Origin of the sequence: Arthrobacter sp. MYb224 (assembly GCF_002975455.1) — a bacterium.
GTDB lineage: Bacteria > Actinomycetota > Actinomycetes > Actinomycetales > Micrococcaceae > Glutamicibacter.
Map to the genome: position 1 here is coordinate 1 of NZ_PCPU01000001.1, position 454,595 is coordinate 454,595.

Sequence of the window (454,595 nt, forward strand, 5' to 3'; positions counted from 1 at the left end):
CTGAGCCAACCGAGTCGGCTACTCCAACTGAGCCAACCGAGTCGGCTACTCCAACTGAGGAGCCAACCGAGTCGGCTACTCCAACGGAGAAGCCAACCGAGTCGGCAACTCCAACGGAGAAGCCAACCGAATCGGCTACTCCAACGGAGAAGCCAACCGAGTCGGCTAAGCCAACTCCAACCGAGGATGATTCCGAAGAGCCAACCGAGGCTCCAAAGGATGACCAGACTCCAACCAAGTCGCCTGAGAAGAAGGACCCGCTGGCCGATACCGGTTCCAGCACCGTTCCGCTGATCGCCGCTGGTGGAGCCCTGGCTCTCGTAGGCGCAATGTTCCTGCTGTTCCGCCGCGGAAACCGTCGCCACAGCTAAGGGATAATCCCTAAACGGTTGTAGCTTCGGCCACGACCCGAAAGTGCCCCGCTACCGGCAACGGTAGCGGGGCACTTTCACTTGGCACACATGTGCCTCACCGAATACTTTGCAGAAGTCCAGTTATCATCTTCCTAGGTGATCCTAATGACCTTGAGGCGGTAGTACCATGATCTACAAATCCCCATCAGCTCGTCGTTCACTTGCACTGGCATCCACCGCAGTCGTCGCAGGGCTCATGCTCTCCGGTTGCGGGCAGGCCTCCACGAGCGGTGAAGGAACTACTGAACCTACCGGCAGCGAGAATGTTGTGGACCAAAACGCACTATTAGAAACCAATGACGCATTGTCCGCCACCTTGGGGGAGGACTATGTGCAGGGCTGGATCGAAGACGGCAAGCTCAACGTGTCGACCACCGACGAAAGCCAGATGAAGGCCATCGAGGAAGCCGGTGCGGAGCCGCACCTGGTTGAGTACTCCGCCGATGATCTCCGCCAGGCCATCAAGGACGTGATGAAGTGGCAGGCAGGGCTGGAATCCCCGCTGAACGTTTCGATCCACGGCTACACCCTGAACCCGAAAATCGGTGGACTGACCCTGTCGGTGGATTCCAGCCACCTGGAGGAAATCAAGACCTTGCTGGAAGCGGAGAAGCCATTGGGCGGCATCCCGGTCGAATTCCAGAAGAGCGGCGGCATCGCCACCCGCGCCAAATAACCGGTTGCGTTAAAGGCCGGCCAAGCACATCTTATGCTTGGCCGGCCTTGCACGTTAAGCCGCGATTTTTACGCGCTGAGCTGGCCTCCGGCGCAATGACCTGCGCGCCAAGTAAGATGAGAAGTATTGCATGACAGTGAAAGGTAAGAAACCGAACGTGAGCGCCGAATCCGCAGAAGTACCCCCAGCGCGGGGCCCGTTGTACCGGCTTTGGCGATTTGTAAGAGAAGTGCTGATCATTCTCGTCATCGCTATTGCGCTCTCCTTGCTCATCAAGACGTTCTTCTTCCGCGCGTACTACATCCCCTCGGGGTCGATGGAGAATACGCTGCAGATCAACGACCGCATCTTCGCCAACCTGATGACTCCCGGCCCGTTCGACCTCGAACGCGGCGACGTGGTGGTCTTCCGCGACGACCTGCAGTGGCTGCCGCCGCTGGAAAACGACCCGACTGCCTTGGAGAACGCACTGTCCTGGGTTGGCATCCTGCCGGCCGCCGACGAGCAGTACTTGGTCAAGCGCATCATCGGCATGCCGGGGGACACCGTCGAGTGCTGCAGCTCCGATGGCAAGCTCACCATCAACGGCGAACCCATCGACGAATCGTACATCTTCGCGGGCGACGCACCGAGCGACATCAAGTTCCAGGTGACGGTTCCGGAGGGAAAGGTCTGGGTCATGGGTGATCACCGCGGCGCCAGCGCCGACTCGCGCTTCCACGTCGATGTCCAGGGCGGCTTCGTGGACCTGGAGTCCGTCCAGGGCCGCGCCTCGGTCATCTCCTGGCCGCTGAACCGACTCGGCGGGATCGACACCCACGAAGAAGTCTTCGCCAACGTCCCTGACGCAGGCAGCAACTAGGCCCCGGCCCATGGCCACGACTAAGGCACAGCCCACGACCCTGGAGCACGAACGGGCCTTGGCGGCCGAGCACGGCGTGCGCTTCATCGGCGCGGCGGATGAGGTGGGCCGCGGCGCCTTGGCCGGCCCCATCACGGTGGGCGTCAGCGTCATCGACATGCAGCAGGTGACCGAATTCCCCGAACTGCGCGATTCGAAGCTGCTCACCCCCGCGCGCCGCGAAGAACTTGTGACCCCGGTGCGCGAATGGGCGCTCGGCTACGGCGTGGGGCATGCCAGCGCCGCGGAGATCGATCAGCTCGGGGTCACCGGGGCGCTGCGCCTGGCCGGCACCCGCGCCGTCGCACAGAGCGCCGTGGCCCCCGAGGCGATCCTCTTGGACGGCAGCTACGACTGGCTCACCGCTCCGGAGCAGGATCTTTTCGACCTGCTGGACGATGAGCGCGAACCGGTGGGGCTGCACATTCCGGTGCGCACGATCATCAAGGGAGATATGACCTGCCAGGCGATCGCCGGCGCCTCGATCCTGGCGAAGGTGGAGCGCGACGGGATCATGGTCCAGGCCGCCACCGAGTATCCGGCCTTCGGCTGGGAAATCAACAAGGGCTATGCCACCGCCACGCATCGGGCGGCAATCGAAAAACTTGGCCCCTGCGACCTGCACCGGAAAAGTTGGAACTTGACTTCCAAGCCCGAAAAGGCCCAAGGTAAAACCTAGAGACAAAGGACGAACCATGGCTGCCGAAGACCTCGAAAACTACGAATCAGACCTCGAATTACAGCTGTACCGCGAGTACAAGGCCGTGGTGGGGCTGTTTAACTATGTGGTGGAAACCGAACGCCGCTTTTATCTGGCGAATCAGGTCGATGTGAAGACCCTGACCGATTCCGGCGAGGTGTACTTCGAGCTGAACCTCACCGACGCCTGGGTCTGGGATATCTACCGCCAGGGCCGCTTCGTGAAGACCGTGAAGGTACTGACCTTCAAGGATGTGAACGTCGAGGAACTGAACCGCGACGAACTGCAGATCCCCAAAGAAGGATTGCAGGGCTAAACGCACCGAACGCACGAAGGCTCCCAACCAGCAACTGGTTGGGAGCCTTCCGCGTGCTCAAGTGCTTACGCTAGTGACTAGTCGGTCATGCCGTCGACGAACTCGCGGTTCTCTTCCATCCACTGCTTGACCAGCGGCTGGTAGTCGTCGGTGTCGTTCTCGACGAACAGCAGGTTCTCCAGATCGTAGAGGGTCTCCAGATCCATCTTGAAGTCGCCCATCCACTTGGCTACCTCGGCGTGGTCGTCGGCGAAGCCGGTGCGGCTGAAGGTGTGAATGCCTTCGGCGTCACCCAGGGAGCCCTTCGGGTCTTCCAGGTTCTTCACCGGGAATGCGGCGTTCGCCCAGTGTGGCTCCCAGAGGGTGACCACGATGTTCTCGCCGTTATTTGTCGCGGTCTCCAGCTCGGTGAGCATCGCGGCGGTGGAGCTGGTCAGGAATTCCATATCGTCCAGACCGTACTCCGGGATGGCCGCCTCGTTCATGGCCTCGGTCAATCCGGCACCGGGCTCGATGCCCACGATGCGGTTGTTGAACTTGTCCGCGTTCGCCGCCAACTCGTCCAGTGAATCGATCGGCGCGTCCTCGTTGACGGCTACGGTCAGCCGCGACTCGGTGTTCCATGCGCCCAGATCCTCGATCTCGTCGCCGTAGTCTTCCAGGTAGGAGGCGTGCGTGACCGGCAGCCACACGTCGGTGGTCAGGTCGTAGTCGCCCGAGGACAGTCCCTCAAAGAGGGGAGCGACGTCGGAATTGGTCAGCTCGACCTCGTAGCCCTTTTCCTCCAGCACCGCCTTCCACAGCTCGCTGCTGGCAATGCCTTCATCCCAGCCGTTGAAGACCGCGATATTCAGCTTCTTGTCTTCTCCGGCGGCTTCGTTTCCGCCATCGTTGCCGCAGGCGGTCAACGCCAGGGCGCTGGCGGCGAGAACCGCTCCAACTTTGAAGTAATTGCGTTTCATGATCGTGTTTCCTTTCGGTGTGGCGGTCAATTCCGCCGGATTCATTGGTGATTCAGCACGGGGTTCAGGCCGCGAGTTCTTGTTCCTTCGCCTTGGCTGCGGCCTTGCGGCGCTTGGCGAACCAGGTGAAGAGCCCGGACTGCCGTCCGAAGGCATTGGTCAACCGATCCAGGATCATCGCGAGGATCACCACGCCCAGTCCTGCCTCGACGCCCAGTGCGGTATCCAGCCGGCCCAGCGAGGCGATCACGTCGCCGCCTAGGCCGCCGGCACCGACCATGCCGGCGATCACGACCATGGACAGCGAAAGCATGATGACCTGGTTGACGCCGGCCATGATGGTCGGCAGGGCTAGTGGAAGTTGGATCTGGCGCAGGATGCGCCCGGGGGAGGAGCCGAAGGCCTGGCCGGCCTCGACCACTTCCCGATCCACCGAGCGGATGCCCAGTTCGGTGAAGCGCACGCCGGGGGCCAACGCGAAGGCGATCGTGGCCACGATGCCCGGGGCCACGCCGACGCGGAAGAGCATCAGCGCCGGAATCAAGTAGACGAAGGCCGGCATGGTCTGCAGGAAGTCCAAAAATGGCCGGACGATCTGCGAGAAGGTCTGCGACTTGGCCGCCCAAATCCCCAGCGGCAGCGAGATCAACAGCGCCCAGAAGGTTGCCACGAGTACTAGAGCCAGAGTGATCATGGCGTTATCCCATTGGTCCATGCCCACGATCAAGACCAGCCCGAGCGCCGCGCCGAGCATGAACTGCCAGCCGCGGGCGAAGAGCGCAATGAGTGCCACCAACGCGATGATGATCGAGAAGTGCGGAGTGCCCAGCACGTAATAGACCCCGTCATACATCTCCACGAAGATCGCGCGCAGAAAATCGAAGAACGGGCCCAGATTGTCTACGACCCAGTTGACGCCCTTTTCGGCGGTATCTCCAACCGGAATAATGAAGTCGTTCATTAGTTTTCCTCCCCGGCGCCCTGCAGGGCCGCGCTGACAACATTGCCCGGCAGCGGTTGATCCAGCACCGTCATTTCTTCGGTCGGTGGGGCAGTGGAAGCCAGGGCCGCCAGCAGCGTCACCCGCGGGATCACTCCCAGCAAGCGGTTCTCGCTATCGGTGACGGTCACCGGCAAGGGGGACTCCACCGAGGGAACGAACAGGTCGATCAGCTGCGTGTCGCGGTTCACCGATTCCAGCGGCTGGATCTTCGAGGCGATGGAAGTCTCGCCCTGGCGGACCAGCTTCAGCGCGTCGCGGTCGGTGATCATCCCCAGCACCTTGCGGTCCCGGTCGGTGACGATCGCCGCGGAGAGGAACATCTCGTGCATGGTGCGCAGGGCGTTGCGCGGCCCGGCCGTCTCCTGGATGACCGCCCTAGTCGGCTCGAGCACCGAGGAGGCGGTCAGCACACGGGCGCGGTCCACATCCTGCACGAACTGGGCCACGTAGTCGTTGGCCGGATCCATCAGGATTTCCTCCGGGGTGCCCACCTGGACGATCTGCCCGTCGCGCATCACCGCGATCCGGTCCCCGAGGAACATCGCCTCATTCAAATCGTGGGTGATGAACACGATCGTCTTACCGAGCTTGGCTTGCAGCTGAACCAGCTGTTCTTGCATCTCGCGGCGGATCAGCGGGTCAAGGGCGGAGAACGCCTCGTCCATAAGCAGCAGTTCGGTGTCTGCCGCCAGCGCCCGGGCGATGCCCACGCGCTGCTGCATGCCACCGGATAGTTCGCTGGGCATCTTGTCGCCCCAGCCGGTCAAGCCGACCAGATCCAAGGTTTTCGCGGCGGTGGACAGCCGCTGGGCCCGGCCCACGCCCTGCTGCTCGAGCGGGTAGGCCACATTGGCCAATACGGAACGGTGCGGCAGCAAGGCGAAGTGCTGGAAAACCATAGAGACACGTTTTCGCCGCACCTCGCGCAGCTTCGCGGCCGACATCCCGGTGATCTTGTCTTCCCCGACGGTGATCTGCCCCGAGGTAGCGTCCCACAAGCCGTTCAGCGTGCGGATCAGCGTGGATTTGCCCGAGCCGGAGAGGCCCATGACGACAAAAATTTCGCCTTCTTTAACTTCAAAGGAGGCATCGATAACGGCTGCGGTGTTCGATGCAGGCAGATCTTGCCGCTTCGTACCGGCTTTGAGCTTCTTCACCGCTTCCTGCGGTTTGCGACCGAAGACCTTATACAAGTTCTCGACCTTGACGGCGATGTTGCTGGTCATTGTCTCCACTGCCCGTCTACCTGTGAAGGCACGGGCCGATTGGGGACCACAAGCCGCGGTCGCAGCAGTCGAATCCTCGAACTAAAGATCGCTGGCACTCGCTTCTTGCTTGCACGGCCCGAAGTAAACCTCCAGCTCGTGCAGGGTCCTTGATTCTTTTATTCTTGGTCGACACAAACTGCATGTCGAGACCGGATATCCACACTAACAAATTGCCGGAGAATTGTTCTCTGGCTAAGTGCAAAATCCTCCAATATCATGCTCCTAAAACCTCAACTTATCGCGGATTCTAGGCGCTGAATCGCAAGTTACCCAATTGTTATAGACGGTGGGTCAAAATCCTGGTCAGCGATCCGATCTCCGGCTGACCCATAGAGCCGCTTGAATCCGGACAGTGCGGTTCAATCGGCGCCCGCACGCAAGCAGAATTCCGGCTTCGCGGGTCCGGTGCGCAATGTGCCGAGTTAATGGAAATCTTGCCAATTTGAATATTCATGAAGATTATTTCCGGGAACGAAGTTTCTTGGTCGCCGTATTTCAAACGCCCAATTCTTCGTAGACGAACGACCGAAATTGAAGACGGGGATTTATCAAATATCAGCAAGAGCAACGCTGAGTAGGCCTGTTTTATAGATAGTTATGCATGCGTAAAACTCCGTGGGCAAATTCAGAATCCATGGAGAATCCAAAGGGATGCGAGTTTCAAGAATTCGCTGGTTGGTCGTTATTCCATGAAATTTGCGCACCATCATGGTTTCGATCCACCAAGTTGCGAGGACTCCAGAAGTGGCGAATAGTCCGATGCTCCGAGTGCCGCGGCCCCTTGGCTCGCTGTCGCGCCCGCAATCAGGGATTGCCGTCGGTGGGAAACGGATCCAACCAGCAGATCGGTTCGGCGGGGAGGTCCTCCGATGACTGGATTTTCCTGAATCCACGGTTTCTCCACAACTGGTAGCCAGACAACACGCGTTGAACCCGTGCGCCCGCATGATGAATGACAAGTCATGAGTCCTATATGAAAGTTTCGTCATGAAAAACAAACACCAAGTTCTCGGTGCGCAAGGCGAACAAGCCGCCGCCGACTACCTCACCGCACAGGGTTATACGATCCTCGATCGCAATTGGCGCTGCAAATCCGGGGAGCTCGATCTGGTGGCGGCAGACGCCGACGGGTTTGTGCTGGCAGTCGAAGTGAAAACCCGAAGCTCGATACGCTATGGCACCGGCTTCGAGGCGATTACTCCGACGAAATATCGTCGCCTGCAACGATTGCTGATCCAATGGAGCCAAGCCCGCCAACGCTACATCGGCATCTTGCGGATCGACATCGTGGAGGTCTACCCCAAGGCCGCGGGGTTCAGCTGCGAACATCACCAGCAGGTGCGGGCATGAGCGTGGCACGCACCTGTGCGGTCGCGCTGCACGGGGTGCAAGCCGCGCTGATCGATGTGGAGGCGGACCTTGGCAACGGCATTCCTGGATTCCTGATTCTGGGCCTGCCGGATGCCTCCCTGAACGAGGCCCGCGAACGAATCAAAGCCGCCGCCCGAAACAGCGGGATTCCCCTGGCCAACCGGAAGCTCACGGTGAATCTCAGCCCGGCGACGCTGCCGAAATTCGGCTCGGGCTTCGACTTGGCGATCGTCATCGCGGCCTTGGCCGCGGACAACCAGCTGTCCGTGCCAGCACGGACGATCTTCTTAGCCGAGCTGGCCCTGGACGGTACCTTGCGGCCGGTGGCCGGGGTGCTGCCCACCGTACGGTTTGCGCTCGGCGCTGGCTACACTCATGTGGTGGTGAGTGCCGCTAACGCCCAGGAGGCAGCGCTCGTCCCCGGTATGCGGGTTACCGGGGCGGAGCATCTCGGAGAAGTGCTGGAATTTTGCGGGGCACCGGTGGAAAGCATTCGCACCTACCTTCGGCATCGGCGCCAACCCACCGAACAAGTGCCCGCGGCCGATGAGCCACCCCAAGATCTATGCCTGGTCAACGGCCAGCTCGAAGCCAAGCTGGCCTTGGAAATCGCAGCCGCGGGCGGTCACCATCTGATCATGGTGGGACCGGCCGGAGCGGGCAAGACGATGCTGGCGCGCTGCCTGCCGGGCATCCTCCCGCCGCTCGATGACCCCGACTCGCTCGAAGCGACGGCGATCCATTCGATTACCCGCGGCGGGCAAGGCGGCATCAAGCAACTTCAACGAACGCCTCCCTTCGTCGCGCCACACCATACCGCCTCGGCGTCGGCCTTGCTCGGCGGCGGAAGCAGAGCCATTCGCCCCGGTGCGATCACCCGGGCCCATGCCGGAATATTGTTCCTCGACGAAGCCACCGAATTTCAAGCCGGTGTGCTCGATGCGCTGCGCCAACCGGTCGAGGAAGGGCGGATCAACCTCGCCCGAGCCAGCGGACATCAACAATTGCCTGCGCGTTTCCAACTGATCTTGGCCGCCAACCCGTGTCCTTGCGGACGCAACTTTGGAACCGGCACCGCGTGCACCTGCACCCCCAACGCCCGGAGGCGCTACTTCTCCAAGCTTTCCGGACCCCTGCTGGACCGCATCGACCTCCAGGTTCGCATGAACGCGGTCACCGGCCAGCAGCTGCTCGGGCGGGATGCCGTTGAAGCCAGCGCACAGGTCCGCGAACGAGTTCTGCAGGCCCGCGCGCGGGCCACCGAAAGACTCAAGCCTTGGGGGCTGAATTGCAACGCACGCCTATCGGCCAAGGTCTTGCGCCGAGAACTTCACTACCCGCAGGCCACGCGGCGGGCGCTGGAACTCATCTCGGAGCAGGCGGATCTTTCGGCCCGCGGCATGGACCGCATGCTGCGTGTCGCGTGGACCATAGCCGACCAGCAAGAACACCAAGAGCCGACGGTGGACGATCTGGACGCCGCACTGCATTTTCGGCAAAACCTCGAGCCCCGATAGGAGATCGGTCATGCATTGTTCCTACACTCCCGAGCAGTTGTGCCTCGCAGAACTCAACACGCTAATTGAGCCAAACGACTACGCCTGCAATGGACTGCTGCAACTGATGAGCCCGGCCGAACTCGTGCGGCTCATTCGCCGCGAAGACCATGTACCTGGCGGGCTGGCAGTTGCCTTGGCCGAGGTGCTGGGGCAGGGTGCATCGGGAAGCCGGACGCTGAGCTTGCCGGTGGCGCTCACCCGCTGGCGCAAACGCCTGGGCTTCAGCAACCCGTTGGACGCACTTGACCGCATCTCTGCGCTCAACGGCGGATTACTCACGCCGACCGATGCAGCCTGGCCGGCCCAGCTCGATGAGCTCGGCCTGGGCAAGCCCCTGTGCCTATGGTGGCGCACCAGGCGTCCGCAGCTACTGGCCGTGCAGGAGGCGCAGCGCTGCATTTCGATTGTCGGCTCACGAGACTCCAGCGACTATGGACACCAGATCACCTACGAGCTGGCACGCAAATTGGCCCTGCGCGGATTTACCATTGTCTCGGGTGGCGCCTACGGAATCGACGCCAGCGCCCACCGAGCGGCGCTCTCGGCCGCGGATCTGGAGGCGCCAAGCTATCCGACGATCACGATTCTGGCCGGGGGAGCGGATAAGCCCTATCCGGCGGGAAACGAGACGTTGCTCGGGCAGATCATCGACACCGGGTTGCTGCTCTCCGAGGTGCCTCCGGGGACCGCGCCCACTCGCTTCAGATTCCTCAATCGCAACAGATTAATCGCCGCGATCAGTAGGCTTACGCTAGTTACGGAGGCTCGGCACCGGTCCGGGGCGCTGAACACCGCCGGTCACGCGGTGGACCTGGGGCGGGATGTCGCCGCGGTTCCGGGCAGTGTCTATTCACCAAATTCGGCCGGCACCCACCGACTGCTCGCCGCCGGTACCGCAGCCCTGGTGACCAGCGCGGCAGATGTGCTGGAGCTGATCGGTGTTCCATCCGAGCCACCTCGGCCGGTGCCAGAAACCGTGGATGTCCAGGACGCGCGGCCGACCGACGGGCTGAGCAAGCCGCAATCAATGATCTACGACGTGATGAATTTTGTGCAGGGAAACGTGCCGGATGAAATTTCGGCCCTGAGTGGCATTCCGATTCTGGACACCCTGCGTGCTCTGAGCGCCTTGGAACGGCTCGGAAAGGTCGAGTCCAATGGGGCGCGCTGGCGGTTGGTGCGCCGCGGATCCGTTTCGGCGAAGAACGCGGTAAATTGAAGGAGATGAAGCCCGAACTTTCCAGCCCCGCACCTCTACAGATCCCGGCGGCCATTGCCGAGCCGATCGCCGACTATCTGGATTATCTTCGCCTGGAACGCGGCCGGAGCGAGAATACCTTGCGTGCTTATGGCGTTGACCTTCGCCTCGTCGCTGGCCATCTGGCCGGAAATTGCAAGGTCCGGCAGTTGGACGAGGTGAGCGTGGAGATGCTCCGCGAATGGTTGGCTCAGCTGCAGGAGGCCCAAATTTCCCGCACCACCATCGCCCGGCGTATCTCGTCGGTGAAAAATTTTTTTGCCTGGGCGCTCAAACACCAAATTGTCGCCAAGGATCCGGCGCTTCGGTTGGTGGCCCCAAAGAAGGAGCAGCGCCTGCCGCATGTGCTGCAGTCCGGGCAGATCGACCGGTTGCTCTCCCGGCCAGCGCCGGAGCCGCCCGCAGAATCTTCGGACATCCCCAAGACCAAGGCCGACAGGCAGGCGGAACAAAAACGCCAGGCGATCGCAGCCCGAGATCGGGTGATCGCGGATTTGCTCTACGCCTCGGGGCTGCGCATCAGCGAGCTGGTGTCCCTGGACATTGCAGACATTGATTTTGAACGGCGCACCTTGCGGGTGACAGGTAAGGGCAATAAGGAACGCGTGGTGCCCTTCGGCAAGCCTGCAGAGCGCGTCATCGAACCTTGGCTGAAAAACCACCGCCGCGTCTTGGCACTGCCCGAAGCCGAAGGCGCATTGCTGGTCGGAGCCCGCGGGGCTAGGCTCAATGTGCGCCAGGCCCGCCAGGTAATCGCGCAGGCTCTTGAATCGTTGGGGGACACCTCGGCGAGCGGACCGCACGCGTTGCGGCACACCGTGGCAACGCATTTGCTCGACGGCGGAGCAGATCTGCGTGCCGTGCAAGAGTTCTTGGGGCACTCATCTTTGGCAACCACGCAGCTATATACCCACGTATCGGTGGAGCGCCTGCGGCAGAGTTACCGGCAAGCGCACCCGCGTGCCTGATGATTTGGGTGAAATCTAGGAGAAGTTCCCGGTACAGCTGGCGAAAGCGCGGCAGTTCGGGCAAAATGGTACTTGTCGGTAGGAATTGCACTTCGACGAAGTTGACGTAGGGGAAGACGATCAACATCGTAACGGAGGATGGCATGTCTGCACCGATGACCAGAGGCGTGATCTTTATTCACTCGGCCTCTGCCGCGTTATGCCCACATCTGGAGTGGGCCATAGAGGCGGTGCTGGGTGGACCGGTCAAGATGGACTGGACCGACCAGCACGTAGCGCCTGGACTTCGTCGCGCCGAAATTAGCTGGACCGGCCCACAGGGTACCGGGGCCACGCTCGCCTCTTCCATGCGTGGTTGGCAGCATCTGCGATTCGAAATCACCGAAGAACCAAGTGAAGGCTGCGATGGCAGCCGCTGGTCTTTCACCCCGGATCTGGGAATCTTCCACGCAACCGTCGACGTCTCGGGCAACATTATGGTCGGCGAAGAGCGCATCCGTTGGGCCTACGAAAAGGGCGACGGGAACGCGGCCGTCTTCTTCCAGGAGATGTCCATTGCCCTCGGTGAAGCCTGGGACGAAGAACTTGAACCTTTCCGCCACGCAGGTGAAGATATCCCTGTTCGATGGCTCAACCAGGTGGTATAACAACTGGTTAATAAGTCTCCGGGAGACCGTCTGCGTCTTCCCGAGTAAATCCCCGGTGGTGCGGGGTGTTACCGCAATACAAACGGGATCCCGATGTGAATCGGGATCCCGTTTGCCGGTGTTGGTTCGTTAGCGCACCACGTCGTACACGTTCTTCTGGATGCCATTGGAATACACGGCCGAATCGATGAGCTCCAATTTCTGCGCCGGCAACGAAGCCTCGCTGAACAGCCGCTTGCCCGCGCCGAGCAGCACGGGGAACACCAACAGGTGGTACCGGTCGACCAGCTGGTGCTCCTGCAGGGAATGAAGCAAGGTCGCGGACCCGTGCACAATCAGCGGTCCACCATCGCCGGCACGGAGCCGCGCCACCTCGGCGGCAGATCGCAAGATCTGCGTCTGGCCCCAGTTGTCCACCAGATCATGATCGTGCAGTGTCGTAGAGACCACGTATTTGGGCATCGCGTTGTACTTCGGGAAATCCTCGGTCAAATCCGGCCAGACGGCGCTGAAGGATTGGTAGCTGACTCGGCCCAGCAGCATGGCTTCGGCTTCATCTTGTTCGGCTCCCTTCAGCTCATAGGCCGCGGGATCAAAATCGACGCTGGACATGGTCCACCCGGTGTTCCGGTACCCCGGTTCGCCGCCCGGGGCCTCCATGACCCCGTCCGCCGAAACAAACGCTGTCGCGATGAGCTTGCGCATGGCAGTTCCCTTCTCCCTAGGTTGCCGATACCGCCGAGCCTAACAACGCTGGGGGCGGCGAACAATAGTTATGCCCCGCCAACCGGTGGTTAAAACACCGATGGCGGGGTGCCTCTAGAGAACTAGAGGCGCCCCGCCATCGAATCAAGCGGTCGCTAGACGCTGCGGATTGCCACCACGGCGTTATGCCCGCCGAAACCGAAGGAATTGTTCAGCGCCACGATGCTGCCCTCTGCCGGAAGCAGTGCAGGCTCGCCGGTGACGACCTTCAACGGGATCTCCGGATCCTGGTTGTCCAGGTTGATCGTGACCGGAGCCTTGCGGTTGTAGATCGCCAAGGTAGTCAGCACCGACTCGACGGCACCGGAGGCGCCGAGCAGGTGGCCCATCTGCGACTTGGTGGCCGAGACCCAGACATCGTCCAGGTGATCTCCCAGAGCGGCCTTCAGCGCGGTGTATTCCGGCTTGTCGCCGACCGGGGTGGAGGTTGCATGGGCGTTGACGTGGACGACGTCCTCGGGCTGGATGAGGCCATCGAACATGGCCGCCTTCAGCGCACGAGTCGCGCCCAGGCCCTGAGGGTCCGGCGCGGTGATGTGGTGCGCGTCGGAGGTGACCGAGGTACCGGCCAGTTCGGCGTAGATGCGTGCGCCACGTGCCAGCGCATGCTCTTCGGCCTCCAGCACCAGCGCTCCGGCGCCTTCGCCCATGACAAAGCCGTTGCGGTCGATGTCGTAGGGGCGCGAGGCACCCTGCGGGTTGTCGTTGCTGCGCGAAAGCGCCTGCATTGAAGAGAAAGCGGCGATCGGCATCGGGTGGATCGCGGCTTCCGCACCGCCGACCATGACGATATCGGCCTTGCCCGAGCGGATCAGTTCCAGTCCCACGTGCATGGCCTCGGTGCCCGAAGCGCAAGCGGAGACCGGAGTGTGCGCGCCGGCTTCGGCACCCAAGTCCAGCGACACGGCAGCTGCCGGGCCGTTTGGCATGAGCATCGGCACGGTCATCGGCAGCACGCGGCGTGGGCCTTTTTCGCGCAGGGTGTCCCAGGCGTCCAGCAGGGTCCAGACCCCGCCGATGCCGGTGGCGAAGGCGACGGCCAGCTTATTGCGGTCGAATTCTTCGATCCCCGAGTCCTTCCACGCTTCGCGCGAGGCAACCACGGCGAACTGGGTGGAAGGGTCCATGCGCTTGGCTTCCACGCGGGAAAGCACATCGGTGGCCGGGACCGAGGCGCGCGCTGCGAAGGTGACGGGCAGGTTGTATTCCTCCACCCAGGAATCGGTCAGGGTGGCGGCGCCGGAGACGCCCTTGAGGGCGTTCTCCCAAAGGGTGGGGACGTCCCCACCGATGGGGGTTGTGGCTCCGAGACCGGTGATCACTACTTTGCGCGCCATCATCAAACTCTCTACTGGGCGGTGTAAAAATATTGGGGGCCGGCTTCACGTACCGGCCCGTGCGTGCGGCTTTCCCGCACGACGGATTGCCGCACCGCTACGGGTGGGCGATAATGCTTAGGCCTGTGCGGCGGCGATGAAGCTCACTGCGTCGCCAACGGTCTTCAGGTTCTTGACTTCCTCGTCCGGGATCTTGACCTCGAACTTGTCCTCTGCCTCAACGACGATGGTCATCATCGAGATCGAGTCGATGTCCAGGTCTTCGGTGAAGGACTTGTCCAGCTGCACGTCGGCAACGTCCAGGCCGGTCTCGGCGTTCACGATTTCGGCGAGGCCCGCCAGGATTTCTTCGTTGCTAGCCATCAGGTGGCTCCTTTTCTCGTAGTGCCGGAATATTCCGGTCATTGTGTGTGGCGCAGTTCCCCGTGCGGGGCACTGTCCGGCTTAGTGAAAATTTTACTGGTTCCCACCAGGCGGTGTTCGCCTTCGGGTTAAAGCTTAGGGCAGGAGTACTACCTGAGCGCCGAAGACAAGCCCGGCGCCGAAACCAATCTGCAAGGCGAGCTTGCCCGAAACCTCAGGGTGCTCGCGGCGCATGCGGTCCATGGCCATCGGAATCGAGGCCGCGGAGGTATTGCCGTTTTCGGCGATATCGCGGGCCACCACCACCGATTCGGGAAGTTTCAGCTGCTTGACCATCTCGTCGATGATGCGCATATTCGCCTGATGCGGGATGAACGCGGCCAGATCCTCGGCTTCGATCCCGGCCTCGTGCAAGGCCTTGCGGGCCATCTTCGCCATTTCCCACACCGCCCAGCGGAAGACCGTCTGGCCGTCCTGGCGCAGCGTCGGCCACGGGTTGGCGTGTTCCTCCAGCGGTTCGTCCACGGCGCTTTCCAGCAGCTCGTTTTCGCTGCCGAGCACCGATTCGCGCAATGCCAGCTGCGAGTGGGTCATGCTGATCGCATTCCACTTCGAACCGTCCGAACCCCACACCGACGGGGAGATCCCCGGAACCTCGGAGGCGCCGATCACCACGGCGCCTGCGCCGTCACCGAGCAGGAATGAGATGGTGCGTTCGGAATTGTCGATGTAATCCGAGAGCTTCTCCACGCCGACCACCAGCACGTGCTGGGCCAGCCCGGCACGCACCAGCGCGTCGGCCTGAGCCACCGCGTAGCAGTAGCCGGCGCAGGCGGCAGAAATGTCATAGGCCGGGGCCGGGGTAGCGCCCAAGCGTTCGGCCAGCGCGGAGGCGGCCGACGGGGTGGCATGCGGGAAGGTGACCGTGGCGACGATGACCGTATCCAGCTGCTCGGCGGTAATTCCGGCGTCCTCCAAAGCGCGGCGGGAGGCGGCTTCGGCCATATCCAGCACCGAGGTGTTCGCATCCGCGCGGTGGCGGGTGATGATGCCGGTGCGCTGGCGGATCCACTCGTCCGAGGAGTCGATCCATTGGCAGATCTCCTCGTTGCCCACCACGACATCCGGGCGGAAGGATCCGGTGCCCAGGATGCGGCTGTAGGCGTTGGTGGCCGGAGTTTTCAGTTGCACGCTCATGATTGCGGAAAGCTGCCCGTCTGCTAGTTGGCGGTGTGCTCGGCGACGAAGTCGCGGGCCGCGCCCAGGTCTTCGGGAGTTTTCAGCGCGAGGGTTTTCACGCCCTTCAGTCCGCGGCGGGCCAGGCCCACCAGGGTGCCTGCGGGGGAGAGCTCCAGCAGTCCGGTGACGCCCTGGGCTGCGAGGGTCTCCATGCACAGATCCCAGCGGACCGGGCGGGAGACCTGGGCTACCAGCGAGCCGAGGTTCGCCTCGCCGTTGGCCACCGGGGCACCGTCGAAGTTCGAGAGCAGCAGCTGAGCCGGGGCCCGCGGGGCCAGCGTTTTCGACAGTTCTTCGAGCACGCCCACCGCGGGGGCCATGTGACTGGTGTGGAATGCGCCGGCGACCTTCAAAGGGATCACGCGGGCCTTCGCCGGGGGGTTGGCCACCAGCGTTTCCAGCTGCTCCAGGGTGCCGGCGGCGACGGTCTGCCCGCCGCCATTGGCGTTGGCCGGGGTCAGTCCCAGCTCTTCAAGCTTGGCGAGCACCTCATCGGGGTCTCCGCCGAGCACCGCTGCCATGCCGGTAGGGGTGGCAGCTGCGGCTTCGGCCATCGCGTTGGCGCGGGTGCGCACGAAGCTCATTGCATCGTTTTCGCCCAGCGCGCCGGCCAGGGCCGAGGCGGTGATTTCGCCGACCGAGTGTCCGGCGAGGACGGCACCGGCGGGCAGCTGCGCACCGAACAGGGCACGCGCGGTCACCAGCCCGGCGGCGACGATCAGCGGTTGGGCGACGGCGGTGTCCTTGATGGTCTCTTCATCCGAGACGGTGCCGTGGGCGATGAGATCGCGTCCGGTGATCTCGCTCAGGGCCGAGAGATGGTCGCGAACGCCATCCACTTCGAGCCAGTCGGTGAGGAAACCTGGGGTCTGGGAGCCCTGTCCGGGGCAAACGATTGCTAGCACTCTTACAGCTTTCCAAATAGTTGCGGCTTCACGCGCGGTATTTCGGTACCAAGCTCGTGGTGGCTCTTTGTAGGAACTCTACAAAAGCTTATCGTACGCCGAGCATGAAAACCCATGTAATGCGCTTGTGTTGCGCCGGTTGAACTGTGCGGTCTCCATAAAAACCGGGGTGCGGCTAGTTCGCCTCGGCGAGCCGGCCGACCACCAGCGCGGTTTGCAGCACAAATGCGTCGCGGGGCACCAGCGGATCCCAGCCGGTCACCTCGGAGACGCGCTTGAGCCGATAGCGCACGGTGTTCGCGTGCACGAACAGCGCCCGGGCGGTCCCCTCCAAGGAGTGCCCCAGGGAAAGATAGCTGGAGAGCGTTTCGAGCAGGCCGTTGCCCGCATGCAGCAGGGGCAGGTAGACGCGCTCGATCAGCGCGGTCCGCGCCATCTGGTCGCCGTTGAAGACGCGCTCGGGCCACAGGTCGTCGGCGCCCACCGGCGCGGGCGCCTGCGGCCAGGCTTTGGCCGCGGCATAGCCGGCCACCGCTGCGCTGGCGGCGGTGTGCATATCCTTCACCGTGGCGGCCACCGGGGAGTAGACGAGCGGGCCCGGTCCGAAGAACCTGGCGAAGCGCGAGAGGTCGGCTTCCTCGAATTTGGTATCCGAGAGCATCAGGATCGCCCGCTCGCCGAGCACCCCCACCAGCGAGTCGCTGGAATAGCGCAGCGCCATCCGGCGCAGCGCGGCGACGAAGGTCACCGAGTTCGAGCCCGGGGTGGTGCCCACCATGATGCGGATGTTCTTCTGCGACTTCCAGCCGATGGCCGCGATGCGCGAGGAGAGCGAGTCCTGGGATTCTCCGTGCAGCACCGCGTCCACCACGTGGGCTTCGAGGCGCGAGTCCCAGGCGCCGCGGGTTTCGGCGGCCCGGGCGTAGACGTCGGCGGCGGCGAAGGCGACCTCACGCGAGTAGCGCAGCACCGCCTCGCGCAGCTGGGCCTGTTCGTTCTCCGCGGCGATATCGGGCACCTGGGATTCGACGACCTCCACGATGGTGCGCAGCAGCGCCAGCGCTTTCTGCAGCGAGATGGAGCGGGTCAGCTCGGTGGGGGCGGCGCCGAAGACGTCGTTCATCACCCAGGCCGGGGTGGATTCGGGTTCCTCGTACCAGGAGACGAAGGTGGAGATGCCCTTCTGCGCGACCAGCCCGAGCGCGGCGCGTTCGTCCGGCTCCAGCGAGCGGTACCAGGGCAGGGATTGGTCCAGGTATTTCAGCGCCGTGGTGGAAAGCACCCCGAGGTGGCTTTTGAGCCGGCGGATGGTTTCCGGGGTGGGCTTGGGCAAACGCACGGCGCGCGAGCGCACGCTGGATGTGGGTTCGACCTGAGGACTCATAATTCACAGCATACGGAAGTTTTCCGGTACTCGCTCGTAGGTTTGCCCCGCCGCGAAGCGAATATGAGGTTAATAACCGCAAGGGCACGAAGGCAGTTGAACTGCCTTCGTGCCCTTGCCGCCTCGGCTTGGCCTAGCTCGAGGCTAGGAGTCGCCGCCCGCGTTGCCGGAGGTTCCGGCGTTCGGGTTGTTCAGGTCGTACTTGGCGTGCGCCTTCACCGCGGTGTCCGCCGGGATCTCGCCGCGTTCTGCCAGCGAGGCCAGGGTCTTGACCACCAGGGTGTGCGAGTCGATCTTGAAGAAACGACGCGCCGCGGCACGGGTGTCGGAGAAGCCGAAGCCGTCCGCGCCCAGGGTGTGGAATTCACCCGGGACGTAGGGGCGGATCTGCTCCGGCACCGCACGCATGTAGTCGGTGGTGGCGATGACCGGACCGGTGGTGGACTCAAGCTTCGAGGTCACAAACGGCACCGGGCGAGTGGAGGATGGATCGGTGAGCACCTTGTCGTCGGCGATCTGGCCGTCGCGCGCCAACTCGTTCCAGGAGGTCACCGACCAGACATCGGCGGAGACACCCCACTCATCGGCGAGGATCTGCTGGGCTTCCACGGCCCAGGCAAGTGCCACGCCGGAGGCCAGCAGCTGGGCACGCGGCCCGTCGGTGGTCGCTTCCTTCAGCAGGTAGATGCCCTTGACGATGCCCTCGACATCCACATTCTCCGGCTCGGCAGGCTGGGAGATCGGCTCGTTGTACACGGTGAGGTAGTACATCACGTTTGGATCTTCGTGCTTCCCGCCGTACATCCGGTCCAGGCCCGAGCGCATGATGTGCCCGATCTCGTAGCCGAAGGCCGGATCGTAGGTGACCACTGCCGGGTTGGTTGCGGCAAGCAGCGGCGAGTGGCCGTCCGCGTGCTGCAGGCCCTCGCCGGTCAGCGTGGTGCGCCCGGCGGTGGCGCCGATGATGAAGCCGCGGGTCATCTGGTCCGCGGCCGCCCAGAAGGCGTCGCCGGTGCGCTGGAAACCGAACATCGAGTAGAACACGTAGATCGGGATCAGCGGCGCGTCGTGGGTGGAGTAGCTGGTGCCCGCGGCGGTGAAGGCCGCGACTGCGCCGGCCTCGTTGATGCCCGGGTGGATCAGCTGTCCGGCAGGGGATTCCTTGTAGGCCAGCACCAGATCGCGGTCCACCGACAGGTAGTTCTGCCCGGCCGGGTTGTAGATCTTGGCGGTGGGGAAGAAGGAGTCCATGCCGAAGGTGCGCGACTCATCGGGCACGATCGGCACGATGCGGTGGCCGAAGTCCTTATCGCGCATCAGGTCCTTGAGCAGGCGAACGAAGGCCATGGTGGTGGCCGCCTGCTGCTTGCCCGAACCGCGCTTGGCGAAGGCGTAGGACTTGTCCCCGGGCAGGGAGATCGGCGCGCTGGTCTCCTTGCGGCGGGTTGGCACCGCGCCGCCGAGTTCCGCACGGCGTTCCATCAGGTACTTGTACTCCGCGGAGTCAACACCTGGGTGGTAGTACGGCGGTAGGTACGGATCGGCTTCGAGCTGCTCGTCGGTGATCGGGATGCGCAGGTGATCGCGGAAGCCCTTGAGGTCTTCCAGGGTCAGCTTCTTCATCTGGTGGGTCGCGTTGCGCGCCTCGAAGTGCGTGCCCAGGCCGTAGCCCTTCACGGTCTTGGCCAGGATGACCGTTGGCTTGCCCTTGAACTCGGTGGCTGCCTTATAGGCCGCGTAGACCTTGTGGTAATCGTGGCCGCCGCGCTTGAGATTCCAGATCTCGTCGTCGCTGTACTCGGAGACCAATTCCTTGGTCTCCGGGCGCTGGCCGAAGAAGTGCTCGCGCACGAATGCGCCGGACTCGGCCTTGTAGGTCTGGTAGTCGCCATCCGGGGTCTGGTTCATGACGTCGACCAGTGCGCCGTCCGGATCGGCTTCGAGCAGGGCATCCCACTCGCGGCCCCAGACGACCTTGATGACGTTCCAGCCGGCACCGCGGAAGAAGGCCTCGAGTTCCTGCATGATCTTGCCGTTGCCGCGCACCGGACCGTCGAGGCGCTGCAGGTTGCAGTTGACCACGAAGGTGAGGTTATCCAGCTTTTCATTGGCTGCCAGCTGGAGGAATCCGCGCGACTCCGGCTCGTCCATTTCGCCGTCGCCCAGGTAGGCCCAGACGTGCTGGTCGGAGGTGTCCTTGATGCCGCGGTTGTGGATGTAGCGGTTCAGCTGCGCCTGGTAGATGGCGTTTGCCGGGCCCAGGCCCATCGACACGGTTGGGAACTGCCAGAAGTCCGGCATCGAACGCGGGTGCGGGTAGGAAGGCAGCGCGTGGCCTTCCTTGGACTTCTCCTGGCGGAAGCCGTCCATGTCCTCTTCGCCCAGTCGTCCTTCGAGGAAGGCGCGGGCATACATGCCCGGGGAGGCGTGGCCCTGGAAGAAGACCTGGTCTCCGCCGCCGGCGTGGTCCTTGCCGCGGAAGAAGTGGTTGAAGCCGACCTCGTAGAGGGTGGCCGCACCGGCATAGGTGGAGATGTGTCCGCCGACGCCGATGTCAGGGTGCTGGCCGCGGTGCACCATGATCGCTGCGTTCCAGCGCATGAATGCGCGGAAGCGGCGTTCTACGGACTCGTCGCCCGGGAATTCTGGTTCCTGGTCCACCGGAATGGTGTTCACGTAGTCGGTGGTGGTCACGTGTGGGACACCGACGGATTTCGCGCCGGCACGCTGCAGCAGCGAGCGGATGATGAACTGGGCACGTTCGGTGCCCTGCGCCTCGACGAGCGAGTCGAATGAGTCCAACCATTCCTGAGTTTCCTCGGGATCCCGATCGGATAGCTGGTAAGTCAAACCACTACGGATCTGGGAGATGTGTTCCTCTACAGCCACGGAAGCTCCTTGATTGAATTGCGGCTCCGTCGATCTGGTCTAAGTTTTGGACCGTTCAACGGGTTGGGACTTTGAGACAGGCACACTTGAGTGACGTGAGCATCTCGTTTCAACCCATACTCTAGTTCTTATGGGGAAGTGAAAAGTACACGTTTTTGACCCAAAAACGGCTTATATCTGACTTATTGAGTGACATGTGCAACTCAGTACAGGAGCTATGTGGGCAATGGTCGTGTAAGAATGATGTTAGTCACAATGCATCGAGGTAGAATTACCGGCGTGTTACGTCGTTAGCGCTTGAATGGGACAGCAAAAGAGTGTTTTGTTGTTAGTAACGCTTTGTAGCAGCAGGAGGAAATGAAGTGAGCGACGCCGTATCGGCAAACCTGGAACCCGCTAAGATTATGGGTTTCAAAGATGAAGACCTTATTCAGGAACTGGGCTATGACGAAGACGTGGACTTCGATCTTCGCGATGCTATCGAGGACCTGACCGGTTCAGAATTGCTCACCGAAGACGACCACGACGTAGTCGATTCAGTCATTTTCTGGTGGCGCGACGGCGATGGTGACTTAGTCGACGCCCTAATGGATTCATTGGATTGCCTTGATGAAGGTGGCATTGTTTGGCTGCTAACCCCTAAGCAGGGTCGGGCCGGACATGTGTCCCCAACCCAGATTCAACAGGATGCTCCCACCGCGGGGCTTCATGTAACTACAACCGAGGGTGTCTCCGAGGATTGGTCCGCCATCCGCCTGGCACCACGCAAGAAGAACTAATGATCGAAACAGGTTCACGCCTGTTCGATTTCTCGCTGGAAAATCAGTACGGCGAAACGATCACCAGCACCCAGCTCGCTTCGGGCCGGGTGCTGGTGGTTTTTTATCCGTGGGCATTTTCCCGCGTCTGTGGATCCGAACTGGCAGAAATCCAAGAACACCACCAAGCGTTCCTCGATCGGCAGGTGCGAGTGGTGGCGATCTCGGTGGATCACAAGTTTGCGCTGCGCACCTACGCCGAGCAGCTTGGAGTCGAGTTCGACCTGCTTGCCGACTTCTGGCCACATGGGGAAGTAGCCCAGGGAGTCGGCGCCTTTGACGAGGAAAAGGGTGTGGCAACGCGCCTCTCGCTGTATCTGGTCGACGGTGTGGTGCAACGTGCCTTCACCAGCGCCATGGCGCAACCCCGACCCCTGGGCGACTACCTCGAAGCCATCGACTCCTCCCAGTGATGCAGTTCACGCCAGGAATGGCCCTGTCGATTTGCGCGGTAGGAAAAATGCCGGTAAAGTTATTTCTCGTTGGCTTGGGGAAACGCAAGACAGCATAAAGGTTTGGGCCTTTAGCTCAGCTGGTAGAGCGTCACGTTTACACCGTGAATGTCATCGGTTCGATCCCGGTAGGGCCCACCAAAGTAAAAGCCTCTCTCACTTGGTCATTTAGACCTGTGAGGGAGGCTTTTGTTGTTTCTGGTGATTCTGCTAGGTTTTCAACTTCCGCTTGTTTCCAAGGGTTTACAAACGCTTCCCGGAGCTAAACCCGTAGGGAAACCGTAAGGCTGCGCCGCCGACAGTATGCTCTCCAGCCTCGATGCCACATCATCCAGATCCTGATCGAATTAACCCGCGTAGGTGTCCAGAGTGATCGAGACCGTCGCAGGCCCCAGCATCCGCTGCACGGCTTTCACGGACGCGCCAGACTGCACCAGGCACGAAGCCGCGGAATGCCGCAGATCGTGCACCCACAAACCGGCCGGCAGCGTCACCCCGGATTTGTCTCCCCGCGCTCGTAGCTATGCTGCATTCGCATTCCCTGCGGCTACAGCGTTGCCGAAATCCCGGCGCTTGAAATTGTTGGCCTGCATCTGCAGGCCACGGACGGTCGTGAACAGGAAATCATCGGGCCGTCGCCCTTTCACCAGCTCCGCCAGCATGACAACGAGGAATGGGGTCACAGAAACAGTACTGGCTTTACCGGACTTCGGCGGCCCAACTACCGGAGACCCTCCGCGCACAAACACCATGGCACGCGCCAGGCGAATGCGTCGGCGCTTCAAATGCAAGTCCTTCACTCGCAGTTCGACGGCTTCGCCAATGCGTAGGCCACAACTGGCAAGAAGCCACATCATGGGCCGGTACCGTTCATGGATAACGTTGGCCAGAGACGTCGTTAGTCTGAGGAACGGCCAGGAGCCGGCCTTGAATTGTGTCGACGGTGCGTGCAGCCAGTTGCATGTTGAAGACCCAATCCTGGACGTCGCGTTTCCGCACGGCGCCCACGTCCGACACAACACCAGCAACCAGCTATGCGAGGCGCACACCTCGGACAAAAAACCGCCGTCATTACACATGCCAATGGCCACCGGGCGTAGCGCCCGGTGGCCATTGAAGCTACCGACTAACCCTTGGTGCTCCGGGGATCATTCCCCTTCGGGATGGTATTCTTGTCCCTGATCGGGCCCCGAGTGCTGTGCAGGCTCAGCTCGCCTCCACCGCGATTCGAAATAATCTCATGTGCACGCCCATATGCCTGTGCCTGCGTGTTCGTATACTCCGAGACGCGAGAGTTATCTTGGCCTTTGATTGCCCAGCCCTTGTCGGTCTTGAAAACGTTGTAATCGTTGGAAGTCAATTGCTTCACCTTTCATAGCTTATGAGTAAAGGTGCGGGTGAATGCTGTGAGTGTGCTGCACTCACCCGCCGTTGTCAGTTGCCGCTTAGCGGCGGACTGGCTGAATGCGGATCGTACGTTTGATCCGGATCTGGATGCGACGAGTTGCCATAAGGCATCTACCTTCCCTGGGCAGGGGATACATCACAGCGAGACTGTCAAGATTGACAGTCCGACCATTCACTCTTAGGCTTGTGGAACGAATTCAATTCCAAATGAATCATTCCCGAAGTGATGTGCGTACCTGCTCATAGTTTTGGACCCAAAGGCAAGAGTGTTATCAGCGCTCTTGCCTTTTTCTATGGGTATTGAGTGAAATCCTCACCAACGGGTTCAATACTACATCTTGTGTTTGACCGGTCAAGCGGCCACAAGATGATGTATTACAAGTATGTCATTCCTCCACCGAGCCGTCCACAGCCGCTGTGGATATTAACGGTCATTTAAACCGCGATTTCTCGCGCTCGGCCACAACTTGTCCACAGCCTCGAGGATGGTCGATGTGGTTTAAAAATTCTTCATGTGAGAAGTTCCTCGGCGTGTTCCGAACGCTTATTTTCTGCTAATGAGAAGGAACTTTTTCCTCTCAACGATAGTTTTCGTTCAGGAACCCTAGGAGGTGCATCGTGTCCGCCGCATTTGATTTGGCGGAGTACGCTGCGCGAATTTTTGAAGCGCCTGAACATGAGTGGGAGACCCTCGGCCAGCTGGCGAAGGCTATCGAGCCGACAACTATTCAGACCCCGGCGTTGGATATCAGTGACGAGTATCTGGTCAAAGTTGAATCCGGCGAGGTTGACCGACTGATCGTCAGCCGTCCACCGCAGGAGGGGATATCCACCCGGGTCACCACGATTGGACCGCTGTGGTTCCTCACCCGAAAGCGTGACCGGCGCATCGCTATCGTCTCCTACGCCCAAAACCTTGCTGACGAGTTCGGTAGGAACATCCGAAACCATATCTCGTCGAACAGCGGCGAAGATGAAACTCTCGACCTCGGCCTACGCGTCGCGAGGGAAAAGGTGCTGCACGGCATTGGAAACTGACGCAGCCGAATGCGGTGTCCGTGCAGTCGTGATCCGTGGCGGCCTAACCGGTCGCCCCGTTGACGCACTGTTCATCGACGCCCCCATATCGAACCTCGAACAGGCATACTCGAAAACGTATCGAGAGCAAGCGTGGGGATTCTGGCAAACAGTCGGCATGACCCGACTCGCACCCAGCGCACCAGTCGTCCTAGTCCTCACCCGCTGGCACCCTGACGACCTCGCCGGCCGCCTGATGGCCGGTGAAGACGGTGATCGTTGGACCGTCCTCAACATTCCTGTCGAAGCGAAGGAGAACGACCTGCTCGGCCGCAAACCGGGGGAGTGCCTCGACTCAGCCCGCCAACGCACACCACAACCGTGGGAACAGATCCGTGTCGCGGTCTGCCCAGAATTTGGCTGTCCCTATACCCAGGCAACCCCACACTCGACGACGGCGGTGTTCTGCCGACTGAGCGGGCACGCTATGAGCAACCAATGTGGATCGAACAAGCCGACGGATCCTGCCACGTTCCAGGCATAGAACCCGACGACCACGAACTCATCCAATCCTGGGACCTCGCCTTCAAGGGCGAAAACACCTCGGACTATGTTTTGGCCAAGTCTGATTGCGCGTCGGCAACACCGCGTACTTGCTCGACTAGTTTCGCCGGCGGATGAACTTCAACGAATCCTGCGAAGCGATCAAAGCAATGACCGCAAAGTGGCCGGAAACCAAAGCAAAACTCGTCGATGACGAAGTCAACGGTCCTGCGGGTAAGAAACCACTACAGGTAACTGTGGCCGGCTGGTTATGACTTGGACGAGTCTGAGCTAAACACGCTCGTGTGAGCGCGGCCAGTTCGGCCGGTTCCTGTTCCCAAACGCGATCAAGCCAGAGCGTGTTCGTAGGCCCAGGCAGCGGCCGCGGTGCGCGATGGCACCTGGATCTTGATGAAGATATTGCTCAGGTGCCGGGCGACCGTCTTCTCGCTCAGATAGAGCTTTTGCGCAATCTGCCGGTTGCTGTGTCCGGCAGACACCAATTGCAGCACTTGGACCTCGCGAGCGGTCAGTCCGCCCGGAGCGGGTTCGGCGTGGCCGACCTCCTGCAGCAGCGACTGGGCCGCGGCGCGTTGCGGAGTGGCGCCCAGCTGCTCGAAGGTGGCCGTGGCGGCCTGCATCTCCGCATGAAAGCTGCGGGTGTCACCGACCGCCAGCAGGGTACGGGCCAACAGGACCCGGGAGCGTGCGCAGAGATAGGGAGCGCGGATCTGGCCGAAGTCCTGCACCGCCTTGCGGGCATAGGGCAGAGCTCCGTGGGCATCATCCTTGGAGAGCTCCAGATCGGCGTGGGCATAGGCGGCCGCGGCCAAGGTGATCAGGCAGCCGGTGGCATCAGCCTGTCCGTCCAACTCGCTCAGCAACCGCTCCGCCGCATCCCGGGTGCCCAGCTGCAGCTCGATTTCGATGCCGGCCGGCAAGAGCGCGAGGCGTTGGGCGGGCAGCTGGCGTTCGTCCAGGCACCGGCGGATGGCGGCCAGGGCAGCGTCGGTTGAGCCATTGGCCAACCACAGCAGTGCTAGTCCCGGCTGCGGGTCGCAGCCATGCTCCGCCGCAGCCTGGTAGGCCGTCTCGGCGGCATCGAAGTCTCCTTGGATGCGCAGCAGATCCCCGCGTTCGCGCTGCGCAACCCCTGCGGAATAGGGCTGGGAGCGGAGCTCGAAACGTTGGCAAGAGGTGGTGAACTCGTCGATGGCCGCACCCCAGGAACCGCGCAAGGCCAGGATCTGCCCGGTGTGCAGCGAGCATTCCCCGCCGAAAGCGGTAATCTGCGGGCGCTCCGCCCGCCAGCTGGCCAGTGCCTCGGTCCATTGGGATACCCGGTCGATGGCGCCGATTTCCTGGCAGGCTTCGATGGCGGCGCACCAGACAAGACCGGTGGGTATGGCCTCGCATTCCCCGGCCAGGACCAGGGCCATGGCCTCGTCGAGCATGTCGAGGCCGGCCGGCACCCGCCCGGCGTAGATGCTTGAGCGGCCGCTGGCAACCAGGGCCAGCGCCTGCAGGTCCGCGTTGTGGTGAATGCGTCCGAGCCGCAGGATTTCGGCGGCTTGTTGCGTCACGACGGCAAATCCGCCGCTCAGCAGCGCTTGATGCAGCTGCAGCACCCCGTGGTACCCGGCGGCCACCTCAAGCGCTGGTGGTAAGCCGTCGGCGGCGGATCCATGCTCGGCCAGCAGGGAGCGCGAGCGAGCCAACCAGCCATTAAACAGCGCGGGCTGTCCGCTGGTGCCATAGATCATGGTGATCCTGAAGGCCGCCTGCAATGCCTGCGCCGGTTGATGTTGCTCGCCGAACTTCACGAATGCCTGGTGCAGCAGGTCAAGACCGCGGGCGGATTCGCCGGTCAAATGGGCGTGCGTGCCTCGGGCCATCAGCTGCTCGGGCTGCAGATCCTGATGCTCCGGTTGGTGCGCTGGGTCAGATTCGGGATTATCCATGGGCGTAGCCTCACTTGCGAGGCTACGCCCATGGAATTTGCTATGCAATCATTCGCTCGGTGTCCGCGGCCTTGCGCGGGCTCGATGCGCGGGGGATGATCTGCCGTGCGACGTAGGCGGCATCGCGCCCCACCCCGAAGAGGTTCATCGAAGCCTCCGAGTGCTGGAAGGCCAGTCCGCAGAAGTACAGCCCCGGCACATCCTGGGCGACGCCGCGGTATTCGCGCGGCCAGCCGGATTCATCGAGCACCGGCAATTTCAGCCAGGAGTAGTCGTGGCGGAAGCCGGTGGCCCAAATGACGTTCTCCACCTCCAGCACGGTGCCGTCGGCAAGCACCGGCTGGCCGTTGCGAACCCCGGTGACTCGCTGCTCGTGCCATTTCACGCCCCTGGCGGCCAGATCCGCGCGTTTCACCCGGAGCCGCGGCGCCCCGTGCTCCAGAACCTCGAGGCGCTTGCGCCGGCCGAAGGGGGTGCTGCGCGTTTCCAGATAGGTGTGGGCGAACATCACCAGCGGAACGACCAGGTGGATCAGCGGACTGCCCCAGGGCACCGGGACCTCACCGGTGTCGCGCCCGCTCAACATCGTCGGGTGCCGCTGGGCAACTTCCCAAGCGATATCGCAGCCCGAGTGCGAGGCGCCGACCACCAGCACCGGGCCGGGCTTGAGCTGTCCCGGGCGGCGGTATTCGCTGGAGTGCAATTGCAGGATCTGTTCGTCGAGCTCATCGGCCAGCTGCGGGATGGCCGGCAGCTGGCCAAAGGGGCTGGTGGCGATCACTACCTGCTCGGCGTGGATTTCTCCCGCAGCGGTTTGTGCCACGAACCGCTGCCCGTGCCCGGTGAGCGAGCTGACCCGCGCCCGGCAGAGCACCGGCAGCTCGAAGCTGGCCGCATAGTGCTCCAGGAAGTCGGCCAGTTCGTCCTTGCTGGCAAAGCCGCGGGGTTCGCCGGGGAACTTCATCCCGGGCAGATGGTTGACCCGATTGGTGGTATACAAGCGCAGCGTATCGTACTGGTGGCGCCACTGGTCGCCGATCCGTTCCCCGGCTTCCAGCACGAGGCAGTCTCCGCCGCGTTCCTTGAGCTGCTGGGCCGCGGAGAGCCCGGCCTGGCCGGCGCCGATGACCAGTGTGTCGACGTTGCGCACCGGCTGGGTGGGTGTTGATTTTTCCTGCTTGTGGTTGGACATGACATCCTCCATGCGAGCCATGGAAATCAGCGAAGGCTTCGCTGGTTTACGGTGCCGGGAAGCCCCCGAACCGATCATGGATTTCACCTTACGCAGCCAGCGGCCAGGTCCGCGTCGGGCGATTCACGCAACTTCGCGACGCGGGCTCATGGGTAAAAATACCCATGGCCGCGGCATCGTGAATGGTGCTTGTGCACGCCGGCGTGGGAAACTGGAGGCATGAGTGCTCCCGAAGAAAACGTATGGCTCGCCGCGGTGCGCGCCAATCCCGACCATGCCCAGAACTATGCTCAGCGGTGGCGGAAAATTGTCGCCGAGGGCAACGATATCTTCGGTGAAGCCCGAACGATTGATGCCATGGCCGAGCGGGGGAGCCGGATACTCGATGCCGGCTGCGGCACCGGTCGCATCGGCGGCTGGCTTGCCGAGCGCGGACACCAAGTAGTCGGCGTCGATCTGGATGAGCACCTCATCTCGGTGGCCCGCGAGGACTACCCGGCAGCGCAGTGGCACGCCAGAAACCTTGCCACGTTCACGCTGGACGACGAGTCCGGCGCGGCCCAAGAATTCGACCTCATCGTCTGTGCCGGAAATGTCCTGACCTTCCTAGCCCGGACTGAGCGGCTGCCTGCGTTGCAACGGCTGCGCGGGCATTTGGCGCCGGAGGGCCGCCTCGTCGTCGGCTTCGGTTCCGGGCGGGGCTACGATTTCGCCGAGTTCGAAGCGGATGCGGCGCAGGCCGGACTGGAACTGCAGCAGCGCTACTCCAGCTGGAATATGCATCGGGCGGCCGACGACTTCCTGGTCGCCGTGCTTGGACGCAAGGACTAGTTGTGTCTTAGCGTTTGGCTTGCAGCCGCCACAACGAGGTGACTTCCCGCGAGCGCGCCGCGTGCAGAACGTCCGAGTGGTCCTTGGCACGGGCGTGGGTAGGGGAGGTGTCGAGCCGGTCGATGATCTCCAGTCCCGCATGATCGATGGCTTCCAGCAACAGCTCACGGGTGCGCAGGCCGAGCAGCTCGGCGAGGTCCGAGATGATCAACCAGCCCTCGCCATCTTCGGTCAGGTGTTCGGGCAGTCCGCCCAGGAACTGCAGCAGCATTTTGCTTCCCGGATCGTAGACCGCCGCATCCAGCGAGCTTGGCGCGCTCCCGGGCAGCCACGGCGGATTGCAGATCACCAAGGGGGCCTTGCCCGCGGGGAACATGCTGGTCAGCTCGGCTCGCGCAGCGTCTTGGAAGCCCAAGCGCGCAAAATTATCGTTCGCGCAATCAACCGCGCGCTGATGGATGTCCGTGCCGAGCACGTTTTTCATCCCACGGGCCACCAGCACGGCGGCCAGCACCCCGGTGCCGGTGCCGATGTCGAAGGCCAGCTGGTGGGTATTGAGCGGTGCCTTGGCCACCAGGTCAACGTACTCGTGGCGGGTGGGCAGGAAGGTGCCGTAGTGGGGGTGGATCTTCGCTCCCAGTGCGGGAACGTCAACGCCGTTGAGGAACCACTGGTAGGCGCCGAGCATGCCGGTCAGTTCCTGCAGGCTGACTACCGCGTGGCCCGTTGCAGGCTGCGCCTGTTGCGCGTAGCCGAATGCCACCGCGGAACCGACCAGCGGGGCCCGGGACAGCGGCAGCGTCGCGGTGCCGCCGGGTGTGTCGAAGTTCAGCGGGACCAGGAGCAGGGACATCATCCGTGAGCGCTGGGCGCGGGATTGCCGGATGGCATAGAACTTCTCGGCGTCGGTCAGCGGCTTGCGGGAGGCCTTGCCGGTGCCGGCCTTGGCCAGGCGGCGGTCGATGGCCGCCAGCAGCTGCTTGGCATTGTGGAAGTCGCCGAGCCACAGCATTGCGGTGCCCCGGGCGGCATTTCGCATGGCCGCATCCGCGGTGAGGCGATCGTCGACGACAACAAGATCTTTGGGCGCCGAGCGCGCATTAGCCGACCACCAGCTGGCCGAGGTGCGTACGCCCTCGTGTTCCCAGCAGATCAATTGATCGGCGGCAATGGGTGCGTGAGAGATAAGAATCCACCTGGTCGATTCGTGGTGCTCACCCGATTGGCAACCGCGCACGAGCAGAACTGCTGCGAAGTTCGATAGTTCCAATGATACCGAGGAAACCGGGCCGGCGTGCTCCGATCTCCGGCTTGCCGCCGTTGACGAAGATCACCGTGCGCGAAGCGGACCTGCGCCCAGAACGCGCTGGCTGTGCATATGTTCCGCTGCATTTTCACTAGGTCAAAACCGCCTCTGAGGGCCTGTGACCTGTGTGTTCCAGGGGGTTCGGGAAAACCTGGTCGGCCGGCGCCGGGCTTTGCGGAAATGGTCTCTTCACTATCGGGTGGGCGAGTGCTATCTTTAACTTTGTAATGCAAAGCGCTTTCCACCGCGAACTACTTTGTGGATTGCGCGAACGGCTCGGCGAGGGAGAGGTAACGCCATGGACAACAAGAATGGGCATGAGGTGGATCCGGCCCGGATCCTGCAGGGCATCGAGGTCGACGCGCGGCAAACACGCGAGGCCCTGAGCCCGGATCAGCGCTTGCTCTTTTCGCTCTGGGGGACCGGGTGGGTTATCGCCTTCCTGGCGATCTTCTTCACGTTCGCACCGCTCGGCGCACCGTTGCTGCCCAGGTTGCTCGGGGTCGGTATCGCGGTGATCGCCTTCGTGCTTGCCATCGTATTCTCGGCCGTTCACTCGGCCAAGCGCGCGGTGGGCACCAAGGGTCCTTCGATGGTCGAAGGCGCGATCTACGGAAATACCTTCACCCTAGGCATGATCTTCGCCGGACTGCTCGGGTGGCGCCTGCATGCCTCGGGGCTCGACGCCATGGGCTTGCTGGCCTTCTCGCTGGCGGCTCTGTGCCTGGTGGTCGGTGTGCTGGTGGTCGCCGGATCGCTGATCTGGAATGATCGGACCCAATTGATCTTCGGCGCGTGGATTCTTCTCGTCGGGCTCATCTCGCTGGCGGTGCCAGCCCCCTATAACCTCTTGGCCGGTGTGCTCGGCGGACTTGGGCTGATCGCCCTGGGGCTGCTGCATGGCGCTCGGCCCGCATTGGTTTCGGGCGAGGTGGTTCGCGGTGGGCATGCAAGAGCTTGACCCGGTGATCCATGCGCAGGCAAGACTGCGCACCATCACCGTGCTCGATGCCCTGCGCGCAGGCGACAGCATGTCCTTTCCCAAACTCCAGGGGCTGCTGGGAATGACCTCGGGGAACTTGGCGACGCACCTGCGCAAGTTGGAGGACAGCCAGTATGTGAGCGTGGAGAAGATCCTCGAGGGGCGATCGCCGGTCACCTACATTGCGCTCACGAGCAAGGGCCGCGCGGCCTTCGAAAACTACAAGCAGCAGCTTCGTGCACTGCTGGCAACAACGCCTTAGCGGAACTGTCAGCCAACGCCAAGGTTCCGGACAGTTCGCACTAGGCCTTGGTAGGTAGCGTCGGAAAAGTAAGTTGTTCGATCAATTGATAGGAGAACATCCAATGGGTTTGGGCGATAAGTTCAAAAACAAGGCGCAGGAAGCCTCCGGCAAGGTCAAAGAGTCCGTAGGCGACGCAACCAACAATGAGAACCTGCAAGCTGAAGGTGTCAAAGACCAGGCAGCTGCCAAGGCCAAGCAGGCTGGCGAAGCAGTGAAGGACGCCGCCAAGGATGTCCGCGACGATCTGAACAAGTAAACGATTTTTGGCCAACGGCACTCATCGATTATTCGATGGGTGCCGTTGGCGCGTCCGGGGTCCAATGCGATTGCGGCGGCGTTCCTAGCGAGCCGCTGCGGCCTCGCGAAGGGCCCTGGCCACCGGCAGCGAGCTGTCTTCTTCCTCGGCCAGCAGCCGAGCGATGCGCGAGGCGTTGGCGGCGTAGTGGTCCGTGGACAGCGTCTGTTCTATGGCGGCAGTTAGTCGGTCGACGCTCAGATCCTTGTACTTCACCGGCTCCACGCCCGCGCCTAGCGCGTGTACCCGGGCGGCCCAGAAGGGCTGGTCGGTGAAAATTGGCACCGCGATCGTGGGAACCCCGGCGCGCAAGCCTGCGGCCGTCGTGCCTGCCCCGGCATGGTGGATCACCGCGGCCATCTGCGGGAACAGCCACTGGTGCGGGGCAGCTCCGATCCCGAGAATGCCCGGCTCGCTGATTTCTAGGGCACCCTGCAAGATCGCCCGTCTGCCGCTGCGACGCGCCACGTCGAGCATGAACTCCGGATCCAGCGCCTCGGTACTGCCGAAGCCGATGAACACCGGAGCCGGGCCCTCGGCGAGGAAGTCGGCCAGCGCGGAAGGTGGCGTCCAAGCTTCATCGCTTGCCGGCCACCAATACCCGCAGTTGCTCAAGCCCGAGCGCCAGTCCGCGGGGCGCGGGACGATCGATGAGCTGAAGCCATGCAATACCGGGGCGTTGGCACGCCTGCGTTGGCGTTCGCCGGAGGCCCGGGTGCGTTTGGGCAGTCCGAGGCCGGCGCGGATCCGTGCCACCGGGGCGTCGTACGGTGCTTTGCCGGAGCCGATGAGGGAACCCAAGGCCTTGTTTCCCAGGGCGCCGAAGCTGCGTGCGGTGCCTAGGACCATCGGCGCATAGGCCGCGCTGGGCTCGTTGGGCTGTAGATGAGCGCCGATCACCGGGATGCCGAAGGCTTCGGCGACATCATAGGCGTAGGGGGCGACCGAATTTGCGATGATCACATCCGCGCCCTGTTCGGCCGCTTCGAGCGTGCCGGTGGCCGCCGAGTCGAAATAGGCCCCGAGCTCGCGCATGTACCAGGACAATTGGCTGGCGCTCGGTTTGGCCCCCGGGGCGGCGGGGCTGACTAGCGCACTCATGTCACCGGGCAGCTCGTGATAGTTGCATCCGGCCGCGGTGATCAGCGGTGCATGCGCGGCGTTGGCGGCAATGGACACCGCAAAGCCGTGCTCCTGCAGTTTTTTGCCCAGCCCGGCCATCGGAGCCACGTCGCCCCGAGTGCCTGGGGTCACCATGAGTACACGCATTTTTCTCCCTCGATACTTAATTGCGATCAACGTTCGCAATTAAGTATATAGTCAAATGGAAGCAAGGGATTACACCAGCCAAGGCGCAATTGGGAGGAACACCGTAGTGAAGCAAAAGCAACCGGCCACCGTTGGGGCCTGCGCCCGGCGCAGCACCGGCCCGAAGCCCCAGCACTCGCGCGAAAAGATTGCCCAGGCGGCCGTGGAGCTGGCAGACCGGGAGGGGATCGGCGCGGTCTCCATCCGCGGGGTAGCCGCTGAAATAGGTTCGGGCGCGGCCTCGCTCTATCGCTATGTGGACTCCGTTGAGGAATTGGTGGATCTCATGATCGACCAGGTGAGTTCCGGCTATGAGCTCAATGGCCTGGACGGTAGCGCCAGCGAGCAGCTGCTCGCCCTGGCCAGGCAGGGGCGGAACATCATGCACCGGCATCCGTGGGTGGCGCCGCTGCTGCTGGCCAAGCGCGCGCTGGGGCCGCACACGCTGGCGTATCTGGAGCGCGGATTGGCGGCGCTGCAATTCACCGCGCTCACCGGGGCCGCAAAACTTCAAACCATCGCCATGCTGACCGCCATCACCTCGGCCTTCGTGCAGAACGAACAAGGCGAACCGGCGGGCGACGGCGACGGGAAGGGCGCAGCAGCACTGATCTGGGCCCTGGGGACGGGCAAGTACCCGCTGCTGGCCGAGTCGCTCGCCCAAGGTCCGGCGAGCGTGGATCAGGACCAAGTCTTCGCCACACTCGTCACCACTTACCTGCGCGGCGCAGGGCTGGACTGAGGCCACTTGGCGGGGCATCGGCCCGCTAGGTGTTGGCCATAGTCTGAAATCTTCTTTGCGGCGGTGACTTGGTGTGAAAGCATTGGCAGATCGTAGTTACCACGAAGACCGGGAGTTCATTATGGCTTCACCAGCCGAAGCGACCATGGCGCAGATCAACGAACTGATCAGCCTCGATACCACCAGCCGCGACAGCAACCTGCCACTGATCGACCTGGTGGTCGGCAAGCTCGACGCGGCCGGCATCAGCTCGCAGCTCATCCACAACGAAGATGGCAGCAAGGCGAACCTGCTGGCCACCATCCCGGCGGCCGACGGATCGCGTACCGGAGGCATCGTGCTGTCCGGACACACCGACGTGGTCCCGGTCGACGGGCAGGACTGGTCCAGCGAACCATTCAGCGCCCAGGTCCGCGACGGCAAGCTCTACGGCCGGGGCACCTGCGATATGAAGGGTTTCATCGGCGTCATCCTGGCCAAGCTTCCCGAGCTGACGGCCGCGAAGCTAGCCGAGCCGATCCACCTGGCCTTGTCCTATGACGAGGAGGTCGGCTGCGTGGGTGCGGTCAGCCTGGTGGAGGAGATCACCCGCCAGGAACTCGCCCCGCGCGGAGCGATCGTGGGGGAGCCGAGCAGCATGCGCGCCATTCGCGGGCACAAGTCCATGAACGTTTTCCGAGTGGCGTTCAACGGCGTCGCGGCGCACTCCTCGCTGCCAGGCGAGGGCCTGAATGCGATCTCCTACGCGCTGCGCTTCGCCAGCTTCGTCGAAGAGGTCTCCAAGGAACTGCGCACCGACGGCCCGTCGGATGCCGCCTTCATCGAGCCGACCACCACCATGAACGTGAACCGCATCGACGGGGGCATCGCGGTGAACACGATCCCTTCGCTATGCGTGGTGCACTTTGAATTCCGTTCGCTGGCGGTCGTGGATCGCGCAGCGCTGATTCAGCGTTTCCGCGACTACGCAAGCGAGCTCGAAGCGCAGATGCAACAGGTCAACTCGGCAGGTTCGGTGGAGTTCGAGCAGATTGCCGGCGCCCCGGGACTGGAAACCGTCCAGGACGCCGAGATCGTTGGCCTCAGCGCCGCCTGCGGTGCGATCGCCACCGACGAAAAGGTCACCTACGGTACCGAAGCCGGCCTGTTCTCCGCCGCCGGAATCCCCACCGTCGTCTGCGGCCCGGGCGACATCGCGCAGGCGCACGCCCCGGATGAGTTCATCGAACTGCAGCAGCTCGTTGACTGCGAGAACTTCATTCTGCGTCTGGCCGAAGAGCTGTCCGCATGAGCACCAGCGAACAGATAGCTACCCCGCAGCAGCTGGCCGTAGCCCGCAAGGCGGTTATTTCCTCCTCCATTGGCGCCGCCCTTGAGTGGTTCGACATCATTGTCTACGCCACCTTCGCCACCACCATCGCCAAGCTGTTCTACCCGGAGTCCAATGCGAGCTTCGCGCTGATCCTGACCTTTGCGACCTTCGCCATCTCCTACCTCATCCGGCCGCTGGGCGGCATGGTGCTCGGCAGCTATGCGGACCGCAAGGGCCGGAAAAAGGCGCTGACGCTCACCTTGATGCTGATGATGGTCGGAACGCTGATCATGGCGGTGGCTCCCACCTATGCGATGGTCGGGGTCTGGGGTGCGCTGATCATCCTGCTCTCACGCATGATCCAGGGCTTCTCCGCCGGCGGCGAGTTCGGCACCGCCACTGCATTCCTGATCGAAAGCGCGCCGCACAAGAAGGCGTTCTACTCCTCGTGGCAGGTCGCCGCGCAGGGCGTCTCGATGCTTTTGGCTTCCGGATTCGGCTACGTGCTGACCACCCAGCTGTCCCAGGAGTCCCTGGAAAGCTGGGGCTGGCGTGTGCCGTTCTTCGTAGGCCTGCTCATCGGTCCGGTGGGACTGTATATTCGTGCGCGCCTGGAAGAGACCGAGGAGTTCATCACCACCAAGAAGGTCAAGTCCCCGCTGGGCGAGTTGTTCAGCCAGCATTACGGGCGGCTCCTGGCCGGATCGGCGGCCATCGGCGTGGCCACGATCTCGGTGTACATGATCTTGTACATGCCGACCTTCGCGGTGACGAATCTGAATATCCCAGCCGATGCCGCGTTCCTCGGCGGAGTTGTCGCCGGCACCATCACGCTGATCAGCGTGCCATTGATCGGGCACCTCGCTGACCGGGTGGGTCCGGCAAAGGTCATGACCTGGGCTGCGGTCGGCGCGCTGGTGCTCGCCTGGCCGCTGTTCAAGCTGATGACAAGCAACCCGAGCATCCCGGTGATGATCCTGGTGATCGCCTTGCTTGGCGTGATCATGTCCTTCTACTTCGGACCGTTGCCAGCCTTGATTTCTTCGCTGTTCCCGGCAGCCATTCGCGGTTCGGGCATCTCGGTGACCTACAACGTCGGGGTGACCCTGCTCGGCGGAATCGCGCCGCTGGTGCTGACCTGGCTGCTCAGCGTGACCGGATCCTTGGACGCGCCGAGCCTGTACTACATGGCCATCGCCGTGGTTTCGTTGATCGGCCTGGCCTTCATTCGCTTGCGCTACAAGCTGCGCTAGCCCTCGGGCGCGGCCCCAAGCCAAACGGCTTCGATCTTCCCTTGTGGAAGATCGAAGCCGTTTTTCGTTGCGCGCCCCTAGCGGACTACCAGCAGCACCGCGGTCCAGTGGCAGAGGAAGGCCAAGACCGTGCAGGCATGGAATAGTTCATGGAATCCGAAGACCGTAGGGATCGGGTTCGGTCGCTTCATCGCGTAGAACACCGCACCCACGGTATAGAACAAGCCGCCAGCCAGAATGAGCAGCAGAACCGCAGGGCTCGCTGCCCAATAGGAGGGGATATCCATGACCGCACCCCAGCCGAGCAGGATATAGAGCGCTACGGAGAACCAGCGTGGTGCTGATGGCCAAAAGGTCTTCACCAGAACCCCGAGTACGGCGCCGGCCCAGATGATCGACAGCGTCAACGTGGCTTGCGGCCTCTCCAAGATCTGGATGGCAATCGGAGTATAGGTACCGGCGATCAGCAGGAAAATATTCGCGTGGTCGGCGCGCCGGAACCAGACCATGGTCTGCGGACTCCAATTGCCCCGGTGGTACATGGCCGATGTCGCGAACAGCGTAATCGAGGTGAGCACAAATACGGCGGTAGACCATTCCGCGGCCGCACCCTGAGCGAGAACCACCAAGAGCAAGCCCAAGATGATGACCAGCGGGGTGCTCCACGCATGAATGACACCGCGCCATCTGGTCCGTTCGGTTCCTGGGGTCGGCTCCCGACGTTTCCTCGGCGGGGTCGGCTCGTTGGCTTCGGAGAAGTTGCCTGTCATGCGGTTCCTTAGCTAGTCGAAGACGTGTGCCTAGTTGCTTGAAGTCTACGTGAGACCAGCAGCTTCGTTTTCCACACTATTGGGCATCAAATGCGCCGATGACGTGTCTGTGAACGAAAGGCATTCGTCGTTCAAGTCGCTCAATATCGGCTCTGCCTCCGGCCCTCGTGCCGGAGCGCTCTCGGGGAATTGGCGGGTTAAGCTACCTATGTGGTTGAAGATTCCGTCAAAGCTTGCTGTGGTCGATCAGCAAGCCCGATCACCTCTCAACCATCGTCATTCACTTGCGCAAAGGGGAGAGGCAAATACTGCGCCGTCTTCTAGCCGTGCTCGCGATTGGCTCGGTAGCTTCGGTCGACATTAATCATGTGGCGGCACTGAAGAATGCGTGGATTTCCGGAGGCCAGAAACTGCCCCAGCCGCAGCGGCAGACGTTAGCCAACGAACCGTTGAAACTGATGGCTTCCTCGGCGTCGGCAAATCGCCAAAAAGGCGCAAGAACGCGGCCGAGTGGATGCCGAAAAATAAATCCTTCCGGTGCCAATATGTGGCCACCCAGATCAGCGTGAAGAAAAAATACGCCTTGCCGGTAACCAAGGCCGAAAAGAATGCCATGAAAAAGGTCCTGAGAAGTTGCCGGAGCCAAAGGCTGCCAAGGTAAAGCCGATCAAGCCAACCAGTAAAAAAAGACACTGCCACGCCGCAGATTCCGGAGAACATCAAGATCAGATACGCGGCGGGCAGCTAAGCCGGACGCGCGACTACGCTGGAGGATCTAGCCGATTAGCGGGGGATGGCAAGGCAAGGGGCCCGGAAATCGATTAATGTCGATTTCCGGGCCCCTTGAGACCTTAAGCCCGAGGACTAGGCGCCTCGGGAGCTGATCAAGCCCGTTTCTTGGTGATGAAGCCCCAGATGACCAGGACAATGAGCGCACCGCCGATGGCGAGCAGCCAGCTTGAAAGCGACCAGAACTTATCGACACCAACATCGAAGATAGCGCTACCGATCCAGCCGCCGACGACAGCGCCGACAACACCGAGCAGCAAGGTCATTATCCAGCCGCCGCCTTGCTTGCCTGGCAAAATTGCTTTTGCGATAGCTCCGGCAATCAATCCCAGAACTATCCATCCAATAAATCCCATGGTTCTCTCCAATGGTCTAACTATCAGAAGTGGTCGGGTTTGACCTACTTGGTGGTGACACTACTCGCCTTTGAGTAGGAGTTCCACGTCCTTGGCAATTTTTTAGGAGAATTTTTGGAAAACTCTCAACCGCCGCCTGAAGGTTTACGAGTATTCGCGGCGACCCGCGAGCTGACATGCATGGACTCTGTGGAGCTCGGATTTGAGGGATTTTTTCCTTGACACGCGAGGGTGGCGCTTCTAGTCTGTTTAAATCTGCTTTTATATCAAGCAAGGCCAATAAAAGCTGATATATGTTTCGCGCACGACGGAGTGAATAATGACATTGAACAACCTGCCCATCATCGTGATGGGCGTTTCAGGAAGCGGCAAATCCACCATTGGAGCCCTTCTCGCCGCTCACCTAGGGCAGGAATTCATCGATGGGGATGCGCTGCATCCGGAGGAAAATCGCGCCAAAATGGCCGCGGGAATTGCCCTCGAGGATGCAGACCGCACCCCATGGCTGCAGATCATCGGCAACACCTTGGCGTCGAGCCGTACGGCAGGCGCACCGGTGGTCATCGCTTGTTCTGCACTCAAGCGGGCTTATCGAGATCTGATTCGATCCCACGAACCGAGCACACTCTTTGTTCACCTCACCGGTGGCAAGGACTTGATTGGCGAACGCATGGCGGCGCGAGAACACGAGTTCATGCCGAGCTCCCTGTTGATCAGCCAGCTGGCTACGCTTGAAGAACCAGGCAGCGATGAGCATGTGCTCCTCGGGGATATTGCACACACTCCAGAGCAAATCGTCAATGATCTGCTCCAGCAGCTCCAACTCCAGCACTAGACCCGAAGCGCTAATAACCTCCATTGATCAAGGAAGACAATGACATCTGAGCTCGAAATGAACTGGACGCTGGGAACCCCAGGCCTCCTTGGAGTAGCCGTGGCGGCCGTCGCGTTGCTGCTGCTGCTCATTATCCGATTCCGCGTCCACGCCTTCGTGGCGCTGGTGCTGACCAGCCTACTTACGGCCGTTGCCGCCGGTATTCCGGCAGGTTCGATCATCTCCACGATGACCAGCGGTTTCGGAAGCACCTTGGCCAGCGTGGCTCTCCTCGTGGGTCTGGGTGCAATGCTCGGACGGATGCTCGAAACCAGCGGTGGCGCCGAGGTGCTGACGAATTGGCTGATCGATAAATTCGGCGAGGACCGTGCGCCGCTGGCGCTCTCCGTCGCCTCGCTGCTGTTCGGCTTCCCGATCTTCTTCGACGCGGGCCTCGTGGTCATGCTGCCGATCATCTTCACCGTGGCTCGCCGCCTCGGCGGATCGCTGCTGTTCTACGGTATTCCCGCCGCGGCCGCATTCTCTGCCATGCACATCTTCGTACCCCCGCACCCGGGTCCGGTGGCAGCCTCCGGCCTGCTGGGCGCCAACGTGGGTCTTGTGCTGATCATGGGTCTGATTGTTGCGATTCCCGCCTGGTACATTGCCGGGCACCTGTTCGCCAAGTTCGTCGGCCGCAAGTTCGACATCCCGGTTCCCGATATCTTGGGTGCCGCGTTGGGCAACGGCCAGGACAAGAACCACTTCAAATCCTCCCCATCGGTCGGAACCGTTTTCAGCTTGCTGCTGCTCCCGCTGGGCTTGATCTTCCTGAACACCGGGCTGAACATGCTCGGTTCCGCAGGCGTGGTTGATCCGGAAGCAACCTGGGTTCAATGGTTGCGGCTCCTGGGTGAAACTCCAGTCGCGCTGATCATCACCGTCTTGCTCGGGATGTACCTGCTGGGTTTCCGCAAGGGCAAGGACAAGACCCTGATCGAGACGATCGTCGATTCGGCGCTCGGCCCGGTATGCTCAATCATCTTGATCACCGGTGCCGGTGGCATGTTCGGTGGCGTCCTGCGCGCCAGCGGAATCGGCGACGCCATTGCGTCCTCGCTGGAGAATGTCGGACTGCCGCTGATCGTTGCGGCCTTCCTGATTGCCGCCGTCGTCCGCGTGGCGCAGGGCTCGGCAACCGTTGCCTTGACCACCGCGGCTGCTATCGTCCAGCCCGCGGTGCTGGCCGACGCCTCGCTCAGCGCGCTGCAGGTAGTGTTGATGGTCCTTGCGCTGGCGGCCGGCTCGGTCATTGCCAGCCACGTCAACGACTCGGGCTTCTGGCTGATCTCCCGCTTCTTCCAAATGGACGTTCCCACCACCTTGCGGGTGTGGACCGTGAGCCAGACCCTGATCTCGCTCGTCGGTTTCGCCGTGGTCATGGTGCTCTATGCGATTGCCAGCATGTTCGCCTAGCCTCTTGGATATGTGGCGACAGCTTGCCTCCCGGAATCTGTGGATTCCGGGAAGCAAGCTGTTTAAGAATGCCGGGTAGTAGGTCGCCTGTCATCGGGCAGCTAAGTCCACCGCAGCCGTTACTTGCCGACTTTCGAGTACAGGGCGCGCACCGCGGCCCGTACTCCGGTGCTCAAGGTCGGTTCGAGCACCGGTGCGAAAAACGGTGAGTGGTTCGCCGGTGGGGTTCCGGCGGCCAGAGTTTTGGCGTCGTTTCCACCGAAATACCAGAACACGCTTGGCACGCCGATCGCCGAGCCAAGGGCTCCGAAATCCTCGCTTCCCATCACCGCTTGGCCCGGCAGGACCCGTTCCGCGCCGAATTCGGCGTGGAATGCTTCGGTGAGCCTCGCGGTTTCCGCCGGATCGTTGTAGAGCGGCGGGAAGTGCGAGATGTCTTCGATCAGTGGTTCCGGGGCACCGGAGGCGCCGGCTTCCATGGTGATTATGCGCCGGATCGAGCCAAGGACCGTCTCGCGGACCTTCGGGTCGAAGGTGCGCACGTTGAGGGTGAAGATCGCCCGGTCCGGAATCACGTTTTCCTTCAACCCCGCATGGAATGAACCGACGGTCACCACTGCGGCGGACTGCGGGGCCACCTGCCGCGAGACAATGGTCTGCAAGCGCATCACCATCGCCGCGCCGAGCACGATGGGGTCGATGGAATGCTCGGGCATCGAACCGTGCGAACCCTGGCCAAACACGGTGACCCGGAAGGAATCGGCGGTGGTCATCGCGGCGCCCTCCATGATGGTAATCGTTCCGACCAGCCCGTTCATCACATGCTGCCCGTAGATCACCTCGGGTTTTGGGGCCTTGTCCCACAGGCCGTCGTCCACCATGGCCTTGGCTCCGGCGGCCGTTTCCTCACCGGGCTGCAGAATGAAAACGATGCTACCGGCCCAATGCTCCGTTCCCTGCGCGTAAAGCTCGGCGGTCTTGAGCGCGGTGGCCATGTGGGTGTCGTGCCCGCAGGCATGCATCACCGGAACTTCGGTTCCGTCCTCCAAAACCCCGCTGGCCCGGCTGGCATAATCCAAACCGGTGTCCTCCAGGACGGGCAGCCCATCGGTGTCCGCGCGCAGGCCGATCACCGGCCCGGCCCCATTGCGCAGCACCCCCACCACCCCGGTGCCCCCGCAGCGGAACACCTCAAGACCAAGCGCCTCCAAACGCGCCGCGAGATACGCGGCGGTCTGCTGTTCCTGCATTGAAAGTTCGGGGCTGCCATGCAAATGCTTGTAGGTGTCGAGCAGATCGGCCGCCATGGCCTCGGTCATTTTCAGTGGCTGCGGGATGTTGCTCATCGGAGTTCCTGGTCCTTTGACAAGTAGGTGCGGCGGAACCACGCAGAATCGCCGCAGTGAATCGGCTCGTTGCTAATACACCGGACCCTCCGGCGGCACCTCGCCCTCGGAGTCTTCCGTGGACGGCAGGCTCTTGCGGTCGCGTAGCACCCAGGCCAGCACGGCCGTGGAGATCACGGTGATCGCGGTGGAGAACAGCGCCATCTTGGGGGAGAGCGGCGACAGCACGAAGACCACGATCAGCGAGACCACCAACGCGATCACCGCGGCGCGCGGGGACTTCTGGCTGACGATTGCCTGGATGAGAACCGCACCCATCACCGTGGGCAGGATGTAGACCTGGACGGTGTTCACGATATCGGCGGGAATCACGCTGACCAGCCAGGTGCCGAGCAGCCCGACGAAAATGAACAATGAGGTCAGGTGAACCGCGGCCGCACCACAGATGGCAGCGACCGAGGACAGCTCACCCTTGCGGGTTCCGGGCCTCACCCCGATGGTCGACTGGGCGATCATGGCCGCGGGAAGCAGCTTATTGGAGATGTTGCCAATCATGAACGCCTGGTACATGGACGAGGCGCCGAGGATCGGGTAATAGGTCAGCGGTTCAACGACCCAGATCACGCCAAAAACCGCCGCTAGGGCGGCGAAGGCGGCGAGGACACCGGCGAGTTCAATATCGAGCCCGGAGAAGAAGACCAGATAGGTCGGGGCCGCGAGAGAGAAAAAGAGGCCAATGATCATGGTAATCCGGCCCCAGCGCGAGGTGGTCTTGTCGAAGGTTCCGAGCGCCTCGTGGATTTCGGTGGAATTGCTCATGATGTGCTCCTTGAATCCAGTGTGGGCTAGGCACGCGTAGCGAGGTGCGTGATGGCCAATGACAAGATGATGGCGATGCCCAGTGCCCATTCTTTGATCCAGGGCCGGTCCACGCGTTTGGCGAGGAGCATCAGCAGGGTCATGATCACCGCCGAGGAACCGAAGGCGACCACATGGATCCAGGATTTGGGAAGCTCGCCGATGCCGAGCACCATAAAGGCGGCGACCATCGCGGCCCCCGGAACGATCATCATGATGGCGGGGTTGACCTTGCGCAGCGCCGAATCACCGCGTTTGAGCAGCGGGGTGAGCACCAGCGTGGCGATCATCCACATGGCACCGCCAAGGCTCATGGCCGCAAGCGCCAGGCCGAAGACCGCTTGGGTATAGGTGGGGCCACCGAGTTCGGCGCCGGTGGAATTCACCGCGATGGCCGCGGCCGCGGTTTCATAGGATACCGATCCGATCAGACCAATGCGGACCAGCACGGCCGGGGTTCCGAAGACCGTGAGCAAGGCGACCGCCACCATGACTACTGCCAGCGACGGGCCCAAAGCGGAGATGGCGCCTGCATTAAAGCTTCTCTTGATCTCCGCCTGGCTCATTCCTATATGAGGCGCCGCGATTTTGGCGGCCTTCATGTAGATGATGCTCTGGAGCACGATGACCAAGAAAACGCCGACGGCGCAGGCCCAAAGCACCGGCGAATTGGCTACTGCGAGAATATCGGTGGAATTGTTGTCCACCACGGCTGGGAAGTGCATCAGCGGTCTACCCTTCAGCGCATGGTTCACGGCGGTAAGCGAGCGCCGTGTTGAACCAGTTTCATGCCCGATGCACAACTCAGGCACTTCTCGTCGGGGAACCGTTATGCCCGGTAACTGCGCCCCAAGGTTTCCGTACGCGGCGGGGCTCGGGGGTGAATGAGGCTGGCCGAAGTGAGCCCCACCGGTGTCCGAGCGTGCTCCGGGATTCACCGGCCACGAGTGTTCGGAAGACTATGCAATTGTTCGTGGCCTGTCGCCGCGTGCCACTAACCATACTTGGCTTACGTCACATCGAAAACAGTTTTTTCGGGTGTTCTGCCACAGCTCGCAAGCGCAGAATAAATCTCTGACCAGCGATTAAAGGTGTCGGGCTCACTCGGGGGCGGGTCGTGGTCCGTGGTCGCGCGGCGCTATTTTTTCGTATTCGGATCGACGAATACGCGCGGTGCGCCGTCCCACAGGCTGCAGATTTCGTTGTGCGTGCGGCGCATAATGCTTTCCATATTGCGCCGTGCGCCGAGCGCATCCACATGGGAGATGCTTTCGGCAACCGACTGGTGCCAGGCCAGGGCCTCCTCATGCGGGCGTTCGGGCATCAGGCCCAGTTCGGTGCGTCCGCGCAGGATCGCGGCAATGGGGGTGGCCAGATTCGCGAACATTTCATTGCCCGAGGCGGCGAGCACCAGGCAATGAAAGCGGATATCCAGTTCGAGGAAGCGACGCAAATCGCCCTGGCGTCCGTAATGATTCATCTGGGCCGAGATCAGCAGAAGCTCTTTGCGCATCGCTTCGGGGGCAAACTCTGCGGCTAATTCTGCGGCCATCGGCTCCACCGAGATGCGCAGTTCGGTCAGCGAGCGCAGCTGGGCGCCGCGTTGCTCGCTCGCCAGGCGCCAGCGGATGACCTGAGTGTCGTAAGGATTCCACTCTTCGGGCCCCAGAACCCTGATGCCTACGCGTTTGGTGCTGGTGACTAGGCCGCACTGCGCTAGAACGCGCACCGCTTCACGGATCACGGAACGGGAAACCTGGAGCTTTGCCTCCAGCTCGGCGGCCAGGATGATCGATCCGCGCGGGATCTGCCCGTTGACGATTCGGGAGCCGAGGTGCTCAACCACATGAGCGTGCAGACTAGTTGCCATGGCGTCAGTTTAGCCAATATCTGCTGGTCAAGATGCGCTGGCACAGCCGAGGCGAAAAATAAATATGCTTTAAAAAGCGTTCAGGTCTGGGAATCGATGGGTGCGCACGCGTAGAATAGAACCCGTCACATGGCCGTGATGGAGGCCGTGAGTTCCCGGTTTCCAAAAAACGGTACAACTCCCCGGTAACTGATGGAGACTTATTTTTATGCCTGCACAGATTGGTGTCACAGGTCTGGCCGTGATGGGCGCGAACCTCGCCCGCAACTTCGCCCGCAACGGATACACTGTCGCCCTGCACAACCGCTCGGTCGCCAAGACCGATGCCCTGCTAGAGACGCACGGCGATGAAGGTGACTTCATCCGCACCGAATCGCTCGAAGAGCTGGTCGCGAATCTCGAGACCCCGCGCCGCGTGCTGATCATGGTGAAGGCCGGCGGTCCGGTTGATTCGGTCATCGATCAGCTGGTGCCACTGCTCGAAGAGGGCGACATCGTCATCGACGCCGGCAACTCGCACTACACCGACACCCGCCGCCGCGAAGCGGCACTGACCGAAAAGGGTCTGCACTTCGTTGGCGTTGGCGTCTCCGGTGGCGAAGAGGGCGCACTGCTCGGCCCATCGATCATGCCAGGCGGGTCGGCCCAGTCCTACAAGGCTCTGGGCCCGATGCTCGAGAAGATTGCGGCCAAGGCCGACGATGGCGCTCCATGCTGCGCATGGATCTCCACCGACGGTGCCGGCCACTTCGTGAAGATGGTGCACAACGGCATCGAGTACGCCGACATGCAGGTCATCGGCGAAGCCTACGACCTGATGCGCAATGCCGCTGGCATCGAGCCGGCGAAGCAGGCAGAGATCTTCGCCGACTGGAACAAGGGCGAGCTCTCCAGCTTCCTGATCGAGATCACCGCAGAGGTCCTCGGCCACACGGATGCCGCCACCGGCAAGCCACTGGTTGATGTCATCCAGGACTCGGCAGGCCAGAAGGGCACCGGTCGCTGGACCGTGCAGTCCGGCCTGGATATGGGTTCGCCGGTTTCGGCCATCGCCGAATCGGTCTTCGCCCGTTCGCTGTCCTCGCAGCGCGAGATCCGCGCGGTGGGCCAGGAAGTCCTGGCGGCCAACACCACCGAGGTCACCCTGCCGGAGAACTTCATCGAGGATGTGCGCCAGGCGCTGTTCGCCTCGAAGCTCGTCTCCTACGCACAAGGCCTGGACATGCTCACCTCGGCTGCCGGTGAGTACAACTGGGAACTGAAGATGGACGAGATCGCCGGGCTCTGGCGCGAAGGCTGCATCATTCGTGCCGCCCTGCTCAAGGACATCACCGCCGCCTACTCGGCAGATGAGAAGCCGGTCAACCTGCTCTTCGCTCCGGCCTTCGCCGAGGCAATCGCCAAGGCCGTGCCGGCTTGGCGCCGCGTGGTCTCGGTTGCAGTGCAGCTGGGTATCCCAGCGCCGCTGTTCTCCTCCTCGCTTGCCTACTACGATGGCCTGCGCCGCGAGCGTTTGCCGGCAGCGCTGACCCAGGGGCTGCGCGACTACTTCGGCGCGCACACCTACCGACGCGTCGACAAGGAAGGCACCTTCCACACGCAGTGGAGCGGTGACCGCACCGAGGTCGAGGCAGTGGACACCCACTAGTCTTCACGTAAAACGAGCACACCCGCAGATTCTTCTTAGAATCTGCGGGTGTGCTCGTTTAATTGGAGGTCAGTCGGCGAGCAGCAGTTCTGCCGTGGCCAGCAGCCGCACGGCCTCCTGGGGCGCTATGCGCACCAGGGCGAAAGATGCGACCACAAGGCCGGTGATCGCGGTGCTCAGCATGCCCGCGCGCTCCGCACTCGCCTCGGGCAGCGCGCTGGCCACGCCACGGAGTATCGCGGCCTGCAACTCGGCGCGGTATTCGCCGATGATGCGCGAAATCTTCGAGTCCTGGGCCAAAGGTGCGCTGGCGGTATTGATCAACAGGCAGCCATGCGCGGCGGGCAGGGATTCTGGGCGGGCAAAAACGGCGGCGAGCCCCTGCAGGTAGTCGGTGAGCGCCGAGGCCGGAACCTGGTCTGCGAGCAGCGGGAGCAGCCGAGGCCGCACGATTTCTTCGAGGTAGCTGACGACAGCCGCATCGAACAGGCCACGCTTGGAACCGAAGGAATTGTAGATACTCGAGCGGCTGAGTCCCGTGGCGGCTTCGAGCTCGGGCACCGAGGTAGCCTCGAAGCCCTTCGACCAGAAAACCGAGCGAGCATTTTCGATGACTTCCGCGCGGTCGAAAGCTAGTGTTCTTGCCATCACATACCTTTCCACTTTCGGTAACGACCATTCCAGTATATATTGAAATGGTCATTACAAAATAAATTGGGCCACTAAGCCCGTAGGGAGCCCTCCATCATGGTTATTACCGGACTCGTGCTTGGCGCGTTGGCAGCAATCATTCACGTCTACATCTTCTTGATGGAATCCGTGTGGTGGACCACCCCGCGAGCGCGCGCAATTTTTGGAACCAGCGAGGCGGAAGCGAAGGCCACCAAGGAACTGGCCTTCAATCAAGGCTTCTACAACCTGTTCCTCGGAATCGCGGTTTTGCTCGGTGTGGTGCTTTTCCTCATGGGCCAGCCGGTGATCGCAGCCACCTTGGTGCTCACCGGTGCCGGTTCCATGGTGCTTGCCGCCACGGTACTGCTGATCTCCAGTCCGGACAAGGCCTCCGCGGCGCTGAAGCAGGGAGTGCTGCCGCTCCTCGCGGTGATCTTCATGATCCTCGGTCTGGCCCTCTAGGTTATTTCCGTACCCGACAACCGCCCCCAGAAAGGTACTCATCAGGATGAGCGAATTTACCAGTACGCAGATCCAGCTAGCTAGCCGTCCCACCGGCTGGCCAACTGCCGAAAACTTCAACGTCACCACCAGCGCCTTCGGGCCGCTGCGTGCCGGCCAGGTGCGAGTACGCAACGAATTCCTATCCGTTGACCCATATATGCGCGGACGAATGAGCGACGCGCGTTCCTACGTTGCGCCCTACGGGATTGGCGAACGGATCACGGGAGGCGCGATCGGCCGCGTCGTCGAGTCCGCAGCCGAAGAGCTGCCGGTCGGAACGGTGGTGCTCCACCAGCACGGCTGGTCCGATACCGTCCAGGAAGAAGCCTCCAGCTTCAGCCAGGTTCCCGAGATTCCGGGCATGCCCCTGTCATTGCGCCTGCATATCCTTGGGATGACCGGGTTGACCGCCTATGTTGGCCTGACCGAGATTGCCTCGTTGAAGGCCGGGGAGACGGTCTTCATTTCCGGCGCCGCAGGTGCCGTGGGTACCGCGGCCGGACAGATCGCCAAGCTGCTCGGAGCCAAGCGGGTCATCGGTTCTGCCGGCAGCGCCGAGAAGGTCGAATTGCTCACCAGCAAGTACGGCTACGACGCGGCGTTCAACTACAAGGATGGCGATGTGCGCGGCCAACTGGCCGCCGCCGCTCCCGAGGGAATCGACGTGTTCTTCGACAACGTCGGAGGCGAGCATCTCGAAGCGGCGCTAGCTTCCTTCAACGACGGTGGACGCGCCGCACTGTGCGGGGCGATCTCCGGATACAACACCACCGAAAAAGCCGCCGGACCGGACAATATGGCCAACCTGATCACCCGCGGGCTCAAGCTGCAGGGCTTCACCCTCTCCAGCTACCTGCACCTGTCCGGAGAATTCGGGCAGCAAATGGGGGATTGGTTCGCCGCGGGCAAGATCGCCTACGACGAGACCATCGTCGACGGCATCGAGCACACCGTGGATGCGTTCCTGGACATGATGCGCGGCGCCAACACCGGCAAGATGCTGGTGCGGATCTAGCCGCCAGCACCATGAAGTGAGTGCCACTGGGCTCTGCAATGACTTTGCAGAGCCCAGTTGCGCTCCTGCTGTCTCCCGTCGCTGCCAGAGTGCATTGAGAATTTTGCCGACCAAGACCATGCGTGATTCGGTGAGCCAATCCGCGGGCCTGGGGATTCAACCATGCTTGGCGAGGCGAAATTCGCAGGCTTCGGAACTTGGCCGGTCACCGCTCGCCCCGATCGGTGCAAATTGCGGGCGTGCTTAAAAACTCGATTCTCGCAGGCCACCTTGCGGTTCCCGGTGCGCATCGCAACGGAGGCCGCGGAAAGCCGAGAAAGTATCTGGCTCCTACCCCTAGGAGAGCGCCGGAGTGAAGCGTAGAGTGGAAATAGACCGACCGGTCTAATTTGATGCAGTATTTCTTCAAGGGAGAAGAATCATGCGTGTGGCAAGGGACGATGTCGAAGTCAGGATGGAAATTCCCGGCGCGGTGATCCGTCAGCGCAAGGGATTCGGCGACGGGAGCGGATTCGAGTCCATCAGTGGTGAATACTTCACCCTCGCCGCGGGCGTGGACACCACCGCGTTGTTCGAGGGACTGGAAGGCGATCTGTGCCAATGCCCGCATTGGGGCTACGTGCTGCAAGGCCGGATCACCACGACGGATTCCCTGGGCGCTCAGGAAACGGTCGCCGCCCATGATCTCTTCTACTGGCCGTCGGGCCATAACGTGCGCGTCGATGCAGATGCCCAAATCGTCATGTTCAGTCCGGAGCAGCCGCACAGCGAGGTTATCGACCATATGATCAAGAAAGTCGGTGGCTAACCCCTCGTGGACGCACCGTCTGGTCAAATGCACCATCCGACCAAGCAGCTCTTGCTCGATGCGGGGATGCCGATGCTGCTGAAGCAGGGCTACAACGATCTTGGTATCCAGGCACTGCTCGCGGCCACCGGCACGCCGAAAGGCTCCTTCTACCATCATTTCCGGGACAAGGAAGATTTTGCGCTCCAAGTCATCGGGCAGTACATGCGCGGGGTGCACGACGGTCTCGATACATGCCTGACCGATGAGCATCTTGCTCCGCTGGACCGGGTGCGGGCATTCTTCGAGCTGACCCAGCAGAGCTACCGCGAGGAGGGCTATCTGGGCTGTCTCCTGGGAGGTTTGGGCCAGGAACTCTCTGGGGTCAGCGAGGTGTTCCGGCGCAAGATCGATGGGTGCCTGACCCAGATTGCCGAACGCATCGCGGCCTGCCTCCAGCTGGCTATCGAACGCGGCGAGGTTGCGGCCGGGGCCGACCCCCGAATCATGGCGACCCTCTTGGTGGATTGCTGGGAAGGCGCCGCGCTTCGCAGCCGGCTTCGGGGGAATGCCCAGCCGCTGAACGAAATGCTGGACTTCTACTTCACCTCGGCCGTCGGCCGCGGTACGTCGAAGCCCTGAAGTGAACAGTGCCGGAGCATCGCGCGTCCGAGCACTCGCTATTGAAACCGACGCTGGCCGCGCGCTGGCGATAGCGCTCCAAGCCCGGCCGGCTTGTGGGCCCTGGCGGATCATGCTGCGCGGCGCAAACACCGGCAAGATGCTGGTCCGCATTTAATTGTTCTGGCCAGCCACAAGGAGTGCCCACCGGGTTAGGATCGGATCATGTATGGATTGGATTCGACCTCCGGGGCGGTAGCGGAGCTGCTGCTGCTCGCCCCGCTGCTCGCCGTCCTGGTGGCCGCGGTGGGTGCTTTTGTGGCGCTCAGGGCCCTGCGCTTCCGGACAAAAATAAAGAGCGCCGAGCAATGGTGGGTACGCGTGGAAAACGCCGTCAACCATTGCCTGGCCGACAGCACCGTTGAGCAGAACCTGGGCACCACCATGCTTGCGCACCTCCAGGGCCAGGGCGAGCTGCCCGATGGCTTGGACGCGGAGCAGCGCCGCGAGTGGGAGCGGCTGAGCAGATTGCGCTGGAAGGTGCAGCCCGAGGATCTGGCGATGATCCACGACATGGTCAAGGATCTGGCGCTGAGCAAGTCGCGGCGCTTTAGCTCCATGGGAATACGCTTGAATCCGGAGCTGCGCCCCGAGCACGAGACCATGATGCGCCAAGCGCAGCTGGCGCTCAGGATCGACCAGAAGCTGGGGCGCGACAGCGACCCGGAGATCTTGAAGATCTTCACCAGCGAATAGCTAGGGCCGAAGGCTCAGCTGCCGGGCATGGAATGCGAAATGCCGGCTGGGGTAGGCGTAGATCTCGGATAGCGTCATCGATCGGGAGAAAAACGGGTCCCAGCGCTCCGGGAAATCCGCCCGCCGCAAGAGCGCGGCGGGGCTCTCCCGATCCAGCTTCCGCTCCAGGGCATTGATGGTCAGCCACAGCCGGCGCTCCATGCGCCGGTGGTTGAACACCAGCGCCGCCGCGCAGGAGCCGGCGTAGTTGACGGGATGAAACAGCGGGGTTGTGGCGTTCAGCAGCCGGGAGAATCCGGACTGCACCCCGGCCGGGCAGCGCACCAGGACGTGGACCAGCGGGATCAGCGCGCGGACTACCATGTAGCCGAAGACCATGTGGAAGAGCAGCTGCTCATTGCTCCAGCCGGTGCCGATGCTGCTCCGGCGCAGGTCGGCCCGGCTGGCGGTGCGCAGCAAGCGCTGCAGGTTTTGCGCATCCTGCCGGTAGCCCCTAACGATCCGGGACTTATTCTCCTCCATCGCAGTTCACCTCACGCAGAGAACTCGAACCGGCGGGCAACCCACCGAACTTCATTGTAGGCCCGTGCGGATTCGCTCAGCGAAGCATGCGCAACTCGATCATTTGCGGCAGCCCTGGATCTGTTTTTTCGGCCCCATCGAAGGCGAATCCGTTGCGCCGATAAAACGCCGTGGCCCGTGGATTGCCCCGGGCCACCCACAGCACCGCCGGCTCGTCTCCCAGCACCGCGTCCAAGAGCCCCTGCCCGATGCCGCTTCCATGGCATTGGGCCAGCAAGTACAGGCTGTACAGCTGCAGCCGGTCTTCGCCATCCAGTCCCGGCCCGGCGAGCGCGAAACCCACCAGTTCTCCTTGCGACTCGGCCACGACCCGGCGCAGTGCCGGGTTCTGGTCGGCGACCAGACGCCCCCAGAGGGTGCGCCGTGACTCCAGCTGCTCCGGGGTGAAGTAATCGGCCGGCAGCTGGTTGGCGTAGCTTTGCTTCCAGCAGCGGGTATGCAGCTGGGCAAGCGTCTCGACGTCCGCCGGTTCGGGGGCGCGCAGGGTGAAGTCCATGGGCTAGCCGGCGGTGTATTCGGCCAGGTGCTGGCCGGTGAGCGTGCCGGAGCCGGCCAGCTGCGCCGGGGTCCCTTCGAAGACGATGCTGCCGCCGTCGTGGCCGGCGCCCGGGCCCAGGTCGATTACCCAGTCCGCGTGGGCGACCACGGCCAGGTGGTGTTCGATCACGATCACCGTGTTGCCTTCGTCCACCATTTCATCAAGTAATCCCAGCAGCCGGTCCACGTCCGCCATGTGCAGGCCGGTGGTGGGTTCGTCCAGGATGTAGGTTCCCTGCCCCTTGCCCAGGTTGATCGCCAGCTTCAGGCGCTGGCGTTCGCCGCCGGAGAGGGTGTTCAGCGGTTGGCCGAGCTTGACGTAGCCCAGGCCCACCTGGTTCAGCCGTTCGAGCATCGCCTTGGCCTTGGGGACCTTGAGCTGTTCGAACGCTTGTTCGATGCTCAGGTTGAGCACCTCGGCGATGTTCAGCCCGTCCAAGCGGTATTCGAGGACCTTCGCGGTGTAGCGCTTGCCTTCGCAGACCTCGCAGCGCAGTTGCACTCCGGCCATGGTGGCCAGATCGGTGTAGGTGAAGCCCACCCCGTTGCAGTTCGGGCAGGCCCCTTCCGAATTGGCGCTGAACAGCGCCGGCTTGACGGAATTGGCCTTGGCGAAGGCCGCGCGGATCGGATCCAGGATCGAGGTGTAGGTTGCCGGGTTGCTGCGCCGGGAGCCGCGAATGGCGGACTGGTCCACCACCGCGACGTCCTCGCGCTTGGAGATGGTGCTGTGGATGAGCGTGGACTTTCCGGAGCCGGCCACCCCGGTGATCGCGCACAGCACGCCGCGCGGGATGTCCACGTCGATATTCTTCAGGTTGTGCGTGCTGGCCGCGCGGATCTGCAGCCGATCCTTGCCGCTGCGCACATTTTGCTTCATTGGCACCCGGGCGGAGAAGTGCCTGCCGGTCACCGTGTCGCTGGCCAGCAGGCCTTCGAGGTTGCCCGCGTAGCTGATATTGCCGCCGTGCAGCCCGGCGCCGGGGCCGAGGTCGATCACATGGTCGGCGATCTTGATGACCTCGGGCTTGTGCTCGACGACCAGCACCGTATTGCCCTTGTCGCGCAGGTCGCGCAGCAGGTGGTTCATGCGCTGGATATCGTGCGGGTGCAATCCCACCGTGGGTTCGTCGAAGACGTAGGTGACATCGGAAAGCGCGCTGCCCAGATGGCGGATCATCTTCACGCGCTGCGACTCGCCTCCGGAGAGGGTGCCGGCCGGGCGGTCCAGGGAAATGTAGCCCAAGCCGATCTGGATCATGGAGGCGAGAATCGCGCGCAGATTGGCCAGCAGCGGAGCGGCGTCCTCGATCACCAGCTTCACGAGCTCCGCATGCAGGTCGGTAACCTGCATGGCGGTCATCTGGGCGATGCCCAGGCCCGCAATCTTCGAGGCGCGCGCCTTCTCGCTCAATCGCGAACCGTTGCAGGCCGCGCAGGGTGCGGTGGTGGAAATCCGCTCGATCCAATCCCGGATATGCGCCTGCTTGATCTCCCGGCCCGAGTGGATGTAATTGGACTTGATCCGGGTGATCAGCCCGGAGTAGCTCATATTCGCCCCGTTGAGCTTGACCTTGCCCGGCTCCGCGTAGAGCATCCGCTCCAGCATGTCCTTGGGCATGTCCTTGAGCTTCACCTGCAGGTCCGGCTCGGTGCCCGCGGTCAACGTCTGCCAGAGCCAGGAATCCGGGGCGAAGTTCGGGGCCGTGATGGCGCCCTCGGCCAGCGTTTTATCCCAGTCGAGCAGTTCGTCCAGGTCGATGCTCGCCTCCGTGCCAAATCCCTCGCAGGTCGCGCAGGCCCCCTCGCCAAGGTTGAACGAGTACGCTCCGGCCCCACCGGCGCTCGGCGTGGAATAGCGCGAGTAGAGCACGCGCAGCAGCGAGTACGCGTCGGTGGCGGTGCCCACGGTGGAGCGCGAGTTCGCCCCCATGCGCTCTTGATCCACCACGATCGCCGCCGACAGGTTTTCCAGCACCTCGACATCGGGCCGCGGCATCGAGGGCATGAAGGACTGAACGAAGGAGGTGTAGGTTTCGTTGATCAGCCGCTGCGACTCCGCGGCAATGGTGCCGAAGACCAGCGAAGACTTGCCCGAGCCGGAGACTCCGGTAAAAGCGGTGATGCGGCGCTTGGGGATGTCCGCATCCACCCCCTGCAGATTGTTCTCCCGTGCTTGGCGGACGCGGATCAGGTCGTGGGTATCTGCAGGATGCTGGGTCATGAGCTAAATCCTACCCAGTTCCCGCAGCAGCTCCCTGGCCCGGGTGCGCAGTTCCTCGCTCAGATTGTGCAACGGGGCCGGCAGGGCGGAGTCCGAGACCATGCCGAGTTCCCGGGCCAGTCCCGCGATGGCGCGGGCGCTGCCGCCGCAGGCGGTGTAGAACTCCCACAGGCTGGCAAGCTGCCCCGATTCGGCGAGCGCACGCTCATGGTCTGACTCGCTGGCCGGCTTGGAGATCCGCAGCGCCAGCTCCGGCAGGGCTCCGGCGAGCACGCTGTACCACCCGTCGCACCCGGCGGCCAGGCCCGCGGCGGCGACGGCATCTCCCGAAATCCCCAGCGTGACGTCCGCCGGGATCACCGAACGGATGGCTGCGACGTGCTCGCGTGCCGCTTGCGGGTTAGCCGGCAGCGGCGGGATCTTGATCGACGCGACATTTGGCAGGGCGCCAATGCGCGCGTAGAGCTCCAGGCTGAAGCTGAAGTGGGTGGTGCCCGGGTTGTCATAGAGGATTACCGGCAGGGTGCTCGCCGCGCAGACCGCGGCAAACAGGGCGAACACCTCATCTTCGGTCAGCGGCTGATAACTGACCGGCGCCAGGAGCAGTCCTTGGGCCCCGGCCAGCTCGGCCGAACGCACATTCGCCAAGACCTGCGAGGTGCGCAGCGCACCGACGCCCACGTACACCGGCGTTCCGTTGGCGGCAGGCACCGCCAGCTCGGCTGCCCGGGCGCGCTCGCCGGGATCGAGATAGGCGTACATGCCGGTGGAACCGAGCACGGTGATCGAGTCGACGCCGCTGCCAGATAGCCGCTCGATGAGCGCGGTGAAGCGTGGCTCGTCGAGGCTGTCCTCGACCAGGGGAGTGAGCGGGAAGGCGCTGAGCCCGGAAAACATATCGAGGTGCTCCAAGTCATGGGCGGATAGGATGGTGTCTCTCATTAAAGCCGGGGGTAGCGCCGTGGCAGAATATGACGCGGTGCAGGTAACCTGGTGTCCCTCCACGGGCTGGAGCGCTAGCGTTTAACCGTTGTTCGGAGACGGAACGCTGCGTGGATTCGCCAAAGCGCGGGATTCTCTGGACAAAAGGCGAGAGTTGGCGGCATTGAGCCACGTCTCATCCATATGACCTGGCTCATGGTTTCTAAGAACCGAGTGCAGGCCATAACATGGTGGATGCATGTCGTGCGCCACAAAACCCGTGGTCTCGACGCCCCTCAGCTCGTCACACATCATTCGTCACCATGAAAGAAGCACATGAACCTGTTGAAAAAGATCCCACTGCTTGGGTGGATCCTTGTTGCTATCGTCCTGGGTATTCTGCTTGGGCCGGTGATGCCGGTGTGGCTGGGCAGCGCTTTCCTCACCTACAACTCGATCTTCTCGGGATTCCTGAGCTTCATCGTGCCGCTGATCATCTTGGGCCTGGTGATGCCCGCGATCGCCGAGCTGGGCAAGGGTGCCGGTAAGTGGCTCGGCGTGACGGCGCTGATCGCTTACTCCTCCACCGTTCTGGCCGGCCTGCTCGCCTACTTCGTGGGCCGCTGGCTGTTCACCGCCTCGCTCAGCGGCGGCGGCGTGGAAACCCTCGGCGAGGACTCCGGGTCCGGGTTCGAGGCCTACATCTCGCTGGTGACATCCGCCGGCGACGGGGCCACCGAGATCGTTTTGGAACCAGTCATCGGTGTGATGAGCGCGTTGATCCTCGCGTTCGTGATCGGCATCGGCCTGACCGCATTCCGCAGCACCGTGCTCTTCCGCGGTGCCGTCGAATTCCGCACCATCATCGAGATGGTAATCCGCCGCATTATCGTCCCGGCACTGCCGCTGTTCATCTTCGGAATCTTCCTTGACCTCTCGGCCAGCGGCTCGGCCGTGACCGTGGTGACCAAGTTCCTGCTCGTGGCCGTGGTCTCCTTCGCGCTGACCCTTGTGGTGCTGCTGGTCCAGTACACGGTGGCCGGTTCGATGACCGGGCAGAACCCGCTGAAGGCGCTGTGGAATATGCGTGACGCATACTTCACCGCCCTGGGTACCTCCTCTTCGGCGGCCACCATTCCGGTGACCCTCGCCTCGGCGAAGAAGAACGGCGTCTCCGATTCGGTGGCAGGCTTTGTGGTGCCACTGGGTGCAACCATCCACCTCTCCGGCTCGATGGTCAAAATCACCTGCTTCTCCCTGGCCGTGCTGCTGCTCACCGGCGGCAATGTCTCCTTCGGCGCATTCCTGCCATTCATCCTGATGCTCGGTGTCATGATGATCGCCGCTCCTGGCGTTCCCGGCGGTGCCATCGCGGCTGCCGCTGGCCTGCTGGCGCAGATGCTCGGCTTCGGCGAGGTCGAGGTTGGCCTGATGTTCGCCGCCTACATCGCGCTGGACAGCTTCGGCACCGCCACCAACGTGACCGGCGACGGCGCCATCGCGTTGATCATGCACAAGCTCACCCGCGGCAAGCTCGGCGCGCAGGCACAGGATCCTGCCGATGAGCAGGTCGAGGTCATCGCGGGCAGCGGCAAAGAGTCGCACACCTTGGCCGAGTAGCTTTTCGCTGCACCAAAAAGCACCTGGGACCAACGCGTATGCGTTGGTCCCAGGTGCTTTAAGCGTTCAACGGTTGTGCTTGTCGCGGTGGGGCCGCAGAAGTTAAAGGAACGTCGCTACGGGCTGGGGATGAGGACATTGTCGTCAATCCTGATCCATCCTTCGGATTCCAGCGCCCGCGTGTCAGAGTCATCCCTGACGAGGGAAGCCGCCCTGTTGCTGGGTGGAGCCGACGCGGTCACTATCACGTCGGTTGCTCCCAGCGAACCACAGCCGGAAAACCAATGGGGATCTGCGTCTGGGGGAACAACGATGATGCATCCGATCGAGGAATCAGCTGACCTCGCAGCGAAATAGCGTACCTGTTCGTGGGTAGTCAGGAGCCTTGAACTTTCCCGGTCAATGGTGTCTCCCAAATCAATCGCTGCGGGAAGTGCATCCTCGGAAGCGAATTGTTCCTCCAGTGCCTGAAGTCCGCTATGCCCGGAGCACGCGGTGAGGGCCAGTACCCCACCGATGCCAATGACTGCTGCAGAAATCGTACGCATACGCATTCTCGAACCTTCCGGGTGGACGTTAACGAAAGGCTACCTCAGTAAAAGGATTCAGGTCCCGCGGCTAACATTCGTTGCTCAGCTTTCATACGCAGATTGGGCAAGCAGGGCGGTAGGTTTGGAGCATGACACCGATTCGCAGAGCCGTGTACGGAATTTCGGTAGGTACGCTCGCAGCATTTTTGACTGGATGCACAGTTGACAGCCTGATCTGGGGAAACGATGGGGCCGAGGTGATTCGAACGACCGAGCAGCTTGTGAGCGATTTGGCATCGGGCGAAACATCAGGCACTGTCTGCGAGGATTCCGTTGCGGATCTCGGTGCGCCCAGCGATTGGTCGGGGCTTTCCGCTGGCGAGCCGGAGGAGTTCTTCGCGGGGCATTGGGTTGATCAAGTGGCGCTCGACCCTCAGTGGAGCATCAATCTAGAGGGTCTTCCCGAAGGAGCAGTGCCCGGCACCGACTATCCGGGAGACGTCTTTTATCGCGAAACCGACGATGGGTTATGCGTGATCGACGTGTCTTGGTCGACGCTAATTTCCGTAAACTGAGCAGCTAGGCAGCTGCGCGGAAGCTCGTCTACCGTCCGGTGTCCCGGCCACTGAAGGTGGTTGGTCTCAAATGCCGCTTCGGCTGCCTGCTAGCGAAACGCCTTCAGGGGCCAGATCGGGCAGTCCACTGGTTGCCATAACTTGCCGGCGCTTGTTCGAAAAGCAGGTTAAATGCCGGTGGCCCGGTGCCTTGGCACAGCAATTGCTATGCCAAGGCACCGGGCCACCGCAGGGGTCTCAGCGGGGGACTAGATCCACATCGCCGGGTCGATATACTCCGCCGGATCCACCGCGGGCTTATGCTCGTCTGGCTTGCGCGGTCGGTTCTGCGCCGGAATTCCGGTGACGATCGAACCTGCCGGTGCGTCCTTGACCACCACCGCGTTCGCGCCAACGGCCGAGTCGGCGCCGATGGTGATCGGGCCCAGGATCTTGGCGCCGGCACCGATGACCACGCGGTCTTCGATGGTCGGGTGGCGTTTGGTCTTGGCCAGCGACCGGCCGCCTAGGGTCACTCCGTGATAAAGCATCACGTCGTCGCCGATCTCGGCGGTTTCGCCGATGACGATTCCCATGCCGTGGTCGATGAAGAAGCGCCGCCCAATCGTGGCACCGGGGTGGATCTCGATGCCGGTGATTGCACGGTTCGCCTGCGAGAGCAGCCTGGCCGGCCAGCGTAGCGAGGGGTTCTGCCACATCTTATGCGCCAGCCGGTGGATCCAGATGGCATGCAATCCTGAATACACGAAGAAGTTCTCGGTATCGCTGCGTGCTGCCGGGTCATGGGAGCGGGCGTTGGCGAGGTCTTCACGTAACCGGGAGAAAAAACTCATATAAACAACCTTAGTGCGTGCTGCATGCTGAGGTGCCGCTGAATTGGGCACATGACAAATCGGCGCAAACCGCACCGCGGACCTATTAAGATCCAACGACGGGTCACGCCGATTTATTCGCGAAGAAAGAAACTATTTCTTAGCCGCGGATGTCATCGAAGAGCAGGGTGGAGATGTAGCGCTCGCCAAAGTCGGGGATCACGGTGACGATCTGCTTGCCGGCGTTCTCTTCGCGGGCCGCGATCTGCAGGGCGCCCCAGACGGCGGCACCGGCGGAAATGCCGCCGAGGATGCCTTCCTTAACGCCCAGGTCACGTGCCACCGAGACCGAATCCTCGATCGAGGCGTCGAGCACCTCGTCATACAGGTCGGTGTCGAGCACCTCGGGGATGAAGTTCGCGCCCAGACCCTGGATCTTGTGCGGGCCTGGCTTGCCGCCGTTGAGGATTGGTGAATCCTTTGGCTCGACCGCAACGATCTTGAGGTTGGGGTTCTTTTCCTTCAGGTAGCGGCCCGCACCAGTGATGGTGCCACCGGTACCGATGCCGGCCACGAGCACATCGATCTTGCCATCGGTATCTGCCCAGATCTCCGGGCCGGTGGTGTCCGCGTGCACCTGTGGGTTCGCGGTGTTCGCGAACTGCTGGGCCCAGATGGCGTTCTCCGAGGTGGCCACGATTTCCTTGGCCTTTTCTACCGCACCGCGCATGCCGTCGGCACCCGGGGTCAGCACGATCTCGGCACCGTAGGCGCGCAGCATCACGCGACGCTCGGTGGACATGGTCTCCGGCATGGTCAGGATGACCTTGTAGCCGCGGGCCGCGCCAACCATGGCCAGTGCGATGCCGGTGTTGCCGCTGGTGCCTTCAACGATGGTGCCGCCTGGCTTCAAGTCGCCAGACTTTTCGGCGGCATCGACGATGGCTACGCCGATGCGGTCCTTGACCGAGTTGGCTGGATTGTAGAACTCCAGCTTCACCGCGACGCTGCCTGGCAGCCCTTCACCTAAGCGGTTGAGCTTCACCAGGGGGGTGTTTCCGATGATCTCGGTGACATTGTTGTAGATCTTGCCCATGTATACGCAATCCTTACGTGACTCGATGCAGGCCGCTGATGCCCGGCGAGGGTGGTTGGAGAACGCCGTGAATACGGCGTTTCGTCCTTAAAGTTTCACTGCTAACCCTAATCGGCTCGCTCGCCGCTTAGCTCTCGTTAAGCCATTGGGCGTAATATTTCCTGACTTTTGCGAGCTTCGGGTCAATAATGACTCGGCAATACCCGACTTCTTGGTTCTCCGAGTAGTAATCTTGGTGCACTTGCTCGGCTGGGTAGAAATCTTTCGACTCCTCGATAGTCGTCACGATCGGGTCCGGGTAGAGTGCCGCGTACTTTTGCATGCTCGCCTCGAAGACCTCGCGCTGGCTTTCATCCAACGGGAACATCGCCGAACGATACTGCGTGCCCACGTCATAGCCTTGGCGGTTGAGCGTCGTCGGGTCGTGCACGGTGAAGAACATGTCCAGGATGACTTCGGCGGGAACCACCTGTGCATCAAAGATGACCGCAACCACCTCGGCGTGGCCGGAGGTGCCGGAACACACCTGCCGGTAATCCGGATTGCTGGTATGTCCGCCCTGGTACCCGGAGAGCACCGCGTGCACGCCACGGGTGCGCTGGTACACGGCGTCGAGGCACCAAAAGCAGCCTCCGGCAAGGACAAAGGTCGTCAGTTCGGTGTCCGCCACGGTCATTCGGGCGGAGAAACGATGGGGCGTGTCTAATCTGAGAATACTCACAGAGTCCATAACGTCGCGGCGTTGCATTATGTTCCTGAGCGGGCTGCACCGCGTAGGGTGGAAGCATGCAGAGCAAGGCTAATACCCCGCAGGATCCGGAGCAGAAGAACCCTGCTTCCCCGTCCGCCAACCTATCTTCCGTGAGCGATGAAGCGGCAGAGAACGTCGAGGCCGACGCGAGAACCGGTGCCACGACCCTGGGCGAAGTGCTTGAGGCCGCGGAAGAGCTGTGGCCGCAGTCGCTGGCCGAAGATTGGGATGCCGTAGGCCTGGTCACCGGCCGCACCACCGCCAAGGTGAAGAAGATCGTCCTGGCGGTGGACCCGACCTTGGAAGTCATCAACGATGCGATTGCACGCGACGCCGATCTGCTGATCACCCACCACCCGCTGTTATTGCGCGGAGTGACCCAGGTGGCGGGCACCAGCTTCAAGGGCGAGGCAATTCACCGGCTGATCGAAACAGGCACCGCCTTGTTGACCGCCCACACCAACGCCGACAATGCGATCGGTGGCGTGAATGACGCCCTCGCCGACGCCTTCGGCCTCACAGACTGCGTGCCGCTGGTCGAAACCAAGGACGGCCTGCCCGAAGAGGGGCTGGGACGAGTTGGCTACCTCGACAAGCCAATGAAGCTCGTGGACTTCGCCGAACGCGTGTATACCGTGCTGCCAGCGGTAGCCGGTGGCGTCCGCGTCGCCGGGGAGCGTCTGGGCATCGTCCGCAAGGTCGCCCTGTGCGGCGGGGCCGGAGATTCCCTCTTCGACGCGGTGCGCGCGCACAAGGCCGATGTCTACGTCACCGCGGATTTGCGCCACCACCCGGCCAGCGAAGCCCGTGAATCTGCCGATGGGGGACACCCTTTCCTCATCGATGTGTCGCATTTTGCCTCCGAATGGGTCTGGCTTTCGGCCGGGGCCCGGGCGCTGCAGAACGTCTTGCAGGATCTGGGCCATGAGGTGGAGATCGAGGTGTCGCAGATAAACTCCGACCCTTGGGACTTCGTGCTCACCCCGTAGCGATGCTGCATCATCTCGAACTCTGGGTGGCCGACCTGCGTGCCAGCACCAGCTCATTGGGCTGGCTGTTGCTGCGCCTGGGATTCGACGTCGAGTCCACGTGGGCCAGCGGCGTCAGCTATCGACAGCAGGACTTCTACATCGTGCTCGAATCCGGGCCGGACGTGATCGATGCGCCGCATCAACGGTGCGCCCCGGGAATGAACCATCTCGCGTTCCATGCCGGAAGCCGCGCGCAGGTCGATGAGCTGACCGCCGAGGCGCTCGAGCACGGCTTCTCCCTGCTGTTCCCCGCGGAGCATCCGCACGCCGGGGGAGCCGAGCACTACGCCGCGTACCTGGCGGACGCCGCCGGTTTCGAGATCGAGCTGGTAGCCCAAAGGGATTAAACAGTTTTGGTCGGTAACCCCTGAAAGGTTACCGACCAAAACTATTTCCTGGCGGTCAATTGCCTAGGTTGCGAGCTCTTCGTGCAAGCTGGCTTTCCTACTTGCAGCTCAATGCATCGTAGGAAACTTCCTTGGCGACTTCAGCTGTACCGTGGGTTGCTTTCACGGTGACGCTGCCAGCCTCCAAAGGTGCTTTTCCTGCGTTGAGCGGAGCCGAAGCGGACTTGCCCGGTCCCACATTATTCATCTTCTTGTTTCCGAATTCGCTGGAAACCTGCAGGGTAATCGGCGAATCCTCATTGTTCGTCGCGTTGACGTTAAGCATCGTGTTCTTGCCGATGCATCGGCTCGAAACGCTCAGCTCCACATCGATCGCTTCCTCAACCACGGGAACCTCGACGCCAGCCTCGGTAACCCACTTGGTTCCGGAATCGTTTTTGGTCACGGTGAAGCTGTCATAGACCTCTCCGATGGCCAGATCGGTGGTGGACGATGCGGTCTTTTCAGCCAAATAAGACTTGTAGGTCAAAGTATCCTCGGCGACATCGATCACCTGATAGGTAGTGAAGTCCTCGCCGCGCTTCACCTGCGTGGCATTGTTCTGCGTCCAGACGTTGTCGTTCTCGTCGGCCAAATCGTAGTGCTTAGCGCCAGAGTTCGACACGATGTACACCGGACCATCGGTGACACCAGCGAAATCGGTGACGTTGTCATTGTTGTAGCCACGTGAGTAAACGTGGTCGTGACCCATCTGGACGAGATCGATGTTGTGCTTCTGGAAGACGGGAACCCATTCCTCTCGAAGCACCGGCTCATTGCGGCCCGCCGAAGCCGAATAGACCGGCTGGTGGAAGGTGACAACATTCCACTTGGATTTGCTGTTTTCCAGGATGTGATCCATCCACGCGGCTTGGAACTGCACCCAGAGGGTGGAGATTTTACTTGCCGGGCAGTCGTCCCCGGAGCAGGCGGGCAGGCTATCCGGAGTGAGGAAGCCCGCGTCGCGAGTAGCGTTTACGGTGATGAACCGCACGCCTTGATAATCGGTGAAGTACACGGTTTCTTCGGCGAAAGTGGTCCAGTGCTCAAAGAGTGCGCGGTACTGCGCGGCAGCGGCCGTATCGCCAATGGTGAGCTTGGCAAGCGCGCCAGCGGTTTCCACCGACGGGTTGTTCCGTGGGTATTCAAAGTTGGCTTTCCAGGCGGAGAGTTTGTTATCCCCGGAGTATTCGTGGTTGCCCGGTGCCGCCATCACGTTAGCTGTGGCGGCGGACTGCTCCATGCCCTTAAACCAGTTGTCCCATTCGTTCTCATTGCTGCCGGTGTTGATGAGATCACCGGCGTGAACCGATCCGACGGCGTCGGGGGCGGTCTCCTGGGCTTGAGCGACGACCTTTGGCCACGTGGTGTCGAGGCCGATCTGCGCATCACCGTAATAAATATATTGGAAATCGGTGACCGCGGTGTCTGCCGTGGTGAAGGAGTTCCATTCGCTGGTGTTGGAGCCGTTGGCCACACGGTAGGAGTAGCTCGTTCCAGGCTTGAGATCCTTGAGCTCGGCAGAGAAGTGCGGCAGCGGATTACCGTTAACCGGGTCGATGAATTCTGCAGCTGCGGTGAGCACGTCGTCGCCTGAGGTCTCGCGGAATTCGACAGTTCCGTTCGCGGCGCCGGCGCTGCCGGCCATCCAAGAAACGTACTGGGACCTATCCGGGGTCTCCGTTGGCGTCAGGATGACCCGCGAGATCGTGTCGATATCCTCGGTGACGTTGAGGCTCAGCTCGGGAACGTCCAGATAGATGTCGGAGCTGCCAGCGCGGTCATTATGCAGACTAATCGCGACCGTGTTGACCCCGTCAACAAGTACATCTGCTGGAACTTCGAAGCTGCTCGATACGGGATTACCGTTGCTGGCACCGGCGTATTCTTGATTGCTTTCGCCGGTGAGCCGGTCATCGAGGAATCCTGCCACCTTGGTGCCGTTGATCCACATGACCAAGGCGTCATCGTAAACTACCTCGCCGGTGACGGTCAGGAAATCATCCGCGCCGCCTTCAGGCAATTCGAACTGGGTTCGGAAGAAATATGCCGGGGTAGCGGTGCCGGTTTGTCCGCCGAGGTAATGGTTCAGCAGTGTCTTCGGAGTGTAGGGGCCGACGGCACCCAAAGAACCATGCTTTGCGCCAAAACTGCCCGTCGCGCTTTTCCAGGTGCTATCGTCGAAATCGGTTGCAGTCCAGACATCCAGATTCGGCTGTCCTGCGGCAGGATCGGTGCCATCGTCGAGATATTTCCATTGAGTGCTTTCGGCCGAAACTACCACCGAATATTCCGATTCCGCAGTTGAATCGATGGGTGCTGCTTGCGCTGGGACGAGTGTGCTTCCCAGCAGAGCTATCACTGCTGCGGCCACCGAGCCGCGGCGTAGCCACGGTGTGGCATTCATCATTGGAGACATGTCTACCTTCAGGCTGTGAGCGTGTGGTCCGGCAGAGAATTTCGCCGATGGACCCAGCTAACGCCAAGATAATGTCTCGAAAGAGAACAGCAGGTGAACCTGTGATTCCTAGAATCGAGGCAGGGTGTCGAAACCTCCCCCTGCCAACGATGGTGCTATGCGCGTGGCGATCACCAACTGTGGTCCAAATGCAGCACCAGAGGAGGGCGACCTGTCGCCAGGACGTGTTCTGCGAATGCGGATTTCCAGCGTCTCTGCTTCGAATCCTCGGCAGCCGTTCAGCAGAGGCAATGATTCGGCGGGACATATCGCCCATCCGTGCCCCTAGCGGCGATGGCGATCAAACGGAACGGCTATTTTGCGGTGGTGAACTGGTGATCCGCGGAAAGCAGGATGTTCAGCGCGAGGCCCTTTTTGTCTTCGACCAGGCTCGCTTCCCATTTGGTCTTGGCCAGGGCGAGCAGTTCCTCCGGGTTCTGCGGGGCAACGGGCTGCTCCACCAAGAAGCGCGCGACCTCGCCACGGGTGTGCTTGGCGAAATGCGAAACCACCTTCGGGACGCCATTGCGCAGCTGGAACACATTCACCGCAACGCAATTGCCATTGCTCGGTTTGTACGCGGCGGCGTAGGTGCTGGAGCGTGCATCCACGATCAGCTGCCCGGCGGCGACCTCGTCGAGCACCGGCGTGAGCCGCTTCTTCCACCAGCTGGCCAGCTTGCCCAGCGGTTCGAGCTTCGCCGACATGGACAACCGGTAGGGCGGAATCCGGTCCGCAAAGCGCACGGCACCCCAGAGGGCGGAAACCACAATGATCGATTCGTCGGCGCGCCGCTGCGCGGGCTCATCCAGCGAAGCATAATTCAGGGCTTCGAAGAGCACTCCGGAGTAGATGTCGTGCGCCCGGGCGGAAGGTTCGGTATGCAGATTAATATTGCGGGCTACCTCTTTGGCCAGCGACGCTCCCACGCCAAGAACTTCCATGGCATCTTCGCGAGCCGATACTTCCGCGAGAGCCGACAGGACCTGACCGCGTTCGGCGACGAGCTCCGGGAAGGAGAGGTCTTCGATTTCAAACACAGCGCCTTCGGCGTGGGCGGTCTTGCCTTCGGAAGGCGGCAACAAAATAAGCACGCCTTCCAGCTTATCGGAGATCAACCTCCGTTTCTTTCAGGGGCGCCGGCATCTGGCGAATCCGGGGCATGTGCCAAACGGGAACCGCTGGCTACGCTGGGAGCACAAACCTGCAAGCAGTCACCACAGTGAGGAAAGAGCATGCCCGAATCACCGGAAACCGCAATGCCCGCCAACGCCGAGCGGGACTATGACTTGATCGTGCTCGGGGCCGGACCGGCCGGCGAGAACGTCGCCGACTACGCAACCAAACGCGGATTGCGTGTGGCCATCGTCGAATCCGAACTGGTCGGCGGAGAATGCTCCTACTGGGCGTGCATGCCGTCCAAGGCCCTTTTGCGCAGCGGACACGCGCTGCGTGCGGCACGCCGGCTGCCCGGTGCCCGCGAGGCGATCACCGGCGGCCTCGATGTCGAAGCGGTCCTCGCCCGGCGCGATTCATTCACCAGCAATTGGAGCGACGCAGGTCAGGTCGACTGGCTGGCCTCGGCGGGGATCGAGCTGATCCGCGGCCATGGTTCTCTGGCCGCCCCCGGCCTCGTGCAGGTCGGGGACAGGCAGTACTCGGCTTGTGCCGTCGCCCTGGCCACCGGATCCGTCCCGGTGCTGCCCGCTATACCCGGGTTGGCCGAAGCTAATCCGTGGGGCACCCGGGAAGCGACGGCAACGGCGCAGGTGCCGCCGCGTTTGATCATCATCGGCGGAGGCGTGGCGGGCACCGAGCTTGCCTTCGCCTTCTCCAGCCTCGGCTCCGAGGTCACGATGCTCTCCCGCGGGGCCTTATTGAGCCGCGAAGAGCCTTTCGCCGGTGAGCTGGTCTCGGCGGCCCTGAGCGGCGAAGGCGTGCAGGTGCGCTTTGGCGACACGCCGGTGCGCGTGGCGCGAGACGGGCAAGGAATCGTGAGCGTCCACTTGGAGGACGGCACCCAGCTTCGGGCCGAGGAGCTGCTGGTATCAACCGGCAGGCGGCCGAACACGAAAGGCCTCGGTCTGGAAGCGCTGGGCCTGGACCCGCACGGTGCGTTGAGTGTCGATGACACGATGCGCGTGGCCGGCACCGATTGGCTGTACGCCGTGGGCGACGTCAATTCGCGTTCGCTGCTGACCCATCAAGGGAAATATCAGGGGCGGGCCGCGGCGGAGGCGATCGCCGCGCGGCTGGAGGGCGCACCGGTTTCGGGCGAACCCTGGGCGAAGCATGCCGCGACGGCCGATCATGCGGCGGTGCCGCGCGTGGTTTTCAGCGACCCGGAGGTTGCGGCCGTCGGGCTGACCGAACACGAGGCGCGCGGCAAGGGGCTGGATATCCGGGTGGTCGAGCTGGATCTGGGCGCCGTGGCGGGAGCCAGCCTGCACGCGGACGCTACCGCGGGGCGGGCGAAGCTGGTCGTCGAGCAGACGCGCCAGGTGGTCATCGGTGCGACCTTTGTCGGGCAGGATGTCTCCGAGCTGCTGCATGCGGCAACGATCGCGATCGTCGGTGAGGTGAGCATGAACCGGTTATGGCATGCGGTCCCGGCCTACCCGACCGTGAGCGAAATCTGGCTGCGGCTGCTGGAGGGGTACCACTATCCGGCCATCACTGTGGCCAGCGGCTCATAGCCGATGTCGGCGCGCGCAAATTCGCGGGGCTAGAATGGTTAACGAATGGGATGACTAGGCGATCGCGTGCCGTGCAAACGGGCCGAGGAACGTCCGGGCTCCACAGAACAGGGTGGTGGGTAACGCCCACTCGGGGCAACCCGCAGGCTAGTGCCACAGAAAATAGACCGCCAGGCTACCTGGTAAGGGTGAAACGGTGGTGTAAGAGACCACCAGCGTCCCGGGTGACCGGGACGGCTTGGTAAACCCCACTCGGAGCAAGGTCAGACAGACTGCGTTATGAGGGCTGTTCGCCCCATGCAGTCGGGTGGACCGCTAGAGGCTGTCGGCAACGGCAGTCGTAGATAGATGATCGTCACCGCGCAAGCGGACAGAACCCGGCGTATCGGTCATCCCATTCACCATCCGCTCACCTCGGGTGAGATGATTCACAGGCGTCCAGCCCCGCAACCGGGGCGCACCGTCTAGAATGGATACGTACTTGCGGGGATGATCCTGTTACCCCGCGCCACCGCAAAAGCAATGGTGCTTCTCACGGTGCCAACCGACTTTATGGATCTGTAAGTCGGCTGAATTGGAAGGATTTTCTGTGACCCAGCAGTCTGTCGTTGCCCAGGAAGAATGGAGCGGGCGCGAAGAGCTCGCCGAGGCCATGATTCCGCTGATCGGACGTCTTTACCGCAAGAACAATGTGGTGACCTCCATCTACGGGCGCAAGTTGATCAACCAGTCCGCAATTGACATCATCAAGGCCCACCGCGTCGTGCGCCGGATCGATGGCAAGGAACTGGCCTTGACGACCACCATGCCCCTCCTTGAAACAATTGAGACCTTGAACCTCGGTTCGGTTTCCGTTGACTTGGGGCGCCTGAACAAGAAGTTCATCGAATCTGGTTCGCAGGACCTGAACGCATTCTTGACCGCAGAACTCGGCGACAAGGTCGGCCAGGCCGGCGCTTCGGACGTTGAGCCACAGGACGTAGTCCTCTACGGCTTCGGGCGCATCGGCCGCCTGCTTGCCCGCATTCTCATCGAGCGCGGCGGCTACGGCCTGCGCCTGCGGGCCATCGTGGTGCGCAAGGGCTCGGATGATGACATCATCAAGCGCGCTTCGCTGCTGCGCCGCGACTCGGTGCACGGCCGTTTCGACGGTTCGATCACCGTTGACGAAGCCAGTAGCACCATCCAGGCCAACGGAACGCTGATCAAGGTCATCTACTCGAACGACCCAACCACCGTTGACTACACCGAGTACGGCATCAACAATGCCATCGTGGTGGACAACACCGGTCGTTGGCGCGACGAGGCTGGCCTGTCCCAGCACCTGCAGGCCAAGGGCGTCGCCCGGGTCCTGCTCACCGCACCGGGCAAGGGCGATTTGAAGAACATCGTGCACGGCATCAACGATTCCTGGATTACCGCCGAGGACAAGATCGTCACCGCCGCCTCGTGCACCACCAACGCCATCACCCCGGTGCTGAAGGCCCTGAACGACAAGTTCGGCGTTATCCACGGGCACGTCGAAACCGTTCACTCGTTCACCAACGACCAGAACCTGATCGACAACTTCCACAAGGGCGAGCGCCGCGGCCGTTCGGCGGCCCTGAACATGGTCATCACCGAGACCGGAGCCGCCAAGGCAGTGGCCAAGGCCCTCCCGGAGCTGGAAGGCAAGCTGACCGGCAACGCCATCCGCGTACCGACCCCGGATGTTTCCATGGCGATCCTGAATCTGAACCTGGAGAACGGGACCACCAAGGAGGAGCTGAACGCTTACCTGCGTGAAGCTTCGCTGACCTCCAGCCTGCACCGCCAGATCGACTACATCGATTCCCCTGAGGTCGTTTCCTCGGACTTCGTCGGCTCACGCCGCGCGGGTATCGTTGATGGTTTGGCCACCATCGTTTCGGATAAGAACGCCATCGTTTACGTGTGGTACGACAACGAATTCGGCTACTCCTGCCAGGTTGTCCGCGTGATTGAATCAATCGCAGGCACCCACCCGGTAGCAGTTCCAGCAGTGCAGGCACAGGCAGCTAACGCCTAAGTCGCCAGCGCGCAGCTGCGAAGCCCCGATCCTTCGGTAAGGATCGGGGCTTCGCCCTTTAATGCGGCTGCCGAAGAGAAGTTGCTATTGTTCGGTGCATGCCATCAAGAATCCGGACCGGTGATCGAGTAACCCCTTTACGCGCCGGCGCGCTGCTGGCCGCCGCACTTTTCGCGCTGTGCGCGTGCAGCTCTAGCGAAGGGGCCAGTTCCCTGAGCTTGGGGTGGCTTCAGGAAACGGAAAATAGCGTACGCTAAGGCTGCCTGGTGGGGCGCAAGCGTCTGAATTTGCCGGTGCCTGGTCTGGCGTTGTTGCGCCAGGTGTAGTCGCCGGTGAGGTTGATGTGTTCCCAGCCCAGGGGTGAGAGGTATTGCAGGAGCGCGTCGTCGAATTCCGGATCGTAGCTGCCGACCGCGTTTGTGGCTCGTTCGAGGTAGACAGTGTTCCAGAGTACGATGTCGGCGGTGAGAAGATTGAGTCCGGAGGCGCGGTAACGTTGTTGCTCGAATCCGCGATCCCGAATTTCATCGAGCCGGTTGAAGAACACGGCCCTGGCGAGGGCGTTGCACGCTTCTTCCTTGTTCAGCCCGGCAGTGACCCGCCGGCGTAGTTCGACGCTCTGGAACCAGTCCAGGATAAACAGGGTGCGTTCGATCCGTCCCAGTTCGCGCAGAGCCACGGCCAGGCCGTTTTGGCGTGGTTAGCTGCCAAGCTTGCGCAGCATCGGTGAAGCGGTCACAGTGCCTTGTTTGATGGAGGTGGACAACCGCAGGATCTCGTTCCAATGGGCCCGGATCGCCTGGGTATTGAGTGGGCCACCGATTAGTGACTTGAGTGCATCGTAGGCGGTGTCCGATTTGGGGATGTATAGCTTGGTCTCGCCGAGGTCGCGGATGCCTGGGGCGAAGCGGAATCCGAGCAGGTGCATCAGACCGAACACATGGTCGGTGAACCCGTTCGTATCCGTGTAGTGCTCCTCGATGCGCAGATCCGAATCGTGATGGAGAAGGCCGTCAAGGACATAGGTCGAGTCGCGGACGCCGACGTTGACGACCTTGGCGCTGAAGGGCAAGTACTGGTCCGAGATGTGGGTGTAGAACATCCGCCCCGGCTCTATACCGTATTTGGGAGTCACATGGCCGGTGCTTTGGGCCCTCCCGCCGGCCTTGAAACGCTGGCCGTCCGAGGACGAGGTGGTGCCATCGCCCCAGTACCCCGCGAGGGGTTGGCGGGATTGGGCATTGACCAGTTTGGCCAGTGCGGTGGAGTAGGTTTCGTCCCGGATGTGCCATGCCTGAAGCCAGGACAATTTGACATAGGTGGTTCCGGGGCAGGATTCGGCCATCTTGATCAGCACAAGGTTGATCCCGCCGGCCAGGATTGTTGTCAGCAAGAGCTTCTTATCCTTCGCCGTGTCGCCGGTCTTCAGGTGGGTGAAGTCGCGGGTGAACCCGATCCATTCATCCACCTCCATGAGCATGTCGGTGATCTTCACGCGCGGCAGCTGTCAGCTCGATTAGTGTCTGCGCCGCGTCGGGGACAGCAGCATCGAGCGGGGTGATCTTCAACCCGGAGGCGCTGATGACGGCATCGGGCAGACCGCCGCTCCCGGCCAGGTCGTCAAACCATTGCCAGTTGCTGCTCCAGCAGTGAAAGCCTGTCGTGCAGGTACTGATCGCAATCGGTATCCAACGCCAACGGCAAGGCCCCGGATGCCTTCAGTTCGGTGAACTTCTCTGCCGGAACGAAGTACTCCTCGAATTCCTTGAATTGGCGTGATCCCTGCACCCAGACATCGCCGGAACGCAGAGCGTTCTTCAGCTCCGACAGTGCACATAGCTCGTAGTATCGCCGGTCAATTCCGTCATCGGTGACAACCAGTTTTGCCCAGCGAGGTTTGATGAATCCGGTCGGCGCATCCACCGGCACCTTGCGGGCATTGTCCTAGTTCATGGCCCGCGATACCTCGATGGCCTTGAACACGTTCTTGGCGGCAGGGGCTGCCCTGAGTTTGAGCACGGCCAGGAGTTCGGGGGGTGTAGCGGCGCACCGTTGCATAGCTTTCGCCGATGTGGTGCAGGAAATCAAAATTCCCGGGGTGGGCAAGCATCAGCGCCTCGTCAACACTGGCCGTGAAAGCCTCCCAAGAAATGACTTTCTCGATCGCGGCGTACGGGTCGGTGCCGTTTTCCTTGGCGTCCAGCAGCACTTTGCCAATGCGCCCGTAGAGGCGGACCTTGTCGTTGATCGCCTTGCCGGAGGCCTGGAATTGTTGCTGGTGTCGGTTTCTGGCTGTATTGAAGATCTTGCCGATGATGCGGTCGTGCAGGTCGATGTTTTCATCGATGACGGTGGCCGTGCTCTCCGTGGCCACAGCCCCCAACGTCGCATAACGGCGTTGTGGTTCGAACTTGGCCAGCTCGGACGGCGTCATCTGCCCTCCCTCGCGGGCGATCTTGAGCAGGCGGTTCTGGTGAACCTGACGTTCGATGCCGGCGGACAGGTCCAGCGCCTGCCAGGCTTTCAAGCGCCCAATATGTTCGAGCATGTGCCGCGAGTTCGGCTTGACAGGTGATTGGCGCAACCAGGCAAGCCGGGTGAATTTCCCTCTTCCCGGCGTTTGAGCAGATCGTCCAAACTTCGCCGGTGGTCATTGGACAGAGAATCCGTTAAGGTGGCGTAGATGCGGCGGTTGGCCTGTGTGATGGCTTCGTCACAGATGCGTTCGATGACGTCCAGGGCTGGGGAATCACGACGTACTGTCGGCGTAGGGCTCCGAGCACGCTGCCGGCCAGCACGCTGCCCTTGTCGGACTGCACGGCCAGCTCCGTGGCCGAAGGCAGAGCCTTGCGGAAGACAGTCAGGCCAAAAGGCTTCACGTCGAGGTAGGTTCGCAGTTCGAGCAGATGCTCGCGGCGTGTTTCCTCCCGTGCGGCATAGTCTGGCCAACAGATTGGGCTGATGCCGAGTTGCGCGCCAATCCAGTGCAACAACGCTGTGGGAACATCTGTCTTGGCCGATAGACCTTGTCCGGGGAAACGCAGTAATACAACTATACAGCAACAACTAAACGGTTCGCTTCACCGCATCTCTGGCGGATCATTGCCAGATCGGATTCGCTGAATGCGTACCGGCGAATCTACTCATCTTCATCATCGGGCAATGCGAGCAGACTTTCGCGCTCAATAGCAGACAGGATTGAACGCCGCGGCAATGGTGTTCCTCTCGATAACGAAGGAAAAAAGAGAATCGGGGATACTGCGAACCGGATATCAGCTTTCGAAGACGACCAGATACAGATCAGTGGGTGACTGCACCGGCTTTCCTGCGTTCCGCGCGTTTAACGGCCCGGTAGATGCTGGATCGGCTGATGGAGAAGAGTTCGGCCATTTCGGCCATGGTGTGTTCCCCGGCGTCGTGCAGTTCGATGAGGTGGGCTTCCTGCTTCACGCTGAGCTTCGGCTGTTTTCCCCGGAGCCGGCCGTTGGCCTTGGCAACCTTCATTCCTTCGCGGGTTCGCATGCTGATGAGGTCGGCTTCGAATTCGGCGATCATCGCCAGGACGTTAAACAGCAGTTTGCCCATGGGGTCGGTGGGGTCGTGGACGGAACCACCGATGTTGAGTCTGATTTTGCGTCTGGCGAGGTCGTCGGCAATTTCGTGGGCATCCCGGACGGAACGGGCCAGACGGTCGAGCTTGGTCACGGAGAACGTGTCCCTGGCCCTGCATGCGGCGAGGGCTTCACTGAGTCCGGCGCGATTCTTGTTCCTGCCGGTAAAGCCATGATCAACATAGATGCGTTTCGGCTCAACGCCAAGGGCAGCCAGGGCATCACGTTGGGCGGTGAGGTCTTGCTCTTCCGTGGAGACGCGTGCGTAACCGACCAAAATCTTAGACATGTAGATGCGTGTTTCACATAGGGACCAGGACCGGTCAGTTCACCGGACACCCTATACGGAACAGTAGACGGCCCACGGTAGAAACGAGGCATGTCAGAGGCCGGCGTGTTTGGTGGAGGACCGGCTTACGGGACGCCGGCTTGGGTTCACTGGATGTGGCCTCGCTGTGGTAGAGAATTGACGAATGAGAATTGTCAACAGCGAGCGACTAATCATGCGGCCGTGGGAACTAGACGACGCGGACTTTCTATTCGACCTTGAATCCCGCTGCGATACAGTTCGTTTCCTTGGGCCTCATGCAAAGATGATGACTGCTCGCTCCGAAGCTGTGGAATCCATCATTCGCCGACGTGCCATTGATGACCCGATTCACGGGATATGGGCAGTTACCGCCCGCGAAACTGGTCACTTACTCGGGAACGTCCTGCTCAAACCTATCCCGCTCTCAGCAAGTGCAAAGGGTGAACGTCCGGTGGAGATCGGCTGGCATCTACACCCTGATGCCCAAGGCGCGGGCTACGCCACTGAAGCTGCCAGTGCTGTCATGACGGACGCGGCAACAAGCGGGCTTCAGACCGTTATTGCCGTCACTGTTCCACTCAATGTAGCCTCCCGGAGGGTTTGTGAGCGCCTTGGGATGAGGTCGCTCGGAGTCACCGAAGCATATTACGATGAATGCAATCTTCTATTCGAGAAAGATCTGTCCCGCTAAACGTTCCGCTTACGGGCAAACTTTGTCCAACTTCCGTCGTCAAACTGTGAGCCAGCGGTTACCTCCGTCGGCGAGATCTTAGAGTACGATTTATTCCGTTTTCTGAAGCGACCCCTTGGTAACAGCAATACACTTCGTAGGGCAGCAGTAGAACAGCGACGAATATTGACTCTGATTGGCATAAAGCCCTCGGTGTATTTAACAGCCACGCCTTGGCCCGCACTTTTGTTCTCCTCGGCCGTCCGGCAACAGCGCTAGTTATTTATTGCAGGGAAAAGACTTCGAGTCCAGTGGGTATTCCGCTGACCCCTAGATAGCTTGGTTGCAATATCTTCTGGATTAACTGCAAAGAATTTGGCCCACTAATGCTTGTGCTGGTCTTCTCGAACGAGTAGTGTTGCCATAAATCAGGAAGTCGAGTGAGCATATTTCATAAAGCTAATAGATAGCCTGTGTAATTCTTTGCCAATGAAAACTTGTAAACTTGGTTAGCGAGAATAAATAGGACTATGGCAATGGACCCATATTTTTATGATCGGACCGGAATGGACTAGAGCCAAAGTGCTCAGAGAATTAACGGAGAATTTTATCGCACCAGTTGATAGATTGAGTTGACCGCGAAGGTTTCGACGATACTCGCCATTTCAAAGGAATCCAGAAACAAGACAAACAAAGCTAAGACATTTGAGTTGTACCTCGGATATGACGCAAACTGCTCAAAGTGTTCAATGATCGCAACGCGCATAGAAGATGAGGTGGGTGGCGAGCTTTCGTTGATCCCCCTCTCATCTCCAAGAATGCGTCAGTGGCGTAAAGACCTTTTGGGTGAAGATGCCAAATGGGCACCTACACTAGTACGCGTTTCTGAAGATCGAGAAAATGCTTACGTTGGTTGGCAAATCGGACCTCCTCTCGCGGCGGCGCTTGGCGGAAAAAGGTCTCTGAAGGTTCTGAGCACACTGGGTAGCGATCAACTCGCAGAGTCCTCACCGAACGGCGGTCCTTTAAAAACTTCCCTCAATCGTAGGGCATTCTTGTGGGGATCTGCAGTTGTCGCTGGAATGACTGTACTGATGGGTCGCACCAACCCAGCGACTGCTGCTTCTGGGGATCTAAATCAGGATATGACCGTTGAACGCGTTCGAGTACTGCACGGAAGTGATATGTACGACGAGCTGAGGGCTCACCTGTCAGCTCCCGATGCTTCGAATGTAATATCAAGCGATTCATTGGGAGAACGCGCCAAGAAAGCAGCGACGCTGATGGAAGTTCCTTCAGATGCATTCCGAGAGGTTTCAGAGTCTACGGGAGAACATGCGCCCGACGGCAACGTCTCTGAAGTTCAAGCTACCAAAGTGACCTATTCGAATGGTGTCATTGAGTCTGCAGTCGCAATCTACAATCATGAAAATAAAACGATGCTTGTTTCGAGGAGGATGGAGAAACCGATCGATGGAGTATTCTCCATTGTCCGCCGTCTAGACGTTGCTCCCGACAAACTCAATATGATTACACAGAGCATCAACGGTTCCGTGCCACGCGAGATCAGCGTAAAGGATATCTCGTCGCTAGCGAGTGACCCCTGCGGAGGGTGTGCTGGCGCGCCCGGAGACAATAGTCGCAAGCGACTACAGAGCGTTTGCAATTGGGAATTGACGCTTAGCTGCGCCAGAGATGCGGGTTTATGTCTTGGTTGCATTCCCTTTGTCATTGGTAGTGTCACGGCGGTATTGCTCTGTGTTGCAGGGCAGTGCGGCTGGTCAGCACTGGAGTCATGTTGCGGGTCCGCGTCCAATGCTTGCGTAGGATGCGGCGGACAGACTTAAACCCGATTCTAAATTTTGTCTACGAAGACAGAATCCAAATAAGAAAAGGTGCAAAAATGCCTTACCGCAAAAGACGCTCTGCGTTCTTGTACATTATATCTGCGTTCGCTATCGGGGTGAGCCTCCACGCATTTTTCACCGAGGGGTTTGGAGTGACCTCCGTTATCCCAATCCTCCTGGCAATTGTTTTCTCTTGGGAGGCTACGAAGCATCTCCGGAATGGAGTACAAAAGACAGATGAAGAGAAATTCTAATGTCTTCCATCGGTAACTCAAATGCCTCGCATGCGGTTTTTTCAACCGGCGCACTCATTGCCACAGGGCAAGATTCAGTGACAGATCTCTGTGTTGAAGCCGTTCGGCGGCATCTCGTGACACAGGCGATAATTGTGACAGATACTGGTGTATCGACATTGGCAAGTGTGTCCGCCAGTATCGCAATGGTTGGTCGAGAAATCGAGGTGGTACGTACAATCATCCTTCCAGAAACCACAAGGGCAACCCTAAGCTGGGCACGAGAGATTCGTGATGCGCTACGTACCGTAAATGGTTCCATTTGTGTGGCAATAGGCGGAGGTGCCGTGCTGGACGCGGCAAAGACAGCTGTCGCTGCTCTAGACCAACCATGGCTTCTGGACAACGCAGTATGGAGATCCAGTTCGGGTCTCCTGCCTACTGTCCGAAATCGCGAACGTGGTATCGGTTCACCAATGTTGTTGGCCGTATCTACAAGACCAGGAACGGCAGCTCAACTAGCACCGCGAATAACCCTTGCAATTTCCGCCGGAGAGTCTCAACACATGGCGACTGGCGAAGGTCTCATTCCAGACTATGTCGCCGTCAACTCGGAGTTGTGGGCTGGTATCGGGATACGCGCCGTGCTAGAGGCATTGTGCGAAATCCTTTTCCGCGCACTCGGCCCCTATCTCGTCACTCAACGGTGCTCTGAAGACCAGAGAGTGCTACTTACGAGCCTAATTGACGATATAGTTCTGGCTGGTTGGTCCACAATACAATCCAGGGGTAACCTGACACCTGCCGACCGTTTTCGCATCGATGAGCTCAGCATGGCCAGCCTCGATCCACGACGGACCTCCGGTTGGACGCCCAGTACCCACCCATGGTGGTGCATCCAAAACTCGCTAGCTTCGTCATTGTCACTGCCGAAACGAACTCTCACTTTAGGTGGGTTTCGAGCTGTCCTCGCAATAAGGACTCGAACAGTAGATCCACTTCGTAGCCGGTTCCGAAGCGCCTTAGTCCACCCTCTGAAACCTGACGTAGACGTCGAAGAAGTTGCCCTAGATTTCCTCAACGCCACATACGCTGAAATCGGATTTGCCCAACAATCCCTATCCTCGGACACCATTGACAAGGTAATCGATGAAACTTTCCGAATGTGGGGGCCAGTGATGGTCGCTGGAGGCTGGGGCGATACCAGTGCAGTAAAAAAGTTTCTAGAGGAAGACCTTTGCCGTATACTTCCTCAACCCGGCAGGCTAGCATAGCAGTAAAATAAGAACGCTAGCTCCCGGACGTTTTGTCATGATGTCACAGAGAGTGAATTCGGCAAATTTGAGCTGGTCAAGTTTCCGAGACACGAACTATGATTTTTTCTTATGACACTCAGGCCGCAACAGCCACGGAATTTTGTTCCCGGTACCAACCAAACAGCATCTGAGGGCTCAACCCAGAAATAGCGGTATTCGGACGCTTCCGGTTGCACCAAACCTCGATGTTCTCCATCACCGCAGTCCGCGCCGCAACCCGGCTCGTAAACGCCCGATGATGGTACATCTCGTTCTTGATCGTCGAAAAGGTCGACTCGGCGACGGAGTTATCGCAGCACAGCCCGTGCGGCCCATGGACTGCCGAACTCCGTGCTCAGCACACCAAGCTTGGAAAGCGTCAGAGGTGTATTGCGCGCCGCGACCCGAATGGAATACGCTCCCAGCGCTGATGAAACCACGCGATACGGCAAGCTCCATCGCGTCAATGACCAACTGGGTTTGCATGTTCGCACCCATTGACCACCCAACGATCTGACGTGAATACAAGTCGATCACCGTCGCCAGATGCAGCCACCCTTCACCTGTTCGCAAGTAGGTAATATCCTATGCCGACCTCGAAACTATGCCGACGATGCTAGCGATGCCCCTGGTAGGTGCGGGATTTGGTATCAGGGATGTCGGCATAGTTGAACTTGAGTCATGCTTCAAGCACGGAGTGTTTGGTCGATGGGCACAGCGGGGATGCGCAGGGAGTGCAGGCAGGCGAAGGCTAGGGGCAGTTGCTGGTCGGTCCGGGCGGATGCTTTGCGCTGGATGGCGATGATGGTCCACCGGCATTGCTGGTGTTCCCGGAAGCAGCCCAGGTGCTCACCGATGGCTGGCCGGGCCTGGCGATCGCCGACTAACAGTATCTGGTGGGCAACGACGTGCTGTTCAGCGGCGGGTACCGCAAGCTGGATGCGGCCGAGCGTGAGGCGGTATCCGCATGTCAGCCGCAGGGCGAAGCATTTTTCGTGCAGGTGCCTGCGGAGAAATGACCCTATTCGAAGTTTTGTTCTAATGCCGTTCTTTGGTTTCAGGGCGAAGGATGCAGATTGTGTTCTGCTACGCTCAACGCACCAAGACCGGGGGACTGTGACCATGCGACCAGAGCTATTATTGCCCGCAAGGATGGCCAGCCAGCTGCTGCTGGAGCCGGCAGAATCGATTCTAAGCGCCGCTGGGCATATGCTGGCTGTCCAGTCCCAGGATTTCACTGCCGGTCGCTACGCGCTGGCTCAGCGCGCGGGGATCGGCGTGACCAGGGCGCAGGTGGACGAACTGTTCAGCTCCGGCAAGCTGGTACGTTCCTGGACCATGCGCGGCACCCTGCACATCTGCTTGCCGCAAGACCTCAAGTGGCTGATGGAAAGCACCAAGGAACGCACGCTGCGCGCGAACGCGCCACGGCTGCGCGAATTGGAGATTGATGCCAACGCCATTGAGCAGGCCGCCGGGCTCGTTGCCAGCTATCTGGCAGATCACGGTCGCGCCAGCCGCGACGCCCTGTTCGCCGAATTGAATTCGCACGGTATGCCCACCGCCGGGCAGCGCGGGATCCACTTGCTGATGGTGCTGGTGCAACACGGGCTGATCTGCCTAGGCCCGATTCCGGCCGATGCAAAGCTGGCCGCCCAGGATTTTGTGCTGCTAGAGCGCTGGGTTACCGAGCATCAAGAGCCGGAGAATCCGCTGCATGAGCTATTGCTGCGCTACCTGGGCTCCCACGGTCCGGCGACCCTGCGCGACGCCGCTTGGTATACGGGCCAAACGCTCACCACCATGAAACGCACGGCAAGCGAGCTCGGCACGAGCCTTGTGCAGGTAGGCGTCGACGAGCATGGAGATGCTTATTGGGTAGTGACCGGCTCCCGTGCCGAGCAAAGCCTGGAAGCACCAGGCCTCCTCGGCCTTCCACTGCGGCTGCTGGGTGGATTCGATGAGTACTACCTGTCCTATGCCAACAGGAGACCGATTGCTGACGAAGCGATGCAGCGGCAGATCGCTCCCGGAAAGAACGGAATGTTCTTGCCGTTCTGGCTCGAACAAGGGCGAGCAAAAGAGGTCTGGAACGCCAAAGCAGCGCCGTCCGATCCCATCGGTGCGGCGCTGCATCAGCGGTATCTAGAGTTCAGGACCATCCGGCAACCGGCGAAGGATTAGTGTCCGAAAGGGTCTTCGTCGGTCCCAGGTAGCCAGGTAGCGCCCGGAACGCCCCAGCCCAGCGCCTTCTTCGCCTTCAGCCAGCGCTTATCCCAGCGTGGCACGAGCTTGTCCACGTACAGGAATCCGTCAAGATGATCGAATTCGTGCTGCATGATGCGGGCGAACCAGCCATCGGCTTCGAAGGAGATCGGCTTGCCGAATTCATCCACGCCTTCAACCTTGGCGTAATCGGCGCGCTTGAGCGGGAAGTTCAATCCCGGTACGGAAAGGCAGCCTTCGGCTTCTTCGTCCGGATCCGGGTTCGCCTGGGACACCTTTGAGAGGGTCAGTACGGGGTTGATCAGTACGCCGCGTTCCGGCGCGCTGTTCTGATCGGCATAGATGTAGGTGAAGATGCGCAGGCCAACGCCGATCTGTGGCGCTGCCAGGCCAACCCCGTGCGCCGCGTCCATGGTGGCATGCATGTCGGCAACGAGTTGACGAAGCTCGTCATTAAACTCGGTGACTTCAGCGGCGCGCTGATGCAGTACGGGTTCTCCATAAACGGTGATCTGCCGAATGGGCACGTGATCGGTTCCTTTCGAAAGTGCTTAGGGTGCTTGTCCAATAGTTTCACGGCTGATTGGCGTTGTGCCACTGCGTAGGTTCAGCAAAACTTCTCACCCGTGGCCTTGGCGGGGAGCCCGCCGGGCGCTGCTGCCCTCGTGCCGGAGGGCGGTTCCGCGGGATTTCCGCTGATTTACTAGTCAATATCCGTAGTTGCGGCACCACGGTGGTACCTGGGCATGCCTCCGCAAGGTGAAATCCAGGTAGCGCACCGGGCGCAGGTGATATGCGCCTCAGTGCGATAGAGGAGGTGCTAAGCGGCTGTGGATACAGGTGTGACCGTGAAGCGCCGGAAGCTGAGCAGGTGTTTCGAACATGGGTTCGAATGTATATTCGAATGCTTTTGGTTCGAGCAAAGCGGTGTGAATGAACGCAGTTAAGCGGGAAAGGCTAGCGCCCCCATGGCGCTAGCCTCCCGCAGAGCTTGTTAGGCGCTCTTGCTGATGCGAGTGTCTAAAAGCTTTGTCCCCAATGAATCGAATTTTGAATCCCCCAAGATTCCTCATGCATAATTCGATCCCCACGCGCCCTAGTCTAGGGCGGCAAACCCATGTTGAGCAGTGCAAACCGGACACTAGGTAGTCTTTGGCCCGGATACAGGTATCGTTTTGAAGTCCTCATCGAGGATTTCATCAAAGACCGCCCCCGAATCACTGACCGGAAGCAGCTGGCGACGATCGGTGATGCCTAATTTAGCGTAGGACCGCTGTAGGTGGCCTTCCACCGTACGCGGGGAGAGGAATAGCTCCTCGGCGATTTCTTGATTGCTGCTACCACGCGCGGCCATCACGCAGACTGCGTATTCGCGTTCGGTTAACAGGGAGCGGACGATACGCCCGCGCCCCAGCGAGGGAGTGTTGACTGCTGCCAGCGGGGCAGCCAGTTCCACGCAGAGCCCGAGCAACCGCGTCGCGAGCGCTCGCCGACCAAGATTCCGCGCCCGCGAAGAGGTGCGATGAGCAAATTCCGCCGCATAGAGCGGGCGGCCGGCTGAGGCATGCACTTCGCAAAGCCGCTCAATGCCCTCCTCGTTCAGCGAGTCCAGAACCCCCGCGTATCCGGCGATTGCCCGTGCCAGGGGTCCCTGGACCTGTTCAGCGGCAGCTTGGAGCTGTGCCTCGTCCTCGGAAAGCTCCAGTCGCCATGCGTCATGAAGCAAGCGCATCCTCAGCAGCTTGCGGCCGAACTTGTCCGCATGGGCCAAGCACCGCTGCAGATGCTCCAGCGCGGCCTGCCGGCCTTCGAGCTCAAGGATCACCGGCAGTAGGTAGCGTTGGGCCAGCGGGCGCATGATCTGCCCAGCCACGTCGGGGGCCGAACGAGCCATATCGTAGTGGAGACGAGCCCTGGGGATATCTCCAATCATTACCGCGGCCGCCGCCGCGAATGAGGAGGTAAACCCGGCAACCAGATAGGGATCGGACACCGAAATGAGGGCGAGCGCCTGCTCAAAAGACCCAAGGGCCTCAACGGCCAGTCCCTGTTCCAAGAACTCAATGCCGATGCCGGTCAAATAATTTGACGGGTTCAAGGCCAGAGTCGTGAAATCAATGTCGCCCAATATTGAAGCCAGCGCCTCACCGCCGCCGCCCAAGGCCGACATCAAGGCCGGTAGGGCAAAAACTATCTCCGACTGCACCGCAGGGGTGGCGCTTTTCCAGAAGCCGTCCGCGACCACGTCCAAAACTTCTTCGAGCGCGTCAACCGGTCTGCCGGCATAGCAATCTTCGATAATCGCATGAGCTAGGCAAGCGGTGCGCAGTTCGGGCGAGATCCTCTCATCACGCGCATATTCACGAAGCTTGGAGGAGTCCACAATTTGCTGCGCCCGGGCGCGGAGGATCAATCCGAAAGCGCGGCTCTCGACCGGATCCTGCGGTCCCGATTCAATGATTTCCAGAGCTAGGTCAGGACGCGCCAGACCGGAAAAAGCAATCCTGGCTGCCACGCCTCGTACCTCGGCACTGCCGGTCCGGAGCAGGGGCTTGAGTACCGCTAGGGCGGCCTCTGACTTCGCTAGTTCATACAGGGCATCTGCCCGAAGCACCAAGAGCTTCTCCAGCATCCGCTTGTCCGTGAAGGATTCGTGCCTCACGGAATCCGTCAATGCGACCACCTGCGCGAAACGGCGCGCATCGGCCGACCCCACAACGTCTTCGAACAACTCGGACGCCGGAACCTCGATCCCCAGCTGCACGCGGTGAGTGGTGAATCGTGCGCGCGCTTGCGAAGTCAACACCTCGCGGGGAAAAGCGCTGTCGGCGCGCTGCAGATAACCGCGAAGCTTCGTTGGGGACAAGGTGCTCAAGACGCTTTGCGCGGATAGCCCCGCACTCAGCTCAACCGCTAGGTCGCGCTCGCCGGTAGCCTCATCCAGGGAAAGCACAATGAGTTTGGCCAGCCGGGAGTCCAAGAGGTTCGATAGCAAGTCGCCGAATAAACGCTGTGCCAGCGGATAAGGCAGCCTTCCGGTGACCGACAGCAGTTCTACGGCCTCGCGGATTTCTTCTGGCTGGTCTTTGAGTCGCGACGAAATGAGGTCGGTAATTCGCGAACCTTGGGGATTCCATTGCCGGTCGAGGGTCCAGTAGCAGCCCTTCAGCGTCAGCGCTCGCGCAGTTCGCGCATCAAGGGTGAGCTCGCGCAGATGCAGCGCGTTGCCGCCGGAAAACTCTAGCAGCATCTCAACGGTGGCGGAATTGACCTGGCCGCCGAGCACATGCTTGAGAATGGCTTCGGTGTCTTCGAAGGTCAGTGCGGAGAGCCCGATGCGCTTTGAATGAGAATCGGAGCGGAGGCCCCGCAGCGGCTGTGGCAGTTCATGGACGGCAGTGGTTGCCATGACCAATTGGATGCTTCGGGTCACCGACAGATGGGCCAGTACCGCTGCGCTTTGTTCATCGGCGAATTCGGCTTGATCCAGAAGAATGCACAGTTTTTCATTCGTGGTGTATTGAACCAGCGAAGAGATCATTTCACCCGGTGTAGAACCGGCGTTCTTCAACGGCAGCTGCGCGCAGAGAGTTGTTAGCAGTGCGAAAGGAACAAGCTCAAGAGCCTTCGCCGCGGTGAGCCAATACAACTTCTCCTCGGTACCCAAGAGGATTTGACGGGCAAGCGTCGTACGCCCGGTTCCCTGCTGGCCAACCACAAATATCGCGGCTCCTTGCGCTGTTGCCGAGCGGGCTTCCCGAAAACTACTTTGGAGCGAGGGAAGCACCGTCGGTAGTGCGCTGCGGAGACCAGCCATAGGCACCAGTGTGTACTTCGCTCCGTGGCCGGTCAAGTAGCGAAGTTCCTAATACAGGTAGAGATCGCGCTGTACAGCAGGCGCTTGACTGGAATACTCTACGCATGCGTTGCTCGCATCAATTTACTATTGCAGTGGACCAGGGCTAATTCCAGTGGATATTAAACTTTGCGTGTGGAATTATGGGGAAATTTGCAAGCGGTGCCGCGAGCGGCGTGCAGCAGTTTAAAAAGAAAAACAAAATCGGCCTGATCCGTAACTTTCGTTTTGGATCAGACCGATAATCAGGGGTGAGTAACGGGGCTTGAACCCGCGACCTTCTGGACCACAACCAGACGCTCTACCAACTGAGCTATACCCACCATGTTTACTTAGCTACTAGTCGGAACGTCAGAGACGCTCGAACTGATTTCAAGCAACGAGAAATACTATACACGCATCCGGTCCGAAAATTACAATCGGAGGATAGTTTGAGCGGGGGAGTCCAGCGATTACGAAAAATCGGCCTGATCCGTAACTTTCGTTTTGGATCAGACCGATAATCTGGGGTGAGTAACGGGGCTTGAACCCGCGACCTTCTGGACCACAACCAGACGCTCTACCAACTGAGCTATACCCACCATAATTGCTTCGTTACTAGTCAGTTCGCTTTTGCGTCCCGGCTTCGTATCTGGCAACGAGAAATACTATACACGCACCCGGGGGGTGAGTGCCAACTCGAAAGGGCCCTATTGTGCTGTGTTGTGCATCACCCGCTTTTTAGGGCCCTGACTAGTCGTTACTTTTCGGCTGCCGGGGAGAGTTGTGAAGCGATCTTGCGCGCTTGATCGGTGCTCGGCCCCGGTGCGGGGACCATGATCGCAGCCCGGTAATAGCGCAGTTCATCGATCGAGTCCTGAATGTCACCCAGTGCGCGATGGTTGCCGGTTTTGGCCGGAGCTGCGTAATGAGCCTTGGTGTACCAACGCCTGCTCAGTTCCTTCAAGGTGGATACATCGATGATTCGGTAATGCAGGTGCTCGATAATTTCTGGCATATCGCGTGCCAGGAAGTTCTTATCGGTCCCGACCGAGTTACCGCCCAATAAAGCCTTGTTGGGTTCTGGAACATGCTTGCGGATGTATTCCATGACCAGGCGTTGGGCTTGATCCATCTGCATTCCGCCATCGAGCTCTTCCAGGAGTCCGGAGACCTGATGCATATTGCGCACGAAGTCATCCATCTGGGCCAGCGCGGCATCCGCTGGCTTGATCACCACCTGGATGCCCTCATCGGCGATATTCAGTTCCGAATCGGTGATCAGCACAGCTACTTCGATCAACGCATCGTTGGCCAGGTCCAAGCCGGTCATCTCGCAGTCGATCCATACAATTTTTTCTGAGTTACTAGACACGTGACCAATCTACCCGTTGTGCGCGGTGTGGGGGAGCGCACGGGGCGAAAGCTTGGTGGATGCTGGTGTCACACCTGAACCCCGGTCTTGCTCAATGCTAAAATCATCTGAGATTTCCGGACGTTGAATTATGGGCTCTCCAATGATTTCCCGGACTTGGCGTCGATTTTTTAAACGAACTTTTTGTCCGATCCAGCACGAGGTGTCATGGTGTCCGCTAGCAAACCAGAAGTGCTGGAATCCCAGCCGTACCCTGGTGTCAATAAGACGTTGCTCAGCGGCATCGTCGGTTCGTCCATGATCCTCTTCGGGTCCTTCGGAACGGGCTGGCTTGCCAGCGTTTCACCGCTTAACCGTGATCCGTTCTTCATCATGGTCCGCACCGAAGCCACCGGTGTGACCATCAGCGTGATCTTGCTGGCACTCGGTTGCTGGCTGCTGTTTCGAGCCTGGTGGCGGTTGGGGCAGAAGCTCAAGGGCTGGGACGCGGGTTCGCTGAAGATCGTGCGCCGCGCGGTCTGGCTGTGGAGCATTCCGATGCTCATCGCGTTGCCGATTATGAGTCGCGACGTCTTCGCATATATTGGCCAAGGCAGACTCGTCGACGCGGGGCAGGACCCCTACGTCGACGGCATCTCCAGCTTGAACAATTGGTTCCAGCTGGGAGCCGATACGATGTGGGCACAGGACGGCACTCCCTACGGCCCGCTCTTTCTGACCATTGAATACATCGTGGTCAACATCGTGGGTGGATCCACCGATGCGGCAGTTCTCGCCTTCCGCGGGATTGCGCTCATCGGCGTATTGCTCTGCCTGCGCTACGTTCCCAAACTGGCCGAATTGCATTCCGTATCGGGTGCCAAGGCGGCCTGGATGACGGTGGCCAATCCGTTGTTCCTGGTGAACTTTGTGGCCAGCGCGCACAACGATGCGCTGATGACCGGACTGTCGGTCTGGGCCGTCTACCTCGCCTGCAAGCGCCACGGATTCTGGGCCATCGTGGTGCTCGCCGCCTCCATCGGCGTCAAGCCAATCACCCTGGTGCTGCTGCCATTTATCGGCTTGCTCTGGGCCGGGCCGAAGGCCAGCTGGCCCCGGCGTATTTTGTACTGGGCCTACTCCGGATCGATTTTCCTGGCGCTCATGACGCTCGTTGGTTGGATGAACGGCTATTGGTTCGGCTGGCTCGACGTGCTGTTGAACTACAAGGGCGTCGGTGTGTCCATCATCGCGCCACTGGGCATGCTCACCGTTGGACTTTCTGGCATCTTCAATTCCTTCGGCCTGGAATCGGGCTGGGTGCTTCCCGTGGTGAAGACCGGCGGCCAGCTGCTCGCCGTGGGCCTGGCCATCATGCTGATGTTCCGTGGCAAATACTCGCATCTGGTCCAGCGCATGGGCATCGCCTATGCGGGGATCGTCGTGCTATCCCCGGTGATCCAACCGTGGTACCTGCTGTGGTTGCTGCCGTTCTTCGCCGTCACGGGACTGCGTGACGACTGGCAGATGCTCTGGCTGCATCTGACCACGATCTTCTTCTTGGCTTATCAGGCCGCGGACCAGATTTTCGTCTGGCAGTTCCTGCAAGAGAGCCTGGTGCCCCGAGTTCAACTGATCTCTTGGAGCATTTCGATTATCTGCGCCTTGTACCTGGTCTTCCTTGATCCGAAGACTAAAACGATCTGCCCCGAATTGCTTAGCTCCACCAACTGGCTGAAGAAGAAAAAGAAAGCCTAGTGAGCGTGCAAGTGCGAAATTATGAGCGGCATGCCACGCCGCTGAGAACCCTGGGGTGGCAGGGATTCGCCGCCTCGGCGTTGATCACCGTGGCTTCGTGGGGGATCGGCTGGTTTCCCCGCAGCCAGCTCTCCCCGCTGGCACGCAGCGGCTTCTTTATCGAATTCCGCACCGAAGTATGGGGCGTGATTAGCTGCATTATCCTGATGGCGCTGGGGCTGGCGTGGCTGACTCGATCTTGGATCTTGGCTCGGCCGCTAGTCGAAACCGCAGATACGATCCACCCAAGGCAGTTGGGCAAGTTGATCGCCATGTGGTCCGCGCCGCTGATGTTCAGCTTTCCCATCCTCAGCCGTGATGTCTATTCATATTTGGCCCAAGGGCGGATGCTGCACGCGGACAAATCGCCCTACCATGAGGGTATTTCTGCACTTCCTGGCTGGTTCGATGGCGGATCCGATGGGCTCTGGGCTCAGTCGCCCTCGCCATATGGGCCCTTTTTCCTGGTCTTATCGCGCATCATCTACTTCGTCTCCAACGGCGTGCCGGAGATCGGTGTGGGTTTGCTGCGCGTCGTCGCGCTGCTCGGGGTCATTGGCTGTTTCCATTTCACCGCGAAACTCGCCCAAAAAATGGGGCAGAACCCGAACTGGTCCAACTGGGCCATCGTGGGCAACCCACTGTTTTTGCTGACCATGATCGGTGGCGCGCACAACGATGCGTTGATGATCGCCGGAGTGTTCAGCGCCTTCGCCCTGGCCTATGACCGCCGCGCCATCGCATCGACCTTTGCGCTGGCCATCGCGGTTTCCGTCAAACCAATCGTGCTGCTGGTCCTGCCCTTCATCGGGTTGATCCTGCTCGGTCAGAACCACCGGCTGCGTGCGCGCTGCGTCGTCTGGCTGAAGGTTTCCTGCTATTGCCTCGCCTGGCTTTCGGTGATCGGCGCGGTGACCAACCTCTGGTTCGGCTGGCTTCCGGCGATGTTCACCGCCGGCGACGCGGCATTCCCCTACGCCCCGGTGGGACTGATCGGCTGGTCCTTCGGCAATCTCGTAGGGCTCCTCGGTGGACCGGTAGCGCTGACTCAGTCGATCGTGGTGACACTCTTTCAGGCCTTCTCCCTGCTGATCGTCGCCCGGCTCGCCTTGGCGAAGGATATTTCTCGGCCCGTCCGCTTGGCCGCCTGGGCGCTGTCCGCGGTGGTTTTGCTCGCCCCGATCATCCAGCCCTGGTACATCTTGTGGATGATCGCCCTTTTCGCGATCTCGCACCGAGTCTCGTGGTCTTCGGAGAAGCTCATGATCTACCTGTCCAGCTTGATCCTGCTGGTGGTATTCGTCGACCAGCTATCCATCGAACAGTGGCATATCGTCTGGCTGATGCGGGTCCTGGCGGCGGTGATCGCGGTGGGACTGATCGCCGGGCTTTTCCGATTCGATCCGAAGACGCGCACCGTGCTCAGCGGAAACACCGGTCCTGCCACCATCCCGGAATCTCCCACCGGGCGTTAACGAAGCTCACACCTGGCATCCCAGCTTCTTGGTATCTTTCTCCGCTTAGATAGAAATATGCAAACGATGTTCTGGCCCGCAACGATAGCCATGCTCGGCGCTGCTCTGTTCCTTGGCGCCGCCGGTATCTTCCTGCTCGCAATCCAGTACCACCGCCACGGTCGCTTATCGTGGCGGCGCACGCTGACCACCGGCGCCGCGGTGATTTATGGTTTTGGATTATTCAGCTACACGATGCTTCCGCTGCCCGAAACACGTACCGCATTCTGCCGGCCCGGGGTGGCCATCCCGCAACTAAATCCTTTGAACTTTCTCAACGACTTCGCGCTGTCCTACGAACTGGGAATGCGTCACTTTCTGACGAGTTTCACGCTGTGGCAGGTCTTATTCAATGTGATCTTGTTCATGCCCTTGGGTATTCTGGCGGTTCGCTGGCTGCGCGGCAACATCTTCCTCGGCACGCTCATCGGACTCACCGCGAGCCTAGCAATCGAGCTGACCCAGTACACCGGCATCTGGGGACTCTACACCTGCGCCTACCGCGTGGCGGACGTGGACGATGTGCTGACCAACACCCTCGGCGCCCTGATCGGTTCGATCGTGGCATACCTGCCTATCTTCAGCTGGCTGACCGGACCCCGCGAATCGAGCGCTGCGAATGCCGCGCCGCGCGAGGTCACCCGGCTGCGCCGTTTTATGGCCAACGCCTTCGATATAGCTTTTGTGCTGGCGCTGGTCATGCTCACCACCTTTGTCCTGGAAATCGCCGAAAAACTGGGCGCACCGCAGGCCTCCTACAACCTGACCGAGCGGTGGATTCCTTCCATCTCCGTGCTGCTGGTCTTCCTGCTCCCCACCCTCGCGCCGGGACGCGCAAGCCTGGGTCAGCGTTGCGCCTGGATCCGTATCGCCGGAAAGCAGCGGCGCGAAGCCTCCGCGTGGCAAGCCTTGCTGCGCAGCCTTTTGGGGCTCGGCGGAATTTCCTTCGCCTTCCAAATCGCCGACAGCATCTGGGCGGTCAGCCCCTGGGCCTGGCTGAGTTTGCTAGTCCTGGGCTACGTGGTGCTCAGCTCGCTCTTCTTGCTCTTTGATCGTTCCGGCCAGGGTTTGGCCGGGCGGATCACCGGCACCAGATTTGTCGATCGCCGAATGCGCTAAGCGCGCACCGCACAACGCCCAGCCGATGAGGCTAAAATAGTTCCGGAGCCGGTGCCCGATACCGCTGGTAACTACATTCGCTTTGTTGACGTTCCTATTCATTTCTCGAAAGTAAGGTCTGCCCCGCAGCATGGATAACAAGCCAGAAATTCCGCGCGAGCCTCACCGCGCCGTCCTAGGAACCGCCGTGGGTGCCACGGTCTTGATCGCGATCGGTGCATTCGTCCTATCTTTTGCGGCCCTGACCGACCTCGCTGAACGCTCCGGCATCGACTCAAGCCTGGCCTGGATCTGGCCAATTATCATCGACGGTATGATCGTGGCCGCTACGGTTGCGATCGTGGCACTGAACGGGTTCAACCGCAAGGCAATGATTTACCCGTGGTCGCTGCTGTTCTTCGGCGCCATCGTGTCCACGGCGGCCAACTCCACCCACGCGATCCTTACCGTGGACTCGATCGTCAACGGCGTGCCACCGCTGGTCTCGGCGCTTGTCGCCGCCATGCCGCCAATCGTGCTGCTGGCCATCACCCACCTGACCGTACACATGTACCAGAAGAAGTCCGAAGCCTCGAAGCTTCGCGCCGAATACGAATACGATGAAGATGCGGCCAACGCCGAGAAGTACGGCGTCGCCTACGATGACGGTTACAACGCCGCGCTGACCGACTCGCAGCAGGCCGAAGCCGAACGCGTAGCCCAGCTGGAGCAGGATCACCAGGATGCCATCGCCAGGGCCCGTGCCGAGGCGATTGCCCAGTCGCGTGCCGAAAAAGTCACCCCGCTGAAGCAGGCTCCGGCGGCCAGCGCACCAGCCACCGCGGCCAAGCCGAAGAACGATGACAAGGCGCCATTGTACGAGGATATGGCCAAACGGCTTTCGCGTCCGCAGGCCTAAGGCTTCCACCCGTTTAGCAGCACACGAAGGACTTATTGCATTTCACCGCACTAGGAGGCAAGACTATGGATCAATCGACCAGCAGCACCGAACCGGCACAGTTCAGCGACCAGATCGACGAGGCAGTTACTCGTTTCGAAGCGGTCGGTGCCGAGCTCGACGAGGTGCTCAGCGCGATGAAAACCAAGATCCGTTCGTTGTTCCACGGCAGTGAAGTCCAACCCTTGTTCGTGACCGGAAGGGTGAAGACTCCGGAGTCCTTCCGGTCCAAGGCCTCGCGCCAGCTGCAGGAAACCCCGGAAACAAACCCGGTGCTCGAATTCCCCAACCCGTTGCGCGAAATCCACGACATGGTGGGGCTGCGCATCATCGTGATGCTGCCCCACGAAATCCAGCAGGTCGCTACGCTGATCAAGGCACACCGCGAGGACTTCGATTGCCGCAGCGACCGGGAGAAGGACATCGGTTCGGTGGAATCCGGAACCTACGGCTACTCCTCACGCCACCTGCTGCTCAAAACCCGCAATGAACCGAGCGTTTCCAAATTCCAGGAGGCCCTGGGCAAGCCGGTGGTTCCCAGCGGCAACTTCGTCTTCGAGGTGCAAATCCGCACGGTGCTCCAGCACGCCTGGAGCGAGATGGAGCACGATATTCGCTTTAAGCATCCCGGCGAGGCGGCCTGGAACCCGCAGATCGACCGGCATTTCACCGCGACCTCCGCGATGCTCGAAACCGTGGAGAACTACTTCACCGACATCGACGATCTCTACCACCGGATGAATGGCTATCACGACCGGCAGGGGCTGGGCGCCGAGAAGCTCTCGGGGGAGAAGATCGGTGAAATCTGGCAGACCCTGCTGCCGCATGTGGACCGCAAACGCGATGACGACTGGTCCTGGGCTGCCGAACTGCTCGGCGCGCACGGCATCGACGCGACCTGGCAGCTGGCCGAGCTCCTGGACGCGAATGTGGTCACCGAGGTCCGCGCGGCGCTGGACCACCGGTATTCTCCGGGGCCGGACCGGCTGCTCGACGACGTGCTGCTGTGGCGCTTCGGCAAGGAGCATATCGAAAAGACCAGCGGCTCGGATCTGCGCCGCGAGGCGTCGCTGCGCCGCCGGCTGATTCAGATGAAGGACTTCCGCTCCACGCAGCGCGGCTAAGCCACCTGCCTCCGCCCGCCACCAAGACCCGGTGGCGGGCGGCGGCTTTTTGCTTCCGATGTCGATTCGCACACAGTAAGGCATAACCCAGCTGGGCGACCGGTAGGATAGTAAAGTTGCCCTTGATAGGGCCAATAGATTTTCCTTACCCCGTTTCGAAAGGGCCACACCATATGATTTCCGTAGCCAACCTTGAGCTACGCGTCGGCGCCCGCTTGCTGATGGACGAAGTAAACTTCCGGATTGACAAGGGCGACAAGATCGGACTGGTGGGTCGTAACGGTGCCGGTAAGACCACCATGACCAAGGTTCTGGCCGGGGAAACCCAGCCAACCGGCGGCGACGTGTCAAACAAGGGCTCCATCGGCTACCTGCCGCAGGACCCGAAGACTCCGGACATGGAGCAGCTCGCGCGCGACCGCATCCTGGCGGCCCGCGGGCTGGATATCGTGCTGAACAAGCTGGCCAAGAACCGCGAGGAGATGGCCAGCGAAGACGCCAGCATCTCCGCCAAGGCCATGCGCCGCTACGACCGACTTGAAGCCGAGTTCATGGCCGCCGGCGGTTATGCCGCAGAATCCGAAGCCGCCGCGATCTGTTCGAATCTGGATCTGCCAGAACGCATCCTGGACCAGCCGTTGAGCACGCTCTCCGGTGGTCAGCGCCGCCGTGTGGAGCTTGCCCGCATCCTCTACTCGGACGCCGAAACGCTGCTGCTTGACGAGCCGACCAACCACTTGGACGCCGACTCCATCACCTGGCTGCGCGACTTCATCAAGAATTATGCCGGCGGCGTGCTGATGATCAGCCACGATACCGGCCTGCTGGACGCCACCGTGAACAAGGTGCTCTTCCTGGACGCCAACCGCGCCACGGTGGATGTCTACAACATGAACTGGAAGCGCTACCAGGTCCAGCGCGAAACCGACGAGCGCGCCCGCAAGCGCGAGCGCGGCAACATCGAGAAGAAGGCCTCGGTCTTGACGGCGCAGGCCAACAAGATGAAGGCCCGTGCCTCCGGTGCCTCCGCCGCCCAGTCGATGCTCAAACGTGTGGACCGCATGCTCTCGGGACTCGAAGATGTGCGTGCCAACGATCGTGTCGCGGCGCTGCGCTTCCCGGATCCTGCCCCTTGCGGCAAGACCCCGCTGATGGCCGAGGGCCTGTCGAAGGCCTATGGTTCGCTGGAGATCTTCACCGACGTGTCCTTGGCAATCGACCGCGGTTCCAAGGTAGTCATCCTGGGCCTGAACGGTGCCGGTAAGACCACCTTGCTGCGCATGCTGGCCGGTGTCTCCGAACCAGACACCGGTGAGATCGTTCCGGGCCACGGCCTGAAGATCGGCTACTTCGCCCAGGAGCACGACACGCTGGATACCGAAGCCACCGTGCTGGAGAACATGCGCCGCAACGCGCCCGATCACCTCAACGATGCAGACGTGCGTTCGATCCTCGGCTCGTTCATGTTCGTCGGCGACGATGTGTCCAAGTCCGCCGGGGTGCTCTCCGGCGGCGAGAAGACCCGTCTGGCCCTGGCGACCATCGTGGCTTCCAGCGCGAATGTGCTCTTGCTCGATGAGCCGACTAACAACCTCGACCCCGCCTCGCGCGGAGAGGTGCTTGGCGCGCTGTCCACGTTCCCGGGTGCCGTGGTCATGGTCAGCCACGATGAGGGCGCGGTGTCGGCCCTGAAGCCTGAACGCGTGGTCATCTTGCCCGATGGCGACGAAGACCTGTTCAACGACGGCTACCTGGAATTGGTCTCACTGACCTAAATCAGCGACTGCACATTCACCGCGGGCCGGCACACTTGCACAGTGTGCCGGCCCGCGGTGTTATATCCAGCCGTGAGGTTAAGTCTGCACTGTCTGCCGTCGGCTCGTGAAAATTCGTCCAAAGACGGGGATATTAGAAAATCCGGAGGCGGTGCACGCTTCCGGGAACTTGAGCACCTGGCTAAAACTATCGGAATTAACAGGTTCTGGCTCGAAGTAGCCGGTTGAAGTGCTGATCCATATCCACTTTCCAAGGAGAAAGTTCCTGCTATCTTGGAAGTATGGATAGTTCACCTGCTGACGATGGTCTTGATGGGTGGCCGCACCCCGACCCGAAGACTGCCGCTCGAATGCTGGAGGAGGCCAAACGGGTAGATGCTCGCACACAGGAACTAGTGGCCCAGAACCTCCAGTCCGCCCGTAGCAAATGGAAACCGGCGGTGTTCTTTACATATATAGCAACTTTTCTGTTGGTATTTACCGGACCTCTAGGGCATCTTGGCATTTCGGATGCATACGCCGGGCGGCTATGTGCGACATTGCTAATCCTGCCCATGCTTATGTACACGTTATTGATTCAGGGTGCTAATCATCGGGAATCGGCCTCAGCAGTTATTGTGTTGAAAGGTCGCAAGTTGGTTAGTGTCTTATTCGCCGTCCTTTTATTTGCGGCATTGCCGACTGCAAGTATGTTGGGAATCGCCATACCGTGGTGGATGTGTCTTGTAACAGCAGCGCTCATAGTCTTACCGATGGCTGCGAGCACGTTGGCCGGGCGCCGGCGCACCGGGAACCAGGTGCAGCAGAGTCGCAGAGCATGGAATCTCGCGCCGCTGAACCTCCGTACTCGGCTTGGCACTCTCGCAGCGGCCCTCTACTTAGGAATCGCGATTTTCTCGCTCTATTTTTCCTGGTTCGCTCTCGCCCAGTTCGTAATGAGCATGTTAATGTTGGCGCTGGTCATTTTAGGTGCCTCCAACAGAGGATTGGTCAAACTCGGTGCCCACTGGAGAGATCAAGAGTGGTTCGCTTTCGGATTGTCGTTTTTCTTGTACCAGTTGTCCATGCTGGTCGCTATACGCACGACATGGGACTCTCCTGTAGTTGGAGTCGTAAGCGCGATCGTTGTTGCGCTTCCCATGGCTCTCGGCGCGTTACTTAGCAAGCAACGATCATGAGCGGCGGAGAGAATGAGAAACAGCATCCACGACACCAACTGGATGATGCTTTGCTCACACCAGTTCGGTTTTCGCTCATGGCCGCGGTGCGAGAAGACGCAGAATTCGATTTTGCAACATTGCGGGACATGATTGAAACAGAAGATTCAACCCTTAGCAAAGCAATCAGCTACCTGCAAAAAACTGGCTATGTTGTGCCGCGAAAAGGGTATGTCGCAAATAAACCACGTACTTGGGTGCGTGCGACTCCGGCAGGAACTGCCGCATTTAGGCGTCATCTCGCAGCGCTTCAAGAAATTGCAGCTGGGCACGGCGAAGATCTGAGCTAATTCAGCAGCAGTGGATCGTCCGTTATAAAATTGTTCGGTTCCAGCAGGTTCACAATCTAACTCGTCTGGCGTGCCGCACTCTCGGAATCGCATACAGTTTTCACCAATTGTAAGAACGTCAGTTGATCAGATGCGACCATCACGGTAGCTGATTCGTTGTTCAGAATCTCTAGCCACTGGATTTGGAGTAGCTTCACAATTTTGAACCTGTTCTGATGGTTACCCAATCGCCCCAACCGCAAATTAATGCAGGGGGGTATAGATTGGTCTCACCGCAGTACGGTTCAATCCGCTCAAGATAGGACAGCGCAAGCTGCCGGAACGACTGGTTCCGCACACAGCGCTCCGCGCCTTCCTGCGATTCAACAGATTCAACTGACTTGAACCGGCCGCCGAACCAACGTTTTGTAAATTATCGGTAGCCTTACGCAATCCCGGGCAAAATTTTCCAAGATATTCCGGGTCGCTAAATCACTGGCGAAATGGCTAGGGCACCGAGATGTCTCGTTGGAGCTCGGATACCAGCCTGCGATGTGGAGGCGATCCATGGACGCAAGCAGCAACCCGGGGGACTGATCCAATATGCCGACGCACCTCGCTTGGGGGCAGATTCTCAGCTGAAACAACTGACCCTAACCGAGCTCCGGTTAGGGTCTGAAGTTTTGCTGTACTCAGCGCGATTCGCTGGAGGAGCTGGCGTCGCGCGGTTCATCGAGCATCGCGTCCTCGTAGGCCTCGTCGGTCAGCGTGCCGTCGCGCCTGAACTTCTTCTCCTGCTTTGCGCGCAGCTTGCGCACCCGGTGCACCGGTTCGTCGAAGCCCAGTGCCTTCGCCTCGGCCAGCTCGGCGGCGTCTTCGGCGTTGATCTTTCGCTGTTGCTTCACTGCGTACCAGAAGCCGACGAAGGCAAGCACGCCGAAGGCGTACCACTGGTAGGAGTAGGACAGGTGCGGACCTTCATCGGTGTCTGGCTTGTCCAGCGCAAGCGGCGTCGTGGCCGGCGCCGGATCTTCCGCGTACATGATGCCGTAGGCGCCTTCGGCGATTGGGTAGCCAAGATCCGCGGCATAGCCCGGCAGGAAGATGGAAGCTAGCTGGCCCTCGGGGGCACCACGATCCAGTTTGACTTCGGTTGGCTTCAGCCGAGCCTCCAGCGTGACGGTGCCCGTTGGGGGAGCCGGGACCTCATCGGGGCGACCGTTTTCGGAGTTGCCGATGGGCAGGTAGCCGCGGTCGATAATGACCGTGGCGCCGGACTCGGTGCGGAAAGGCACCAGCACCTCATAGCCCGGACGGGCCGCCTTGATGCGGTTGCGCACGATACGTGTGTCCTCGGCGAGGTACTGGCCGGTGAGCTTCACCGTCATCCAGGTATCTTCTTCGGGCAGCGCGTCGAACTTGGACAGGGCCGCGTTCCCGGAGACCGGTTCGGCATCGTAGTTGTTGTTCACGTGGGTGATCGCGGTGAGCACCTCGGCGCGGCGATCTGCCTGCCATTTGCCAAGACCCGTGCAGGCTGCGGCGAAGATCACGACGAGCAGCAACCAGCCCACCCAGCGGGTGCTGGCCAAAAAACGGTACATTTACTGATTGGCTCCTTCGCCCATTGGCAGGGTTTCCTTATAGAGCAAGCGTTCCTTGAGGTAGGTCTCCAGCCATTCGCGATGCTCTTGGCAGGCCAACCAGATCTTGCGTCGTTCCGGGGTGTGGATTTTGGGGTTGTTCCACAAAAGCTGGTATTCGGCGGGCTGGCGGCATCCCTTGCGGGAGCACTGCACCGGGGCCGGGGCGGAATTTGCGCCGCCAAGCGAACCTAACAGATCCATTTACTGCTCCTTCGGAGTCTCGGTTGGCGGGGCCGGCTCTACGAGTGTGCCATCGATGATGACCACCTCTGGTTCCTCGGCCCCGGTGGCCTGGACCTTGTTTTCAAGCTGTTCCGGTTCGATGCCCGTGTAGAACTCCGCCGGCGGCTCTCGCTTGGTCAGATCGGCACCTCCGTTGGCGATGACTACCGCGATATAGGGAAGAACGATCGCGCCGGCCAGCATGACCCAGCGTATCCAGCCTTCAAAAAAGAAAGCCAAGATGAAGCACACCATGCGCACGGTCATGGATATCGTGTATTTGCGCACACGCAGATCGCGCTCGGAGCTATGGGACTCGTGCGCTTCGGTAATGCGATGAACCGGCTGGTCCTTGGGACCGGGGTTCGAGTGCTGGTGTGACATGGCTTTCGAACTTCGCTCAACGGGGTTATTTCTGCCCCTATTCTCTCACTTGAGCCTGTGAGAACCGAATTTCTACATGCCGTCGAAGCGGTAATACTGCGTGGTAGCTAATAGGATTGTTCTCGGAGTAGCTACTGACCTAAGCAAAGTGCCTGATCCTTCGCCCGCAAATCGACGGCGTGCAGGAGATGCATGGATGGAGAAAAACATTGAGCACGGATACCACCAACGGCCGCAGCGTACTGGTCACCGGCGGAAACCGCGGAATCGGCCTAGCCATTGCGCGTTCGTTCGAAGCTAACGGCGACAAGGTAGCGATCACTTACCGCAGTGGCGAGGTGCCTGCCGGGCTGCTGGGCGTGAAGGCGGATGTCACCGACGCGGAGTCGATCGACGCGGCCTTCAAAGAGGTCGAAGCGGCTCACGGCCCGGTCGAGGTGCTCGTCGCAAACGCCGGTGTTACCAAAGACACCCTCCTGTTGCGCATGAGCGAAGACGACTTCACCTCGGTGATCGATACGAACCTGACCGGCGCCTTCCGTGTGATCAAACGCGCAACCAAGGGCATGCTGCGCCTGAAGCGTGGGCGCATAGTGCTCATCTCCTCGGTGGTGGGGCTCTACGGCTCGCCGGGCCAGATCAACTACGCCGCGTCCAAGGCCGGGCTGGTGGGTATCGCCCGTTCGCTGACCCGCGAGCTGGGTTCGCGCAATATCACCGCCAACGTGGTCGCCCCGGGCTTCATCAATACCGAAATGACCGCCGTGCTTCCGGAAGAAACCCAGAAGTCGTACCTGCAGTCCATCCCGGCCAACCGCTTCGCCGAACCCGAAGAGGTTGCCAACGTGGTCCGCTGGGTTGCCAGCGACGAAGCGGCCTACATCTCCGGTGCCGTGATCCCGGTCGATGGCGGCTTGGGCATGGGCCACTAGAACTACCCCCAATCTTCAATCATCCTAAGGAGTAAGAAAAGTTGAGCGAATACAAGGGTGCAATTGTCACCGGTTCTTCCCGCGGCATCGGCGCTGTCACCGCACAGATCCTCGCAGAACAGGGTGTCGGCGTGGTGATCAACTACCGCGCTAAGGCGCCACGAGCCAACAAGATCGTGAGCACCATCGAGGAAAAGGGCGGCAAGGCTGTCGCCGTCGGCTCGGACCTCACCACCGTCGAGGGCCCGCAGGCCCTGGTCGACGCAGCGGTCGAAAACTTCGGTTCCCTCGACGTGCTGGTGCTGAACGCCTCCGGCGGCATGGAAACCTCTATGGGGGAGAACTACGCGCTGCGCTTGAACCGTGACGCGCAGGTCGCAATGCTCGAGGCGGCCCTGCCAAAGCTGAGCGAGGGCGGCCGCGTGGTCTTCGTGACCAGCCACCAGGCGCACTTCATCAAGCAGGTCTCCACCATGGATGCCTACGACCAGGTCGCGCAGTCCAAGCGTGCGGGTGAAGACGCCTTGCGCGAGTTCATCCCGAAGCTGGCCGAGAAGAATATCGACTTCGTTGTCGTCTCCGGCGACATGATCGAGGGCACCATCACCGCGACCCTGCTCAACCGCGTAGAACCGGGCGCCATCGAGGCCCGCCGCGAGGCCGCCGGCAAGCTGTACTCCGTCGAGGAGTTCGGCGCCGAGGTTGCCAAGATGGTCTTCGCCGAGGTGGAAACCGGTCACACCGAGTACGTTGGCGGCGCCGAGGACTTCCTGAAGCAGGCAGGCCAGTAACTACCTGCTGATCAGCTGATCAACTCCAAAGCCTGTTGCCCGCCCCCAGAGTTGGGGGCGGGCAACAGGCTTTTTAAGCATCCGATCGAGGGGCGTGCCGTCGGGGCTGGCCTGCGAAGAATCCGCTGAGGTTAGCGTGTCCACTGATAGGGGGTGGTTGCGGAGACCTTCAGCAGACCATAGCGTTCGAGGATGGGACGGGAGTACTCGGTAGAGTCGCTATGGATCAGCGTTTTGCCCAACTTCAGCGCGGAGCGGGCCCGAGCAGCCGTCAGCGCACGGTAGATCCCGCTTCCGCGCCATTGCTCAAGGGTTCCGCCGCCCCAGATGCCTGCAAATTGCGTTCCGGGAACGGGTTCAAGCCTTCCGGCACTGACGATCTGCCCATTGGCTTCGGCAACCCAGAGTTCCATCCCGTCATCGGTGGCCAGGCGCTGCAACACCGCCTCGGCGTGATGCTCCGACACCGGATCGCCGAAGGCCTCATCCTGCATCGCACACATCGCGCGCACTTCTGTCGCGGTTGAAACTTGGCGCAGCCGAACGCCTGCCGGCAACTCGACGTCCACCGCGAGATCCGCTGCCGGCCCAATCATGATGGACTCGGATTCTTCGGCAACGAATCCATGGGCTAGCAACTCGTCGTGCAGTCCGGGTGCATGATCGTGACCGCGCGTCTTCCACTCAACCCGGGTGATCTCGGGCGCTAGTTCGTAGTGGGTCAATGCCTCGCCAACTAGGCTGGAAAGATCAATCCCGCTGGCCCGGTCAACGTGCGGGTAGGTGATGAACCCTCGGCCCTTCGCGAAGCTCACCAGGCGCAGTGGACCGAGCCGTGCCACGTTGAGCGCGCTCGGCGTTTCTGCATCGGTGCGAAGCTGCTCGTCGTATAAACCAAGAAATTCTGCGGCCAATGCTGTGCCCATGGTTGGTTCCCGCCTGCCGGATGGATCAAAAGGGCGCCTCCTGAATAATCAGAAGGCGCCCTGGGAAGTTGTGCGGTTACGGCTTCTCGCCGCAGACCACCTTGTGCCATGGCTGGTAGGTCCAGCTCTTGACATCCGGTGGCAGGGTTTTCGAACCGTCAACCGTCGTGCGATTGCGCGTGATGTCGATGGTGAAGCCCTTCTGCCCGCCGCTTTCGGAAACACATTCCTTGGCGGTGTTGTACTTGGTCTCCGGGTTCGTCTGGTTGTACTTGCCCGAGCTCTTCTGCGAGACCTTCCAATAATCGGTGCTCCACAGCCGAGTGTGCACCCGGTCCCCGGATACCCAGGCCTGGATCATCACACCATAGGGGGAGTTGTTCTTCCAGATCATGTCGACCGAGCCTTCCCACAGGGTGGCTTCGCGCCCGGCCGGGTAGCGTTCGAACCAGCGGGAGTGCGGCTTGTGGGTGACGTCGTCGTAGCCGGCAAGGAAGCCGACGTTGTACAACTGGGTAGAGATCTGCGACAGGCCGCCGCCAACTGCTTCAGTGGAGAAGCCGTCGACCACCACACCGGAACCGAAGTAGCCGTTGGCCACGGTGATTGGGCCCAGGGCCTTGAGCAGCGAGAAGTTCTCCCCGGGCTCGATCACGGTTCCGTTGATGCGTGCCGAGCCCGCACGCAGGTTCTTGGTGCGGACCGTGTCATTGGCCGGGTAGGGGGTCGAGAATTCGACGATCTCTTCTTTGATGCCCAGCTTCTTGGCGTCTTCGGTGGTGAAGTCGGCCTCCGAAGCGCTCAGCACCACCTTTGCGGTGCGTTCCTTGGTTTCGGTCGCGGCCAGTACCTTGGCACCGAGGCCCTTGGTCTCGAGCGCGACACCGGGCACCGATTTCTTGATGGTGGGCTTGCCGTTTGCCAGCGTGATGCGGGCGTTCTTGGCCGTGCTGCTCAGCTCGGAATTCTTGGTCGCCGCGTTGAAAAGCTTCTTGTCGTCCAGGGTGATGGCCGGGGCGCCGTCCTTCGGCGTGTAGCTGGCCGCGGCGGCGATCGAAGCGGTCGAAATGTCGACCTTCTTCTGATCTGAGGTCAAGGTGACCTTGTCCTTGAGCAAGGACTTCACCTGGTCGTCATAGAAGGACTGCAAGGCATCGGGGGAAATCTCCGGCTTGGTGACCTCGCTGGGCAGCTCAATCCCGGCTGCACCGATGCGCCATTCTTGGCTCAGCAAGCTGGCGGCCTCATCTTGCTTCAACACGACGCCATCAACGGGCGCGACGAGCGTTGATTTGCCCTCGGCGAAGGTGATATCTCCCTCGGCGACCTCGGCGTTTGCCTTCTTGGCCAGCGCCTGAAGTTCGGTGTTGAGCTTGTCGTTGGCTACGTCGATGCTCGCGGTGGCGGTGTATTTGCCGGTTAAGCGATCGAGCAGATCGGCCGGGTTGGCTTCGTATCCGGTCAGGTCGGCGACCGTGTCATCGATGTTGAGCGTCAGCCCCGCCTTGGCCGGATCAATTTTGTAGCTCTGGGCATTTACCAGGACCTCGAAGGGCTCCGCCGCCAAGGGCGCCACGGATTCACTCAGGGCAGCTCGTGCTTCGTCCTGGCTCATCGAACCGATGTTCACCCCGGCGATGCTCGTATTAGCCGGGATCTGGGCGCTCACGAAGGCTGCACCGCCGAAATAGAGCGCCGCCGCAGCCACCACGCACGAACCGGTAATGATCCAGGGCTTGGCCTTGCTCTTGGCCTTGCCCTTGGAACCGTTGCGAGCGGAGGGTGAGGATGAACTGTCCGGGGAGGGAGTCTGCACTTGTCTGTTAGCTCTTTCGAAAAGCGATTGGGGTCGGGCACGGTACGTGAATTATTACTTCCAAGTACAGCAATGCACCAAAAGAAATACTAACGGGTGGAGCAACCGACACGCGGTGTTGTGTGAGCAATCGCCTGAATTGTTATCGAGTTGTTGGATTTCAGGCCGCCAGGTCATCCAATACTAGGTCGGCGATCACATCCAGGCGGCCAAAATCGATGCGCGCGCCCGCTTGCTCACGCAGCGCCGGCTTCGCGTTGAAGGCTACACCCAGTCCTGCGGCGTTGACCATGTCCAAATCGTTGGCACCGTCCCCGGCGGCGATGGTTGCCTCCATGCCGATGCCGTGTTCGGCCGCCCAGGCGCGCAGCATCTTTTCCTTCATGGCGCGATCCACGATCTGGCCATGCACGGTGCCGTCGAGCAGACCCGCGGTGATGCCCAGGGTATTTGCCAGCGCGTGATCCAGCTTGAGCTCTGCCGCCAAGGGGTCCAGGATCTGCTGGAATCCGCCGGAGACCACGCCGACCAGGTGCCCGGCTGCATGGAAGCGCTGCACCAGTTCGCGTGCGCCGTCGGAGTAGACCACGCGCGCAATGACTTCGCTCAAGACGGTTTCCGGCAGGTCTTTGAGTGTGGCCACACGCTGAACCAGCGATTGGGCGAAGTCCAATTCCCCGCGCATCGCAGCTTCGGTGACCGCGGCGACCTCCTCCTCGCGCCCGGCATGGGCCGCAAGCAATTCGATGACTTCCTGCTTGATCAGGGTTGAATCGACATCCATCAGCAGCAGCATGCGCGGCGCATCGGTCAGCGCGGAATCCACCACGGTCACGCATGCGTCCGCAGCAGCAAGCGCACCGGTTGCGACGTAGGCGTCAAAGGCCTCTTGCGCCGCGATTCGCAATGCGGTCGAATCAGCATTCTCGATGCGCACCCTAGCCACCATGCGCTCGGCTGAATGCTGCACGCTCAATGCGGCGTCGGCGGCGAGGGGCAGGGCCTTGCCCACATGGTCGATGAGCGAATCGAAAGTTTCGCGGGGTAGTGCCGGTCGGGAGACGAGGGTCAAAGTTGAAGCCATGAAACTATTTTCGTCTCTGGAGCCAAGTACGACCAAACATGACGGTCGGTTCCTTTCCGCTGGCGGTAGAGCTAATGCACTTGTACACGTTGGTTCAATGAGTTTCGGATGGCCAATGTGCCAGCAGGCCTGATGGACGCGAGCGATCCGTTGCCGGGATTACCCAGCTCGGCGCGCACCACCTGCTCGGGTGAGTCTGGTTTCTTGTCCTTGACCACCGAGCGAGAGAGGATTTCCGCAGCAGGATTCGGCTCACCGATGCCGAAAGCGAGAAACTGCCCGGTGCCGGGTTAGCTTCTCGCCGCGCACTCAGCGGGAAGCCTGCCGGTGATCCGCCTCCTTGGCGAGCGGGGTGCCCGCCACGGCTAGACTGCTATTCGGCGCTCGGCCGGTCCACCACGGGCTGTGGAGTCATATTGCACAGCTGCAGCGGTGTTTTCAATTAGTGAATCAGAGAACGAAAGTCTAGGCTTAAAAACCATGAGCGAAGTGCTAACTTTCAACGATGTCAGCGTGGTGCGCGGGGGTAAAGACCTGCTCAACGACGTGTCCTGGGAAGTCACAGAAGGCCAGCGGTGGATTGTGCTGGGCCCCAATGGCGCCGGCAAGTCAACCCTGATGAACATTGCAGCCACCCGTCTACATCCCTCCCGCGGCACCGCGGGCATTTTGGGCGAAACCATGGGCAAGGTCGACGTTTTCGAACTGCGGCCGCTGATCGGCTTGAGCTCGGCACTGGTCGCCAACGCTATTCCCGGCAACGAGACAGCGCTGAATGTGGTCCTCACCGCCGCGTACGGGATGACCGGGCGCTGGCGCGAGAAGTACGAACGCCTCGACGAACGCCGGGCCTTCTCGATGCTCCACCAGTGGGGCATGTCCACCTTCATGAACCAGCCATTCGGCAAGCTATCCGAAGGCGAGCGCAAGCGCGTACTCATCGCCCGTGCGCTGATGACCGACCCGGAACTGCTGATTCTCGACGAACCAGCCGCAGGCCTGGATCTTGCCGGGCGCGAAGAACTGGTGACCAAGCTCACCGAGCTGGCCGCCGATGAAGACTCCCCGGCCCTGGTGCTGGTGACCCACCACCTCGAGGAAATACCGCCTGGCTTCACCCACATCTTGATGCTCAAGGACGGCGAAGTGGTCGCCTCGGGCGAAATCGCCTCCACCCTGACCGAGGAAAACCTCAAGGCAACCTACGGGATGGAGCTGAGCATGCGCGAAGACGCCGGCCGCTACTCCGCCGTCGCGCGCCGCCAAGGCTAAGGACGCGCTGAACTGTGATCGAATTTTGGCGTGAAGCGTTAATCCTGCTCGGCGGCCTGTGGGCGGGAACCATCAACACGGTGGTGGGGTCGGGCACGCTGGTGACCTTCCCCATCCTGGTCGCATTGGGAATCACCCCGGTCAACGCGGTGGTCTCCAACGCCATGGGCCTGATCGCCGGAGGCTTCTCCGGCGCCTGGGGCTACCGCCGCGAAGCGGCCAGCGTGAAGAAGACCCTGCTGAAACTGGTGCCGGTCTCCCTGATCGGCGGACTGATCGGTTCGCTGCTGCTGCTGAACCTGCCCGAATCGGTGTTCGGTGTGGTCGCCCCGGTGCTGCTGCTCTGCGCCTTAGTGCTGGTCATCTACCAGCCGAAGCTCGCCGCCTGGGCCAAAACCCGGCAAGCGCAGCGCGGCGGAAGCGACCCGGACGACGCGGACCGCGCGAAGATCCCGTTGATCCTCTACGTGCTGGTCTTTGTCATCGGCGTCTACGGCGGATACTTCACCGCCGCCCAGGGCGTGCTGCTCATGGCGGTCTTCGGCGTCTTCCTGCAAGCTTCCCTGCAGCAGTCCAACGCCATCAAGGTGATCCTTTCGCTGCTCGTCAACCTGGTCGCGGCCGGGATTTACCTGCTGATCGCACCGGAACGCATCCACTGGCTGATCGTCCTGCTGATCGCCGTCGGCTCGCTGATCGGCGGGTTCATCGGCGCGAAGGTGGGACGCAAGCTCTCCCCGGGATGGCTGCGCCTGGTCATCGTCATCCTCGGCGTCGTCGCCTTGGCGAATATGCTCTACAAGCTGGTAGCCGGTGCCTGAGATCACCAACCCCGAACGCATCCTGCGGGTCGAGGATCTGCATGAGGATGCGCGTTTGGACGAATACCTGCGCCTTTCCGAAGCCCATCTGCGCATGCGCACCGACGTGGAAAACGGCCTGTACATCGCCGAAAGCACCACGGTGGTCACCCGCGCCATCAACGCCGGCCACGTGCCGCGCAGCTTCCTGCTGGCCGAAAAGCACCTGGACCAGCTGGCCGAAGAGTTCGAACGCTTCCCCGAGGTGCCGATCTTCATCGGCAACGACCGGCAGCTGCAGGACCTGGTCGGCTTCCACCTGCACCGCGGCGCGATGGCCTCGATGAACCGTCCGGCACCGCTGGACCTGGGCCAGGTGCTCACCGCTAGCTCGCGGATCGCGATCCTCGAAGACATCGCCGACCACACCAATCTCGGCGCGATCCTGCGATCGGCCTCCGGACTGGGCGTCGACGCGGTGCTGATCACCCCGAAATGCGTAGACCCCTGGTATCGGCGCAGCGCGCGCGTGTCCATGGGCACCGTCTTCGACCTGCCCTGGGTGCGGCTGAACTCCTGGCCAGAGGATATCGCGATCCTCAAGGACCATGGCTACACGATGCTGGCCATGGAACTGACCGAGGACGCGGTGGCGCTCAACGAGGTCGAGATGACCGAAGGAAAGAAATTTGCGATGATCCTGGGCAACGAAGGCAGGGGAGTGGCAGAGCAGACCCTGGCCTTGGTTGACCAGGCGGTGATGATCCCGATGCGCCGCGAAGTCTCCTCGCTGAACGTCGGCGCGGCCAGCGCCATTGCCTTCTGGCACCTGTGCTCCGCGCCACGCAATTGAGTTTCGCAGAACTTGGTTTTGTGGGATAGGATGGAATGTCTGTGTATCGACCCTGGTCGAGGTCGCAGGCTAATTTTCCGAGCAAGTAGCTGCTGGCAAAATCCAGTGGCCATAAACCAAAAGGTGTATAGCTATGAAGGCTGATATTCATCCACAGTACGGTCCAGTTGTCTTCAACGACCTGGCTTCCGGCGAGCAGTTCCTGACCCGTTCGACCCGTTCGTCGGACAAGACCATCGAGTGGGCAGATGGCAACACCTACCCAGTGATCGACGTCGAAATTTCGGCTGCATCGCACCCGTTCTACACCGGTAAGCAGCGCATCATGGACACCGCTGGCCGTGTCGAGCGCTTCAACGCCCGCTTCAAGGGCTTCGGCGGCAAGAAGTAATTCTTCGCCCCTCGCAAGCTTAAAACGGCGCGATTCCAGTTTGACTGGAATCGCGCCGTTTGCTTTTTAACCGGCAGCACACCGCCGGTCGATTGGCCTGCGCAGCCGAGGTGTCACAGATCCGGCGCGGGCGGTGTCTTCATGTCATAGGACCCAGAACCGACCCGCAGGAGGAGTCATGACCAACAGGATCCCGGCCACAGAAATCACCGGTCTCTACGGTGCACTCATCAAGAAATTCAGCGCGAAGATGTTCGGCAAAGTCCCGGAATCCCTGGGCGTGATGTGGCACAACAAGCCCGTGCTCAAGGCATCCATGGGCATCGGGCAGAAGGTGCAGAAGTGGGACAGCTGCGATGAGTCGCTGAAGTCTTACGCCCATATGGCCGTGGCCTCTTTCATCGGCTGCACGTGGTGCCTGGACTACAACTACTTCATGGCGCACAACCACGGCCTGGACCTGGACAAGGCCCGGCAGATCCCGTGCTGGCGCGAGTCCGAGGTCTTCACCCCGCTGGAGCGCGACGTCCTGGAGTATGCAGAGGCCATGAGCGCCACGCCCGTCTCGGTGACCGACGAACTCTCGGCACGGCTGCTCGAGCAATTGGGCGCGCCGGCGCTAGTCGAACTGACCAGCGTCATCGGCTTCGCCAACCTCACCACCCGCAGCAACGTCGCCCTCGGCATCGAATCCGAGGGATTCGCCGATTCCTGCGGGCTGAAACCGCTCGCGGAGCGCGGCGGCCGCGGAGTAGCATAGGCGGCATGAGCAACCTCGGCGCCGCTGACCTGCAGGATCCGTTCCTCGTGCACCGCGGCCTGCTCTTCACCGTCGCCTACGAGATGCTCGGCTCCGCGGCGGATGCCGAGGACGTGGTGCAGGAAGCCTGGCTCCGTTGGGCTGAACTGGACCCCGGCGTCCGCGCGGCCGTCCGCGACCCGCGGGCCTACCTCGTGCGCACCGTCAGCCGCCAGGCGCTCAACCGCCTGCGCACGCTGTCCAGGCGGCGGGAGGACTACGTCGGGCAATGGCTGCCCGAGCCCCTGCTCACCGTGCCGGATGTCGCCGAGGACGTGGAGCTGGCCGAAAGCGTCTCGATCGCCATGCTCACCATCCTCGAATCGCTCGCCCCCGTGGAGCGTGCGGTATTCGTGCTGCGCGAAGTCTTCGACGTGCCTTACGCGGAAATTGCCGAGTCCGTGGGCAAGTCGGCGGCCGCCGTGCGCCAGATCGTCAGCCGTGCACGCTCTCATGTGGCCGCCCGGCGCCCCCGCATGCGCGTGGATCGCAGCGAGCAGCGGGAAGTCGTGGAAAGCTTCCTGGCGGCGGTCACCACCGGGGATGTGCAGGGGCTGATGGACGTGCTGGCCCCCGAGGTCATACTCATCGCCGACGGCGGCGGCGTCGCCCAGGCCGTTCGGGTGCCGGTGTACGGTGCGAGGAAGGTGACCAATCTGCTGCGGCTCTTCCCGGAGGCCGCGCAAAACCCGAAGATCGTGCTTCTCTGGCTCAACGGGGCCCTGGGCATCCGCATCGACGATGAAGCAGGCGGTCCCTCACTCATAAGCCTGGTGGTGGAGGAAGGCAGGGTCGCACGGATTTTCGCCATGCGGAATCCGGACAAGCTCGGCCGCGTGGAGGCGGAGACCCGGCTGGAGCGCTAGCCGCTGAATAGCCGCGGTGATCGCCGCCGGCAAGGAGTAACTAGTCACCCCTCGCGCCCTTTGCGCTTTAACTCCCCTCCAGCCTCAGACGATAGAATCGTCCCATGAAGCATCATGGCGAATACAAGGTAGTCGGCGGCAAATTAGTCGTCGTAGATCTCGAAAGCAGCAACGGGGTGATCGCCAATGCTTCGGTGAATGGCGACTTCTTCCTGGAACCGGACGAAGCCCTCGAAGACCTCAATACGGCTCTCGACGGGCTGCCCACCGAAGCCAGCCACGGCACCATCCGCGACGCGGTCAACGCGAATCTGCGCGAAGGCGCGGTGCTGTTCGGCTTCGACGCCGACGCGGTGGCTCGTGCGGTACGCCGGAGCCTGGGCCACGCGACCAAATGGGAGGACCACCAGTGGGAAATCCTCGGCCCGCAGATCATCCCGGTAGCCGAACAGGTAGCACTGGATGAGGTGCTCACCCGGCAAATCGCCGCCGGGGAACGCAAACCCACCATCCGCTTCTGGGATTGGGACGAATCCGCGGTGGTTATCGGTTCCTTCCAGTCCCTAAAGAACGAGGTGGACATGGAACAGGCCAAGCACCACGGCATCAAGGTGGTCCGCCGCATATCCGGCGGCGGCGCGATGTTCATGGAGGCTGGCAACTGCATCACCTATTCGCTGTACGCCCCGGACTCCCTGGTCGATGGGATGAGCTTCGCAGACTCCTACCCGTTCCTCGACGACTGGGTAATGCAGGCCCTGGAATCAGTGGGCATCAAGGCGTACTACAAGCCGCTCAACGACATTGCCACGCCCAGCGGGAAGATCGGCGGCGCGGCGCAAAAACGCCTGGCCAACGGCGCGCTGCTGCACCACGTGACGATGAGCTATGACATCGATGCGCAGAAGATGGTCCAGGTGCTGCGCATCGGCCGCGAAAAGATCTCCGACAAGGGCATCACCTCGGCGGTCAAGCGCGTGGATCCGCTCAAGTCGCAAACCAGCCAGGACCGCTCCCAGCTCATCTCTACGATGATGGACACCTTCGCCAAGCGCACCGGCGCCACCCGGGCGCAGCTCGATGCGCAGACGCGAAAGGCCGCCCAGGACCTGGCCGAATCGAAATTCGACACCGAGGCCTGGACGGCTCGCGTTCCGTAGAGCCGGGGTAATCTAGCGGCTGATCCGGCTGAAGGACTGCGCCTGCAGGCTGCGCTGAAGCTCTGCACGTTCCTCGATGAGGATGCGTTGCAGGGCGGCCGGCGCCGACTGGTTGGCCTCCAGCCAGGCGTTGGCCGCAAGCAGTGTCGGGTTCTGCTCCGGGTCGCCGGTCAGATCCTGGATGCCCGGATAGAGCCCCTCGATCACGCGCGTGGCGAATTCCATGCTCATCGTTTCGAAGACCGGCAGGATGGCCGCCCAGTAGCGCCGCTGGCAGTCGGCCAGGAGGCTGGGAGATCCCATGGCGAAACCTTGGGCGATCGCCGAGAGCGCGTCGTTGGACAGCGAACCGTTGTCGTCGTGGCCCATCAGCACCGTGTCGAAGGCGGCTTCCTTGACCGCGGCATCCGGGCGGGCGGCCAGCGCGGTGCGCACCGAGTTCTGCGCGACGCTGGTCGGGTTGGCCTTCGCCGCCTCATGCATCCGCTCCTGGGCGGCGGAGTCCAACCGGCCGGAGGCCGCGAGGGCAATATAGCTGGCCCAGCGCAGCTGCTCGTCGACGGTGACTCGATAGGGATTCGGTTCCTCGGCGAGGAAGGAATCGATGATCTCCGGCGCCACTCCGGAGCGCGCCAGACGGGCCAGCATGCGCGCGGTGGTGGTTTGCTGGTCGCTGCCGGAAGCGAAATCCGTGAGCCAACCGGTGAGCACCCGAGCCGCCTGCTCGCGCAGTGCCGCGCGAAGTTCCGGGGCGACATACTTGGAGATCGAGGTGGCCAGCTGGTCCAGCAGCACCGAGAACACCCCCGAGTCCTCGATGGTGTGGGCGTGCTCCAAAATCGCCGCCACATAGCTTTGCGCATCGAGTTTTCCCTGGCGGACCGCATCCCAGAGCGAGGCCCAGCAGGTGGCACGCGGCAAGGAGTCGCGCAGCGCCCCCAGGTGCTCCAGCAGGGTCTGCAGCGAGCGCTGGTCGAATTCGATCAACGCGTAGGTTTCATCCCCGTCGTTGGGCAGCAACAGGTCCGGGGCGCGCTGGCCAACCAGGAAATCCAGGTCGACGCTGGCTCCCAGCAGTTCCACGCGTTGGGATTCGCTGCGCTCCAAGATGCCGGCGTGCAGCGTGTAGGCGGACACGCTCAGCACGTGGGGGCGGATGATCGGCTCGCCGCTGATCGGGTCGGTCCCGCGCTGCTCCAATTGCGCGGCGGTGATCAGGCCCGATTCGTCCACCGTGTAGTGCGCCGCGAGCTTCGGCACCCCGCTGGTCTTCAGCCAGGCATCGGCCCAGCCGCGCATATCGCGCCCGCTGGCCTTTTCCAGGGCCTGCAGGAAGTCTTCCAGCGTGGTGTTGGCGTACGCGTGCTCGCGGAAGTAGGCGCGCGCCGCATCGCGGAACGCCTCCGCGCCGACGTAGGCGGCCAGCTGCTTGAGCACGGACGCGCCCTTGGCGTAGGTGATGCCGTCGAAGTTCTGGTCTGCGGCCAGCAGATCCGGAATATCCGCCACGATCGGGTGGGTGCTAGGCATCTGGTCCGCCACATAGGCCCAGGCCTTGCGGCGGGCGGCGAAGGTGGTCCAGGCGGTGGTGAAGTCGGTGGCCTCGTCATTGGCCAGGGTGCCGATGTAGTCCGCGAAGGACTCCTTGAGCCACAGATCATCCCACCATCTCATGGTGACCAGGTCGCCGAACCACATATGCGCCATCTCGTGCATCAGGGTGTTGGCGCGTTGCTCGTGCTGGGCCTCGGTGGCCTGCGAGGTGAAGACATAGCGTTCGGTGAAGGTCACCAGTCCGGGGTTTTCCATGGCGCCGAGGTTGTATTCGGGGACGAAGGCCGAGTCGTATTTGCCCCAGGGGTAGGGGAAGTCGAAGAGTTCGTGGAAGTAATCCAGGCCCTGGCTGGTCAGCTTCAGGATCTCTTCGCCGTCGAAGTGCTCGGCCAGCGAGGCCCGGCAGGTGGCCGCCATCTCGATGCTCAGCTCTTCGCCGTCGGCCAATTTCTGCAGGTGCGTTCCGCGCACCACGTGGTAGGGGCCGGCGAGCACCGCGGTGATGTAGCTGGAGATCGGCGCGGTCGGCGCGCAGGAAACGGTTTTGCTGCCGTCGCCGTTGTTGACCTCGTCGAGGATCTGCTGGTTGCTGGCCAGATGCCAGCCTTCCGGACCGGTGAGCGTGAAGCGGTAGCTGGTCTTCAGATCCGGCTGCTCGAAGCAGGCGAAGACGCGGCGCGCCTCGGAAGGCTCGAACTGCGTGTAGAGGTAGGTCTGCCCATCTTGCGGATCCACGAAGCGGTGCAAGCCCTCGCCGGAGCGGGAATAGCTCGAGCGTCCGGCGATCCGCACGGTGTTCGGTGCGTCGGTGCGCAATCCGCGCAGATAGATGCGGGCGTCGAGCACCGCATCGGCCACCGGGATTTCGGACCCGTTGAGCACAATGCTCTGGATCGACTCGTGTATGTAGTCGATGAAGGTTTCGGGGGAGGCCGAGGTGAAGTTCAGCGTCGTCACCGCGGCGAAGGACGTTTCCGCTCCGGCGGTGGCATTGCTCAGGTCAAGCTCGACTTCTGCGAAGTGCCAACTGATGTTGGCGGCACGCCAAGCTGCCTCGTCGCGTCGCAGGTTCTCATTGGGTGCATAGCGTTCTAATGTGTCCACCCTTACAGCTTAGCTGTGAAATAAATGTTTGATAATGCCTCAGGGGATGGCACTTATTTCGCCGCGGCGTGCATTCGGGCTAGCAGTTGGCGAATTCCCTGGAAATGCTCGGCCAGCAGCAGGCGGGCCTGCTCGATGTCCTTGGCGCGAACCGCCTCGAGAATCGCGCGGTGGGCCGCCGCGGTCTCCAACAGCGTCGGCTTATCCGGCTCGGCCTGGCCGATCACGTCGTGGATCGAATGGTAGACCTCCCAGAACACGCCAAGCAGATTGCTGAGCAGGGTGTTATTCAGCGGCTCGAAGAGGATTCGATGGAAGTCCCGGTCCGCGTCGGTGAACATGTCGCCATCGACCGCCGATTGCTCCATGCTCACCACGCTGGCCTCCAGCGCAAGCAGGTGTTCTTCGGTCACCGCGCGGATGGCCTGGTCGATCAGCCCGGTCTCCAGGGCCTGGCGCACATCGACCAGCTCTCCGGCCTCGTGGCCGCGGTGGCGCAGCGACATCTGCCCGCGGAAGGAGAGCGAATCGTGCAGCGCGCTGAGCGTATTCTCCGCGACGAACATGCCAAAACCGTGCCGGGTGTCGATGATGCCCAGCGCCTGGAGCACCTTCACCGCTTCGCGCAGCGAATTGCGCCCCACGCCCAGCTCGGCCATCAAATCCTGTTCGGTGGGCAACGGGTCTCCGGGAAGCAGATTCCGTTCCAGGATCAACGCGGTGATATCGGAGGTCAGCGCCCGCAGGCGTGACTTTGCATCGGTGCGGCGTGGCCCGTTAGTTGTCATGAACTTCTCCAATTTTCCAATTCGCGGTTGTGAGCTAGTTGACCACCGCTAGTGATTACCATTACAGTCTAGGCTATAGATCGGACATCCTACGTCCGATGAACTGACTTTATTTCCTTGGAGGTGGCATCGATGGCACTTAACGAAGTGGCAAGTAAGCCCTATGCTCGTCGAGACTTTTTGAAGATTACCGGCATGGTCGGCGCGGCCGCTGCATTCTCCGCCAGCCTCGCCGCTTGCTCATCGGGCAGCAGCGCCGAAGGATCCGGCGGATCCGGGTCAGCTGCCGCCGCAGGCCTGCTCACCGCCGGCATTTCCTATGCCCTGTCCACCGGGTTTGACCCGATGACCTCCTCGGGGGCCACGCCCTACGCGGCGAACATGCACATTTTCGAAGGCCTGGTCGATCTGCACCCGGCCACCCGCGAACCGTATCTGGCGCTGGCCGCCGCCCAGCCGGTCCAGGTCGACGACACCACCTGGGAAGTGGCGCTGCGCCAGGACGCGACCTTCCACGATGACAAGCCGGTCACCGTCGAGGATGTGGTGTACTCCTTCGAACGCGTGCTGGACACCAAGAATGCCTCGCTGTTCGCGCAGTTCATCCCGTTCATCAAGTCGGTCAAGGCCAAGGATGCAAACACCGTTTCCTTCACCCTGAACTACGCCTTCCCGCTGTTCCCCACCCGGATCTCGGTGGTCAAGGTCGTCCCGAAGGCCATCGCCTCCAAGGACCAGCTGGCCTTCGACGCCACCCCGATCGGCTCGGGCCCGTACAAGTTCGTTTCCGCCACCAAGGACGACAAGATCGAATTCGCCAAGCACGCGGGCTACAACGGCAGCCAGGTGGCCACGGCCGAAAAGATGACCTGGTTCCTGCTCTCCGATGCGGCCGCCCGGGTAACCGCCATGGAATCGGGCCGCGTCCAGGCCATCGAAGACGTGCCCTACCTGGATATGGAGCGCCTGAAGGCAAAGGCCAGCGTGGAATCGGTGCAGTCCTTCGGCCTGCTCTTCTTGATGTTCAACTGCGCCGAGAAACCCTTCGACGATGCCAAGGTCCGCCAGGCCCTGCACTACGGGCTGGACACCGAATCCATCATCCAGACCGCGCTGCTGGGCAATGCCAAGGCCGCGACCTCCTATGTGCAGGACACCCACCCGGAGTACCTCAAGGCGGACACCGTCTACAACTACGATCCGGCCAAGGCCGAAGCGTTGCTGAAGGAAGCCGGAGTGGGCAACCTGAGCTTCGAGCTGAAGACCACCGACACCTCCTGGGTGAAGGACATCGCCCCGCTGATCCTCGAATCCTGGAACAAGATCCCGGGCGTCTCGGTGACCATGCAGAATCTGCAGTCCGGTGCCCTGTACGCAGACAATGTGGACTCCGGGAAGTTCACCGTGGTCGCCGCCCCGGGCGACCCATCGGTGTTCGGCAACGACCTGGACCTGTTGCTGTCCTGGTTCTACCGCGGAGATGTCTGGCCCAAATCCCGCTTCCGCTGGAGCGGAACCAAGGAATACAAGGACCTGCAGACGCTGCTCGACCAGGCGGTCAAGGCCGAAGATGCGGCCAAGGCGAAGGAAGCGTGGGGCAAGGCCATCAACCTGATCGCCGCCGAGGTGCCGCTCTACCCGGTGCTGCACCGCCAGCTGCCCACCGCCTGGAACCCCGATGCGGTCGAGGGCTTCGCGCCGCTGCCGACCACCGGGGTGTCCTTCGTCGGCGTATCGCCTAAGGCCTAGCCGCACCGCCTGGCCGGGCACCGCCTTTGCGGGCGGAGCCCGGCCAGAGACGAGCCACATTCACTTCCCAACCCAACGGAGTCCTTGCGTGGGAAATTTCCTCAACCTGCTGCTACGCCGCCTCGCGGCACTGCCCGTGATGATTCTGGGCATCTCGCTGCTGGTCTTCATCATCCTCAAACTCGCCCCCGGCGACGAGGCAACCAGCGCCCTGGGCGAAGGTGCCTCGGCGGCCGCCAAGGAAGCCTACCGGGAAGAACGCGGACTCAACGATCCGATCTTCATCCAGTACTTCGCCTTTCTCGCCCGGCTGATCCGGCTGGACTTCGGCAGCACCACGCCGCCCGCCCAGTCGGTGAGCACCATGATCCAGGGCGCCTTCCCGCTGACCTTGCAGCTGACCTTCCTCGGGGTGGTCATCGCCGTGGTGATCTCGCTGGTCTTCGGTGTGCTCGGCGCGCTCTACCGCGACAAGTGGCCGGACCAGCTGGTGCGCATCTTCTCCATCGCCGCGATCGCCACCCCGTCCTTCTGGCTGGGCATCCTGCTCATCCAGTGGTTCGCCCTGGGCGCGAACCCGCTCTTCCCCTCCGGCGGCGCCGCCCCGGCTGGCGGCGGCTTCGGCTCCTGGCTGAGCCATATGGCCCTGCCCGCGCTGGCCCTGGCCATCCCGGTCTCCGCCTCGCTGACCCGCGTGGTGCGCACCTCCATGGTCGAGGAGCTGGACCGCGACTACGTGCGCACCGCCATCGGCAACGGCGTGCCCCGCAACGAGGTGGTCAGCCGCAACGTGCTGCGCAACGCACTGGTCACCCCGGTGACCGTGCTGGGGCTGCGCATCGGCTACCTGCTCGGCGGCGCGGTGGTCATCGAAATGATCTTCTCGCTGCCCGGCATGGGACAGCTGATCATGAACGGCATCACCAATCAGGACACGAACCTGGTCCAGGGCGTGGTGCTGACCATCGCGATGACCTTCGTGCTGGTGAACATCGCCGTCGACCTGTTGTACCTGCTGATCAACCCACGTATTAGGACGGTGTAGCGATGACCATCATGGCCCCACGCAACAATCTGGTGCAACGCCTCAGCGCGGGCGGCAGCCGCTTCCGCGCGCTGACCCTAGGCTCCAAGATCTCCTTGGCATTCCTGGTCCTGGTGGGCCTGCTCGCGCTGCTGGCCCCGGTGCTCGCCCCGCACGATCCGCTAGCCACCGGCACCCCGGCCCAAGCCCCGGGGGCCGAACACCTCTTCGGCACCGACCGCCTGGGCCGCGATATCCTCTCCCGGCTGCTGCACGGCGCGCAGGCCTCGCTGCTGGTGGGCCTCGGCTCGGTGGCGCTGGCCCTGGTGCTCGGCGGGCTGCTCGGCGCCCTGGCCGCCACCAGCAGCAAGTGGGCCAACGAGACGATCATGCGCATTATGGACATGCTGATGGCCTTCCCGGGCATCGCCCTGGCCGCCGCGCTGCTGGCCTCGCTGGGCAACTCGCTGCCGGTGATCATCCTGTCGATCGCGATCATCTACACCCCGCAGATCGCCCGCGTGGTCCGCGCCAACGTGCTCGCCCAATGGGGCGAGGACTATGTGCGCGCCGAACGCGTGATCGGCGCCGGACGCTTCTTCATCCTCGGCACCCACGTGCTGCGCAATTGCGCCGCCCCGGTGATGGTCTTCGCCACCGTGATGGTCGCCGACGCGATCATCCTCGAAGCCTCGCTCTCCTTCCTCGGCGCGGGCATCCAGGACCCGGCCCCGAGCTGGGGCAATGTGATCTCCTACGGCCGCACCCTGGTGCTCAACGGCGCCTGGTGGGCCACCACCTTCGCCGGCCTGACCATCCTGCTCACCGTGCTGGCGCTGAATATCCTGGCCGAGGGCATGACCGACGCGCTGGTCAACGTGAAGGGCGCGGGCAAGCCGCGCGCGAAGAGCGCAGAGCGCTCGGCCGTGGCCAAGGCTGCCACCGACGAGCACGCCCACGAACGGCTGCGCCGCGAACTGGACCTGCTGGCGCGCACCGAATCCCAGCGCACCGACCGGCTCGTCTTGGATGAGACGGATCCGCGCACCATCCTGGAGGTCAAGAACCTCTCGATCCGCTTCCCGGACCGCTACGGGGATACGCAGATCGTGCAGGACGTGTCCTTCACCGTGCGCGAAGGCGAAACCATGGCGCTGGTCGGCGAGTCCGGCTGCGGCAAGTCGATCACCTCGCTGGCGATCATGGGCCTGCTCGGCCCCGGCGCGCAGCTGTCCGGATCGATCAGCTTCGAAGGCAGGGAACTGCTGCCGGCCACCGCAGATGGCGGCACGCTGGCCGGGGACGACAAGGTCTACAAGGGATTGCGCGGCGAGTCGATCGCGATGGTCTACCAGGACGCGCTCTCCAGCCTGAACCCCTCGATGCTCATCGGGGAGCAGCTGCGCCAGCTCACCCGCCGCGGCGGGCGCAAGAGCCCTGAAGAGCTGCTGGCGCTGGTGAAACTGGATCCGCGGCGCACCATGCGCTCCTACCCGCATGAGCTCTCCGGTGGGCAGCGCCAACGCGTGCTGATCGCCATGGCCCTCTCGCGCCGCCCGAAACTGGTGGTCTGCGACGAGCCGACCACCGCGCTGGACGTCACCGTGCAGAAGCAGGTGGTGGACCTGCTCAACGAGCTGCGCGAGCAGCTCGGCTTTGCGATGGTCTTCGTCAGCCACGATCTGGCGCTGGTGGCCTCGCTGGCCCACCGGGTCACCGTGATGTACGCCGGGCAGGTAATCGAGGCCGGCCCGATCCGCGCGGTGCTGGCCAACCCGCAGCATGAATACACCCGCGGCCTGCTCGGCGCGGTGCTCTCCATCGAATCGCAGGCCGAGCGCCTGCATCAGATTCCGGGCACCGTGCCCAGCCCGTACGACTTCGTGCCCGGGGACCGCTTCGCCGAACGCAGCCAGCGTGCCGACGCGGACCCGCACCGGGCCACCAGCTTCGTGCCGGTCGCCGAGAATCCCGAACACCGCTGGGCCAGCCACGAGGATGCAGGAGTTAACCGATGAGCACCGACAACGCACCTGTGATCGAGCTGCGCGGCATCCACGTGCACCACAAGATCCGCGGCGGCAAGCTGTTCTCCCCGCGGCTGATCAAAGCGGTCAACGGGGTGGACTTCTCCGTGGCCCGGGGCGAAACCGTGGGCATCGTCGGCGAATCGGGCTGCGGCAAGTCAACCCTCGCCTCGGTGCTGGTCGGCCTGCAGGAACCCACCGGCGGGCAGGTGCTCTTCGCCGGAAAGCCGGTGGGCAAGCGCAACGCCGCCGGGCGCAAGGCATTCGGCCGGGCCGTCGGGGTGGTCTTCCAGGACCCGGCCACCGCGCTGAACCCGCGCATGAGCATTATGGACACGCTCACCGACCCGTTGCGCGTGCACGGCATCGGCAACGCCGCCTCGCGCACCGCCCGCGCCCTGGAGCTGCTCTCCGTGGTCGGCTTGCCGGCCTCGGCCGCCACCGCCCTGCCCAGCCAGGTCTCCGGCGGGCAGCGCCAGCGCGTGGCCATCGCCCGGGCGCTGGCCCTGGAGCCGGAGGTAATCGTCGCGGATGAGCCCACCAGCGCGCTGGACGTCTCGGTGCGCGCCCAGGTGCTCAACCTGCTCACCGACCTGAAGGCGCAGCTGAACCTGGGCATGGTGTTCATCTCCCACGATATCCAGACCGTGCGCTACGTTTCGGACCGCATCTGCGTGATGAACTCCGGCGAGCTGGTCGAGGAAGGCACCGCCACACAGGTTTTCGACGCGCCGACCAACGAATACACCCGCACCCTGCTGGGCGCAGCGCCCTCGCTGCTCCAGCTCTAGGCACCCACAATTTCAGGGCCCGAAGAATTGGGCCCCAAGCAGAAGGATCAGTTACGTGGCATTTGTTAATAACCCGAAGTACAGCGGCGTCATCCCACCTGTAGTCACCCCGCGCTCGGCCGACGGCCAGCTCGACATCCCATCCCTGCAGCGCGTGGTCGAGCACCTGATCGCCGGGGGAGTCTCCGGGCTGTTCGTGCTCGGTTCCTCGGGCGAGGTGCCCTACCTGTCCAACGCCGAACGCGAGCAGGTGATGCGCGCCATCGTGGCCGCCAACTCCGGACGCGTGCCGATCCTGGCCGGCGCCAGCGAGCAGACCACCGTGCGCACCATCGAGGAAGGCGCGCGGTTGCTGGCCCTCGGCGCCGACGCGCTGGTGGTCACCACCCCCTTCTACGCGTTGAGCAACGCCGCGGAGATCGAGGCGCACTTCCGCGGGATCAAGGCCGCACTGAACGTGGACATCTTCGCCTACGACGTGCCGGTGCGCACCCATCACAAGCTGCCGCTGGAGGTGGCAATCCGCCTGGCCAACGACGGGGTGATCGTGGGCGTGAAGGATTCCTCGGGCGATGACGTGTCCTTCCGCCAGCTGCTGCTGGCCACCCGCGAGATCGAAGGCTTCTCGGTCTTCACCGGCCACGAGGTCGTCGTGGACGGCGCGCTGCTCGGCGGCGCCCACGGCGTCGTGCCGGGACTGGGCAACGTGGACCCGGCCGGCTACCGCCGCCTGTTCGAGTTGGCAGTGGCCGGCGACTGGGCCGGAGCCGCCGCCGAGCAGGACCGCCTCGCGGCCCTGTTCAACATCGTCTACACCCCGGATTCGGCCCGTGTTTCCGGCGGAGCCGCAGGCTTGGGCGCCTTCAAGACCGCGCTGGTCGAGCTCGGCGTGATCGCGGCGAACACCATGAGCGTGCCGATGGAAGCGCTGAACGCGCAGGAGGCCACCGCCATCCGCACCATCCTGAATGAAACCGGACTGCTCACCGCGGCGGCCAGCTAAGCATGAGCGAACGCCGCTTCGGCGCCGGCGCGGTGCTCGCCCTGGATGTGGGCGGCACTAAAATCGCCGGCGCCGTGCTGGATTCCCGCCGGCAGATCATCGCCACCGGCCAGGTGCCTACCCCCGCGAGCGCTGGAGCGCCGGCGGTGCTCGACGCGATGGCCGGGCTCGTGGCGCAGCTGCGCGGGAAGTCGAGCGAGGAAATTCTGGGCCTCGGCCTGGGCGCGGCCGGAGTCATCGACCCGGCGAACGCGCAGGTCGCCTCCGCCACCGATACCATCGCCGGGTGGGCTGGAACGGATTTGCGCACCGAGCTGCTGGCCCGCACCGGGCTGCCGGTCCGGGCGGTCAACGACGTGCACGCCCACGGGCTTGGCGAGGCCCGCGCCGGCGCCGGACGCGCGGCGAAGCAGGTCTTGCTGTTCGCGGTCGGCACCGGCATCGGCGGAGCGCACCTGGTCAACGGCCAATTGCTCTCCGGCGCGCACCATGTCGCAGGGCATATGGGGCACATCGACTCGCCGCTGGCGGCCGGGCTTCCCTGCTCCTGCGGCCGCACCGGACATGTCGAAGCCATCGCCTCGGGTCCGGCAATCCACCGCCACTATCTCCGCCTCGGCGGAGATGAAGGCGTCTTGGACACCCGCGAGCTGACGGTTCGCGCGGGACAAGGCGATGAGCTCGCCCGCCGTGCGCTGCATACCGGGGCCCTGGCCGCCGGCATGGCGCTGGCCTCGCTGGGCAACGTGCTGGATCCGGAGCTGATCATCGTCTCCGGCGGGATGGCTGGCGCCGGAGACCTTTGGTGGCAGGCGCTGCGTGCCGGCTATGCCGCCTCGGCCATCGACCCGCTGGCGCACACCGCAATTGTGCCCGCCCAACTGGGCAACGACGCAGCATTTTACGGGGCGGCCAGCTTATTCTGGCCGGCCAACGAGAGGAAGTAGCGACATGCTGCTCAGCAAGTCACAGCAAGAAGCCCTGCGCGGAGGTTTGATCGTCTCGGCGCAGGCCTATCCGGGCGAACCCATGCGCAACCCGCAGACCATGGCGCAGGTCGCCGCGTCCGCGGTGATCGGTGGGGCGGCCGCCGTCCGCGTGCAGGGAATCGCGGATATCCAATTCACCCGTGCGGCGGTCGAGGTGCCGGTGATCGGCTTATTCAAGGATGGCCATGAGGGCGTGTTCATCACCCCGACGATCCACCATGCCGTGGCCGTGGCCCAGGCAGGTGCGCACATCGTGGCGCTGGACGGCACGCGCCGCGAACGGCCCGATGGCAAGTCCCTGAAACAAACCATCACCGCGGTGCACGAACAAACCGGTGCACTGGTGATGGCCGACTGCGGGTCGCTCGACGACGCGTTGGAGGCCGCCGCGGCCGGCGCCGATCTGATCGGCACCACACTGGCCGGGTACACCGGCGAACGTGCCAAAACCGAGGGCCCGGACTTGGAGCTCCTCGCCTCGATTGCCTCCGCGGGGCTCGACCGGCCGCTGGTCGCCGAGGGACGCATCCACACCCCGGCGCAAGCCCGTGCCGCGCTGGATGCCGGAGCATTCTGCGTCGTGGTCGGTACCGCGATCACCCACCCGGCGAGCATCACCGGATGGTTCAACGCGGCGCTGCGCGCATAACAGGACAGCCTTCCGGCCAAGGACCTTTCGGAGCCAGAGAACTAGCCCTATCGCCGCGGCGAAGCGCGCGTAATCCTTGGACCGGAGGGCACGCGCACATCCGCGTGCCGCCTCGGAGACCGAGGCGCAACTTCGACGATAGATATTGAGGCATTCCACTCCCATGGAGGTGCCCAACCCTTGACGGCGGATCCAGCGTAAATTACTGCGCCATGAGGGAGTTGGCGGCAATTATGGCCGGAAGGTCGTTGCCCAGCCGCTCTAGGATGTAGCGCTCGTGCGGAACAACTTTGCCAGGCAGCTCGCAAAGGTCGAACCAAGTAAGCGCCGAGGTTTTGTGCGGCTCCATAATCTGAGGCACACCCGTCCACGTGGTGCATTCGAAGAAGAAATCGACTCGACCACCGGCGGTTTCGTTGCTGGACTGCGGCCGGTGGACGGTGGTGAGCGGCTGGAGCTGCATGGCATCCAGCTCGATCCCGAGTTCCTCACGCGTCTCACGAACCGCAGCTTGGATGGCCGACTCACCCGCTTCGACATGACCTGCGGCAGCGGTTGACCAGTAGCCGTCTAGATAGCCCGTGCCCTGCCTGCGCTGCAGAAGAACTCGATGCCTATCGCGAACGATTACGTAGCTTACTGGTGTGAGCGCATTCCTATAATTAATGTGAAATCACTGCCTCTGCGTGTTTAGTTCGTTGGCCACGGGGCTAACTAGCCGAAGGGGAGACGCTGGCAAACTTCGAGCAATTAAGTGTCCGCGTGGAGAATTTGGTTCACTCACCAATCGCGAGATTACCGGCCGCTTCATGGCTACGCCGTAACCGCTGAGCGTACTAGTGATTCAACTAATTAAACAGCTAGTTTGCCAGCCTCGTGAAGAGCCCGAGTGCAAATACCACCGTGAAGAACAGTGCGATCCAGAATGCGATGATGGACCAGTTGCTAAAAAACTTGTCCTCTTTCGAATGGGTTCGCTTCCGGTCCTGGCGTTCCCCGAGGTAAGTCCCAATAAATACCAGCGCCAAAAATAATGAAATAAGCGTTGGCGCTAGCATGGTCTTTCTCATTCCGGTAGGCTAAAAGGTGTTGCTGCTGATCTTAGCAGGAAGATCACTCGATACCGATGGGAGGTGAAAATGACTAAAAGCCTAGTGGATACCGACAAATCTCATATCGCATGCCCTGCTGGAACTCGATTTTTATTCATTCTCGCCCCTAGTTTGTCTATCGCTTTGACGCTGCTGGCTTATTGGCTGGCCAGCCCGTGGATTCCGGACCATGTGGCAATTCATGTCGGACCGGACGGGGTTGGCTACGGATCAGCATTGCGCATGTTCGTGACCTGTTGCATCATCGCGACGGTGGCATTCATCGTTGGAGGTGTCACCGCGAGGGGATTCTTCGTGTCTGGACACTGGTATCAGATTGAAAAATCGATCGTCGTGTGCACGGAATCATTCGCCTATGCAGTGCTTGGTGTTGGGCTTGGGTCAGTTATGAGCACCTTTGGACAAGAACCCAATGGTTCCAACGCCCAGAGTGCGGGTATCGGACTATTGTCGTTTGTGCTCGTTTTTATCGTCTTTGCCACCGTATACGTCCTAGCGCTTCCAAAAGGGCGCCTTGAAGAGCTCGACACCGCATAACTCACAACAGTTCTCGCGCACGCTCGTGAATGCGCTGAGGCGCGTTACTTAGCGGCCTGTGGCTGTGCTTCGGGCAGGACTACTTCAGTCAAGTTGCTTACTCTCGTTGATGCTTGGGCAGGTGGATGACCGGTGGTGTTGTATCTCGGACTACTCCGGTCGCTGGGGGGAGCCAGGGACCGGTAGGTCCGTCCGTCTCCGGTGTCCATCACGATGGAGTGCGGCAGGCACGGATCGACTTTTTCATACCATCCCGGCAGTTCCTTCGCCTTGTTGCACCGGATTGGGTGTCTCTTAAATTGTGTGTCTTCGGGCTATTTTCGGAGTAATGGCCCTGTTGCGTCATGTCAATACCTCCGGGAACTCTGATACGTTGCGTCAGATGAAAACGTCCGGGAAACAGGTTTCTCATGATGAAGCCTTTCTCGCCTACCGGGCCGAGGACCCGGACTTAGATATCGACAATCGCTCAAGGCTGCCGGTCAACCCAAAGATCTGCTGCGACAACGCCATGACCCGTATCTTCTTGAACTGCCCGTTCATCCGAATCACTGGCATCTTCTTCACTTCCGGATGCGCTACCGCACGCTGGTGAGCAGTCGCCGGCCGGACATGCACCTTGATGCCCTTGGCCCCTTTGCGAGTCTTGTGCAGCAGCTTCTGCTGCGGCAGAAGATAGTTTGTGAAGGTCCGGTCCAGCTCCCAAATCTGATTCAGCAATACCAGCTCTTCGGGACTGTCATAGCGCTGGTAACCCGCGAGCTCACGAACCCGAGGCCAGTTCTTCTGTTCCACGTGCGCCCCGTCGTTCTTGTTCCCTGACCGGGAGCGGGAGCGGGTGGAGCAGAATTCGCCTTGGCTGTTGCCGCCTTCATGGCCCACCAAATCGATCTCGACAAATCCGGGTACCGCGTCATCCCATTCGGCCCACGTGCGAATGGGAATTTGGGACTTGAGCAGCGAGCCAGGCTTGGTATGGGACCTGCCATGAAGGATCATCTTCCGGCGTTCGTTAGCCAGTCGCCGGTCGATGGTTGACGCGCTCATCTTGATCAGCAGAGCGGCTTGATCGTCAGTGACGTCCAGGGCTTTCTCGGCGCGCAGCATCGGCACCAGAGGCGGCATGGAAGCCGTCAGCAGTTTCGACGCTGGGCCACGCAGGACGGCCCAGCACAGGATCAGGCCGGGTTGCAGGTCGGCCGGGTAGGTCGGTTTCCTGCCTGCTCTGATGATCCGTGATTTGGCGGGTTTCAGTGCTTCTCGCAGGGCGCAGCGGGCGTAGTCGCGGTGCCAGCCGGTGATTTCGACCAGTTCATCCAGGATCCGTGTTTTCCCGGCTTTAGCGCCGAGTCGGTAGCTGTTCGCGAGTTGTTTGGTGACTTGTTTGAGTGCGCTCATTGTCAGTCCCATGCTGCTGAGCAGATACCCGCAGAGTCCGAGAAGCAAGAGGTACTTTGACGGAGGTTTATTACGAGTCAACGCGCCCACTAGAAAATCTAGGTAGAAATCTATATAGTTTTCATATGACTACTTTGAGTATCACCGAAGCATCACGCGCGGGACTTTCTGCGCTTGTCGCCGCCGCCGAAGAAGGCCGGGATACCCCTTTGTCGCGCCATGGCAAGGTTGTGGCCGAAGTCGTTTCCGCCAAGGAAATCGCTCAGCTGCGCCATGACCGTGACACCCTCCGCGATGCTGCGCTGGTGATGGCACGCTTTGCCACCGATAGCGGCGTACGCACGACTCTTGACCAAGCGATGGAATTCTTTGATTTGAACCGCGCAGAGCTTGAGGCGGAAAATGCCGAAGAAGCCCAGTCTGATAATTCGTGAATCAGCCTCAAGACCGCCTGTGCATCGTCCGGCTAACTGATGACGCAGTATCTGATTTGTACCGTCTTCACAACAAGGATCCGCAGATCGTGCGATCCGTGTTCAAGAAGATGCTGCTGCTCGAAAAATCTCCTGAGGCTGGCGAGCCTTTGCTCGGTGCGCTAGTCGGTTTTCGCAAGTTGGTCGTTGGCGATCGCGACTGGAGAATCGTATGGCGCATTACCGAAGACGCATCCGGCCGCCTAATTCTTGATATTTCTGAGGTCTGGGCTGTTGGCGCCCGTTCGGATGGCGAAGTTTACGATGAGCTCACCTCACGGGTCGCACGCATGGGCGATGACCCGAAGATTCAATCGCTCAAAGACGTCATTGTCCAGATGGGACGGCTCTACGAATCCGTTGAAGCCACACCTGAACCCGCACGGGGATCTGTCCTGCCCGAGTGGATGGAAGCTGCGCTCATAGAACAACTTCATCTGTCCGCACAAGAGATTTCAGGACTGAGCGAACAGCAAGCCCAGCAAAGACTCATGCAGCATTGGTCCCGTAACGCTGAGAGCTAACCCATCCGCCGGCACCGCCGAGCTCAACGGCAACCGCTTGGTTCCGTATGGCAGCTCAGCCAAGAAGAAGAGGGGCAACTTTCCGCTGGAGTGTAGGGGGTAATTAAAGCCTTCCGATCTTCGAGACAGGGGAGCGTGCAGGCGCCAAGCCTATGGCGCAGGAAGGGATGCCGCGGAATTTGATGCCGGCGCTGAAGAAGCGTTTGCTCTCGGCAAGAGATCGCATCCGGATTTGCTGAAGCAAGCATCGCCGAGTTGGAGCGGATTGCCATCAAGGCATTAAATGCCGGATTCGATTTATCCTGGGGCGAGCGTCATGGCTTTGGGAGCTACGAGCGGATCCCTTGCCGCGTTACTTTCGGCACTCGTCTTGAAGTCCTTCCAGTGCTCGACAAGGGATCCTCAGATTATTGTAAGACTCCTATTTCACTTGGTAGTGTTCATTCTAATGAATGGGCTTTAGGGTCTGGTAGGCGAAAGGGCGCCGTGGCGGAACAGAAGAAGACGTACAGCAGAAATTGGGCTATCGGAAGCATCGTCGGGTTGCTGGTCTTGGCGCTGAGTGCTTGCGGGTGGATGTACAGCGTGCAAGGCCGATTACCTGCAAAGCTTGCGGTTCATTGGAACGGCAGGGGGGAGGTCGACGAGTTTGCCACGCTCGCCAATGTGGCCATATCGACCGTGCTGCTGACGGTGTTTGTTGGCGTTGCCATATGCTGGTCGGCGATTTTGCTGCGTGCGCATTCGCTCATGCTTGCACGCATCGGACTGGGCTTCGGCGTAGCCTTGAGTTCGATGGTTGCCGGTCTGTTCCTCGCCCTCGTAGCCGGCCAAATCGATCGCGTGACCGCAGAACATGCTGCGTTTTCCAGCCCGGTGATTGCCGGAGCCATTGTCGCTTCCGTCCTGGCAGGATTTGCAACCGCTATGGCCTACCGTCCCGAGGAGATCGTGCGCGAGCAAAGCGTGGAAGCTGTTCGGGCCGATGAACTAGCCAATGATCCGGATTCCTTGGCATCAAGAACCCAGGAGGAGCGCGCTGCGCACCGCGTAGTCCACGAAATCCCGTTGCGGGTGACGCCGCTGCGCTATCTGCTGGTGGCGTTTGCGCTGCTGGCGGTGCTTGTCGGCTGGTATATGGATCAGTTTTACATCGTCTTTTCCTCGATTGTCGCGGGAGCCATCTGCTGGATCTTTTTCGCCGGGACCTTTGTGGTTGATTCGGCGGGAACCCGGTTCGTGGCCTCCGGCTTTTGGAAGGTTATGAAGCTGGACTATGCCGGCATCAAAGGCGTTCATATCAAAGACATCAAGGCGTTGGACTTCGGAGGCTGGGGATACCGATCGGATATTTCGGATAGGGGATTCATCACCGGCGATGGTCCCGCGGTGCTGATCGATATGGGCTACCACCAGCAGCACGTCATCTCCATGCCCGACGTCAAAACTGCAATCGAAACCGCCGCGCTGATCAATGCCTACCGGGCGCTGGAAGCGGCGAAGAGCAGCAACTAGGCGGGCCCTGGACTATTTCAAAAGCTCTTGCAGAGCGTCACGCTGCTCGCGTTGCGCAGAATTGCTGCTGGAACGTCTCGATTTTCCGCAGGCAGGCCGGTGGTAGCCAGGGGCTCCGTTCTAGCCCCGCAGCTGGAAAGCCTTGCGGTATTCCGCCGGGGCCACTCCCTTGATCGCCCGGAATCTCTGGCGGAAGGAGACGGGTGTCGCATAGCCGACCGCCCGTGCGATCTCGGCAATGGAGTTGGTGCTGTCCTCCAGCAATTGGCTGGCCTCATCGACGCGCCACCGCATCACCCATTGCTGCGGTGTGGTTCCCGTTTCCGCAGCGAAGCGTCGAAGAAAGGTCCGTTCGGACATGCAGGCGCGCCTGGCATAGTCAGCGGCGGTTCGGGATTGGCTTGGATCTTCTTGCAACAGGCTGCGCACGGCGTGAAGTGCTTGCCCATCGGCATCCTTGAGGGCTACCGGAGTGCGGACGAATTGTGCCTGCCCTCCGGCGCGGTGCGGTGCCATCACCATGGAACGAGAAACCGTTGTGGCGATCTTTCCGCCGCACAACTGGCGGATCAAGTGGATGCTCAAATCGATGCCCGCGGCCACGCCGGCCGATGTCCAGACGCGATTGCCGCCGACGAAGAGCGCCGAGGGGTCCACATCGACCTGCGGAAATCGTTGGGCGAATTCATCGGCCAAGGCCCAGTGCGTGGTTGCGCTCTGTCCATCCAACAGGCCGGCCTCCGCCAAGACGAAGGCGCCCGAGCAGAGCGATGCGACGGTCGCCCCACGTTGGTGCGCTTCGCTGATGGTTCGCAGGTATTTGGCATCTGGAATGCTGCGGGCGTTGCCTAACCCGGGGATCAGCAACACGTCCGCATGTGCTGCCCACTCGAGGGATCCATTCGCGGCGCAGGTAGCCCCGTCGGTCAGCTCTACGAGCCCCGATTCAGCGGAGCATCGACGAAGCTCCAGATCCAAGGGCGGCGACGAGATTCGTTCGGTTGCCCAGGTCTCGGAGACGATGGCGACGTCAAAAAGTCTAGATCCTGGCATGAGCAAAAGGGCTACGGTGAGCATCACCCAATTATATGGCGGTAAATCATCGAACAGTGTCAAAACTGCCGCTCACGGTAGGCGCCTTTCCGGCGGCAAAGTAGTAACCATGAATGAAATCAACATCGACCAATCCGCGCCATCGGCACATCCTGCACTGGTAATGATCGACGTGCAACAAACTTTCGACTGCGCCGAGCACTGGGGGAGGCGAAACAACCCCGAGGCCGAAATGAATATGCAAAGGCTGCTCGCCTGCTGGCAAGAGCGCGGTTTGCCGATCGTCATCGTCACCCACACTTCCAAGCTCATCGGTTCAACGTTCCACCCGCAGCACGAGACGTCGAAGCTGAAGCCGTTCCTGGCACATGTCGTTCCGAGCGTCAGGATCACTAAAACCGTGAATTCTTCGTTCTACGGCACCCCGGATCTGGCAAGTTGGCTCACCGGGCAGAACATCAGCCACATCGTCCTGTGCGGCATACAAACCAATATGTGCGTGGAGACCACGGCGCGGATGGCCGGAAACCTGGGCTTCAACACGCAGGTGGCCATCGATGCCTGCCATACCTTCGATCTCGCAGGTGACGATGGCTTGAAGATTAGCGCCGAACAGCTCACGCAGGTGAGCGCCACCAACTTATCGGGCGGCGGGTTCGCCTCGGTCGAGTCGACCGCGTCGATCATCGGGCGGCTATGACTTCTGCTCAGCAGAAAACCTGAGCAGCTGTGGTGCCCGGCGCCGGGCGGGCGTAGCATGTGGACTTGCGCCATACGAAACCCGAAGGGATTGCGCCATGCCACGGATCAAGAAGTTCGACCATGTGGGAATCACCGTCGCCGATCTGGATGCGGTGACCAAATTTTTTGTGAGCCTGGGGATGCACGTCGCCGGGCGCGTGGACGGGATGGAGGGCGAGTTTCTGGAAACCGTCTGCGGGATCCCCGGATCGCGCACCAATGTGGTGATGCTGCTGGCCGAGGACGGTGCCGCGGGGATCGAGCTGTCCAGCTTCGAACGGCCCGACCACGGGCCCGGACAGCCGGAGGCGATGGCCAACGAACTGGGCATCCGCAACGTCGCCTTTGAGGTGGAGGACCTGCGCGGCATGGTCGCCGGGCTGCAGGCCGAGGGGTATGAGCTGGTTGGCGGCATCGGCGAGTACCAGGACAGCTGGCAGATGGCCTACGTGCGCGGGCCCGAGGGGATCCTGGTTGCGCTCGCGCAGCCGATTTAAACACAGCAGCCCGCCGGCGGAGCAATCCGCCGGCGGGCCTGCTTGAGCAGCTAGGCCTTGGCCTTCTTCAGTGATTTCTCGCTGACCGGGGCCTGGTCGCTGGCGCGCAGCTTGGCGAAGTACGCCATCGCCTCATCCTGGCGTTCGGCTTCGATGCCGCTGGAGATCTCCGCGCGCAGGTGCTCCTGGGTGTAGCCGAAGGCGTCGACCAGCTCCTGGGCGTGCGGGCGCAGGCGGGCGAGCAGCCGGTTGATGTAGCCCGGCAGGGTGCGTGCGCGCTGCATGGACAGCCGGCCGTGCCCCAGGAACCAGCCCAGATCGTCTTCGATCACGCTCAGCGCGAAGACGTCGCGCAGCCAGGTGAGCACCTCGCGGGTCGGCTCGTCGGAGATCTTCTCCAGCGCGGCGGTGAACGCCTCCCAGCGCAGCAGCTCGCCGTGCGCGCGGGCGGCGGCGATGAGCAGCTCCTGGTTCTCGTTGAAGGCGTTGGCGGCCTTGAGCTTGTCCTTGCCGGCGGCGCGCAGCGCGGTGGCCACCTCGGCCACCTTCGCGTTGATCCGGTCGGTGAGCAGTTCGCGCTGGTTCTCCGGATCCTTGAAGAAGTTCGCGCTCTTGCGCTCATCGGAGATGTCCACGAAGGCCTGGCCGACGCTGCGCAGCCCCGAGCGGTGCAGCGCGGTGGTGCCCACCTGCTTGGCCACGTAGCGGGCCATCGCCCCGGTATCGAGCTTGCGGAATTCCGCGGCGTAGTCGGTGAGCAGGCGCTTGCCCACCAGCTGCAGCAGCACGTTGTTATCGCCCTCGAAGGTCACGTAGACGTCCAGGTCCGCGCGCAGCTGGGTGAAGCGGTTCTTGGCGATGAAGCCGGCGCCGCCGCAGGCCTCGCGGGCCTCCTGGATGGTGTCCAGCGCATCCCAGGTGCTCAGCGACTTGAGCGCCGCGGCCAGGGTTTCCAGGTCCTGGCGGTCCTCGTCGGTGTCCTCGCGGCCGGAGAAGACCGCGTCGAACTTGTCCAGCAGCTCGTCGTGGGCGAAGCTGGCCGCGTAGGTGCGTGCCAACCGGGGCAGCAGCCGGCGCTGGTGGCGCTGGTAGTCCAGCAGCGTGGTCTCCTCGGTGTCCGAGACGCTGTTGAACTGGCGGCGCTGGTTGCCGTAGGTCACCGCGATCTGCAGGGCCATCTTCGCCGCGCCGGTGGCCGCGCCGTCCAGCGAGACGCGGCCCTGGACCAGGGTGCCGAGCATCGTGAAGAAGCGCCGGCCCGGGGAGGAGATCGGGGAGCTGTAGCTGCCGTCGGCGGCCACGTCGCCGTAGCGGTTGAGCAGGTTGCCGCGCGGGATGCGCACCTGGGTGAAGTGCAGCCGGCCGTTGTCGATGCCGTTCAGCCCGCCCTTGAGCCCGTCATCCTCGCCGCCGATGCCGTCCAGGAACTCGCCGTTGGCGTCGCGGATCGGCACGTAGAAGCAGTGCACCCCGTGGTTGACGCCGTTGGTGATCAACTGGGCGAACACGGTGGCGGCGGTGCCGTGCAGCGCGGCGTTGCCCAAAAATTCCTTCCAGGCCGCGGCGAAGGGGGTGTGGATGATGAATTCTTCGCTGTCCGGATCATAGGTGGCGGTGGTGGCCACCGCGGCGACGTCCGAGCCGTGGCCGATCTCGGTCATCGCGAAGGCGCCGGGAACCTCGAGGTTCATCGCGCCGGGCAGCCACTTGGCGTGGTGCTCGGCGGTGCCCAGGTGCAGGATGGCGCCGGCGAACAACCCCCACTGCACCCCGGCCTTGATCTGCAGCGAGGGGTCCGCGGCGACGAGTTCCTCGAAGGCGGCGATGGATCCGCCGTGGTCATCCTGCCCACCGAATTCCTTCGGGAAGGCGCGCTGCACGGCCTGCTGCTCGACGAGGATCTTCAGCTGGCCGAGCACCTGCTCGCGGTGCTCATCCATGGACCAGGCGGGGTCGCGCTGCAGCTTCGGGTCCGCGGCGCGGGCCCGGGAGGCCTTGCGGATCTCGGCGTAGGGGCCGAGCAGCTGTTCGGCGAGGGCTTGGACATTGATGCTGGTCATAAGTGGGGCCTTTCGAATGCTAGGAGCGGGAGTTGGTGGAGATGCCGTGGGTGAGCCAGCCGCTCAGCGCCTCGGCAAGTTCGTTCAGGCTCGGCTTGCCCGGCGCCTCGGGCTGGCGCAGCCAGAGTTCCCCGGCGGAGCGGATCATGCCCAGCGCCGCGCGCGGCCAAAGCGCCGTGGCGCTGGAGGGGGCGAGCGTGTGCGCGGCGAAGTGCGCGCTGAGCCGTTCGTTCATCAGCGAGGTGACCTCGTCGAAGAAGGCGTTCAGCGCCCCGGTGGAGCCGGTGGCCGCGCGATCCGGGGCGGTGAGCACATCCGGGGTCTGCGCGGTGACGAAGAAGTACAGGTTCGGACTGCCCTTGGCCAATTCCAAATAAGCGGTGACCATCGCGCGCAGCGCCCCGGCCTCGTCGCCCTCGGCGAGCCCGGCGGCGATGATGGAGTCGCGGAAGTCGGAGATGACCACGGCGCCCAGCGCCTGGCGCAGGCCCTCCTTGTCGCCGAAGTAGCGGTAGTACACCGGCTTGGAGGTTTTGGCGTGCGCCGCGATCTCCTCCATGGAGACCTGCGGGCCGAGCTTGTGCACCGCCTTACGGGCGAGCTTGAGCAGCTCCTCGTGGCGTTGGCTGCGGTGCGCCTGCCAGCGGGCCGAACGCCCGTCGGTAGCCGAGTCGATATCTGGGGTGATCTTGTTCACGTAACCCAGAGTATCATGTACTCTTGGTTACAGTAATACTTCTCACAACCCTAGGAGTTCCTTCATGGCCGACCAGCCAGTGCGCAATGCAGTCATCATCGGTGGCAACCGCATTCCCTTCGCCCGTTCGAACACCGCCTACGTCAACGTCTCGAACCAGGACATGTTCACCGCAGCACTGGAAGGCCTGGTGGCCCGCTTCGGCCTGCAGGGTGCGCGCCTGGGCGCCGTGGCCGGCGGCGCGGTGCTCAAGCACTCCAAGGACTTCAACCTGGTCCGCGAGTCGGTGCTCGGCAGCTCGCTGGACGCCGCCACCCCGGCCTACGACGTGCAGATGGCCTGCGCCACCGGCATGGAGGCCATCGGCTCGCTGGCCAACAAGATCAAGCTCGGCCAGCTCGACTCGGCCATCGGCGGCGGGGTGGACACCACCAGTGACGCGCCGATCGTCGTCTCCGAGGGGCTGCGCGCGGTGCTGCTGGAACTCTCCCGCGCGCGCAGCACCAAGGCCAAGCTCACCGCCCTGTCCAAGCTGCGCCCGGCGCATCTGGCCCCCTCGGCTCCGGGCACCGGCGAGCCGCGCACCGGGCTGTCCATGGGCGAGCACCAGGCGATCACCACCCACGCCTGGGGCATCACCCGGGCGGAACAGGACGAGCTGGCGCTGGCCAGCCACCAGAATCTGGCCGCCGCCTACGAGCGCGGCTTCTTCGATGACCTGCTCACCGCGTTCAACGGCCTGGCCAGGGACAATAACCTGCGGCCCGACTCGAGCATGGAAAAGCTGGCCAAGCTCAAGCCGGCCTTCGGCAAAACCCTGGGCGAGGAGGCGACGATGACCGCGGCGAACTCCACCCCGCTGACCGACGGCGCCTCCGCGGTGCTGCTGGGCAGCGAAGAGTTCGCGGCGGACAACGACCTGCCGATGCTGGCGAACTTCGTGGACTTCGAGGCCGCCGCGGTGGACTTCGTGCACGGCGCCGAGGGGCTGCTGATGGCCCCGGCCTACGCCACCGCCCGGCTGCTGGAGCGCAATGACCTCACCCTGGCCGACTTCGACTTCGTCGAAATCCACGAGGCCTTCGCCGGCACCGTGCTCGCCACGCTGAAGGCCTGGGAATCGGAGGAGTTCTGCCGCGAAAAGCTCGGGCTGGATGCGCCGCTGGGCTCCATCGACCGGGCTAAGCTGAACGTCAACGGCTCCTCGCTGGCCGCCGGGCACCCGTTCGCCGCCACCGGCGGACGGCTGATCGCCAGCACCGCGAAAATGCTGCATGAAAAGGGGTCGGGGCGCGCACTGATTTCGGTGTGCGCCGCCGGCGGACAGGGCGTAGTGGCAATCTTGGAGGCACGAAGCTAAATGGCAGATAAGTACCTGGAACTAGTTAATAGCGGAATGACCAAGAAGCTGGCCAAGCTGCTCGGGCTGCCCCGTCCGCCGCGGCTGCGCCGCTACACCCCGGACACCGCGCTGCTGCCCGGCCCGGTGCTGGTGCTCGGCGCCTCCGCACGCGCCCAACAGCTGTGCGACACCCTGGTCTCCTGGGGGCTGGACGTACGCCGGCACGACGCGGGGCAGAGCAAACTCGGCGGGATCGTGCTGCTGCTCGATGAGCTCACCGACCCCGAACAGCTCTCGGAGCTGATGCTGAGTACCGGCGCCGCGCTGCGCCAGCTGGTCCCCGGGGCGCGCCTGGTCTCCTTCTCCCGTCCCGCGCTGGCCGAGAATGCTCCCGCGGTGGCCGCGGTGCGCCAGGGCATCGATGGGGTCATCCGTTCGCTCGGACGCGAAATGCGCGCCGGGGCCACGGCCAACGGCATCGTGCTGGAAAACGAAACCCAGCTGGACAGCCCGAGCGCGCTGGGCGCGCTGCGCTTCTTCTTCTCCGGGCGCAGCGCCTATGTGGACGGCCAATTCTTGGGCGTGCGGACCGCGCAGGGGGAGCTTCCGGCAGATTTCCGGGCACCGCTGAGCGGCAAGGTCGCGGTGGTCACCGGCGCCGCCCGCGGCATCGGCGCGGACATCGCCCGCACGCTGGCCCGCGATGGGGCGCAGGTGGTGCTGGTGGATATGCCGGCCGCCGGGGATGCGCTGGCCAAGGTGGCCAACGAGGTCGGCGGCACCACCTTGCAGCTGGATGTCACCGCCACGGACGCCGGGGCGCGGATCCTGGATCACGCCCTGTCCCGCCACGGCGAGCTGGATCTGGTGGTGCACAACGCCGGCATCACCCGGGACAAGCTGCTGGCGAATATGGACGCCGGGCGCTGGGACTCGGTGATCGCGGTGAACATCTCCGCCCAGCTGCGCATGAACGAGGTCTTCCTCGCCGCGAAGCTGCCGGGTCTGCGCGTGGTCTCGCTGGCCTCCACCTCCGGGATCGCCGGCAACCGCGGGCAGACGAACTATGCGGCGAGCAAGGCCGGGGTGATCGGCATGGTGCGCGCCAGCGCGGGGCTGTTCGCCGAGCACGGCGGCTCGATCGCCGCGGTGGCCCCCGGGTTCATCGAAACCGAGATGACCGCGAAGATCCCGCTGGGCACCCGCACGGTGGCGCGCCTGGTGCTGCCCTCGCTGATGCAGGGCGGATTGCCGGTGGACGTGGCCGAGGCCATCGCCTTCCTCGGCTCCGACGCGGCGGCCGGGCTGAACGGTTCGACCTTGCGCGTCTGCGGCCAGTCGCTGGTGGGTGCCTAGATGGGCGCCGAGCTAGTCACCGAAATCCCGACTATGGCCGCGGTCTATGCCCGGGCGGTGAAAACCCTCACGCGCAAGCCGAAAAATCCGGTGCTGCCCGAGGTGACGCTGATCTTCCAAGGTGCCCGAGCGGATCAAGAAAAACTCACCGCCTACCGCCAGGCGGTGAGCGCGCCGGTCAACGGCAAGCTTCCGAGCCTGTATGTGCACTCGCTGGCCTTCCCGCTGGCGATGTCGCTGATGCTGCGCGGTGACTTCCCGCTGCCGCTGCTGGGCATGATCCACCTGGGCAACCAGGTCTCGGTCACCGAGCCGCTGGGCCAGGAGGAGGTCTTCGACGTCGAGGTGAATGCCGAGAACCTGGTGGCCCACGCCAAGGGGGCCTGCTGCGATCTGGTGGTGAAGATCGTGGTCGCCGGGGAAACCCGGCTCACGCTGCGCAGCACCTTTCTGGCCAAGGGCGTCAGGCTGGGCGGAGAAACTCCGGCTAAGGCCCATGAGCCCTTTGTGCCGCCGCAACGCACCGCCGCCTGGAAACTGGACGGCGGCACCGGACGGCGCTGGGCCGCGGTGGCGGGGGACTACAACCCGATTCACCTCAGCCCGCTGAGCGCCAAGGCCTTGGGCATGCCCGGGGCCATCGCGCACGGCATCTACCTGGCCGCCCGCGCGCTGGCGGCGATCGAGCCCGCCAGCGGGAACTACGAGTGGGAGATCGAATTCCATACTCCGGTGGTGCTGCCGGCCGTCGTGGACTTGGCCTTTGCGCCCAGCGCCACGGGGTTCGCGGTGCAGGGCTGGAATCCGCGCAGGGGCAAGCCGCACTTCGAGCTGCGGCTGACCCGCGAGGTCTAGCGCCCGCTGGCGGCGGGCCCTAGCCGGGAAAGGCCTGTAATGCCATAATGTGCGTATGAATGCAGATAAGAGAGTTTGTTCGCTGCAGGTCGACAGCCAGTATGTGGAACTCGCGGTAGAGGTCTTCTCCATGCTCGCCGACGCCACCCGGGTACGGATCATCCTGGCCCTGCGCGAAGGTGAAATGGCGGTGGGCGCGCTGGCCGGCATCGTGGGCAAATCCCCGGCTGCGGTCTCCCAGCATCTGGCCAAGATGCGGCTGGCCCGGATGGTTTCCACCCGCCAGGACGGCACCAAGGTGCTGTACCGGCTGGAGAACGAGCATGCCAGGAAGCTGGTGGCCGACGCGATCTACCAGGCCGAGCATGCCCTGGGCGGCGTGCCCGCGCACCACCGCGGCGAGCGAGCTACGCCGTGAACGCCACCGCTGACCACGTGCACACGCACCGCACCGGTTTCAAGGGGTGGCTGATCGAGCTGTTCATGCCGCATAGCCACGATGCCGCCGATTCCATCGACGACGCCATGGAGGCCAACCGGGAGGGCATCCGCGCGCTGAAGCTGAGCATGGTGATCCTGCTGGCCACCACGGTGCTGCAGGTGATCGTGGTGGTCTTCAGCGGGTCCGTGGCGCTTCTGGCCGACACCATCCACAACTTCTCCGATGCGCTGACCGCCGTGCCGCTGTGGATCGCGTTCATTCTGGGCCGCAAGGCGGCGGGCAAGCGCTATACCTACGGCTACGGGCGGGCCGAGGACCTGGCTGGGCTGTTCATCGTGCTGGTCATTGCGCTGTCCGCGGTGCTCGCCGCCTGGCATTCGATCGAGCGGCTGGTCAACCCGCAGCCGCTGCAGAACCTGTGGTGGGTGCTCGCCGCGGGGGTGATCGGCTTCGCCGGCAATGAGCTGGTGGCGGTCTACCGGATCCGGGTCGGGCAGAAGATCGGCTCGGCCGCGCTGGTGGCCGACGGGGTGCATGCGCGCACCGACGGCTTCACCTCCCTGGCCGTGGTCTTCGGCGCGGTGGGCGTGATGCTCGGCTTCCCGCTGGCCGATCCGGTCATCGGCCTGCTGATTTCCGCGGCGATCCTGGTGCTGCTCGCCGGGACGGTCAAAAGCATCGGCCGGCGGCTGATGGACGGCATCGAGCCCGAACTGGTTTCCCGCGCGCAGACCGCGCTGGCGGGCGCTCCCGGGGTGCTGGAAGTCGCGCGGCTGCAATTGCGTTGGGTGGGGCACCGGCTGCAGGGCAGCTCAACGATCCTCGTCGCCGACGCGCCACTCTCGCAGATCCAAGGGATCACCGCCGAGGCCGAGCTCCGTTTAGCCGCGGCGCTGCCCAAGCTCGAGGACATGGTGATCACCGCGTCCACCGGCGAGCCGCGGCGCTGAACCGCTTAGGAACGGCATTGGCAGGACATGCGGTAACTGGCCAGCGTGGACACCGCGGCCCGCTCCCAGGTGAATTCGCCCGAATGCTCCAGGGCCGCATGCCCGGCCCGGGTCACCCGCGCCGGATTGCGGGCCAGTTCGATCAGCTGCTGCGCCCACAGTTGTGCCGAGGGTTCGGGAATCAGCCAGCCCGAAACCCCATCGTCCACCGCGTAGCCCAATCCGCCGACCCGATTGGCCAGCACCGGAGTGCCGCAGGCCTGCGCCTCGGCGGCGACCAGCCCGAAGGTCTCCGAAAGCGATGGCACGGCGACCACATCGGCGTTGGCGAAAACCGCTGCCAGTTCGGCCGGCTGCAGCGGACCGAAGAAGCTCAAGCGCTCGGCGACGCCTTCGCGGCGGCCCAGGGCGGGCAGGTCGTATTCGCCGCCGCCGGACAGCGCGCCGAAGAGCGAGGCGGTAATGCGCAGCTCGGGTGCGCTGCGCTGGGCAATGCCCAGCGCCTCGATGAGCAGGTGCGCCCCCTTCAGCCGCTGCATGCGCCCGGCATAGACCAGATGCAGGTCATCCTCGCCCAGGGGGCGGGCAAGCTTGTCCTGCTCCGGGTGGAAAATGCGGTGGTCGACCCCCGGGAGCACCACGTCGAGCCGCTCGCGTTCGAGCCGGTAGAAGCGCTCGAGCTGGGCGGCCTCGACGGGGGTATTGGCGATCACCCGGTCGGCCTGGGCCAGCAATGCCCGCTCGGATTCCTTGCGCAGCTCCGGCTCGGGTAGTCCGGACTCGAACTCCTTGGCCGCCGCCGAGGTGTGCATGGTGAGCACCAGCGGCACCTGCCAGGCTGCGGCAAGCTGCCGCCCGACCAGGCCCGAAAGCCAATAGTGCGCGTGCACGATGTCGATCTTCAGCTCGCTCAAATGAGCGGCGATCCGCTCGGCGGCCGCATCGATGATACCCGGCAGTTCGTCCTTGCTCAGCACCTGGCCGGCGGCGACCTGCACCTGATGCATCCACACGCCCGGGGTTACTTCGGCGCTGCTGCTTGGCTCGGCGGTGCGGGTGAGCATATGCACCTCGTGCCCCAGCGCACCGAGGGCATAGGAGAGATTCTGGATGTAGACGTTCATGCCTCCGGCGTCTCCGGACCCGGGCTGCTGCATGGGGGAGGTGTGCAGGGAGAGCATGGCGATGCGCATGAAAAGAGGCTCCAGCCGGATCGGGGATAAGACCGTAGGACAAATGAGGGTCGAGTCGATATTACCAATAGCCGCGATGGGTTGGTTCGGCCTGGCTCGGCGTGCAGCGGATTGGTGGACGGGCAGGCGGTGCAACCAGAACGCCCACGCGTATAAGGCTGCTACCGGTCGACTAGATAATGAAGGGCGATGAGCCGATTCCAGCAACTTTTCGCTCAACTGCGTGCCCACCTAGCGAGTTCTGGAGAGTTAACCTTGGATTCGGTCAGCATTCAAGGGTCGGTATGTCCGGTCAAATGAAACGAATGCCCCGTACGAATTCGATCGCGATATCGAAGCGCTGATGGTTTAGGCAGCGCCGGGCATGCCATAGCAACTGGGCTGGCCGTGCAAAGGATGGTGCAAACTTCGGGCCCAACGTGGAAGCTAGTCGCCGTCGTCCAATTCGATAACACTTGCCACGGTCACGCTCGCAATGTCGACGCCGGTCAGGTCGGCCACCACCGAACGTGCCATATACGGCACTTCCTCCCAGGTTTTTGCCTGAGTCAAAGCGCCTTCAACGTCGGGAACGCTGACCGCATAAATGTCGTCGGCGTGTACGTACCGAACTTCAATCTCCATGACCAAAGTATGACCCTAGCGGGCAGGTGAAACAAGGACGGATTGGCCAAATGAGCGCGGTGAATTTTTAGGGTTTGCAACTGAACTATTGCAGCGCGATTGGAGCCATCCTGCCGCATTGGTTTCAGTGGAAAATGAAAACTCTCGTGAACCAAATGTAACAAGGCTTTTTGTGCTGAACCGGAATGTTTGGGACCAGCCGCGATTGTTGAAGTGGACGTCCGTGGCATTTATGCAGCTACTTCCGAAACGTGAACGCGACGCTGCCGGCTATTTCCCGCACCGAGCCCATGACCACGCAGACGAACTGAACCTTATCGTTGAATCGAACGTGCCGGGAGTCCGCAAAAAGTTATTCGAGGGCTACCTGGACTTCCTAGACGCCTAGCAGGGTTTCCCATACTTGCACCATGGCTAAAACAACTTACACGACGGTCACGGACGTTGCGGTGCTCGGAGTAGATCAGTGGTCGCCCTCCCGAGGAGTCAGCGAAGTCATGCAAGACCTACTTGGACAGCTGGCAACCGCTAGCTCACCTGATCCCACGCATCGACGGGCAGACCGAAGGCGGGGACTCAGGGCCAATGAAAGTAGCAGATGCGGTAAATAAATCACCGTGCAACGGTACGTGGAACAATTCAGGTTCTTAAAACCGGGGGTACGGCTGTGACACATTTATCCAGAGCCCGACGCAAAGGCTCTAGATTCAGATCTTCCCTTGCGATTCTACTTGTCTCGTTCAATTCGTTACCTTGTATAGGCTGCCAAACCAAATACCAACCGGCGGAAAACGCTATTCTCGACCAGTAAGTTCGTTGCACTCTGCCATTTCCTTCACGGAACGGGTGAATGTGGTTGAGCTCGTCGTAGAATTTCGCAAGTGAATCAATGAATTCTTCTTTCTCCAAGTCTTTGAGATGGTTGCGATTCGCCAGCTCGGACATGACATTGTCGATAAGAAAGGGAATGTGAGAACTGGGCGCAAAAAATTGCCCTGAACCCCGCCGCATATTGATGGTCCGGTACTCGCCGGCCCAATCGTAAACATCTTGAAATAGATGCCTGTGGAGGCCTCTTATTTCCCAGGCATCTCGAGTTGGTTCCACTAGTTCATGGTCGCGAAGTTGAACGACACGTGCGTGGAATAGGTCGGCTTCAGCCTTAGCGAGCGCTTGATACGAGTCGGCCCCGACTAAGTTCCTCAGAACTCCATCGGGGCTGGTCAAATATGGATCCTCGATACTACTACTTGAGGCCATATCGTTCCCGGGTAATCCTCACTAGCTCATCTGCAGTGATATCACCCGCAACGTAATTTTTTGATTCTTCAGCATATTCCGAGCTGACGGTTAAACCTTCAAGGTATACGCTGTGAGTGGCTTCTTCCACCCAACCAGATCGCATTTCAAGTGTAGACATGTGCGCTCCTGCAAGTGTTGGTGTCTACTATTCTACCGGCGCCGGGATGCTAATCCAACTAAGACGAGCGGGTTTTCGCCTGAATAACTGAGCCGGAGCTGAGATGAATCCTCGGTGATCGCCTAGTTGGGACTTAACCCTCAGATTGCCGACGGTAGTAGTTATAAAAAATCCCCGGTTGACCAAAGTCAACCGGGGATTTCACCTGTGCGCGAAAGGGGACTTGAACCCCTACCCCCTTGCGAGGACTAGCACCTCAAGCTAGCGCGTCTACCTATTCCGCCACCCGCGCAGGTTATGCGTTGTCTGCGTTGTTATCGCTGGCAACGAAGTAAAACTTTACCACCGTCCGGCGGCGTTTGCCAATCGGGCAGGATTGGCCACCAGGGCTCCAAAATCCGCGGAATCATGCGGGAAACTCGGGTTTGATCAGTAGTTTCGCATTAATTTTCACCGAATCAGTGTTGAGCGTCACAGCAAAACGGCCGATTTCTGGGCTCTGGCGAAGGTTTGCGCCACCCTGTCGCCGTGGTCCAGTTTGTTCTGCCGGATGCGGCTTAGGCCTGCACGATCTCCCGTAGCTGCTCGGCGCCAAGTACCTGATTGAAGATCTCGCCCTCCGGTTCCATCCAGCGGCCGGCGGCAAGATCGGCCAGGCGAACGGGCTCGTAGCCCAGCGCGCTGATCAAAGCCGCGGCGAGCCCGGCGCCTTCGGGATCATCGGTGGCGATCGCGAGCGCGCGTCGTTGTTCGGTCTTTGCCGCTCCGTCGGAGTCCAAATCCCAGTGGCTGATGTGGTTCAGCGCCTTGACGACCCGGGACTCCGGGAAATGCGCGGCGATGGCCTCGGAACTGGATAGCCCGGCCCGCAGGCTGAGTTCGAGCCAGTCGGGCAAGGGCTCGTCCTGCCAGCGGTTTGTCGCATCCAGCAGCACCAGATCCGCCAGGCTGTCCTGCGCCACCTCGTCCAGGTCCTCCTGGGGGACCATGAGGACGACGAGGTCGACGCCCGCACCGATGTCTTGGGCCGGCACCGCCTGGGCCTGCGGAGCATACTGGGCCAGATGGTATTTCATCTGGCCCACGGGCCGTGAGGAGGCGATGTTCACCGCGATGCCGGCCGACGCGGCCGCACGAGCCAAGGCGGTGCCCGCCCGGCCGGCACCCAGGATGCCAATGCGTTCAATTTCTGCCACCGCTGGGTGTGGACTCTGGCCCATATGGATCCTCCTAGCTTCGTACTTGAAGCCTAACCGCAGTTGCCGGGTTGGCGCATGAAAAAGGCCACCGGCCCGAGTATGGAACTCGGGCCGGTGGCCTAGATGGAGATTGGCTAACCGCCGAAGAGCGGAGCGATGTTCTTCCAGAGCTGCTGGAGGCCCAGCGAGATGAACAGCAGCGCGGTAATGCCCAGCGCCGTGTTGGTGTGCCAGCGGTTCGCCCATCCCTTGGGGATGCGCTTGCCGTTGAGCAGGCCCAGCAGGGTGATCGCCAGGAACGGCATGAACAGCGAGCCGAGCACGCCGTAGGCGAGAATCAGCGCGATGGGCTTGTCCAAAAGGAACAGCACCATTGGCGGGAAGGTCAGCCAGAGGACGTAGAACTTGAAGTACTTGCCGCCGGTCAGCGTGTCCTTGTGGCCGGCGGGCTTCTTGCGCATGTGGCCCCAGAAGTCGGCGAACATCAACGATACGCCGTTCCACACGCCAATGATCGAGGAGAACGAGGCGGCCCAGAAGCCCACCAGGAATCCGGTGCCGACGAACGTTCCGTAGCGCTCGTTCAGCACCTCGCCCAGGTCCAGCAGGCCGCGGTCGCCAGCGGAGATCGATACCCCGGCCGAGCGAACGACCTCGGCGCCGACCACGAGCATGGCGAGCACGAAGATGCCGGTCATCACGTAGGCCATCGAGTTGTCGATGCGCATCACGCGCATCCACTTCGGGGTGTTCCAGCCCTTTTCACGCAGCCAGTAGCCATAGGCGGCCAGGGTGATGGTGCCGCCGACGCCGCCGGCCAGAGCCAGGGTGTAGACCACGCCGCCGGACGGGATCATCGGCACCAGGCCCTTGAGCATTTCCGGCACGTTCGGCACGGCGATGATCGCCAAGCCGACGACGGTGACGAACATGATGCCCACGAGGACCGCGGTGACCTTCTCGAAGAAGGAGTAGCGGCCGAACCAGACCATGGCGAAGCCGGCAAGGCCCATCAGCACGGCCCATATCTTGAGGTCCACTGCGGGGAAGAGGGCCGCCAGCGGCATCGCCGCCGAGCTCATCGCGGTGGCGCCGTAAACGAAGCCCCAGAGGATGATGTAGGGACCGAAGTACCAGGTGGTCCAGCGGCCCAGGGACTTCCAGCCCTCGAAGATCGTCCGGCCGGTGGCCAGCGTGTAGCGTCCGGCGCCTTCGACCAGAACGATCTTCAGGATGACGCCCAGGATCACCGCCCACAGCAGGGCGTAGCCGTACTGGCTGCCGGCCACCAGGGTCGCGACCATATCGGCGGCGCCCACACCGGTTGCCGCGACAACCAGTCCGGGGCCGACAATCTTCCATTTTGGTGCTCTGCCGCCGTCGTGGTCGGCGTGCACCGGCGCGCTCTCGGCGCCCGGTTGATGCTGTTCGGCCATGAATGAAGTCCTTAAAGTTTTTGCTCGTATCCGGTGCGAGTACCGGGATGCCTCGGACCAGCGGGTGTGAGCAAGAATCGACGTTGATCTTCATCACTGCCACTAGAGAGACAGATCTAATGTATGGGTGATGCGCGACATAACCAAGGCGTGCGCCAACTCTTAAGTGAATCTTAGGAAAGCAGCGGGCCGGCAAGCCGCCGAAACCAGCTGATAAAGTGCTTCACAGTGCGTGGTGCACCAAGATTTGAAAGGACGTGGCCTTGCAGCTGCTCATCGTCGAGGATGACGACGCCGTCTCCACGGCCCTTGCCGACGCCGTCGCAGCTGCCGGGCACACCGCCGAATGCGTCACCCGCGGGGAGGACGCGTTGCTGCGGCACCGCGAGGCGGACATGATCCTGCTGGACCTCGGCCTGCCGGATATGGATGGGCTGGAGGTGCTGCGCAAGCTGCGCCTGGTGACCACCACCCCGGTGGTGATCCTCAGCGCCCGCAACGACGAACGCAGCGTGGTGCGCGGGTTGCGCCAAGGCGCCGACGACTATCTGGTCAAGCCGATCGGGTTGACGGTGCTGCTCGCGCGCATCGAGGCGGTGGCCCGCCGGTCGCGGATGAGCTCACCGGTCAGCGCCCTGCTGCAGGTAGGGGAGCTGGGCATCGACCTGGACAAACGCGAGGCCCGGTTGGGGGCGCGGGCGCTGAACCTGACCGCCAAGGAATTCGACCTGCTCGCGCTGCTGGCCAAGCATGCCGGCTCGGTGGTCACCCGGGAGCAGATCCTTGATGCCCTCTGGGGAGATGCCTTCGTAGCCGTTTCCCGCTCGCTGGACGTGCACCTGACCGGATTGCGCGCCAAGCTCGAGCGTCCCGGAATGATCATCAACGTCCGCGGTGTCGGCTACCGCCTCGAGGCAAACCTCCAATGAGATTGCGCGTCATCGCCATTCTGGGATCGCTGCTGGCCCTGCTGGTCGTGATCGTCTCCGCGGTGCTGATGCAGAGCGCGAGCGTGGATGCGGCCCAGGAGCTGCGGCTGAGCCGCGAAGCGTCGCTGAATAGATTCATCCAGTTGGGCGCCCAGGCCGAAGCCGAGGCCGAGCACGGCAAGCTGCAGCTGGAAATGGACACCTATTCCAAGCTCTATGACGAGGCTCTGCTGGTGCGCCTGGGCACCGAAACGCTGACCTCCGGCCAGCTCGATCCCACCAGGCCGGAGGTGGCGCGGGCCTTGGAGAATACCGAGCTGAACCTCGCGCATACCGACATCCCCGCGATCAACCCCTTCGCCACCGGCAATGCGCTGATCGCGCGCCCTTTCGGCAATTCCACCCAGGTGCTCGGCTCGGCGCTGCTGGAAGTCAACCTCGACATCTCCCGCCGGTTGGTGCTGCAGCGATGGATCTGGGTGGTGCTGTTGAGCATCGCGGCCGGGGCGGGGCTGCTGCTGCTCGCGGACCGGGTCACCGCCTGGGTGCTCAAGCCGATCCACCGGCTCAATGAAGCGACCAAGGAACTGGCCAAGACGAAGACCTCGACCCCCTTGGAAGCCGCCGGGCCTCCGGAGCTGCGCGAATTGGCGCATTCCTTCAGCAAGATGTCCGATGCGATGACCGCGAGCCTGGCCCAGCAGCGGGAGCTGATTGCCGAAACCTCGCACCAGCTGCGCAATCCCGTGGCGGCGCTGCGCCTGCGGGTGGATCTGCTGAAGCTGCGCCTCCCAGCGGCTGCGGATCCGCAGGCGGTGCAGGCCGTGGAGAAGGAACTGCACCGGGTGGAGTCGCTGCTGGACGCGGTGCTCCGGCTGGCCAGCGCGGATCATCGGCTCTCCGAGCAGGCGGCGGACCGCACCCCGGCTGCCCGCACGGCGGAGGTCGAAACGGTCAAGGTGCGCGAACTGCTGATCGAGGAAATCGAGCGGCAGTCTTCGGCGGCCCGGCAAAGCGGCACCGAGCTGCTGCTGGAATCCGGGAACGAACCGGAGGTCCTGCTGGCCTGCAACGAGTTCGAGCTGCAGCAGATGCTCGCCGAACTCTATGAGAACTGCCTGAAATATGCCGCCGGGACGCCGATCGAAACCACCCTGCGGGCCACGCCTGAACTCGTCGAGATCAGCATCCGCGACCACGGCCCCGGGCTGAGCGAAGCACAGCTAGCGCAGGTGTCCGAGCGGTTCTGGCGCGCGGACCCGGCCGGGGCGACCCCCGGCACCGGGTTGGGCATGGCGATCGTGGAGCGCCTGGCCCGCGCCAACGCCGGAGAGCTGCGCATCGCGGCGGCCGAAGGCGGAGGGCTGTGCTTCAGCCTGCTGATGCCACGCGGCCAGGCGCCGAGCGGGGGTGGCCAAGGTGGCTGAGCACGGGAACCCGAGCCGGCGCCGCGTGCTGCGCTGGGCCGGGCTGGGCGCCCTGGGCCTGCCGGCGCTGGCCTCCTGCACCAGGGGCGCGCTGATCGAGCGGCTGGATGTGGCCGGCGGCGAAAGCGGGGGCATGTACTTTGAATTCGCCAACCTGCTCGCCGCGGCCCTGGTCCGCTACGGCATCGCCGCGCACTCGGAAGCCCTGGTGACCGAGGCGAGCGTCGAAAACCTCGAGCTGCTGGAGAACGGGAAGGCCGGGCTCTCGCTGGCGCTGGCGGACACCGTGGCCCAGCACGAGCGCTCCGCGGATTCCTCGCTGGTCGCGCTGGGCCGGGTCTACCAGAACTACTACCACTGCATCGTGCGCCGCGGGAGCCGGATCCGCTCGCTGGCGGACCTCTCCGGCCAGCGGCTGGGCACCGGGGCGCCGGGGTCGGGCACCTGGGTGACCGGGCAGCGCATCCTGTCCGCCGCCGGGCTGGACGAGGAGGGAACCCAGCCCAGAGAACGCCAACTGGGCTATGTGGCCGGACTGCAGGCCCTGGAAGCAGGGGAGATCGATGCGCTCCTGCTTTTCGGCGGCATCCCGGTCAGCTCCATCACGGCGTTGGGGCGGACTATGCAGCTCCGGCTGATCGATCTGGCGGGGGTGCTGCCGGCCTTGCGCGCGGAGCATCCGCGGCTCTACGAGCATGTGATCATCCCGCGTCATACCTATCCGGGGGTGGCCGAGGTGGACACCGTGGGCGTGGCGAACCTGCTGATGGCCAACGCCGCGCTGCCGGCCCCGGTGGCGGCGGGAATCGTGGAGCTCTTGGTGGACCATGCGCGCGAACTGATCCCGCGCAATAGCGCCGGCATCCAATACCTCACCCCCGATACGCTGATCTCCACCGGCGGGCAGCGGCTGCATCCGGCGGCCGCAACCACCTACCGCAGGCTCCATGGCTAGCGCGGCCAACGCGCCATGGGCCGTGGGGAACTAGGGTGGATAGCAACCGAGGCCGCCACCGCGAACAGAGGATCCAAAGATGCCGAGCACGCACGCCTATGAGCTCATGCAAGAAGAAGTGGTGCAGATCTGCCGCAAGCTGATCAGCATCGACACCACCAACTTCGGCGAGAACAACAGCCGCGGCGAACGCGAGGCCGCCGACTACATCGCGGGGCTGTTCGCCGAGGTCGGCCTGGCCTCGACAATCCACGAATCCGCGCCGGGACGCGCGAACCTGATCGCCAGGATCCCCGGCAGCGACCCGAGCCTGCCGGCGCTGGTGGTGCATGGGCACCTGGACGTGGTCCCGGCGATCGCCGCGGACTGGTCCGTGGACCCCTTCGGCGCCGAGCTCATCGACGGCATGATCTGGGGCCGCGGGGCGGTGGACATGAAGGGCATGGACGCGATGATCGTCGCGGTGATCCGGCGGCTGATGCGCGAGCGGATCAGCCCGCGCCGGGATCTGGTCATCGCCTTCTTCGCCGACGAGGAGGCCGGCAGCGACTGGGGCTCGATGTGGATGGTGGAGCAGCATCCGGAGGTCTTCGCCGGGGCCGGGGAAGCGATCAGCGAGGTCGGCGGATTCTCCACCGAGATCGCCGGGCAACGCGCCTACCTGGTGCAAACCGCGGAGAAGGGCATCGCCTGGATCAAGCTCGCCGCGCACGGGGTGGCCGGACACGGCTCGCAGCTCAATCCGCGCAACGCGGTGACGGCCCTGGCCGCCGCGGTGGCCCGGATCGGTGAATACCAGTGGCCACTGTCCTACACGAAAACCACCCGCGCGCTCTTCGAGGAGCTGGCGGTCATCTGCGGCACCGAATTCGACGAAGCGAACCCCGCACCGCTGCTGCAGGCCTTGGGGGATACCAGCCGCTTCGTCGGCGCCACCCTGCAGAACACCTCAAACCCCTCGGTGCTCAAGGCCGGCTACAAGCACAATGTGCTGCCCGGCTATGCCGAGGCGCTGATCGATTGCCGCACCCTGCCCATGGAGCACGAATCCACCATCGAGAAACTGCGCGAGCTGGCCGGCGAGCACGTGGAGCTCACGCTGCTCCAAGACCAGCAGTCGCTGGAGGTGCCCTTTGGCGGCGAGCTGGTCGATTCGATGGTGCAGGCGCTGGTGGCCGAGGACCCCGAGGCGGTGGTCCTGCCCTACATGCTCTCCGGCGGCACCGACAATAAGGCGCTGGCGAAGCTGGGGATCACCGGCTACGGTTTTGCCCCCTTGCAGCTGCCCAAGGATCTTGATTTCACCGGAATGTTCCACGGAGTTGACGAGCGGGTGCCGATCTCGGCGCTGCAGTTCGGAACCCGCGTCCTTGACCGACTATTGCGCAACTACTAGGAGTAGCCAACGTGCCTATCGAACAGATCCTCAGCGATGAGCTGCTGTCCCGCTTCCGCGAACGCGCCGGCGGCTATGATGCCGCCAATGCCTTTGCCACGGAGGACTTCGAGGAATTAGCGGCCCTGGGCTATCTCAAGGCCCTGGTGCCCGAATCCTCCGGCGGTTTGGGCTGGAGCTTCGAGCAGCTGGTGCTGGCCCAACGCCGGCTGGCCACCGCCGCGCCGGGCACCGCCCTGGCGATCAATATGCACCAGGTCTGGGCCGGCGTCGCCTATCTGCTCGCCGCCCGGGGGGACGCGCGCCTTCAGATGGTCACCGAGTGGATCGCCGCCGGGGAGATAATGGCCTTCGGGATCTCCGAACCCGGAAACGACTCGGTGCTCTTCGATTCGAACACCGCGGCGAGAACCCTGGCCGATGGGTCCGTCAGCTTCACCGGCACGAAGATCTTCACCTCGCTGTCCCCGGCTTTCACCCGGCTTGGCGTATTCGGCAAGGACGAGGCCAGCGGGGAACTGGTGCACGGGTTCGTCCCCCGCGGCGCCGGGGTCCGCTCGCTGGAGGACTGGGATACCTTGGGCATGCGCGCCAGCCAGTCGCACACCACCAAATTGGAAGGCGCGGTGGCCCCGGCCAGCTGGGTGCACACCCGGCTTGAGGTGGGACCGAACGCAGACCCGCTGGTCTTCGGAATCTTCGCCTCGTTCCTCACGCTCACCGCGAGCGTATATGTCGGGATCGCCGAACGCGCCGTGGAGCTTTCGCAGGCGGCGCTGCGCAAACGCACGCACCAGGACGGGGGCAGCTACACCCAGGACGTGCGCGCCAGGGGAGTGCTGGCCCAAGCCGGAATGCGCCTGCTCAGCCTGGACGCCCTGCAGCGCACCGTCGCCGCGGATCTGGAAGGACAGATAGATCACGGGCCGGGCTGGTTCCCGCGCCTGGTCACGCTGCGCACCCTCGCCGGGCAGAGCGCACGCGACAACGTCGAGGCCGCCGGGCAGCTGCTCGGCGGCGGCGGATATTTCCGCGGCAGCGAATTCGAGCGGCTCTATCGCGACGTGCAAGCCAGCTGGTATCACCCATCCAATGCGGCCTCGGCGGAGAATACCGTGGCCAGCTGGCTGGTGGGTCCCTTAGAGCCCTGAGCGATCCAAGGTGCTGACCACCCGGATCACCTTGCGGCGCAGCCAATATTTGCTCGCGCCGCCCTCGTAGCGCAAGGTGCGCATCAGCTCCCATTTGCCGTTATCCGAATGCTCGCGCAAGGCAGCCCGCGCCACCTGCTTGGATTCTGCAGGGAACGCGGTGATCACCAGATACTCGTAACGGTCGTCATTATCCAAGTGCCGCGGAGCCTTGATTAATTCCTGAAGCATTACACCCCTATCGAAAGAATGATTTCGGTTGTAGCGTGTGACTCATGAGCACCGAACCGAGCTACGCCCTGCAACTGCTGATCTCACGCCTCGAGCAGCACCTGACGGTAGTTTCCCAGAGCCGCGGGTCGGCCGACGCCGCGGTCGATGCCGCCTTCGGCTCGCTCGCCGAAGCGTTCGAGAGCTATGAGGATGCACTCTACGAGCAATATTCCGAACTTCTTCCGTTTACCATACCTACGGATGACGACGATGACGAGTGAGTACGGCCACGGTTTGAATTTCCTTGCGAAAGCCGTGTAATCACCGATAAGCCCCTCGAAATGACGTAGTGTCAAGGGGTGAATTGGTTTGAAGCAGCTTTCCTCGGATTAATCCAGGGCCTGACAGAGTTCTTGCCCATCTCCTCATCGGCCCACTTGCGCATCGTGGGCGAGCTCTTGCCCAACGCGCAAGATCCCGGTGCGGCCTTTACCGCGATCACCCAATTGGGGACCGAAACCGCGGTGGTCGTCTTCTTCTGGCGTGACATCGTGCGGATTATCGGCGCCTGGTTCCGGGCGATCACCGGCAAGATCCCGCATTCGGACCCGGACGCCAAAATGGGTTGGCTGATTATCGTCGGTTCCCTGCCGATCGCCATCCTGGGGCTCCTGCTCGAAGACTATATCGACTCGAACTTCCGTTCGCTGTGGATCGTGGCGACCATGCTGGTGCTCTTCGGCCTGTTCCTGGCCATCGCGGACCACTACGGCAAGCAGGAACGCACGCTGGATACGCTCACCGTCAAGCACGGCGTGTTCTACGGCCTAGCCCAGGCGATGGCGCTGATCCCCGGCGTGTCGCGCTCCGGCGGCACGATCACCGCCGGGTTGCTCATGGGCTATACCCGTGAGGCCGCCGCCCGCTATTCCTTCCTGCTGGCCATCCCGGCGGTGTACGCCTCGGGACTGTACAAGCTGGCCAAATCCTTCTCCGAGCCCGGGGTCTACTCGCTGGCGCAGACCGGATTGGCCACCGCGATAGCCTTCGTCGTCGGCTTCTTGATCGTGGGCTGGTTCCTGAAGTACGTCTCCACCCACTCCTACCGGCTCTTCGTCTGGTACCGGATCCTCTTGGGCCTGGGATTGTTCGTATTCCTGAGCCTCGGAATGATCAGCGCCTAAAACTCTTTGCCGGCGCGGGAATAAACCTTGCGCTCGTTGACTTGCCCTTAAAGGAAGATCGTCTATACATCTGCGAAAGGATGTACTCAGTGCTCGCGTGGAAGTCTCCGCAAGTGCCGCATGTAGTTGGCTCCGCACCTATTCTGGAGGTCTTCGACACCTCCAGCGGAACCAAGCAGGCCACCGCTCCGGCCGATAAGGCCAACGCCCCGGCAAGCATGTATGTCTGCGGGATCACCCCGTACGACGCCACCCATATGGGACACGCCGCCACCTACGTCACCTTCGACTTGCTGCACCGCACCTGGCTGGATAACGGCCGCGAGGTCACCTACACGCAGAACATCACCGACGTGGATGACCCGCTGCTCGAGCGCGCCACCGCCACCGGGGTCGACTGGCAGGATCTCGCCGAAGACCAGATTCAGCTCTTCCGCGAGGATATGGAAGCGCTGAACGTGATTCCGCCGCAGCACTACATCGGCGCGGTCGAATCCGTGCACTGGCTGGTTCCGGTGGTCGAGCGGCTGCTCGCCGCTGACCTGGCCTACCGGGTGCCGGCGGACGCCGACGGGGTGGAAGGGGATATCTACTTCGATACCCTGGGCTCGGAGAACGGCGCCTGGAAGCTTGGCCAGGTCTCCAACTACGACCGCGAGACGATGCTCGGATTCTTCGCCGAACGCGGCGGGGACCCGGACCGCACGGGCAAGCGCGACCCCTTGGATCCGCTGCTCTGGCGCATGGCCCGCGAGGGCGAACCCTCCTGGGCGGGCGGCGAGCTGGGCACCGGGCGCCCGGGCTGGCATATCGAGTGTTCGGTGATCGCGCGCAGGACCCTTCCGGCCCCGTTCACCGTGCAGGGCGGCGGATCGGATCTGATCTTCCCGCACCACGAATTCTCCGCGGCGCACGCCGCAGCCGATGACCAGACCGCATTGGCCCAGGCCTATGTGCACACCGGCATGGTGGGCCTGGACGGCGAGAAGATGAGCAAGTCCCTGGGCAACCTGGTGCTCGTCTCCAAGCTGCGCGCCGCCGGCGTGGAACCGGTCGCCATCCGCGCGGTGCTGCTCTCGCAGCACTACCGGACGAACTGGTCCTGGACCGAGCAGCTGCTCGCCCAAGCCCAGGAACGCGTGGCTACCTGGCGGGAGCGGATCACCGGGGTCGGGCTGGCCGAAGCCACCGCGCTGCTGACCCGGATCCGCTCGCGCATGGCCGATGACCTCAACGCCCCTGCGGCCTTGGAAGCCATCGACCAGTGGGCCGCCACCGCGGCCGAAGGCAGCGGGGAAGGCAGCGAGCTGCTGGCCCGCGGAATCGATTCCCTGCTGGGGCTGAAGCTCTAGCGGCAGCCTGGCTCCCCACAAACCGGTCCGCGACGTTCGGCACCGGCTTGTGGGGAGTTTTTTATGCCCGAAGAATCAGATCTCGAAGTCCGGGCCGTGCTCTTCGCCGCGGGCGCGTCCCCGGCGGCGCAGGTAGCGTTCGAATTCGCGGGCGATGGATTCGCCGCTGGCCTCGGGAAGTTCGCTGGCATCCGAGGCCTGCTCGAGCTGCTGCACGTATTTGGCGACCTCCGGATCCGCGGCCGAGAGCTCGTCCACCCCGCGCGTCCAGGCGCCGGCATCCTCGCGGAGCTTCTGCGAGGAAACCTGCATCGGAACCAGCTCCTCGATCATCTCCACGATCGCCAGTTCCACCCGCGGGCTGGGCGCTTGGGCCACATAGTGCGAGAGCTGCGCCCAGAGCGACATGGTGGGAATGCCGTGTTTCTCGAATTCGGCCCCGAGCACCGCAGGAATCCCGGTGGGCCCCTCATAGCGGGAGGCCGAAAGCTTGAAGTACTCCTGCAACTTCGGATGATCGCTGTTGAGCACCGTGGGCACCGGCCGGGTGTGCGGCACATCGGCCAATAAGGCGCCCAGGGAGAGCACCACATGGACGTTTTCCGCCTTGGCGTGCTTCACGATCTGCGCGCAGAATCCCTGCCACCTAAAGGTCGGCTCCACCCCGACCACGAGCAGCAGATCCGCCGGGGCGAGCGGATTGTCCAACCGGTAGAGCTCGGTGGTCGGCCACTCGATGATCCGGCCTTCCGCGGTCACCCGCGACTGCGGCCGGGTGAACTGGTAGTCGTAGTAGTCGTCCTCGCCCACGGTGGCCAGATGCTTCGGGGCGCCGCTGTTCAGGATGCGGCGCACCGCGTCGCTGGCGGCCGAACCGGCGTCGTTCCAGCCCTCGAAGGCCGAAATCAGGACGGTGGGACGCATCTCATGTTCGGTTTGCGCAACGAAGCCGTTCAGCGTTGGTGCGTGGTATTCCTCGCTCATGACTTGCCCCTCTCCAGCCTGCGCACCGCCCCGGCAGACGCGACGAAGCGGTTTAGCCCCACTCTTCCATCTAGAATGGAGTCATGCCAAGCACCAAATCAGCGTTCGATGCAAAAGTTCCATCCCCTGGCCCCCACGCGGTGCTCTGGGATATGGACGGTACCCTCATCGACACCGAACCCTATTGGATCGCCGCGGAGATGGAACTGGTCAAATCCCATGGCGGAAGCTGGAGCGAGGAGCAGGCGTTCAACCTGGTCGGCCAGGCACTGCCCAACGGGGCGAAAATCCTCCAGGAGGCCGGGGTGGACCTGGGCGTCCGGGAGATCATCGATCACCTCTCGGGCCAGGTTGTCGCCGGCCTGACCAGTGACGTGCCCTGGCGGCCCGGCGCCCTTGAACTGCTCAGCGCACTGCATCGGGAGGGAATTCCGCAGGCGCTGGTGACCATGAGCGAGCGCAGCATCGTTCACGAGCTGATGGCGGCGCTGCCCGAAGGGATCTTCACCGCCAGCGTCACCGGCGAAGAGGTCACCCACGGCAAGCCGGACCCCGAACCCTACCGGCGCGGATTGGCGTTGCTCGGCGAGCGGCTCGGCCGCAGGTTCGACCCCGCACGCTGCATCGGCTTCGAGGATTCCAAGCCCGGAATCACCTCGGCCGCCGCGGCGGGACTGCACGCGGTGCTGATCCCCAACGCGACGGACCCCGGCGTGGGGAACTGGCGGCGTATCGATACGCTGGTGGACATAAATCTCAAGACGATGACCGATTGGCTGGTGCAGGTTAACGCGTGAGCGAAGCTACTGAAAAAGCCCCGGGGCTGAAACTTGGCCGCATCGGCGGGGTGCCGGTGTACCTGTCGAATTCCTGGTTCATCATCACCGCGGTGATCACCGTGGCCATCGGCCTGCAACTGTCGAATAATGCGCTGATCCCGCCGCTGGTGGCCTACCTGCTGGGTTTTGCCTGCGCCGTGGTGATCGCGCTGGCCGTGCTCGTGCACGAGGTGTCCCACGCGTTGACCGCCCGCGCCTTCAAATGGCCCGACGCGCATATTGTGCTGACCCTGATGGGCGGGCACACCCAATTCGGCTCCTTCAAGGCCAAGCCCGGGGCCTCACTCGCGGTGGCCATGGCCGGGCCGCTGTCGAATTTTGTGCTCGCCGGGCTCGCCTGGTTGGCGCTGCAGCTGCCGAACCTCGGGTTGTATCCGGGCTTGCTGCTGAACTTCTTCGTCTACGCGAACCTGCTGCTCGGCGCGTTCAACGCCCTGCCCGGCTTGCCCTTGGACGGCGGCCGGCTGGTGGAGTCCGCGGTCTGGAAGCTGACCGGCTCCCAGTTCAAGGGAACGATCGCCGCCTCCTGGGTGGGCCGTTTCATCGTCATCGGCGTCCTGGCCTGGTTCATCGTGGTGCCGTTCCTCAAGGGCGAGCAACCGCAGCTGCTGACCATGGTGGTCGGGGTGATGGTGGCGGTCTTCATGTGGCAGGCGACCACGGCGCTGATCAACCACGCCAAGATGATGCTGAACCTGCCCAAGGTGATCGCCGGGGACCTGATGTCCCCGGCCAGCGCGATGATGTCGGTGGCCACGGTGGCCGACGTGCTCACCCGCAGGCGGAACCGCGGCGGTCAGATCATCCTGGTCGACCCGCAGGGCATGCCCTGCGGCGTGGTCGACGAGCAGGCGCTGAGCCGGGTGGACCCGGCCTCGGCCGCGCAGGTGTCCGCGCTGGCGGTATCCCGCGCTCTGGGCCGCGGCGCCGTCGTAGCCCAGGACTCCGACGGCCGCCAGCTCATCGACTACCTGGCCAGCGTGAGCACCGCAGAGTACGCGGTCATCGATGCGCGCGGCACCGTGGTGGGTCTGCTGCACCAACGCAAGATCATCGCGGCCGTCACCGGCCGCAAAGCCTAAAAGCTCTACAACAAAGGAAAACTCAGTGAGTGCTCAGAACACCGCAGCGCCGCATGGCGCGAATGCCCGGCGCGGACCCTTCCGCGTCGGAGACCGCGTCCAGCTGACCGACCAGAAGCGCCGGATCAACACCATCACCCTGGAGGACGGCGGAGAATTCCACACCCACCAGGGAGTGCTGGGACATGACGCGATCATCGGGGCGCTGGAAGGCAGCGTGATCGAAAACGTCGAAGGCGTGCGCTACCAGGTGCTGCGTCCGCTGGCGAAGGACTTCGTGCTGTCCATGCCGCGCGGCGCGGCCGTGGTCTACCCCAAGGATGCCGCGCAGATCATCCAGTTCGGCGACATCTTCCCCGGTGCGCGCGTGGTGGAGGCCGGTGTGGGTTCCGGAGCGCTGTCGATCTCGCTGTTGCGCGCGGTCGGCGACCAGGGCTACCTGCACTCCTATGAGCGCCGCGAAGAATTTGCGGATATCGCCCGCGGCAATATCTCCACGGTCTTCGGCGGTGAGCACCCGGCCTGGCATTTGTCCATCGGCGACTTCCAGGAGAAGGTGCTCGAGCTGGAGGAACCGGGCAGCGTGGACCGCGTGGTGCTGGACATGCTTTCGCCTTGGGAATGCCTGGACGCGGTAGCGACAGTGCTGGCTCCGGGCGGGGTGTGGACCAACTATGTGGCCACCGTGACCCAGATGTCCCGCGTGGTGGAGGCGATTCGCGCCTCGGGTCAGTTCACCGAGCCCGAATGCTTCGAAACCATGGTGCGCGGCTGGCACGTCGATGGCCTGGCGGTCCGCCCGGATCACCGCATGGTGGCGCACACCGCATTCTTGATCACCGCCCGCCGCCTGGCCGACGCCCAGGACGGCATCCCGAAGGCCAAGCGCATCAAGGAGCACGGCTACTCGGCCGAGGACCTGAACGCCTGGACACGGGAGCATGACAAGGAGCAGTGGACCGAAACCGCGCTTGGCGAACGCGGTATTTCGCCGAAGAAGCTGCGTCGTGCCGCCAAGGACGCCAACCGTCCGAACCGGATCCGCGAAGGCGAAAACGTCTCAGATACCGAGAACTAGCGTTTCAATATGTGAACTAAAGCCCCGGGAAATTCAATCCCGGGGCTTTACGTTCATAGGATGGACTCAGAACGACCCGCACAGCCAGCACCAGTAGCTGGCCACGCGTGGCGAACGGCGAGGTTTGGGAGAATACAACGTGAGCGAAAACAACGAGGCGCAACGCGTCGCCGAACGGCTTCAGATGACCGAACGCCAGGTCAACGTGCTGCGCGAGAAGAACCGCAACCTGGACAAGCAGCTTGCCGGGATCAGCGGAAACAACCAGCGCCTCGTGGCCCTGTTGGAGCAGACTCGCGAACAGATCATCAACCTCAAATCCGCGCTGGAAAAAGACGGCGATACCCCGTTCAGCCACGGCACCATCGTGGCCAAGCACCCACGCAAGCATCCCGAAGCAGGCCTGGGCATCGAAACCACCGCCGCGCAGACGGTGGATGTGATCCACTCCGGACGCAAGATGCGTGTGGCCATCAGCCCGCTGCTGGATTTCGCCAAGCTGCACGTTGGCCAGCAGGTGCTGCTCAACGAGGCGCTGGTGGTCGTTGCGGGCCTGGGCTACGAGCAGTCCGGCGACCTGGTCACGATCAAGGAAATCCTCGAAGACCACCAGGCGGTGGTGATGGCGCGCGGCGATGACCAGCGAGTCATCGAATTCGCCGAGCCGCTGCGCGGGGAACACCTGCGCGTCGGGGACCAGCTCACCATCGATGCCCGCACCGGTCTGGCGGTCAACCGGGTGCAGCTGACCGATATGCAGTCGCTGGTGCTCGAAGAGGTGCCGGATATCGACTATTCCGATATCGGCGGCCTGAATTCGCAGATCGAAGCGATCCAAGACTCGGTGGAGCTGCCTTTTGCCCACCCCGAGCTCTACCGCGAACACGGGCTGAGCGCACCGAAAGGCATCCTGCTCTACGGCCCTCCGGGCTGCGGCAAGACGCTGATCGCCAAGGCCGTGGCCAATTCCCTGGCCCAGCGCGCCGCGGCCCGCAAGGGCACCGGCCAGGCGAGAAGCTACTTCCTGAATATCAAGGGTCCGGAACTGCTCGATAAGTATGTGGGCGAAACCGAACGGCATATCCGGCTGATTTTCGCCCGAGCCCGGGAGAAGGCGCTGCACGGGGACCCGGTGGTGGTGTTCTTCGACGAGATGGAATCCCTCTTCCGCACCCGCGGGTCCGGGCTGTCCTCGGATGTCGAAACCACCATCGTGCCGCAGCTGCTGGCCGAAATCGACGGGGTGGAACGCCTGGATAACGTGATCGTCATCGGCGCGTCCAACCGCGAGGACATGATCGACCCGGCGATCCTCCGCCCGGGACGCTTGGATGTCAAGATCAAGATCCGCCGCCCCGACGCGCGAGGGGCCAGCGAAATCTTCGGCAAATACCTGACCACCGAGCTGCCGCTGCACGAATCCGAGGTGGCCGCCGACTCCGGGGACGCCCAAGAGACCGTGGACCGGATGATCGCCGGCACCGTAGCGGCCATGTACTCCACCGAGCAGTTCAACGAATTCTTGGAGGTCACCTACGTCAACGGCCAGGTGGAGGTGCTCTACTTCAAGGACTTCTCCTCCGGCGCGGTCATCCACAATGTGGTGGACCGGGCCAAGAAGCATGCGATCAAGGCGCTGATCACCAGCGGCGAACGCGGGCTGAAGATGGAATACCTGCTGCGCGCGGTGCGCGAGGAATTCGCCGAGCACGAGGATATGCCAAATACCACCAACCCGGATGACTGGGCGCGGATCTCCGGGCGCAAGGGCGAGCGGATCAGCCACATCCGTTCGCTGGTCAAGGCGAAGGACGCCTCATGAGCGCCCGGCGCCTGGTCGGCCTGGAAACCGAATACGGGATCATTCGACCCGCGATGCCGCAAGCCAACTCGACGGTGCTCTCGGCGCAGATCGTCGACGCCTACGCCCAGCTGGTGCGCGACTCCGGCTCCGATGCCCGGGCCGCGCGCTGGGACTACTCCGATGAATCGCCGCTGGCCGATGCGCGCGGGCATTCGATGGATCGCGCCCTTGCGCATCCGAGCCAGCTGACCGACTCCGAGCCCGCGCTGGGGGACTCCGCGGTCTGGACGGCCGAATCGATCGCGCTGGACGGCAACGACGCCCGCGTCGGTGCCACGCTGTACCAGGAGAAGGACGCCACCGATGTGGTGATGAACATGGTGCTCGGCAACGGCGCGCGGCTCTACGTGGATCACGCGCACCCCGAATATTCCAGCCCCGAGGTCACCTCGCCGCGCGCCGCGGTGCTCTGGGACCATGCCGGGGACGAGGTGATGCGCCGGGCTGCGGCTAGCGCCGCAACGCTGGGCAGCGGCGAACTGCTGCTCTACAAGAACAACACGGACAACAAATCCGTCTCCTATGGTTCGCACGAAAACTATCTGGTGCCACGCGAGGTGGAATTCTCCGCGCTGGTCAGCGGGCTGACCGCCTTCTTCGCGACGCGGCAGATCTTCTGCGGCGCCGGACGCGTGGGCCGCGGCATGCTCGGGCGCGGCGCCGAATTCCAGATCTCCCAGCGCGCCGACTTCTTCGAGGCCGAGGTGGGCCTGGAAACCACCATCAACCGCCCGATCATCAATACCCGCGACGAACCGCACGCCAACTGGGACAAGTACCGCCGGCTGCACGTGATCATCGGGGACGCGAACCTCGGACAGATTTCCACGCTGCTGCGCGTGGGCACCACCAATCTGGTGCTCAGCCTCATCGAAGCGGGAATGTCCCCGAAGCTCGAGCTGGCGGACCCGGTGGCCGCGCTGCAGCAGATCAGCCACGACCCCACGCTGCGCGCCACGGTGGCGCTGCGCGGCGGCCGCAGTCTCACTGCAATTCAGATCCAGCGCAGCTACCTGGAGGCCGCCGAAAGCTTCTGCGCGCAGCGGGATCTGCAAGATCCGGATACCAACGAGATCCTTCGCCGCTGGCGCGACATCCTGGACACGCTCGAAAGGGATCCGCTGGAAGCGGCCGCGCAGGTCGATTGGGTGGCGAAGTACAAGCTGATGAAGTCCTTCACCGAACGGCACTCGGTGGGCTTCGACGATGCCCGGGTGGCCCTGATGGATCTGCAATGGGCGGATCTTCGCCTGGACAAGGGCCTGTACTACCGGATGGCTTCGCGGGGCCTGATCGAAACCATCTTCAGCCAAGCAGAAATCAACGCCGCGGTGGATCATCCGCCCGAGGATACCCGCGCCTACCTGCGCGGCATGACGCTGCAGCGCTATGCGCCATATGTGGTGGCCGCGAACTGGGACGCGCTGTCCTTCTCGGTGCCCGGCGCCCGCAAGGTCAGCCGATTCCACATGCCCGAGCCGCTGGCCGGCAGCCGGGCGCAGGTGGGGGAGCTCTTCGACGCCGAACTGGAAATCGCCGAGTTCATCGAGCAGTTGGCACGACGGCGCTAAACGGCGCAGAATGAAAACCAGAGGCGCGCAAAAACGTGGCGTTTCGACAGACTTTAGGAGAAGACCATGACCCAGGAAAATTTCTCGGCTCGCCGCGAAACCCAAGCGCAAGCGCTCGAAGCCGAGCAGGTGCAGGCGAACACGACCGGCACCAGCGCAGGCGTCGATGACCTGCTCGATGAAATCGACTCGGTGCTCGAGTCGAATGCCGAAGAGTTCGTGCGTGGATTCGTCCAAAAGGGTGGCCAGTAACCCGCGGGTGCAGCAGGTAACCGTTGCCTATGGGCAACATCATTGAGGGGAAGTAACTTCTGGTGGATCGCAGAATCTTCGGTCTGGAGACCGAGTTTGGGCTGAATTACGTGCCGTCCGACGGGCGGCGGCTCACCCCGGAAGACGCGGCACGGCACCTTTTCCGGCCGGTCGTCGCTTGGGGGCGTAGCTCCAACGTGTTCCTGAACAACGGTTCGCGGCTCTATCTCGACGTCGGTTCCCATCCGGAATACGCCACCGCCGAATGCGATCAGCTCCTGCAGCTGATCGCCCATGACCGGGCGGGGGAGGCGGTGATGCTCGATTTGGTCGAGCAGGCCGAGGAGCAGCTGCTCGAAGAAGGCCACGAGGGCCGTTTGTTCCTGTTCAAGAACAACGTGGACTCGGCCGGCAACTCCTACGGCTGCCACGAGAACTACTTGATTCCACGCAAAATCGAGTTCAAGCGGCTCGCCGACATGCTCATTCCATTCTTGGTCACCCGCCAGCTGCTCTGCGGTGCCGGGCATCTGGTGCAGGTTCAGGACCAAACCAAATTTGTGTTCTCCCAGCGTGCGGACCATATGTGGGAGGGCGTCTCCTCGGCGACCACCCGTTCGAGGCCGATTATCAACACCCGCGACGAACCGCATGCCGATGCCGAATACCATCGCCGCCTGCATGTCATCGTGGGGGATTCCTCGATGAGCGAAACCACGCAGCTGCTGAAGATCGGGGCCACCGACCTGGTCTTGCGGCTGATCGAGTCGGGGGAGATCTACCATGATCTGCGCCTGGAAAATCCGATCCGCTCGATCCGCAGCATCTCCCATGAATTCACCGGCCAAACGGTGGTGCGTTTGATGTCCGGCGACGAGCCGACGGCCTTGCAATTGCAGTGGAAGATCCTGGAACTGGTCAAGGCGTTTGTGGCCCGCCATGGGGCACACCACGACCAGGTCGAACGGGTTCTCGAATTGTGGGAGCAGGTGCTCGTCGCCATCGAAAGCCAGGACTTCTCGCCGATCGACCAGGATATCGACTGGGCGATCAAGCACAAGCTGATCACCGGATATGCGAAGAAGAACGACTTGGCACTGGATTCGCCTCGGATCGCGCAGCTGAACCTGACCTATCACGACATCGACCCGAACCGCGGGCTCTTCCATCTGTTGCGCCGCCGCGGACTGGCCAGTTCGGTGCTTGATCCGGCGATGATCCACGACGCGGTGGAGAACCCGCCGGCCACCACCCGTGCGGCTCTGCGCAGCAAATTCATTCGCGCCGCGCGCGCCACCGGCCGGCGCTACTCAACCGACTGGGTCCATATGAAGTATGAGGAAGGCGAGGGCGGGGTCGTGTTGTGCAAGGATCCCTTTGCCACCTCTAATTCGGCGGTTGATGAGCTCATTGATGTGATGCGCCGCCCCGTATGACCAGCTGAAAACAAGTATTTTCACAGTAAATACCCCTAAGCTAGATGCAGATCGTCGCGCGCCCTTGCTTCGGCAAGATGCGTCAGCAGAACAAATAATTCTTATCGGAAAGAAGATTCGTGCGAAAAGTTTTGGCAGTATGTGCAACCGCGTCCGTCTTGGCCCTCGTCTCCTGTGGTTCGGGCTCCAGCTCCGTGAGCAAGGTCGAGGTGAAGCCAGCCGCAGACGAGCAGACCGCGCCCGAGGTTAATTTCAAGGCTCCGCTGCTTACCGAGAAGGAAGAGGCAGTCACCGTCGTCGAGGGTGATGGTCCCGATATCAAAGATGGCGACACCATCGACATCCAGTCGGGCCTCTACAAGACCATCGATGGGCAGCTGACCAACGAAAACTTCACTGGCGCCACCACGCAGATGCCGGTGGACGCCACGCTTAAAGAGCAGATGCCTGAACTCTATGAGACCCTGCTGACCTCGCAGGTCGGGGACTGGATCGCCTACGCGGCCATCGACGGAGTGCAGCAGCCCGATGGCAGCATCGCCGAGCCTGCCGAGGGCGCTCGCGCCGAACGCCTGATCGTCATCAAGATCGCCGACTCCGTCGGTGCCAGCAAGCCGCTGACCCAGGACGAGGTCAAGAAGCTGAAGGACGACGGGAAACTGCCAACCGTAAAGACCGGCAAGGGCGACCCGATCATCACCATCCCTAAGGACACCGAAGCACCCGAGGGCCTCGTAGTGGATGTCCTCGAAGAGGGCACCGGTCCGGAAGCCACCGAAACCGCCAGCGCCAACGTCCACTACCATGGCGTGCGTTGGGAAGACGGCAAGAAGTTCGACGGAAACTTCGGCGACGACAAGGGCTTTGACATGAAGATGTCCGGCGGCGTGATCGAGGGCTGGCTCGAAGGCCTGAAGGGCCTGAAGGAAGGCAGCAAGGTCTTGCTGACCATCCCGTCGAATATGGCCTACGGTGACGACGCTTCCTCCGGACGTCCAACCGGACCGCTGGTGTTCTACGTAGAATTAGACAAGGTAACCGAAAGCAAGTAACAGAAAGGCCGTAAACATGTCCTTTGGAGAACGTAATTACGACCGCACCAAGCCTGAAATCGACTTTCCAGGTACCGACGCGCCCACCGAGCTGGTCATCACCGACCTGATCGAGGGCGACGGCGCCGAGGTCACCCCGGGCACCACCGTCCAGGCACACTATGTAGGCGTTTCCTGGTCCACGGGCGAAGAGTTCGACGCGTCCTGGAACCGTGGTTCGACCCTCGACTTCCCAGTGGGCGTCGGCATGGTCATCCAGGGTTGGGACCAGGGCCTGTTGGGCATGAAGGTCGGCGGTCGCCGCCGTCTGGAGATCCCTTCCGAGTTGGCCTACGGCGAACGCGGCGCACCGGGCGCCATCGCGCCGAACGAAGCCTTGATCTTCGTGGTTGACCTGATGGGCACCAAATAATTCATTGAAGAAAGCCCCAAGAGTTGCGTACATTTTCGCAATTCTTGGGGCTTTCCTCGTCTTCAAAGTCTTAGATCGGCGCGGAAGTTCGTTAGGGTAGGCACGTGAGCACAAAGCAGAGTGACGGACCCAGCAAGGCGGAACGCCTGACAAGTCTCATCTACGCGTTGGCGACTACCGAACGGAAGTTCAATGCCGAACGCATCGGAGACTATCTGAACCCCGGTGGCAATCCGGAGGCCCGTGAAAAGGCCATCGAACGGTTGAAGGACGAGATCCGCAACGAGTTCGGGCTGCGGCTGATCTCCGAAAGCGTCGACGGGACGGCGTACTACCGGATCGATACCAGCGACTGGTTCTTGCCCGCAGTGGACTTCACTGTCGCCGAAACCGGGATGATCGCCCTTGCGGCGAGCCTCTGGAAGGATTCGAAACTCCAAGCTCTCGCGCTCAACGCCGCCGCGCGCATCACCGGCAAGCAGAGCACCGAGCTGAGCATCGCACCTTATGCCGCGGCGATGCTCCCGCGGCTGTCCATGGACGACCCAAATTTCAAGAGCTGTGCGCTGGCGGTCTTCAACAGGAAAACGCTGAAGTTCGATTACCAGGACGCCCAGGGAAACACGACCAAGCGCGTCGTGGATATGTGGGGGATCGGCCAACGATTCGGCAACTGGTACTTCACCGGCTGGGACCACTCGCGCGCCGCGCAGCGCGTTTTCAGGCTCAACCGCGTGCAGGGAAACTTTGCCACCCAGGTACGTCGCGACGGTGCCTCCAGCGGGGATTACCGGGCACGCCCAGAAGATTTTTCGATGACTCGGGTGCTCCAGGATTTTGACCTGCGCAACCCCGGGCATCTTGCGGTCATCGAACTGCTCGACGAGCGGGCCACTCCGCTGCGGGCCCGTGCGATCAACGGGACGCGCAGCTCCGCGACGCTCAATATCGGATACGCCGACCGGCATTCCTTTGCGGCCGAGCTAGCCAGCTTCGGGGCGTCCATCAGGGTCCTGGAACCAGCGCAACTGGTTTCCCAGGTGGCGGAAATCCTCCGCCGGGCTCGTGCGGCGCAGGCCGATATTCCCACGCGGCCGGCGGTGAAGAGCGCAAAGTTCACGCCGCACCGTGCCATGGGACGAAGCTCAACCGCCCAGCAGGTGATGCGGAATATCGACATGATCCAGTTCGTGGTCTCCCAAGGCTCGGCGACGATCGGCGAGTTGTGCGAACGCTACTCGTTGACGCAGGCGAAGGTTCGCGACGAGCTGGCGATGATCATGATGTGCGGGGTGCCAAATGGCCAGCACGATGAACTGATCAACGTAAACGATGGCGATCTGGATTCGGATGTAGTCACCATCTCCAACGCGGCCCTCCTTGCCGAACCGCAAAAGCTTGCCCCGCTGGAGGCCGTGGCGGTGCTGGGCGGCTTGAACGCCTTAGGCAGCATCCCGGAATTTGAGCACCGCGAAGTGCTGCAGACCGCGTTGGAGAAGATCAATGCCGCGGTGGCACGCTTCGAGGGCTGGAATGGCGCCTTGGGCTTTGCCTTGAACCAGGTCCGCGAGCATGACATTCCGGGCCAGCTGATCCAGGCGCTGCGCCACGCTGACGTCGTGGAAATCGACTACTATTCGGCGAATTCGCAAACCCACCAGTTGCGCGTCATTGAACCCTTGCGGATCATCGAAGACGGTCCGGTCCAGTACCTGCGTGCGTGGTGCCGTACCCGCGAGGCAATCCTCACCTTCCGGGTTGACCGCGTGCTCGAAGTCACGCTCACCGGGGAGCGCTTTGAACTCACCGAGCGCCATCGGGATGTCGAGAAGCTGGATTTCAGCTATTCGGCAAACAGCGATGATCTAGAAGTTGAATTTTTCGTGCATCAAGACGTTCTGCCGGTGATCGAGGCATTCAACCCGGTAGCATGGTCTCAATCCAAGGTTGACTCGGGCCATCTTGCGAAAGTGCAGCTATCGGACCATCTCGTTGCGGCCCCTTGGGTAGCCCGCAACGGCGGTAAGATTGCTGTAGTCGCCCCTGACGCTACACGCGAACGCGTGACTAAGTGGTTGGACGACGCTATCAGAATGTATGAGGATTGATAGATGCTTCCTTGGTGGTTTTGGGTTCTCCTATGGACCGTCCTAGTCCTTGCAACGCTGCTCCTGGCGGTGCTTGCCGGCTTCCGTTTGTTCCGTCGCGGCATGGCCGTGCTCGGCAGCGCTTCGGACGCGGCTGACCATATTAGCGGCGAATTTGCCAAGCCCGGCAGCGTAGTTGACTACGCGCCGGTGGGACGGCGGTACCCCCACGGAACCGATGCAACTCATGGCGATCCAGAGAAGATCGCCAAGAAGAGGCTGAAGGGCAAAGCCGAACGAATCGAGGCGCGACGTGTCAAGCGCGTGGCTCGTCGCAGTGATCGAGGACAGGCGCAAAACATGCGCGATCTGAATCTGTTCTGACGTAGACTTAAGTTTGAGAGAAGGGAACCAACATGTTTGGTGGTTTACAGGGATGGCATTTGGTCATCATTATCGTTTTGGCATTGCTGCTCTTCGGTGCGCCGAAGCTTCCAGGCTTGGCACGCTCGATGGGACAGTCACTGCGTATTTTCAAGTCTGAGGTTCGCCAGATGAAAGACGATGACAAGCCGGAAACCGTTGACGGGACCGTGAATGAACCTAATCCCGACGAAAAGAACAACTCGTAGACCTTTTCAGTGGTAAATAGCAAAGATAAGGCGCCGCGCGGCAGCAAGAAGGCGCGAGCCAAAGACGCCGAGGGGCGGATGTCCCTCAAAGACCATCTGATCGAAGCGCGCAATCGGCTCTTCAAGTCGTTGATCGCCCTGGCGATCGGTACCGTGGCGGGGTTCTTCCTCTACGACGACCTCCTGGCGCTGCTCATCGAACCGGTGAAGGCAGCCGGGGGATCGGTGAACTTTACCGCGGTGATGTCTCCTTTCGACATTCTGCTGAAGGTCGCGATCTTCGTTGGCGTAGTCGCTTCCTCCCCGGTCTGGATCTACCAGATCTGGGCCTTTATCGTGCCCGGACTGAAAAAGAAGGAACGCCGCCTGGGCTATTCCTTCGCCGCGGCCGCTGCACCGTTGTTCCTCGGTGGCGTGGCCATGGCCTATTTCGTTCTTCCTTTCGCATTGCAGTTCTTCATCGGGCTGGCGCCGGAGAATTCCGAAACTCTGTTCACCATCGATACCTACCTGCCATTTATCTTCCGGCTGCTGCTCGCCTTCGGCCTTGCCATGCTGGTGCCGGTCTTGATGGTGGGTCTGAACATGGTTGGAGTGCTGCATTCGAAGGTCATTCTCAAGAACTGGCGGATTACCGTCTTCCTCATTGCCCTCGTGGCAGCCATGGCGGCACCAGGCGGCGACGCGATCACCATGTTTGCGCTAGCCGGACCGCTCTTCCTGACCTTCGCCGCGGCCACGCTGTTCTGCTTCCTGAACGACAAGAAGCGGGCCAAGAAGCAGGCGGCACAAGATGCGGCAAACGAGAATATGGCGGACGGGACCGCCTCATCGATCGATGAACCAAGTACCGAGGTCTAGCAGCAATAGCTAAGTGTTTCGGAACGGCGATCCCGTTCCAGAAAGTGAACGGCCGATAGTGACTTCACCCGCGGAGCGATACGCGAATTCCAAGGAACGACGGGTCGAAAGCGGCACCTATTTGCCCGACTTCCGTGCCAGCGTGTCCTTCAACCTCGATGAATTCCAGTCCCAAGCCTGCCAGTCGGTGGCCAACGGCCATAGCGTGCTGGTCGCCGCGCCCACTGGTGCGGGCAAGACGGTAGTCGGTGAATTCGCTATCTATCAGGCGATTCACGAGCACCGCAAGGCTTTCTACACCACCCCGATCAAGGCGTTGAGCAACCAGAAGTATTCCGAACTGGTCAAACGCTACGGGCCGGAGCAGGTCGGGCTGCTCACCGGTGACACCTCGATCAACAGCGAAGCCCAGGTGGTCGTCATGACCACCGAAGTGCTGCGCAATATGCTCTATGCCGACTCCCGCACGCTGGATGGGCTGGGCTACGTGATCATGGATGAGGTCCACTACCTCGCCGATAAGTTCCGCGGCGCGGTGTGGGAAGAAGTCATCATTCACCTGCCCTCGAACGTGCAGACAATTTCCTTGTCGGCCACCGTATCCAACGCCGAGGAATTCGGCGGTTGGCTGGATACCGTGCGCGGGCAGACCGACATCATCGTCTCCGAGCATCGCCCGGTCCCGCTCTTCCAGCACGTGATGGTCGGCCCTGAGCTTGTGGATCTCTTCGCCGAAGACGTCGCCTTCGACCGGGCGGCCGACGAGGATGCCAAGATCAGCGTCAACCCCGAGCTGCGCAAGCTGGTTCGCAGCAACCGTCCGGCCGGACGCCCGCAGCGTGGTGGACGGGGACTGCAACGCGGCCGTGCCCAAGGACCGGGCCTAAGCCGCCGGGTCAGCCGCCGCGACGTGATCTCCCGGCTGGATAAGGCCGAACTGCTGCCGGCGATCTTCTTCATCTTCTCCCGCAAGGGCTGCGATATGGCCCTGCAGCAGTGCGTTGCGGCAGATCTGCGGCTCACTACGAACGAGGAAGCCGCGCAGATTGCCGAGGTGCTGGACGAGGTCGCTTACCGGATACCCGGTGAGGACCTCGATGTGCTCGAATTCTGGTCCTGGCGCGACGGACTGTTGCGCGGGATCGCCTCGCACCATGCAGGCCTTCTGCCGATCTTCAAAGAGATTGTGGAGGACCTTTTCGCCCGAAATCTGATCAAGGTGGTCTTCGCGACCGAAACGCTGGCCTTGGGCGTTAATATGCCGGCCCGTTCGGTGGTACTGGAAAAGCTGGTGAAATTCAACGGCGAGTCCCATGTGCAGATCTCCTCGGGGGAGTACACCCAGCTCACCGGGCGCGCAGGTCGCCGCGGCATCGATGTCGAGGGCCACTCGATCGTGCTGTGGAATCCGGATATCGAACCGGAAGCCTTGGCCGGGTTGGCCTCCCGGCGTACCTACCCGCTGAATTCCTCCTTCCGTCCGACCTACAACATGTCCACCAACCTGCTGGCGCAGTTCGGACGCGAACAGACCCGCCAGATCCTGGAGTCGTCTTTCGCGCAGTATCAGGCGGACCGTTCGGTGGTCGGCATGGCGCGGCAGGTGCGTTCGCGTGAGGAGTCGTTGGCCGGCTACGAGAAGTCCATGGAATGCCATCTGGGGGACTTCCGCGAATATCTGAAACTCCAACGCGACCTTTCCGAAGCCGAGAAGCGGGCGGCCAAGAACCGCAAGAACCTCCGCCGCTCGGCCGCAGAAAATTCCCTGCAGTCGGTGATCCGCGGCGATGTCGTCGATCTGCCCGGCGGACGACGATTCGGGCGGGCGGTCATCGTCGCCCTGGACGAGTCGCTGTACAACCCGCGCCACACGGTACTGACCGAAGAAGGCCAACTGCGCCGGCTCTCCGTCGATGACCTCAACGGTCCGATAGAGATCATCTCCCGCATCCGGATCCCCAAGGGGTTCACCGGAAAGAGCCCGAAGGAACGCCGGGATCTGGCCACCGCCTTGCGCAATGCGATCGCCGATGAACGCCCTCCGCGTCAGGACGCCCAGAGCTTCAATTTCGACGGCGCAGACTCCTTCGAGCGCGAGAGCGACAAGCTGCGCCTGGCCATGAAGGACCACCCCTGCCATGCCTGCTCCGACCGGGATGCGCATATGCGCTGGGCCGATAGGTACTGGAAGCTGAAGAAGGACACGGACAAGGCACGTCGCGCGATCCGCGGGCGCACCAATACGATCGCCACCGAGTTCGACAAGGTCTGCAAGGTCCTCGAGCGGTTCGACTACCTGATTCCCAGCAATGACGGCGAAGACTACGAAATTACCGCCTCGGGCCGTCGGCTGCGTCGCATCTATGGCGAACGCGACCTGTTGACCAGCCAAGTCCTGGAAACCGGCAAGCTCAACGGGCTGCACCCCGAAGAGCTCTGCGCGGTGGTTGCGGCGCTGGTCTACCAGGGGCGCCGTGACTACGACAGGCCCGATCCGAAGATGCCCACCGACCGGGTCGGCGATATCTGGACCCAGACGATCAATATCTGGGGCACGCTGTCGGACGCCGAGGAGGCACTGGGGTTGAACCCCACCGCACCGCCTGAGGCCGGACTGATCTGGCCCATGTACAAGTGGTCGCGCGGCGCTTCGCTCAACAGCGCACTGCGCGGGGGAGATATGGCTCCGGGCGACTTTGTGCGCTGGGCCAAGCAGGTCATCGACACCTTGGACCAGTTCGCCAAGAACACCGACCTGCCGGTGGAGCTGGTCAGGTCCGCGCGTCAGGCAGTTGACCTGGTCAAGCGTGGGGTCATCGCCTATTCGAACGTCCTTGATTAATCGCAGCCGGTTTGAGAGCAAAGGAAAATAACTCGTGGCACTAACCTTGTACCGCAATGGATCCATCTATTCCGCGGCCGATCCTTTCGCAACGGCTCTGGTCATCGACGGGGATACCGTCGCCTGGCTGGGCGGTGAAGAGGCCGCCGACCGTTATGCGGCGAAGGCCGATCGGGTGATAGATCTTCAAGGCGCCTTGGTGACCCCGGCGTTTGTAGAGTCCCATGCCCATTTGGCGGCCCTCGGCCGCAGCCTCGGGGGAGCGGACCTGACCGGCGCCGGCTCGGCCACGGCACTGCTGGGCCTGCTGGCGCAGCGCGCCAAAACCGCTGAAGATGTGGTGGTCGGCCAGGGCTGGGATGAAACTGCGTGGTCCGACCCTTCGCTTCCGAACGAAACCGATCTGACCTCGGCCGCCGCTGGCCGGCCATATTACCTGTCCAGGCGCGACGTGCACAGCGCCCTGGTGAACCGGGAGCTGCTGGACCGGCTAGGTCTGGGCTCCGTCGACTCCGGCCTTGTCCGCGGCGCCGAGCACGACGAGGTACGCCGGGCGTTGCTGACCCAAGGCCCAGCGGTGGAACAATTCCAGCAGCTGGCCCTGGAACACTACGCCTCGCGTGGCTTTGCCACGGTCGTGGAGATGGCCGCCCCGCAGCTCGAGGGCCGTGCGGCGCTGGACCAGCTGCTGGCCGCGGACCTCTCGGCTTTGCCGCAGGTCTACGCATACTGGGGCGAGCTGGTGGACAGCGCCGAACAGGCCGATGAACTGATGCGTTCCTTCCCGCAGGGCCGGGTGCTTGGCCTCGGTGGAGACCTGAGCGTGGACGGCTCCCTCGGCAGCCGCTCTGCCTTCTTGCGTGAAGACTACAGCGATCAGCCCGGCCACCGCGGCCAGGCCTATCTGAGCGTCGAGCAGATCTCCGGACACCTGATTGCCTGCTCGGAGCAGGGGATCCAGGCGGCTTTCCACGTGATCGGCGATGCGGCCCTGGACTTGCTGCTCGAGGGCTTTGATGCTGCGGCGCAGCGGATCGGCATCGCCAAGCTGCAGTCGGCGCGGCACCGCTTGGAACATGTGGAAATGGTAGATGAGCCAACTCGTGCACGCTTGCTTTCCTACTCGATCACCGTCTCCATGCAGCCGGGCTTCGACGCGCTCTGGGGCGGCCCTGAGGGCATGTACGAGCAACGCCTGGGCGAGCGCTCGGCAACGATGAATAATCTTTCTGCCATGCTCTCCAGCGGCGTTCCGCTGGTGCTTGGCTCGGACGCCCCGGTCACCGAGGTCGATGGCTGGGCCGTGGTGCGCGCGGCCATGTCCATGAGCAACCCGGAGGCAAGTATTTCGGCTCGCGCCGGATTCATGGGCCAAACCCGCTCGACCTATCGTGCGATGGGCGAGCTGAACCCGTTTGCCGGGCAGCTGGTCATCGGCGCTCCGGCCACTTTCGCTGTGTGGAGCGCGTCCGAATTGGCGATTCAGACCCCGGATGAGCGAATTAGTTCCTGGAGTACCGATGCTCGTGCGGGAACGCCGATGCTTCCGGTGGTTGATGAAGAGATTCCGCTGTGCTTGCGAACCGTGCGTGCCGGTGTAACGATCTTCGACCGGTTGGATTAGCGGAATTAGCCCTGAGCATAATCCCCACTGCCGCAAGTTCTTCAATATCACAAATCTAGCCTTTGACAAGTATAGATTTAGTGAAGATTGTAGTCACCATATGGTTGACAGCCGGGGTAGGGGAACGACTAGGCTGGGGGACAGCGCCTCATCGTAATGCACTGCATTGCGTTCGAAACGACGCAGTACGATAGCGATCCCCGGTGACCTTAGATAACATTTCGCACGCTTCGCGCATGTGAGATTGGGCCGAAGTCACCGGGGATTGCTGTGTCTAATAGTGCTGCGGGTTTCCGGGTGACTATACTTTGAATTTGGCTTTACTCTCCGCCCTGTCCGCAGGTTGGAACTTCTGTTGTATATCTAGAAAGGTGCCGCCGCGTGCGCGTCATTACGATCATTCCGACTTATAACGAATTGGAGTCGCTCCCACTGACTGTGGGGCGTCTTCGACAGGCCGTTCCGGATTCGGATGTTTTGATCGTGGACGATAACTCCCCGGACGGCACCGGTGAACTTGCCGATAAGTTCGCGGCCGAGGACTCATCGGTCCACGTACTTCACCGGACCGGCAAGGAAGGCCTGGGCGCGGCCTACATCGCCGGCTTCCGCTGGGCGCTGGAACGCGACTACGACGTGCTGGTGGAAATGGACGCCGATGGCTCGCACATGCCTGAGCAGCTTCCACGCCTGCTGGAGGCCAGCGCCGCCGGCGCCGACCTCGTCATCGGCTCACGCTGGGTCAAGGGCGGCGAGGTCGTCAACTGGCCGCTGCACCGCAAGCTGATCTCCCGCGGTGGCAGCTTCTACGCTCGCACCATGCTCGGCCTGCCGCTGCGCGACATTACCGCCGGATACCGCGCCTTCAAGCGCACCACCCTCGAAGCGATCGATTTCGACGCAGTAGAGTCCCGCGGCTACGGATTCCAGGTCGACATGACCTTCCGTGTGGCGATGCTGCGCAAGAAGATCGTCGAGGTTCCGGTAACTTTCGTGGAACGTGAACTTGGCGATTCGAAGATGAGCGGAAACATCGTGTTCGAAGCAATGTGGAACGTGACCCGTTGGGGACTAGGCGCGCGTTGGAAGAAACTGACTTCCAAGAAGTAGCGCCAAGAGCATAGAAAAAGGGAGGCGGTTTCCAACTCGATGAGTTGGAAACCGCCTCCCTTTTCTGCAGAAGCTTCGAAAACTACGCTGATTCGCCTCGCGAAACGCGCAGGTGGGTCAGGCGGTCGCCCAAGATCTTCTCAAGTTCTTCCGTGCTGCGACGCTCTAGCAGCATGTCCCAGTGGGTACGTACCGGCTTTTCGTTCGCTGCTTCAGGGGCGTTGGCCTCGCCGTGGACCAGCTTTGCCTCTTTGCCGCTCTTGGTGAGCCAAGTGGCAGGAATTTCGGCTTCGGCTGCGAAGACGATGAAAATACCTTCGCCCTCTTCGGTACGGTACTCCACACGCTGACGGGCAGCCGGCTCCACACCTGCCTCAGATTCCATGCTCTGTGCACCCAGGCGCATGCCTCGTAGGCTGCGATCGCTCATGATTTCCCTCCGCGGTGTTTTAAAGAATTCGCTACACGTACCAACGATTGGTCTCACTAAATAATTCCCAGGGAATATTCGCGACACCAAAACATCCATTATACGCGTCGATGGCGGGGTACGTCATGCGCACCCCGCCATCGAACTGATGATATTTCACCCTACATGCTCTGAAATTAGATTCCCGAGTTGTTTTTTGGCGGCTCTACCGGTCCTTCGCCCGGGTTCTGGCTGTTGCTGAACGCGCCGCCAATACCCTTCAAGGCCTCGGTCAGCTCGCTAGGGATAACCCAGAGCGTGTTGCTCGTACCCTCGGCCAGTTTCGGCAAGGTCTGCAGGTACTGGTACGCGAGCAATTCGGAATCCGGCTTACCGGCGTGAATTGCATCGAAGACCTTCTGAATGGCTTGGGATTCGCCATCTGCGCGCAAGATCGATGCCTGGGCATCACCTTCGGCCTTCAGGATCGAAGACTGGCGCTGGCCTTCGGCGGTCAGGATCGAGGACTGCTTGACGCCTTCGGCGGTCAGGATCGCCGCACGGCGATCTCGATCCGCGCGCATCTGCTTCTCCATCGAATCCTGGATCGAGATGGGTGGATCGATGGCCTTCAGCTCGACGCGAGAGACACGAATGCCCCATTTGCCGGTAGCTTCGTCCAAGACACCACGCAGCTGGCCGTTGATCTGGTCGCGGCTGGTCAAAGCCTCTTCCAGGTTCAAGCCACCGACGACGTTACGAAGCGTGGTGGTGGTGAGCTGCTCTACCGCCTGAATGTAATTAGCGATTTCGTAGGTGGCGGCGCGTGGTTCGGTGATCTGGTAGTAGATCACGGTATCGATCGAGACCACGAGGTTGTCTTCGGTAATCACCGGCTGCGGTGGGAAGGAAACAACCTGCTCACGCAGATCAAGCATTGGCAGCAGTCGATCCACGAATGGGATCAGTAGCGTCAGCCCCGGGTTGAGGGTTCGATTGTATTTGCCGAGACGTTCCACAATGCCAGCGCGTGCTTGCGGCACGATACGAACACTGCGCAACAGAACAACGATCACGAAGATCGCCAGGACGACAAGTACAATTGTCGTGCCAAATCCATTTTGCATGGTGTGTACTCTCTTTCCTAGTGCGTAGTAATGGAGGGGTTAAACCGTGACGAAGCTAGGCTTCGTCTTTCGGCGCGGGGTTGAGGTACGCGGTGGCGCCCTGGATGCGGCTGACTACCGCGTAGGAACCTGGCGACATGGTCGCCGCATTCGCTTCGGCTCGGGCGGTCCAGATTTCACCGGCAATTTTTGCAGATCCGGACAGACGCGATGTAGGTTCCAGAATCAGTGCATCCTGTCCGATCAAGCGCTCAATATTCGTTCGGAAGCCTTCGGGCGATTTCTTCAGGTGCTTAATGGCAACCGGCCTGACCAAGAAGATCATCAACAGCGACATCAAACAGAAAACGACTACTTGCAACCAGATAGGTCCGTCGAAAAGCGCTACGGCGACACCGCCCAACGCGCCTACGCCAAGCATGACGAAGTAAAGATCCAGCGAGATCATTTCAATTATGGCCAACAGCAGGAATAGCGCGAGCCAAATGACCCAGGCATTGCTGATAATCCATTCTGCCGTTGTCATGGCATCCACCTTCGTTCAAAAGAGCAAGGGCCAATTGCGAGTGGCCTTTGCTCCATTCTGCCGTAATGAGACAAGAAAAGCGGTAGTCATTTTGGGGTATTTTCTAGCCTTCGCGGACGAATATATGTACTCCAAAGGATGCGTTGACTCTTTGCGCTCCGAGGGAATCGGTCTTTGCGCGTAAAACCTCGGGGGAGAGGTGATGTCCTGCCGGTCCCATGAAGGCCAAGTTGAACAGGTCACTGGTCTGCAGATCCATCGCATAGCTCAAGTTTGTCGACTGCTGGTGCCGCAATCCCGCGGCACCGAACTTTTCGATTAACGATGCCTCTTTGTTTTCTGCGATCCCAAGCATTCCCAAAGACTCACGGATCTCTTGCAGATGGTCCTGCGCCGCGGTGACCACCAAGCAAATACCGCGTTTGCGTAGGACGCGATGAAACTCTGCTGGATTATGTGGGGCAAAGCAGTTCAGGACCACGTCCCGCGATTGATCTGCCGACGGTAGGCGACGCCAGACATCCCACACCATGGCCAGCGTATGTGGCAGTTTCGCCGCCCTCCGCATGGCATAGCGTGAAATGTCCAAGGCCAGCGCGTCAACCTCGGCTGCGGATGCCGAAGCGATCATTTCGCCCAGGTAGTAGCCAGTTCCGGCGCCGGCGTCGAGCACGTCAAGCTTGTTCTCTGGATGGTGTCCGGCAATGGAAGCACTGAGCTCCTTCGCCAAGGGCGCGTAGTGCCCTTGGTTCTGGAAGTTCTCGCGGGCGTTGACCATTGGCCCAGTATCTTCGATGAAGTTTGTCCCGCGGCCAGTTAAGAAGTTGAAATACCCTTGCTTAGCCGCATCAAAACGGTGTCCGTCCGGGCAGTTCAGGTTGCGTCGCGGCTCGGTGGATAGGAACAAGGATTGATCGCAGACCGGGCACAGGACCGTGGTGCTATTCGACATTAGAATTTCAGCTCTTCTCGGGCCTGGCCCAGATCAAGTCCTGGGTAGCGGTACAGTTCGGCTTCGCCGATCAGTGAACGCGTGAGCGCCTTGTCGATGTAGACGGTGCCCGCTAGGTGATCCGTTTCATGTTGCACAATTCGTGCTTGCCAACCAGAGAATTCACGGGTGACCATTGATCCCTCGCGGTCACTGTAACTAGAGATGATCTCTGCGGGGCGATGAACTACCGCTTGGAATCCTTCGAAAGACAGGCAGCCTTCATAGAAGACCGCCTCACGCTCACCGGCTGCACGGTAGCTGGGATTGAAGATTTCCAGATATTCCAAGGGAGTGCGTTCGCGTAGCGCAGCAGATTCCTCGTCGATCGGGTACAAGTCTTCGAGCACCGCAATCTGCAACGGGATGCCGATCTGTGGCGCGGCGAGCCCAACCCCGGGAGCGGCGTACATGGTCGCTCGCATCACCGCAAGCAGCTCGTTGAGAAGCTCTGCGGGCAGCTGGCCCGCGTAGCGCTGAGCTTGTTGGCGCAGTACCGGGTGCCCCAGCTGGACTATCGGGACGACTTGATCCTTGGACTCCGCCAAGATCCCAACCACCAGATCGGTCAGGTCTTTGGCAGCGAGGTCTTTGCGGTCATTCACTGGGTGGTCCGATCAGTTGCTTCTTCTGAATATTGCAATTGCGCCAAACGCGACTCGAGCCGGGCGCGTTCGGTGTCGTGCAGCCTATGGCCCAGATGCTCTAATCGATCTTGAGTGTAAAGGTGCACCTCAAGGTCCCTGTCGTAGAACACATCAATGAGGTTAGCGAATCGCCGTTCTTCGTCCATCGGCATGGACTGGCTTGAGGGTACCGAGGTGATGTGCCAGCAGCTGAATTGGGAGGCGAGGGTAAGGTAGTCCGCGGTATTCCGGCGGGTGCGGCAGAGCTGGTCAAAAGAAATTTCAATGGTTGCTCCGCGGTATCTAGCGGGGCCGATTTTGTCGTAGCCAACCTCAATGTGCACGTCAAAATCTGACTCGTCGATAGGGGAGTAACCCGGGTTGAGCGTGCCAGCGCGGTAGCCTTCGCGGCGCTTTCCAGCTGGTGACGCTAGCGTGCGGTAATCTACGGCCGCATCCAGCTCGAAGACATCGAAAGTTGAACGAATTAGCTCGATAGTGGGCTGCGCGAGATGGTGGAAGTACTCGTCATCCAGTAGCTTCTCTGGCTCGTAGTTCGAGGTCGTAACCAGGAAGATTTCATGTTCTTGGCAGTAGCTGACGAGTTTGGCCATGAACATGGCATCACCTGGTTCAACGCAATGAAACTCATCGAACAGCAATATTTTGATGCCGGCGAGTTCACGTTGCAACCCCTGCGCGAAAACCGAGCCAAGGCTCTGCTTCTCGGCACGCTGGCCTGGCTTGTTGATCGCTCGGAAGAACTCATGGAAGTGGTAGCGCGCGGTGACGGTCTGATCCAGATCGGCGCAGAAAGCGTCTAGCAGCATCGATTTGCCACGTCCCGGCGGGCCATAGACGTAAACGCCACGTGTGGCTGGAGTCGACGGGTTTGCAAGCCTTTGACTCAGCAGTTGGACGAGATCTTGCTGACGCTGGTCGAGACTGAAGCCCTGGCGTTGCAGGGCTGAAATTACACGGCGCCTACGTTGCGCGACTCGACGGATGCGCAGCAATCTAGCAGGCAGAAGTGAAGGCATGAGTAAATCTTCCCATTAGCTCTAGCGACTGCCAATTTTCTTCACGCCGACACTAGCGGTCTCGAGGACCAAAAGGGCAAGGTGAACTTGATGGAAATACATCAAGGAGTGCAATGCGCCTAGTCAAATGGCTATTTACAACAGTTGAAGTGTCAACTATTATTAGGGGAGTGGTTCATGAAATCGACGCACCTATGATCAAGGCAATCATAAAGTCATGACCAAGCTATCGCTTTATTCGTTCTCGTGACCATAATGGTTGCACCGAGGCCTCTTTGTGCGGCGCGTCACTGGCATCACAAACTCCGGCCAAGCGCCTAGTCGAGGAGTGGGGATCATGACCAGTGAATACACTGGGTTGCCAGCACGCGAGGACATCATATCCAATGATCTGCTCGACATGTCCATGACGATCCTCAAAACCTTGTCGGATCCAGCCAGGCTGCAAATGCTCTGGGCGCTGACCAAGGCAGAGCATTCCTTGTCGGAGCTTTCGCAATTCGTTGGAGTCAGTCCAACAGTTGCTGGCCAGCTGCTTACGAGGCTTCGAACCACCGGAGTGCTGCAGACGCGCAAATCTGGTCGGCATGTCATCTATTCGATGCAAGACGAGAGACTCAAGAAATTCATCGGGCAGACATTGGACTTCGCTGAATACCGACTTCGGATCAGCAATGAAGACGAGTCGGCCGTCTAAAGGCGCCAAATGACGGCGGCGCATTCTCCGAATCAATCCTGTACTAAGTAGCCAGTTACCATCACTACCCAACCTTTGGTCATTGAGCCGATAATCTACATTATGTAAAGTAACGGAAATCTGGCACTCCCCATGGCGGTCTTGCTCATGGCATTTGCCCCGGCTAATTGCAGTTGGGGGCATTCTAATTTCTGTCTCATTTTAGTTGAGGCAGATCCAGTTCAATATGGGCGGATAATTCTCTCCGGACGGCAAGGATATCGGTTTCACGGATGCGGGAATCGATTGCCAAATAGCGACTGTTGGCAACTGTTTTTAGAAGCAAGGCATACAGATGGCGGAACTCATTTCTGCGGAAGCAAAATGCGCCAGCTCACGCGCTGTCAGATTGAACGGAATGCGCGAATTAAACACACGTAGTCTGAGCCGATAGTCTATAGGCAGAGATAATCTCGAAGTTGTTCTCCCCCACCACTCAAGGACTGAAATCAGCCCATGTCTCCAAGCGCCCTCTATCGCACCGTTGCCAGAGCCGAAGCCGTCACCTGGACTATGCTCATCATCGCAATGATCCTAAAATACGGGGTAAAGGTCGGCGATTGGCCCGTATCCATTGCCGGTTTTATCCATGGGTTTGTCTTCCTGTCCTACGTGGTCATGTCGGTTCTCGTAGGCATGAACCAGCGCTGGAGCAAACGTCTCATTATCGGCGCCGCGGCTACCTCGATCATTCCTTACCTCACTATCCCCTTTGATAAGTGGCTGGAGAACAAGGGAAAGCTCGTTGGCGCATGGCGCACAACTGCGAGCGACCATCCTGATGACAGAAAATGGACCGATGCAGCCATGCGTTGGATGGTGGGCCGTCCGGTGCTGACCGGAGCGATCCTGTTGCTTGCGGTAGTCGGGATTTTCTCGACCATGCTGGTCCTTGGCCCTCCGGGCGGACGCGGCTAGCACCCTGCAATAGACCATGGATGTGTCGGCCCGGCTGCCCAATGCATTTTGGTGCGAGGTTGTTTTGCTACACCCGCGACAACCACTAGTCCCGAACACTTGGAAGCGTTCTACCAAACGCGGGTCAATCGGGTCGATGTCCGGGATCGGCTCCGCGCTCCCCCGCCTCGGTTCAGATGACTCAGAACCTTCCAGACGGAATTAGTCCTAGTGGTGCTTAGACTATTAGGCATGGAACCGGCCCGCGACGATCCAAGAAGATTACGCTAGAATCCTGATCAGCCAGACCTCGACGTGGAACGCAGCAACACAGCTGATCCGCTGGCCCGGCACCCGGGACATCCGCAGCCATCAGTCAAACGATGGCTACGGCTAGGAACCAGCGATATTGCAGCTCTGTACTCAACCCGAATTTCCAGCTGTCTACCAACTAGGGCACAATCCCCTGCCTTCCCAAATGAAGAGGACCGCCATGTCAATTGAACTACCGACAGTAATCATCACTGGTGGGACCGGCGGCATGGGAATAGCAACGGCAAGACTCATGGGGCGCGACCACCGAATCGTACTGGCAGACCTCGACCAGACGCGCCTCGATGATGCAGTGCGCGAGCTGGATATGGCCGGAATCGATGCAACGGGCATAGTGTGCGATATTGCCGAGAAAGCGTCCGTCGAGCACCTTTTTCAGTGCGCGGTCTCTGAGGGAAGCCACGTTCGCGCGGTGGTCCACGCCGCTGGCATCAGTCCGCAAATGGGTACGGCTGAACGCATCGCCCGCATAAATGCAACTGGCACAGTCAACATTGCGCAGGCGTTTCTCTCCAGGGCGGCCACCGGCGACGCACTGGTCAATGTGGCATCAACCGCCGGGCATAGCATTCCCAAGCTGCTGATTCCGTCGCGTGCTTTCCGACGCGCCGAGCAACAGCCCGACGCCTTTGAGCAAGCGATCGTTAAGCGAGCGAGGCTCGTCGGCCCAAAGCTGAAAGCTGGTCTGGCCTACGCGATCAGCAAGAACTTCGTCCACTGGTACAGCCGTTTCGTTGCGGCGCGGTTCGGCGAGTTGGGAGCACGGGTCGTTTCGGTCTCCCCGGGGAGCTTCGACACCGCAATGGGGCGTCTGGAGGAGAACCACGGGGCCGGCGACCTCATCAAGTCGGCAGCAATCAAGCGATTCGGCAAGCCCGAGGAAGTCGCGGCTGTTATCGCGTTCTGCGCCAGTGAAGCACCTGGCTACCTGACCGGGATCGATATTCTGGTCGATGGCGGCACCAAGGCCGGACAAGAGTTCGCAACGACACAGAAGAAGGCAGGCTGAGAGGAATAGCGCTTTCTGCTTGTTGCCCACGGCGAACGCCCGTCCCAAGTCCAGACGTGCTTCCCTGCTGAACGGGGCGCGGGCTACTAGCCTCCGGTCCCGGCCTTCTTACTTGCAGAAACCGCCGACATGGCAGCGATTCAACAGCCCGGCACCGATCGGTAAACGAAATGTGGGGCGCGGCACCCCTCGATCGCGAGGCGCCGCCACCGAGCGCGGAGCTTCACAAACAACCGCATCGTCTTCAGTTCCCTCACCAATGATCTGCCTTCCGCAGCGAATCGCTGCCGCCAGCAAGTCCCTGTTCAGCTACGCATTACCAGGGCCGGTTGGTCACGCGCTGTTTCTCCGGATTCTACGGCGGTCCCTGGAATTCCGGCAGGAGTAGCATTGGCGGTGTGCCGGGAAGCCTGCTCGCCAGGTGGTCCCGTCGGGAAGGAACTAGCCATGCGCGTCTTGATCATGTCGTTCGGTACTCGCGGCGACATCCAGCCCTATGCCGCCCTGGCCGGTGAGCTGGCACGTTCCGGGCACGACGTCACCTTTGCAGTCCCCGAGCGGTTCGCGGATCTGGTACCGCAGGGCGGAGCCGGAAGCGTCACGCACTACCCCTGCGGTTCCGAGATGCTGCGTCTGCTGCGCGAGGTCTTGCCCGAGCTGCGCGGTCCGCGCGACGCGCTGAAGACCCTGGGAATCATGACCTCCGCGATGCGCGAGCTGAACTCGGAATGCTGGGCTGCCGCGCAGTCCTTGCGCCCGGACATCGTGGTGTACCACCCCAAGTGCTTGGCCGGGCAGCACATCGCGCAGGCGCTGGGTGTGCCCGGCGTGCTTTCCCTCCCGCTCCCGTTTTTCACCCCGACGCGTGCGCATCCGGTGCCTTTCCTCGGCGGCGCCTCCTTCGGGGCGTGGGGTAACCGTGCGACTTTTGAATTCAGGCGGATGACTGGGATCCTCTACGGCGCCATGATCAATGATTTCCGGCGCGAGGTCGGTCTGGGCCGCGTTGCACGCCTCGCGGACCCGCTCAAGAATCCCGACGGGAGCCCGGTCCACGTCCTGTACCCATACAGCAAACACGTGCTGCCAATCCCCCGCGACTACCCATCCTCGGCCCACGTCACTGGATACTGGTTCCTGGATCAAGGTGATGACTCCAATTGGGAGCCACCGGCACGGCTGGTGGACTTTCTCGCGAATGGATCCCCTCCGGTGTATGTCGGGTTCGGTTCCATGGGCTTTGGCAAGGGGGCAAACGAACGCCGGCAGGCGATTTTGGCCGCGCTGCGGATTAACGGTTTGCGCGGGATCGTTGCGACCGGGTGGGGCGGGATCACCGCGGGCGAGTCCGGGACGGACGATGTCCTCGTCATGGAGGGCGCTGCCCACCAATGGCTCTTCCCGCGCGTCTCGGCGGTAGTGCACCACGGCGGTGCCGGCTCGACAGCGGCCGGGCTGCGGTCGGGGCGGCCGACACTAGTTGTCCCGTTCCTTGGAGACCAGCCGTTCTGGGGCGCGCGATTGCACGCGCTGGGGGTCGGGCCGGCTCCGCTACCGGCCAGGAACTTGGTTACCGGCCTGAACGATCGTCTCGGCGACCTTGTCCGCACGGACTCCTACGCGATCCGCGCCGCCGGGCTAGGCGCGGCAATTCGAGCCGAAGACGGCCTCGGCGTCGGCGTGCAGGTGCTGGAGCAGATCGTCGACGGGTTTGCGCGTTGAGCCAAATTCGGCTGGCGTGGAGCCGAGTGCTCACCTAGTTCCGGACAGGATTTGTCTGCCGGAGAATTTTCGGAACCAAACGTATGAGTATCAACATGCACAGCAGTTCTACCAGCGTCTGGGTGACCACAACCGTGGGTGCCAGTTCGTATTTTGCCGGCAAGGCCAGAGCCAAGGGCAAAACGACTAACGAGTTTCGGGTGATTCCGCTGAAGACCAATGCGCGACCCGCAGCAACATCGGAATTCGATAATTTGGCGACAAGCGTTCCGGCGGCAGCCATGATGATCGCGAAAGCCACAAATATCGGCAGGACACGTAGCACTTGCTGCAGCTCCGTCGCCACGAGGGCGATCTGCGATCCTACGACCGCGGCAAGAGTCGCCATCATGAGAGGCACCATTAACCACTGGGCGGCCGAGATAAGGGTACCGGCTTGGGGTGATCGTTGGGCTAAAAACCTGGTCAGCGTAGCCGCAACCAGAGGGAGAACGATGAGCCCCAGAAAGGCGCCCAGAAACTTTCCTGGCGCGAACAGTTCCACTGCTTTTGGGCCCATTACCAAGAAGATAAACGCTGGTATCAGAAGCATCTGCAATATCATCAGCAACGGTGTTGCGGCCAGCAGCCGATGGCCTGCTCCCCCGGCAATGTTCGTGAACACAATGACATAGTCCACGCAGGGAGCCAACAGCACCAGCAGGACGCCAACCAGGAGTGCCTGATCGTTTTGCACGAAGCGCGATAGGCCAAAGACGACGAGGGGAACCAAGAGGAAATTCACGAGTACCAGCGCACCGAGAAACTTCAGGTCTTTGAACGCAGAGCCGAGTTTTCCTAGCGGCAAGGCCAAGAACGTGGCATAAAGCAAGAGCCCAATCAGTGGATTGATCGTGATTTCCAGAACGGGTTTGCCCGCGGGCAACCACAGTCCGAGCAGGCAGCCGCCGAGTATCGCAGCTAAATAGAGAACAATCTGGTGCCGTTCCATCCAAACTTCACCAGGCCAGCTTCTCATGCCTCTCAGTCTAACGATCTGCGGAGCCCGCCAGCAGCGCAGCGCTTTTGTGGCGAAGGCGACGGGGCTCGATGCTGATCGGAACACAATCCGTTCAGGCCATTGCCTAAGATGGAATCATGTCTGAAAATATTCGCAAATGGCCGTTGTGGGCCGGCATCGATCTTGTGCTCATTGTTCTCTTTGCGCTTCTGGGGCGACGCGAACATGAGCACGCGCTGTCAATCAGTGGAATATTGTTCACGGCCCTACCATTCCTGATCGCCTACCTGATCATGACGCTGATTTCCCGGCCGTGGGTGACCATCAACCGACTATGGCCAACCGGTGTTCTCGTCTGGCTAGGCACCGTGGCTCTTGGACTTGCCTTGCGGGTGGCGATGAATTCGACAGCTGCCCTGCCGTTTATCATCGTGACGGTTTTGGCGCTTGGACTCTTCTTGATGGGGCGACGTCTCGTCTGCAAGCTCGTGGCTCTTCGCTCAGTGAAGAAGTAGTATGCCTAGGCCATAGCCGGCGGCGGCGACTAGGCAACTTGAAAACGTTCCCAAGATGAACTGCTCGGCTGCCTGATGGTTTTTCAGTTCGGAGAAACGGCCAAGGCCCTTAACCGCAAGTACGACCGCGATGCCTTCCGGCCAATGTGCCCAGAGCGTCGCAACTACCGCAGAGCGCTCCAGCAGTCCGATCCACAAGCCGCCACGCAGTGGCGAGGCATCGGTCTTTGGGCTTTCTTCCACCTGGTCCTGGCGCGAGGCCAACTGGAAAATCAATTCGGTGAGCGGTCCGCCGAAGCTTACGGCAAAAAGCACGCTGACCGCGATGATCAGTACTTCGGGAACGGCGGCTGGGCCTTCGTCCGGGCGGGCGGCAAGTCCCAGGATTAACGTCACTACGGCAGCCATTGCGGCAATGACCGTGAGTACATTGCGGAACTTCGCCTTAGCGCCCTGTGCCCCGCCGAGGAAGCTGGCGGCCACGGCGATCACTACGGCCAATACAAGTACGGACCAGGCAACCCAGAGCATGGTCACTCCCCTATCTGTCGCAGTTGCTTGGACAAAGATTTGGTGGCTTCCTCCATCATGCGATTCGCTTCGAACCATAGTGCTGCTGAAAGCCTAGATGAGACGGCCTGCTGGGTGATGCCCAGGCGCGCGGCAATTTGTTGTTGGGTCAGCCCCTGATCGGCTAACGTTCCGGCTTCCCAAGCCGTCGCCCGCCGTTTGGAAATGATGCAAGCGGTGAGCTGGAGTTCTGCTTCCAGTCGAGTCGCTTCTTCCGTGGGTCCTTCGACAGCCACGTGTGCGTTCGTGTTCTTGGCTCGTTCCACCGCATCTCTGGCGAATACGAACGCCGGTCCCCTGCCGGCACGAGTTTCTTTGGGCAGCGGGAGTTCTACTTGGCCAAAGCCAAGGCCAACGCTCCAATCCCCCGAAGCGGCCATCATAACGGCGAGATGGATTGCTTCCATTGCGTCATCGAAGACGGCTTGGACTTCATCGCCCGCCGTACGCTGGAACGGCCTAATGTGCGAGACCGTGGAGTTGGCCTGCTCTATTAGCGCTTCAACCTTGTCCTCGCCTTGACGCGATCGACGCTGGTCGATAGTTAATACGATCATACCTACAATCCTAATACCTTGTATTATTTTTTACAAAAGTTAAAGATTGTTTAATGCCACGCATAGGCTTGACTCACACATGGGACTCCTCTGCGCAGTGCACTAGAGTTATTTCATGAAGCAAAACCCCAAAAGCGGGGAAAATTCTAACGTTGAGAGGTTTTCATGGTTACCGCATTCGTCATGATTCAGACGGCAACCGACAGTATTCCTGAGTCGGCGAAGCAGATCTCGGAAATCGAAGGAATTAGCGAGGTGTATTCCGTCGCCGGCGACTGGGATCTCATCGCCGTGGCACGCGTCCACAAGCACGAGGACTTGGCCGAGGTAATTGCCAATCGACTGTCGAAGATTCCTGGCATCCGCCAGACGCAGACGCACATTGCCTTCCGTGCCTACTCGGCACACGATCTAGAGGCGGCCTTCTCGCTGGGTCTAGACGACTAAGAGTCTGTTCCCACAAGAAAGGGAGCTTGTCTCGGATTGCCAGGCATCCGAGACAAGCTCCCTTTCTTGTACGATCGTTCTACTTTCCGACGATCTTGGAAGTTGTTGCCGACCAGGTATTCAAGGCCTTCGCGGCGGCGCCCGAATCGAGCGAATGCTCCGCGCGGAGCATTGCCGCGCGCATCCGGTCCTGAAAACTTCCCTGGGCATCCTGCGCAAAGGCGACCATGCCCGCGGCGGAGTTCAGCACCACGGCATCTCGCACCGGACCGGTTGCACCGGAGACGATATCGCGGACCACTCCCGCATTAAAGGCGGCATCTGCCCCGCGCAGGTCATCCAGCGTCGCGCGCGCAATGCCCAGGTCTTGTGCGTCAAAAGCGAACTCTTCCACCTTGCCCTCGCGCACCTCCCACACCATATTGGGCGCGGTGGTGGTGAGCTCATCCAGGCCATCATCGCCGCGGAAGACCAATCCGCGCGACCCTCGGCTAGCGAGAACCCCTGCCATGATCGGTGCCATGCGCAAGTCCGAGCAGCCAATGGCCGAAGCGCTGGGAAGCGCCGGGTTAGTTAGCGGTCCCATGAAGTTGAAGGCGGTAGGCACCCGCAGCCCGCGACGCGCACCGGCAACATGGCGCATCGAAGGGTGGAAAATATTGGCAAAGCAGAATGCGATGCCCACCTCGTCATAAACGTCGACCAGGCGTTCGATCGGTACATCGAGATGCACGTCGAGCGCCTCGAGCACATCGGCAGAACCCGAAGAGGAAGAGGAAGCGCGATTTCCGTGCTTTACGATCTTCACCCCGGCGCCGGCGCACACCAAGGTAGACATGGTCGAGATGTTCACCGTGTTCTGGCGATCGCCACCGGTGCCAACAATGTCTAGCGTTTGTGCATCGATGGTCAGCTCGCGCGCGTTGGCCACCATGGAGTCGACCAGACCGGTCAATTCCGCCACGGTCTCGCCCTTGGCGCGGAGCGCAACAAGGAAGCCGGCGATCTGGACGTCGCTAGCTTCTCCGGTCATGATTTCGTTCATCGCCCAGGCCGCTTGTTCGCGGCTTAGGTTCTCTCCGCTAATCAGGGAAGCCAAAAGATCTGGCCACGTTGGGAACTTTTCGTTTGCAAGGCTCGTTGACACGTACGTAAGCCTATCGATGCTGCTCCCCCGCTGCTACTTCGTGTCGTTGCGTGATGTGCCGCAAGACAGCGAACTTATCGCCGAAAATACCCCTAATTAGGGCACGTTTATGTTTCATAAACGATTGTTTCGTGCGGCGCGCCGGATCAAGCTCTACGAATTGTAGAAAGAGTTTGTCGGCTACTTCCGCGTGTTTCCGCGGTTGTTCTCTAAGTGTGTCGTAGAAAACCTCATTCAACCATGGTTTGCATTGGTATCTGAGGCCTGTTTAGAGACATAATGACAGTGTGACAACTGCGACTCATGCCCCAAATACGACGGCGCCACATGCGCCGAACCGCCCAAACATGGTGTCGGTGGGAACGATGGTGTGGCTCTCCAGCGAGCTCATGTTCTTCGCCGCCCTCTTCGCCATGTACTTCAGCCTCCGGGCTGCCGCGCCCGAGCTTTGGGCGACCGAAACCGCAAAGCTGAACGTACCGTTCGCGCTGATTAACACCTTGATTCTGGTGTCCAGCTCGTTCTCGTGCCAGATTGGCGTGTTCAAAGCCGAAGAATTCAAGCCTCGCCGTTCCGGTGGACTTTTCAAGTTCAAGGAATGGGGAATGATCGAATGGTTCATCCTTACCTTCATTCTCGGCGCGATCTTCGTCTCTGTTCAGGCTTACGAATACGCCGTGCTGGTAAGCGAAGGCGTAGCACTGAACTCGAACTCGTACGCTTCCTCGTTCTACATCACCACTGGCTTCCACGGCATTCACGTGCTCGGTGGCCTAATAGCATTCTTGCTAATTATTGGTCGAGGAATGCTAGCTAAGAAGTTTGGTCACTTTGAAGCGACCGGCGCCATCGTTGTGTCTTACTACTGGCACTTCGTTGACGTTGTGTGGATCGCGCTCTTTGCGATCATCTACTTCTTGCAGTAGGCAACTAATATCCATCAGTTGCCTCCACAGAAGTATGGCAACACCACACCAAGAAACTAAGTGAGGAACCAGCAAGTGAAGGCTCTTTCGAAAAAGCGCCGCCACCCGCTCGCCGCTGTGGCCCTGCTGTTGTTCGGATTGCTGGTCACCGGCAGTCTTTACACTGCAGCCGGTAGCGTAAGCGAAGCGAAGGCAGCGGAAACCACTTCTGCATCGGCAGCCGATGTAGAGGAAGGCCAGAAGCTTTTCGTAGCCAACTGCGCCACCTGCCACGGCATGAACGCCGAAGGCTCCGAGGAAGGCCCCTCGCTGATCGGCGTCGGCGCCGCAGCGGTTGACTTCCAGGTAGGCACCGGCCGTATGCCAATGCAGATGCAGGGCCCGCAGGCCCAGGTTAAGCCAGTTCAGTTTGACGAAGACCAGATCTCGCAGATGTCGGCCTATGTTGCGAGCCTAGGCGCAGGTCCAGCTATTCCGGACGAAGAATATTTGGACACCACCAAGGGCGACGCAGCCCACGGTGGCACCGTATTCCGCGTGAACTGCGCAATGTGCCACAACGCTGCTGCCGCAGGTGGCGCGTTGACCCGCGGCAAGTTCGCACCGACGCTGGCCGGCGTCTCAGAGAAGCACATTTACGAAGCGATGGCTACCGGTCCGCAGAACATGCCAGTGTTCAACGACTCGAACATCACCCCGGACGAGAAGCGTGACGTTGTCACCTTCCTGAAGACCATCGAAGCTAATGGCTCTGCCGGTGGCGCTGCGCTTGGATCCCTGGGTCCAGTGGCTGAAGGCCTCTTCGTATGGACCGCCGGTTTGGGCATCATTATCGCCTTCACCATTTGGTTGACCTCGCGTCCTTCCTAAGGCTTTCGCGGTGAAAACCGCAAACATCACTACGTACATATATTCCTAACAGAAGGATGAGAGAGAAACATGGGCGACCATAGTCACGGCAGTCCCGAAGAATCGGGCACCGTTGCTAAGGCTGACGATGTAGCTCAGGACCGGTTTGCCGATCCAGGACTCCCCCCACATCGTCCGCGTCTCGCAGATCGCGATCCGCGCGCAGCCAAGCGACACGAGCGCCAAGTTGCGCTGCTATTTACCATCTCCATCATTGGCACGCTGTTCTTCTTCGTGGCTTACTTCGTCCTGGGCCACCTGGGTGAAATGACCTTCGCTGAACTGCGTGTGCAGAACGCTGCACTGGGCCTGGGCACCGCATTCGCGATGCTCGGTATCGGTGTAGGTATTGTTCACTGGGCCAAGACTCTGATGCCGGACCACGAACTCGTTGAATCACGTCACGAGATCAGCTCCGAAGCAGATCGCCAGGATGCAGTCGATATCATCGACACGGTCATCGATGAGAGTGGTATCAAGCGCCGTCCGCTGATCCGCAACACCTTGATCGGTGCCATTGCCTTGGCTCCGATCCCCGCAATCTTCATGTTCCGCGACCTGGACCGTACCGGTAAGACCGCGCACGAGATGATCGATTCCATGCGTCACACTCTGTGGGACACCGGCGTTCGTCTGACTCGCGATCCATCGGGTACCCCGATCAAGGCCTCGGACGTGCAGCTTGGCTCCGCTTTCCACGTGATCCCTGAGGGTCTGGAAGAAGCAGAGAACATGCTCAACGAAAAGGCCAAGGCCGTTGTGCTGCTCATGCGCATGGACCCGCAGGAGATGAACATCTCCGAGGGCCGCGAAGACTGGCATGTAGATGGCATTGTTGCCTACTCGAAGATCTGCACCCACGTGGGTTGCCCGATCGCATTGTACGAGCAGCACACCCATCACCTGCTGTGCCCCTGCCACCAGTCGACCTTCGACCTTGCCAACGAGTGCAAGGTAGTCTTCGGTCCGGCTGGACACGCACTTCCGCAGTTGCCTATTACCGTGGACGCTGACGGCTACCTGGTAGCCCAGAGCGATTTCCACGAACCTGTAGGCCCAAGCTACTGGGAGCGTGGTTAATCATGGCATCGCCTAATGAATACACCCCCTCGACCGCTACCGGACGGATCGCGAACTTCGTCGATTCCCGCGTTGGCGCTTCGGGCATGGTCAAGGAATTCGGTCGCAAGATCTTCCCTGACCACTGGTCCTTCATGTTTGGTGAAGTGGCGCTGTACACCTTCGTACTGTTGCTGCTCTCCGGCACGTTCCTAACCTTCTTCTTCGATCCTTCGATGACGCACGTGACCTACAACGGTTCGTACGTGCCGCTGAAGGGCATTGGAATGTCGACCGCCATGGCTTCCACCCTGGACATCTCCTTTGATGTTCGCGGCGGCTTGTTCATGCGCCAGGTTCACCACTGGTCCGCACTGCTCTTCGTAGCTTCCCTGTCCGTGCACATGCTGCGCGTATTCTTCACCGGCGCCTTCCGTCGCCCACGTGAATTGAACTGGGTTGTCGGCGGCGTGCTGCTGATCATGGGTCTTGCAGCTGGTTTCACCGGCTACTCCCTCCCAGATGATCTGCTTTCCGGCAACGGTCTGCGCATTATCGATGGTGTGATGAAGGCACTGCCTATCGTTGGTACCTACCTGTCGATGTTCTTCTTCGGTGGAGAGTTCCCGGGCTTGCACGTCATTCCCCGCTTGTACTCGCTGCACATCATGATCGTGCCTGCGGTGATCATCTTGCTCCTGGTGATCCACCTGTTCATGGTTGTGACCCACAAGCACACCCAGTATCCTGGCCCAGGCCGCACCAACGACAACGTTGTTGGCTTCCCAGTTGGTCCGGTATACGCAGCGAAGGCCGGTGGCTTCTTCTTCATCGTCTTCGGTATCGTGGCATTCATTTCGGCGCTCTTCCAGATCAACCCGGTCTGGAACTACGGTCCGTATGACCCATCGCCGGTTTCTGCTGGTACCCAGCCCGACTGGTACATCGGCTTCGTCGATGGCGCCTTGCGTTTGATGCCTGGTTACCTCGGTAACTTCAGCTTGGAATGGGTTATTCCATTCCCTTGGGGCGACAACACTTTGATCTTGAGTGTTCTGCTTCCTGCATTGGTTCCTGCCGGCGCACTGTTCGCAGTGATGTTCGCCTGGCCATGGATCGAACGTTGGATCACCAAGGACAACCGCGAGCACCACCTGTTGGACCGCCCGCGCAACGCTCCATTCCGTACCGCGGTGGGTGCCGCTGGCGTGGTCTTCTACTGCGTGATGTGGGCAGCTGCCTCGTCTGACTTGATCGCAACTCACTTCCACATATCGCTGAATGACGTCACCTACTGGTTGCGTACGCTGTTCTTCCTGGGCCCAATCTTCGCCTTCTGGTTGACGCGTCGTATCTGCTTGTCGCTGCAGCGCAAGGATCGTGAGATCGTACTGCACGGTCGTGAAGCTGGCATTATCCAGATGTCCCCTGAGGGTGGCTTCTCGGAGAAGCACGAGGAAGTCGACGTGTACAAGCGTTACCTCCTCACCAACTTCAACGACAACAAGTACATTCCGGCACAGCCGGATGCAGCAGGGCACGTCTCCGGTTCGGAGAAGCGCCGTGCGGCGATCTCGAAGTTCTTCTTCGAAGATCGTGTTGCCCCAGTTACCCCAGCGGAGCTTGAAGCTGCACACGCAGCCCACGGCCACCATGAGGTTGAGGGTGAAAAGCAAGACTCGATCGAGAAGTAAGCTCGACTCGCATTAGTCACAAGAAGAGGGGCACACCAGTTGGTGTGTCCCTCTTCTAGGTTTAACAGCGCATTGCTGCGCTCTGCTCCCCCGCAACCGGCTTTCCTCGCGGGCAGCTCCACCATCTCCGGGCATTCAGTTGAACGTGGCGGCGTTCCCAACTGATCATTGAGCACATCGGCTGTCGTGAAGCGTCTCGCCCAAGCATTGGACCGCTTCCCCAGGCCCGCAGTACTGGAACCACGCGCATACGAGGCAGCCAACCCGCTTAGTGGCCTGTGAGGCGCTCCGGAGCGCCGCCTGCGAGCACGTGCTGGTATGCGCGGATACTCGGCGGCGAGAGGGCCGCACAGACCCTCTGAACCCTGAAACCTGTCTATCCACGTATGGCCTAACGTTTTGTCATGCGAACCACTTGGGCATAACATCAGGTCAGCGATGGTTAGTCAGTCGGTGTAGTGAGTTCGGAATGATCAGATCTCCGCGATTTGGACTGCAACGCTCCTCGCTCACACTGATTCAGCCGACAAACCACGGTGGTTCAATTCTCAGCCCCGCTAGAGCAGTGTTTTTAATCGAAAGTAGTTTTTGTGAAGAAGAAAAGTGCAAGTGACAATCCTGCCACCCTTGTACGGATGAATGCATTTCAGCAGTTCTCAGCTGGCAGGAAGCTGCGCAGAATTCCGCAACTGCTCTTGGGGCTGGCCGGCTATGGCGCTTCAGTAATGCTCCTTGTGCAGTCCGGACTAGGCGCAGCAAGCTGGAATGTCTTAGCTGAAGGAGTAGCAAATACGTTCAGCATCTCGTTCGGGTGGGCAACCAATATCATTGCGGTACTGGTGTTGCTTGCTTGGATACCAATCAAGGAGCTTCCGGGGCTGGGAACTTTCCTGAACGTCTTCATCGTTGGATTCGCTGCCGACGCAATGGGTCTCGTACTTCCCGTTCCGGATAATCTCACCATGCAGATCGTCTACTTCGCGACCGGCATCATCCTCTACAGTTTCTTCGACGCCCTCTATCTTGGCGCGCAGTTTGGATCCGGCCCTCGAGACGGACTGATGACGGGCTTGATGCGCATTTCGGGTCAGCCGGTCTGGAAGGTCAGAACGGCTATCGAAATCACTGTTGCGGTTGCAGGGTGGTTCATGGGCGGCATGGTTGGCGTTGGCACCGTCGTGATTGCTCTCTGCGTCGGTCCGCTGATCGGCTTTTTCCTCCCACGCGTGACCGTCAGAATCCGCCCGGATCTCTCGCAGGCCGTGTGGTTCAAAGGACTGGCGCCTTACCTCTCAGAGAACGCGCGGAAGACTTTCCAACAGACCTCTAACATCAACATCACGGCAACGAAAGTGGCGAAGGTTCAAGAACCGGTTCAAGGTTCCTCGCCGGCCATCGCCACCGTGAGCGTGCAGACAAACGCTGACTCGTTGAAATTTCTGCTCAGCCGCGCAGACGGACAGTGGATTGTCGAGAAAATTACGAGCGATCCTTCGTGAAGCGCCCTGGAATCCTCGGTGTCTTGGGCTTGATTACTGTGCTGATCTTCGGGCTGGTCTTTGGCGGAATTATTATCCTCGGTGACAGCCCCCGCAGCGAGGCCGACATTGAAACTGACTGTTCACCAGAGGGGGCTGTGCCGAAAGAAGTCAACGTCAAAAACCTGCCCACCACCGACGTTGGATCCTACAACAAACAGCAACTGACCAACGCTGCGATCATCATCAACGAAGCAAAAACAGCGGGAGTCAAACAGCAAGGCGCGATCATTGGCCTGATGACCGCCATCCAAGAAAGCTCCCTGAAAATACTCGCCAACGACGGGTCCTGGGAGTACCAGGAAGGCTCCCGCATCATGACGAAACCCGAATGGGCACAGGCACGTCAAACTGTGGTGAAGTCCCTGGATCTTCCTCATGAAGGAGTCGGGCACGCGTGGGATGCGCTAAGTCTCATGCAGCAACGGCCGAGTGCAGGATGGGGCACCGTTGAGCAGATCATGGACCCTTCCTATGCAGCCGGCACGTTTTTCAGCCGTCTGAAGAAGGTGCCCGACTGGGAATCGCTGCCTTACGAGCTGGCCGCGGAAAAAGTCCAAGTGTCGGGACTGCCTGATAATTATGCGCGCCAGCGTGCCGACGCGGAACTGCTCTACGCCGCGCTGCAAGGTGCCACCGTGGAAGTCTCTGAAGACGACGAATCCTACGCGCAATGCAAGGACGGAGGCGACACCAGAAAACCAGACTCGGGCGACCCCTATGATGGGCCCACCAGCGATTCCGGATGGGTCTTCCCCGTGGAGAACATTTCAAGAATCCAATACAACTATGGTGAAAATCGGGGTCAATGGCCGCACGCAGGTGAAGACTTCAGCTCACCGAAAGACACGCCGATCTATGCTGCAGCCGATGGCCAGGTTATCCGGGCTAGCTGCTCCAACCTGGTGGTTGGCCGATCCCCATGCCAGATTCAGATCGACCACGGACAAATCGGTGGGCAACGGGTCAGCACACTCTACGTGCATATGTTCGAAAATGGTGTGCTCACCAACGTCGGAGACGAAATGGAAGCAGGGGAGCGCATTGGCAAAGTCGGAACCAATGGCAACTCCACCGGGTATCACCTCCACTTTGAGGTGTGGCTCGGCAAGAAAATTATAAATCCCGTGGCATTCCTTAAAGAACAAAGTGTGAAAATCCCTGCCTAAGGATTGACAGAAAGCATAGAAGGGTCAGTATCCAGGACTATTTTACTACTGATGACGCCAAGGTTGGAGATCGTGGCTTTGGTTTCCTATGGGTGGTCTAATAATTTCTCAAACCATGTACAGCATCTCGTTTTTATATACAACCCTTGATTTAAATGTTGTAGATGCTAGCGTGACTGCCAGGGAATCTTCAGAAAAAGGAAAGGGTATTCCCAAAACGACAAATTATCGAAGGTGGTCAAGGATGCATTGGGCACTCCCAAAAAGAGTTAGAACAGCACTAGTGGCTGCAGTTCTAACGGCATTAGTCGCCACGGTTCTGGTAGCAATTGCCACTGGATCCGCTCAGGGGCTCAATACACATACGCAAACGACACCCTGATATCGAAATTACAAACTCGAAGCAGTGGGTATAGAGCATCAATAAACGGTGCCGTAGTGAACTTGCAGCCTTTTAGCGCGGACGGAGCATCAGCTTCTGTGTCGCAAGAAACCTACCGACCTGCTCCATATGAGCTAATAAGTTTTACCACCGCAGCATCCATCAATCAGATCTTCACAAGAGCATATGACGTGCATCAGAGGTGCTTCTGGAATTTCCCTCACAGGCCCGGAGATATTGGGCAACTGAGGATAACTTGCAAAGTGAAGTACTAAGTTAGGAGAGAGCAATGCGAAGGATAGAAGCATTTTCTGCGTTGGGAGTCATGGCTCTAGCCCTTGTCGCAGTAGCAGCGCCAGTGTCAGCAGCGGACCAGTCGTACATGGCGGTCCAAGATCTAGTCCCAGCGTTGGCGGAGCCGCAGGCTGAATTAGACAGAGGTTTGCCCCTTGATGTGTTGGATGAGTTAGGAGGTTTGAATCCTGATTCGACACGGTTCCTCGGTGAAGACGATAAAGCGAGCTATTGGGTAGCGCAGGACGAACCATCCAATGTGTGTCTTGTGATCCACACCAGCTGGTCAACATCCTCTTCATGCGCGGATTTTCCGAGGTTCCATAGATCAGGCATAGGCATGGCAACTGGGCAATCGTATGAAGTTCCCGAGGACATCATTGAAGCGTACTTACTCCCATCGGATATTAGTCCTGAGCAAATTGCCGAGACCGGAGCCTATCGCGATGTGAAGTTGTCTAGTCAGGCGACCAAAAAACTAGAAAGTGACCTGCTTGTTGTCGATACAGCAGCAAGTGACAAATTGTCCGGCGAGACAATCGAACGTTCATCCGGTGAGAGTTTCCAGTTCACTCCACTCGAGTATGGTCCTAGCAGTGAGGGCAAATGATGCCGATCGAATTGTCAGCTAAGCGGTGGTTGGCCATAATTGTAGTCGCCATCATGGCCTTTGTGGCAGTGTCGATTTCTGTAACTTCCGCCCATGCGGCTTCTTTCCAATACGCAAAGAACATTAGTACACCAGAAAACGTTCGAAGGCATTCTGGTCCCAGGGCAGTGGTGTATGGCGGGAGTTCCACGGTTCAGCTAGGCATCGGAACGCACACGATCAAGACTTACTACTCCCATCCTGGCTATCGTGTAGTTAGCGCCAATACTTCCGAGGCAGGGCTGATAAACAACATCGTTCATGTTGCGAAAGAAAACGCGTCAAGTGAGTGCTACTGGTCATTTCATGGAATCGGTGGAGACGCGAAGCTTGATTGCTGGGTGAAATGAGATCAGGACGCCTAGGAATAAAGGGAGTGATCTGATGTTGATTAAAAATTACGCCAAGACTGTGAAATTTGTTGTTTCAGGTGTGGCGATAGCGTTGATTTATGTCCTCACTCTTGGGGTGTTGACCGCTCAAGCAATAGGGTTGCGCGGAGGGGCGGTTCTAAACCTAAATAATGAACTTGTAGGTGTGCAAGATCCAAGTGTTCCGTACTTACAGATAGTTGCTGTAATGGGGGTTGGGCTGCTTGCGGCTTATGCTGTTTGGTACGCGCCTCGGCGTCTGCCGACGAGCAATCAGCTTGCCTTGACCATAGGTTTCTTTTCCACAAGCGTGGCCCTTGTCGTGTACAGCTATGCGTTTATTGAACGAGGCAACCCGATGCAAAGCATAGCTACTGGAGAACTTGAGGGATGGGAAGGGTGGTTGCTAAAGGCCAGTAATGAGTCTTCCCTTCATCTTGTGCTGGCACTGGCTTTCTGCCTTGGCGTATATCAGGTGATTGGAACGTTGCGAGGAAGTGCGAGAAGCAGTAGTGAAAGTGGCACAGGGGGCTCCTAGCCCTCTCCCGTATGAGATTATCGTTCCGAGGGATCAGATTGCTAGGCTCAAGCGGTGGAAAAATACGCCAGATTCATCAGCAACATTGCTTCACCGCCTGCACTAGTCACTCTCGTACTCCTGAGCACTCCTCTAAGACATGCCCACGTCGCGTGGCCACCAACCTTGGTGGCCACGCTCTTCGTCGGACTGATTCCCTGGGCGGCGCTGATCTGGATGAGACTGCGCGGACAGGTCACCGACGTGCACGTCACCCAACGCCAGCAACGTTGGCCGATCCTGCTGATCACCCTGATATCAATCCTTGGCGGAATCGCCGTGCTGCTGGCGGTTTCGGCGCCAGGCCAGATCATTGCCGAAGTGCTTTTCATGCTTGCCGGATTGGTCATCGTCGGGATCGTGAACCTCGCTTGGAAGCTTTCCATCCACGCGGCGCTGGCCACCTTCGCAGCCCTGCACTGTCTGCTGGCCTTGCCTGCAGGAGCGCAGATCGCGGTAGTGATTATCGCTCTGGTGGGATGGGCGAGAATCCGCAGCGGCCATCACACTCCCACACAAGTCATGGCGGGAACTCTCATCGGCGTTCTGGTGAGTTTAGGAGACCTTTTGGTGGTGTAAACGAGGGGAGAAGGGGACTTTATGGCGGTGCAGCGTGGTGGAGATCCAACCCAATGTCACACCTGCCAACACGAACAGCATCGCCGGATAGACAATCAAATCAGTGAGCCAGTCCAGCTGCCGGTTCGATAGCTCCACCAAATGTCCCATAGGCGAGATCACGCCGAAGGCAAAGCCGATCGCCATCAGCTTTTTTGAGTAATAAGGAACCCGGTACACCGAGCCCACGGTTGCCTGCACAAGCGGTCTGACCAGCATTGCCGAGACCATCGCGGGATAAATGTAGAGGGACAGCTTATAGAGCACGACCTCAGACTCTTTTTCCCTGAAGTCGGGGTCTGAGGAAGATCGGTACGGAAATTCACGCTAACGACATCCCGGTGTCGATCCTGGCGTGGATAGGGCTCGCGAAAAAGCGAAATGCCCGACGCAAAGCTTTCGCAGTGTGGGGCAACGGATGAGAGCCGCACGTCATCTTTCGGTGGTGGCAGGAAGAGGTCACGGAGTGATTGTGCCGGTTTTCTTGCGTTGGTCGCGTTCAACGGCCCGGTAGATGGTGGATCGGCTGATGGAGAATAGTTCTGCCATTTCGGTCATGGTGTGTTTGCCGGCATCGTGCAGTTCGAGGAGGTGTGTTTCTTGTTTCACGGTGAGTTTTGGCTGTTTTCCCCGGAGTCGGCCGTTGGCCTTGGCAACCTTCATTCCTTCGCGGGTGCGCATGCTGATGAGGTCGGCTTCGAACTCAGCGATCATCGCCAGGACGTTGAACAGCAGTTTGCCCATTGGGTCGGTGGGGTCGTGGACGGAACCACCGATGCTGAGTCTAATTTCGCGTCTGGCGAGGTCGTCGGCTATCTCGTGGGCGTCTCGGACGGACCGGGCCAGGCGGTCGAGTTTGGTAACGACGAAGGTATCTCCGGCCCGGCAGGCGGCGAGGGCTTCGTGAAGTCCTGCGCGATTCTTGTTCCTGCCGGTAAAGCCATGATCAACATAGACGCGTTCGGGTTCAACGCCGAGGGATGCCAGGGCATCACGCTGGGCGGTGAGGTCTTGCTCCTCCGTGGACACGCGTGCGTAACCGACCATGATCTTAGACATGTAGATCAGTGTGTCACATAGGGATCCTTCACCGGACAGTTCACCGTACACCCTATACGGACACTTCATAGGTCACCATTAGCAAAGCAGCAGGTCAGCGGTTGGCGTGTCCGGTGGAGGACCGGCTTATGGGACATGTGAAAATATCAGCCCGGGCAGATCCTTTTGGGACGATCTTTCGATTTCGGAGGCAAGAGTGATCCTATTAAGTAACCAACCAGGTTAGCGGATGTCATATGTTTGTGTTTTGGAAATGCCATAAGGACTGGGAGGATTGGCTCATGGGAATTATTGCTGAGATCTTCCGAGTCGAGGATTGGCGGCGTACGCCGATTCAGGTTTGGGCTTCGTTTGTGGCTTGGGTCGTTGTTGCTATTTCTACGAATTTGATCCTGATCCTGGTCGAATGGCCAACCGCCCCGTGGCGATTGCTCATGGCGCTTTTGGCTGGAGTCTTGTCCTCAGGCCTAGTCCGGTGGTTAGTCAGTCGTAAGCAACCGGTCAGCGCAAATCCATTTGAATAGTGTTTACAGAATTGTTGGAAAGATCAGAGGCTTGTTCGCACCGGTGATTCAGTAATCGATTTTGAGCGGGGATGACCCATTGAGCGTTCCTCTTGCGGACCTCCTTACGGTACGGTCCAAAATGTCAATCCGGACAGACCCCTAACGGGACGATGGCTCTGATTTTGTAGTCAAAAGAAGTGATTTACCTGATTACCCGAACGGTTCCGCAATCGACGATAAAACCACCGATATCAAGGCCTTGGCAGGCCGCCGGCCACGCTTCCTAACCTGCCTGAATTAGGTCTATAGCTTCCTGAGCGCTGTGGTCTGGCGAGAAGTCAATCTGTACCCGGCCATTATCTATTGCTTGCATTACCGTGACGACAGCTTGTACTTCTCCGCCGATCTTCAGGAGCAGACGTTCCGAACTTCCAGTTTGGGCGGCCTTTTCCGTGAGGGCACGGAAGACCTTTGTGCCATCTTTGGTGAACGTCACGTCCACGGTATTCGGACTCTGATCACCGGCGGCTGAAACGTTTTTGACTCCGACTCGTTCGAAATCAGAGGGGAGTACAACATTCTCGCCCTTGACCAAAACACACTTCGGGTCCGACCCCGCAACACACGTTTCTGATACTGCTGCTTCGACCGCCGCGCCGGTGTCCGAAGGTGTTTGGTTCCCATCAGCATTGGGAGAACACGCACTTAGCGCCAACATGGTTAATACAGCCAGAGCGAGCCGCGGTGTTAGAGGATTCATGACGAGCCTTTCTCGGAAACGTTAGATGAATGTCGAAACAACATCTTTATCCAACATTAGGAGAAAAGTCAGGCGTTCACCAGTGTCCAGTAGTCACGAACTCATATGGCGTCATTTGAATGCTAGCCAGTGGGTCCGTTTAGGGTTCGGCTCACGGGACAGCACTAACTGCCAAGTAGCGGGTGCAAACACGTTATTGCTGGTCACGCAAATGTGTCCAGCGCCTGCCGGTAACTGTCGCTGTTATTGCGCGTTGCGAAGTTCATAAGCAAGGTGTTCTCACCAAGTTTTTGCGTGAACTCACCCGTACAAGGAATAGTAATGATCTTGCGAAGGCCGGCGCGCCAAGCCGGGATTAGGTTTGGGAGATCGCGCCGTTCTGGACTTTCTTCGGCTCTCACCGGCGAGGTAGCAAGATAAGCGTTCCATCCCCGTTGAGACCATGTGCGGTAAGAGTCGTTGTCGAAGGCGCTGTCTCCGAATTCTTCGCGCCAGCCTGGTCTTTCGATACCTGTATGGATAGCAGCCTGCCATATGCGTGGCCAGGCAGATTCCCATTCGGCTTGAGTAGAGGTGCTGATCATGGCATCTCGTAGGGGTGTTGGGGTATCTGACAGTAGCGGTGGGAGATTGTCGCCATGAGGTGTCAGCTCGTAAGCTTCCCGTAACCAGAGCAACTCTAGGAGCAAGCTAGGTCGATCTTCGACAGTGATTATCATGTCGCGTGGCCACGGATTCTTATGTGTCGGTTTGCTCGAGCGCATGCGTCCCCCTGTTCTAGGTCTGTCTTATCCTCGTCGAGAATGGTTCCCAAAGCAACGGTTGGATCAAATGCAGATCGCCCCGATTCGAACCCGCGCTTGATGTCCCGTAGAGCGTTCCCCTCGCGGGCCGGTAGATGTCAGCGCTGTATTGCTTCGTTCCGGCTTCCCGGTCCTCGTCGGGGTTCCTGAAAGGTCGAAGTTGCGTGCCGGTGGAGTCCGCGGCGAAAGAGTAGCGACCCAGCATGTTGATGTGTTCCGAGACCAGCGGCGACAGTCGTTGTACGTCCTCGTCGGCAACGGGGACGCCGCGGTCGCGGAGTTCGGTGAGCGCGGCGTCCAGGTAGCGGGTGTTCCACAAGATGACCGCGTTCAGCACCAGACCGAGTGCGCCAAGTTGGTCTTCCTGGCCCTCCCGGTAGGACTGGCGTATCTGGCCTCTCCTGCCATGAAAGACGAGTCTGGCCAGCGCATGTCTGGATTCCTGCACAGTCAACTGGGTGTGGATTTGCCGACGATAACCCTCGTCGGCATCGATGAAGTCCAGCAGATGCTCGGTCTTGGCTATTCTGCCGTACTCCGCCAACGCCTTTCCGAGCAGAGTTGGTGTCCCACCGCCCTGGGTGACCCGCAGGATTTCCGAGGCGCGCACCGTCCCGGCGGTCAAGGACCCGGCAAGGCGAAGCATGTCCGGCCAGTTCGCCGTAATGAGCTCCATGTTGATTCGGTTGCGGCCGGCCACCGCGTTCAGCTTCCCATAGTCCGCCGTGGCGTCGACGCGCCAGAACCGTTGGTCCGGTAACCCTGCCAGGCGGGGTGAGAACCGGTATCCGAGCAGGGTGAAGAGCCCGAAAACCTGGTCCGAGTAGGAGGCCGTATCGGTGGCGACCATTTCGGGGCGTTGGCCGCCATCAAGATCGAGCAGCCCATCCAAAATATGCAGGGAATCGCGGACCGTTCCCGGGACCACGACGGCACCCAGCCCGGAGACCTGGTCGTTGAGATAGTTCAGCCAAGTCAATCCACGACCGTGGCCAAAGTACCGGGGATTTGCCCCGGAATTGACGGTGGCCACCGGCACCACGAACCGCATTCCGTCGACTGACGCCAACAAGCCTGTGCCCCAGCGTTGCGCGAGTCCCAGACCGGACTGGGCCTGGATTAGACGGGCGTTGGCCGCGCGAAGCGTATCGGCGCGTACATAGTTTTGATCTACGTGCGTCAGGCGTCCCCGAGTCAGTGCGGGGTGGCCTTCCTTGACCACCGGTGTCAGGCCGACGTTGCATGCCTCGGCAACCAGGATGGCGGCGACCGAAACGCTGAGCTGGCCCATCCTTGCGGAGGCCTCCGAGACGTGGCTGAATTCCGAGAGGAACCCCGTCCAGGAATGCACTTCCAGCAGCACATCGGGCAGGTCCACCCGCGGCAGCATCCCGGAGACCAAACTCCGCAACTGCGTCAGTGACTCCGGTATCGTCTTGGCCTCCAAAGGTGAGAGGTGGACTTTGCCGGAATCATCAATGCGTATCGCGGGATTGTCGGCCAGTTGCTCGGCCGCCGCAAGATAACGGGCATCAAGGCGGTGGCGAACATCGGCCAGGTGGTCCGCTGGCTCTTCCGGCAGCTGGAGCGCCCTCAAGGTCTCAGTCTTGGTTTTCTGCCACGCCGGATCGGTGAGCAACCGCGCCCGGGGATCTCCCCAGCGACGCCCACCCACCACGAAAATGTCCCTACGCCGCAGCGCCTTATGGACGGCCTCCATCACCGCCACCGTATAGGCCTTGCGGTCGATCTCCTCCGCAACCGTGACAAGACGCTGCCAAGCCGGCGAGAGCACGGACAGATCAACCTCGGCCGGGTCCTTTTTGCGGCCGTCCAGAACTTCCGGCAGCGCCGTCAGCGCCGCCAACGTTGGCGTCCCGCCCGCGGTGGCCCCGAAGGGTGCCGCCGCGGCCAACGCCGGCAGGAACGAGCGCACGGTGGCGAACCGGCGCATCATCTCGGTTGCAGTGTCCGCCCCGGTTCCGTCGGGATTCACCACTTCGTTCACCACCTCCAGCGCGGCGCGTATCTCGGGCAAGGAAACCTGATCGGCCAGCACCGAGGCGGCCTCTGCGCCGGAATACTCCGTGTTGTCCAACACCTCGACCAGTGTTTTCGCGGCCTTCGCCAATTGCAGTGAGGCCTTGGACAAGCGTGGCAGGGATTTCAACCGGGCGGCACTGGATTCCCTGGCTGCCTTGCGAAGAACGCGTTCGGTGACAATGGCGTCCAAGGCATCACACAAATCATCGGCAACTTCTGACGTCAAGGCGCGCACGGCACAGAGCAGTGTCGCACCCCGCCGCTGGTCTGATAGTTCTCGAAGCGATGAGGTCTTGCCCGCCAACCCGTAGCGGGCTAGGGCATTCATCCGACCCTCGGGGATCATCTCCACATCGATGGTCCCGTCACCCAGGGCCCGCAAGCGACCCAGCCGCTCCAACTGCCGCAACAACTCTGGCACCGATACCCTCGAGGGCCCGGTCCGCAATCTTTCCCACGCGGTCAGCCGTGATCCCTCCCCAACGCGAAGCAGGCCTTCCAATTCCAGGATCAAGGCGGGGCCGGCCGCGTCAACCAGCATGGAATGGAGGCGGTCATTTGCTCCGGCACGGACCTCTATAACCAGTCGTGTCAACGTAGAGACGCCGGGGAGAAGGACCTTGCGTTCACGCAGCCAGAGCACCGTCCGTTCAAACAGACGCACCGGTCCCTCCGACGACGTCCAGGCCCGGGCCTCCAGGAACAGCCTCAGCTCCGCGTGGCTGGCCGGATCGGAGAAATCCGCATACCCGTACACGATGGAAATTTCCGCGGCATGCTCATACCCGGTCTGTCCCCGCTGCGCATACAGCTTGAGCACGGAAGCATCCGCAATATCCAACTGCCCGGCCAGGAATTCCACCACCGGCCACGGAACAGCCAATGGATCCGTCAGGAACCGTCCTGCCACCCGCACCGTGATCAGTTGGACAGCAAATCCCAGGCGATTGTGCATTCCCCGACGGCGACCAACTACCGACAGGTCTGCATCGTCCAACCAACAGAAACGTTCCAGGTCCTCCGCCGATACCTCGTCGGGGAATCCGCCGAACCCTGCTGCCTGCTCATCACTTAGAAAATCGACCGCCATGGAACCCATTCAACAGGCCTCAGACTCTTTAGCGTGAATTTCCGTACCGATCTTCCTCAGACCCCAATCTCGCAGAACAATAAAGCAGGAGCGAATGCATGATTTTTGATTCGGTAGTCAGCGCAGGAGAGCTACGGCGCTGAGGGCGGTCGGAAGCAATTAGGCAATGGTGGAACACTCGCCAGAGCCGCTGTACGCGATTCTAAGCCTAGAAATTCTCCGTATAGCGAGGTGTGCGCGTTCCGAGCCGTTGCAGCGGCACAAAGAGCTTGTACCGGTCTGAGCGATACAGCGAGACCGAATAGTCGGCAAGCCGCTCGCCAATGTAGGCATATCGGGTGATCTGCAGAAGTGGGAAGCCAGGTTCAACACCGAGCAGTAGCGCTTGCGCGCTGCTTGCGGCGGTGCTTTCAACCTGGTCTTCGCCCCACTCCAGCAAGATCCCGTAGCGCTCGTGGAGCGCCTGATAGAGCTTGGATGGCGGCGGTCCGTCGGTGAAGCCTGGCACCAGGTCCGCGGGCATGTAGTTCTCATCCAGGCTCATGGGGGTGCCGTCCGCAAGCAGCAGACGCTTGAAGCGGATCACCGCCGTGCCCTCGTCAACCATGAGCTGCGCGCTGAGGTAGGCCGAGGCCTTGAGTTCGTCGAACTCCAGCACGCGTGCGTCGGGCACCATGCCGCGGCGCATCATATCTTCGGAGTACGAGTGCAGCCGTACGCGGAGATCCATTTTTTCCGGGACCACGAAGGTGCCGATGCCGACCACGCGTTTGAGTACCTGCTCATCGACCAAGGCATCAATTGCCTGGCGGATGGTCTTTCGCGCCACGCCAAAGTGAGCGGCCAGCTCACGCTCGGGTGGAAGCTTATAACCTGGCTTGCAGGCCTCCCGGGCATGCGTCTTCAGAATGTCACGGATCTGGCGATACTTGCTCGTCTTGCTCTGTGCATCGAGTGTGGCGGTAACGGCTGGCGTCGGCGAGTAACGCACGAGGATCTCCTTTGACAAGGCGGTGCTGCTTAAAATACTAACGGGGTGACAAGTAAAAACTTGTCACCCCGTTAAGAGAACTACTTAGTGGGCGTGATCGCCGCGGCTGTATTCGTAAACCCAGCCAACAAGTGCGACTACCGATAGGCCTGCTCCAATGTAGAAGACCCACCATCCAACGGCCAAGCCGAGGAAGCCAATTGCTGCGGCACCGGCAAGTACCAGTGGCCACCAGCTCCATGGCGAGAACAGACCGAGGTCTCCGGCGTTCTCGTGGATTTCGCCATCAATGCGGTCCTCTGGACGAGCACCAACACGCTTGGCGGTGAAGAACAGGTAACCGCCGACCATGGCCGACAAACCGGTGAGCATGAGCAGAGCCAGCAGGCCTACCCATTCGTTCCAGTTGGTCATGTAGCCATAGACAATTGCCACTGGGGTGAAGAAGAAGATTCCACCCAGGAAAAGCCAGGATTCAACTTTCATCTTTACAGGTCCTTCTGGTCAGCCGGTCCGAAGATCTTTGCGGCACCAGCAGTAGGAGTGGAACGACCACTCAGTTCTGGGTGGTGCAGATCCAGCGCAGGGCGCTCGGAGCGGATTCGTGGGATCGAGTGGAAGTTGTGACGTGGTGGAGGGCAAGAGGTTGCCCACTCCAGCGATGCGCCGAAGCCCCATGGATCGTCAACTTCAACCTTCTTGCCATTGCGGTGAGTGACCCACACATTCCAGAAGAACGGAATCATCGACATGCCCAGGATGAAGGCGAACACGGTCGAAACCTGGTTCATGGCGGTGAAGCCATCTTCTGGCATGTAGTCAGCGTAACGACGTGGCATACCCATAACGCCCAGCCAGTGCTGGATCAGGAAGGTGCCGTGGAAGCCGATGAACAGCAGCCAGAAGTGGATCTTGCCAAGGCGCTCGTTGAGCATCTTGCCGGTCCACTTTGGCCACCAGAAGTAGAAGCCGGCGAACATTGCGAACACCACCGTGCCGAAGACCACGTAGTGGAAGTGTGCCACCACGAAGTAGGTATCCGAAACGTGGAAGTCCAGCGATGGAGCGGAAAGGATGATACCGGTCAGTCCACCGAACAAGAAGGTGATCAGGAAGCCGATGCTCCACAGCATTGGAGTTTCGAAGGTAATCGAACCTCGCCACAGGGTGCCGATCCAGTTGAAGAACTTCACGCCGGTCGGCACCGCGATCAGCATCGTCATGAAGCCGAAGAACGGCAGCATCACGGAACCGGTCACGTACATGTGGTGAGCCCAAACGGAGACCGAAAGAGCTGCAATGGAGATGGTCGCGAAAACCAGGCCCTTGTAGCCGAAGATCGGCTTGCGGCTGAAGACCGGGAAGATCTCCGAAACGATACCGAAGAACGGCAACGCAATAATGTAAACCTCTGGGTGACCGAAGAACCAGAACAGGTGCTGCCAGAGAACGGCTCCACCATTATCCGGGTCGAAGATATGTGCCCCGAAGCGGCGATCTGCACCCAAGGCGAACAGCGCAGCTGCCAGCGGTGGGAAGGCCATCAGGACCAAGATCGAGGTGATCAAGGTATTCCACGCGAAGATCGACATGCGCCACATGGTCATGCCAGGAGCACGCAAGCAGATGATGGTGGTGATGAAGTTGACGGCGCCAAGGATGGTACCGAAGCCCGACAGTGCAAGGCCGAAGACCCAAAGGTCTCCACCGATGCCTGGCGAGAAGGTGGTGTTCGACAATGGTGCGTAAGCGAACCAACCGAAGCTAGCGGCACCCTGAGGGGTGAGGTAGCCAGCCAGGGCGATAGTCGAGCCCAAGGAGAAGAACCAGAAGGCCAATGCGTTCAGACGTGGGAAGGCCACATCCGGGGAACCGATCTGCAGTGGCATCATCACGTTGGCAAAACCTGCGAAGAGCGGGGTTGCGAACATCAGAAGCATGACGGTGCCGTGCATGGTGAACAGCTGGTTGTACTGTTCCTTGGTCTGCAGGATCTGCATACCTGGCTCGAACAGTTCCGCACGAATCAGCAGCGCCATGACGCCACCGATGCAGAACATGATGAACGAGGTGATCAGGTACATGTACCCGATCTTCTTGTGGTCGGTCGAAGTAATGTAGTCGACAAAGAGTCGACCCTTTGACTTCGGCACGACGGATGGGGCAATCGACTTGACGTCGTCGGTAGCATACTCAAACGTAGTCATAGCGATTACTCTCCTTCCTCTGCGTGACCGTGCTCCACAACGATGGAGTTGACCTTGTTAGGCTGACGGTCGTATTCCTCACCAATGTGGCCATCTTCCAGCTTGGCAAGTTCAGCCTTGAACTCTGCGTCGCTAACGACCGCAACGTTGAAGAGCATCTCCGAGTGGTACTCGCCGCAAAGCTCGGCGCACTTGCCATCGAAGTTACCCTCAACCTGTGGGGTCAGGTAGATGTAGTTGGTCTTGCCTGGAATCATGTCCAGCTTCTGAAGGAATGCTGGAACCCAGAACGAGTGGATAACATCGCGGCTGTTAAGCTCGAGCGTTACCGACTTACCTGCAGGCAGGTACAAGGTAGGCAGTGATTCCTTCACGCCAGCCGAGCCGTCCTTGTTCAGGTGAGCCTGTTCGCCAGCGAAGTACTTCTCCTGGCCCTGGTAGCTGTAGTTGAAGTCCCACGACCACTGCTTCGCGCGGACGTCTACGACGACCTCGGAATCCACAGGTGCGTTGATTGACTTCTCAACAGTGTTATTGAAGCTAAAGAAGACCAAAACAAGGACCAAAGGAATGGCCGTGTAGAAGATCTCCAATGGCAGGTTGTAGCTCAGCTGACGTGGGTAACCAGTATCGGTCTTACGGCGACGGTAAGCCACGACGCACCAAAGCATCAGACCCCAGGTCAGAATTCCGATAATGATCACGGCGATCCAAGAGTGAACCCATAGATCCTGGATTGCTCCAGTGTGGTTCGTGGTATCGCGCTCCACATTTGGGAGCCAACCGCGTTTAGCCTCCGCTGTACATCCCGTCAGCAGCAATGCGCCGGCGCCAACCAAGGCAATAACTTTTGCCTTGGCGGATCCGAGACTGCCGGTTCGGTGTTGCGAACTCACAGACGGCCCTTCCTCTTTGTTGGTGCAGAATGTGGTCTTCATAAGTCACCTCGCGGCTAAACGAGTTGCACGGTGAGGTGGCTCACGAAGGGAAACATAGTTTTACTACTTAATGTAGAGCTTACCCTCTTCGACCCCAGAATACCGAAAAACGCCGCCGTTCTAACGAGAAATTTCTTCAACGTTTGAACGGCGGCGTTAGTTCCCTAAGGCCTAGTGGAAGGAATCTCCACAGGCGCAGGAGCCGGAGGCTGCAGGGTTATCAATGGTGAAGCCCTGCTTTGAAATTGTGTCTTCGAAATCGATCGAAGCGCCGGAGAGATACGGCACGCTCATCTTGTCGACGATGACCTCTACGCCGTCGAAGTCACGCAGTGCGTCACCTTCGAGCATGCGCTCGTCAAAGTAGAGCTGGTAAATCAGGCCCGAGCAGCCGCCAGGCTGAACGGCGATACGCAAACGAAGGTCGTCACGGCCTTCCTGCTCCAGAAGTGAACGCACCTTCTGCGCAGCCACGTCGGAAATTTCTACCTCGTGGGTTGGTAGCTCGGTTGAGTCACCCTTGGTCTGGTCAACTGCTGCAGTCATGATTTTCCTCCCATACTGCTTGGTGTGACACCGTCGGCCCGAATATCTTCAGGTTATATGGCGCCTTTTCTTGATTCAATACTACGTCGCGGTCGCTGAAAATGCTCTCAGAACTTCTCCTTGTATGACGCGGTTCACAGGCCTTCGGAATTAATCCGCGCCAACAGCAGGGCTTCTGCGACAATCGCCTTCTGGAAGTCCCCAATGTGAAGCGACTCATTAGCCGAGTGCGCCCGCGAGTCGGGGTCTTCCACGCCGGTCACCAGGATCTGGGCCTGCGGGAATACGTCGAGCAGATCTGCAATGAACGGAATCGATCCACCCAGGCCCATGCTGACCGGCTCAACTCCCCACGACTGCTCCAGGGCCCAGCGTGCGGTGCCATTAGCCGAAGCTTCAAGATCCGCCTGATAGGCGCTACCTGCTTCGGTAGCCACAAACTGCACCTCGGCACCACGCAGGTCCACGGAGTTCACATGAGCTTCCAGCGAGGCCAAGGCCTGGCTTGGTTCCTGTCCTGGAGCCAAACGCATCGATACCTTGAAGCGCGTTTGCGGGATCAGGGTATTGGACGAGCGATCAACACTGGGCATATCCATTCCAATGACACTGAGCGCTGGTTTATTCCACAAGCGGTCCGTGATCTTGCCCGTGCCTGCCAGTTGAACGGATTCAAGCACCGAGCTGTCGCGGCGGAACTCGGACTCATCGAAGTCAACCTCGGCGATATCGTTCGCCACCAAACCGGGCACGGCAACCGAACCATTTTCATCATGGAATGACGCAATGAGTTTCGCTGCAAGAACCGGTGCGTCGAGCACCGGGCCGCCAAACATGCCCGAGTGAACTGCGTGCCCCAGCGAGCGCACGGTGATTTCCGCGGCCGCCATGCCGCGCAGCGAGCTGGTCAGGGCGGGAGTTCCCACGGCCCAGTTAGAGGAGTCGGCCACTACGATAACGTCGGCCGCGAGCTTGTCCTGATGCGCCTCCAGGAAGTTCCTGAAGGATGGCGAACCAGCCTCTTCTTCACCCTCGAAGAAGTAGGTGACGCCGACACCAAAATCCGCCACGGAATCCAGCACCGCGCACAGGGAAGCAATGTGCACCATGATGCCCGCTTTATCGTCCGCGGCACCGCGGCCATAGAGCCGCTCCCCCACCTTCGTGGCTTCAAAGGCCGGAGTGTTCCAGTCTTCTTCGTTGCCAGGAGGCTGGACATCGTGATGCGCGTAGAGCAGGACGGTTGGCTTGCCAGGCTGGGCCATGCGGCGAGCCACCACCGCCGGTGCGCCCATGACGCCATCCTCGGCTGGCTCGCGCAGAATCTCAACGCTCTCCATGCCAGCGTCACGCGCCAGCGCGGCCACGGCCTGAGCGCTTTCTTCCAGATTGGCCGGATCGAAGGATTCCCAAGCGACGCCAGGGATGGCTACCAGCGAACCGAGCTCTTTGAGGATCTTCTCAAAGTTCTTCTCGATATGACTTTTCAGGGCAGTGACATCGACGCCATGGTTCGAGGCGACGACTGAAGAATTATTTGTCATGACTTCAGCCTAGCAATGACCTAGGTTGCTAATGTCACTGTGCCGCAAACAACCCGGTAGGATAGGGGCGTGTTTGGACGTAAAAAAGATGACTCTCAATCCCCCGCAAATGAGGAGCCGACTGCACTGGCTCCCGAATCAACTGACGGCCGCAAGACTGGCCCGACCCCTAAGCGCAGCGCGCAGCAAGCCAGCCGCCAGCGCCCACTAGTGCCTACCGATCGCAAGGCAGCCAAGGAAGCCGATCGTCAACGACGCATCGAAGCCCAGAACCGCTTGCGCATCGCCAATGAGACCGGTGACGAACGCTACCTGATGCCTCGCGACAAGGGTCCGCAGAAGCGCTATGCCCGTAACTTCATCGACTCGCGCTGGATGTTCAGCGAATTCATGATGTTCGTAATCTTCGCATTCCTGATCTTGTCGTTGACGTTCAATCAGAACCTCTCGGTACAGATGTACGTGCAGGGTGCCCTGTGGGTTGTCATCGCCCTGGTGATCATCGAATTGATCGTCACTACGGTGCTGCTCAAGCGCCGCTTGGTCGCTAAATTCGGCTCCATGGATCGTGGAATCCGCATGTACGCGGCGATGCGCGGCATGCAGTTCCGCAAGCTGCGCCTGCCGAAGCCGCAGATTAAGCGCGGCGCCGACATCGACTAGTTTCATTGTCCAAATCTTCTAGGGCGGATTCCTTATGGAATCCGCCCTTCTTTTATGTCGTTCAGCCCCGCATAAAGCGAGGCCATTCACAACGTAGAAACCTTGTGAATCGCTTTACAAGGTTATAAAACTCAAAAGCCTGTGCCGCCACTGCTGCATCACATTTGCCCTTGTAAACGGGTTTACCAGCTCTTTGCGAGTATCCACAAGGTTTGGATTTGGTAACAGATGGTGCCGATGAGCACGGCCGCATTGGGCTGGCCAGCTTCTCCCCCAGCGTTGGGCGGTTTTTCACGCGGGAAATGGCACCCAGAGACAGCGAAGCTCCCGAAACGGTATTTCGGGAGCTTCAGACCGATCCTTCGACAGCAGATTACCGGCGGCTAGCTAGTTCCTTGTTGATGGCGCGTGCCCAGAACGGACCCTCATAGAGGAACGCGGTGTACCCCTGAACGAGATCGGCGCCCGCAGCGAGCCGTGTCTCGACGTCGGCGACGTTCTCCACGCCGCCGACGGAAATGATGGCCATCTTCGAGGGGACCAATTCACGTAGCTGGCGAAGCACTTCCAGCGAGCGTTCTTTCAACGGAGCACCGGACAAACCGCCGGCGCCGATTTCTTCGACCTTGGCGGCATCGCTGGACAAGTCTTCGCGTCCAATCGTCGTATTGGTGGCGATAATCCCATCCAGGCCTAGCTCGGTAGCCAACGTCGCGACATCGGCGAGATCTTCATCGCTCAAATCCGGTGCGATCTTCACCAATAGCGGGATGTGGCGGCCGGAGACCTGATCGGCCAACTGCCCGACTTCGCTGAGCAGCGGTCGCAGCGACTCAACGCTTTGCAACAGGCGCAGGCCCGGAGTGTTCGGGCTGGAAACATTGACCACCAAATAATCCGCATGGTTGGCCAGCTGACGCGTGGACTGCAGGTAATCGCCCACCGCATCGTCTAGTTCGACCAACTTGGTCTTGCCAATGTTCACTCCGATGACCGGGCGGGTGCCGGCATAGTCGGACTTGAGCCGCTGGCGTGCGGTGGCGACGCGGGCGGCGACGACCTCGGCTCCTTCATTGTTGAAGCCCATGCGGTTGATCACCGCACGGTCATCAACAAGACGGAAAAGCCGTGGCAAGGGGTTGCCCGGCTGCGCCTGACCGGTCACGGTACCGATTTCGACATGGCCGAAACCGATGTCGCTCAACGCCAAAATACCGGTGGCCCCCTTATCAAACCCGGCTGCCAGGCCGAATGGTGATGGAAAATCTATCCCCATCACGGTTCGCTGGAGTTTCGGATCGGGGGCAAAAAACTTTCGGGCTGCCTTGGTCAATCCCACACGTTGCATGAGCTTGATGGCGTCAAAGGCGAAGTAATGGGCCTTTTCAGGATCCATCTTGGTGAAAACATGCTTGAAGACCAGGGGATAAATGCGCATGGTTACTAGTTTCTCGTGAAGTTCCCGATTCCGACAACTTGCGGTCGGTATGCTTCAACATATGAAGGTCTCATCGAATTTACCTAGCGGGCAGTGGCCGGACTTCACCACCACGACCAACCCAGGGCAATGGGTGGCAGATCCGCTAGGCGAAGGCTTCGAATATACGACCTTGGACTTCGGTACCGATTCCGAGGGGCCGGCAGTGGGCACGCTCGTGCGCTACAAGCCCGCCGGTTGGCGCAACCGCCTACTGAGAAAGTTCAACGGGGTGGTGCTCAGCGTCCACGGGTGGAGCGACTACTTCTTCAACCGCGAACTTGCCGAATTCTGGCATCAGCGTGGATACCATTTCTACGCTTTGGATCTGCGGCGCTACGGGCGCAGTCTTCGGGCAGAACACGAAATTCCAGGCTACGTCGATGACCTCGCGGTATATGACCAGGAACTAGAAGCCGCCATGGACCTGCTCGGCACGGCCCATCCCGACCTGCCGATCATCGGGCAGGGGCACTCGCAAGGCGGACTGATCCTTAGCCTGTGGGTGGCACGCACCGGCCCGCGCATCCAGGCCCTGGTGCTCAATGCGCCGTGGCTCGAATTTCAAGGCACCGCATTTTTGCGCGTTCCGATGCATGGAATTCTCGAAGCGATCGGCCGCACCAATGGCCGGCGTAAATTGGCACTGCCGGAATTTGACCACTATTGGAATTCTTTGAGCGATCAAGGCGTCGGGGAATGGGACATCCATCGGCTATGGCGGCCGCGGCTGGCATTCCAGCCGACTACCGCTTGGATGAAAACCATTCTCGACGGACACGCCACCGTCGCCAAGGGACTGAACCTGACGCAACCTATTTTTGTGATCAGTTCTGACGCTTCGCATTTCAGCACCAGCTATTCGCCGGCAATGCAGAGCACCGACTCGGTGATTGACATACACCAGATCCGATTGCGTGCCTTGAAGTTGGGAAGTTTCGTGACGCTCGCGCAAATCCACGGGGCCATGCATGACGTCTTCACCTCAGCAGAACCTGCCAGGGCCGCCGCCTACCGGGATCTGGCGCTGTGGCTTCGGCTCCTCGACCGGCCGCGCTAATTCTTCGGCTTATCCACTGCCCCGCCGTAACGTCGATCGCGTTGCGCAAATTGCTCGACGGCGGTGAATAACGTCCTGCGGTCCACATCTGGCCAAAGCTGATCGAGGAAGACCATTTCCGCGTAGGCCGACTGCCACAACAGGAAGTTGCTGGTGCGCTGCTCGCCGCTGGTACGCAGGAAAAGATCAACGTCCGGAAGCTCTGGGGCGTAGAGGTATTTGCCGAGAGTTTTCTCCCCCACCGCCGAGGCCTTCAGCTTCCCGGCTGCGACGTCCTTGGCAATCGCGGACAGCGCGTCGCCAATTTCGGCGCGGCCGCCGTAGTTCACGCACATGGTCAGCTGGCAACCGAGATTAGCTTCGGTTAGCTCCTCGGCCGCACGAAGCTCGTTGACCACAGACTTCCACAGGCGCGGTTCACGTCCGGACCAGCGGATCCGCACACCCCAAGAATTCAAGGTATCGCGCTGGCGGCGCAGCACATCGCGGGAGAACCCCATGAGGAAGCGCACCTCTTCCGGGCTGCGTTTCCAGTTTTCCGTGGAGAACGCGTAGACGGAGACGTGCTTGATGCCCAGCTGCACGGCGCCGGCCATGACATCGAGCAACGCGGCCTCCCCGGCCCGGTGCCCTTCGGTACGCGGCAGGCCGCGCTGGTTCGCCCAGCGCCCGTTGCCGTCCATGACGATCGCGATATGCTCGGGGATCAGCGCCGCCGGAATGCTGGGCATCACCGGGTTATCCGGGTGCGGGTATGGCGTGACCGGACCTGGACGGCCGGTGATGGGGCGAAGCTTGCTCATGTTCTCTCCACGTGTCTTAATGACTTCACGGCACGTTCCAGGTGCCATTGCAGGTAACTGGCAACGATGTCCGCTGCCTGCTTTTTCGCTCGAGGTCCCCCCTGGGCGACCGTGTCCCAGTCGCCGGTCAGCAGGGCTTGCAGGTACCCGATGGTGATCGGATGCGGGGCGAGCGATCCCGCTGGCCGGCAGGCGGGGCAAACCACCCCGCCCAGGTGCACATTCAGTGCCTCATGCGGCCCCGCTGCACCGCAGCGCACGCAATCGGTGAACGAGGGGGCCCAGCCGGCAATGGACAGAGCGCGAAGAATATAGGAATCCAGCACGGCTCCGTCATCAACCCGATGCTTGGAGAGCAACGCGATCGCACCATGCAATAACAGATACTGCTTATTGGTCGAATCGGCATCTGCTTCAAGCAGCTTCTCGGCAATTTCAACCATGGCGGTGGCTACCGTGTAGCTCGCATAGTCGGTGACCAGCTGCTGGCCGTAGGGGGTGCGCAGCTGTGCCTGGGAGACGACGTCGAGATTTCGTCCCATCACGATCAGCGCATCAACCTCCATAAACGGCTCGAGCGTGGCGCCGAGGCGCGAAGAGGTGCGCCGTACGCCTTTGGCGACGGCGCGGACCAAGCCCGTGGGGGTGATCAGCGTAATGATGCGGTCCGCTTCGCCAAGTTTATGGGTGCGCAACACCAGACCGCGGGTGCGGTAGCTGCGCGAGGCGAATCCGGAACGTGACACATCCCCAATTCTCCCACCTCAACCGCGCAAGACTAAAAACGCCACGGGGCGCAACCGAAGTTGTGCCCCGTGGCGTTCAGCATCTTCCAGCGGTTAGGCGGCGTCGCGGATTGCCCGGTTGACTGCCGAAATGACCGCCTTCAGCGCGGCGATGTTGGTGTTGGTGTCCAAACCGATCCCCCAGAGGATGCGATCTCCCACCGCGCATTCGACGAATGCCGCGGCGCGGGCGTTGCCGCCTTCGCTCATGGCGTGTTCGCTGTAGTCCAGCACGCGCAGGTCCACTCCGTCGTCGTTGAGCAGCTTCACCAAGGCCGACAGCGGACCGTTGCCCTGGGCGCTGCGCTCGTGGGCCACGCCGTCGACGATCAGCTTGACGTCCAGCTGGAAGCTGCCGTCTTCGGCGGAGGCCGCGGTCGCCGAGGCGATCTCGTAGTAGCCCCAGGCATTCAGCCCGGAGTCCTCGCTGACCGGCAGGTACTCATCCTGGAATACGTTCCAGATGGTGGACGAGGAAACCTCGCCGCCTTCGGTTTCGGTCTTCTTCTGGATAACCCCGGAGAACTCGATCTGCGCACGGCGTGGCAGATCCAAGTTGTAGTCGTTCTTCAGCAGGTAGGCCACTCCGCCCTTGCCGGACTGCGAATTCACGCGGATCACCGCTTCGTAGGAGCGGCCGATGTCCTTCGGATCGATCGGCAGGTACGGAACCGCCCAAACCATATCGTTCAGTTCCTTGCCGGCAGCCGAGGCCTTGACCTCCATGGCTTCCAGGCCCTTCTTGATCGCGTCCTGGTGCGATCCGGAGAAGGCGGTGAAGACCAGGTCGCCGCCGTACGGGCTGCGTTCTGCCACTGGCAGCTGGTTGCAGTACTCGACGGTGCGGCGGATGTGGTCCATGTCCGAGAAGTCGATCTGCGGGTCGATGCCCTGGCCGAACATGTTCATGCCCAAGGTCACCAGGTCGACGTTGCCGGTGCGTTCGCCATTGCCGAACAGGCAGCCTTCGATGCGGTCCGCGCCGGCCAGGTAGCCCAGCTCGGCAGCGGCTACTCCGGTGCCGCGGTCGTTGTGCGGGTGCAGCGAGAGGATGATCGAATCGCGGTTTGCCAGGTTGCGGTGCATCCACTCGATGGAGTCCGCATAGACGTTGGGGGTGGCCATTTCGACGGTGGCCGGCAGGTTCAAGATCATCTTGTTTTCCGGAGTCGCCTCCAGCACCTCGGCCACGGCCTCGGAAATGCGCTTGGCGAAGGCCAGCTCGGTGCCGGTGTAGGACTCTGGCGAGTACTCGTAGGTGATCTTGGTGCCGGTCAGCTGTTCTTCGTACTTCTTGCACATCCGCGCGCCCTGCACCGCGATGTCCACGATGCCGTCCTCGTCCTGGCGGAAGACGACTTCGCGCTGCAGCACCGAGGTGGAGTTGTACAGGTGGACGATGGCCTGCTTGGCGCCTTCCAGCGCTTCATAGGTGCGCTCGATCAGGTGCTCGCGGGACTGCGTGAGCACCTGGATGGTCACGTCATCGGGGATGCCGCGCTCGATGAGCTGGCGGACGAAGTCGAAGTCGGTCTGCGAGGCGGAAGGGAAGCCCACCTCGATTTCCTTGAAGCCCATTTCCACCAGCAGGTCGAACATCTTGTGCTTGCGCTCGGGGCTCATCGGGTCGATCAGTGCCTGGTTGCCATCACGCAGGTCAACCGCGCACCAGCGCGGGGCGGTGGTGATGTACTTATCTGGCCAGGTGCGATCGGGCAGGTTGACTTCGATCTGGTCCTGGAAGGGAACATACTTGTGGATTGGCATGTTCGAAGATTTTTGCATGTTCTGCATTTCGGTGTATCCCCTAGACAATGTTGGTGCTTAGTTGTGTGGGGCCAGACAAGAGCTACTCCGCGGCGAGAAGGTCGGCCGAATAGACCACTAACGGTCTCTTGGATCCTCGCAGCGGCAGATTAGAAGTAGAAGCTCGAAATGCACTTTTTGAGCATAACACCGCTTTGAACTGCGACGGGATTTGCTACTCAATTGTGTCAAATAGTGGACATCGGCCGGGGAAGCGATCTTCGGGATCGGCTCGATGGCCATGGACAGCTCGGGGCAAACGTGCGAACAATGGGATTTCTGGCCCGGTTGCACGCGGGCCCGGGCGGTGGAGCTGAGGGAAGGGCTACGGATGAAGGCGATCATCATCGGAGCGGGAATTGCCGGGCTTGTGGCGGCGCGCCAGCTCGGGTTGGCCGGCTGGCAGGTGCTGGTGCTTGAACGCTCTAAGAAGCCGCGCCCAGATGGCTACATGATGGACTTCTTCGGCCCCGGCCTGCGCGCCGCCGAACGCATCGGGCTCTACCCCTATCTGGCAGAGGTTGCCTACCGGGTGCAGGCCGCCGAATACGTTGACGCGAAGGGCCGGCGCACCGCAAGCCTGGATTACCAGAAGTTCTCGGACCTGGCAGGCGGGCGAGTGCTTACGCTCTTGCGCCCGGATATGGAAGGTGCGGCGCGCAAGGCCTTGCAGGATGTTCCCCCGGGCCGAGTTGGCATCCGCTACGGCGCGCGGGTTGAGCGGATCGAAACGACGGATGCTCGGGTACAGGTGCAGCTAGCGGGCCAGGAGCATCCGGAAATCGGGGAGCTCTTGGTGGGCGCCGACGGGATCCATTCAATGGTCCGGGCCGCGGTCTTCGGACCCGAAGAAGACTACCTGCGGCCCTTGGGGATGCGGGCGGCGGCCTTCATCGTTGAAGAGCCACAGCTGAATCGGGAGTTCAAGAACCGTTTGGTGCTCAGCGATACGGTCAACCGCACCGCCGGGATCTATGGTCTGCGTTCCACCGAGGTTGCCGCCTTCCTGGTGTATCGCCAACCGGAAGACACGACGCCCAGCGATCCCCGGCAGCGGCTGCGCAAGGCCTTCGCCGGAGTTGATGGACGGGTGGATCGGCTGCTTCGGCTATGCCCGGAGCATCCCTACGACGATGCCGTAGCGCAGGTGGTCATGCCCGGCTGGCACCGCGGTCCGGTGGTGCTGCTCGGAGATGCGGCGGCCGCGGTATCGCTGCTTGCCGGCCAGGGCGGCTCCATGGCCATTGCCGGCGCCGCAGCCCTCGGCGAGGCCTTGGCCGCAGTCACCGAGCCGGCGCAGCTGCCGAACGCGCTGGCCGGCTATGAACGGGCCATGCGTCCGGTCATCGCCACCGCGCAGGCCTCGGGGCGGCGTGCGGCGAATACCTTCCTGCCGAAGAACAAGCTGCAGCTGCTGGTGCGCCGTTGGATCGTTCGGGCAACCCATCTGCCCGGAGCAGACCGGCTGGTGGCCAAGCAGATCCTCAAGCGCATCGCCACATAGCGTGGGCACGTAGCCGGCCACGGCGCAGGCGGTATGATGCTGAACAACCGCGGAAGGCTAGCCGATTCCTGAAAGCACCCGGAAGGAGATCCATGGAACACGATACGAACGGTGGGCACGCCGGGCACGGCGCCGGGCATGACATGTCGTCGATGGCGGTGGGCGCAACGCTGCACTGCCTGACCGGTTGCGCCATCGGGGAAATCATCGGGCTGCTGGTGGGCACCGCGGCCGGATGGGCAAACCTGCCGACGGTGGCGCTGTCCATCTCGTTGGCCTTCCTCTTCGGCTACGCACTGTCGGCCATCCCGCTGGTGCGCGGCGGCATCGCCCTGTCCGCCGCCCTGGGCCTGGTGCTCGCCGCCGACACCCTGTCCATCCTGACGATGGAGATCGTGGACAACCTCGTCATGCTGCTCATTCCCGGAGCCATGGACTCCGGGGTCCTCAACCCCGTTTTCTGGGTTGCCATGGCCCTCGCCCTGACCGTCGCCTTCTTCGTCGCCTGGCCGGTGAACCGGGCCCAGCTGCGCCGCGGCAAAGGACACGCGGTAACCCACCAGGCACTGGGCGGAGGCGCGGGCATGGACAACCGGCCGCTGGCCATCGGCGTCGGCGCTTTTCTGCTCGGCGGCTTCGTCGCCTCGCTCGGCACGCTGCTGCACTGAACCCTTTTGCGCCGCGGGCGGAGGTGGCATGCTGGTGGTGTGAAGCTCACCCTAGATGATCCGCCCCGCACCGCGCTCAGCTGGAAATTGCTGCCGGCGGTACTGCTCTCGCTCTCCGGCGTGCTGCTCTTCGCCGTAGGAAATGACCCGGCGGGCTACACCACGCTCGTGCTCAGCGTGCTCACGGCAGCATTTATCGATCGCCAGCTCGCCCGCCACCTGGGACTGATCGCGGCGGGGCTGGCGATCATCAGCTTCGTTCCGCTCAATGCCGATTTGAGCATCGGGCACATGCTCCAGATGGGTGGTGCGCTCGGCATGGCCGTGCTGGTGCCCTGGCTGGTCTCACGGTTTGCCTACCGCGAGCAGATCATCAAATTTCCGGTGAACACCGGACGTAAATGGCCGTTGGCCGCCAAACTGTATCTGCTCGGCGTGGTAGCGCTGGGCTTCCTCATTTTACCGGTGTACCTGATCAGCACGGGGGTCTTCCAGAACTGGCCGGACGCCTCGGATCCCACCATCTTCTGGCGGCTCTTCCTCGGAGTGAACGCCGTGGGCATCTGGGATGAGCTGTTCTTCATCTGCACCACCTTCACGCTGCTGCGACGCCACTTCCCCGACTGGCTCGCCAATATCCTGCAGGCGGTGATCTTCTCTTCCTTCCTCTGGGAGATCGGCTACCAGGCTTGGGGTCCGCTTCTCACGTTCCCCTTCGCCCTGCTGCAGGGCTATACCTTCAAGCTGACCAAGTCGCTGACCTACGTCGTCTCGGTGCATTTGATCTTCGACTTCGTACTGTTCCTCGCGCTGGTGCACGCGCACAACCGTGACTGGCTGCCGATTTTCTTCTACTAGGTTCCGGGGCGCACGTGCAGTTTCAGGGCAGCGGGCCGGCCATAATCCGTGCCCTCGTCTTTGGCTGATGGCCGCCTTCGGCCAATTGCCCGATCCGCGCATGAGCGCTGCACTGCGGCATCGCGGCCGAATCGCTGGCCAACCTGGGATCCCGTATCCCGGGCAGCTAGTTGCCGGCTGGTGCCGCCGAGGCAGGTGGTGCGGTGTTGGCCTCCACCAATAGCGCCGCGGAGATAGCGTCGAAGGCGCGCAGCGTGCGGGAGAGCTTGGCAGGTCCCTGCGGGGTCGGCCAGCTGGAGAGCTTCACCGCCACCACCTCGGCGGGCCGGTTGATGTAGACCATCTGCCCGTGTATGCCCAGGCAGAGCACCACATCATTGCCGGGGTACGGGAACCACATCTGGTTCCGGTACATCCCGCCGGGCATGAGGTTGTCCACCGGGCCGTCGGCAAAGGCGTCGCGGGAGTCCGGGGCGCCGGCCAGCGTTTGGGCGATCCATTCTTTTGAGAGCACCCGTTCGCCGCTCGGCGCGAGTCCGTCGTTCAGGAAGAGCGAGCCGAAACGGGCCATATCGCGCATCGTGGCGTTGATCCCGCCGTCGAATATTCCGGTGCCGAACTGGTCGACGCCGATGGTGGCATCCGATTCGGCGCCGAGTTTGCTCCAGAGCAGCTCGCTCAGCAAGGTGGCCATGGGCTTCTTGGCCGCGGACTCGCAGATCCAGCCGAGCATGTCGGTCTCGCAAGATCGGTACTCGAAGACCCCGCCGTGGGCGGTCTTGCGCACCAGGGTTCTCAGGTACGGGTACATGCCGGTGGGCCCCGGGGCCTTGAGCGCAGACCATCCGATGGCCTGTCCGAGCATCCGCACCCCGGCGCTGGGGTCCAGGTAGTTCTCGGAGAAATCGATGCCGGAACGCATATCCAGCAACTGGCGCACCCTGGCCCCGGCATAGCCGTTCTCGGCTACCTCCGGCAGGTAATCGGTCAAGCGCGCGTCGGAGTCAAGCACTCCGGAATCGATCAGCGCTCCGGCCACCGCGCCGATCAGCGACTTGCTCATGGACATCAGCAGGTGCGGGGTGTCGGCCTTCATCTGGCCAAAGTACTGCTCGGCCAGCACCGTGCCGCGGTGCATGAACATCCACCCGTCGGTTTCGGTGGCGGCCATCACCGAGCCCACGCTCAGCGGCGCTTCTGAAGGGAATGCCGGGGCCAGCCTCACCGAGTCCAAGTCACGGTGTGCCGCGGGAAGCGGCGCCACCGTTCCTTCGCCCCGGGAGATCAGTGCCGTGGGCAAGAAGTCGGCCATATGTTGGAAGGACCAGCGCAAGTTCTTGGGAAGCCGCCAGTTGTTCATGTTCACTCCGGCGGGGGTGTGCTCCTGCTGTGTGCCGTCCATATGCGTTCCCTATCGATTGCTGCGCCATTGATTATCTGGACATTACCATCGAGTAATCTTTCCTCCCCCGTTCATTTTCGCGCCGTGCCGAGAACTACGGAATATGAAGCCGGGCCATGTGCCTCATTTCGAGCTCGGGTCTCGACCCGGTGCATCCAACTCGTGTCGCGGAGCGCCGAACCCGCTATCCCGCAGGGTCAGATCACTGGGGCCGGTTAAAAGCCAACCCCCGGACCGCCTCTCGAGGAGAGGCAATCCGGGGGTTGGGTAATCTACCGGGCTGAGCTTAGAAGCCCAAGCGGCCGAGCTGCTTCGGGTCACGCTGCCAGTCCTTGGCAACCTTCACGTGCAGGTCCAGGAAGACCTTGGTGCCCAGCAGCTTCTCGATGCCCTGACGGGCATTGGACCCTACCTCGCGCAGGCGTGAGCCGCCCTTGCCGATGATGATGGCCTTCTGGCTCGAGCGCTCCACGAAGAGCGAGACGTGGATGTCCACCAGCTGGTTGCCTTCGCTGCGGCCCTCGCGTGGGATCATCTCCTCGACGACCACCGCCAGGGAGTGCGGCAGCTCATCGTGCACGCCTTCCAAGGCGGCCTCGCGGATCAGTTCGGCGACCATCTTCAGCTCGGGTTCGTCGGTGAGCTCGCCATCCGGGTAGAGCGGCGGCCCCTTGGGCAGGTGCTGGACCAGTACGTTGGCAACCTCTTCGACCTGGAATTCCTTCACCGCGGACACCGGAATGATCGCTGCGAAGCCGTCTTCGCCGAAGCTCTCCACACCCAGTTCAGCGACGGACATCAATTGCGCGGCGAGCTGTTCGCGGTCGACCAGATCGGCCTTGGTCACCAGGGCGACGATCGGCTTGCGCTGCAGCTGGGCCAGCTGGGAGGCGATGAAACGGTCGCCGGGGCCGATCTTCTCATTGGCCGGCAAGCAGAAACCGATGGCATCGACCTCGGAAAGGGTCTGCGCGACGAGGTCGTTCAACCGCTGCCCCAAGAGGGTGCGCGGGCGGTGCAGGCCCGGGGTGTCGACCAGGATCAGCTGCGCGTCATCACGGTGCACGATCCCGCGGATGGTGTGCCGGGTGGTCTGCGGCTTGGCCGAGGTGATGGCCACCTTCTGGCCCACCAGCGCGTTGGTCAGCGTGGATTTGCCAGCATTCGGGCGCCCCACGAAGGAAGTGAAACCCGAACGGTAGTTCTCGGGCCAGCCGCTGGTGGCCAGCAATTTGTCTTTATCGCTCATCTGAGGATTCCTCGTCGTTCTCTTTATGATCGGATGCGTCCGTTTCCAGACGCTCTACATGGATTTTGCCGATGCGGTTGCGGCGGCCGGCCAGGGCCACCACGGTCAGGCGCAGACCGTAGACATCGGCGGTGGATCCGAGCACGGGCACGGATTCCAACGCCTTGGAGAGCAGGCCACCAACGGTGTCTACATCTTCATCATCGATGAACACATCAAAATGATCTGCGACGTCATCGATGGATACCGAGGCCATTGCGAAGAGCGAGCCATCGGGGTTTTCGATCAGCTCGGTGCGCGAGCGGTCATACTCGTCGTCGATCTCGCCGACGATCTCCTCGAGCAGGTCCTCCAGGGTGATCAGGCCCGCGGTGCCACCGTACTCGTCGATGACCACCGCCAGGTGAATTGCCTCTTGCTGCAGTTCCTGCAGGAGTTCTGCAGCGTTTTTCGACTCGGGGACGAAACGCACCGGACGGGAGAGATCCTCGAGGCGCTCGGCCTGCTGCAGGCCGTGGATCTCGGAGATCACATCCTTGAGGTAGATGATGCCCTGGATGTCATCGGTGTCTTCGCCGATCAGCGGGATCCTCGAATAGCCCGAAGCCATGAACAGTTCCAGCGCGCCGTTGATCGTATGTTCGCCGGTGAGCACCACCATGTCTGTGCGCGGCACCATGACCGCACGGACGTTGGTTTCCTCCAGATCCATCACCGAGGAGATCAATTCCGCGGACTCTTCGTCCAGGTCCTCTCCCTCGCTGGCACGGTCCACTATGTCGCGCAGGCGCTCCTTGCCGAGGTAGCCGTCTTCATCGTTTCCGGGCCCCGGGCTCATCGCGGTGCCGATGCTCGCCAGCCAGTTGGTGATCGGGCCGAGCAGCACCCGCAAGAGCCGGACCATCGGTGCGGTTGCGCGCACGACATTGCGCGCATTGGAGCGGCCATAGCGCCGCGGGGAGACACTGACCAGGACGAATCCGAGGGCCGCCATAACCATGGTCGCCACCAAGCCGACCATCCAGATATTATCAATCCAACGGGCCACCAGCAGCGCGACGGCCACCGCGGAGGCCGTCTCGAACCAGATACGCCAGAAGCGGATCGCCTGGGCGTGCGATTCGCTGTCGTCCAGGATATGGCTTATCGCTTTGGAATTCGACTCGATCCGCAACCGTTCGGCCGCATTGCGGGACAAGGCGTAAAAGGCGGAATCGGCGGCGGTGAGAATTGCGGCACTGGCCATGAAGGCCAACGCCACGACTAATAGGACTATGCCCACCGGCTATTCCACCGTTTCCTTCGGCGCCGGGCGCCCGGTGTAGCTCTCGAGCAGACGGCGCTGCAGACCGAACATTTCGGCCTTTTCGGCAGGCTCATCGTGGTCGAAGCCCATCAAATGCAGCATGCCGTGGGTGGTGAGCAGCAAGATCTCATCGTGGACCGGGTGCCCACCGGCCTTGGCCTGGGCCTCGGCGACGGTGGGGCAGATCACGATATCCCCGAGGATGCCGCTTTCCGACGGGGCCTTCTCCGACCCCGGACGCAACTCGTCCATCGGGAAGCTCATCACATCGGTGGGACCTTCCAGGTCCATCCACTCCACATGCAATTCGCTCATGGCCTCTTCGTCGATGAAGACGACGGAAACTTCCGTTTCCGGGTGAATGAACATCGCCTGGGTGATCGAGTCAGCGAGTTTCTGCACGTCCTGCAGATCCACTTCGTAGTCTGTTTCGTTATTTACTTCGACGCTCATGACTTGTGCCGTCCCCGGGATTGTGCTTTGCGCTGTTGGGTGTCCCAGCGATCGTACGCCGTGACGATATCTGCAATGAGGCGGTGGCGCACCACGTCGCCGGCATCCAGCCGGCACAGGGCGATGTCGTCGATACCCGCCAACACGTCGATCACCATGCGAAGCCCGGAGACCGAGTTACCGGGCAGATCCACCTGAGTGACATCGCCGGTGATGACCATCTTGGAGCCGAAGCCCAAACGAGTGAGGAACATTTTCATTTGTTCGCTGGTGGTGTTCTGCGCTTCGTCGAGAATCACGAAGGCATCGTTCAAGGTGCGCCCGCGCATGTACGCCAAGGGAGCGACCTCGATGGTGCCTGCCTCCAGCAACCGTGGAATGGTCTCCGGGTCGATCATGTCGTGCAGCGCATCATAGAGCGGACGCAGATAGGGATCGATTTTCTCCGTGAGGCTTCCGGGCAAAAAGCCCAGTTTCTCCCCGGCTTCTACGGCGGGACGAGTCAAGATGATGCGGCTGACTTCTTTCGCCTGCAAGGCTGCCACGGCCATAGCCATGGCCAGGAAAGTTTTGCCGGTACCGGCAGGACCCACGCCGAAGGTCACCGTGTTGTCTTCGATGGCGTCGACATAGCTTTTCTGATTCAGCGTTTTCGGCCGGATCGCGCGTCCCCGTCCGGAGAGAATCTTCAGCCCGAGGACGTCGGTGGGCGCATCGGCACCACCGGCGGAGAGCATCTTGATGATCTGCTCAATGGTGTCTGCGCTCATCCGGGAGCCGCGGCTGGCAAGTGCACGGGCCTCTTCGGTCACACGCTGAGCCTTGCGCACCTGCACGGGCTCGCCAACCAGGGTCAAGGAAGCGCCATTGGGGCGAAACTGCACCAGCGGGTAGGCGCCGGTCAGAATGCGCAACAATTCATCGCTTGGACCGAGCGTGGCAACCATGAGTTCGGGAGTGTCGAAGGTGATCGTCAATGACGCGGGGCCGGATTCGACCGGCATCTTGTTCTGTTCAACCTGCATGCAGTGCTTAGTGCCCCTTTGCTGAGCTTGGCAATGATTATTGTTCTTGTCCCCTACAGTCTATCTAGTTCAGCACGCTTAGGGGATAATTTCGCAGGTAGCTAGAGCACAAAAATCTGAAGTGATTCTAAAGCATCTGTGGTGGTAAAGGTATAGATTTGGTTACGAATCCTTCGTTAGACTCCTTTTTGGCGATCCCGGGCGCCATCATGTGCCAAACTATTTGAGCGCCAGAGCTGGTTTACAGCAAGGTGTCAAGTGAATAATCAACGGATTGGTAAGTAGTGCAAGGAAGAATTACGAGGTTGATCTCCAAGCGGGTAACCGTCACCGGAGTCTGTTTAACTCTCGTCGTAGCAGCTGGCTGCGGTCTTGCCTCGCGCGAAGAATCCCACGAAATGCCGATCAGTACTGCCGCGGGTACCGTGGGACTGCCTCCTGCCAACGATTCGGTGGAGCACCATTCCCCGATCGACAGGCTCCCGATCTACTGGCTTGAAAATATGGACCTCGGGGTTTTCCTCTACCGCGAGTACGCCACAAAAAACGCCACTGGCGAGCCGATCGGCGATTCAATCTCCTACCTGCTCAACGAAAAGCCGGCCAATGCCGAGTGGTACACGCATCTGAAGCCTTCGGGTGAAGTTGGCGTGTCCATGAACCAGGACAATGTGATCACCCTGGACCTACCGGAGAAGGTCTTCGGTGCAAAGCTTGATCGTGGCCTTTCCGAACGCACAATTCAGCAGCTGGTGTTCACCGCCACCGCCGCCGCGTCCAATGCAGGCCTCCTCGTTGGCTCGCTGCCACCGAAAGTGAGAATTCTGGTTGACGGCCGGGCCAACGCCACGGTCTTCGGCGACTTGCGACTGGCGGACTCCTACGACCGCGATGCCACATTCATGGCCCCGATTTGGATTATCGATCCGCAATACGGGTCGACCCGCAAGGCCGGTCAGATCCAGTTCAATGCTCGCGCCTCGAAGTTCAGCGACGGTATCTATTACAGCTTGGAGAGCAAGGACAAGTCGGGAAAGCTCACCGTGCTCACCGCCGAGGAGCCAATCCCGGAAGATACGGTCAATCCCGATGGCTCCTTTGATTTCACCAAGCAGCTGAGCGTAGGCGCCTACAAACTCACCTTCTGGGGCAGGGAATCCGGATCAGAAGAAAAGATCGCCTCGGTATCCAGCGAGTTCACCATTAAATAGGCTGCGAATATTCGCTACCAATTAAAAAGTTCCGCAGGCCGTCGGCCTGCGGAACTTCTTAATTTCTGAACCTTTCGGCGGCTACAGTTCTCCGAGCAGATGCCGAACCAGAACGAGGGCTGCCGGCCCGGCCGTCGAAGCGCGTAGCACGTGCTCGCCTAAGAGCGCGGCCTTGGCTCCAGCGCCGACAAACTGATCGAGCTCCGCGTCGCTGATCCCGCCTTCGGGGCCCACTACCAACGTCACCCCCGCATGTGCCGGGGCCGAATCGAGCCACGACCGGGTTTCCTCGGCCACCGAGCATTTAGCTGATTCATGCAGGATCAGAACCAGCTCGCCCTGGGCAGCAAGCTGCGCGATCTGTCCGGCCAGAGCCTTGGACCCGAGCGGTTCCAAGACCCTTGGTTCGAAGGCGCGGCGTGACTGCTTCTGTGCCGAACGCACCTGCGAACGCCATTTAGCTAAGGCCTTTTCGGTCTTCGGCCCATTCCAACGCACAATCGATCGATCGGCCTGCCAGGGGCGGACCGTGAAAATTCCCAGTTCCACCGCCGATTCCACGGCCTGTAGATCCCGGTCGCCCTTGGCCAGCGCCTGCACTAGGCCGACCGGGTGGACCGGCGGCGCTTCTTCGATGCGTTCCACCACGGTCACGCTGAGCAGGTCCTTGGCCGCGGCACTGACCTTGACTCGCAACCGGAGCCCGGTGCCGTCGAGCAAGTCCAGCTCTTCGCCGGGAGCCACACGCTTGACCGCAACCGCATGGTGGGCCTCGGGCCCGGTGAGCTCCAAACTGTCCCCCACCATGGCCTCAGCTGCTTGCTGAGCGTCGATCACGAAGCTGTGATTGCTCATGCTCAGCGTTGGTTCAACTTGTCACGCAGTCGCGAGAACATTCCACCGGACTGTTCGACGCGGCCGGCGGTCATCTCTTCGCCACGCAATGCCGCCAGCTGCTCGAGCAGCTCACGCTGTGCGGCGTCCAGCTTCGTCGGAGTCTCCACCTGCAGGTGCACCACGATGTCGCCACGCTTGCCACCGCGCAGGCGCGGCACACCCAGCCCTGGCAGAGTGATGGTGTCCCCGTCCTGGGCGCCCGATTCCACGGTGATCTGCTGTTCACCATCGAAGGTTTCCAGCTTCAGCTCGCAACCGAGGGCGGCGCCGGTCATTGGGATGGCCATCTTCGCGTGCAAGTCGGTCTGCGCGCGTTCGAAGACCTTGTGGCGGCGTACGTCGATTTCGACGAAGAGGTTTCCGTTCGGGCCGCCGCCGGGACCGGCTTCGCCCTGTCCGCGCAGCTGGATACGAGTGCCGGCGTCGACACCGGCCGGAATGTTCAGCGACTTCGAGACGTGCTCGCGCACGCGTCCCTCGCCATTGCATTCATTGCATGGATCCGGAATGGTCGTGCCAAAGCCACGGCAGGCCGGGCAAGTTTCCACGGTCATCATCTGGCCGAGGAAGGAACGCACCGGACGCTGGATCTGGCCCGCACCGCGGCAGGTTTCGCAGGTAACCGGGCTGGTGCCGGGCCGGCAGCAAGAGCCTTCACAGACCTTGCAGGTGACGGCCGTTTCCATCTCGAGCGGGTATACGGTGCCCTTGACCGCGTCGACCAAATCGATGGTGATGGTGATCAGCGCGTCGCGGCCGGCCTGCGTGCGCGAGGCCGGCCCTTGGGCTTGCCCGCCGCCGAAGAACTGTTCGAAGATGTCGCCGAAGCCACCGAAGTTCTGGCCTCCGCCGCCGAATCCCTGCTGGCCGTTGCCGTTCAGGTCGCCGGTGGCGTCGAAGTTGGCGCGCTTCTTTTCGTCGGAAAGGACTTCATAGGCTCGTGTGACGAGCTTGAACTGCTCGGCTGCCCCCTCGCCTGGGTTGACATCGGGGTGCAGCTTGCGCGCCAGCTTGCGGTAGGCGCTCTTGATTTCCTGCGGGGTCGCGTCCTGGGCAACACCCAGCGTCTCGTAATGCGAGCTCACGATATTCGCCGTGTCCTTTCGTAAAAATATAAAACGTTGTTGCTGACGAAACTAGTTCGTCAAAATCTTTGACAGGTAACGGGCAACCGCCCGGACCGAAGACATGGAGGTTGGATAATTCATCCGCGTCGGACCGAGCACTCCAAGCTTGTTCCTGGTGTCCGAGCCATAGGTTGTCGCGATGACCGTTGCGTCGGAAAGCTGCCCGTAATGGTGCTCGGTGCCAATGGCTACCGCCACGCCCCGAGAGTCCGCTTCCAACTCGGAGAACAGCTTCAGCAGCACCACCTGCTCTTCAAGCGCTTCGAGCACCGGGGTGAGCGTCAGCGGGAAATCTCCCACCGAACGGGCAAGGTTCGCGGTCCCCGCCATCACGATGCGCTGGGTGTTGGCCGCACGTGCCATCTCCTGCAAGGAACCGAGCACCGTCATGAACAGCGTATCTTCCAGAAGCTGGAGCGGAATTGATTCGGTGGCCAGCGAACCTACGAGATCTGCCAACTGCCGACCGCCAAAGGCCTTGAGCACGCCTTGCTTCATACCCTGCAGTTCGTCGTCGCTATACGCCCTGGAAGTGCCGATCATCCGCTGGTCGACGGTGCCATTGGAGGCAATCATGACCATCAATACCTGGGATGAGCCAAGTCCGACTAGGTCCAGATTGCGCAGCGATGCGGTGTCATAGTGCGGCACCTGGATCAACGCCACCTGATTCGTCAAACGTGCCAGCAAGCGCACGGTGCTATGCAAGACCTCATCTAAATCCTGGGAATTATCCAAGATTTTGTTGATGGCCTCGCGCTCCGCCCGAGACAACGGCTTAAGCTCGCCGATTTGGTCAACGAATCGGCGATAGCCCTTTTCCGTGGGTATTCTCCCCGAGGAGGTGTGCGGGGCAGCGATGAGCCCCTCCTCTTCCAGCAAGGCCATATCATTGCGAATCGTGGCAGCAGAAACTCCCAGGTTATGCCGATCAAGCAAAGCCTTTGAACCTACCGGTTCATGCGACTGGACGTAGTCCTCCACAATGGCGCGTAAAACGTCCAGACGTCGAAACTCGCTCACGTCAACACCTCCTATGAACTCCGGCAAGGATTTGGCACTCTAACCTATCAAGTGCCAAGTCTAATACCTACATCGGTTGCTAGCATTGGATTTCGAGCGTATTCGATCACAGCGAAAGGCAGTACGTGACCAATTACTCCTGGGGAGCCCACGACCTCAGTGCACCTGCACCGAAAAAACTGCGTCAAGTTCCGATATCAATGGGCCTACTACTCGAAGACGTGGACAGCGGTTGGGTCGGCGAAGTGGTGCGTACCGAGAAGTCCGGAGGAATGCGGGTGATCGTTTTAGAAGACCGGCGGGGCAAGACCCGCTCTTTCCAAGCGGGCTTCGGCTTCCTGCTCGAAGGCGAGCCGGTGGAGATCGTTGAGCCACAAGCCAAGGCATTGGCGCCAAAGACCATGGTTTCAGCTTCCGGTTCCCGGGCGGTCACCGGTTTGAAGGCCCGCGAGGCACGCGCCAGCCGGATCTGGGTCGAAGGCAAGCACGATGCCGAACTAGTGGAGAAAGTCTGGGGCCATGACCTGCGCGTGGAAGGCATCGTCGTTGAGCCTCTGCATGGCGTCGACGATCTTGCCGGCGCCATTCGCGCTTTCAATCCCTCGCCCGAACGGCGTCTGGGGATCTTGGTTGACCACCTGATTGCGGGCACCAAGGAAGAACGTATCGTGAAGGAAGCGATGGCGGTTCCCGGTGCGGCGAATCATGTCCTGATTCTTGGTCATCCGTATGTCGACGTGTGGCAGGCGGTGAAACCGGCAGCACTTAATATTGAGAAGTGGCCGGTGATCCCCCGTGGAACGGATTGGAAAACCGGAATATTACGCGCGTTCGGCTGGCCGCATTCAACTGCCGAGGACATCGGGCTGGGTTGGCAGCGCATCCTTTCCCGAGTTGACCACTACGCACAGCTTGAACCGCAGCTGCTGGGTAAGGTCGAGGAGCTCATCGATTTTCTAACCAGCGAAGATTACGGTTTCCTAACGATTGACTAATAGTTGGATTTTTAGGGCGGGTTGTACTCTGCGTCGCTAGATCCTCGATAGAATCAGATCGACCACCCACTGCTAAACAAGGAAGCGCCACGTGACTGCACGCAAGACCGTACCGCCGGAAAATTCACGTTTCGAAGGTTCCAAGGTCTCGGCTTTGCCCTTGACTCCTTCCGAGGATCGCCAATGGGCCATGATGTCGCATTTCGGCGCGGTACTGGGATGCATTCCCGCGGCCATCATCTTCGCCGTGTACCGCGACCGTGGACCTTTTACCTCGCAGGAGTCGAAAGAAGCCTTCAACTTCACGTTTCCGCTGACCATTTTGGCCATCGTGCTGAACGTGCTCACCCTGGTTCCCGGGTTTGGCTGGGCGTTCGCGGTAGCCACCGTGGCGCTTTGGGTCTATATGACGCTGATGGGCGCCCGTGCAGCCATCCAGGCTAACAAGGGACGCCCATACCGCTACGCATTCAACCTGCGGCTAATGAAGTAACAATCCTTGCTGAAACTTTAGAAGTCCAACAGTTCCCGCACTACAAGGTCGGCCAGGAGCCGACCTCGTTGCGTTAACACGATCGTTCCGGCAAAGGCCGACTGCGGTTCGATCAGCTCGTCGGCAATGAGTCCGGCAACTGCCCGACGGCCATGCTCATCCAATTCGGCGATCGGCATGCCGCTGCCCAACCGGGTCAGCAGCATCGTGCGCTCCAGTTTGACTGCCTCGGCATCGGGGAACTCGCGGCCGTGGCCCGGGGAAATCCCGCCGTCGATCCGCTGCTGGTAGGCCGAAGGATGCTTCACATTCCACCAGCGCAGGCCACCAACATGCGAATGGGCACCCGGTCCGGCGCCCCACCAGTCTCCGCCTTGCCAGTAGGCAACGTTATGCCGGCAAGCATGCCCTTCGCCCTTGGCCCAGTTGCTAACTTCATACCAGCGGAAGCCCGCGGCCGCGAACATTTCATCGGCCAGCTGATACTTTTCGGCATGATCGTCATCGTCGATGTTCGGTACCTGTCCGCGGCGAATCTGCGCCGCAAGCTTGGTGCCCTCTTCAATAATCAGCGCGTAGGCCGAAATGTGATCCGGTTCATAGCTCAAAGCCGCTTCCACGCTGGTGCGCCAATCCTCCAAGGACTCCCCCGGAGTCCCATAGATCAGATCGACGCTCACCTGGAGACCCACTTCGCGAGCCCAGCGGACCACCTGCGGCACGCCCTTGGGATCGTGGGTTCGCTCCAGCACCGCCAGCACATGTGGCACCGCCGACTGCATGCCAAAGGACACGCGGGTGAACCCGCCGTCCTTGAGCTCTTGCAGGCTTTCACGGGTCACCGAATCCGGGTTCGCCTCGGTAGTGACCTCGGCGCCGGGCTTCAGCCCGAATTCGCTGTTGATGCGTGCCAAAACCGACACCAGGTCGCTGGCTGGCAGTAGGGTCGGGGTGCCGCCACCGAAGAACACGGTCTCGATTTCACGATGCGGCAAGCCAGATTTGTCCATCACTTGCCGAGCGAAGCTGATTTCCTGGCTGACGGTGGCCGCATAGCTGGCTTGGCTCGCCCCGGAACCAAGTTCCTTTGCGGTGTAGGTGTTGAAGTCGCAGTATCCGCAGCGCACCGTGCAGAACGGAATATGTACATAAAAGGACATGGTCCGCTCCTGCGCATTGTGTGAACACAATGCGGGGAGCAGACCATCGGCCGGAGCCGGATCGCCATCAGGCAAAACTGAGGGCATTTACTTCTTTTTCTCTTCGCCGGTGGACAACGCGGCGATGAAGGCTTCCTGGGGAACCTCCACGCGGCCGACCATCTTCATTCGCTTCTTACCGGCCTTCTGCTTTTCCAGCAGCTTGCGCTTGCGGCTGATATCGCCGCCATAGCACTTGGCCAGCACATCCTTGCGGATGGCGCGAATGGACTCGCGGGCGATGATGCGCGAACCGATGGCAGCCTGAATCGGCACCTCGAACTGCTGGCGTGGAATCAGTTCACGCAGCTTGCCGGTCATCATCACGCCGTATGAGTACGCCTTGTCGCGGTGGGTGATCGCGCTAAACGCGTCCACCTGCTCCCCCTGCAGAAGAATATCGACCTTGACCAGGTCTGCAATCTGGCTTCCGTCGGCCTTCCAGTCCAAGGATGCGTAACCACGCGTACGTGACTTCAGATGGTCGAAGAAATCGAAAACGATCTCGGCCAGCGGCAGCGTGTAGCGCATTTCTACGCGTTCTTCGCTGAGGTAATCCATACCGCGCAAGGTGCCGCGACGTCCCTGGCACAATTCCATGACCGAGCCGATGAATTCGGATGGAGCGAGAATAGTTGCCGAGACCAGTGGTTCGTGAACCTCGAGGATCTTGCCTTCGGGGAACTCCGAGGGGTTGGTCACGGTGGTCAACTGCTTGTCTTCGCCCATGACCTCATAGACCACGTTCGGCGCGGTAGAAATCAGGTCGAGGTTGAACTCGGCCTCCAAACGCTCACGGGTGATTTCCAGGTGCAAGAGCCCCAAGAAGCCAACGCGGAATCCGAAGCCCAAAGCGACGGAAGTCTCCGGCTCGTACACCAGGGCGGCGTCGTTGAGCTGAAGCTTATCCAAAGCATCGCGCAGCGCCGGGTAATCAGTACCGTCCATCGGGTAAAGTCCCGAGAACACCATAGGCTTCGGATCTTCGTATCCGCCGAGGGACTCAGCGGCAGGCTTCAGGCTATTGGTGACAGTGTCTCCGACCTTGGACTGGCGTACATCCTTCACACCGGTGATCAGGTAGCCGACCTCACCCACGCCCAGTCCCTTGCTTGGAACCGGGTTAGGGGCGGAGACGCCAATTTCGAGCAGTTCGTGCGTGCTGCCGGTGGACATCATCTGGACGCGTTCGCGCGGACGCAACATGCCGTCGACGACACGAACGTAGGTGACCACACCGCGGTAGGTGTCATAGACGGAGTCGAAGATCATGGCCCGTGCAGGAGCATCGGCCACGCCAACGGGCGGCGGAAGCTGCTTGATGACCTCATCCAGGAGAGCCTCAACGCCCTGGCCGGTCTTACCTGAAACCTTCAAGACGTCATCGGGATCGCAACCGATGAGGTTTGCCAGCTCTTCGGCATACTTCTCCGGCTGCGCGTTTGGCAGATCGATCTTGTTGAGCACCGGAATGATGTTCAGATCGCTCTCGATGGCCAGGTAGAGGTTCGCCAGGGTCTGTGCTTCGATGCCCTGTGCTGCGTCAACGAGCAGGACCGCGCCTTCACAGGCCGCCAGGGAACGGGAAACCTCATAGGTGAAGTCGACGTGGCCAGGCGTGTCGATCATGTTCAGCGCGTAGGTCACGCCATCGACTTCCCAAGGCATACGGACAGCCTGGGACTTGATGGTGATACCGCGTTCACGTTCGATATCCATGCGGTCCAGGTACTGGGCCTTCATGTCGCGTGCGGAGACCACGCCGGTGGATTGCAGCATGCGGTCGGCCAAGGTGGATTTACCGTGGTCGATATGGGCAATGATGCAGAAGTTACGGATGAGCGACGGATCGGTCGCGGCTGGCACCTGGGCGGTGCGGGCCAATGGAGACACCTAAACAGACCTCATTTGCAAACTAAGAATAGACGCGGAATTAGGCTCCATTCTGTCATGATTTACGCGTCACTACCTATTTGGTACCGCGCGCCCTGATAGTTTGTCGATCATGGCTTTGAATGTGCAGAAGATTCTTTCCCTCGTTGTGCGTGCAGTTAAGGTTTTCAACTCCACTCGCGCCAATGGGTCAAACACCTCCCCCACTACCCGCCGGCCGAGCAATGCTCCGAGCCGGGCTCAGCAGCGGCATGGCAGCAGCAATGGCGGGAATAACCTCCGCGAATCGGCCTACCCGGGCGATTTCCGCGGCACCGTCCACTATGAATACAACCCGAGCCTCGACGGCGAGGCCGATCCCGGCGAAGTGGTTTGGGGCTGGGTTCCCTACGAGGAAGACCACAGCCAGGGAAAGGACCGCCCGGTGCTGATTATCGGCCGCGATGACAGCTGGTTGCTTGGCCTGATGCTGACGAGCAAAGACAAGAACAATGGCGGTCACAGCAATCCGGACTACATGGACATCGGAACCGGCGCCTGGGACCGCGAGCGCCGTCCCAGCGAGGTCAAGCTCGACCGAATCATCCGCCTGTCGCAAAGTGCAGTACGTCGCGAAGGGGCCATTCTCGACGAGCAGCGTTTCGGCAATGTGGTGAACGCCCTAAATAACGGCCGCTAGGCGTTGGTCGTTGCCGCGGCGTTCTGCTAGAGTTAATTCTTGTGTGTCACGCAGGTTGGGTGACACGCCCCCTTTGGGTCGCCATAGGTGCCCCACACCGCTCAGTCGATGGCCCGAAGGATGAACCCTCTACCGACCGTATTTCGCAATAAACGAGAGAGTTTATTAAAGTGGCAAACATCAAGTCCCAGAAGAAGCGTAACCTTACCAACGAAAAGGCTCGTCTGCGTAACGTAGCAGTCCGCTCGGAAGTTAAGACCGTGGTCCGTAACGTCAACGACGCAATTGCCGCCGGTGACAAGGATAAGGCAACTGACGCATTGCGTCTGGCTGGCAAGAAGCTCGACAAGGCTGTTAGCAAGGGTGTTCTTCACAAGAAGAATGCTGCTAACCGTAAGTCGGCCATTGCCAAGAAGGTTAACGCCCTCTAAGCAACGCTAAACTTCAGCAAGATCCTCGAAGCCCTTGGGTTTCGGGGATCTTGTGCTTTAAGCACCGCTTCTCTGCCCTGCGGCACTGCGCTAGTGTTCAGCTATGCCATTAGTCGGTAGATCAGTAAATATTTTCGCAGGACGTGTCCTGCACCATTGGGAAATGCCAGCCACGGCAGACCAGGTGTGGCACGCGCTGACCGAGTCCGCGCCGTTATCGGGGTGGCTCGGGACGCTGGTCTCTGGGACCTTTCGCTCCGGTGAAGTAGTCACGGTCGAACACGCACCGAATTACCCCTGCACCTCACAGGTGCGAGGAATTGATCCGCTCAAGCTCTTGGCCATGTCCTGGAAGTTCCCCGACGAAGAGCCCTCGGAGTTGCGGATCGAACTTACCGGGCGAGAATCCAGCACCGGGTTGCACCTCGAACACCGGGGGTTAGCGGATAAGGCCGCCGACTACCTGATCGGTTGGCATACTCATCTGCGGTATCTGGAAGATCTGCTCGCCGGCAAGCCGCGCGCCATGGTGGATTTTTGGACGCTCTACGAAGAACTGGCCCGTTCCACCGATCCCAAGCGGAACGAAAGCTAGGTGCCAGGCAAGCCGAGCTATCGCTGCGGTGCTTTGGAAGCAATAAATAAGATCGCACGTTCCAAGGCATAGCCTGGTGACCGCCCGCCGCCTTTGACCATGCGATCTGTTTGGGCGATGTTCTCAATGCATTGCGCGACATCAGCGCGTTTCCAACCGCGTGCTTGCTGCTGCGCTGCCTGAACCTGCCACGGCGCCATGCCCAGCTCGGAGGCCAAGGACGCCGCCGGCTCGTTGACTCCGAGCACCTTCGCCAACTGACGGATCTTCATCGCCAAGGTCGCGACGATGGGAATTGGATCTGTTCCGGTATCCAGGGAGTGGCGCAACGTGGTCAAGGCCAATTGCGCATTTCCGGCCAAGGCGGCGTCCGCCACTTTGAAGGCCGTCGCTTCGATACGGCCACCATAGTACCGATCGACCACCTCTTGATCGATGGTTCCGGTGGTGTCCTGAATCAGCTGGTGACAGCTGGATCCAAGCTCTGCCAAGGAATTGCCAACCGCGGCGACTAGTGACTTCACCGCGTCATTGGTGATCCGGCGCTTGGCTGACTTGAATTCGGCCTGCACAAAGTCGATTTTCTCGGCGTCGCGTTTAATCGGCTGGCAATTGACGAGCAACGCGCCGGCGGCCTTTATGGCATCCAGTAATTTCTTGCCGCGGGTACCCCCGGAGTGGTGCATGATCAGCACATTCTCCGGTGCCTGATCCTTCAGATAATTCAAGGCATCTTTGAGGAAGTACTCGTTCATTGATGCCAGGTCGTGTACCTCGACGAGGTTCGCGCTGGAAAACAACGAGGAGCTCGTGGCCAGCAACAGTTCGCCTGGCTCGTAGCTGGCCGCGTTGAGCCGAGTATGCTGGATGTCCTCGCGCGTAGCAGCTTGGCTGCGCAACAGCTCGAAGGCGCGCGAAGCCAGATATTGTTCGGATCCGGTCAGCAGAATCAAGGGTTGGGGTGTTAAATCCCGCCAAGAAATTCCCGGAGATGCTTGCGCGCGTGCCATCGAGCTCCTTCATGCGTCGTGCGTTAACTCGATCCTACCGAACTGCAGGCCCGATCGCTGTGGCGAGCACCTTGTCCGGTTCGAATGTGAGCAGAACCGTACCCTCGAGGTCGGATCTGATCACGCGCGCGCCGGTGGCTCGCGCGGCATCGAGTATTTCTTGATGCGGATGACCATAGGAATTGTCTTTTCCGGCAGATATCAAAAGGACCTGCGGCCGCAGGGTTTCAATGATTTCCGTGCCGCCATTGCGCGCGCCGTGATGCGAAGCCTTGAGCACCTGGACCGGAGGTTGCGGCAGCTCGGCCAGCAGCTGATGCATCGCTGCTTCCTCCAGGTCTCCGGCGGTAAAGAAGCTCAGCACCTGCCCTTGGACAAGAAAGTCGAAAACGATCACCAAGGAGGTGTCATTGGGTTCGGCATAACGCGCACGGATGTCATTTGGCCCGATCACCCGGTAGTGCACGGCGTCCGTGCCACCGCTATCCCCCGGTTTGAGCACTGTGGTCTCGGCCCAGCGGCTAGGGTCGAAGCCGGTCGAAACCAGACGCTGATCGATTTGTAATCCCGTCCCTTCCACCGCGGCGATCCCGCCAAGATGATCGGCGTGTTCATGCGTGATGAAAACCTTGGATAACTTTTTGATTCCCAGCTGATTCACGCAGTCAGCCACGCCCCCATCCGTGGGTCCGGCGTCCAAGAGCCACCCCTCAGCGGGACCACTACGAATCACGAACGCGTCACCCTGGCCGACATCGCACATCGCGATATTCCAGGTCACCGGGATCGCCGGACGGTAGAACAGGGTCGCCGGGAGCACCAGCGACACGAGGAGCACCACGAGCACCGCCAATCCGGCGCCGGCCAGCCGATGAATACTCGCGTGCTCGCTTTCATAGGTGCTCAGCAGCAGGACGGCGAACACCACCGAGAATCCCACTGCGAGAGAGATGCCGGCAATCCAAGGAGGCCATGAACGTGCGGCACCGGGCAGCTCGACTACCCAGAGCGCGAGCTTTCCAATCCATCCCGCCGGAAGGCCAGGCACCCATAACAAGATGTCGGTGACCGCCGGCAATGGAGTACAGCACAGCAGGCTGATCACCCCCATGCTGGTGATCAGGGGCAGCAATGGTGCGACCAAGAGGTTGGCCGGCAGCGAGTACAGGCTGAAATTTGAGTTCAAGGCGATGATCACCGGCAGACAGGTGAATTGCGCGGCGCAGCAAATTGCCGTCAATTGCGCAAACCACGACGGGAAGAGGCGTGAAAGGATGTCGGTGAGGGCCGGTGTCAGTACGATGATGCCCAAGGTGGCCAGTACGGATAAGGCGAAGGCCGGTTCCACTGCTAGCGACGGATCGATCAGCAGCAAAATGGTCCCCGACAGGCTCAAGATGCCCAAGGACCCGCGCCCGCGGCCCAGCATGAGCGAGATTGTTGCGATGATTCCCATTAATCCGGCGCGGAGCACACTCGGGTCAGGGCCCACGAACCAGATGAATAAGGCCAGGAAGCCGATGCCCAGCAGCGCGGCCAGCACCCTGGGCACGGCGCAAAGCCTGAGGATCACCAGCACCATGGCACCGAGCAACGCCACGTTTGACCCGCTGACGGCGGTGAGGTGGCTCAGCCCGCTGTCTTTCATTGCCGCGGAGAGTTCTTCGCCCTGCCCCGAGCGGTCCCCGTAGAGCATGCCCGGAAGGAGCCCGCGGGCCTCGTCGGGTAGTTCTTTCAGGCTCGACGCGAATCTGGTTTTCAAGTGATCTGCCGGTGTCGGTTCCTGCCAGGTCTTCACCACCGGTTCGCTCTGTGCCCGAGCCCACCAGTGGAATGCACCTTTTGCCCCGGTAGATTGCAGGTCCAGAATTGTTTCGAAACTATCCGCGCCGGTTTCCAGCGGGTAGGGCATGCTCAGATATATCGGAATGGGGCAAGCAACCCACTGCTCCTGGTGCCAATATTCTCCGATCTGCGCAATGCCCTTGTTCGTTCCGTCTTCGCCGAGGCGCGGCGGATCGTTAAAGGCCACGATGACCCGCCGCTGCTGTTCTGCTCCCTCGGGCAGCTGGCAGTCGTTCTGCCCCAGGGCGGCGAAGCTGATGCTGATCGAGGCCAGGAGCAGCAGCAGCGGTCCGCTGAACCAGGGAGCCGAGGAGGGAGCATCGTGGCGCCGGCGCAGCAGCAGCGCGAAGCCCCCGAGGAAGAGCAGCAGCACGATGATGGTGCCCAGCAGCGGCGGTTGCAGGTATGCGGTCACCCAGGCCCCGGCCAAGATCCAAAGCCCGCGGAAGTCCGTCTTCATTGGATCACCAATTCCGAGAGCTCCCCCAAGAGCACCGGGCCTATTCCAGAGACAGCGTCGAGTTCCGCGACGCTGGTGAACGGGCCATTTTTGTCCCGGAAGTCGATAATGCGTTTGGCTAGTGCTGGGCCGATGCCCGGCAGGGTCTGCAGGGTCTGCGCATCGGCCTGGTTCAGCGAGATCTTCGCGTTTGGTCCTTGGGCTTGCGGTGCGCCCGGAGTTGCCGAGGCATCACTAGTTCCGGGCAGGATGATCTGCTGCCCGTCGGCGAGTTTGGCCGCCAAATTCAATAGCTCCGGGCGGGCTTTTTTGCTCATCCCGCCGGCTGCTTCGATCGCATCGGTGATCCGCGAACCATCGGGAAGCTCGTAGACGCCGGGCTTTTTCACGGCCCCGACCACATGCACGGTGAGCGTAGCCAGCGGTTCGGTGGCGGCCGGGTGTTCGGGGTCGGCCACCAGCGGAATGGAATCCAGCTCTTCGGCCGCCGGCGGAGGCGAGAAGATGATCGAGAAGGCCACCCAGGCCAGGACCACGAGGACCAGCACGAGGGCAGCGACCCGCGACACGGCGAAGCGCAACCTGGTCGGCCGTGGCGCAAATTTACTGAAGAAGTCGTGGCGCCCCATGGCCGATAGTTTGCGCCACTACTACGAAGGGAGGGTGTCCTCCGGCTCGGATTGTGGATTCAGCGGTCCCACGGCCACGGCGAGCACCCCGATGCCGGTATGCGCCGCGAGCACCGCCGGCAGGGATTCGATCAGCACCTGCTGCGCGCTGAGCGGCGCGAGCTCGTTGGCGATCTCGGTGGCAAGTTCGGCCGCGCCGAAGTGCATGACGCCGATGCGTACCGGCCCTTGGGCCGCGGTAGCAGCCTGGGCGCCAAGCGCCACCAGCCGCGCCTGGGCCCGGGCGAAGGAGCGCGGCTTTTCGATGGGCTGGATCACACCCGCGTCGATGCTCAGGATCGGTTTGACGTTCAGCAGGTTGCCCAGCACCGAAGAGATGGTGCTGATCCGTCCCCCGCGGCGCAGCTGCTCCAGGCTCGGCACGGCGAAGTAGACGGAATTCCGCGCCGCGCCGCGGGCGATCTGCTCGAGCATTTCCAGCGGGGCTCCGGCATCGCGCGCGGCCAGCACGTCGGTGACCGCAAAGCCCTGGGGCATCGCGACGGTGCGCGAATCGATGACCTGCACCGGGATTTTGATGTCGGCGGCGGCCAGGCGCGCGGCCTCCACCGTCCCGGAAAGCTGCCCGGAGAGGTGAATGGAGATGATCGACTCGCAACCGGCGGCGGCCAGCTCCCGGTAGGCCCGGGCGAATTCTCCGGGCGCCGGACGCGAGGTCTTGACTGATTTTCCCATGGCCAGGCCCATCATCAGGGCGTTCAGATCTTCGCCGTGCACGTGGTTGTCCACGATGATCGGGATTCCCAGGCAGGCGAAGTCTTCGCTGTCCAGCAATTGTGCTGGCAGGCAGGCGGCGGAGTCGGTGACCACGCCGATTCGGGTACGCGCAAGCCCACGCGGGGCCAGCCATTTAGGCAGCCAGCCCGCGCGTGGGCCCTTGGTGCGTTCGTTCATGCCTTGAGCTTACGGTGCCGGAACCACATTCACGAGCTTCGGCGCACGGACGATGACCTTCAACGGCTCCTTGCCGTCGAGCATGCGAATCACCGTCTCATGGGCCAAGGCCTGCTCGCGCAGGTCATCCTCGGAAATGTCGATCGGAACTTCCAGGCGTGCGCGGACCTTGCCCTTGATCTGGACCACGGCGGTGACGGTATCGTCAACCAGCAGCGACTCATCGACCTCCGGCCAGGCGCTGTTCACGACGCTCGGTGCGTAGCCGAGCTCGGCCCACATGTCCTCGGCGGTGTAGGGGGCGAACATGCTCAGCAGCTGGGCGGTGACGGTGGCCGCCTCGCGGACGGCCGGGTCGGCGGCGCCGGCTCCCGAATCGATGGTCTTGCGCGCCGCGTTGACCAATTCCATGGTCTTGGCGATCACCACGTTGAACTTGCCCGAATCCAGCAGCGCGGCTGCCTCGTGCACGGTGCGGTGGGTGACCTGGCGCAGCGCCTTCTCACCGGTGGTGTAGTCCACGTCCTGTGCGCTGGTGACGTCCTGGGCGATGCGCCAGGCGCGGGCCAGGAACTTCTGCGAACCGCTTGGGGACACATCGGCCCAGTCCACGTCGTCCTCCGGCGGGGAGGCGAAGATCATGGTCAGCCGCACCGCGTCGACGCCGAACTTGTCCAGCTGCTCGCCGAGGTCCACGCCGTTGCCCAGGGACTTGCTCATGGCCTTGCCGCCGTTGAGCACCTGGCCCTGGTTCAGCAGCGCGCTGAACGGCTCGGTCGCGTCGATCAGGCCCAGGTCGTGGATGACCTTGGTGAAGAAGCGCGAGTAGAGCAGGTGCAGGATCGCGTGCTCGACGCCGCCGACATACTGGCCTACCGGCATCCAGTCGCGGACCGCCTGCGGGTCGAAGGGGCCCTCGGTGTAGTTCGGGGAGACGAAGCGTAGGAAGTACCAGGAGGAGTCCACGAAGGTGTCCATGGTGTCGGTGTCGCGCTTGGCGTCCGCCCCGCACTTCGGGCAGGGCACGTTGACCCATTCCGCCACGGCGGCCAGCGGGCTGGTGCCCTTCGGCGCCAGCTGCTCGCCGCGCAGGTTATCGGGCAGGCGCACCGGCAGCTGGTCATCGGGTACCGGGACCTCGCCGCATTCGGCACAGTGGATGATCGGGATCGGGGTGCCCCAGAAGCGCTGGCGGCTCAGCAGCCAGTCGCGCAGCCGGTAGTTGACCGTGTGTTCGCCGGTGCCGGCGGCTTCCACGATTTCGATCGCCTTGGCGACCGCTTCGGTCTTGTCCAGCCCGGTCAGCTCACCGGAGTTGACCAGCTTGCCCTCGCCGGCGGTGGCGGTTCCCGACACGGCCGGGTCCTCTTCGCCGGTCTCCACGACCACGCGCACCGGCAGGTCGAAGGTGCGGGCGAAGTCCAGGTCGCGCTGGTCGTGCGCGGGCACGGCCATGATCGCGCCGGTGCCGTAGTCGGCCAGCACGTAGTCCGCCGCCCAGACCGGCAGCTTCTCGCCCGAGAGCGGGTTGATCGCGTAGCGGCCGGTGAACACGCCGGTCTTCTCGCGCTCGCTGGACTGGCGTTCGATTTCCGAGAGCGTCTTGACCTGCTCCTGGTAGGCTTCCAGCGCTTCGCGCTGCTGCTCGGTGACCAGCTCGTTGGCCAGCGCGGCATCCGCGGCGACCACCATGAAGGTCGCCCCGTAGAGGGTGTCCGGGCGGGTGGTGAAGACCGGGATCTGCACCTCGGCCAGTTGCTCGTGGGCTTCGATCTGGAAGGTGACCTGGGCGCCTTCGGAACGGCCGATCCAGTTCTTCTGCATCAGCAGCACGCGCTCGGGCCAGTGGCCCTTGAGCGCATCCATGTCCTCGAGCAGGCGGTCGGCGTACTCGGTGATCTTGAAGTACCACTGGTTCAGCGACTTCTTGGTCACGGCGGTGCCGCAGCGTTCGCAGGCGCCGTTGACTACCTGCTCGTTGGCCAGCACGGTCTGGTCCTTCGGGCACCAGTTGACCGGGTGGTCCTTGCGGTAGGCCAGGCCCTTTTCGTAGAACTTGTTGAACAGCCACTGCGTCCAGCGGTAGTACTCCGGATCCGAGGTGTGCAGCCGGCGGTCCCAGTCCGCGGAGATGGCGTAGCGCTTGAAGCTCTCGGCCTGGGTGTCGATGTTCTTGTAGGTCCACTCGGCCGGGTGCGCATTGCGCTTGATCGCGGCGTTCTCCGCCGGCAGGCCGAAGGAGTCCCAGCCGATCGGGTGCATGACGTCAAAGCCACGCAGGCGCCAGTAGCGTGCGACAACATCGCCCATGGCAAAGGCCTCCGCGTGGCCCATGTGCAGGTCTCCGGAGGGGTAGGGGAACATATCCAGCACGTAGCGACGTTCACGGGTGCCATCGTCGGCGGGCTTGAACACTTCTAGTTCATCCCAAACCGGTAGCCACTTGGACTCGAGGTCCTTGAAGTCGTAGGTTCTGGTCTCGTTCGTCGATGATGTCACTGAGCTCGTCTCACAAACTTGCGGAAAAATTTCCTGACGGAAAAACTTGGTATTGTCTCCAGACACAACAAAAGCCCCCAAATATCCACTCGGGGGTACGGCCGCAGGCCGCTCTTAGACTAGGTCGCGCTGAAAATGCATACAGCGATTCTATCGCAGTTCCCGCCGCAGAGGTGCATCGATGAAGCGCCAGCTGCGCCACGGCAAAAACGGCATGCCCCATGACCGCTTCCCCGGCCGCCGGCCGGCACCGCGTCGAGCCGTGCCGCGCTAGGCGTAGTGCCGCTCGAGCGCCGCGGAGAGGGCCAGCCGGTGGCGTTGCAAATATGCGCGCACCGCAGCCCAATGATCCCCATGCCCGTCGGCATACATGGATCCCCACGGTTCGATGCCGCGGATATTCGACGATTCCAGCAGCCCGTGCATGGCGCCAACCCGTTCGATCATGGCGGGCAGCGGCCTGGTAGCCGTCGAGGAACGCGCTGAGATCCGCCGGGTCATTGCGCGAAAAGCCTGCGCGGCATAGGCCAAGTCCCCCAATCTGGTACTCGGCGCGCCAGCATCCCGGTCGATGAGCACCCAGCGCTCCCCCATCACCAGATTCCACGGGGCCAGATCGTTGTGGCACACCAGATCGGCTCCCGGAGCCGCGATCGGGCTGTCGAAGACCTCGCCGCGCCGGGGCGCGAAGTCACCGCTCGCATCGTGAATGGCCCGGACCATGCCACCGATGCGGGCCAACTGCTCCGGGCCGGGCTTTGGCTGCTGCATCGCGAGTGGACCCGGGACGAATTCGAGGACTTGACGCCCGCGCTCGTCGAAACCCAAATGTTCGGGCAGCGCAATTCCGTGTCCCTGCAGATGCCGTAAATACCGGAGGACCGAGTCCGCCGAAGGCCCCGCAGGTTTGCGAACCGTGCGCCCCACGCGGACCACACTCCCGTTTGCATTCCCGCCGGCCAGCTCAACTTCCCGCATGCCTCCGGCCCAGGCGCTCCCCGCTGGATTCGAAATGCCGGGGTTTTCCATCGCGCCCAAGGCCGGCGCAAGAAATATTCCGCCAGGCTATCCACAACCCGCGGACGAAGCCGCGGCGCAGGGCCGATCTGGCGCAATCATGGAGGCATGAACACGCCAGCACTCATCTCAGCGCTGCACACCCTGTGCAGGGCCCCGCTTCAGCTCGGGGCGCACCTCACCGGTGCCATGCTCGTGCGCCTGGGGATCCTCTGTCTGGCCTTGTTCACCGCCATCGGCCAGCTGGTCCACCAGACCCGCGACCCGCGCCTGGTCCTGGCCCATGCGGATCTGGTCGAGAAGTTCTCCCAACAGGTCCACCTCGCCCAGCTCACCACCGCACTGGATGCAGAGGCCAGCGGCGCGCACGCGCTCAGTCTGGAAACCTACGACGGGCTGCGCGACGGCACCTGCAGCTTCGAGGCGCAGCCCGAACTAGCCGCCGGACGCACCTGCTATCAGAGCACCGGCGATCTGCTCGCTGCCTGGCTCGGACTGAACTACTTCGAGGCCCAACGCCGTATCGACGATGCCCACCTGCTCATCGGCCGCCGTACGCCGCAGGGCACGATCTGCGAGCCGCGCTTCGCCCAGCTGGCCGAGGTCTATGCCAAGGGCGGCGCCGACCGCCGCAGCATCGCAGCCACCGCACGTCGCCTGGAGAAGCTCGAAGCGACCGACACCACCTTCGACGGCGTGCCCACCGAGCTGAAGGCGCGCGGCACCGACGGCCGCTTCCTGGAGGAGCATGCCGCCGAGTCACTGCGGAGCCTGGGGCCAGATGAAGCACGCAAAGACATCAGCTCCCGGATCAGTCTCTACAAGCAGCTCAAAGGCGACAAGCTCCCACCGAAGCTCGGGCTGTTCATCGGCCCGGTGGTCCAAGGCGTGCACGAATTCACTCTTCGCACCCTAGCCACGCAGGCCCAGCTGATCCGTTCGATCGCCGTGCAGGCCAGCGCCCCGCGCACCAAGGCCGGCCAGGCAGCCCGGACCCCCGTGCAGCCCGATGGCAGCACCGAAGCAGCCGATCAGCCCGCCACCGAGCCAACGGCTGCCCGGGCGGCGGAATCCGCCGAATCTATCGACCGGTCCGGCACCGCCGAGGAGCCAACAGCCGGAGCACCAACATGGTTGCGCACCGAAAACCCCATGCCCGCCTGGGCCCGCGCAGCGGAAGAACCCTCCGGAGCCAAACCCGAGCTGCCAGCGGACGATGCTGAAGCAACGCCCGGGAAGAACATCCTGGCCAACGCAGAAGTTGCCGCCGACCGCGAGGAGGTCAGCGTCGCACTGCGCCGGCTCAACGCGCTCATGGCGATTCTCGCCACCCCCGCAGGCGGCAAGGCCAAGGCGGTCATCCCGCGATTCATTGTCTACATGTGGCTCAGCGATCTGCAGAATCTGGACCGCGCTTATGGGACTACTTCCAACGGCGTTCGGCTCCCTCCCGGCGAGCTCAGACGGGCTCTCGCCAATGCCAACGTGATCCCCGTGGTGCTCGGCGGCAACAGCCAACCCCTGGACATGGGAAGATCCAGACGCTACCACGAGGGCTACGTGCGGATGGGTGTGCTGGCGCGAGATCGCGGATGCATTGTGCCCGGCTGCACCACGGCTCCCGATCACGTGGAGATCGATCACTATAAGCTGCCCTGGGCCGAGGGTGGCACCACAAGTGTTAAATCCGGGGCGGCGGTCTGCCCCGATAGCCACCATAGCCGCCATCTCGGGCAGCTTAAGATCGTGGACGTCGACGGCTTGCCGCACGTCATCCTGCCTGCGCATCTGGACCCGGAGCAGAAACCGCGGCGCAACACCTATTGGGACGCGCTGCAGCTCGGTGATGCGCCCGACCCCGATGTAGCCGGTCCGGAGCCACCGGAGAACGACGAGTGATGTCCCGGCGCCGAGGGTTAACGACAGCGGACCCCGAATCAACGATCATCAGTTGATTCGGGGTCCGCTGCTATCGGCCCATCGACAAGGTCGAGGGCGGCGCGGCCGAGTTAGGCCTTCGTGTCCTCATCCACCCAATCGAAGGTGCGAGTCACTGCCTTCTTCCAAAGGCGCAGGCTGCGCTCGCGCTCTTCTTCACCCATGGCCGGTTCCCAACGCTTGTCCTCGGACCAGTTGGTTTCCAGTTCGCCCAGGCCCTTCCAGAAGCCCACGGCCAGGCCTGCGGCATATGCGGCGCCCAATGCGGTGGTTTCGGTAACCTTTGGACGGACCACCGGAACACCTAGGATGTCCGCCTGGAACTGCATCAGGCTCTCGTTGGCAACCATGCCACCGTCGACCTTCAGTTCGGTCAGAGGCACCTCGGCATCGGCGTTGACCGCATCAAGCACCTCGCGGGTCTGGAAGGCGGTGGCCTCCAGCGCCGCGCGGGCAATATGGTTCTTATTCGCGAAGCGGGTCAGACCCACAATGGCGCCTCGAGCCTCGGCACGCCAGTACGGGGCGAACAGGCCGGAGAACGCCGGGACGATGTAGACCCCGCCGTTGTCCTCCACCTTGGCCGCCAGCTCTTCAATCTCCGGAGCCGTGGCGATCATGCCGATATTGTCACGCAACCACTGCACCAGCGAACCGGCCACGGCAATCGAGCCTTCCAAAGCATAGACCGGTGCGGCATCGCCCAGCTTATAGGCCATGGTGGTGAGCAAGCCGTTGGAGGAATGCACGATCTCGGTGCCGGTGTTGAAGATCAAGAAGCAACCGGTGCCGTAGGTGTTCTTCGCAGTACCGGCGGTGAAGGCGGCCTGGCCGAAGGTAGCTGCCTGCTGGTCGCCCAGGATGCCGGCCACGGGTACTTCGCGCAGCAGCTGATTGCCTGCCACGGTGCCATAAACCTCGGAAGAGGAGCGGATCTCGGGCATCATCGAAGCTGGCACACCGAAGTCCGCCAAAATCTGCTCATCCCAGGTCAGGGTCTTCAGATCCATGAACAGGGTGCGCGAAGCGTTAGTCACGTCGGTGACGTGCACGCCGCCGTCCACGCCGCCGGTCAGGTTCCACAGCACCCACGAATCGGTGGTGCCGAAGAGCAGGTCGCCGGCTTCGGCACGCTCCCGCGCGCCTTCGACGTTGTCCAGGATCCACTTGATCTTGGTTCCGGAGAAATACGTGGCCAGTGGCAAGCCGACGCGGTCCTTGTAGCGGTCGATTCCCCCATCCTTGGCCAACTCGTCGACGATGTCCTGGGTGCGGGTGTCTTGCCAGACAATCGCGTTGTACACCGGCTTGCCGGTGTTCTTGTCCCAGACCACAGCGGTTTCGCGCTGGTTGGTGATGCCGACAACTTCGATGTCGTGGCGGGTCAGGTTTTGCTTGGACAGGGCCTGGCCGATGACCTCGCGGGTGTTGTTCCAGATTTCCGCTGCGTCGTGCTCAACCCAACCTGCGGCCGGGAAAATCTGTTCGTGCTCCAGCTGGCCTACCGAGACAACCTCGCCTGCATGATCGAAGACGATGGCTCGGGAACTGGTCGTTCCCTGGTCAATGGCGATGATATATTTTTCACTCATGATTCACATCTCTCTTTCTAGAACAGCAGGCCGGCAGCGACGCCGCCGAGTAGACCACCGATGACCGGACCGGTGATGGGCACCCAGGAGTAGGCCCAGTCGGAAGATCCCTTGCCCTTGATAGGAAGGATAGCGTGTGCCAGTCGCGGACCGAGGTCTCGGGTTGGGTTGATGGCGTAGCCGGTAGCTCCACCGAGGGACAGGCCGATGGCCACCACGAGCAGTGCGACCGCTAGCGGGCCGAGCTGGTGCGGGGTCTTTCCCAGACCGGCGATGACGAAGACGAGCACAAACGTGCCGAATACCTCGGTGACGACGTTCCAGCCATAGGAGCGGATCGCCGGACCGGTGGCGAAGACGCCAAGCTGATTGCCGGCGTTCTGCTTGTCATCGAGGTGCTTTTTGTAGGCCAGCCAGACGCCAACGGCGCCAAGGAAGGCACCAACGAGCTGCGCCAGGAAGTAGAGCATGGTGTTGGCGAAGGTGATTGCGACGCCCGGTGCGTATTCGGTGATATCTGGGTTGATCATCAAGCCCAGGGTCACCGCAGGGTTCAGGTGAGCACCTGAAATACCGGCGATCCAGACACCGCAGTAGACGCCTAGGCCCCAGCCGAAGCTGATGGCAAGCCATCCGGCGGCGCTACCGAGGGTGCCTTTCAACGCGACGTTGGCGCAGACACCGCCGCCCATGAGTAGGAGAATGAATGTGCCGGCTAGTTCGGCAAGAAACACGTGAGTGGACAACGTTGACCTCTTAGTGATTTCGTAGGCCGACGGCAACCTGCCGCCGGCCGGTGCAGGTTACGCGAGGATGACCCCATGGCTATCTGCAAGTACCGAGAGCGAATGGTCGATCTCGGCTTCGGTCTGGGACTGATCCCAGCCCATTGGTGTCACGAGGTGCGAGGCGACCTCGATGACCAAATTTTTGGTGACTAACCCGCGGAAGGCGAGGTTGGTGCGCCGGATGAACACGTCAATCAGGCGGCCCACCTGCTCATGCTCAACCAGGTAGGCAAGTTCTTCCACGGACAGTTCACTGCTGTGCTCCAGGAGCTGCTCGTGCTGACCGAGCTGCTCCAGCACGTTGTCTGCCCCGGTGCCGTAGCGCTCAAGCAACACGCGCAGGCGTGAATGCGGTGCACGTTGCTCGCGGGCGGCATACCAGGCGGCAAGCTCGCCGTCGTTCTTCGGGAAGTTCTTGCCGCCGCCGATGGCCACACCTTCGGTGCTGACCTTCGCGCTTTCGCCCAGGAAATCCAGCGCCTTGCCCCCGAGGTTCTCGGCCAGCGCGCGGAAGGTGGTCCATTTGCCGCCGATCAGCGAGAGCATCGTCGTGCTATCGGTCAGGCGGGTTTCCTTCACCTGGTAATCGCGCGAGACGAAGCCAGGAGCGGTATCGTCGTGATTTGGCAGCGGACGCACGCCGGAGAATTTGTAGACGATATCTTCCTTAGCCACGGCGATCCGCGGGAAGACCTGCTGGATCAGGTCGAAGAAGTAGTCCACTTCCTCCTCGGTGCACACCGCAGGATCACGCATATCGTGTTCCAAGTCGGTGGTGCCCACCAGGACGCGGCCGAGCATCGGGTAGATCAGCACGATGCGGCCGTCTTCGTTTTCGAAGAAGATCTCACGCCCGCCGGTGGCGGCAAGCAGTTCCGGGTGGTCCAGCACGATGTGCGAGCCCTTGGTGCCACCGGTCCACTTGGTTTCCTTGCCAAGCTCCGCGTTGGTCAGGTCGACCCAGGCGCCGGTGGCATTGATGATGACCTCGGCGTCGAAATCGAATTCCGCGCCGGTGAGCACATCGCGCAATTTCGCGGTTCCCGATTCAACTCCGGCAAGCTCCACGTAGTTCGAGGCGCGCGCTTGGTCGCTGGCCTTCAGGCCGTCGCGCAAGACGTCCAGGGTGAGCCGCTCGGGGTTGTGCACCGAGGCATCGAAGTAGGTGGCGGTGTACTTCACATCGTCGCGCAAAGCGGGCAGATCCTTGCGGGCGGCCTTGGCTCCCTTGAAGTTGTGCCATGGGGTATTGCGTCCGCCGATGCCGGCGAAGACGTCATACATGATCAGGCCGGCCTTGATGAGCGCCGCACCTCGTTCGGTAGGCTTTCCCGACTTGTGGCTCAAGAAGCGCATCGGAGCGCTGAGCATGCCGGAGAAGGTGGAGAAGATCGGGATCGTGGTCTGCAGCGGTTTCACATAGTGCGGTGCGATTTCCAGGAGGGAGTTGCGTTCCTGCACCGATTCGTGGACCAGACGGAACTCTCCGTTTTCCAGGTAGCGGATGCCACCGTGGATCATATGCGAGCTGGCGCCCGAGGCGCCCTGGCAGTAGTCCCCGCGTTCCACGAGCGCCACATCGATTCCCTGCATCGCCAGGTAGCGGAAAGTTGCTACGCCATTAATGCCGCCGCCGACAACGAGCACGCGCGCCTTTGGCCGTGCACGTAGTTGCTCTAGCTGGTCCCGATTCACGATTACATGCCCCTTTATTGACGATTGGTACGTGTCAACAGTTAGTCTGGTCACCATGGAACGAAACGGTCAAACGAAATGCACAAACGTGCAGAAATGGTCCCATTGATGCAGATATCCCCCAGCTCCGGTCCGTACAAACTGCCAAATCCTGGCACATCCGTGCAAGCCAGCCCCAAGGCGAAGGATGCGCTGCGTGCGGCCCAGCTGTATTACCTGCAGGACATCAAAATGGAGGTGATCGCCCGTGAGCTCGGGGTTTCGCGCTCCACGGTCTCCCGCCTGCTCGCCCACGCCAAACGCACCGGCATGGTGTCGGTGAAGATCAACCCTTCCGCAAATATGTCCGCGCTGCTCGGCAATCAGCTTACCGAGCAATACGGGATCAGCGTGCATTTGGTGCCTACCGACGGTTCGATGGATGATACCGAACTCCTCCAACGCGTTTCGGCGCACGCGGCCTACCTGCTGGGCACCATGGTCTCCTCATCGATGACCGTTGGTGTGGCCTGGGGGCAAACCATGCAAGCGGTTTCCGCCGCGTTGAACAGCCACCCCACCCATGATTCGGTGGTCGTCCAATTGAATGGGGCCGCCAACCCGGTGTCCAGCGGGGTGCGCTATGCAAGCGAAATCCTCACCCGCTTCGGCCAGGCCTTCACCGCGCGCACCGAACAGTTCCCGGTCCCGGCCTTCTTCGACAAGGCCAGCACGCGGGAGGCGATGTGGCAGGAAACTTCCGTGCGACGCGTGCTGAATATTCAGGAGGAAATGAATCTGGCAGTCTTCTCGCTCGGCGCGGCCGACTCAAAACTCGCCTCCCAGGTGTACCGCGGCGGCTACCTGAGCGAAGCCGAAACAAAGCAACTGCGAGAGAAGGGCGTGGTGGGTGACGTCGCCACCGTGTTCTTCGACAAGCATGGAAATGACGCGGAAATCGAGATCAATGCCCGCGCTACAGGCCCCACCCTCGCCGCGCTGCGCCAGGTGCCACGGCGCTTCTGCGTGGTAGCTGGCCGAGGCAAGATCAACGCCGTTCGCGGCGCACTCAATGGCGGGCTGATCACCGAACTGGTCATAGACGAGGGCACCGCCATGGCCCTCTTGGACGGGTAGGCTTGAAATTATGAGCCCACGCACCGAATTGGTTACCACCCACGCCCTGCACGGCTCGAGAACCAGGGTCTTCAGCTATCCGGCCAGCACCGCAAGCAGCGCCGGGGTCATCTTTGCGATCCATGGATTCCGCGGGGATCATCACGGACTGACCCGGATCATCGAGCAGCTGCCGCAATATACGATCATCGTGCCGGATCTGCCGGGGTTCGGCGAATCCACCTCGATGCAGCTGGCCCACGACGTCGACGGCTATGCCCTGGCGCTCAACGACCTGGCCGACGAACTTCGGCTGCCTGCGCACAGCATCTTGCTCGGGCATTCCTTCGGCTCGCTGGTCGCCGCCAAACTCGCCACGCAACGCAACTTTTCCGCCTTGCTGCTGCTCAATCCCATCTCCGAGTTGGCCCTCGAATCCTCCCAAGCCTTCATCGCCAAGCTCACCGGCTGCTACTACACGCTGTGCGCCAAACTCCCTGCGCCCCTAGGCGAGGCGGTGCTCCGCTCGAGGCTCTTCTCCGATGCGATGAGCCTGGTCATGACCAAAAGCAAGGATCCGGCGATGCGCGCGTACGTGCGCGAGCAGCACCGCGCCTACTTCGGCGGCTTCCATTCGCGCGACACCCTGGCCCAGTCCTACCAGGCATCGATCAGCTGCACGGTGGGCGGGTACGCCCGGGCCATCGGCATCCCGGCGTTGCTGGTTGGCGGCATGCTCGATGAGCTGGGCACTGCGCAAACCCAGGAAGCCTTGCGGACGAGCTTCACCCAAGCCGAACTGGTGATGCTCGAAGACGTCGGGCACCTGATCCACTACGAAAAAGCACCCGAGACCGCCGCGGCGATCACCAAGTTCCTGGCCCGGATCGACGCCTAGGCGTCGATCAGAGCACCTCGTCGGGATCCACCGCGATATTGACCACCGGATCCTTGGCCGCGGACATCCGCGCGCGCAGGGCGCGCAGCGTCGAGGTCACCGCCGCGCCCTCGGCGTAGGAGTAGAAGACCACATAGCGGTGTTCGATCGGTGGCCCGTCGATAATGGTCGGCCCATGGATCTGAAGCCGTTCGCGCATTGCCGGGTCCAGCGCGGCGATCAACCGTTCGGCCCCGGGGCCGGAGATCACGGCGCTGCGCACCGCTGGGGGCAGGCCAAGTTCACGCCGCTCCCCCAGCTCCCGCTCGGCAAAGCTCGCCGGGTCGTACCGGACCAGCGCGGCCCCGGCAGGGCTCGGCGTCCCGGTGAGCACCACGACCCCGGAGCTCCTGGCCAGGGAGGCTGCGGTGAACCAGCGGCTGAGTACCTCTTCGGTGTTGCGCAAGGAGTCATGGGCCATCATCTTGTCGGCGTCCAAGAGGAGCACCGCACGGTATCCGGCTTCCACGAAGGGTTCGACCCCCGGTGTGGCGACGACAAGCGCCGGCTTGTCGCTCAGCCGGCGCACCGGCTTCGCGCCGGTGGATGAAATCACCGGCACCTTCGGGAAGGCGAGACCCAACTCGTCGGCGGTGCGGTCGGCGCCGATGCTGGCGGCTCGGATGCGCGGTGAATTGCACTCTGCGCACCGGTACTCGCGGTACTGCTCTCCGCACCATTTGCAGGCCACATGATGACCGGAGCCGCCCAGTTGCAGCGGACCTTGGCATTGCGGGCAGCGCGCGAGCGTGCGGCAGTCCTGGCAGGCCAAGGCGGGCATGAACCCGGTGCGGGCCACCTGGACCAGCACCGGTCCGCTTTCCAGGGCCTTGGTGGCCTCACGCCAGGCAAGGGACGGGATCCGGGCCCGGGCCAGCACCGGATCTCGTTCCAGTTCAAAATCGTTGGTGGTCGCCACCACGCGGGCGGTGTGTGCGCGCAAAATCTCGCGCGGCATCTTCAACTCGATGGCCCAGCCGGTGGCGACCAGGCGTTGGGCCTCCACCGAACGTGACGGCGACGCGATCAGCAACGAGCAGTTTCCATGCGTGCTGCGCAGCAGCGCCACCTCGCGCGCATGCTGGTAGGGCGCGCGTTGCTCGCGATGGGATTGGTCCGAGTCCTGCCACAACACGATCAGCCCAAGATCCGGCACATGGCATTGGGCAGCCGAACGCGTGCCGATCACGATGTGCACGTGGCCGCCGATGGCGCGCAAGAAATTCCGGTAGCGCGGAGTGGGCCCGTCATCGGCCTGCAGACGCGCATAGCAGTCCTTGCCATAGTGCTCGTCCAGATGCTCGGCTAGGCGTTCCAGGTCGCTGGCGTCGGGCACCAAGAGCAGGACCCGTTCCTTGCGCGCCAGCACCGGACGGCAGGCATCAAGCAGGAATCCTGGCCAGGAGCCAAAGAAGTTCGGCACCCAGGTGGCCACCGCCCGCAGCGTGTCCCCGTTGGCCCAGGCTTGCAGCGCTTGGGCGCCCTGCTCGTAGTGCTCCAGCTGATTCGGTGATTCGGGCAGGGTGGGCAACTGGTCGAGCAGCTCTTCTTTTTCCACCTTCGCGGCGCGCGGCGGCACCGCTAGGCGCACCACATCCCACACGGTGCCGGCATAGCGGTTGGCCACCAGCTCGGCGACCTCGAAGACCGCACGGTGCAATACGACCTGGTCGCTGACCAGTTTCGCCAGCGCCTTCAGCTTGATAGGCGAGGGATGGTCTTCGAGGATTTCGGTGATGAATCCGGGCAGCTGCTGCGGGCCGAAGGGCACCTTGACGCGCGCACCCACCATCGCGCCTTGGACCATCGAGGGCGGGATCTCGTAGTCGAAGAGCCGGTCCAGGTGCGGGACCGAAGAATCAATCAGCACCCGAGCAACCCGTTTGATGCGGGCCGGCTCGGGTGCTGAGATCAGGGCATCCTGCTGCACATGGTTCCTAGGCGTTGAACCAGTTGCGCAACGCGTCCACGCGGTCCAGACGCTCCCAAGTGAAATCGTTGTCGTCGCGGCCGAAGTGGCCGTGCGCGGCGGTCTTGCGGTAGATCGGACGCAACAGGTCCAGGTCTTCGATAATGCCCAGCGGGCGCAGGTCGAAGATCTCGTTGATGGCGTGGGTGATCTTGGCCGGGTCAACGGTTTCGCTGCCGAAGGTCTCCACGTAGAGCCCCACCGGACGTGCCACGCCAATCGCGTAGGCCACCTGCACCTCGGCGCGGCGGGCCAGGCCCGCTGCGACGACGTTCTTGGCTACCCAGCGCATCGCGTAGGCCGCCGAACGGTCAACCTTCGAGGGGTCCTTGCCGGAGAACGCGCCGCCGCCGTGGCGAGCGAAACCGCCGTAGGTGTCCACGATGATCTTGCGGCCGGTCAACCCGGCGTCGCCCACCGGACCGCCGATGACGAACGGGCCCGAAGGGTTCAGAATGATTTTCACATTCGAGGTATCCAGATTGGCGCGCTCCAGAATCGGCGCAACCACCTCTTCGGCGAGATCGGCTTTCAGGGTCTCCAGCTCGTACTCGGCGGCGTGCTGGCTGGAAACCACCACGGTATCCACCGAGACCGGGGTATCCCCGTCGTAGCCGATGGTCACCTGGGTCTTGCCGTCCGGGCGCAGCAACGGCATGCGTCCGTTCTTGCGCACCTGGGTCAACCGCTCGGAGAGGCGGTGGGCGAGGAAGATCGGGGTTGGCATCAGCGAGTCGGTTTCATCCGAGGCGTAGCCGAACATCAGGCCCTGGTCGCCGGCGCCCTGCAGGTCGCGCGGGCCTTCGGCGGTTCCCTCACGGGATTCCAGCGAGTTGAACACGCCGTCGTGGATTTCCTGGGACTGCTGGCCGATGGAGACCGACACGCCGCAGCGGGCGCCGTCGAAGCCGTTGGCCGAGGAGTCATATCCGATATCCAGAATGGTGCTGCGCACGATCTCGGGGATCTCGACATAACCGTTGGTGGTTACCTCGCCGGCCACATGCACCAGTCCGGTGGTGGTCAGCGTTTCGACAGCAACCTTGGAGTTCGGATCCTGCGCCAGCATGGCGTCGAGGATTGCATCCGAGATCTGGTCGCAAATCTTGTCTGGGTGTCCCTCGGTGACGGATTCCGAGGTGAAAAGACGAAGTTCGGGGCTAGTTGAAGTCACCTTTTTACTCTATCTGGTCTGACCGACCGATTGTTTTTAGTTGCGACGTTACGTGACCAAGCGCTATATGGCGCGGCTCACTTTGTGACGCGTGAATGTCCGATTATTGCGTCGGCGATCTGCTCTATGACGACCCGTGCCACGTCAAGCTTGCTTCCCTTAGCCTGCACGCTGGGCGCCTTCGAGGCGAAAAGCACCTGAACGCTATTGGTGTCTTCCCCGAAGGTCAGCTGCGCGCCGACCTCGTTGACCACCAGCATTTCGCAGCCCTTGCGTTCGAGCTTGGAACGGCCGTAGTCCAGCACGCTGCCGTGCTCATCGCCCGTCTCGGCGGCGAAGCCAACGATCAGCCCGGGCAGCGTGGCGTCCGCGGAACGCGCCTGGACCACCTCGGCGAGGATGTCCGGATTGCGCACCAGGGTGATCACCGGGGCGGAGTGCTCGTCGCGTTTCTTGATCTTCGAATTCTCGATGGAGGCCGGGCGGAAGTCGGCGACGGCCGCGTTCATGATCAGCACGTCGTTTCCCGGCGCTTCGGCAAAAACGGCCGCACGAAGTTCCAGTGCGCTGGAAGCGTGGACCAGGCGGACCCCGTGCGGGGCCGGGACCTCAAGATGCGTCGCGAGCAGTGTCACCTGCGCGCCGGCGTCACGGGCGGCCTGCGCCAGTGCCACGCCTTGGCGGCCCGAGGAGCGGTTGCCCAGGAAGCGCACCGGGTCCAGCGGCTCGCGCGTGCCCCCGGCGGTAATCAGGACGCGCTGTCCGGCAAGCATCGGGGTGCTCAGCAAGGGTGCGATCTCGGCGAAGATCTCTTCGGGCTCCGGAAGCCTTCCGGGGCCGGTGTCCTTGCCGGTCAGGCGCCCGCTGGCCGGTTCGACAACCGTCACCCCGCGGCCGCGCAGCGTGTCGACATTTGCGCGTGTGGCCGGGTGCTGCCACATTTCGGTATGCATGGCCGGGGCCATTACCACCGGGGCGCGGGTGGCAAGCAGCGTGCCGGTCAACAGATCATCGGCGATCCCGGCCGCGGCCTTGGCCATGATGTCCGCGGTAGCCGGGACGACGAGCACCAGATCTGCCTGCTGGCCTAGGCGCACGTGGTTAACCGATTCGACGGCGTCGAAGACCTTGGAGGTCACCGGGTTGCCGGAAAGGGCCTCCCAGGTGGCGTAGCCTACGAAGTTGGCCACATTCTCGGTGGGAATTACGTCCACATGATGTCCGGCCTCGCGCAGCAGGCGAAGCAACAACACTGACTTATAGGCGGCGATCCCGGCCGAGACGCCCAAAACGATACGCTTCACGCAGTTCATCCTTGGTGATTTATAACCTGGTGGTTAAAGAAAAAGATGGCGTCCGCTCGGGACGCCATCTTTGCTATTAGTCTTCGGTGACCTCGGCCCGCGAGACCTTGAGCAGCTGATTGTCCAGTTCGCGAAGTGCGATGGTCAATGGCTTTTCATTCAACTTGGTCTCAACCAATGGACCAACATACTCGAACAGGCCTTCGTTCAGCTGCGCGTAGTAGGCGTTGATCTGGCGTGCGCGCTTGGCCGAATTCAGCACCAGCGCGTACTTCGAGTCGTTGGTCTCAAGCAACGAGTCGATCGATGGGTTAATGATTCCCTCTAGATTGGACACAGGACTCCCTTTAGTCATTCTTCAGCCCCATGAGGGCAACAAGCTCTTCGGCGGCACGTGGAACATCATCATTGACGATGGTTACATCGAATTCTGATTCGGCCGCAAGTTCCAGTTTAGCGGTTTCTAGCCGGCGCTGCTGCTCATCGGCGGTTTCGGTACCGCGCCCGATCAGCCGGCGCACCAATTCGTCCCAGGATGGCGGGGCCAAAAAGACGAACTTCGCGTCGGGCAGCGTCTCTTTAACCTGCCTCGCGCCCTGCAAATCTATTTCCAGCAGTACTTTCTTGCCGTTGGCCACCGCGTCATTAACCGTAGAGCGAATGGTGCCGTAGCTATTGCGCCCGTGCACCACCGCCCATTCCAGCATGTCGTCGTTGTCCACCAGCTGATGGAACTTTTCTGGGCCCACAAAGAAGTAGTGGACTCCGTCTTGTTCCCCCGGCCGAGGCTCTCGTGTCGTTGCCGACACCGAGAGCCAGACATCAGGATAATTGTCACGGATGTAGGTAGAGACGGTGCCCTTGCCTACGGCCGTAGGGCCGGCTAGAACGGTTACCGACGCAGCGGTCATTGACTACACTTTCGTTTTTGGCGGAGATTGTTTGAAGTGTTCGGTGATTGCCGTGCGCTGTTTGCGTCCCAATCCGCGCAAGCGACGCGAAGGGGAAATGCCAAGACGCTCCAGCAGGTTCGCTGCGCGCACTTCACCGACACCCGGCACCGACTCCAAGAGGTCCATGACACGCATGCGTCCCACAGCCTCATCTTCGTATACCAAGTCTAGTACCTCCGTGATGGAGATTTTGCCGGCACTGAACTGGGCTTTAATTTCCGCACGGCGGGTGCGGGCGGCCAATGCCTTGGCGCGAGCCCGGATGCGGTCTTCGTCTGAGAGTTCTCGCAGTACCATCGTTCAGCCATCCTTAATGTGTAGTGGACTATGGCTATGTTGTGAACATAGCGATCAAACGCGGTTATTGCAAGAGTAATCGCGTTGTGGCTACCAGAAACTGTAATAGCCACAACGCGATTCTGCTAGTTATTTAGCCTGCGGCCAATAATTCATCGCGTACTTGCGATGCTTTTGCACGCAATGCGTTTACACTAGGCCCCGCCTGGAGGATGTCGCGGCTGCTCGTGCCCAGCACCTGGCGGTAGCTGCCGGCGAAAGCGGTGGCGATATCCTGTGCCGTAGCCCCCTGGGCACCGAGGCCCGGGGTGAGCAAGGGAGCCTTGGTCAGGCTCAGGTCGATGCCCAATTTCTTGGGGGCATCGCCAATCGTTGCGCCGACCACCAGGCCCACGTGGCCCATATCTTCAGCACCCGCATTTTCGGCACTGACTTGGTCAATAATCGATTTTGCAACCGACTTTCCCCCGCCTACATGCTGCACTGAGGGCCCCTCCGGGTTCGAAGTCAGCCCCAAGACGAACACTCCACGACCGGTCTGCGCGGCCAGGTCTATGGCCGGGCGCAGGGACTCGTAGCCCAGGTATGGGCTCAGCGTCACCGCGTCGCTGGCCAGTGGCGAGGCATCGTCCAGCCACGCGGTCGCATAGGCCGCCATGGTCGATCCGATGTCGCCACGCTTGGCATCCGCGAGGGTTAAAATTCCCGCGGATTTTGCTGCGCGCAGAGTTTCTTCCAGGGCGGCGAATCCGGCCGAGCCAAATCGCTCATACAAAGCGACCTGCGGCTTGAGAATTGCGGCCACCCCGACCATGGCTTCCACCACGGTCAGTGAGAAAGATCGCACTCCGGCGGCGCTGTTTTCCAGCCCCCACGCCTGAAGCAGCCCCGGGTGCGGGTCGATGCCCACACACAGGGGCCCCGAGGCCTCCATCGCCGCCCGAAGGCGGGTTCCGAAGTTAGGCATTGCGGGCCCCGCGCAGGTTCTTGTCGTGCTCCTGCAGGCTGGTGACGTCCCACTCGTATTCGCGCAGCGCGTCGATGGCCTGCACGCAGGCGCCGAATTCGGCCACGGTGGTGATGATCGGGGTGCCCACAGACACGGCGGCGGCACGGATCTCGTAGCCGTCCCCGCGGGCCTCGGAGCCCGTCGGGGTGTTCAGGATCAGGCCGATCTGGCCGGCGTTGATCAAGTCCACGATCGACTCGCCGCCCTCGTGGACCTTGCCCACCACCTGGGTCGGGATGCCGTTGCGGCGCAGCACCTCGGCGGTGCCGCCGGTGGACAGGATCTCGAACCCGATGTCGGCCAGGTGCTTGACCGGGATCACGATGGAGCGCTTGTCGCGGTTGGCGACCGAGACGAAGACCTTGCCGCCGGTTGGCAGCGGGTTGTTCGCCGCCGCCTGGGACTTGGCGAAGGCGGTGTCGAAGTACTTGTCGATGCCCATCACCTCGCCGGTGGAGCGCATCTCAGGGCCCAGCAGCGAGTCGACGACCTTGCCCTCCGGGGTGCGGAAGCGAGCGAACGGAAGCACCGCTTCCTTCACCGCGATCGGTGCCGAATCCGGCAGGTGGGTGCCGTCGCCGGTGGCCGGCAGCGAGGTGCCGCGCAGTTCGGCGATGCTGTGCCCGACGCCGATCAGGGCGGCGACCTTGGCCAGCTGCACGCCGGTGGCCTTCGAGGTGAACGGCACGGTGCGCGAGGCACGCGGGTTCGCCTCGATCACGTAGAGGATGTCGCTTGCCAGCGCGAACTGGATGTTGATCAGCCCGCGCACGCCCACGCCCTCGGCGATGGCCCGGGTGGCTGCCGCCACGCGGTCGCGCACATCCGGGCCCAAGGTGATCGGAGGCAGGGTGCACGAAGAGTCGCCGGAGTGGATGCCGGCCTCTTCGATGTGCTCCATGATGCCGCCGATGTACAGGTCGGTGCCGTCGAACAGGGCGTCCACGTCGATCTCGATGGCGTCTTCCAGGAAGCGGTCCACCAGCACCGGGTGGTCCACGGTGATCTCGGTGGCGTTGGCGATGTAGCGCTCCAGATGCGCCTCGTCATACACGATTTCCATGCCGCGTCCGCCGAGCACGTAGCTCGGGCGCACCAGCACCGGGTAGCCGATGGAGTCCGCGATGGTCTTCGCATCGGAGAATGACACCGCGGTGCCGTTCTTCGGGGCGATCAGCCCGGCGTTGTCCAGCACCTGCTGGAAGGCGCCGCGGTGCTCGGCCAGGTCGATGGCCTCCGGGGAGGTGCCCAGGATCGGCACGCCGGCGGCCTTCAGCTCGGCGGCGAGCTTCAGCGGGGTCTGCCCGCCCAGCTGCACGAAGACGCCGAGCACCCCGCCAGACTGCTCCTCGGCGTGGATGATTTCCAGCACATCTTCCAGGGTCAGCGGCTCGAAGTACAGGCGGTCGGAGATGTCGTAGTCGGTGGACACGGTTTCCGGGTTGCAGTTGATCATCACGGTGTCGTGCCCGGCGGCGCGCAATGCCATCACCGCGTGCACGCAGGAGTAGTCGAATTCGATGCCCTGGCCGATGCGGTTCGGCCCGGAGCCGAGGATGATCACCGAAGGCTTCTGATGCTCGAGCACCTCGGTTTCCTCGTCATAGGTCGAGTACATGTACGGGGTGAACGCCTCGAACTCGGCCGCGCAGGTGTCCACGGTCTTGTAGACCGGGCGCACGCCCAGCGCGTGGCGGATCCCGCGGATGACCGCCTCGGACTTGCCGGTCAAGGCCGCGATCTGCGCGTCGGAGAAGCCGTGGCGCTTGGCCTCGCGCAGCAGCTCCTCGGACAGGTCCTTGTTCGCGGCGATCAGCTGCGCGGTCTCGTTGATCAGCGCCAGCTGATCCAGGTACCACGGATCGATGGCGGTGGTTTCGAACAGCTTCTCGATGGATACCCCGGAGAACAGCAGGCGCTGGACCAGCGACAGGCGCTCGGTCGAGCCCTTGACGATCGAGGCCAGCACGGCCTCGTGCTCCGCTTCCGGGATCGGCTCGAAGGACAGCTCGGAGCCCTTCTGCTCCAGCGAGCGCAGGGCCTTCTGCAGCGCCTCGGTGAAGTTGCGGCCCAGGGCCATCGCCTCGCCGACGGACTTCATCGTGGTGGTCAGCGTCTTGTCGGCGGCCGGGAACTTCTCGAAGGCGAAGCGCGGGACCTTGACGACCACGTAGTCCAGGGCCGGCTCGAAGGAGGCAGGGGTCTTCTTCGTGATGTCGTTCGGGATCTCATCCAGGGTGTAGCCCACGGCCAGCTTGGTGGCGATCTTGGCGATCGCGAAGCCGGTGGCCTTGGAGGCCAGCGCGGAGGAACGCGAGACGCGCGGGTTCATCTCGATGACCACCACGCGGCCGGTGTCCGGCTCGATGGCGAACTGGATGTTGCAGCCGCCGGTGTCCACGCCCACCTCGCGGATGACCGCGATGGAGATGTCGCGCAGGTTCTGGTATTCGCGGTCGGTCAGCGTCATCGCCGGTGCGACGGTGATCGAGTCGCCGGTGTGCACGCCGACCGGATCGAAGTTCTCGATGGAGCAGACGACCACGACGTTGTCGTTCTTGTCGCGCATCATCTCCAGCTCGTATTCCTTCCAGCCCAGGATGGACTCCTCCAGGAGCACCTCGGTGGTCGGCGAGTACTGCAGCCCGGCGCCGGCGATGCGGCGCAGGTCCTCGGCGTTGTAGGCCATGCCCGAGCCCAGCCCGCCCATGGTGAACGAAGGACGCACCACCACCGGGTAGTTCAGGATCTCGACGGCGGCGAAGGCCTCCTCCAGGGTGTGCACGATGACCGACTTGGCGGACTCGGCGCCGCAGCGCTCGACAACGCCCTTGAACTTCTCGCGGTCCTCGCCCAGCTCGATGGCTTCGATATTCGCGCCGATCAGCTCGACGTTGTACTTTTCCAGGGCGCCGGACTTGTCCAGCGCGATGGCGGTGTTCAGCGCGGTCTGGCCGCCCAGGGTGGGAAGGATCGCGTCCGGGCGTTCCTTGGCGATGATCTTCTCCACGACCTCCGGGGTGATCGGCTCCACGTAGGTGGCGTCGGCGAATTCCGGGTCGGTCATGATGGTGGCCGGGTTGGAGTTGACCAGGATGACCCGCAGGCCCTCCTCCTTGAGCACGCGCAGGGCCTGGGTGCCGGAGTAGTCGAATTCGGCCGCCTGGCCGATGACGATCGGACCCGAACCGATGACGAGTACTGAGTTGAGATCGGTGCGCTTAGGCATTACTTGCTGTCCTTATCTGCGGCGGAATTCATCGCGGAAACGAAACGGTCGAATAGGTAGGCGGCATCGTGGGGGCCGGATGCTGCCTCCGGGTGGTACTGCACGGAGAACGCCGGGATGTCCAGGCAGGACAGGCCCTCGACCACGCGGTCGTTCAGCGAGAAGTGCGAGACCTCCACCTGGCCGAAGCGGGCCACCGGTGCGGTGACGGCTCCCTCCAACGGCGCGTCGACGGCGAAGCCGTGGTTCTGGCTGGTGATCTCCACCCGCCCGGTGGCTTTGTCCATCACCGGCTGGTTGATCCCGCGGTGCCCGAAGCGCAGCTTGTAGGTGTCGAAGCCCAGCGCGCGGCCCAGGATCTGGTTGCCGAAGCAGATGCCGAAGTACGGCATGCCGACGTCCAGCACGGAGCGGACCAATTCCACCTGCTTGGTGGCGGTGGCCGGGTCGCCGGGGCCGTTGGAGAAGAACACGCCGGTGGCGCCGGTGGCCTTGATATCCTCCAAGGTCGCATCGTGCGGCAGCACGTGCACGCGCAGTCCGCGCTCGGCCAGGCGGCGCGGGGTCATCGACTTCATGCCCAGGTCCACGGCGGCGACGGTGTGCAGCGGTTCGCCGGTGAAGCCGTGCTCGGCAGGTTCCACGGTGTAGGCCTTGTCCACGGAGACCTCCGCGGAGATGTTCCGCCCGGCCATTGCCGGCTGCGCCTTGACCAGCGCGACGAGCTCCGCGTCGGAGCGGTTGGCCTCCTCGCCGGAGAAGATGCCGGACTTCATGGCGCCCGCGTCGCGCAGGTGGCGGGTCAGCGCCCGGGTGTCCACGTTGCGGATGCCCACGATGCCGTAGCCGACCAGGTCCTCGTCCAGGGTGCGCTCGCTGCGCCAGTTGCTCGGACGGCGGGCCGCGTCGCGGACCACATAGCCCGAGGGCCACATGCGCTTGGACTCCGGGTCTTCGCTGTTCACGCCGGTGTTGCCCACGTGCGGGAAGGTCTGGACGACGATCTGGTGCGCGTAGGACGGGTCGGTCAGGGTTTCCTGGTACCCGGTCATTCCGGTGGTGAACACTGCTTCGCCGAGGGTCGTGCCCACGGCGCCGTAGCTGCGTCCACGGAAGATGCGGCCATCTTCGAGTACCAACACTGCTGGTAGGTTGCTCAGGGAATTCACTTAGTTTGTCTCCTGCTCGGCCGCGTCGGCTTGGTGCGACGCCAGCAACTGATAAATCTTGGCGGTGTCCTCGTGGTAGCGAGGACGGAATCCGGTGTCGAAGGTGAAATCATCCTTCACCCAGGTGATCACGATCAGCCCGTCTTTTTCGACGAACTTTCCGACCATGCCCGAGGAGCGGGTCACCTTCACGTAGGCGGTCCAGGGAATGTGCACATCGCTGGTGCCCGGGCGCATCAGGTGGATGCCGGCCTCGCCGAGCTCCAGGCTGGCGTTGGCGCGGACCCCGAGCTGGTGCACGGCGATCCGGTCAAGCCAGTCCTCGAACCGGGTGGTGGCCACGTACATGCCCTCGAAGCTGTGCTCGCGCCGGTCCGCGAACCCGGCGTAGGGCGCCGGGATGCCGGACTGCCGGCGTTTCATATTGCGCCAGCCGATCAGGATCAGCGCACAGAACAGTACGACGATCCCGAGGGTGACCAGCGCCGAGGTGAGTTCGCCGCTAGTCATTGGCTACCCGCGGGCTGGCCAGCGCGCCATCGAGCACCGTGGCGTGGCCGTGGTAGAAGGTGGCATGCACGGCCCCGGGCAGCTCCATGCCGGCGAACGGCGAGTTGCGCCCCTTGGTGGCCATTGCATAAGGGTCGACGATCCAGCGCGCTGCCGGATCGACCAGGGTCAGGTTGGCCGGCTCCCCCACGGCGATAGGCCGGCCCTGATCGCTCAGGCTGCCGATCTTCGCCGGGGTCTGCGAGGTGATCCGGGCGACGTCGGCCCAGGAAAGCAGGCCGGTCTCCACCAGCGTGTGCTGCACGATCGACAGGGCGGTCTCCAGCCCCGTCATGCCCATCGCGGCCGCTCCCCATTCGCAGTCCTTGGCCTCGGAGGGGTGCGGTGCGTGGTCGGTGCCGATCACGTCGATGGTGCCGTCGGCGACGCCGGCGCGCAGCGCCAGCACGTCCTCTTCGCGGCGCAGCGGCGGGTTGACCTTGAACACCGGGTCGAAGGTCTTGACCAACTCATCGGTCAGCAACAGGTGGTGCGGGGTGACCTCGGCGGTGACCTGGATGCCGCGGGCCTTGGCCCAGCGGATGATCTCCACCGAGCCGGCGGTGGAGACGTGGCACACGTGCAGGCGCGCGCCGACATGCTCGGCCAGCAGCACGTCGCGGGCGATAATCGACTCTTCGGCCACCGCCGGCCAGCCGGCCATGCCGAGCACCGCGGAGACCTCTCCCTCGTTCATCTGCGCACCCTCGGTGAGCCGTGGCTCCTGGGCGTGCTGGGCGATCACCCCGTCGAAGGCCTTCACATATTCCAGCGCGCGGCGCATCAGCAGCGGGTCCGAGACGCAGATGCCGTCATCGGAGAACATGCGTACCTTGGCGCGCGAGTCGGCCATCGCGCCGATTTCGCTCAGCTGCGCGCCGCCGAGGCCCACGGTGACCGCACCCACCGGGCGGACGTCCACCCAGCCGGCCTTGCGGCCCAGTTCGTAGACCTGCTCCACGACGCCGGCGGTATCGGCCACCGGGGTGGAATTGGCCATCGCGTGCACCGCGGTGTAGCCGCCCTTGGCGGCGGCCTTCGACCCGGTCTCCACCGTTTCGGCGTCTTCGCGGCCCGGTTCGCGCAGGTGGGTGTGCGGGTCCACGAGGCCCGGCAGCAGCACCATGCCGGCGGCGTCGATCACCGTGGCGCCCTCGGCCGCGGGGATGGTGCCGATCTCGGCGATCTTGCCGTCACTGATCAGCACGTCGGCGCGTTCGCCACCGAGCACGGAGGCCTGTCGAATCAAATACGTCATAATCAGTTCCTTAGATCAGGTCGCCGGAGAGGAGCATATACAGGCTTGCCATGCGCACCGCGACGCCGTTGGTGACCTGTTCCAGGACCATCGAACGCGGCGAGTCGGCGGCAGCCGAAGAAATTTCCAGGCCGCGGTTCATCGGGCCCGGGTGCAGGATGAGGGTTTCGTCCCCGTTGGCTTCCAGGGCCTTCAGCCGGGTGTCGTCCAGTCCCCAGTAGCGCGAGTATTCGCGCGGGTTCGGGAAGAAGGCGTCTCGCATGCGTTCGCCCTGCACGCGCAGCATCATCACCGCGTCCACCCCGGAGGCGATGACCTCGTCGAGGTTGTAGCTGATGGTGCACGGCCAGGCGCTCGCGCCCACCGGCAGCAGGGTCGGCGGGGCGACCATGGTCACCGAGGCGCCCAGGGTGTTCAGCAGCCAGAGGTTCGAACGGGCCACGCGGCTATGCAGGACGTCTCCCACGATCGCGACCTTCAATCCGTCCAGTCCGCGGCCGGCCGGGCTGACTCCCTCGCGCAGGGCCAGCTGGCGGCGCAGGGTGAAGGCGTCGAGCAGCGCCTGGGTGGGGTGCTCGTGGGTGCCGTCTCCGGCGTTCACGATCGGCAGCCCGATCCAGTCGGTGGCCGCCAGCCGGGCCGGCGCCCCGGAGTCCGGGTGGCGGATGACTACCGCGTCGGCGCCGATGGCCAGCAGCGTCTGGGCGGTGTCCTTCAGCGATTCGCCCTTGGACACGCTCGAGCCCTTGGCGGAGAAGTTGATCACGTCCGCGCTCAGCCGCTTGGCGGCGGCCTCGAAGGAGATGCGCGTGCGGGTGGAGTCCTCGAAGAACAGGTTCACCACGGTGCGTCCGCGCAAGGCCGGAAGCTTCTTGACCTCACGGGTGCCGGTTTCGCGCATTTCCTCGGCGATATCGAGGATGGCAATGGCTTCGGCGCGGCTTAGATCCGCGGTGGAGAGCAGGTGCTTCATGCGCTGGCCTCGATGACTACTTCGTTGCTTGAATCGACTTCGGCCAGGTGCACGCGCACCTTTTCGCTTTTTGCCGTGGGCAGGTTCTTGCCCACGTGGTCCGCGCGGATGGGAAGTTCGCGGTGCCCGCGGTCCACCAGGACCGCCAGCCGCACGATGCGCGGGCGTCCCCAATCGGAGAGTGCATCCAGGGCTGCGCGGATGGTGCGTCCGGAGTAGAGCACGTCGTCCACCAGCACGACGACCTTGCCGTCGATGCCGCCTGCCGGCAGGCGGGTTGGCGCCGGGGTGCGGGTGGTGGTGTGCCGCAGGTCGTCGCGGTACATGGTGATGTCCAGCTGTCCGACCAGCGACGCGGGGTCAAGCTGGGTCGGCGCGGAAGCGGCGATGCGCCGTGCGAGGCGTTGGGCCAGCGGATATCCGCGGCTTGGAATGCCTAATAGCACCAGATCTTCGGTGCCCTTGTTGGCTTCGATAATCTCGAAGGCCACACGGGTCAGTACACGTTCGATATCCTCGCCGGTCAATACCGTGCGAGCCACATCGGGCTGTGAATTTTCATTCATCCTGTGCACCTCTCCCTTCTCCGCCTCACGGGACGGGATTTAAAGGAATATTGCTAGTTCAAATTATCACGATCCGGCCGCCATTCCCTAGCGGAAAGCTATGCATGACACTGAATGGGCGGTGATCTCTCTCACGGCGTCATGCGGGCTCGCGCGGCCAGCCCCGCTATTGGCGGGAAAGTACCGCAGCGCCCGAGGTTCGAGGGGCCTGGAATGTTGGCTTCGCCACAGCGGGTCGTCGGAAACGTCGATGAAATAATGTTGAGTTTTTCACGTGGCAACCGCTCGCGGCGCAGAATCGCCTAGGCTTGGGCGGGTGCTGCCTCCGGGGCAACGCGCGGGGCCGGGACCCTGCGGGTTAAATACCGCAAGCCGGAACCCAGCAGGTTCCGGCTTGCGGTAGTTCAGGAGAATCGAGGATTAGTCGACCAGGGTGTCCTTGACGCTTTGAATGCGTCCGAGCACGCCGTTGACGAACTCGGGCGACTCGTCGGTGGACAGCTCGCGCACATTCACGACGGCTTCGGCCACGGCAACCGCGTCCGGAACCTCGTCGTTGTACAGCAGCTCCCACACCCCGATGCGCAGCGCCATGCGGTCCACGGCGGGCATCCGCTCGATGGTCCAGCCCTTGACATAGCTTTCGAGCACCTCGTCGATGCGGTCCAGGTGGGCGGTGACGCCCTCGAGGATCGTCAACGAATACTCGTTGAGCACGATGTCAGAATTTTCGCGGCGCGCGATGGCTACGCTGAGCGCATCGACGTCGCGGGCCTCGGCTTCGAAAAGAAACTCAAGTGCACGACGACGCGCCTTGGCGCGGGCCCTCACTAGGAGACACGTCCCAGGTAATCGCCGGTGCGGGTATCAACCTTCACCTTGGTGTTCTGATCGACGAACAGCGGAACCTGGATTTCCTTGCCGGTTTCCAGGGTTGCCGACTTGGTGCCTGCCGAGGAGCGGTCGCCCTGAAGGCCCGGTTCCGTGTAGGTGATTTCCAGGATGACCGAGGCCGGAAGCTCCAGGTACAGTGGGCTGCCGTCATACATGGCAATGGTCAGTTCCTGATTTTCCAACAGGAATCCGGCCGAGTCGCCCACGGTCTGGCCGGGAACGGTGATCTGGTCGTAGTCTTCCAGGTTCATGAAGACGTAGTCTTCGCCGTCCTGGTAGAGGTACTGGTAGTCGCGGCGGTCAACGTTGGCCAGCTCGATCTTGGTGCCAGCATTGTAGGTCTTGTCCAGAACCTTGCCCGAGAGCACATTGCGCATCTTGGTGCGCACGAATGCGCCGCCCTTGCCCGGCTTGACGTGCTGGAAGTCGATGATGGTCCACAGTTGGCCATCGATCTTAATGACCTGACCATTCTTGATGTCAGTTGTATCCGCCACGGGTCCTCAAATCCTCTATTTTCGCCAGCGTGCACTGGCATTATCAAAAATCCATTTATTACTATAGCAAACCGCGGTGAGAGCTAATTTCGCGCGCGTTCCTCGGCAAGCGCCAGGCATGCGGCCGACGCGTTGACCAGGTGCTCGGCCGAACCCATCTGCTGGCGCTGCTCCAGGGCCGCACGGAAGCGGGTAGCCGCGGCCTTGTAGTCGCCCTTTTCGAAGAAGGACATCGCCAGGTGGTGCTGCATCAGCGGCTCGTAGTAGGTGCCGGAGAATTCGTCCACCAGCTTGCGCAGGCGATTGATCGCGCGATCGAAATCACCTTGCAGGCGGGTCAATTCGGTATCCAGCACGCGCAGGTGCGCGTTGGTCGGGTCGCTTAACCGCGACTCGGCGATCAGGTTGCCGGCCTGGGCCAGTTCCCCGCGGGCCATGTGGATCACCACCTGGTCGGTCGGGGTGCCAGAGCGCATCGAACGGTCCGCGGCTTGTTCATCGGTGATGAATGGCCGCAGGTTGCTCGGGTCGATCAATACTCCGTCGATGGAGGTGCCCACGCCGTCGTGGTTCACCGATGCGACGTCGATGGCGTATGCGGTGAATTCGCTCATGCTTACTCTCCGATTTCTTGGTAGGCGGCGAATAACAGCGAGTTATCCGGCACCTCGTAGATACGCGGCTTGCCGATGGCTTCGAGTACCACGAAGCGCAGCTGGTCGCCACGGGTTTTCTTGTCGCGCTTCATGCCGTCCAGCAAGGCCATCCACTTGTCGTTGCGGTAGCTGGTGGGCAAGCCCAGGGACTTCAGGATGCTGAAGTGCCGATCGGTCACCGCATCGGAGGTGTAGCCCACCGAACGGCCTAGTTCCGCGGCAAAGCACAGCCCGATGGAGACCGCGGCCCCGTGGCGCATCGCATAGCGCTCGGAAAGCTCGATCGCGTGGCCCAGGGTGTGGCCGTAGTTCAAGAATTCGCGCGGACCCGATTCCTTCAGGTCCTTGGAGACCACCTCGACCTTCACCGCGATGGTGCGTTCGATGATTTCGCGCAGCCGTGCGCTGTCGGGGCGAATGGCGTCTTCTGGATCCTCTTCGATCAGTTCCAGAATGCGCTCGTCGGCGATGAACCCGCACTTGACCGCTTCGGCCAGCCCGGTGACCAATTCGTTCTTCGGCAGCGTTGCCAAAGCGTCGAGATCCGCGAGCACGCCGGCCGGTGGGTGGAAGGCACCGACCAGGTTCTTGCCCTCGGCGGTGTTGATGCCGGTCTTGCCGCCCACGGCCGCGTCGACCATGCCCAGAAGCGAGGTGGGAATGTGGATGACCTTGACCCCGCGCAGCCAGGTGGCCGCCACGAAGCCTGCCACGTCGGTGACGGCTCCGCCGCCCACGGCAACCACGGCGTCGGTGCGGGTGAAGTCGTTCTTGCCCAGGACTTCCCAGCAGAACCCGGCAACCTGAATGTGCTTGCCCTCTTCGGCATCCGGGATTTCCGCGGTCAGCGAGGTGAAACCGGCCTTTTCCAGATCGTCGCGGACCACGTCTCCGGTGGCGCGCAAGGCCCGCGGGTGGATCACCAGGACCTTCTTAACCGCCGAGCCCAGCAGTTCGGGCAGGTGTCCCAATAGTCCGTTGCCGACCAGAACCGGGTAAGACTCCGCGGGGGTGGTTCCGGTGACTTGAAGTGTGGTGGGTGCTAGTGGCATCCGAGAAGATCCTCCTGATGGTGCTGATCTGTAAAGCCTACGCGGGAGCGTACCGGGATTCGCTATCTCGTGCTGTGAATCACATGGCTCTCGATGGCTTCGACAAGCTGCGCAACGCTCAGATTGTCTACCTGTAAGGTCAGATCAGCAAGGGTTTCATAAATATCGTGGCGGGCTTCGTAGAGCCTGGTCCAGGTGGTGAGGCTTTGGTCACCGGCCAGCAGCGGGCGGTTTGTATCCCCGGCCAGGCGGCGCTTGGCAGTGCCGAGGGTCATCGCCAAGTAGATCACGGTTCCACCGCGCAGCACCGCCTGGTTTTCTTCGCGCAGCACGGCCCCGCCGCCGGTGGCGATCACCCCGGCCCGCAGTTCGGCCAGCGCGGCGACCTCCAGATCACGGAAGTAGGCTTCGTCGTGTTCGGCAAAGATCTGCGGAATCGAACCATGGGCGGCGACGATGTGCGCGTCGGAATCGGCGAAATCGGTGCCCAGCGCCTTGGCCAGCGCCTTGCCCACAGTTGACTTGCCGCTGGCCATCGGCCCAATGAGGTAAATCATCTGCCGGTTAGACTCCGGTCGACCCTAGATTGGCGGGAATGCTGGCCAGGTAGCTTTGGATATTGCGCTTGGTTTCGGTGACCGAGTCTCCGCCGAACTTCTCCAGCAGCGACTGGGCCAGGACCAGCGCGACCATCGCCTCGGCGACAACGCCGGCGGCGGGCACCGCGCACACATCCGAACGCTGGTGGTGGGCGGTGGTTTCCTCGCCGGTGGCCGTGTCGATGGTGGCCAGGGCGCGCGGCACGGTGGCGATCGGTTTCATCGCCGCACGCACGCGCAGCACCTCGCCGATGCTCATGCCGCCCTCGATGCCGCCGGCTCGATTGGTTTCGCGCTTGATTCCGCCCGCGGTGGCCGGCACGATCGCGTCGTGGGCGGCCGAACCGCGTCGGGCAGCGGTGAGGAAGCCGTCGCCGACCTCAACACCCTTGATGGCCTGAATGCCCATCAGCGCGCCGGCCAGCCGGGAGTCCAGCCGGCGGTCCCAATGCACGTAGGAGCCGATGCCCGGAGGCAGGTTGTAGGCCAGCACCTCCACGACGCCGCCCAGGGTCTCCCCCGCCTTGTGCGCGTCATCGACCTCGGCGACCATGGCGGCCGAGGTTTCCCCGTGGAAGCAGCGCAGTGGATCCGCGTCCAACGCCGCAACGTCCCCCAGGGTGGGCAGCGGTGCGTCGAGGGGCGCCGCGACGGCGCCGATGGCGGTGGTATGCGAGACGAGTTCGATGCCCAGATCGGCCAGAAAGGCCTGGGCTACCGAGCCGAGGGCCACCCGGGCCGCGGTTTCGCGGGCGCTGGCGCGCTCGAGCACCGGACGGGCATCGTCGAAACCGTACTTCTGCATGCCGGTGAAGTCCGCGTGCCCCGGACGCGGGCGGGTCAGCGGCGCGTTGCGCGCCATCGAGGCCAGTTCGTCCAGGTCAACCGGGTCCGAGTTCATCACGCGTTCCCATTTGGGCCATTCGGTGTTCCCGATTTCGATGGCTACCGGTCCGCCCTGGGTCTTTCCGTGGCGCACGCCACCGAGGAAGGTGACCTGGTCCTTTTCAAACTTCATGCGCGCGCCTCGGCCGTAGCCCAGGCGCCGCCGAGCCAGTGCATCGCGCACCGCTTCGCTGTCCACCGAGACTCCGGCGGGTAGGCCTTCAAGAATTCCAACTAGTGCCGGGCCGTGTGATTCGCCCGCCGTCAACCAACGCAACATGGATTCTATTTTGCCATGACATGGCCTCATTAACCGCGTCGATGAAGCCCCAGTGAGCGATACATCGCATTTGTGACGTTTTCGCGGGTGTGCGTGTCGAAGTCTGCGGCGCTGAAATAACGGGCCTGCTCCACCGCCTGGTGCACCAGCATATGAAGCCCGGAGATCACCGTGCCGGCCCAGGACTCGGCCAGTTTGCTCGGCCACGGGTCATAGGCGACATCCAGCAGCAGCCCCTGGCCGCGGCCCAGATGCGGCACCCAGCTGTCGGCGGCGCGCGGCGGCAGCGTGCTGATCACCAGGTGGTCCGCGGCGATGCCGCCGGCACCCAGATCCTGCACCTGCACCAGCTGCACGCGCAGGCCCAGCTGGCCGGCCAGTGCGGTGGCCCGCTGCGCACGGGTGGCGTCGCGCACCACCAGCTTGAGTTCCTCGACGCCAAGTTCCGCGGCCGCTTCGATGGCCGCCAAGGCCGTATTGCCGGCGCCCAGCACGGTGGCCCTCGATGCTTGGCGCAGCCGCGCATCGGCCAGCGCCAGCACGATCCCGTCCACGTCGGTATTCTGCCCAAAGAGGGCGCCGTCGGGGCGCACCACGATGGTGTTCAGCGCGCCCAGGCGCGCCACGCGCGGTGAAACCTCATCCATCAGCGGAACGAAGACATCCTTCAAAGGCATGGTCACCGAACATCCGGCCCACCCGCCGGCACGCATTTTGGCCGCCTGCTCCGGGGCCTGGGACGGGTCCAGCTCGATGGCCCGATAGTCGATGTCGGCGCCGAGCAGCTCATAGGCCGCCCGATGCAGCACCGGGGATTTGGAATGCTTGATGGGTTGGCCCAAGACGGCGGCGCGCATTACTTGCAGACCTCCGCATTCGCCGCGCACCAGGCGCGGAATTCGTTCTGGTTCACTTGGTGCTCGGCATAGTTCGAGGCGAATTTCGTCTCGCCGCTCTGCGTATTGACCGTCACCCAGTAGTAGAAGCCGTTATCCGCCGGGTTGACCGCCGCATCGATCGCGGAGGTTGCCGGGGAACCGATCGGGGTCGGCGGCAGCCCGGTGTGCACATAGGTGTTGTACTGGTTGCCTGCGTCCCTTTTCTCGGTCGCGGTGAACTGCAAGGAGTACCGGTCAAGCCCGTAGATCACCGTGGAGTCGGTCTGCAGCAGGCCATGGGTCTCCACGTTGTTCGGGTTCAACCGGTTTTCGATGGCTCCGGCCACCGTGGCATAGTCCTTCGGGGTGGCTTCGGCCTGCAGAATCGAGGCGACCTTCAACGCCCGGTAGCCTTCGCCCAGGTCATTGACTCCGGCATCTTGCAAGGCGGTCTTGGTCGAATCCACCAATTCGGTGAGCACCTTCTCGGCGCTGGTATCCAGGGCAAAACGGTATTCGCCCGGGTGCAGCCAGCCTTCGAGGTTCTTCACCGACTCGGGCAGCCCGAACTTCTCGGGCTGGTTCGCCAGCTCGCCCAATTTCTTCTCGTCGAGCCCGGAGCCCTTGGCGATTTCGGCCAGCGAGGCCTGCAGCCGCAGATTCGCCTTCAACCCGATGTAGAAGACCTTGTCCGGACGATTATCGACCAGCACCTCGGTCGCGTCCGCGGCGGGCATCTGCAGCTTCAGCGGATAGGTTCCGGGGTGAATGACCACATTGTCCGCCTTCGAGTCCTCCAGCGCGTCCATGAACAGCTTGTCGCTGGCCACCACGTCGAGTTCCTCGAGCTTGCGCGAGATCAGCGCCGGACCCCAGCCGTCCTCCACGGTGAATTCGACCGCTTGGCCGCCCGGGCCCGGGTAGTCATCCGGGTTGAACTGCTTGACCAGCGAACGGATGAAATAGAAGGACCCGGCGACCACGACGGCGAAGATCAAGAAGGTTGCGAGCATCACCATGTTGCGGCGGCGTTTGCTGCGCTTCTTGCGCGCCTTCGCCGCGCCGCTGGCGGGCACCGTGCCGAGCAAGGACTCGGGCGCCGGCTGCGCCTCGGCGTCTGCCGCGGCCGGTTCCGGCTCGCGGTGCAGCTCGGCCGCGGCCGAATCTGCACCGCCGTAGAGCTGCTCACCGGTCAGTTCCGGGGTAGTTGGTGTTGCGAGGCCTTTCGGCTCGCCGGCTGCAAAACGCGCGTAAAGCTCGGAAAAGGTTTCACGCTGCCGTTCGCGGCGGGCTTCTTCTCGCATCAATTCTCCCTGTGGATTCTCGCGGCGCGCTGTTACTTCAGCACGATGCGGCTGGCTTGAACGCGCACACCATTACGTCGCATTTCAAGCACCTGTTGCAGGATTTCAATGGCGGCCGCCTGGTCAACGACCTGACGATGGTCTTGCATGCGGCGCCCCGAGGCGTGCAACGAGCGGTGCGCGCTGACCGTGCTCAAACGCTCGTCAACCAAGAAAATCTCAACCTCGATGCTAGCCGCATTTGCCTCCTCGGCCAAGGCTATCGCGTAGTCACGAGCCATTTTCGTGGATTCCGTGGAATTCCCGGCCAGGGATTTCGGTTCCCCGATGAACACCTCGGAGACCTCACGGTCAACGATCATGCGCAAGAGCAGGCGGCGATCGGAGTTCTTCTTCACATCGCGGCGCAGGGTCATCACCGGGGTGGCGAGGATTCCCGACGGATCGGAGACGGCGACGCCGACGCGGGCCAGGCCCACGTCGACGCCGAACGCTAGCTTAGCCATTGGCAAGGGCCGCCCGGATTGCGGCCAGCGCGTCGTCGATCTTCGATACGTCCGCGCCGCCGCCCTGGGCCATATCGTCCTTGCCGCCGCCACCACCGCCGAGCACCCCGGTTGCGGTGCGCACCAGCGCGCCGGCCTTGAAGCCGTTGGCGCGCGCCTCGTCGTTGGTCACTGCGAGCACCAGCGGACGGGAGTTCGACACGCCGATCAGCACGATCACCGCGGCCTGCGCGCCGAGCTTGCCGCGCAGGTCAAGGGCCATGGTGCGCAGCGCGTCGGCCGAATCGATCTGCCCGGCGTTGTGCGCCAGCAGCCGGGTGTTGCCGATGGTCTGCACCTGCTCCAGCAGGCTGGCCGACTGGGCGAGCATCGCGGCGCTCTTGAGCTCCGCGATCTGCTTCTCGGCGGCCTTCAGCTTCGCCACCGTGTCGTTCACGCGCTCGGAAACCTGGTTGGACGGCACGCGGAACAGGCCCGAGAGCTCGGAAACCAGCGCACGCTCGGCGGCCCCGTGGCGGAACGCCTCCATGCCCACCAGCGCTTCGACGCGGCGGTTGCCCGAACCCACCGAAGCCTCGGAGAGCAGGGTCAGCTGCCCGATGCGGGAGGTGGACGGCACGTGGGTGCCACCGCACAGCTCGCGCGACCAGGCCCCGTTCATCTCCACCACGCGCACGGCGTTGCCGTACTTTTCGCCGAAGAGGCTCATCGCGCCCAGCTTCTGCGCCTCGGCCATGGCCATCTCGCTGGTGATCACCTGGTGGTTCGAGGCGATCGCCAGGTTCACCACCTCTTCGACCTCGGTGCGGGCCTGTGCGGAAAGCGCCTCGGCCCAGGAGAAGTCAAAACGCAGGTATCCGGCCTTGTTGAAGGAACCGGCCTGGGTGGCGGTGTCCCCGAGCAGCTCGCGCAGGGCCGCGTGCACCAGGTGCGTGGCCGAGTGGGCCTGCTCCCCGGAGTGGCGGCGCGCCGCGTCAACCTGGGTGCGCACCAGCGCCTCGGCGGGAAGTTCGCCTTCGCGCACGATCACCTTGTGCACGTTCAGCCCCTTGATTGGGGCCTGCACGTCGGTGACCTCGAGCACGAAGCCGTCGCCGGTGATCAGGCCGATGTCGCCGGCCTGGCCGCCGGCCTCGGCGTAGAACGGGGTCTCGTCGAGCACCAGCTCGATTTCCTGGCCCTGTTCGGCGAAGTTCACCACCTGGCCGTCGGCGACGATGCCGCGGATCTTCGATTCGCCCACCAGCGTGTCGTAGCCGGTGAACTCCACCTTGCCCGCCTCGGCGAGCTTGGTGAACACCGACAGGTCCGCATGCCCGGCCTTCTTGGACTTCGCGTCCTTCTGCGCCCGGGTGCGCTGTTCGGTCATCAGTTCGCGGAAGCGCTTTTCGTCCACCGCCAGGCCCGCCTCGGCGGCGATCTCCAGGGTCAGGTCGATCGGGAAGCCGAAGGTGTCGTGCAGCGCGAAGGCGTCGTCGCCGGTCAGCTCGCGGCCCGCGGTTTTGGCCTGCTTCAGCGCGTCGTCCAGCCGGGTGGTGCCCGAGGCGATGGTGCGGCGGAAGGCGCGCTCCTCGGCGTAGGCGATGCGCCCGATGCGGGCGAAGTCCTCTTCGACGATCGGGTAGACGCCCTTCATCGCGTCACGCGAGACCGGCAGCAGCTCGGGGAGCACCTCGGAGTCCACGCCCATCAGGCGCATGGCGCGCACCGCGCGGCGGATCAGCCGGCGCAGCACGTAGCCGCGGCCCTCGTTGCCGGGGGTGACGCCATCGGAGATGAGCATCAGCGAGGAGCGGATGTGGTCCGCGATCATGCGCAGGCGCACGTCGTTGGCGTGGTTCGGATCTTCCGGGTCCTCGGTGGAGGTGTAAACGATGCCGGCAAGTTCGGCGGCCTTGTCGAGCACCGGACGCAGCTGGTCGGTCTCGTACATGTTCTCCACGCCCTGCAGGATCATCGCCAGGCGTTCGAGTCCCAGGCCGGTGTCGATATTGCGCTTGGGCAGTTCGCCGGCGACGTCGAAATCGGTTTTGGAACGCACCGCGGAGAGCCGGTACTGCATGAAGACCAGGTTCCAGATTTCGATGAAACGGGTTTCGTCGACCGCCGGCCCCCCGTCCAGGCCGTACTCCGCGCCACGGTCGTAGTAGATCTCCGAGCAGGGACCGCCGGGGCCGGGCTGGCCGGTGTTCCAGTAGTTGTCTTCCTTGCCGGTGCCCACCACGCGTTCGCGCGGGATGCCGATCTGCTCTTCCCAGATGCGCCGGGCTTCTTCGTCCTTCTCCGCGCCGTCTTCGTAGACGGTGACCCAGAGGCGTTCGGGATCCAGGCCGTAGCCGCCGTCCGCAAGCGAACCGGTCAGCAGCTCCCAAGCGAAGTGGATCGCTTCCTTCTTGAAGTAGTCGCCGAAGGAGAAGTTGCCGCACATCTGGAAGAAGGTGCCGTGGCGTACGGTCTTGCCGACCTCTTCGATGTCGCCGGTGCGGATGCACTTCTGCACCGAAGTGGCGCGCGCGTACGGCGCCTCCTCCTGGGCGGTCAGGTAAGGGATGAATGGGACCATGCCGGCCACCGTGAACAACAGCGACGGGTCAGATGAGACCAGCGAGGCGCTGGGTACCGCTGTGTGCCCCTTCGCGACGAAGAAGTCGACCCAGCGGCGTGCAATTTCCTGCGTTTTCATCGTGTTACGGATGATCCCTTCACTTAGCGGTGTCCACGCCCAAGGCGGAACGTAATTCTACTTCGCGGGAGTTCATTCCTTCGCGGAATGCCCCCACTACCTCCGAGATGCGGTCGGCGTACTTGCCGACCTGACGGTTCAGGGCCGCCCCGGAGGATACTTCGGTGTATTTCTTGGTGGCGAGGACTCCGACGCCCACGCCGATAACAACCCACAAAAGCTTTTTCATTCTAGTCTCCCCTAACGGCTGCGGCGGCCCTTGCCGCTGGTGTTCGCATTGATCGCTGCCTGCACACCCGAGGTGAATGCGGCGATCTTGATCAGTGGCTTGCCCACGGTGGCTGCCACCAAGGAGGACAGCGCGGAGACGTTGGCGCTCGCATCGGAGACGTTCGAGGTGATCGCGTCGACCTTCTTGAGCTGGTCATTGGTCGTGGCGACGGTATTGGCAACCTCGCCAATCAGCGGGGTCGTCCCGTCCGAGAGGTCCTTGATCGAGTTGCGAAGCTCATCAAACACCTTGCCCAACTTGATGATCGGCACCGCCAACAGTGCCACCAGGATGGCAAAGACGCCGGCTGCGATGAGCCCTGCAATATCCGAACCCGACATGTGCTTCCTCTTCTGCTTTGGGTGTTTGCTGCCAGTCCAGCTTAGCGAACCGCGAGCTGATATAGGTAGTTAAGCCAATGGCCCGCAACCGAGTCGGTTGCGGGCCATTGAACACGCGCTAGATTTAGCGTGCGTAGTACTCGACCACGAGGTTCTCTTCGCAGGTCACTGGGATCTCTGCACGCTCAGGAGCGCGCAGGTAGGTAGCCTGCAAGGCTTCCAGCTTCACGTCCAGGTAAGCAGGAGCTGCTGGCAGCACCTGTGAGTGCTCACCTGCTGCTGCCATCTGGAATGGAACCATCTTCTCGCTGCGTTCGTGCACGTGGATCAGCTGACCCGGCTGCACCTTGAACGATGGGCGGTCCACGCGCTGGCCGTTAACCAGGATGTGGCGGTGCACAACCAGCTGACGGGCCTGCTGGATGGTGCGGGCGAAGCCTGCACGCAGCACCAGGGCATCCAGGCGGGACTCGAGCAGTGCCAACAGGTTGTCACCGGTCTGGCCGCCGAGGCGCTTGGCTTCCTTGAATGCGTTCAGCATCTGAACTTCGCGGATGCCGTACTGGGCACGCAAACGCTGCTTTTCGCGCAGACGAACCGCGTAATCGCTGTCCTGCTTCTTGCGGGCACGGCCATGCTGGCCGGGACCGTAGGGACGACGCTCCATGTACTTTTCAGCTTTTGGAGTCAGGGCAAGGCCGAGTGCGCGCGAGAGGCGCACGGTACGGCGGGCACGGGCGTTAGCCATATGTGTGTCCTTTTCGATTTAGCGACGGGATCTACTGGCCTCCGGGACGGAGAGTGTTGGGGCGTCGCGGCCCTCGACCACTGCAACCTCGCCTCCCGAACGATGACTCGCACGGGCGGCATGGCTTGCCAGCCAAAGATCAAGTCTACACGATGCACCCCGGCCAGCAGGTGAGCTGTAACGAAGCTCGCTAACGTTTCTTCTTGTCCTTGCGCCGAATGATCTCGCGCAGCCGCGCCAGCCGATCGCTCAGCGAGCGTTCGGTCCCATTGGCGTTGGGGCGGTAGTAGTCGGTGCCGATCAGGTCATCGGGCAGGTACTGCTGGCTGGCGATCGAATGCGGGGCATCGTGGGAGTAGATGTAGCCCACCCCATGGCCCAGCGCCTTGGCCCCCGGGTAGTGCGCGTCGCGCAGATGGTCCGGGACCAGCGCGCCCTTGCCGGCGGCCACGTCGGCCAACGCCTCGTTGATCGCGTTATAGGCGGCGTTGGACTTCGGCGCCGTGGCCAGGTGCACGGTGGCGTGCCCGAGCATGATCCGCGCCTCCGGCATCCCGGTCAGCGCCACCGACTGCGCGGCGGCCACCGCCAGCGGCAGCGCGGTGGGATCGGCCATGCCGATATCCTCCGAGGCGCTGATCATCAGCCGGCGGGCGATGAACCGCGGGTCCTCCCCGGCCGAAAGCATGCGCGCCAGATAGTGCAGGGCCGCATCCACATCCGAGCCGCGGATCGACTTGATGAACGCGGAGATGATGTCGTAGTGCTGGTCCCCGTCCTTGTCGTAGCGCTGCACCGCCTGGTCCATGGCCAGCTGCACATGCTCGTCCGCAATTTGTATCGGCGGCTGCGCCGCGGTACCGGCGGCGTTCCAGGCCACCGCGCCGGCGGCCTCCAGCACGGTGAGCGAACGGCGGGCATCGCCCTGGGCCAGGCGCACGATCGCGTCGCGCTGCTCGGCCGGCAGGATCACCTGCGCATCGAAGCCGCGCTCATCGTCAACCGCCCGCTCCAGCAGCTCCGCCACATCCACGTCGGTCAGCGGGCGCAGGGTCAGCAGCAGCGAGCGCGAGAGCAGCGGCGAGATCACCGAGAAGGACGGGTTTTCGGTGGTGGCCGCGACGAGCACCACCACCCGGTTCTCCACCCCGGGCAGCAGCGCATCCTGCTGGGCCTTGTTGAAGCGGTGGATCTCGTCGAGGAACAGCACCGTGGTCATCCCGCGCAGGTCGCGGTCGTCCTTGGCCTGGTCGATCACCCGGCGCACATCCTTCACCCCGGCGGTGATCGCCGAGAGCTCGACGAACTTGCGGTCCGTGGCGCGGGCGATCACATGCGCGATGGTGGTCTTGCCGATGCCCGGCGGGCCGTAGAGAATCACGCTGGCCGGGCCGGCCAACCCGGTTTCCGGGTGCTCGGCGAGCTGCCGCAGCGGGGAACCGGGGCCCAGCAGGTGCTGCTGGCCGACCAGCTCATCGAGCGTCTTGGGGCGCATGCGCACCGCCAACGGCGGGCGCGGGCGCTTGATCGAACCGTCGTCCAGGGCATCCAGCAAATCGTTCACTCCCCCAGCCTACCGATACTCTGGTAGCTGCGAAGAAAGGATCACATGCGCGCAGTATTACAACGAGCCAGCCGGGCCAGCGTCGAAGTCGACGGTTCGATCGTCGGGCAGCTACCTGGCCCGGGACTCGTGGTGCTCTTGGGCATCACGCACGAGGATAACGAGGCTGCCGCCCGCAAGGTGGCGCAGAAGATCTACGGGCTGCGCATCTTGGAGGATGAAGCAAGCTGCGAATCGCTTGGCGCTCCATTGCTGGTGATCAGCCAGTTCACGCTCTACGCCTCGGTGCGCAAGGGACGGCGCCCCTCCTGGTCGGCGGCGGCGCCCGGCGCGCACAGCGAACCGCTCTACGAATACTTCGTGGACTATCTGCGTGAGCTCGGCGCCCGCGTGGAGACCGGGGTGTTCGGCGCGATGATGGAGGTCAACCTCACAAATTCCGGCCCGTTCACGGTGATCGTGGATTCGGCAGAGCTGGCCTAGCGGCCCGTGCCCCGGACCAAGTGCACGAGCCGGTCGAAGCTGGCGCGCTGTGCCTGCAGTTCGGAGCGGCCGGCGGCGGAGAGCTCGTAGACTTTTCGCCCCGGTCCGCCTTGGCCTTCCTGCCACCGTGTTCCGAGCAATCCGGAGGCTTCCAGCTTGGCCAGTGCGGGATAGAGCGTCGCGCCCTTGATCGGCCCGAATCCGCGTTCCTGCAAGGATTTGGACAGCGCATAGCCATGCGCTTGGCCGCCGGACAGCTCGGCAAGCAATAGCATCGGCAGCATCGCGCGCTGCCAGGAGCCGGGAAATTCGCTACTCATCGCGGCCTTCCTGCAGCGCCTGGGCATGCGCCCGGCGTTCGGCAAGCTTGGCTTGCACGTAGTCCGCCCGATCGGCGCGGCGCAGCTGGTAGAGCGAGATGCCGATGAACACCATGAATGCTATCGCGATGAAAATATTCCAACCGCTGATCCCTGCTTCCAGCAGCTCCGGAATGAGACTGATGCCATAGACGAATGCGACGGCCAGCGGCAGCAGGCGACGGAGCAGCCAGCGCCGCTTGAGCGCACTTTCGGTGTTCACCGCTAGCCCGATGGCAAAGGTGCTGGGTGACCCGAATTCTTCGAGCATGTCCACGCTGTTGCCTGCCGCACCGAGATCGGAACTATGCTGGCGTGCCGCGGCCAGTGCCTCCCGGGCTTCCTTCGCGTTCATTCCGTAGCGGCCACGCAGCAATCGCGCTACCTCGTCGAACCAGAGGCTCGGATCAAGGGCTTCCGCCGTGCCGGTCGAGGGTTTTTCCTCATCCCTGGTGAAGGGCAGGAACCAGGAGCCGAGCGCTGCCGCCGCCCCAAGGAGCGGCGCCAGCCAATTTGGCACCGGCAGGTGGCCTTCGCCGCCAAGGACGGCGATCCCGATAGCCGCGGCGATGCTTGCCAGGCACCCGGAAATACCGATCAGCCAGGAAGCTTCGAAACGCCCCTTCAAGCGGTAGAACCACCAAAGGTGGGCCGAAGCGGCAATGCCAACCCCTCCGGCCAGGGCCGCCAGCTGCCAGTAGTGCCATGAATAATTCGCCCATCCGTCGCGGAAGCCAATCCATAGGCCGAAGCCCACGCAGATCAGCCCGGCCAGCATGCCAACGACGGTCAGTAGCGCGGTGCCGGTCTGCACCGTGAGCTCTGCGTTGGCCCGCTGCTGGGGCGTAAGCATTGCTTGGGCACGTTGCACGCCGTATTTCCACGGATCGCCAAACAGTTCGTCGGCACCGGTACCGCTATCGTGCACGGCAGCAAGCTGATTGCGCAGCTCGTTGCGGCATTGCTCGTTGGAGAGGTCGTTCCAAGCGATGGAAACCAGGAAAGTTTGGACCCATGAGCGGTCTGCTTCTGGGTACTCTTCGATGACTCCGCTGGGAGATTCCGGGGGCATTGGCTGCTCCGAACTGCCTTCAGATAACTAGGTCAAAATTCAACCTAGTTCAAAAATTATCCCGTGTCCAATGACGTTGCGGCTGTTCGAAAACAAGAAAGGAGCAGGATGAAACGAATAAACGTTTCATCCTGCTCCTTGCGGTTAGCGGCCGCGAACTTGAGCTATGAACCTATTTAGCGGCTTCGGCCACCGGGGCCTCGGCCTTCTTCTTCTCCGGCTTGAAGTCGATGCCGGCTTCCTTGCGCTGCGCCGGGGTGATCGGCGCAGGAGCGGCAGTCAGCGGATCGAAACCGCCACCGGTCTTCGGGAAGGCGATGACGTCGCGGATCGACTCGGAACCGGTGAGCAGCTGCAGCACGCGGTCCCAGCCCAGGGCGATGCCGCCATGCGGTGGGGCGCCGAACTTGAAGCCCTCCAGCAGGAAGCCGAACTGGGTCTGCGCCTGCTCGTCGGACACGCCCATCAGCTTGAAGACACGTTCCTGCACGTCGCGCTGGTGGATACGGATCGAACCGCCGCCGATTTCGTTGCCGTTGCAGACGATGTCGTAGGCGTAGGACAAGGCCGAGCCCGGATCCGTATCGAAGGTGTCCATGAACTCTGGCTTCGGGCTGGTGAAGGCGTGGTGCACTGCGGTCCAGGCGCCGGCGCCCACCGCCACGTCGCCGGAAGCGACGGCCGCGGAGGCTGGCTCGAACATCGGCGCATCAACGATCCACACAAACGCCCAGTCGCCGTCCTTGATCAACCCGGTGCGGTGCCCGATCTCCACGCGCACCGCACCGAGCAGCGCCCGGGACTCGGCCTTGTCGCCGGCGGAGAAGAAGATGCAGTCACCGGGCTTCGCGCCGGTGGCCTCGGCCAGTCCGGCCTTCTCCTCATCGGAGAGGTTCTTCGCCACCGGGCCGGCCAGCTCGCCGTCTTCCTTCAGCAGCACGTAGGCAAGTCCCTTCGCGCCGCGCTGCTTGGCGAATTCCTGCCAGGCATCCAGGGTGCGGCGCGGCTGCGCGGCGCCACCTGGCATGACCACGGAGCCGACGTAGGCGGACTGGAACACCTTGAAGGAAGTGTTCGCGAAGTACTCGGTCATCTCGGTCAGTTCCAGGCCGAAGCGCAGATCCGGCTTGTCCGAACCGTAGTTGGACATCGCGTCGGCGTAGGTCATGCGGCGGATCGGGGTCGGGATCTCAACGTCGATCAACGACCAGATTTCCTTGACCAGCTTCTCGCCGAGCTCGATGATGTCATCTTCCTCGACGAAGGAAGCCTCGATATCCAGCTGGGTGAATTCCGGCTGGCGGTCCGCACGGAAGTCCTCATCGCGGTAGCAGCGCGCGATCTGGTAGTACTTCTCGAAGCCGCCGACCTGCAAGAGCTGCTTGAACAGCTGCGGGGACTGCGGCAGCGCGTACCAGGCGCCCGGGCTCAGGCGGGCGGGCACGACGAAGTCGCGGGCGCCTTCCGGAGTGGAGCGGGTCAGCGTCGGGGTTTCGATCTCGACGAAGCCCTCGTCGTGCAGCAGGTTGCGCGCGGCACGGTTGACCTCGGAGCGCAGACGTAGGTTGCGCGACGGGGTCGGACGGCGCAAATCCAGGTAGCGGTGGCGCAGCCGCGCCTCCTCGCCGACCTCGACGTGCTCATCGATCTGGAAAGGCAGCGCCGCGGCGGTGTTCAGCACGATGACCTCATCGGCAATCACCTCGATCTCACCGCTTGGCAGGTTCGGGTTCTCGTTGCCTTCCGGGCGACGCTCAACCTTGCCCTTGACCTGCAGCACGAATTCATTGCGCAGCGGGTGGAAGTCCTCTTCGTCGCGCACCACGATCTGGGCGAAGCCGGAGGCGTCGCGCAAATCGAGGAACGCCACACCACCGTGGTCGCGTCGACGCGCGACCCAACCGGTGAGGGTGACCTGCTGTCCAATGTGCTCGGCGCGGAGTTCGCCCAGCTGATGAGTGCGTAGCACTACGATCCTTTCGGTCGGTTGAGACGTGAAATCTCTTCAGTTCTTCTCGATGACGAGTTTAGTGCACCGTTGCTAGTTGACGGTGTTGTGCAGATCCTCGGCCGGCGGCGTCCAGCTGGCGGCATCCGCGCTGAGCTGCTCGCCGGAGCGGATGTCCTTCACCTCGTGGGTGCCGTCCTCCTGGGTGAACCAGACGAACGGAATCCCGCGGCGGTCAGCGTACTTGATCTGCTTGCCGAACTTCTCGGCGCTGGAGGCGACCTCGCAGGCAATGCCGCGGGCACGCAGCGCGGAGGCGACGTCTTGGGCCTGGTGCCAGGAATCGGCGTTGGCCAAGGTGACATATACCACCGAGGGCACGGCGCGCGCGGCGCTCGCCAGCTCCTCGGCGAGGATGCGCGAGATCAGCCGGGTGACGCCGATGGACAGGCCCACCCCCGGGTAGTTCTTCTTGCCCTTCGAGGCCAGCGACTCGTAGCGTCCGCCGGAGCAGATCGAACCGAGGGACTCGTGCCCGACGAGCACCGTCTCATAGACGGTGCCGGTGTAGTAGTCCAGCCCGCGGGCGATGGACAGATCCGCCATCACCTTGCCCGGGGCACGCTTCGAGGCGGCGTCGATGACCTGGGCGAGCTCATCGAGCCCGGTGTCCAGCAATTCGTGCTCCACGCCCAGCGCGCGCACCTGGGCGACGAAGCCGGTGTCCAGGGTGCGGATCGCCGCCAGCGCCAGCGCGGCACGGGCCTGCTCTTCGCTGGCCCCGACCTCGGTGACCAGGATCTTCGCGACGCCGTCTTCGCCGATCTTCTCCAGCTTGTCGATGGCGCGCAGCACCGCGTCCGGGTCTGCCAGGCCCAGCCCGCGGTAGAAGCCCTCGGCCAGCTTCCGGTTGTTCACGCGCAGCCGGAAGTCGCCGATGGGCAAGGCGGAGAGCGCGTCCGCAATGGTCAGCGCGAGCTCCACATCGTAGCTGAAGGGCAAGCTGCCCTCGCCGACGACGTCGATATCCGCCTGGGTGAATTCGCGGAAGCGCCCATCCTGCGGGCGCTCGCCGCGCCAGACCTTCTGCATCTGGTAGCGGCGGAACGGGAAGGCCAGGTGCCCGGCGTTTTCCACCACGTAGCGGGCGAAGGGCACGGTCAGATCGAAGTGCAGCGCCAGCGCGTTGGGGTCGTTCTTGTCCTCGGCTTCGGCGGCCAGCCGGGAAAGCCCGTAGACTTCCTTGTCGATTTCGCCCTTGCGCAGCAGCTGCCCGCGGGTTTCCACCGCGCGCGTTTCGATATTGGCGAAGCCATGGAGTTCGAAGGTGCGACGCAAGGTGTCCAGCACATGCTGTTCGACGGCCCGCTCGGCCGGAAGCCATTCGGGGAAACCTGATAATGAGGCCTTGCGTGCCATGAAACTCCTTAGTACAAAATGGTTGCCCATCTATCCTACGACGCAACACATTGGAATACTGTGCACGTCGGCTTACTAAGAAACGGAGGTCACAGGTAGAGTTACCTCTAGCAAGCGAACAGTAAAGCGAAAGAGTTTCAGCGGTGACCACCAGTCAGAAATCCGACGACAGCCCGAACATCCCCTTGCCACAGGCCCATAAGCCAGTGGCAAAGCCGGTAGTGGCTCAGCCCGTCGACCACAGCACTCCCCTCGAAGAAGCGGCCAAATTTGCCCGTGTGACCGACGATGGCCACGTGTTTGTCATCATCGACGGCACCGAGCACCCGGTCGGGCAGTACCCGGACGCCAGCGAAGAAGAGGCCTTGGCCTACTTCGTGCGCAAGTACGATGACGTCGTCTCGCAGCTGATGCTGCTCGAACAGCGCGTCGCGGCCAAGGCGCCCAGCGGCGACATGCCCAAAACCCTCGACACCCTCGCAGCGACCGTGGCCGAACGCCACCTGGTCGGCGACATCCGCGCCATCGAGGCCCGCATCGAGTCTTTGCGCGGTGCGGTGAGCACCCTGGCCGCCGCGCAGCGCCAGGCAAATGAGGCCGCTCGCGCCGAGCAGCTCAAGGTCCGCGAAGGACTCGTCGAGCAGGCCGAGGCACTGGCCGGGAAGCGTCCCGAGCAGATCCAGTGGAAGACCGCGTCCTCCGAGATGAACGAGCTGTTCGACACGTGGAAGGAAACCCAGCGTTCCTCCGTGCGGTTGCCGCGCGCCACCGAAGATGCCCTGTGGAAGCGTTTCCGCGCCGCCCGCACCACCTTCGACCGGCACCGCCGCGCCTACTTCTCCCAGCTGGACGCGACCAACGCGCAGGCCAAAACCGTTAAGGAAGAGCTGATCGCGCGCGCCGAGGCGCTCGCGAGCTCCACCGACTGGGCGGGAACCGCCGCCGAGTACCGCAAGCTGATGGACGAGTGGAAGAAGTCCCGCCGCGCCTCGCGCAAGGACGACGACGCGCTCTGGAGCCGCTTCCGAGCCGCACAGGATGTGTTCTTCCAGGCCCGCGCCGCCGAAAACGCGAAGGTCGACGCCGAATACGCGCAGAACCTCGTGGTGAAGGAGGCCCTGCTCGAAGAGGCCCGCGCGCTGCTGCCGGTGAAGGATCTGGCCATCACCAAGCAGAAGCTCGACGTCATCCGCGGCCGCTGGGAAGAGGCAGGCAAGGTTCCGCGCGCGGATCTGCAGCGTGTCGAATCGGCGCTGCGCCAGGTCGAAGAGGGCGTCAAGGGCGCCGAAGACGAGCAGTGGCGCCGTTCCAACCCGGAGACCAAGGCCCGCTCGAATTCGATGCTCACCCAGCTGCAGGAGACCATCGCGGCTCTCGAAGCGGATCTTGAAGCGGCGAAGAAGCAGGGCAATGCCAAGCGCATTGCCAAGGCCCAGGAGGCCTTGGACGCCCGCCAGATGTGGTTGAACACCCTGGAGAAGTCGGCAGCCGACCTGGACTAGAATCCACAGTTCGGCAGAACACCCCCTACGCGGCGGCGCTTGCTGGTTCAGTAGCTTCATGGAGAAAGCTACGAGACAGCGCGTCGCCGCGTTGCGTATCCCCGAAGACCTGTTCATCGTCGGCGAACCCTTCACCCGCAATGAGCTCGGCGCCATGGAAACCCATGGGCTGCTGCGCGAATCCATTGGCGGGTGCTTTGTGGAGACCAGGTTCCGTTATGATTCGAGCGCGCGCGCCGCTATCGCCGCGTTCCTCGCCGGCCGCCAACTGGGCAGGACCGACGTGTTCTGCCAGCAGACAGCGGCCTGGATCCATGGGCTGCTGCCCCATGTGAATACGATCTGCATCTCTTCGAATGCCTACCATCGGCCCTACCGCCCCGGAAATTCGCTGAGCTTCGAATTTGTGCAGTTGCCGATCGAGGAGGCTGATCTGGTGAACCGCAAGCGGGTGAAGCTCACCGGATTGCTGCGCACCGTGTGCGATGTGGCCTGCTTCGACCCGTTGCCGATCGCGACGAGCGTGTTCAACCAGATTCAGCGGCTCGAGGATCCGTTCTTGAACCTGGCCGCCGTGGGCGAACGGCTCTCGCGGCTCGATTCCGCCCCTGCGGTGGAACGCGCGTTGCGGCTGGTGCAGTCCTACCAGGCGCGCGCGGCATAAAGCGAACCCCGGCACCGCTGACGTCGCGTCGCGGTGGCGGGGTTCGCTTTATGCTGCTTACCGGCGGCTGCCGGCGGTGGTGCGGTAGACGTCGTACACGCCATCGATGCGGCGGACCTGGTTGAGCACGTGGCTCAGGAACTTCGGATCGCCCATCTCGAAGGAGAAGCGCGAGATCGCCACGCGTTCGCGGCTGGTCTGCACGCTGGCCGAGAGGATATTCAGGTGGCTTTCGGACAGGATCCGGGTGACATCCGAAAGCAGCTGCTTGCGGTCCAGCGCCTCCACCTGGATTTCGACAACGAACACCCCATGGTGCTTCTCCGCCCAGGCGACCGAAACCAGCCGGTCCGGTTGCTGGGCCAGCTGAGCCAGGTTCAGGCAGTCGGTGCGGTGCACCGAGACGCCGGCACCTCGGGTGACGAAGCCTTCGATGTCATCCGGAGGCACCGGGGTGCAGCAACGGGCCAGCTTAACCAGCACGTCGCCCACGCCCTGGACGATGACGCCCGCGTCGTTGCCCGTGGTGGGCTTGGCGAGGCTCGGAGTGACCGTGGCTTCCTCGTCGACCTGTTCGCCCGCTGGCGGGCCGGTGAGCGCCACCAGATGCTCGATGACGTTCTGCGCACTGGTATGCCCGTCGCCCACTGACTGGTAGAGCGCCGAGATGTCCACGTGGTGCAGGTTCGTGGCCACCGTGGTCAGCAGCTCGTGGGTCATCAGCCGCTGCAGCGGCAGCTGATTGCGGCGCAGCTCCTTGGTGAGCAGCTCCTTGCCCTTTTCGATCGCCTCTTCGCGGCGCTCCTTGCTGAAGTAGGCGCGGATCTTCGCCTTGGCGCGCGGGGACTTCACGAAGTGCTGCCAGTCCTGCGAAGGACCGGCATCCTCGGCCTTGGAGGTGAAGACCTCCACCACGTCGCCCTGCTTCAATTCGGTATGCAGCGGAACGAGCTTGCCATTGACCCGCGAGCCGATGGTGCGGTGGCCGACATCGGTGTGGATGGAGTAGGCGAAGTCGATCGGCGTGGCCCCGACCGGCAGCGACATGATGTCGCCCTTCGGGGTGAACACGTACACCTCGGCGGAGTTGATGGTGTAGCGCAACCCGTCGAGGAATTCCTCGGAGTCGGTGGTGTCTTCCTGCCACTCCATCAACGAGCGCAGCCATTCCATGTTCTTCTCCGCGGAGAGCATCGAATCGCCGCGTTCGCCGTGCTTGTACTGGAAGTGCGCGGCCACTCCGTTTTCGGCGTGCAGATGCATCTCGTGGGTGCGGATCTGGATCTCTACCGGCTTGCCCTCGGGACCCATCACCGTGGTGTGCAGCGACTGGTAGAGGTTCAGCTTCGGCAGCGCGATGTAGTCCTTGAACCGTCCGGGCAGCGGATTCCATTCGGCGTGCACCACGCCCAGCGCCCCGTAGCAGTCCTTCACCGAGTCGACGGTGATGCGCACGCCCATCAGGTCATGGATGTCGTCGAAATCCTTGCCGCGCACGATCATCTTCTGGTAGATCGAGTAGTAGTGCTTCGGGCGCCCGCTCACCGCGGCGTGCACGTTCAGCTCGCCGAGTTTGCTGTTCAGCCGTTCGCGGAGGCTGGCCAGGTACTTTTCGCGCTCCGGGGTGCGGTCCCCCACCATGCGCACGATCTCCTGGTAGACCTTGGGATGCAAGGCGGCGAAGGAGAGGTCTTCCAGCTCCCATTTCACCGCGTTCATGCCCAGGCGATGCGCCAGCGGCGCGAAGATCTCCAGGGTTTCCTTCGCCTTGCGGGAGCTGGACTCCGGGGACACGTAGCGCCAGGTGCGCGCGTTGTGCAGCCGGTCGGCGAGTTTGATCAGCAGCACGCGGATGTCGCGGGACATCGCGACCACCATTTTGCGGACGGTTTCGGCCGGGGCCGCGTCCCCGTAGGTCACCTTGTCGAGCTTGGTGACGCCGTCCACGAGCATCGCGATCTCTTCGGAGAATTCCTTGGTGACCGATTCCAGCGAATAGTCGGTGTCTTCCACGGTGTCGTGCAGCAGCGCCGCGGCGAGGATCGAACCGGTCATCCCCATTTCGGCGAGGATCGTCGCTACGGCCACCGGGTGGGTGATGTAGGGGTCTCCGCTCTTGCGCTTCTGCCCCTCGTGATGCTTCTCGGCCACCTCGTAGGCGTGGATCAGCAGGTCCAGATCCGCCTTGGGATGCTTGGACTTCACCGTGCGCAGCAGCGGCTCCAATGTCGGCGAGGTGCTCGGTGTGCTTCCTCGGCCCGCAAAACGTACTAGGCGTGAGATCGAGCGCCGCTTCGAATTGTTCAGGTTCGGCGTGTTTGCCATGCCTCGCTCCTTCCCACCGTCGCCGGTCATAACGGTGCTAGGTGCCAAGCTCGTGATGCCGGCTCCATGCATTGTTTTAGTTCATTCGTTATAGCACGTTCGCGCGGTGACAACTAATTACGCGAACTTTTCGGCGACGAAAAAGTGCCTCGGATCGGTGGATCCGAGGCACTAGTCGTTCAGCCGATCCGCAGGGAATCTGCGGTGGAAGCGACCGGACGATTAAGCGTCGAGCGCTTCCAGCTTCTGGGTGTGCTTGCGCACGTCCTCGTCGCGGTGGCGCAGCCAGTTGTACAGCGGCGCCTGGACGAACAACGTGGACAAGTTGGAGATGATGATGCCGATGAACAGCGCCAAGGACAGGTCCTTGAGCGTACCGGCACCCAACAGGTAGGAGCCGATGAACAGAATCGACGCCACCGGAAGCACCGCCACCACCGAGGTGTTGATCGAACGCACCAGCGTCTGGTTCACCGCGAGGTTCACCAGCTGCTGGTAGGTGCGCTTCTGCTGCTGGTCATAGTCCTTGGTGTTCTCGCGGACCTTGTCGAAGACCACCACGGTGTCGTAGAGCGAGTAGCTCAGAATCGTCAAGAAGCCGATGATCGCGCTGGGCGTGATCTCAAAACCGGAGAGCGAATAGATGCCCGCGGTGATGATGATGACCACGAACAGGCCCCCGATGGCGGCGACCGACATCTTCCAGGTGCGGAAGTACGCGGCCATCAGCAACCCGACGAGCACCACGAAGGCCAGCAGGCCCAGCATCGCCTGGCGTGAGACGTCCTGTCCCCAGGTCGGGCCGATGAAGTTGCTGGTCACCTCGCTGGCATCCACACCATAGGTTTCGGCCAGCTCGCCGGCCACCGTGATGGTCTGGTCGTCGCTGAGCCGTTCGGTCTGCACGCGCATGGTGCCCGGAGCGATATTGGTGACGGTGGCTTCGGCACCGGAGGCGGCGGATTTCACCACCTCCTCACCGAGGCTGATGTCGGTATTCTGCACTCCGGAAACCATGAATTCCGAGCCGCCGCGGAAATCGATGCCCAGGTTGAAGCCACCCTTGGCCACCGGGACCAGGATCGAGGCGATCACCAGGATCGCGGCGATCAGGAACCACAGGCGGTGCTTCTGGGTGAACGGGTAGGACGTTTTCCCGGTGTAGAGCTGGTTGCCCCACTCTGCGAGCTTATTCATTGTTCTCCTCCCGGTTTGCTTCGGCGCGGCGGCGTTCGGCGATGGTCATGCGCTTGGCCGCCTCGCCGCTCGCCTTGGAGTTCTTCTTGCCCCGGTTCGCATCAACGTTCTCGTTGAAGCGGCGGACCTTTCCGGCGCCGCGGTACAGCGGCACCACGCCGAGCAAGGATGGGTCCAGCCCGGAGAGGCGGTGCCCATCGGCGAAGAACTTCGTGCGCGCCAGCAGCATCAGCGTCGGGTGGGTCAAACCGTAGACGACGACGAGGTCGATGATTGCGGTCAGGCCCAGCGTGAAGGCGAAGCCTCGCACGTTGCCCACCGCCACCACGTAGAGCACGACGGCGGCCAGCACGTTGACCGCCTTGGAGGCCAGGATGGTCTGCTTGGCGCGGGACCAGCCCACGTCCACGGCGCTGGCCAGCGAACGGCCATCGCGCAACTCATCGCGCACACGTTCGAAGTACACGATGAAGGAGTCCGCGATCAAACCGATCGCGACGATCAGACCCGCCACACCGGCCAGCGACAGGCGATAATTCATCGCCCAGCCAAGCAGCACGATCGCCAGATAGGTGAGCACGCCGGAAACCAGCAGCGACAAGATCGTCACCAGGCCCAGTGCGCGGTATTGGAAGAGCGAGTAGATGAACACCAGGACCAGGCCGATGACGCCGGCGATGAGGCCGGCCTTGAGCTGGTCGCTACCGAGGGTGGCGGAAACCTGCTGCTCGGACTGGATCTCGAAGCTGATCGGCAGTGCGCCGTACTTCAGCTGCTGAGCCAGCGCCTGGGAGGATTCTTCGGTGAAGCCGCCGGAAATCTGCGGGCGGCCATCGGAGATCACCGCGTTGGTGGTCGGAGCGGAGATCACCGTTCCATCGAGCACGATCGCGAACTGGTTCTGCGAACCCTGCAATGCAATCAGGCGCTGGGTGGTTTCCGCGAAGGTTTCGGCACCCTGCTTGTTGAACTCGATGACCACGACCCATTCGCCGGTGACCGCACCCTGCACGCCGCGCGCCAGATTGGCGTAGGCATCGGAAATCTGGTCACCCGGAATTTCCTGCGGGCCGAGGATGTACTTCACACCCTGGCGCGGGTCGCAGGAGATCGTGGGCTTAGTAGGATCCTGCTCGGTGGTTTCACGCTCCGCGAGCACCGTGGGGCAGTCATAGGCTTCGAACTCTTTGTAGATCTCTTTGCTGATCCAGTTGGTGTCCGAAGGGTTCTCCGGCTCGCCATTGGGTTCTGGCACGTCCGCCTCGGCGGTGCGCTGCTCCTCGGGCGTAGCCTCGAAGGAACCGGTGATCAACACCGGGCGGAATTCCATATTGGCCGAAGCCTGGATCAGCTCGCGGGTTTCGGCGTCCGGGGTACCGGGCATCGAAACGACGACGTTGCGCCCGGACTGGGTGGTGATTTCCGTTTCGGAGACACCCGAGCCGGCTACACGCTGGCGGATGATCTCCACCGCCTGGTCCAGCTGCTCCTGGCTGATGCTTTCATCCCCCTTGACCTGCGGGGCCAGGATCATCTGGGTGCCGCCTTCAAGGTCTAGCGCAAGCTTCGGGGCGGCACTGGTCTGGCCCGTCGATACACCAGCAACTAGGACTCCGGTTGCGATGATGAAGACGACCAGTAACCACAGCAACGCCTTGCGTGCCTGTTTTACAGGTCCAATTGATGACATCTATTGTGCTTTCTTGAACTGGTGGCGTGATGGTTTACCACCGCGATGGTGCCTGCCTTAGGCGTTGCGGTCGTCCTTGCCTTCGCCGTTCAAACGACGCAGGCTTTCCTCTGGGGATTCGGCGACGGCAGGAGCCTGCTCGGCGTCTTCGGCCGGGGCGGCCGGGGCATCGGCGTCCAGGAAGGTGGAGATGGCCTGGCGGTGCAAGGTGAGCACGACGCCGTTGGCGACCTCGACGAGCACGCGATCCTGCTCATCGATGCTGATGATGGTGCCGAAGATCCCCGAGTTGGTCATCACCTTGGCGCCCGGAACCGACTTGGTCTTCAGGGCTTCCTGCTGCTTGGAGACCTTCTTGCGGCCGCGGATCATCATGATGATCAGCACTGCGAACAGCGCCACCATCAGGATTATGGATGGGTTGAAGCCGCCACCGGCTGCCTGGGCAAGGACGAGGGAATTCACGTGTAATACCTGCTAACGATTCGTTAAAAGAATTAAGACGCCCGGGCATGCCAAAATCGGGGCATGTGTCGGGCGTCTCCAGTCTAATGGCTGAAAGCAAATCGCCTAGCCATTTACGCGGGCAGAGTAGAGTTATTCACCTAATCCACATCGGTTTCATAGTTTTGGGCTCCGGCAAAAATCGCGTCCTTGGGCATCACTAGGCCCAGGTGCTCCCACGCCGCGGGCATCGCGATACGGCCACGCGGGGTGCGCCCCATCAAGCCTTCGCGGACCAGAAAGGGCTCGGCGACGGTTTCCACCGTCTCGCTTTCCTCTCCGACGGCGATCGCCAAGGTGGATAGCCCCACCGGGCCGCCGCCGAACTTCTTGCACAGCGCTTCAAGCACCGAACGGTCCAGCCGGTCCAGCCCCATCGGGTCAACCTCATACATTTCCAGAGCCGCGGCGGCGGCGCTGGCATCGATCTGCTCGAGCTTGTTGACCAGCGCCCAGTCGCGCACGCGGCGCAGCAGGCGGTTGGCAATACGCGGGGTACCGCGCGAACGGCTAGCGATCTCGCTGAATGCGGAGGAGGTCACGCGCAGGTCAAGCATCATCGCCGAGCGGCGCAGCACCAGCTCCAATTCTTCGACCGCATAAAATTCCAGATGCCCGGTGAAGCCGAAGCGGTCACGCAACGGCCCGGGCAGCAGCCCGGCGCGCGTGGTCGCACCCACGAGGGTGAACGGTGGAATTTCCAGCGGGATCGCGGTGGCTCCGGCCCCCTTGCCGACGATGATGTCCACACGGAAATCTTCCATCGCCATGTAGAGCATCTCTTCGGCCGGACGGGACATGCGGTGGATTTCATCCAGGAAGAGCACCTCCCCCTCGGTGAGCGAGGAGAGGATCGCGGCGAGGTCGCCGGCGTGCTGGATGGCAGGGCCGGAGGAAATGCGCAGCGGGGCGTTCATTTCGGCGGCGATGATCATCGACAGCGTGGTCTTGCCCAGCCCCGGAGGTCCGGAGAGCAGCACGTGGTCGGCGGTTCGCTCGCGGATTTTTGCCGCTTCCAACACCAGCGACAGCTGCTGGCGCACCCGCCCCTGGCCGACGAAGTCATCCAGGTTCCGCGGGCGCAGGGCGGCCTCGATCACCCGTTCTTCCGGTTCGCTTCCGGCGTTTGTCAGCTGCGTGGACTCATTCACGGGGCCATCCTATCGGGCGCGGGCGCGGGTGGACATGCTGCGCAGGGCCGCACGCAGAATTTCGGAGACGTTGCCGGTTTCGACAACCTCTGGGTTCGCCTTGCCCAGTGCCGTGAGCGTGGACTGGGCATCCTTTTCGGTCCAGCCCAAGCCGGTGAGTGCCTCGATAACCTGCGGCTCCCACACCGAGGCGGTGCCCGGGCGGCCTGTTGCGGCATCCACTCCGGTGGGTACGAGTTTTCCGTTCAGCTCCAGCACGATGCGGCTGGCGCCCTTCGGTCCGATGCCGGAGACCTTGGTGAAGGCGGCGGTGTCCTTGGTGTTCGCCGCGATGCGGACCTCTTCGGGGGTGTGCACCGCCAAGATCGCCAATCCGGTGCGCGGGCCGATGCCCGAGATGCCGATGAGCACCTCGAAAACCTCGCGTTCATCGGGCGTGGCAAAACCGAAAAGGGTCATCGAGTCCTCGCGCACCACCATCGAGGTGTGCACGGTGGCCTCGCGGCCCAGGTGCAGGGTGGACAGCGTGGCGGGGGTGGCGTGCACGAGCATGCCGAAGCCGTTGACGTTGATAACCGCGGAATTCAGGGTTGCCGCCTGGACCGTGCCGGTCAGTGAGCTGATCATGCCACTCCTCAAAAATATGTTCGAACGATCCCAGCTTATCGAAGATACCTACGAATGGCGATTAGCGGCGGGTTGCCCGGCGCTTCGAAGAGGCTTCGGCGGCGATCCACGCCTGCTGGGCGGCGGTGAGCTGGTTCGAACCGACCCGCCCGGCGGTGGCCGAGGCCGAGGCCGAGGCGTTGGACCCGACCGCCGCACCGCGCCACCCGTGGGCGATGGCCAGGGCCACCGCATCGGCGGCATCGGCGGGCTTGGGCGGCTCGTCGAGCCGGCAGATCTTTGCGACCATCTTGCCGATGGCAACCTTGGTGGCCTGGCCGCTGCCGGTGACCGCGGCCTTCACCTCGGTCGGAGTGTGCAGAGCCACGGGAATGCCGCGGCGAGCCGCGGCGAGAATCACGATGCCGGTCACCTGGGCGGTGCCTATCACCGTGGACACGTTCGCCGAAGCGAAGACGCGTTCCAAGGCGAGCACGTCGGGCTGGTGCAGTTCGAGCCAGGCGTCGATCGCCTCGGCGATGGCCAGCAGGCGCGCGTCCAGCGGAGTGCCCGTCGGGGTGCCGGCCACGGTGAAGCCAACCAGTTCAACCTGCCGATTGGCGGCGACGTCGACCGCGGCCAGCCCGCAACGGGTCAGGCCGGGGTCGACGCCTACGATGCGCAGGGCCAAGCCGGTGCTTAGTTCTCTTCGTCGAGGGCCGCGCGGACCTCGTCGGAGAGGTCGGCGTTGGTGTAGACGCTCTGCACGTCATCGAGCTCTTCCAGCGCGTCGTACAGGTGCAGGAACTTGCGCGCCCCTTCGACGTCCAGGTCCACCTTCATCGACGGGATGAATTCCATCTCGTCGGTTTCGTAGGCGATCTCGGCTTCGTCCAAAGCCGCGGCCACGGCACGCAGATCCGAGGGATCGCAGACGATGGCGAAGTTCTCCTCTTCGTCCAGGATCTCGTCGGCGCCGGCATCGAGCACCACCATCAGCAGGTCATCCTCGGTCAGCTCGCCCTTGGGCAGGCGGACGACGCCCTTGCGGGCGAACAGGTAGGAAACCGAGCCGGGGTCGGCCACGGAGCCGCCGTTGCGGTTGATGCCCACGCGGACCTCGGAGGCCGCACGGTTCTTGTTGTCGGTCAGGCACTCGATCAGCAGCGCCGAGCCCTGCGGGCCGCGTGCCTCATAGATGATCTCGGTGTAGTCGACGACCTCGCCGGTCAGCCCGGCGCCGCGCTTGACGGCACGGTCGATGTTGTTGATCGGGACCGAATTCTTCTTCGCCTTGCTGACCGCAAGTTCCAGGGCCGGGTTGCCGGCCATATCGGCGCCGCCGACACGAGCGGCGACTTCGATGCCCTTGATGTACTTAGCGAAGGCCTTGGCGCGCTTGGCGTCGATCGCGGCCTTCTTGTGCTTAGTGGTTGCCCATTTGGAGTGGCCTGACATGCTTTAAGCGTCTCCTCGCGTGATATTAATGAAAAATTCGTGGATAGCGCGGCTACCGGTAACTTCCGGATGGAAGCTGGTGGCCAACAAATTCCCCTGGCGTACTGCAACGATTCTACCTTGTGCGCGGCTTTCGGGGGTCGGAACCGTGCTGAGCACCTGCACGTCGGGCCCGACTTCGAGGGCTTCGGGTGCGCGGATGAACACCGCGTCGAGGCTGTGCCCGGCGAATTCCAGCGGGTATTCGAAGGAGTCGACCTGTCGTCCGAAGGCGTTGCGGCGCACTAGCATGTCGATCCCGCCCAGGGTCTGCTGCTGCAACCCGATACTTGAAACCGCCGGGTTGTCCAGCCGGTCCGCAAGCATGATCATGCCCGCGCAAGAGCCATAGGCGGGCATTCCTGCGGCCAGGCGCGCCTTGATCGGTTCGGCCAGCCCGTAGCTGCGCGTCAGCCGGTCGATCACCGAGGATTCACCGCCCGGGATGATCAGCGCATCGACCGCCGCCAGCTCCTGGACGGTACGCACCGCGCTGGCCTTGACCCCGAGCCCGGACAGGGCGTTGAGATGTTCGCGGAAGTCGCCTTGGAGCGCGAGCACGCCGATAACCGTCATGAATCTACCTTCGAATATTGCTTGGCTGAAGTGGCGCCGGAAAATTAGCGACGGATCAACGGTAGTGCCTGGTGGCACGTGACGCGGCGCATGTTTCCCGGTGTGTCGTGGATACGTTGGCCGCCGGCGGGCAATGTTGATAGCTTGCCTTGAGGTTCGGCGCGAAATCCGCCGGCCGTTGACGCCACCCGATTCACCAAGGAGCTACCCGTTGGATGCCCAGCACAAAACCCTCGAACTGCCAGGCGGAGTGGATATGCCCGCGCTGGCCCTAGGCACCTGGCCGATGCGCGGGAACGAAGCGCGCGACGCCGTCGCCAGCGCCCTGCACCTGGGCTACCGGCATGTAGACACCGCCGAAAACTACGAGAATGAAGAGGCGGTGGGCGCCGGGCTGCGCGCCAGCGGGCTGCCGCGCGACCAGGTGTTCTTGACCAGCAAATTCAACAAGCGCTGGCATTCGTTCTCCGGGGTAGGCCAGGCGTTCGAGAATTCCGCGCAGCGCCTGGGTGTGGACTACCTGGACCTGTTTCTGATCCACTGGCCGAACCCGGACCAGGGCACCTTCACCGACGCGCTGGCCGGGCTCATCGAATTGCGCGAACAGGGAAAGATCCGCGCGGCCGGCGTCTCGAACTTCAAGCCGGCGCATCTGCAGGCGGTACTCGAGGCCGGGCTGCTGCCGGCGGTGAACCAGATCATGATCGACCCCGAGCACCTGAACGCCGAGACGCTGGCGGCCAATGACGCGCACGGGGTGCGCACGGTGGCCTATACCCCGCTGGGCCGGATGGGTGCATTCCTGCAGGCCGAGGCGATTAGCGCCCCGGCGGCGCACTACGGGAAAACCCCGGCGCAGATCACCTTGCGCTGGCATGTGCAGTCCGGTCGCGGGGCCGCGCCGAAGTCGGCGGATCCGCGGCGGCAGGCGGAGAATCTGGACATCTTCGATTTCGAGCTGACGGATGCGCAAATGCGCGCGATTGATGCGCTGGATTCCGGGGACGGCCCGAAGATGGACTCGGACAGCTTCGGGCACTAGTTCAGCTCCCAGGGCACCAGTCCGTCGTCGAAGGCATCAAAGGCGTTCACGGTTTGTGTGGTGCGCGCAAGCGAAGCCTTGGCGGCGGCGGCCGGCAGGCAGTCATCGGCGGTGGCGACCTGGCACCAGCGCACCGGGGACTCGCTCAATTGATGCGGGACCCAGGCCAGCTCGCTGAGCCCCCAGTCCTCCTTCGGGTCGCGGGTGAAGGTGGCCTTGATGCTGATCCCCTCGCGGTTCAGGATCGTGGGGGTGGCATGCTTGGCCACCGAGTTGCCCAGGCCGTAGACGATCCACGTCCCGGCGTGCTTCTCGATGGGCAGCACCGAATGGGTGTGGTGCATGTAGATGAAGTCGAAGGCGCCGGATTCAGCCAGGGCGCGCCCGAGCCGGCGTTGCGCTTCGGTGGGTTTGCTGCTGTATTCGGCGCCGTCGTGGATTGCGGCGACAACGATTTCGGCCCCATCTTTGGCCGCTTGCTTGGCCCGCTGGATGAGTTTGGCCGCGCCCACCCCGGTATCCACCTGCCAGTCGGCGTCCGCGCGCATCCCGTTCAGCGAATAGGTGCTGGCGATGATCCCGAGCTTGACCCCATCCACCGTCATGATCGGCGGCGCCGCGGCCTCCTTGGCGGTGCGGTAGGAGCCGGTGGCGAACAGGTCCTGCTGCTCCAGGGTGTCCAGGGTGCGGTTGACCCCGGCGGTGCCCTTGTCCACGGTGTGGTTGGTGGCGGTGGTGCAGCCGTCGTAGCCGAGCTTGGCCAGGTCCGTGACGATCTGCGCCGGGACGCTGAACATCGGGTAGCCGGTGTACGGCGCGGTGCCGATCGGCGTCTCCAGGTTGCACAAGGCCACGTCCGCGTCCTGCACATAGGGCTCCAGCCCGGCCAGCAGCGGAGCGAAATCATGGCCATCGCCCGTTTCCGCCTCGTCAAGCAGCTGCGGGTGCAGCAGCACATCCCCGGTGGCCATCAGCGAGAGCTCCTGCGGTTCGGGAGGAGGGCTGGGGGTGCTTGGGACGGGCGCTGGCTTGCTTTGCGGTGCGTTGGCCGTCGGCGTCGGCTCACCGGAGGTGTTCGCAGAACAGCTCGTGAGCAGGAGGAATGCGAGGAACACCGGGAGCGCGCGTTGCTTCATGGGCTCCAGCCTAGCGGCTGGGCGACCGTGTTAATGCAAGCTAAATCACGTGTCCTGTGGTTATCTGGCACTATGCCAAACCCGCTTCTGAACCCCAGCCAGCTGCCCTATCAGTGGCCAGATTTCGCGAATATCACTGCCGAAGATTACCTGCAGGCCGCCCATGCCGGTGCCGAGGAGCACCTTGGACAGATAGCGGCCATCGTGGCCGACTCTGCCCCGGCGAGCTTCGAGAACACCTTCCTCGCGCTGGAACGCAGCGGGCAGTTGCTGCGCCGCACGCTCATGGCCTATTTCAGCGTGCTTTCGGCGCACGGCACCGAAGAGCTGCGCGAGATCCAGTCCGAACTCAACGGCATCCTGACCGCACAGCGCGACGAGATCCAGCTGAACCCGGATCTCTATGCGCGGCTGCGCGGTGTAGACCTGGAAACACTGCAGGGCGAAGATGCCCGGCTGGCCGGAGAGACGCTCAAATCCTTCGAGCTTGCTGGCGCCCGATTGGACGCGCAAGCCAAGGAAGAGCTCAAGTCGCTGAATGCGCGGCTTTCCCAACTGTCCACCGAGTTCTCCAGCAAGGCGCTGGAAAACCAGAACGCCCACGCGGTCTACTTTGCCGATGCCCAAGAGCTTGAAGGTCTGGAACCGGCCCAGCTGGACTCCGCCCGCGCCGCGGCCGCAGCCGCCGGGCACGAGTCCGGATGGCTCTTGCCGCTGGTCTCCCCCACCGGGCAGCCGGTGCTGGCATCCTTGGCTCGGTCGGAGTCCCGGCGCAAGGTATTCGAAGCGTCGCTCAGCCGCGGCTTGAACGAAAATTCAACGCTGCCACTGGCCGCGGAGATGGCCGCGCTGCGGGCAGATCGGGCGGCACTGCTTGGCTATGCCAACCATGCCGAAACCGTGCTGGCCGACGCGACGGCACCCTCCACGCAGGCGGTGGCCACGCGCCTGAAAGAGCTGACCCTGGCCGCGGTGCGGAACGCGGATGCAGAAGCGGAAACGCTGCGCGAATTGGCCGGCGGTCAGCTGAACGCCTGGGACTGGTCCTACTATTCCAATCAGGTGTTGCGCGAGCGCTATGCGGTGGATTCGGCGGCCCTGCGCCCCTACTTCGAGCTGGACTCGGTGCTGCACCAGGGCGTGTTCGCCACCGCCGGAAAACTCTATGGGCTCAGCTTCAGCGAACGCTTCGATTTGCCGACCTACCATCCGCAGGTGCGGGTGTGGGAGGTATTCGATGCCGACGGGAGCCCGCTGGGCCTGTACAGCGGAGACTTCTTGGCACGCGAAACGAAGAAGGGCGGGGCCTGGATGACCTCGATCCGCGACGCCGCCGCGGATCTTCACGAACGCCCTATCGTCACCAATACGCTCAATATCCCGGCTCCGGGGCCCGGGCAGCCGATCCTGCTGACTCTGGATGAGACCAATACGCTCTTCCACGAGTTCGGCCATGCCCTGCACGGTCTGCTTTCCGACGGGAAGTATGCGACGCTCTCGGGGACCTCGGTGCCGCGGGACTTCGTCGAATTCCCCTCGCAGGTCAACGAGATGTGGGTGCTGCATCCCGAGGTGGTCGGCGGCTATGCGCGGCACCATGAGAGCGGCGAGGCGCTGGCGGATGAGCTGATTGAGAAGATCCGCGCGGCCGAGCTGTGGGGCCAGGGGTTCGCGACCACCGAATACCTGGCGGCCAGCGTGCTCGATTGGGCCTGGCATACCTTGGAGCCCGGAACGCGCATCACCGACCCGGAAGAATTCGAGCGTGAGACATTGACCAACTTCGGGTTCACCCCAGAGTTGATCCCGCCGCGCTATCGGACCGCGTATTTCCAGCATATTTTCGCCAACGGCTACTCGGCCGGGTACTACTCCTACATCTGGTCCGAAGTACTGGATGCCGACACTGTGCAGTGGTTCGAGGAAAACGGGGGCTTAATGCGCGAAAATGGAATGCGGTTCCGTGAGGAATTGCTCGCGCGTGGAAATACGCGCGATCCACTTGAGTCTTACGAAATGTTCCGCGGTCGCAGCGCACGGGTCGAACCGCTGTTGCGCCGTCGAGGATTGGTGAACGCAGAATAATGACGACAATTGCCTCCGCGCAGGAAGCTCTCAGCCATTGGCAGCAGGCCCTCGCGGTAGCCACCGGCGGCAAGATCTTTACCACCCACGGCTGTTCTTGGGCCTGGCAGCCGGTGCGCAAGCGCCTGGTGCTGCTCTTCCCCGAGCAGGCCGAGCCCGCGGGCCTGCGTCCGGCGCTGGCCGAGGGAATGCGGCTGGGTGCCCAACGGGTGGAGGCCTGGGTGAACTCCGGGTCCGATGCCAAGGGGCTGAAGGAAGCCGGATTCACCGACAGCGCGCAGATCGCTTGGCATGCCGGACGGCTGGCGATCCCGATGAATCGCTGGGAGGGAAAAATCCGTTTGGGCAACAACGTTCCCGAGGCCACCGGCCCGGATGCCGCCGAGCTGAAGGTGACGAATCTGTGGCGCGAGACCTCCACACAGCTCTCCAGCGGCCACCCGGCGCTGCGCCGCGTGGAGCACGCGGTGGCGCGCACCGAGGAGGGGGATATCGTCGGACGCGGATTCGTGCAGCAGGGTCTGGGCGGGCAGCTGATGGTGCATTCCCTGGCGGTGGGCACCGGCTATCGGCGCCAGGGCGTGGGGACCGCGCTCTTGCACGGGCTGTCGCGTTCGCTGATCAACCCGCTGGATCCGCCCGATGAGGAAAAAACCCAGGAGCTGCTGGCCGCGTGCACCCCGGGCAGTGCCGAATTCTTCAGCTCCAATGGGTTGCGTCTGCTCGGCCGCGGAAGGCATATGATTCTGCGTTCCTGGAACTAGATTGCGGCTTGCGGCTGTGGCGGGACACCGGTTTTCACCGGGTCCCGCCACAGCCGTTTAACTCCTGTTTGCCCTAGGCCAGGGTTTTGACCAGGTAGACCAGCCGGGCAAAGGGGCCAGCCTGGCGCGCCTCGGCCAGCTCCAGCCGCTCGCTGCCGATGCTGCGCGGCAGCAGGGCCGCTCCCCCGGCCACCGTCGCCGGAGCAATGGTCAGCGCGAGTCGATCGAGCGCATCGATATCGAGGAACTGGCCGAGCAGTTCCCCTCCGCCGAGCACCCAGATATCAGCTTCGCCCGCCGCGCGGCGGAGCTCCGGCAGCTGCTCGGAGGCCGAGCCGCTGACTAGTTTCACGTTCGCCCCCTCGGGGATCGGCAGCTGCCGATGGGTGAAGACGTAGGTGGGCTTGTCCCCGTAGAGCTTTTGCCACTTGGCCGGTTCGGCCAGCAGATTTTCGTGTTCCAGCACCCATAGGTAGGTGTTGGCGCCCTCCACGTGCACGCCCACGTTCTGCGGCAGCAGTCCCGGATCGGGTTCGCCGGCACCGGGCACGTCGAAGAGCCATTGCAGGCTGTGGTTCTCATCGGCCAAGAAGCCATTCAGGGTGACGGCCGCGTCGAAAATGATCTGTGTCATGGGCTCAGTCTGCCATTTTTCGGAGCTACTGCAAGCTCGGCACCGGCGCCTGAACGGAACTCTTCGCGAAGGCCGAAAACCCTCGGCGGTTGCCGGCTGTCGACTGGCAAGAACTGATCGTCGTTCGCATTGGCAACGGCGCATTCGCCTCCAGAAGAGGCAGGTGCTCAAGCTCATTGCGCTAGACTTCTAGTCATCATGATCAGCCCGTTGCCGCAAGGCGCGGGCTGATTTTCTTTGTTGGCAGGCCCATGGCGGTGTACATGAAGCCGTGGCTATCCGTCGAGGAACAGATTGATCGACTCATTGGGCACTACGGGAATCCGCAGAACGCACCGGGCCAGCGCAACGTCGGGTTAGTCCTCGCGCTCGACCACTCGCGTGACGAAAATGCCTTGGCGGTTGAACTATAGGCTCAAGGACGAGCTCGGCATGATCTCCCGCGGGGAGACGTCGCACGAGCGGTGGCAACATAAGCGGACAGCGAAGGGCGCGGCCCGCATCTGGTTCTATGTCCACGAGCGCACGGTCTTCCTGGAACAGGTTGACACGAGCCACCCGAATGAAACGAAGTAGCCCCTTTTTTCGAATGAACTACGTGGACTCGCCACTGTGCGGGCGGGTCGTGCCAAGCTGTGCCCGCCTCCAGTGCAGATTCATATTGCGTCTCGTGCTCGTCGGAAGTTCACCATCTGCCAACCGCAATTATCCGTTGATCGACGCATCTCCCTGCAGCGACGGGCATAACGAACCGGGGCCACGCCACCAATTACAGGCAATGTGACCCCGGAGAGTGTCAGTTGGCAGCTATTACCAGCCGCGCTCGGAGAGGCGGTGCGGCTCTGGCAGCTCGTTGACGTTGATGCCGACCATCGCTTCGCCCAGACCGCGGGAGATCTTGGCCAGCTCATCCGGGTTGTCGTAGAAGGTGGTGGCCTTCACGACGGCAGCGGCGCGCTGCTCCGGGTTGCCTGACTTGAAGATGCCCGAGCCGACGAATACGCCATCGGCGCCCAGCTGCATCATCATCGCAGCGTCGGCCGGGGTGGCGATGCCACCGGCGGTGAACAGCACCACGGGAAGCTTGCCGGTGTGCGCGATTTCCTTGACCAGTTCGTACGGGGCCTGCAGTTCCTTGGCCGCCACGTAGAGCTCGTCCTCTGGCAGGGCCGCCAGCTTGGCGATCTCGGCGCGGATCTTGCGCATGTGCCCGGTGGCGTTCGAGACATCGCCGGTGCCTGCTTCGCCCTTGGAGCGGATCATAGCCGCGCCCTCGTTGATGCGGCGCAGGGCTTCGCCCAAGTTGGTGGCGCCGCAGACGAACGGCACGGTGAATGGCCACTTGTCGATGTGGTGCTCGAAGTCCGCCGGGGAAAGCACCTCGGACTCGTCGATGTAGTCCACGCCGAGGGACTGCAGGATCTGCGCCTCGACGAAGTGGCCGATGCGGGCCTTGGCCATCACCGGGATGGAGACCTCGGCGATGATCGAGTCGATCATGTCCGGGTCGCTCATCCGCGAGACGCCGCCCTGGGCGCGGATGTCGGCAGGAACGCGTTCAAGTGCCATCACTGCCACCGCACCGGCATCTTCGGCGATGCGTGCTTGTTCTGGAGTGACAACGTCCATGATGACGCCGCCCTTAAGCATTTCGGCCATGCCGCGCTTGACGCGCTGGGAGCCGACGACGGTATCGCGACGCTGATCTGCTGATGACATTTTCGGGAAATTCCTTTCGAACACGTGATTGCACAATGGTGCTATGCCAGTAATCGTAGGAGCGCTTTGCTTTATTACCTCCCGTGTTGCGTCACAAATGACTACAGGTAGATTCATCCCCTAGTTACCGGTTAGTGCGTAACATTGAGATTTCACGTCAAATCACTAGTCAACACGTTTTTTGAATGGGATTTCAGGCTCGGCCTCCAGGGCGTCCGCAACCCGGTATTTTTCCGGCTGTCCGCGCCCTTCCGGATTTGCCTGCTCCAGGCGCGCCACCTCAGCGGAGATATGTCGCAGCAGCGGCGCATCGTTGCCAATATCCGCTGCCACCGAACGCAGTTGCCCTGCGTAGGCCAGAAGGCGCGAGGTGTAGCGCTTGGTGAAAGAGGGATCCGGATCGCTGGCGCGGCGATGGGTCGATTCGAAGTTTTCGGCCAGCTCCTCGACTGCTGGCTCCACCGAGTCCAGTACCTGCAGCAATGTGCGATCCGCCGCATGCGGGATCGCGCACAGACCCAGCTGGTAGAAGTGCTCGGTTCGCAGCGCGGCCGCTAGGCGCTCCATCGGGCTGAGTGTTTCCAGCCAGCCGAGCAGGAACTTGTCGCAGGCCTCGTCGTAGTCAAAATGCAGCTCCTCGAGCAACTCGACCAGGGTGCCGATCGAATACCGCGCGGCGCCTTGGACCGCGAAACGGATTTCATGCTCTGTCCCGCCGATGATCCAGGCACGGAGCTCCTCAAGGGTTCCGGTCGATGTCATGGCGCGCAACCGGGCGGGAAGTCGCCGCGATGCTTGGCGGATCCGGCGTTCTCGCTCCAGGACAGGGCCGCGCAATCGCCGAAGCCGGAGTGCGCGGCATGCACCGCTTCCCACTTCCGGGCCTTGGACTCACCGGTAGAAATCTTCGGCACCGGCAGCTTGGCCGCGAGGTTCGCCAGCTCGTGCTTGGCCGTTTTTGGCCCGCAGGACGCCTCCAGCGTTTCGCGTGGCTCTGCGGCACTTGGCAGCGCCATGGGCGGGGGCAAGGGCATAAGACCGTGGCCTGCGCTAGGGTTCATGGATTGCCTCCGGCACTGCGGGTGGATCTTGAGCGGACAGCATCAGTCTAGCTACGTGGCTTCGGATTTGATCCTTCAAGTCACCAGATCAGGCGGGGCAGAAAGGCATTAAAAGCCGCGGGGCGGCAAGAACGATTCAGCATTCTTGCCGCCCCGGCTCAAGCAGTGGCGATTCCTAGGCTGGGCTTTCGCTATCCCAGGCGCCGGCAATGGCTTCGCGGACCTCGGAGAGGGTCTGCGGGATGGCCTTGGTCTGCGCGATGATCGGGAAGAAATTTCCATCCCCGCTCCAGCGCGGCACGATGTGCTGGTGCAGGTGCGCGGCGATCCCGGCACCGCCGGCCTCGCCCTGGTTCATGCCCAGGTTGAAACCGGCAGGGTTGGAGACCTGGCGCAGCACGCGCATCGATTGCTGGGCCAGGGCCGCCATCTCCGCGGTCTCCTCCAGCGTGATGTCCGTATAGTTCGGCACGTGGCGGTAGGGGCAGACCAGCAGGTGGCCCGGGTTGTACGGGAACAGGTTCAGGATCACGTAGCAGGTTTTCCCGCGGTGCACGATCAGCGCTTCTTCATCTGTGCGCTTCGGACCGGCGCAGAACGGGCAGCTGGCCTCGTCCTTGACCTGGTCCTGCCCGCCCTTGATGTAGGCCATGCGGTAGGGAGTCCACAGGCGCTGGAACGAATCCGGCACGCCGGCGAGTTCAAAATCGTCGGTGACGGACCGATCTGCGTGGTGTTGCATACCCATGGACTCCCTTGCCCGTACTAGTTGCTGTTGTCGCGGCTCTTGATGGCCTCGACGATGCGGGCTACCGCGTCATCGACCGGAACCTGATTCTCCTGGCTGCCATCGCGGAAGCGGAAGGAGACCGCATTCGCGTCGGCATCCTCGCCACCGGCGATGAGCACAAACGGGATCTTGTCCTTGGAAGCGTTGCGGATCTTCTTCGGGAAGCGATCCGAGGAGTCATCCAGCTCCACGCGCACGCCCTGGGCCTTCAGCTTGGCCACCACTTCGGCCAGGTAGTCGTTGAAGGCCTCGGCCACCGGAATGGCGCGAACCTGCACCGGGGAGAGCCAGGCCGGGAAGGCGCCGGCGTAGTGCTCGGTGAGCACACCCAGGAAGCGTTCGATGGAACCGAACTTCGCCGCGTGGATCATCACCGGCTCTTGGCGGGAGCCGTCGGCCGCCTGGTACTCCAGGCCGAAGCGGGCCGGCTGGTTGAAGTCGTACTGCACGGTGCCCATCTGCCAGGTGCGGCCGATGGCGTCCTTGGCCTGGACCGAGATCTTCGGGCCGTAGAAGGCCGCGCCGCCCGGATCGGCAACGAGCTCGACGCCGGATTCGGTGGCCACGCGCTCGAGCACCTCGGTGGCTTCCTCCCACTGCTCTGCGGTGCCGATGAACTTATCGGATTCCGGATCCCGGGTGGATAGCTCCAGGTAGAAGTCGTCCATGCCGAAGTCGCGCAGCAGCGAGAGCATGAAGTTCAGCAGGTGCTCAACCTCGGCCGGTGCCTGCTCCTTGGTGACGTAGGAGTGGCTGTCGTCCTGGGAGAAGCCGCGCACACGGGTGAGGCCGTGGACCACGCCGGACTTCTCGTAGCGGTAGACGTGGCCGAATTCGAAGAGGCGCAGCGGCAGTTCGCGGTAGGAGCGGCCACGGCCGCGGAAGATCAGGTTGTGCATCGGGCAGTTCATTGCCTTCAGCCGGTATTCCTGGCCCTGCTTGGTGATGTTACCGTCCTCGTCGCGCTCCTCATCGATATGCAGCGCCGGGAACATGGTGTCCGCGTAGTACGGCAGGTGGCCCGAGGTGTGGAAGAGCCCGTCCTTGGAGATGTGCGGGGTGCCCACGTACTGGAAGCCCTCTTCGACGTGGCGATCGCGCACGTAGTCTTCCATCTCGCGCTTGATGATGCCGCCCTTGGGGTGGAACACCGGCAGGCCGCTTCCGAGCTCGTCCGGGAAGGAGAACAGGTCGAGTTCCGCGCCGAGCTTGCGGTGGTCGCGGCGCTCGGCCTCGGCCAGACGCTCCTGGTAGGCCTTGAGGTCTTCCTTGGTGGGCCAGGCGGTGCCGTAGATGCGCTGCAGCTGCTTGTTCTTCTCGCTGCCCAGCCAGTAGGCGGCGGCCGAACGGGTCAGCGCGAAGGCATTCTTGATCAGCTTGGTGTTCGGCAGGTGCGGGCCGCGGCACAGGTCCTTCCAGACGGTCTCTCCGGACTTGCGGTCGACATTGTCATAGATGGTGGTTTCGCCGGCGCCGACCTCAACGTTGACGCCCTCGCCGGAGGTGTCATCGGAGTCCGCCTTGGCCAGCAGCTCGCACTTGTAGGGCTCGTCGACCATTTCGGCCTTGGCCTCATCGGGGGTGACCTCGCGGCGCGCGAAGAGCTGGTTCTGGTTGATGATCTTCTGCATCATCTTTTCCAGCTGCTTCAAATCTTCCGGGGTGAACGGCTCTTCGACATCGAAGTCGAAGTAGAAGCCGTCGGTGATGTAGGGGCCGATGCCGAGCTTGGAGTCCGGGCGCAGCTGCTGTACGGCCTGGGCCATGACGTGAGCGGTCGAGTGGCGCAGCACCTCCAACCCTTCCGGATCGCTGATGGTGACACGGGTGACGGTGGTGCCTGCTTCGAGTTCGCGGGCCAGGTCGCGCAATACGCCGTCGACGTGCATAACAACCACGTCTTTATCCTTGGCATAGAACTGCAAACCGGTTGTTCCCGCGTCCACCTGGACCTGCTCGCCATCGATGGTGAGAGTGCGCTGCTCGCTCATGAGATCGGGTTCTGCCTTTCAATCTGTGATGGCTTCATAGCTTGTGGCATACCTTGGCCACAGCCAGCCAGAGTCCAGTTTAGTTCAGGACTCCGCCATAGCGTGCGTTCACTACAGGTTTTACGGCGTTTGATCCTCGCCATATGATTCATTCAACAAGGACTCCTCGGTGAACAGGCTCATGACATGCCACACCTGGCGTGATTCCACCGGCTGGGCGCTGGCGATCTTGCCGCTCTTCAAGTCTTCGCGGAAGGCCGGGACCACTTCTTCCATCCGGTGGATGAGCTCTTGCATTTCATCCTGGGTGAGCATGAGATTGCTCGTTTGCATCTGCGCCTTGACCGGCCCGGGCTGCTGCCCCCGATAGTGCTGTTCGGCATGGCGCAAGGCAGCCTGGAGGCGCCGCTGCTCATCATGGATGACCTGCCCCAGATATGCATCCATGGCGGTTCCGGTTTGATCTTCCGGCCGCTCCCCTACCTCGCCGGTGGTGTACCCGCGCGCCGCGGGCTTCCACACGCGATCCCGCTTGTCGCGAGCCAGCTCGGGGACTTCGACGATCATCTCGGCTTTGGCCAACTCGCGCAGGTGGAAGCTGACCTTATTTGCTGGAATCCCCAGGGTGAGCGCCAGATCTGCCGCACGAGCCGTTTCCATGGCAGAAAGCGTGTCGAGGATCTGCCGCCGCAGGGGGTTGGCGATGGCTTTGAGCATGGGCGTAGTGAATGTGACCGGCGGCTCGTTGTGGCTCATGAGCACAGCATAGCAATTCCCCAATTTAAATTGCGCAAGTTCTATTGCGCAATATTATTTGCGGACTTATGGTTGATTCATGACGCTCACCCCAGCTCCGGATCTACCCGCCGTTGCGCCCGAGGCTACTAGGCTTCCCCGGCTTTCCTCCCAACCTGCCTACCGGCGCTGGTGGGCCGCGGACACCTCGGCCCTGCTGGCCGGCGGCATCTACCAATTCGCCCTCCCCCTGCTGCTGCTCGCGGCCACCGGCTCCCCCGCCCAAGCCGGAGCGCTGGCGGCGCTGGGGCTGCTCGCCCGCACGAGCCTGACCATGGCCGGCGGAGCGATGGCGGACCGGGCCGAGCGGACGCGGATGATCGTGCTCGGCGGATTGACCGGCGCGGCGCTTTCCGGGGCGTTGGCGGTGGCGGCCTGGACCGGAACCCTCGGAGCATTGCTCCTCTGCGTGGCTCATGTGCTGATGGAGCTGCGCTCGGGATACTTCTCGAGCGCCAGCAACGCCGCGTTGAAGGATGCGGTGCACCCCGGGCAATTGGGCCGTGCGATGGCGGCAAACCAGGGCCGCGATGCGACGCTGACCCTGGCCTCGGCTCCGCTGGCCGGGATGCTCCTGAGCTTCGGCGCGGGCCTCACCTTGCTTCTGGTCAGCGTCCTGCAGCTCATCTCGGCGGTGGCCGGGCGGATGCTCGCCGCCCCGCTGCGCAGCGCCCGCAGCATGCCCGGCGCCTCGAAGCAACCCGCCGAGCGCATCGCCGGCGGAGTGCTGCCGGGGATGCGCTGGTGCTTCGCCCGGCCCCAGCTGCGGACCCTGCTCTTATTGATAGTCGTGGTCAACCTGGGCACCAACGGCGTTGCCACCACGCTGATTTATGGTTTGCAGCAGCGCGGCGAGGCGCCGTGGGTGATTGGACTGGTCTCCACGTGCATGGGCGTGGGCATGCTGCTCGGCTCGTTGCTGGCTACCGGGCTGATCGACCGTTTCCGCACCGGCCCATTGACCTGCCTCTGCCTCACAACCCTGGGGCTGGGCAGCCTGCTCATGGGGTTCGGCTCCAGCCTGTGGTGGATGGGAGCGATGCTGGCGCTGTCCTTCCTCAGCGTGCCGGCGCTGAATGCCGGAGCCGGAGGGTACTTCATGGCGGTGATCCCGGCAGAGATGGCCGGTCGGGCCAGCGCGCTGGTGACCTTCATGGCGCTCTCGGCCCTGCCGCTGGCGCCATTGTGCGCCGGTATCGGCATCCAGTGGCTGGGCATGGGACCCACGCTGATCTTCTTCGGCACGCTGGTGATGCTCGCCGCACTGGGCGCGTGGTGCTCCCCGCTGATTCGCGGCATCCCCGGCACCGGGCAGTGGAATGAAGTCCAGCTGGCAACGACGGCGGATAAGCGGCAGCGCAGCGCCGAGGCGCCGGTGGACGCCAACCCAGGCGACGGGTCCCGCGGCACCGGTGCGGCGCACGGCGGCAAGCGACTGGCCCGCGCACACCATGGACGTTTCCCCGATCCCTACGGCCAGCAGCCGCACACCACCCATCGCCCGCTGCCGCCGACCGAGCAGTGGAACTACCTGTAGGCGCCAAGGGTGCAGAACCTCTACCGTTTGGATCCTTCTGGACCTAGGCTTGAGCCATGAACAAGTCGGCCCCACCGACCATCAGCGCAATCACCCTCGGCGTGCGCGATGTCGGTGCTTCAACAAGGTTCTATACCGAGGGACTGGGGTTCGAGCTGGTCCAGCCGGCCCACCCGGAGATCGCGTTCGTCCGCGCCGGACACGGACTGATGCTCGCGCTGTGGGATGTCTCGCAGATGCCCAGCGAATACGGCAACATCGGCCACGGCGAGAAGGCTCCCCCGGTATCCCTGGGCCACAATGTGCGCTCCGATACCGAGGTCGAACATCACTACCGGCGAGCGCTGGATGCCGGGGCTAGCTCGGTGTCCGAGCCGACGGTGCAGCCGTGGGGCGGGATGAGTGCCTGCGTGGCCGATCCGGACGGGTTCCGCTGGGATTTTGTGCATAATCCGTCGTTCGTCATTGGTGCAGACGGGCATGTGACGTCGGTTTAGCGGCTGCGGTTTGCTTGCTGGCCCGTTTTCTTCAGTGCGAGCGCCGCGCATGGATGAACTCCGCTTTGCCGGCGAGGTAGCCGATGCGGTCCCCGGGGTTCTGCAACGCCACGCTCCGCTTGAGCGCGCCATAGGCGTCGCGTTCGGTTGCGTGCGTTCGCAGATAGTTCCGGAAGGCCAGGTAGCCGGTCCATTCGGGTGATCCGTGCTCGATGACGTGTGCGTTGACCAGCCGGATTCCCGGTTCGATTTCGAATCCATACATCAAATCCGGACGGCTGGCGTCCTTTTCGCCGAGGCAGAGAAAGCCCAGGCCCAGCAACCACGGATGGATGCGGTCTAGATTTGCCTCCGCCGCGAACCCGATGGCGAGGTCGAGGATCGGCTTGGCGGCGAGCCCGGGAACGGCGGTCGAGCCAATATGCTCGATGGCCCCGATACCTGCGGGCCGGGTCGCGTTCAAGACGTTCGCCACGCCGGTGAAGGCCTCGGCCCAGCGCGGCGACGGCGCAGCCAGCGCAACGACTCCGCGGCGCAGCCCGAGGTCTGCCGCGCTCAGGCTTGCCACCAGGGCCGGATCCAGCGGCTTGGGAATTTCCGTTCGCAGGCGCCGCGGGCGGTTGTCTGGACTGGTGCTCATGCAATGATCCTAAGCCCCGCGCTGGTCCAGCCCCTCGGCGTCCATGCGCTTGGCCAGTTCGCCCACGCTCTGCCCTCCCGCGATGCCTTGGCCGAGCTTGGGCCGGTAGCTGGGTTTCGGGCGGGCCGCCGATTCCAGGTACCCGGCGCCCGGCAGCGTCTCCGGGGCGTGCAGGTCCCAGGCGTTCAGCGCCTGCAGGGAGATGCCGCGCGGGCCGGTGCGCCGGGTGATGCCGTGGATCAGCAGCATGCGCGTGGAGAAAAGCAGCGGTCCGGTGCGCTGCTGGGTGTCATCGAAGAAGGTGGCATCCACACAGCCTGACCCGTCGTCGATCGAGATGAAGACCACCCGCTTGCCTCCGCGCATCGGCGGGGTCTGCGTGGCGATGCGCACCCCGGCCACCAGCACCTCGGCGCCGTTGCGCAGGTGCAGCAGTTCCACCGCCTGGGTGATGGGCAGGTGGGCCAGGCGTGTGCGGTAAGAGGTGATCAGGTGTTCGCTCACGTCCAGGTGCAGCAGGTCCAGTTCGGTGCGCACTACCTCTTCGGTGCTCAGCTGCGCGCCGGTGGCCTTGATGTGCTCAATGGCGCCCAGCGGCAGGGCGAGCTGTCCGGGGCCGGGCCGGTATTTGGCCGGGATGCTGGCGTGCGCCATGGATTGGGTGTGGGCGATGGTGTCCGCCCTGCTGGTGCCGGCAAGGAGCGAATCGAAGACGCCGAGCGCCGCGAGGTTCTGGTAGCTGCGCCGGGACAGGCCGGCGCGTTGGCGGACGTCCGCGAGGCTGTCATAGGGTTGCCCGGCGACCAGCCGGGTGACCTCGCGTTCGCTCAGCTGGTGGATGTCGCGGAAGGCCAGGCGGATGCCGTATTGGCCGGGGCGGATGGTTCCGGCGGCGCGCGGGACGATCGGGGTGCCGCGCACGGCATGTTCGAAGACGCGTTCGACTCGGTAATGGCCGGTGGAGAGGTTGACGTCCAGCGGGAGGATGGGAATGTTCATCCGGCGCGCCTCGGAGACCAGCAGGCGTTTGGGGTACATGCCCGGGTCGTGCTCCCAGATGCCGGCGAGGAACGCCTCGGGATGGTGCGCCTTCAGCCAGGCCGAATGGTAGGTGGGTACGGCGAAGGCCGCCCCATGGGCCTTGCAGAAGCCGAAGGAGCCGAAGCCTGCGAGCACCTTCCAGACCTTGTCGATGATCTCCGGCGCGTAGCCCTTTCGCGCAGCGTTGGTGCGGAAGAATTTTTCGACCGCGGGTTCCTGGGCCGGGTTGCCCAGATGCCGCCGGTAGACATCTGCCATCCCCAGGGTGCAGCCGGTCATCACATGGAGCATGCGCAGCACCTGTTCGTGGAAGACGGTGACCCCATGGGTTTCGGCGAGCGCGGGCTTCAAATCCGGGTGCAGGAACTGCTCGGGAGCAAAACCGTGGCGGTGCTCCAGGTAGGGCTTGACCATATTCGATTGCATGGGTCCGGGGCGGAAGAGCGAGATGTCGATGATGAGGTCGTTGAATTCGGTGGGGGCGAGCTTGCCGATCAGTTCGCGTTGGCCCGGGGATTCGATTTGGAAGCAGCCCAGGGTGTGGGTGGAGCGGATCAGCTCGTAGGTGATCGGGTCATCCAGCGGAACGCGGGCGAAGTCGATCTGCCCGTCCGCTTCGATGTACTCCGGCTGCCGGTGTCCCCCGGCGCGGGCGACCGACTGCCGGGAGGGATGCAGGCGCTTGATCTCCGCTAGCGTGTAGGCGATGGCCGATTGCATGCGCACCCCGAGCACGTCGAGCTTGATCAGCCCCATCAGGTCCATATCGTGCTTGTCGTACTGGCTCATGGGCAGCCCCATCCCGGAGGGTTGCACCGGGGTGCGGTCCAGCAGGCTCGCGTCGGAGAGGATCACCCCGCAGGGGTGCATGGAGATATGCCGCGGCAGCCGGTCCAGGCGTTCGGTCGCGTCGATGAGGATGTCCAGCTGCCCGTCGGAGGTGATGCGCTTGGCCAAGGGGGCGAGTTCCGGCTTTTCCTCCAGCGCCTCGCGGAAGGAGGAGGCGGAGAAGCGCCAGAGCTGCTTGGCGATCTCGTCGACCTGTTCCTGCTCCAGGCCGAGGGCGGCTCCGGCGTCGCGGACGGCGCCGCGTGCCCGGTAGGCGTTTTGCATGCTCATCAGGCTTACGCGCTCCTCCCCATAGGTGTCGAAGATCTTGTGATAGATCTCGTGGCGGCGCGCGGATTCCACGTCGATGTCGATATCCGGCAAGGTGGTGCGGGTATCGGAGAGGAAGCGTTCGAAGACCAGGTCGTGCTGCAGCGGGTTGACCTGGCTGATCCCCAGCAGGTAGTTGACCAGGGAGGAGGCTCCGGAGCCGCGGGCGGCCACCCGCACGCCCATGCCGGTGATCAGGTTGACGGTTTCGGCGACGGTGAGGAAGTAGCCGGCGAAGTCCAGCCTTTCGATCACCCCCAGCTCCAGAGCCAGCTGCTTTTCGATCTCGCTGCGCTTGGTGTTCGGCAGCAGACGCGGTGCGGCGGCGAAAACTCGTTCGGTCAGTTCCTGCTGGGCCGGACGGTGCAAGCCGATGATTTTCGCTTCGGGGATCACCGGCTGCTTCCAGCCAAGATCCGTATGCGCATCCAGCGCCGCCCAGTCGGAGAGCTGCTCGGTATTGCGCAGGAGCCTATAGGCCCAGGCGCGTTCGGTCACCCGGGAGAGATCTTGGGCCAGCTGGTGCATCTGGGCCGGGGTTTTCAGCCATCCCTGCCCGGTGGGCTGCAGCTCTTCCAAGGCGCTGAGCCTGCCCAGCACCCGGGCCGAGTCGAGGATGTCGGCGGTGACCGCCCCATCGGCATCGGCATAGCGCACCGCGTTGCTGAGCACCGGGGCGACGCCGAGCTCCGCGGCGAAGCGCAGCAGCTTGCTGGCGAAGCCCAGGCTGTAGCGCTTGCCGGGAGCGGAGAGGTGGGTGGTGATTTCTGCGCGCAACTGCCCGCCGGCCAGCTTCTTCCAGTGGGCCATCAGCGCCCGGGCCTGGGAGTACTTGCCGCGCTCGATGGCCCGCGACACGTCGGATTCGGCACCGAGCAGCAGCACCAGTTGCCCGCCGGCCAGCCGCTGCGCCAGGTCGGCTTGGCTCAGCCCGATGATTCCGCGCGGGTTCTGGTGCGCCGCGGAGACCGCGCGGCACAGCGCGGCGTATCCGCGTCCTTGGGTGTTTCCGCGGGCGAGCAGGATGATGCGTCCGGCGGGTTTTCCCTGGCCGTCAAGTACCGCGAGGTTCACTCCGAGGATCGGGCGCAGCCCCTCGGCGAGGCAGGCTCCGACATGCTTGACCGCGCCGAAGAGCCCGTCTCGGTCGGTGAGCGCCAGCGCCTCGGCTCCCTGCGCGCGGGCGGCGGCCGCCAGCTGGGGCGGGCTGGAGACGCCATAGTGCGCGCTATAGGAGGAGGTGACGTTCAGGTGGGTGAAGCTCATGGGCGGATCCTTCGAAACAGCGTAGGAATACCATTAGAACAAAGTTTCGAAAGATGTGCATTTATGCCCGGTCAGGCGCTGATTGGCAACTCCTGATTCACCCTGATCAGCCGCCAGCGCGTGGATTGCGGGTCGAAGCTGACGTCGATGCTCCGCGTGGGGCCGCGGCCCGCCGCTCGGGTGATCTCCAGCCGCCAGATCTCGTAATCCGCTAGTCCGGCGCCGATTCCGCGGGGTATGCGCAGGTTTTCGTCCCACCATTTGCGGCGTTCGAACCACCGTTGCGGCTCGGCGACCAGCCGATATTCGCACCCCTGCCAGGAAACCCGCAACGGCACCCCGCTTGGGGCGCAGGAAACCTGGATCGACTCGGTAAAAATGCCCACGTGCAACTCCTTCAACCCTACTGACTCAATCTTATTCGAATACGTGTTCTAACAACAGTTACGCTAGTCAGCTCGACGGACAGTTTAGCGCCGGGGAAGTATCACAGCCCCGTCCATGCCTAGGGCTCTGGCGCTACGCGGGTCCGCGCCCTGAAGCACGCAAATCCAGGGCAAGGAAAGCTCTGAGACGAAGTTGGCTACCGGGCCGAAACCATTTGCGGCCGCTGGCCTATTACCTAAAATGAGAGCCGGCCGACCGGGATGGAACTCCACGTTCGTTGGCCCGTGGTTCACGCCGCCAAGTGGCGTACCTTGACGTTGCACAGCGTGAGGAACGGTTGAGCCGGCGGAGGGTTCAACCGTTCCTTCGGAGCATCCGAATTTCAGAGGGACTTGCCGAATAGACTCGACGAATGGCAGCGCTCAGGGCAAAAGCGGAGGAATAGCCGACCTCACCGGCTATCTGCCCCAATGAAGAATTGGTGTTCTGCAGGGCATCCCAAGCCAGCGCCAAACGCAACCGGGTGAGGTATCCAACCGGTGGCATTCCCATGGCTTCATGAAACGCCGCGGAAAAGGCCGAACGGGACATGGCAGCGATCCCGGCGAGCAGTGCCACACTCCAGGGCTCCGCCGGAGCGGACCACATTGCCCCCACCGCGGCTGCAATCCCCGGTTTTGCACCTGGGACCATGCCGGCCCCCGGCATTTGCTGCAGCACTTGGAGCGCGAGGATATCCAAAAGCCGATCCAAGACCAACGACTGCACAGGTCCTTGCCGCTCGGCTTCAAGGTGCAGCAGCTCAGCCCAATTCCAGAGCGCTGCATCATCTATCAGGCATAGCGCTCGCCCCTCGCAGATCAGGTCGGTAATCGCACTGGTTGTGGTGAAGGTGCAGACCAGCAATTGGTCCGCCCCGTCGCGGGCGTTACCCCACGAGCGGACGCCGTGGCGCAGCGTCTCAGTGACCGGCTGCGCCGCAGGGCCGAGGCATTGCTGGCCTGGTCCAATGAGGTATGTTTCAACGGCGGCGGCACGCGGCTGCGTGCTGTCCGCAAGCACCCGATAAGGCGCCGTCCCGTGAATGACCACTAGGTTTCCCGGTTCAGCTTGGATCGTTGCTTCGCCTCGCTGCACCGCGCAAGATCCGGTACGCACCGCCAGGATTGTCAACGCGCAGCGATCTTGGACTTCGACTTGCCAGTTCCCTGCCATGCTCATGCGCAGGATGAAGCCGTCACGGGCACGCGGCCCCGCAGGAAAGGCATGTTGAGCGGTCACTCCCTCAGATTGGACGATGACGCATGTTTTGTCGAGTTTCAAACATTCTGCATCTGCGATCCGTGCGCTTGAATGAGTACCATGCACAGGAAAACGGCTCCCTTCTCAGCTCTCACACCCCGGCCAGGGGCGGTGGCATGATCCCCGAATGGCTAGCGGCCACATTGCTCATAACAACTATTACCAGCTCCGGGATTGTTGCAGGTTTTTATGCTGCCTTCGCACTGACGGTCCTCCCGGCCTTGGCCTCGGTCCAGGATTCGGCAGCCGGAGACTTCATGATCTCGGTGAACCAGCACGCCGAACGGCCCGCGTTTCTCAGCTTATTTTTCCTTAGCCTCGTCGGCAGTCTCGGCTACACTGCATACGCCTTAGCGCAAGGCCTCCTGGTCCCTGCACTGGGCTCGGCACTGGTGCTGTCCGGCGCCCTGCTCACCATCTTCCTCAGTGTTCCCTTGAACCGTGCCCTGCAGCGCGCAACGCTACCGTGGGCGCGCTATCGGCCCCGCTGGCACCGGGTTAATGTGCTGCGTGCAGCAGGCTCCGCGGCCGGATCACTTCTGCTCCTCATTACGGCCTGATCCGCCGCATGGCCATGGCCGAGCGCAGCGCGGTCGGTGCCCCCGACTACGCCGCGCGCGAAACTTCTCACGTCACTGTGTCCCGAATACTCGATTAGCTTGGAGCACACCGATAGCATCAAGACACACGAACAATTAAACTCAGGAGCAAATCCATGCCGCATAAGGTCAAAGCCGTTATTTCCCGCGCCAAAGACGCCCCGGTAGAGGTCGTCGATATCATCGTTCCGGACCCGGGACCCGGAGAGGTCATCGTCGATGTACTGACCGCCGGCGTCTGCCACACCGATCTGCACTACAAGCTCGGCGGCATCGGCAACGACTACCCGTACCTGCTGGGCCACGAGTCCACCGCGGTAGTCAGCCAGATCGGTGAGAACGTCACCAATGTGGTCGTAGGCGACCGGGTAATCCTGAACTGGCGTGCGGTCTGCGGCCAGTGCCGCGCCTGCGCCAAGGGGCAGGCGCAGTACTGCTTCAATACCGCGAACGCCACCCAGAAGATGACTTTGGAGGACGGCACCGAGCTTTCCCCAGCGCTGGGCATCGGATCCTTCGCCCAGAAGACCCTGGTAGCCGCCGGGCAGTGCACCAAGGTGGACGAGGACGCAGACGCCGCCGCCGTGGGCCTGCTCGGCTGCGGCGTGATGGCCGGCATCGGTGCGGCCATGAACACCGGTGAGGTCAAGCGCGGCGAGTCCGTAGCGGTTATCGGCTGCGGCGGCGTGGGCGTGGCGGCGATCGCCGGCGCCAAGCTGGCCGGAGCGACCACCATCATCGCCGTGGATTTGAACCCGACGAAGCTGGAGACCGCCACGCAGCTCGGCGCCACCCACACCGTCGATTCCTCGAAGGTCGATCCGATCGAAGCGATCAAGGAACTGACCGGCGGCTTCGGCGCCGACGTGGTCATCGACGCGGTGGGCCGCCCGGAAACCTACAAGCAGGCCTTCTACGCCCGCGACCTTGCCGGCCGCGTGGTGCTGGTCGGGGTGCCGACCCCGGAGATGAAGCTGGAACTGCCGCTGCTGGACGTCTTCGGCCACGGCGGCTCGCTGAAGTCCTCCTGGTACGGCGACTGCCTGCCTTCGCGCGACTTCCCGATGCTCGTTGAGCAGTACAAGCAGGGCCGGTTGGACCTGGATGCCTTCGTCACCGAGCGCATCAAGCTGGACGAGATCGAGGCGGCCTTCGACAAGATGCACGAAGGCACCGTGCTGCGTTCGGTGGTGGAGCTTTAATGAGCGCGCAGATCGAGAACGTCGTCACCTCGGGCACCTTCTCCCTGGACGGCGGCACCTGGGAGGTCGATAACAACGTCTGGATCATCGGCAATGAGTCCGAGGTCATGGTCATCGACCCGGCGCATGACGTGGAGAAGATCCTCGAGCAGGTTGGCGACCGCGAGGTGATGGCCGTCTTGCTCACCCACGGGCACGACGACCACATCCGCGCCGCGGTCGAATTCTCCGATGCGGTCGAGGCGCCGCTGTACCTGAACCCGGCCGATACGATGCTCTGGGAGAACGTTTATCCCGAGCGCAAGGTCGATGCCGAAATCCAGGAGGGTGATACCTTCACCATCGGTGAAACGACGCTGACCGCGCTGCATACCCCGGGCCATTCCCCGGGTTCCACCTGCTTCTACGCCGAGGACCTGGGTGTGCTGTTCAGCGGTGACACGCTGTTCCACGGCGGTCCGGGGGCTACCGGGCGCAGCTACTCCAGCTTCGAGACGATTATCGAGTCGATCCGCACCAAGCTGTTCGTCTTGCCCGAGCAGACCGTGGTGCACACCGGCCACGGAGATGCCACCACCATCGGCGCCGAGGCGCCGAATCTTGAAGAATGGATCGCGCGCGGACACTAAACCGCGCAGCTTTCCTTGACTGCCGGCCAGCTTCCAAGCTGGCCGGCAGTTTTTAACTCCAGAGACAAGCGGTAAATGGCCGGACGTGGAAAGATGGTTCCCATGCCAGAACCTACAGCTCCAACACCGCGCAAGATCCCCGCGCTATCCTTCGGACTCGGAATTCTCCTGCTGCTCGCGGGCAGCGCACTGCTCTGGTGGGACGGCCAGCAGATGGTAACGATCTATTCCGGGTCCTATGTGTCGTTGCGCGAGGATACGTTTTACTTCGAGCCCAGCGCCACCATGCTGCTGGGACAGCTTCTGCTTGGCCTCGGGCTCGCCGGTTGCGGAGTGGGCTGCGGCTTTCTGCTCTCCCGGGGCACCCGGCTCGGCCGGATGGCACCCTGGATCCCGCTCGGCCTCGGTGTGCTGCTGCTGCTCGCCGGCGGTGGCCTGCTGTGGTGGGATAGCGTCCAGGTGAAAACCTTTGGCTGGTTCGCCTACGCACCGCTGAGCACCGCCGAGCTCCAAGGCCAGATCTCGGCGAGCGCCGCAGCGATTTTCGGAAAGTTCGCCTTGGGGTTCGGCTTCGCGATGCTGGGTGCCGGTGCCGGGCTGTCGCTCGGTCGGCGTGCCGCGCGGCGGGGCCAGGGCTAGAACAGCGACTTGTGCTCTTCGATCAGCTCTGCCGAATCGTTGCGCACGTTGCCTACCGCGGGGTCCACCTCGTACAGGCTCCAGGTGGAGGCCACGTCGAAGGCCTGAGCGCGGACCTCTTCGATCAGCCCCTCGCCGTCGGCTTCGCCCGGGTTCAGCCAGCGGGAAAGCATCTCCGGGTCCAGCGGGATCGGCAGCCGGTCATGCAGCCCGGCAAGCTCGCCGAGCACCCCGGGTTCCTCGGCGGAGGGTGAATCCATGGTGAGGATCGAGGTGGACAGGATCCAGTCCCCGTTTTCGTGCTTCCACCATTCGTAGAGTCCGGCGAAAAACATCAGCTTCCCATCCGCGCGGTGCACAAAGAATGGCCGTTTCTTGCTGCCTTCCTTCTTCCACTCGTAGTACCCCTGCATCGGGACGGCTGCGCGACGCTTTTTGACCGCCGCCCGGAAGGTCGGTTTGCTGGCCGCGGTCTCGCTGCGGGCATTGAAGGCGCGCACCCCCACCGAGAGTTCCTTGGCCCAGCCGGGAACGAGTCCCCACCGGGCCACGTGGACCTGGCGGTGCAGGGCATCGTCGATCAGCCGCTCGAGCACGATCGGCACATCCGTGGTGGGGGCGACGTTCCATGAGTGGCGCAGCTGGAGGTTGTCATCCGCTTCGGCTTCGGCCTCCGCGACGAGGTCGCCGATCGCCTTGGCCATGACGTAGCGTCCGCACATGATTTTCGCCTCTCTTCGAACCTATCCGGTGGGCACCAGTGTAGTCCGCGCCCGGCGCTTCGGTGCGGACAACTAGTGCGTCATAGAATTCTTCTGGCCCGCGGGCGAAATGTGGAACAAATCGATAGCTCACGTGGTTGCATGAGGTATGAGCAACGAATTAAATCTTGAGAAGTATGTTCCTGCTGCGGGCGGGGTCACCATGTTCACCACCAGCTGGTGCGGCTACTGCCGCAACCTCAAGCGGCTGATGGATCAGAAGGGCGTGGCGTACACGGAGGTAAATATCGAAAATGTCGAAGGCACCGCCGAGATCGTGGAGTCCTTCAACGGCGGCAACCAGACCGTGCCGACCCTGATCTTCCCCGATGGCACTGCGGCTACCAACCCGCGCATCGAAGAAGTCGTCGAGCGCGTCGGCGCCTAAGGCCCTGGGGTAGACCGCACTGAACATTCGAAGCCCGGCGCTTTTCCCTCTTGGGAAAAAGCGCCGGGCTTCACTTGTTGCCCCAGCTGAGTGGAAGCTAGGCCTCCAGCAATTCGGTGTGCTCCCGGTAGACGGCGAGCAATGCCTCGATAAAGCTTTCGACGGTGACCGAGGAGACCAGATCGTCGCCGGCGCCCACGGTGGAGGGCTCCATGGGGATTTCCATCGCCCGGTACACGGTGTCGAGCACCGTACGCAGCGGGGCGGAATCCTCGATGACAAAGACGCTGCTGAACAGCCAGGCCCCGGAAATCACCCGTTGCGCGGTACCGATAAGTTTTACCGGGACCTCGCTGCGTGACCCAGCGGTGGGGAGCCCGTGGACCGAGTAGTCCCCGGGGCAGTATTCGCCGGGGATCGGCCCCACGTGCGCGTCAATCTTGAGCCGGCGGAAGGCTCGGGCGTAGAGGTCGGCAAAAACCTTAAAGCGTTGCTGCTGCCCGATAATCGCTTCGGCATGCGGTTCGATATGATCCACGATCAACGTGCCGCGATGATAGGCCGCTGCCCGTCCCCCGGCCTTGCGCACCAAGGGGGCAAAGCCGCGCGCCTCGGCCGCCTCGGCCGCACGCTGAAACCCGGGCAGGCGGACGTCGCGTTGGCCAAAGGCCAGCGTTGGATCCGGCCGATAGAAACGCAGCAGCGGGCCGCGCGTACCGGCCTGCACCTCGCGTAGCAGCTGAACCCCGCGTTCCAAGTCAGCTTCGGGATCCCCGCTGGCTTCCTCAAACTGGTAGGACAGCGGCGCGCTCGATTCGGGATTCCAAAGGGTCATGTTCAGAGTCTAATTCAGTCCGCTTCGTACGCCGGTTCACCATGCCTCAAAAGATCCCTCGGGGGCTGTGATGAGAGGCTCAGAATTCGGGTTCCGCGAGGTTCTGCGTGATAATAATCTGGTGCCTAATTCTTCCACCCCAGTGATCCTGCTCGGCGGTCCATCCGGTTCTGGCAAGTCATACCTTGCCAACCGTTTCGGCAATCCGCACCTTCCGCTGGACGAGTTCTACCGGCAGATCAGCGAAGACGGGCACCCAGAAACGTTCCCGCGCACCGGATACGGCGAAATCGATTGGGACCATCCGCATACATGGAATCAGCACGCTGCCCTGAACGCGGTCGATGAGCTGCTGCGCCAAGGCCGCACGCAGGTACCGAATTATTCGATCGCTACCTCCAGCTACAGCGGGCATCGCGAAGTGCATGGAACCGGAGGGCCGATTATCGCCGAAGGAATTTTCCTCTCCGAGGTGCTGGAACCATTGCGCGCCGAGGGAATCAATGTTCAGGCCTACTATGTGGACGAACCAGCGCTGCTGACCACGGTCCGCCGCTTCATCCGCGACGTATCCGAGCGCCGCAAGCCGGTGCTGTTTTTGGTCAAGCGCGGCTATGCGCTGTTCCGCGCCCACGGTGCAGATCGCGAAACCTACCGTGCCAAGGGCTTCACCATCATGCCCAAGGCGCAGCTGAAGAAGCTATTGGCCGAATTAGCGGCTATCCAAGATCAGAGCTGACGCACGGTCAGTATCTGTTCGGCGCGGCCAAAGGGTCCGCTGGCATCGTGCAGCACGGTGGAGGTCAGGCCAATGCCGTCGGTGCCGTAGCTCTGCTGCACCTCGAGGCCGAGCCATTCTCCTTCGGGCGCACGGTACATGTGGATCTGCAGATCCAGGTTCGGGAACATCCAGCTGCCATCGCCGGGCTCGACGCGGGGCACCACGCCATTCGCGGTATCCACCAGCCCGATCAAACTTGCCAATCGCGAGGCCTGCACACCATCTAGCAGCGCATAAGGGGTCCGCAACCAGGCGATGCCCTTACCCGGGCGGCGGCCGGGAGCGGCGCGGAATTCGATGGAACGAATGTACCCACCGGGCCACTGCGCGGAAATATTCTGCGGTTCGCTGTCCTCGGGACCCGGTACTTCGGCATCTTCAGTTCCCGCAACCGCGGTTGAGTCTGCGGTGATCACTCGCCAGGCTCTGGCGACGATGCTGGTGCGCCCCTTGGCCGTCATTTCGGCTTCGATCAGTTCGATGGTTCGGCCTGGGCGAATCATCCGCGTGGTGACCTCGAATTCACCGGCGTGGATCAGCCCGTGAATTTCGAAGCTCAACCGGGCGATGCGCATGTCATCGCGAGGCTGGAAGTTCTCCAAGGCATGCGTCAAGATCCCCGAAGCCGGCGCCATATGCTGTTCGTGAGGATTCCACGCTCCCTGGGTATGCCAGGAAGACCGATAGTGCCCTTCTCCCAGCTCTTCAAAGTAGAAGTCGCCGTTGGCAAGAATCTTGTCCAGTTCTTCTTCGAGCTGGTGTGTCATGAATCGATCTCCCGATCTGCAAGCTAAATGGTTCTTGATCACAGCCTAGCCAAACTTGGTCCGCGATGCGGCTTAGACTCAATGCCCGTCGTGATGGTGCGCGCGGGTGCCGGCGCTGTCCATCATGCTCAGCACCTCGGCGATACCGCCGAGGGCACGAATCGAGTGCGGCGTCATGGTGTCGAATTGTGCCGCCTGCCCGGCTTTCACGTGAAAGACTCGTTCGCCGAGCCGGAGCTGCACTTCGCCGGAGAGCACGGTGAACCATTCCTTGCCCGGGTGGACCCTGTCCTCCGTTGGGACCACCTGCTGCTGCGGGTCGTAGCGGATCTTCGTGACCACCACCCCGTTGACCGCGTCGTCGTCCGATAATTTCCACATCGTCATTCCCGGCACAGCGATCGGTTCGGGGCCGATGATCACGCCTTTCCCGTCGGCGGGAGCCACCAGCTCGTCCAAGGTGGCGCCCAGGGACTTGGCGATCGGCACCAGCTGGTCCAGGGCGATCCTCCGGTTGCCGGTTTCGATCCGGCTCAGCGTCGAAACGCTGAGTTCGGCCCGGTTCGCAAGGGCCTCCAGGGACCACCCCTTGCCTTGGCGAAGGGCACGAATGCGCTGTCGAATGACCGAGTCTAAATCCAATTCTTGCGTCATACGCAAAAACATACACGATCAATGCAATGTATCGATAGTTTGGATAGTGAATCAAAACCCCCGCGAAGGAGAGCATCATGGAAAAATACGACGCCATCATCATCGGAGGCGGCAACGCAGGACTAGCCGGAGCCATCGCGCTGGCCCGTTCCCGGCGCAAAGTCCTTGTGGTCGATGAAGGCAAACCACGCAACGCCGTCTCAGCGCACGCGCACAATGTGCTTGGCCATGAAGGCATCAGCCCACATGAGCTATTGGAGCTAGGCCGCACGGAGGCAAGGGACTACGGAGTCGAGTTTGCGTCCGCCCGCATTCAGTCGCTGAGCGGTTCGCTCGAAGAAGGATTCACAGTATCCACCGAGTCCTCGCAATGGCAGGCCGCACGCATCCTCCTGGCAACCGGACTAACCGACACCCTGCCCGAGATCCCAGGACTGCAAAAAGCCTGGGGAACCTCGGCCCTGCATTGCCCGTACTGCCACGGATGGGAGGTGCGCGATCAGCGCATCGCCATCTTAGGTGTCAGTGAAATGAGCACGCATCAGGCCCTGCTCTTTGGCCAGCTCAGCGACGCTGTCACCTACGTTAACCATGCGCAGCAAACGCTGACAAAAGAAAACCGCGCACTGCTCGCCGCAGTGGAAATAGAAATCGTCGACGCGCAAGTCACCGACATAGCCGTCAGCGATGAAGGACAGGTGCAGTCCTTGGCTTTGAACAACGGAAGCACCCTGGACGCTCAGGCCGTAGTGGTGGCAAGCCAGATGAAAGCAAACGCGTCACTGTTCCTCCAGCTCGGCGGGCACTTGAGCCAAAACCCCATGGGCGAGTTCATCTCGGTCAACGAGATGGGAGCCACAAGCGTGCCAGGAGTCTACGCAGCTGGCAACGCCTCGAGCCTAGGGGCAATGATTGGTTTGGCAACCGCCGCCGGAACTATGGCAGGCGCCGCCATCAATGCTGATCTAGTTATGGAATCGGCCAAGAAAAAATTGGCAAGAAAGTGACTCTCGGCTTGAACTCTCCCCTAAGGGCAGACAATACGATGTCAACATGGAGTACAGCATTGGAGAATTTGCCGCGTTAATGAACGTGACGGTGAAGACGCTTCACCACTATGAAAAGCTCGGCCTGCTCAATCCGGCTCGGGTCGATCAGTTCACTGGGTACCGAAAGTACAGCTCGGCCCAGTTTGAAACCATGATGCAGATTCGCCAGCATCAGCATCTTGGACTCCCCTTGGCTGCTATCAAGCGGATCATTATCGACGAAGTCGATGACGACTCGTACGAAGCGATCCTCGAAAACAGGAAAGACTCACTGCGAGACAGGATCACCAAGGATCTGCAAACCTACGGTGCGCTTGCAGCAACCTTGGGCATAGAAGATGAGCTTTCAGGTTTTGCCGAGATGTATTCGGCGATGCACACCATCGTTTGCGACAGGGTGCCACCGCCAATGCTCAGCGGATGCCTCCGTCCAATGCCGCCCCACGTTGACGGCTCCGGCTTTACGCATGGGCCCCGCTCGGCATTGCTCAGCATTTCGGTACCGCTCGCGTCCAGAAGCGTCGGGAATCTCAGGCAGGCAACAAAGGCGCTGGCCGAGAAGCTCTTGCCAGAAGCCGAGGCCGAAGAAGTCAAAGACCAGATCTGGTACTGGATCGAGACAATGGACGCCCCGGAGGAGGGGACGCTATTCAGAATGCACGCAGGCATCGAGGCAAGCGCGGAAACCTCGATTGCACCAGGAGCAGTGAAAACTAATTTGCCTGATTTTCAAATTTCTTTCACCGGACACGGTTTCCGGGCATTTGATTCTGGAGCGTGGCGGCAAATGACCAACCACGTGCACCACGAGATGTACGAGCAGGGAGTCCTGCCAACGGGTCCACTATTTGTCCGGCTAGGCGAAAACTCCGATTATCCCGGGGAATCTTTGGCCTTCCAAGGGGGTGTCCGCGACGATTCGATTCGCCGATCCTTTGACGGAGACGATGACCTGGAAGACGAAGACGAACCCGCCAACCCATTCGATCACTGGTACTCCGATATGTAGCCCTGGGTGCCCTTGTCCTGCAGCCAACCCCTCGATGAGAGGCCGGCTGTAGGACAAGGGCGAAAAATGATGGTACGCTTAATTTGTTACCTCGACGTTTGCAGGTGTGAGTCATCCGCCAGCGAATGTTAGCAGTTTAGATTTGTAGCAAGACAAGCAAATCGTCTGTGCAGCAAATCGGTTCAACGATTCTTCGGAATTAGCGAACTCCTATCGAAACGAATTTTCATCTTCTCTTCTTCACCGCTTACAGCTCGTCCAGGCGCTTCTCAGCGTTTCCACGATGCGGCTTCCAAATTCTACTCCACTGACTCTGGCCATTATTCCACAGTCATGTCTATGGACCGCAAGGACATTTAGCGTGCGTAGCGACCTCCGTTTTGGCCGGTATCGGCAAAATCAGCATTCGATCGCTGATACCGACGGCATGGAAATCGCCCAACATAGTACTGCTCGAGGTAACCACTAATTTTCCGTTTCGGATTTCGACTCGGCAACAAGGTCACGTAGTGGCCAATGAATAAATAAGGAAATAAAAACATGGCTACTGGCACCGTAAAATGGTTCAACGCTGAAAAGGGCTTCGGCTTCATCGCTCCTTCCGATGGATCGGCAGATGTGTTCGCACACTACTCCGCAATCCAGAGCTTCGGTTTCCGTAGCCTCGAAGAGGGCCAGAACGTTGAGTACACCCTGGAAGCCGGTCCAAAGGGCCCACAGGCAACCAACATCCAGGCTCGCTAAGCTTTAGCAACTGCCAAACTTTTGGTGCAGTACCGTCCGTTTCGGATGGTACTGCACCATTGGTGTTTCTAGGGGTCCTAGCGTTCCGCTGAATTTCGCTTTGCAGCTTCCGGCGGGCGTTCGCGCAGGATCCCTACCCCCAAAAGCCGGGCTGGAATCGAAGTGAGCTTGGGAAACGTACGCAAGATTCTCGCAACAGGTCCCGGCAAGAGCACGTCATTGCTTGTTTTCATCAACCGCCGCAATCCTAGGTGCATCAGCCGCTGGGTGCTCTGGACCACGATGGTCGGGAGGATGCGCCGGTTCTGGACAGCGGCCACATCCCGATCCGAAATCGTTCCGGCTTTGAGCGGCTCGGCAAGTATTCGAGCCGCCGCGACTGCATCCTGAACCGCCAGGTTCACGCCCACTCCCCCAACCGGGCTCATGGCATGTGCCGAATCCCCGATGCACAACAGCCCGCGGCGCCACCACCGTATCGCGCGGTTGAGTTTCACATCCAGTAATTTAGCGTCCTGAAGTGTCAGCGCCGGGACCCCTTCTTCAAGTTCGGGAGCGGCCTCGACAATCGCCCGGTGCCACCGTTCGGTACCTTGAGCACGCAGCTCTGCGTCTTTCCCCTTCGGCAAGAGCATCGCTGTCTGAACGTACCCGTGCCTGGGAATAAGCACGAAAGATCTGTCCCTGGTGAAGGCCGGAGACAATACATTCTTTAGATTCAATGCTCCGGGGATCTTGAACCACCAGACGTCAATTGGCACGGCGAACTCTTTAATGGCGATCCCCGCAGCATCGCGGATCTTCGACCATCTTCCGTCGGCCGCGATGGTCAACAGCGCGTGCATTTCGCCGATTCCGTCGGGCCCCGAATAACGTACGCCCACAATGCGTTCTCCCATGGTGAGCACGTCGGTCACGTCGCAATTCATGCGCAGGTCAAAATTCGCTTCGGACTCACCGGCACGAGCCAATAGATCCAGGAAGTCCCACTGCGGAGCCATCGCGATAAACGGATAGGGATGGTTGAGTTTGGACAGGTCGAGAACCGTGGCGCGGGCCCCGTCTCGTGCGGGAAATTGCGCCTGGGACACCTTGCTGTAGCCGATCTTTTCAAACTCTTCCATCAATCCAAGTTCCTCAAGCAGCAACATCGTGGATGGGTGGATGGTATCGCCACGGAAGTCACGAAGAAAATCCTGATGTTTCTCAAATACCGTCACGGGGACTCCGCTCCGCGCCAAGAGGAGTCCGGCCACCATGCCGGCCGGGCCACCGCCAACGATGATGCATCGAGTTCTATGTGCCATGCGCGCTATCCCTTCAGCAACTGTCCGTGAATTTCACCTTCGCACTAATTCCTACTCATGGATAGCCTCCGGCGCGGACCTCTTGATGTTCAGCATGATCATGATCATCGCGAGGGCGAGGAGGACTAAAGCCAGTCCTTGGAAACCGATGGCGGCTAGAATCGGTCCGGCGCAGAGCCCGCCCATCACCCCGGCCAAGCTCATGCAAAGATCTGAAGTACCTTGCAGTTGCGGGCGTTCGTTGATTCCCACGGCACCGGAAATCATGGTTGATCCCGCAACCGTTGCGGCGGACCAGCCCAGGCCCAAACAAAGCAAGGCCATGGTGGTAACCACATGATCTGCGGAGTTGGTCCAAACCAAGACGCTGGCGGAGATCAGTAGCGCCTGCCCCGCCAGAATGATCACCCGTGAACCGCATTTGTCGGTCAGCCACCCGAAGACCGGCGACAGGGCGTACATGCCGGCCACGTGCATGGATATGGTGAAACCGATCAAGGTGAGCGTTGCGCCATGATGCTGCATATGAATCGGGGTCATCGACATCATCGACACCATATACATATGCGACAGGGCCACGGTGAGTACCGCCCGGCGCGCGGCTACGGACGTACGCAATATATGCCATCCACGGCGGCGGGCCTGCCCGGAATCCGGCCGGCCCAAAGCCTGACGCTGTGCTATTCGCAGCGGGTCGGGCCGGAGCCCGATCCAGTAGACCAGTGCACCGGCTAGCTGAGCGCACATGGCGATCAGGAATCCGCCGGTATAGGGCGGAAGGTTGATGTACTGGGCAATCACCTCGCCAGGCTCAAAGAGGTTCGGACCGATGACCGCACCGATGGTCGTTGACCAGACGACTACCGAAAGATCGCGTCCACGGGTGGCCTTCGTGGAAAGATCCGTGGCGGCGAATCGCGATTGGAGATTCATTGCGGCACCCGTGCCAAGGATCAGCATGCCCAGCATCAAGAGCGGCCAGAAGTCGAGGAATGCGGCGGCGATAATGACCACGATGCCGCTTGCCGCCAGTATTGCACCGCTCGAGAGGGATATCCGTCGCCCATACTTCTGCGCCATCAACGCCAGCGGAATTGCCATGAGCGCCGCGCCCAGCGTATTCATCGTGGCTGCCATGCCTGCCAGTGAGTCCAGACCCGAGATGCTGACGATCAGCAAGGACCCCAGAGTCAAGGTGGCTCCGCCGCCTAGCCCACCAAGGATTTGTCCGGCCGCAAGTACCAAAATCGATTTGCGTCGAATCCGTTGCACTTGCTGCTCGTCTAATGTGCCCAGATCATTGGATGCTGATTCGATCTGCACATTCACCCCCGCGTTCGCTCATCACTGGATCCGTTACTGTCCAAGTATCCACGATATGCAGCTGGCCGCGGGCTTATTTCTTCGGGTACGGCAATGGCCCCGTTGAGAAACGGGGCCATTGCCAGGAAGAGACTAAGCGCTTAGAAGTCCCAGTCCTCGTCTTCGGTGTTCACGGCCTTGCCGATCACGTAGGAGGATCCGGAGCCGGAGAAGAAGTCGTGGTTCTCATCGGCATTCGGGCTCAATGCCGACAGGATCGCTGGCGATACGTCGGTGACGGTTGCCGGGAACATTGCCTCGTAGCCCAAGTTCATCAGCGCCTTGTTGGCGTTGTAGTGCAAGAACTTCTTGACGTCCTCGGACAGGCCTACCGGATCGTAGAGATCGTGGGTGTACTGAACTTCGTTTTCGTACAGCTCATACATGAGTTCGAAGGTGTAGTCCTTCAGCTCCTGCTTGCGCTCTTCGCTTGCACCTTCCAGGCCCTTCTGGAACTTGTAGCCAATGTAGTAACCGTGAACGGCCTCATCGCGGATGATCAAGCGGATCAGGTCTGCGGTGTTGGTCAGCTTCGCGTGCGAGGACCAGTGCATCGGCAGGTAGAAGCCCGAGTAGAACAGGAAGGATTCCAGTAGCGTCGAGGCGATCTTGCGCTTGAGCGGATCTTCGCCATGGTAGTAGCTCTCGATAATCTGAGCCTTCTTCTGCAGGTTCACATTCTCCGTGGACCAACGGAATGCCTCATCGATCTCCTTGGTGGAAGCCAAGGTAGAGAAGATGGAGGAGTAGCTCTTTGCATGCACCGATTCCATGAAGGCGATATTGGTGTACACGGCTTCTTCGTGAGGGGTCAGCGCGTCCGGGATCAGCGAAACTGCGCCGACGGTACCCTGCAGCGTGTCAAGCAGGGTCAGTCCGGTGAAGACGCGCATGGTCAGCAGCTTCTCGGCTTCGGTAAGGGTGCCCCAGGACTGGATGTCGTTGGACAGCGGAACCTTCTCCGGCAACCAGAAGTTATTGACCAGTCGGTTCCAGACCTCTACGTCTTTCTCGTCCTGAATACGGTTCCAGTTGATTGCTTCAACCTTGTGGGTGAGCTGAATCTTCTCGGTCATTGCCCCTCATCGAAACGCTAAATCGTGTTTATAACTTTGCCTACTACTCTACCGTTCTTTCGAAACCGGCAGATGCAGTCAGGCCTTCATGGATTCCAGATTCTTGACAATCTGACTTGGTCTTACATGCGCAACAGCTGCCGCGTGGGAGGACCAGACGACAGCTGTTGCGTGAAATTAATGACCAGCTAACTGGCCACTAACTAGGAGTCTTTACAGCATGCAGGAAACGCAGCCTTCGACCTCGGTACCTTCCAGCGCAAGCTGGCGCAGGCGGATGTAGTACAAGGTCTTGATGCCCTTGCGCCATGCGTAGATCTGCGCCTTGTTGATGTCACGAGTGGTCACGGTGTCCTTGAAGAACAGTGTCAGCGACAGGCCCTGATCCACGTGCTGGGTTGCAGCGGCGTAGGTATCGATGATCTTCTCGTAGCCGATTTCGTAGGCGTCCTCGTAGAAATCGATGTTCTCGTTGTTCATGTAAGGAGCCGGGTAGTAAACGCGGCCAATCTTACCTTCCTTGCGGATTTCGATCTTCGCGGCGACCGGGTGGATCGAGGAAGTCGAGTTGTTGATGTACGAGATCGAGCCGGTCGGCGGAACGGCCTGGAGGTTCTGGTTGTAGATACCGTGCTCCATGACCGAAGCCTTCAGCGCATTCCAGTCTTCCTGGGTAGGAATGTGGATTCCGTCGAAGAGTTCGCGCACGCGCTCGGTGGCCGGAGCCCATTGCTGCGAGGTGTACTTGTCGAAGAATTCACCGGAGGCATACTGCGAGTTCTCGAAGTTGTCGAAGGTTTCGCCGCGTTCGATGGCGATCTTGTTCGATGCGGTCAACGCGTGGAACAGGATCGTGTAGAAGTAGATGTTGGTGAAGTCGATGCCTTCTTCGGAGCCATAGTAGATGTGCTCGCGGGCCAAGAAGCCGTGCAGGTTCATCTGGCCCAGGCCGATGGCGTGCGACTTCTTGTTGCCATCGGCAATCGACGGCACCGAAGCGATGTAGGACATATCCGATACCGCGCTCAGGGCGCGAATCGCGATGTCCACCGAGCCGGCGATATCCTTGCCGTCCATGGCCTTGGCGATGTTCATCGAGCCGAGGTTGCAGGAGATGTCCTTGCCGACCTTCGAGTAGCTCAAGTCGTCGCCGAACTCCGAAGCCGAGGAAACCTGGAGGATTTCCGAGCAGAGGTTCGACATGGTGATCCGGCCCTCGATTGGGTTCGCCCGGTTTACGGTGTCCTCGAACATGATGTACGGGTAGCCGGATTCGAACTGGATCTCCGCCAGAGTCTGGAAGAACTCGCGGGCGCTGATCTTGGTCTTCTTGATGCGCGAGTCATCGACCATCTCTTCGTACTTTTCGGAGACCGAGATTTCGCTGAACGGCACGCCGTAGACGCGCTGCACGTCATACGGGCTGAAGAGATACATGTCTTCGTTCTTACGGGCAAGTTCGAAGGTGACATCCGGGATGACCACGCCAAGGGAGAGGGTCTTGATACGGATTTTCTCGTCGGCGTTTTCGCGCTTGGTATCCAGGAAACGGTGGATATCCGGGTGGTGGGCGTTGAGGTATACCGCGCCTGCGCCCTGACGTGCACCAAGCTGATTTGCGTAGGAGAAGGAATCTTCAAGAAGCTTCATCACTGGGATGACGCCGGAGGACTGGTTCTCGATCTGCTTGATCGGAGCACCGTGCTCACGCAGGTTCGATAGGGACAGCGCCACGCCGCCGCCGCGCTTGGACAGCTGCAGCGAGGAGTTCACCGCGCGGGCGATGGACTCCATGTTGTCTTCGATGCGCAGCAGGAAGCAGGAGACGAGTTCGCCGCGCTGCGCCTTGCCGGCGTTGAGGAAGGTTGGGGTTGCGGGCTGGAAGCGGCCGGCGATGATTTCATCGACCAGGCTCGTTGCAAGCTGCTCATCGCCGCGGGCCAGGTGCAGGGCAACCATGCACACGCGGTCCTCGTAGCGCTCCAGGTAACGCTTGCCGTCGAAGGTCTTCAGCGTGTAGGAGGTGTAGAACTTGAAGGCACCGAGGAAGGTTTCGAAGCGGAACTTCTTGGCGAAGGCGCGCTTGAACAGATCGCGGATGAAGTTCATCGAGTACTGGTCGAGGGTTTCACGCTCGTAGTACTCGTGCTTCACCAGGTATTCGAGCTTCTCATCCAGGTCGTGGAAGAAGACGGTGTTGTTGTTCACGTGATCCAAGAAGTACTGGCGGGCTGCGTAGCGGTCCACCTCGAATTGGATCTTGCCGTCTGGACCGTAGAGGTTCAGCATGGCGTTCAGATCGTTGTAGCTCAGGCCCTGCATATTTGCGGGGAGCTCTTTGGTGTCATTCATCGTTACTTCTTCTTGTGCGACGCTGGTGCCCAAAAGGTTTCAAGCCCTTCATTGACGTTGAGAACATCTTCCGGCGTTCCCATAAGTTCGAATGTGTACAAAACGGGTACGTCGCATTTGGCAGCAATTTTCTTGGCCGCGATGCAGTAGTACTCGCCGAAGTTCGTGTTCCCTGCGCCAATCACGCCACGCAAGTTTGCGCGGTTCTCTTCGTGACCCAGAAATTTCAAAATCTGGGGAAGGATTGAACGCTTCCCGCTTTCGCCGCCGTAGGTTGGTATGAGCAATACATACGGTGCCGTTGCGATCAGTTGCGGTTCGGTTGCAAAAACCGGGATGCGAGCCGCACTGAAATTCAATTTTTCTACGAAGCGCAAGGTGTTCTCCGATACCGAGGAGAAGTAAATCAAGTTGGTATCGGTGTACACCTTGGCTTCGTGAGCCTCAGCGTTTTGCCGTCGATCGGCAACTGCTGCTGGTGGCATTTCTTCGCCTCCGCTAGGTGGTCGACGAGTAAGTTCCCTTGGACCCCGTGCGGGGCCCGGATGCCGACTAGTTGGCTACGGCCAAGGTAGCGATCTTGTCTGGGCGGAAACCCGACCAGTGATCGTTGTCGGTGATAACGACCGGCGCCTGCTGGTAGCCAAGGCCGCGGACGTGCTCCAGGGCGGCGGCATCCTGCGAGATGTCTACCTTGTTGTACTCGATGCCCTGCTTGTCCAAAGCGCGGTATGTAGCGTTGCACTGCACGCAGGACGGCTTCGTGTAAACGGTGATTGCCATTTCCCTGTTTCCCCTTTTTAAAAGTCCTTGTTTTGGCTCGGACTCCACCATTTCCTGGTGCTTCCGGCCACCCTCTCGGATGCCCCAAATTGCTGTCTATGGGGTGTTTTCGGTGTTTCACTCACCAACGGGTTCAATACTACATCTTGTGTTTGGCCGGTCAAGTGGCCACAAGATGATGTATTACAAGTATGTCATTCATCCACCGAGCCGTCCACAGCCGCTGTGGATATTAACGGTCATTTAAACCCCGATTTCTCGCGGTCGGCCAAAACTTGTCCACAGCCTCGAGGATGGTCGATGTGGTTTAAAAATTCTTCATGTGAGATGTTCCTCGGCGTGTTCCGCGTCGTCTTGCCCGACGCCCGGACACAAGATGTGCCCTAGCTCCAGTGTCCGCCGGCGAACCGACATTTTAGGCGCGCGCCGGCGGACTGTGGGTAAGTGATTTCAGCCCGCTTGCACCGCGAAGGCCGGGTGCACCCCGGCCAACGCCTCGGAGGTTCCGGCGACCGCGAGGGACACCGCCTCGGGCAGGGCGAGGCCGGAGAGCAGCGCACCGGTGAGCTGGCCCAGGAAGCAGTCCCCTGCCCCTTTGGCCTCGGTGCTAATCCGGCCGGTGTCGAACTGCTCGAGCTCTTCCTCGTCCATCGCGAGCAGGCAGCCGATGAAATCTTCGTCGTCGGTGGGCGCGGAGGTGACGATCACATGCGCGGGACCGGCCTCCATGAGGTCCAAGGCCGCGTTGGCCGCGTCTTGTTCGTCGTGGATCTGAGTTTCGGTGAGCAGCGCGAGCTCGAAGCAGTTCGGCGTCATCAGCCAGGCATGCTCGATCAGGTGCTCGGCATAGCTGGAGGCGACCTCCTCGCTCGCGTAGAGCCCGACGTCCGTATCTCCGAAGGCGGTATCCAGGATCAGCCGCAGCTTCGGGTAGCGAGCCCGGGCGGCGAGGAACCAGTCGGCGATGATCCGCCCCTGGCTGGCCGCCCCCAGGTAGCCGACGACCACATAGCTGGCATCGCGCAGCGCATCGCGGTTGAGCAGGTCCTCCAGAATCGCGCCAAGCCACTGATCCGAGATGGGGCCGCCGGCCACCGAGGGATAGTGCGGCAGGTTGCTGAGCAGCACGGTGGGAACCGCCACCGTGCGATGCCCGGCCAATTCGATCATTCGGGCGATGGCGTTGTTGCCCACCGAACCGTAGGCCAGCTGGGAGCTGAGCACCACGGCGGCGACCGGGCGGGTGTCTAGCTCAAAGCCGCTCACGCGTTCGCCTGCGGGTACTGGCGGGCGCCGAAGATCCCCTGGCCCACGCGCACCACGGTGGCGCCTTCCTCGATGGCCAGCTCGAAGTCCCCGCTCATGCCCATGGAAAGCTGGTCGAAGCCTTCGGGGGCTCCTCCGGCACGCAGCTGCGCCGCGGTGGTGCGCAGCAGCGCGAAGCTGGCGCGGATGGAGGACTCGTTCGTGGTGTTCGCTGCCATGGTCATCAGCCCGCGCGGGATGAGCCGGTCCAACGGGGCGATGGCTTCGAGCAGCGCGGAGGCCTGGCCGGCGTCGATCCCGGATTTGGTTTCTTCGCCCGAGGTGTTGACCTGGAGGAAGACCTGGAGGCTGCGGTCCTCGGCTTCGAGGCGACGCTGCAGGGTTTCGGCGAGCTTCAGCGAATCCAGGGCGTGGAACTCATGGGCGAAGCGAGCCACGAACTTCGCCTTATTGCCCTGCAGCGGTCCGATGACCGCATAGCGCAGATCCGGGTAGTCGGCGGCGAATTCCTCGTATTTGGCCAGCGCTTCCTGGACCTTGTTCTCCCCCAGGGTGTCCACTCCGGCATCGATGGCCAGACGCAGCCGGGCAGGCTCGATGGTTTTGGTGACCGGCAACAGGCGCACCGCGCCGGCTTCGCGGCCGGACCGGGCGGCAGCGGCGGCGATCTTCTGGTTGACGCTCGCCAAGTTCCGGGCGAAATCCTCGGTGGTTGCCGCCTGGGCCGCGGCCGGTTGCGAAGTTATCAAAGCGCCTGCGCCTCTTTCTGTTTGGTGGTGCTCGCTGCAAAAGCCGGCCCCGCTCACGCGGGCCCGGCTTTAAGCATAGGCATAGATCCCGGTGCTAGAACATTTGGCGCCAATTGGTCTTGGCCAGATCGAACAATTCGTCCCCGCGCCCGGAGAGCACCGTGCGGATGGCATAGAGCGCGAAGCCCTTGGCCTGCTCCACCTTGATGCTTGGCGGCATCGACATTTCCTGCCGGTCGGTGACCACGTCCAGCAACGCCGGCCCCTCGTGGGCGAGGAATTCGTTGACCGTGGCCTCGAGCTGCGCGGAGTCCTCCACCCGGAATCCCTTGAGTCCCGCGGCGTTGGCCACCGCACCGAAGTCGGGGTTCTCCAGCTCGGTGGCATAGGTCACGAAGCCGGCGGCCTTCATTTCGAGTTCCACGAAGTTCAGCGAGGAATTGTTGAAGACCACCACCTTGATCGGCAGCTTATTCTGCGTGGCGGTCAGCAGCTCGCCGAGCATCATCGTCAGCCCGCCATCCCCGGCGAAGGCGATCACCTGCCGCGTGCGGTCGATTGCCTGGGCGCCCAGGGCGTGGCAGAGGGCGTTGGCCATCGAGCCGTGGTTGAAGGAGCCGAGCAGCCGGCGGTCTTCGGTCATGCTCAGGTAGCGGGCCGCCCAGATCACCGGGGATCCCACATCGGCGGTGAAGATCGCGTCTTGATCCGCCGCCAGGTCGATCAGCCGGGCCAGGTATTGCGGGTGGATGGCCGCCTTGCCGCGCGAGGGGGTGGCCAGCTCGTCGAGTTTGGTGCGGGTTTTCGCGTAGTGCTCCAGCGCGTCGTTCAGGTGCTTGCGCTTGCCCTGCCGGGGCAGCAACGCCGACAGCGCCGCGGCGGTGTCCTTCACCGTGCCCACCAGGGGCACATCCACGGTGGTGCGCCGGCCGAGCTGTTCCCCGCGCAGGTCGACCTGGATGATGCTGGCATGCTGCGGGTAGAACTGCTGGTAGGGGAAATCGGTGCCGAGCATCAGCAGCACCTCGCATTCCTCGATCGCGCGGTAGCCGGAGGCGAAGCCGAGCAGCCCGGTCATGCCCACGTCGAAGGGGTTCTCGTATTCGATATGCTCCTTGCCGCGCATCGAGTGCACGATCGGGGCGGCGAGCCTATCGGCCAGCTCCATCACCTCCGCGTGCGCCCCGGCGGTGCCGGCCCCGGCCAGGATGGTGACCTTGGCCGAGGATTCAAGCAGCTGCGCGGCGCGGGCAAGCTCCGCGTCATCGGGCAGCACCCGCGGGTTGGTCTTGACGATCGCTTGGGTTCCGCTGCGTTCCATTTGGGAGAGCGCCACGTCTCCGGAGATCACCAGCACCGCAACCCCGCGCTTTTCGATCGCCTCGCGCATGGCGATGCGCAGCATCCGCGGCAACTGCTTGGGGTCCGAGACCTGTTCGGCGTAGACCGAGCAGCCGCGGAAGATTTCTACCGGGTGGGTTTCCTGGAAATAGTTTGACCCGATCTCGTCGGTGGGGATCTGCGCGGCAATGGCCAGCACCGGCACCCGGGAGCGTTGCGCGTCGTAGAGCCCATTGATCAGGTGGAGGTTTCCCGGCCCGCAGGAACCGACGCAGACGGCCAGTTCCCCGGTGAGTTCGGCTTCGGCGGTTGCGGCGAAGGCGGCGCCCTCCTCGTGGCGATGATGGATCCATTCCATCTCCCCGTTTTCGCGCAGCGCATCGGTCAGCCCGTTCAGCGAATCTCCCGGAACCCCGTAGATGCGCTTGACACCCTGGGTGTGGAACTGTTCGATCATGTGTTCGGCGACGGTAGGCATTAATTTCCTCCTGCAAACAAGGGGCCGGATTCCACCGGTTGATAACGCTCAGCCTACGAGAGAAAAGCGCCGGCTGGCTAACCGCTAACCGGCGAAGCCCGGCCAGTAATGCGAATCGGGCAGTGCACGAGCACCGAAGATCCCCTGGCCCACCCGCACCACGGTCGCGCCTTCGGCGATGGCCAGCTCGAAATCCCCGCTCATCCCCATGGACAATTCTTCCAACCCGATCCCCTCGGGCGCCTGCTCGCGCAGCCGATCGCGCAGTTCCCGCAGCGTGGTGAAGCAGGTACGCACCGCCTGCCGGTCCGAGGAGAAGATCGCAAGGGTCATCAGCCCCTTCACCCGCAGCCGGTCCAGGCCCGGCAGCGAACGCAAGAATTCAGGGGCCGCTGCTGGGTCCAAACCGAATTTGGTTTCCTCGCCCGAGGTGTTCACCTGCACGAAAACATCCAGGGTGCGGTCTTCGAGTTCCAGCCGACGCTGCAGCGCGGTGGCCTGGCGCAGGTTGTCCAAAGCCTGGAATTCGTCGGCAAAACGGGCCACGTCCTTGGCCTTATTCGATTGCAGGTGGCCGATCACCGAATATTTGAGCCCCGGAATGTCGGCGAGGTTCTGCGCCTTGCGCGCGGCCTCCTGCACCTTGTTCTCCCCCAGCCAGTCCATGCCCGCCGCGATCGCCAGGCGCAGCCGCTCTTCGGGCACCGTTTTGGTCACCGGCAGCAGTCGCACGCTGCCCGGCGCCCGCCCGGCAGCGAGTTCGGCCGCCGCGATGCGCCCGCGGACCGAGGCGAGGTTTGCCTTGAACTGCGCCACGGTGTTCGCGGTGGGCGCGGCGCTTGAATCCGAGGTTGCCTGGTTCATACGGTATTGCTCCTGCATCTGACCGGAGATGTTGCTGATCTGGCTTCATCGTAATACGCCACGGGCGGCCCCGGGCTCATAGCAACTAGGCTAGAGGCAACCAGCGGGCAGGCGAGCGAAACCTTGGAGGTTGCAGTGGAGGAACAGTCAAGCAGTCACGTGGTCGATGCGCGGAACATCCCGAAACCCGAACGCCACGGAAAAATCATGGAGGCCTACGACTCCTTGCCCACCGGCGGGTACCTGAGCCTGCTCAATGACCATGAACCGGTGAACCTTCACGCGGAATTCGAACGCAACCTCCCCGGCACCTATATCTGGGAGGCGACCGAACGGATTGGCGGAGACTGGGAAGTCATCATCACCAAGCTCGCCAGCACCCCGGCGCCGCGCATCATGACGAACACGGCCTGGCTCGGCGAACAAGGCAGCACGGTAGACGGTGCCATCTGGAAGCTCGAACCGGAGAGCCGCGACCTGGATGCGAATGTCATCGCGCTGGCGCCCAGCCAGGAAATCGGCGAACACCGCGGCCCGGAACTGGACGTGCTCATCCACGTGTTCGAGGGCACCGGGACGCTGCACACCGAAACGAATTCGATCTCGCTGAAGCTCGGCGACGTGCTCTACCTTCCGGCACGTTCCAGGCGGCACTTCGTCGCCGGAGTCCACGGGCTGAAGTACTTCTCGGTGCATCAACGCAAGAAGACCTTGGGCCTGATGCCGGTGCTGCGCCCGGACGCCGATTAGCCTTCGAACCGTCCGGAGTCCAGGAATCCTTCAAGCTTCGCGCGGTGCGGTGCGAGGTCCAAACCTTGGGCGTCCAGCCACTGCTGGTTGTAATAGGTGTTGGCGTAGCGCTCGCCGGAGTCGCAAATGAGCGTCACGATGCTTCCCTTTTCCCCGCGTTCGAGCATGCCTGCAATGATCTGGAAGACCGCGTAGAGGTTGGTTCCCGTCGACCCTCCGGTCCAGTGCCGGGTGTGCGCCCGCAGCAGGTACATGGCAGCCAGCGAGCCCGCATCGGGCACCTGGATCATCTGGTCGATGACCCCGGGCACGAAGGACGGCTCGACGCTGGGCCGGCCAATCCCCTCGATCCGCGACCCGAGCCCGGTGGAGTACTGCATATTTCCGGTACGCCACCCCTCGTAGAAGGATGAGTTTTCCGGATCGGCCACGGCAACTTGGGTGTCATGCTGGCGGTAACGCACGTATCTGCCAAAAGTCGCCGAGGTGCCGCCGGTGCCGGCGCCGACCACGATCCATGAAGGAATCGGGTGGCGTTCGGCCGAAAGCTGCGAGAACACGGATTCAGCAATGTTGTTGTTCCCGCGCCAGTCGGTGGCTCGTTCGGCGTAGGTGAACTGATCCAGGTAATATCCGTCGGATTCCTCGGCGAGCTGCCGGGCCGCAAGATCCACTTCGCCGGCGGCATCGACGAGGTGGCAGCGTCCGCCATAGAACTCGATGAGTTCAATTTTCTCCCTGCTGGTAGTCCGGGGTACTACAGCAATGAAAGGCAGGCCGAGCATGCGGGCGAAATACGCTTCGGATACCGCGGTGGAGCCGCTAGAGGCCTCCACAAGAGTGGTGTGCTCACCGATTTTGCCATTGACCAAACCGTAGAGCAGCAATGAGCGAGCCAAACGGTGCTTGAGCGATCCGGTGGGATGCACCGATTCGTCCTTCAAGTACAGGTCGATTCCCCACTGCTTTGGCAGCGGAAAGACATGGAGGTGGGTGTCGGCACTGCGGTTCGCATCTGCGTCAAGTAGGGCGATCGCGGCTCGGACCCAATGGTTTGCTTTGGTAGTCTGCTCAGTCACGCACCCACTCTATCCTTTGTCCTTGACTTGGCGCAGAACGACTATACGGGTGGCCGTCGGGCTGCTTGCTGGAGGAATCTCGCAAACCGCATGGGGACGGCTCATTGAGTGGCTTCCTGGCCGGGGATGCACCAAACTGCGTTGCATTCCAAAGCGCGCGTTGGCTTTGCTCCCGGGGCCGACCGGCTCAACACGCTGCACCGCAATCTTCAGATACGCTGGATGCCCAGTTTGGTTGCGAGAACTCAAGACCAGCCTCGCGTACGCTGTGAGTTCGCAATGAGCTAAACCCTCCACTATTGAGAGTTATCTTCGGGCTGGCTAGGGTAGATTGAGTGGCCCGAGTTACCAAAAAGTAACAAACCACGGGATCCTCAACGAGAGTAGGGTAAAAATGTCAAAGACTGCCAAGACTTTCAAAGAAGTCGAGAAATCGCTGAACAAGTTGGCTAAGTCAGCCAAGGCAGAAATCCCGAAGGATCTTCGCGAGACGTGGAATAACGCAATCTCCGGAGTGAACGGTGAAGCTATCGGCAACGCGGGCGCCAACCTGATCGAAAGCGTCAGTGGCAATTCGAAGGCCGCGCAGCGCACCCGTTCATCCGTTGAGAACGCGGTGAAGACCGCGCAGCAGAAGCTGGGCGCGCCAAAGAAGTCCTGCAAGAGCGGCAAGCTGTTGCTGGTCGGAGCAGTCGTTGCGGCGATTATCGCCGTCGTTGTCTCCAGCACGAAGAAGAGCGCCGCTCACTAATCTCTCGCATTCAAGCTAGTCAGCGTCTAAGACCGTGGTTCTGAAAGTTTCGGAGCCACGGTTTTCGCGTGCGTGGAGCAAAAGCAATTGGCTGCGCTACCAGCGGCTGCTTGCCGCTATCTAGCGAAAACGCCAATATTCTGATCACGGCTAGTCCCAAACCTCAGGATCGTTGGCAAACGGCCGAATCGGCTTTCAGAATGCCCAATCCCGGCCGGAGCCAAAACACGTTACGGCTCGGCTCACCTGAGGCAAGATGAGGAAACGTTTCAAGCTCCACGTTCGTGAAGCAATAGCGTGATGCCAACGCGCCTCCTGGCCTCAAGTCGGCAGCCCCGCCACGCGGGCGCCCAAAGACTAGTAGCTACCTTCCGTTAGCGCCCGAAGCGCTGCGACATGGCGGACATAAGCCTGCCGCCCGTTGGGAGTGAGCATTAGCCGCATATGGCTTCGCCCACCCTTCGAGAATTTTTCCACGTCGATAAATCCGGCCTCGGAGAGCTGCTTCAAATGCTTGCTCAGTACCGAATCGGCAATTCCCAACGAATCACGCAGTTGAGCAAACTCGGCATATTTGAGTGGAGCCAAGCTGGCGCAGATGCGCAGACGGATTGGGGCATGAATTAGTTCATTGAACTCCCCGTGATTAGACATCGCGCTCATTCGCGTCTTTGAGCCGATTCTTGATCGTTGCCGTGCGCATACCGGTCATGCACAAACACAGAACACCAAATAGCGCCAGCCATTTCAGGCCCACCTCGCCCCAGGACCCAGGTTCCCAGAAGCTAGCGACCTGCAAGGTCAACATAAAAAGAAGAACATAGCCCATGTAGCGGCCTGAATGCCTGAGAATCGGACGCGCCTTGGGCCGCTTGCGCATCAGCAGGACATACCAGAAACCCAGAGGAATGATCAGCAGAAGCAGCGCACAGAAGACCGGCCATGACACGTAGTTCGCCAATGCACAGATCGTTGCCACGAAAGCCAGCATGGCATACATGATTTTACGCGGCGCCTCCGTGGCACCTACCATCGCCTCCGAAGCATCCTCTATTTCGGCCAGTGCTTCGCGCGGCTCATAGTTGCCCGCCACATGCTTTCCGCTGTCCATCACACCCTACTTTCCATTAAGGAAAGTCTTGTCTTTCCATGATGGAAAGTCAAGGTTTCTCCGCGCCTCGCCTACCGAGCCGAGCTGCCCTGAACAAGATTTCGAGCCTGCTCGGAAATATCTCCAAGCAGACCCGATGCCTTGCAATGACTACCGCTGGTTTTTCAAGAACTATCGACGAGCACGCGAGTTCTTGATTGCGGCCGCGAGTCCTAATCCTGCGGCAACTAGGCCGACCGGAATCAGCCAGAGACTGTTTACCCCGGTGTCGGCGAGCCTATCGATTTTGCGCTGCTCAGACTCCCCCTCAGAGGGTTCTGTGGTCGGTTCGGAGCTTTGTTCCTGCTTGGGTTCCGTGGTTTCTTCGTTCGGGGTTTCATTCACTTCTGGGTGCTGGGAAGGCTCGGCCGTGGGCGAAGCCTCCGGCGATGCCGACTCGTCCGGTGCATTGGTCTCATCCGGAGCCTGCGACTCAACGGGGCGCTCGCCTATCCCAAAGACCTCTGCGGCCGTGCCCAAATTAGCGAACACCGTCTCACCGCTGGCATCATCCACCGCATCATTATCGGTGACGATATACGCATCACCGCTACCGGCGATGGCCAGGCTTTCGAGCTTCTCCTGGGTCCAGCCATTGGTCGCTTCAAGCACCGGAAGCACGTCAACTGCTAGTTCCTTTTCCAGCATGGTGACCTCACCAGCCACACCTTCTGGAAGCTCAAACTTATACAGGGCCTTGAGTTGGGCATTCTCACCGTTGCGCTTGTCGCGCTCGATGACGGCGAACGATCCGTCCGGAAGCTCGGTGATTTCCGAAAGCCCATTCCACGATCCATCGTCACCGGCGGGCTCAAGCTGGTAGCCATACCAGGTGAATTCGGCAGAGCCAGGAACATATTTGCCGATGCGGACGAAGTCTTCGCCTGGCACTTCACGCTGCAGGGTGAAGATGACTTCTTCTTCTGCGCCTTCACCACGCACACTGACACCTTCGAGCCCCTGTCCGCCTAGTTCCGCGACGACTTCCGCAGGCAACGGCACTTCCTCGGTGACGGCACCGGCTTCATCAATGCGCAGCAACGCGTTTTCTGCGCCTTCCTCGCCTTCATGCGCAGCCCAGAACCCTCCCTCAGCACGGGCCGCGATGCCTTCCAGATCGAATTCGGCGGGGCCACCGTCCTTGGTCACCGCCATGGAGCTCTCGATCAGCGCGGGCTCCTGCGCGGTGTCGATGGAGTAAATGCGTGGTTCATAGGCGTTGTCGCTGACCGCGTAAAGTTTCTCCGAATCTTCGGGATTGTCGCTCAACCCGCTCAACGCTCCGAACGGCACCAGGTTCTCGATGCTGGATGCCAACGCGGGGAATTGCACTTCGGTTGCACCGAAGGAGAATAGCGTAATCGACGATCGTACGCCCTTGTCTGCCTCATCGGTTTCCGAGGCCACGGCCAGCAAGTTCCGGCCTGGGATCGGAAGGATGCCTTCCGGCCCGTTGGTGGTTGGCAGGGTCTGCAGATATTCCGGATTGGTTGGATCGCTAAGTTCGTACACCGCGACGAAGTTGCCTCGTTCCGAGGCGACGAAGGCGTAGTCGACGCCGTTGAAGCTGTCGATCGCCAACCCCTCGGGTTCCACCCCCTTCTTGCCAGCGCGCTTCTCCGGGAACAGCCCCTGGGAGAGCGCCAAGCGTTCGAAGGTGTTTCCTGCGTCCCAAGCAACTTCGCCGGTTTCGGAATCGAAGATGGTGAAGCCTCGGCTGCCACCTTTCCAGTCCCCTTCGTTGGCGGTGGCGAGGTAGCGATCTTGGATCCAGCCGATCGCGTCCGGTTCGCGCGGAACGTCTTTCAGCGAGCCGGTGGGATCCAGTTTCCCGTCTTCTTCGATGTCTATGTTTTCCAGGTCAACGCTGCCTGCGCTGAAGGCGCCGGTAATGTCACCGCTGGGCAGGTCGATGAGGACTACGCCGTTGTTTTCTTGGAGGGTTACCGCCAATTGGTTTTTGGCATTGATGGTGACGTACTCGGGCTCCGGATCCTGTGGGGTGTCGAATCCAGCGTCGCTAAGCATCGGAAGCGCAATCGGGGCTTCGCGCGTCCCCGTGGTCAGCGGCACCTCGCGAACGCTCCAGGCTTCGGGGTTTTCGCCCACGAGATCCAGGATCTCGATAGCACCGGCGGGCGCCTGCGGCAGCCCGCCGTCTCCGGCGTCTTCGTCACGTTCGTTTTCGATGGCGATCGCCGCGTAGGCTCCGTCTTCGGAGATCGCGATGGAGTCCGGCTGTCCGGTCAATTCGATGCTGTGGACCAGCGTACGGTCAGCAATGCGCACAACGTCTACCCGTCCCGAAGGGTTCGAGTAGCTTTCCGAGGTGTTGACTACAACAAAAACGTACTCGCCATAGGCGGCAACGCTAGTTGGTTCGTCTTCTGGGCTACCGAGCTGGTGCAGCGGGAGCGTTCCCAAACCCTTCGGTGCGGCGGGGTCGCTGATATCCACGAATCCCACCTGGCGGGCGAGCGCGTCAGAGTAGATCAGGGTTTTGCCATCTTCGGAAACGGTCGAGATTTCGGAGGCAGTTTCGGCTGCGGCCCCGTCTGGGTCGTTCTGATACACCGGGTATGTCGCGGTGCGTTCAAAGTAGCTCCCGGTATCGGCGGTTGCGACCCCCGCCGTAGTCAATGGCGCAGCGCCTACTGCGCCCACCACTATGGCTGCGGCGAGAATGCCTGCAGATTTCTTTGCGACTCGGTTCACGTTCCCTATCCCCATCAAGCTTGATGTTTCCCATAAATTCCCTCTTAAGATTGGCAAATCAATCCGGCCGCGAGGTGAATTCCGGGCAACGGGAGTTGAACAAGTTGTGGCTAGTTCCTTCACTCACATTTAGTTGAATATACTCAACTAAATGTGAGTGAATGTGGGTGCAGGCATCTCGGTGTACCTGCGCGGCTTATAAATTCACAAGGAAATCAAGAACGGACGAGCTCATGATCCTGAACAACACCACAGTCTTAGGTACCGGCGTACTTGGTTCCCAGATCATCTTCCAAACCGCCTACCATGGTCTGCCCGTTGTCGGCTACGACATCGATGACGCTGCCCTCGAAGCCGCCGCCGCCAGGCTGGATAAATTAGTCCCGGTTTACGCGGACTACTTTGACGCCGGCGACAACACGAAAGCTCAAGCAGCACGCGATTCCATTCGGTTGAGCAGTGAATTGGCCGAGGCTGTCGAAGATGCGGACCTGGTGATCGAAGCGGTGCCCGAAAGTCTGGAAATCAAGCAGGATACCTACCGGAAGCTAGCGCAATCAGCCCCGGCTCGCACCGTATTCGCCACCAACTCCTCGACGTTGCTTCCTTCAGCTATTGCAGGATTCACCGGCCGGCCCGATCGCTTCCTCGCGTTGCACTACGCCAACCGAGTTTGGCAAAACAATACCGGCGAAGTCATGGGCACCGCGTCGACCAGCGCCGAAGCCTACGAAGCGGTGGTGAACTTCGCCGAACGCACCGGGATGGTCCCGATTCGGGTGCTGAAGGAACAGCCGGGATACGTGCTCAATTCGCTGCTCGTACCTTTGCTGCAGTCTGCGAGCCATCTGCTCGTAAATGGCGTCGCTGACGCAGCAACCATTGACCAGACGTGGAAACTGGGCACCGGAGCGCCCAAGGGCCCCTTTGAAATTTACGACATCGTCGGGCTGAACACCGCGTACAACATTTCACGTTCCGGTGATGAAACCAGCCAAAAATTCGCAGAACTGCTCAAAACCAACTACCTCGAGCACGGAAAACTCGGCACTGCCACGGGCGAAGGGTTCTACAAGTACGACTAGGCACTCCTCGCGCGCATGCCACAGACCGGCATGCGCAAGTTCCTCATAGCAGCCGGGAAAGCAATCGCGGTTAGGATGGGCTGGTGGCACATATCGACGTTTCCGACATCCAATACTTCCTTTCCGACGGCACCCAGTTGCTGGGCGGAGTCACCTTCAAAGTGACCGCCGGCTCCAAAACCGCATTAATCGGGCCGAACGGCACCGGCAAAACCACCCTGATCAAGATCATCTCCGGTGATCTCAAAGCCGACGAGGGCGCGATTAATCGCTCGGGCTCGATGGGCATTATGCGCCAGTTCGTGGGCCAGGTCCGCGACGAATCGACAGTGAAGGATCTTTTGCTTTCCACCGCCGCCCCGTCCGTCGTTGCTGCAGCCGCCAAGGTTGCAGCGTGCGAAGCGAAGATGCTGGTCAGCGAGGATGAAAAGGTCCACATGCGCTACGCCGAAGCGATTATCGAGTGGGGTGACGCCGGCGGCTACGAGCTGGAAACCACTTGGGACAAGGTCTGCATGGCCGCGCTGGGCATCCCGTTTGATCGCGCCCAGGACCGCCAAGCGCGCACCTTGTCCGGCGGCGAGCAGAAGCGCCTCGTATTGGAGGCGCTTTTCGAAGGCAACGACGACCTGCTGCTCTTGGATGAGCCCGATAACTATCTAGACGTACCGGGTAAGCGCTGGCTTGAAGCAATGATGGAGCGCTCCCCGAAGACCGTGCTATTCATCAGCCACGACCGCGAGTTGCTCAACAACGCGGCCACGCGCATCGTCACGCTGGAGCCCGGCCATGGTGGAGCCACCGCGTGGATCCACGGTGGTTCGTTCGGCTCCTATGTGCAGGCTCGCAAGGAACGCAACGAACGCTTCGAGGAACTGCGCAAGCGCTGGGATGAAGAACATTCCAAGCTCAAGGAATTGGTCATCATGTATAAGACCAAGGCGGCATTCCGTTCGGATATGGCTAACCGGTATCACGCGGCACAGACACGCTTGGATAAGTTCTTGGAGGCCGGCCCGCCCCAGGCGATTCCGCTAGAGCAAAACGTGAAGATGCGCTTGAAAGGTGGACGCACCGCCAAGCGCGCGGTCGTAGCCGAAAAGCTCGAACTTACCGGACTTATGAAGCCCTTCAGCAACGAGATCTGGTTTGGTGACCGAGTAGGCGTACTGGGTTCCAACGGCTCGGGCAAATCCCACTTCCTGCGGCTGCTGGCCGCCGGCGGCACCGATCCCGAACGAGAGCACGAGCCGGTTTCCGATGTGCAGCTCGCCGAAGTTCCTCATGAGGGAACGGTAAAGCTCGGCGCTCGGATTCGCCCTGGCTACTTTGCCCAGACCCACACCCGCCCCGACCTCTTCGGCCGCACCTTGCTGGAGATTCTGCACCGCGGTGACGAGCACCGTTCGGGGCTAGCCCGTGAGGCCGCCGCCGGCGCATTGGATGGCTACGGACTGGCTGGCCAATCAGAGCAGAAGTTCGAGTCGCTGTCCGGCGGCCAACAAGCCCGCTTCCAGATCCTGCTCCTGCAGCTATCCGGAGCGACCCTGCTGCTGCTAGATGAGCCGACGGATAACCTCGACCTGCATTCCGGCGAAGCGCTCGAGCATGCGATCGATTCCTTTGAAGGCACCGTGCTCGCCGTGACGCACGACCGCTGGTTTGCAAAGTCGTTTGACCGCTTCCTGGTCTTTGGCTCAGATGGCAAGGTCTACGAGTCCGATACTCCCGTGTGGGACGAAAAGCGCGTGCAGCGAGAGCGCTAAACACACTGCGGATGGTCCCGCCTGGGGAACTGGCGAACGGAGCTAGTTCCCCAGGCGGGACTTTCTCGCTTAACCAGCCACTAAAATTTGATCGCGACAGGCTTTGCGTCCAAAAAGCTCCCACGCCAAGGAACCGTCCACGCACTGGATGGATTGTGGCTGAGCGGATGCGCCAGGCCAGAGCGCAGGAAACCGGCGAACCATATACCAGGCGTTTTCCGGTCCCCTGCCTGGGCGTGAAAATTATTCGACGAGCTTGCCGGCGGTGGAGACCTCTTGGATCAATGCCGCTATTTCTGCTGGCACTTCCACGATGGCTTCTCGGGTGATCCCGGTCTTAGGCGACCAAACGAGATTCACCTGCAAGCCGGGATCCATGGCTGGGAAGTCGCTGCGGTTGTGGCAGCCCCTGGTTTCGCGGCGTTCCAAGGCGGCTTCCAGGGTGGCCCGGGCGGCCAGCGCCGAAGATTTCAGATCAAAGGCATGGGATAGGTCTTGGAACCCCGCGATGTCGGGATGAATTCCGGCATTCGCCATGCGCTTTTCGATCTCGTCGAGTTTCGCAAGGCCGGCAAGCAATCCTTGCTCGTCTCGCACCACTCCGGCGTGCTCGGTCATCACATCGCGGATGGCGCGCTGCAATGCACGGACGTTCTCCACGCCATCTGCGGCCAAGAGGTCCTCGATGTCGCGCCTAGCCTCCGCGATAGCTTCTGCGGATCGAGGCTGGGATTCCAGTGCCCTGGCATACGCGGCTGCCGCCTGTCCGACGATTCGCCCGAAAACCAAGAGCTCGATCAGCGAGTTTCCGCCCAAACGGTTTGCACCGTGCAGTCCGCTTGAGGCCTCGCCTATCGCATAGAGTCCGGTGACTTCGGTTGAATGATCATAGGGGTCCACCCAGACCCCGCCCATCGAATAATGAGCGGTCGGTGCGATCTCGATAGGTTCGCGGGTAATGTCCAGCATCTGCTCTTCGAGCATCGTCTGGTACACCCTGGGCAGCCGCTCCATGATCAGCTGGCGCGGCAGGTGCGAAACATCGAGCCAGACCCCGCCCTTCTCCGTTCCGCGTCCTTCGCGGATCTCGGTATAGGCCGCGAGTGCAACTCGGTCACGGGTAGAAAGCTCCATGCGTTCCGGATCGTAGTTCTTCATGAAGCGTTCACCGAGCTGGTTGCGCAAAATTCCGCCCTCCCCGCGCGCCGCTTCGGAGATCAGGGTTCCTGCAGCAGATTCGGGTTCGATAATTCCCGAGGGGTGGAATTGCACGAGTTCCGGGTCGCGGAGGCGGGCACCGGCCTCGACAGCCAAGCGGAACGAATCCCCGGTGTTTTCGTCACGTCGCGACGAGCTGCGCCGCCAGATGCGGTTGTGCCCACCGGCGGCCAGGATGACCGAGTCGGCATGGATCAGATACCGGGTTCCGTTGTTCACATCGAAGCCGTAGGCGCCGAAGATTTGATTGTCCTTGACGAGCAATCGGGTGATATACACGCTGTCGAGGATTGGGATCTGCAGTTGTTCGGCACGTCGAATCAGCGTGCGTTGGATTTCCAGGCCGGTGTAGTCCCCTGCAAATGCGGTGCGGCGGAACTTGTGCGCTCCGAAGAAGCGCTGGGAAATGCGGCCGTCTTGTTCCCGGGCAAAATTCATCCCGTACCGTTCGAGATCTTCGATTCCGCGTTGCGCTCCCTGGGCCACGGTCTGCACGGTGCGCGGATCGGCGAGGAAATAGCTTTCCTTGATGGTGTCTGCAGCGTGTTGCTGCCAGCTGTCCTCTTCATCCATGGTGCCCAGGGCCGCGTTGATTCCACCGGCCGCCAACGAGGTGTGCGCATCGTGACGCGGACGCTTTCCTACGGCCAGTACATCTACGCCGAGTTCGGCGAGTTCGATGGCCGCCCGGAGCCCCGAACCGCCGGTCCCGATAACTAGGACGGTGGTTGAAATCTGCTGTTCTTTGCTGCTGTAAGTGTTCATGACATCAAGCATCTGCCGCTAAGAAACATACGTCCAATGAATTATCTTCATGGTTTCGATAGCCGTATGCTATGGGATATGAATCTAGAGCAGTTGCGGGGTTTCGCGACAATCGCCAGGGTGGGGCACTTCACAAGAGCTGCCGAGGATCTGCATCTGACGCAACCGTCGTTGAGCCGTCAGATCGCCACCCTCGAACAAGATCTGGGCTCCCAGCTATTCCACCGGGCGCGGGGCAACATCACGCTGACCGCCGCCGGTGAAGCGTTGCTGCCGCTGGCACGCCGCATGCTCGCCGATGAAGAAAATGTGCGCACCGAAATGGCAGAACTGGCAGGCTTGCGAAAGGGCCGGGTTCGGCTAGGCGCTCCCCCAACCCTGTGCGTCTCGCTGGTTGCCGAAGTTCTCGAAGTATTTCACCGCCGGTTCCCCGGCATTGAGCTTCACCTTAGCGAAGCCGGGTCGAAGAATCTGCTGGATGAGCTGGCTGGCGGATTGCTGGATCTGGCCCTGGTTGTTACTTCGGAGCACTCCGTAGCGGAGAAAAGCCTGGCCAGCCTCCCACTGTTATCCGAAGAACTTGTTGTCATCGACTCGACTGGTAAACCACGCCTTGGGGGCAGAGAATCCTTGGATCTCAAGGCGCTGTCGAGGCTTCCCCAGATTGTTTTTTCGCAAAGCTACGACCTGCGTGCAAGTACGATGAACGCCTACCGCGCACAGGGCCTGACCCCCAACGTAGTCTTGGAAGGCGCCGAGATGGACGCTGTCTTGCGCTTCGTCGAAGTCGGGTTGGGGGTTGCGGTTGTTCCGGCGACGGTACTGGTTGATCGTCCCGGGCTCAGCGCCGCCGCGCTGAAAGATCCACAATTGACGCGCACCATCGGTCTGGCGCATCGCCGAGATGTTTCATTGACTCGTGCCGCCGCTGCCATGCAGGAGATCATTCTAAGCACGGCTCGGGCACTGGCCGACCGCCAGCCTCGAATCACAAGCCTGCTGACCGCTAGCTAGCTCAGTCCTTGATACGCAGTCCGAGATATGCGGCGAACTCATACGACAGAGAACTCAACTGCTGCTCGCTAATCGTGGCACCGCGCAGTCCTTCGATGCCTTGCACTTGCGACATCTCCAACCCGGTCAGATCAACCGAGCTGAGATTTGCGCGCTCCACGCTCAGCGTCCCGGTACGACAATTTTCAAATCTCACTCGTTGCGCCTTGGCCTGCTGCAAATCAATTTCATCAAAGGTGCAATCCCGGAAGAGCACGTCCCGCAGCTGCGCGGAGCGAAGATTGACCCAACCGAATTTGCAATGGTCAAACACCACTGAGTCGGTCGAGGAATCCGAGAGATCGGCCGAGCCGAAGCGGCTGTGGATCATCCGCACGTCATTCAAGGTCGCTCCCGCGCCCTCCACGATTGGCGCGCTTAGCTGCTTGAACTCGCATTGAATATAGCGTGCGTTGCGCATGGAAAGTTCACCGATATTCAGTTCAGAAAACAGGCAATCTTCTACGCGGCCGTCGGTCAGATCAAGCAGATTCCGGTCATAGCCGGTGAAATGAAGCACCTCGACATAACCGCCGCCAAGCAGGTCCTCGACGGTTCCGGCTTCCAGTTCCGGAAGCCGGAACTCTCGTATGCGCGGAGCCATACCGTGTGTTTTGAGATGAGCCATGCCTAGCTTCCTTTCAATTCTGCAAAAAACTTGCACCGGGGATCACCGGTGTTCATTTTGCGACGTCAGCCAGCGCGGGATGCAGCTCGGGCCACTTGAATTCGTAGCCGGAACGTTCAAGCGTCTCGGGTAGCACCCACCGAGACTTCAACAGCATTTCCGGTTCAACCCGGAGCACGAACATCGCTGGTTCCAACATCCAACGATACGCCGATAGTCCGAACCTGCGCCCGGCGACGCGTCGCAGGCTCGACATGAGTTCGGCGTTCGTCACCGGGTGCGGAGCGCTCAGGTTCACCGGTCCGCGGATTTCTGGATGTTCAATCAGATGCCAGATCGCGCCCATGACGTCATCGAGGTGAATCCAGCTGAACCGCTGCTGGCCCCGGGTCGGATGGAAACCGCTTTTCTCCGGGCCCGTGGGGTCCGGCCCGATCCCGCGGTATCTTCGGTGCGCTGGCCACCACCCATCAATTTGCGGCCCGCCGACGCCCCATCTGGCAAGCCCAAGAAGTTTCTGGCTCGCCGGTCCGTCGCCGAGCACGATCGCCATGCGCAGCGCCACGCGGCGGGTGGCCGAGAGCTCCCCCGCGAAGAACTCGCGTTCCCAATTGCGTGCGACATCAACGGAGAACCCTTCACCGATTTCTCCGATGCTTTCGGTATTCGGCCGGTCCACAGCATGGCGGTAGATGGTCGCGGTCGAGGCATTCAGCCACAGCTTAGGCGGATGCTGGGCCGAAGCTACCGCCCTATGCAAAATCCGTGTCGTCTCAACCCGGGAACCGAGAATTTCGTTGCGTGCCGCATCGCTGTATCGGCAGCCCACGTTCTTTCCCGCCAAGTTGACCAGTAGCTGCGCGCCATCGACCGACTCGTCGATCGCGGCCTGGTCCGCCCAGCTGATCGGCCCACCTCGGCCGATGACGCTCAGCTCGTACCCCTGAGCCGACAGCTCATGAACCAGTCGCTCTCCGATGAATCCGGAGGCTCCGGCGATTACCGCACGACGTTTTGACACCCTAGATCTCCATCCACCAAGTTTGGCTTGGACCGCAACGTGGTGTCAGGATATCGCTGGACTCGGAACCGACCGAATCCAATGGCTAGAAGTCCTCGATCACCAGTTTCTTCATATTCAGCATCTTTTCGAAGGCTCCGGGCCGAGCCATCAGGTCGCCCATGTTCTTCGGAACCACCTGCCAGCTCACGCCGAACTTGTCCTGCAGCCAGCCGCACTGCTCGGCCTCCGGAACTGCGGATAGCGCCTCCCACAACCTGTCGATCTCCGCTTGGTCTTCGCACTGGACTTCAATAGAGATCCCCGGACTGAAACTGAATGGTTGCGCGACGGCGGAATCCATGGCCGCAAAGTTCTGCCCGTTCAGTTTGAAATCGCTGAACATCACCGCTCCGGGGACTGTCACCTCGGTCGGTTCCGGATATGGGAATCGACTGCCTACCTGCGCGTTTTCGAACAGCTCAACGTAGAAATCCACCGCAGGCACCGCCAGGTTCTGCGCGGCCCCGCCGAACATCAATGAAGGGACAATAAATGATTCGCTTTGGCCGGCGTCGGACTGCATGAGTTGCCAGCTGATGCCATAGCGATCCTGCACCCAGCCGTAGCGGGCGCTGAATGCGTAGGTATCCAATCCCATCAGGACGCTGCCGCCGTCGATGAGCTGATCCCAGGTTTGATCGAGCGCCGCGCGTGTCGCATCGGCGTCTCCCGAATAATTGGCCGGATCAAAGCTGACTATGAATGAGATCGATGGGTTGGGAGTGAAGTCGTTTCCGGCGTTGATCAGGGTGAGCTTCGTACCATTCAAGTCCAGAGTGACCGTCAGCGGAGCACCGGCCAGTGGTTCTTGAAAGTCGAGCAACCCTTCGGTGGGGTACCGCGATTCTACAAATGCGGAGGTGTTCGGGAATACACCTGCGTAGTACTGTCCTGCTTCTTCGGCGTTAGCAGCGAACCAGAGATTCGGGATGAACTTTTGCATGGCGAGTCGCTCCTGGTGATCGGAAATCCCGCATCAGTGACCACCAAGAAATCCTAGAGCCGCCTGAGGTCACATTCCGGGTTACCACGCCTACGCTACTCCGCGTAGGCGAGCAGGTAAACAGTGAGATGGTGAATTCTGCGCCAACCGCAAACCGAACTAGGAAACCGGCTCGTTGTCAGGCGTTTGCCTCTTCCGTCCGGTGAAATCATCCATGGAGCTATAGATCTTCAGGACCCTATCGGCCACCAGGTCCCACGCGCCGCGCGGAAGGACTCCGCGCAGCAGTTGACCGAATTTGCTCGTCCACGGCAGAAGCACCAGCGGCGTTCCGCGCAGCATCGCGCTCCACGCTTTGGCTGTCACATACTCGGTGTCCATGATTGGGGTGAACAACATGCTTCTCGCCCCGGCGAACATTCCGGTTGAAACGTAGGTGGGACAGAATGTGGTGACCTTGATATCGGAATCGGCCTCCCGTTCCAGTTCCAGTCGCAGCGAATCGCTCCAGCTCATGGCGGCTGCCTTAGAAGCTGCATACACGCTCATATTCGGATTTGAAACCAAGGCGGCTGCTGAGGCGATCGTAAGGATTCGGGCAGGACTGCCGTCTTGACCCATTTGCCTCAGGAGCGCATGGGTGAGATACATTGGCGCCAGTGCGTTCACCGCCATGGTGTCATTGATCTGTTCAGTACGATGCTTGGCAAAGGACGTGCCGGTGACGACCCCGGCGTTGTTCACCAGCACGTCCACCGCGCCCGCGGCCAGCGACTGATCTGCCGCAGCAATGATCGCCGCCTGATTGCGCAAATCGACTACCTGGGTATGAATGACGCTTCCGGAATCCAGCTGCTCTAACTCCTTGGAGACGGCAGAAAGCATCTGGCTGGAGATATCCCATAGAATCACTCGCCGCGCACCTTCGAGGCAGGCCGTTCGTGCGAAGACAGCGCCCATGCCTTGCGCGGCTCCGGTAATCAAGACGGTCAGTCCCGCAACAGATTTCAATGGCGTGCTCGCACTCATCGTTTCCCCTCTCCCAGGTAGGCCGATAAAGGCCAAGTGAGCCTTAGCCTACAAGGTGAGCTGCATTACATCGGGCTGATTGGCCCCGCACCGGCACCCCAAGTCCCACGGGCAGGTGCTCGCCGGGAATATTCGGTCACAGATCTTCGCGCTACCCTTGAAGGGTGATCAGAAATATCGCCCTTAGACGCAACTTTTCTGGCAGCCATTCCGATGTTTGCACCCAGCAGAGGACCTAAGCAGTGCGTATTGACCGTCTCGACGCCGACCTCATCGAGCTTCTCACCGAGTCCCCCATGCTTCCAGTCATGGAATGCGCCCGCCGCCTCGGCGTGGCCAGGGGCACGGTAACCAGCCGCCTTGCCCGCCTGCACGAAGGCGGGGTAATCCGGGCCATCATCCCGCAAGTTCAGCCTGCGGGCTTCGACTACCAGCTGGTCGCCTTTTGCTCGGTGGAAATAATTCAGAAATACGGCCACGAGCCGGTGGCCACGGCCCTGGCCGATTCGATCCCGGAGATCGTGGACATGTATACGGTGACCGGAACCTCCGACTTGCAGTTGCGCATAGTCGCTCGAAATGCGGTAGACCTTCAAGCGATCTTCGATCGGATCAACCAAGTTCCCGGAGTCGCGCGCACCTCTTCCTCGCTGGCCTTGCGCGAACACTTCCAGGGCAGGACCTTGCCGCTCGTTAAGGCCTACGCAAAAAATTCACCGCCAGAGGAAAAGGCTATACAGATCGACCAGTAATCTTCGCTGCCGAAGTCCAATCGGTATGCAGTGTGCATAGCCCTTTGCGCATCGATTGCGCCCTGTGATTGCCACCACCTACAGTTTTTTCTTGTGACTCGCTTCACCTCCATTTGGGCCATAGCTGCCCAGGGAATGTCGAAATCTTGAGCCCGTCTCAAATTTTTGGGCAAACCGTACACCACCGGAATGTTCCAAGCGGTTCATGACTTTTAGAGAGGAATCAATGAACATCAATCAACGCCCCTCCCTTGCCGCCGTGCCGGCTTACCGCCAGGGAAAATCGGCGGCCCCGGGCGCTTCGAAACTCTCGTCGAATGAATCGCCGCACGCTCCCCTGCCTTCGGTGGTGCAGAGTATCGCCGAGGGTCTGGAAAGCATTCACCGCTACCCGAATATGGCGGCACCGGAGCTGATCACGGCGTTGGCTGACCAGTACGATCTGGACCCGGAAGAGATCAGCCTGGGTGCCGGTTCGGTTGAGGTCGCCTCCCAGCTCATTCATGCAGTCGCCGGAGAAGACGACGAGGTCATGTTCGCCTGGCGCTCTTTTGAGGCGTACCCATCGCTGGTGCGCATTGCCGGCGCGGTTCCGGTCGAGATTCCGCTGGATGCCGAATTCAAGCATGACCTGCCGGCAATGCTGGACGCGATCACCGAGCGCACCCGGCTCATTTTCATCTGCAACCCGAACAACCCCACGGGTACCGTCGTTGCGGCGGACGCCTTGGAAGAGTTCGTCGCCGCCGTCCCACGGAATATTCTGGTGGTGATCGACGAAGCCTACGTTCACTTTGACCGTTCGGATATCCGCGCCGATGGCCTGAAGCTGTTTCGCAAGTACCCGCACGTCGCGGTGCTCCACACCTTCTCCAAGGCCTACGGCTTGGCTGGATTGCGGATCGGCTATGCGGTCAGCCCCAAGCCGGTGGCGCAGAACCTGCGCAAGGTTGCGGTGCCTTTTGGCGTCACCGATCTGGCTCAGCGTGCTGCGGTGGCCTCCCTTGAGGCCGCCGGCGAACTCGGCGTACGCATCAACGAGGTCGTCGAACAGCGCGAGCGGATGCTTGAAGGCCTGCTGGCAGCTGGCTACCCGGCGGTACCTTCCGAGGCGAACTTCGTCTGGGTAGCGGCGGCGGAACGCACCGCCGAGCTGGAAGCCCTGTTGAGCGAAGGCAATGTGGTGGTCCGCGCTTTCCCGGGCGAAGGCCTGCGCATCTCCTCCGGCAGCGCTCAGGACGTTGACCGCGTCCTGGCAGCCGTCACCAGCAAGGTAGAGGTAGCTAGCGCATGAGCATGCAAACCAAGGTCCGCGCGGCGGATAACTCACCAAAACTCCATGCAGGGCTAAGCCAGCGCCAGATCTCAATGATGGGTCTGGGCGGAGCGATTGGCGCGGGCCTGTTCATAGGTTCCGGCCAGGCCATTTCCATTGCCGGCCCGGCCGTACTGCTCTCCTACCTCATCGCCGGCACCGTGGTCATCGTGATCATGTCGATGCTCGCCGAAATGGTCGCAGCCGATCCGTCCTCAGGCGCCTTCAGCACCTTCGCGCACAAGGCGATGGGCAGCAGCGCCGGAAGCACCGTGGGCTGGCTGTACTGGATCCAGCTGGTCGTCGTGATCGCCGCAGAAGCCACCGGCGCGGCGGCCATTGTCGCCGCCTGGTTCCCTGGCTTCCCGCAATGGACCTGGGTCTTGGGCTTCGTGGTGCTGTTCACCGGTGCGAATCTCCTGGGCGTGGGCAATTACGGCAAGTTCGAATTCTGGTTTGCGTTCATCAAGGTCGCGGCGATTATCGCCTTCCTGGCCGTCGGCGCGCTGGTCTTGTTCGGCATCATCCCCACCGACGCACCGGTTGGCCTGGCCAACCTCGCCTCGCATGGTGGTTTCGCGCCGGCCGGGCTCACCGGCATTGCAGCGGCCTTGCTGATCGTGATCTTCTCATTCGGCGGAACCGAAGTCGTTTCCATCGCCGCAGCCGAATCCGATGACCCGCAAGGCAACATCAAGCGCACGATCAAATCGGTCATGATGCGAATCATGTTCTTCTACCTTGGTTCCATCATCGTGATCGTGGCGATCCTGCCATGGAATACCCCGTCCATCGTTGACGGACCGTTCTCCGCGGTCTTGGGCGTGCTGAATGTTCCGGGTGTGGAATTGCTGATGAGCGCCGTCGTGGTGATCGCACTGCTCTCGGCCATGAATGCGAATATCTACGGTGCTTCACGCATGCTGTACTCCCTCGGTACCCGCAAGATGGCTCCGCGTTCGGTGACTCACGTGACCGGGAAGGGAGTACCTGCCAAGGCGGTGCTCAGCTCGGTTGCTTTCTCCTTCATTGCCGTCGGGTTGAACTGGATCTGGCCCGATGCCGTTATGCCGATCCTGTTGAACGTGGTTGGCTCGACAATCATCGTGATCTGGTGCTTCATAGCGGTGACGCAGTACATCCTGCGCCGCCGCGCCGAGCGCGAAGGCACGGAACTTCCGCTGAAGCTCTGGGGCTTCCCGTACCTGTCCTTGGCGACCATCGCCATGATGGTGCTTATCGTGTGCATCGCGATGACCGACGCAGTGGCCCGGACCCAGCTGCTGCTCACGCTCGGACTGACCGGTGCGCTGTGGCTGGTTTCCAAGGCGCTGCGTCTGGGTGCCACCACGCACCAGCGCTAGCGCATAGCGCATAACGCGCAGAGGCCGGCGGAACCCAACAGGTTCCGCCGGCCTCTGCGCCATTAACGGCGGCAGCTAGTCCGACTGGCGCTTGACCATCTCATTGATCCAGATCGGAGCAAAAGGTGAAGTACACCCCGGCGACGTTGGATAGTCCGCCAAGACCTGCAGCGACTCGCCGATTTCCAATGCCCGGGCACGCAGTCCTGCGTTTTCGATGCCAATCTGCGCCAGCGTGTTATTCATGGCCCACTGGAGCCGTTCCGGGGCCTGCTTCATCTCGGCTTCGATCGCATCGAGCAATTTGTCCAGGTCGAGGTTTTCCGGGGCCTTGACAACCTGATGCGCGGTCAGCTCCCAACCGGCGCTGGCGATCACCGGGTCCGGATCCTGCATCAGTCGCTGACGCAGTTCTTCGAGGTGCTTGCTTTTCTTCACTACGTTGCTCAGGAACCAGCCCTGTACCTTCGGACGATCGCCTTCACGGATCCAATTTTCAAGATCATCCAGCGAGAATGCACGCGGTTTGCAGATGAGAATGGCCACCAGTCGGGGCGTCGTTTGCCCGGTCTTCCACAGTTCGACGGCAAGCTCCTGGTTGCTCTTCAGCGCTTTGGCCAACGCTCGCAATTTGCCCAGGTTTACGCCGAAATCATCACCGCGCTTCTCGTTAACGGCACGCATCTTCGGGTTCTCCAAAGCAGCTAAGGCCTCTTGCACCTCTGCTGCGGTGCTCGACGGGTTCAGTCCAATATCGGTGCTCATACCTTCATCTTCTCTCAAATTCTCTCGCAGTGCCCTGCACCAGGCCAAGTCCTTCTGGCTTGGGGATCAGTGATCATCATTCAACGTCAGTTCAGGCAAGACGGTAAGTAGCCAGCGACGCTGCCCTAAGGTCTCGACTGCCTTTGGATGATAGTTGTGTCTAACCCATTCCACGGCGTCTGATACCTGGATCCCACCGAGCACAGCCAATACTGCCAGCGCGGTTCCGGTTCTCCCCACTCCTCCACGACAAGCAATTTCTACTCGTTCCGCGGGCGCTCGCCCATACGCTTCACGCAGCGCCTTCAAGGTGTCCACGGTGGATGAAGGAATGGAGAAATCACGCCATTTCACCCACAGGTATTCACGGTCGGTGAAACGCGGATCTTTTCCAAGCAGGTACACGCCAAAATCAGGTGGCGGCAGGACCCTGCTTTGCTTCAGGCTCGAACCGCGGATCAGCGCCCCATCGGGAAGCCGCACCAGATGTTCTTGCCCGGTCCATTTCATTGGTTCGTCAGGTGAGCGTCCGTTCATCATCGCTTGTAACCCGCTATCCGGCGTTGGCTCGTACCGGCTGTCGAAGGATTGTGCGCAGCTTGGCCGGCGCTACGCGGCGCGGATCGCTGAGGTAAATTTCGTGATGCTTGCCGGTCAGCTCCAGTCCTTGTTCGGGGATGAATTGCCGATGCATCCGGTGCAGCGTTTGGGCTTCGTCGTCATACGCACCAATATGCAGGGTTTGCGCACACAGCCCCTCAGCGAATACCTCAAATCTCACCTTGTCCAGTGCAGCTGGAGGATCCTTCTCGGCCAGTTGCGCACGGATGGTTTCAAACATGGTGCGGTCGATCCATTCGGGCTGCAGGATCATCATGGTCCAGTCCCACTGGGATTTGTCTCTGTGCTCGGTAAATGCCGACATGTCTTGCGCCCACCAGAGCCCTTCTAAGGGCATGACAACGTAGTCCCTGCCAAGTTCACGTTTGCTCATGAACTTCAGCTTGTAGGCCACCGGATACAGCGCCTGCAGGGCTTGAGCATATTCGATCGAGGTGTTCGGGTCCCCGTGCCCATCGATCATGAGATACGGCAGTTCGGGCACCTCGACTAAGCCGAACGCCTCATGTTTGGCCTTATAGCTCGGGAGAGTTTTCTTGAGATCCACTTTCGCATCCATGAGAGTATCCGTTTCCTTAGAACCACCGGCGACGTCGGAAGGTGATGTAGAGGAATGCCGCGAATCCAATCATCAAGACGACGGCGGCTGGGTAGCCAAGCACCCAGTGCAGTTCGGGCATCACGTCAAAGTTCATTCCGTATATCGCTGCAATCAGGGTCGGCGCGAAAAGGATCGCTGCCCAGCCTGATATTTTCTTCATATCCTCGTTTTGACGTTGCGCCACAAGTGTCGAATTAACATTCAAAATCTGCGACAGCGCGTCCCGGTATTCCACCGTCTGGGCGTGTGCGCGGGTCAGGTGATCAGTCACGTCCTGCAGGTAGGTCTGCAGCTCATTCGGTACATCGTATTTGGTGAAGCCATCGGATAGCGAGCGAACGACTTCGAGCAATGAAGCCGTTGAATGCTGCATATCGATGACTTCTTGGCTCAATCGGTAAATACGTTCGGTGACCGCGGCATCACCGCTGAACACCTGACGTTCGATCTGTTCCTTATCAATTCCCAAGCCTTGCAGAACCGGGACATAGCCGTCGACGATCTCATCTAGTAGCCGATAGAGCACCGCTTCGGCGCCCATGCTCAGTAGTTTATGGTCGGTCAACAAGGTGCGGTCGCGAGCGACAAATTCATCGGCGACGGTAGTTTCAAGCTCTAGACCCGGGGTGCCGTCGATCCACCGATGGTCTTGACATAACACCGCGATAGACCCCTGCCGAAGTAGGATATGGAACTCTGAGAGCTCAACTTCTTCATGTTCATCCAGATACTGCGCCGAGCGGACAACCAGCAGGAGGATCTCGCCATAGCGTTCCAGCTTTGGTCGCTGTTGCGCGTGCATCAAGTCGTCAACCAAGACCGGGTGCAGTTGCCATGCTTCGGCAAGCTCGTGGATGTCCTGCTCATCTGGCGTGGGGTACAGACTGAGCGAAGCCCTCCCGGCGGCACTCGCAGCGTACTCCACGGCGCTAGCCGCGGTGGTGCCTGCAGGGGCAGCGTGCACCGTTCCATGCTCGATGAATCTGACCATGACCGGGGCATGCTCGTACTTCTGCAGATCATTTTCGCGGCTCGTACGGCCTATAACCCTGCGTGTAGGTTCCCTCACCTAGGCTCCTATCTCAATACCGACGAACTTTGGTCGTAGGTAAATTCCGCGACGATCCGTTTTATCGACCCGCATTCAAAGTAGCGTATCTCTAAGCTATATGGCCGCCGGAGTTTTCTGTGGCTCCACGCGCATTTTCCTGAATCGAATGCCATCGCTTTGGTACGGTGAGCAAGTGAAGAAACCTCGAGTGATTGCACTGGTCGCCGCCCTGGTTTTAATCGCGGCGTGGCTTGTCCTTTGGAATCCTTGGGATCCATGCGATGCGCCGGCGTCCGTCTGCGAGAAATTTGATGAAATCCAGGAACTGAACGGCGTGGCATCGGTGGAGCTGGAGTACGAGGTTACGTCCGCAGATCCAAAAGACGGTGATCAAGCCACGGCAACGTGGACGATAGGTCTTTCGGAAGATCCGGTGGCCTCCGAAGCTACTGCCGCGGCACTTCGGGCGGAGCGGATCACCCAAGGGATTTCGCTTCCCGGCGTAATGCTGATTCACTACTCGCAATTCACTGTAGGTAAACCACAAGTCATTAATACGGGCGCGACGACCGGCGAATATTATCCGCTGAGCATCATCCCGCAGGAAGACCTTGGGGCGGAGCTCAAGCAGGCCTACGAATTCAGAGATGCCGGGGCCTTGCGAGTTACTAACTCTTCTGTGGTCGCCGCTGATTCGCAAAGCCTGAAGACGCTTGCCGAATTCTCGGTGCAGCAAAACTACCTGGTGAGCTTCGAAGCCGATGACAGTTCCGTGCGATATACGCCCGAGGCAACGATCGATCTGGAAAAAGTTCAGCTCGCTATCGATGCCGGAGCCCTGCCGAACGTGGGGAGCGCCATTTACGGCAGTCAGTCGCTGTCCATTCACACCACGTCTCCTGATAGCTCGATCGAGACACGCGCTATCCGGCGTTGGCTTGAGCAACGCACCCCGCCAAACAACGAACCGTTGAAATACTCCATCTCGTCTCCCGGATTTGCGAAGATTGTCGACGGTTGGATCGGCGAGGTACTTCCCGCGGCACTTATCCCGTCACCAGCGCCGCTGCCCGAGGGCGTCGAACCCTGGACACGAGATCCCGATGCTTCTTATTGCACCACCGATGAAGTCCGTTTCACCCTGAGCACCCCGGACGCTGCATTGGGTTCGCGGTATCTTTCGGTCTTTGCCACGAACGTTTCCAAGCAGCCTTGTGCAGTTCAGGGGCTGGCGGCTATCGAATTTTTCAATGGCCTTGGTGAATCTCAAGAAGACGTCACCATTATCGCCACCCCTAATATTTCGCCTGAACTGGTGCTCCTACCGGCTGGAGAAACCGCAATGTCCACGATGAAATGGGCCGCCATGTCTACGGCCAACGATCCCGACGAAACCGAAAGCCTGGAGGTCAGCCTCTTGCCCGGACTCGAACCGGTGAAATTGATTCCACGAATAGACGGCCAGGACACCTCGCTGGATGTGCTCGACGGCGCTGAGGTACAAGTTAGCCCTTGGGTGCAGGCCCTCGAAGGATGGAATAAGCCAACCTAGGCGTTCCCAGTCGTTCAGAGGGCTGGCCGAGGACGGACTTGACTCCTGCTCCGCCGACAGCTCGTGTTTACTCGAAGGAGTTCAGAAACCTCAGGTTGCCGTCGGAAACCGATACTCGGGCTTAGCCCGTTAGCTATTTCGCCCAGTCCGGCAGAAACTCTTCCAGCGGGTCGTTGGTCTCCCAGTACGCCTTGACGGTCCACGAGTCATCATCGCTACGGGACATAAGAATGGCAGTATCCCGCGTATAGTCGTCTGCACCCTCGATGCTCTTGCGAAGGGCGGCAACAGCTACCTCATCGCCATCAAATACAGGTGCTGCCACACAGCTTGTCCCGGCAAGCACCGCATCGCACAACGGGTACCCGGGCACCTCCCACAGCTCGAAAACAGCGGTCAACACATCGGGCGAGGGCAATAGTGCGCCAACAAGTTCATGGTCAGTTCCCGGCACAGACTCGGTAGATTCATTGGAGATCTCATTGTCTTGCTCCAAGGTGGACGGCTCAGGAGGGAGCGGCGGCATCTCAGGCGGCGGCGCCAGCTCACCCGGAGCTTGCGTACCGATTGTCTGAGTGACGCCGCCCTCGGTTCCGGTGGGAGCAGGCGGCAAGTCCGCCACCGAATCACCGACAGTTTCCGACGGCTCGGCCGTTTCGCTGCTCTGCTCATTGGAGGAAGCATCGACCCAACCGTCCAGGTCCTTACCACCATTGGTCAGGATCAACAGCTGAGCCAGTGGCTCAGCGTCACGCCCGCGTGTAACCGAAGCCAATGCGGGACGATGGATAACCCCGTTGCGGTAGTCAGCCGAGGACAGCCAATAATTCTCACCGCCGGCAACGACCGATACCCCTCGTTCTTCATCAACCGCATACGGTACGTCGTTCACTCGACGTACATACTTCTCGGAATCATTCTCCGCTTCGTACTCTGCAATCCGCTGCCGGAAGTCTTCTTCGGTGAAGTATTTGTCGAACCCCTCTTTTACGCTGATCTGCTGGTAGGTACCGACCTCGGCGGAATCCAGTGTTAGCCGGTAGAAGCACAGCCCCGGTTGCTCCTCGTCAGAGATGATCTCCACGTGGCGCGGATTGGGTAGCTGTTCGTTGAAATATCCGGCGACGGTCTCAGCGGGAAGCGGGCAGCCACCGTTTGACGATGAGCAAGCAACCAGCCCGGCTACCGGTAGTGCGAGTACCGCACTGGATATGAAAAACCTCTGAACCGCAATGTTCATGACCCTCACCTTTCATCTGTCTAAAACGAACGCGCACGGTTCGCGTTGATCCTGTGCGAGAGCCGCCAATAACTGAAGGCCCCCAGGAGAAGGACGACTACCAGTACCAAGACCATCGCCCACACGGTATCGGTTCGGATCACCGTCCCTGCGAACCCGTTGGGCACCTGCGCCGACAATCCGATGTATGTATCTGGTGCTTCACTGCCGTTGCCCCGTAAATCGGATCCCGCCGCGATCGCGGCCAGCATCATCGAAAGTGCTATGAAGAAGACAGCGGCTACAGCGCGAAGCACCAGCAAGCCCAACGCCTTGAGGCGTTGGGAAGATTGAATCGCTCTGCGGGCCAAGACCGACATCCAAATGACCAGCCCAATCGGCACAACGAGGTTCAATGCCGCTACTATCCAAGGGGATCCACCCTCGCCATCGATCGACCGCGCCACCATGCTTTCAGGCAACACTTCAAGGAGCGGACGCAGCACCCCAGTAGCAGCTTGCAGCCATGTCGACACGATCCCCACCGTCAGGAAAAGACCGAGAATGCAAGCGGCAATACCGATGGCGATAGCGAGGTTACGCAACCCCATCGCCCATAAGCGTCTGTCGGTGGCGATATCCAGAGGATTCGCGTCCGTGCCTTGGCGCGTGTCGGGATCCCACGGAACCGTGCCGCGCCCATTGCACACCGTGCACCACTGCAGGTGGCTATCGCCGTACGGGCGCCCCGAACCTCCACAGCCAGGGCAGTACCATTCACCTGCCGACGCAAGCTTACTCATGTCGCCTCATCCCCCAGAATGCGCACTGCGCCAGTTATGCGGTGTCGTCCGGCTACAGCATTCGACGTTGCCTAATCATAAGCGCGGAGGCGGTCGACATACTAGTGTCCGCGTTGACTCGTAATAAACCTCCGGCACGGATACTACGTTGCGTCACAAGAAAACCTCCGCCAAAGTACCTCTTGCTTCTTGGGCTTTGCGGGTATCTGCTCAGCACTATGGGACTGACAATGAGCGCACGCAAACAAGTCACCAAACATCTCGCGAACAGCTACCGGCTCGGCGATAGTGCCGGGAAAACTCGGATCCTGGATGAATTGGTCGAAATCACTGGCTGGCACCGCGACTACGCCCGCTGCGCCCTGCGAGAAGCATTGAAACCCGCCAAGCCACGGATCGTCAGAGCAGGCCGTAAACCGATCTACCCGGCCGACCTGCAACCGCAGGGCTCTGGACATCGGTAGAAAATTAATGAGTCGCCGCTAAGCCCTTCACCCGGTACCGCAACACCCGATCCGTCCCCGGATATACAGTCCGCGTACCGCTCAATAACTCACACAATTCACCCAACGCCACCGTACACCTGAAGCTGGGCGCTGGAACCATCGCTAGTTTTGAGATCGCCAGTCCAAGCCGACTCCTATTCCATCGCGTATTCCGTCGCGCCCTTAGTCGCCAATCCAAGACCAGCCACAATAGCCGTACCGCCAGCAACAAGACCAGTAAAAATCTGATCCCATGCCTTCTCCTGCCGCTGAGCAGTCTGAGCCAAACGCCCGATACCAGACTCAGCAGCCTTGCCGGCCTTGTCAGTTTCAGCAGCAGTTTTCTTGGCAGCAGCCAAAGCCGCATCCATGTCTCGCTTGAAGGATGCGATCTCCGCTTTGACGACGACCCGGATGTTCTTATCAGCCAAGACGGCACCGCCTATTCAATTATTTGTCCGGTGCCGCTGATAAGGTCAGAGCATCATCGCCAGCACTTAGAAATGGGGAATCATGAGGAAAGTTGCAGTAGGAGTTTCGACGATTGCCATAGGGCTTGCACTCGTAGGATGCGCGGCCGCAGAACAACTGGAGCCGGTAGAGTCATCAGCGTCAAGCGCGGCACCGGTTGCGGCAGAAAACCCGAACGTCGGAAGCATCGCAGATTACAAATCTGTAGCTCTGCCCCTTGCCAGCAACATCGAAGAGACACTGGACGCTTTCGACGAATACCATTGCTTCAACTTGCCCGACCCCCACGAAGAGACGCTCTGCATGGCGACCATATTCTCGGCTGGAATGAAGGCAAAAACTGTCACCGCGTCATTGGAGGGCGCAAAGAAACCGGGTGTTCCCGCCTACATTGGTGATCTTCCCGATGAACTCGACACGGTGATGAGCAAAACGTTGGATGCCTCCGAAGAAGCCGAAATAGCAGCTGACTCTTGGGACGAAGCTAACTGCCCCGGCGCCACCGAATGCCACAAGATTGGTCTTGACATTTCGATGGCGTTCGACGACCTGCATGACCGTCTAGTGTCATGGGGCAACTACTAGGACTCTTCGTCCCATATTCGGTAGAGCATCTATCCCGGGTAACGGTCCATGTTGTCGTTGAGCGCGGATTCCTTCGACGCACACGCGTGGCACATCGTCTCTTTCAACTCGACTCGATCAACGTTGTCGTCACCAAGTGCGATTGAGGATGGGACACCGGCGCACTGCAGCATCGTGGCTGGTTCAGTCAGGTGCATCTGTGAAAGCAGTGCAATGCCTGTTGGGGCAAGCTAGTGCTGCCATTACGCTGGACGATTACACTGGGTCGTTTGACCAGGATTTAGATTCGCTGGCCTAGAAGTTGACAGAGATGTTGCCGGTTGGGTTGGCCGCTTGAGCTTGCGATTTGCCTGCGGGTTTAGACCGAACAAAGTGTTTCAAGCGGTACTAAGTAGGCCTAAGACGAGAGTGTCCGATAGGTGTTTTGGGCACTAATAAACCGCTCCCACAAGACGGTTTATCCTTGTGGGAGCGGGATTATTCTCGGTGGAGCTAAGGGTGGAGCTAAGGGGAATCGAACCCCTGACCTCTTCGATGCGAACGAAGCGCTCTACCAACTGAGCTATAGCCCCTCAACAACAATGATCCTACTCCCCTGAATCTTCGAGGATCAGACGAATGCCTCCGCGGTTCCGGAATACTCTAGGAATTTCGAGCACGGAATGACCACGCACGCAGAGCTCCGTGCAATGCTTGACGTGTATTTTCACGAACCAGCATTGCAGCTCATGCGTAAATTGAAAATTCGGGGTACCAAGCCACGCTCGCGGCTTGGTACCCCGAATTTCACTTGCCATTGCAGACTGCAGGCAGTGTATCTACCGCAGTCATCCTGGATGAACGCCGAAGTAGATTGTGGGGGTTATTAGCTGAGTTTGGCGCGCACCATTTGCGATACAGCTTTGCCATCAAAACGTCCAGCGATCTCAGCGCCTACCGCCTTCATCGCAGTGCCCATATCTTTCATCGTGAGCGCATGATCGGCGGAAAGTTCCGCCATAATCCGATCCACGATGCCCTGGGCCTCACCCTCGGTCAGTACCTTCGGCAAGTACGTCGAGATGAATGCAGCTTCGGCTAATTCTCGCTCGGCCATTTCCTCGCGGTTATCCGCGGCCGCAACTTTTGCAGTTTCTTCTCGATTGGCGACCTCTTTACGGAGAAGGTTCTCGACATCTTGGTCGGTCATCTCCGTTGGATTCTTACCAGATTTTTCTCTGGTGCCGATGGCACTCAAGATATTTCGCAAGGTGGTCTTTTCCAGCTCATTCCCTGCTTTCAGGTGAATTATGCTGTCATCGCGAAGGCGTTCTTTTAAGCTCATGGCTTTTCTCCTCTAGTAACTACTCAGACCGACTCTACTCGTATCTTCAAGCAACGTTTAATACGGCGCATCGGAACAGACACCGTGGACAAGGACGGAAAGCTGACGCTACGTTACGGAGGGCAGCTTCGCCACCTCGGAATGGGACGCACCTATTCAGGCGTTCCGGTCCGGATGCTCATTGATGATCGGGACGTAACCGTCATCAACAGAAAAACCGGAGAAATCATCAGGTACTTCAAAATCGAGCCATCGAAGAACTACCAAAAAGCAATTTCTCGCCTGAATAGGTGACAGTTAAAAGACTAATGTCTCGGGACATCGTTCTACCGATGTCCCGAGACATTACAGGGTGGAGATAAGGGTGTCGAGATAAGGGTGGAGATAAGGGGATTCGAACCCCTGACCTTCTGCATGCCATGCAGACGCGCTACCAACTGCGCCATACCCCCAAAAGGATTGCTACCTGATAAGGCAACTCACTAATCATAGATGAATGCCGAATCAGGAAGCAAATCCCATGCTACTAGGGCTTTATTTGGCTTCCGTAGCAAGTTCAATGACTGGGCAGTCCGACCATAGACGCTCTAGCGCATAAAAAACTCGGTCTTCCTGGTGCTGTACGTGTACAACAACGTCTCCGTAGTCCAGGAGGACCCAACGGCCCCTGCCGAATCCTTCACGGCGCACCGGGCGAATCTCGAACTTTTCGAGTACCTTGGCCTGGATCTCATCAACAATTGCGTTTACCTGTGGCTCAGAGCCACCGGAGACGATAAGGAACGCGTCGGTTACGCCCAGTCGTTCGGCGACATCAAGTGCCACAATGTCTTCTGCCAACTTGTCCGCTGCGGCCAATGCTGCAACGTTAACGAGGGCGATAGAGTCTGCGTGTGCTCCCATGAAGTGGGGTGTCTCCTTTTAGAGGTATAGATCAAGAACTTAATTGTCCTACGAAGTAAGCGAACTGATTAACATGACAATGCCCGCAACAAGCGCTGCACCGCCGACGCTGAGCGCCGCGATCATAGCAATCAGCCTGTTATTTGCACGTCGCACACCGTGGGTCTGAGCGTCCAGAGGCTGTAGGCCTTGGGCATTCACCGCATCGATGCGCGGCATTTCCACATTCGCTTGCGCGTCCCCTGCTTCAGCTGGAGCGGGAACCGATGAGGCCGGTGCCTTGGGCTTTGAACCCGACGCTGGCTTGCTTGCGGATTTCGCTGCAGGTTTCGGCGCGGGCATCGCCTGAGGTTTGGGCGCTGCCGGCGAAGTTTTGCCAGCTCCAGCTTTTAACTCGGAGTTGACTACAGGCTTTACAGTTTTTGGCGCTGGTTTTGCCGGAGCTTTCGCATTGCTTGGCTTCTTTGCAGCCTGCGAATTGTGCTTCAGTTTGTCAGATAATTTGCCGCTGGAATCAAGATCTAGCGAAACACTTTCCGTCTGCGGGCCCTGCACGCCGGTCTTGGCGATGCGGTCTTCGACTTCACGAATATTGCCCAGAGCCCCGGTGAACGGATCAGACAGGGCCTGTTCCTTGCCGCTCTTGGCATTCTCAATCCGGAGCCGTTCGCGTTCTGCCGCCCGGCGAGAAATGATGGCTGCACGTGCTGCCATCTCACGCTGATGGGCAAGAACTTCGAGATCAATCTCACCGTCATCATCGTTCAAAAGATTCGGATCAACGAGTGTTTCGGGAGCATGTGAACGTCGTGCGGCCAGCGCTTCCTCGACACTCATCACGGTGGTTTCCGGCGAGTCGTCTGTAGCCGTAGGTTTGGCCAACGGCTTAGCGGTGCCCTGCTTCGGATTTGCTGCGTCCGGATTCTGTTCCGCTAGCGACTGAAGTCGTAGCTGACGGCGAGTCAGGGGCTTGGGATCTTCGGCTGGTTCGACCGTTGGAATGTTTGTGGTGAGTGCGCCGACTTCTTCTTCAAGGCGTCGACGCTCACGTAGCGCTTCTCGGTCGCGAGCGCGGCGCAAGGAAGCGCGCTCCCCCATTGGCCTATCCGCTGCATCGTGCGACGGGTCGGCAGCCGGTGCTGAACCAGCCGCGGGCTTGGCCTTCGGAGCGCTGGAAGCCGACTTGGCCGGAGTTGGCGCCCCCTTAGCCTGTCCGGGCTTGGCCGGCGACGGTGCGGCCTTGGCTTGTTCGTCCTTTTTAGCCGGAGCTACGTTCTTCGCCTGTTCGGCGGGTTTCTCGGCGACCCGCTTCGGCTCGGCAGCCTTGCCGGACGCGGTCGGAGCGTTGGCCGGCGTCGAGGCCGGAGTCTTCGCCGCTGCCGGCTTATTCGAACCTTGGCCTTGCTGCGCGCCAGCTACCGGCTTTGCAGGGGCTTTTGGGGCAGGGGAGGAAGTTTTCGGGTCAGCTGGGCTGGCACCTGCCGAAGGCTTTGCATCCTTCTTTTCAGTTGCCTTCTGATCAGCGAGCTGCTTGGCATCCTGCTCGGCTTTACTGCTCGCCAGCATGGCTTCCATTTCAGCGCGCCGCTTTTCACGCAAAGCACGCCGGCTTGAAGCCGGCTGCGTGTTATCGCTCATCCTGTTCTTCTCCCGACCGCTTAGACAAATACCGTCACCCTTACCTAGAGATTATGCCGTGTTGGACGCATCAATGTGAGGTTACGACTCGGTATAAAGCCCATATTTTGCAATGTACTGCACCACACCGTCCGGCACCAGATACCAAACGGGCTTGCCTTGGGCTATGCGCCCACGACAATCCGTGGAGGAAATCGCCAATGCTGGGATTTCTAAAAGTGAAACGTTCTCTTGCTCAAGTTCTGGCAGCACATGACCTGGACGACTCACGCCAACAAAGTGCGCCAGGTCCCAGACCTGATCGACGTCCTTCCAGCTGGCGATTTTGCTCAATGCGTCCGCACCAGTGATGAAGAACAGTTCGGCCTCTGGCCGTTCGGCACGAAGATCAAGCAACGTGTCGTGCGTATACGTTGCACCCTCACGGTCGATGTCGACGCGGCTCACGGTGAAACGTGGGTTCGACGCAGTAGCGACCACCGTCATCAGGTAACGGTGCTCTGCGGCGGTCACGTCTCGCGCAACCTTCTGCCAGGGCTTGCCGGTAGGCACGAAGACCACTTCGTCTAAGTCGTACTCGGCCGCAACTTCACTGGCAGCGACCAAGTGACCATGGTGGATGGGATCAAAAGTACCGCCCATCACGCCGAGGCGCAATGGGCGGTTCTTGTTCAGTGGATCCGCCAAGACTAGTGCTTGTCTCCGTGGACCTTAAACTGACGGTGAATGTCTTCCACTTCGTCGTGATCTGCGTGACGCAGGCCCACGTTGGTGTAGGAAACCGTGACCAGCAGCAGAACCATCAGCGCGACGAAGATGCCACCACCGACGATGATTGCCATGGTATGTGGGTCAATGCCGGTGGATGCAGCTTCAGAAGCCATAATCAGCGCGTTCAACTTATTTCTCCAGACGTTTTATCGAGACCAAATCTGCAACGCAAATACAGGTCCGAAAAGTAACGGTACGATTCTTCTACATCCTACCGAAGACAGGGGGTATAAACTATTTACGAATGTGCCCGTCGCCCTGAACGATCCATTTGGTGGTCGTCAGTTCCGACAAGCCCATCGGTCCACGCGCGTGCATCTTCTGCGTGGAGATGCCTACCTCGGCACCCAGCCCCAGCTCGCCACCATCGGTAAAGCGGGTCGAGGCGTTAACAATCACTGCCGCAGACTCGATTTCCGCGATGAACCGTTCGGACTCGGCCAGAGATGAGGTAATGATCGCTTCGGTGTGTCCGGTGGAGTATTCGCGGATGTGCTCCAGCGCTTCGTCCATCGTGTCTACCAGCTTCACCGCGATATCCAGGTCAAGATACTCGTTGCGCCAGTCATCTTCACCGGCAGCTATCGTTTCCAGCTCTGGGACCAGTGCCGCCGCGCGGGCGTCGGTGTGCAGCGTAACCCCGGCCTTGGCCAAGGCCTTGAGCACGCCCTGTGCTGCCGGAGCGTCCTTGGAGACGAGCAACGTCTCTACCGTATTGCACACGCTCGGACGGTGCGTCTTGGCGTTGAGCAGGATATCGGTTGCCATTTTCTCATCGGCGCTGGCGCCCATGAAGATATGGACGTTGCCCTCGCCGGTCTCGATGACCGGAACCTTCGCGGTGGTGACCACACGCTGGATCAGGTCGCGGCCACCGCGTGGAATCAGCACGTCGATGCGTCCGCGCGCTGCCATCATCGCGTCTGCGCCTTCGCGTCCGTATTCGTCCACGGAGATCACCAGGTCACGAGGCAAGGAAACGGATTCGAGAGCATTGCGGATGTAGCCCACCAGGGCTACATTCGAGTTCAGCGCCGCCGAGCCGCCACGCAGCAATACGGCGTTGCCGCTCTTCAGGGACAGCCCTGCGATATCGACTGTCACGTTGGGGCGGGCTTCGTAGATGGTGCCGATCACGCCCATTGGGACGTTGATCTGCCGCATCCGCAAGCCGTTGGGTAGCGTTTCGCCGCGTACGACGCGGCCGACGGGATCTGGCAGTCCGATGAGCTCTTCAAGGGCGGAGATCAAACCGTCGATACGCTGATCATCAAGTTTCAAGCGGTCAAGCAGTGCGGCGCTGGTGCCGCGTTCACGGCCATTTTCAAGGTCTTTGGCGTTGGCCGCCATAATTTCTCGGCGATGGCTATCAATGGTCTCTGCGATGGCACGCAGAGCCTTATCTTTCCAATCACGGTTTGCCCGCGACAGAGTGCGCGAGGCCCGGCGGGCACGATCTGCCAGCTGGTTGACCGACGCGAATACGTCGGTGGTGGATTCGGTCTTTGTTTCGGCTGAATCTAGACTCATATCTCCCATTCTATTGGCCTCCTTAGATCAAGGCCAGATCATCGACATGTACTACGGCTTTGTCGTAACCCTCGCCGAGCAACTCGGCCAGTTCGACGGTAGTGCGTCCAAGCATTTCTGGAAGCTCTTCAGCCGAGTAGTTCACTAGTCCACGACCAATGACGTTCCCGTCTGCATCGCAAATTTCCACTGCGTCCCCGGCTTCGAATTCTCCGCGAATCGAGGTGATGCCAGCGGCAAGCAAGGAATTCGTTCCGTCGGCAACGGCACGCACCGCACCGGCATCCAGGACCAGCCGGCCTTCGGAGGAGGCAAGGTGCGCCAGCCACACGTCACGGGCCGAGCGGCGCGTGTTGCGCGCGGCGAACCAGGTTCCCACGTCTTCGCCCGCCAGTGCCTTGGCGGCGTTGTCGGTGCTGGTCACCAGCGTCGGAATACCCGCCGAGGCGCTCATGGTGGCCGCGTCGACCTTGGTGATCATGCCACCGGTGCCAACGCCGGCCGCTCCCGGAGTGCCCAAATCGACAGCGTCGAGCTCATCGGGGTGGCCCACATGCGAGATGCGGCTTCCGCCGTCCTCCGGGTGCGCGTCATAAACCGAGTCGACGTCGGAAAAGAGCAGCAGCGCATCGGCCTTGATCAGGTGGGCAACCAGCGAGGCGAGACGGTCGTTGTCGCCGAATCGGATCTCGCGGGTAGCTACCGCATCATTTTCATTCACGATTGGCAGCACGCCCAGGTTCAGCAAGCGCGTGAGCGAACGCAGCGCATTGGTGTACGTATTGCGGTGCATCAGGTCATCTGCCGTCAGCAGCACCTGGCCGACATTGATGTCGTGTCTTGCGAATTCCTGGGTGTACTGCGCCAGCAGCAATCCCTGTCCTACGGCCGCTGCCGCCTGCTGGGTGGCAAGGTCTTTGGGACGCTTTTCCAGCCCTAGCGGCGACAGTCCGGCGGCGATGGCGCCAGAGGAAACCAAAATTACTTCGGTGTCATCGTGCAGCGTGTGTGCGAGCGTATCTGCCAAGAACTTCAACCGCTCGTGGGAGATCCCGCCGCTGACGGTTGTCAACGAGCTGGATCCCACCTTTACGACTACGCGTCTTGCTTGGGGTAGATCTCGAAGTGAGGAAATTGAAGATAATGTCTTAGTTGCTCGCACATTCATACTTAGTCTTCCTTATCTGCTGCCCGATTCTGAGCAGCGCGTTCAGCGTTCTTCGCATGTACCGATTCGGTCCAGATGCCCGCCCGACGCTCGGCTTCAAGCTCTTCGCGTGCGGCGGCTTTCGCCGCGCGACGCTCATCATGCTCGGCGCGCTTTTCTTCACGCGTCTTTCGGTTTCGGTCTTCCAGGCGGATGTCCTCGCCACGGCGCGAGCCGAGCAATTCGGCCCCGGCTGCCATGGTTGGCTCCCAGTCGAAGACTACCGAGTTATCTTCGGCACCGATAACGACCGCGTCGCCTGGCTTGGCGCCGGCCTTGAACAACTGGTTCTCAACACCCAGCTTAGCTAGGCGGTCCGCCAGGTAGCCGACGGCCTCGTCGTTACGGAAGTCGGTCTGCACGATCCAGCGCTCAGGCTTCTCACCGATCACTCGCCAGAGTGGTTCGAAGTTCACTTCTTCGCGGCGAATGATGAATTCCGTCTTCTTGCCGGTGCGCTGACGCAGCATCGGAACTTCAACGATCGGGGCTTCTTCAACACGCTCGGAGCGTGCCTGTTCTACCAATTCAGCCATGGCGAAGGTCAATTCGCGCAATCCATTACGTGCCAGTGCGGAGATTTCAAAGACGCGGTAGCCGCGCTTTTCGAGCTCTGGGCGCACAAACTCAGCCATGTCGGCGCCGTCGGGCATATCTACTTTATTGAGCGCGATAAGCTTCGGGCGCTCGGTCAAAGCAACGCTAGTGCCGTCGGTTCCAGCGAAGCTGGAGTCGGCTTCATAGGCTGCCAGTTCCGCTTCGATGGTTTCCAAATCGTGGATCGGGTCGCGGTCGGTTTCCAGCGAGCCGCAGTCGAGCACGTGCACGATCGCGGCACAACGCTCGACGTGGCGCAGGAACTCATGGCCCAAGCCCTTGCCTTCGGAGGCACCGGGGATCAGCCCGGGCACGTCGGCGACGGTGAAGCGCACTTCGCCGGCCTGCACGACGCCCAGGTTGGGCACCAGCGTGGTGAATGGGTAGTCGGCGATCTTTGGTCGTGCCGCGGAGATCGAGCCGATCAGCGAGGATTTACCGGCCGATGGGTAGCCCACCAGTGCGATATCTGCGACGGACTTAAGTTCCAGGACTACTTCTTGGCCGGTACCCGGGGTACCGAGCAGGGCGAACCCTGGGGCCTTGCGCTTATCGGAAGCGATGGCCGCGTTGCCCAGTCCGCCCATGCCGCCTTGTGCGGCGAGGAACTCATCGCCGGCCTTGACCAGGTCCGCAAGGATGTCACCATCCTTGGACTTGACCACGGTGCCCGCAGGCACGCCGAGGACCAGGTCTTCGCCCTGCTTGCCGGGGCGCAGTCCGCCCTGGCCAGGCTCGCCGTTGTTGGCCTTGCGGTGCGGCAGGTGGTGGAATTCAAGCAACGTGGTGACCTGCGGGTCAACGCGCAAGATGACATTTCCGCCGTCTCCGCCCTTTGCCCCGTCCGGTCCGCCTAGGGGCTTGAACTTCTCGCGCTTGATGGACACACAACCGTGGCCACCATTACCTGCGGTGACATTTAGAGTTACGCGATCAACGAATGCAGCCACGGGGCCATCTTCTCCTATAACGGGGGTGCGAGTTACTACTCGCTTAAAGTCTATCTATACGCACACAAGGGGCGGACCGAAATCGGCCCACCCCTTGTGCACTCAAAAAATTGTCTGTCGCCTAAATTAGGCAGCAGTTACAATGTTCACCACGCGGCGACCACGACGGGTGCCGAACTCGACTGCGCCAGCAGCCAAAGCGAACAGAGTGTCATCCTTGCCACGGCCTACGCCGGCGCCTGGGTGGAAGTGGGTGCCGCGCTGGCGAACGATGATTTCGCCTGCCTTGACATCCTGACCGCCAAAGCGCTTTACGCCTAGGTACTGTGCGTTGGAATCGCGACCGTTGCGAGTGGAACTCGCACCTTTCTTATGTGCCATGCCTTTTAGCCTCTTTCGCTACAAAAATGGTTAGTACGATCAGCCCAAATTAGGCGATCGAGGTGACCTTGACCTTGGTCAGAGCGGCACGGAAGCCCTGGCGCTTCTTGTAACCGGTCTTGTTCTTGTACTTCTGGATAACAATCTTCTGGCCGCGAAGGTTTTCTACAACCTCAGCGGTGACCTTGACCTTAGCCAGGTCGGCAGCGGCGGAAGTTACCTTCTCGCCATCTACCAACAGCAAAGCTGGAAGGTCAATAGAGCTACCTAGGGCAGCCTGAAGACGGTCTACGGTGATGAGGTCTCCAACGGAAACCTTCTCCTGGTGGCCGCCTGCGCGGACAATTGCGTACACCACGTGGGTACTCGCTTCTACTCGACGTTTATTGTCTTACCGGCGCAGAAATCAACCCGGACGCCTGATAAATCAAGCACCTTATTCAGGGATCTCATGCGCTTGTGCCTTGACGCCGAGCGGATCAGAAATCCGTGATCTTGGCGTTTAGCACCGATGAACCAGATTACGCTAGTCCACACCACTGGGGCAAATACAAACTGCTCCAGCGGGTGAAGCGTGATCAAGTTCATCTATTTCAGTTCACGAACCGGAACCCCAACTCCGAGCATAACCGGTTGCCCGGCAGCCTCGGCTGGCTTTTCGTTTCGTGCACTGTTGGTATCCATCTGGACCACCGAACCGGTGGCAGCGGATACCTCCGCCACACGAACCTCTGCATGCGCATCGCCCTGGACCGAGGTGGCCCGACGACTGCGACGCTTTGGCTGCGTGGAACTCTGTGGGGCCGCAGCAGCTGCTGCGGCCGGTTTGCCCTCGGCGGTGGCCGCAGCAGCGGCAACCTCGGCCTGCGAGGCGGGCATCGCCAGTCCGGTCAGCGTTGGCTGGCCCGAACCGGTTGGCGGCGCAACCGACTCGCTCTGAGCACGCGTGGCTCGACGGGAGCCGCGCTTGCGTGCGCTTGGTGCAGGCTGCTCTTCCGCAACCGGGGCCTGCGCCGGTGAAGGCTCGACCTCCGGCATGGAGGATTCATCCGCGCTCTGCTCGCTGGCTTGCGCCTGCTCGCCCTGGCCGCGGCCACGGGAACGCGAACGTGAGCGACGGCGTGACTTGCGCCCGCCCTCGTGCTGCTCGGCGCCTTCGGCTTCTTCTCCCCCGGGCAAAGCTGCTTCCAGAGCTTCCAAGGTCACCGAGGCATCCTCGGCAGCGGCATCCGAAGGTGCTGCTGCGGCCTTGGCAACCGGCACGGTAGCCCCATCGAACTTCAATCCCGATTCGGCTGGCTGATCGAGGTGCGAAGCGGCGGCAATATTAGCCAACGCGTTGCGGGTCGCCTCGTGCTGCTCCCCGCCCTCTGCCTCGGCGATTTCGGTTCCATGCTCGCTGGCCTTCGGCTCATCGCGTTCGTTGCCGCGACGGCGACGACGCTCGGAGCGAGGAGCCGCAGACTTCTCCGCGAACTTCTTGGCGTGCACTTCGCCCGAAGCGTTGAAGGACTTGCGGTGCTCGACCGGCTCTTCGTGCGTGACGAAGCCGCTGCCGGCACATGCTTCACAAGATTCACCGAAGACCTCAAGCAGGCCGGTGCCCATGCGCTTGCGGGTCATCTGCACCAGACCAAGGCTGGTGACCTCGGCGACCTGGTGCTTGGTCCGATCCCGGCCCAGGCACTCGACCAGACGGCGCAGCACGAGGTCGCGGTTGGCTTCCAGGACCATGTCGATGAAGTCGATGACGATGATGCCACCGATATCGCGCAGGCGCAGCTGGCGGACAACTTCCTCGGCCGCTTCCAAGTTGTTCTTGGTCACGGTCTCTTCGAGGTTGCCGCCGGAACCGGTGAACTTTCCGGTGTTCACATCGATCACGGTCATCGCTTCGGTGCGGTCGATAACCAGCGAACCGCCCGATGGCAGGAAGACCTTGCGATCCAGTGCCTTGTTGATCTGCTCGTCGAGGCGGAAGTTGCTGAAGATATCTTCGGACTGCTCCCACTTCTCCAGCCGGCTCATCAGGTCCGGGGCCACGTACATGACATAGGCCTCGATGGTGTCCCAAGCCTGTTCGCCGGAGACGATTAGCTTGGTGAAGTCTTCGTTGAAGACGTCTCGCACCACCTTGATGGTCAAATCCGGCTCCGAGTACAGCAGCTCCGGGGCCAGGGTCTTAGTCGAGGAAGATTGCGCCTCGATACCTTCCCACTGGGCACGCAGCCGGTTGATGTCATTGGTCAGCTCTTCTTCGGAGGCGCCTTCGGCGGCGGTGCGGACGATGACGCCCGCATTCTCCGGCAGGTGGTCCTTCAAGATCTTCTTCAGACGCTGGCGTTCCACGTCTGGAAGCTTGCGCGAAATACCGGTCATCGAACCGCCCGGCACGTAGACCAGGTAACGACCAGGCAGGGAGACCTGGCTGGTGAGCCGTGCTCCCTTATGTCCTACCGGATCCTTGGTGACCTGCACGAGCACCGAATCCCCGGCCTTCAACGCGTTTTCGATACGACGCGGCTGGCCTTCCAGCCCTGCGACATCCCAGTTGACTTCGCCGGCGTACAGCACAGCGTTGCGGCCGCGCCCGATATCGACGAAGGCGGCTTCCATGGATGGCAGCACGTTCTGCACCTTGCCCAGGTACACGTTGCCGATCAGCGAATCCTGCTGGGTTTTGGAGACGAAGTGCTCGGCGAGCACGCCATCTTCCAAGACGCCGATCTGGATGCGGTCCTCGCGCTGGCGCACGATCATCTTGCGTTCCACCGATTCGCGGCGAGCCAAGAACTCGGCCTCGGTGATCACCTGACGGCGGCGGCCGGTCTCGCGGGATTCGCGGCGGCGCTGGCGCTTGGCTTCCAAACGGGTGGAGCCGCGCACCGAGGTGACCCGGTCCGAAGCGGGGATATGCGCTTCGGTGCTGGCACGCGGAGCGCGCACACGGGTGACGGTGTTTGGTGGATCGTCCTGCGAACCACCGTCGACCTCCAGGTCAACATCTCCGCGACGGCGCCGGCGGCGGCGGCGTGAGGACACATCGTCTGCTTCCAGATCCTCGTCCTTCTGGCGCGAGGCGGGTGCAGCTTCCGGCTTGGCGGTGTTCGCCACCGCATGCTGCACCACCGTGTGTGCCGCTTCCGGGATCGCGAACGGGTTCATGATCATGGAGCTGCCGTGTTCGGCTAGCAATGCACCGGTGTGGTCCTCGACTGAAGACTCGAAGACCTCGGCACCCTTTGCCGGTTCGGTCACCGCGGGCGCCAGCTTGATGCCGGTTTCTTCCGGTGCCTGCGCCGTGGTGGTCACCGGAGCCTGTGCGGAAGTCACTTCCTCAGCCACTTCCTCGGAGGCCGAGGCTGCCTGTTCGACTGCGTCGCGGGCGACCTGCTGGCGGCGTTCGGCTTGGCGGCTCATGCGCTTGACCGAGTCAGGAGTGGATACCTGGGTACGACGCGTTGCGCGCCAACGGTATGGGCTTTCTTCGACTCCGGCTGCGGCGTTTAGCTCTGCCAGGGTCAACGCACGCCGCAATGGACGTGATGGGGTGGTGGCTACAGTGGTACGGCGGGCTCGTGTTGAACGATTGCCTCGCTTACTTCCCTGTGCCCCTCCTTTTCGCTGATTTGATGCGCTCATTTAAATTCGCGTGCTCCTAGTTTAAATTCCCGCTTCGGCGACCTCCACAGACGGTGCCTAGGCTGAAACAACATTCGTCACGTGTCTTTCGGCCGTCTTCGTGAGTCGGCCAGACACAAAAGTCCTTGTGTGTTCCGCATCTGGGTTCTGCCCTGAATCAATTTTCCGATTCAAGAGAACTAGCTGCGGTTCAACGTGGCCATTGAAAACCGGCTGCTTTCCTTTGCAGCCCTACGATCCGCGGTATTCCTACGGGAGGCGCACGTAATGGGCACTCAACCGAAGCGATGCATCGCTTGACGATCTGTCGTTTCAAAAGTCTGTCGTCGGGTTGAAAGCAGACTGTGGATCCGCGAACAACCTCTTCCATTCTCTCATAGTTCGTTCATCGCTAGTTCACCAGCTCATATATATTGCACAGAAAAGCTTCATAGTATGTGAGAAGCAAGGTGCGCAATGACCCGCATTCGTCTGAACATATGGAATAGTCAAGACATGGTTTCATCACTTGAGAGTCCTCAGAACTCGGGCGTGTTGCCCTGGTGGGCAAAAGAACGCGGCTTCGGATTATTCGCCGTGCTCACCGGCACGATTGCTTGGGTCGCCTCGGGGATCCTAGTCCTTGAACGCCTCGAGCTTTACAAAGACCCCGACTACATCACCGGGTGCGATATCAACCCCTGGGTTTCCTGCGGCACCGTCATGAAATCCGACCAAGCTCAATTGCTCGGTTTCCCGAACCCGCTACTGGGCATCGTCCTCTTTGGCGTGCTGATTACCATCGGAATGGCGCTGCTGGCCGGCGCCAAGTTCCGCCGCTGGTTCTGGATTGGAGTGCAGGCCGGAGTGACGCTGGCCATGGCGTTCATCGCCTGGCTATGGTCCCAGGCTTTGTATGAGATCAATGCCCTGTGCCCCTACTGCATGGTCGTGTGGGCGATGATGATTCCGCTCTTCGTCTTCACCACTTCGCGCAATATCGTCAATGGAGTCATTCCCGCATCCGAAGGCGTGAAGAAGTTCGCCAAGGAATGGAGCTGGGTCGTCGTGGCGATCTTGTGGGTTTTGGTTATTGCATCCATCGTTCTCCGCTTCCCGAACGCGTTCTTTGGATAGCCTCACCCGGCGCCGAATCATTCTGGGGATCAGTGCTTGTGCGCTGGTCCCCCTTGGCTTGTTCCTGCGTTTTCTACCTTGGGGGCTCGTCGCCGACCTGGTCGGCGGGGTTTTGTACGCGGCGCTGATCTATGTTGTAGTCGCCTTCATTGCCCCAACGCGCTCGTGGCTCACCGTCGGGGCCTGGGCGCTAGGGTGGTGCGTGGCGGTAGAGCTGCTTCAGCTCACCTCCTGGCCGCGAGAGGCTGCGGCCCGTTTTCCGCCCTCGCGGTTGGTATTGGGCACTGGCTTCGCGGCGATGGATCTTCTGGCCTATTGTGTTGGCGTGCTGCCTGCTGCGCTGGCGGATCGAGCGGCACGCCGCGGTCGGGCCTAATTCCCGCTATCAGCGAAAGACCGCGGCGGAGCTGTACCGCTAAAAACCTGATGAACACGCGTATTATCGATGGTTTCTGGCTTCCTTCCATGCCTTGGCACGAGTCTTTAAAATGACGCAGGTCACCCGCCTCCTAGCTAAAGCGACTAGATTAGGGTCATGGGAAGCCACAAATGGAATACAGAAAACGCCCAAGATTACGGCATCAATCTACTGACCTCGGACACGATCCGGCTACGCGAACTGCAGGATGAAGATCTATCGGTCCTGGCCCAATGGTGGAATAGCCCGGAGTTCATGGCGCTGCAGGGGAATATCGTACTTCCGCATCCCGGCGTCGAAGCCGCAAACCTATTCAAGAGCTGGAGCCTGAACCGAGGAACCAAGGATGGTGTGGGCCTTTCAATTACGTTGCCCGATGACACGCTGATCGGCCACACTGCACTCTACAATTTCAACGCCCCGGCCCGTTCGGCGGATCTCATGCTGATGATCGGCGGTTCGAATGTGGGGCAGGGATACGGCACGGTCGCAACCAAGATGATCGTGGACTTCGGCTTCCGCGAAATGGGGCTGAACCGAATCGGGTTGGGGATCTGGGCCTATAACGAGCGGGCCTTGCGCACCTTCTCCCGCGCAGGTTTCCGCGAGGAAGGACGCAACCGCCAGGCTGGTTTCCACGATGGGGCGTTCCACGACCGCATTCTGATGAGCCTGCTGGCTGACGAGTATTTCGGGCGCTAACCCGGGAACATGGAAATTGGGGTGTTTCTTCAACCTTAGGTGGAGAAACACCCCATTTTCATGTGCTTTGAGCGCGTAAAAGCGAAAGCCAACGCCGAAATAGCGTTTCCTCGGCGTTGTGGCGATTCCTAATCAACTCGTTAGCCTATTGTTGGAGCTAGTTAGTATCAGTCTCAAGGAGCACCAATGGATTTTCTCCGCAAGCTAAAGTTACCCAAGCGCAAGCCACCGGCTGCTCCGGCACCGGCTCCGGAACCTCCGGTAGGTGAATTGCTCAGCGAGTCAGAGGTTACCAAGCCAAACTTCACCGTGCATTCCCTGTGGACGGATATGCTCGGGCGCCTCGGAATCCGTAGCGCCCAGATCTTGATCGTTGGCACCCTAGCCACCTTCTTCATCATCGGACTCTTGCGACTGACGATGATCGTCATTCCGACCTTGCTGGCAGTGATTATCTCCTGCGCGCTATGGCCCTTGGTGCTGAAGCTTCGCAAGGTCTTTTCTCCATTGATCTCCGCCTGGATCGTCTTCCTCAGCTCCCTGCTGGTTCTCGGCGGCATCGGCACCGGATTGGTCTTCTCGGTCATCAAGGAATGGCCAAAGCTGGTTGACCAAGCGGTTGAAGGCTTCAATCAGCTCAATGACATGGTGCAGGGATTCATCGGCAATATGCCATTGTCCATCGATCAGAGCCAGATCGACGGCGTCGTGGACACGGTGACCTCGTTCTTGACCAGTTCCCAATTCGGCACCGGCGCCCTGAACACGCTCAGTGCCGCAGGTAGCTTCGTGACGGGCTTGATCTTGCTCCTGGTGATCTTGTTCTTCTTCCTGAAAGACGGCGACCGGATCTGGGCCTTTGCAGTGTCTTGGACGCCCAAGCACTACCGCAATAAGTGGATCCTTTCCGGTGACCGTGCACTGCGCACCTTCGGCGGCTATATCCGCGGAACCGCTACCGTGGCTGCGGTGGACACCTTGGGCATTACCGCAACCTTGCTGATCTTGCAGGTTCCGCTAGCGCTGCCCCTGGGTGTGATCGTGTTCCTCGGTTCGTTCATTCCGATGGTTGGTGCCACCGTGGCAGGCATTTTGGCTACCCTGATTGCCTTGGTCACCAATGGTCCAGTGGTAGCCCTGATCGTGCTGGCTGCGGTAATCCTGGTCAATCAGCTTGAGGGCAACTTCCTCCAGCCAGTGGTGATGGCAAATGCATTGAACTTGCACGCGCTGGTGGTCTTGATGGCCTTGACCGCTGGTACCGTGCTTGCAGGTATTATCGGCGCCGTGCTTTCCGTGCCGCTGACCGCCGCAGCGTGGGCAGTGATCAAGGTGTGGACCGATCGCGATAATTCGAATGCGGTGGATGACGCGAAAAAAGACATCCGCGAAAAGGTCAAACCCGAGGAAAAGCCAAGCCTCGTGGAAAAAGCCAAGGAAACCGCTAACCCAGAGCCTGCAGCTAGCGCCGACAACAGCTAGCATTTTCTTGCCTACGGTCTTGGCCTCGTCCCCTGGATGAGGCCAAGACCTTTTTTCTTCCCCTTCAGAAAGGAAATTTGATGACTTTACCCGATCGAGAAGTGATCGCCACCCGAGCGGGTGTGTCGTTGGGGCGATACCGAGCTTCGGATTTCGCAGCGGTCCACGAGTACGCCACGGACCCCATGGTCTACCGGTATGCCGAGTGGGGTCCGAATTCCGCAGAGCAGACCCGGCAGTACCTCTTGGAAGCCAGTCTGCCCAACAGCCAAGCGCTGACCTTGGCGGTCCTCGTCGATGAACAGGTGATCGGAGGCGCGGCGGTGTGGAGCACCGATGCCGACCACCGATGCGGAGAACTCGGCTATAGCCTGAATCGTAAATTCTGGGGTCGCGGCTATGCCACGCTGGCAACGAAGATGCTGCTCGATCTTGGATTCTCTTCCCTAGATCTGCACCGCATCACAGCGACTTGCGCCCCCGAGAATTCGGCCTCCAGACGTGTGCTGGAAAAGACCGGGTTCGCCTACGAAGGGCATTTGCGCGAGCATAAACTCGTTGGCGATCGACGCCGCGATTCCTTGCTCTTTGCACGGCTCGCTACCGACTAGAGCCAACACACGATGACCCGAAACATTGCGCTTCCATAGTCGGATGTGTTTAATGTGACTCAAGTGAAAGATGTGTATTGAAGTGGCAAGAGCAACTCTTGAGAATTCTTGCCACTGCCCCGTCGCTCGATCAGCAGGGAGCACGAAGCGCTAGTACGGGACACACTTCTACTCAAACTCGAAGTGCCGTCAGGCGCTCACCGCGATATTTGGGAGGTACTCATGCTGAACTTCAGCTATGAGGAAGCACTAAAGAATTTCTCGAGTCTTGTCGACAACGTAGTCTCTGAGCATGCTGTCGTCTCAGTTTCCAGGTCCCCGAGAGAATCTGTCGTCATGATCTCCAAAGATGATTATGATTCGATCCGCCAGTCTTCGCCGCGTCCTGCAACAGATACCTTGTGGGGCTCTTCACCCGCCCCCAGCGCGGCCCTGCTGCCGCATGCCCACAATTCCCTCGACGACTGGTTCTAGGGCCCTGCCACGCACTCGGGCCTGCTGCCCAGAGATGCGGCTTATGGACCAGCTACACATAGTGTCCCGCCGGCTCTGGCGGATGGACTCCACGTCCGCCATGCTCCGCACCGGCAACCCCTCGCGCCCTCCGGCTGCTCGGCCGACTTGCTGTCCAAGGTTTCCGGAACTAAAAAATCCCCGTGGGGATCCACTGAACTAGTGGACCGCCATGGGGATTTTCGCCTCTCGGGCGAGAGGAGCTTGACCGGTCTACTTACCGAACCAGATGCCGATCTCACGTTCCGCCGATTCAACGGAGTCCGAACCGTGAACCAGGTTCTGCTGAACCTTCAGGCCCCAATCGCGACCGAAGTCACCGCGGATGGTGCCCGGTGCGGCGGTAGTTGGATCGGTGGTTCCCGCCAACGAACGGAAACCTGGGATAACGCCGTGGCCTTCGGCAACGATGGCGACGATCGGGCCCGAGAGCATGAACTCAACCAGCGGCTCGTAGAATGGCTTGCCTTCGTGCTCGGCATAGTGTTCGGCGAGCACCTCGCGCGAAGCGTTCAGCTGCTTCAGCTCGGCGATGCCGTAGCCCTTCGCTTCGACGCGAGCAAGGATCTGGCCGGTCAGGCCGCGCTTCACACCGTCTGGCTTGACGAGAATGAGAGTACGTTCGGTCATGTTTCTACCTCTTCGTTCTTAGATACTTTTGGTCTGCTTAAGATTCTACGTTCGGATGGGAACGGTCCCACTCTTGCTGGGCGGCCGCACGACGCTTATTCTCCAAGTCGATTTCCCCACCCTTCTTCAGCGCGTACCACCAGCACAGTCCGAAGAAGACCGACAGGTAGAACATGTCCACCAAGATGAACCCGCACAGGAAGAAGACCACCTGCAGGATCCAGCCGATCAGGTACCCCGCCGGTTTGCGGAGCAATGCGCAGGTGATGATGCACAGTACCGCCACGGCGGCGCCGAGGCTGAGCACCAGCGCAGGTTCGGCACGCTTGAGCCCGAAGGCGGCCAAGGTGACGAAGATTGCCAGAAACGCCTCGCAGGTCAATACGGTCGAAGCGAACATCACCTTGGTGGAGCGTTGCTTCTTCTTCATCCCCGGGCGCCATTCGCGTTGCGCCCTAGTTAGCTTGGCCATTAGGAGTTCTGCCCTCCCTTGAGCAGTAGTGAGATTTCGCCCACCAGTGTAATCGAACCGGTCACCAGGACGCCGCCGGCCAGGTCATCCCCGGCCTCGGCACGGCCCACGCACCATTCGACGGCGTCTTCAAGATTCTCGGTGACATGCAGGTCTTCTTCGGGCCAGCCGGCATCAACCGCCAGGGTGGCCAGTTCCCCCGCGGGAATGGCCCGCGGCGAGGAAGACTGGGTCAGGCATAGGTCATCAACCAGATCGCCGTACTCTTCACGCAAGGTGTAGAGCATCGCTTCGGCGTCCTTCTCGCGCAAGATCCCCACCATGAGCACCAGGCGGGAGAACCCGAAGGATTCCTTGATGGCTTCGGCGCTGGCTTTGAGGCCGTCCGTGTTGTGCCCCGCATCGACCAGGACGCTGGGCGCGCTGCGCACCAGTTCCAGACGGCCCGGGCTGGTAGTTGCGGCGAATCCGTTGCGGACCAGCTCAATATTCAGTTCACGTTCTCCGCCGCCGAGGAAGGCCTCGACCGCTGCCAGTGCCACGACGGCGTTCTGCGCCTGGTGCGCGCCGTACAGCGGCAGGTAAATCTCGTCGTAGCGAGCCGCCTGCCCCTCGATGGCCAATACCTGGCCGCCAACGCCCATGGTGCGCTCGATGAGCTTGAAATCCAGCGATTCGAAAGCCACGGGAACTTCAAGCTCGCGTACCTTGGCGAGCAGCACATCTGCCGCGTCCACCGGCTGGACCGCGGAGACCAGGTAGCCGCCGGGCTTGAGGATCCCGATCTTCTCTTCGGCAATCAGCCCCGGTGTATCCCCCAGCAGGTCGGTGTGGTCCAAGGAAATCGGGGTGATCACCGAGACTTCGGCATCGGCCACGTTGGTCGCGTCGGTGATTCCGCCGAGGCCCACCTCCAGCACCACCACTTCCACCGGAACCTCGGCGAAGATCGCGAAGGCCAGGATGGTCACCGCTTCGAAGTAGGTCAAACGGTTTTCGCCGCGCTCGGACAACTCGGCATCCACCAGTTCCAGGAACGGTGAAATCTCATCCCAGACGCGGACGAAAGTCTCATCGGCAACGGGTTCCCCATCGATGCTGATCCGCTCGGTGACCTTCACCAGGTGCGGCGAGGAGTAGCGGCCGGTGCGGATATCGTGGGCCTGCAACAGGGACTCGATCATCCGCGCGGTGGAGGTCTTCCCGTTGGTCCCGGTGATGTGGATGACCGGGGAGGACTTCTGCGGTTCGCCGAGGATCTCCATGGCGCGGAACATCGGTTCCATGCGCGGTTCAATCTTATTTTCCGGCGCGCGCGCCAGTAGCTGCGCGTAAACGCGTTCTAGATCGCTCATACGGTGGGCTCCACTTCGATCTTCGCTTCGGTTAGCGCCCCGTTGGCAACTAGGTCCAGCTGGGCGGTTAAGGTTTCGCTGCTCACCAGTTCGCGGTTCAATTCCAGCGCCGCCACCACCTCGGCGGAGGCGGTGATGACCGTGCGGATACGGTCCGAGACCTGCAGATCCGCTTCCTTGCGTGCGGACTGGATCGCACGGATCATATCGCGGGCGGTGCCCTCGGCGGCCAGTTCGGTGGTGACCTCGGTATCGAGCACCAGGAAGCCTCCGTCGATGACTGCCGCGGCGATTTCGGCTGCCTCATCCACCACGGTGTCCAGGGCGTATTCGCCCTCGGCCAGTTCCAGGCCGCCGGCGGTGACCACACCGTCGGTCACCGACCAGTCCCCTGACTTCGCCCCCTTGATGGCCTGCTGCACGGACTTGCCCAGCCGCGGGCCGGCGGCGCGGGCGTTGACCACCAGCTGCTGGCTGATGCCGTAGCTGGCGGTGTCCACGCCTTCGGCGTCGATCAGGGTGACGCTCTTGAGGTTCAGCTCGTCCTTGATGATCGAGGCGTATGTGCCCTGCAGGCGCTCGGCGCCGGTGAGCACCACCTTCAGCTCATTCAGCGGCAGGCGCACGCGCAGGTTCTTCGCCTTGCGCAGCGAGGAGCCCACCGAGCAGATCTTGCGGGTGGTTTCCATGGTTTCGAGCAATACGGCATCTGCCGGGAAATCCTCGGCGTCTGGCCACTCGGTCAGGTGCACCGAGCGTTGCCCGGTCAGCCCGCGGTAGATCTCCTCGCTGGCCAGCGGCAGCAGCGAGGCGGCGACCTTCACCAGGGTTTCGAGCGCCGTGTACAGGGTGTCGAAGGCCTGGGTGTCTTCCTCGAAGAAACGCTGGCGGGACCGGCGCACATACCAGTTGGTCAGCGTGTCCATGTAGTGGCGCACCGCTTCGGTGGCTTCCGAGACCTCGTAGCCGTCCAGCGCCTCGGTGACCTCGCGGACCAGTGCCCCGGTGGCGGCCAGCATGTACTGGTCCAGCGGGTCGGTGGAGCTGTGCGAGCGCTTCGCCTCGTAGCCGGCCCCGTTATTCGCGGAGTTGGTGTACAGGTTGAAGAAGTGCCACACGTTCCACAAGGGCAGCAGCACCTGGCGCACGCCGTCGCGGATTCCCTGTTCGGTGACGACCAGGTTGCCGCCGCGCAGGATCGGCGAGGACATCAGGAACCAGCGCATGGCGTCCGCGCCGTCGCGGTCCAGGACCTCGGTGACGTTCGGGTAGTTCTGCAGCGACTTGCTCATCTTCTGCCCGTCCGAGCCGAGCACGATGCCGTGGGAGATCACGTTCGTGTAGGCGGGGCGGTCGAAGAGCGCGGTGGACAGCACGTGCATGGTATAGAACCAGCCTCGGGTCTGCCCGATGTACTCCACGATGAAGTCCGCCGGGTGGTGCCCGCCGTCAAACCATTCGCTGTTTTCGAAGGGGTAGTGCGCCTGGGCGTAAGGCATCGACCCGGAGTCGAACCAGACGTCCAGCACGTCTTCGACACGGTTGAGGGTGCCGGACTCGGCACAGCCTTCGTGCGCCTTGGACAGCTCGTCGATGAATGGGCGGTGCAGATCCGGCTGGCCCTCGTGGTTCAGCGGCAGGCGGCCGAAGAAGTTCTTGATTTCTTCCAGCGAGCCGAAGACCTCGCGGTGGGTACATTCGGCTCCCGAGCATTCCCAGACCGGGATCGGCGAGCCCCAGTAGCGGTTGCGCGAGATGGACCAGTCGCGGGCGTTTTCCAGCCACTTGCCGAACTGGCCGTGCTTGACATTGCCCGGGATCCAGTTGATCTGCTCGTTGAGCTCGACCATGCGGTCCTTGATCTTGGTGACTTCCACGTACCACGAGGAGACGGCACGGTAGATCAGCGGGGTGCGGCAACGCCAGCAGTGCGGATAGGAGTGCTCGTAGGAGGCCTGCTTGACAAGCTTCCCGTCTTCCTTGAGCACATTGGTGATGGTCTTGTTGGCCTCGAAGACCTGCACCCCTGCGATGTCGTTCAGCGGTCCGCCGGCGAACAGCGGCAAGAACTTCGCGCCCTCATCCACCGAGAGGATCACCGGGATGCCATGGGCTTCGCAGACCTTCTGGTCATCTTCGCCGTAGGCCGGGGCCTGGTGCACGATGCCGGTACCGTCGGCGACGGTGACGTAGTCCGCGGTGACGATCTGCCAGGCGTTCTGCGTTTCGTACTTCTCCACGTCGGCGAAGGTGTCCCACAGTGGCGCGTAGCGCACGCCTGCAAGCTCGGAGCCCTGGTAGCTGGCGGTGATGGCGGCGCTTGCTTCCTTCACATCCTTGTAGCCAAGCTCCTTGGCGTAGGAGCCGAGCAGGTCCTTGGCCAGCAGGAACGGCCCGGTAGCCGCGGAGGCCTTCACTCCCGCCTCGCCTGCCGGAACAACCACGTACTCGATGCTTGGGTGGACCGCAAGCGCCTCGTTGGTTGGCAGCGTCCACGGGGTGGTCGTCCAAGCCAGGGCCTGCACGCCGGCCAGCGCCTGGGACGCCTCGGTTTCACCGGCAAGAACGGTGAAGCCCACGGTGACGGTCTGGTCCTGGCGGTTCTTGTAGACATCGTCATCCATGCGCAGCTCATGGTTGGACAGCGGGGTCTCGTCCTTCCAGCAGTACGGCAGGACGCGGAATCCCTGGTAGGTCAGCCCCTTGTCGCTGAGCTGCTTGAAGGCCCAGATGACCGATTCCATGTACTCGACGTTCAGCGTCTTGTAGTCGTTTTCGAAGTCGACCCAGCGCGCCTGGCGGGTGACGTAGTTCTGCCATTCGTCGGCATACTTCATCACCGAGGTACGGCAGGCGTCATTGAACTTGTCGATGCCCATGGATTCGATCTGCTGCTTGTCGGTCATGCCCAGCTGCTTCATGGCTTCCAGCTCGGCCGGCAGGCCGTGGGTATCCCAGCCGAAGCGGCGTTCGACGCGCTTGCCGCGCTGGGTCTGGTAGCGGGCTACCAGGTCCTTGACGTAGCCGGTGAGCAGGTGGCCGTAGTGCGGCAGGCCGTTGGCGAAGGGCGGACCGTCGTAGAAGACGAACTCTTCGCCCTCTCGCTGGTCGATGGAGGCCTGGAAGGTGTCATCGTTCTTCCAGTATTCGAGTACGCGCTTCTCAATTTCTGGGAAACGCGGTGAAGCCGGGGTTGAACCGGTCGGGTCGGTGGTGACCTTTGGGTAGAAGCTCATCGAAATGGCCATCCTTCAAGCGTAGGGTCGAAAAATCTTGCCTACGAGGACGGCACTTGGCCGCGGTACCACCCCGCTTATCCGCCACCGTGATGCTTGCGCACACAAGTGGCGAACCGCTTCTCATCAGCTATGACGGGCTGGTCCCGCTTGGTTCTACTAATTCGGGAGCAACAGAGCCATCCCGACGGTTCTTCCAAGGACTCCCCGGCGATATCCGGATCAACGTCGTATGCCTTCCAGTCTAGCGCGTCTTGCAGGCGCTGAAAACTCAATTCACGGCGATGAAAGCTGGATCACTCTCAACGTCTTCAACGTACCGCTGGATCTGCTTTTCGCCATCGCGCAGCGCAATGCGGTAGAGCAATACTGCCGCACCGGCGCCAAGCAGCAACCGCACCAAGGGCTCCAGCCCGGAAAGCAATCCCGCAGCGAGCGTCATGAGCACCAGGCAAATGAGCAGACGCGGCTTCATCGCGATACCCCGCAAATCCGGCCCCGCCTTGCGCTCAACCGCCAGACGCAGAACGCCGATGACCGCCAAGACGCCGGCGAGGCCAATCGCCCAAGACCAACTCAGAGTTCCGGCTTGCCCGGCGAGGAACATGATCAGGGAAGTACCCGCCGCGCTTCGTCGAATGTTCAGCACTTGAGTCATCGGCCGCTTCCGTCCCTAGCATCTGGATATGACTGCCAGTTAATCAAACTTTGCGATAAACCTCAAGAACTAGCGAAACAAGCAATAGGTCAAAGACCCAAAATACGGTTTCCCCAACTTCGCGAGCAAGGCGAGCTGGCAGTTCGGTGAAACAAAAGGCGCCGCGCCGAAAGCAGGTTGAGCCAGGGCGCAATGCCCGGTGAATGGGGAAAATCATTTGTCCCTACATTTTCAGAATATAGCTTGCAGGGGGCCTTGCCGCAAGGCCCCCTGCAAGGCTCACAATAGGTACTTGTCCCCCACCGCGTTCGCAGCAAAAGACCGGAGCAAGAAATATGCGCACCGATCCGATTCACGGCTATTTCCTCCTATCCGAGCATACGGAGAACCAGCAAATAATCGAGCAAATTTTCGAAGATCAGCATCAACTTCGCCGCATCGCTCAGCGCCTGGACGCGCAGCGTCAGGAAGCGGCTCGGCGCATCGCCTCGCGCGGTCAAGACAGCGCCGGAAACCTGCAGCAGTCGCTCGAACGAGATGTTGACTTGCACCAGCTGGCCCGGAGGCTGCACACGCTCGAACGCTTGGGACCGGAGGCATGCTTGGGGTTCATGGTTGAGGCAAGCACCGGACGGCGCACTTACGTGGGCAGAATCGGACTCTCCGATGAAAACTCCGCGCAATTGCTGGTGGACTGGCGGGCACCGGCCGCCGAACCATTCTTCGCCGCCACGCACGCTCATCCGATGAATCTCTCCAGCCGGCGGCGCTATCGTTGGCGGCAAGGGGCCATTGTCGACTTCTGGGATGAGGTCTTCGACCTGGCGCAGCTCACCGCGAGCCCCTCCTTGGACGAACATTCCGCATTCCTGGCCTCCCTCGGTGCCAACCGGATTGGAAAAATGCAGGATGTGCTCTCAACCATCCAGGCAGATCAGGACGCCATCATCCGCGCCTCCGCCAATGGAGCGCTAGTGGTGGACGGCGGCCCCGGAACCGGGAAAACTGTCGTTGCGCTGCACCGCGCCGCCTACCTATTGCATGCCGACGCGCAGCTGCAAGGCCGTGGCGGTCGCGTGCTCGTACTCGGCCCGCACAATGCCTACACCGCCTACGTCGCAGATATTCTGCCAAACCTCGGCGAGGAAGACGTGCTCGTCTCCACCTTGCAGGCAATGGTTCCCGAAATTCGCGCGGCGCAAACCGAACCCTCCAGCGAGGTAGCGACGCTGAAGAACTCGGGAACCATGCTGTCATCCCTGCGCCGGGCGGTGAGCGTATTCGAACAGCCACCAGCCCAAGATCTGCTCGTCGAGACCCGGTGGGCCGATCTGCGGTTGACGGTGCAGCACTGGGAGAATGCCTTCGCGGCGGTCGAGCCGGGCAACAACCACAACGAGTCCCGGCTGCAGATTCGAGAGGCGCTCGAAGAAATCCTGCTCGAACAGCTTCCCGAAGGCTGCGCACCCGAGGAGCAAGCCCGGAGGGAACTGGCCCAGAACGTCCAGTTGGCACAAGCCTTCGAAGCGCACTGGCCGCTATTGGATCCGGCAAAACTGCTGAGCGCGCTGTACTCCATCCCGGCGCTGCTGCGCTACAGCGCACCGTGGCTCACCGATGAGCAATCCGAACTCTTGCTCCGCAAGGATCCGAGCCTGTTCACCGTCGAAGACGGGCCGTTACTAGATGCCGCGCGTTTCCTGGTGGGCGATCCGGACCTTGAGGCAGCGGCGCGTCGACACGAGGCCCGGCTGGCCTCCGAACGGGACCTGATGGGCCAGGTTATCGATGATTTAATTTCTGCCGCAGACGATATGGAAGATCTCTCATCCCAGCTGCGCCATGCGGACCTTCAAGAGACCTTGATTCGCCAGCGCACCGAAGCAGAACCGTCCCCGGACGCCTTGGCTGGGCCGTTCGCACATATCATCATCGACGAGGCGCAGGATCTCACCGAAGCGCAGTGGGCCATGGTGCGGCGGCGCTGCCCATCAGGGAGCCTGACGATCGTCGGCGACCGAGCCCAAGCCGCTGGCGGGTTCACCGAAACATGGGAACAGCGTCTGGCGCAAGCGGGCATTTCCCGTTGCCGTGTTGCCTCGTTAAGCGTGAACTACCGCACCACCGAACAGATCATGGACGCAGCCGAATCGGTGATTCGTGAGCAACTGCCAGATGCAAACGTGCCCACCTCGATCCGAACCGATGGTGCGGCGGTCATTTACGCCAGACCTGATCAGCAACAGGACCTTGTGCGGCGGTGGCAGCAGAATCACCCGCTCGGGGTCGGCGTAGTCATTGGCGACCCGGGCTTTATCGACACGGAGCGGATCCGCGCGTTGAACCCAGAACAAGCCAAGGGACTTGAATTCGACCTGGTGGTCCTCAACCGCCCGGAGAATTTCGGCCCGGGAATTTCCGGAGCAGTGCACAGGTACATTGCGATGACCCGTGCCACCGCCCAATTGGTGATCCTCACCGACCAGCCGGGCTAGCGAGCCGGTGGCTGGCCGGGACAGCCTGCACTAGTATTGCCGCCATGTCTCCGGCTAGTTTGGAAGCAGGAGACAAAATATGGGGGCGGGAAATGGATCACGGGCTTTTCGCGGTAATAGACACCGAAACCACCGGGCTATTTCCCGGTGCGCACGATCGAATCGCCGAGATTGCTGTGCTGACCATGGATCGCCAAGGACAGATCGTTGACCGTTGGGAAACACTGGTCAATCCCGGACGGGACCTTGGCAAGCAAAGCATCCATGGAATTCAGGCCCGCGACGTGCTGCAGGCTCCCAGCTTTGAGCAGATTGCAGACGAGTTGGAGTGGCGGCTTTCGGGCACCGTGGCGGTCGCCCACAACCTATCCTTCGACGCGCGATTCCTCGAAGCAGAGTTTGCCCGAGCAGGGCGCTCGCTTCCAGACTTCTACTTGCCCCGGGGACTGTGCACCATGCGCATGTCCCACCAGTTCCTGCAAGGAGCCGGACGATCCCTGCAAGACTGCTGCGACTCCTTTGGCATTACCTTGCAGCAGGCGCACAGCGCCGCGGGTGATGCCGAAGCAACGGCGGTATTGCTCTCACGGTACCTGGAGCTAGAGCCAACGCTGCCCGACTGGGACCAGCGCTTGGAGCAAGCCGCCAGCACACGATGGCGGAGGAAGGCCCCGGAAGTTCTGCTCGCCCCGGCAAAACGAAGCGTCGGCGATAGCGCCTCGGCGGAGCAGTTTTTAGAGCGCTTGGTCCAGCGCCTGCCCGAAATGACCGGCGCGGAGCAATTCGACGACTATCTTGCCGTGCTGGATCAAGCGTTGATCGACCGCTACCTCTCGGCCCATGAGCAAGCGCAACTTGTTGACCTGGCAGGCTCCTTGGGGATCGATCGGGCTCGGGCGGTGGAACTTCACCTGAATTACTTCGATTCATTGGTGACCGCGGCGTGGGATGACGGGGTACTCACCGGTGCCGAACGCTCGGATCTGCAACAGGTAGCCAAATTATTGGGCGTCAGCCAAGCCACGCTAGAGCAGGCGTTGATTCCTCCCGCCCGCGGTGATTCCAAGGCCGCCGCGCAAAGCCCCGGTGTGGTTCAAAAGCGCTTGGAACCCGGGAGCCTCATTGTGTTGACCGGCGATATGAGCCGTCCGCGCGCGGAGATAGAATCCCTGCTAATCCAAGCTGGTTACCAGCCACACGCCGCGGTAACAAAGAAGGTCAGCATGCTGGTGGCGGCCGACCCGGATTCGCTATCCGGCAAGGCGCGCAAGGCACGCGACTATGGGCTTCCGGTAGTCGGCGAACAGTATCTCTGGGACAACGTGCTCACCAACTAAACAGCGCTGTTCCCCGGGCAGAGCATGCCTCATGCTCTGCCCGGGGAACAGCCATTCCCGGAACTAGTTGGAGAAGGTATCGGCCAGCTTGCCGTCCGCGGTCCACAGGGCCAGCGAATCGCCGCCGTTGTTCAGCACGTTAGCGGTGCCGCCGTTATAGTAGGCGTCTTCCGCGTTGGTGCCCGGACCGGTGTACACGCGCAGCTCGTCGCCCGGTTCCAGCACGTACCCCTGACCAACCGGCAACAGGTTATTTCCAGCGTCTCGAACGAGGTAGCCGGAGACGTCGATGGTGCGCTTGCCGGTGTTGCTCAGCACCACATGCTCGCCGGTCTCGGCCTGGAGATCATTGCCCGGAACGTCGTTGACCGAATCGCCAATGACCACACCGTTATTCGATGGAAAAATTTTCTGCCCCTTCAAATGACGCTGAATCTCCCGGGGGAAATCACCGGTCAGGCGTTCCACGCCAAGATCCAACGAAGCCTGCGCGGCTTCGGCAGAGTTCACCGTATACACGCCCAAGCCCAGGCCCGCATCCTTCACACGCTGCGCGCCGGCTTCATCCAGGGTGCGGTAGTTGGTTCCGAAGGAATCGGCGAAAGCGGAAATTTCTGCCAACTCGGATTCGCTTGGAACGGTTCCTACCAGCTGCTGCAACGGTACCTCTGGAGCGATTTCTGCGAACTTCTTGTTCGACGTCGCATCGAAGCTGAGCACCTCGATCTTTCCGGATTCTTCCAATGCGCTCCACTGCGGATCGGTGGCCAGGTAGTCGGCGACCACTTGCTCGACCCCAGGAGAATTAGCTGGCGACTTGATCTCGATAAACACACCGGTTTCGCCGTTCAGCGCATCTGCAACCGCGTCGAAGTGCGGGATTCCTTCGCCGGTGAACTCCGCGGAGAAGTATGAACCCGCGTCAAGCTGCTGCAGCTCAGCCCAGGTGAAGGAGGTGATTGGGTCATCTTCGCGGCCGGGGAAGACCTCGGCCACATTGGTGGTGCGGGCGGGGGTATTGTCGTGGAAGATGAACGGGACCCCGTCGGCGGAGAGCTGGATATCGATCTCAACGAATTGGGCACCTGAACGGCTGCCGGCGTCTATCGCGGCTAGGGTGTTTTCCGGAGCCACCCCGGCGGCTCCACGGTGACCGATCAAGATGGTCGCGTCCTGATCACCCTTGGTCGCTGCCATTGCGGGGCTCAGTGCAGTTGTGGCTAAGCAGGCGGCCAACGCGCCTGCTGCGAGGGAACGTAGTTTCATCTCAGATATCTCCTTATTTTCTCAACGGGACTTCTGCCACGATCCCTGATCGAAACTACGCCCTGCCAAACGCGACATGAATCGGAACTAAAGAACTGGTGGAGCCCGAATTGAGCGCTGGTGTCCGCGAGATCAAAATCGTGCCGTAGAGCCACGTGGCTCTACGTTTAGATAGAGTCAAAGACATGAATTCTTGTGCAAGGCAGAAGTTGTCGGGACGGTGGGGCTACCATGGACACCGCTGACGGCACCGTAACTTCGGCATGGGGCTGGGGGAAGTCTTCGGAAAGTATTTCCAAGCAACGCGCACTCTCTGTGCGCGCACTGCGTTGGGGCCAACACCTGATCACCGCGGTGCTCCTGCTCGTCGCACTGCTGCGAGCCATCTCCAGTCCAACCTCCGGCACCTGGCTAGCCGTCGCAGCGGCCACGCTATTCGGCCTGTGGTATCTTTTCGGATTTGTCGTGTTGAGATCCAAGGGAAGCACCAAACTTCCTGGATACTGGTTGGCGGTCTTGTTGGCCATCTGGGCTTTAGGCATGGCGGCCTCACCGGAATTCATGTGGCTGGCGTTCAGTCTCTGGCTGCTCATCGGACACCAGCTAGCCCTGGGGCTATCTGTGCTGTGGTCCGCTGCGGTCTACGTGGTGACGGTCGTAGCCCCGTTCCTCCATCAGGGAGAAACCACGGCTTCTGGAATTGTCGGCCCGCTAGTCGGCGGAACCTTCGCCTGGGGCATCTCGCGCGGTTACCTGCAACTGGAAAGCGACATCGCCGAGCGCAATGAACTGGTCTCCTCGCTGCTGCGCGCCCATCAGGAAATGGCAGACCTCCAAGAAGAGCTGGCCCGCTCCCAGCATGAGGCCGGCGCCCTAGCCGAACGCACCCGCGTAGCACGAGAAATCCACGACACCATAGCCCAGCAGCTGTCTTCCATAGGCCTTCATGCCAAGGCGGCCCTGGATTCCCAACAAGCCCCGCAAGCTTTCCAGGCCCTGGACCGGATCGAGGCGCTCTCCGGTCAAGGACTCACCGACCTGCGTAGAATCATTACCGCGATGTCGCCCAGCGAACTAGATTCGCAAGCCCTGGCCGGGGCCTTGCGACGCATGCTGGTAGATTTCGAAAAGGACAGCTCGGTATCCAGCGAACTGCGCGTAGATGCCGAACTCCCCGTGTTGGATCCGGGCATACAGGTGGCGCTGCTGCGCACCGCTCAGTCCGCGCTCGCCAACGTACGCCGGCATGCGAATGCCGCTAAAACCGTCGTTTCGCTAGTCGACACGGGAGACGCCATCAGACTCGATATCGTTGATGATGGCATTGGATTCAACCTTAGCAACTGGCAATCTACCCTCGGCAAGAACCTCGAATCCGGAGGATTCGGATTGCCCGCCATGCGCCAACGGCTACGCGAATTAGGTGGCGGGCTAGATATTGAAAGCACCTTGGGCGAAGGTACCGCGCTGTCGGCTTATGTCCCATTGAAGAACCCAGAGGCGGGCAATTGATTAATCTGATGCTGGTTGACGACCATCCGATCGTGCGCACCGGGTTGCGCGCGCTATTCGCGAACTACGACGAAATTACCGTACGTTGCGAGGCAGGCAGTGGAGAAGAAGCGGTCGGCTTGGCCACCAAAAATCCGGTGGACGTCGTGTTGTGCGACCTCCGCCTGGGTGAGGGAATGAACGGCGTCGCGACAACCGCTGCCTTGCGTGCGCTGCCAAATCCGCCACAGGTCCTCATCTTGACCACCTTCGATAAAGATGCCGAGATCCTGCAGTGCATCGAAGCCGGAGCCGCGGGGTATCTGCTCAAGGACGTCGCCGCGCAAACCATCATCGACTCGGTACGCCAAGCGGCTGCCGGATACACGGTACTGGCTCCCGAGATGGCTCAACGCGTCGTTGCCGGTCTGCGCAAACCAAAAATTACCTTGACCAGCAGAGAAACAGAAGTGCTCAAGCATCTGGCCACCGGTTCGAGCAACCGCGAAATTGCGCGTACGCTCTTCGTTTCCGAGGCGACGGTGAAGACCCATTTGGTGCATATTTTCGACAAGCTTCAGGCCCCTACCCGCACCGCAGCGGTGCAGGCCGCACGCAATCACGGACTAATTTAGCAACCAGCAAACTCCTGCGGTATCAACCGAACGGTTGACATGCAGTTCGAACGCTTCCACGATTCGCCAAACCCATATTTGGCATTGACTAGAAGTATGAAACATCCAGTCCTCACTTCGCTAGCGAACTCGCTCACCTCAAGACGCGGTGCGCGCCTGTGGTTGCTCGGGGCGCTCGCTGTCATCCTCGCAGTTTTCGGTTTGCTAAGCTCCGCGCCGGCCGCCGAACGCAGCACCAGCACGCTGGTCAGCGGTTCAGATTCGGCCCAGGTCGAAAAGCTTCTGGAAGAGATTCCCGACTCCGGAAAGGAATCCGCATTGCTCGTCGCCGGCCATAGCGATCAGCACAGGCTCAGCAGCAACGACCTCAAGGGCCTTGAAGCAATCTCGGGCAAGCTGAGCACCGCGCTTCCCGTGGAGATCTCCAAGCCACTGCCCAGCGAAGACGGCCGGCTCTCCTTGCTCACGGCTTCCTGGGACAGCGTGGGAACCGAGGCCGACCGGCAGCTCGTTACCGAGCTGCGCGAACAAATCAGCGCACACAATCATTCGGGATTCTTGATTGAGGTCTCCGGCGCGCCAGCATTCGGGCTCGACCTGTCGGCCACCTTTGCCGGAGCCGACTTCACGCTACTTGCGGTGACCATCGGCATCGTTGCGGTGTTGCTGATCCTGACCTACCGCTCCCCGATCCTCTGGCTGATTCCACTGATCGTGGTGGCCTTGGCCGACCGCAGCGCGAGCCTCATCGCCAACGCACTGAGCCAGCCATTGAATCTGCACTTCGACTCCGGTGTGCTGAGCGTCTTGGTCTTCGGCGCCGGCACCAACTATGCGCTGCTGCTGATTTCGCGCTACCGCGATGAACTGCATCAGCACGCCGATCACCGTGCGGCGCTTGCGAGCGCTTGGCGCAATAGCTTCGAAGCTATTGTCTCCTCGAACCTGACCGTGGTTTTCGCCCTGGCATCGTTGGCACTGGCGGTTATGGATGACACGCGCGGATTGGGAATTGCCTGCGCCGCCGGGCTGCTGATCGCCGCCGCGTTCAACCTGTTCGTGCTCACCCCGCTGCTGGCGCTATGCGGCCGCAAGGTGTTCTGGCCTTTGATCCCTCGACCGGATCAAGCTGCGGCAAAGCGCTCCCTATGGGGCAAGGCCGCCGCCGCGGTTATCAAGCGTCCGGTGGTGAACCTGTCGGCGCTGGTCCTCATCTTGGTGGTCCTCGCATCGGCGCTCGGGGCAACCAACGTGGGGCTACGCCAGACCGAGCAGTTCCGGAGCGCCACCGAATCCTCTTCCGCCACCGAACGGCTCGCCGAGCACTTCCCGATCGGTGAAACCGCCCCGCTTACGATCCTGGCAGAACCTGGTACCGGAGAAGCGGTCACCGCGGTAGCCGGAAAGGTGCCAGGCGTGGAGCGCGCCAACCTGCTGCCTGCGCTACCGGACTCCGGGCTTGAACGCGTGATGGTTATCGGCAACAGCGAATCCGGCTCTCCCGAGAGCTTTGAACTGGTCCAGTCGCTGCGCAACGCATTGAATCAGGTTTCCGGCGCCGAGGCGTTGGTCGGTGGATCCATTGCCGAAGCCTATGACGCGCACCTAAGCCACCTGCGTGACTTCGCGGTCATCGCACCGCTGATCGTGCTTGTGTGCCTGGCGATGCTCTGGGTAGTTACCGGCAAATTCCGCACGGCGCTGGTGTTGTCGCTGACTAACTTGCTCAGTGCTGCGGCCGCTGTTGGCTTGGGTTCCTTGCTCGGTTCCATGGTCTTCGACACGGCCGCCTTGGATGTCCAGGTACCGCTGCTGGCCTTCGTCTTCCTGGTCGCGCTGGGTGTTGACTACACGATCTTCCTGACCCAACGCGTCAAGCAAGATGCGGCCCGGCTGCCACTGGATGAAGCGATCGTCAACGCAACGAGCCGGACCGGCGCCGTGATCACCAGTGCCGGCGTGGTCTTGGCCGGCGTTTTCGCCGCGCTGTCCAGCCTGCCGCTGATGGTTCTTGGCCAGCTTGGCCTCATCGTTGGCCTCGGGGTTCTGTTGGACACCTTCGTGGTGCGAACCTTGCTCCTGCCGGCGCTGTTCATCTTGCTGGGCCGCGCCAAAACGCCGGTCTTCGGATACCGCGGCACCAGCATTACCCCCGAAAATTCCTCGAATGTCGAACTCATTGAAAGTGAAACCCATGCGTAAGCTCATCAACATCGCCTTTGCCTACATGCTCGTAGGAGTTGCTTCCGGACTCTTCTACCGCGAATTCACCAAGATCAATGAATTCCCCGAAGGCGGCTGGACGCAGCTGTCGGTGGTTCACACCCACTTGCTGGTCCTTGGATTCATCGTCACCTTGCTGGTCCTGCTGTTGGAGAAGACCTTCAATCTCAGTGCCCACGGCAAGCTGTACGCCTGGTTCCTTGTCACCTACAACGCCGGAGTAATCCTGACCGCAGGAATGCAGGTCACCCACGGCATGCTCACCGTGCTGGGCCTTGAATCATCCAAGATGATCTCCGGCATCGCCGGGCTTGGACACATGGCCCTGACCGCAGGAATGATCTTGCTGTTCGTCATGCTTCGCCGCAGCGTTCCGGCAGGCGCCAGGGTTGAGCCGGTCGAAAGGACCGCAGCCTAAAGGAAGTCTGTGCAAGGACTGGAACTCAGGGGAGGGACAATTGTCCCTCCCCTGAGTCGTGCCAAATGCCTCAATAACCACCACGAAGTCTGGAAGGCACTCCTCCCAACCCTTCCGGAATCTGCGCAGCGAAGGTCACCACTGGTTAAAGGAAAATGGCACTCGATGATCAAAAGATCATCGAGTGCCAGTTATTCCTGAACCTGTCTGGTTATTACAGGCTCTTAGCTAATTTTTTTGCTCGAGCAAACTCCAGCATGTCGTTGCGCTCGACGACCTTGATGCGGTCGCGGGTGATTTCACCGAAGCGAGTTTCGAGGGTGCCTGCGGCAGCGCCCAGAGCCTTTTCCTGTTCGTCCAGGTTCATCCAGCCCTCCCAGTCTGCGTAGTCCACGCCACGGGATTCCAGGAGTTCGGCTGCACTCTGTTCGGAGGTTGGGACCGGAAGGCTGCCCAGGTCCGACAGCAGGTGGTTGATGGTCTCCAGGGCATCGCCCTTGGTGTGGCCGATCAAGCCAATTGGTCCACGCTTGATCCAGCCGGTCGCGTACAAGCCGTCGATGTGGGTGCCGCTAGCGTCCAGCACACGGCCTTCGACGTTTGGCAGCACGCCGCGCTTGCCATCGTATTCGATGCCATCCACGGCAGAGCCGAAGTAGCCCACCGCACGGTAAACGGCCTGGACCGGGTATTCGACGAATTCGCCGGTACCCTTGACGTTGCCGGTTCCGTCGAGTTCATTGCGCTCAAGCTTCAGGCCGACGACCTTGCCATCTTCGCCGAGGACTTCAACCGGAGACTGCAAGAAGTGCAGGTGCAGGCGGCGTGAAGCGCTGCTGGCTTCCTCGCGCTCCTCCTGTTCGATCAACCAGTTGGTCAGGGTGGCCACCATGGTCTTGGTCTGGTTGCTGGTTCGGATCGCTTCTTCCGAACCTTCGTCAAAGTCGAAGTCCTCTTCGTACAGGACGATATCAACGTCCTTGGAGTGCGACAGTTCGCGCAATTCCAAGGGGGTGAACTTCACCTGTGCCGGGCCACGGCGACCGAAGACGTGCACGTCGGTGACTGCCGAGTCATTGAGCTGTTCGAAAATATGTGCCGGGATCTCGGTTTCCAGCAGCTGGTCCGCGTGCTTGGAGAGGATACGGGCCACGTCCAACGCGACGTTGCCGTTGCCGATCACGGCAACTTCCTTGGCCGACAGGTCCCAGTTCTTATCGGCATCCGGGTGTGCGTCGTACCAGGACACGAAGTCCGCGCCACCATGGGATCCAGCAAGTTCAACACCTGGGATGTTCAGGTCTGCGTCCTTCTGGGCGCCGGTTGAAATGATGACCGCGTCATAGCGTTCGTGGAGTTCTTCCAGGCTGATGTCGCGACCCAGGCCAACGTTTCCGTAGAAGTTGATCCAGTCATTATTCAGCACCTTGTGCAGGGCGGTGATGATGCCCTTAATGCGCGGGTGGTCCGGGGATACGCCGTAGCGAATCAGGCCGAACGGGGTTGGAAGCTCGTCGAAGAGGTCCACCTTGAGGGACAACTCGCCGGAGGACACAGGCTGGCTCTTATTGAGCAGGTCTGCTGCGTAGATGCCTGCAGGACCGGCACCGACTATGGCAACGCGCAGGGCGCGGGAGGTCAAATGTCCAGGTACGTGAATTTCACTCATCAAACAACATCTACTTTCTTAGTCAGCGAATGAGGCCGACGCTGCGGCGTCGACGGTGTCCAGCGGCTGAAGTCCAACCAACTGGGTTGAAGCTTCAGGTGCCAGACGAACAACGTCACCGATCACGATGACGGCCGGATTCGCCACGGCGGCCTTGCGGGCGCGCACTACAATCTCTTCTAGCGTACCGATAGTTGTCCGCTGCGTCTGTGAGTAACCTCGCTCAACTATCCCAATTGGCGTACTTGACGCTAAGCCACGGGTAAGCAAAGTCTCAACGATTTGTGGCAGATTAGACACCCCCATCAGCACTACTAGCGTGTGATCGGCGCGCAGCGGGACGTCGGTGAGATCGTCATGGCCGCTGATCACCGTGAACCCGGCAGCCACGCCCCGATGCGTCACCGGAATTCCCGCCGCGGCAGGCACCGAAATGGAACTGGTGATTCCCGGAATGACACGAATCGAAATTCCATGCTCCGCGGCGAATAGCATTTCTTCACCTCCGCGGCCCAGAACAAACGGGTCGCCGCCCTTCAAGCGAACCACGTCAAGCCCTTCGGAAGCGTACTTGACTAGTAGCTCGTTGATTTCATCCTGGGTTTTGACGTGGCAACCAGGGGCTTTCCCGACATCAATAACTTGGACGTCCTCGGCAAGGTCCGCCAACAGTGCGGTGGGACCAAGCCGATCGGCGAGCACCACATCCGCTGCCAAAAGGGCCTTATATCCGGCCACGGTGATCAGCTCGGGATCCCCCGGGCCGCCACCAATCAGGGTTATTTTTCCCTTAGCCATTATTTCCTCCAGTTCGATTCATTCCCCGGTCGCGCAAGAGCTTGCGCTCCAAGGGGGCAAAGCATAAAAGTTCGATGAGTACGCCGACGAGCAAGATCACCAATATGACCAACATCACCAAGGGAAGGTCCGCCAGGTCGCGACCTCGTTGCAGCAACGAGCCCACCCCGAGTGCCAGCGATCCGCCCACTGCGATGAGTTCCGCGGCCATCAATGACCGCCAGGCGAAAGCCCACCCTTGCCGGAGCCCGGCAACATATCCTGGCAAGGCGGCAGGCAGTTCGACATGCCAGATATGCTGGCGTTTATTTGCGCCGAGCACCGTGGACAGCGCCCGGTACTGCCGCGGGATCAGGTCGATTCCGGAGAGCAACCCATTAATAATCGAGGGAACCGCGCCCAGCAAGAGAACCGTGTAGATGGTCGCATTGCTCAACCCGAAGAGAATGATGGCCGCCGGAACCCAGGCAATAGATGGAAGCACCTGCATCGCCGAAATCAGCGGCCCGATGCCCTGGCGGGCCAGTGGCTGATGCGCCAGCAGCAAGGCAATCGGAGTCGCGATGACCACCGCGAGCAGAAATCCCGTCAAGGCTCGAAACAGTGAGGTGCCTACGGCAGCAGCCAACGATCCGTTGGCCAACACTTCAGGCAGCTTCGCGGCAACGGCTCCGGGACCTGGGAAGAGGTCCTCGCGGATCGGAACAGCCCACGAAGCTATCTGCCACAGGCTAATGAGCACAACCACCGTGATGATTGGCGCGATGAACGCATCCAATGATTTCTTCGCCCTGCCCTGGCGTGCGGCTTTGGCCGCAGGCCGGCTAGCTCGCTGAGTCAAAGTGCTCATGCTTTCGCTGTTCCTTCCTGAGGATTGTTGTGAGCTCGTCGGCGAGGGCGGCCGACTGGGCGGGGTCGTTTCTTAACTGGGTGGAGATACGCCGGGTCTCCAGGATTCGCCCCGGATGGGAAGAAAGCACCAGGATCCGGCCGGAGAGCCGAATCGCTTCACGCACATTGTGGGTGACGAAGATGATCGTCTTACCCGTCTGCTGCCAGAGATTCCGCAATTCTTCATGCAGCATGTCTCGGGTGATCGCATCCAACGCGGCGAACGGCTCGTCCATCAACAGCACCTGACGGTCCTGGGCGAGGGCCCGTGCCAGCGCCACGCGCTGCCGCATGCCTCCGGAGAGTTCATGCGGCTTTTTCTTTCCGGATTGCCCCAACTGCACCAGTCGGAGCAGTTCCGCAACTCGCACGTCACGTTGCTCGGCCGGGTATCCCCCAAGTTTCAACGCCAGCGAAATGTTCTCCGCTGCGCTGAGCCACGGGAGCAGATTTGCATCTTGGAACATGAAGGCGGCGCCGTCTTTGGGGACTTCGAGCCACCCGGAGGTGGGCTGGAGCAGTCCGGCAATCAGGTTCAGCAGCGAAGATTTACCGCAGCCCGAGGCCCCGAGAATGGCAATGAATTCACCGTCTTCGATCTGTGCGCTGAGATTCTCTATCACCAGATCCGAGCCTTCGTAGCTCAGCGAAACTTCGTGGAGTTCCACACCCATCAGTCTGTCCCGATCCATTGGTCGTTTACGATCTTGGCAAGATCTCCAGAATCGCCCAAGCCTACGGATTCGAGATGTTCCATCAGCGTCGGGAAGGTACTTTCCAACGGATTCTCATCGAAGCCGACCTCGCCAAGCGCCGCACCGATGACCGTATCCGGCAGGCTGCTCCCGTTGATCCCGGTCAAGGCTTCCTGCACCGCGGCCAAGCGTTCGGCGGTTTCGGCCGTGTTCAACCAGCTGATTGCTTCGGCGTTGGCGGCAACAAGTTCCTTGACCGTTTGCGGGTGTTCTTCCAAGAAGTCTTGGTTGACCACTAATACGGTCGTCGGAAACTTGCCATCGGGCCACAGCGTCGCTTCGTCCACCAGCCGGTGGGCGCCGTATTGCTCGACAAGCAGCGAGGCATGCGGTTCCGGAAGCCACGCTCCATCGATGGCCTCGCGAGCGAACAACTGTGGAACCGTGCCATTCGAGCTTGGTGTCACGGTCACGGAGTCTTGGATCCCGCGTTCTTGCAGATAGTTCCGCAAGGCCACATCCTGGGTCCCGCCGAACTGCGGCGTGGCAAGCTCGGTACCGGCCAGCTGTTCAACCGAAGCAATATCTTCGGAAACCACCAGGCTCGCTCCCCCATTCGTTGCCCCGGCGACGACCTGCAACGAGGATCCACCACTGGAGAGGTAGCTATTCAGCGCAGGAGCCGGCCCCAGATAGGCTGCGTCCAGCGCCCCGCTATTAAGCGCTTCGATGGCAGCCGGACCGGCATTGAAGATTTGCGTCTCCAAGGCCGTGGAATCCGTCTCCAGCGCCGATTCCAAGATGCCGCGCTGATCTGCGATGAGCGCCGGGGCATGGGTGACATTGGCAAAGTACCCCAGGCGCAACTCCGCTGCCGGGCTTGGGCCGGCCGCCGCACTTCGTTCCGTGCTCGGCGGCGGAACGACGGTCGTGGTCAGCGCCAATGCCGCCAGCACTCCAACGAGCACAACCCCGGCAAAACGCGCCCGGTGATTGGGCTGCTCAACCAGCGAGGTGAAGCGTTGGCGTTCGGAGGATTGGTGCTCAGGCGGCTGCATTCTGGGCCTCGATAATTCCCGCTGCCAAGGTCTGCCCGCTGCTCGGATCGATCAGCAGGAATGAACCGGCGGTGCGTGAGTCTTGGTACTCGGAGACGGCCAAGGCCGCCGAACTGCGCACCGTCACGCGAGCCAGGTCGTTCAGATTCAGCTCGGTGGCCGCGCTGCGCGAGAAATCGGCCACGTTGATCACGTGATCCAGGCTTTGGATCTTCGCCTTGGCTACCTTCGTGCCGTGCTTGATGAGCAGCTGCTGTCCGGCGGTGAGCTTCGCCGGAGCCAACACGCAAATATTGGCTTCGATCTCGCGCACCGCGGCATCGAGCTCCCCCGCGATGATCGTGTCGCCGCGGGCAATATCGATCTCTTCGCTCAGCTGCACGACCACCGCGGCTCCGGCGAGCGCGGTTTCCACCATGCCGGCCGGGGTCCGGATGGCCTTGATCCGGCTGCTGGCCGGCTGGCCGTTGGACAGGATGGCTACCGAATCGCCGACCGATAGTCCCCCGTCGACCAGGGTGCCGGCGTAACCGCGGAAGTCGCGGTATTCTTCGGCGTCCAGTCCGGCGGCAAGCGCCCCCTGCGGGCGGATGACGTACTGCACATCCAGCCGGCCGGCGCCCTGGCCGCTGCCCGGTTCGAGACTTTCGAGGAGCCCGAGCAGGGTGGGGCCGGCATACCAGTCGCTGAGCGACGAAGCGTCGACGATGTTGTCGCCGTTCAGTGCCGAGACCGGGATGACCGCGCTCTGCGTGATTCCAAGGCCGGCCGCGATCTGCAGAATGTCGGTTTCGATATCGCTGAAGCGTTGTTCGTCCCAGCCGACCAGATCCATCTTGTTCACGGCCACCACCAGCTGCGGCACCCGCAGCAAGGCAAGCACTCCGAGGTGGCGGCGGGTTTGCTCCAGGACTCCGTGCCGCGCGTCGACCAGCACGATCGCCGCATCCGCGGTGGATGCCCCGGTGACGGTATTGCGCGTGTACTGCACGTGGCCCGGGCAGTCGGCCAGGATGAAGGAGCGGTTCTGGGTGGAGAAGTACCGGTAGGCCACGTCGATGGTGATGCCCTGTTCCCGTTCGGCACGCAGCCCGTCGGTGACCAGCGCCAGGTCCAAGGCCGGGGTCTCTCCCCCGAAGCCGCGTTCGGCGCTGGTCCGGGCGATGTCGTCCAGGGAGTCGGCGAGGATGGCTTTGGCGTCATGCAGCAGCCGGCCCACGAGCGTTGACTTTCCGTCGTCTACCGAGCCTGCGGTGGCGATGCGGAGCAGTGTGGTGGTCATTTTAGAAGTACCCTTCGGTCTTGCGGTCTTCCATTCCCGCAGCGGAAATTCGGTCATCTGCACGGGTGGCGCCGCGTTCGGTCAAGGTTGCCAGGGCTAGTTCATCCAGTACCTTGGGCACCGTATCCGCCGCGGAGAGCACCGCGCCGGTGCAGCTTGCGTCTCCCACGGTGCGGTAGCGCACCTGCCGGATGCTCACGATCTCTCCCTTGGCCGGCTGCGAGACGGAGGTGACCGCCCGCCACATGCCGTCGCGTTCGAAGACCTGGCGCTTATGGGCGAAGTAGATGGGTGGGAGCTCGATTTGTTCTTGCTCGATATAGGCCCAGATGTCGCGTTCGGTCCAGTTGGAGATCGGGAAGGCGCGCACATGTCCCCCGGGGGCGTGCCGTCCGTTGTACAAGCTCCAGATTTCCGGGCGCTGGTTGCGCGGATCCCACACCCCGAATTCATCGCGGAGGGACAAGATCCGTTCCTTGGCGCGGGCCTTGTCTTCGTCGCGGCGGGCCCCGCCGAAGACGACGTCGAAGCGGTTGGCCTCGATGGTGTCCAGCAGGACCCGGGTCTGCAACCGGTTGCGTGTGCCATCGGCCAGCTCGGTCAATTCACCGCGGTCGATATAGTCCTGCACCGAGCCGACGACCAGGTTCAGTCCGTAGCGGGCCACCACCTGGTCACGGAATTTGAGTACCTCACCGAAGTTGTGGCCGGTGTCGATATGAACTACCGGGATCGGCACTCGGGCGGGGAATACGGCCTTGGCCAGCAGGTGCAGTACGACGACCGAGTCTTTTCCTCCGGAGAACAGCAATCCGGGATTCTCGAATTCGGCAAGCACCTCGCGGATGATGTGAATTGATTCGGCTTCTAAGGCGTCAAGGACGCTGCGCCGCGCTTGGGTGGGCGCATTGGCTGTAATGGTCATTTGCTTCTCTCCTCGACTAGATGTGTATGCCGCATTCGGTTTTCGCCAGCCCCGCCCAGCGACCTGCGCGGGGGTCTTCGCCTTCGGCCACCGGCCGGGTGCATGGTTGGCAGCCAATGGATGGATACCCGTGGGCGAGCAGCATATTCACCGGAACCGAGTGCTCCGTGGCGTAGCCGATGAGTTCATCGAAGGTCCAGGCGGCCAGCGGGTTGAACTTCACCAACCCGTGGGCTTCGTCGAAGGCCACCAGCGGGGTGTTCACCCTGGTGGGTGCCTCGTCGCGGCGCACCCCGGTGAACCAAGCCCCATAGCCCTTCAATGCCTTCTTCAGCGGATCCATTTTTCGCATCTGGCAGCAGGACGCTGCATCGCGGGCGAATAGCTCCTTGCCGAATTTGGCGTCTTGCTCGGCCACCGTGAGCTCGGGCAGGACGTCGATGATGCGTACCGGCAGGGCTCGGGCGACCTCGTCCCGGGTCGCAATGGTTTCGGCGAAGTGGTACCCGGTTTCCAGGAACAGCACGTCCACCTCCGGAATCGTTTCGGAGACCAGGTGCGGGAGTACCGCATCGGCCATGGAACAGGCGACCGCAACCTCACGTAGTTCAAAATGCCTGGCGGCGAATTTGATGACCTGCCCGGCGGTTGCGTCCCAGCCGAGTTCTTCGGCCCCTAAGGCGGCAATCTGCCGGAGCTCTGTTTCGCTGCGCTGTACGGTGCTCATACCAGTTTTTCCTCCTCCGCGCGGTGTGCCCAGGCGGCGAATGACTCGTTCTCTTCGGCGTGGGTTGAATAGCTTTTGACGACGCGTTCCACATATTCGGGCAGCTCATCGGCGGCGACCTTCAGCCCGCGCACGGTGCGGCCCAGTCCTGCCTCGCCGTTCTCGAAGCCGGCTAGCGTTCCGCCGAGGTGCACCTGGAATCCGGAGACCTGTTCACCTTCGGCGTTGGTAATCAACTGTCCCTTCAGCCCGATGTCTGCGGTCTGGATGCGGGCGCAGGAGTTTGGGCAACCGTTGACATGCAGGGACAGCGCCTTGGGAAGCTTTCCCTCGTGGTCCGCTAGCCTTGATTCGATTTTTTTGACCGCGTCGATGGTGGTGTCCTTGGTGTCGACGATGGCCAGCTTGCAGAATTCGATGCCGGTGCAGGCGATTGCCGAGCGCTTGATCAGCCCGGGGAAGGGATCCAGCCCCAGTTCCTGCACCGCGGCGGTGAAGGCATCCACCTGATCTGCGGGAATATCCAGGGCGATCACCTTTTGGTGCGGGGTGGTGCGCAGCCTGGTGGATCCGGCTGCTTCGACGAGGTCTGCGAGCTTGTTCAGGATGCTTCCCGAGACCCGGCCCACCGGTGGGGTGAGACCGATATAGAACCGGCCGTCCTTTTGCTCATGGACCCCGGAGTGGTCACCTGATTCTTCCGGTTTGGCCGCTGGCGGGCCATCTGGAAGCTCATAGCCGAGGTATTCGTCTTGGAGGATCTGGCGGAACTTCTCGGTTCCCCATTCGGCGAGCAGGAACTTCAAGCGGGCCCGGTTGCGCAGGCGGCGGAAACCGTAGTCGCGGAAGATGGAGGTGACGCCCTCCCATACTTCGGCCGCCTTCGCTTCGCTGACGAAGGTGCCGAGCCGTTCGCCGAGGCGCGGGTTGGCAGATAATCCGCCGCCCACCCAGAGGTCATATCCGGCACCGAGTTCCGGGTGCACGACGCCGATCAGCGCGAAGTCGTTGATTTCGTGGACAACATCCTGATTCGGGTGACCGGTAATGGCGGTCTTGTACTTGCGCGGCAGGTTGGAGAATTCCGGGTTGCCCACATAGCGTCGGGCGATCTCTTGGATCACCGGGGTGGGGTCGATGATCTCATTCTTGGCGATGCCCGCCACCGGTGAGCCCAGGATGACGCGCGGGACGTCTCCGCAGGCTTCGGTGGTGTTCAGGCCCACGGCTTCGAGCCGGCGCCAAATTTCGGGCACATCGACCACGTCGACCCAGTGCAGCTGAATATTCTGCCGGTCGGTAAAGTCGGCCGTGTCACGGGCGAATTCGGTGGAGATCCCGGCAATGACACGCAGCTGCTCGGTGCTCAGCGCCCCGCCGTCGATGCGCACGCGAAGCATGAAGTACTTGTCTTCAAGTTCGTGCGGCTCGAGGGTGGCGGTCTTCCCGCCGGGAATGCCCTGGGCGCGTTGGGTGTATAGGCCCCACCAACGAAAGCGGCCGTGCAGGTCATCTGGATCTATCGAGTCGAAGCCTTTGAGCGCGTAGATCTGTTCGATACGTTCGCGTACGTTCAGGCCGTCGTCGGCGGCTTTGAGTTCCTCGTTATGGTTCAGCGGCTCGTGGCCGTCGACCTTCCATTGGCCTTGAGGTTTAGCTGCCCGCTTGGGGCGAACGGGTGCGGTTGATTGCGTCATGTAAGCCAGCGTAGAAACCAGCCCCTGGGGGCTGGCAACCACGAGTAGTCACATGAACGCGCTTTACTCAATCACGATGCACTTCGTCATCTAAGGAAAGCTAACCGGCCGCTTTGAGCGCCTCTTGGAGTCTTACGAAGAAACATTTAGCGATCATGACGTCCGGCAACAGCGGGCTTGTAATCACCGAGGCACCCGTGCTAGCGAGCCGGGTTTGGAATAGACCATCGGCGAGCAGCGCGCTCAGCACGAGCACCGGTGGCTGGATTTCGGTGGAGAGCAGATCCTGGATCAGCGGCTTGGCGCCCGCGCAGTAAGCGACCTGCACTTCCCGTCCAAGTTCGTCCGAGAGCCGTTCTGCCAGCTTCCGGACCTGTTGCTGGCCTTTTTCAAGCCTGGTTCCGGCAGCGGCTAGAACAACGCTGGGGTGTGAATCAAGATGAGCTTGCGCGCGTTGCGCCAAGACTTGGGCAAGATCCGGCAAGGAGCCAAGCGGGGCGGCCGCGGTGCTGTTGGCTCTTGCTGCTACCGCGCCGGCGATGTCATATGTCGTATGCACGCCGTCGGCTACCAGCAGCGGCAAGACCACTGCCGGTTCATCTGCGGGCAGCGAGTCGAGCACTTCGGGAAGCCGCGGATGCTGGACATCTACATAGGCTTCATGCCACACCAGCTCGGTGAGCCCGGCGTCGCGTGCCAGCTCTTCGAGCTGTGCGCGCAGCTCGTGGATCAGCTGCTGGCCGCGTTCATTATCGGTGCCGTGCGAGGCGGCGAGTACGTGTATTCGTCCCATATTCGGTGTCCTAGCCCTTGCGGATCAGCTTGTGGTTGGCGGCCTGGGCCTGCGGACGGATCACGATTTCGTCGAGGTTCACATGCGCCGGCGCGCTGACTGCGTAGCGGATCACCTCGGCTACGTCTTCGGCGGTCAGTGGTTCGGCGACCCCGGCGTAGACGTTCTCCGCGGCTTCCTTGCTTCCCAGCCGGCGTAATGCGAACTCTTCGGTCTGCACCAGACCCGGAAGGATCTCGATGACGCGAATCCCGTTTTCGACTTCCTCCAGGCGCAGCGCCTGGCTCATGGCGCGCTGCGCCGCCTTGGCGGCGTTGTATCCGCTGCCGCCTTCGTAGCTTGCCAAGGCCGCGGTGGAGGTGACATTCAGGATTGTGCCGCCGGTGGTCCGCAGCGACGGCAGCAGTGCTCGGGTCAGCCGCATGGTGCCCATGACGTTCGACTGCCACATGAATTCCCAGTCTTCGTCTTTGGCCTCGGCCCAGTAGTCGCTGCCGCGAGCGCCGCCTGCGCAATTTACCAGCGTGTCCGCACCGCCTTGTTCGGCAAGGCTCAGTACCAGTGCGTCCACCTCGGACTGCACGCTCACGTCGGCGGCCAAGGCAATCGCGCCGCACTCTGCGGCGAGGGCGTTGAGCCGCTCGGCACGGCGGGCCACGGCGAAGACCTTCCAGCCTTGTGCGCGAAGCGCGCGCACCGTTGCCTGTCCGATGCCGCTGGACGCGCCGGTGACGAGGGCCGAGCGGGAGTTTTCAGTATTTTGCGTTGTAGTCATATCCCAACCTTAGAACTTCGCAGCTCCGGGGCGTGCGGGGATGAATGTGTCTTACGCGAAGCCTTTCCATGTTTCGTGATCTTCGGCGGCCCTGCCTGGCATGAGCCAGTCATAGCCAAATTCTCGTGGGACGGGTGCGTCATTGGCGCTGGCGCTTCAAGCTCATCGTGCACAGCGTTGCTGGTCAAGTGGCCGAGACCATGAATCACAATGCCTTGCTCCCTTGCAAAGCATGGAAGAATGGAGCCATGGCAGAAGACAACTTGGGCACAGACACGCCCGCAACGGTTTCCGTTCCTGACAAGCCCGCTTTGGAAGGCTTGGAGGAACGTCTTTCGTCCCGGTGGCGCACCGAGGGCACCTATCACTTCAACGAGGACACGACCCGCGAGGCCGTTTACTCCATCGACACTCCCCCACCGACCGCTTCGGGTTCCCTGCACGTAGGACACATGTTCTCCTACACGCAGACCGACGTGTTGGCTCGCTTCCAGCGCATGAGCGGCAAGAACGTGTTCTACCCGCTGGGCTGGGATGACAACGGCCTGCCCACCGAGCGTCGCGTGCAGAACTACTATGGCGTTCGCTGCGATCCGACCAAGCCGTACATCGAGGGCTACCGCCCGCCGGAGTCCCCGGCCAAGAACCAGCGCGACTGGGATGTGGTGAGCCGCAAGAACTTCATTGAACTCTGCGAAGAATTGGCGGTCGAAGACGAGAAGGTCTTCGAGCACCTGTTCAGCACCCTAGGCCTGTCCGTGGACTGGCGCATGACCTACCGCACCATCGATGACAATTCCCGCGCCGTATCGCAGCGCGCCTTCCTGGAAAACCTGGCGGAGGGCGATGCCTACATGGCAGAGGCGCCTACCCTGTGGGATGTTACTTTCCGCACCGCGGTGGCCCAGGCAGAACTCGAAGACCGCGAAATGCCCGGCGCCTACTACCGCTACGCATTTAATGCCGAGGGCGGCGAGCAGGTCTTCATCGAGACCACCCGCCCGGAGCTGCTCGCGGCCTGCGCAGGTCTCGTAGCCCACCCCGAAGACGAGCGCTACAAGCACCTCTTCGGCAAGACCGTCACCTCGCCAATCTTCGGCGTACCGGTTACCGTCTACCCGCACCCGCTGGCCCAGCCAGACAAGGGTTCGGGTATCGCCATGGTCTGCACCTTCGGCGACTTGACCGACGTCACCTGGTGGCGCGAACTGCAGCTTCCGACCCGTGCCATCATTGGCCGAGACGGCCGCATCCTGGCTGACACCCCGGAGTGGATCAGCACCGAAGCCGGCCAGGCCGCCTACGCTGAGATCGCGGCCAAGACCGTATTCTCCGCGAAGGAAACCGTCGTCGAGATGCTCACCGCGGCGGATCTGCTCGATGGCGAGCCGAAGAAGGTCTCCCGTCCGGTGAACTTCTTCGAAAAGGGCGACAAGCCACTGGAGATCGTCACCTCGCGCCAGTGGTACATCCGCAATGGCGGGCGCGACGAAGAGCGCCGCACCCAGATGATCGCGCGCGGCGAGCAGATCGATTTCCATCCTTCGTTCATGCGCTCGCGCTACGAGAACTGGGTCTCGGGGCTGAACGGCGACTGGTTGGTTTCCCGCCAGCGCTTCTTCGGCGTGCCGGTACCTGTTTGGTACAAGGTCGACGAACATGGCGAACCGGATTACGATGCGCCGATCTTGCCGGAGATCGCGCAGCTTCCGGTTGACCCGGCTGCCGACGCTCCAGCAGGTTTCACCGAGGACCAGCGCGGGGTGGCCGGCGGTTTCATCGGTGACGCAGATGTGCTCGATACCTGGGCTACCAGCTCGCTGACTCCACAGATCGCGGGCCGCTGGGGACGCGACGACCAGTTCTTCTCCAAGGTCTACCCCTTTGATCTGCGCCCGCAGGGCCACGACATCATCCGCACCTGGCTGTTCTCCACCGCCGTGCGCGCAGATGCGCTGCACAATGATGTCCCATGGAAGCATGCGGCCATCTCCGGATGGATCCTGGATCCGGATCGCAAGAAGATGTCCAAGTCCAAGGGCAACGTTGTGGTTCCGAACGAGGTTCTGGAGAAGTTCGGTTCTGACGCCGTGCGCTACTGGGCAGCCAGCGCCAAGCTGGGCGCGGACACCGCCTACGAGATCAACCAGATGAAGATCGGTCGCCGCCTAGCGATCAAGATTCTCAACGCCTCGAAGTTCGTCTTGAACCTGGGCGCCACCGAGACCAATGTGCTCACCGACGACGCATCGGTGGTGGCCAACGGCCTGGACCGCTCGCTGCTTCTGCGTCTGTCCACGGTCATCCAGGACGCACAGCGTGCCTTCGAGAACTACGACTATGCCCGCGCCCTGGACATCACCGAGTCCTTCTTCTGGTCATTCACCGACGATTACGTCGAATTGGTCAAGGACCGCGCCTACGGCGGTCATGGTGCAGCGGAGCAGGCTAGCGTGCTGGCGACTCTTGCTACGACCTTGGATTCGGTGCTGCGTTTGTTCGCACCATTCCTGCCGTTCGCTACCGAGGAGGTTTGGGGCTGGTGGCGCACCGGTTCCGTGCACCTGTCGCAGTGGCCTAGTTCCACTCACCTGGCTGCCGCTACCGAAGGTGCCGACGCAACGGTTCTCCCAACCGTCGGCATGGCACTTTCTGGCATCCGTAAGGCCAAGTCGGACGCGAAGGTCAAGCAGCGCACCGAGGTCCTTTCCGGTGAGATCCATGCACCAGCGGCTCAGGTTGAACAGCTGCGAGCCGGCTTCGCCGACCTCAAGTCGGCTGGCAACGCACGCGAACTGACTTTGGTTGAGGCCGAAGGCGAGCTGAGCGTAGTGAACGTGGAATTGGCACCCGCAGAAGAAGCCTAGTCTTCGAAAACAGTCTGTGAGGAAGGCCGTCGAGAATCTCTCGACGGCCTTCCTCATTTCTCAACCGTTCCTTGAATCGGTCTTCGAAGACGATGCCGAAGTCAATTGTTGGTTCTCGACGCCTTGATATTATTTATTCATGGCTTAGAGTCGAGGGGTACGCTCATACTACATATTCAAGCTACTCTCTAGAGAGGCTCGTATGACTACCACACCGGAAGACCCAAATGACTCCGATCCGCTCCGCGAGGGCAATCGCTCGACTCCCTCGTCTGGCGAATCAACGACGCCCCCTTCCAGTTCAGAACCGGCTGGACCATATCCGGGGCGGGTGAATGACCCGCAACAGAGCTACCAGGGGCAAAGCCCGGATGAGAACCTCCAACGGATCCAGCTCAACGGCTGGCTATCTGCATTCTTCGGAATTATTCCAGCGCTGATCTTCTTCATCATCGATAAGGAACGCACCAACCCGATAGTGCGAGACTTCCATCGAGATACCCTGAACTTCAGCATCATCCGCGCGATCATCGCTTTATTGGCGCTCCTGCCCGTGGTCGGTTGGGTCATCGGTCTGCTCGGCGGCCTCATCTGCTTCGTGGTGGCCATCGTGGCCGCAGTTAATGCTCCAAACGAATATCAGGCAGGTCGTTCTTACAGGTATCCATTCAATTTCACGTTCGTGAGCTAGCCAAATAGCCGCGTTGCGAGCGATACCTAGCATACTGCTCTCGAACCTGTCGGTTCGAGAGCAGTATGCGTTAACCAGAATGCCCAGCGGCAGGGTCAGCCGCCGTCCTCATCCTTGCTTTGCCCGGTTGGGCTTGGTATTACTACCTGCATCGGCTTAGCATCCTGCTTCCGCGTATCGTTAAAATATGAAAGCTGTTCGCTGACCGTTTGATCCAACTTTTGCCTACTGCTCTTTCCGCTGGCGCATTCGCCAGCAGCGTCATCCTCTGCTTGCATCCCCTGCTCCTAAACGGGTTTGGGCGGAATGTCGTCGCTGACATTCCGCCCAAATCACGTCTTGCTAGTTCTGAGCTGCGTTATATGCCTGCTCAACGACCGATCCCCAGTAGGGGCCGAACATCGTGTTGCGCACTCCACTGTAGCCGAAGCTGTTGACGGAGTTCTGGTATCCATCGGAACCGCCGAGGAACCATGGGCCGCCGGAGGAACCGCCCGTCATGTCGCAGGGAATACCCTGAGACTGCGACTGTCCGTAGGGATCAGCTGTGGCAGTTCCGCTGCAGGACTGCAAAGTTTCACCGTTGAACGGAGTCGCGGCAGGGTATCCGAAAGCTGTGTAGTTCAATCCGCGCGCCTGGTTGAACGCGACACCCGAAGCTCCAACCTGATCTGCGAGGCTTACCCCGCTGTTGTCGGTGACCACCGCGAAGGCGGTGTCGTAGCTAATGTCGCCGCCGTTGCTCCACTGCGTTGGGGTGACCAGTTCGGTAGCCGCAAAGGATCCATAGGGTGCGTTGCCATTTTCATAGGCGGGAACAAACACCCATCGAGTTGCGAACGCGCCCGGTCCTTCATTGGCACAGTGTCCGGCTGTGGACACGGTCGATTCGTTGGCCGAGACAACCGAGTTGCCCGAGCAAACATAGTCAGATCCGCCGAGGGTGAAGAACACCTTACCAATGTGGGACACCGGAGTGACCGCAGATCCTCTTTTCGGCTTGTTGGCGTTCTCGTTGCGCTTCATCGCTTCCTGGCCGGCAATCTTCTTTGATTTTCCCGCCTTCAGCGGGGCGTTTGAAGTTGATTTACCGTGGGCGAGGCTGTCAGCGGACTTGGCGTTTTCCATGCGCTCAGAAGTCCAATAACTCATTGCATTTTCCGCCTGCGACAAGGTAATGCTTGTCGACTCGATCTTGTCCGTGGGGGCTGTGGGGGCAGCCATAGCCATCGATGCACTTCCACCGATGAGTCCGCCGGCCAGCAAAAGCGCGGCGAATGCTCTGCCCTTGTTTTTGCCCTTCTTTGGACCACGATCTTCGTATCTATCTTGCACGATTTCTCCCTATCTGGCGGATGGGGGCCGCCATCGAAAGCATGTGCCGAAGCACCTGTGGGAGTTAGTCAAACACATCTTTCAGGCATTACCTAGGGGTTTCCAACAAGATATTTGAGAGTTCATTGTCGCAACCGTCAAAAAGTCTGAAACGGATTTTTTCCTACTAATAACTTCTGCCGGAAACTTTCATGGCACCGAAAACCCGCGTGCACCCTTTGCTTTCGGGTTGCATTCGCTACTGCCCAGTAATCTCCGAGAAGCTCCGATCTCACACGCCGGTCGACGGAACCAGCCACTCCGTGTAGGAGCTGGAATAATTTGTGAAAGAACCGTGAGGCACTTCACATTACCTGCATAGAAAATTCATATAAATTTTTTCGGAACAATTAGCAAGGATGCAAGCATTAACTCACGACTAGTCAGTGAGAGCGCTCCCCAGAGATCCAAGAGGTTACTTATGATGCGTCGCGAACTAACTGCTCATTGTTGATCGGGAGCCGAAAGTATCGTTTGCCCCATGCCAAGCGCAAAGGGCCCAGCCAAGAACTTCTTGGCTGGACCCTTTGCTCTTTTAAGCAATCCCGGACTATTCGAAGATTGGGCTTTCGGTCCGACTGCGCTTCATCTCGAAGAAGTAGGGGAACGAAGCAAGTTGCGCTGCAGCGTCAAACATCTTGCCGGCGTCTTCTCCGGTTGGGATCCGGGTGATAACCGGCCCAAAGAACGCGACACCATCCACGGCGATGATTGGTGTTCCTACATCTTGGCCAACCTTGGAAATGCCTACCTCGTGGCTTGCACGAAGTGCAGCATCATTTTCATCGGTATTCGCCGCAGTTGCGAGTTCGGCAGGCAAACCTACCTTCGCAAGAGCTCGGGCGATCACCTCATCGCGATCTGAAACCTTTTCGTGATGGAAAAGTTCGCCCATGGCCGTATAGAGCTTGTCGATCACTTCATCACCATGGTCTTGGGCCGCCTTGATCACGACTCGGACCGGACCCCAAGAGATATCCATGGACGCGCGGTAGTCTTCCGGAAGTTCCCGCCCTTCGTTGAGCACCGACAAGCTCATGACATTCCAGCTCACGTCGATGTCGCGGACCTTTTCAACTTCCTTGATCCAGCGGCTAGTGGCCCATGCAAAGGGGCAAATCGGGTCAAACCAGAAATCAACTTGAGTGCGCTTGGGCATGAACCCTCAACTTTCTACCGATAACTCAACGGGATTTTAAACTACGCGGACTTCTTGTTTCGCTTGGCAGCGACATCGTGTGAAAGAAGTAGCGGTGCTTCACGGTTCATTACCGTGCCACGGGTGACAACCACTTCCGCAATTTCTTCGAGGCTTGGCAGTTCAAACATGATCCCGCCAAGGCTCTCTTCCAAAATGGCCCGAAGCCCGCGAGCACCAGTTTCACGTTCGATGGCCAGCTCCGCGACCGCATCCAATGCCTGCGGTTCGAAGCTCAGCTCCACACCATCCATGCGGAACATTTTTTGGTATTGCTTGACCAAAGCGTTCTTCGGCTCAGTCAGGACCCGAACCAGGGATTCGCGATCAAGGTGTTCGACCGTGGTGATCACTGGCAGTCGTCCGACGAATTCGGGTATCAAACCGAATTTCAGCAGATCTTCAGGACGAACATCGGAATACGACGGGGTTTCAGATTTCAGCGCGGTCAAGGGCGCGCCGAAGCCGATTCCCTTACGTCCCGCGCGTGAAGAAATAATCTCTTCGAGCCCCGCAAAAGCGCCAGCTACGATGAACAAGATGTTTGTCGTGTCCAACTGCAAGAAGTCTTGATGCGGATGCTTGCGTCCCCCCTGTGGCGGGACTGCGGCAACGGTACCTTCGAGAATTTTCAGCAATGCCTGCTGGACGCCTTCACCCGAGACATCGCGGGTAATCGACGGATTCTCGCTCTTGCGCGAGATCTTATCGATTTCGTCGATGTAGATAATGCCTGTCTCGGCCTTCTTCACATCGAAGTCTGCGGCTTGGATTAGCTTGAGCAGAATGTTTTCAACGTCTTCACCAACGTAACCTGCCTCGGTCAAGCTGGTCGCGTCTGCAACGGCGAACGGGACGTTGAGTTTTTTGGCCAGCGACTGCGCCAGATAGGTCTTACCGCAACCGGTGGGACCTATCAACATGATGTTGGATTTTGAAACCTCAACATCGTCCAGTGGGTTGTCACTGTTTATGGCAGCGACCGGACCTTGCTCCTGGGTGCCATGAATTCGTTTGTAGTGGTTGTACACGGCTACGGACAGAGCACGCTTCGCGTTCTCCTGGCCGATCACGTACTCCTCTAGGGAATTGAAGATCTCAAGCGGTTTTGGCAGCGAGAAATCTTCGGAGACCTGTTCTTCAGCAAACTCCTCTGCAATGATTTCATTGCACAGTTCGATGCATTCGGTACAGATGTAGACTCCGTGGCCTGCAATTAGCTTCTTAACCTGCTTTTGGCTCTTTCCGCAGAAAGAACACTTCAACAGATCCGAGCCTTCGCCCATTCGTCCCATCGCACCGATCTCCTGTTTGCTTGAGTTGCCGTGGACTATCCCAATTCTAGGTCAGATAACCCCAAAATTAGCTGAATATGGCGGTCTACCTGCGTGGTGTCCTCCTCTTGTGGAGAACGCACCTACAAGGTAAACCGCCAATATTCAATGATTATTCCGCGTAAGGCCTAGTTACCGAGCTGAGCGCGGTTTACCTTGCGTGGGGTAAGCACTTCGTCAACGATGCCATATTCCTTGGCGTCGGCAGCGGTCATGAATAGATCGCGCTCCACATCGTCGCGAACCTTCTCCACGGACTGGCCCGAATGCCCGGCAATGGTCTCTTCCAACCACGCGCGCATGCGCATTACCTCTTCGGCCTGGATCTGCAGGTCCGTTGCGGTACCGCGTTCGCCCCCGCCCATCGATGGCTGGTGGATCAGCACGCGGGCGTTTGGCAGCGCCAGACGCTTGCCCGGGGTGCCGGCGGCCAGCAACACAGCTGCTGCTGAGGCTGCTTGGCCGAGGCAAACGGTCTGCACTTCTGGGCGAATGAACTGGATCGTGTCATAGATCGCGGTCATCGCGGTGAACGAGCCACCCGGTGAGTTGATGTACAAGGTGACATCGCGCTCCGGATCCATGGATTCGAGCACCAGCAGCTGTGCCATCACGTCATCGGCCGACGCGTCGTCGACCTGGGCGCCGAGGAAGATAATGCGATCTTCGAACAGCTTGGCGTATGGATCCTGACGCTTGAACCCGTATGGGGTGCGCTCTTCGAACTGCGGCAGGATGTAGCGGGCCGACGGCGTCTGGCCGCTGATGGCTTCCGGATTGAAGTTCATGGTTTTCTCCTAGGACAAATCTTTGGGATTCAGGCGGATGAGTAAGACCGACTACTTGGCGGTATCGACGCCGCCACCACCGGTGACTGTGCCGGCATGCATGGCGATCTGATCGTAGAAGCCGTACTTCAGGCCCTCTTCAGCGGTGAACCACTTATCGCGCTGGTTATCGATAAGGATCTGCTCAACGCTCTGACCGGTCTGCTCGGCAGTCAGGTCGCTCATGACCTTCTTCATGTGCATGATCAGCTCGGCCTGGATCTTAATATCCGAGGCGGTACCACCGATGCCGCCGGAAGGCTGGTGCATCAGGATGCGGGCGTTCGGCGTAGCGTAGCGTTTGCCCGGAGTGCCCGAGGACAACAGGAACTGGCCCATCGAAGCAGCCAGGCCGGTTGCAACGGTGACGACATCGTTGGGAATGTACTGCATGGTGTCGTAGATAGCCATGCCCGCGGTGATGGAGCCACCTGGAGAGTTGATGTAAAGGTAGATGTCCTTCTCAGGATCTTCCGCCGAAAGCAACAGCAGCTGCGAGCAAATAGCGTTCGCATTGTCGTCGCGGACCTCGGAGCCCAGCCAGATGATGCGCTCCTTGAGCAGGCGGTTGTAGATGTAATCCTCACGGCCGGCCGGGTCAACGGTGGCCATGGTGGGAGTGCGCGAATCATTTGACATGTTCTCTACCTCTTCCAAACGTGTAGATCAGATTTTGAAACTCTATTTCGAATCTCAAAGCTGCAACTGGTTACTTTGAGATTACTGACTTCAACCCGGCCTTGGGGCGTTTCATGCCCCGTTTTCGCTCACGGCGCATGAGTACACCGAGAGCGAACAAAAAATGGCCGCCTGCCAGCTTGTTTCCAAGCTGGCAGGCGGCCATCTATATGCCGGGGACTACTTGGCCTCGGTGGTCTCCTCGACCGCTACAGCTTCTTCTTCGCCAGCTGGCTTCACGAAGGAAGTGAGATCCACAGCGGCACCGTTCGAGTCGGTGACGGTTGCGAATTCCAGCACCTTGGCAAGTGCCTTGCGACGGCGAACCTCGCCCATCAGCATTGGGACCTGGCCGGCGCCGTCCAGCATCTGCGCGAACTGGTTCGGCTCCATGCCGTACTGACCTGCGGTCTGCACGATGTAGTCGATCAGCTCGGACTGCTCAACGCCAACTTCCTCGGCGTCTGCGACGGCGTCAAGGATGATTTCGTTCTTGAAAGCACGCTCGGTGTTCTCGCGAACCTCTGCGCGGTGCTCCTCGGTGTCGTGGTCAGCTTCAGCGTCAGGTGCGTTGAAGTGCTGCTCGATCTGCTCTTCGATCACCGATGCAGGCACAGGGACCTCGATCAGTTCGACCAACTTGTCCAAGACGAGTTCGCGCGCCTCAACACCCTGCTCAACAATCTTGCCCTCAGCAGCATCCTTGGACAGCGAGTCGCGCAATTCAGCGATGGTGTCGTATTCGGAAGCAAGCTGAGCGAAGTCGTCATTCGCTTCTGGCAGTTCGCGCGACTTCACGGCGGAGACGACAACGTTGACGGTTGCGGTCTTTCCTGCGTGCTCGCCACCGGCAAGGGTGGTCTCGAAGGTTGCGTCTTCGCCAGCGGACAGGCCGGTAACAGCCTCGTCCATGCCTTCAAGCATATTGCCCGAGCCCACCTGGTAGGACAGACCCTGTGCAGCGTCGACCTCTTCGCCCTCAACCGAAGCGGTCAGGTCGAGGGTGACGAAGGAATCTGCAGCTGCTGGTGCCTCAACATCCTTCAGGGTGCCGAAGCGACCGCGCAGGTCGTCTAGGGCCTTCTCGATATCTTCGTCGGCAACTTCCTTTGCCTCGACGGAGACCTCGATGCCCTTGTAGTCAGGCAGTTCAACCTTCGGGCGGATATCAACTTCGAAGCTGAAGACCAGCTGGCCTTCGCCTTCCTTCTCGATGGAAGGCAGCTCGGTGATGTCAACCTCTGGGCGGGACAGCGGGGTCAGCTCGTGCTCGACCATGGCCTTCTGATAGAAGTCGTTCAGCCCCTCGTTCACAGCGGTTTCAATGACGTAACCGCGACCAACGCGCTGATCGATCATGCGAGTTGGAACCTTGCCCTTGCGGAAGCCTGGAACCTGAATCTGCTGAGCGATGGTCTTGTACGCCTCATCGACGCGGGGCTTCAGTTCCTCATAAGGAACCTCAACGTTCAGTTTCACCCGAGTCGGGTTGACGTTTTCGACGGCGCTCTTCACAGCGTTGTACTCCTGAGTGTCTAAGAATTAGGTCTGATCTGCAAAAAACCCCGCAACATGGTGGCGTTGCGGGGTTATTCGACAGAGTCGGGGTGACAGGATTCGAACCTGCGACCTCACGCTCCCAAAGCGCGCGCTCTAGCCAAGCTGAGCTACACCCCGATTAGCAGTGATTAGTCTAACCTGAGTTATCCTTTATCCACTAATCGTTTGTGATGCATACCGCTAACCTTTCACAGTTTCCGGTGATCACCAGAGCTAAATTATATTTAGTTCTCGATTTCATGAGATATAAACCGAAGTTTTTTTATTTCATGAGTCGGGGTAACAGGATTCGAACCTGCGACCTCACGCTCCCAAAGCGCGCGCTCTAGCCAAGCTGAGCTATACCCCGTTGAACTCCTAGTGAAAATCCCTTTTCACCTGAGTCAACATCTTGTGAATCGCTGCTGGGTTTTTGTTATCCCTGCGTGATCACAAGAAATAAATTTACACGGGTTCGCGCTAAATGCAAAATCGGCATCCTGCTGGCAATTATCAACAACTTCAGCGAATTTACGCGGAATTTACCGCCTTGACGTCTCTTTTTAGCGTAAATCAGCGAAAAAGGTGAGGTGAGTAACAGGAAATTTGAACGTTTTTCATCGTTTTTGCACTCAAATCATCCAGCAAGTTCCACGATGGCTGAAGCCGCCGAACCGCACCGCACCAGACGTGACCGTCCATAGACTCCGCGCAGTCAAGCGATCGGGACTACGATCGCCCTATGGCAACTACTTGGGCACTGACCTTTGACTGCAACTCACCGGTGGAGCAAGCAAAATTCTGGAAAGCGGCGCTTGATTATGCGGACGCTCCCCCGCCATCGGGGTTCACCTCTTGGACCGACTGGCTTATCGCTTGCGATGTTCCAGAGGACGAGTGGGATGACGGGGCCGCGATTTGCGACCCTACAGGCGAAGGTCCGCAAATTTCGATGCTAAAGGTCCCAGAAGGGAAGATCGCAAAGAACCGGATTCATCTAGATCTGAAAGTTGGCTTGGGGCGGAATCAGCCCGCACACTTGCGCCGGCAACGGATCGAAGAGAAGGTTGGGCTACTTATGCGCCTGGGGGCTAGCGAACTGGCGCGGCACTGCATTAATGGTGAACTGGATCATGTGGTTCTTGCAGATCCCGAAGGAAATGAATTCTGCGTGGTGTAGGCATCGCTCGAGCATCGACGCAAAAAGGCCCCGCATCAGCGGGACCTTTTTATTTGGAGGGGATGACGGGAATCGAACCCGCATCATTAGTTTGGAAGACTAAGGCTTTACCACTAAGCTACATCCCCACATTTCGTGACTTCATCGCCGCGAACAGAATTTAGTCTAGACCATAAATCTAGGTCCATGCAAATCGGCTGATTTGGGTTCCGACTTGGACACATCCTCTATAGCACCACGTGGAGCCCGGCAAGGTGATAAACACGCCGAGGGGCCAGAATCTCCTGAGTTAATCCGCACCCAAGCATCCAGATGCTTAGCGTGAAACGTCCTTGCTGCGCGGCAACTTCTGGCACCGCGGACACCAGTACAGTTTCCGACCAGCTACTTCTTCGAGTCGTATGCTCCCCGCGCACTTGCGACAGCCCATCCCCTGACGCTGATAAACGTAGTAGGCGTTGTCCGGCCAGAGCACGCCTTCAGGTTCGCGATCTTCTTCACGAGTAGTAATGATCTTTCCATCGCGGACCCCGTCCTCCATGATGGCGACAATATCCCACCACAATTTGTTGGCGGTTCGCCCGGAAAGTTGGTTGGCCGGAAGGGTTGGGGAAACACGATTGCGGAATAGCGCCTCGGCGCGATAAATATTCCCAACACCGCTGATCACGTTCTGATTCATCAACGCTACGCCGATGGGAGTGCTGGTGCGCGCGAGATTCACTCGAAATTCCCTGAGCCCTGCATCCAAGTATCGCTGGTCTCCACCTGGTTCCACCTGCCCCTTGGAAGCTTGAAAACGGGCCGATGCCCCCGCCAGAGGATCTGGTCCAAGCTTGGCTAGCTGCCGTTGCACCTGATCGATGTCCAAAACTTCGCATGCGGTGGGGCCACGCAGATCCGCCCAGCCGTGCTTGGACACGATGCGAGCACGGACCGCGCCGATTGGAGCAGGAGGTCCGGAGTATGACGCAGTCTCCTGCATGCGGGCTTCACGCTCGCCTATGCGTCGTGGAGCACCGATGGACGAAGCTCCAGCGAATAGGCTGTCGCCGCCAAAATCGAAAGCCCCATAGAGGCCTAAATGCACCCGCAGATATAGGTCGTTTGAGAAGCGGCAAAACAGTTGCTTCCCCTTGGCGAAGGCGTGCTCTAGCTCGTGGCCGTCAATGCGAGCGGCATCTGAAGCAAAGCGCCCTTGGGGCGAAGTAACCTGAACCGCCTGTCCGCCAAAGACATCGTCGAATTGGCGGGACAGGCGATGCAGGGAATGTCCTTCAGGCACAGTTAGTCGATAACCTCGCCGGTTGTTTCATACGAGGCGATCTTACCGATGCGGCGCACATGACGTTCGGCGTCGCTAAAAGGTTCAGCCAGGAATGCTTCGATTAATTCAGCGGCTTCCACCACCGAGTGCTGGCGTCCGCCAACCGCGATGACATTTGCATCATTGTGCTCGCGAGCAAGCTTCGCGGTATCAAGGTTCCACGCTAGCGCTGCGCGCACGCCTTCGACCTTGTTCGCAGCGATCTGTTCCCCATTGCCCGACCCACCGAGGACGATACCCAAGGCGTCTAGGCCCGCGCGCTGATCCGCGATGACAGCTTGAGCCGCGTTAATGCAGAAAGCTGGGTAATCATCTTCGGGGTCATAGGCTTTCGGCCCGTGATTGACCATTTCGTACCCTCGGTCCGTGAGGTGCTTGACCAAGAAGTCGCTCAGTTCCAGACCTGCGTGGTCAGTGGCGATATGCACGCGCATGTTTTATTGCCTCATTCGTTGGGAGGAAAGCCGGTTTAATGCTCCCTCAAGCTTAGCGACCCACCGGACATAGAATCTAACTCTGCGATGTTTCGCAGTGTCTGTGACACCTCATGTGAGCACGCACTATTTTGCCAGTCATAAAAATTTTGCGGTCAAGGACTTGCGTGCTCCCCCGTTGCCAGTGACACAATGGAGGAAGTTATTCAATATTCGTTTCAGAAACTGCGGCGATGTCACTTCATCGCCTCAAGACGGAGAGCCCAATGCCCGGAATGAACCTCACGCGCGCCGAAGCAACCGAACGCGCGAACCTGATCAATGTCGACAGCTACGAGGTGAGTCTGGATCTAACCCAGGGCGACCGCGTATTCACGTCTCGCACCACTGTCCGTTTCACCGCGACCCCGGGAGCAAGCAGCTTCATCGACGCGATCACCGACACCGTCCGCTCGGTGAACCTCAACGGCACCGAGCTGGACCCAACGGTCGTCGCCGACGGGGTACGGATCCAGCTTCCAGAACTCGCGGCACAGAACGTGCTGGTGATCGATGCCGATGCGCGCTATATGAATACCGGCGAGGGACTGCACCGATTCGTAGACCCAGTCGACCAGGAGGTATACCTCTACTCCCAGTTTGAGGTCGCCGACTGCCGCCGCATGTTCGCCGTATTCGAACAGCCGGATCTTAAGGCTTCCTTCCAGTTTTCGGTGAAGGCCCCGACGAAGTGGAACGTAGTTTCAAACGCGCCAACTCCCCAGCCAGTGGTCGATGGCCAGGACTCACGTTGGGATTTCCCTGCCACTCAACGCATCTCTTGCTACATCACCGCGCTAATCGCTGGACCCTACGAGGTTGCACGGGACTCGTTGGTCTCGGCCGATGGCCGCACCATTGAGCTTGGAGTCTTTGCCCGCGCCTCGATGATGCAGTATTTGGATACCGAAGATATCGTCACCATCACTCGTCAGGGATTCGAGTTCTATGAAAAGAACTTCGGAGTGGCATACCCGTTTGAAAAGTACGATCAGCTGTTCGTACCGGAATTCAATGCGGGGGCCATGGAGAACGCTGGAGCCGTGACCTTTCTCGAAGAATACATCTTCCGCTCCCGTCCGACCCACGCCATGGTGGAACGCCGAGCGATCACCATCCTGCACGAACTGGCTCATATGTGGTTCGGCGACTTGGTCACCATGAAGTGGTGGAATGACCTCTGGCTCAATGAATCCTTCGCGGAGTTCATGTCGACCCTTGCCGCGGCACAGAATACCGAGTTCACCAGCTCTTGGACCACCTTCAACATCATGGAAAAGAACTGGGCCTACCGCCAGGACCAGCTTCCGAGCACCCATCCGATCGTTGCCGAGATCAACGATTTGGAAGATGTGGAAGTCAACTTCGACGGCATCACCTACGCCAAGGGCGCTTCGGTGCTACGCCAGCTGGTGGCCTTCGTTGGCCAAGAAGAGTTCATGGCCGGTGTACGCGAGTATTTCAAAAAGCATGCATGGTCCAACACCGAGCTACCTGACCTGCTGACCGAGCTTGAGTCGGCTAGCGGGCGTAATTTGAACGATTGGGGCACATCCTGGCTGGAGACCGCCGGCGTGAATACTTTGAAGGCGGACATCTCCACCGATGAGTCCGGACGCATCACCGGCTTCACCATTAACCAGTCGGCCATCGAGCAGTTCCCAACATTGCGCAAGCACCGGCTGGCGGTGGGTTTCTACACCCTAGATGAGCAGGGCAAGCTCGTGCGCGTACACCGTGAGGAGCTCGATGTTGCTGGCCCGGCCACCGAGGTTCCAGCGCTTGTAGGAATGCAGCGCCCCGATCTGGTCTTGCTTAACGACGATGACCTGACCTACACCAAGATCCGTCTGGATGAGCTCTCGCTGGCTACCGCAATTGAGCACCTGAAGGACTTCACCGAGTCGCTGCCACGCACCTTGGTGTGGAGCGCAGCTTGGGATGCCGTGCGCGATGCTGAGACCCCGGCCAGCGCCTACGTGCAACTGCTGCTCAACAATATCGGGCACGAAATTGATTCCTCGGTAATCATGGTGCTGTTGCGCCAGTTGAATACTGCGATGGATTACTACGTAGCTGGCGACAAAGCCAAGGAAATTTCGGTGCAAGCCGCCGATCGCCTGTGGGAATTGGCGCAGCGGGCCGAAGCCGGTTCCGATGCCCAGCTTCAGTTCGCCAAGGCGTTTGCGCATCGTTCACGCACCGCGGCCCAGCTCGACCAGGTGGCCGGCTTGCTCAACGGCACGGTGCTGTTGCAGGGTCTTACCCTCGACACCGATCTGCGCTGGTCCTTGGCGATCGCGTTGTCTGCAGGGTCTCGCCTGGACGGGGAAGCTCTCGACGCGATGCTCGCAAGCGACGACACCGCCAAGGGCAAGGCAAACTGGTTCACTGCCCGGGCAGCTCGTCCAACAGCCGAGGCGAAGGCCGAGGCCTTTGCCGCAGCCACTTCGGCGACACTATCCAATGATCAGCAAGGAGCGGTGATATCCGGATTCAATATTGCCCATGACAACTCGCTGCTCGAAAGCTACACCGAGGATTACTTTAATCTGCTGGTCAATGCGTGGGAGAATTTTTCCCATGAAATGGCGAAGCAGATCGTGCTCGGCTTCTACCCCACCTCGATGGTCTCTCCGCAGACCATCGAACGCACCGATGCGTTCTTGTCGACGCTAGGTGAAAAGCATCCGGCCATGCGCCGGCTGCTGGTTGAATGCAAAGCAGATGTGGTTCGGGCGCTGGCCGCGCGGGCCACGGACGCCGGAGCTTAACTTTTAGTGTGCCCCAGTGGTGTGCGGCATGGCTCGATGGGGTTATGGTACCTAGTAGGTACGGAAACCAGTCATTGTGCCACACGGCACACCACAAGCATTTTAAAGGGTGGGAGAATAGCAGCATGGACCTCTCGCAGCACAGCTATCAGGTAGAGATAGAGTGGACGGGTAATCGCGGAGCTGGCACCACCAGCTATCGTGACTACGGCCGTGAGCACCTCATCCGCGCGGCCGGGCTACCCGACATCGCGGGCACGGCCGATCCGACTTTTCATGGCAGTCCCGATCGCTGGAACCCCGAACAGCTCTTATTGGCGGCCTTGAGCCAATGCCATATGCTCTCCTATCTCCATGTAGCCGTAACCCACGGAGTAGTTGTCACCAGCTATCAGGATCAGGCTTCCGGTAGCTTGAAGTTGAACCGAGATAACAGTGGCGAATTTACCGAAGTGATTCTCCGCCCGCAGGTTCAGTTAGCCGATGAGTCCCAACGAGAACTCGCGGATTCTCTCCACCAGCAAGCCAATAAGGTATGTTTCATCGCTAGATCCGTGAATTTTCCGGTTCTCCATGAACCAGTTGCCGCATAATTTCAGGAAAGTACCCATGAGCGATTTGAACCCACTGCCCCACACCGTGAAACGGGATCCCATGACCAATCCGGTGGTTACCGGTCCGTCAAGTGAAGAATTCCTGCAATTGGCTCAGGCACCGGTGGATCCGTCCGACTACGCCGGAACCTTCTACGAGGAGGTAGGCGGCCGCGTAGTTTTTGCGCAGCTGAGCAAAAACTTCTATACCTCCGTTGCAGAAGATGCGCAGTTCCGGGAAATGTATCCGGAGAAGGATCTCTACCCGGCGCAAATTCGTTTACAGCTGTTCCTCGAGCAGTACTGGGGCGGCCCGACATCCTACTCGGAGCACCGCGGGCATCCACGCCTACGCATGCGCCACATGCCTTACCTCGTCAACCCGCATAATCGAGATGTTTGGCTCGGGCATATGAACAAGGCTATCGATCAGCTGGAGCTACCAATGCTCCATGCCGAGACGCTGCGAGAATATTTTGATCGCGCGGCGCATTCCTTGCTCAACGCATCAAGTTAGATTCCCTAGTGGCAATCCGCGCCGGTGCTGCCGGCGCGGATTTCACTTTTAAGCAAGCAGGGCCGAACGGCGCAGCAGCACATGTCCCAGTCCGTTGCTGACTCGAATCCAGTTCCCCTGACGCAGTACACGGCTTTCGCCGCCCGGGGTCAGGAATCCCAAGGCATGCATCGCGAAGGCGGCGCCAAGCGGCAGACGAGGCTCGGTGTTCTCCAACTCGGAAGACCAAATCCGCTGGCGGATTTGCGCTACGACAGGTTTCCCCGGATTGGCAGGCAAGGCTTGGGCCACCGCGTCGATACCTGTCTGCGTGGCTGCGGATAGCACGTCATCAGGAACGCTCCCAGCATCTTCCCACCCAGCCATTGGCACGGTAATAGCCGCCCACCTGGGATTCTCTTCCACTGGCGGTAACACGAATTCGGTGGAAGCTTCGCCCATTCGCGCCAGGCGATCCTGAATTGCGGAGAAGGAATAGCATGCATTTACCGCGCCCTCCACGGCCAACCGATGCACACGCATACCAAGAATGGTGTAATCGCCCTGGCCTAGCTCTGCCGGGACTAGAACCGGAACATAAACCGCAAGGGCAGTGCCTCGTGCGGTCAGCAAGGCTCCGTCATCTTCAATTGCCTTTGCCCTGCTCAGCAGGTTGGCTAAATCGCTGACTGAATTGGAATCTTCAAAAACAAGTGCGTCACTGACCATAGTGCAATCGTCTCATGACTTGATCCTAATCATCCGGTGCACGCAAGCATTTTCGTCACATGCCGGCACTGTCCTGCGGTGCTGTCGCGAGATTCTTGACACTTCTCACGATAGAGTTTTCAAAGTCATCGAAAGCACGTCAAGGAGTCATTATCGTGACAGAGGAACTAGGCACTACTCAGATCCTGCTAGATCTCTTGGATCTAGACGGAGAAGACCGGGCGCGTACGGATGAAGATATCTTCATCGGTCATACGCCCAAGCAGTCTCGAACCCGAGTCTTCGGTGGCCAGGTCTTGGCCCAATCCGTGGTGGCTGGATCGCGCACCGTTCCCGCGGGACGGGCAATTCATTCAATGCATGGCTACTTCCTACGTCCAGGTGATGCATCGCAGAACATCACCTTCGGTGTCCAGCGGCTGCGCGACGGCCGCTCATTCTCGGCGAGACGAGTACATGCCTATCAAAACGGCGTGCCCATCCTGTCCATGATTGCTTCTTTCCAGGAACCTGCATCCGGCCTGGATCATCACGATCCGGTGCCATTTGAAGTACCGGCCCCGGAAACATTGCGCACAACGGCGGAAATCATCGGGAAGTTCGACCACCCGGTTGCTCGCGAATGGGCCTACGAGAGGCCGTTCGACATGCGCCACATCACCGAACCGGTTTATCTTCCAGGCTATGACCAGCACGAGCCCATGGCAGCGGTATGGATGCGCACCACCGCCCCGATGCCCGATGATCCGATGTTGCACCGCGCCGCTCTGGCCTACGCCAGCGACTACATGCTGCTTGAACCGGTGCTCCGAGGCCATGGCGTCAGCTGGATTCATCGTGGCCTGAGTATCGCCAGCCTGGATCATGCCATGTGGTGGCATCGCGAATTCCGAGCCGACGAATGGCTGCTCTACGTCCTGCGATCACCGAGCGCTTCTTCGGCTCGGGGACTCGGCACCGGGCAGGTCTTCAATGCTGCCGGCGAACTGGTCGCAACCGTAGCTCAAGAGGGCATGGTGAGACTCCCAGAATTCTTAGCGGAAGACGAATAGGCTCCGGCTCACGCTCGAATCCCAAACGGTATTCCATGGGGCAGCACGCAACGCTGGACAGGTTTTAAGTTGCCCGCTCCTTGGCGAGGGAAGTCAGACACCCCACAATCCGGGCCGGAACGGACCGAAGTCGTCGCGATGTTGTTGAGCTCGGCCCAACTCTGGAACTTATTGACTAGATATCTTTTTCGGCTTCGCCGGTTTCCAGCCTTCGGGCACCGGATCCTTCTTGGGCCAGCGCGTCCTCTGGATTCAGCAGCAAGCATGCTTGCATCGAAAGGCACCCGCAGCCGATGCAGCCCATGAGCCTGTCTTCTAGTTCTTCGATTGCGCGCCTGCGGCGTTCGAGGACCCGCTTCCATTCGTTGGATGCGCGTTGCCAGTCCTTTTCGGAAGGAATTTTATCCATTGGCACCGGGTCAAGAGCGTGACGGATGTCCGCCAACGGAATGCCGAGCTTGCTGCCGACCGTAATCAGCGAAATGCGTCGAAGCATATGGCGTGGGTAGCGCCGCTGATTACCGGAGGTTCTAGTCGAACAGATCAATCCGATTTCTTCATAGTAGTGCAGCGCTGATTTTGCCACGCCGGTGCGTTCGCTCACGTGGCCAATCCCGAGAAGCTGCTGTCCGGGTACTGCATTTTCGATCATGTTCACTCCCCTGTGCCCATCATCACTGACCAGCAGTTTGACCTCAAGCTTACTTGAGGTTCTACGCTAAGGGTAGTTAGTGTCTAGCCACACAGAAACTTTTCGAATAGGAACCATGGATCGCAAAGATTCAGCAAGCGAAGGACTACTCACCTATGCAGAACTTGTCGGCTGATTTCCGCGATGCGTTTCGCGCCCACCCCGCGGGCGTAGCCTTGATCACCGCATCGGTTGCTGGCATTCCCTACGGTCTAACAATCTCCAGCCTGGCATCGTTGTCCATCGAGCCCGTAGCGGTTTCTTTTTCACTCACCAAAGAATCCGGAGCCGCAGGTGCGGTGCTTTCCGCAAGCTCATTCATGATTCACATGCTGGGCGAGGAACATTCGGAGCTTGCCGACAATTTCGCCCGCCCAGGCGCTCCTCGCTTCACGCCCGATCAGGGTTGGTCCTACCTGCCAACCGGCGAGCCGCACTTCCACAAGGCCCCGGTGTCCATGCGCGCACAGATTCACTCCTCGATTAGCGTCGGAGGTTCGCGGTTGATTGCGGCAGAGATCCTTGAAGTCATCACGGGAGAGCCAGTTCAGCACCTGATGTACCAGAACCGCGGATACCTGAAGCTGCCCTCATTGCTCGATGCATCGGTGCCGTGTAAATAATCTAGGATTGCATCGGCAACCTTACTTAGATAGCCCAAAGGCCACCACGAAAATAATTCGTGGTGGCCTTTGGCTTCGACTCAGACTTAGTCGCGAGTCAGGCGACGGTGAGTCACACGATGCGGCTTAGCTGCATCGGCCCCCAACCGTTCAACCTTGTTGTCTTCGTAAGACTGGAAGTTTCCTTCGAACCAGTACCAGTTCGATGGGTTTTCTTCCGTACCCTCGTAAGACAGGATGTGGGTAGCGACTCGGTCCAGGAACCAACGGTCGTGCGAGACGACCACTGCGCAACCTGGGAACTCGAGAAGAGCATTTTCCAGGGACGAGAGAGTTTCAACGTCAAGGTCGTTTGTAGGCTCATCGAGCAGCAAGAGGTTGCCACCCTGCTTCAGGGTCAATGCAAGGTTCAGACGGTTACGCTCACCACCGGAGAGGACACCGGCCTTCTTCTGCTGGTCTGGGCCCTTGAAGCCGAATGCCGAAACATAAGCACGCGAAGGCATCTCAACCTGACCAACCTGAATGTAATCCAGGCCTTCCGAAACAACTTCCCAAAGGGACTTTGTCGGATCAATGTTTTCGCGGTTCTGGTCAACATAGGAAATCTTGACCGTATCGCCGATCTTCAGCGTGCCCCCGTCAAGTTCTTCCATGCCAACAATGGTCTTGAACAGAGTCGATTTACCAACACCGTTAGGACCGATCACGCCGACGATGCCATTTCGAGGAAGCGAGAAGGACAGTCCGTCGATTAGCACACGTTCTCCGAAGCCCTTGTTCAGATCCTGGGCTTCGATGACGACCTGACCCAAACGTGGACCAGGTGGAATCTGGATCTCTTCGAAGTCAAGCTTGCGGGTACGCTCGGCCTCCGCGGCCATTTCTTCATAGCGGGCCAGACGAGCCTTCGACTTCGTCTGGCGGCCCTTGGCGTTGGAGCGAACCCAATCGAGCTCTTCAGCCAGGCGCTTAGCAAGCTTCTGATCCTTTTTGCCCTGCACCTCCATACGCTCGCGCTTCTTCTCCAGGTAAGTGGAGTAGTTGCCCTCGTATGGGTGCAGACGACCGCGGTCAACTTCACAGATCCACTCGGCGACGTGATCCAGGAAGTAACGGTCGTGGGTTACGGCCAAAACCGCGCCCGGGTAGGCTGCCAGGTGCTGTTCGAGCCACAATACTGACTCGGCGTCCAAGTGGTTAGTGGGCTCATCGAGGAGCAACAGGTCTGGTTTCTGCAGCAGCAATTTGCATAGCGCGACGCGTCGACGCTCACCACCGGAGAGGTGCGTGACCATTTCGTCGCCCGGTGGGCAACGCAGGGCATCCATTGCCTGTTCGAGCTGGTTGTCGATGTCCCAAGCGTCGGCGGCGTCGATAGCCTCCTGGAGCTTGCCCATCTCTTCTAGCAAGGTGTCGAAATCGGCACCTTCCTGAGCCATCTCTTCTGAGATTTCATTGAATCGGGTGATCTTTTCATAGATCTCGCCGACGCCTTCCTGGACGTTGCCCAAGACGGTCTTTTCTTCGTTGAGGGGTGGTTCCTGCAGCAAGATGCCCACAGAGTAACCAGGTGAAAGACGTGCCTCACCATTGGACGGGGTATCGATTCCCGCCATAATCTTCAGGATCGTTGACTTACCAGCACCGTTAGGGCCCACGACACCAATTTTGGCGCCCGGGTAGAACGACATGCTGACATCGTCAAGGATGACTTTGTCACCAACGGCCTTGCGAGCCTTGGTCATCGTGTAAATAAATTCCGCCATGCCCTTAAGGCTAGTGCCTCAGTGGGTGCAAATCCGAATCCACACACCACTATTTTGCTCCAGTGGTGCCCGGTTTCACACGTTTTCCCGTGACACCACTGAATGCGGAGGAATTACGCTGCGTCGGTGTCCCTCTCAGGCCACGAGCCACCGGTGTTTTCGTTCACGGACTGGTGGCGCGATTCGGCTTGCTGGGGATGGGACGAACGTTCAATGTCGCCCGAGGCGTTTCGCACTTTAGTGAAGTGCGAGGTCCCGAACTTCAGGTCATGGCCGAACGAGAAGGCCTCAATATCAGCGCTCGTTCCGCGCGATCCATCCGCCCGTTCGAACTGGCGTATTTGGAGCTTGCCGATCACGACAATGTGGTCGCCCTGCTCCAACGACTCCATCCCATTCTCGGCCAGCCCTCGGAAAGCACTCACTGAGAACCAATTGGTTCCGGCGTCAACCCATTGTCCGGTTTCAGGGTCCTTTTTGCGTTCATGAGTCACCGCACGAAATTTGAGCACCGCTAGCCCCTGTGGGGTAATGCTCAATTGTGGCTCTGTTCCAACTACTGCACGGATGGTCACAAGATCACTCATGACGTTCTTCTCCTTTGGTCCTGCCCCGGGAGCGGCCCCGGGGCTTCAGTCCATGCTGAGCCCAGGCCGATTAGATCCGGTACTCCTCGGCTCATTCTGTGGATAACTTGGATCGGGCCTAGCCCGAAAGGCTCCGAATAGCACCATCACCAAAATCACCGCCCCGGGAAAGATCCAACCCGACCAGCCCAGGATTGAGGCCTTGGTCGAATCAAGCATTGACCCCATAACCATGAACAGCGATACCAAACCCACGCTGGCGTTGAAGACGCCATGAGCAAATGCGGCAGGCCAGACGGAGCCACTGAATGTGCGCAGCCACGCAAAAACTGCCCCCACAAAGATGCACATTCCGCACATCGCGGCAAGGCCCCACGCGCCCTTGGCGAACGGATAGTTGTATCCCAATAGGATCAATGGAGCATGCCAGAGACCCCAAATAACACCTGAAATCAAGATTGCGGGCAGCTGCCCCAGTGGTTGAAGCTTTGGCCATAGCCACCCGCGCCAACCGATCTCTTCGCCCAGGGCAGGAATGAGGTTCATTAGTCCGGCAACGAGGATGATTCCTGCCTGGCCAAGCAAATATTTGCCGGGCCCGTCGGTCCCCGCCACGAAGTTCAAGACCATAAACTGGTTCAAGTCTCCGGGGAAGACCCCCAGCCATGTGCCAATGATTGGCGCCTGAATTATTAGGACGATCGGCAATAGGTAGGCAAGCAGCACTGCGAGCAGAAATCGCGTGGGCTTACCAAGCGGAAGCAGCCCGGATTCCTGCAAAAACTGTTTTCCGCGACGTTGAAGCAAGCTCATGCACAGGGCAGCGATAGTGGGCGTCAGCATCATACCCATGGCAATCCACATGAACTGCGGATGGTGAAGGCCCGCGCCTTGCCACAATGGCAAAGCTACGAGCCACGCGAGCCCAAAACTTATGGCCGTATAACAGGCGATACTTTTCAGTCCGCCAATTCTCCATCGCTGCATACAAAGATCCCCTACTCAACAGCTAACAAAGCGCTCCTCCTACAACACTAGCGCCTCCGGTTAGAGATCTTGCTTGTCAATGGGCTAAACTAATTTTCGGTTACGCCTCCGTAGCTCAGCTGGATAGAGCAAGAGCCTTCTAATCTCTAGGTCGCCGGTTCGAATCCGGCCGGGGGTACCAAATTAAACCGCCGCTCACTTGGTAATACAAATGAGCGGCGGTTTTTCTTTTTGAAACGAGAAAGAGACCTTAGCGGGTTTTGACCATAGTTTTTGTTTTGAGCCCCCACCCCATGGCCCCTCTTCGGATTTGCGTATCACCAAAAGAAGTATTCCTCGAGCAAGGGTTCAAGCCTGCAACAGCCCGCCAGGTTCGCGATCTCTTCATGACGCCTCTGAGCTATTGCGTTTGCCCGCCGGGATTGCATTCCTGCTCGTGGATCGCCACTAGCAATCCCACAGCAATTTGATTCGAAAACTCCTCGCTTCACCCCTGGCCCCACGCCGCATCGCTTGCGTGGTGCCTTCGCGGCACTTCGCCAATCGCCTTATTGTCGATAGAAATCCTCATGCTCAGCGGCCTAGAAAGAACCCCGGCTAGCGGAACGCCCAGCCGAAAAGTAACCGATACTTAGAGTTTCATAGGAGCCCCCTAAAAGTGCGCTAGCAGTACTCGGGATCGCATAGATTTTAGTTTCAACTTTTTTGAAACTGGGATAAACTCAAGGTGCTGTACAAATCAGGAGGAACCGGTAAATGGCGCTCATCGCCCCCGCTCGAGCAAAGCCGATATTCGGCGAACGCTTAAGCGTTAACCTGATCTTTTTGATTGCTGGTTTATCCTTCGCCTCCTGGGCGGGCCGACTTTCGATCTTCGCCATGATCTTTGATTTTTCTGGCTCTCGGCTCGGGGCTTTCCTCTTTTGCATGACCGCTGGAACTCTGACCGGCATCACGTTTGCGCCGGCGCTGAGCCGAAGAGTCTCGGCCAAGAACTTGCTACTGGTGTTGCCGATAATTCTTGCCCTAATACTTGTCGGGCTAGGACTGTCCGTGTCGATACTGCACAGCGAGGCCTTAGCCTTCGTCGTGCTTTTCACCAATGGGCTGGTTTTTGGCTCCCTTGACATCACGATGAATGTCAATGGGGCCAAGGTCGAACGAAAACTTGGCAAGAGCATCATGCCTTCGCTGCACGGCTACTTCAGCCTCGGCTCATTGCTTGGTGCAGGAATCGCGACGGCCACCCTCAGCTTGGGCATCACCACCGCGTGGCACTTTATTTTGGTCGCCGTGATGATTATTTCCTTGGCACTCATAGCACAGACTGGATTCAGGGATTGGAACTACAACTATTCCCGTCCGCGAGACAAGTCCCAGCTGCAGACGTCCGGAGCGCGCTCCCACCGGGGCTTGCTGCTCTTGCTCGGGCTAATGGTTGCTGGCTTGAGCTTCGCCGAAGGGGCAGCCAATGACTGGCTGGCGGTGGCCTCGGTTGACGGCCATGGTTTGGACCACCCAAGCGGGGCCTTGATGTTCACCCTGTTCGCCGGAGCCATGACGATAGGCAGGTTTGCCGGTGGGCCGATCGTGGACCGCATTGGCACCAAGTGCTCGCTGATGATCATGGGAATGATCGGCCTCATTGGGATCGTGCTATTTATCCTGGGCGAAGATACGGCAACCCTAGGAGCGGGCGCCGTGCTCTGGGGTCTTGGAAGCGCCCTTGGCTTCCCTGTTGGCATGTCGATCGCTGCCTCACGTAGCGATCACCTCGGCCCAAGAGCAGTGAGCGTGATCAGCGCCTTCGGTTATGGCGCGATGCTCAGCGGACCTCCGGTTATCGGTTTCGTTGCAGATGCCACTGGCTTGCCGCAGGCGCTATGGATCATTGCGGGTATTCTGGTGATTTCGCTGCTCATCACACCTCGCGCAGCGCAATCTGGCAACGCGGTTGAAGTCAACCACTAGACCGGCAGGATCGCCCGCTCTTTGATATTTCGCATCACGATCGTGCTATTTAGCTTTTCCACTCCAGGCAGTTCGACTAGCACGTCATCGTATAGGTGCTGATAGTGCGTCAGGTCTTTGGCGTACACGCGAAGCAGGAAATCCGGTTCGCCAAACAGGCGCTGCGCCTCGACGATGAGTTCATCCTTTTCTACAGCCGCCTCAAAGGCCTTGAGCTGGGTGCGATCTTTCAGCGTCACGAACACCAACGCCTCGAAGGCCAGCCCTACGCGCTCAGGGGCGACAACGGCTTGATATCCGGCGATCACCCCCGTGCGTTCGAGTTCTCGAATGCGGCGGTGGCATGGCGCAACCGACAGTCCCACCTTGTTCGCCAAGGCGGTTGCACTCATCCGGCCGTCCAATTGCAGCTCGGCGATAATCGCACGATCCAATTTATCCATAGCACCAGCATACTACGCAATATTTTTGCGCCAATTCCACAATGATCGTAAAAATCGTGCTTATGTTTCCCAGTTTCAAGCAAAATCGGCAAACACTTTTTGATGAATATTTCCTACGCTTGCACTAGTACTGCTGGAACCACGAGGAGACACCTTGGATATCGCTCAACTAACCGGATTCCTCCTTGTCTCCATAACGCTCGCCTGCACTCCGGGTGCCGATTGGGCGTATATCATTTCTTCGGCCATTGGGCCCAAGGGATATTGCGCAGCAGTTTGGGGGCTACTCACCGGATATCTGTTTCATACCGCGCTACTGGTCTGCGGCGTAGCGGCACTTGTGGCCAGCTCGCCGCAACTCTTGCTATGGCTCACCATGGCCGGTTCCCTTTACCTTTTATGGCTTGGCGTCGTCACCCTCGCGAGCTGGAGGTCGGCGAAATTTTATGGCACCTCATCGCCTGCATCTTCCGAGTCCATGACTCCGGTGAATTCTTCAAGCGATCCCGCGGAGCTTCCCTTCGCGGCTACCGCCGTGCTTACCAAAACCCGTCCGCTGCTGAAACCTGGCGGCCCATGGCGCGGCGCGTTTTTCAAGGGCCTTCTCACCAGCGGCACCAACCCGAAGGCTTTGCTACTTTACCTTGCGCTCATTCCCCAATTCATTGACCGCTCTGCCACCTGGCCGCTATCGCTGCAGACCGGAGCGCTTGGACTCACGCACTTCGCCGTGTCAGTCCCTGTGTATTTCTCGATTGCCTTCGCCTCGCGTCTTTTATTACGCTCACGTCCACTAGCCGCACGCATAGTGACCGCATCTTCAGGAATCATCATGATCGGACTCTCACTAGTTCTTATCTACGAACAGTTCCTCGGCTTCTAAATATTTCTTGAACACCGATCAAGACAATTGAACAGTGATCAAGTATGCTCTTTTCTCAGTGGTTGAATCGGCCACGAAGAACGCAGCCCTACCGCCAACTAGCCACTGGTGTTTTACTGGGCGAACAAGTACGTCGCGATGGAGCATTGTGGAACTACCAGAGATCCAACTTGAGCAGGTCACCGTCAGCTTCGAGGACCGCACCGTCCTAGCTGATATCAATCTGACGCTCAACGAACGTCGCATCGGAATCATCGGCGCCAACGGCGCAGGGAAAAGCACCCTGTCGCGATTGCTCAATGCTCTCGTTGTTCCCACCTATGGCACGGTGCGCGTAGGCGAAATGAATACCTCCAAGCATGCAAAACAGATACGCCGCGATGTAGGTTTCGTCTTCCAAAACCCGGCAAACCAAATCATCATGCCGCTGGTGGCCGATGACATTGCGTTCGGCCTGAAGAACCTAGGGCTGTCAAAGGCCGACCGCAAGGTCCGGGTCGAGCAAACGCTAGACGAGTTGAACATCAAGCATCTGGCGGACCGGGAAAGCCATACCCTTTCAGGGGGCGAGCAGCAGATGGTCGCGCTGGCCGCCGTCATCGCAATGCAGCCACGCACGATCGTCTTCGACGAGCCAACGACCATGCTCGATCTGCGCAACCGGCTACGCTTCCAACGCGAAATTGCGCAGCTTCCACAGCGCGCGATCGTGATCACACACGATCTGGAACTGCTAGAAGATTTCGATCGCGTTCTGGTCGTCACCGACGGAACCATTGCATTTGACGGCCTTCCAGCGGACGCCATCGCTCACTACCGGCAGTGGAGCCACGTATGATCGCGGCACACAATACCTCCTACCTGGCAAAGCTTCCTGCCGGACTAAAGTTTGGCGCGCTCTTGGCTATCAGCATCGGGTTGTACCTGATCCCAAGTTGGCAAGCGCTTGTCGTGCTGCTCATTGGCAGCCTCCTGCTGCTGTTCAGCGCGCGAGTGAAATTTCAGCAATTGCGCACCGCCTTGATCACCTTGTTGCTGATCCTCAGCTTTGTCTTTATTTCGCTGGGCATGCAGACCAACTGGGAAAACGCTTGGGTGTCCGTGCTTCGATTACTCACCATGTGCATGTTCGCCTACGCCGTCAGCCTGACCACAACCTTCGACGCCATGCTGGAACTCTTTCAGCAGGTGGCCTCTCCCCTGCGTTATGTGGGCGCTAACCCGGCCCAAATTTCCTTGGGGCTATCTCTAGCCATTCGCTTCATTCCAGAGCTCAAGCGAGTTTATCTAGAAGTACGCGAGGCACAGCATGCGCGCGGGCTGGCCAACAATCCTTTGGCTGTGGCGGTCCCGCTGGTGATTCGCTCACTGCGAATTGCCGACGACACTGCCGAAGCACTGGAAGCTCGTGGGTACGACTCTGCCGACAAACTCAAATAACCTCGCCATCAGCTCTCGCAGCATCATTCGTTAGGACCCAACTATGGCAACTGCCACTTCTTCGCAAACCCGAAATACCGTCTACGTAGCTATTTTTGCTGCGATGATCGCCGCCATGGGACTTGTTCCCCCAATCGTGATTGGCATCGTTCCGGTGCCCATCACCTTGCAGACCTTAGGCGTCATGCTGGCAGGCGCGCTGCTGGGCCCCATCAGAGGCATGCTCTCCAGCCTGGTTGTGGTTGTCCTTGCCCTGGCAGGATTACCGCTCCTAGCAGGCGGCCGCGGCGGACTCGCGGTCCTACTCGGCCCAACCGGCGGCTACCTGCTCGGCTGGATCTTTGGCTCCTTGGTCATTGGCGTATTGTTCAAGTACTGGGTGCTTCGCCAGAAAAGCCAGGGCACACGCATCGTGACCGGACTGCTTTCCATACTGTTGGGTGGAATAGGCATCATCTACCTCTTCGGAATTCCCTGGACTTCCGTGGTGACCGGCCTTGACCTTGGCACCTCTGCGCTCGGTTCCCTGGCGTTCATCCCCGGGGATCTGATCAAGGCAGTGGTCGCCACGCTCGTGGCCGTCACCGTTCACCGCAGCTACCGGGGACTCATGCGCTAGATCCATGAATCTCGCCAGCCAGCTGCAGCATCACGCGCTCACTCGTCCAGATCACCCGGCGGTAATCAGCATTTCCCAGGTAATCGATTACGCAACCCTGTACGCCTCGAGCCACGATTTGGCTCAGGCATTGCAGCGGGATCCACGCATTGGCCGTCGCGTAGGACTCTACTGCTCGGATCCGGTCGCATTGGCCATAGGATTCCATGCCTGCGTGCTCGCCGGGGTGAGCGCCATGATTCTCGATCCGACCTGGCCTGCCGAAAAGCTGAAGACCACGCTCACGCAATTCGGGTCTCCGAAGGTCCTAACGGATCAGCCCGGTGAAGCGTCGGTGACAGAGCTTGGCCACACGGCTCTAGGCGTGCGCACGGTATCGGATCCCAGCCATGCGCTTGCGGACCTGGCCACACAGGCCGGCTCCGACTCCGAGCTTTTGCTCATCTTCACATCCGGATCCACCGGCAGCCCGAAGGCAGTTGTTCGCACCCGCCATTCATGGGAGCAGTCCATCAGCCGGTGCGCGGGGATTCTCGGGGCCAGCGAAGATTCCACAACGCTTGTTCCCGGTCCGCTCGCTCATGGCCTCGGCCTATATGCGCTGGTTGAATCGGTCGCGCTCGGCGGCACCCTAGTGGCACCGGGACGTTGGCAGGCCGGGCACGTTCGGCGACTATTGCAGTCAACCAGCTGTAACCGACTGGTTGCAGTTCCTTCGCTCGTGCGGTTGCTGCTCCAGCAGATTCCACTCCAGCGGCTCTCCGGGCTGCGTCACGTGGTCACCGGCGGCGAAGCCCTGAGCCTGGATCTGGCCCAGCAGATCCTACAGCTCTCGAAAGACGTAAATTGCATCGAATACTTCGGCAGCAGCGAGCACAGCCTGATTGCCTACCGCCAGCGCAGCCTTGAAGAAGTCGAGGAGAGCCCTTTCATGGGGACGCTCTTCGACGGAGTCCGGGCACATTTGCATGCACAGAATGGCACCGACGGGACAGGTCGGCTCATGATTCGAAGTGCCTTCAACGCCATCGGTTATGACCCGCAGGGCTCGGGCCAGCTAGAACGCTGCGAGGAAGCGACCGGAATCGGAGATATTGCCCGCTTGCTACCCGGTCAACGTATTCAAATCCTTGGCCGCGGCGGCGAGATGATGAACATCAATGGAAACAACGTCTATCCTGCGGAGATCACCAGAGCGCTCGAAGCGGCAGGCTTGAGGCAGTCGCTCGTTCTGGCGCACCGCCTGGCCCACGGCAAGACGGTGCTGACCGCCTATGTGCAACTTGCTCTTCACCAGCCACTGCCCGATCCATCTTCGGTCTCGCAGGCACTCCGCGAGATTCTGCCCGTTTATAAAATTCCCCACGACGTAGTGTTTTTGCCTTCTTGGCCACTGACCGCCAGCGGCAAATGCGATATTCAAACTCTTCCAGCACCAACAACATCCGGACTGAGAAAGCTGCGCTTGCGATGAATGAAGCCTTGATCATAGCCGCCAGGCGCACGCCAGTGGTGCGCTCAAATAAGGAATTCGCTCGTCTCGGAGCCGACCAACTACTGGGCAAGGTCTTTGACGCCTTGTTGGAGGACACTGGAATCTCCCCTGCAGACGTGGACCACGTCTTCGCGGGAAACGCGGCAGGACCCGGCGGAAACATTGCGCGCGTCGCAACGCAGGTTTCTCGGCTGCCTGACTCCGTGCCGGCGACTACCCTCGATGCCCAATGCGCGAGCGCGTTGGAGGCAATCGCAGCGGCAGCCAGAATGGTGCGCTGCGGCGAGGCACGGGCCGTGATCGCTGGTGGTGTCGAATCGGTATCCACCGCACCTTGGCGAATGGAGAAAAATGGGGATCCCGCTTCTCCGCCACGGATCTATTCGCGCGCCCGTTTTACCCCGCACCCGCAAGTCGACCCGGAAATGGGTGTGGCCGCGGAGAACATTGCCGCACAGTTCCAGATCTCCCGCACCGCCCAGGACGAGTTTGCCCTACGCAGTCACCAACGCGCGGTGCAAGCGCAGCAAGCCGGACGCTTCAACCAGGAAATCGTGCCGATTGGCACTCCTTCGGGAGTGGTCCAGTCCGATACCTGCCCACGCGAGGGATTGTCGGCCAAGAAACTAGCCTCCTTGCGTCCCGCGTTCGTTCCCGGCGGTACCGTCACGGCAGGCAATTCATGCCCTATAAATGATGGGGCCGCAGCGGTGTTGGTTGTCGATGCAGAGCATTATGCACGACTTGACGCACGGTTTGCCCTGAGATATCTAGGAACCGGCACCGGGGCCTGCGACCCACAAATCCTTGGCATGGCAGCGGTGCCCGCGTATCAAAAGCTTGCGCAGCTGCTCGGCGTCGACCGGCTAGGCAAGGCGGAACTCATCGAGTTCAATGAGGCGTTCGCCGTCCAGGCCTTGGCTTGCCTTGCAGAGCTAGGAATTGGCGCCTCAACGGTTAACCGTGATGGCGGCGCGCTTGCCTTGGGACACCCCTACGGTGCCAGCGGGGCTTTGTTGGCTACCCGGCTCTTTTGGCAGGCACGGGCCACCGCACGCGGCGATGAACTCTGTCTGGCCCTCATGGCCGCCGCCGGTGGCACCGGTACGGCGGTGGCTTTTGAATCGGTGTACACACAGCCCGACTAAAACCATCGGGCCAGGGACGGGGCTACAACCAGCGCAGATTCAACAAGCGGATTAAGAAAAGGCACCTTTCGAATCTTGAAAGATTCGAAAGGTGCCTTTTGGCTCTACAACTTAGATGTTGAACCCAAGGGCTCGCATCTGGTCGCGACCATCGTCGGTAATGCGTTCCGGACCCCAAGGCGGCATCCAGACCCAATTCAAACGATGCTCGTCGACAACGCTTTCCATCGCTTGGGCGACCTGCTCCTCGATAATATCGGTGAGCGGGCAAGCCGCGGTGGTCAGGGTCATGTCGAGAATAAGTGCGCCGTCTTCCGCGTACTTCAGACCGTAAAGCAGGCCCAAGTCGACGATATTAACACCGAGTTCCGGGTCAATGACGTCTTTGAGCGCCTCCTCTACGTCTTCCAACGGAGTCGTAGCGGCTCCCGTGCTCTGTTCGGTTGATTCACTCATGGAATTTACCTTACTAGGCCTTGACGTTGAGGAAGCGGTCGTAGCCTTCGTCTTCCAAACGATCTGCAAGTTCCGGGCCACCCTGCTCAGCGATGCGACCGTCAACAAACACGTGCACGTGGTCTGGCTTGATGTAGCGCAGGATGCGAGTGTAGTGGGTGATCAGCAAGGTGCCCATCTGGTTATCATCCTGAGCGCGGTTGACGCCCTCGGACACGGTCTTCAACGCGTCAACGTCGAGGCCCGAGTCGGTCTCGTCCAAGATGGCGAACTTAGGCTTGAACAGTTCCATCTGCAGGATTTCGACGCGCTTCTTCTCGCCGCCGGAGAAGCCTTCGTTGACGTTACGGCCAGCGAAGTCCGCATCGATCTTCAGCTTCGCCATGGCTTCCTTGACGTCCTTGGTCCAGGTACGCAGCTTCGGAGCTTCGCCGTCGATTGCGGTCTTGGCGGTACGCAAGAAGTTGGTCATGGTCACGCCGGGGACCTCGACTGGGTACTGCATGGCCAGGAACAGGCCGGCCTTGGCGCGTTCGTCAACGCTCATCTCCAGCACGTCGACGCCATCAAGGGTAATCGAACCCGAGGTGACCTTGTAACGTGGGTGGCCGGCGATGGTCGAGGCCAAGGTGGACTTGCCCGAGCCGTTGGGGCCCATGATTGCGTGGGTTTCGTTGGTGTTGATGGTCAGCGAAACACCCTTGAGAATTTCCTTCTCACCCTGCTCGGTGTCGATCGAGACGTGCAGGTCTTTGATTTCCAGAGTAGACATACGTCGTTCCGTTTCTATATCTAAAAGGCTGGTAGAACCGGCACTACCTAGAGGGTAGTGGTTGCCAATTCTTCTTCGATGGTGTCGGTCAGGCGCTCCTGGAGCTGCTCATCACCGATCTGCTGGACGATTTCGTTCAGGAAGCCACGAACCACCAAGCGGCGTGCGGTCTTCTCATCGATACCGCGAGCCATCAGGTAGAACAGGTGCTCGTCGTCGAAGCGTCCGGTGGTGGAAGCGTGTCCGGCACCGTCGATCAGGCCGGTCTCGATTTCCAGGTTAGGCACCGAGTCGGCACGGGTGCCGTCGGTGAGCACCAGGTTGCGGTTCGCCTCGTAGGAATCGGTTCCCACGGCAGCCTTCCGGATCAGCACGTCGCCAACCCAGACGGTGTGCGCGTTCTTACCCTGCAAGGCACCCTTGTACAGCACGTTCGACTTGCAGTTCGGTACCGCGTGGTCGACGAACAGGCGGTGCTCCAGGTGCTGACCGGCGTCGGCGAAGTACAGGCCGTAGAGCTCGATCTCGGCGTGCTCTCCGGCAAAACGAGCCGAAGGGTTCACGCGCACCAGGTCGCCACCGAAGGTGACCACGATGTGCTTGAAGGTTGCGTCCTTGGCCACCGAGGCCTGCTGCGAGGAAGCGTGGATTGCATCCGATTCCCAAGCCTGCAGCGAGACAACGCGCAGACGAGCGCCCTGGCGAACATCGAATTCGATGTTCTGCGCCAGCACTGCCGAGCCTACGTGGTCGATAACGACCATGGCTTCGGAGTTCTCCTCTGCCACGATGATCAGGTGCTGAGCCGCTGGATCCAGCGACTCACCGGTGATGCGCAGGACGCTCTTCACATCTTCGGCGTTAGCCGGGATGGTGAGCACCTGTGCGCCGTTGGAGTACTTCCAGCTGTTGGCCGACACGCGGTCATCAGGGGTGAAGGCGTTGCCGCGGATCGCGTCGTCTGCCGCGACGGTGCGCAGCGAGACGTTGTCGGAACCGGTCAGTTCAACCTTCGGTGCCTTGCCGGTCAGTTCAGCGGTGTGCAGGCCACCGATGCGCTTGAGCGGGGTGAAGCGCCAGTCTTCTTCGCGTCCGGTCAACTTGGGGAAATCTTCGACGTTGAAGCTGGTCAAACGACCGGCACGTGAAGAATCCGTCACACCTTCGCCGCCGCCGTGGCTGTGGCTCTTGGCCGAGTCGCCGGCAAGTGGGGAGGTGGCGCTGTCGTTCAATGGCGAAAGGTTTTCGCCCTCTTCTGTGAAGCCCGGGATGGAGGGGGCGCCAATGCGCGCCTTCTCATCGGGAATCTGAGTAGTGGTCTCGGACATTCTTAGCCGACCGATCCTTCCATCTGGAGTTCAATAAGGCGGTTCAGTTCCAGCGCGTATTCCATTGGAAGTTCACGGGCGATTGGCTCAACGAAGCCACGCACGATCATCGCCATTGCTTCGTCCTCGGCCAGGCCGCGGGACTGCAGGTAGAACAGCTGTTCTTCGGAAACACGGGAAACCGTTGCCTCGTGGCCCATGGTCACGTCATCCTCGCGGACGTCGATGTATGGGTAGGTGTCCGAACGCGAAATCTGGTCAACCAGCAGCGCGTCACACACGACCGAGTTCTTGGTGCCCTTGGCACCCTCGCGAACCTGGACCAGACCGCGGTAAGCGGAGCGGCCACCGTTACGGGCCACCGACTTGGCGACAATGGTGCTGGATGTGTTCGGAGCGATGTGAACCATCTTCGAACCGGTGTCCTGGTGCTGGCCTTCGCCGGCGAAGGCGATGGACAGGGTCTCGCCCTTGGCGTGCTCGCCGACCAGGTAGACGGCCGGGTACTTCATGGTGACCTTGGAGCCGATGTTGCCATCGACCCACTCCATGGTGGCGCCCTCTTCGCAGACGGCACGCTTGGTCACCAGGTTGTACACGTTGTTCGACCAGTTCTGGATCGTCGTGTAGCGGACGCGGGCGCCCTTCTTCACGATGATTTCCACGACGGCCGAGTGCAGCGAGTCCGACTGGTAGATCGGGGCGGTGCAGCCCTCGATGTAGTGGACGTAGGAGTCCTCGTCGGCGATGATCAAGGTGCGCTCGAACTGACCCATGTTTTCCGTGTTGATACGGAAGTAGGCCTGCAGCGGGATCTCCACGTGTACGCCCTTGGGGACGTAGACGAAGGAGCCACCGGACCAGGTCGCGGTGTTCAACGAAGCGAACTTGTTATCGCCTGCTGGGATGACCGAGCCGAAGTATTCCTTGAAGATGTCTTCGTGTTCCTTCAACGCGGTATCCGTGTCGAGGAAGATGACGCCCTGGGCTTCGAGGTCTTCACGCAGCTGGTGGTAAACAACCTCGGACTCGTACTGAGCAGCTACGCCGGAAACCAGACGCTGCTTTTCAGCCTCTGGAATGCCTAGCTTGTCGTAGGTGTTCTTGATGTCTTCGGGCAGGTCTTCCCACGTGGTGGCCTGCTTTTCGGTCGAGCGAACGAAGTACTTGATGTTGTCGAAGTCGATGCCCGAGAGGTCTGGACCCCAGGTAGGCATCGGCTTGCGGTCGAAGTACTTCAAGCCTTTCTGGCGCAGCTCCAACATCCACTCAGGTTCTGACTTGAGGTTGGAAATGTTAGCTACAACATCGGCATCAACGCCGCGACGTGCATTCGCACCCGCGTCGTTCTTGTCTGACCAGCCGTATTCGTAATTACCGATTCCGTGGAGTTCGGGGTTCTTCTCCAGAATATCGGAAATTACACCTGGGTCGGCAGACTCCTGTGCAATCTGATCCGTCATCGCGGCCTCTCCTGCTTCGTGAACTTGATTCGAGTTCTCTTCTCAGCGCGTATTGGCGCCTTTCCGCGACCCACAGGGATGTGGGTCGTGCACACATGTCCGCCGCCGGCTAGCGTCGACAGCCTTCTCACGTCGACACCGACCAGCCGGGCAAACATTTCAGTTTCCATGTCGCAAAACACCGGAAACTCGCGTGCCAAATCTTGTATGGGGCAATGCCCCTGGCACAGCTGAACGCTGCGCATTAGTGCTGTTGAAACCTTCGCTTCAACCTTGCGGGTGTAGCCAACGAAACCATCGGAGCTAAGTAATTCGCTTAGCTTCGCTGCTCGCTCCTCCAACCCTTCAACACCGTCTAACGCTTTCGCATAGCGGCTTTCCATCGTCGCGAAACGGTCCTGGGCGAATTTGCGAATCGCATCTTCTCCCGCCGCATCCCCCAACACCTTAAGTGCCTGGGTGGCGATATCCAGGTAGTCATTGCCCAGTTTTGTCTGTCCCCGGTGCGAAAGTACGTACCGACGGGACGGACGGCCTGCGCCCGACTTCTGGTTGGCTACCAGCTTCACCTCTACCAGTCCGGATTTGGACAAGGCATCGAGGTGACGCCGAACCGCCGCGGGCGTGAACCCGAGCTTGGTGCCAAGCTCGGCTGCACTGACCGGTCCATCTTCAAGGACTGCGTTCAGAACTCGGTCTCGCGTGCGCTCCTCAGTATCCCCAACCGCGTCAACCGTAGTGCCAGTTGTGGTACTAGCTGTGTCTGAATTAGATGAATACACAACACAAGCATGCCTATATTTTTAGCCTACGTCTAGTAAGGAAGGACTTACTAAGGTAGAGCTTGTCACCTTGGAAATCTCGCGGATTTTCTCTTCCGCTACAACCATCATCCTCCGCACGCAAAACGAACTCGAGCCTTCGTGACAAAGGACTCAGAGCCCTTGACTTCGACATGACGTAGAATGCTGTGGTGTCTTCAGTTACTCCCAGCCTCATCATCAATGAGCTGAGCAAGGATCTGGGACCGGTTCCTGCGCTGAATAATCGCATGCTCAGGGTCCTGGATTCCGTCTCCCTCAAAGCTTTCCCCGGGCAGGTCACCACGCTTCTCGGCTCCAATGGCGCCGGCAAGTCAACGACCCTCGCCTGCGCCCAGGGGCTTATGCGCCCTGTAGGCGGAACGGTGCAATTGCTCGGCCAAGATCCCTACGGGGACAATCCGGCCCTCCGCTCGCGTGTCGGCGTAATGCTGCAGGACGGCGGGCTGCCTCCCTCGATGCGCCCGGTTCCGTTGCTGCGCCATGTCGCGGCCATGTACAAGAACCCAATAGATATCGATGCGCTGATAGTGCGTTTAGATCTCGAATCCTTTGGCAGCCGCACCATCCGCAGGCTTTCAGGCGGCCAAAAGCAACGCGTCGCTTTGGCCCTGGCGCTGGCCGGGGACCCCGAAGTCTTGTTCTTGGACGAGCCAAGCGCGGGTCTGGACCCACAGTCGCGTCAAGTAGTTTTCGATCTGATCAGCGAACAGCGCGACGCCGGCAAGGCGATCGTGCTCACCACCCATCTGATGGATGACGCGCAACGCCTGAGTGATTACGTGTACATCATCGACAAGGGCCGCACCGTTGCGCAGGGCACCGTCGCAGAATTGACGACGCTGGCCGCCGCCGAGCATGAGACCCGCCCCGTGGGTTTTGGCGCGGCACCTGGCCTCACGCTCCCGCAACCCCCCGCAGGCCTGCACTTGAGCGAAACCACTCCCGGCGAGTACCACTTGACCGGGGTGAGCACCGCGGAGCATCTGCACTGGCTCACCAGCTGGTGGGCACGCGAGGGAATCCTGCCTAAGCATATGAATCTGCAGGCACGTAGCCTCGAAGATGTTTTTCTGGAATTCGCGCAAAAGGAGGAGTCGGCATGAGCCAGACTGTTGCCAAATCCAACGCGGTTTCCACCCCCAAGCGCATCGCGCTCCAGGGCAAATACGAAACGATCATGATGCTCAGCAATGGCGAGCAACTAGTGCTCGCGGTGGTGCTGCCTATCATCGCCTTGTTCGGGCTGACCTTTACCGACTTGCTCGAAGGCGTTGCCCCGCGCAGCATTGATGCCGCCGTCCCGGGCGTGTTGGCCTTGTGCGTGATCTCTACAGCCTTCACGGGCCAGGGCATTGGAACGGGCTTCGACCGCCGCTATGGCGTACTGCGGATGTTCTCCACGACTCCCCTGGGAAAGACCGGCCTGATTTTCGGAAAGGTCATCGCGGTGCTCACCGTGCTGGCCATCCAGGTAGTCCTCATCACCCTTGTGGCCTTGCTGCTCGGATGGGAGCCAAACCTGTTTGGAATCCTTCCGGCAATTTTATTCTTGCTTCTCGGAGCAGCTGCCTTCACCGCCCTGGGGCTGTTGATTGCGGGCACCGTTCGCCCCGAAGCCACCTTGGCAATCACGAATTTGGCGTGGATCCTGCTCGCCGGCGTGGGCGGGGTGCTCTTCCCGCTGAGCATGGCGCCGCATTGGATCCAGCCGACCCTGGACGCCTTGCCCTCTGCCGCACTCGGCGACGCCATGCGCTCGGCGCTCATTGAAGGCCGGTTCAGCATCGCAAGCGTAATCTTCTTGGTGCTTTGGGCCGCCGCTGGTTCATTTGCCGCCATCAAACTATTCAAGTGGAACTAACCAGAACACCATGAAGGGGAGATTTCCATGTCTTCAGACCTAGCTAAACGAAGCTGGGCTTCCAAGTTGCGCGCCAAGATCGGTGACCTCTTCGGAATCATTGTCGCTGCCGCCGTCGCATGGCTAGGCACTATGCCGCCGAAGGTCACCCGCATCGTCCACGGCCTTGCTATCGCCTCCTTGGTTTCGCAGATTGGGATCATCGTCACCGGTGGTGCGGTGCGGTTGACCAAGTCCGGCCTCGGCTGCTCGCACTGGCCCAATTGCGTCCCGGGGTCGATGACCCCGGTTCCAGAAATGGGCTACCACGGGCTGATCGAGTTCGGGAACCGCCTGCTGACCTTCGTCCTGCTTGCAATTGCCGTGGCTTTCTTAATTTCAATCTGGAATATGCGCAAGAGCCACCCTTCGATCTTCAAGCTCGCAGTGGTGCTGCTGGCGGGCATTCCGGCTCAAGGCGTGATCGGCGGCATTACCGTCTGGACGGATCTGAACCCCTGGGTTGTTTCCCTGCACTTCATACTTTCGGGCACGCTGGTTTGCCTGGCGACGATCTTGGTCAACCGAACCCGCCGCGAGCTGAAGCATGACATCACCCCGCCAACGACGAAGACCATCGGGCAATTCGCGACGGCCGCTTGGGTCCTGTCGATGCTTGCCGTCATCATGGGAACGATCGTGACCGGAACCGGCCCGCACGCCGGCGACGCCACCGCTCCCCGGCACCTCTTCGATCCCCTGCTGGTCACGCGCATGCACACGGCCCCGGTGTACTTGCTCGTCCTTGCCACGGTGATCGTCCTGGTGCTCGCCTACCGCACCGGAGGCAACGCCAAGCTCCGTGCGGCCAGCTGGTGGTTGGTCCTCGTCATTGCACTGCAGGCGGCCCTCGGTTACATCCAGCATTTCACCGGGCTCCCCATCGGCTTGGTCCTTCTGCATATGCTCGGTGCGAGCCTGCTGATGGTCGCCTCCACGAACCTCTGGGATCGTGCGGCCAGGCTGCCGAAGAGCGAGCGCGTCGAGCAGCACTAACTTCGCAGGCAGTATGGCAAAAGGCTGGAAACCACCTGGTTTCCAGCCTTTTCTCTATCCGCATGGGCTAGCGCCTGCTCTGCGAAGCAAACTTTCCAACAGACCCTAACGCAGCAGCCCGTAGCATCCGAAGGCAAGAAGCAGTCCCCCGTCGAATCCCGCGACCAATAGTGGGTCACTGCGTAAATGAGCACGATGGCCTCCGCCACGGCCAAGTGGCGGGATGCTAGAGCGATAGCAGGGGCACGAGCGGTGGGATACCTCCGTCGAAGCTCCACCGCTGCCAAGCATTTCCGGAAGCAGCATCGACGACATGCGGATCCGGTCCGCAGAGACAAAAATCCCCGCCTCCAACTCAATGGAAGCGGGGATTTCAGGGTAATTGCTTAGCCAAACAGCGGGCTGCCGACGAACGGGTCAATAGCCAGCGCCAGGAACACGATCGATAGGTAAGTGATCGAAATATGGAAGACCTTCATGGCCTTGCGATTCATCTCGGCAGGGCTGTGATCGCGCTGAGCTTCGCGGTAGAGCACATGTGACTCGTAGACGAACCATACGCCTGCCCCGCCGGCAATCGCGGTGTAGACAATGCCCGCATATCCCATAGGCAGCAGCAGCAGGGAGCAGACCACCGTGGCCCAGGCATAGAGAACTACCTGCACCGAAACACGGCGGGCGTTGGCTATTGCCCCTAGCATCGGCACCGAGGCGGCGTTGTAATCATCTGCATACTTCATGGACAGTGGCCAGTAGTGCGGCGGGGTCCAAAGGAAAATCACCAGGAATAGGATGATCGCCGGCCATTCCACGGTCTCGGTGACCGCCGCCCAGGCGATAAGGACCGGCATGCAACCGGCAATGCCGCCCCAGACGATGTTCTGCGAGGTGCGGCGCTTGAGGATCATCGTGTAGAGAACTACGTAGAGAAGGATCGCGGCAAGTCCCAGGGCCGTGGCCAGCGGATTGGTGCCGAACCAGAAGACTACGAGCGATGCGATCGCCAAGACCCAAGAGAAGATCAGGGCCTCGCGCGGGGTGACGTCACCGGTAACCAAAGGCCGCCCCTTGGTGCGCTTCATCAACTTATCCATGTCGCGATCGAGGTAGCAGTTGAATGCGCTTGCCGCGCCGGCGGCCATGGCACCGCCAAGAATGGTAGCAACCATCAACCAGACGGCAGGGAAACCGCGCTCTGCGAAGATCATTGTCGGCAAGGTGCTCACCAGGAGCAGCTCTACGACGCGAGGCTTGGTGAGCGCCAGATAGGCACGGGCCTTGCGCTTGGCAAAATCCCCAGCATTTTCGTCAGGTTGGCGCGATGAGCGCGGTACTAACGATCCGGCGACGCTAAGAGTCTTCAATTAAACGCACTCAGTTCTACACGGGTACAAGACAGACACCACTTATTCTACGACGAATAGAACTCAGACGGTAGTTGCTTGATGTAAGTATTCAAGGCCAACTCCGTGATTCCGGTCATCTTTACCCCCTCCGACATCATCCGGGAGCAGCCTCACACGCTTCGCAATGCTGGATGAGCTGCGCCAGCCGGCACCCGCGCCGCGCGGCGGCACCGCCATTCCGTCCCGAATAAACAATCTTCAAAGTTTGTAATTCAAAGACAAACAAGAATATAACGTTGTTGACCAAGGGTTTTCCCAAGCTTCAATCGCAACCTCGTCTGGATGTCCAGTGCGCTCCGCGCGATAACCATTTCCCCACGGCCCCCGCCCGGCCACGGCGCGGCATTCGCGTCGCGCCGGAGCGCAGCAGAAGGTCCCTAATTCAGCTCGCCCGGTCATTGCCGCAACCCGGGCCGCGGGAGGCTCGCCCTCCGGTTGTGCTCTCGGCAATGTTCGATGGGTCAAAGATTGATGCAAAATGTGCGTGTCATGTTTGTTCAACCCATACAGTCATAGAGCGATTCGCGATACAGTGGACACTAATCGCGCCGTCGCCACCTGATACCCCAAAAAGCTCGACTACGGGTAGCAGGGTCGACGGCGTATTGCGTGTCAGCGGGATAAACCCCGTCCAAGCCTGAATGGAAGGAACGCCGCAGTGGCGATTGAATCCTTAGTAGAAGAGTTCTCACTTACCGAGTTGGATCGTAAGGCCATCGACACCACTCGTGTCTTGGCAGCCGACGCAGTAGAAAAAGTTGGCAACGGCCATCCCGGTACCGCCATGAGCTTGGCTCCGGCTGCGTACCTGATCTTCCAGAAGCACCTGCGCCACGACCCGAAGGATCCGAACTGGATCGGTCGCGACCGCTTTGTGCTCTCCCCCGGTCACACCTCGCTGACCCTCTACCTGCAGCTCTTCCTCTCGGGCTACGGCCTGGAGATGGAAGATATCGAAGCGCTGCGCACCTGGGGCGCGAAGACTCCGGGCCACCCGGAATACGGCCACACCGCCGGCGTGGAGATCACCACCGGCCCCTTGGGCCAGGGCCTGGCCTCGGCCGTTGGCTTCGCTTACTCCCAGCGCCGCATGCGCGGCCTGCTGGATCCGGCAGCAGAAGCCGGCACCAGCCCGTTTGACCACACCGTGTACGTCATCGCCTCCGATGGCGACCTGCAGGAGGGCGTCACCTCCGAGGCCTCCTCGCTAGCGGGCCACCAGGAACTGGGCAACCTCGTCGTCATTTACGATGACAACAAGATCTCCATCGAGAACGACACCGACATTGCGTTCACCGAAGACGTGCTGGGCCGCTACGACTCCTACGGCTGGCACACCCAGCGCGTGGACTGGACCGTCACCGGCGAATACGTCGAAGACATGCACGCCCTGGACGCCGCGATCCGCGCCGCCAAGGCCGAGACCTCCCGTCCCTCGATGATCGCGCTGCGCACCATCATCGGCTGGCCTTCGCCAACCAAGCAGAACACCGGCGGCATCCACGGTTCGAAGCTCGGCGGCGAAGAAGTCGCAGGGCTGAAGAATGTTCTGGGCTTCGACCCGGAGCAGTCCTTCCACATCGATGAGGAAGTACTCGCACACGCTCGCGAGGTAGTGACCCGCGGCGCAGCGCTGCACGAGTCCTGGAACGAGACGTTCGAGGCGTGGAAGCGCGCCAACCCCGAAGAGGCAGCGCTGCTTGAGCGCCTGCAGGCAGGGGAACTGCCGGAGGGCTGGACCGAAAAGATCCCGACCTTCGAACCGGGTTCCACCATGGCTACGCGCGCCGCTTCGGGCAAGGTCATCAACGCGATCGCCGATGAGCTGCCCGAACTGTGGGGCGGCTCCGCGGACCTCGCCGGTTCGAACAACACCACCATCGCCACCGCGAAGTCCTTCGCACCCGAGCGCCGCTCCACCGATTCCTGGGATGCCAGCCCTTACGGCCGCGTCCTGCACTTCGGCATCCGCGAGCACGCCGCCGCGTCGATCGTGAACGGCATCGTGCTCTCCTCCCCGACCCGCGCGTTCTCCGGAACCTTCCTGATCTTCTCGGACTACCAGCGTCCGGCCATCCGCCTGGCCGCCTTGATGGGCATCCCATCGATCTTCGTCTGGACCCACGACTCGATCGGCCTGGGCGAGGACGGCCCGACCCACCAGCCGGTGGAGCAGCTCGCCTCCTTGCGCATCATCCCGAACTTCGACGTCGTCCGCCCGGCAGACGCCAACGAGGTCGCCTACGCATGGCGCGGCATGCTGGAACTGACCGACACCCCATCGGGTATCGTGCTCTCCCGGCAGAACCTGCCGATCTATGACCGTTCGGCACCAGGCTTCCGCGGCGCCGAAGGCACCCTGAAGGGTGGCTACATCCTGGCCGAGGCAGTCCGCGAGGGCGCCGAGACCACCCCGGATGTCATCTTGCTGGCCACCGGCTCCGAGGTCGAGCTGGCCGTAGAGGCCCGCGAGGCACTGGCCGCGAAGAACATCGCCGCCCGCATCGTCTCGCTGCCGAGCTTCGAATGGTTCGCCAAGCAGGACGCCGCCTACCGCGAAGAGGTGCTCCCGGCGGCCATCACCGCCCGCGTTTCGGTGGAAGCCGGCGTAGCCCAGGGCTGGCGCGAGCTGGTCGGCGCCGCGGGCGAAATCATCTCCCTGGATCACTTCGGTGCATCCGCAGACTACAAGAAGCTCTACAGCGAATTCGGGATCACCACCGATGCAGTTGTCGCAGCCGCCGAAAAAGTTGTTAAGTAAAGGAACTGGCACACATTATGAGTAACCCAAATACCCAGGCCCTGTCCGACGCCGGCGTTTCGATCTGGCTGGACGACCTTTCCCGCGAGCGTTTGACCAGCGGTTCGCTGGCCAAGCTCATCGAAGAGCAGAACGTCGTCGGCGTGACCACCAACCCGTCGATCTTCGCCGCGGCACTGACCAACGCAGCGGTCTACGGCGAGGCCATCGCCGAGCAGCGCCACAAGTCGGTCGAAGACGCGATAACCGAGATCACCAGCGACGACGTTGCCGCCGCCTGCGACCTGTTCCGCCCGATCTACGACTCCAGCAACGGCTTCGACGGCCGGGTGTCCATCGAGGTCGACCCGCGTCTGGCCCACGACACCGCGCAGACCATCGTCCAGGCCAAGGCCCTGCACGAACGCGTAGCCCGCGAAAACGTGCTCATCAAGATCCCCGCCACGCTGGCCGGCCTGGAGGCCATCACCGAAACCATCGCGGCGGGCATCAGCGTCAACGTCACCCTGATCTTCTCGCTGGAACGCTACCGCGAGGTCATCAACGCGTACCTGATCGGCTTGGAGAAGGCCAAGGCCAAGGGCTTGGACCTGTCCAAGATCCACTCGGTCGCCTCCTTCTTCGTTTCCCGCGTGGACTCGGAAATCGACAAGCGCCTGAACACCATCGGCACCGAGGCGGCACTGGCCCTGCGCGGCCAGGCCGGTGTGGCCAACGCCCGCCTGGCCTACCAGGTCTTCGAGGAGACCTTCGCCTCGGCTCGCTACGAAGCGCTGGCAGCCTCCGGGGCCAATGTGCAGCGTCCGCTGTGGGCTTCGACCGGCGTGAAGGATCCTGCCTACCCATCCACCCTGTACGTCACCGAACTGGTGGCACCGCAGACCGTGAACACCATGCCGGAAAAGACCCTGGAGGCCACCGCCGCGGAGGCCGAGGTCCGCGGAAACGTGGTTTCGGGCAGCTACGCCCAGGCCAACGGCGTGCTCGACGCGCTGGCGGCCCAGGGCGTGGACTACAACGAGGTTGTGTCGCTGCTCGAGGTCGAAGGCGTTCAGAAGTTCGACGTCGCCTGGAACGAACTGCTCGAGGACATGTCTGTGGCTTTGAAAGAGGCCAAGTAGATGGAGTTGGGCTTAGTTACTTCCGGCGCGGCCCTCGCCTCGGTCGACCGGCTGCTTCCGCAGCTCATCGAGGCCAAGATCGGCAGCCGCATCGCCGGCCAGGACCCCACCGTGTGGGGCGCCGAGGCCGAAGCCGAGTCCGCCATGCGCCTGGGCTGGGCTCAGCCCTTCGAAGCCGCCGCGAAGCTGCTTCCGCAGATCCTTGAGCTGCGCGAGCAGCTGCTGGCCGAGGGCCTGACCCGGATCGCCCTGTGCGGCATGGGCGGCTCCTCGCTGGCACCCGAGGTGATCACCGCGCATGACGAGGTCGACCTGGTCATCTGCGATACCACCGACCCGCAGATGGTTTCCGAGATCGTGAACACCGAGCTGGAGCGCACCGTCGTGGTCGTCGCCTCCAAATCGGGGTCCACCGTGGAAACCGATTCGCAGCGACGCGCTTTCACCGCGGCCTTCGAGGCCGCCGGCATCGATCCGGCTACCCGCCTGGTGCTCGTCACCGATCCGGGTTCGCCGATGGACAATCCGGAAGGCGTGCGCGCGGTCTTCAACGCCGACCCGAATGTGGGCGGGCGCTACTCGGCGCTGACCGCCTTCGGGCTGGTGCCTTCGGGACTTGCCGGGGCCGATATCGAAGCGCTGATCGAAGAGGCCGGGTTGATCTCGGACCTGCTCAGCGGCGACGACGAAGACAACATTGCCTTGCACCTAGGCGCCGCGCTGGTTACCGCCGGCCGCGACAAGCTGGTTATCGCGGAAATCGGCGACGCCCTGCCGGGCTTCGGGGACTGGGCCGAACAGCTCATCGCCGAATCCACCGGCAAGCTCGGCAAGGGAGTGCTCCCCGTGGTGGCCCACGCTGAAGCGCCCGAGCTGAAGCAGGTGGCCGCCGACGTGCTGCCGCTCTACCTGCACGAGCAGCTGCCCGCGGAAATCGATGAGGAAGCCACCGCGATCCACCTCAGTGCACCGCTTGGCACCTCGTTCATGATCTTCGAGTACGCAACCGCCGTGGCCGGCTACCTGCTGGGCATCAACCCGTTTGACCAGCCGGATGTCGAGGCCGCCAAGATCGCCGCGCGCTCGCTGCTCGACGCGCCGACCGCCGGATCCCCGGATGCGGTGGACGGCAGCGTCGAGCTGTTCGGCACGCAGGCCGTGGACCTGGCCGGCGCGCTCGATGCGCTGACCGCACAGCTGGGCGAGGATGGCTACCTGTCCATCCACGCCTACCTGAACCGCCACGGCGACAAGGAGCTGGAGGCGCTGCGCGACCTGCTGGCCGAACGCACCTCACGCCCGGTGACCTTCGGCTGGGGACCACGCTTCTTGCACTCCACCGGCCAGTACCACAAGGGCGGCCCCCGCCAGGGGGTCTTCCTGCAGGTCACCGCGAACCACGAGCAGGACCTGGAGATCCCGGGCCGCGCCTACAGCTTCGGCGGTTTGATCACCGCCCAGGCTACCGGCGACGGTGCGGTGCTCGCGGACGCCGAACACGGCCGTCCGGTGCTGCGCGTGAATCTAACCGATCGCGCCGCGGGTATCGCGGCGCTGCTTGAGGCTGCGAGCTAACAACACAATATGAGCAATCCACTTCGCGACGCCCGCGACCGGCGGCTTAACCGCATCGCCGGTCCGGGCGCGCTGGTGTTCTTCGGAATCACCGGCGACCTGGCCCGCAAAAAACTGATGCCCGCGGTCTATGACCTGGCCAACCGCGGCCTGCTACCCCCGAACTTCGCTATCGTCGGCTTCGGCCGCCGCGACTGGTCCGCCGAGGACTTCGCCAACCAGGCCCGCGAATGGATCCTGGCCAGCGCGCGCACCCCGTTCAACGAGACGGTGTTCGACCAGCTGGCCTCCGGAATGCGTTTCATCTCCGGGGCCTTCGACGACGACAACGCCTATCAGCAGCTCTCCGCCACCCTGGACGAGCTGGCCGATTCGCGCTCCACCGGACGCAACCACGCCTTCTACCTGTCCATCCCGCCGAGCTGGTTCGACGTGGTCTGCCAGAAGCTCTCCGAGCACAAGCTCGCCAAGGACGAGAATCCCGGCTGGGAGCGTGTGGTCATCGAGAAGCCCTTCGGCCACGACCTGGAAAGCGCCCGCGAGCTCAACGAGATCGTCGAGTCGGTCTTCCCGCCGGACGCGGTCTTCCGCATCGACCACTATCTGGGCAAGGAAACCGTGCAGAACCTGCTGGCGCTGCGTTTCGGCAACCAGATGTTCGAGCCATTGTGGAACAACAAGTACGTGGACCACGTGCAGATCACCATGGCCGAGGATATCGGCATCGGCGGGCGCGCCAGCTACTACGACGGGGTGGGCGCGGCCCGCGACGTCATCCAGAACCACCTGCTGCAGCTCCTCGCGCTGACCGCCATGGAAGAACCCATCTCCTTCGACGCAGATCACCTGCGCGCCGAGAAGGAAAAGGTGCTCACCGCGGTGCAGCTGCCCGAGGATCTGGGGGCCGCCAGCGCCCGCGGACAGTACACCTCCGGGTGGCAGGGCGGCGAAGAGGTGGTCGGCTTCCTCGACGAGGAGGGCTTCAACCCGAAGTCCAAAACCGAAACCTACGCGGCGGTGCGGCTGAACATCAACACCCGCCGCTGGGACGGGGTGCCCTTCTACCTGCGCGCCGGCAAGCGCCTGGGCCGCCGCGTCACCGAGATCGCGGTGGTCTTCAAGCGCGCACCGAACCTGCTGTTC

The 454,595-nt window shown here is 61.3% G+C and carries 428 protein-coding genes, 10 tRNA genes, 1 other RNA gene and 4 pseudogenes (1 of these 443 running past the window's edge); 199 read left to right on the forward strand and 244 right to left on the reverse strand.

What is annotated here, in order from left to right; all coding sequences use genetic code 11:
- From CQ017_RS18470 to CQ017_RS00025, 5 genes are all read left to right on the forward strand, one after another.
- Window positions 1-371, forward strand: a 371-nt coding sequence (locus CQ017_RS18470; RefSeq protein ID WP_146112388.1) for an LPXTG cell wall anchor domain-containing protein, incomplete at its 5' end; no start/stop codon positions are given.
- 169 nt (window positions 372-540) lie between these two features.
- Complete coding sequence (locus CQ017_RS00010; RefSeq protein ID WP_105552018.1) at window positions 541-1,089, forward strand: hypothetical protein; 549 nt, start codon at window positions 541-543, stop codon at window positions 1,087-1,089.
- Window positions 1,090-1,318: 229 nt separating this feature from the next.
- Window positions 1,319-1,951: a signal peptidase I gene (gene lepB / locus CQ017_RS00015; RefSeq protein ID WP_258133424.1), complete on the forward strand. Its 633-nt coding sequence runs from the start codon at window positions 1,319-1,321 to the stop codon at window positions 1,949-1,951.
- 10 nt (window positions 1,952-1,961) lie between these two features.
- Window positions 1,962-2,669: a ribonuclease HII gene (locus CQ017_RS00020; protein ID WP_105552019.1), complete on the forward strand. Its 708-nt coding sequence runs from the start codon at window positions 1,962-1,964 to the stop codon at window positions 2,667-2,669.
- Window positions 2,670-2,685: 16 nt separating this feature from the next.
- Window positions 2,686-3,006, forward strand: coding sequence for a DUF2469 domain-containing protein (locus tag CQ017_RS00025; RefSeq protein ID WP_096287037.1), 321 nt, complete (start codon window positions 2,686-2,688; stop codon window positions 3,004-3,006).
- Window positions 3,007-3,083: 77 nt separating this feature from the next.
- On the opposite strand, the gene CQ017_RS00030 is transcribed toward CQ017_RS00025, so the two are convergent.
- The 3 genes from CQ017_RS00030 to CQ017_RS00040 form a co-directional block, all read right to left on the reverse strand.
- Entirely contained in the window at window positions 3,084-3,968 is an 885-nt protein-coding gene (locus tag CQ017_RS00030; RefSeq protein WP_105552469.1) for a glycine betaine ABC transporter substrate-binding protein, read from the reverse strand.
- Between the two features lie 64 nt (window positions 3,969-4,032).
- Window positions 4,033-4,929 (reverse strand): proline/glycine betaine ABC transporter permease, encoded by an 897-nt coding sequence (locus tag CQ017_RS00035; RefSeq protein ID WP_096287035.1) that lies wholly within the window; start codon window positions 4,927-4,929, stop codon window positions 4,033-4,035.
- A complete protein-coding gene (locus tag CQ017_RS00040; RefSeq protein WP_105552020.1) occupies window positions 4,929-6,197 on the reverse strand; it encodes a glycine betaine/L-proline ABC transporter ATP-binding protein in 1,269 nt (422 codons plus the stop codon). Before CQ017_RS00040 ends, CQ017_RS00035 begins: the two co-directional genes overlap by 1 nt.
- 1,029 nt (window positions 6,198-7,226) lie before the next feature.
- Here CQ017_RS00040 and CQ017_RS00045 point away from each other — a divergent pair.
- The 5 genes from CQ017_RS00045 (at window position 7,227) to CQ017_RS00065 (ending at window position 12,042) form a co-directional block, all read left to right on the forward strand.
- A complete protein-coding gene (locus CQ017_RS00045) occupies window positions 7,227-7,589 on the forward strand; it encodes a YraN family protein (protein ID WP_105552021.1) in 363 nt (120 codons plus the stop codon).
- Window positions 7,586-9,127, forward strand: a complete 1,542-nt coding sequence (locus CQ017_RS00050; RefSeq protein ID WP_105552022.1) for a YifB family Mg chelatase-like AAA ATPase — start codon at window positions 7,586-7,588, stop codon at window positions 9,125-9,127. Before CQ017_RS00045 ends, CQ017_RS00050 begins: the two co-directional genes overlap by 4 nt.
- A 10-nt stretch (window positions 9,128-9,137) precedes the next feature.
- The gene (dprA, locus tag CQ017_RS00055; protein WP_105552023.1) at window positions 9,138-10,388 is read left to right on the forward strand and encodes a DNA-processing protein DprA; all 1,251 of its coding nucleotides are present in this window, start codon (window positions 9,138-9,140) and stop codon (window positions 10,386-10,388) included.
- A gap of 5 nt (window positions 10,389-10,393) precedes the next feature.
- Window positions 10,394-11,395 carry a tyrosine recombinase XerC gene (locus CQ017_RS00060; protein ID WP_105552024.1) on the forward strand — a complete coding sequence of 334 codons (1,002 nt, stop codon included), beginning with the start codon at window positions 10,394-10,396 and terminating at the stop codon, window positions 11,393-11,395.
- Between the two features lie 143 nt (window positions 11,396-11,538).
- Window positions 11,539-12,042: a DUF3145 domain-containing protein gene (locus CQ017_RS00065; RefSeq protein WP_096287023.1), complete on the forward strand. Its 504-nt coding sequence runs from the start codon at window positions 11,539-11,541 to the stop codon at window positions 12,040-12,042.
- A gap of 129 nt (window positions 12,043-12,171) precedes the next feature.
- Here CQ017_RS00065 and CQ017_RS00070 read toward each other — a convergent pair whose 3' ends face one another.
- The 7 genes from CQ017_RS00070 to aceE form a co-directional block, all read right to left on the reverse strand.
- Window positions 12,172-12,747, reverse strand: coding sequence for a dihydrofolate reductase family protein (locus tag CQ017_RS00070; protein ID WP_105552025.1), 576 nt, complete (start codon window positions 12,745-12,747; stop codon window positions 12,172-12,174).
- A gap of 155 nt (window positions 12,748-12,902) precedes the next feature.
- The gene (locus tag CQ017_RS00075; protein WP_105552470.1) at window positions 12,903-14,144 is read right to left on the reverse strand and encodes a beta-ketoacyl synthase; all 1,242 of its coding nucleotides are present in this window, start codon (window positions 14,142-14,144) and stop codon (window positions 12,903-12,905) included.
- A gap of 117 nt (window positions 14,145-14,261) precedes the next feature.
- Window positions 14,262-14,507, reverse strand: a complete 246-nt coding sequence (locus tag CQ017_RS00080) for an acyl carrier protein (RefSeq protein WP_096287019.1) — start codon at window positions 14,505-14,507, stop codon at window positions 14,262-14,264.
- Window positions 14,508-14,642: 135 nt separating this feature from the next.
- A complete protein-coding gene (locus CQ017_RS00085) occupies window positions 14,643-15,704 on the reverse strand; it encodes a beta-ketoacyl-ACP synthase III (protein ID WP_105552026.1) in 1,062 nt (353 codons plus the stop codon).
- Window positions 15,705-15,727: 23 nt separating this feature from the next.
- Entirely contained in the window at window positions 15,728-16,651 is a 924-nt protein-coding gene (locus CQ017_RS00090; protein WP_105552027.1) for an ACP S-malonyltransferase, read from the reverse strand.
- Window positions 16,652-16,826: 175 nt separating this feature from the next.
- Complete coding sequence (locus CQ017_RS00095; protein WP_105552028.1) at window positions 16,827-18,035, reverse strand: CdaR family transcriptional regulator; 1,209 nt, start codon at window positions 18,033-18,035, stop codon at window positions 16,827-16,829.
- Between the two features lie 144 nt (window positions 18,036-18,179).
- Window positions 18,180-20,924: a pyruvate dehydrogenase (acetyl-transferring), homodimeric type gene (gene aceE, locus CQ017_RS00100; RefSeq protein ID WP_105552029.1), complete on the reverse strand. Its 2,745-nt coding sequence runs from the start codon at window positions 20,922-20,924 to the stop codon at window positions 18,180-18,182.
- Window positions 20,925-21,328: 404 nt separating this feature from the next.
- Between aceE and CQ017_RS00105 the strand changes: the two genes are divergently transcribed.
- The 3 genes from CQ017_RS00105 to CQ017_RS00115 all read left to right on the forward strand — a co-directional run bounded on the left by CQ017_RS00105 (window position 21,329) and on the right by CQ017_RS00115 (window position 22,335).
- Window positions 21,329-21,703: a DUF3052 domain-containing protein gene (locus tag CQ017_RS00105; RefSeq protein WP_096287059.1), complete on the forward strand. Its 375-nt coding sequence runs from the start codon at window positions 21,329-21,331 to the stop codon at window positions 21,701-21,703.
- Entirely contained in the window at window positions 21,703-22,155 is a 453-nt protein-coding gene (locus CQ017_RS00110) for a redoxin domain-containing protein (protein ID WP_105552030.1), read from the forward strand. Before CQ017_RS00105 ends, CQ017_RS00110 begins: the two co-directional genes overlap by 1 nt.
- 104 nt (window positions 22,156-22,259) lie before the next feature.
- Window positions 22,260-22,335, forward strand: a tRNA-Val gene (locus CQ017_RS00115).
- Window positions 22,336-22,541: 206 nt separating this feature from the next.
- On the opposite strand, the pseudogene CQ017_RS18280 reads toward CQ017_RS00115, so the two are convergent.
- Both CQ017_RS18280 and CQ017_RS18520 read right to left on the reverse strand, forming a co-directional pair.
- Window positions 22,542-23,273, reverse strand: a pseudogene (locus CQ017_RS18280) (tyrosine-type recombinase/integrase).
- 47 nt (window positions 23,274-23,320) lie between these two features.
- Window positions 23,321-23,563: a DUF2188 domain-containing protein gene (locus CQ017_RS18520; protein WP_105552033.1), complete on the reverse strand. Its 243-nt coding sequence runs from the start codon at window positions 23,561-23,563 to the stop codon at window positions 23,321-23,323.
- A gap of 656 nt (window positions 23,564-24,219) precedes the next feature.
- Between CQ017_RS18520 and CQ017_RS00135 the strand changes: the two genes are divergently transcribed.
- The 3 genes from CQ017_RS00135 (at window position 24,220) to CQ017_RS17985 (ending at window position 25,436) form a co-directional block, all read left to right on the forward strand.
- Entirely contained in the window at window positions 24,220-24,639 is a 420-nt protein-coding gene (locus tag CQ017_RS00135) for a hypothetical protein (protein ID WP_105552034.1), read from the forward strand.
- Between the two features lie 157 nt (window positions 24,640-24,796).
- Window positions 24,797-25,162, forward strand: a complete 366-nt coding sequence (locus tag CQ017_RS00140; protein WP_146112390.1) for a hypothetical protein — start codon at window positions 24,797-24,799, stop codon at window positions 25,160-25,162.
- A gap of 133 nt (window positions 25,163-25,295) precedes the next feature.
- A complete protein-coding gene (locus CQ017_RS17985; protein WP_181150475.1) occupies window positions 25,296-25,436 on the forward strand; it encodes a hypothetical protein in 141 nt (46 codons plus the stop codon).
- A 72-nt stretch (window positions 25,437-25,508) separates the two neighbouring features.
- Here CQ017_RS17985 and CQ017_RS00145 read toward each other — a convergent pair whose 3' ends face one another.
- A complete protein-coding gene (locus tag CQ017_RS00145; protein ID WP_105552036.1) occupies window positions 25,509-27,122 on the reverse strand; it encodes a helix-turn-helix transcriptional regulator in 1,614 nt (537 codons plus the stop codon).
- 40 nt (window positions 27,123-27,162) lie between these two features.
- Entirely contained in the window at window positions 27,163-28,392 is a 1,230-nt protein-coding gene (locus CQ017_RS00150; RefSeq protein WP_258133426.1) for an NAD(P)/FAD-dependent oxidoreductase, read from the reverse strand.
- Window positions 28,393-28,533: 141 nt separating this feature from the next.
- Between CQ017_RS00150 and CQ017_RS00155 the strand changes: the two genes are divergently transcribed.
- On the forward strand, window positions 28,534-29,145 hold the full coding sequence (locus CQ017_RS00155; RefSeq protein ID WP_105552038.1) for a bifunctional 2-polyprenyl-6-hydroxyphenol methylase/3-demethylubiquinol 3-O-methyltransferase UbiG: 612 nt from the start codon (window positions 28,534-28,536) through the stop codon (window positions 29,143-29,145).
- Between the two features lie 7 nt (window positions 29,146-29,152).
- On the opposite strand, the gene CQ017_RS00160 is transcribed toward CQ017_RS00155, so the two are convergent.
- On the reverse strand, window positions 29,153-30,415 hold the full coding sequence (locus CQ017_RS00160; protein ID WP_308727284.1) for a methyltransferase: 1,263 nt from the start codon (window positions 30,413-30,415) through the stop codon (window positions 29,153-29,155).
- Between the two features lie 334 nt (window positions 30,416-30,749).
- Between CQ017_RS00160 and CQ017_RS00165 the strand changes: the two genes are divergently transcribed.
- The 3 genes from CQ017_RS00165 (at window position 30,750) to CQ017_RS00175 (ending at window position 31,993) form a co-directional block, all read left to right on the forward strand.
- The gene (locus CQ017_RS00165) at window positions 30,750-31,412 is read left to right on the forward strand and encodes a hypothetical protein (RefSeq protein ID WP_096287001.1); all 663 of its coding nucleotides are present in this window, start codon (window positions 30,750-30,752) and stop codon (window positions 31,410-31,412) included.
- On the forward strand, window positions 31,399-31,695 hold the full coding sequence (locus tag CQ017_RS00170) for a transcriptional regulator (protein ID WP_096287053.1): 297 nt from the start codon (window positions 31,399-31,401) through the stop codon (window positions 31,693-31,695). Before CQ017_RS00165 ends, CQ017_RS00170 begins: the two co-directional genes overlap by 14 nt.
- 103 nt (window positions 31,696-31,798) lie before the next feature.
- On the forward strand, window positions 31,799-31,993 hold the full coding sequence (locus CQ017_RS00175) for a CsbD family protein (RefSeq protein WP_096286999.1): 195 nt from the start codon (window positions 31,799-31,801) through the stop codon (window positions 31,991-31,993).
- Window positions 31,994-32,077: 84 nt separating this feature from the next.
- Here CQ017_RS00175 and CQ017_RS00180 read toward each other — a convergent pair whose 3' ends face one another.
- Window positions 32,078-33,301 (reverse strand): glycosyltransferase, encoded by a 1,224-nt coding sequence (locus tag CQ017_RS00180; RefSeq protein WP_105552039.1) that lies wholly within the window; start codon window positions 33,299-33,301, stop codon window positions 32,078-32,080.
- A 106-nt stretch (window positions 33,302-33,407) separates the two neighbouring features.
- Between CQ017_RS00180 and CQ017_RS00185 the strand changes: the two genes are divergently transcribed.
- The 3 genes from CQ017_RS00185 to CQ017_RS00195 all read left to right on the forward strand — a co-directional run bounded on the left by CQ017_RS00185 (window position 33,408) and on the right by CQ017_RS00195 (window position 36,647).
- Window positions 33,408-34,082 carry a TetR/AcrR family transcriptional regulator gene (locus CQ017_RS00185; protein ID WP_181148256.1) on the forward strand — a complete coding sequence of 225 codons (675 nt, stop codon included), beginning with the start codon at window positions 33,408-33,410 and terminating at the stop codon, window positions 34,080-34,082.
- 121 nt (window positions 34,083-34,203) lie between these two features.
- The gene (argE, locus tag CQ017_RS00190; RefSeq protein WP_176484199.1) at window positions 34,204-35,373 is read left to right on the forward strand and encodes an acetylornithine deacetylase; all 1,170 of its coding nucleotides are present in this window, start codon (window positions 34,204-34,206) and stop codon (window positions 35,371-35,373) included.
- The gene (locus CQ017_RS00195) at window positions 35,370-36,647 is read left to right on the forward strand and encodes an MFS transporter (RefSeq protein WP_096286993.1); all 1,278 of its coding nucleotides are present in this window, start codon (window positions 35,370-35,372) and stop codon (window positions 36,645-36,647) included. Before argE ends, CQ017_RS00195 begins: the two co-directional genes overlap by 4 nt.
- Before the next feature lie 77 nt (window positions 36,648-36,724).
- Here the strand turns inward: CQ017_RS00195 and CQ017_RS00200 are convergent, their stop codons facing one another.
- The 3 genes from CQ017_RS00200 to CQ017_RS00210 all read right to left on the reverse strand — a co-directional run bounded on the left by CQ017_RS00200 (window position 36,725) and on the right by CQ017_RS00210 (window position 38,562).
- Complete coding sequence (locus tag CQ017_RS00200) at window positions 36,725-37,417, reverse strand: hemolysin III family protein (RefSeq protein ID WP_096286990.1); 693 nt, start codon at window positions 37,415-37,417, stop codon at window positions 36,725-36,727.
- A 360-nt stretch (window positions 37,418-37,777) separates the two neighbouring features.
- Entirely contained in the window at window positions 37,778-38,032 is a 255-nt protein-coding gene (locus CQ017_RS17990) for a hypothetical protein (RefSeq protein ID WP_141393552.1), read from the reverse strand.
- Between the two features lie 269 nt (window positions 38,033-38,301).
- Window positions 38,302-38,562 (reverse strand): GlsB/YeaQ/YmgE family stress response membrane protein, encoded by a 261-nt coding sequence (locus CQ017_RS00210; protein WP_105552041.1) that lies wholly within the window; start codon window positions 38,560-38,562, stop codon window positions 38,302-38,304.
- Window positions 38,563-38,881: 319 nt separating this feature from the next.
- Between CQ017_RS00210 and CQ017_RS00215 the strand changes: the two genes are divergently transcribed.
- Both CQ017_RS00215 and CQ017_RS00220 read left to right on the forward strand, forming a co-directional pair.
- Entirely contained in the window at window positions 38,882-39,397 is a 516-nt protein-coding gene (locus CQ017_RS00215) for a gluconokinase (protein WP_217990385.1), read from the forward strand.
- 39 nt (window positions 39,398-39,436) lie between these two features.
- Window positions 39,437-40,852 (forward strand): GntP family permease, encoded by a 1,416-nt coding sequence (locus CQ017_RS00220; RefSeq protein WP_105552042.1) that lies wholly within the window; start codon window positions 39,437-39,439, stop codon window positions 40,850-40,852.
- A 119-nt stretch (window positions 40,853-40,971) separates the two neighbouring features.
- On the opposite strand, the gene CQ017_RS00225 is transcribed toward CQ017_RS00220, so the two are convergent.
- The 4 genes from CQ017_RS00225 to CQ017_RS00240 form a co-directional block, all read right to left on the reverse strand.
- A complete protein-coding gene (locus CQ017_RS00225) occupies window positions 40,972-42,198 on the reverse strand; it encodes an amidohydrolase (RefSeq protein ID WP_105552043.1) in 1,227 nt (408 codons plus the stop codon).
- A gap of 72 nt (window positions 42,199-42,270) precedes the next feature.
- Window positions 42,271-43,017, reverse strand: coding sequence for a hypothetical protein (locus CQ017_RS00230; RefSeq protein WP_105552044.1), 747 nt, complete (start codon window positions 43,015-43,017; stop codon window positions 42,271-42,273).
- Between the two features lie 26 nt (window positions 43,018-43,043).
- Window positions 43,044-43,781: a DUF5058 family protein gene (locus tag CQ017_RS00235; protein WP_105552472.1), complete on the reverse strand. Its 738-nt coding sequence runs from the start codon at window positions 43,779-43,781 to the stop codon at window positions 43,044-43,046.
- 413 nt (window positions 43,782-44,194) lie between these two features.
- A complete protein-coding gene (locus CQ017_RS00240; RefSeq protein ID WP_096286976.1) occupies window positions 44,195-44,926 on the reverse strand; it encodes a FadR/GntR family transcriptional regulator in 732 nt (243 codons plus the stop codon).
- A gap of 208 nt (window positions 44,927-45,134) precedes the next feature.
- On the opposite strand from CQ017_RS00240, the gene gndA reads away from it, so the two are divergent.
- Window positions 45,135-46,574, forward strand: a complete 1,440-nt coding sequence (gene gndA / locus CQ017_RS00245; protein ID WP_105552045.1) for an NADP-dependent phosphogluconate dehydrogenase — start codon at window positions 45,135-45,137, stop codon at window positions 46,572-46,574.
- 69 nt (window positions 46,575-46,643) lie between these two features.
- Here the strand turns inward: gndA and CQ017_RS00250 are convergent, their stop codons facing one another.
- The gene (locus tag CQ017_RS00250) at window positions 46,644-47,222 is read right to left on the reverse strand and encodes a TetR/AcrR family transcriptional regulator (protein ID WP_096286972.1); all 579 of its coding nucleotides are present in this window, start codon (window positions 47,220-47,222) and stop codon (window positions 46,644-46,646) included.
- Window positions 47,223-47,321: 99 nt separating this feature from the next.
- On the opposite strand from CQ017_RS00250, the gene CQ017_RS00255 reads away from it, so the two are divergent.
- The 5 genes from CQ017_RS00255 (at window position 47,322) to CQ017_RS00275 (ending at window position 50,929) form a co-directional block, all read left to right on the forward strand.
- Window positions 47,322-47,708, forward strand: coding sequence for a DUF1304 domain-containing protein (locus CQ017_RS00255; protein ID WP_105552046.1), 387 nt, complete (start codon window positions 47,322-47,324; stop codon window positions 47,706-47,708).
- 46 nt (window positions 47,709-47,754) lie between these two features.
- Window positions 47,755-48,765, forward strand: coding sequence for an NADP-dependent oxidoreductase (locus CQ017_RS00260; RefSeq protein ID WP_096286968.1), 1,011 nt, complete (start codon window positions 47,755-47,757; stop codon window positions 48,763-48,765).
- Between the two features lie 421 nt (window positions 48,766-49,186).
- Entirely contained in the window at window positions 49,187-49,573 is a 387-nt protein-coding gene (locus CQ017_RS00265; protein ID WP_105552047.1) for a hypothetical protein, read from the forward strand.
- Between the two features lie 27 nt (window positions 49,574-49,600).
- Entirely contained in the window at window positions 49,601-50,194 is a 594-nt protein-coding gene (locus CQ017_RS00270) for a TetR/AcrR family transcriptional regulator (RefSeq protein ID WP_105552048.1), read from the forward strand.
- A gap of 204 nt (window positions 50,195-50,398) precedes the next feature.
- Window positions 50,399-50,929: a hypothetical protein gene (locus CQ017_RS00275; RefSeq protein WP_105552049.1), complete on the forward strand. Its 531-nt coding sequence runs from the start codon at window positions 50,399-50,401 to the stop codon at window positions 50,927-50,929.
- Here CQ017_RS00275 and CQ017_RS00280 read toward each other — a convergent pair whose 3' ends face one another.
- From CQ017_RS00280 to CQ017_RS00295, 4 genes are all read right to left on the reverse strand, one after another.
- Window positions 50,930-51,451, reverse strand: coding sequence for a DinB family protein (locus CQ017_RS00280; RefSeq protein ID WP_105552050.1), 522 nt, complete (start codon window positions 51,449-51,451; stop codon window positions 50,930-50,932).
- Window positions 51,452-51,527: 76 nt separating this feature from the next.
- A complete protein-coding gene (locus tag CQ017_RS00285; protein WP_105552051.1) occupies window positions 51,528-52,007 on the reverse strand; it encodes a GNAT family N-acetyltransferase in 480 nt (159 codons plus the stop codon).
- 3 nt (window positions 52,008-52,010) lie between these two features.
- Window positions 52,011-54,272, reverse strand: a complete 2,262-nt coding sequence (locus CQ017_RS00290; protein ID WP_105552052.1) for an excinuclease ABC subunit UvrA — start codon at window positions 54,270-54,272, stop codon at window positions 52,011-52,013.
- A 3-nt stretch (window positions 54,273-54,275) separates the two neighbouring features.
- Window positions 54,276-55,214: a dihydrodipicolinate synthase family protein gene (locus CQ017_RS00295; RefSeq protein ID WP_255248456.1), complete on the reverse strand. Its 939-nt coding sequence runs from the start codon at window positions 55,212-55,214 to the stop codon at window positions 54,276-54,278.
- A 315-nt stretch (window positions 55,215-55,529) separates the two neighbouring features.
- On the opposite strand from CQ017_RS00295, the gene CQ017_RS00300 reads away from it, so the two are divergent.
- Window positions 55,530-56,813 carry a dicarboxylate/amino acid:cation symporter gene (locus CQ017_RS00300; RefSeq protein WP_096286954.1) on the forward strand — a complete coding sequence of 428 codons (1,284 nt, stop codon included), beginning with the start codon at window positions 55,530-55,532 and terminating at the stop codon, window positions 56,811-56,813.
- A gap of 116 nt (window positions 56,814-56,929) precedes the next feature.
- Here CQ017_RS00300 and CQ017_RS00305 read toward each other — a convergent pair whose 3' ends face one another.
- On the reverse strand, window positions 56,930-57,361 hold the full coding sequence (locus CQ017_RS00305) for a hypothetical protein (RefSeq protein ID WP_146112391.1): 432 nt from the start codon (window positions 57,359-57,361) through the stop codon (window positions 56,930-56,932).
- A 131-nt stretch (window positions 57,362-57,492) separates the two neighbouring features.
- Here CQ017_RS00305 and CQ017_RS00310 point away from each other — a divergent pair, with 131 nt between their 5' ends.
- Window positions 57,493-57,918, forward strand: a complete 426-nt coding sequence (locus CQ017_RS00310) for a hypothetical protein (protein WP_105552054.1) — start codon at window positions 57,493-57,495, stop codon at window positions 57,916-57,918.
- 248 nt (window positions 57,919-58,166) lie between these two features.
- Here the strand turns inward: CQ017_RS00310 and epsC are convergent, their stop codons facing one another.
- From epsC to msrA, 3 genes are all read right to left on the reverse strand, one after another.
- Window positions 58,167-58,751 carry a serine O-acetyltransferase EpsC gene (gene epsC / locus CQ017_RS00315; protein WP_096288809.1) on the reverse strand — a complete coding sequence of 195 codons (585 nt, stop codon included), beginning with the start codon at window positions 58,749-58,751 and terminating at the stop codon, window positions 58,167-58,169.
- Window positions 58,752-58,890: 139 nt separating this feature from the next.
- The gene (gene cysK / locus CQ017_RS00320; RefSeq protein ID WP_096288807.1) at window positions 58,891-59,826 is read right to left on the reverse strand and encodes a cysteine synthase A; all 936 of its coding nucleotides are present in this window, start codon (window positions 59,824-59,826) and stop codon (window positions 58,891-58,893) included.
- A 127-nt stretch (window positions 59,827-59,953) separates the two neighbouring features.
- On the reverse strand, window positions 59,954-60,481 hold the full coding sequence (gene msrA, locus CQ017_RS00325; RefSeq protein ID WP_096288819.1) for a peptide-methionine (S)-S-oxide reductase MsrA: 528 nt from the start codon (window positions 60,479-60,481) through the stop codon (window positions 59,954-59,956).
- Between the two features lie 131 nt (window positions 60,482-60,612).
- Between msrA and CQ017_RS00330 the strand changes: the two genes are divergently transcribed.
- A complete protein-coding gene (locus CQ017_RS00330; protein WP_105552055.1) occupies window positions 60,613-61,566 on the forward strand; it encodes a Nif3-like dinuclear metal center hexameric protein in 954 nt (317 codons plus the stop codon).
- Window positions 61,542-61,955 carry a VOC family protein gene (locus CQ017_RS00335; protein ID WP_255248531.1) on the forward strand — a complete coding sequence of 138 codons (414 nt, stop codon included), beginning with the start codon at window positions 61,542-61,544 and terminating at the stop codon, window positions 61,953-61,955. Before CQ017_RS00330 ends, CQ017_RS00335 begins: the two co-directional genes overlap by 25 nt.
- A gap of 97 nt (window positions 61,956-62,052) precedes the next feature.
- On the opposite strand, the gene CQ017_RS00340 is transcribed toward CQ017_RS00335, so the two are convergent.
- On the reverse strand, window positions 62,053-64,413 hold the full coding sequence (locus CQ017_RS00340) for a metallophosphoesterase family protein (RefSeq protein WP_258133431.1): 2,361 nt from the start codon (window positions 64,411-64,413) through the stop codon (window positions 62,053-62,055).
- Window positions 64,414-64,766: 353 nt separating this feature from the next.
- Complete coding sequence (locus CQ017_RS00345) at window positions 64,767-65,546, reverse strand: YaaA family protein (RefSeq protein WP_105552474.1); 780 nt, start codon at window positions 65,544-65,546, stop codon at window positions 64,767-64,769.
- Window positions 65,547-65,687: 141 nt separating this feature from the next.
- Here CQ017_RS00345 and CQ017_RS00350 point away from each other — a divergent pair, with 141 nt between their 5' ends.
- The 3 genes from CQ017_RS00350 to CQ017_RS00360 all read left to right on the forward strand — a co-directional run bounded on the left by CQ017_RS00350 (window position 65,688) and on the right by CQ017_RS00360 (window position 69,195).
- Window positions 65,688-67,148, forward strand: coding sequence for an NAD(P)/FAD-dependent oxidoreductase (locus CQ017_RS00350; RefSeq protein ID WP_258133432.1), 1,461 nt, complete (start codon window positions 65,688-65,690; stop codon window positions 67,146-67,148).
- A gap of 46 nt (window positions 67,149-67,194) precedes the next feature.
- Window positions 67,195-67,549, forward strand: an RNA gene (rnpB, locus tag CQ017_RS00355) — RNase P RNA component class A.
- A gap of 188 nt (window positions 67,550-67,737) precedes the next feature.
- Window positions 67,738-69,195: a glyceraldehyde-3-phosphate dehydrogenase gene (locus CQ017_RS00360; RefSeq protein WP_105552056.1), complete on the forward strand. Its 1,458-nt coding sequence runs from the start codon at window positions 67,738-67,740 to the stop codon at window positions 69,193-69,195.
- A gap of 253 nt (window positions 69,196-69,448) precedes the next feature.
- Here the strand turns inward: CQ017_RS00360 and CQ017_RS00365 are convergent.
- Window positions 69,449-72,409 (reverse strand): annotated as a pseudogene (locus CQ017_RS00365) (Tn3 family transposase).
- A gap of 86 nt (window positions 72,410-72,495) precedes the next feature.
- Window positions 72,496-73,095 (reverse strand): recombinase family protein, encoded by a 600-nt coding sequence (locus CQ017_RS00370; RefSeq protein ID WP_105552057.1) that lies wholly within the window; start codon window positions 73,093-73,095, stop codon window positions 72,496-72,498.
- A gap of 184 nt (window positions 73,096-73,279) precedes the next feature.
- Here CQ017_RS00370 and CQ017_RS00375 point away from each other — a divergent pair, with 184 nt between their 5' ends.
- The 3 genes from CQ017_RS00375 (at window position 73,280) to CQ017_RS18525 (ending at window position 77,140) form a co-directional block, all read left to right on the forward strand.
- The gene (locus CQ017_RS00375) at window positions 73,280-73,807 is read left to right on the forward strand and encodes a GNAT family N-acetyltransferase (protein WP_105552058.1); all 528 of its coding nucleotides are present in this window, start codon (window positions 73,280-73,282) and stop codon (window positions 73,805-73,807) included.
- Between the two features lie 611 nt (window positions 73,808-74,418).
- Window positions 74,419-75,633: a hypothetical protein gene (locus CQ017_RS17780; RefSeq protein ID WP_146112392.1), complete on the forward strand. Its 1,215-nt coding sequence runs from the start codon at window positions 74,419-74,421 to the stop codon at window positions 75,631-75,633.
- Between the two features lie 253 nt (window positions 75,634-75,886).
- Window positions 75,887-77,140 carry an iron-containing alcohol dehydrogenase gene (locus CQ017_RS18525; protein ID WP_105552060.1) on the forward strand — a complete coding sequence of 418 codons (1,254 nt, stop codon included), beginning with the start codon at window positions 75,887-75,889 and terminating at the stop codon, window positions 77,138-77,140.
- Window positions 77,141-77,258: 118 nt separating this feature from the next.
- On the opposite strand, the pseudogene CQ017_RS00390 reads toward CQ017_RS18525, so the two are convergent.
- Window positions 77,259-77,746: pseudogene (locus CQ017_RS00390) on the reverse strand (IS3 family transposase); the annotation flags it as partial.
- A gap of 176 nt (window positions 77,747-77,922) precedes the next feature.
- Here CQ017_RS00390 and CQ017_RS18285 point away from each other — a divergent pair.
- The 3 genes from CQ017_RS18285 to CQ017_RS00395 all read left to right on the forward strand — a co-directional run bounded on the left by CQ017_RS18285 (window position 77,923) and on the right by CQ017_RS00395 (window position 79,345).
- The gene (locus CQ017_RS18285) at window positions 77,923-78,048 is read left to right on the forward strand and encodes a hypothetical protein (RefSeq protein WP_258133433.1); all 126 of its coding nucleotides are present in this window, start codon (window positions 77,923-77,925) and stop codon (window positions 78,046-78,048) included.
- A 9-nt stretch (window positions 78,049-78,057) separates the two neighbouring features.
- A complete protein-coding gene (locus CQ017_RS18290) occupies window positions 78,058-78,180 on the forward strand; it encodes a hypothetical protein (protein WP_258133434.1) in 123 nt (40 codons plus the stop codon).
- A gap of 103 nt (window positions 78,181-78,283) precedes the next feature.
- Entirely contained in the window at window positions 78,284-79,345 is a 1,062-nt protein-coding gene (locus tag CQ017_RS00395; protein ID WP_181150476.1) for a winged helix DNA-binding domain-containing protein, read from the forward strand.
- Here CQ017_RS00395 and def read toward each other — a convergent pair.
- The 5 genes from def to orn all read right to left on the reverse strand — a co-directional run bounded on the left by def (window position 79,342) and on the right by orn (window position 84,597).
- Window positions 79,342-79,914: a peptide deformylase gene (gene def / locus CQ017_RS00400; RefSeq protein ID WP_105552062.1), complete on the reverse strand. Its 573-nt coding sequence runs from the start codon at window positions 79,912-79,914 to the stop codon at window positions 79,342-79,344. The genes CQ017_RS00395 and def overlap by 4 nt on opposite strands.
- Before the next feature lie 614 nt (window positions 79,915-80,528).
- Window positions 80,529-83,105, reverse strand: coding sequence for a helix-turn-helix transcriptional regulator (locus CQ017_RS00405; RefSeq protein ID WP_181148254.1), 2,577 nt, complete (start codon window positions 83,103-83,105; stop codon window positions 80,529-80,531).
- Window positions 83,106-83,493: 388 nt separating this feature from the next.
- A tRNA-His gene (locus CQ017_RS00410) sits at window positions 83,494-83,566 on the reverse strand.
- Between the two features lie 182 nt (window positions 83,567-83,748).
- Window positions 83,749-83,824, reverse strand: a tRNA-His gene (locus CQ017_RS00415).
- A 158-nt stretch (window positions 83,825-83,982) separates the two neighbouring features.
- Window positions 83,983-84,597, reverse strand: coding sequence for an oligoribonuclease (gene orn, locus CQ017_RS00420; RefSeq protein WP_105552064.1), 615 nt, complete (start codon window positions 84,595-84,597; stop codon window positions 83,983-83,985).
- Window positions 84,598-84,804: 207 nt separating this feature from the next.
- Between orn and mptB (CQ017_RS00425) the strand changes: the two genes are divergently transcribed.
- The 8 genes from mptB (CQ017_RS00425) to CQ017_RS00460 all read left to right on the forward strand — a co-directional run bounded on the left by mptB (CQ017_RS00425) (window position 84,805) and on the right by CQ017_RS00460 (window position 94,349).
- Window positions 84,805-86,334: a polyprenol phosphomannose-dependent alpha 1,6 mannosyltransferase MptB gene (gene mptB, locus CQ017_RS00425; protein WP_258133436.1), complete on the forward strand. Its 1,530-nt coding sequence runs from the start codon at window positions 84,805-84,807 to the stop codon at window positions 86,332-86,334.
- Window positions 86,334-87,848, forward strand: coding sequence for a polyprenol phosphomannose-dependent alpha 1,6 mannosyltransferase MptB (mptB, locus tag CQ017_RS00430; protein ID WP_105552065.1), 1,515 nt, complete (start codon window positions 86,334-86,336; stop codon window positions 87,846-87,848). The genes mptB (CQ017_RS00425) and mptB (CQ017_RS00430) overlap by 1 nt, the downstream gene beginning before the upstream one ends.
- Window positions 87,849-87,914: 66 nt before the next feature.
- On the forward strand, window positions 87,915-89,006 hold the full coding sequence (locus tag CQ017_RS00435; RefSeq protein WP_176484295.1) for a VanZ family protein: 1,092 nt from the start codon (window positions 87,915-87,917) through the stop codon (window positions 89,004-89,006).
- Between the two features lie 130 nt (window positions 89,007-89,136).
- Window positions 89,137-89,904 carry a DUF2637 domain-containing protein gene (locus tag CQ017_RS00440; RefSeq protein ID WP_096288785.1) on the forward strand — a complete coding sequence of 256 codons (768 nt, stop codon included), beginning with the start codon at window positions 89,137-89,139 and terminating at the stop codon, window positions 89,902-89,904.
- Window positions 89,905-89,969: 65 nt separating this feature from the next.
- Complete coding sequence (locus CQ017_RS00445) at window positions 89,970-91,067, forward strand: GTP pyrophosphokinase family protein (protein WP_096288783.1); 1,098 nt, start codon at window positions 89,970-89,972, stop codon at window positions 91,065-91,067.
- A gap of 173 nt (window positions 91,068-91,240) precedes the next feature.
- Window positions 91,241-92,842 (forward strand): ABC-F family ATP-binding cassette domain-containing protein, encoded by a 1,602-nt coding sequence (locus tag CQ017_RS00450; protein ID WP_096288781.1) that lies wholly within the window; start codon window positions 91,241-91,243, stop codon window positions 92,840-92,842.
- Window positions 92,843-93,237: 395 nt separating this feature from the next.
- On the forward strand, window positions 93,238-94,020 hold the full coding sequence (locus tag CQ017_RS00455) for a hypothetical protein (RefSeq protein ID WP_146112394.1): 783 nt from the start codon (window positions 93,238-93,240) through the stop codon (window positions 94,018-94,020).
- On the forward strand, window positions 94,017-94,349 hold the full coding sequence (locus CQ017_RS00460; protein WP_096288777.1) for a transcriptional regulator: 333 nt from the start codon (window positions 94,017-94,019) through the stop codon (window positions 94,347-94,349). Before CQ017_RS00455 ends, CQ017_RS00460 begins: the two co-directional genes overlap by 4 nt.
- Window positions 94,350-95,020: 671 nt before the next feature.
- On the opposite strand, the gene CQ017_RS00465 is transcribed toward CQ017_RS00460, so the two are convergent.
- From CQ017_RS00465 to CQ017_RS00475, 3 genes are read right to left on the reverse strand one after another with little or no spacing between them, the layout of a single operon-like run.
- Window positions 95,021-95,932, reverse strand: coding sequence for an SURF1 family protein (locus tag CQ017_RS00465; protein ID WP_105552067.1), 912 nt, complete (start codon window positions 95,930-95,932; stop codon window positions 95,021-95,023).
- Entirely contained in the window at window positions 95,933-96,175 is a 243-nt protein-coding gene (locus CQ017_RS00470) for an acetone carboxylase (RefSeq protein ID WP_105552068.1), read from the reverse strand.
- Window positions 96,176-96,580 (reverse strand): DUF3099 domain-containing protein, encoded by a 405-nt coding sequence (locus tag CQ017_RS00475; protein ID WP_105552069.1) that lies wholly within the window; start codon window positions 96,578-96,580, stop codon window positions 96,176-96,178. It lies immediately after the preceding gene.
- Window positions 96,581-96,789: 209 nt separating this feature from the next.
- Here CQ017_RS00475 and CQ017_RS00480 point away from each other — a divergent pair, with 209 nt between their 5' ends.
- On the forward strand, window positions 96,790-97,512 hold the full coding sequence (locus CQ017_RS00480; RefSeq protein WP_096288768.1) for a beta-ketoacyl-ACP reductase: 723 nt from the start codon (window positions 96,790-96,792) through the stop codon (window positions 97,510-97,512).
- A 41-nt stretch (window positions 97,513-97,553) separates the two neighbouring features.
- Window positions 97,554-98,303: an SDR family oxidoreductase gene (locus CQ017_RS00485; RefSeq protein ID WP_105552070.1), complete on the forward strand. Its 750-nt coding sequence runs from the start codon at window positions 97,554-97,556 to the stop codon at window positions 98,301-98,303.
- Window positions 98,304-98,434: 131 nt separating this feature from the next.
- On the opposite strand, the gene CQ017_RS00490 is transcribed toward CQ017_RS00485, so the two are convergent.
- The 3 genes from CQ017_RS00490 to serB form a co-directional block, all read right to left on the reverse strand.
- Window positions 98,435-99,229, reverse strand: a complete 795-nt coding sequence (locus CQ017_RS00490; RefSeq protein ID WP_105552071.1) for a GNAT family N-acetyltransferase — start codon at window positions 99,227-99,229, stop codon at window positions 98,435-98,437.
- 76 nt (window positions 99,230-99,305) lie between these two features.
- A complete protein-coding gene (locus CQ017_RS00495; protein WP_105552072.1) occupies window positions 99,306-101,045 on the reverse strand; it encodes a VanW family protein in 1,740 nt (579 codons plus the stop codon).
- A 160-nt stretch (window positions 101,046-101,205) separates the two neighbouring features.
- Entirely contained in the window at window positions 101,206-102,129 is a 924-nt protein-coding gene (serB, locus tag CQ017_RS00500) for a phosphoserine phosphatase SerB (protein ID WP_105552073.1), read from the reverse strand.
- A gap of 480 nt (window positions 102,130-102,609) precedes the next feature.
- Here serB and CQ017_RS00505 point away from each other — a divergent pair, with 480 nt between their 5' ends.
- From CQ017_RS00505 to CQ017_RS00535, 7 genes are all read left to right on the forward strand, one after another.
- On the forward strand, window positions 102,610-103,401 hold the full coding sequence (locus tag CQ017_RS00505) for an ABC transporter ATP-binding protein (RefSeq protein WP_105552074.1): 792 nt from the start codon (window positions 102,610-102,612) through the stop codon (window positions 103,399-103,401).
- 14 nt (window positions 103,402-103,415) lie between these two features.
- Window positions 103,416-104,222: a sulfite exporter TauE/SafE family protein gene (locus CQ017_RS00510; protein ID WP_096284302.1), complete on the forward strand. Its 807-nt coding sequence runs from the start codon at window positions 103,416-103,418 to the stop codon at window positions 104,220-104,222.
- A complete protein-coding gene (locus tag CQ017_RS00515; protein ID WP_258133437.1) occupies window positions 104,215-105,054 on the forward strand; it encodes an RNA methyltransferase in 840 nt (279 codons plus the stop codon). The genes CQ017_RS00510 and CQ017_RS00515 overlap by 8 nt, the downstream gene beginning before the upstream one ends.
- 133 nt (window positions 105,055-105,187) lie before the next feature.
- Window positions 105,188-105,445 (forward strand): type B 50S ribosomal protein L31, encoded by a 258-nt coding sequence (locus tag CQ017_RS00520; RefSeq protein ID WP_096284304.1) that lies wholly within the window; start codon window positions 105,188-105,190, stop codon window positions 105,443-105,445.
- Window positions 105,446-105,623: 178 nt separating this feature from the next.
- Window positions 105,624-106,205 (forward strand): carboxymuconolactone decarboxylase family protein, encoded by a 582-nt coding sequence (locus CQ017_RS00525; protein WP_105552075.1) that lies wholly within the window; start codon window positions 105,624-105,626, stop codon window positions 106,203-106,205.
- Between the two features lie 5 nt (window positions 106,206-106,210).
- Window positions 106,211-107,110, forward strand: a complete 900-nt coding sequence (locus CQ017_RS00530; protein WP_181150477.1) for an RNA polymerase sigma-70 factor — start codon at window positions 106,211-106,213, stop codon at window positions 107,108-107,110.
- A 104-nt stretch (window positions 107,111-107,214) separates the two neighbouring features.
- The gene (locus tag CQ017_RS00535; protein WP_105552076.1) at window positions 107,215-108,270 is read left to right on the forward strand and encodes a biotin/lipoate A/B protein ligase family protein; all 1,056 of its coding nucleotides are present in this window, start codon (window positions 107,215-107,217) and stop codon (window positions 108,268-108,270) included.
- A 12-nt stretch (window positions 108,271-108,282) separates the two neighbouring features.
- On the opposite strand, the gene pepN (CQ017_RS00540) is transcribed toward CQ017_RS00535, so the two are convergent.
- Window positions 108,283-110,928, reverse strand: a complete 2,646-nt coding sequence (pepN, locus tag CQ017_RS00540; RefSeq protein ID WP_105552077.1) for an aminopeptidase N — start codon at window positions 110,926-110,928, stop codon at window positions 108,283-108,285.
- A 53-nt stretch (window positions 110,929-110,981) separates the two neighbouring features.
- Window positions 110,982-111,716: a FadR/GntR family transcriptional regulator gene (locus tag CQ017_RS00545; protein ID WP_105552078.1), complete on the reverse strand. Its 735-nt coding sequence runs from the start codon at window positions 111,714-111,716 to the stop codon at window positions 110,982-110,984.
- Between the two features lie 132 nt (window positions 111,717-111,848).
- Between CQ017_RS00545 and CQ017_RS00550 the strand changes: the two genes are divergently transcribed.
- The 7 genes from CQ017_RS00550 to CQ017_RS00580 all read left to right on the forward strand — a co-directional run bounded on the left by CQ017_RS00550 (window position 111,849) and on the right by CQ017_RS00580 (window position 119,948).
- Entirely contained in the window at window positions 111,849-113,465 is a 1,617-nt protein-coding gene (locus CQ017_RS00550; RefSeq protein ID WP_105552079.1) for an ABC transporter substrate-binding protein, read from the forward strand.
- An 88-nt stretch (window positions 113,466-113,553) separates the two neighbouring features.
- The gene (locus CQ017_RS00555) at window positions 113,554-114,510 is read left to right on the forward strand and encodes an ABC transporter permease (protein ID WP_176484106.1); all 957 of its coding nucleotides are present in this window, start codon (window positions 113,554-113,556) and stop codon (window positions 114,508-114,510) included.
- 2 nt (window positions 114,511-114,512) lie between these two features.
- Window positions 114,513-116,507: a dipeptide/oligopeptide/nickel ABC transporter permease/ATP-binding protein gene (locus CQ017_RS00560; protein ID WP_219843890.1), complete on the forward strand. Its 1,995-nt coding sequence runs from the start codon at window positions 114,513-114,515 to the stop codon at window positions 116,505-116,507.
- Entirely contained in the window at window positions 116,504-117,307 is an 804-nt protein-coding gene (locus CQ017_RS00565; protein WP_105552080.1) for an ABC transporter ATP-binding protein, read from the forward strand. Before CQ017_RS00560 ends, CQ017_RS00565 begins: the two co-directional genes overlap by 4 nt.
- A 55-nt stretch (window positions 117,308-117,362) precedes the next feature.
- The gene (locus CQ017_RS00570; protein WP_105552081.1) at window positions 117,363-118,310 is read left to right on the forward strand and encodes a dihydrodipicolinate synthase family protein; all 948 of its coding nucleotides are present in this window, start codon (window positions 117,363-117,365) and stop codon (window positions 118,308-118,310) included.
- Window positions 118,311-118,312: 2 nt separating this feature from the next.
- Window positions 118,313-119,257 (forward strand): ROK family protein, encoded by a 945-nt coding sequence (locus CQ017_RS00575; RefSeq protein ID WP_219843891.1) that lies wholly within the window; start codon window positions 118,313-118,315, stop codon window positions 119,255-119,257.
- A gap of 4 nt (window positions 119,258-119,261) precedes the next feature.
- A complete protein-coding gene (locus CQ017_RS00580) occupies window positions 119,262-119,948 on the forward strand; it encodes an N-acetylmannosamine-6-phosphate 2-epimerase (protein WP_105552082.1) in 687 nt (228 codons plus the stop codon).
- Between the two features lie 202 nt (window positions 119,949-120,150).
- Here CQ017_RS00580 and CQ017_RS00585 read toward each other — a convergent pair whose 3' ends face one another.
- Window positions 120,151-120,615, reverse strand: a complete 465-nt coding sequence (locus CQ017_RS00585) for an NUDIX domain-containing protein (RefSeq protein WP_105552083.1) — start codon at window positions 120,613-120,615, stop codon at window positions 120,151-120,153.
- Between the two features lie 472 nt (window positions 120,616-121,087).
- Between CQ017_RS00585 and CQ017_RS00595 the strand changes: the two genes are divergently transcribed.
- On the forward strand, window positions 121,088-121,597 hold the full coding sequence (locus tag CQ017_RS00595) for a hypothetical protein (protein WP_146112396.1): 510 nt from the start codon (window positions 121,088-121,090) through the stop codon (window positions 121,595-121,597).
- 429 nt (window positions 121,598-122,026) lie between these two features.
- On the opposite strand, the gene CQ017_RS00600 is transcribed toward CQ017_RS00595, so the two are convergent.
- On the reverse strand, window positions 122,027-122,995 hold the full coding sequence (locus tag CQ017_RS00600) for an integrase (protein WP_105552086.1): 969 nt from the start codon (window positions 122,993-122,995) through the stop codon (window positions 122,027-122,029).
- 125 nt (window positions 122,996-123,120) lie between these two features.
- Here CQ017_RS00600 and CQ017_RS00605 point away from each other — a divergent pair, with 125 nt between their 5' ends.
- From CQ017_RS00605 to CQ017_RS00615, 3 genes are all read left to right on the forward strand, one after another.
- The gene (locus tag CQ017_RS00605) at window positions 123,121-123,429 is read left to right on the forward strand and encodes a type II toxin-antitoxin system Phd/YefM family antitoxin (protein WP_105552087.1); all 309 of its coding nucleotides are present in this window, start codon (window positions 123,121-123,123) and stop codon (window positions 123,427-123,429) included.
- Window positions 123,426-123,992, forward strand: coding sequence for a type II toxin-antitoxin system RelE/ParE family toxin (locus CQ017_RS00610; protein WP_219843892.1), 567 nt, complete (start codon window positions 123,426-123,428; stop codon window positions 123,990-123,992). Before CQ017_RS00605 ends, CQ017_RS00610 begins: the two co-directional genes overlap by 4 nt.
- A gap of 255 nt (window positions 123,993-124,247) precedes the next feature.
- On the forward strand, window positions 124,248-125,507 hold the full coding sequence (locus tag CQ017_RS00615) for a DUF1648 domain-containing protein (protein ID WP_146112397.1): 1,260 nt from the start codon (window positions 124,248-124,250) through the stop codon (window positions 125,505-125,507).
- Window positions 125,508-125,627: 120 nt separating this feature from the next.
- On the opposite strand, the gene CQ017_RS00620 is transcribed toward CQ017_RS00615, so the two are convergent.
- Window positions 125,628-126,584, reverse strand: a complete 957-nt coding sequence (locus CQ017_RS00620; RefSeq protein WP_105552089.1) for a GlxA family transcriptional regulator — start codon at window positions 126,582-126,584, stop codon at window positions 125,628-125,630.
- Here CQ017_RS00620 and CQ017_RS00625 point away from each other — a divergent pair.
- Together CQ017_RS00625 and CQ017_RS00630 are read left to right on the forward strand one after the other, a co-directional pair.
- Window positions 126,577-127,260 carry a cysteine hydrolase family protein gene (locus CQ017_RS00625; protein WP_258133439.1) on the forward strand — a complete coding sequence of 228 codons (684 nt, stop codon included), beginning with the start codon at window positions 126,577-126,579 and terminating at the stop codon, window positions 127,258-127,260. The genes CQ017_RS00620 and CQ017_RS00625 overlap by 8 nt on opposite strands.
- 97 nt (window positions 127,261-127,357) lie before the next feature.
- On the forward strand, window positions 127,358-127,798 hold the full coding sequence (locus CQ017_RS00630) for a VOC family protein (protein ID WP_105552091.1): 441 nt from the start codon (window positions 127,358-127,360) through the stop codon (window positions 127,796-127,798).
- Between the two features lie 50 nt (window positions 127,799-127,848).
- On the opposite strand, the gene CQ017_RS00635 is transcribed toward CQ017_RS00630, so the two are convergent.
- Together CQ017_RS00635 and CQ017_RS00640 are read right to left on the reverse strand one after the other, a co-directional pair.
- A complete protein-coding gene (locus CQ017_RS00635) occupies window positions 127,849-129,858 on the reverse strand; it encodes an acyl-CoA dehydrogenase (protein ID WP_105552092.1) in 2,010 nt (669 codons plus the stop codon).
- A gap of 19 nt (window positions 129,859-129,877) precedes the next feature.
- Window positions 129,878-130,555: a TetR/AcrR family transcriptional regulator gene (locus tag CQ017_RS00640; RefSeq protein WP_105552093.1), complete on the reverse strand. Its 678-nt coding sequence runs from the start codon at window positions 130,553-130,555 to the stop codon at window positions 129,878-129,880.
- 64 nt (window positions 130,556-130,619) lie between these two features.
- Here CQ017_RS00640 and CQ017_RS00645 point away from each other — a divergent pair, with 64 nt between their 5' ends.
- From CQ017_RS00645 to CQ017_RS00665, 5 genes are read left to right on the forward strand one after another with little or no spacing between them, the layout of a single operon-like run.
- The gene (locus tag CQ017_RS00645) at window positions 130,620-131,915 is read left to right on the forward strand and encodes an acetyl-CoA C-acetyltransferase (RefSeq protein ID WP_105552094.1); all 1,296 of its coding nucleotides are present in this window, start codon (window positions 130,620-130,622) and stop codon (window positions 131,913-131,915) included.
- Entirely contained in the window at window positions 131,916-133,253 is a 1,338-nt protein-coding gene (locus CQ017_RS00650) for a 3-oxoacyl-ACP reductase (protein WP_105552095.1), read from the forward strand.
- Window positions 133,254-134,108, forward strand: a complete 855-nt coding sequence (locus CQ017_RS00655; RefSeq protein ID WP_105552096.1) for a MaoC/PaaZ C-terminal domain-containing protein — start codon at window positions 133,254-133,256, stop codon at window positions 134,106-134,108. It begins immediately after the preceding gene.
- Window positions 134,109-134,163: 55 nt separating this feature from the next.
- The gene (locus CQ017_RS00660) at window positions 134,164-134,526 is read left to right on the forward strand and encodes a metalloregulator ArsR/SmtB family transcription factor (RefSeq protein ID WP_105552097.1); all 363 of its coding nucleotides are present in this window, start codon (window positions 134,164-134,166) and stop codon (window positions 134,524-134,526) included.
- A complete protein-coding gene (locus CQ017_RS00665) occupies window positions 134,523-135,500 on the forward strand; it encodes a cation diffusion facilitator family transporter (protein ID WP_308729548.1) in 978 nt (325 codons plus the stop codon). Before CQ017_RS00660 ends, CQ017_RS00665 begins: the two co-directional genes overlap by 4 nt.
- Window positions 135,501-135,505: 5 nt before the next feature.
- Here the strand turns inward: CQ017_RS00665 and CQ017_RS00670 are convergent, their stop codons facing one another.
- The gene (locus CQ017_RS00670; protein WP_105552098.1) at window positions 135,506-136,693 is read right to left on the reverse strand and encodes a glycosyltransferase; all 1,188 of its coding nucleotides are present in this window, start codon (window positions 136,691-136,693) and stop codon (window positions 135,506-135,508) included.
- A gap of 426 nt (window positions 136,694-137,119) precedes the next feature.
- Window positions 137,120-137,317, reverse strand: coding sequence for a type II toxin-antitoxin system HicB family antitoxin (locus tag CQ017_RS17785; RefSeq protein ID WP_105719010.1), 198 nt, complete (start codon window positions 137,315-137,317; stop codon window positions 137,120-137,122).
- Between the two features lie 223 nt (window positions 137,318-137,540).
- On the opposite strand from CQ017_RS17785, the gene CQ017_RS17995 reads away from it, so the two are divergent.
- Window positions 137,541-137,705: a hypothetical protein gene (locus CQ017_RS17995; protein ID WP_181148250.1), complete on the forward strand. Its 165-nt coding sequence runs from the start codon at window positions 137,541-137,543 to the stop codon at window positions 137,703-137,705.
- Window positions 137,706-137,956: 251 nt separating this feature from the next.
- On the opposite strand, the gene CQ017_RS18530 is transcribed toward CQ017_RS17995, so the two are convergent.
- From CQ017_RS18530 to CQ017_RS00695, 5 genes are all read right to left on the reverse strand, one after another.
- The gene (locus tag CQ017_RS18530; protein WP_105552100.1) at window positions 137,957-138,577 is read right to left on the reverse strand and encodes a Fic family protein; all 621 of its coding nucleotides are present in this window, start codon (window positions 138,575-138,577) and stop codon (window positions 137,957-137,959) included.
- Window positions 138,564-138,737 carry an antitoxin VbhA family protein gene (locus CQ017_RS18000; protein ID WP_176484109.1) on the reverse strand — a complete coding sequence of 58 codons (174 nt, stop codon included), beginning with the start codon at window positions 138,735-138,737 and terminating at the stop codon, window positions 138,564-138,566. The genes CQ017_RS18530 and CQ017_RS18000 overlap by 14 nt, the downstream gene beginning before the upstream one ends.
- 208 nt (window positions 138,738-138,945) lie before the next feature.
- Window positions 138,946-139,029 (reverse strand) — tRNA-Leu (locus CQ017_RS00685).
- Between the two features lie 265 nt (window positions 139,030-139,294).
- On the reverse strand, window positions 139,295-139,957 hold the full coding sequence (locus CQ017_RS00690) for an NADPH-dependent F420 reductase (protein WP_105552101.1): 663 nt from the start codon (window positions 139,955-139,957) through the stop codon (window positions 139,295-139,297).
- Window positions 139,958-140,070: 113 nt separating this feature from the next.
- Entirely contained in the window at window positions 140,071-141,372 is a 1,302-nt protein-coding gene (locus CQ017_RS00695) for an Nramp family divalent metal transporter (RefSeq protein ID WP_105552102.1), read from the reverse strand.
- Between the two features lie 263 nt (window positions 141,373-141,635).
- Between CQ017_RS00695 and CQ017_RS00700 the strand changes: the two genes are divergently transcribed.
- From CQ017_RS00700 to CQ017_RS00720, 5 genes are all read left to right on the forward strand, one after another.
- Window positions 141,636-142,301: a response regulator transcription factor gene (locus tag CQ017_RS00700; protein WP_105552482.1), complete on the forward strand. Its 666-nt coding sequence runs from the start codon at window positions 141,636-141,638 to the stop codon at window positions 142,299-142,301.
- Window positions 142,298-143,728 (forward strand): HAMP domain-containing sensor histidine kinase, encoded by a 1,431-nt coding sequence (locus tag CQ017_RS00705; RefSeq protein ID WP_105552103.1) that lies wholly within the window; start codon window positions 142,298-142,300, stop codon window positions 143,726-143,728. Before CQ017_RS00700 ends, CQ017_RS00705 begins: the two co-directional genes overlap by 4 nt.
- A complete protein-coding gene (locus CQ017_RS00710; protein WP_258133440.1) occupies window positions 143,721-144,683 on the forward strand; it encodes a TAXI family TRAP transporter solute-binding subunit in 963 nt (320 codons plus the stop codon). Before CQ017_RS00705 ends, CQ017_RS00710 begins: the two co-directional genes overlap by 8 nt.
- Before the next feature lie 79 nt (window positions 144,684-144,762).
- Complete coding sequence (locus tag CQ017_RS00715; protein WP_096284405.1) at window positions 144,763-146,079, forward strand: M20/M25/M40 family metallo-hydrolase; 1,317 nt, start codon at window positions 144,763-144,765, stop codon at window positions 146,077-146,079.
- A gap of 11 nt (window positions 146,080-146,090) precedes the next feature.
- Window positions 146,091-147,230 (forward strand): acyl-CoA dehydrogenase family protein, encoded by a 1,140-nt coding sequence (locus tag CQ017_RS00720; RefSeq protein ID WP_105552104.1) that lies wholly within the window; start codon window positions 146,091-146,093, stop codon window positions 147,228-147,230.
- On the opposite strand, the gene CQ017_RS00725 is transcribed toward CQ017_RS00720, so the two are convergent.
- A complete protein-coding gene (locus tag CQ017_RS00725) occupies window positions 147,219-147,461 on the reverse strand; it encodes a DUF5703 family protein (RefSeq protein ID WP_105552105.1) in 243 nt (80 codons plus the stop codon). The two genes, CQ017_RS00720 and CQ017_RS00725, sit on opposite strands and share 12 nt — an antisense overlap.
- Window positions 147,462-147,505: 44 nt before the next feature.
- On the opposite strand from CQ017_RS00725, the gene CQ017_RS00730 reads away from it, so the two are divergent.
- The 3 genes from CQ017_RS00730 (at window position 147,506) to mshC (ending at window position 149,979) form a co-directional block, all read left to right on the forward strand.
- Window positions 147,506-147,724 (forward strand): hypothetical protein, encoded by a 219-nt coding sequence (locus CQ017_RS00730; RefSeq protein WP_096284411.1) that lies wholly within the window; start codon window positions 147,506-147,508, stop codon window positions 147,722-147,724.
- Window positions 147,725-147,802: 78 nt separating this feature from the next.
- Window positions 147,803-148,627 carry an undecaprenyl-diphosphate phosphatase gene (locus CQ017_RS00735; protein ID WP_105552106.1) on the forward strand — a complete coding sequence of 275 codons (825 nt, stop codon included), beginning with the start codon at window positions 147,803-147,805 and terminating at the stop codon, window positions 148,625-148,627.
- An 89-nt stretch (window positions 148,628-148,716) separates the two neighbouring features.
- Window positions 148,717-149,979, forward strand: coding sequence for a cysteine--1-D-myo-inosityl 2-amino-2-deoxy-alpha-D-glucopyranoside ligase (gene mshC, locus CQ017_RS00740; protein WP_181150478.1), 1,263 nt, complete (start codon window positions 148,717-148,719; stop codon window positions 149,977-149,979).
- A gap of 75 nt (window positions 149,980-150,054) precedes the next feature.
- On the opposite strand, the gene CQ017_RS00745 is transcribed toward mshC, so the two are convergent.
- Window positions 150,055-150,963 carry a proteasome assembly chaperone family protein gene (locus CQ017_RS00745; RefSeq protein WP_096284418.1) on the reverse strand — a complete coding sequence of 303 codons (909 nt, stop codon included), beginning with the start codon at window positions 150,961-150,963 and terminating at the stop codon, window positions 150,055-150,057.
- Between the two features lie 83 nt (window positions 150,964-151,046).
- Between CQ017_RS00745 and CQ017_RS00750 the strand changes: the two genes are divergently transcribed.
- From CQ017_RS00750 to CQ017_RS00825, 16 genes are all read left to right on the forward strand, one after another.
- A complete protein-coding gene (locus CQ017_RS00750; RefSeq protein ID WP_105552108.1) occupies window positions 151,047-151,760 on the forward strand; it encodes an HAD family phosphatase in 714 nt (237 codons plus the stop codon).
- The gene (locus tag CQ017_RS00755) at window positions 151,757-152,884 is read left to right on the forward strand and encodes a site-2 protease family protein (RefSeq protein ID WP_105552109.1); all 1,128 of its coding nucleotides are present in this window, start codon (window positions 151,757-151,759) and stop codon (window positions 152,882-152,884) included. The genes CQ017_RS00750 and CQ017_RS00755 overlap by 4 nt, the downstream gene beginning before the upstream one ends.
- A 25-nt stretch (window positions 152,885-152,909) precedes the next feature.
- Window positions 152,910-153,962 carry a tRNA (adenine-N1)-methyltransferase gene (locus tag CQ017_RS00760; protein ID WP_255248365.1) on the forward strand — a complete coding sequence of 351 codons (1,053 nt, stop codon included), beginning with the start codon at window positions 152,910-152,912 and terminating at the stop codon, window positions 153,960-153,962.
- Between the two features lie 184 nt (window positions 153,963-154,146).
- Window positions 154,147-155,784, forward strand: coding sequence for a proteasome ATPase (gene arc, locus CQ017_RS00765; RefSeq protein WP_105552484.1), 1,638 nt, complete (start codon window positions 154,147-154,149; stop codon window positions 155,782-155,784).
- Window positions 155,781-157,397: a depupylase/deamidase Dop gene (gene dop / locus CQ017_RS00770; RefSeq protein ID WP_105552110.1), complete on the forward strand. Its 1,617-nt coding sequence runs from the start codon at window positions 155,781-155,783 to the stop codon at window positions 157,395-157,397. The genes arc and dop overlap by 4 nt, the downstream gene beginning before the upstream one ends.
- A gap of 66 nt (window positions 157,398-157,463) precedes the next feature.
- Window positions 157,464-157,649: a ubiquitin-like protein Pup gene (locus CQ017_RS00775; RefSeq protein ID WP_096284431.1), complete on the forward strand. Its 186-nt coding sequence runs from the start codon at window positions 157,464-157,466 to the stop codon at window positions 157,647-157,649.
- A 62-nt stretch (window positions 157,650-157,711) separates the two neighbouring features.
- Window positions 157,712-159,085 carry a Pup--protein ligase gene (pafA, locus tag CQ017_RS00780; protein ID WP_105552111.1) on the forward strand — a complete coding sequence of 458 codons (1,374 nt, stop codon included), beginning with the start codon at window positions 157,712-157,714 and terminating at the stop codon, window positions 159,083-159,085.
- Between the two features lie 194 nt (window positions 159,086-159,279).
- The gene (locus CQ017_RS00785; RefSeq protein WP_146112398.1) at window positions 159,280-160,137 is read left to right on the forward strand and encodes an FKBP-type peptidyl-prolyl cis-trans isomerase; all 858 of its coding nucleotides are present in this window, start codon (window positions 159,280-159,282) and stop codon (window positions 160,135-160,137) included.
- Window positions 160,138-160,153: 16 nt separating this feature from the next.
- Complete coding sequence (locus CQ017_RS00790; protein ID WP_096284437.1) at window positions 160,154-160,549, forward strand: FKBP-type peptidyl-prolyl cis-trans isomerase; 396 nt, start codon at window positions 160,154-160,156, stop codon at window positions 160,547-160,549.
- A gap of 104 nt (window positions 160,550-160,653) precedes the next feature.
- Window positions 160,654-162,657, forward strand: coding sequence for a YafY family protein (locus CQ017_RS00795; protein WP_105552113.1), 2,004 nt, complete (start codon window positions 160,654-160,656; stop codon window positions 162,655-162,657).
- Between the two features lie 3 nt (window positions 162,658-162,660).
- Complete coding sequence (locus CQ017_RS00800; RefSeq protein ID WP_105552114.1) at window positions 162,661-163,020, forward strand: hypothetical protein; 360 nt, start codon at window positions 162,661-162,663, stop codon at window positions 163,018-163,020.
- A 32-nt stretch (window positions 163,021-163,052) separates the two neighbouring features.
- Entirely contained in the window at window positions 163,053-163,268 is a 216-nt protein-coding gene (tatA, locus tag CQ017_RS00805) for a Sec-independent protein translocase subunit TatA (RefSeq protein ID WP_096284442.1), read from the forward strand.
- 9 nt (window positions 163,269-163,277) lie between these two features.
- Window positions 163,278-164,129 carry a twin-arginine translocase subunit TatC gene (tatC, locus tag CQ017_RS00810; protein ID WP_258133441.1) on the forward strand — a complete coding sequence of 284 codons (852 nt, stop codon included), beginning with the start codon at window positions 163,278-163,280 and terminating at the stop codon, window positions 164,127-164,129.
- A gap of 58 nt (window positions 164,130-164,187) precedes the next feature.
- Window positions 164,188-166,971, forward strand: coding sequence for an RNA helicase (locus CQ017_RS00815; protein ID WP_105552115.1), 2,784 nt, complete (start codon window positions 164,188-164,190; stop codon window positions 166,969-166,971).
- A gap of 34 nt (window positions 166,972-167,005) precedes the next feature.
- Window positions 167,006-168,595 (forward strand): amidohydrolase, encoded by a 1,590-nt coding sequence (locus CQ017_RS00820; RefSeq protein WP_105552116.1) that lies wholly within the window; start codon window positions 167,006-167,008, stop codon window positions 168,593-168,595.
- Window positions 168,596-168,976: 381 nt separating this feature from the next.
- Entirely contained in the window at window positions 168,977-169,705 is a 729-nt protein-coding gene (locus CQ017_RS00825) for a polyprenol monophosphomannose synthase (RefSeq protein WP_096284450.1), read from the forward strand.
- 82 nt (window positions 169,706-169,787) lie between these two features.
- Here the strand turns inward: CQ017_RS00825 and CQ017_RS00830 are convergent, their stop codons facing one another.
- From CQ017_RS00830 to zapE, 6 genes are all read right to left on the reverse strand, one after another.
- Window positions 169,788-170,135, reverse strand: a complete 348-nt coding sequence (locus CQ017_RS00830) for an RNA polymerase-binding protein RbpA (RefSeq protein WP_096284452.1) — start codon at window positions 170,133-170,135, stop codon at window positions 169,788-169,790.
- 176 nt (window positions 170,136-170,311) lie between these two features.
- Window positions 170,312-171,241: an SPFH domain-containing protein gene (locus CQ017_RS00835; RefSeq protein ID WP_258133442.1), complete on the reverse strand. Its 930-nt coding sequence runs from the start codon at window positions 171,239-171,241 to the stop codon at window positions 170,312-170,314.
- A gap of 55 nt (window positions 171,242-171,296) precedes the next feature.
- Entirely contained in the window at window positions 171,297-171,767 is a 471-nt protein-coding gene (locus CQ017_RS00840; protein WP_105552117.1) for an NfeD family protein, read from the reverse strand.
- 103 nt (window positions 171,768-171,870) lie between these two features.
- Window positions 171,871-172,719, reverse strand: coding sequence for a putative RNA methyltransferase (locus CQ017_RS00845; protein ID WP_105552118.1), 849 nt, complete (start codon window positions 172,717-172,719; stop codon window positions 171,871-171,873).
- Entirely contained in the window at window positions 172,719-173,363 is a 645-nt protein-coding gene (locus CQ017_RS00850; protein WP_105552119.1) for a peptide deformylase, read from the reverse strand. Before CQ017_RS00850 ends, CQ017_RS00845 begins: the two co-directional genes overlap by 1 nt.
- Window positions 173,360-174,424 (reverse strand): AFG1/ZapE family ATPase, encoded by a 1,065-nt coding sequence (zapE, locus tag CQ017_RS00855; RefSeq protein ID WP_105552120.1) that lies wholly within the window; start codon window positions 174,422-174,424, stop codon window positions 173,360-173,362. The genes CQ017_RS00850 and zapE overlap by 4 nt, the downstream gene beginning before the upstream one ends.
- 337 nt (window positions 174,425-174,761) lie before the next feature.
- Between zapE and CQ017_RS00860 the strand changes: the two genes are divergently transcribed.
- From CQ017_RS00860 to CQ017_RS00875, 4 genes are all read left to right on the forward strand, one after another.
- Window positions 174,762-175,121 (forward strand): helix-turn-helix transcriptional regulator, encoded by a 360-nt coding sequence (locus tag CQ017_RS00860; protein ID WP_105552121.1) that lies wholly within the window; start codon window positions 174,762-174,764, stop codon window positions 175,119-175,121.
- A 495-nt stretch (window positions 175,122-175,616) separates the two neighbouring features.
- Window positions 175,617-176,078, forward strand: coding sequence for a DUF3817 domain-containing protein (locus CQ017_RS00865; RefSeq protein ID WP_096284464.1), 462 nt, complete (start codon window positions 175,617-175,619; stop codon window positions 176,076-176,078).
- Window positions 176,079-176,550: 472 nt separating this feature from the next.
- Window positions 176,551-177,399, forward strand: coding sequence for an SDR family oxidoreductase (locus CQ017_RS00870; RefSeq protein ID WP_096284466.1), 849 nt, complete (start codon window positions 176,551-176,553; stop codon window positions 177,397-177,399).
- Between the two features lie 447 nt (window positions 177,400-177,846).
- The gene (locus CQ017_RS00875; protein ID WP_096284468.1) at window positions 177,847-179,121 is read left to right on the forward strand and encodes a glycosyltransferase; all 1,275 of its coding nucleotides are present in this window, start codon (window positions 177,847-177,849) and stop codon (window positions 179,119-179,121) included.
- A gap of 34 nt (window positions 179,122-179,155) precedes the next feature.
- Here the strand turns inward: CQ017_RS00875 and CQ017_RS00880 are convergent, their stop codons facing one another.
- Window positions 179,156-180,139 carry an arsenic resistance protein gene (locus CQ017_RS00880; protein WP_096284470.1) on the reverse strand — a complete coding sequence of 328 codons (984 nt, stop codon included), beginning with the start codon at window positions 180,137-180,139 and terminating at the stop codon, window positions 179,156-179,158.
- A gap of 119 nt (window positions 180,140-180,258) precedes the next feature.
- Between CQ017_RS00880 and CQ017_RS00885 the strand changes: the two genes are divergently transcribed.
- Window positions 180,259-180,636, forward strand: a complete 378-nt coding sequence (locus CQ017_RS00885) for a DUF3054 domain-containing protein (RefSeq protein WP_105552122.1) — start codon at window positions 180,259-180,261, stop codon at window positions 180,634-180,636.
- Here CQ017_RS00885 and CQ017_RS18295 read toward each other — a convergent pair.
- Complete coding sequence (locus CQ017_RS18295; RefSeq protein ID WP_096284474.1) at window positions 180,622-181,167, reverse strand: hypothetical protein; 546 nt, start codon at window positions 181,165-181,167, stop codon at window positions 180,622-180,624. The genes CQ017_RS00885 and CQ017_RS18295 overlap by 15 nt on opposite strands.
- 2 nt (window positions 181,168-181,169) lie before the next feature.
- On the reverse strand, window positions 181,170-181,763 hold the full coding sequence (locus CQ017_RS00895; protein ID WP_096284476.1) for a sigma factor-like helix-turn-helix DNA-binding protein: 594 nt from the start codon (window positions 181,761-181,763) through the stop codon (window positions 181,170-181,172).
- Between the two features lie 165 nt (window positions 181,764-181,928).
- Between CQ017_RS00895 and CQ017_RS00900 the strand changes: the two genes are divergently transcribed.
- Entirely contained in the window at window positions 181,929-182,210 is a 282-nt protein-coding gene (locus CQ017_RS00900) for an Lrp/AsnC family transcriptional regulator (protein ID WP_096284479.1), read from the forward strand.
- A gap of 79 nt (window positions 182,211-182,289) precedes the next feature.
- Here the strand turns inward: CQ017_RS00900 and trpD are convergent, their stop codons facing one another.
- Window positions 182,290-183,357, reverse strand: a complete 1,068-nt coding sequence (trpD, locus tag CQ017_RS00905) for an anthranilate phosphoribosyltransferase (protein ID WP_096284481.1) — start codon at window positions 183,355-183,357, stop codon at window positions 182,290-182,292.
- Between the two features lie 287 nt (window positions 183,358-183,644).
- Here trpD and CQ017_RS00910 point away from each other — a divergent pair, with 287 nt between their 5' ends.
- The 9 genes from CQ017_RS00910 to CQ017_RS00950 all read left to right on the forward strand — a co-directional run bounded on the left by CQ017_RS00910 (window position 183,645) and on the right by CQ017_RS00950 (window position 193,504).
- Window positions 183,645-184,283 carry a heme-copper oxidase subunit III gene (locus CQ017_RS00910; RefSeq protein WP_096284483.1) on the forward strand — a complete coding sequence of 213 codons (639 nt, stop codon included), beginning with the start codon at window positions 183,645-183,647 and terminating at the stop codon, window positions 184,281-184,283.
- A 75-nt stretch (window positions 184,284-184,358) separates the two neighbouring features.
- Entirely contained in the window at window positions 184,359-185,153 is a 795-nt protein-coding gene (locus CQ017_RS00915; RefSeq protein ID WP_096284485.1) for a c-type cytochrome, read from the forward strand.
- A gap of 69 nt (window positions 185,154-185,222) precedes the next feature.
- Window positions 185,223-186,272: a ubiquinol-cytochrome c reductase iron-sulfur subunit gene (locus CQ017_RS00920; protein ID WP_096284487.1), complete on the forward strand. Its 1,050-nt coding sequence runs from the start codon at window positions 185,223-185,225 to the stop codon at window positions 186,270-186,272.
- Between the two features lie 2 nt (window positions 186,273-186,274).
- On the forward strand, window positions 186,275-187,945 hold the full coding sequence (locus CQ017_RS00925; protein ID WP_096284489.1) for a ubiquinol-cytochrome c reductase cytochrome b subunit: 1,671 nt from the start codon (window positions 186,275-186,277) through the stop codon (window positions 187,943-187,945).
- A gap of 590 nt (window positions 187,946-188,535) precedes the next feature.
- Window positions 188,536-189,444, forward strand: a complete 909-nt coding sequence (locus CQ017_RS00930; RefSeq protein ID WP_219843893.1) for a YitT family protein — start codon at window positions 188,536-188,538, stop codon at window positions 189,442-189,444.
- 23 nt (window positions 189,445-189,467) lie between these two features.
- A complete protein-coding gene (locus CQ017_RS00935; protein WP_146112399.1) occupies window positions 189,468-190,652 on the forward strand; it encodes a M23 family metallopeptidase in 1,185 nt (394 codons plus the stop codon).
- Window positions 190,653-191,323: 671 nt separating this feature from the next.
- Window positions 191,324-191,938, forward strand: coding sequence for a hypothetical protein (locus tag CQ017_RS00940; RefSeq protein WP_096284493.1), 615 nt, complete (start codon window positions 191,324-191,326; stop codon window positions 191,936-191,938).
- A 423-nt stretch (window positions 191,939-192,361) separates the two neighbouring features.
- Window positions 192,362-192,886, forward strand: coding sequence for a hypothetical protein (locus CQ017_RS00945; RefSeq protein WP_096284495.1), 525 nt, complete (start codon window positions 192,362-192,364; stop codon window positions 192,884-192,886).
- 54 nt (window positions 192,887-192,940) lie between these two features.
- Window positions 192,941-193,504 (forward strand): phosphatase PAP2 family protein, encoded by a 564-nt coding sequence (locus CQ017_RS00950; RefSeq protein WP_141393495.1) that lies wholly within the window; start codon window positions 192,941-192,943, stop codon window positions 193,502-193,504.
- Here CQ017_RS00950 and CQ017_RS00955 read toward each other — a convergent pair.
- From CQ017_RS00955 to CQ017_RS01005, 11 genes and pseudogenes are all read right to left on the reverse strand, one after another.
- Window positions 193,481-193,810 carry a hypothetical protein gene (locus tag CQ017_RS00955; RefSeq protein ID WP_096284499.1) on the reverse strand — a complete coding sequence of 110 codons (330 nt, stop codon included), beginning with the start codon at window positions 193,808-193,810 and terminating at the stop codon, window positions 193,481-193,483. The genes CQ017_RS00950 and CQ017_RS00955 overlap by 24 nt on opposite strands.
- Before the next feature lie 192 nt (window positions 193,811-194,002).
- Entirely contained in the window at window positions 194,003-194,602 is a 600-nt protein-coding gene (locus tag CQ017_RS00960; RefSeq protein ID WP_096253684.1) for a recombinase family protein, read from the reverse strand.
- A gap of 789 nt (window positions 194,603-195,391) precedes the next feature.
- Window positions 195,392-195,868 carry a hypothetical protein gene (locus tag CQ017_RS00970; protein ID WP_141393430.1) on the reverse strand — a complete coding sequence of 159 codons (477 nt, stop codon included), beginning with the start codon at window positions 195,866-195,868 and terminating at the stop codon, window positions 195,392-195,394.
- Window positions 195,869-196,071: 203 nt separating this feature from the next.
- Window positions 196,072-196,452 carry a hypothetical protein gene (locus CQ017_RS17790; protein WP_141393431.1) on the reverse strand — a complete coding sequence of 127 codons (381 nt, stop codon included), beginning with the start codon at window positions 196,450-196,452 and terminating at the stop codon, window positions 196,072-196,074.
- 358 nt (window positions 196,453-196,810) lie between these two features.
- Window positions 196,811-199,804: pseudogene (locus CQ017_RS00975) on the reverse strand (Tn3 family transposase); the annotation flags it as partial.
- A gap of 208 nt (window positions 199,805-200,012) precedes the next feature.
- Window positions 200,013-200,795, reverse strand: a complete 783-nt coding sequence (locus tag CQ017_RS00980) for a GntR family transcriptional regulator (protein WP_096284686.1) — start codon at window positions 200,793-200,795, stop codon at window positions 200,013-200,015.
- Between the two features lie 84 nt (window positions 200,796-200,879).
- A complete protein-coding gene (locus tag CQ017_RS00985; RefSeq protein WP_105552125.1) occupies window positions 200,880-201,281 on the reverse strand; it encodes a cytochrome c oxidase subunit 4 in 402 nt (133 codons plus the stop codon).
- A 2-nt stretch (window positions 201,282-201,283) separates the two neighbouring features.
- Entirely contained in the window at window positions 201,284-203,002 is a 1,719-nt protein-coding gene (ctaD, locus tag CQ017_RS00990; protein WP_096284690.1) for a cytochrome c oxidase subunit I, read from the reverse strand.
- A 5-nt stretch (window positions 203,003-203,007) separates the two neighbouring features.
- Window positions 203,008-203,898 carry a cytochrome c oxidase subunit II gene (gene coxB, locus CQ017_RS00995; protein ID WP_096284692.1) on the reverse strand — a complete coding sequence of 297 codons (891 nt, stop codon included), beginning with the start codon at window positions 203,896-203,898 and terminating at the stop codon, window positions 203,008-203,010.
- 213 nt (window positions 203,899-204,111) lie between these two features.
- Window positions 204,112-204,486, reverse strand: coding sequence for an iron-sulfur cluster assembly accessory protein (locus tag CQ017_RS01000; RefSeq protein ID WP_096284694.1), 375 nt, complete (start codon window positions 204,484-204,486; stop codon window positions 204,112-204,114).
- A 134-nt stretch (window positions 204,487-204,620) separates the two neighbouring features.
- The gene (locus CQ017_RS01005; RefSeq protein ID WP_105552126.1) at window positions 204,621-206,030 is read right to left on the reverse strand and encodes a dipeptidase; all 1,410 of its coding nucleotides are present in this window, start codon (window positions 206,028-206,030) and stop codon (window positions 204,621-204,623) included.
- Between the two features lie 69 nt (window positions 206,031-206,099).
- Here CQ017_RS01005 and CQ017_RS01010 point away from each other — a divergent pair, with 69 nt between their 5' ends.
- Window positions 206,100-206,693: a DUF3043 domain-containing protein gene (locus tag CQ017_RS01010; RefSeq protein ID WP_096284698.1), complete on the forward strand. Its 594-nt coding sequence runs from the start codon at window positions 206,100-206,102 to the stop codon at window positions 206,691-206,693.
- Between the two features lie 373 nt (window positions 206,694-207,066).
- Here the strand turns inward: CQ017_RS01010 and CQ017_RS01015 are convergent, their stop codons facing one another.
- Complete coding sequence (locus CQ017_RS01015; RefSeq protein ID WP_105552127.1) at window positions 207,067-208,131, reverse strand: quinone-dependent dihydroorotate dehydrogenase; 1,065 nt, start codon at window positions 208,129-208,131, stop codon at window positions 207,067-207,069.
- A 61-nt stretch (window positions 208,132-208,192) separates the two neighbouring features.
- Between CQ017_RS01015 and CQ017_RS01020 the strand changes: the two genes are divergently transcribed.
- Window positions 208,193-209,230: an alpha/beta hydrolase gene (locus tag CQ017_RS01020; protein ID WP_181148247.1), complete on the forward strand. Its 1,038-nt coding sequence runs from the start codon at window positions 208,193-208,195 to the stop codon at window positions 209,228-209,230.
- On the opposite strand, the gene CQ017_RS01025 is transcribed toward CQ017_RS01020, so the two are convergent.
- From CQ017_RS01025 to leuA, 3 genes are all read right to left on the reverse strand, one after another.
- Window positions 209,227-210,033, reverse strand: coding sequence for an isoprenyl transferase (locus CQ017_RS01025; protein WP_105552129.1), 807 nt, complete (start codon window positions 210,031-210,033; stop codon window positions 209,227-209,229). The two genes, CQ017_RS01020 and CQ017_RS01025, sit on opposite strands and share 4 nt — an antisense overlap.
- Window positions 210,030-210,779 (reverse strand): DNA repair protein RecO, encoded by a 750-nt coding sequence (gene recO, locus CQ017_RS01030; RefSeq protein WP_096284706.1) that lies wholly within the window; start codon window positions 210,777-210,779, stop codon window positions 210,030-210,032. The genes CQ017_RS01025 and recO overlap by 4 nt, the downstream gene beginning before the upstream one ends.
- 93 nt (window positions 210,780-210,872) lie before the next feature.
- Window positions 210,873-212,612, reverse strand: a complete 1,740-nt coding sequence (gene leuA, locus CQ017_RS01035; RefSeq protein WP_096284708.1) for a 2-isopropylmalate synthase — start codon at window positions 212,610-212,612, stop codon at window positions 210,873-210,875.
- Between the two features lie 343 nt (window positions 212,613-212,955).
- Here leuA and CQ017_RS01040 point away from each other — a divergent pair, with 343 nt between their 5' ends.
- The 3 genes from CQ017_RS01040 to CQ017_RS01050 all read left to right on the forward strand — a co-directional run bounded on the left by CQ017_RS01040 (window position 212,956) and on the right by CQ017_RS01050 (window position 215,654).
- Entirely contained in the window at window positions 212,956-214,128 is a 1,173-nt protein-coding gene (locus tag CQ017_RS01040; RefSeq protein ID WP_105552130.1) for an FAD-dependent oxidoreductase, read from the forward strand.
- Between the two features lie 92 nt (window positions 214,129-214,220).
- On the forward strand, window positions 214,221-214,796 hold the full coding sequence (locus CQ017_RS01045) for a DUF4396 domain-containing protein (RefSeq protein ID WP_258133443.1): 576 nt from the start codon (window positions 214,221-214,223) through the stop codon (window positions 214,794-214,796).
- A 39-nt stretch (window positions 214,797-214,835) separates the two neighbouring features.
- Window positions 214,836-215,654: a type II CAAX endopeptidase family protein gene (locus tag CQ017_RS01050; RefSeq protein WP_105552131.1), complete on the forward strand. Its 819-nt coding sequence runs from the start codon at window positions 214,836-214,838 to the stop codon at window positions 215,652-215,654.
- 166 nt (window positions 215,655-215,820) lie between these two features.
- Here CQ017_RS01050 and CQ017_RS01055 read toward each other — a convergent pair whose 3' ends face one another.
- The 5 genes from CQ017_RS01055 to CQ017_RS01075 form a co-directional block, all read right to left on the reverse strand.
- On the reverse strand, window positions 215,821-217,056 hold the full coding sequence (locus tag CQ017_RS01055; RefSeq protein WP_096284714.1) for a serine hydrolase: 1,236 nt from the start codon (window positions 217,054-217,056) through the stop codon (window positions 215,821-215,823).
- Between the two features lie 286 nt (window positions 217,057-217,342).
- Window positions 217,343-218,305, reverse strand: coding sequence for a GTPase Era (gene era / locus CQ017_RS01060; protein WP_096284716.1), 963 nt, complete (start codon window positions 218,303-218,305; stop codon window positions 217,343-217,345).
- Window positions 218,295-219,587, reverse strand: coding sequence for a hemolysin family protein (locus tag CQ017_RS01065; protein ID WP_096284718.1), 1,293 nt, complete (start codon window positions 219,585-219,587; stop codon window positions 218,295-218,297). Before CQ017_RS01065 ends, era begins: the two co-directional genes overlap by 11 nt.
- Window positions 219,588-219,590: 3 nt before the next feature.
- Window positions 219,591-220,064, reverse strand: coding sequence for an rRNA maturation RNase YbeY (ybeY, locus tag CQ017_RS01070; RefSeq protein ID WP_096284720.1), 474 nt, complete (start codon window positions 220,062-220,064; stop codon window positions 219,591-219,593).
- Complete coding sequence (locus CQ017_RS01075) at window positions 220,061-221,089, reverse strand: PhoH family protein (protein WP_096284722.1); 1,029 nt, start codon at window positions 221,087-221,089, stop codon at window positions 220,061-220,063. The genes ybeY and CQ017_RS01075 overlap by 4 nt, the downstream gene beginning before the upstream one ends.
- Before the next feature lie 398 nt (window positions 221,090-221,487).
- Here CQ017_RS01075 and CQ017_RS01080 point away from each other — a divergent pair, with 398 nt between their 5' ends.
- Entirely contained in the window at window positions 221,488-222,300 is an 813-nt protein-coding gene (locus tag CQ017_RS01080; protein WP_105552132.1) for a GerMN domain-containing protein, read from the forward strand.
- Between the two features lie 81 nt (window positions 222,301-222,381).
- Here CQ017_RS01080 and CQ017_RS01085 read toward each other — a convergent pair whose 3' ends face one another.
- Genes CQ017_RS01085 through hrcA form a run of 3 tightly spaced genes read right to left on the reverse strand, consistent with a single transcriptional unit; the run spans window position 222,382 to window position 225,347 of the window.
- Window positions 222,382-223,155 carry a 16S rRNA (uracil(1498)-N(3))-methyltransferase gene (locus CQ017_RS01085; protein ID WP_105552133.1) on the reverse strand — a complete coding sequence of 258 codons (774 nt, stop codon included), beginning with the start codon at window positions 223,153-223,155 and terminating at the stop codon, window positions 222,382-222,384.
- Window positions 223,156-223,157: 2 nt separating this feature from the next.
- Window positions 223,158-224,282, reverse strand: coding sequence for a molecular chaperone DnaJ (gene dnaJ / locus CQ017_RS01090; protein ID WP_096284728.1), 1,125 nt, complete (start codon window positions 224,280-224,282; stop codon window positions 223,158-223,160).
- 51 nt (window positions 224,283-224,333) lie between these two features.
- Window positions 224,334-225,347 (reverse strand): heat-inducible transcriptional repressor HrcA, encoded by a 1,014-nt coding sequence (gene hrcA, locus CQ017_RS01095; RefSeq protein ID WP_105552134.1) that lies wholly within the window; start codon window positions 225,345-225,347, stop codon window positions 224,334-224,336.
- Window positions 225,348-225,472: 125 nt separating this feature from the next.
- Between hrcA and CQ017_RS01100 the strand changes: the two genes are divergently transcribed.
- The gene (locus CQ017_RS01100; protein ID WP_105552135.1) at window positions 225,473-226,342 is read left to right on the forward strand and encodes a DUF3097 domain-containing protein; all 870 of its coding nucleotides are present in this window, start codon (window positions 225,473-225,475) and stop codon (window positions 226,340-226,342) included.
- A 91-nt stretch (window positions 226,343-226,433) separates the two neighbouring features.
- Entirely contained in the window at window positions 226,434-226,835 is a 402-nt protein-coding gene (locus CQ017_RS01105) for a DUF4870 domain-containing protein (protein WP_096284734.1), read from the forward strand.
- A 17-nt stretch (window positions 226,836-226,852) separates the two neighbouring features.
- Here the strand turns inward: CQ017_RS01105 and hemW are convergent, their stop codons facing one another.
- Both hemW and lepA read right to left on the reverse strand, forming a co-directional pair.
- Window positions 226,853-228,082: a radical SAM family heme chaperone HemW gene (hemW, locus tag CQ017_RS01110; RefSeq protein ID WP_096284736.1), complete on the reverse strand. Its 1,230-nt coding sequence runs from the start codon at window positions 228,080-228,082 to the stop codon at window positions 226,853-226,855.
- Window positions 228,083-229,927 carry a translation elongation factor 4 gene (gene lepA, locus CQ017_RS01115; RefSeq protein WP_105552136.1) on the reverse strand — a complete coding sequence of 615 codons (1,845 nt, stop codon included), beginning with the start codon at window positions 229,925-229,927 and terminating at the stop codon, window positions 228,083-228,085.
- Between the two features lie 112 nt (window positions 229,928-230,039).
- On the opposite strand from lepA, the gene CQ017_RS01120 reads away from it, so the two are divergent.
- From CQ017_RS01120 to CQ017_RS01130, 3 genes are all read left to right on the forward strand, one after another.
- Window positions 230,040-230,606 (forward strand): type II toxin-antitoxin system PemK/MazF family toxin, encoded by a 567-nt coding sequence (locus tag CQ017_RS01120; protein WP_096284740.1) that lies wholly within the window; start codon window positions 230,040-230,042, stop codon window positions 230,604-230,606.
- Window positions 230,607-230,776: 170 nt separating this feature from the next.
- Window positions 230,777-231,037 (forward strand): 30S ribosomal protein S20, encoded by a 261-nt coding sequence (gene rpsT, locus CQ017_RS01125; protein ID WP_096284742.1) that lies wholly within the window; start codon window positions 230,777-230,779, stop codon window positions 231,035-231,037.
- A gap of 163 nt (window positions 231,038-231,200) precedes the next feature.
- On the forward strand, window positions 231,201-231,632 hold the full coding sequence (locus tag CQ017_RS01130; protein WP_181148245.1) for an SRPBCC domain-containing protein: 432 nt from the start codon (window positions 231,201-231,203) through the stop codon (window positions 231,630-231,632).
- A 17-nt stretch (window positions 231,633-231,649) separates the two neighbouring features.
- Here CQ017_RS01130 and holA read toward each other — a convergent pair whose 3' ends face one another.
- The 6 genes from holA to CQ017_RS01160 all read right to left on the reverse strand — a co-directional run bounded on the left by holA (window position 231,650) and on the right by CQ017_RS01160 (window position 240,058).
- Window positions 231,650-232,642, reverse strand: a complete 993-nt coding sequence (gene holA, locus CQ017_RS01135; protein WP_105552138.1) for a DNA polymerase III subunit delta — start codon at window positions 232,640-232,642, stop codon at window positions 231,650-231,652.
- A gap of 34 nt (window positions 232,643-232,676) precedes the next feature.
- Window positions 232,677-234,947, reverse strand: coding sequence for a ComEC/Rec2 family competence protein (locus CQ017_RS01140; protein WP_105552139.1), 2,271 nt, complete (start codon window positions 234,945-234,947; stop codon window positions 232,677-232,679).
- On the reverse strand, window positions 234,944-235,576 hold the full coding sequence (locus CQ017_RS01145; protein ID WP_105552140.1) for a ComEA family DNA-binding protein: 633 nt from the start codon (window positions 235,574-235,576) through the stop codon (window positions 234,944-234,946). The genes CQ017_RS01140 and CQ017_RS01145 overlap by 4 nt, the downstream gene beginning before the upstream one ends.
- A gap of 21 nt (window positions 235,577-235,597) precedes the next feature.
- Window positions 235,598-236,530, reverse strand: a complete 933-nt coding sequence (locus tag CQ017_RS01150; RefSeq protein ID WP_096284752.1) for a DegV family protein — start codon at window positions 236,528-236,530, stop codon at window positions 235,598-235,600.
- 9 nt (window positions 236,531-236,539) lie between these two features.
- The gene (gene leuS / locus CQ017_RS01155; protein ID WP_105552487.1) at window positions 236,540-239,059 is read right to left on the reverse strand and encodes a leucine--tRNA ligase; all 2,520 of its coding nucleotides are present in this window, start codon (window positions 239,057-239,059) and stop codon (window positions 236,540-236,542) included.
- Between the two features lie 240 nt (window positions 239,060-239,299).
- Window positions 239,300-240,058, reverse strand: a complete 759-nt coding sequence (locus CQ017_RS01160; protein ID WP_258133444.1) for a phosphotransferase — start codon at window positions 240,056-240,058, stop codon at window positions 239,300-239,302.
- A gap of 96 nt (window positions 240,059-240,154) precedes the next feature.
- Between CQ017_RS01160 and CQ017_RS01165 the strand changes: the two genes are divergently transcribed.
- Window positions 240,155-241,945: an HNH endonuclease signature motif containing protein gene (locus tag CQ017_RS01165; RefSeq protein WP_105552141.1), complete on the forward strand. Its 1,791-nt coding sequence runs from the start codon at window positions 240,155-240,157 to the stop codon at window positions 241,943-241,945.
- 110 nt (window positions 241,946-242,055) lie between these two features.
- On the opposite strand, the gene glpK is transcribed toward CQ017_RS01165, so the two are convergent.
- Genes glpK through CQ017_RS01180 form a run of 3 tightly spaced genes read right to left on the reverse strand, consistent with a single transcriptional unit; the run spans window position 242,056 to window position 246,059 of the window.
- Window positions 242,056-243,576 (reverse strand): glycerol kinase GlpK, encoded by a 1,521-nt coding sequence (gene glpK / locus CQ017_RS01170; protein ID WP_105552142.1) that lies wholly within the window; start codon window positions 243,574-243,576, stop codon window positions 242,056-242,058.
- Window positions 243,577-243,593: 17 nt separating this feature from the next.
- Entirely contained in the window at window positions 243,594-244,322 is a 729-nt protein-coding gene (locus tag CQ017_RS01175; RefSeq protein WP_105552143.1) for an MIP/aquaporin family protein, read from the reverse strand.
- A 57-nt stretch (window positions 244,323-244,379) separates the two neighbouring features.
- Window positions 244,380-246,059, reverse strand: a complete 1,680-nt coding sequence (locus tag CQ017_RS01180) for a glycerol-3-phosphate dehydrogenase/oxidase (protein ID WP_258133445.1) — start codon at window positions 246,057-246,059, stop codon at window positions 244,380-244,382.
- A 96-nt stretch (window positions 246,060-246,155) separates the two neighbouring features.
- Here CQ017_RS01180 and CQ017_RS01185 point away from each other — a divergent pair, with 96 nt between their 5' ends.
- Together CQ017_RS01185 and CQ017_RS01190 are read left to right on the forward strand one after the other, a co-directional pair.
- The gene (locus CQ017_RS01185) at window positions 246,156-247,175 is read left to right on the forward strand and encodes a sugar-binding transcriptional regulator (RefSeq protein ID WP_258133446.1); all 1,020 of its coding nucleotides are present in this window, start codon (window positions 246,156-246,158) and stop codon (window positions 247,173-247,175) included.
- Window positions 247,176-247,185: 10 nt separating this feature from the next.
- Window positions 247,186-248,052 carry an alpha/beta fold hydrolase gene (locus CQ017_RS01190; RefSeq protein WP_105552145.1) on the forward strand — a complete coding sequence of 289 codons (867 nt, stop codon included), beginning with the start codon at window positions 247,186-247,188 and terminating at the stop codon, window positions 248,050-248,052.
- A gap of 7 nt (window positions 248,053-248,059) precedes the next feature.
- On the opposite strand, the gene CQ017_RS01195 is transcribed toward CQ017_RS01190, so the two are convergent.
- The 27 genes from CQ017_RS01195 to CQ017_RS01325 form a co-directional block, all read right to left on the reverse strand.
- Window positions 248,060-250,021, reverse strand: coding sequence for a primosomal protein PriA (locus CQ017_RS01195; RefSeq protein WP_105552146.1), 1,962 nt, complete (start codon window positions 250,019-250,021; stop codon window positions 248,060-248,062).
- A gap of 7 nt (window positions 250,022-250,028) precedes the next feature.
- Window positions 250,029-251,234: a methionine adenosyltransferase gene (gene metK, locus CQ017_RS01200; protein WP_105552147.1), complete on the reverse strand. Its 1,206-nt coding sequence runs from the start codon at window positions 251,232-251,234 to the stop codon at window positions 250,029-250,031.
- A gap of 77 nt (window positions 251,235-251,311) precedes the next feature.
- Window positions 251,312-252,547 (reverse strand): bifunctional phosphopantothenoylcysteine decarboxylase/phosphopantothenate--cysteine ligase CoaBC, encoded by a 1,236-nt coding sequence (gene coaBC, locus CQ017_RS01205; protein ID WP_105552148.1) that lies wholly within the window; start codon window positions 252,545-252,547, stop codon window positions 251,312-251,314.
- A 67-nt stretch (window positions 252,548-252,614) separates the two neighbouring features.
- The gene (rpoZ, locus tag CQ017_RS01210; protein WP_374954982.1) at window positions 252,615-252,875 is read right to left on the reverse strand and encodes a DNA-directed RNA polymerase subunit omega; all 261 of its coding nucleotides are present in this window, start codon (window positions 252,873-252,875) and stop codon (window positions 252,615-252,617) included.
- 10 nt (window positions 252,876-252,885) lie between these two features.
- Window positions 252,886-253,449, reverse strand: coding sequence for a guanylate kinase (gmk, locus tag CQ017_RS01215; RefSeq protein ID WP_105552150.1), 564 nt, complete (start codon window positions 253,447-253,449; stop codon window positions 252,886-252,888).
- Window positions 253,450-253,452: 3 nt separating this feature from the next.
- Window positions 253,453-253,788, reverse strand: coding sequence for an integration host factor, actinobacterial type (mihF, locus tag CQ017_RS01220; protein WP_047119171.1), 336 nt, complete (start codon window positions 253,786-253,788; stop codon window positions 253,453-253,455).
- A 133-nt stretch (window positions 253,789-253,921) separates the two neighbouring features.
- Window positions 253,922-254,755 carry an orotidine-5'-phosphate decarboxylase gene (pyrF, locus tag CQ017_RS01225; RefSeq protein ID WP_105552151.1) on the reverse strand — a complete coding sequence of 278 codons (834 nt, stop codon included), beginning with the start codon at window positions 254,753-254,755 and terminating at the stop codon, window positions 253,922-253,924.
- Complete coding sequence (gene carB, locus CQ017_RS01230; RefSeq protein WP_105552152.1) at window positions 254,748-258,026, reverse strand: carbamoyl-phosphate synthase large subunit; 3,279 nt, start codon at window positions 258,024-258,026, stop codon at window positions 254,748-254,750. Before carB ends, pyrF begins: the two co-directional genes overlap by 8 nt.
- Window positions 258,026-259,195 (reverse strand): glutamine-hydrolyzing carbamoyl-phosphate synthase small subunit, encoded by a 1,170-nt coding sequence (gene carA, locus CQ017_RS01235; RefSeq protein WP_105552153.1) that lies wholly within the window; start codon window positions 259,193-259,195, stop codon window positions 258,026-258,028. Before carA ends, carB begins: the two co-directional genes overlap by 1 nt.
- Window positions 259,196-259,705, reverse strand: coding sequence for a hypothetical protein (locus tag CQ017_RS01240; RefSeq protein ID WP_105552154.1), 510 nt, complete (start codon window positions 259,703-259,705; stop codon window positions 259,196-259,198).
- A complete protein-coding gene (locus CQ017_RS01245) occupies window positions 259,698-261,002 on the reverse strand; it encodes a dihydroorotase (protein ID WP_105552155.1) in 1,305 nt (434 codons plus the stop codon). The genes CQ017_RS01240 and CQ017_RS01245 overlap by 8 nt, the downstream gene beginning before the upstream one ends.
- Window positions 261,003-261,012: 10 nt before the next feature.
- On the reverse strand, window positions 261,013-261,975 hold the full coding sequence (locus tag CQ017_RS01250) for an aspartate carbamoyltransferase catalytic subunit (RefSeq protein ID WP_105552156.1): 963 nt from the start codon (window positions 261,973-261,975) through the stop codon (window positions 261,013-261,015).
- Window positions 261,972-262,541 (reverse strand): bifunctional pyr operon transcriptional regulator/uracil phosphoribosyltransferase PyrR, encoded by a 570-nt coding sequence (gene pyrR, locus CQ017_RS01255; protein ID WP_105552157.1) that lies wholly within the window; start codon window positions 262,539-262,541, stop codon window positions 261,972-261,974. The genes CQ017_RS01250 and pyrR overlap by 4 nt, the downstream gene beginning before the upstream one ends.
- Before the next feature lie 420 nt (window positions 262,542-262,961).
- Window positions 262,962-263,372: a transcription antitermination factor NusB gene (nusB, locus tag CQ017_RS01260; protein WP_096284788.1), complete on the reverse strand. Its 411-nt coding sequence runs from the start codon at window positions 263,370-263,372 to the stop codon at window positions 262,962-262,964.
- Complete coding sequence (gene efp, locus CQ017_RS01265; protein ID WP_105552158.1) at window positions 263,372-263,932, reverse strand: elongation factor P; 561 nt, start codon at window positions 263,930-263,932, stop codon at window positions 263,372-263,374. The genes nusB and efp overlap by 1 nt, the downstream gene beginning before the upstream one ends.
- 83 nt (window positions 263,933-264,015) lie before the next feature.
- On the reverse strand, window positions 264,016-264,546 hold the full coding sequence (locus CQ017_RS01270) for a tol-pal system YbgF family protein (RefSeq protein WP_105552159.1): 531 nt from the start codon (window positions 264,544-264,546) through the stop codon (window positions 264,016-264,018).
- Window positions 264,547-264,548: 2 nt separating this feature from the next.
- Window positions 264,549-265,640, reverse strand: a complete 1,092-nt coding sequence (gene aroB, locus CQ017_RS01275; RefSeq protein WP_096284794.1) for a 3-dehydroquinate synthase — start codon at window positions 265,638-265,640, stop codon at window positions 264,549-264,551.
- 62 nt (window positions 265,641-265,702) lie between these two features.
- The gene (locus tag CQ017_RS01280) at window positions 265,703-266,197 is read right to left on the reverse strand and encodes a shikimate kinase (RefSeq protein ID WP_105552160.1); all 495 of its coding nucleotides are present in this window, start codon (window positions 266,195-266,197) and stop codon (window positions 265,703-265,705) included.
- Window positions 266,198-266,204: 7 nt separating this feature from the next.
- Window positions 266,205-267,404 (reverse strand): chorismate synthase, encoded by a 1,200-nt coding sequence (gene aroC, locus CQ017_RS01285; protein WP_096284798.1) that lies wholly within the window; start codon window positions 267,402-267,404, stop codon window positions 266,205-266,207.
- Window positions 267,405-267,433: 29 nt separating this feature from the next.
- Entirely contained in the window at window positions 267,434-268,261 is an 828-nt protein-coding gene (locus tag CQ017_RS01290; protein WP_105552161.1) for a shikimate dehydrogenase, read from the reverse strand.
- Window positions 268,261-269,586: an endolytic transglycosylase MltG gene (gene mltG / locus CQ017_RS01295; RefSeq protein WP_105552162.1), complete on the reverse strand. Its 1,326-nt coding sequence runs from the start codon at window positions 269,584-269,586 to the stop codon at window positions 268,261-268,263. The genes CQ017_RS01290 and mltG overlap by 1 nt, the downstream gene beginning before the upstream one ends.
- 32 nt (window positions 269,587-269,618) lie before the next feature.
- Complete coding sequence (gene ruvX, locus CQ017_RS01300; protein ID WP_105552163.1) at window positions 269,619-270,092, reverse strand: Holliday junction resolvase RuvX; 474 nt, start codon at window positions 270,090-270,092, stop codon at window positions 269,619-269,621.
- A complete protein-coding gene (alaS, locus tag CQ017_RS01305) occupies window positions 270,085-272,775 on the reverse strand; it encodes an alanine--tRNA ligase (protein ID WP_105552164.1) in 2,691 nt (896 codons plus the stop codon). Before alaS ends, ruvX begins: the two co-directional genes overlap by 8 nt.
- A 19-nt stretch (window positions 272,776-272,794) precedes the next feature.
- The gene (locus CQ017_RS01310; protein WP_096257770.1) at window positions 272,795-273,004 is read right to left on the reverse strand and encodes a hypothetical protein; all 210 of its coding nucleotides are present in this window, start codon (window positions 273,002-273,004) and stop codon (window positions 272,795-272,797) included.
- Window positions 273,005-273,015: 11 nt separating this feature from the next.
- The gene (locus CQ017_RS01315; RefSeq protein WP_105552165.1) at window positions 273,016-273,387 is read right to left on the reverse strand and encodes a DUF948 domain-containing protein; all 372 of its coding nucleotides are present in this window, start codon (window positions 273,385-273,387) and stop codon (window positions 273,016-273,018) included.
- Between the two features lie 124 nt (window positions 273,388-273,511).
- A complete protein-coding gene (rpsD, locus tag CQ017_RS01320; RefSeq protein ID WP_096284810.1) occupies window positions 273,512-274,135 on the reverse strand; it encodes a 30S ribosomal protein S4 in 624 nt (207 codons plus the stop codon).
- A 190-nt stretch (window positions 274,136-274,325) separates the two neighbouring features.
- The gene (locus CQ017_RS01325; protein ID WP_258133448.1) at window positions 274,326-275,699 is read right to left on the reverse strand and encodes a replication-associated recombination protein A; all 1,374 of its coding nucleotides are present in this window, start codon (window positions 275,697-275,699) and stop codon (window positions 274,326-274,328) included.
- Window positions 275,700-275,744: 45 nt separating this feature from the next.
- Here CQ017_RS01325 and dtd point away from each other — a divergent pair, with 45 nt between their 5' ends.
- A complete protein-coding gene (dtd, locus tag CQ017_RS01330; RefSeq protein WP_105552166.1) occupies window positions 275,745-276,182 on the forward strand; it encodes a D-aminoacyl-tRNA deacylase in 438 nt (145 codons plus the stop codon).
- On the opposite strand, the gene CQ017_RS01335 is transcribed toward dtd, so the two are convergent.
- The 4 genes from CQ017_RS01335 to hisS form a co-directional block, all read right to left on the reverse strand.
- Entirely contained in the window at window positions 276,179-276,502 is a 324-nt protein-coding gene (locus CQ017_RS01335; RefSeq protein ID WP_105552167.1) for a PadR family transcriptional regulator, read from the reverse strand. The two genes, dtd and CQ017_RS01335, sit on opposite strands and share 4 nt — an antisense overlap.
- Window positions 276,495-277,613, reverse strand: coding sequence for a hypothetical protein (locus CQ017_RS01340; protein ID WP_105552168.1), 1,119 nt, complete (start codon window positions 277,611-277,613; stop codon window positions 276,495-276,497). The genes CQ017_RS01335 and CQ017_RS01340 overlap by 8 nt, the downstream gene beginning before the upstream one ends.
- A gap of 172 nt (window positions 277,614-277,785) precedes the next feature.
- A complete protein-coding gene (gene aspS / locus CQ017_RS01345; protein WP_105552169.1) occupies window positions 277,786-279,582 on the reverse strand; it encodes an aspartate--tRNA ligase in 1,797 nt (598 codons plus the stop codon).
- Between the two features lie 72 nt (window positions 279,583-279,654).
- Window positions 279,655-280,980 carry a histidine--tRNA ligase gene (gene hisS, locus CQ017_RS01350; protein ID WP_105552170.1) on the reverse strand — a complete coding sequence of 442 codons (1,326 nt, stop codon included), beginning with the start codon at window positions 280,978-280,980 and terminating at the stop codon, window positions 279,655-279,657.
- A gap of 143 nt (window positions 280,981-281,123) precedes the next feature.
- Here hisS and CQ017_RS01355 point away from each other — a divergent pair, with 143 nt between their 5' ends.
- Together CQ017_RS01355 and CQ017_RS01360 are read left to right on the forward strand one after the other, a co-directional pair.
- Window positions 281,124-282,482 carry a DUF349 domain-containing protein gene (locus CQ017_RS01355; RefSeq protein WP_105552171.1) on the forward strand — a complete coding sequence of 453 codons (1,359 nt, stop codon included), beginning with the start codon at window positions 281,124-281,126 and terminating at the stop codon, window positions 282,480-282,482.
- Window positions 282,483-282,540: 58 nt separating this feature from the next.
- Window positions 282,541-283,146, forward strand: a complete 606-nt coding sequence (locus tag CQ017_RS01360) for a hypothetical protein (RefSeq protein WP_146112400.1) — start codon at window positions 282,541-282,543, stop codon at window positions 283,144-283,146.
- Between the two features lie 57 nt (window positions 283,147-283,203).
- Here the strand turns inward: CQ017_RS01360 and CQ017_RS01365 are convergent, their stop codons facing one another.
- The 9 genes from CQ017_RS01365 to pdxT all read right to left on the reverse strand — a co-directional run bounded on the left by CQ017_RS01365 (window position 283,204) and on the right by pdxT (window position 292,692).
- Window positions 283,204-285,471, reverse strand: a complete 2,268-nt coding sequence (locus tag CQ017_RS01365) for a bifunctional (p)ppGpp synthetase/guanosine-3',5'-bis(diphosphate) 3'-pyrophosphohydrolase (protein ID WP_105552491.1) — start codon at window positions 285,469-285,471, stop codon at window positions 283,204-283,206.
- 222 nt (window positions 285,472-285,693) lie between these two features.
- Entirely contained in the window at window positions 285,694-286,668 is a 975-nt protein-coding gene (gene secF / locus CQ017_RS01370; RefSeq protein ID WP_105552173.1) for a protein translocase subunit SecF, read from the reverse strand.
- Window positions 286,661-288,358 (reverse strand): protein translocase subunit SecD, encoded by a 1,698-nt coding sequence (secD, locus tag CQ017_RS01375; protein ID WP_105552174.1) that lies wholly within the window; start codon window positions 288,356-288,358, stop codon window positions 286,661-286,663. The genes secF and secD overlap by 8 nt, the downstream gene beginning before the upstream one ends.
- Before the next feature lie 57 nt (window positions 288,359-288,415).
- On the reverse strand, window positions 288,416-288,823 hold the full coding sequence (yajC, locus tag CQ017_RS01380) for a preprotein translocase subunit YajC (protein ID WP_096284830.1): 408 nt from the start codon (window positions 288,821-288,823) through the stop codon (window positions 288,416-288,418).
- Between the two features lie 140 nt (window positions 288,824-288,963).
- Complete coding sequence (gene ruvB, locus CQ017_RS01385; RefSeq protein WP_105552175.1) at window positions 288,964-290,013, reverse strand: Holliday junction branch migration DNA helicase RuvB; 1,050 nt, start codon at window positions 290,011-290,013, stop codon at window positions 288,964-288,966.
- A gap of 9 nt (window positions 290,014-290,022) precedes the next feature.
- The gene (gene ruvA, locus CQ017_RS01390; protein ID WP_105552176.1) at window positions 290,023-290,640 is read right to left on the reverse strand and encodes a Holliday junction branch migration protein RuvA; all 618 of its coding nucleotides are present in this window, start codon (window positions 290,638-290,640) and stop codon (window positions 290,023-290,025) included.
- A gap of 61 nt (window positions 290,641-290,701) precedes the next feature.
- The gene (locus CQ017_RS01395; protein ID WP_096284836.1) at window positions 290,702-291,310 is read right to left on the reverse strand and encodes a crossover junction endodeoxyribonuclease RuvC; all 609 of its coding nucleotides are present in this window, start codon (window positions 291,308-291,310) and stop codon (window positions 290,702-290,704) included.
- Window positions 291,311-291,318: 8 nt separating this feature from the next.
- Window positions 291,319-292,077, reverse strand: coding sequence for a YebC/PmpR family DNA-binding transcriptional regulator (locus CQ017_RS01400; protein WP_096284838.1), 759 nt, complete (start codon window positions 292,075-292,077; stop codon window positions 291,319-291,321).
- 3 nt (window positions 292,078-292,080) lie between these two features.
- Window positions 292,081-292,692, reverse strand: coding sequence for a pyridoxal 5'-phosphate synthase glutaminase subunit PdxT (gene pdxT / locus CQ017_RS01405; protein WP_105552177.1), 612 nt, complete (start codon window positions 292,690-292,692; stop codon window positions 292,081-292,083).
- A 211-nt stretch (window positions 292,693-292,903) separates the two neighbouring features.
- On the opposite strand from pdxT, the gene CQ017_RS01410 reads away from it, so the two are divergent.
- On the forward strand, window positions 292,904-293,734 hold the full coding sequence (locus CQ017_RS01410; RefSeq protein WP_258133449.1) for an aldo/keto reductase: 831 nt from the start codon (window positions 292,904-292,906) through the stop codon (window positions 293,732-293,734).
- Here CQ017_RS01410 and CQ017_RS01415 read toward each other — a convergent pair.
- Complete coding sequence (locus CQ017_RS01415) at window positions 293,731-294,870, reverse strand: CapA family protein (protein ID WP_105552179.1); 1,140 nt, start codon at window positions 294,868-294,870, stop codon at window positions 293,731-293,733. The genes CQ017_RS01410 and CQ017_RS01415 overlap by 4 nt on opposite strands.
- A gap of 72 nt (window positions 294,871-294,942) precedes the next feature.
- On the opposite strand from CQ017_RS01415, the gene CQ017_RS01420 reads away from it, so the two are divergent.
- Both CQ017_RS01420 and CQ017_RS01425 read left to right on the forward strand, forming a co-directional pair.
- A complete protein-coding gene (locus tag CQ017_RS01420; RefSeq protein ID WP_105552180.1) occupies window positions 294,943-296,955 on the forward strand; it encodes a M3 family metallopeptidase in 2,013 nt (670 codons plus the stop codon).
- Entirely contained in the window at window positions 296,955-297,719 is a 765-nt protein-coding gene (locus CQ017_RS01425) for a GNAT family N-acetyltransferase (protein ID WP_096284850.1), read from the forward strand. Before CQ017_RS01420 ends, CQ017_RS01425 begins: the two co-directional genes overlap by 1 nt.
- Window positions 297,720-297,792: 73 nt before the next feature.
- On the opposite strand, the gene CQ017_RS01430 is transcribed toward CQ017_RS01425, so the two are convergent.
- The gene (locus CQ017_RS01430) at window positions 297,793-298,353 is read right to left on the reverse strand and encodes a dihydrofolate reductase family protein (protein ID WP_105552181.1); all 561 of its coding nucleotides are present in this window, start codon (window positions 298,351-298,353) and stop codon (window positions 297,793-297,795) included.
- A 263-nt stretch (window positions 298,354-298,616) separates the two neighbouring features.
- Between CQ017_RS01430 and CQ017_RS18010 the strand changes: the two genes are divergently transcribed.
- A complete protein-coding gene (locus CQ017_RS18010) occupies window positions 298,617-298,766 on the forward strand; it encodes a hypothetical protein (protein WP_181150479.1) in 150 nt (49 codons plus the stop codon).
- Window positions 298,756-298,929, forward strand: coding sequence for a hypothetical protein (locus tag CQ017_RS18015; RefSeq protein WP_181148294.1), 174 nt, complete (start codon window positions 298,756-298,758; stop codon window positions 298,927-298,929). The genes CQ017_RS18010 and CQ017_RS18015 overlap by 11 nt, the downstream gene beginning before the upstream one ends.
- 234 nt (window positions 298,930-299,163) lie before the next feature.
- On the opposite strand, the gene pdxS is transcribed toward CQ017_RS18015, so the two are convergent.
- From pdxS to CQ017_RS01460, 6 genes are all read right to left on the reverse strand, one after another.
- On the reverse strand, window positions 299,164-300,072 hold the full coding sequence (gene pdxS, locus CQ017_RS01435; RefSeq protein WP_096284856.1) for a pyridoxal 5'-phosphate synthase lyase subunit PdxS: 909 nt from the start codon (window positions 300,070-300,072) through the stop codon (window positions 299,164-299,166).
- Between the two features lie 165 nt (window positions 300,073-300,237).
- Window positions 300,238-300,834: a hypothetical protein gene (locus CQ017_RS01440; protein WP_105552182.1), complete on the reverse strand. Its 597-nt coding sequence runs from the start codon at window positions 300,832-300,834 to the stop codon at window positions 300,238-300,240.
- Window positions 300,831-301,133: a hypothetical protein gene (locus CQ017_RS01445; protein ID WP_146112401.1), complete on the reverse strand. Its 303-nt coding sequence runs from the start codon at window positions 301,131-301,133 to the stop codon at window positions 300,831-300,833. Before CQ017_RS01445 ends, CQ017_RS01440 begins: the two co-directional genes overlap by 4 nt.
- Before the next feature lie 175 nt (window positions 301,134-301,308).
- Window positions 301,309-301,875: an HIT domain-containing protein gene (locus tag CQ017_RS01450; RefSeq protein ID WP_181150480.1), complete on the reverse strand. Its 567-nt coding sequence runs from the start codon at window positions 301,873-301,875 to the stop codon at window positions 301,309-301,311.
- Window positions 301,876-301,898: 23 nt separating this feature from the next.
- Complete coding sequence (thrS, locus tag CQ017_RS01455) at window positions 301,899-303,914, reverse strand: threonine--tRNA ligase (RefSeq protein ID WP_105552185.1); 2,016 nt, start codon at window positions 303,912-303,914, stop codon at window positions 301,899-301,901.
- A 120-nt stretch (window positions 303,915-304,034) separates the two neighbouring features.
- Entirely contained in the window at window positions 304,035-304,670 is a 636-nt protein-coding gene (locus tag CQ017_RS01460) for a helix-turn-helix domain-containing protein (protein WP_105552186.1), read from the reverse strand.
- Between the two features lie 79 nt (window positions 304,671-304,749).
- On the opposite strand from CQ017_RS01460, the gene CQ017_RS01465 reads away from it, so the two are divergent.
- Both CQ017_RS01465 and CQ017_RS01470 read left to right on the forward strand, forming a co-directional pair.
- The gene (locus CQ017_RS01465) at window positions 304,750-306,246 is read left to right on the forward strand and encodes an MFS transporter (RefSeq protein WP_105552187.1); all 1,497 of its coding nucleotides are present in this window, start codon (window positions 304,750-304,752) and stop codon (window positions 306,244-306,246) included.
- 56 nt (window positions 306,247-306,302) lie between these two features.
- Window positions 306,303-306,743 carry a VOC family protein gene (locus CQ017_RS01470; protein ID WP_096284872.1) on the forward strand — a complete coding sequence of 147 codons (441 nt, stop codon included), beginning with the start codon at window positions 306,303-306,305 and terminating at the stop codon, window positions 306,741-306,743.
- Between the two features lie 31 nt (window positions 306,744-306,774).
- Here CQ017_RS01470 and CQ017_RS01475 read toward each other — a convergent pair whose 3' ends face one another.
- The 4 genes from CQ017_RS01475 to CQ017_RS01490 all read right to left on the reverse strand — a co-directional run bounded on the left by CQ017_RS01475 (window position 306,775) and on the right by CQ017_RS01490 (window position 312,516).
- Window positions 306,775-307,383 carry a GrpB family protein gene (locus CQ017_RS01475; RefSeq protein WP_105552188.1) on the reverse strand — a complete coding sequence of 203 codons (609 nt, stop codon included), beginning with the start codon at window positions 307,381-307,383 and terminating at the stop codon, window positions 306,775-306,777.
- Window positions 307,384-307,392: 9 nt separating this feature from the next.
- Window positions 307,393-310,848, reverse strand: a complete 3,456-nt coding sequence (locus CQ017_RS01480; protein WP_105552189.1) for a DNA polymerase III subunit alpha — start codon at window positions 310,846-310,848, stop codon at window positions 307,393-307,395.
- Between the two features lie 71 nt (window positions 310,849-310,919).
- Window positions 310,920-311,234: a DUF6504 family protein gene (locus CQ017_RS01485; protein ID WP_105552190.1), complete on the reverse strand. Its 315-nt coding sequence runs from the start codon at window positions 311,232-311,234 to the stop codon at window positions 310,920-310,922.
- Between the two features lie 355 nt (window positions 311,235-311,589).
- Window positions 311,590-312,516, reverse strand: a complete 927-nt coding sequence (locus tag CQ017_RS01490) for an AraC family transcriptional regulator (RefSeq protein WP_105552191.1) — start codon at window positions 312,514-312,516, stop codon at window positions 311,590-311,592.
- A gap of 137 nt (window positions 312,517-312,653) precedes the next feature.
- On the opposite strand from CQ017_RS01490, the gene CQ017_RS01495 reads away from it, so the two are divergent.
- The 4 genes from CQ017_RS01495 to CQ017_RS01510 all read left to right on the forward strand — a co-directional run bounded on the left by CQ017_RS01495 (window position 312,654) and on the right by CQ017_RS01510 (window position 315,606).
- Window positions 312,654-313,097 carry a DUF1772 domain-containing protein gene (locus tag CQ017_RS01495; RefSeq protein WP_105569019.1) on the forward strand — a complete coding sequence of 148 codons (444 nt, stop codon included), beginning with the start codon at window positions 312,654-312,656 and terminating at the stop codon, window positions 313,095-313,097.
- 155 nt (window positions 313,098-313,252) lie between these two features.
- Window positions 313,253-314,338, forward strand: a complete 1,086-nt coding sequence (locus CQ017_RS01500) for an S-(hydroxymethyl)mycothiol dehydrogenase (protein WP_105552193.1) — start codon at window positions 313,253-313,255, stop codon at window positions 314,336-314,338.
- Window positions 314,338-314,967, forward strand: a complete 630-nt coding sequence (locus tag CQ017_RS01505) for an MBL fold metallo-hydrolase (RefSeq protein ID WP_105552194.1) — start codon at window positions 314,338-314,340, stop codon at window positions 314,965-314,967. Before CQ017_RS01500 ends, CQ017_RS01505 begins: the two co-directional genes overlap by 1 nt.
- A 102-nt stretch (window positions 314,968-315,069) precedes the next feature.
- Entirely contained in the window at window positions 315,070-315,606 is a 537-nt protein-coding gene (locus tag CQ017_RS01510; protein WP_105552195.1) for a hypothetical protein, read from the forward strand.
- Here the strand turns inward: CQ017_RS01510 and CQ017_RS01515 are convergent.
- A complete protein-coding gene (locus tag CQ017_RS01515) occupies window positions 315,603-316,328 on the reverse strand; it encodes an SOS response-associated peptidase (protein WP_105552196.1) in 726 nt (241 codons plus the stop codon). The two genes, CQ017_RS01510 and CQ017_RS01515, sit on opposite strands and share 4 nt — an antisense overlap.
- Window positions 316,329-316,476: 148 nt before the next feature.
- Between CQ017_RS01515 and CQ017_RS01520 the strand changes: the two genes are divergently transcribed.
- Entirely contained in the window at window positions 316,477-316,755 is a 279-nt protein-coding gene (locus tag CQ017_RS01520; protein ID WP_105552197.1) for a glutaredoxin domain-containing protein, read from the forward strand.
- A gap of 97 nt (window positions 316,756-316,852) precedes the next feature.
- Here CQ017_RS01520 and CQ017_RS01525 read toward each other — a convergent pair whose 3' ends face one another.
- The gene (locus tag CQ017_RS01525; protein WP_258133451.1) at window positions 316,853-317,590 is read right to left on the reverse strand and encodes a lipoate--protein ligase family protein; all 738 of its coding nucleotides are present in this window, start codon (window positions 317,588-317,590) and stop codon (window positions 316,853-316,855) included.
- A 121-nt stretch (window positions 317,591-317,711) separates the two neighbouring features.
- Here CQ017_RS01525 and CQ017_RS01530 point away from each other — a divergent pair, with 121 nt between their 5' ends.
- Complete coding sequence (locus CQ017_RS01530; RefSeq protein WP_258133452.1) at window positions 317,712-318,329, forward strand: uridine kinase; 618 nt, start codon at window positions 317,712-317,714, stop codon at window positions 318,327-318,329.
- Here CQ017_RS01530 and CQ017_RS01535 read toward each other — a convergent pair.
- Together CQ017_RS01535 and CQ017_RS01540 are read right to left on the reverse strand one after the other, a co-directional pair.
- Complete coding sequence (locus CQ017_RS01535; protein ID WP_105552199.1) at window positions 318,320-319,138, reverse strand: thioesterase family protein; 819 nt, start codon at window positions 319,136-319,138, stop codon at window positions 318,320-318,322. The two genes, CQ017_RS01530 and CQ017_RS01535, sit on opposite strands and share 10 nt — an antisense overlap.
- A gap of 78 nt (window positions 319,139-319,216) precedes the next feature.
- Window positions 319,217-319,792 carry a helix-turn-helix domain-containing protein gene (locus CQ017_RS01540; protein WP_105552493.1) on the reverse strand — a complete coding sequence of 192 codons (576 nt, stop codon included), beginning with the start codon at window positions 319,790-319,792 and terminating at the stop codon, window positions 319,217-319,219.
- A gap of 77 nt (window positions 319,793-319,869) precedes the next feature.
- Here CQ017_RS01540 and CQ017_RS01545 point away from each other — a divergent pair, with 77 nt between their 5' ends.
- The 3 genes from CQ017_RS01545 (at window position 319,870) to CQ017_RS01555 (ending at window position 322,594) form a co-directional block, all read left to right on the forward strand.
- Complete coding sequence (locus tag CQ017_RS01545) at window positions 319,870-320,799, forward strand: NAD(P)/FAD-dependent oxidoreductase (RefSeq protein WP_105552200.1); 930 nt, start codon at window positions 319,870-319,872, stop codon at window positions 320,797-320,799.
- A gap of 46 nt (window positions 320,800-320,845) precedes the next feature.
- Window positions 320,846-321,850, forward strand: a complete 1,005-nt coding sequence (locus CQ017_RS01550) for a helix-turn-helix domain-containing protein (RefSeq protein WP_105552201.1) — start codon at window positions 320,846-320,848, stop codon at window positions 321,848-321,850.
- A 540-nt stretch (window positions 321,851-322,390) separates the two neighbouring features.
- On the forward strand, window positions 322,391-322,594 hold the full coding sequence (locus CQ017_RS01555) for a cold-shock protein (RefSeq protein ID WP_096254701.1): 204 nt from the start codon (window positions 322,391-322,393) through the stop codon (window positions 322,592-322,594).
- 77 nt (window positions 322,595-322,671) lie between these two features.
- Here the strand turns inward: CQ017_RS01555 and CQ017_RS01560 are convergent, their stop codons facing one another.
- The 10 genes from CQ017_RS01560 to CQ017_RS01605 form a co-directional block, all read right to left on the reverse strand.
- Window positions 322,672-323,901: an FAD-dependent oxidoreductase gene (locus CQ017_RS01560; protein ID WP_105552202.1), complete on the reverse strand. Its 1,230-nt coding sequence runs from the start codon at window positions 323,899-323,901 to the stop codon at window positions 322,672-322,674.
- A gap of 51 nt (window positions 323,902-323,952) precedes the next feature.
- Complete coding sequence (locus tag CQ017_RS01565) at window positions 323,953-325,224, reverse strand: MFS transporter (protein ID WP_105552494.1); 1,272 nt, start codon at window positions 325,222-325,224, stop codon at window positions 323,953-323,955.
- A 140-nt stretch (window positions 325,225-325,364) separates the two neighbouring features.
- Complete coding sequence (nrdF, locus tag CQ017_RS01570; protein WP_105552203.1) at window positions 325,365-326,339, reverse strand: class 1b ribonucleoside-diphosphate reductase subunit beta; 975 nt, start codon at window positions 326,337-326,339, stop codon at window positions 325,365-325,367.
- Window positions 326,340-326,552: 213 nt separating this feature from the next.
- Window positions 326,553-328,691 (reverse strand): class 1b ribonucleoside-diphosphate reductase subunit alpha, encoded by a 2,139-nt coding sequence (gene nrdE, locus CQ017_RS01575; protein WP_105552204.1) that lies wholly within the window; start codon window positions 328,689-328,691, stop codon window positions 326,553-326,555.
- A gap of 2 nt (window positions 328,692-328,693) precedes the next feature.
- Window positions 328,694-329,176, reverse strand: coding sequence for a class Ib ribonucleoside-diphosphate reductase assembly flavoprotein NrdI (nrdI, locus tag CQ017_RS01580; protein WP_096284909.1), 483 nt, complete (start codon window positions 329,174-329,176; stop codon window positions 328,694-328,696).
- Between the two features lie 67 nt (window positions 329,177-329,243).
- Window positions 329,244-329,474 (reverse strand): glutaredoxin-like protein NrdH, encoded by a 231-nt coding sequence (gene nrdH / locus CQ017_RS01585; protein WP_096284911.1) that lies wholly within the window; start codon window positions 329,472-329,474, stop codon window positions 329,244-329,246.
- Between the two features lie 450 nt (window positions 329,475-329,924).
- Window positions 329,925-330,740: a PfkB family carbohydrate kinase gene (locus CQ017_RS01590; protein WP_105552205.1), complete on the reverse strand. Its 816-nt coding sequence runs from the start codon at window positions 330,738-330,740 to the stop codon at window positions 329,925-329,927.
- Window positions 330,737-331,489: a YggS family pyridoxal phosphate-dependent enzyme gene (locus CQ017_RS01595; RefSeq protein WP_308727233.1), complete on the reverse strand. Its 753-nt coding sequence runs from the start codon at window positions 331,487-331,489 to the stop codon at window positions 330,737-330,739. Before CQ017_RS01595 ends, CQ017_RS01590 begins: the two co-directional genes overlap by 4 nt.
- 94 nt (window positions 331,490-331,583) lie before the next feature.
- A complete protein-coding gene (gene poxB, locus CQ017_RS01600; RefSeq protein ID WP_105552206.1) occupies window positions 331,584-333,308 on the reverse strand; it encodes a ubiquinone-dependent pyruvate dehydrogenase in 1,725 nt (574 codons plus the stop codon).
- 84 nt (window positions 333,309-333,392) lie between these two features.
- Window positions 333,393-334,172, reverse strand: a complete 780-nt coding sequence (locus CQ017_RS01605; protein WP_105552207.1) for a YggS family pyridoxal phosphate-dependent enzyme — start codon at window positions 334,170-334,172, stop codon at window positions 333,393-333,395.
- A gap of 135 nt (window positions 334,173-334,307) precedes the next feature.
- Here CQ017_RS01605 and CQ017_RS01610 point away from each other — a divergent pair, with 135 nt between their 5' ends.
- Window positions 334,308-334,922: a DUF2249 domain-containing protein gene (locus CQ017_RS01610; protein WP_146112402.1), complete on the forward strand. Its 615-nt coding sequence runs from the start codon at window positions 334,308-334,310 to the stop codon at window positions 334,920-334,922.
- On the opposite strand, the gene CQ017_RS01615 is transcribed toward CQ017_RS01610, so the two are convergent.
- Window positions 334,919-336,001, reverse strand: a complete 1,083-nt coding sequence (locus CQ017_RS01615) for a PLP-dependent cysteine synthase family protein (protein ID WP_105552209.1) — start codon at window positions 335,999-336,001, stop codon at window positions 334,919-334,921. The two genes, CQ017_RS01610 and CQ017_RS01615, sit on opposite strands and share 4 nt — an antisense overlap.
- A gap of 394 nt (window positions 336,002-336,395) precedes the next feature.
- Between CQ017_RS01615 and CQ017_RS01620 the strand changes: the two genes are divergently transcribed.
- On the forward strand, window positions 336,396-336,752 hold the full coding sequence (locus CQ017_RS01620) for a hypothetical protein (protein WP_105552210.1): 357 nt from the start codon (window positions 336,396-336,398) through the stop codon (window positions 336,750-336,752).
- A gap of 357 nt (window positions 336,753-337,109) precedes the next feature.
- Here the strand turns inward: CQ017_RS01620 and CQ017_RS01625 are convergent, their stop codons facing one another.
- The 3 genes from CQ017_RS01625 to CQ017_RS01635 all read right to left on the reverse strand — a co-directional run bounded on the left by CQ017_RS01625 (window position 337,110) and on the right by CQ017_RS01635 (window position 340,617).
- Complete coding sequence (locus tag CQ017_RS01625) at window positions 337,110-337,406, reverse strand: transcriptional regulator (RefSeq protein WP_308727274.1); 297 nt, start codon at window positions 337,404-337,406, stop codon at window positions 337,110-337,112.
- The gene (locus CQ017_RS01630) at window positions 337,399-337,863 is read right to left on the reverse strand and encodes a hypothetical protein (RefSeq protein WP_105552212.1); all 465 of its coding nucleotides are present in this window, start codon (window positions 337,861-337,863) and stop codon (window positions 337,399-337,401) included. Before CQ017_RS01630 ends, CQ017_RS01625 begins: the two co-directional genes overlap by 8 nt.
- A 171-nt stretch (window positions 337,864-338,034) precedes the next feature.
- Complete coding sequence (locus CQ017_RS01635; protein WP_105552213.1) at window positions 338,035-340,617, reverse strand: esterase-like activity of phytase family protein; 2,583 nt, start codon at window positions 340,615-340,617, stop codon at window positions 338,035-338,037.
- A gap of 233 nt (window positions 340,618-340,850) precedes the next feature.
- Between CQ017_RS01635 and CQ017_RS01640 the strand changes: the two genes are divergently transcribed.
- Window positions 340,851-341,702 carry a 3-hydroxyacyl-CoA dehydrogenase gene (locus tag CQ017_RS01640; protein WP_105552214.1) on the forward strand — a complete coding sequence of 284 codons (852 nt, stop codon included), beginning with the start codon at window positions 340,851-340,853 and terminating at the stop codon, window positions 341,700-341,702.
- 83 nt (window positions 341,703-341,785) lie between these two features.
- Window positions 341,786-343,468: an ABC-F family ATP-binding cassette domain-containing protein gene (locus CQ017_RS01645; RefSeq protein WP_105552215.1), complete on the forward strand. Its 1,683-nt coding sequence runs from the start codon at window positions 341,786-341,788 to the stop codon at window positions 343,466-343,468.
- Window positions 343,469-343,711: 243 nt separating this feature from the next.
- Here the strand turns inward: CQ017_RS01645 and CQ017_RS01650 are convergent, their stop codons facing one another.
- Window positions 343,712-345,451, reverse strand: coding sequence for an FAD-dependent oxidoreductase (locus tag CQ017_RS01650; RefSeq protein ID WP_105552496.1), 1,740 nt, complete (start codon window positions 345,449-345,451; stop codon window positions 343,712-343,714).
- Window positions 345,452-345,529: 78 nt separating this feature from the next.
- On the opposite strand from CQ017_RS01650, the gene CQ017_RS01655 reads away from it, so the two are divergent.
- Entirely contained in the window at window positions 345,530-346,465 is a 936-nt protein-coding gene (locus tag CQ017_RS01655) for a LysR family transcriptional regulator (RefSeq protein WP_105552497.1), read from the forward strand.
- 1 nt (window position 346,466) lies between these two features.
- Here the strand turns inward: CQ017_RS01655 and CQ017_RS01660 are convergent, their stop codons facing one another.
- The 4 genes from CQ017_RS01660 to CQ017_RS01675 form a co-directional block, all read right to left on the reverse strand.
- Window positions 346,467-347,132: a pentapeptide repeat-containing protein gene (locus CQ017_RS01660; RefSeq protein WP_105552216.1), complete on the reverse strand. Its 666-nt coding sequence runs from the start codon at window positions 347,130-347,132 to the stop codon at window positions 346,467-346,469.
- A gap of 52 nt (window positions 347,133-347,184) precedes the next feature.
- Window positions 347,185-348,153, reverse strand: a complete 969-nt coding sequence (locus tag CQ017_RS01665; protein WP_105552217.1) for an epimerase — start codon at window positions 348,151-348,153, stop codon at window positions 347,185-347,187.
- Between the two features lie 85 nt (window positions 348,154-348,238).
- Window positions 348,239-349,138: a VOC family protein gene (locus CQ017_RS01670; RefSeq protein WP_105552218.1), complete on the reverse strand. Its 900-nt coding sequence runs from the start codon at window positions 349,136-349,138 to the stop codon at window positions 348,239-348,241.
- A gap of 159 nt (window positions 349,139-349,297) precedes the next feature.
- Window positions 349,298-350,167: an SDR family oxidoreductase gene (locus tag CQ017_RS01675; protein WP_105552219.1), complete on the reverse strand. Its 870-nt coding sequence runs from the start codon at window positions 350,165-350,167 to the stop codon at window positions 349,298-349,300.
- Window positions 350,168-350,409: 242 nt separating this feature from the next.
- Between CQ017_RS01675 and CQ017_RS01680 the strand changes: the two genes are divergently transcribed.
- The 3 genes from CQ017_RS01680 (at window position 350,410) to CQ017_RS01690 (ending at window position 353,598) form a co-directional block, all read left to right on the forward strand.
- Window positions 350,410-350,919, forward strand: coding sequence for an Lrp/AsnC family transcriptional regulator (locus CQ017_RS01680; protein ID WP_146112403.1), 510 nt, complete (start codon window positions 350,410-350,412; stop codon window positions 350,917-350,919).
- A 226-nt stretch (window positions 350,920-351,145) separates the two neighbouring features.
- On the forward strand, window positions 351,146-352,213 hold the full coding sequence (gene hisC, locus CQ017_RS01685) for a histidinol-phosphate transaminase (protein ID WP_105552220.1): 1,068 nt from the start codon (window positions 351,146-351,148) through the stop codon (window positions 352,211-352,213).
- The gene (locus CQ017_RS01690) at window positions 352,210-353,598 is read left to right on the forward strand and encodes an amino acid permease (protein WP_105552221.1); all 1,389 of its coding nucleotides are present in this window, start codon (window positions 352,210-352,212) and stop codon (window positions 353,596-353,598) included. The genes hisC and CQ017_RS01690 overlap by 4 nt, the downstream gene beginning before the upstream one ends.
- A 75-nt stretch (window positions 353,599-353,673) precedes the next feature.
- Here the strand turns inward: CQ017_RS01690 and CQ017_RS01695 are convergent, their stop codons facing one another.
- From CQ017_RS01695 to CQ017_RS01710, 4 genes are all read right to left on the reverse strand, one after another.
- Complete coding sequence (locus CQ017_RS01695) at window positions 353,674-354,363, reverse strand: DNA alkylation repair protein (RefSeq protein ID WP_105552222.1); 690 nt, start codon at window positions 354,361-354,363, stop codon at window positions 353,674-353,676.
- Window positions 354,364-354,429: 66 nt separating this feature from the next.
- Window positions 354,430-354,903, reverse strand: coding sequence for a protein-tyrosine phosphatase family protein (locus CQ017_RS01700; protein ID WP_258133454.1), 474 nt, complete (start codon window positions 354,901-354,903; stop codon window positions 354,430-354,432).
- A 13-nt stretch (window positions 354,904-354,916) separates the two neighbouring features.
- Entirely contained in the window at window positions 354,917-355,543 is a 627-nt protein-coding gene (locus CQ017_RS01705; protein ID WP_105552224.1) for a GyrI-like domain-containing protein, read from the reverse strand.
- A 16-nt stretch (window positions 355,544-355,559) separates the two neighbouring features.
- Complete coding sequence (locus tag CQ017_RS01710; protein ID WP_258133455.1) at window positions 355,560-356,654, reverse strand: magnesium and cobalt transport protein CorA; 1,095 nt, start codon at window positions 356,652-356,654, stop codon at window positions 355,560-355,562.
- A 175-nt stretch (window positions 356,655-356,829) separates the two neighbouring features.
- Between CQ017_RS01710 and CQ017_RS01715 the strand changes: the two genes are divergently transcribed.
- Window positions 356,830-358,188: a DUF4232 domain-containing protein gene (locus CQ017_RS01715; protein WP_181150481.1), complete on the forward strand. Its 1,359-nt coding sequence runs from the start codon at window positions 356,830-356,832 to the stop codon at window positions 358,186-358,188.
- Window positions 358,189-358,321: 133 nt separating this feature from the next.
- Here the strand turns inward: CQ017_RS01715 and CQ017_RS01720 are convergent, their stop codons facing one another.
- Complete coding sequence (locus tag CQ017_RS01720) at window positions 358,322-359,428, reverse strand: hypothetical protein (RefSeq protein ID WP_105552227.1); 1,107 nt, start codon at window positions 359,426-359,428, stop codon at window positions 358,322-358,324.
- A 20-nt stretch (window positions 359,429-359,448) separates the two neighbouring features.
- Window positions 359,449-360,210, reverse strand: a complete 762-nt coding sequence (locus CQ017_RS01725) for a hypothetical protein (protein ID WP_146112404.1) — start codon at window positions 360,208-360,210, stop codon at window positions 359,449-359,451.
- 230 nt (window positions 360,211-360,440) lie between these two features.
- On the opposite strand from CQ017_RS01725, the gene CQ017_RS17795 reads away from it, so the two are divergent.
- Window positions 360,441-360,674: a hypothetical protein gene (locus tag CQ017_RS17795; protein WP_146112405.1), complete on the forward strand. Its 234-nt coding sequence runs from the start codon at window positions 360,441-360,443 to the stop codon at window positions 360,672-360,674.
- 176 nt (window positions 360,675-360,850) lie between these two features.
- On the opposite strand, the gene CQ017_RS01735 is transcribed toward CQ017_RS17795, so the two are convergent.
- Window positions 360,851-361,126 carry a hypothetical protein gene (locus tag CQ017_RS01735; RefSeq protein ID WP_105552230.1) on the reverse strand — a complete coding sequence of 92 codons (276 nt, stop codon included), beginning with the start codon at window positions 361,124-361,126 and terminating at the stop codon, window positions 360,851-360,853.
- 82 nt (window positions 361,127-361,208) lie between these two features.
- Here CQ017_RS01735 and CQ017_RS01740 point away from each other — a divergent pair, with 82 nt between their 5' ends.
- Complete coding sequence (locus CQ017_RS01740) at window positions 361,209-361,751, forward strand: hypothetical protein (protein WP_105552231.1); 543 nt, start codon at window positions 361,209-361,211, stop codon at window positions 361,749-361,751.
- Window positions 361,752-362,250: 499 nt separating this feature from the next.
- On the opposite strand, the gene CQ017_RS01745 is transcribed toward CQ017_RS01740, so the two are convergent.
- A tRNA-Ala gene (locus CQ017_RS01745) sits at window positions 362,251-362,323 on the reverse strand.
- A 293-nt stretch (window positions 362,324-362,616) separates the two neighbouring features.
- Window positions 362,617-363,075, reverse strand: coding sequence for a GatB/YqeY domain-containing protein (locus CQ017_RS01750; RefSeq protein ID WP_105552232.1), 459 nt, complete (start codon window positions 363,073-363,075; stop codon window positions 362,617-362,619).
- Window positions 363,076-363,159: 84 nt separating this feature from the next.
- Between CQ017_RS01750 and CQ017_RS01755 the strand changes: the two genes are divergently transcribed.
- Window positions 363,160-363,369, forward strand: a complete 210-nt coding sequence (locus CQ017_RS01755; RefSeq protein WP_105552233.1) for a hypothetical protein — start codon at window positions 363,160-363,162, stop codon at window positions 363,367-363,369.
- An 85-nt stretch (window positions 363,370-363,454) separates the two neighbouring features.
- On the opposite strand, the gene CQ017_RS01760 is transcribed toward CQ017_RS01755, so the two are convergent.
- The 11 genes from CQ017_RS01760 to CQ017_RS01815 form a co-directional block, all read right to left on the reverse strand.
- Window positions 363,455-363,527 (reverse strand) — tRNA-Ala (locus CQ017_RS01760).
- Window positions 363,528-363,609: 82 nt separating this feature from the next.
- Window positions 363,610-363,978, reverse strand: coding sequence for a ribosome silencing factor (gene rsfS, locus CQ017_RS01765; RefSeq protein WP_105552234.1), 369 nt, complete (start codon window positions 363,976-363,978; stop codon window positions 363,610-363,612).
- Between the two features lie 48 nt (window positions 363,979-364,026).
- A complete protein-coding gene (locus CQ017_RS01770) occupies window positions 364,027-365,616 on the reverse strand; it encodes a hypothetical protein (protein ID WP_105552235.1) in 1,590 nt (529 codons plus the stop codon).
- Window positions 365,617-365,697: 81 nt separating this feature from the next.
- Window positions 365,698-366,303, reverse strand: a complete 606-nt coding sequence (gene nadD, locus CQ017_RS01775) for a nicotinate-nucleotide adenylyltransferase (protein ID WP_096284973.1) — start codon at window positions 366,301-366,303, stop codon at window positions 365,698-365,700.
- Window positions 366,304-366,305: 2 nt separating this feature from the next.
- Complete coding sequence (locus CQ017_RS01780) at window positions 366,306-366,500, reverse strand: hypothetical protein (protein ID WP_258133458.1); 195 nt, start codon at window positions 366,498-366,500, stop codon at window positions 366,306-366,308.
- A gap of 121 nt (window positions 366,501-366,621) precedes the next feature.
- Window positions 366,622-367,917: a glutamate-5-semialdehyde dehydrogenase gene (locus tag CQ017_RS01785; RefSeq protein WP_258133459.1), complete on the reverse strand. Its 1,296-nt coding sequence runs from the start codon at window positions 367,915-367,917 to the stop codon at window positions 366,622-366,624.
- Window positions 367,918-367,939: 22 nt separating this feature from the next.
- Complete coding sequence (proB, locus tag CQ017_RS01790) at window positions 367,940-369,085, reverse strand: glutamate 5-kinase (protein WP_105552238.1); 1,146 nt, start codon at window positions 369,083-369,085, stop codon at window positions 367,940-367,942.
- Window positions 369,086-369,087: 2 nt separating this feature from the next.
- Window positions 369,088-370,671 (reverse strand): GTPase ObgE, encoded by a 1,584-nt coding sequence (obgE, locus tag CQ017_RS01795; RefSeq protein WP_105552239.1) that lies wholly within the window; start codon window positions 370,669-370,671, stop codon window positions 369,088-369,090.
- 126 nt (window positions 370,672-370,797) lie between these two features.
- Window positions 370,798-371,052, reverse strand: a complete 255-nt coding sequence (gene rpmA, locus CQ017_RS01800) for a 50S ribosomal protein L27 (RefSeq protein WP_096254657.1) — start codon at window positions 371,050-371,052, stop codon at window positions 370,798-370,800.
- Window positions 371,053-371,101: 49 nt separating this feature from the next.
- Entirely contained in the window at window positions 371,102-371,410 is a 309-nt protein-coding gene (gene rplU, locus CQ017_RS01805) for a 50S ribosomal protein L21 (RefSeq protein WP_096284983.1), read from the reverse strand.
- 230 nt (window positions 371,411-371,640) lie between these two features.
- On the reverse strand, window positions 371,641-374,694 hold the full coding sequence (locus CQ017_RS01815) for an Rne/Rng family ribonuclease (RefSeq protein WP_105552241.1): 3,054 nt from the start codon (window positions 374,692-374,694) through the stop codon (window positions 371,641-371,643).
- A 495-nt stretch (window positions 374,695-375,189) separates the two neighbouring features.
- Here CQ017_RS01815 and CQ017_RS01820 point away from each other — a divergent pair, with 495 nt between their 5' ends.
- From CQ017_RS01820 to CQ017_RS01845, 6 genes are all read left to right on the forward strand, one after another.
- A complete protein-coding gene (locus CQ017_RS01820) occupies window positions 375,190-375,810 on the forward strand; it encodes a vitamin K epoxide reductase family protein (protein WP_105552242.1) in 621 nt (206 codons plus the stop codon).
- Window positions 375,803-376,186, forward strand: a complete 384-nt coding sequence (locus CQ017_RS01825; protein ID WP_105552243.1) for a DUF2809 domain-containing protein — start codon at window positions 375,803-375,805, stop codon at window positions 376,184-376,186. The genes CQ017_RS01820 and CQ017_RS01825 overlap by 8 nt, the downstream gene beginning before the upstream one ends.
- Before the next feature lie 159 nt (window positions 376,187-376,345).
- Window positions 376,346-376,930, forward strand: a complete 585-nt coding sequence (locus tag CQ017_RS01830; RefSeq protein WP_105552244.1) for a GNAT family N-acetyltransferase — start codon at window positions 376,346-376,348, stop codon at window positions 376,928-376,930.
- A gap of 186 nt (window positions 376,931-377,116) precedes the next feature.
- Window positions 377,117-378,412, forward strand: coding sequence for an AI-2E family transporter (locus tag CQ017_RS01835; protein WP_105552245.1), 1,296 nt, complete (start codon window positions 377,117-377,119; stop codon window positions 378,410-378,412).
- Window positions 378,413-378,492: 80 nt separating this feature from the next.
- Window positions 378,493-379,023, forward strand: coding sequence for a GNAT family N-acetyltransferase (locus CQ017_RS01840; protein ID WP_105552246.1), 531 nt, complete (start codon window positions 378,493-378,495; stop codon window positions 379,021-379,023).
- Between the two features lie 222 nt (window positions 379,024-379,245).
- Complete coding sequence (locus CQ017_RS01845) at window positions 379,246-379,497, forward strand: type II toxin-antitoxin system Phd/YefM family antitoxin (protein WP_146112407.1); 252 nt, start codon at window positions 379,246-379,248, stop codon at window positions 379,495-379,497.
- Between the two features lie 252 nt (window positions 379,498-379,749).
- Here CQ017_RS01845 and ndk read toward each other — a convergent pair whose 3' ends face one another.
- From ndk to CQ017_RS01870, 5 genes are all read right to left on the reverse strand, one after another.
- Window positions 379,750-380,166 (reverse strand): nucleoside-diphosphate kinase, encoded by a 417-nt coding sequence (gene ndk / locus CQ017_RS01850; protein WP_105552248.1) that lies wholly within the window; start codon window positions 380,164-380,166, stop codon window positions 379,750-379,752.
- 37 nt (window positions 380,167-380,203) lie between these two features.
- Window positions 380,204-380,638 carry a DUF4233 domain-containing protein gene (locus CQ017_RS01855; protein WP_105552249.1) on the reverse strand — a complete coding sequence of 145 codons (435 nt, stop codon included), beginning with the start codon at window positions 380,636-380,638 and terminating at the stop codon, window positions 380,204-380,206.
- On the reverse strand, window positions 380,638-381,993 hold the full coding sequence (locus CQ017_RS01860; RefSeq protein ID WP_105552250.1) for a folylpolyglutamate synthase/dihydrofolate synthase family protein: 1,356 nt from the start codon (window positions 381,991-381,993) through the stop codon (window positions 380,638-380,640). The genes CQ017_RS01855 and CQ017_RS01860 overlap by 1 nt, the downstream gene beginning before the upstream one ends.
- A complete protein-coding gene (gene ileS, locus CQ017_RS01865; RefSeq protein WP_105552499.1) occupies window positions 381,990-385,229 on the reverse strand; it encodes an isoleucine--tRNA ligase in 3,240 nt (1,079 codons plus the stop codon). The genes CQ017_RS01860 and ileS overlap by 4 nt, the downstream gene beginning before the upstream one ends.
- Window positions 385,230-385,500: 271 nt before the next feature.
- Window positions 385,501-385,887 carry a hypothetical protein gene (locus CQ017_RS01870; RefSeq protein WP_105552251.1) on the reverse strand — a complete coding sequence of 129 codons (387 nt, stop codon included), beginning with the start codon at window positions 385,885-385,887 and terminating at the stop codon, window positions 385,501-385,503.
- A gap of 335 nt (window positions 385,888-386,222) precedes the next feature.
- On the opposite strand from CQ017_RS01870, the gene helR reads away from it, so the two are divergent.
- Together helR and CQ017_RS01885 are read left to right on the forward strand one after the other, a co-directional pair.
- Window positions 386,223-388,382 (forward strand): RNA polymerase recycling motor ATPase HelR, encoded by a 2,160-nt coding sequence (helR, locus tag CQ017_RS01880; RefSeq protein ID WP_181150482.1) that lies wholly within the window; start codon window positions 386,223-386,225, stop codon window positions 388,380-388,382.
- A gap of 44 nt (window positions 388,383-388,426) precedes the next feature.
- Entirely contained in the window at window positions 388,427-389,719 is a 1,293-nt protein-coding gene (locus CQ017_RS01885; protein WP_258133460.1) for an exonuclease domain-containing protein, read from the forward strand.
- A gap of 63 nt (window positions 389,720-389,782) precedes the next feature.
- Here CQ017_RS01885 and CQ017_RS01890 read toward each other — a convergent pair whose 3' ends face one another.
- A complete protein-coding gene (locus CQ017_RS01890) occupies window positions 389,783-390,985 on the reverse strand; it encodes a glycerophosphodiester phosphodiesterase family protein (RefSeq protein ID WP_105552255.1) in 1,203 nt (400 codons plus the stop codon).
- Between the two features lie 231 nt (window positions 390,986-391,216).
- Between CQ017_RS01890 and CQ017_RS01895 the strand changes: the two genes are divergently transcribed.
- From CQ017_RS01895 to CQ017_RS01910, 4 genes are all read left to right on the forward strand, one after another.
- Window positions 391,217-392,497 (forward strand): sensor histidine kinase, encoded by a 1,281-nt coding sequence (locus tag CQ017_RS01895; RefSeq protein ID WP_105552256.1) that lies wholly within the window; start codon window positions 391,217-391,219, stop codon window positions 392,495-392,497.
- Window positions 392,494-393,111 carry a response regulator transcription factor gene (locus CQ017_RS01900; protein ID WP_219843894.1) on the forward strand — a complete coding sequence of 206 codons (618 nt, stop codon included), beginning with the start codon at window positions 392,494-392,496 and terminating at the stop codon, window positions 393,109-393,111. Before CQ017_RS01895 ends, CQ017_RS01900 begins: the two co-directional genes overlap by 4 nt.
- A 96-nt stretch (window positions 393,112-393,207) precedes the next feature.
- On the forward strand, window positions 393,208-395,313 hold the full coding sequence (locus tag CQ017_RS01905) for an MMPL family transporter (protein ID WP_181150483.1): 2,106 nt from the start codon (window positions 393,208-393,210) through the stop codon (window positions 395,311-395,313).
- Entirely contained in the window at window positions 395,306-395,752 is a 447-nt protein-coding gene (locus CQ017_RS01910) for a DUF2871 domain-containing protein (RefSeq protein ID WP_105552259.1), read from the forward strand. Before CQ017_RS01905 ends, CQ017_RS01910 begins: the two co-directional genes overlap by 8 nt.
- Before the next feature lie 214 nt (window positions 395,753-395,966).
- On the opposite strand, the gene CQ017_RS01915 is transcribed toward CQ017_RS01910, so the two are convergent.
- The 11 genes from CQ017_RS01915 to CQ017_RS01965 form a co-directional block, all read right to left on the reverse strand.
- The gene (locus CQ017_RS01915) at window positions 395,967-397,421 is read right to left on the reverse strand and encodes an FAD-dependent oxidoreductase (RefSeq protein WP_105552260.1); all 1,455 of its coding nucleotides are present in this window, start codon (window positions 397,419-397,421) and stop codon (window positions 395,967-395,969) included.
- A gap of 18 nt (window positions 397,422-397,439) precedes the next feature.
- Entirely contained in the window at window positions 397,440-398,219 is a 780-nt protein-coding gene (gene cobA, locus CQ017_RS01920) for a uroporphyrinogen-III C-methyltransferase (protein WP_105552261.1), read from the reverse strand.
- Complete coding sequence (locus CQ017_RS01925; protein WP_105552262.1) at window positions 398,212-399,069, reverse strand: ABC transporter permease; 858 nt, start codon at window positions 399,067-399,069, stop codon at window positions 398,212-398,214. Before CQ017_RS01925 ends, cobA begins: the two co-directional genes overlap by 8 nt.
- The gene (locus CQ017_RS01930) at window positions 399,044-399,784 is read right to left on the reverse strand and encodes an ABC transporter ATP-binding protein (RefSeq protein ID WP_105552263.1); all 741 of its coding nucleotides are present in this window, start codon (window positions 399,782-399,784) and stop codon (window positions 399,044-399,046) included. The genes CQ017_RS01925 and CQ017_RS01930 overlap by 26 nt, the downstream gene beginning before the upstream one ends.
- Window positions 399,784-400,863, reverse strand: coding sequence for an ABC transporter substrate-binding protein (locus CQ017_RS01935; RefSeq protein WP_105552264.1), 1,080 nt, complete (start codon window positions 400,861-400,863; stop codon window positions 399,784-399,786). The genes CQ017_RS01930 and CQ017_RS01935 overlap by 1 nt, the downstream gene beginning before the upstream one ends.
- Window positions 400,850-402,145 carry a sulfate adenylyltransferase subunit 1 gene (locus CQ017_RS01940; RefSeq protein WP_105552265.1) on the reverse strand — a complete coding sequence of 432 codons (1,296 nt, stop codon included), beginning with the start codon at window positions 402,143-402,145 and terminating at the stop codon, window positions 400,850-400,852. The genes CQ017_RS01935 and CQ017_RS01940 overlap by 14 nt, the downstream gene beginning before the upstream one ends.
- A gap of 1 nt (window position 402,146) precedes the next feature.
- On the reverse strand, window positions 402,147-403,070 hold the full coding sequence (gene cysD, locus CQ017_RS01945) for a sulfate adenylyltransferase subunit CysD (RefSeq protein WP_105552266.1): 924 nt from the start codon (window positions 403,068-403,070) through the stop codon (window positions 402,147-402,149).
- A 16-nt stretch (window positions 403,071-403,086) separates the two neighbouring features.
- Window positions 403,087-403,797, reverse strand: a complete 711-nt coding sequence (locus CQ017_RS01950) for a phosphoadenylyl-sulfate reductase (protein WP_105552267.1) — start codon at window positions 403,795-403,797, stop codon at window positions 403,087-403,089.
- The gene (locus tag CQ017_RS01955; protein ID WP_105552500.1) at window positions 403,794-405,494 is read right to left on the reverse strand and encodes a nitrite/sulfite reductase; all 1,701 of its coding nucleotides are present in this window, start codon (window positions 405,492-405,494) and stop codon (window positions 403,794-403,796) included. Before CQ017_RS01955 ends, CQ017_RS01950 begins: the two co-directional genes overlap by 4 nt.
- A 100-nt stretch (window positions 405,495-405,594) precedes the next feature.
- Entirely contained in the window at window positions 405,595-406,287 is a 693-nt protein-coding gene (locus tag CQ017_RS01960; protein ID WP_105552268.1) for a sirohydrochlorin chelatase, read from the reverse strand.
- A 10-nt stretch (window positions 406,288-406,297) separates the two neighbouring features.
- A complete protein-coding gene (locus CQ017_RS01965; RefSeq protein ID WP_105552269.1) occupies window positions 406,298-407,062 on the reverse strand; it encodes an SDR family oxidoreductase in 765 nt (254 codons plus the stop codon).
- A 248-nt stretch (window positions 407,063-407,310) separates the two neighbouring features.
- Between CQ017_RS01965 and valS the strand changes: the two genes are divergently transcribed.
- Window positions 407,311-409,929 (forward strand): valine--tRNA ligase, encoded by a 2,619-nt coding sequence (gene valS, locus CQ017_RS01970; protein ID WP_105552501.1) that lies wholly within the window; start codon window positions 407,311-407,313, stop codon window positions 409,927-409,929.
- Between the two features lie 202 nt (window positions 409,930-410,131).
- Window positions 410,132-410,620, forward strand: coding sequence for a DUF4870 domain-containing protein (locus CQ017_RS01975; RefSeq protein WP_105552270.1), 489 nt, complete (start codon window positions 410,132-410,134; stop codon window positions 410,618-410,620).
- Between the two features lie 342 nt (window positions 410,621-410,962).
- On the opposite strand, the gene CQ017_RS01985 is transcribed toward CQ017_RS01975, so the two are convergent.
- The 8 genes from CQ017_RS01985 to CQ017_RS02020 form a co-directional block, all read right to left on the reverse strand.
- Window positions 410,963-411,955, reverse strand: a complete 993-nt coding sequence (locus tag CQ017_RS01985) for a serine protease (protein ID WP_105552272.1) — start codon at window positions 411,953-411,955, stop codon at window positions 410,963-410,965.
- 589 nt (window positions 411,956-412,544) lie between these two features.
- Window positions 412,545-413,153, reverse strand: a complete 609-nt coding sequence (locus CQ017_RS01990) for a DsbA family protein (RefSeq protein WP_105552273.1) — start codon at window positions 413,151-413,153, stop codon at window positions 412,545-412,547.
- Between the two features lie 41 nt (window positions 413,154-413,194).
- Window positions 413,195-414,487 carry an ATP-dependent Clp protease ATP-binding subunit ClpX gene (gene clpX / locus CQ017_RS01995; protein ID WP_105552274.1) on the reverse strand — a complete coding sequence of 431 codons (1,293 nt, stop codon included), beginning with the start codon at window positions 414,485-414,487 and terminating at the stop codon, window positions 413,195-413,197.
- 167 nt (window positions 414,488-414,654) lie between these two features.
- Window positions 414,655-415,314, reverse strand: a complete 660-nt coding sequence (locus CQ017_RS02000) for an ATP-dependent Clp protease proteolytic subunit (RefSeq protein WP_096285072.1) — start codon at window positions 415,312-415,314, stop codon at window positions 414,655-414,657.
- Between the two features lie 51 nt (window positions 415,315-415,365).
- Window positions 415,366-415,965, reverse strand: coding sequence for an ATP-dependent Clp protease proteolytic subunit (locus tag CQ017_RS02005; RefSeq protein ID WP_096285303.1), 600 nt, complete (start codon window positions 415,963-415,965; stop codon window positions 415,366-415,368).
- Between the two features lie 246 nt (window positions 415,966-416,211).
- Window positions 416,212-417,546: a trigger factor gene (gene tig / locus CQ017_RS02010; protein WP_105552275.1), complete on the reverse strand. Its 1,335-nt coding sequence runs from the start codon at window positions 417,544-417,546 to the stop codon at window positions 416,212-416,214.
- A gap of 87 nt (window positions 417,547-417,633) precedes the next feature.
- Window positions 417,634-417,708: transfer RNA gene (locus CQ017_RS02015), tRNA-Pro, on the reverse strand.
- A gap of 157 nt (window positions 417,709-417,865) precedes the next feature.
- Window positions 417,866-417,940: transfer RNA gene (locus tag CQ017_RS02020), tRNA-Pro, on the reverse strand.
- A gap of 372 nt (window positions 417,941-418,312) precedes the next feature.
- On the opposite strand from CQ017_RS02020, the gene CQ017_RS02025 reads away from it, so the two are divergent.
- Window positions 418,313-418,750, forward strand: coding sequence for a VOC family protein (locus CQ017_RS02025; protein ID WP_105552276.1), 438 nt, complete (start codon window positions 418,313-418,315; stop codon window positions 418,748-418,750).
- A gap of 54 nt (window positions 418,751-418,804) precedes the next feature.
- On the opposite strand, the gene CQ017_RS02030 is transcribed toward CQ017_RS02025, so the two are convergent.
- The 3 genes from CQ017_RS02030 to CQ017_RS02040 all read right to left on the reverse strand — a co-directional run bounded on the left by CQ017_RS02030 (window position 418,805) and on the right by CQ017_RS02040 (window position 420,511).
- A tRNA-Gly gene (locus CQ017_RS02030) sits at window positions 418,805-418,878 on the reverse strand.
- 188 nt (window positions 418,879-419,066) lie between these two features.
- The gene (locus CQ017_RS02035) at window positions 419,067-420,035 is read right to left on the reverse strand and encodes an Fpg/Nei family DNA glycosylase (RefSeq protein ID WP_105552277.1); all 969 of its coding nucleotides are present in this window, start codon (window positions 420,033-420,035) and stop codon (window positions 419,067-419,069) included.
- Window positions 420,036-420,037: 2 nt separating this feature from the next.
- Entirely contained in the window at window positions 420,038-420,511 is a 474-nt protein-coding gene (locus CQ017_RS02040; protein ID WP_105552278.1) for a ribose-5-phosphate isomerase, read from the reverse strand.
- A gap of 266 nt (window positions 420,512-420,777) precedes the next feature.
- Between CQ017_RS02040 and pepN (CQ017_RS02045) the strand changes: the two genes are divergently transcribed.
- The 3 genes from pepN (CQ017_RS02045) to CQ017_RS02055 all read left to right on the forward strand — a co-directional run bounded on the left by pepN (CQ017_RS02045) (window position 420,778) and on the right by CQ017_RS02055 (window position 424,434).
- Window positions 420,778-423,324 (forward strand): aminopeptidase N, encoded by a 2,547-nt coding sequence (gene pepN / locus CQ017_RS02045; RefSeq protein ID WP_105552279.1) that lies wholly within the window; start codon window positions 420,778-420,780, stop codon window positions 423,322-423,324.
- Between the two features lie 125 nt (window positions 423,325-423,449).
- Complete coding sequence (locus CQ017_RS02050) at window positions 423,450-423,917, forward strand: OsmC family protein (protein WP_105552280.1); 468 nt, start codon at window positions 423,450-423,452, stop codon at window positions 423,915-423,917.
- Window positions 423,918-423,933: 16 nt separating this feature from the next.
- Complete coding sequence (locus tag CQ017_RS02055) at window positions 423,934-424,434, forward strand: globin (RefSeq protein ID WP_105552281.1); 501 nt, start codon at window positions 423,934-423,936, stop codon at window positions 424,432-424,434.
- Window positions 424,435-424,482: 48 nt separating this feature from the next.
- Here CQ017_RS02055 and CQ017_RS02060 read toward each other — a convergent pair whose 3' ends face one another.
- A complete protein-coding gene (locus CQ017_RS02060) occupies window positions 424,483-425,142 on the reverse strand; it encodes a hypothetical protein (RefSeq protein WP_105552282.1) in 660 nt (219 codons plus the stop codon).
- A 155-nt stretch (window positions 425,143-425,297) separates the two neighbouring features.
- On the opposite strand from CQ017_RS02060, the gene CQ017_RS02065 reads away from it, so the two are divergent.
- Window positions 425,298-426,194: an acyl-CoA thioesterase II gene (locus tag CQ017_RS02065; protein ID WP_258133461.1), complete on the forward strand. Its 897-nt coding sequence runs from the start codon at window positions 425,298-425,300 to the stop codon at window positions 426,192-426,194.
- 175 nt (window positions 426,195-426,369) lie between these two features.
- Here the strand turns inward: CQ017_RS02065 and soxR are convergent, their stop codons facing one another.
- The gene (soxR, locus tag CQ017_RS02070; protein WP_105552284.1) at window positions 426,370-426,846 is read right to left on the reverse strand and encodes a redox-sensitive transcriptional activator SoxR; all 477 of its coding nucleotides are present in this window, start codon (window positions 426,844-426,846) and stop codon (window positions 426,370-426,372) included.
- 155 nt (window positions 426,847-427,001) lie between these two features.
- Between soxR and CQ017_RS02075 the strand changes: the two genes are divergently transcribed.
- A complete protein-coding gene (locus CQ017_RS02075; RefSeq protein WP_258133462.1) occupies window positions 427,002-427,508 on the forward strand; it encodes a flavin reductase family protein in 507 nt (168 codons plus the stop codon).
- Between the two features lie 86 nt (window positions 427,509-427,594).
- On the opposite strand, the gene ettA is transcribed toward CQ017_RS02075, so the two are convergent.
- The 3 genes from ettA to CQ017_RS02090 all read right to left on the reverse strand — a co-directional run bounded on the left by ettA (window position 427,595) and on the right by CQ017_RS02090 (window position 430,677).
- A complete protein-coding gene (ettA, locus tag CQ017_RS02080) occupies window positions 427,595-429,277 on the reverse strand; it encodes an energy-dependent translational throttle protein EttA (protein ID WP_096285090.1) in 1,683 nt (560 codons plus the stop codon).
- Between the two features lie 113 nt (window positions 429,278-429,390).
- A complete protein-coding gene (locus tag CQ017_RS02085) occupies window positions 429,391-429,864 on the reverse strand; it encodes a single-stranded DNA-binding protein (protein WP_105552285.1) in 474 nt (157 codons plus the stop codon).
- Between the two features lie 45 nt (window positions 429,865-429,909).
- Entirely contained in the window at window positions 429,910-430,677 is a 768-nt protein-coding gene (locus CQ017_RS02090; RefSeq protein WP_219843895.1) for a CPBP family intramembrane glutamic endopeptidase, read from the reverse strand.
- A gap of 278 nt (window positions 430,678-430,955) precedes the next feature.
- On the opposite strand from CQ017_RS02090, the gene CQ017_RS02095 reads away from it, so the two are divergent.
- Window positions 430,956-431,032: transfer RNA gene (locus CQ017_RS02095), tRNA-Arg, on the forward strand.
- A gap of 541 nt (window positions 431,033-431,573) precedes the next feature.
- Here CQ017_RS02095 and CQ017_RS18020 read toward each other — a convergent pair.
- Complete coding sequence (locus tag CQ017_RS18020; protein ID WP_181148238.1) at window positions 431,574-431,732, reverse strand: hypothetical protein; 159 nt, start codon at window positions 431,730-431,732, stop codon at window positions 431,574-431,576.
- A 46-nt stretch (window positions 431,733-431,778) separates the two neighbouring features.
- On the opposite strand from CQ017_RS18020, the gene CQ017_RS02100 reads away from it, so the two are divergent.
- Window positions 431,779-432,822, forward strand: coding sequence for an MFS transporter (locus CQ017_RS02100; protein ID WP_181148237.1), 1,044 nt, complete (start codon window positions 431,779-431,781; stop codon window positions 432,820-432,822).
- Here CQ017_RS02100 and CQ017_RS02105 read toward each other — a convergent pair.
- Window positions 432,819-433,265: an Lrp/AsnC family transcriptional regulator gene (locus CQ017_RS02105; protein ID WP_105552288.1), complete on the reverse strand. Its 447-nt coding sequence runs from the start codon at window positions 433,263-433,265 to the stop codon at window positions 432,819-432,821. The genes CQ017_RS02100 and CQ017_RS02105 overlap by 4 nt on opposite strands.
- Window positions 433,266-433,419: 154 nt before the next feature.
- On the opposite strand from CQ017_RS02105, the gene CQ017_RS02110 reads away from it, so the two are divergent.
- From CQ017_RS02110 to CQ017_RS02135, 6 genes are all read left to right on the forward strand, one after another.
- Window positions 433,420-434,148 carry a LysE family translocator gene (locus CQ017_RS02110; protein WP_105552289.1) on the forward strand — a complete coding sequence of 243 codons (729 nt, stop codon included), beginning with the start codon at window positions 433,420-433,422 and terminating at the stop codon, window positions 434,146-434,148.
- A 148-nt stretch (window positions 434,149-434,296) separates the two neighbouring features.
- Entirely contained in the window at window positions 434,297-434,986 is a 690-nt protein-coding gene (locus CQ017_RS02115; protein WP_105552290.1) for an energy-coupling factor ABC transporter ATP-binding protein, read from the forward strand.
- Window positions 434,983-435,588, forward strand: coding sequence for an energy-coupling factor transporter transmembrane protein EcfT (locus tag CQ017_RS02120; RefSeq protein WP_096285104.1), 606 nt, complete (start codon window positions 434,983-434,985; stop codon window positions 435,586-435,588). The genes CQ017_RS02115 and CQ017_RS02120 overlap by 4 nt, the downstream gene beginning before the upstream one ends.
- A 43-nt stretch (window positions 435,589-435,631) precedes the next feature.
- A complete protein-coding gene (locus CQ017_RS02125; RefSeq protein WP_096285106.1) occupies window positions 435,632-436,207 on the forward strand; it encodes a biotin transporter BioY in 576 nt (191 codons plus the stop codon).
- A 4-nt stretch (window positions 436,208-436,211) separates the two neighbouring features.
- Window positions 436,212-437,681 (forward strand): class I adenylate-forming enzyme family protein, encoded by a 1,470-nt coding sequence (locus tag CQ017_RS02130; RefSeq protein WP_105552291.1) that lies wholly within the window; start codon window positions 436,212-436,214, stop codon window positions 437,679-437,681.
- Entirely contained in the window at window positions 437,678-438,850 is a 1,173-nt protein-coding gene (locus CQ017_RS02135) for a thiolase family protein (protein ID WP_219843896.1), read from the forward strand. Before CQ017_RS02130 ends, CQ017_RS02135 begins: the two co-directional genes overlap by 4 nt.
- 111 nt (window positions 438,851-438,961) lie before the next feature.
- On the opposite strand, the gene CQ017_RS02140 is transcribed toward CQ017_RS02135, so the two are convergent.
- The 5 genes from CQ017_RS02140 to CQ017_RS02160 are packed head-to-tail and all read right to left on the reverse strand — an operon-like array spanning window position 438,962 to window position 443,651.
- Window positions 438,962-439,306, reverse strand: a complete 345-nt coding sequence (locus CQ017_RS02140) for a metal-sulfur cluster assembly factor (protein WP_096285112.1) — start codon at window positions 439,304-439,306, stop codon at window positions 438,962-438,964.
- Between the two features lie 13 nt (window positions 439,307-439,319).
- Window positions 439,320-440,078 carry a Fe-S cluster assembly ATPase SufC gene (gene sufC / locus CQ017_RS02145; RefSeq protein ID WP_096285114.1) on the reverse strand — a complete coding sequence of 253 codons (759 nt, stop codon included), beginning with the start codon at window positions 440,076-440,078 and terminating at the stop codon, window positions 439,320-439,322.
- A gap of 47 nt (window positions 440,079-440,125) precedes the next feature.
- Window positions 440,126-441,406, reverse strand: a complete 1,281-nt coding sequence (sufD, locus tag CQ017_RS02150; RefSeq protein WP_105552293.1) for a Fe-S cluster assembly protein SufD — start codon at window positions 441,404-441,406, stop codon at window positions 440,126-440,128.
- A 2-nt stretch (window positions 441,407-441,408) separates the two neighbouring features.
- Window positions 441,409-442,869, reverse strand: a complete 1,461-nt coding sequence (gene sufB, locus CQ017_RS02155; RefSeq protein WP_105552294.1) for a Fe-S cluster assembly protein SufB — start codon at window positions 442,867-442,869, stop codon at window positions 441,409-441,411.
- A complete protein-coding gene (locus CQ017_RS02160) occupies window positions 442,866-443,651 on the reverse strand; it encodes a metalloregulator ArsR/SmtB family transcription factor (RefSeq protein ID WP_105552295.1) in 786 nt (261 codons plus the stop codon). Before CQ017_RS02160 ends, sufB begins: the two co-directional genes overlap by 4 nt.
- A 191-nt stretch (window positions 443,652-443,842) precedes the next feature.
- Between CQ017_RS02160 and CQ017_RS02165 the strand changes: the two genes are divergently transcribed.
- Genes CQ017_RS02165 through CQ017_RS02175 form a run of 3 tightly spaced genes read left to right on the forward strand, consistent with a single transcriptional unit; the run spans window position 443,843 to window position 446,589 of the window.
- Window positions 443,843-444,796, forward strand: coding sequence for an ABC transporter ATP-binding protein (locus CQ017_RS02165; protein WP_374954983.1), 954 nt, complete (start codon window positions 443,843-443,845; stop codon window positions 444,794-444,796).
- The gene (locus CQ017_RS02170) at window positions 444,793-445,554 is read left to right on the forward strand and encodes an ABC transporter permease (RefSeq protein ID WP_105552297.1); all 762 of its coding nucleotides are present in this window, start codon (window positions 444,793-444,795) and stop codon (window positions 445,552-445,554) included. The genes CQ017_RS02165 and CQ017_RS02170 overlap by 4 nt, the downstream gene beginning before the upstream one ends.
- Window positions 445,555-445,581: 27 nt before the next feature.
- Window positions 445,582-446,589, forward strand: coding sequence for a heme A synthase (locus CQ017_RS02175; protein WP_105552298.1), 1,008 nt, complete (start codon window positions 445,582-445,584; stop codon window positions 446,587-446,589).
- Window positions 446,590-446,975: 386 nt separating this feature from the next.
- Here CQ017_RS02175 and CQ017_RS02180 read toward each other — a convergent pair whose 3' ends face one another.
- Window positions 446,976-447,953: a heme o synthase gene (locus CQ017_RS02180; protein WP_096285128.1), complete on the reverse strand. Its 978-nt coding sequence runs from the start codon at window positions 447,951-447,953 to the stop codon at window positions 446,976-446,978.
- 700 nt (window positions 447,954-448,653) lie between these two features.
- Here CQ017_RS02180 and tkt point away from each other — a divergent pair.
- The 4 genes in view from tkt to zwf are tightly spaced (at most 17 nt apart) and all read left to right on the forward strand, a layout consistent with a single transcriptional unit that may run on beyond the window.
- The gene (gene tkt / locus CQ017_RS02185; RefSeq protein WP_105552299.1) at window positions 448,654-450,756 is read left to right on the forward strand and encodes a transketolase; all 2,103 of its coding nucleotides are present in this window, start codon (window positions 448,654-448,656) and stop codon (window positions 450,754-450,756) included.
- Window positions 450,757-450,773: 17 nt separating this feature from the next.
- Window positions 450,774-451,877 carry a transaldolase gene (gene tal / locus CQ017_RS02190; protein WP_105552300.1) on the forward strand — a complete coding sequence of 368 codons (1,104 nt, stop codon included), beginning with the start codon at window positions 450,774-450,776 and terminating at the stop codon, window positions 451,875-451,877.
- A complete protein-coding gene (locus CQ017_RS02195; RefSeq protein ID WP_105552301.1) occupies window positions 451,878-453,452 on the forward strand; it encodes a glucose-6-phosphate isomerase in 1,575 nt (524 codons plus the stop codon).
- Window positions 453,453-453,461: 9 nt separating this feature from the next.
- Window positions 453,462-454,595, forward strand: partial view of a glucose-6-phosphate dehydrogenase gene (gene zwf, locus CQ017_RS02200; RefSeq protein ID WP_105552302.1) — the 5' portion only. The gene runs 387 nt beyond the window's last position; only the first 1,134 of its 1,521 coding nucleotides appear in the window; its start codon is at window positions 453,462-453,464; the stop codon falls past the right edge of the window.

Excerpts from the sequence above, each read along its gene's own strand:
- CQ017_RS00010 (WP_105552018.1), top strand. The coding sequence starts at position 541 with ATGATCTACAAATCCCCATCAGCTCGTCGTTCACTTGCACTGGCATCC.
- CQ017_RS00020 (WP_105552019.1), top strand. The coding sequence starts at position 1,962 with ATGGCCACGACTAAGGCACAGCCCACGACCCTGGAGCACGAACGGGCC.
- CQ017_RS00025 (WP_096287037.1), top strand. The coding sequence starts at position 2,686 with ATGGCTGCCGAAGACCTCGAAAACTACGAATCAGACCTCGAATTACAG.
- CQ017_RS00030 (WP_105552469.1), bottom strand. The coding sequence starts at position 3,968 with ATGAAACGCAATTACTTCAAAGTTGGAGCGGTTCTCGCCGCCAGCGCC.
- CQ017_RS00035 (WP_096287035.1), bottom strand. The coding sequence starts at position 4,929 with ATGAACGACTTCATTATTCCGGTTGGAGATACCGCCGAAAAGGGCGTC.
- CQ017_RS00040 (WP_105552020.1), bottom strand. The coding sequence starts at position 6,197 with ATGACCAGCAACATCGCCGTCAAGGTCGAGAACTTGTATAAGGTCTTC.
- CQ017_RS00045 (WP_105552021.1), top strand. The coding sequence starts at position 7,227 with ATGAAAAACAAACACCAAGTTCTCGGTGCGCAAGGCGAACAAGCCGCC.
- CQ017_RS00050 (WP_105552022.1), top strand. The coding sequence starts at position 7,586 with ATGAGCGTGGCACGCACCTGTGCGGTCGCGCTGCACGGGGTGCAAGCC.
- dprA (WP_105552023.1), top strand. The coding sequence starts at position 9,138 with ATGCATTGTTCCTACACTCCCGAGCAGTTGTGCCTCGCAGAACTCAAC.
- CQ017_RS00060 (WP_105552024.1), top strand. The coding sequence starts at position 10,394 with ATGAAGCCCGAACTTTCCAGCCCCGCACCTCTACAGATCCCGGCGGCC.
- CQ017_RS00065 (WP_096287023.1), top strand. The coding sequence starts at position 11,539 with ATGTCTGCACCGATGACCAGAGGCGTGATCTTTATTCACTCGGCCTCT.
- CQ017_RS00070 (WP_105552025.1), bottom strand. The coding sequence starts at position 12,747 with ATGCGCAAGCTCATCGCGACAGCGTTTGTTTCGGCGGACGGGGTCATG.
- CQ017_RS00075 (WP_105552470.1), bottom strand. The coding sequence starts at position 14,144 with ATGGCGCGCAAAGTAGTGATCACCGGTCTCGGAGCCACAACCCCCATC.
- CQ017_RS00080 (WP_096287019.1), bottom strand. The coding sequence starts at position 14,507 with ATGGCTAGCAACGAAGAAATCCTGGCGGGCCTCGCCGAAATCGTGAAC.
- CQ017_RS00085 (WP_105552026.1), bottom strand. The coding sequence starts at position 15,704 with ATGAGCGTGCAACTGAAAACTCCGGCCACCAACGCCTACAGCCGCATC.
- CQ017_RS00095 (WP_105552028.1), bottom strand. The coding sequence starts at position 18,035 with ATGAGTCCTCAGGTCGAACCCACATCCAGCGTGCGCTCGCGCGCCGTG.
- CQ017_RS00105 (WP_096287059.1), top strand. The coding sequence starts at position 21,329 with ATGGGTTTCAAAGATGAAGACCTTATTCAGGAACTGGGCTATGACGAA.
- CQ017_RS00110 (WP_105552030.1), top strand. The coding sequence starts at position 21,703 with ATGATCGAAACAGGTTCACGCCTGTTCGATTTCTCGCTGGAAAATCAG.
- CQ017_RS00140 (WP_146112390.1), top strand. The coding sequence starts at position 24,797 with ATGACCCGACTCGCACCCAGCGCACCAGTCGTCCTAGTCCTCACCCGC.
- CQ017_RS17985 (WP_181150475.1), top strand. The coding sequence starts at position 25,296 with ATGAACTTCAACGAATCCTGCGAAGCGATCAAAGCAATGACCGCAAAG.
- CQ017_RS00145 (WP_105552036.1), bottom strand. The coding sequence starts at position 27,122 with ATGGATAATCCCGAATCTGACCCAGCGCACCAACCGGAGCATCAGGAT.
- CQ017_RS00150 (WP_258133426.1), bottom strand. The coding sequence starts at position 28,392 with ATGATCGGTTCGGGGGCTTCCCGGCACCGTAAACCAGCGAAGCCTTCG.
- CQ017_RS00155 (WP_105552038.1), top strand. The coding sequence starts at position 28,534 with ATGAGTGCTCCCGAAGAAAACGTATGGCTCGCCGCGGTGCGCGCCAAT.
- CQ017_RS00165 (WP_096287001.1), top strand. The coding sequence starts at position 30,750 with ATGGACAACAAGAATGGGCATGAGGTGGATCCGGCCCGGATCCTGCAG.
- CQ017_RS00170 (WP_096287053.1), top strand. The coding sequence starts at position 31,399 with ATGCAAGAGCTTGACCCGGTGATCCATGCGCAGGCAAGACTGCGCACC.
- CQ017_RS00175 (WP_096286999.1), top strand. The coding sequence starts at position 31,799 with ATGGGTTTGGGCGATAAGTTCAAAAACAAGGCGCAGGAAGCCTCCGGC.
- CQ017_RS00180 (WP_105552039.1), bottom strand. The coding sequence starts at position 33,301 with ATGCGTGTACTCATGGTGACCCCAGGCACTCGGGGCGACGTGGCTCCG.
- argE (WP_176484199.1), top strand. The coding sequence starts at position 34,204 with ATGGCTTCACCAGCCGAAGCGACCATGGCGCAGATCAACGAACTGATC.
- CQ017_RS00195 (WP_096286993.1), top strand. The coding sequence starts at position 35,370 with ATGAGCACCAGCGAACAGATAGCTACCCCGCAGCAGCTGGCCGTAGCC.
- CQ017_RS00200 (WP_096286990.1), bottom strand. The coding sequence starts at position 37,417 with ATGACAGGCAACTTCTCCGAAGCCAACGAGCCGACCCCGCCGAGGAAA.
- CQ017_RS17990 (WP_141393552.1), bottom strand. The coding sequence starts at position 38,032 with ATGGCATTCTTTTCGGCCTTGGTTACCGGCAAGGCGTATTTTTTCTTC.
- CQ017_RS00210 (WP_105552041.1), bottom strand. The coding sequence starts at position 38,562 with ATGGGATTTATTGGATGGATAGTTCTGGGATTGATTGCCGGAGCTATC.
- CQ017_RS00215 (WP_217990385.1), top strand. The coding sequence starts at position 38,882 with ATGACATTGAACAACCTGCCCATCATCGTGATGGGCGTTTCAGGAAGC.
- CQ017_RS00220 (WP_105552042.1), top strand. The coding sequence starts at position 39,437 with ATGACATCTGAGCTCGAAATGAACTGGACGCTGGGAACCCCAGGCCTC.
- CQ017_RS00225 (WP_105552043.1), bottom strand. The coding sequence starts at position 42,198 with ATGAGCAACATCCCGCAGCCACTGAAAATGACCGAGGCCATGGCGGCC.
- CQ017_RS00230 (WP_105552044.1), bottom strand. The coding sequence starts at position 43,017 with ATGAGCAATTCCACCGAAATCCACGAGGCGCTCGGAACCTTCGACAAG.
- CQ017_RS00235 (WP_105552472.1), bottom strand. The coding sequence starts at position 43,781 with ATGCACTTCCCAGCCGTGGTGGACAACAATTCCACCGATATTCTCGCA.
- CQ017_RS00240 (WP_096286976.1), bottom strand. The coding sequence starts at position 44,926 with ATGGCAACTAGTCTGCACGCTCATGTGGTTGAGCACCTCGGCTCCCGA.
- gndA (WP_105552045.1), top strand. The coding sequence starts at position 45,135 with ATGCCTGCACAGATTGGTGTCACAGGTCTGGCCGTGATGGGCGCGAAC.
- CQ017_RS00250 (WP_096286972.1), bottom strand. The coding sequence starts at position 47,222 with ATGGCAAGAACACTAGCTTTCGACCGCGCGGAAGTCATCGAAAATGCT.
- CQ017_RS00255 (WP_105552046.1), top strand. The coding sequence starts at position 47,322 with ATGGTTATTACCGGACTCGTGCTTGGCGCGTTGGCAGCAATCATTCAC.
- CQ017_RS00260 (WP_096286968.1), top strand. The coding sequence starts at position 47,755 with ATGAGCGAATTTACCAGTACGCAGATCCAGCTAGCTAGCCGTCCCACC.
- CQ017_RS00265 (WP_105552047.1), top strand. The coding sequence starts at position 49,187 with ATGCGTGTGGCAAGGGACGATGTCGAAGTCAGGATGGAAATTCCCGGC.
- CQ017_RS00270 (WP_105552048.1), top strand. The coding sequence starts at position 49,601 with ATGCACCATCCGACCAAGCAGCTCTTGCTCGATGCGGGGATGCCGATG.
- CQ017_RS00275 (WP_105552049.1), top strand. The coding sequence starts at position 50,399 with ATGTATGGATTGGATTCGACCTCCGGGGCGGTAGCGGAGCTGCTGCTG.
- CQ017_RS00280 (WP_105552050.1), bottom strand. The coding sequence starts at position 51,451 with ATGGAGGAGAATAAGTCCCGGATCGTTAGGGGCTACCGGCAGGATGCG.
- CQ017_RS00285 (WP_105552051.1), bottom strand. The coding sequence starts at position 52,007 with ATGGACTTCACCCTGCGCGCCCCCGAACCGGCGGACGTCGAGACGCTT.
- CQ017_RS00290 (WP_105552052.1), bottom strand. The coding sequence starts at position 54,272 with ATGACCCAGCATCCTGCAGATACCCACGACCTGATCCGCGTCCGCCAA.
- CQ017_RS00295 (WP_255248456.1), bottom strand. The coding sequence starts at position 55,214 with ATGAGAGACACCATCCTATCCGCCCATGACTTGGAGCACCTCGATATG.
- CQ017_RS00300 (WP_096286954.1), top strand. The coding sequence starts at position 55,530 with ATGAACCTGTTGAAAAAGATCCCACTGCTTGGGTGGATCCTTGTTGCT.
- CQ017_RS00305 (WP_146112391.1), bottom strand. The coding sequence starts at position 57,361 with ATGCGTACGATTTCTGCAGCAGTCATTGGCATCGGTGGGGTACTGGCC.
- CQ017_RS00310 (WP_105552054.1), top strand. The coding sequence starts at position 57,493 with ATGACACCGATTCGCAGAGCCGTGTACGGAATTTCGGTAGGTACGCTC.
- epsC (WP_096288809.1), bottom strand. The coding sequence starts at position 58,751 with ATGAGTTTTTTCTCCCGGTTACGTGAAGACCTCGCCAACGCCCGCTCC.
- cysK (WP_096288807.1), bottom strand. The coding sequence starts at position 59,826 with ATGGGCAAGATCTACAACAATGTCACCGAGATCATCGGAAACACCCCC.
- CQ017_RS00330 (WP_105552055.1), top strand. The coding sequence starts at position 60,613 with ATGCAGAGCAAGGCTAATACCCCGCAGGATCCGGAGCAGAAGAACCCT.
- CQ017_RS00340 (WP_258133431.1), bottom strand. The coding sequence starts at position 64,413 with ATGTCTCCAATGATGAATGCCACACCGTGGCTACGCCGCGGCTCGGTG.
- CQ017_RS00350 (WP_258133432.1), top strand. The coding sequence starts at position 65,688 with ATGCCCGAATCACCGGAAACCGCAATGCCCGCCAACGCCGAGCGGGAC.
- CQ017_RS00370 (WP_105552057.1), bottom strand. The coding sequence starts at position 73,095 with ATGTCTAAGATTTTGGTCGGTTACGCACGCGTCTCCACGGAAGAGCAA.
- CQ017_RS00375 (WP_105552058.1), top strand. The coding sequence starts at position 73,280 with ATGAGAATTGTCAACAGCGAGCGACTAATCATGCGGCCGTGGGAACTA.
- CQ017_RS18525 (WP_105552060.1), top strand. The coding sequence starts at position 75,887 with ATGTCTTCCATCGGTAACTCAAATGCCTCGCATGCGGTTTTTTCAACC.
- CQ017_RS00395 (WP_181150476.1), top strand. The coding sequence starts at position 78,284 with ATGCGACCAGAGCTATTATTGCCCGCAAGGATGGCCAGCCAGCTGCTG.
- mptB (WP_258133436.1), top strand. The coding sequence starts at position 84,805 with ATGGTGTCCGCTAGCAAACCAGAAGTGCTGGAATCCCAGCCGTACCCT.
- CQ017_RS00435 (WP_176484295.1), top strand. The coding sequence starts at position 87,915 with ATGTTCTGGCCCGCAACGATAGCCATGCTCGGCGCTGCTCTGTTCCTT.
- CQ017_RS00440 (WP_096288785.1), top strand. The coding sequence starts at position 89,137 with ATGGATAACAAGCCAGAAATTCCGCGCGAGCCTCACCGCGCCGTCCTA.
- CQ017_RS00445 (WP_096288783.1), top strand. The coding sequence starts at position 89,970 with ATGGATCAATCGACCAGCAGCACCGAACCGGCACAGTTCAGCGACCAG.
- CQ017_RS00450 (WP_096288781.1), top strand. The coding sequence starts at position 91,241 with ATGATTTCCGTAGCCAACCTTGAGCTACGCGTCGGCGCCCGCTTGCTG.
- CQ017_RS00460 (WP_096288777.1), top strand. The coding sequence starts at position 94,017 with ATGAGCGGCGGAGAGAATGAGAAACAGCATCCACGACACCAACTGGAT.
- CQ017_RS00465 (WP_105552067.1), bottom strand. The coding sequence starts at position 95,932 with ATGTACCGTTTTTTGGCCAGCACCCGCTGGGTGGGCTGGTTGCTGCTC.
- CQ017_RS00470 (WP_105552068.1), bottom strand. The coding sequence starts at position 96,175 with ATGGATCTGTTAGGTTCGCTTGGCGGCGCAAATTCCGCCCCGGCCCCG.
- CQ017_RS00475 (WP_105552069.1), bottom strand. The coding sequence starts at position 96,580 with ATGTCACACCAGCACTCGAACCCCGGTCCCAAGGACCAGCCGGTTCAT.
- CQ017_RS00490 (WP_105552071.1), bottom strand. The coding sequence starts at position 99,229 with ATGGGCACAGCATTGGCCGCAGAATTTCTTGGTTTATACGACGAGCAG.
- serB (WP_105552073.1), bottom strand. The coding sequence starts at position 102,129 with ATGGCTTCAACTTTGACCCTCGTCTCCCGACCGGCACTACCCCGCGAA.
- CQ017_RS00505 (WP_105552074.1), top strand. The coding sequence starts at position 102,610 with ATGAGCGAAGTGCTAACTTTCAACGATGTCAGCGTGGTGCGCGGGGGT.
- CQ017_RS00520 (WP_096284304.1), top strand. The coding sequence starts at position 105,188 with ATGAAGGCTGATATTCATCCACAGTACGGTCCAGTTGTCTTCAACGAC.
- CQ017_RS00525 (WP_105552075.1), top strand. The coding sequence starts at position 105,624 with ATGACCAACAGGATCCCGGCCACAGAAATCACCGGTCTCTACGGTGCA.
- CQ017_RS00530 (WP_181150477.1), top strand. The coding sequence starts at position 106,211 with ATGAGCAACCTCGGCGCCGCTGACCTGCAGGATCCGTTCCTCGTGCAC.
- CQ017_RS00535 (WP_105552076.1), top strand. The coding sequence starts at position 107,215 with ATGAAGCATCATGGCGAATACAAGGTAGTCGGCGGCAAATTAGTCGTC.
- CQ017_RS00545 (WP_105552078.1), bottom strand. The coding sequence starts at position 111,716 with ATGACAACTAACGGGCCACGCCGCACCGATGCAAAGTCACGCCTGCGG.
- CQ017_RS00550 (WP_105552079.1), top strand. The coding sequence starts at position 111,849 with ATGGCACTTAACGAAGTGGCAAGTAAGCCCTATGCTCGTCGAGACTTT.
- CQ017_RS00560 (WP_219843890.1), top strand. The coding sequence starts at position 114,513 with ATGACCATCATGGCCCCACGCAACAATCTGGTGCAACGCCTCAGCGCG.
- CQ017_RS00565 (WP_105552080.1), top strand. The coding sequence starts at position 116,504 with ATGAGCACCGACAACGCACCTGTGATCGAGCTGCGCGGCATCCACGTG.
- CQ017_RS00575 (WP_219843891.1), top strand. The coding sequence starts at position 118,313 with ATGAGCGAACGCCGCTTCGGCGCCGGCGCGGTGCTCGCCCTGGATGTG.
- CQ017_RS00580 (WP_105552082.1), top strand. The coding sequence starts at position 119,262 with ATGCTGCTCAGCAAGTCACAGCAAGAAGCCCTGCGCGGAGGTTTGATC.
- CQ017_RS00595 (WP_146112396.1), top strand. The coding sequence starts at position 121,088 with ATGACTAAAAGCCTAGTGGATACCGACAAATCTCATATCGCATGCCCT.
- CQ017_RS00600 (WP_105552086.1), bottom strand. The coding sequence starts at position 122,995 with ATGAGCGCACTCAAACAAGTCACCAAACAACTCGCGAACAGCTACCGA.
- CQ017_RS00605 (WP_105552087.1), top strand. The coding sequence starts at position 123,121 with ATGACTACTTTGAGTATCACCGAAGCATCACGCGCGGGACTTTCTGCG.
- CQ017_RS00620 (WP_105552089.1), bottom strand. The coding sequence starts at position 126,584 with ATGCTCACCGTAGCCCTTTTGCTCATGCCAGGATCTAGACTTTTTGAC.
- CQ017_RS00630 (WP_105552091.1), top strand. The coding sequence starts at position 127,358 with ATGCCACGGATCAAGAAGTTCGACCATGTGGGAATCACCGTCGCCGAT.
- CQ017_RS00635 (WP_105552092.1), bottom strand. The coding sequence starts at position 129,858 with ATGACCAGCATCAATGTCCAAGCCCTCGCCGAACAGCTGCTCGGCCCC.
- CQ017_RS00645 (WP_105552094.1), top strand. The coding sequence starts at position 130,620 with ATGGCCGACCAGCCAGTGCGCAATGCAGTCATCATCGGTGGCAACCGC.
- CQ017_RS00650 (WP_105552095.1), top strand. The coding sequence starts at position 131,916 with ATGGCAGATAAGTACCTGGAACTAGTTAATAGCGGAATGACCAAGAAG.
- CQ017_RS00655 (WP_105552096.1), top strand. The coding sequence starts at position 133,254 with ATGGGCGCCGAGCTAGTCACCGAAATCCCGACTATGGCCGCGGTCTAT.
- CQ017_RS00660 (WP_105552097.1), top strand. The coding sequence starts at position 134,164 with ATGAATGCAGATAAGAGAGTTTGTTCGCTGCAGGTCGACAGCCAGTAT.
- CQ017_RS00670 (WP_105552098.1), bottom strand. The coding sequence starts at position 136,693 with ATGCGCATCGCCATGCTCTCCCTGCACACCTCCCCCATGCAGCAGCCC.
- CQ017_RS17785 (WP_105719010.1), bottom strand. The coding sequence starts at position 137,317 with ATGGAGATTGAAGTTCGGTACGTACACGCCGACGACATTTATGCGGTC.
- CQ017_RS18530 (WP_105552100.1), bottom strand. The coding sequence starts at position 138,577 with ATGGCCTCAAGTAGTAGTATCGAGGATCCATATTTGACCAGCCCCGAT.
- CQ017_RS18000 (WP_176484109.1), bottom strand. The coding sequence starts at position 138,737 with ATGTCTACACTTGAAATGCGATCTGGTTGGGTGGAAGAAGCCACTCAC.
- CQ017_RS00690 (WP_105552101.1), bottom strand. The coding sequence starts at position 139,957 with ATGGGCCAGAGTCCACACCCAGCGGTGGCAGAAATTGAACGCATTGGC.
- CQ017_RS00695 (WP_105552102.1), bottom strand. The coding sequence starts at position 141,372 with ATGGCCGAACAGCATCAACCGGGCGCCGAGAGCGCGCCGGTGCACGCC.
- CQ017_RS00705 (WP_105552103.1), top strand. The coding sequence starts at position 142,298 with ATGAGATTGCGCGTCATCGCCATTCTGGGATCGCTGCTGGCCCTGCTG.
- CQ017_RS00715 (WP_096284405.1), top strand. The coding sequence starts at position 144,763 with ATGCCGAGCACGCACGCCTATGAGCTCATGCAAGAAGAAGTGGTGCAG.
- CQ017_RS00725 (WP_105552105.1), bottom strand. The coding sequence starts at position 147,461 with ATGCTTCAGGAATTAATCAAGGCTCCGCGGCACTTGGATAATGACGAC.
- CQ017_RS00730 (WP_096284411.1), top strand. The coding sequence starts at position 147,506 with ATGAGCACCGAACCGAGCTACGCCCTGCAACTGCTGATCTCACGCCTC.
- CQ017_RS00745 (WP_096284418.1), bottom strand. The coding sequence starts at position 150,963 with ATGAGCGAGGAATACCACGCACCAACGCTGAACGGCTTCGTTGCGCAA.
- CQ017_RS00750 (WP_105552108.1), top strand. The coding sequence starts at position 151,047 with ATGCCAAGCACCAAATCAGCGTTCGATGCAAAAGTTCCATCCCCTGGC.
- arc (WP_105552484.1), top strand. The coding sequence starts at position 154,147 with ATGACCGAACGCCAGGTCAACGTGCTGCGCGAGAAGAACCGCAACCTG.
- dop (WP_105552110.1), top strand. The coding sequence starts at position 155,781 with ATGAGCGCCCGGCGCCTGGTCGGCCTGGAAACCGAATACGGGATCATT.
- CQ017_RS00775 (WP_096284431.1), top strand. The coding sequence starts at position 157,464 with ATGACCCAGGAAAATTTCTCGGCTCGCCGCGAAACCCAAGCGCAAGCG.
- CQ017_RS00790 (WP_096284437.1), top strand. The coding sequence starts at position 160,154 with ATGTCCTTTGGAGAACGTAATTACGACCGCACCAAGCCTGAAATCGAC.
- CQ017_RS00800 (WP_105552114.1), top strand. The coding sequence starts at position 162,661 with ATGCTTCCTTGGTGGTTTTGGGTTCTCCTATGGACCGTCCTAGTCCTT.
- tatA (WP_096284442.1), top strand. The coding sequence starts at position 163,053 with ATGTTTGGTGGTTTACAGGGATGGCATTTGGTCATCATTATCGTTTTG.
- CQ017_RS00830 (WP_096284452.1), bottom strand. The coding sequence starts at position 170,135 with ATGAGCGATCGCAGCCTACGAGGCATGCGCCTGGGTGCACAGAGCATG.
- CQ017_RS00835 (WP_258133442.1), bottom strand. The coding sequence starts at position 171,241 with ATGCAAAATGGATTTGGCACGACAATTGTACTTGTCGTCCTGGCGATC.
- CQ017_RS00840 (WP_105552117.1), bottom strand. The coding sequence starts at position 171,767 with ATGACAACGGCAGAATGGATTATCAGCAATGCCTGGGTCATTTGGCTC.
- CQ017_RS00845 (WP_105552118.1), bottom strand. The coding sequence starts at position 172,719 with ATGTCGAATAGCACCACGGTCCTGTGCCCGGTCTGCGATCAATCCTTG.
- zapE (WP_105552120.1), bottom strand. The coding sequence starts at position 174,424 with ATGCCTTCACTTCTGCCTGCTAGATTGCTGCGCATCCGTCGAGTCGCG.
- CQ017_RS00860 (WP_105552121.1), top strand. The coding sequence starts at position 174,762 with ATGACCAGTGAATACACTGGGTTGCCAGCACGCGAGGACATCATATCC.
- CQ017_RS00865 (WP_096284464.1), top strand. The coding sequence starts at position 175,617 with ATGTCTCCAAGCGCCCTCTATCGCACCGTTGCCAGAGCCGAAGCCGTC.
- CQ017_RS00870 (WP_096284466.1), top strand. The coding sequence starts at position 176,551 with ATGTCAATTGAACTACCGACAGTAATCATCACTGGTGGGACCGGCGGC.
- CQ017_RS00875 (WP_096284468.1), top strand. The coding sequence starts at position 177,847 with ATGCGCGTCTTGATCATGTCGTTCGGTACTCGCGGCGACATCCAGCCC.
- CQ017_RS00880 (WP_096284470.1), bottom strand. The coding sequence starts at position 180,139 with ATGAGAAGCTGGCCTGGTGAAGTTTGGATGGAACGGCACCAGATTGTT.
- CQ017_RS00885 (WP_105552122.1), top strand. The coding sequence starts at position 180,259 with ATGTCTGAAAATATTCGCAAATGGCCGTTGTGGGCCGGCATCGATCTT.
- CQ017_RS18295 (WP_096284474.1), bottom strand. The coding sequence starts at position 181,167 with ATGCTCTGGGTTGCCTGGTCCGTACTTGTATTGGCCGTAGTGATCGCC.
- CQ017_RS00895 (WP_096284476.1), bottom strand. The coding sequence starts at position 181,763 with ATGATCGTATTAACTATCGACCAGCGTCGATCGCGTCAAGGCGAGGAC.
- CQ017_RS00900 (WP_096284479.1), top strand. The coding sequence starts at position 181,929 with ATGGTTACCGCATTCGTCATGATTCAGACGGCAACCGACAGTATTCCT.
- CQ017_RS00920 (WP_096284487.1), top strand. The coding sequence starts at position 185,223 with ATGGGCGACCATAGTCACGGCAGTCCCGAAGAATCGGGCACCGTTGCT.
- CQ017_RS00925 (WP_096284489.1), top strand. The coding sequence starts at position 186,275 with ATGGCATCGCCTAATGAATACACCCCCTCGACCGCTACCGGACGGATC.
- CQ017_RS00940 (WP_096284493.1), top strand. The coding sequence starts at position 191,324 with ATGCGAAGGATAGAAGCATTTTCTGCGTTGGGAGTCATGGCTCTAGCC.
- CQ017_RS00945 (WP_096284495.1), top strand. The coding sequence starts at position 192,362 with ATGTTGATTAAAAATTACGCCAAGACTGTGAAATTTGTTGTTTCAGGT.
- CQ017_RS00960 (WP_096253684.1), bottom strand. The coding sequence starts at position 194,602 with ATGTCTAAGATCATGGTCGGTTACGCACGCGTGTCCACGGAGGAGCAA.
- CQ017_RS00970 (WP_141393430.1), bottom strand. The coding sequence starts at position 195,868 with ATGAATCCTCTAACACCGCGGCTCGCTCTGGCTGTATTAACCATGTTG.
- CQ017_RS17790 (WP_141393431.1), bottom strand. The coding sequence starts at position 196,452 with ATGATCAGCACCTCTACTCAAGCCGAATGGGAATCTGCCTGGCCACGC.
- CQ017_RS00985 (WP_105552125.1), bottom strand. The coding sequence starts at position 201,281 with ATGAAAGTTGAATCCTGGCTTTTCCTGGGTGGAATCTTCTTCTTCACC.
- ctaD (WP_096284690.1), bottom strand. The coding sequence starts at position 203,002 with ATGACTACGTTTGAGTATGCTACCGACGACGTCAAGTCGATTGCCCCA.
- CQ017_RS01000 (WP_096284694.1), bottom strand. The coding sequence starts at position 204,486 with ATGACTGCAGCAGTTGACCAGACCAAGGGTGACTCAACCGAGCTACCA.
- CQ017_RS01005 (WP_105552126.1), bottom strand. The coding sequence starts at position 206,030 with ATGACAAATAATTCTTCAGTCGTCGCCTCGAACCATGGCGTCGATGTC.
- CQ017_RS01015 (WP_105552127.1), bottom strand. The coding sequence starts at position 208,131 with ATGCGCATTTATCCCCTGGTCTTCAAGCATGTTTTCACCAAGATGGAT.
- CQ017_RS01020 (WP_181148247.1), top strand. The coding sequence starts at position 208,193 with ATGAAGGTCTCATCGAATTTACCTAGCGGGCAGTGGCCGGACTTCACC.
- CQ017_RS01025 (WP_105552129.1), bottom strand. The coding sequence starts at position 210,033 with ATGAGCAAGCTTCGCCCCATCACCGGCCGTCCAGGTCCGGTCACGCCA.
- leuA (WP_096284708.1), bottom strand. The coding sequence starts at position 212,612 with ATGCAGAACATGCAAAAATCTTCGAACATGCCAATCCACAAGTATGTT.
- CQ017_RS01040 (WP_105552130.1), top strand. The coding sequence starts at position 212,956 with ATGAAGGCGATCATCATCGGAGCGGGAATTGCCGGGCTTGTGGCGGCG.
- CQ017_RS01045 (WP_258133443.1), top strand. The coding sequence starts at position 214,221 with ATGGAACACGATACGAACGGTGGGCACGCCGGGCACGGCGCCGGGCAT.
- CQ017_RS01055 (WP_096284714.1), bottom strand. The coding sequence starts at position 217,056 with ATGGACGGCACACAGCAGGAGCACACCCCCGCCGGAGTGAACATGAAC.
- era (WP_096284716.1), bottom strand. The coding sequence starts at position 218,305 with ATGAGCGATAAAGACAAATTGCTGGCCACCAGCGGCTGGCCCGAGAAC.
- ybeY (WP_096284720.1), bottom strand. The coding sequence starts at position 220,064 with ATGAGCGTCGAAGTAAATAACGAAACAGACTACGAAGTGGATCTGCAG.
- CQ017_RS01075 (WP_096284722.1), bottom strand. The coding sequence starts at position 221,089 with ATGCAGGTTGAACAGAACAAGATGCCGGTCGAATCCGGCCCCGCGTCA.
- CQ017_RS01080 (WP_105552132.1), top strand. The coding sequence starts at position 221,488 with ATGCCGATCAGTACTGCCGCGGGTACCGTGGGACTGCCTCCTGCCAAC.
- CQ017_RS01085 (WP_105552133.1), bottom strand. The coding sequence starts at position 223,155 with ATGAGCAATCACAGCTTCGTGATCGACGCTCAGCAAGCAGCTGAGGCC.
- hemW (WP_096284736.1), bottom strand. The coding sequence starts at position 228,082 with ATGCCCTCAGTTTTGCCTGATGGCGATCCGGCTCCGGCCGATGGTCTG.
- CQ017_RS01120 (WP_096284740.1), top strand. The coding sequence starts at position 230,040 with ATGGCTTTGAATGTGCAGAAGATTCTTTCCCTCGTTGTGCGTGCAGTT.
- CQ017_RS01130 (WP_181148245.1), top strand. The coding sequence starts at position 231,201 with ATGCCAGCCACGGCAGACCAGGTGTGGCACGCGCTGACCGAGTCCGCG.
- holA (WP_105552138.1), bottom strand. The coding sequence starts at position 232,642 with ATGGCACGCGCGCAAGCATCTCCGGGAATTTCTTGGCGGGATTTAACA.
- CQ017_RS01140 (WP_105552139.1), bottom strand. The coding sequence starts at position 234,947 with ATGAAGACGGACTTCCGCGGGCTTTGGATCTTGGCCGGGGCCTGGGTG.
- CQ017_RS01145 (WP_105552140.1), bottom strand. The coding sequence starts at position 235,576 with ATGGGGCGCCACGACTTCTTCAGTAAATTTGCGCCACGGCCGACCAGG.
- CQ017_RS01150 (WP_096284752.1), bottom strand. The coding sequence starts at position 236,530 with ATGAACGAACGCACCAAGGGCCCACGCGCGGGCTGGCTGCCTAAATGG.
- CQ017_RS01160 (WP_258133444.1), bottom strand. The coding sequence starts at position 240,058 with ATGGAAAACCCCGGCATTTCGAATCCAGCGGGGAGCGCCTGGGCCGGA.
- CQ017_RS01165 (WP_105552141.1), top strand. The coding sequence starts at position 240,155 with ATGAACACGCCAGCACTCATCTCAGCGCTGCACACCCTGTGCAGGGCC.
- glpK (WP_105552142.1), bottom strand. The coding sequence starts at position 243,576 with ATGAGTGAAAAATATATCATCGCCATTGACCAGGGAACGACCAGTTCC.
- CQ017_RS01185 (WP_258133446.1), top strand. The coding sequence starts at position 246,156 with ATGGTCCCATTGATGCAGATATCCCCCAGCTCCGGTCCGTACAAACTG.
- CQ017_RS01190 (WP_105552145.1), top strand. The coding sequence starts at position 247,186 with ATGAGCCCACGCACCGAATTGGTTACCACCCACGCCCTGCACGGCTCG.
- coaBC (WP_105552148.1), bottom strand. The coding sequence starts at position 252,547 with ATGAACTGCGTGAAGCGTATCGTTTTGGGCGTCTCGGCCGGGATCGCC.
- gmk (WP_105552150.1), bottom strand. The coding sequence starts at position 253,449 with ATGACCGCTGCGTCGGTAACCGTTCTAGCCGGCCCTACGGCCGTAGGC.
- mihF (WP_047119171.1), bottom strand. The coding sequence starts at position 253,788 with ATGGTACTGCGAGAACTCTCAGACGAAGACCGCATCCGGGCTCGCGCC.
- pyrF (WP_105552151.1), bottom strand. The coding sequence starts at position 254,755 with ATGCCTAACTTCGGAACCCGCCTTCGGGCGGCGATGGAGGCCTCGGGG.
- carB (WP_105552152.1), bottom strand. The coding sequence starts at position 258,026 with ATGCCTAAGCGCACCGATCTCAACTCAGTACTCGTCATCGGTTCGGGT.
- CQ017_RS01240 (WP_105552154.1), bottom strand. The coding sequence starts at position 259,705 with ATGACTAGCGGCGAACTCACCTCGGCGCTGGTCACCCTCGGGATCGTC.
- CQ017_RS01245 (WP_105552155.1), bottom strand. The coding sequence starts at position 261,002 with ATGACGTATTTGATTCGACAGGCCTCCGTGCTCGGTGGCGAACGCGCC.
- CQ017_RS01250 (WP_105552156.1), bottom strand. The coding sequence starts at position 261,975 with ATGAAGCACCTGCTCTCCACCGCGGATCTAAGCCGCGCCGAAGCCATT.
- pyrR (WP_105552157.1), bottom strand. The coding sequence starts at position 262,541 with ATGAATGAAAATTCACAGCCCGATGTGGCTCGCACGGTATTGACCGGC.
- CQ017_RS01270 (WP_105552159.1), bottom strand. The coding sequence starts at position 264,546 with ATGAGCGAATTCACCGCATACGCCATCGACGTCGCATCGGTGAACCAC.
- aroB (WP_096284794.1), bottom strand. The coding sequence starts at position 265,640 with ATGCCACTAGCACCCACCACACTTCAAGTCACCGGAACCACCCCCGCG.
- CQ017_RS01280 (WP_105552160.1), bottom strand. The coding sequence starts at position 266,197 with ATGATTTACCTCATTGGGCCGATGGCCAGCGGCAAGTCAACTGTGGGC.
- aroC (WP_096284798.1), bottom strand. The coding sequence starts at position 267,404 with ATGTTGCGTTGGTTGACGGCGGGCGAATCACACGGCCCGGCACTAGTT.
- CQ017_RS01290 (WP_105552161.1), bottom strand. The coding sequence starts at position 268,261 with ATGCGCGCCGCCGTCTTGGGCCAACCCATCAAGCATTCCAAATCCCCG.
- mltG (WP_105552162.1), bottom strand. The coding sequence starts at position 269,586 with ATGCGAGAAGAAGCCCGCCGCGAACGGCAGCGTGAAACCTTTTCCGAG.
- ruvX (WP_105552163.1), bottom strand. The coding sequence starts at position 270,092 with ATGGCTAAGCTAGCGTTCGGCGTCGACGTGGGCCTGGCCCGCGTCGGC.
- alaS (WP_105552164.1), bottom strand. The coding sequence starts at position 272,775 with ATGAAAACGCAGGAAATTGCACGCCGCTGGGTCGACTTCTTCGTCGCG.
- CQ017_RS01310 (WP_096257770.1), bottom strand. The coding sequence starts at position 273,004 with ATGAAAAAGCTTTTGTGGGTTGTTATCGGCGTGGGCGTCGGAGTCCTC.
- CQ017_RS01315 (WP_105552165.1), bottom strand. The coding sequence starts at position 273,387 with ATGTCGGGTTCGGATATTGCAGGGCTCATCGCAGCCGGCGTCTTTGCC.
- rpsD (WP_096284810.1), bottom strand. The coding sequence starts at position 274,135 with ATGGCTAACGCCCGTGCCCGCCGTACCGTGCGCCTCTCGCGCGCACTC.
- dtd (WP_105552166.1), top strand. The coding sequence starts at position 275,745 with ATGCGCGCAGTATTACAACGAGCCAGCCGGGCCAGCGTCGAAGTCGAC.
- CQ017_RS01335 (WP_105552167.1), bottom strand. The coding sequence starts at position 276,502 with ATGAGTAGCGAATTTCCCGGCTCCTGGCAGCGCGCGATGCTGCCGATG.
- CQ017_RS01340 (WP_105552168.1), bottom strand. The coding sequence starts at position 277,613 with ATGCCCCCGGAATCTCCCAGCGGAGTCATCGAAGAGTACCCAGAAGCA.
- hisS (WP_105552170.1), bottom strand. The coding sequence starts at position 280,980 with ATGGCACGCAAGGCCTCATTATCAGGTTTCCCCGAATGGCTTCCGGCC.
- CQ017_RS01360 (WP_146112400.1), top strand. The coding sequence starts at position 282,541 with ATGGAGAAAGCTACGAGACAGCGCGTCGCCGCGTTGCGTATCCCCGAA.
- CQ017_RS01365 (WP_105552491.1), bottom strand. The coding sequence starts at position 285,471 with ATGGCAAACACGCCGAACCTGAACAATTCGAAGCGGCGCTCGATCTCA.
- secF (WP_105552173.1), bottom strand. The coding sequence starts at position 286,668 with ATGAATAAGCTCGCAGAGTGGGGCAACCAGCTCTACACCGGGAAAACG.
- secD (WP_105552174.1), bottom strand. The coding sequence starts at position 288,358 with ATGTCATCAATTGGACCTGTAAAACAGGCACGCAAGGCGTTGCTGTGG.
- ruvA (WP_105552176.1), bottom strand. The coding sequence starts at position 290,640 with ATGATCAGCTCACTGACCGGCACGGTCCAGGCGGCAACCCTGAATTCC.
- CQ017_RS01400 (WP_096284838.1), bottom strand. The coding sequence starts at position 292,077 with ATGTCAGGCCACTCCAAATGGGCAACCACTAAGCACAAGAAGGCCGCG.
- pdxT (WP_105552177.1), bottom strand. The coding sequence starts at position 292,692 with ATGACGGTTATCGGCGTGCTCGCGCTCCAAGGCGACTTCCGCGAACAT.
- CQ017_RS01415 (WP_105552179.1), bottom strand. The coding sequence starts at position 294,870 with ATGAAGCAACGCGCGCTCCCGGTGTTCCTCGCATTCCTCCTGCTCACG.
- CQ017_RS01420 (WP_105552180.1), top strand. The coding sequence starts at position 294,943 with ATGCCAAACCCGCTTCTGAACCCCAGCCAGCTGCCCTATCAGTGGCCA.
- CQ017_RS01425 (WP_096284850.1), top strand. The coding sequence starts at position 296,955 with ATGACGACAATTGCCTCCGCGCAGGAAGCTCTCAGCCATTGGCAGCAG.
- CQ017_RS01430 (WP_105552181.1), bottom strand. The coding sequence starts at position 298,353 with ATGACACAGATCATTTTCGACGCGGCCGTCACCCTGAATGGCTTCTTG.
- CQ017_RS18010 (WP_181150479.1), top strand. The coding sequence starts at position 298,617 with ATGAAGCCGTGGCTATCCGTCGAGGAACAGATTGATCGACTCATTGGG.
- pdxS (WP_096284856.1), bottom strand. The coding sequence starts at position 300,072 with ATGTCATCAGCAGATCAGCGTCGCGATACCGTCGTCGGCTCCCAGCGC.
- CQ017_RS01440 (WP_105552182.1), bottom strand. The coding sequence starts at position 300,834 with ATGACATCGACCGGAACCCTTGAGGAGCTCCGTGCCTGGATCATCGGC.
- CQ017_RS01445 (WP_146112401.1), bottom strand. The coding sequence starts at position 301,133 with ATGAACCCTAGCGCAGGCCACGGTCTTATGCCCTTGCCCCCGCCCATG.
- CQ017_RS01450 (WP_181150480.1), bottom strand. The coding sequence starts at position 301,875 with ATGCAACACCACGCAGATCGGTCCGTCACCGACGATTTTGAACTCGCC.
- thrS (WP_105552185.1), bottom strand. The coding sequence starts at position 303,914 with ATGAGCGAGCAGCGCACTCTCACCATCGATGGCGAGCAGGTCCAGGTG.
- CQ017_RS01460 (WP_105552186.1), bottom strand. The coding sequence starts at position 304,670 with ATGAGCCACAACGAGCCGCCGGTCACATTCACTACGCCCATGCTCAAA.
- CQ017_RS01465 (WP_105552187.1), top strand. The coding sequence starts at position 304,750 with ATGACGCTCACCCCAGCTCCGGATCTACCCGCCGTTGCGCCCGAGGCT.
- CQ017_RS01470 (WP_096284872.1), top strand. The coding sequence starts at position 306,303 with ATGAACAAGTCGGCCCCACCGACCATCAGCGCAATCACCCTCGGCGTG.
- CQ017_RS01475 (WP_105552188.1), bottom strand. The coding sequence starts at position 307,383 with ATGAGCACCAGTCCAGACAACCGCCCGCGGCGCCTGCGAACGGAAATT.
- CQ017_RS01480 (WP_105552189.1), bottom strand. The coding sequence starts at position 310,848 with ATGAGCTTCACCCACCTGAACGTCACCTCCTCCTATAGCGCGCACTAT.
- CQ017_RS01495 (WP_105569019.1), top strand. The coding sequence starts at position 312,654 with ATGATCCCCGAATGGCTAGCGGCCACATTGCTCATAACAACTATTACC.
- CQ017_RS01500 (WP_105552193.1), top strand. The coding sequence starts at position 313,253 with ATGCCGCATAAGGTCAAAGCCGTTATTTCCCGCGCCAAAGACGCCCCG.
- CQ017_RS01505 (WP_105552194.1), top strand. The coding sequence starts at position 314,338 with ATGAGCGCGCAGATCGAGAACGTCGTCACCTCGGGCACCTTCTCCCTG.
- CQ017_RS01510 (WP_105552195.1), top strand. The coding sequence starts at position 315,070 with ATGCCAGAACCTACAGCTCCAACACCGCGCAAGATCCCCGCGCTATCC.
- CQ017_RS01515 (WP_105552196.1), bottom strand. The coding sequence starts at position 316,328 with ATGTGCGGACGCTACGTCATGGCCAAGGCGATCGGCGACCTCGTCGCG.
- CQ017_RS01520 (WP_105552197.1), top strand. The coding sequence starts at position 316,477 with ATGAGCAACGAATTAAATCTTGAGAAGTATGTTCCTGCTGCGGGCGGG.
- CQ017_RS01525 (WP_258133451.1), bottom strand. The coding sequence starts at position 317,590 with ATGACCCTTTGGAATCCCGAATCGAGCGCGCCGCTGTCCTACCAGTTT.
- CQ017_RS01535 (WP_105552199.1), bottom strand. The coding sequence starts at position 319,138 with ATGACACACCAGCTCGAAGAAGAACTGGACAAGATTCTTGCCAACGGC.
- CQ017_RS01540 (WP_105552493.1), bottom strand. The coding sequence starts at position 319,792 with ATGACGCAAGAATTGGATTTAGACTCGGTCATTCGACAGCGCATTCGT.
- CQ017_RS01545 (WP_105552200.1), top strand. The coding sequence starts at position 319,870 with ATGGAAAAATACGACGCCATCATCATCGGAGGCGGCAACGCAGGACTA.
- CQ017_RS01550 (WP_105552201.1), top strand. The coding sequence starts at position 320,846 with ATGGAGTACAGCATTGGAGAATTTGCCGCGTTAATGAACGTGACGGTG.
- CQ017_RS01555 (WP_096254701.1), top strand. The coding sequence starts at position 322,391 with ATGGCTACTGGCACCGTAAAATGGTTCAACGCTGAAAAGGGCTTCGGC.
- CQ017_RS01560 (WP_105552202.1), bottom strand. The coding sequence starts at position 323,901 with ATGGCACATAGAACTCGATGCATCATCGTTGGCGGTGGCCCGGCCGGC.
- nrdF (WP_105552203.1), bottom strand. The coding sequence starts at position 326,339 with ATGACCGAGAAGATTCAGCTCACCCACAAGGTTGAAGCAATCAACTGG.
- nrdE (WP_105552204.1), bottom strand. The coding sequence starts at position 328,691 with ATGAATGACACCAAAGAGCTCCCCGCAAATATGCAGGGCCTGAGCTAC.
- nrdI (WP_096284909.1), bottom strand. The coding sequence starts at position 329,176 with ATGCCACCAGCAGCAGTTGCCGATCGACGGCAAAACGCTGAGGCTCAC.
- nrdH (WP_096284911.1), bottom strand. The coding sequence starts at position 329,474 with ATGGCAATCACCGTTTACACGAAGCCGTCCTGCGTGCAGTGCAACGCT.
- poxB (WP_105552206.1), bottom strand. The coding sequence starts at position 333,308 with ATGCCTACCGTCGCCGAACACATGATCGAACAGTTCCACACCCAGGGT.
- CQ017_RS01605 (WP_105552207.1), bottom strand. The coding sequence starts at position 334,172 with ATGAACCAGGCAACCTCGGATTCAAGCGCCGCGCCCACCGCGAACACC.
- CQ017_RS01620 (WP_105552210.1), top strand. The coding sequence starts at position 336,396 with ATGTCAAAGACTGCCAAGACTTTCAAAGAAGTCGAGAAATCGCTGAAC.
- CQ017_RS01625 (WP_308727274.1), bottom strand. The coding sequence starts at position 337,406 with ATGTCTAATCACGGGGAGTTCAATGAACTAATTCATGCCCCAATCCGT.
- CQ017_RS01630 (WP_105552212.1), bottom strand. The coding sequence starts at position 337,863 with ATGGACAGCGGAAAGCATGTGGCGGGCAACTATGAGCCGCGCGAAGCA.
- CQ017_RS01640 (WP_105552214.1), top strand. The coding sequence starts at position 340,851 with ATGATCCTGAACAACACCACAGTCTTAGGTACCGGCGTACTTGGTTCC.
- CQ017_RS01650 (WP_105552496.1), bottom strand. The coding sequence starts at position 345,451 with ATGAACACTTACAGCAGCAAAGAACAGCAGATTTCAACCACCGTCCTA.
- CQ017_RS01655 (WP_105552497.1), top strand. The coding sequence starts at position 345,530 with ATGAATCTAGAGCAGTTGCGGGGTTTCGCGACAATCGCCAGGGTGGGG.
- CQ017_RS01660 (WP_105552216.1), bottom strand. The coding sequence starts at position 347,132 with ATGGCTCATCTCAAAACACACGGTATGGCTCCGCGCATACGAGAGTTC.
- CQ017_RS01670 (WP_105552218.1), bottom strand. The coding sequence starts at position 349,138 with ATGCAAAAGTTCATCCCGAATCTCTGGTTCGCTGCTAACGCCGAAGAA.
- CQ017_RS01675 (WP_105552219.1), bottom strand. The coding sequence starts at position 350,167 with ATGAGTGCGAGCACGCCATTGAAATCTGTTGCGGGACTGACCGTCTTG.
- hisC (WP_105552220.1), top strand. The coding sequence starts at position 351,146 with ATGAACATCAATCAACGCCCCTCCCTTGCCGCCGTGCCGGCTTACCGC.
- CQ017_RS01690 (WP_105552221.1), top strand. The coding sequence starts at position 352,210 with ATGAGCATGCAAACCAAGGTCCGCGCGGCGGATAACTCACCAAAACTC.
- CQ017_RS01695 (WP_105552222.1), bottom strand. The coding sequence starts at position 354,363 with ATGAGCACCGATATTGGACTGAACCCGTCGAGCACCGCAGCAGAGGTG.
- CQ017_RS01700 (WP_258133454.1), bottom strand. The coding sequence starts at position 354,903 with ATGATGAACGGACGCTCACCTGACGAACCAATGAAATGGACCGGGCAA.
- CQ017_RS01705 (WP_105552224.1), bottom strand. The coding sequence starts at position 355,543 with ATGGATGCGAAAGTGGATCTCAAGAAAACTCTCCCGAGCTATAAGGCC.
- CQ017_RS01720 (WP_105552227.1), bottom strand. The coding sequence starts at position 359,428 with ATGAACATTGCGGTTCAGAGGTTTTTCATATCCAGTGCGGTACTCGCA.
- CQ017_RS01725 (WP_146112404.1), bottom strand. The coding sequence starts at position 360,210 with ATGAGTAAGCTTGCGTCGGCAGGTGAATGGTACTGCCCTGGCTGTGGA.
- CQ017_RS17795 (WP_146112405.1), top strand. The coding sequence starts at position 360,441 with ATGAGCGCACGCAAACAAGTCACCAAACATCTCGCGAACAGCTACCGG.
- CQ017_RS01740 (WP_105552231.1), top strand. The coding sequence starts at position 361,209 with ATGAGGAAAGTTGCAGTAGGAGTTTCGACGATTGCCATAGGGCTTGCA.
- CQ017_RS01750 (WP_105552232.1), bottom strand. The coding sequence starts at position 363,075 with ATGAGCTTAAAAGAACGCCTTCGCGATGACAGCATAATTCACCTGAAA.
- rsfS (WP_105552234.1), bottom strand. The coding sequence starts at position 363,978 with ATGGGAGCACACGCAGACTCTATCGCCCTCGTTAACGTTGCAGCATTG.
- CQ017_RS01770 (WP_105552235.1), bottom strand. The coding sequence starts at position 365,616 with ATGAGCGATAACACGCAGCCGGCTTCAAGCCGGCGTGCTTTGCGTGAA.
- CQ017_RS01780 (WP_258133458.1), bottom strand. The coding sequence starts at position 366,500 with ATGGCTTCTGAAGCTGCATCCACCGGCATTGACCCACATACCATGGCA.
- CQ017_RS01785 (WP_258133459.1), bottom strand. The coding sequence starts at position 367,917 with ATGAGTCTAGATTCAGCCGAAACAAAGACCGAATCCACCACCGACGTA.
- proB (WP_105552238.1), bottom strand. The coding sequence starts at position 369,085 with ATGAATGTGCGAGCAACTAAGACATTATCTTCAATTTCCTCACTTCGA.
- rpmA (WP_096254657.1), bottom strand. The coding sequence starts at position 371,052 with ATGGCACATAAGAAAGGTGCGAGTTCCACTCGCAACGGTCGCGATTCC.
- CQ017_RS01815 (WP_105552241.1), bottom strand. The coding sequence starts at position 374,694 with ATGAGCGCATCAAATCAGCGAAAAGGAGGGGCACAGGGAAGTAAGCGA.
- CQ017_RS01820 (WP_105552242.1), top strand. The coding sequence starts at position 375,190 with ATGGTTTCATCACTTGAGAGTCCTCAGAACTCGGGCGTGTTGCCCTGG.
- CQ017_RS01830 (WP_105552244.1), top strand. The coding sequence starts at position 376,346 with ATGGGAAGCCACAAATGGAATACAGAAAACGCCCAAGATTACGGCATC.
- CQ017_RS01835 (WP_105552245.1), top strand. The coding sequence starts at position 377,117 with ATGGATTTTCTCCGCAAGCTAAAGTTACCCAAGCGCAAGCCACCGGCT.
- CQ017_RS01840 (WP_105552246.1), top strand. The coding sequence starts at position 378,493 with ATGACTTTACCCGATCGAGAAGTGATCGCCACCCGAGCGGGTGTGTCG.
- CQ017_RS01845 (WP_146112407.1), top strand. The coding sequence starts at position 379,246 with ATGCTGAACTTCAGCTATGAGGAAGCACTAAAGAATTTCTCGAGTCTT.
- ndk (WP_105552248.1), bottom strand. The coding sequence starts at position 380,166 with ATGACCGAACGTACTCTCATTCTCGTCAAGCCAGACGGTGTGAAGCGC.
- CQ017_RS01855 (WP_105552249.1), bottom strand. The coding sequence starts at position 380,638 with ATGGCCAAGCTAACTAGGGCGCAACGCGAATGGCGCCCGGGGATGAAG.
- CQ017_RS01860 (WP_105552250.1), bottom strand. The coding sequence starts at position 381,993 with ATGAGCGATCTAGAACGCGTTTACGCGCAGCTACTGGCGCGCGCGCCG.
- ileS (WP_105552499.1), bottom strand. The coding sequence starts at position 385,229 with ATGAGCTTCTACCCAAAGGTCACCACCGACCCGACCGGTTCAACCCCG.
- CQ017_RS01870 (WP_105552251.1), bottom strand. The coding sequence starts at position 385,887 with ATGACTCAAGTGCTGAACATTCGACGAAGCGCGGCGGGTACTTCCCTG.
- helR (WP_181150482.1), top strand. The coding sequence starts at position 386,223 with ATGCGCACCGATCCGATTCACGGCTATTTCCTCCTATCCGAGCATACG.
- CQ017_RS01885 (WP_258133460.1), top strand. The coding sequence starts at position 388,427 with ATGTCTCCGGCTAGTTTGGAAGCAGGAGACAAAATATGGGGGCGGGAA.
- CQ017_RS01890 (WP_105552255.1), bottom strand. The coding sequence starts at position 390,985 with ATGAAACTACGTTCCCTCGCAGCAGGCGCGTTGGCCGCCTGCTTAGCC.
- CQ017_RS01895 (WP_105552256.1), top strand. The coding sequence starts at position 391,217 with ATGGACACCGCTGACGGCACCGTAACTTCGGCATGGGGCTGGGGGAAG.
- CQ017_RS01905 (WP_181150483.1), top strand. The coding sequence starts at position 393,208 with ATGAAACATCCAGTCCTCACTTCGCTAGCGAACTCGCTCACCTCAAGA.
- CQ017_RS01910 (WP_105552259.1), top strand. The coding sequence starts at position 395,306 with ATGCGTAAGCTCATCAACATCGCCTTTGCCTACATGCTCGTAGGAGTT.
- CQ017_RS01915 (WP_105552260.1), bottom strand. The coding sequence starts at position 397,421 with ATGAGTGAAATTCACGTACCTGGACATTTGACCTCCCGCGCCCTGCGC.
- cobA (WP_105552261.1), bottom strand. The coding sequence starts at position 398,219 with ATGGCTAAGGGAAAAATAACCCTGATTGGTGGCGGCCCGGGGGATCCC.
- CQ017_RS01925 (WP_105552262.1), bottom strand. The coding sequence starts at position 399,069 with ATGAGCACTTTGACTCAGCGAGCTAGCCGGCCTGCGGCCAAAGCCGCA.
- CQ017_RS01930 (WP_105552263.1), bottom strand. The coding sequence starts at position 399,784 with ATGGGTGTGGAACTCCACGAAGTTTCGCTGAGCTACGAAGGCTCGGAT.
- CQ017_RS01935 (WP_105552264.1), bottom strand. The coding sequence starts at position 400,863 with ATGCAGCCGCCTGAGCACCAATCCTCCGAACGCCAACGCTTCACCTCG.
- CQ017_RS01940 (WP_105552265.1), bottom strand. The coding sequence starts at position 402,145 with ATGACCACCACACTGCTCCGCATCGCCACCGCAGGCTCGGTAGACGAC.
- cysD (WP_105552266.1), bottom strand. The coding sequence starts at position 403,070 with ATGACCATTACAGCCAATGCGCCCACCCAAGCGCGGCGCAGCGTCCTT.
- CQ017_RS01950 (WP_105552267.1), bottom strand. The coding sequence starts at position 403,797 with ATGAGCACCGTACAGCGCAGCGAAACAGAGCTCCGGCAGATTGCCGCC.
- CQ017_RS01955 (WP_105552500.1), bottom strand. The coding sequence starts at position 405,494 with ATGACGCAATCAACCGCACCCGTTCGCCCCAAGCGGGCAGCTAAACCT.
- CQ017_RS01960 (WP_105552268.1), bottom strand. The coding sequence starts at position 406,287 with ATGGGACGAATACACGTACTCGCCGCCTCGCACGGCACCGATAATGAA.
- CQ017_RS01965 (WP_105552269.1), bottom strand. The coding sequence starts at position 407,062 with ATGACTACAACGCAAAATACTGAAAACTCCCGCTCGGCCCTCGTCACC.
- valS (WP_105552501.1), top strand. The coding sequence starts at position 407,311 with ATGGCAGAAGACAACTTGGGCACAGACACGCCCGCAACGGTTTCCGTT.
- CQ017_RS01975 (WP_105552270.1), top strand. The coding sequence starts at position 410,132 with ATGACTACCACACCGGAAGACCCAAATGACTCCGATCCGCTCCGCGAG.
- CQ017_RS01990 (WP_105552273.1), bottom strand. The coding sequence starts at position 413,153 with ATGCCCAAGCGCACTCAAGTTGATTTCTGGTTTGACCCGATTTGCCCC.
- clpX (WP_105552274.1), bottom strand. The coding sequence starts at position 414,487 with ATGGGACGAATGGGCGAAGGCTCGGATCTGTTGAAGTGTTCTTTCTGC.
- CQ017_RS02000 (WP_096285072.1), bottom strand. The coding sequence starts at position 415,314 with ATGAACTTCAATCCGGAAGCCATCAGCGGCCAGACGCCGTCGGCCCGC.
- CQ017_RS02005 (WP_096285303.1), bottom strand. The coding sequence starts at position 415,965 with ATGGCCACCGTTGACCCGGCCGGCCGTGAGGATTACATCTACAACCGC.
- CQ017_RS02025 (WP_105552276.1), top strand. The coding sequence starts at position 418,313 with ATGGCAACTACTTGGGCACTGACCTTTGACTGCAACTCACCGGTGGAG.
- CQ017_RS02040 (WP_105552278.1), bottom strand. The coding sequence starts at position 420,511 with ATGCGCGTGCATATCGCCACTGACCACGCAGGTCTGGAACTGAGCGAC.
- pepN (WP_105552279.1), top strand. The coding sequence starts at position 420,778 with ATGCCCGGAATGAACCTCACGCGCGCCGAAGCAACCGAACGCGCGAAC.
- CQ017_RS02050 (WP_105552280.1), top strand. The coding sequence starts at position 423,450 with ATGGACCTCTCGCAGCACAGCTATCAGGTAGAGATAGAGTGGACGGGT.
- CQ017_RS02055 (WP_105552281.1), top strand. The coding sequence starts at position 423,934 with ATGAGCGATTTGAACCCACTGCCCCACACCGTGAAACGGGATCCCATG.
- CQ017_RS02060 (WP_105552282.1), bottom strand. The coding sequence starts at position 425,142 with ATGGTCAGTGACGCACTTGTTTTTGAAGATTCCAATTCAGTCAGCGAT.
- soxR (WP_105552284.1), bottom strand. The coding sequence starts at position 426,846 with ATGATCGAAAATGCAGTACCCGGACAGCAGCTTCTCGGGATTGGCCAC.
- CQ017_RS02075 (WP_258133462.1), top strand. The coding sequence starts at position 427,002 with ATGCAGAACTTGTCGGCTGATTTCCGCGATGCGTTTCGCGCCCACCCC.
- ettA (WP_096285090.1), bottom strand. The coding sequence starts at position 429,277 with ATGGCGGAATTTATTTACACGATGACCAAGGCTCGCAAGGCCGTTGGT.
- CQ017_RS02085 (WP_105552285.1), bottom strand. The coding sequence starts at position 429,864 with ATGAGTGATCTTGTGACCATCCGTGCAGTAGTTGGAACAGAGCCACAA.
- CQ017_RS02090 (WP_219843895.1), bottom strand. The coding sequence starts at position 430,677 with ATGAGCTTGCTTCAACGTCGCGGAAAACAGTTTTTGCAGGAATCCGGG.
- CQ017_RS18020 (WP_181148238.1), bottom strand. The coding sequence starts at position 431,732 with ATGGCGAAGATCGAAAGTCGGCCCGCCCAGGAGGCGAAGGATAAACCA.
- CQ017_RS02100 (WP_181148237.1), top strand. The coding sequence starts at position 431,779 with ATGACCGCTGGAACTCTGACCGGCATCACGTTTGCGCCGGCGCTGAGC.
- CQ017_RS02105 (WP_105552288.1), bottom strand. The coding sequence starts at position 433,265 with ATGGATAAATTGGATCGTGCGATTATCGCCGAGCTGCAATTGGACGGC.
- CQ017_RS02120 (WP_096285104.1), top strand. The coding sequence starts at position 434,983 with ATGATCGCGGCACACAATACCTCCTACCTGGCAAAGCTTCCTGCCGGA.
- CQ017_RS02125 (WP_096285106.1), top strand. The coding sequence starts at position 435,632 with ATGGCAACTGCCACTTCTTCGCAAACCCGAAATACCGTCTACGTAGCT.
- CQ017_RS02130 (WP_105552291.1), top strand. The coding sequence starts at position 436,212 with ATGAATCTCGCCAGCCAGCTGCAGCATCACGCGCTCACTCGTCCAGAT.
- CQ017_RS02135 (WP_219843896.1), top strand. The coding sequence starts at position 437,678 with ATGAATGAAGCCTTGATCATAGCCGCCAGGCGCACGCCAGTGGTGCGC.
- CQ017_RS02140 (WP_096285112.1), bottom strand. The coding sequence starts at position 439,306 with ATGAGTGAATCAACCGAACAGAGCACGGGAGCCGCTACGACTCCGTTG.
- sufC (WP_096285114.1), bottom strand. The coding sequence starts at position 440,078 with ATGTCTACTCTGGAAATCAAAGACCTGCACGTCTCGATCGACACCGAG.
- sufD (WP_105552293.1), bottom strand. The coding sequence starts at position 441,406 with ATGTCCGAGACCACTACTCAGATTCCCGATGAGAAGGCGCGCATTGGC.
- sufB (WP_105552294.1), bottom strand. The coding sequence starts at position 442,869 with ATGACGGATCAGATTGCACAGGAGTCTGCCGACCCAGGTGTAATTTCC.
- CQ017_RS02170 (WP_105552297.1), top strand. The coding sequence starts at position 444,793 with ATGAGCCAGACTGTTGCCAAATCCAACGCGGTTTCCACCCCCAAGCGC.
- CQ017_RS02175 (WP_105552298.1), top strand. The coding sequence starts at position 445,582 with ATGTCTTCAGACCTAGCTAAACGAAGCTGGGCTTCCAAGTTGCGCGCC.
- tal (WP_105552300.1), top strand. The coding sequence starts at position 450,774 with ATGAGTAACCCAAATACCCAGGCCCTGTCCGACGCCGGCGTTTCGATC.
- CQ017_RS02195 (WP_105552301.1), top strand. The coding sequence starts at position 451,878 with ATGGAGTTGGGCTTAGTTACTTCCGGCGCGGCCCTCGCCTCGGTCGAC.